The following is a 458796-nucleotide window of genomic DNA, read 5'->3' as shown; positions in this document are numbered from 1 at the left end:
TATCTGCCCGTGCCCAACCGCGAGGCCCGCGCGCTGCGGCACATGCTGAAAGGCTTCGGCATGATAACGGGCGAGGCAAACGGCACGCCGGTCTATGATCCGCTCCAGCTTTGTGCAGACCTTGAGGAGCGATTGCTGTGGCGTGGCAAGTGGCAGGAAGGCCTTGTTCCCCAGACCGCCCTGTCGAATGGCGACAAGGACCAGCAGGCGCGCTTCACCTCCGCGATGACTGGGTTTCGCGATGCCATCGGCGGCGATGGCAGGCCCGCGTTTGCATCGCCCATGGCGGTCTCGAGCACGGATGAGCGGTACCGCTCGCTCGACCAGCAAAGCTTCGCGCAGTGGCTCGACGCGCAGGGCTATACCTCTGCCCCGTTGCGCGCTCACTTGCGCTATTGCTGCAGGGATGATTACGGCTCGGAGCCCGAGCATGTTTCAGCCTGGGCGGGCATCCACTATTTCGCCGGGCGTCGCGGCTGGGCCGCCGGGAATGATGGTGATCGCGAACTGACCTGGCCCGAGGGCAATGGCCGGCTGGTCCGGGCGATGGCCGACCGGATTACCTCCAATTTGCGTACAGCGCGGTCGGTGGTCCGGGTCGAAGCAGCCGGATCAGCAGTGATGGCCCATGTCTTCGATCATCGTGCCAATGTGACCAACCTTGTTCGCGCTCGCGCCGCCATCCTCGCCATGCCCCACTTCGTTGCCCAAAGGGTAGCGCCGCAGCACGCTGCCATGGGCCGGTTCAGCTATGCACCGTGGGTCGTGGCGAATGTCACGGTCAGCCGCCCGCCGCGTGGCAAGGGCGCACCGCTGGCGTGGGACAATGTCTCGGCAGCGAGCGAAAGCCTCGGCTATGTTGTCGCCACGCACCAGACCTCCTCGGCGGACGGCGGTCCCACGGTTTTGACCTGGTATCTCCCGCTCAGCCGCGAAACGCCGCAGCAGGCGCGCAAGATCCTGATGACGCGCAGCTTGGCCGCCTGGCAGCGGATGGTGCAGGATGATCTGCTGGCGATGAACCCCGATCTTCTGGGCGCGATCGAGCGGATCGACGTATGGCGCTGGGGCCATGCCATGGTGCGGCCCGTGCCCGGCTTTCTCTCCGATCCTGCCAGGACCGCCGCCGCGCAAGGTTCGCCCCCGGTCTGGCTTGCCCACTCTGATCTCTCGGGCCTTTCGTTGTTCGAGGAAGCGCATTATCGCGGTGTGACTGCCGCCGAGAGCGCCTTGGCCCACCTCGCGCATCCGTTTGAAAGTCTTGCCTGATGGCCCATCTCCCGGGCACGAGTGTCCACCTCATCGCCGATCTGGATGAATGCCACAGGCTCGATGATGCCGCGCATGTCGAACAGGTGCTGCGCATGGCCGCGAGCGTGGCCAAGGCCCATGTCGTCGGGGTGCATCTGCATCATTTCGGTGAAGCGATGGGGTTGACAGCGGTCGCCATGCTGGCGGAATCGCACATATCGATCCACACTTGGCCGGAGATCGGTGTCGCGGCCGTCGATCTGTTTGTCTGTGGCGAAAACGCCGATGCGGCGGCTGGCTTGGCGGTGATCGCCTCCATGCTCGGCGGCAGGATCACGCGGCAGCATGCCTTGCAGCGTCTCGGGACTGACAAACCCTGCCGCTTGCCCTAAGGGCGCGGCATGGAATCGTCGGTCACCGTCGCAGCACTTTATCGGTTCACGCCAATCGCGGACCCTGCCGCCTTGCGCGATGCGCTTGAAGGCACCTGCAAGGCGCAAGGCATCAAGGGTACGCTGCTGGTCGCCCACGAAGGCATCAACGGCACGATCGCCGGTAGCGCCGATGGCATTGCGCACGTTGTTGATTTCATCCGCGCCCAGCCAGACTGCGCCGATACCGACGTCAAGTACTCCCATGCATCTGGGATGCCGTTCTATCGCATGAAAGTGCGCATCAAGCGCGAGATCGTGACGATGGGCGTCGAGGGCATCGATCCGCGCGCCAGCGTTGGCACCTATGTTTCGCCGCAGGACTGGAATGCGCTGATTGCCGACCCCGAAACGATCGTGATCGATACCCGCAACGATTACGAAGTGGCAGCCGGCACGTTCGAACGCGCCATCGATCCCCGGACTGCCACCTTCCGTGAATTTCCCGGCTGGTTCCGGCGAGAACGCGAGAAGCTTTTGGGAGAAGGCAAGACCCCCAAGGTCGCGATGTTCTGCACCGGCGGCATCCGTTGCGAAAAGTCCACCGCCTTTCTCAAGGCCGAAGGCATCGATCAGGTCTATCACCTCAAGGGCGGCATCCTGAAGTACCTCGAGGAAGTGCCCGAAGAGGAAAGCCTGTGGCGCGGCGAATGTTTCGTGTTCGATGAGCGCGTGACCGTGGGCCATGGCCTCGCGCTTGGCAGCCACGTGCTTTGCCGCGCCTGCCGCCGCCCCGTTGACGAGGAGGGCCGTGCCTCACCGCTCTACGAGGACGGCGTTTCCTGCGCGGGCTGCTACGATGAGCGCACCGAGGAACAGCGCGCTTCGGCCCGCGAGCGCGATCGTCAGGAGAAGCTCGCGCGGGCCCGCGGCACAAGCCACATCGGCGCTACACGGACCTGACGAACGCCACGATTTCGTCGGTCAGGCGGCGGTCCGCCGTTCCGATGTGCATGGCCATGGAATAGTGATTGTGGCCGGACAGGATCATTCCGTTCGGCATAACGCCATGCCGTTCGAGACGCTCTGCCATAAGGCCAAGAAATTCGGCCTGGAAGCGTGGAGGATCGTACTGCGCACAGCAAACGAACAAGGGAATGCCGGTCGAAGCCACGGCCTCGCGCGGCATTTTCGCGTCGTAGTCCTCGTTCGGACCATAATACGGCTCGTCCTTGGCATCGAGCAGGGTGTAACCATACAGGCCCGAGAGCAGCACCACTCCGGCAACCGGCAAGTCGGGCCGTAGTTTCAGCGCGGTGGCGATATGCACGGCACCCGCGGATGTGCCCACGACCACGATCCGCGCCGGGTCGCCGCCATGATCGCTCGCGTTGTTGCGAAGCCACTCGACCGCCGCCACTACGTCTTCGCCCCCTTGCGGCCAGCGCGCATCGGGCAGAAGCCGATAATTCATCGCCGCGCCAAGGAACCTAGTTTCGGCCATCGTCCGGGCCACGGCGGCGTTCTGCCACGAACCTGCATCGCCCTTGTCGCCAAGCCGGAACCCGCCCCCGTGGACGAACAGGACGACCGGAAGGTCGCGATCGGCGACCGTACGATAAAGATCGAGACGGTGCCGATCGTGTGGCCCGTAAGCACAATCGGCGGTCAGGACGGGCACGCGCGCGGCAAGCTCGCGCTGCTCGGCATCGAACAGCGCGCCGCAGGCTTCGAGCACTTGCGGGCCGAGCGCGCTGCCCATCGCGGCAATGGCATCGGAAGCCGACATCAAGCTTCGTCAATCACGGGGTTGGTGAGTTTGCCGACTTTGCCGATGGAGATTTCGGCGATGTCGCCTGCTTTCATGTAGAGGGGTGGGTTGCGTTTGTCGCCGACGCCGCCGGGGGTGCCTGAGGCGATGACGTCGCCGGGTTCGAGGGTGGTGAAGGTGGAGCAGTATGCGATCACGAAGGCGACGTCCCAGATCATGTCGGAGACGGGCTGGTCCTGGACGAGCTGGCCGTTGATGCGGGTCTGCACGCGCTGGTCGCCAAGATCGGGCAGTTCGTCGGGCGTGACGAGGGCCGGGCCGAAGGCGCCGGTGCCGGGGAAGTTCTTGCCCGGCGTGAACTGGATGTTGTGGCGCTGCCAGTCGCGCACCGAGCCATCGTTGAACACCGAGTACCCGGCGACATGTTCCAGCGCCTTTTCGCGCGGGATGCGGCGGCCGCCCTTGCCGATGACCACGGCAAGCTCGCCTTCATAGTCGAAGCGGGTGGATTCCGGCGGGCGCACCAGCGGTTCGCCATCGGCGATCAGGCTGTCGGCCCAGCGGGTGAAGATCGCCGGGAACTCCTTCTGGTCGCGCCCGGTCTCGGCGACGTGGGTGGCGTAGTTGAGCCCGACGCAAAGGATCTTGTTCGGATTGGGGATCAGCGGCAGCAGGCGCACGTCGGCGCGGGCATGGGTCGCGGTTGCGGCAAGCGCGGACAGATCACCGGCCACGGCGTCCTTGAGCCATGCGGCGGCGCCCTGTGGCCCGAGATCGTGCACGGTCTCGCCCTCGAGGCGGCCGAAGCTGGGGGTGCCGTCAGGACGGCGGAAGCTGATGTAACGGGCCATGGTCTTGTCTCCCCTGAGGACGCCTTGTGCCTGCACCGCCGATCCTGCCAGCGCAAGGGCGGCCGCGCCGCCGACAAATCCTCGTCTGTCGATGTTCAAGGTGCTGCGTTCAAAGTGGTTCAGGTTGCCAGTCGCGGCGGCAGCGGAAGCGTTCCTCGGCCACGCGCAAGCCGGCGAAGTCCTTGTCCGAGATGCCCCACTGGTCGATGCGGCTCTCGGGCCAGGTCCAGTCGTCCGGCTCGCCGGTGCGGTAGTCTGCCGGGACCTTTTCCACCGCGGTCGAATATTCGATCACCGGGCCGAACGGAGCGATGTAATAGGCATAGACATTGTCGCCCGGCCCGTGGCGGCCCGGGCCCCATGCGGGGGCAAAGCCGTTGTCGCGCATCCAGCCAATGCCGCGCATCACCGCATCGAGATCGTCCATCTCGAACGCCACGTGGTTGAGGCTGGCAAAGCCGGCGCGGGCAAAGGCGGTGGAGTGGTGGCTGTCGTTGCAGCGCACGAAGACCATGCCCTTTGTCCGGTCCGAGACGCGGAAGTCGAGCACGTCCTCCACCGCATGGCCCAGGAGTTCGGCATCGGCAGAGTTGAACACCACGTGCGTCAGCTTGACCGGCGAGACGCGCTTGCTGGCCTTGGAGAAGCCTTCGATGGGCGCGACCTCGCCCGATCCTGCCAGGAAGCGCAGGATCGTGCCTTCGGGCAGTTCGACGAGCAGGCCTGCACCTTCGCCGGGATCGGCCGAGGTGACCGGCCTTGCCGCCCAGCCCTTGTCGGTCACGCGGGCCTTGATCGCGGCGAGTTCGTCTTGCGAGCAGGTGAAGGTGGTCGAGCGCACGAACTCGGCATCCGATTGCTCGAACGCGACGAGGTAGGGCATCGTGCCGGTGCCGCGCAGGTAGTGCGTCTGCCCCCGAACTTCGGCGGGGTAGAGCCCCCAGACGTCGACCATCCACGCCGCGGCGGCCGCGGGATCGGGCAGGGCAATTTCGATGCTGCGCAACTTCACTTGGCGTTCTCCTGATCGCATCCGGCGGCCTTGAGGCCTGCCAGCGCGCAGTCCTCGTCACACTCGCCGGTATCGCCGCTGATGCCCACGGCACCGATGATCGCGCCGCCTGTGCGGATCAGCACGCCGCCGGGCGAGAAGGCGATGTTGCCGCCGACTGCCACGCTGACGCTCTGGAAGAAGGCGGGATTGCCCTTGGCGCGTTCAGCCAGGACACGGGTATCATCGCCCATGCCGAGCGCGCCCATCGCCTTGGCGCGGGCGATGTCATGGCGGAACAGGCTGGCCCCGTCCTCGCGCGCGAAGGCCACCGGATGGCCGCCGGCATCGAGCACGATCACCGCAAGCGGCCTGGCACTGCGCGAGCGCGCCTCTGCCAGTGCGGCGGTGACGATGGTCTGGGCTGCGTTGAGCGTCAGGCTCATGCCGCAATCTCCTGCTTCTGGCGCAGCATCGCATCGCGCAGGGCCAGCAGGTCTGCCGCAGCGCCGGTGCCGAACACATAATGGTCGGGGCGGACCAGCACGGCATCGACATTGCGGTCCACCAGCCAGTTCAGTACCGCGCCGTTGTCGGGCAGATCGCTGGCCACGACAGCGCCTTGCATGCCGCCGTCGCGCACGAACAGGCGCCAGCCCTGGCCGACGAGATCGTCGAGCTTGCGCCCGTCTGTGAGAATCGGCTGGATGAAGCGCTGGCCTGCGGCAGGCGTGCCCTGCGCCACGAAGCCGGTAGAAATCGTCGGAATCAGGTCTGCCGCGGTCTCGCCTGCCTTCTGCGCCGATTGCGCGCGGATGCTGGCATCGCGCTGCGCCGCCCGGGCCGGATCGAGTTCGCAGATATAGCGCCCTGCCGCCACTGCCGCGCCGATAACGCCGCGCACGTGCGGGTCGCGCTCGGGCTGGTAGGTCGTCAGGATGGCCTCGTCCGCGCCATCGTTGACGATCGCCGCCATCTTCCAGGCAAGGTTGGCCACATCGCGCAGGCCGTGGCACATGCCCTGTCCGAAGAACGGCGGGGTCTGGTGCGCGGCGTCTCCGGCCAGGAACACGCGGCCAACCTGCCACTGCTCGGCCACCAGCCCGTGGAAGCGATAGGTGGCGGCGCGCACGACCTTGTGCGGCACATCTTTCATCCAGGCGCCGACCAGGGCCGCGACATTCTCCTCGCGCATCATCTCGGCATCGTCTTCGTGCGGCAGGAGCATGAACTCCCAGCGGCGATGGTTGCGGCGGCCCGGGACCACCGTTGCCGGGCGATTGGGATCGCACATCATCACCGAGAGGCGCTGCAGGTCCGCGCCCTCGGGCACGCCGGTCAGGTCCGGGAAGGTCACCGGCCCTTCCACTTCGGCATCGACCACCAGCCACGGCTCCTCGAAGCCGAGATCGTCGAGCTTGACGCCCAGCGCCTTGCGCACCGGGCTGCGCGAGCCATCGGCAGCAATCGCCCAGCGCGCGGTCAGGCTGCGCTGCGCGCCATCCTGCGCGTAGGTCACCGTCACGCCGTCATCGCCTTGCGAGAGCGAGGTGAACTCGGCGCCCAGCAGCAGACCGATGCTGCCCCCGATGCAGCTGTTGTCGGCAAACGCCGCGCGCAAGTGCGCCTCGAACTCGGGCTGGTAGAAGAAGTAGTCGTTGGCCCACCCGAACGGGCGCGGCTTGCCGACCGTGCCCATGTAGCGGATCACGCCATGATCGGCGCCGACATGGAGGTGCCCGTCGGTCGCCACCATGTCCGGCTCGACCCGGTCGATCACGCCTGCACTCTGGAACAGGCGCATCATCTCGTGATCGAGATGGACCGCGCGCGGCAGCGGATAGTGCTCGGTCTCCTTCTCGAGCACGACCACCGACAGGCCCTGCCTGCCCAGCAGGTTGGCCGCCATCGCCCCCACCGGGCCGCAACCGATCACGGCAACGTCAAACATCGTCGACATCAGGCGGCAGCTCCCGTGGTGGCTGCCTGCGGCGCCTTGTAGAGCGTGCCGCCCTTCATGATCATGACGAGCTTGTCCTTGTCCTGCAGGATCGAGACGTCCTGCGTCGGATCGCCGTCGACCAGCAGCAGATCGGCCAGCCAGCCCTGCTTCACCCGGCCCACCTCGAGGTCCATCAGTTCGCCGCCCAGCGCGGTTGCTGCGTGCAGCGCCTCGGCCGGGGTGTAGCCGAAGTGATCGACGAAGATCTGCAGGTCGCGCGCATTGCGGCCATTGGGATTGAACGGAAAGCCATAGTCGCCACCGATCAGGATGCGCATGCCCCGGGCCTTCAAGGCGGGCACCAGCTTGGCTTCCAGCGCCATCCGCTCGGCCGCGCTTTTCTTCATGTGGCTCATGTCGATGTGCGGCGGCGGCGTGGCTTCCAGCGCGGCGATCGAAACGCCCGGCGATGGTGCGTAGAACGTCGTGTCCCTGGCCGCGATCATCGCGTCGGCTGCCGCCTCGTCGGCGTAAGAAGCGTGGTAGATGATTCGCGCCCCGGCCTTCAGCGCCAGCTCGATCGCCTTGGGATAATAGGCATGGGTGGCGATCCACAGGCCGGCCTCGCGCGCCGCTTCGCCTGCCGCTTCCATCTCTTCGTCGGTATAGAGCACGTCGCCGGCCGAACCGGGCTTCAGGGCATCCTCGCCCGAGACCACCAGCTTGAGCGAGCCGATGCCCTGCTCCTTGCAATAGGCCACGAACTTGCGGATCGCCTCGGCCCCGCGCCCGTTGAACACGTCACCGGTGTCGACGCCCTCGGCCCCTTCCGGGCTGCGCTCCAGCGTCGAAGGCACGAGCCGCGGCCCCGGCGTCTCGCCAGCATCGATTGCCCGCGCCAGCTCAACCTCGATGCCATCCCCCAGCGCGCCTGCCGAATAGGCGCTGGTAAAGCCATGGTCGAGCAGCACCCGCGCATTGCGCCACGCCGCCACCTTCAACTCGTCCTCGGGCAGGATGAACTGGTGATAGATCTTCTCCACCGAAGACCCCCACGTCAAATGCGCATGCGCCTCAACCAGCCCAGGCATCAACACACCGCCCGCGCCGTCGATCACGGTGGGGGCTTCGTCGAGAGGAATCTCCTCGCCTGCAGCCATTATGGCGGCGATCCTGCCATCGCGCACGAGCACCGACTTTGCGCCGTCAAGCAGCGCCTCGCCGTCAAAAACCCGGACGTTCCTGATCATCACGGCCATAGCACCCGCCATCCCATTTCTCCCGTTCACCGGGATGACCTAGCTCTCGCTATGGGGCCGGAAAAGTACTGATATGCAATATTTGGATAGTCAGAGCCTATGGAACGGGGCCGCCAAGGCCAATCACAACTCGAGCAGACTGTCATCCCGGACGAGGCTGACCAGACGGAGCCCATGACTTGCCGCCTGTTCGCAAGCCAGCGTGGACGCTGCCGAGATCGTCGCGAGCAATGGGACTCCCGCGATGATCGCCTTCTGCACCAGTTCGAAACTGCAGCGCGCGGTGAGCAGCACGAAATGGTCGGCCATTGCCAGGCCCTTGCGAGCCGCTGCGCCGATCAGCTTGTCGAAGGCATTATGCCGACCGACATCCTCGCGCACCAGGTGGATCGTGCCTTCTGCATCACACAGCGCTGCCGCATGTGCTGCGCCCGTTGCGCGGCCGAGCGCCTGATGGTCACGCATCCGGGCGGCTGCGCGGAAGATCGCATCTGCCCCAACCTCGGTCCGCGCCGCCACCGGCTGCAGCGGCCTCATGACCTGCTCGAGGCTCTCGATCCCGCAAAGCCCGCAGCTTCCCTCGGAAAGCCGCAACCGCGCGCGTTTGAGCAGCGGAGCCGCGCCTTCCGCGGCAAGCTGCACGCGCAGCATCCATCCGCCGGCATCAACGCGCGCAGCCTGAGCCGAAACGAACTCGCGCGGGGAAGCGATCAACTGTTCCGACAGGCAGAAACCGAGGGCGTAGTCTTCAAGATCGACCGGAGTTGCCATCATCACGGCATAGCCTACGCCGTTGATTTCCAATGCGACCGGCGCCTCTTCGATCAGCGCTCTGTCAAGCGTGCGTGAGCTCCGGCCATCTGCGAAGTCTTCCCGGAACGAGAAGATCCTTGTGCCGTCAACCGGCATCGGAGCCATGGACTTGCGGATCGGTGGCGCGGCTCTGCGGAGCGGGAACGCGCCCCTCTGCCAGCCGCGCCAGAGCCTCGGCCGCCACCGGATCGAGCCCGGCAGAGCCTTGGGCGATAAGCGTATCGATCATGCGCGGTGTCCAGAACGAAACGATATGGTCGGCCACTGCCGCCACGGGCTTGTCGTCATGCACCAGGTTGCGCGCGATCTGGTTGGCCATGTAGGCCAGCTTTTCTGCCGTATGCGCGGTCATTCGGCCGGCTCCATCGCGCTGTCCTGGCCCACGATCCGGCGGGAGCGCGAGGCTTGCGCCTCATAGTCTTCCTGCCAGTCGGTCGGGCCGTTGGAAGGCGTGATCTGCACAGCCGTCACCTTGTATTCCGGGCAGTTGGTCGCCCAGTCGGAGTAGTCGGTGGTGACCACGTTTGCTTGCGTCGCCGGGTGGTGGAACGTGGTGTAGACCACGCCCGGGGCCACGCGATCCGTCACTAGCGCGCGCAAGGTCGTCTCGCCAGACCGGCTTGCCAGCTTCACCCAGTCGCCAGACTTGAGGCCACGGTTGTCGGCGTCGGTCGGATGAATTTCGAGAACGTCTTCGGGATGCCAGACAGTGTTCGCCGTGCGCCGCGTCTGCGCGCCGACGTTGTACTGGCTGAGGATGCGCCCGGTCGTCAGCAGTAGCGGGAAGCGCGGGCCGGTGCGCTCGTCGGTCGGCACATAGTCCGTCACCACGAACTTGCCCTTGCCGCGGACGAAACCTTCGATGTGCATGATCGGCGAGCCATCGGGGGCCTTGTCATTGACCGGCCACTGCAGCGAACCTTCGGCATCGAGCCGCTTGTAGTTGACGCCGGTAAAGGTCGGCGTCAGCCGTGCGATCTCGTCCATGATCTCGGACGGGTGGGTGTAGTTCCAGTCAAGCCCGATGGCGCGGGCCAGTTCCTGCGTGACCTGCCAGTCTTCATATCCGTTGAGCGGCTCCATCACCTTGCGCACCGGCTGGATGCGGCGTTCGGCATTGGTGAAGGTGCCGTTCTTCTCAAGGAACGTCGATCCCGGCAGGAAAACGTGGGCGTAGTTCGCGGTTTCGTTGAGGAACAGGTCGTGGACGATCACGCATTCCATCGCGGCAAGGCCCGCCGCGACATGCTTGGTGTCGGGATCGGACTGCAGGATGTCCTCGCCCTGGATGTAGATCGCCTTGAACTGCCCGTCGGTTGCGGCGTCAAGCATGTTGGGGATGCGCAGGCCCGGTTCGGGATCGATCTTCACGCCCCATTCCGCCTCGAACAGGTCGCGCGTTGCCTTGTCCGAAACGTGGCGATAGCCGGACAGCTCGTGTGGGAAGGAGCCCATGTCGCAAGCGCCCTGCACGTTGTTCTGCCCGCGCAAGGGGTTCACGCCGACGCCGCGACGGCCGATGTTGCCGGTCGCCATGGCGAGGTTGGCAATGGCCATGACGGTGGAGGAGCCCTGGCTGTGTTCGGTCACGCCGAGGCCGTAGTAGATCGCGGCATTGGGCTTGTTTCTCTGGGCTGAAGCCCAACCGGGGCCGCCCGTGGCAAACAGCCGCGCCGCACCGCGGATGGCCTCGGCGTCCACGCCGATCACCGGAGAGAGAAACTCGGGACTGTTGCGCTCTGCCGAAACGAATTCTGCCCAGTGCTGGTATTCGTCCCAATCGCAACGCTCGCGGATGAACGCTTCGTTGGCGAGGCCTTCGGTGACGATCACATGCGCAATCGCCGTGAGGATCGCCACGTTGGTGCCGGGGCGCAGTGGCAGGTGGTAATCCGCCGCGATATGGGGGCTGCGCACCAGATCGGTGCGGCGCGGGTCGATCACGATCAGCTTGGCACCCTGACGCAAACGGCGCTTCATCCGGCTGGCGAAGACCGGGTGCCCGTCGGTCGGGTTCGCGCCGATCACGAGGATCACGTCGCTGTCCTCGACGCTGTCGAAGTCCTGCGTACCCGCCGAAGTGCCGAACGTGGTCTTGAGGCCATAGCCGGTGGGCGAATGGCAGACGCGCGCGCAGGTATCGACGTTGTTCGTGCCGAAGCCCGCCCGGATCAGCTTCTGGACGAGGAACGTCTCCTCGTTGGTGCAGCGGCTGGAAGTGATGCCACCCAGTGCGTTGCGGCCGTAAGTTTCACGGATGCGGTTGATCTGGCCCGCCGCATAGGTCAGCGCCTCTTCCCACGAAACCTCGCGCCAGGGCTGATCGATGGTCTCGCGGATCATCGGCGAGAGGATGCGCTCCTGGTGCTGGGCATAGCCCCAGGCGAAGCGGCCCTTGACGCAGGAGTGCCCGCGATTGGCCTTGCCGTCCTTCCAGGGCACCATGCGCACCAGCTGTTCGCCACGCATTTCGGCGCGGAAAGTGCAGCCAACGCCGCAATAGGCGCATGTCGTCACGACAGCGCGCTCGGGCTTGCCGATTTCCTTGACCGCCTTTTCCTGCAAGGTCGCGGTCGGGCAGGCCTGGACACAGGCGCCGCAGGAAACGCATTCGGATGACAGGAAGCTGTCCGAAGTCAGCCCCGCCGAAACCTTGCTGTCAAACCCGCGCCCGTCGATCGTCAGCGCCAGCGTTCCCTGCACTTCATCACAAGCACGCACGCAGCGCGAGCAGACGATGCACTTGCTGGGATCAAAATCGAAGTAGGGGTTCGAGATGTCCGGCATCGCGCCGAGATGGTTCTCGCCCTCATAGCCATAGCGCACATCGCGCAGGCCCACGGCGGCGGCCTGATCCTGCAGTTCGCAATCGTTGTTGGCGCTGCAGGTCAGGCAATCGAGCGGGTGATCGGAGATGTAAAGCTCCATCACCCCCTTGCGCAGCTTCTGCAGGCGCGGGGTCTGGGTGTGGACTTTCATGCCCTCGGCCACCGGGGTGGTGCAGCTTGCAGGCGTGCCGCGCATCCCGTCGATCTCGACAAGGCACAGGCGGCACGATCCGAACTGCTTGAGATTGTCGGTGGCGCAGAGCTTCGGGATGGAACCGCCGGTCAGAGCCGCAGCGCGCATTACAGTCGTGCCGGAGGGCACCGTTACTTCGCGTCCGTCAATGAAGCAGGTCACTTCCGTGTCGCTGCGGACTTCCGGCGTGCCAAAGTCGGCCTGGCGTTCATAACCCATGGGATTGCTCCTCGGCGGCCATCAGATCCGCCGGTGTATTGATATTAGCAGGATTTTCGGAAAGGCGCACCGCCCGCGCGCCGACCAGTTCGGCAAAGGCGCGCATCGAATGACGGGCATCGCTGGTCAGCAGCGCATCGAGCGTGGCCGAGGCGCTGGCAGGCCACAGCCCGATCACCGGCTGGCTTTCGCAATAGGCGGGGGCGGGGCGCAGTTGGTCGGCCAGATCGTCAGCCAAGCCGATGCTGTCGACCGAACAGGTCAGCACTTCGTTGTAACCTGCATCCCGCGCGTGATGGAGCGCAGCGGCAATTCCGCCCAATGGTCCCATGTCAGCGCGCGGCCAGTCTGGCAGCGTGGGCGCAGGCGCTTCCTCTCGCCCCACCACGACCACCGCATCGCATTGCGAAGCCAGCGCATCCACCGCCCGCGCTAGCAGCGTGCGCCCGCCCAGTTCGGCCAGCGCCTTGTCGCTGCCGAAGCGGGTGGAGCGGCCTCCGGCAAGGACGGCGCCCAAGATCACTCCGCTGCTTCCTTCGCTGGAACTGCGCCGAAATCCTCCGGGAAATTGCGCAGCGCCGACAGCACCGGATAAGGCGTGAAACCGCCCAGCGCGCAGAGCGAACCGAACTTCATCGTCTCGCACAGGTCTTCGAGCAGGACGATCTCGTCCGCCAGCGAACGTTCCACCTTGCGGGCGTTATGCATCTGCGGCAGCGCCTCCACCCTGTCCGGCGTGCGACCGGAGCGGGCGCGGATGCGGTCAATCAGTTCCACGCCGCGCGTGGAGCCGATGCGGCAGGGCGTGCATTTCCCGCACGATTCCGCGGCACAGAATTCCATGGCGAAGCGCGCCTGGCGGCTCATGTCAGCCGTATCATCGAACACGGTGATCCCGGCATGGCCGATCAGGCCATCGGCGCCGGCAAAGGCTTCGTAATCGAACGGCAGGTGGAAATCGGACGGCGCGTGATAGGCGCCCAGCGGCCCGCCCACCTGCACCGCGCGCACCGGACGGCCCGATGCCGTGCCACCGCCAATATCGTTGACCAGTTCGCCCAGAGTGATGCCGAAGCCCACTTCGAACAGCCCGCCATGCTTCACGTTGCCCGCGATCTGGATCGGCATCGTCCCCTTGGACCGGCCGAAGCCGACCGCCGCATAGGCCGCCGCGCCATTGGCCATGATCCACGGCACGGCGGCCAGCGTCAGCACGTTGTTGACCACCGTCGGCTTGCCGAACAGCCCTTCCAGTGCGGGCAGTGGCGGCTTGGCGCGAACTTCGCCGCGCTTGCCTTCAAGACTGTTGAGCAGCGAAGTTTCCTCGCCACAGACATAGGCACCTGCGCCGACGCGCACTTCCAGTTCGAACGGGGCGACAAGGTGGGCCGAGGCGCGCACTGCCGCCTGCATCTTGGCAATCGCGTGCGGATATTCGCTGCGAATGTAGACGTAACCCTTCTGCGCACCGACGGCATGGGCGGCAATCGCCATGCCCTCGACCAGCATGAACGGGTCGCCCTCCATCACCATGCGGTCGGCAAAGGTCGCGCTGTCGCCCTCGTCGGCGTTGCAGACGATGTATTTGCGGTCAGCGGAGGCCTTGGCGACAGTGGTCCACTTGATGCCGGCCGGAAAGCCTGCCCCGCCCCGTCCGCGCAGGCCGGATTCGGTCACTTCGGCAATGGTTGCCTCAGGGCCGATCTCGCGCGCCTTGGCAAGGCCCTGCCAGCCGCCATTGGCGGCATAGTCTTCGAGGCTGAGGGGCCGTGTCTTGCCAGCGCGCGCGAAGGTGAAGCGCTGCTGGCGGGCAATGAAGCGATGCGCTGCAATCGGGCCGATGGCCTTGGCCGAACTGCCTGCCAGCACGGCGGCAACGTCTTCAGGCTCCAGCGGGCCGAAGCCCTGACCATCAATCTCGGCCAGCGGTTCCAGCCAGTGCATGCCCCACGATGACACGCGCTCAACGGTGCAACCTGCCGCCACGAATGCCGCCACGACCTCGTCCGCGCCGCAAGCCAGCGCCAGTGCATCGTCGCTGATCCGCACCAGAGTCATGCGAGCGCCTCCACCAGCGCGCCAAGCTTGGCCGCATCGAGCCGCGCATGGACCTTGTCACCCACCATCGCATTGGGGCCGACCGAGCACAGGCCGAGGCAATAGACCGTTTCCACCTTCACCCGCCCGCTTTCTGCGAGACCAGCGGCGAGCGCATCGACGCCACGCGCCTGGCACGCCTCTGCCCGGCACAGCTTCAGCACAGGGCGCAGATCGGCTTCCGCATGGAAATCATGGTAGAAGCTGACAACCCCCTGCACTTCGGCGCGGCTGAGGTTCAGCGCCTGCGCAATCGCGCGGATCGCCTCTTCCGAAACGTGGCCGTATTCGGCCTGCACGTCATGCAGGATCGGAAGCAGCGGGCCTTCCCGGCCTGCGTGTGCGGCGATGATCTGGGGCAGTCGTTCCATGGCGCTCCGATCTTGTCCGAAACAGACCGGTGGTCAAATCGAAAAAGTCGAACCTTGATAGAGTTCGTCTATCAAACTCCGGCAAGGCTGCGCGCAACGGCCAGCGCCGTGCTGGCCATAGGGCTGAGCGGCACGCGATTGACCACGACCAGGCCGATGCGGCGTGGCATGTCGCCATCGTCCAGCACGGCGCAGCATGCCCACGGCAACCCTGCCAGAAGGCTGGCATAAGTATCGGGCACGATGGTGCAAAAGCCCCCGGAGCGGACGAGGTCAAACAGCGTGACATAGCTGTCCGCCACCGCCCGCGGCGTTATCGCCAGCCCGCGATCCAGCATGCGCGCGTCGAGTATGCGGCGGAACTGCATGCCTTGGTGAAGGAGGCACAGCGGTTGCACAGAAGCCTCTTCCCACTTGATTTCCGTCAGACCGCCGAGCGGGCCATCCGCGCGCGTCACGAACAGGTAACGCTCTGCGTGAAGCGGCACGGTCAGCACATTGGCCGGAGTTTCGTGATCGAGATAGGTCAGGCCCGCATCGCACTCGAAGGTGTTCAGCGCGCGCTCGATCTCGCGCGAGGTGGCAGAGCGTACGGACAGGCTCAGGCCCGGATGTCGCTGAAGCAGAGTGTCGCCGAACTGGCCGGCAAGCGGCAGCGCCGCAGGGATGGCTGCAAGGGCAAATTGCCCGGTAATCGATGCAGAACGCGCCGCCACCGAACTCGTCATCCCCGCCACCGCGCCGAGAATCTGTTCGGCCCAGGGCAGCATTGCCTCCCCCTGCGGCGTCAGCCCCACGAAGCGCCGGTCCCGCTCGACCAACCGATGGCCAACCTCGCGCTCCAGCGCGGATAGCCCGGCAGACAGCGTTGGCTGTGAAACGCCGCATTCCTGCGCGGCATTGGCAAAGTGCCGCAGCCGGGCGATGGTCACGAAATAGCGGAGCTGGCGCGGGTGCATGGCCTCATGCCTAGGTTGATAGGATGCACCTATCAAGCGAGATACTTCCCCAAATGGCAGGTCTCGCAAGGGAGCAGGCGGGCGCATAGGGCAGCTATGGACAGTGCCCAGCTTTCGGAACGGAGCCTGACGGTGTGGTACGATGGTGCCTGTCCGCTCTGCTCGCGCGAGATCGCGGCGATGAGGCGGTTGGATCGCAAGGGCGCCATCGCGTTTGTCGACATTGCCGATTCCGCTGCCGCCTGCCCGATCGACCGAGAGGCCGCGCTCGCGCGGTTCCATGTGCAGGAGGGCGGAGAAGTCCTTTCAGGCGCGGTGGCGTTTGCGGCAATGTGGCGTGCGATCCCGGCCTTGCGCTGGCTGGGCTTACTGGCCCGCTGGCGCCCCCTGGAAATCGTGCTGGAGCGTTGTTATCGCATGTTTCTTGTGATCCGTCCTGCACTGCAAAGGCTATTGAAATGAGCGGATCGCGTTATCGCAAGGTGCCCTCGGCGCGGCTTTCGCGGCTGGCAGCGTTCGGCCAGTTGGCCGGGGGCGTGGCCGGTGGGGTGCTGGCCGAAGGTGCGCGGCGGCTTGCCCGCGGCGAGGCGCCGAAGCTTTCGGACCTGCTGCTAACCCCCGGAAATGCCATGAGAGTTGCCGACCAGCTCTCTCGTCTGCGCGGCGCTGCGATGAAGCTGGGGCAGATGATCTCGCTCGATGCAGGTGACGTCCTTCCGCGCGAACTGACCGAAATTCTGTCCCGATTGCGGGATTCGGCGCATTTCATGCCGCCTGCCCAGCTGGAGCGTGTGCTGAGCGCCGAGTGGGGTGCAGGTTGGCGCGCGAAGTTTCGGCACTTCGGGGCGCAGCCGATTGCAGCTGCTTCGATCGGGCAGGTGCACAAGGCTGTCCTGCCCGATGGCCGGGTGCTGGCCATCAAGGTGCAATACCCTGGAATTGCTGCAAGTATTGACGCTGACGTGGACAATGTGGCCACGCTTTTGCGCGTCTCGGGGCTGCTACCGCAGGGCCTCGACATCAATCTCCAACTCTCCGAGGCAAAGCGGCAACTCCACGAGGAGTCGGACTATCTCCGCGAGGCAGAGATGATGCAGCGCTATGGCAAGATGCTTGCCGGCGAGGACGCATTTCTCGTCCCCCAGGCATACGCCCCCCTCTCGGGCCGCAACGTCCTGGCGATGGACTTCATCGAAGCGCGTCCGATCGAAAGCCTTCTCACCGCGCCTCTCGAAGTGCGCAACAAGGTGATGGGGGCGCTGCTCGGCCTGACCTTGCGCGAACTGTTTGCGTTCGGCTTCATGCAGACCGATCCGAACTTCGCCAACTTCCGCTGGCAGCCTGAGACCGGCAAGCTGGTGCTGCTTGACTTCGGTGCCGCGCGCGAGGTTCCGGTGGCCACGACCGAGGCCTACCGGCGGATGTTGATGGCGGGTCTGGCGGAGGACCGCGATGCCTTGCGGGCGGCCTTGACCGAGGTCGGTTTCGTTTCAGATCAGCAGCTTGCCCGCCACGGCGCAGCCTTTGACCGGATGCTCGACGTATTGATCGGCCATCTTGGAAAGCCCGGCCTGTTCGATTTCTCCGACCGCTCGTTTGTCGAGCGGGTGCGGGCCGAAGCCGAGAAGGTCGCCGCGGACCGCGCTTCGTGGCACGTTCCCCCGGTCGATACGCTGTTCGTGCAGCGCAAGGTCAGCGGTACAGCGCTGCTCGCCATCCGCATGAAGGCGCAGTTGCCGTTGCGCGAGATGGTGGCAGAGGCAATCGGCGGCGACTGTCCTCCACAGCAAACGCTTCGTCGCGCATTGGGTTAGCAACGGAACAGGCGAGCGGAAATTCCGTTTGCCTTTCATGCAGATAGATCTCCACCAGCGAAGCACCTCCCTCCCCGCTTCGGAGGCCCCCCGCTTCCAAAGCGACACGATCCAGCAGGCGCTGGCGCATTGGAACCGTGAGCGCCTGAGCCCCCAGTTTCCGTCCTCGGACTGGAACCAGCACTTCGAGCATGAAGCGCAGACGCGCTATCTCGAAACCTCGTTCCTCGAGGAATTGCGCGCCGAGGTGGTAGACCGCGCCCGCGAGGCGCCGACTGATGTTGATGGCTTCGTCGAATGGTTCGAAGGCCTTAAGCAGACCGGCCCCGGCCAGGGTGACCCGCTGTTTCCGTGGCTGGCCGACAGCGCCAACGAAGTGCAGCTGCGCTGGTTCTTCGAACAGGAAGCGGCAGGCGAAGCCGGGTTCGATGATCTTGTCGCCTATACGCAGGTCAAGCTCCCGGTCAGCGCGAAGCTCGAACTTGCCCGCAACTACTGGGACGAGATGGGCCGTGGCAACGTGCGCGGCATGCACGGACCGATGCTCAACGATCTGGCCGTGACCATGGGCGTGGAGCCGACCATCGAGAACACCGTGTGGGAAAGCCTTGCTCTCGCCAACGCTATGACGGGCATGGCTACCAATCGCGGGTTCGCGTGGCATTCGGTCGGCGCACTTGGGGTGATCGAACTGACTGCACCGGGCCGCTCGGCCATGGTGGCCAAGGGCCTGCGCCGCATCGGCCTGTCCGACCGTGAACGCCGCTACTTCGATCTTCATGCCGTGCTCGACGTGAAGCACAGCGAGGACTGGAACCGCGAGGCACTGCGGCCGCTGGTCGAGGGAGACCCGCGCCGCGCCACGGCGATGGCCGAAGGTGCGCTGATGCGCCTGATGTGCGGCAAGCGCTGTTTTGCACGTTACCGTGCGACACTCTGGGGATAATCGCACATCAGGATGTGATTCAGGTTGACCTGCGCCATCGCGATGTGACACACGCGACTCATGGCACAGGACATTGTGGCGCGTGCGCGCAAGCTCATCGAGGATCGGGTCATTTCGCGGGCGGCGCTCGCCCGCGCGGCCGGTCTGCACCCCAACACCTTGCGCGACGCTCTGTCGCCTGACTGGAATCCCACGGCAGATACGCTGACCAAGCTCGAACGGGCGATGGACGACAGTGACGATGAGGACTTCGCGCTGGCGACGGTCGAGGAAATCATTGCCGACGTCCGCAATGGCCGCATGGTCATCCTCGTCGATGACGAAGACCGCGAGAACGAAGGCGATCTGGTCATCCCGGCACAGATGGCAACCCCCGAATCCATCAACTTCATGGCCACCCACGGCCGCGGGTTGATCTGTCTGTGCCTCACGTCCGAACGCGCCGACAAGCTTGGCCTCGAGCTGATGAGCCGCAACAACGGCACGCGCCATGGCACGGCCTTCACCGTCTCGATCGAGGCGCGCGAGGGCGTCGACACCGGCATTTCCGCAGCGGACCGTGCCCGCACCGTTGCCGTGGCGGTCGATGCCACCAAGGGCCGTGACGATATCGTGACGCCGGGCCACGTCTTCCCGCTGATCGCCCGCGATGGCGGCGTCCTCGTCCGCGCCGGCCACACCGAAGCTGCGGTCGACCTGCCGCGCCTTGCCGGACTCAACCCCTCGGGCGTGATCTGCGAGATCATGAACGACGACGGCACGATGGCGCGCCTCAACGACCTCATCCCGTTCGCCCGCAAGCACGGCCTCAAGATCGGCACGATCCGCGACCTGATCGCCTACCGCCGCCGCCATGACCACTTGGTCGAGTGCCTCAACCAGGCACCGTTCCATACCGATTACGGCGGCGAATTCACGATCAAGACCTATCGCAACAAGGTCGACGGCTCGGTCCATCTCGTGCTGCAGAAGGGCCACATCCTGCCCGACACGCCGACGCTGGTGCGCATGCACTCGATCTCGGTCCTGTCCGACGTGCTCGGCCAACCGGGACCGCGCAAGCGCATCCTCCAGCGCGCCATGAGCGAGATTGGCGAGGCAGGCTCAGGCGTCATCGTGCTGCTGATGCCCACCGATCCGGAACAGCTGATCCGCGAGGTCGGCGGCACCGCCGGGCATGACATGGAGCTGCGCAGCTACGGCATCGGCGCGCAGATCCTTGCCGACCTCGGCATTCACGACATGATCCTGCTGACCAACTCGCACCACAACCTCGTCGCGCTCGAAGGCTATGGCCTGAACATCGTTGGCGAGCGGGCGATCCCGGCGAACTGAGGCTGCCCGAGTTGGCGATCAGGTCGTGGCGCTTGCCGCCATGACCTGACGGCCATCGGCAGCGAAGGCGGCAAGCTCCAGCGCGCGCTCTTCTCCGCGCATCACCAGATGCAGCGCCTCGCCGCAGATCGCCGGCGAAAGCCCGCGAAAAGCAAAGCTCTTCAGCGCATTGTCGCCCAGCTCTGCCTGCGCGAGATCGAGCAGGAGCGTGGCCGTCAGCGGGCCGTGAACGACCAGCCCGCGATAGCCCTCGCCTTCAGCGGCATATGGCAGGTCATAGTGGATGCGGTGGCTGTTGAAGGTCAGCGCCGAATAGCGGAACAGCAGCGGCTCGTCCGGGGTCAGCGTGCGGTGCGCGGTCCACGGCCCCGGATCGAAAGCGCCCTCCCCCAACGGCGGCGGCACCAGGGGCGATCCGGCGGCTGCGGCGGCGCGATAGACCACGCTCTGCACTTCGCGCACGGCCACTTCACCATCGCTCAGCGTGTCATGCGCAACCTCGACGAAGACCAGCGCGCCACTGGCGCCCTGCTTTTCCGTGATCGCCGCAACTGACGATCGCCGCTCAACCGCCGCGCCGAGCATGATCGGCACAACAAATTCCACCTTGCTTGCCGCCCACATCCGTCGCGGGAGCGGCACTGGCGGCATGAAGCTGTCCGGGCTGTCGTCACGCAGCGGGTGACCGTCGGCCCCCAGCGTCGACGTTGGCGCATCGGGCGCGCACAGGCACCAGTGGAAGCCTTGTGGCATGGTCCCGTCGGCGGGCGCAGCGCGATCGAACGTGGCCAGCCAGCGCGCGGCAAGTGCGGCGTCGGCGCGATCCGTGCGGCGCTCGGTCCGGCCGATCCAGTTCTGCCATTCACCCATCAGTTGCGCCCTTCCAGCAGCCCGCGCGCAATGACCTGCGCCTGGATTTCCGCCGCGCCTTCGAAGATGTTGAGAATGCGCGCATCGCACAGCACGCGGCTGATCTCGTACTCGAGCGCGTAGCCGTTGCCGCCATGGATCTGCAGCGAGGCATCGGCGTTCGACCATGCCGCGCGCGCTGCCAGCAGCTTGGCCATGCCGGCCTCGATATCGCAGCGCTTGCCCGAATCCTTGGCACGGGCGGCGGCGTAGGTCAGCTCGCGGGCCAGAACCATGTCGACCAGGCTCATCGCCAGCTTGTCGGCCACGCGCGGAAACTGGACGATGGCTTTGCCGAACTGCTTGCGGTTCAGCGCGTAATCCAGCCCCAGTTCCAGCGCGCGGCGGGCGACGCCGACGGCGCGCGCGGCGGTCTGGATGCGCGCGCCCTCGAACGTGCGCATCAATTGCTTGAAGCCCTGCCCCTCCTCGCCGCCGAGCAGAGCATCGCCGGGTGCGCGCAGGCCATCGAACTGCAGCGCATATTCGCGCATGCCGCGATAGCCGAGCACCTCGATCTCGCTGCCGCTCATGCCGGGTTCGGGGAAGGGTTCAGCCTGCGTCCCCCGACGCTTGGGCACCAGCAGCATCGACAGTCCGGCATAGCCCTTGGCATTAGGGAGCGTGCGGGCCAGCATGGTCATCAGGTCCGACCGGGCCGCGTGGGTGATCCACGTCTTCGCGCCATCGATTACCCAACCCTCGCCCTCACGCCGTGCGCGGGTCTGCAGCGAGCCGAGGTCTGAGCCGGTATCGGGTTCGGTGAACACCGCTGTCGGCAGGACCTCCCCGCTGGCGATGGCCGGAAGCCACTGCGTCTTCTGCGCCTGTGTCCCGCCCAGCACGATCAGCTCGCCCGCAATCTCGGACCGCGTTCCGAGCGATCCGGCACCGATCCAGCCGCGCGAAAGCTCTTCGGTAACCAGGCACATCACCAGCTTGCCGAGGCCGAGCCCGCCGAACTCTTCGGGGATGCAGACCCCGAACGTGCCGAGATCGGCCATTGCCCGCACCGTTTCGTCCGGGATCAGCGCATTGGCGAGGTGCCACTTGTGGGCGTGAGGCAGAATCTCGGCATCGGTGAACCGCCGGAACTGGTCGCGGATTGTATCGAGCTCCTGATCGCCAAGGCCTTCCGAAGGCCACTGCCCGGCAGCAAGAGCGCTCACCACTTGCGCGCGGACATCGGCGTGGTCAGTTTCGAGCAGGTCCGCGCAGTCCTGCGCCAGTCCGCGCGCCGCGGCGTTCAGCCCCAGATCTACCGGCCGCAGGATCTCGTTCTGGCCCATCGGTAACCCGCCGACGAGTTGGCCCAGCGTCTCGGCAAAGGCCAGCCGGGCTACTGTTTCATCGAGCGCGCCACCGGTGCATTCGGCCCAAGCCGCCACCGCCTCAAGCGCGGCAACGCTCGTCGCGATCCAGGCAAAGCCGTGCGCCGCACGCTGGTGCTCGTCGATCCGCGCATCTTCCAGCCGCCCGGCCAGCGCAGACTGCGCCGCTGCTTGATAGCGCCGCGCCGCACCCAATTCCTCCTCAAACATCCTGTTCTTTTTCCGGATTGTAGAATGTAAGCATTGCTATTATCGCCATGCCATGAAAGTCAACGTGGCCTTCTTGTCATCTGACGTCGGACGCCTGTTCCGCAAGCGCTTTGCCGCCAGTGCCCAGCACTTTGGCGTGACCGGGCCGCAGTGGCGCATGCTGGCTGCGATCCAGCGCGATCCCGGCACCAACCAGGGTGCGCTGGCCGGATGGCTCGAGGTTGAGCCGATCACCGCCGGGCGGATGATCGACCGGCTCGAGAAGCTGGGCCTCGTCGAACGGCGCGACGATCCGGCGGACCGGCGCTGCTGGTGCCTCTACCTCACCGCCAAGGGCGAAGAGCTGATCCGGTCGATGACACCGCTGGCGCAGCAAGCCATTGGCGAGGCGGTTTCCGGCCTGACCGACGACGAACATGCCCAGCTCCTCTCGCTGCTCGAACGCGTGCGCATGAACCTTTCCGATGATACCACACCTGAAGCGAACCTGATCCATGGCCGAGGCTGATCCTTTTCCCCCCCAGAATGCGCCCGCTGCCCAAGCCGCGAAGGAGCACGTTGGCGAGACGCGTTCCAGGCGTACCCGCACGATGCTGATGGTGCTCGGACCGGTTGTCATTGTTGTCGGGGCACTGTGGTACTGGTTCGGCAACCAGGGCACGGTCGAAACCGACAATGCCTATGTCAAGACCGACATCGTCGCTGTTGCGGGCGAAGTCAGCGGCCTGATCACCAAGGTCAACGTGCGCGAGAACCAGCACGTCAAGGCGGGCGACGTGTTGTTCACGATTGACCCCGCCACTTTCGACGCCACGATCCGCCAGGCCGATGCGCAGATCGCCACGGCGCAGGCCAGGGTCACTGCGCTGAACGCCGACGTTGCCGCCAAGGCCGCCGATCTTGCTGCCGCCAACGACGACCTTGCCCTCGCCCAGGCGAACTTCGCGCGCGAGAAGGCGCTGATGGACAAGGGGTTCAACACCCGCGCCCGCATGGATGCGGCGGAGCATGCCGTTGCCGTGGCGCGCGACCGCATCGTCTCGATCCGCGCCGAGGTGGCGCAGGCCCGCTCGGAACTGGCAACCGGCGCGCAAGTGCCCGGCGTCAATCCTGCCATCGCTGCGGCGCAGGCCAATCGCGCCAAGGCGACGCTCGACATGGAGCGCACCGTCGTGCGCGCGCCAGCCGATGGCGTGGTCACGCAGGTCACGCGGCTTCAGGTGGGGCAGATGGTGTTCCCCGGCGTGCCGATGGTCTCGATCGTGCGCGATGGCAGCGCCCGAGTCGATGCAAACTTCAAGGAAACCGATCTCAACCACATGCGGCCCGGCCAGCCCGCCGAGATCGAGATCGACGCCTATCCCGGCCTGAAGCTGAAGGGCCACGTCGAATCCATCGGCGCGGGCACGGGTTCGGAATTCTCCGTGCTTCCGGCGCAGAACGCCACCGGCAATTGGGTCAAGGTGATCCAGCGCGTGCCGGTGCGCATCGCCATCGACAGCAAGTCGGAGCGTCCGCTTATCGCCGGTCTAAGTTCCGACGTCACCGTCCATGTCGGCAAGTAGCGGGGAAACCCCACCGCTTGTCTCGCGCAACCGGCCGCTGATGCTGGTCGGCGCGATGGCGGCGATGGTGATGTACACGCTGGACACCACGATCGCCAACGTCGCACTGCCGCACATGACGGCATCGTTGAGCGCGACGCAGGACACGATCACCTGGGTGCTGACGAGCTATGTGCTTGCCTCGGCCGTGGCGCTGCCTCTGGCGGGCTGGCTGGTGGACAAGTTCGGCATCCGCAACATGATGCTCGCCTCGGTGCTGCTGTTCACAGTGGCATCGATGCTGTGCGGCGTTGCCCAGAACCTTGAACAGATGGTGCTGTTCCGCGTGTTGCAGGGACTTGGCGGGGCGTTCCTCTCGCCGCTGGCGCAGACAGTGACTCTCGATTCCAGCACGCCTGCAGAACGGCCCAAGATGATGGGGCTATATACCCAGGGCGTCATGCTCGGGCCGATCACCGGGCCGATCATCGGCGGCTTCCTTACCGACAATTACAACTGGCGCTGGGTGTTCTACGTCAACCTGCCGGTCGGCCTGATCTGTTTCCTGCTGCTGTGGCTCTACCTGCCCAAGACGCCGACCAGGCACCGGCGCGTGGACATTACCGGCTGGGTACTGGTCGCGCTGACGGTGTCGGCGATCCAGTTGATCCTCGACCGGGGCCTGACGCTCGACTGGTTCGCGTCGGCCGAGATCGTCGCTTACGCGGTGGTGGCGCTGGCCGGGGCGTGGCTGGCGATCTTCCACCTTTCCGGCACTGCACAACCGCTGTTTCCGGCGGCGCTGTTCCATGATCGCAATTTCACCGTAGGCCTTGCCTTCATGTTCCTGATCGGACTGGTGATGATGTCGGTCATGGCGCTGCTGCCGGGGCTGCTTCAGCAGATCTACGGCTACACACCGTTGCAATCGGGCATGTTGCTGGCCCCACGCGGCATCGGCATGCTGGCGTCGATCACTCTGTTCGGGCGGTTCATGACCAAGATCGACGCTCGCGCCCTACTCGCGCTCGGTCTGCTGCTGATGGGCGGCTCGATGTGGCTGATGACCGGCTGGTCGCTGGAGATGCCGCGCGGCCCGATCATCATGGCCGGGCTGCTGCAGGGGCTGGGCCTGTCGTTCACGTTCATGCCGATGAACCTCATCTCCTTTGCCACGCTGCCGCCGCATTTGCGCACCGATGCCTCGAGCCTGGGCAACCTGATGCGCAACCTCGGCTCCTCGATCGGCATTTCCGCCGCCTCGGTGGAACTGGCCCGCAACATCCAGATCAACCATGCCGAGCTTGGCGCGCATGTCACGCGCACGCTTGTGCCGTTCGATCTCGACCGGATCACTGCCTATGGCGGCACTGGTGAAACGATGCTCCGGGTGATGGATGGCATGGTCAACCAGCAAGCTGCGATGATCGCCTACATCAACGATTTCTATGCGATGGCGATGGCCTGCGTGGTGGCGATCCCCCTGCTGATGCTGGTGAAGCCGGCCAAGCCCACCCCGCTGCGCTGACTCTGTCAACGCTGGACAAAAAAAGGGGGCCGACTTGCGCCAGCCCCTTTTGAAGTTTGGGAGAGGATGCCTGAAAGGCCCGTCCTCTATCCATCCTGATAGCGTTATCGGCAAGTGAGAAGGGCGCGTTCGCAGTTGCGATTCATGCAACTGTGGCGCGCTTCGCCGCCAGAACCGTGTTGCTGAGCAGGCAGGCAATGGTCATTGGCCCCACCCCACCCGGCACGGGAGTGACCGCCTTGGCATGGTCTAGCTCATGCGTCGCGCAATCGCCGACGATCTTCGTGTTGCCATCATGGTCGACCACGCGGGTGATACCCACGTCAATCACCACGGCGCCCGGCTTCACCCAATAGCCCCGCACCAGATGCGGCGCACCGGCGGCGGCAACGATGATATCGGCCTTGCGCGCGACATCGGGCAGGTCCTTGGTTTCGATGTGGGTGACCGTCACGGTCGCCTCGCGTTCGAGCAGCAGCATCGACACCGGCTTGCCGACAATGTTCGACTTGCCGATCACCACCACGTTCAGGCCGCGATAGTCATCGATCACGCTGTCAAGCAGCAGCATGACGCCCAGCGGGGTGCACGGCACGAGGCCGCCGGTGCCGGTCGACAGGCGGCCGACGTTGACCGGGTGGAACCCGTCGACGTCCTTGCCCGGATCGATGCGATCAAGCACCAGCGAAGCATCGATGTGCCTGGGCAGCGGCAGCTGGACGAGGATACCGTGGACTTGCGGGTCGGCGTTGAGCTCGTCGATCAGGGCCAGAACCACGTCCTGCGCCGTTTCTGCGGGCAGGCGATGCTCTATCGAGCGGATACCGGCTTTGCGGCACTGCGCGATCTTGCGCCCGACATAGACCTCGCTCGCCGGATCATTGCCGACGAGGATTACGGCAAGGCCGGGCGCATCGCCACCTGCGGCAACGATGTCCGCCACGTCCGCGGCGGCGCGTGCCAGCACTTGCGCAGCCAGCGCCTTGCCATCGATAATCTGGGCCATCGCCTGTTCCTCAACCGCTAATATTGTATGTGTTGCATACAATATTAGCGGTGAGACGCTCTGAATGCAACCGCTTCGGGCACGACGTCGGCCAGCACATGAGCCAGTGCCCGTGCATTCAGATCGCGTGCCTTCTCCTCGGTCCCCGCCTCGCTGTAGCAGCGCAATTCCGGCGCATTGCCCGAGGGACGGAAGTGGATGATCGCACCATCGGCAAAACTCATGCGATAGCCATCGGTTGTGTCGATGCCGGTGGGGAAGCCGGCGATTTCGCCGAACAGGCGGGCGATGCGGGCAAGCTGCTCGTCCTCCTCGCCGTGGCTGAGAAACGCGATCAGGGCGGCGCTGTGATCCTGCGGAAAATCGGCAACGCGATCCGAGAAGGTGAAGCGCGGCGGCAGTTCGGCCACGACTTCGGCCAAGGGACGGGTCTTTGCGTTCAACACCACCGCGATGATCGGCAGCAGGGCATCGCGCGTCGGCAGTGGCGCAAGATCGTCCACCGCGCTGCCGAGCAGGAAGCCGCCATTGGCTTCATAACCGCAGACCCGTGCTGCAGGGTCTGCCTCAGCCGCGTCCATCATCGCCCGGATCACATAGGGCGACCCGATGCGGGTGCGCACGACCTTGGGCGCCGCGCCGCTCAATTCCAGCACGGTGTTGGAACTGACTGGGGTGACGACCACGTCCGCCGAGACGGCACGCGCGCACAGCAGGCCGACGATGTCGCCGCGCAGCCAGGTGCCATTCCCGTCAGCCACCAGCGGGCGATCGGAATCGCCATCGGTCGAGATGATCGCGTCCACCTGGTTCTCCGCCGCCCACATGGCGGCAAGCGCAATGTCCTCCTCGCGGATCGCTTCAGTGTCCACTGGCACGAAGACCGTCTCTCGCCCAAAAGGCACGGCTTTGGCTCCCAGCGCCTCGACTGCCCGGACAAGCACGTCGCGCCCGACCGCGGTGTGCTGATAGACGCCGACGGTCAGCCCTGACAGCGCATCCGGGCCGAAATGTCGGACGTAACGGGCGATGTATTCGTCCTCTACCGGGGTAACTTCGGGTAGGGCAGCGGGGCTTAACAGGCTGTCGTCATTACCGAAGCGGGCCGGGTCAATCGTCACGCGCTGCCCGACGATGCCCGCCTCGTCGCTCTTCAGCACTTCGCCATGGGGACGATAGAACTTGATGCCGTTGCGGTCTGCCGGGATGTGGCTGCCAGTCACCATGATCGAGGGGATGCCCAGACCCATCGCGTGGAAGGCAAGCGCGGGGGTGGGCGTGAGGCCGCAGAAAACCACTTCCCCGCCACAATCCTGCACGGCGGTGGCGCAGGCAGCGAGGATGCGTGGCGTGCTGGTTCTGAGGTCTCCGGCAAGGGCTACGCGATCCCCGCTCGAAAATTCTCCAATCTGGCGCAGGTACTGCAGAAAGGCGCTGGCATAGGCGTGACAGAGCTTGTCGGTCATGGCCGAAGCGAGACCGCGCACGCCGCTGGTGCCGAAGGGAACCCCGCTCGAGGCCATCAATTCCGACACGGAGACACCCGATTCAGAACCTATTGCGTTCATTTGCAAAGACTTTTCCTTCCGATCGCGAGCCTGCGCCGCCTGGCCGACCTTGCCCATACCGCACAGGCGAAAGCTGGCAAAGCACGTTAGCTCGTTTGGCTTGGAACCGGGGCAAGCGCGTTACGTTCCCCCGGGAAAAGCCGATCTGAGCATACTTTATCGTCCATCGTGCCAAGGGCACATCTTGCAGGACAGCAAAAAAAGTTCACACAACATTGGCACAAAGATACCGAACCATCCCCATTTGTGCTGCAACTGCGAAGAACGGATTCTCTACAAACGATGGCAGCCGCCCAAACCGACCCGTCCGCTCCTGCGGCGCACCACCCCGTACCCACGATCCGCGACTTCTTCCGCTGGTCGCGGCAGGTTCTCGGGCCGGATGCGTCGTTCGTGCGGCTCGCGCTGCTATTTGGCGTTGCGATTTCGCTACTGTCGCTGGCCACGCCGATCTCGGTGCAGTTGCTGATCAATTCGGTTGCCAATACGGCCCTGCCCGCGCCGCTGCTGACGCTGGCGGCGATCCTGTTCGTGCTACTGCTGATCTGGGGTGTGCTGAGCGCGTTTCGCGTGCATTTGCTGGCCCGGTTCGAGCGGCGATTCTTCGCCCGGCTCGTGGCGGAAATAACGCTGCGCGCCGTCCATGCGCAGAACCCGTTTTTCGTGGACGCCCGCCGCGGTGACCTGTTCAACCGCTTCTTCGACATGGGCATCGTCCAGAAGACGCTGACCAGCCTGCTTATCGGTGGCTTTACCATCGTTCTGCAAAGCTTTGTCGGGCTGGTGGTGACAAGTTTCTACCACCCGTTCTTCCTGGCCTTCAATCTGGTGCTGGTGCTGCTGGTGGTGATCATCTGGCGCATCTGGGCAAATGCCTCGATCGCCAGCGCAGTGGCCAAGAGCCACGCCAAGCATGCGACGGCGCACTGGCTCGGCACGGTTGGCGGATCGAACGGTGTCTACAAGTCCAGCCGCCACATGGCTTACGCCATCAACCGTTCCGAAGAGATGACTGCGGGCTATGTGGCGGCGCATCGCCACCACTTCCGCTATACCTTCGGCCAGACCCTGGCGCTGTTGCTGCTCTACGCCCTGGCCAGCGCCGGTCTGCTGGCAATGGGCGGCTGGCTGATCCTGCAGGGCGAGCTTTCCATCGGACAGCTGGTGGCTGCCGAGCTGATCCTGTCCGGCGTGTTCTATGGCGTGGCGCAACTCGGAACCTATCTTGAGGTGTTCTACGAATTGTCCGCCAGCCTCGAAGAGCTGCACCTGTTCTGGGAAGTGCCGCAGGAGGCCGCGCCCAAAGACAACGCCGCCTGCCCGCCCGATGGCGCGATCCGCCTGCGGCAGGTCCATCACGGAGATCACGTTCTCGATTTTTCGGTGCCGAGCGGCGCGCAAGTCGGCGTCCTCGCCGCGCCGGGGGTGGAGCGCACGCTCGCCACCTTGCTCAAGCGGCTGGAAGTGCCGCGTTCCGGCATCGTCGCGGTGGGCGGGGCGGACCTTGCCACGCTTGACATGTACCGCCTGCGCTCGGACGTGATCGTGCTCGATCGCCCGACCATCGTCGAAATGTCGGTACGCGAATATCTCAGCCTTGGTGATCCCTCCCGGCCCGAGGCGCAGATCGATGCGCTCGCGCTTGTCGGCCTGGATCGCCGCGTGGGCTCGCTGCCGGGTGGCCTTGATGCGCTGCTGTCAAGCTCTGGCTATCCGCTCACCGTGGGCGAGACCATGGCGCTGAAGCTTGCTGGCGCGCTGATCGCCCGCCCGCGCGTGCTGATGCTTTCACCGATCTACGACATGCTGCCGCCGGCAAGGCTCGAAGCCGTATTCGCGGCGCTGCGCCCGTATGGTACCACGATCCTGCAGTTCACCAACCGGCCCGAGGGACTGAAGCGCGACTCCTGGCTGTGGATCGGGCCGGACAGCCAGGCCGAGGGCCTTACCGTCGATGACGTGATGCATTTCGCCTATAACGGAAGGGAGGGCTGAAGCATGGCTGCTAAGGCCTCTCCCCGTTCGCACGATCTTACGGGATTCACCACGCTAGCCAGTCTGCGAGTGCCGCGCACCACGCGCACGCTGGGGCGGATGATTGCCATCAGCATACCGCTGCTGCTCGTCCTGCTCTTCGCGGTGAAATGGGTGCAGACCGCGCCCGGACGGGGCGATGTCATCGCGCTAAACCCCGAAGACCGCGTGCAGCAGGTCACCGCACTGGTCCCGGGCCGCGTGGAGCGCTGGTTCGTGGTCGATGGCCAGCAGGTCAGGAAGGGCGATCCGATCGCCCGGATCATCGACAATGACCCCGACCTGCTGATCCGCCTGGCGGCCGAGCGGGAACATGTGGTGGCACAGATCAGCGCGGCCGAGCAGGCTATGGCAACCGCGCGGCTGGACGTTAACCGTTCATCGCAGCTCTATGCCGAGGGGCTGGCGGCGCGGCGCGACTATGAAGCGACGCAAATCAAGGTGGCCGAACTCAACGCCAAGCTGGCCGAGGCCCGCGCAAAGCTCAGCAAGGTGGATATCGCGCTCAACCGGCAGTCGGCGCAGCTGGTGCGGGCACCGCGCGACGGCCGCGTGCTTTCGCTCAATACCGCAGCCGGGGCCACTCTGATCAGCGCCGGCGATCTCCTCGCCACGATCGCACCCGAGCGGCAGCAGCGCGTGGTCGAACTGCTCGTAGATGGACGCGATGCCGCGCTGGTCCGCAAGGGTCAGCCGGTGCGCCTGAACTTCGAAGGCTGGCCGGCCATCCAGTTCAGCGGCTGGCCCTCGGTTGCACAGGGCATGTTCGATGGCCGGGTGCTGACGATCGACCCTTCGGCCCAGCCCAGTGGCCTGTTCCGCGTGCTCGTGGAGCCAATGCCGGGCAAGCCTGCCTGGCCGAACGACAATTACGTCCGCCTCGGTTCCAAGGTGCGTGGCTGGATCCAGATGGAGACCGTGACGATCGCCTACGAGCTGTGGCGCCAGCTTAACGACTTCCCGCTGGAATTCCCGACGCCGGTGGACGCCGGTCCGCGCAAGGGCAATGGTCTCAAGGCCCTTTCCGACAAGGACGCGAAAAAGGCCAAGAGCGGGGCAAAAGCCGGGGAAGGCTACGGCGAGGAAGAGGAAGCGAAGTGATCGCGCGTCTCTTCGTGGCACTCCTCGCGCTGCTCGCCCTTGGGGGAGCGGCGCGGGCGGAGGAGCTGACGCTGCGTGAGGTGCTGCAGTCCTCTGCCACCCATGCGCCGCAGATCCTCGAGGCGATGGCGCGTCAACGGCAGGCCGATGCCCGCCTGCTCAGCGCCGAAGGCCAGTTCGACCTTGTCTTCAACGCCGAGGCCACTGCCCGTCCGCTGGGATATTACAACGGCTCCACCGCCGAGGTCTCCGCCTATCGGCCGCTCCAGAACAACGGCGGTCAGGTCTATGGAGGCTACCGCAAGTCGATTGGCGATTTCGCCTCGTACGAAGGCAAGTCGGTCACCAACGAATTCGGCGAGATCAAGGCCGGGATGTTGTTTTCGCTATTGCGCGACCGGGTGATCGACGAGCGGCGGGGACGGCGCGAACTGGCAGGCTTCGACATCGAACTGGCCGAGCTTGATCGGGATCTGGTGGCCATCGGGGTGCAGCGACGCGCGATCGAAGCCTACCAGCTGTGGGTCGCGGCGGGGCTGCGTGTGAAGATCTACCGCGAGATCTATGATCTGGCGAAGGAACGGCAGGATTCGATCGAGCGGCAGATCCAGCTGGGCGCGCGGCCTGCGATCCTGGGGACCGAGAACCAGCAGAACATCGTGCGCCGCCAAGCGCTGCTCGTGCGTGCTGAGCAGGACCTGCAACTGCAGGCCAATGCCCTGTCGCTGTTCCTGCGCGATGGCCTCGGGCAGCCGGTCGTCCCGTCGTCAGACCGATTGCCGCCGCGCCTTGTCGATGGCGTCATGCCGCGTCTGGTCGACCAGAGCACGGCGATTGCCGCCCGACCCGATCTTCAGGCTCTGCTGACCCGGATAGAACAGACCGGCATACGGGCACGACTGGCCGAAAACGAGCTGAAGCCCCGGCTGGACGTGCGCGTGGAAGCCTCGAAAGACATCGGTGACGGTTCGCCGATCCGCCGCCCGACAGAGGGCATTCTTGGCCTGCGCTTCTCGGTCCCGCTGGAACAGCGCGCGGCCAAGGGACGTATGGCCGAGGTTGCCGCCGAGCAGGATGCGCTGTCGCTGCGCCTGCGCCTGCTTGAGGACCAGATTGGCGTGGAGATCGCCAACTTGCGGACGCAGGTGACCGGTGCGGAGAAGCTTGCAGGCCTGGCCATCGCCGAGGCCGCGCTCGCCCGCAAGATGGCGGAAGCGGAACGCCGGCGCTTTTCGCTCGGTGCCAGCGACTTCCTCGTCGTCAACTTGCGCGAAGAAGCGCTGGCCGATGCCACGATCCGCGAAATCGACGCGAACTACCGCCATGCCGCTTCACAGGCCGAACTCGTCGCCGCCTTGGCCGACCGGGAGCAACTCGGCCTTTAGGCGGCGTGGACAAATTCCACGGCGCCACGGCCGGAGGCAAAAACCGCCAGTTCAAGGAGGCGAGGAAGCGCAATATCGGGAATATTGTGCGACGAGCCGACGCCGAAATGGCGGTTTTTGGTCCAGCCCCGCAGGGGTTGCCCTGTAAAAGGCCTTGGCGGCGTTGCTCGGCCTTGAAAGAGACCCACTCTTCCTGCGCCCTCGCGCCTCGCCAAGGCCTTTTACAGGGCAACCGTGGCGCTGTGGAATTTGTCCACGCCGCCTAAGGACAACTGCGGATGGCTTCCCTGCGAAGGTTTAAACCACACCGCGCCTAGTCCGGGGCTCCCCTTCCCCGGAGCCTTCGAATGTCCCTTGTTGCCGCTGGCCTTGCCGCCGTTCTTCCTGCCCCTGCGGCGGAACTGCCAGCACCGTCCGAACCGCAGGACGAAATCGTCGTCACGGCCCAGAAGCGATCGGAGAAGGCGAGCGATGTGCCGATCTCGCTTTCCGTGCTTGGAGGCGAGAACCTTGAAGCTGCGCGCCTGACTCAGGCTGACGATCTCGCCGCGCGCATACCAAATTTGCGCTTCAGCGCCACGGTCGGTGAGAATACCCCGATCTTCGCGCTGCGTGGCGTTTCGATGTCGGACTTCAGCCTGAACCAGGCTGGGCCTGTCGCCGGCTATTACGACGAGGTCTACAAGGGCAACTTCGCCTTCCTCGGCCTTGCACTCTACGATCTATCGCGCGTCGAGGTGCTGCGAGGCCCGCAAGGCACCCTCTATGGCAAGAACACCACCGGTGGCGCGATCAACTACGTTTCGGCACGTCCGGTGTTCGGCAGCGAAGGCTACCTCAAGCTGGGCGCGGGCAATTACAATCGCTTCGAAGCACAGGGCGCGCTGAACATGCCGCTCGGGCCCACTCTCGCCGCGCGCGTTGCCTTCACCGCCGCCCGTGCCGATGGCTGGTTCCGCAACCGTCTGCCCGGTCAGCCGGACCTGTCCTCGACGCGCGAATACGGCGTGCGCGGCACGCTGCTGTGGCAACCGTCCGACAGTGCCGAGCTGATCCTGCGGCTTTCGACCAGCCTGCAGCGCCCGCAGAACTACGGCAACTATTCCAAGCCGCGCCCCGATGGTGTCGGCAACGGCGCTTATGAAGCCTATGGCCAGGGCAGCAGCTACTTCCGCGATGGGCTGGGCATTCGCGAACTGGAAGCGAACTTCACCGCCCGCCGCCTTGCCCGCACCTGGTCTGCCGCGCTCACCGGCACATTCAAGCTGTCCGACACGCTGACGCTGATCTCTGTTACCGGCTGGGACAAGGGCAGCCTCTACGTGCCCGAGGACACCGACGGCAGCCCGCTTCAGGTGCTCGAAATCCCCTACACCGATCGCGGCACCCAGTTCGGCCAGGAACTGCGGCTGGCGTGGGAGGGCGATGGCCCGCTCAGCCTGATCGTGGGCGCGCACCATCATCGCGAAGACCTGTTCAATTCGACAGACCTCAACTTCTGGACCGATCTTGACGTCGACGGCAATGGCCGCGTCGATGTGGACGATTGCACCGCTAACACCAGCCTGTTCGCCTGCGTCATCTCCAACCGCTTCGATCAGGACAAGCGGAGTTGGGCGCTGTTCGGCGATGCGCGGCTGAAGCTGGGCGGCGGCACCACGCTGCGCGGGGGCTTGCGCTTCACCCACGACACGGGCCTGCAAGCCGGGCTGACGTCCGAAATCCGCGGCGTCGATGGCGTCCTCGTCGCCACGCCGATTGCCCCGCTTGACCGGCGCTTTTCCGGCAACAACCTTTCGGGCAAGCTCGCGCTCGATCACAAGCTCGATGATGGCATGCTGCTCTTCGCCAGCTACAGCCGCGGCTATCGCGCCAGCGGGTTCAACGCGCAGGCCTTTTTCGATCCGTCGGAGGCAGGCGTCGCCAAACCCGAAATTCTCGACGCTCTCGAAGCCGGGGCCAAGACGCGGCTCGGCGGCATGGCCTCGCTCTCGCTCACCGGGTTCTGGTACGATTACCGCAACCAGCAGTTCCTCTCGGTCAACCCGGCCGACGCCACGCAGACGCTGGTCAACCTCGACCGCTCGCGCATCTATGGCGCGGAGCTGGAAATCGACGCGCGGCCCCTGCCCACCCTCTCGCTCAACGCCGGGCTCGGCCTGCTCCATGCACGGGCGACGCGCGGCGTGATCAGCGGCCTCGACGTGCGCGGCCACCACCTGTCCAACGCCCCTGCCCTCACCGCCAACGCCGCGATCGACTGGACCGCATGGGAGGCCGGCAGCGCCCGCCTCACGCTGCGCGCCGATGCTTCTTACGTCTCTTCGCAATACTTCGAGATCGTCAACATCCCGCGACTGCGCCAGGGCGGCTACGCCCTGCTCGGCGCCGGGATCGATTACGTGCGCGGCGACTGGACGGTGTCACTCTGGGGCCGCAACCTCACCGACCAGACCTACTTCACCTCACGCATCGACCTTTCGGGATTCGGCTTCGACTACAACCACGTCGGCACCCCGAGGACTTGGGGCGCGAGCGTGAAGCGGGCGTTCTGATCGTGTTGGGGGACTAGCGCGGGGCCGACAGAAGAAGTGGCGGTGCGGCTACTGCCTAACCTTTGGCCGGCACCGGAAACGCCAGCGTGAACGTCGATCCCTTGCCCTCGGCCGACTTCACCGAAATTCGTCCGCCGTGGAGTTCCATGTAGAACCGCGCGGCGTGCAGGCCCACACCGCTGCCCTTGAAACGGCGGGCGTTGCTCGAGCGAAAGAAGCGGGTGAAGAGCTTTGACAGCTCGTCGGAGGGAATGCCGATCCCCTCATCGCTGACCGAAATCAGGACCTCACCGTTGCGGGCGAAGCAGCGCACCCGAACCGGCTGTTCTTCGGGCGAATACTTGATCGCGTTGCCGATCAGGTTGTCGAGCACGCGCAGTACCAGAACCTGGTCGAGCATCAGGTCGGGCACATCGTCAAGCTCGGCCACGAACGGGCGGTGCGGATGGACCGAGCGCTGGCCGAGCAGGGCGCGTTCCACCAAAGGCCTGACGTTCGCTCGCTCAGGCTGGAAATCGACGCGGCCTTCCTCGATCGAGGCCCAGCCGAGCGTGCGATCCACTGCCTCGGTCATGCGGCGCGCGGTATCACGGATCGTTTCCGCGCGTTCGGCAATTACGCTGCCGGGCTCCGCGAGACGGGCGATACGGCGCGCCGAACCGTCGATCACGCTGAGCGGCGTGCGGAAATCGTGGCTGGTGACCGAGAGGAACTGGCGCTGCGTCTCGGCAATCGCGCGTTCCCTTGCCAGCGCCTTGTGCAGGCGGCGCTCGGCGCGGTAGGCGCGGGTCACGTCGGCCTGACTGACCATCAGCGACAGGCGTCCGGTCACGGGATCGGTCAGGCGGCGCAGCGTTACCTCATGCATGCGGAAGGACGGGCCGGCCATGCGCAGGGTCGCTTCGGCACTGCCGCTTTCGAGCGCCCGCGCGCGCAGGGAAACCGCCTCGTCGGGATGGGCAAACAACGTGGCGAAATTGTCCAGCCCCGGCAGATTGGTGCCCTGCAGCCGGTTGATCAGCGCTTCAGCGGCCGGGTTGTGCATCAGCCACTGCCCGCCTTCGCCCAGCAGCGAGATCATCAGCGGCGATTGCCGCACCGCCTCGATCGCGCGGGTCTCGAACGAGCTGTCGGCTACCTGCATTGGTGTATCGGCGGCGTCGACCAGCAGCCCCAGGCGCCCGTCTTCGAGCGCCACGCCATGGAGGCGGCAGTCGCGCTGGAACGGCTGCCCTTGCGGATAGAAGGTCCACCGCTCGTTGCGCACCTCGCCTCTTGCCAGCGCAAGGCGCAGGTTCTCCAGCCGCTCCGCCGTTCCCAGCGCTGTAGGGTTCAGATCCCGGGCACGAAGCGCGTCGACAGATTCGGCCCGCCAGAAGCGCAAACCTGCGGGATTGGCCCAGGCCATGCGTGCCTTGTCGAAATCGTAAATCCACACTGCACGCTCGACCAGCGCGAGCAGGCACAAGGCCGGACCGTGGCCAGGCGGCAGGTCGGCTGCCTGGCGAGAGGATTGCTCGTCCGCCCTGTGTCTGTGCGCTCGCATATGGGATTCTGCTTAGAGCTGACAATCTAAATTTAGTATTTCCAAGGATATACGGCAGGTCAGCAAGGAACAACGGGTGTTCGCAGGACTCGCACGAAAAGGTGAAGGTAGGCAGACCACGCTGGCCCGCTGGCTTGGCGCGTCTTATCTGCGCACCGCTGTCATACCGCTGTGCCTGATCGAACTGGGCTTCCTGCTTAGCTACTGGGCGACCGGCAATTTCACTTACCAGCAGAACGTCGCCACGGTGACGGCGGTCTCGGAGAAGTACCTGACCGACATTGCTGCGCGTGAATCGGCAAACATCACCGCCACTCTCGGTGGTGTCGAAGGAATGACCCGCCTGCTGGGCGCGGAGGCTGGCGAAGCGCTGGCGACGCCCTACGATCCGCCATCATCTGAAAAGGCACGGTATCACATCGGCTCGGACGGCGTGTTCCACACTACACGAGGCAAGCCCGACGAAGTGGCCGCCTTCTACAGCGGCTTTCATCCGGTTGGGCCGCAAGAGATCGACAAGGTCTGGCGAACGGTCCGGCTTGATCACACGATGCGCCACATCAAGGCGGCATCGCCGCTGGTGAGGCAGGTCTATCTCAACACCTGGGACAGCTACAACCGCATCTACCCCTACTTCGATGTGCTGACCCAGTATGCGCCGAAGATGAACATCCCCACGTACAACTTCTATTACGAGGCGGATGCCCGGCATAACCCGCAGCGCAAGGTCGTATGGACCGATGCTTATGTCGATCCGGCCGGTTCAGGCTGGATGGTCTCGTCGATTGCGCCGGTATACAGCGAGAAGCGGCTGGAGGGCGTCGTGGGGATCGACATGACGCTCGATACGGTGGTCAGCCGCATCCTCTCGCTCAACCTGCCCTGGCAGGGCTACGCGATGCTGGTGGGGCGAGACGGAACCATCCTCGCCCTCCCCCCGGCTGGCGAAAAGGATCTTGGGCTGACCGAACTCAAGGACCACAAGTACGCCGATGCGATACGGTCCGATACGTTCAAGCCCGACCAGTTCAACATCACCCGCCGACCCGAGCTGAATGCACTTGCGCAGGCGGTCGGCAGTGGCTCCTCCAGGATAAGCCACGTCATGCTGGGCGGCCGCGACATGCTGGCCACGAATGCCAGGGTTGCTGGTCCAGGCTGGACGCTCGTGGTGCTGGCACCCGCTTCGCAGATTCTGGCTGACGCCAATTCGCTGCATGATCAACTGGTCACTGTCGGCGTGATCATGCTGCTGATCCTGCTCGCCTTCTACGTGGTGTTCTTCGCCTTCCTCGTCTGGCGCGCGCGGGCGATGAGCCGGCGCCTAGCCCGGCCCTTGCGCGAAGTGGAGCAACTCATGGACCGGATCGGTGCAGGCGAATACAACCAGACCGCGCCAAAGTTCGGCGTGAGCGAAGTCGACAACCTTTCAGGCCGTTTGGTGGAAATGGGCCAGAAGCTTGGCGAAGCGCATCATCGGATCGTGGCCCAGGAAGCCGAAGTGCGTCGTTCGTATGATACCGAACGCCGCATCACCACCGGCCAGCGCCGCTTCATTAACATCCTCAGCCACGAGTTCCGCACGCCGCTCACCGTGATCGATAGCAGCGGCCAGATCCTGAAACGGCGGGCGACACGCCTTACCGAGGATACCGTCGTCGAACGATCCGACATGATCCGCCGCGCTGTCTCCCGCATACGAGATGTGATGGAAAGTGCGCTGCAACTGGTGCGCATGGAGGAAGGGCAGACAACGTGCCGTCCCGCTGCGGTAGCGCTGGGCAGCATGCTGCGCGAAGCGGTTGCTTCGGCGGGCGGCGAACGCGACATCGAAATCCGGCTCGACGGCGAGGTCGAGCGTGCGCCTTTGTTCATCGACCGCCAGCTGATCCACTCGGCGCTGGTCGCCATCATCGAAAATGCCTGTCGCTTCTCGCCGGTTGAAAACAAGGTCTGGGTTGAGGCGCGAATTCATGAAGGTCGTTGCAGCATTTCTGTCCATGACGAAGGCCCCGGCATCCCTGCGGAAGAATTGCCGCTGGTGCGTGAACGCTTTTATCGTGGATCGAACAGTACGGCCGTCCCGGGCGCCGGGACCGGCCTCTATCTTGCCAACAGCCTGATCGACGCCAACGGCGGGCTGCTCGATATCCAGTCCGTGCCGGGTGAAGGCACGGTGGTTACCGCCAGTCTGCCGCTGGCCACGACCACGACCACCGAATTCTGGGAGGCAGCGTGATGAGCGCATTTTCACCCCGGGACTTCCGCGTCCTCTGTGTCGAGGACGAACCGGAAATCTTGCGCGACATCGCCGAGGAACTGGCCGAGCACGGTTTCCAGATCGACAAGGCCGAGAACGCCGAGGCCGCGCTTGCGCGGATGGACGAAACACTGCCCGACCTGGTGCTTTGCGACGTGCAGATGCCGGGAATGACGGGCATCGAGCTCCTTGAAACCCTGCGGGCGCGCCGCAATGCCCAGTCGCTGGTGCCGTTCGTGTTTCTCACCGCGTTCAACGATCGCACGACGATGATCTCGGGGCGGCGCGCGGGAGCGGATGACTACCTGGTCAAGCCGGTGGACTATGACCTGCTGATCGCCACGGTCGAAAGCCATCTGCAGAATGCCGCCCAGCGCCATGCCGCAGCCCGGGAAGAACCCGACACGAACGGACGGGCGATGTTCCTCGCGCGCCTTGTCCGCGCCAGACCGGGCGAAGCGGTGGCGGTGGTGAAGATCGACAGCCAGCCCGAATTGGCGAGCAGGTTCGAAGGACGCGGCGAAAGCCGGATCCAGACCCTGATCGACAGGATGGCAAGGCGGGCCGGTCTTGAAGTCCACAAATTGCACGGCCACGCGTGGGGCGTGATCGGTAGTAGCCTGGCCACCATCGAAAAGGCTCTGCAACCGCTGGTCGAACTCAAGGTTCGCGATAGCCAGTCCATGACCTGGGTGCGTGCACGTCTTTCCCTTTCGGCAGTGACGGCAGAGATCGGCAATGCAACGTCCGGGGAGCTTCTCCTGGAACGGCTGTTGGAAGCCGCCAGGCTTCTGCGGCGCGAGGGCGGTGGGAAGCTGCTGCAGCTCGAAGGCGCAGCCATGTCGGACATGCGGCTCGCCAGCTCGATCCGTGCCGAACTGATAACGGCGTTGCAACAGGGCCAGCTACACGTCTGCTATCAACCCAAGGTTTGCGCGGAAAGCGGCCGTCCGCTATCTGCCGAGGTGCTGGTCCGCTGGGAAAGCCCGCTGCTTGGACATCTCTCTCCGGCGACGTTCATACCCGTGGTCGAACGCGCCGGATTGCTCTCGCATCTGACCGACTGGGTCCTGCGCGAAGCAGCCGTTGCGCAACTTGCGCTTGTGAAGAAGAATCTTCCCTCGCGGCTGGCAGTCAACATCGGCGCATCCGAATTCACCCCTGATTTGCCCGCCAGGATCTCACGCATTTTTGCCGATTATGGTGCGAGCGAGCACCTGCTTGAGGTCGAAGTTACCGAAACTTCGGTCATCGCCGATACGCGACAGGCCGATTCCATCGTCAAGGCCCTGCACGCTCGCGGCATCGCCGTTGCTCTGGACGATTTCGGCACGGGCTATTCCTCGCTCGCCCACTTGCAGGCCTGTACCGTGGATACGATCAAGATCGATCGCAGCTTCGTGCAGCGCGTCGCCGAATCCGGTCCTGACCAGAAGATCGTGCTTGGCATTATCGGTCTGGCGAAGATGCTGGGCCTGGAAACGGTAGCCGAAGGTGTCGAGCTGGAGTCACAGCGGCGCTGGTTGACAGAGAACGACTGTAACACGTTGCAGGGTTTTGTAATCTCGAAGCCGCTCCGTTTCGACGAGTATTGTCGTCTGTTGCAGGCATGGCCATCGCGCTGATGCGATGGACGCTGGCTAAAGCCGGTTGATCGGGGAAACCAACGTCGCTCTCAAGCAATTCTCCTGCAAACGCCCGGCACTTTGCCGGCGCGACCTACGCGGAGAATTTCATGGCGGGCCACAGCGCACCAAATCTCGACGATGCGCACACCGAGCAACCGAGGCTCGATGGCAAGCGTGTGGTTGTTACAGGTGGCACAACAGGAATTGGCCGTGCGATCGCGATCCTGCTGGCTGGCGAGGGCGCTTCTGTCTTCGTCTGCGGGCGCGACGAGCAGCACCTTGCCGACGCGCTCAAGCGCATCAACGAGGTTGGTAAAGGTGATGGTGTTGCATTAGATCTCGCCCGTCCCGAGGGAATGCGCCGGTTCTGGAGCGCTGCTGACGCATCGTTGGGCGGTGCGATCGATGTTGCGATCATCAATGCTGCGGTGCCGGCCCAGACACCGATGGAGGTCAACGAAGAGGACCTGCGCTATCAACTGGAAACCGACCTGGTGGCCTATGTGATCGCATCACGCGAAGCGGCGCGACGGATGAGCAAGGGTGGCGATATCGTGTTGATCGGATCGATGTCGGCAGTGTCACGCGGCAAGGGAAGTTCGGTCTATGTCGCGGCAAAGTCTGGCGTTCAGGGGTTTGCCGCCGCTTTCCGGGAGGAAATGGCTCCCAAGGACATCAAGGTCGGTCTGATCGAGCCCGGGCTGACCGGCGCTGATTTCCAGTATCCCGAGTACTCCGATCAGGAGCAGCGTGATGCAATCAATGCTGAAAAGATGCTCCGGGCCGAAGACATTGCGGTCGCCACGCACTTCATGCTGACGCAGCCCCGCCGCGCAGCCGTTTCGCTGATCCAGGTGGAGCCGCGGTTGGAAAGCTGAAAAGGTTTTGCCACGGATGCTGCAGCGCATGGTTGCAGCATCTGCTTGTGACGTAATCATAACAGGCGAACGGGCGAGGCCAAATGACCCCGCCCGCCCGCTTGCCGACTTGCCCTCATGCCGGTCGGCGAAGGAACTTTCTGGTCAGAACTTCACGCCGGCGCGTACACCATAAGTGCGCGGATCGGCGAAAGTGACCGCACCGAACAGGCCGGTAGTAGCGCCAGTAACCACTAGGTTGTTCTCGAGGTTTTCAGCGAATGCAGCGAAGTAGAAGCGGTCTTGCGGCGCGTTGTATGTGACGGACACGTCAGTCTTCGTTGCCGCCGGCTGGTAGAAGTAAGCGAAGTTGGCGAGGTCGGTCACTTCATAGCGGCTGCGGGCCGCTGTCTGCGCGTCGAACACGATGCGCCCTTCGCCCACCGGCAGGACATAGTTCGCCCCGGCAACCCAGCTCCACTTCGGGCTGCGATTCAGCGCACGACCGGCGAAATTCACCGAGCGGCGTACATTCGGCGTGACCGAAGTATCGTTGTAAGCAGGAGCATATTCGTCATAGCGGGCATCGAGCCAGTTCAGTGCCAGCCTGACGGTAAAGCGATCCGAAGGCTGGATCTGGGCATCAAGCTCCACGCCATCAACCTTAGCCTTCGCAGCGTTGGTCGTAACCTGGCACGGCCCACCGCAGATGTCGGACAGCTGCGAAAGCTGCAGGCCTGCGTAGTCATAGTGGAAGATCGTGCCGTTGAGGCGGAATGCCGGGCTGAAGCGGAACTTGAAGCCTGCTTCATAGGCGGTCAACGTTTCCGGATCATAGTAGAGCGCATTCGCGGGCAACTGACAGTTCTGCGGATTGGGCTGCCCGGCGGGCGGAGTCTCGCAGCCATCGTTGAAGCCACCGGCCTTGTAACCCGTGGATACGGACGCGAAGATGAGGCCGAGGGACGTGTCGTAATCAACGCCAGCGCGCCAGGTCACGCGGCTGAACGTGCGCTTGGCATCGTTGTTCTGGTTGATCTGGCGGCGAATGAAGTTGCCGATACTGTAGGACGTGCCGATGCGGTCGTAGAAGTCGACGACAGTGTTGCCCACGCGCGACTTGAGATCGTGCGAATAGCGCACGCCGCCGGTGATCTTGAGGTCAGGAGCGATTTCATAGGTGGCTTGCCCGAAGACCGATTTGTTTTCGGCAATGGTCGGGTCCTGCGGGAAGCCGAAGCGCGTGTTGGGGCCGAGCAGGTTGTTCAGGAAGAAGGCGATGCCGGACTTTTCCTTGAAGTAATAGCCGCCGACCTGCGCCTGCAGCGGACCGTCGCCGCCATAGGCAAGGCGCACTTCCTGCGAGGTCTGCCAGTAGGAACCGGCAAAATCCGCCGAGAACGCGCCATTGGCCGCGTTGCTGAATTCGCGGCGTTCCGATTCACGGTAAGAACCGAGGTAGGTGAGTGTGATGTTGCCCATCGTGTAGTTGAGCTCGCCCATCACGCCTTTTTCCTCGTTGTCGCGGAAGGCCTGCTGGGCCTGCGTGCGGCTCAGCGTGCGGGCCACGTCGGGGTCAGCGCCAAGATAGGTTGGGGCGCTGAAATTCTGGCGACCGCCGCTGGTGATGTTGCTGTAGAACTGGGTGGTAGGCACGCCGTTGGTCGGGTTGCCCTTGACCTTGCTGTAATCGCCGACGAGCAGGAGGCTAAGGTCCGGCGTTGGCTTGAACAGGGCTGACAGGCGGACCGACTTGTTATCCTTGAACTTGTTGAGCGTTACGCCGTCGTTCGGCGCGCCATCGATGAGATAGCTGTCACGCTGGTCGATGTTTGCGGCCACGCGAAAGGCAATCGTTTCGCCAGCCGGTATATTGACCACGGCAGTGCCATTGAGGGCGTTGAAATTGCCGTACGAAACGTCGGCGCGTGCGCCAAATTCGAACTTGGGCTGGACCGTCAGAATGTTGACGACGCCAGCTGTCGAGTTGCGGCCATAGAGCGTGCCCTGCGGACCGCGGAGGACTTCGACGCGCTCGATGTCGAAGAACGAGACTTCCTGCGCCTGCGGACGCGCCAGATACACGCCGTTGACCATGAATGCCGCCGAGGGATCGCCCTTCTCGGTGCCGTCGGTGCTGGTCACGCCGCGAATGGTGATCTGCAGGCCGTTGCCGCGCACGATCGACAGGTTGGGCACGCTTTCTTCAAGCTGGGTCGGGTTGGTGATGCCTGAAGCGATGAGGTCGTCACCTCCAACAGCGGTCATTGCGATTGGGGTCTTTGACAGCAGCGACGACGTGCGGTTCGCAGTGACGACGATGTCACCGTCCGCAGGCGCTTCGCTCGCATCCTGAGCGTAAACGGACGTGGCCGCCAAAGACAGTGCCGATGCCAGGCACGCGAATTGCAGTTTTCTCATCGTAATCCTCCCTCTTGAAACCTGCACCCTTATGGACAGCGCTGTCAGCAGAGGGGGTGCCAGAGCCGACAGTTCGTCCGAGCGGCTTGGTTCCGGCATCCCTCTCCGCCGCTGCAATGTATGCGCGCGGTCGTTATGCCCTTTGCCTTGCATACTTGATCTGACAGCGCAAGCCAAAATTGTCGGCGTATCGACTGGCCTTTTTGAGGGGTGAGCGGTTAGCCTTGTGCGTCGCGCCCTGTGAACAGGCGAGCGTATCCTTCGAGCGCGTTCGAGGCATTGAACATATGCGCACGCATCAATTTCGAGGCTTCCTCACCATCTCCTCGCATTACGGCCTCGACCAGTTCGCCATGTTCGTGCCGGGACCGGGCGGGTCGCCCACCCTGGCGTAACTGAGCCCGACGAAAGGCCGCCATCCGCTCCCGAAGGAGTTTCGCCTGCTCCACGATGAAGGCGTTGTGCGTCCCCTCGTATATTGCATCGTGGAACCGCCAGTTTAGCCGATCGTACTCGTCCACGTCGCCATTCTCCACCAGAATGGCGGATTCTTCGTGGATTTTCCGCAGTGCACTCCGTTCAAGCGGGGTCATCCGCCATGCGGCAAGCCGCACGCACAGCGCTTCGATCTCGGCCGAAAGCTCGAACATCTCGAACACCCGCTCCGCCGTCATCGCGGCCACGACAGCGCCGCGCCGCGGCCGCATTTCGACCAGTCCCTCGGCGGCAAGTTGGCGCAGGGCCTCCCGGACCGGCGTGCGCGACGCGCCGAAGCGGTCTCCGAGCTGCTGCTCGTCAAGTTGCGTGCCGGGCGCCAGCATGCCGCTTGTGATCTCGTCCGCAAGTGCGAGGCGGATGCGTTCTGAACGGAGCATTCCGGAGGCGTGTTCGTTCTCGGAAATCATATTGATGCATGCCCGATAGTGTGATTATTGGCTTCTTGCATACACACACTCCGGAAACAACCAGTTCCCCGAGTTTTTCTCAAGGACATGTCAACTTGCCGCACGGTGCCCCGCACGACATCCTCAGCCTGTTTCTGGACCATTGCGAATCTCGACCGGACGCCCCCTTCCTGATTGGTCCGGATGGTGCCGAGTTAAGCTACCGCGGCGCCGCATTTCGCGCTGCGCAGATTGCCCACGCATTTCGCGCGCAGGGCGTGAAGCCGGGTGACCGGGTGGCGGTCCAGATCGAGAAATCGCAGATGGCGTTGCTCACCTGGCTGGCCGCGCTGCATGTGGGAGCAGTCTATCTGCCACTCAACACTGCGTATACGATCGGCGAACTGCGCTACTTCCTCGGGGACGCGCGTCCAGCGCTTGTTCTTTGCCGCACTGCAGACGAACCGGCCATGTCCGAACTATGCAGCGAACTGGGCGCGCCTGCGCTGCTGACGCTCGACGCCGAGGGCACCGGCGGAACGCTGGTCGAAGCGGCGGCGGGCGCACCTGTGGTTACCGCGCGTCACATTCCGCGAGCAGACGACCTCGCTGCAATCCTTTATACGTCCGGCACAACCGGGCGCAGCAAGGGGGCAATGCTGAGCCATGCCAACCTTGCTACCAACGCGCTGACTCTGCGCGATTCCTGGCGCTTTACCAGCGCTGACAGATTGCTTCATGCCCTGCCAATTTTCCATACGCACGGGCTGTTCGTGGCAACCAACGTCACCATCGCGGCGGGCTCGGCGATCATCTTCCTGCCGCGATTTGATGCCGATGAACTCGTCAGGCTGATGCCGAGGGCAAGCGTGCTTATGGGGGTGCCGACGTTCTTTTCGCGGTTGCTGGGCCATGCCGGTTTCACGCGCGAGCTTGCCAGCCATATGCGCCTGTTCATTTCGGGTTCTGCGCCTCTTTCCGCAGAGGTTCACAAGGACTTCGCTGCGCTTACCGGGCAAGCGATCCTGGAACGCTATGGCATGACCGAAACCAACATGAACACTTCCAACCCCTACGACGGCCAGCGCAAGCCGGGGAGCGTCGGGTACCCGTTGCCGGGCGTCAGCTTGCGCATCGCCCAGCCCGAAAGCGGAGGCGCATTGCCGCAGGGCGAAATTGGCGTAATCGAGGTCAAGGGTCCCAACGTCTTTCGCGGCTATTGGCAAATGCCGGAGAAGACGGCCGAGGAATTCCGTAACGATGGCTACTTCATCACCGGCGACCTCGGCTACATCGACTCGGAAGGCTATGTGCACATCGTGGGCCGCGCCAAGGATCTGATCATCGCGGGCGGCTTCAATATCTACCCGGCGGAAGTCGAAGCCGCTCTGGACGAGATCCCCGGGATTGCCGAAAGTGCGGTGATCGGCGTGCCCCATGCCGATATGGGCGAGGCCGTGGTCGCGGTGGTCAAGGCAACCGATCCAGCGCTCGATGCCGATGCGGTGATTGCTGCACTGGCCGATAGGCTGGCCCGCTTCAAGCAGCCACGCGCGGTCGTGTTTGTCGATGAACTGCCACGCAATACCATGGGCAAGGTGCAGAAGGCACTGCTAAGACAGGAACATGCCGCACTCTTCGCCAACTAGCGCGAGCGTGTGGGAGGGGAAGAGACGATGTTGATCCTGTCGATCGCGATTCTGGTCGCGATCTTTGTGGCGGCAGTGTGGTTGCCGGTGAACATGGGGCTGATCGGCTTTGCCGCTGCCTTGGCGCTGGGCGTGTTCGTTGCCGGACTTCCGGTGAAAGAGGTGCTGGCGGGCTTTCCGGCTGACCTGTTCCTGACCCTGCTCGGCATCACTTATCTGTTCGGAATCGCCAGCCGTAATGGCGCGATAGACTGGCTTGTGGCGCGCGCAGCCGGCCTGCTCGGCGGCCATACTGCGCTGTTGCCGCTGCTGGTGTTCCTCGTTGCCGGCGTGCTGACAGCGCTTGGCGCGGTCGGGCCGGCTGCGGTTGCCATTGTCGCTCCGATCGCCATGCGCTTTTCGCGCAGCCACGGCTTTTCACCGCTTATGATGGGCCTGCTCGTCGTCCATGGCGCTCAGGCAGGAAGCTTCTCGCCCATCTCGATCTATGGCGGCATCGCCGCAAAGGTGCTCACCGGCAGCGGGATCGAGCCTGACCCGCAGTATCTTTTCATCGCCAGCGCGGCCTTCAATGCCGCCATCGCCCTCATGGTCTGGCTGTTCTATGCCCGGCGCGAGGCGGTGGCAGGCACGAACCATGAGGGCGATGTCGATGTGCCAGCGCTTGATCGTGACGGGGCCTGGACGCTTGTCGGCCTACTGGCCCTCGCCATCGGCGCACTGCTGTTCAAGGTCGAGATCGGCTTCATGGCGCTCATGGTCATCCTCGCGCTCGCGATGGTTGCGCCGAGCACGCAGCAGGGCGCGCTCAAACAGGTTGACTGGTCCACTATCCTGCTGATTTCGGGAATTGTGATTTACGTGACCCTGCTTGACCGGCTCGGCACGCTCGATGCGATCAGCGTCATGATCGGACAGGTCGGATCAGCCAGCCTTGCTGTTCTCCTGCTGTGCTATCTTGCGGGCGTGGTCTCGGCCTTCGCGTCGTCGACAGCATTGCTGGGGGTCATCATCCCGCTCAGCCTGCCCATTCTGGCGGGCGGGCACATCGCCGTGATGCCCGTTGTTGCAGCTATCTGCATTGCCAACACTATCGTCGACACTTCGCCGTTTTCGACAAATGGCGCGCTGATCGTCGGGAACGCACCCGAAGAGGATCGCCCTGCAGTTCTGCGCAAGCTGTTGGTCTATGCAGCGATCGTCGTCGGCGTCGGACCACTATTGGCGTGGGCTGCCTTCGTCGGGCTGCCGGGGCTTTGAACACTCCGGACTCCTGTCTTACCGCGTTTTCCGAGCCACAAGATGATTCCATCCGGTTCGAAAACGCTCTAGCCAAACCGGAAACTGGTCACGGCAAGGCCACCGAAGAAGTCGTCCTGATGAAACTGGACGCTGCAAGAATCTACCTCGGCCGATCCGGCGATGACCATAAGCGGTAGCAGGTGCTCAGGCCGCGGATGAGCCTGCATGGCTGCAGGCGCATCCATCCACCGCTCCAGCGCTCTTGCTCCCTGATTGCCCTCGAAGCCCACAAGGCTTTCGCGCAACCAGCGATCGAAGGCATGTGACGCCGCTCTCCCCTGCGCTCCGAAAGCGCGCAGGTTGTGATATGACAGACCGGACCCCAGCACGAGCACCCCCTCTTCGCGCAGGGGGGCAAGGATGCGGCCCATCGCGATGTGTTCGGCAGCGTCAAAGCTGGTGAGGACCGAAAGCTGGACAATCGGAATGTCAGCCTCGGGCCGGATAGGCTGCATCATCGAAAAGGTGCCATGGTCAAAGCCCCGCTCGCCGTCCTCGCGACAGTCCATGCCGCCCGCCAGAAGCAGATCCTGCACCCGCGCCGCCAGTTCCGGGCTGCCCGGCGCGGCATAGCGGATGTGGTATGTGTGCTCTGGAAAGCCGTAGTAATCGTAGAGCATCGGCGGTACGGCGCTGGTCGAGACGTGCGGCACCGCCTCTTCCCAATGTGCCGAGACGACGAGAATTGCCTTGGGCATGGTGCCGAGCGAGGGAATAATGGCCTGAAGCGAAGCCTCAAGCTGATCATAGCCCCGGCGCATAGGGCCATCCATCCACGGCCAAGGTCCACCGCCGTGGTTGAGGAAGAAGGTCGGCAGACGTTCAGTCGTTTCGGTCAAGGCTCGTTCCCGGGGTGGTCTGGCCGTTCAGATGGGCCTTTCCGTAACGTCCGGCAAGACTGTCAAAGCTTTACAACGCGCATTCTGGGCACGACATTGTCGGCCGCGTTGAACCAGCGCCACAGGCCGGTGCCTGATCTGTGCCCAGCTAGATCGACCCAGTTGCCAAAGCCTGGATCGCGCTCGGCACAGACCACCAAGACGCTGCCGTCCGCCTCCAGCCTGGCCATCGAATTGTTGAGCCACACCTTCTGGTGCACGTGATCGAGCGATTCCATCCACCAGTTGTCGATCTGGACGTTCCACATCCGGCAATCGGGCACGGCAGTCTCGATCACCAGCGCCTCGCCCGGCTGCAGGTCGAAGTAGAAGTGGCCGTACCAGATATTGGGATCGCCGCCCGCCTTCCAGAAGATCTCCTGCGGCGCATCGTAGAACTGGTTGGGATGCGCCTTGAACCATTCCGACCAGTTGGCGAAGGTATTGGCCGTGCCCCGCGCCCATGCGGCAGAGGCCATGAGTTGCTGTTCGATCAATTCGGGCGTGAGCAGCGCGGGCGCTGTCGGACCATCACTGATCCGCTCCACCTTGATGTTGGCAGGGGTCTGCGTCTGCTTGTCGTCAAAGGTCTGGCGCACGATCAGCAAGGTGGTGTCGTCTGCCATCGGCAGCCAGTTGCCCGGCTGCGGATCGCGGCTGACCACGATCTCGAAGGTGCCGTCAGGCCCGAACTCCATCTGCGCGAATTCGATCTCGCCAGTCGAAGCCATCGTCCCGTCGATGGCATAGCGGTTGGCCTTGCTGCCGATCGAGAAGTAGGGGACCGTATTGCGCTTGCCGGTGATGCGATAGGTACGATCGCCCCGCACCACGCACTGCTGGTAGAGGTTGTCGGGGTTGTCGGCGCCGATCTTGATCTTGTCGTCGCACAACAGGAACAGGCGCGGAAAATCCGGGTCCGCGCTGTCGACCAGCATGTTGAGCGCGGTGCGCGCCAGACGGCTGAGATACCGCAGACCCTCGGCTTGATCGAGTGCGCTGGTCGGGCTCGACGGACGTGCCAGAACCTCCCCCGCCTCGGCCAGTTCGCTGCAGAACCTGCGCCAGACGTGGCTCAGATTGCTGGCTTCGGCGGAAAGGTCTGTCATGCTGTCATCCTGCCAGTTGTCCGCCGTCCACAGTGAAGAGCGATCCGGTGATCTTGCGCGCCTTGTCGCTGGCAAGGAACGCGAACATTTCCGCGATGTCTTCCGGCGCGCACGAGCCATCGAGCAACTTGGGCGCGTTGCGCATCATCAGCGCCCAGTCCACGCCTTCGGGCGGAGGCGTGTTCTCGGTCATTGGCGTGATCACGTGCCCGGGGCAGATCGCATTGATGCGCACACCCGCGGACGCGTATTCGATTGCGAGGCCCTTGGTGATCGCTGCCACCGCGTGCTTTGAGGCCGAATAGGCCGCATTGTAGGGCTGGCCCTGCAGCGCTGCGGTCGACGCGGTGTTTACGATGGTGCCCTTCGACTTGAGCAGATGCGGCATCGCCGCCTGGCAAATCACGAAAACGCTGGTGGCGTTGACGTGCATCAGCAGGTCGAAGTCCTCGGCAGCGAAGGTTTCGGAGCGCCCCCACTTCAGCAGTCCGGCGATGTTGCAGACGATGTCGAGCCCGTCGCGTGCGGCAGTGTCCACCAGCGCACGGCATGAGGCATAGTCTGTAGCGTCATAGGCTTGCACCACCGGCGCAGTGTGGCCTGCGGCGGCAATCATCCCTGCCGTTTCCTCAAGCCCGGCAATGTTGCGGTCACCGATGGTGAGCGATGCACCCTCGGCGGCGAAGCGGATGGCGGTGGCGCGACCTATGCCCGAGGCCGCACCTGTCACCAGCGTCTTTTTCCCGGCGAAGAGCATCAGAACTTCACTCCCAGCGTCAGGCCGTAAGTGCGCGGATCGGGGAAGTATCCGACCGTGAGGCCGCCGAAACCCGGGCCGAAGTCGATGAAGTTGGAGGGATCGCTTTCCTTGGTCAGGTTCTTGACCCAAAGCGCCAGTTCGGCCTTCGCCCCACCCAGCGGCACTTCCGAAACCGCGGCGCGCAGATTGACGATCGTGCGGCCCTTCGAGCGGGTGTTGTGGGCGTTCTGCGCCGAGGCATTCGGCGTCACCAGTGCATAGGGGAAGGTGTAATAGCTGGAGACGTAATTGATATCGCCATTGACGTTCAAACGGCCCCAGTCTCCCTGCGCCACGCGAAGATCGACGCCGGCGGCTGCCGTGGTCTTGGGTGTGTGCGGGAAGGCGCGGTTGTTGGCGACGTTGGTGTCAACGCCGTTCACGGCCTCGATGTAGCTCTTGTACTTGGGATCGAGGAAAGCGAGCGATCCATTGATCGTCAGCACGTCGACCGGGCGGATCACTGTTTCGATCTCGAGGCCACGGATGCGTGCGGCCGCCGCGTTCTTGACGACGGAAGCAGCCGCGCCATTTGCCGTGAACACCGAAAGCTGGATGTCCTTGTGCTCGTCCCAGAAGCCGGCGACGTTGAAGATCACCTTGCCGTCGGCCAGCTTGGTCTTGATGCCGACTTCGTAGCTGTCGACCGTTTCCGGGCGATAGGGATTGCACAGTTCGATCGCGCCGGTGGGGCAGGCTGCGGTCGGCGCGCGGAAATCGTTGGTCTCGCCGTTGAAGCCGCCTGACTTGAACCCTTGTGCGAAGCGAGCGTAAAGGTTGATGTTCTCGTTAGCCTGATAGGCCAGCGTGATTGCCGGATTGAACCTGTTGAAGGTGGCATCAGGGACGCCGCCATAGGGGATGTTTGCCACCACGGTCGGCGCGAAAATGTTGTTCGCTGCGTCGAAGTTCACCCGCAGGAAGCGGCGCACGTCCTTCTTCTCGTGCGTGTAGCGTCCACCCAGGGTCAGCTTGAGGGCATCAGTGATGTCGTAATCGACCTGCGCGAACACGGCGAACGCCTCGGTGTTCGATCCGTAGTCGGACTGGTAGGACGCGCCGCCGCCGAAGAAGCTTTGCGGCCCAAGCGTTTCGGCCTTTTCCTTGTAATAGAATACGCCCGCCACGTACTTGAACTTGTCACTCAGCGTCTGTCCGGACACCTGCAGTTCCTGGCTCCAGCTGTGGAAGCTGGTATCACGCTGGGTCAGCGCCACCGGCAGGGGCGAACCATCGAGGTCAAGCGAGTCTGCCCACTTGAGGTTGCGATAAGCGGTGATCGACTTGACCGTCGCTCCGCCGAGATCGAGCGCAAGGGTCAGCGCGTGACCATAAGTGCGCGAACGTTCGTATAGCGGATTGGCATCGAGCGACGCGGTCGATTGGCGGTCGGCCCGGTCATAGAGGTTCAGCGGGAAGAACGCGCCGCCGAAGGCATAGCCTGGTGAGTTGGGATCGAAGATGTCCTCGGGCCGGCCATTGCGGTTGACGCGGACAAGCTGCGCATAGTCCGGGCGCTGGTCGAACTTCGAATAGTCGAACATGTAGTCGGCGGTGAAGTTGCTGCCTTCAGGCTTGAAGCGCAGCTGGACCATGCCGCTCTTGCCGTCGAGATCGTTGGTGCGGCCCGTCCGTGCCGGGCCAGCGGCAACCGCCTGCGGATAAGGGTTGGGCGTCAGCCTGATGAAGCCGTCACGCTTCTGGATCTGGCCCGAAAGCTTGAGCGAGAACGGCCCCATTGCCGGAAGGTCGATGACGGCGCGGCCCTTCCAGTAGTCATAGTTTCCATAGGTCAGCTCGCCCTTGACCCCCAGTTCGCCGCTCGGCGCCTTGGGTACGAGATTGACGGCACCAGCCAGCGCGTTGCGGCCATAAAGCGTGCCCTGCGGACCGCGCAGGATTTCGACGCGCTCCAGGTCGGCAACGTCGAAGATCGAGCCTTGCGCCTTGGCGATGTAAACGCCGCCCAAGTAGAGGCCGACAGCGGGCTCCCAAGTCACGGCCGGGTTGATCGTCACCGACCCGCGGATGGCGATCTGCGAGATCGTCTTGTTCGAAGGCGCGCGTTCGAACTTCACGTTCGGGGCGATCGAGCCGAGGCTGTCGATCGAGGTGATGCCGCGCGTTTCTAGGAACTGGCTGCTGACGGCCGAGATGGCGATCGGCACGTTCTGGATGTTCTCGGCCCGCTTCTGCGCGGTAACGACGATCTCACCGATGCCGGCGTCATTCTGGGCGGCGGTGTCCTGCGCAGATTCTTGCGGCGTAGCCTGCGCAAATGCTGGCGCTGCAATAAAGGCAAGCGAGCTCAATGCCGTAGCGGCGAGCAGTTTCCTCACGATGTCCTCTCCCTCTCCAGGATACTTTCCGATGCGCATTCGCGCAATCAATTCGGACTTAAGCTACGCATATGTAGCGAGGATGGCAACTGGAAACTCATTATGATGGCATAATGCGTCGCATTGGATGGCGAGTGTTGCGCAAAGCGCGCATCTTTGCATTGCCGGCTTATCCCCGGTGAACGCGCGAGGACGCGCCGCGCCACGCAGCGGCAGTTCCGTCTTCATCGAGAAAGGCAGGCACGCCAGTGCCGCGTCAGCATGGCGCGGCACTCGCCTGGACTTGTGCGTTATTTCAATCCGTAGCGCGCGTAATCCTGCACCAGACCGGGCGTGACCTTGCGGAAGTAGGCAAGGTCGGCCTTCGCTTCGGGCTTGCCCATGGCATTGCCGATCCACGCCCTGAGATAGAGCGACGCCAGTTGCGACGGCGAGATCTTCAGAGCGGATTCGACGTCGGCCAGCGCGTTCTGCAGATTGCCTTGCGCCACCCAGGCCAGTGCCCGGCTGTCCAGCACGGCGGCAGCATTGGACGCGCGCTCTACCGCCTGATTGCACACCTCGATCGTGCGGTCGGCATCCACCCGGAAGCGCGCCCGATACCAGCACGCTGCATTGAGCAGCGACGTGTCTCCCGGCTTTTCCTCGATCAGCGCGTCGACCTCTTTCAGACCATCGGCACCCTTTCCTGCATAGGCAAGGATGTCTGCACGGGTCAGGACGACGCCGGTATGCTCGTCACCCATGTCGTCGTATTCGGTCAACAGGGCCAGGGCTTCGTCGGTCTTGCCTTCACGCCCAAGCGCCCCTGCCAGCGAGATGGCATTGGACACCGACGGCGCCAGCTTCAATGCCTCGCGGTGATCCGCGATCGCATCGGTCCAACGCCCCATCTGCCGGTTGGTGAAGGCCCGCCTGCCAAAGGTCCAGGCATCGGGCGCCATCGCAATGACCTTGTCCCAATCGGACAGCGCGCCCGCCAGATCATAAACCGATTCCCGCAGATCGGCGCGGCGCGCCAGGGGGTCGCTTTGTGCATCCCCGGTTTCCCGCGCCAGCGCCTTTTCATAGGCCGCCTCAATCGGCGCAATGCGCGCCTTGAGCGAAGGCTGCTGATAACGCCATGCGCGTGCTGCGGTGGTGGGGGCAACAAGGAAGGGGACCGTGTTGCGCAGGCGCAGTGCCTTTGCCTTCTCGACAGGGATTTCCGCCGCAGGCAGTTCACCACCAAGCGACGCGCGCTCTTCGCTGACGCTGAAGCGCTGGCCTTCGAGCGCGCCCTTGCGGGTAACGGTCGTGCCAGCGAATGTTGCCTCGTAGTCGGCTTTCCCGCCCAACTTGAAGCCCGGCTCGTCAGCCGGGAGCAGAACTTCCATTTCCTCGCGCACCCGTTCGGCGCGGCCAAGGTTCACCGGAATCGCTTTCCAGTTTGCCCGGCTGCGGTCGTAATCGAACGCGGCGCTGGCACTGCCCAGGCCACGCATATCCATGCGCTTGGTGCCGTCTCGGTCCTGAAACAGGGAAATGACCATGCCTTCGATCGTCACGGTCGCCGTTCCGGTTTCGCTGTCAAACGCGGTTGTTCCTCCAGTGATGATGCCGCCATCATCGGTCAGATCCTTGAAGATCGAATCCCCGATGGATTTGATCATCTGCTTTTTCTGTTCTTCGCTGGCCTGTCCGAATGCCGCACCAAGGTTGCTGCCCAGCATCCCCGCGAAAGTGGACGTCGCCGAGATGAGTGCCGGCATCTCGACCCCGGCGCGCTGATCGATCGTCAGCTTGACCGAAGCCATCGCAGCTTGGGGCACGCGCGGTTCCATCGCCATGAGCGGCGCGCCTTCCGCCCGGATCGGCAGCGCATGACGGAACGGCGGGACGTCGGCCAGCGTCTGCAGCCGCGTGCCGGTTGCCGTGCCGTCGAGCCAATAGGTCGTCCCGGCGATTTCGGCCCGCACGATGACATGATCGAATGCCGCCGGCATCGGCAGTGAATCCGGCACGGCATCGCCGGTCTGGCTGTTCACGGCGACGACCTCGGCCTTGATGCCCAAGGCTTCCAGCAAGGACAGCAGCAGCAGGGATTTGGCCTTGCAATCGCCGTAGCGAGAAGTCCAGGTCAGCGACGGGGCCTGCGGCACGTAGTTCCCGCCCGCCATGCCGTTCAGCAGGTAACTCACCTGATCCTGCACCAGCCGCGTGGCCAAGGCAGCGCGGGTCAGCGGGTCAGGGCTCTGCTTCTCGATCTTCGCCACTTCTGCTGCGAGCGGGCTTCCCGCAGCGATCGCGTCCTTCGTGGAATAGAGCGGTGCGAACACCCTCGAGACTTCTTCCCAGCTGCCGAACGTGGTGGCTTCCAGCGTGGGCGCCCGGGAAAAGCGCGATGGCGCGCCTTGCGGCATTTCCTCGCGCTTTGCCAAGGGCAGCGCCACGTTCACAGTGTGCCAGCCGTCCTTGATGCTCTCGGTTGGACTGCCCGCCGAAGGGCCTGCCTGCCATTTCACGGCAAGGCCTTCGGGCCAGGAGACGCTGGTGCGCGCAAAACCAGCCTCCAGGGGCAGGGTCAACAGTCCGCTGTCGATTTGCACTTTCCCCTGCAGCGCCTTGTCGCGCATGGTCTGGCTATAGGCAATGCGCAGCACGTCCCCGACCTGCAGGCCGGGAATGGCTAGGGTCGCGGTCAGCATGCCGTCGATCTGGCGCTGTTCCAGCCCGCGTTCGCGCCGCAACACCTGATAGCGCGCGCCGCCCTTGAGCACGTCAACCACCTTGCCCGCACGCAGGATCTCGACGCGGTGGACCGTCAGATCGCCCTTGTCAGGCATCCAAACGGCAGAACTCGTGCCGCTCTGCGTCAGCGATTCCGGGCTGCCCAGCTTGAAGGCCTGGTCGACATAGACCCGCAGCGTTTCGCCCTCGATCCGCTGTTGCACGTCCAGCAGAGCGATCGGGGTGCTTGCTGCGGTGTCAATCCTTGCCGAATCGCGCACGTCGGCCCATTTGGGAGCAGGGCCGTAGAGGACATTGTCTCCAGCAAGTGCCGGAGCAGTAGTGGCAAGAAGACCGACAACGAACAGCGCGAATCTATTGCGCACGCAAACCCCCTGAAATTGAGGGGATTACCTGCCTTCTATTTGTAACGCTGGCAATTGCCGTTCAAGCCGGCTGCACAGCCTTTATGCGCGATAGCACCATTTCGGCATGTTCCTTCCGGCAGATCAGCAGGTCGGGCATGTAGGTGTCGGCCTGGTTGTAAACCAGCGAACTACCGTCGATGCGGCTGCAATGCAGGCCGTGCGCCAGCGCCACTGCGACCGGCGCACAGCTATCCCATTCAAACTGACCGCCGGAGTGGAGGTAGATGTCGGCATCGCCCAAGATCACGGCCATCGCCTTGGCCCCGGCGCTGCCCATCGGCACAAGTTCGGCCCCGATCGCTTCGGCCACGGCCACTGCTTCATGCGCCGGGCGCGTGCGGCTGACGACCATGCGCAGACGCTCGGGCGCCGGGGGAATCCGGCGCGGTTGATCGGTGCGCAGCACAATGCCGGCGCCGGGCAGTGCCACCGCGCCAATCGTTGCCACACCGTCGATAGCCAGGCCGACATGGACCGCCCAGTCAGTTCGCGCCTCGCCATATTCGCGCGTGCCATCGACCGGGTCGACGATCCAAGTGCGCGAGAACTGCAGCCGGTCGAGATTGTCCTTTTCCTCTTCCGAAAGCAGGCCGTCTTCCGGCCGCTGTTCGCGCAAGGCGTGAACGAGGAACTGGTTGGCCGTGGCGTCACCCGCCTTGCCCAGCTGCTTGAGGCTCAGCATACCGCTTTCGCGCACCGTCAGCAGCAGCTTGCCCGCCACTTCAGCAAGATGGGCGGCAAGTTCCGCATCGGTCATCGCAGGCGCAGCGGTCACGGCATCGGTCATTCGGAGAGGCTCCCTCAGGCTCGGCTTGCAATTCAGACCATCGCCCGTAAACCAAAGCTCCCATATGGGAGGAAACGGTGGCCTTTACGCATACGGATCAGCAGGAGCTTTTCCTGCCGCTTGTCGAAGGTGTGCACCAGACGCCGCCGTGGGGTGCCTTCATGCGCAACCTCGTCGCGCGCACCTATGCCCGCCGCGCGTTTCTCATCATTACCCTGGCCAATGCCATGCCGTCGCAGGAACCCACTGTCATCCACGTTACTGCGCCGCGCGCCGTGCGCGAACCGCAACTCGACTTCCGCCGCATCAACGCATTAGGCCTGCACCCATATGGTCAACTGCGGCCAGGCCGCGTCTACGCCATCGACGAGATGTTGGATTTCGACAACCCCACGCGCCTTGCCCTGCAGCGCGGCGCGCTGGCGGAAATGGGCATCCGCTATGGCCGCTGGCTCCGCGTGAGCGCGGGCGGCGCGGCCGACGCCTGGCTGCTGCTGGTGCGCGAGCGTGAGGATTTCAGCTCTGCTGCCGTATCGACCCTTGCGGCGATCGGCCCACACCTTGCCGCCTCGCTGCGCACGCTTGCCGCGCTTGCCGAACAGCGCCTGCAGACCGCGATGGCACAAGCCGCCCTCGCCCGGCTTGGCGCGGGTCAGCTCGCTTTCGATGCCGGGGGGCGGGTCATGGCAACCGACCCGCAAGCGGAGCGGATGCTGACTTTCGCCCCTGCCCCGGATCCCCGCGGCGGACGCCGGCTGCAGCTTCTGCCCGCTGCTGCTGGCGCGCTTGAAAAGGCCTGCAGCGCAATCGCCGAAGGTAGCATCGAAGCGACCGCGGTCCTGCTTGATCCGGCGCGTGACCTGCACATGCTCCTGCGCAAATGCGACCTTGTCCTGCCCGAACCGCACGCCCGCCCCGCCGTGATCGGAACGCTGCGTCTGGCCGTGCGTGAAGACGAGCGCGCGGGGACCCGCATCCTGCGCGAATTGCACGGACTTTCGGATCGGGAGGCCGCGCTTGCCGAGAAGCTGAGCCGTGGCGAGACGATCATTGAAGCAGGGCGTGCCCTGCGTCTGACCGACGAGACCGCACGGAACTATTCCAAGCGCATCTATGCCAAGACGGGTACGCGCGGACAGGGTGACCTTGTTCGCGAGGTGCTCGGCGGCCTGACCCCCTTCGCCTGAAAGCGCCCGAACCAATGACGGAAGTTCCTGATCTATCCGCCCGCCTCACCGCTCTTGAAGATCGCGAAGCTGTGCGTGAGCTTATTGCGCGGTATGGGCCACTTGCAGATTGTGGCGATGCCCGTGCCCTTGCCGAATTGTGGACCGAGGACGGCGAATATGTCGTCACCGGTTTTGCCACGGCCAGAGGACACTCGGAGATCGCCGCACTGATCGATGGCCCGGTCCACCGTCAGCTCATGGCCGATGGCTGCGCGCACATCCTTGGCCCTGCTGTTGTCACGGTCGTAGGCGATGCCGCCACTGCGCGCTGTCATTCGTTGGTGCTGCGCCACGAAGCGGGCAGCTTTGTCGTCCACCGTGTTTCGGCCAACCGCTGGACTTTCCGGCGCACCCCACAAGGCTGGCGTGCGGTGCGCCGCGAAAACGCCCTGCTCGATGGCACGGAAGCAGCGCGCGTGCTCCTGCAGGGCGTGTAGGTTCACCCCCCGCGCGATACCGGAATCAACGCGCCGCTCAGGTTCCGCGCTTCGGGCGATGCAAGGAAGACGATCACCTTGGCGAGAGATGCAGGCTGCACCCACTGCGAGAAGTCGGCATCGGGCATGTCGGCCCGGTTGGCCGGCGTGTCGATGATGCTCGGCAGTACGGCATTGACCGTGCAGTCAGTGCCGGCGAGCTCAGCAGCAAGACTCTCGGTCAGCTTGTGGACGGCTTGCTTGGAGGCGGCATAAGCCCCCATCCCGCTGCCCGCCACCAGCGCGCTGCCCGCACCGATATTGACGATCGCCGCGCCCGGCGTCGCGGTAAGCGTCGGCAGCGCGGCCTTGGTCATGGTCACGCAGGTCGTCGCGTTCATTGCGAACATTTTCGCCCAGGTTTCCGGTCCGCCATCGGCGAGCGTCTGCCACACGAAACCGCCCGCCACATTGACCAGCACGTCAATGCCGCCCAAGGTCGCCTTGACCTGCTCTACCGCTGTCGCTGCAGCTGCGGCATCGGTCAGGTCCACCCCGCCGATGTCGAGCCCGCCGGGGTTTGCATCGGCCGCCGCAGTCGTGAAATCGATCCGCGCCACCTTGTCGCCATTATCGCGGAACGCCTGCGCCACCGCGCGCCCCAGCACGCCGAAACCCCCTGTAACGATTACCGAACGCATCGTGTCAAAAACTCCTTCAGGGCCGTTGCGAATGGCGTATGCCACCGTCGACCACTATCTCAGTCGCCGTAATGTAGCTTGCTTCATCAGACAGGAGGAAGCGGATCGTCATTGCGATTTCTTCCGGCTTGCCGAACCTGCCGAGGAATATGCGCGGTCCGTAAAGCTGCGCCATCCCATCCCTCATCTCGCCAAGGATCGGCGTGTCGATCATGCCGGGGCTGAGCGCGTTGATGCGGATGCCATCGTGCGCAAGCTCGTCCGCCATGGATCGCACCAGCGATATGACCGCACCCTTGGCCGCCGTGTAGATCGGGATCATCCCGTTGCCAAACCATGCGTTGATCGAGGATATCGCCACCACCGCACCACCCGGATGCTCCTTCAGGTCATCGCGGAAGGCCTGCACCAGTTCGATCACCGCGCGCACGTGGAGGGCCATTCCAGCGTCGAAGTTTTCGGGCGTGACTCCGCCGATCCCGGTTTGCAACGCCGTGCCTGCCCCGTGGACGATACCGCCAATGCTGCCAAGCGAAGCACGCGTCTCGGCTGCGGCAGGGGCAACCGCTTGCGGATTGCGCAAGTCCACCGCCTGCCCCACAGCCGAAACGCCATATCGCGCGGCGATGTCGGCCGCCGCAGCTTTTGCGCCATCGGCATTGATGTCCCATAGCGCCACCGGTCGTCCCACTTCGGCCAGCGCATGGGCCGCGGCCAGGCCGATGCCCGATGCCCCACCGGTAATCACCACGCCCGTCCCTGGTGCGCCCAGCCGCTCGTCACTCACGCTCATGCCGATTCCTTGCTCGATGGATTTGTAGCGAGACACACCGTGTCAAACCCCAAGACATGCGCCACGCGGCCAAGGCCGACCCAAGCCGCCACGCAATGCGCCAGATCGACGATCTCGCCATCGCTGAAGACCTCGTGCATCCCGGTCCAGAAATCCTCGTCAGCGGCCAGCCCTTGCGGATCCGTGCCGAAGCGTTCGGCAAAGGCCATGGCGAGCCGTTCCCGCACGGAAAACAGCCCGGATTCCCGCCAGTTCTCGACCGCCGCATAGAATGCCTCGTCAGGCGCCGGGCCATTTGCCGTTACCAGTCGCTCGGGTGTCTCGCCGCCCACCGAAAACGTGCGCTCGGCATCGCGGGCTGCGCGGAAGTCCTGGCAGATCATGCAGCCGTTGATCTGCGCCGTGCGCATTCGCGCCGCTTCGAATTCGCGCATCGAAAGGCGTGTCTCGCGATAGACCGCAGAGGAAAATCCGGCAGCCGCAGCCATGATTTCGCGCGCATGGGTTCGCGCAGCAAAGCCATAGGGATCGCCAGCCTCCTCAGTGGGCACTGAAATGCGCAACATCGGCAGACACTCCTCAGTTATCAGGAATTTCGGGCACGGCGGCCATCGGCGGCACGTTGTGCGACCAGCCCATGTCCTCGTGGCGTTCGGCAATTCGCCAGCCATCGGGCGTGCGGACAAGCCTGTCACGATACCACAAGCCGATGAAGAAGACCTGCTCCTCGCCAGCAGTGTTGCGATGAACCATCGGATTGAACAGGATTGTGCGCGCTCTGGCTTCGTCGCCGTCAAGGTCAAGCTTGGTCGTTGCCACCATGTGCTGGAACATCGGGAAACGCTCAAGCGCCACCGGCAACCACGCCTTGATCTGCGCAAGGGTCCCCGCGGCGCCCCCGGTTTCGGAATAGTCGATGCGCGCATCAGGCGTGAATACGCCGTCAAGCGCGTCCCAATCGCGTTCGTCGATCGCGAAGCAATAGCGCGCGAAGAGATCCTGGATTTCAAGCCTGTCCGAGATTTCCTGAAGCGACCTCATAGCGCTTTCCTCTCTGCCCCATGCCAGGCTGCGAATCATGCGCAACAGCCCTATTATTGATCTTTACCGTCACACTTATCGCAGAACTTGTCCAAATTTTTTACGCAAGTTGGCTTGAAGTCATGAGGATAGCGGTTGCCGCTGCTCTGGCTGGTGTGGCAAGAATCATCAGGATAGTCGCCTGCGACGAAACTGACACCCCGGAGCATACCCCCGCAGATCGCAGCCGTGCACCGGCAGCAGGTGAACGCCGCTAGTCCTTCAGGTGTAACGAGCCGCAATTTTATCAAGATCAAAAGCTGATATGCTTTTTGATTGACGATTTGCGTATCTGTTGCGATATCTTTTTACGAATGCATTGCCACGTCAAGCATTGCGTGAGTCGAAAGTCGTACCGGAGGAGAGGCCGCTCATGGCCAGCGCAGCTGCAATTTCGCTCGAAAGCTCGATCCCGTCGGGCGAAGAGCTCGTCGCCCGGGCAAGGGCCATGATCCCCGCCTTGCGCCAACGCGCGGCTGAATGCGTCGCCGGGCGCGACGTTCCGGCAAAATCCATTGCCGAATTCCACGAAGCCGGTTTCTTCCGCATCCTTCAGCCCAAGCGCTGGGGCGGCTACGAAATGCACCCCAACGTGTTCTACGACGTGCAGAGGGCGCTTGCCGAAGGCTGCATGTCCACCGGCTGGATGTACGGCGTGGTCGGCTGCCATCCTTACGAAATCGCGCTGTTCCACGAAGAGGCGCAGGCCGAAGTCTGGGGCGAGGATAGCTCGACGCTGGTCTCGTCGTCCTACCAGCCCGTCGGCAAGGTCACCCCGGTCGAGGGTGGCTATCGCCTGTCGGGCCGCTGGGGCTTCTCCACCGGATCGGTCCACTGCCAGTGGGTCGTACTGGGCGCGATGGTCCCGCCGCGCGAGGCAGGCGGCGCGCCGGACATGCGCGCATTCCTGCTGCCGCGTGCGGACTATACCATCGATACTGACACCTGGCATGTCTTCGGCCTCCAGGGCACCGGCAGCCATGACGTGATCGTCGACGACGTGTTCGTGCCCGAACACCGCACGCACCGCTCGATCGACGGCTTCCTCTGCGCCAATCCGGGGCAAGAGACCAACCCCGGCCCGCTCTACACCCTGCCCTGGGCGCAGGTGTTCATGCGCTCGGTCTCGACCGCGGCCTTCGGCGGCGCGCGCGCGGCAATCAACGCCGCTGTCGAGATCTCGCAGAGCCGCGTCTCGACCAATACCGGCAAGGCATCGAAGGACGATCCCTTCATGAACGCGGCCATCGCCCGCGCCCACGCCGAGGTCACCGAGATGGAGCAGACCCTGCGCCTCACCTTCGAGGACCTCATGGCCCATGCCGAGCGCGGCGAGTCCATCCCGATGGAGAAGCGCACGTTCTACGCCTACAATTCGGCGAGCGTAGTGCGGCGCATGGCAGATCTGGTCGATGACATGGTCAAGCTGCTCGGCGGCCGGGCGATCTACATGTCCAGCCCGATCCTGCAGCCATGGCTCGATCTCCACGCAGGCCGCGCCCACGTCGCCAACGATCCGGCCAACCGCACTGCCGATCTCGTCGGCGGCATGCTCGGCCGCGAACCTTCCTTCACCTTCCTTTGAGCGAGCGCGCCCATGGCTGATCTCAAGACCGCCAGCCACCGCGTTACCGGTGGCTACGATATCGTCATCGCCGAAGCGGGCGATCCTTCCGCGCCTGCGGTCGTCTTCCTGCACGGCAGCGGCCCCGGCGCATCGGGCGCATCCAACTTCCGCCAGAACATCGATGCCTTTGTCGATGCCGGCTATCGTGTGATCCTGCCCGACCTGATCGGCTACGGCGGCTCGTCGAAGCCGGAAGGACTCGACTACACGCTGCAGCTGTTCACCGACACGGTCCACGAGGCACTCGTCGCGCATGGCGTGACCAGCGCGAGCCTGGTTGGCAATTCGCTCGGTGGCGGCATTGCCCTGTTGATGACGCTCGACCACCCGGAGTTCACGAAGAACCTGGTGATGATGGCGCCGGGCTGCGTGGCAGAGCGCGAGGCCTACTTCGTCATGCCCGGCATCACCAAGATGGTCTCGAGCTTCGGCGGTCCCGACTTCGACCTGGCCGAACAGAAGCGCCTCGTCTCGAACCTCGTCCACCCTGATTTTGCGCCGAACATTCCCGACGCATTGGTGGAAGAGCGTTTCGCCGTCGCCCGCACCCAGCCCAAGGACGTGCTCGTGCGTATGCGCACGCCCGACCTTTCGCCACGCCTGCCCGAGATCACCCAGCCGGTCTTCGTGCTGTGGGGCCTAAACGACGAGTTCTGCCCGGAAGCGCACTCGCGCCTGTTCCTCGATCACTGCCCCGATGTCCGCGCGATCACCTTCGGGCGTACCGGCCATTGGGTGCAGGTCGAACGCGCCGCCGAATTCAACGCCTATGCCATCGAGTTCCTCAATGCCCGTCGATAAGATCCAGCACTATGGCGCAGCGCTTCACGACGCACTGCGCGCCCGCAAGACCATCGCCCCGCTCATCGAGCAGGACCCCTCGCTGACGATCGATGACGCCTATGCAATCAACCTCGATTTCCTGTCGCGCCGCGTCGCCGATGGCGAGAAGGTCGTCGGCAAGAAGATCGGCGTGACCAGCAAAGCCGTGCAGGACATGCTCGGCGTTCACCAGCCCGATTTCGGCTTCCTGACCGACTGGATGCATGTCGAAGGCGCTATCGACGTCGACGCCAAGGCGCTCATCGCGCCGCGCGCCGAGGCGGAGATCGCGTTCATCCTCAAGAGCAGCCTCAACGGCCCCGGCATCACCGCCGCCGACGTTCTCGCCGCGACCGAGAGCATCGCACCCTGCTTCGAGATCGTCGACAGCCGCATCGACGACTGGAAGATCAAGATCGTCGACACCGTCTCCGACAACGCCTCCTGCGGCGTCTACGTGATCGGCAAGGAACGTCTCGATCCCGCAGGGTTTGACCTGCCGAACCTCCACGTCGCCGTCACCAAGAACGGCGCGCCCCTGTCCGAAGGCTATGGCCATGCCGTGCAGGGCGATCCGGCGCAGGCGGTGGCCTGGCTCGCCAACACCCTCGGCGCCTATGGCGTGACGCTCGATGCGGGCGACGTGATCCTGTCAGGTTCGCTCGTCCCGCTCGCGCCCGCCGTGAAGGGCGACCGCTTCGAAATGACGCTCAGCAACGATGCAGGGCCGCTCGGCACCTGCGTCGCCAACTTCGTTTGAGGAACACTCCATGGCACGCGTGAAGGCCGCGATCATCGGCTCGGGCAATATCGGCACCGACCTGATGATGAAGATGATCAAGTACCCGCAGAACATGGAGCTGGCCATCGTCGTCGGCATCGACGAGAAGTCGGAGGGCCTCGCCATGGCACGCGAGCACGGGATTGCGACGACGCATGAAGGCCTCGAAGGCCTGCGCAAGCATCCGCTCTACAAGGACATCGGCATCGCCTTCGATGCGACCAGCGCCTACGCCCACAAGGTCCACGACGAGGCCCTGCGCGCCGACGGCATTCAGGTTGTCGACCTTACCCCCGCCGCAATCGGTCCGTTCACCGTGCCGCCGGTCAACATGGGCCAGCACCTCGATCAGCCCAACGTCAACATGGTGACCTGCGGCGGTCAGGCAACGATCCCGATGGTCGCCGCCGTTGCCCGCGTGTCTGAAAAGCTCCACTATGCCGAGATCGTCGCTTCGGTCTCCTCGCGCTCGGCCGGCCCCGGCACCCGCGCCAACATCGACGAGTTCACCCGCACCACCGCCCGCGCCATCGAGCAGGTCGGCGGCGCGACCAAGGGCAAGGCGATCATCATCCTCAACCCCGCCGAGCCGCCGATGATCATGCGCGATACCGTGTTCACCCTGTCCGAGGGCGGTGACGAGGACGCTATCCGCCGTTCGGTGGCAGACATGGTTGCCGAAGTGCAGAAGTACGTCCCCGGCTACCGCCTCAAGCAGGAAGTCCAGTTCGAGCGCTTCGGTGACAACAACAGGCTGAAGATCCCCGGCCAGGGCGATTTCACCGGCATCAAGTCGATGATCATGCTCGAAGTCGAAGGCGCGGGCGACTATCTGCCCAGCTATTCCGGCAACCTCGACATCATGACCGCCGCCGCCAAGGCCACCGGCGAACTGCTCGCCGCGCGCCGCATGGCCGCTGCTGCTGCCTGAAGGAGACCGGACGATGACTGCAACCTTCAACGTCGAACGCGGCGACAAGCTCTACATCCAGGACGTGACCCTGCGTGACGGCATGCACGCCGTGCGCCACATGTACGGCATCGACCACGTCCGCGCGATTGCCTCGGCCATCGAGAAGTCGGGCGTCGATGCCATCGAGGTCGCCCATGGTGACGGCCTTTCCGGCGCCAGCTTCAACTACGGCTTCGGCGCGCACACCGATTGGGAATGGCTGGAAGCCGTGGCCGACGTGCTCGACAAGTGCGTGCTGACCACGCTGATCCTGCCCGGCGTGGGCACCGTCGAGGAACTGCGCCGCGCCTATGACATCGGCGTCCGCTCGGTCCGCGTCGCCACGCACTGCACCGAGGCTGACGTATCGAAGCAGCACATCGGCATCGCCCGCGATCTTGGCATGGACGTCTCGGGCTTCCTGATGATGAGCCACATGATCGAGCCCGACGCCCTCGCCCAGCAGGCGCTCCTGATGGAAAGCTACGGCGCACAGTGCGTCTATGTGACGGACAGCGGCGGCGCGCTCGACATGGACGGCGTGCGCGCGCGCTTCGAGGCCTATGACCGCGTGCTGAAGCCCGAAACCGAGCGCGGCATGCACGCCCACCACAACCTCGGCCTCGGCGTCGCCAACTCGATCGTCGCCGCGCAGTGTGGCGCGGTGCGCATCGACGCTTCGCTCACCGGCATGGGCGCGGGCGCGGGCAATGCCCCGCTCGAAGTCTTCATCGCCGCGGCTGACCGCAAGGGCTGGAACCACGGCTGCGACGTGATGATGCTGATGGACGCCGCCGAAGATCTCGTGCGCCCGCTGCAGGACCGCCCGGTCCGCGTCGACCGCGAGACGTTGGCATTGGGCTATGCCGGGGTCTACTCCAGCTTCCTGCGCCATGCCGAGAAGGCCGCCGAGACCTACGGCCTCGATACCCGCGCGATCCTCGTCGAACTCGGCCGCCGCAAGATGGTCGGCGGGCAGGAAGACATGATCGTCGACGTCGCGCTGGACATGCTGAAAGCGCAAGCCTGACCTGAAAAACAAACGGCGAGAGGGCGATAAGGCCCTCGCCCAACCCCCGGGAGAAAATGCCATGATCCTCAAGGACAAGGTCGTCATCATCACCGGCGCCGGCCCCGGCATGGGCCAGGCCGCGTGCCGGGGTGCGGCAAAGGAAGGCGCCAAGGTCGTCGTCACCGCGCGCTCGAAGCAGGCGATCGAGGAAGTGGCGCACGAGATCGTGGCGGCGGGTGGCGAGGCCATCGCCGTCCCGCTCGACGTCACGCAGATGGATCAATGCCAGGCCGCCGCCAAGGCTGCGCTCGACCAGTGGGGCCGCATCGACGGTCTGGTCAACTCGGCCTACTATCATCCCGATTGGGGCCCGCTGATCGAACATGACATCGACCAGGTGCTGCAGGCCTTCAACGTTGGCGCGGCAGGCGCGCTGCGCATGGCCATGGCGGTGTTCCCGACGATGAAGGCGCAAGGCGCAGGCTCCATTGTCAACGTCTCCACGCTCTGCACCCGCAAGCCGATGCCCGGCGAAGGCGGCTATGGCATGGCCAAGGGCGCGCTCAATCACATGACCCGCCATCTCGCAGTCGAGTTCGGCGGCACCGGCGTGCGCGTCAACACTGCGCTGATGGGCTGGATGATGGGCGCACCGCTGGAAAGCTTCATCGAGGGTCTTGGCGAAGGCGCCGAAGCCTTCCGCACCCAGCGCGCGAGCGAGATCCCGGTCGGCCACATCCCGCCCGATGCCGATTGCGCCAAGGCGGTCTACTTCCTGCTCTCGGACTATGCTTCGGAAGTGACCGGCGCGATGCTCGACGTAAACGGCGGCGATTGGGTCGCGGCATAAGGAAGGGCACTGAGATGCTGCTCGACTGGATGAAGAGCCACCCCACCCTTGCCGACGATCCGGTCTCGGGCTTCGATCCCGATGCCGTGACCGTCAGCGAGACGGTAGAGATCGCCGCCCCGGCCCGCGTGGTCTGGGCCGTGCTGACCGACATGCCGCGTTACGCCGAATGGAACCCCTTCTGCGTGCGCGCGGTCTCCACGCTCGAGATGGGCGCAGCGGTCGACATGACGCTGATCAACTATGCGGTGCCCGGCACGCTCGTGCCCAACTGCGAATACATCTGCGCGCTGGAACCCGAGCGTCTGATCTCGTGGGAGATGGTCCACTCGGACTTCTGGCCCTACCCCGCCCGCCGCGATCAGGTGATCGAGCCGACCGGCGATGCTTCATGCCGTTACTTCTCGACCGACGCCTTCCTCGGCACCAACGGCATCCACGTCTTCCGCTTCGCCGGGCCATGGGTAAAGCGCGCGTTCGACGATAGCGCCCGCGCTCTCAAGGCCCGCGCCGAATTGCTCTACGCGCAAGAAAAGAAAGCCTGATCCCGCAATGCCTTACACGCTCCAGCAGCTCTCCGACATGGAAGAGATCAAGGTGCTCAAGCACCGCTACTTCCGCGCTATCGATACCGGAGATTTCGCCGCCCTGCCGGCGCTGTTCACGGCAGACGTGGCCTGCACCTACAACGGCGGCACCTACAAGGTCTCGCTCAAGGGGCGCGAGGCGATGGTCGAGTTCCTGTCCAACTCGTTCCATTCGGGCGCACTGGCCATGCACATCGGCTCGATGCCCGAAATCAGCGTGACCGGCGACAACAGCGCCACCGGCCTGTGGTACCTGCAGGACGTGTTCATCGATCTCGAGAAGGACGCCCACACCTTCGGCACGGCGATCTATACCGACGCCTATCGCCGCGAAGGCGGGGTGTGGAAGATTGAATCCACTTACTACGACCGCGTGATCGAAGTCTTGCGCAAGTTCAGCGAGATGAAAGGCAACCCCAGCGTCCAGCGCCTCGCCACCACCGGGCGCAAACCGCACGAGCGCACCGACATAAGCCACCTGATCCACTGGGACGAATAACCGGTTTGCGCAAAGAACCTGCCACCCTCCAGGAGACCATCGCCGAGCTTCAAGCCGATCGCGCGATCCGTGAAGGCCTCGCGCGCTTCGCTCGCGTGCTGGACACAAAGCAATGGCACGCCCTGGCAGAAGTTTTCGCCGCCGACCTCACCTTCGACTACGGCCTCGGCGAACACTCCGGGTTGGCGGCGCTTGAAGCCAACATGCGCCGCTTCCTCGATGTCTGCGGGCCAAGCCAGCACCTGATCGGCAGCATCACGGTCGACGTTGCGCCCGGCAGCTTGACCGCCACGAGCCGCGCCTATGTCCAGGCCCGCCACCAGCGCCCTGGTGACACGGGCGGTCCGGTGTTCGACACGAACGGCGAATACATCGACCGATGGACCTTCCGTCCCGAAGGTTGGCGGATCACCCGCCGCGATGCCCTGTGGCAGACCAACAGCGGAGACGCCGCAATCATCTGGAGTGGCGCCAACTGAGGCGACGCTTCAGTCGTCCCCGAAATCCGGCGCCCACGGCACGCCGTTGATATGGCCACCACCGTCGGCAAACAGGGTGTTGCCGGTCAGGTACCGCGCGTCCTCGCTGGCGAGGAATAGCGCGACGCCGCCGATGTCCGCCTCGGGATCGCCCATGCGGCCCATCGGGTTTGCGGCTGCAGTCGCCTTCGCCACGTCGGGTGCCATTTCCGCGAAACGACGATAGGCGGCCGAGACCGCTGCCGGGCAGATCACGTTGACGCAGATGCCATAGGGCGCCCATTCCCGCGCGGCTGTGCGTGAGTAGGCCCGCACCGCCTCCTTGGCGACGTTGTAGTCTGCGCTGCCCATGTGGGCGTTGACGCCGTTCAGCGAGGCCATGTTGATCACCCGGCCCCAGCCCCGCGCCTTCATGTGCGGCAGCGCCCGCTCCATCGCCCACTTCGTGGCGTAGAGGCACATCTTCAGCGCATCATCGAAGCGCTCGTCGGTCTTGCGCTCGATCCGCACCGGACCCTCGCCGCGATAGGCGTTGTTGACGAGGATATCGACGGCCCCGAACCGCTCGGCGCATAGGTCCACCGCCGCGAACACATCGTTGCGACAGGACACATCGCACTTGATGAACACCGCCTGCGCCCCGCCTGCGCAAAGCTGGTCTACCACCGCTGGCCCGCGCTCGGCGTCGTAGTCCGCCACGACGACGCCCGCCCCTTCCCTGGCGAAGCGGCGGGCAATTCCCTCACCGATGCCATCGGCACCGCCGGTGATGACGGCGGCGCGCCCAGAAAGTCTTCCCGTCACGCCGCCATCTCCTTCTCTCGTCAGTTGCCGAAGCTGTAGCGCAGGCGCAGGCCGAACATGCGCGGCTCGCCATAGATCACGCTCTGCGCGCCGATCGTCTGGAAGATGCCGGTGTTCGAGATGATGTAGTTCTTCTTGGTGATGTTGGTGGCGAACAGGCTCAGATCCACAGGCGCGCCCATCACGCCCTTCCAGTCGATCGTGGCGTTGAGCAGGCCATAGCTCGGCAGCAGCACGCCCGGTTCGTTGATCGTCCCATCCGGGAAGCGCTCGGTCGAAAACGGCGCGGTCGGCTGCTTGTCGGTCCAGTTGTAGCTGAGGAACAGGCTGAAATTGCCGACATCTTCCGAAACCGGCAGCGAGAAGCGGCCATAGACCGACAGGATGTTGGGCGAGAGGTACTGCAGTGGACGGCAGGTCATGTCCGCCCCGGCAAAGACCTTGGGCGAAGTGATCGACTGCGCGGTACAATCCCACACGCCCGAGCTCGAATCGAACTTGAAGGATTTGTACTTGGCGCTGAGGTGGCTGTAGTTGCCGCCCAGTTCGATGTTCTGCGTCGGCTGGATCATCGCCTCGACTTCGACGCCCTTGATCTCGGCCGAAGCGTTGTTCAGCGTGATCGCGCCATTGCCGCCGGTTGCGCGGTTGAAGTCCCCGGCCGCGCGCTGGATGTTCTTGTAGTCCAGCCAGAAGCCGTTGACGTTGAACCGCCCGCGCATGCCGCCAGCGTTGAAGTCGGTCTTGAAGCCCGCTTCGTAGTCGGTGACCGTCTCAGGCCCGAAGGTGCGGGTGTTCTCGAACACGGCATAGCTGTTGAAGCCACCGGCCTTGTAGCCGCGCGTGACCTTGCCATAGACCATGATGTTGTCGTTCGGGCGGTAGTCGAGCCCGATGGTCCAGTTGGGCGACGAGCTTTTCAGCTTTGCGCCGAACAGGCAGGTATTGAGCGGATCGGCGATGGGCTGCGTCGGGTTCGGATTCGACTTCCACGAGCAGGCCGTGACGAACTTCGCCCCGCCCGGCAGCGGCACGTAGCTGAACGATGTCGTGGAGCCCTCCACGGTGTCCCAGGTATAGCGATAGCCCGCCGTCAGCCGCAGGCGGTCAAGCGCGGGCGAGAATGCGCCGAAATCCAGCGAGCCTTGCGCATAGAGCGCCTTGGATTCGTTGGTCACGCGAATCTGGCTCTGGCCGATCGGGCAACCGGCTATCGTCTGCAAGCCGCAGACGTTGATCGAATAGGATTCCATCGTCCCGCGCGGGCTCTGCTTGTAGTAGAAGCCGCCCACGGTGTAGGTCAGCTTGTCGTTAAGGCCGGTGCCTTGCAGTTGCAGTTCCTCGGTCACCTGCTTGTACCAGTCGCGCGGCGCAGTGCGGCTTTCGACCGTGGTGCCGGTGTCATAGACTGGGGCGATGGTGCCGTCCTGATCGTTGGCGTAGTAGGACTTCAGCTCTGCATAGCTGAAGATGTTGCGCAGCTTCAGAGTGCCGGAAAGTTCGATGTCGGTGGTGTTGTTGATGCCCCACGATTCCAGCTTGGCAAAACTGTCGAGCCCGTGCGCCGTCTGGCGGATGCCGCGTGCATTCTGCTGGTTGAGCAGGTTGGTATAGAAGCTGCAATTGGCAGGGCCGGTGCCCGCACCGCAAAAATTGAACGTCGGCGCAATCGCGCCCAGCGGCAGGGACACGCCCGGAGCGACCGGGATGGGCCGCGTTGCCAGACCGACGAAGTAGTTGGTGTTGAAGTTCTTGGCGATCGAACCGGTGCCGTTGCTGTGCGACTTGCCGTAGTAGCCCAGCGTATAGTTGGTCACGCCCTCGACCGGCTCGATCCACAGCCCGACGCGGCCCATCCGCCAGTGCTGGTCGTCGCGATCCTTGTTCCAGTTCACGTCCCGCGTGAAACCGTCACGATCGCGTGATGCACCGACAAGGCGCAGGCGGACCTTGTCCGAGATCGGCAGGTTCAGCACGGCTTCGGTTTCGACCATGCTGTAGTTGCCGAAGCCTGCCTGGACATAGCCTTCCAGCTTGTCGGTCGGCTTGGCCGGGGTCAGCAGTATGGCGCCGCCGGTGGTATTGCGGCCGAACAGCGTGCCCTGTGCGCCGGCCAGCACCTGCACGTTCTGCAGATCGACGAAGCTGCCCGGCCCGCCCTGTCCGGAAAGCGTAATGGCAGATACCAGCGGCACTTCGTTCATGTAGACGACGACGGCAGGTGAACCCTGGAAAGACGCGCTCTGGCCACGGATCGATGGCGACATCACGTCACGCGAAGCCTGGCCGTTCGGCCCCACCACCAGCGAGGGGACCGAAGCCTGCAGGTCCTGCAGCTGTGTCAAGCCGCGTTCGCGGATGCTCTCGGCACTGATTGCGGTGATCGAGATCGGCACGTCTTGCGCGCGCTCTTCGCGGCGGTTAGCCGTAACGATGATTTCCATGTTGTTGGGAGCGACACCATCGGTAGCCTGCTCGTCTGCAGCATTATCTGCAGCATTCGCGATTTGCGGCAAGGCAGCGCAGCAAAGTGATGCACCCGCCAGCAGTGCGGTTGTGAAGCGACGACCTACATCGGAACGCATGCGGCTTTTTTCAGACATTGTCCTCTCCCTCCAAGACCAAACCTGCAAGGCGTCCGGCAGAACGCCACGCATAGCTGGAATGAGAGAAGTGCTGCACGCACCCCAAGTGCGCACGCCTGCCTCTTGCAAAGGCGGCTGCAGGCCCCTCATCCCAGATTCTCTTTTGTTTGCTGAAGAAGCGTATCAACTACGCAAAATAACTGCAAGAGCGTAAATCATACGAATGTTGCGTAGCATTGGCGGCAGATAATTGACCGCCGCTGCTCTGCGCGATAGGTATATGCCTTATCGATCGGTTTCACCTCATACGGTGCTCGCAAGAATCGATGTTCAATTGAAAACAAAGCCAAAAACAGCCAGATCCGCCTACCCTGTCGGCCAGTAGTACCCCGGAAATCGTGTTGACCGACCTGGATGCCATCAGTCCGTCCACACACACTTTAAACGATCGTCCCTGGCGTTCGCTCGCTCATATTGGAGAGATGCCCATGTCAACCGACAGCGTTTTCAGGCCTGTCGCCGCGCCGCGTGTCATCGAAAATGCCTATTCTCCAGACCAGCATGCGCGAATGCTGGAGATCGTGCGCAGCAATGGGCCGTGGTCATTGATTCTTGCGCAGCATTTCAAATCGCCCGAGGAAGTCGTCGCCACGACGTCTGGTGCGGTCCCGGAAGGTTTCAAGCCGACCTGGGACATGTTCCTGTCACCGGTGTTTCGCGGCTATTTCGGCACCGCAGCAACCGCATTTTATCCCGAGATCGAGGACTGCTTCTTCAACAGCCACTTCCTTGCCCTCGTGCGGGATTACTGGGGCGCGCGATACGCGACGCCGGAAAACATGCTGTTCAACATTCAGGGGCCATGCTCGGGCGGCGGCAACCCGCATGTCGATGCCACGCGCTTCCGCGGCGCGTCGATGCACAACACGCCGATCTGGCTGATGAACACCATGGTCAAGTCCAGCCTGTTCGAACGCTGGCGCGCCAAGAAGGCACAGGTCATCGCCTGGTACTACAGGGGCAGGACCGGTGGCGGTTTCACATTTTGGCCCGAAGGACCGCAGCAACCGCCGCAGCAGATCCATGCGCCGATGTGGGGCCGCGCCGTCGTGGTAGAAAATGAGAAGATGTATCACACTGCGCAGTCCAACGGTCCCGCCGCCCTGCGGCGTCCTGAAGGGCTCGCGATCAACTCCCTCATGTCGGCTGATCCCGAAGACCCCACCGGCTGGCAGATCACAACAGATGGCAAGGTGATACAGAAGGTTCCCGAGGACGAATTCCGCTTCCTCGTTCACTGGGGCGCCGACATCTACATGGACATGGCCGAAATGAAGCGCGCGCTCGACCATACCGACGACCTTAGCCACGAGATAATCTTCGACATCATCATCTCGGACCTGCGCAAGCGTGGCGAAGCGTTCCGGATGCCCACCGATCCGCTGACCGATCCCTCCTTCATCGGCCTGCTCACCCGGATCTATGATCCCGGCCAGCCGACGATCTTCCCGCCCGAGCCCGAGGAACACTTCGCCGCCTGATCGCTCCGCAACAGATAAGCATCGGACCAGAACCAATGCCAGACATGCCCTATCTCGCCCGCGGCATCATGCCGGTCGAAACGCCATCGAGCGTGCTCGTGTCGTCGTCTAAGTATCTCAACAACCCGCGCCTGCGCGATTGGCTGGCAATGATCCTGCTGCGCCGCAACGGGCCGGACCTGCCGCCCCCTGCCGAGATGTACGAGTTCCTGCCGATCCTCGAGGAACTGCGCGATCACGATGCCATAGAGGAGATGTTCACGGCGGAGCGGCAGATCAATCCCGAGCTCGATGCCTGGCTCTCCGAGGGTTTCTACTCGACATACGCGATTGAGGACTTCGCACAGTATGCACCAGGCTCGCTTGGCGGGATATTCTATCAGTGGATCACCGAAGGAAACTACGAGATCCAGATTACCCCGTGGCGCGAACCGAAAAGCCAGCTGGAGTTCTACAACCTCCGCTCCGGCCAGACGCACGATTTTGAACACATCCTGTGCGGCGGCGGGTTCAATTTCATGGGTGAGCTCGTCCCCTACTGGTACCGCCTGACCAACGTGTTCAAGCACATCCGCAATCCGGAGCTGGCGGCCGAGCTGAGCCTGATCCAGATTTTCGGATCGTTGCGCTACACCGTGCGGACGATGCTGCATTATCCGCAAGTATGGAACACCTGCACCGATGCGATCCAACGCGGCATGGTAGTCGGCAAGGCCAGCGACGCATTGTTCATGAAGAAGCTCGAGCCGTGCTTCCATCTGCCGCTGGCGGAGGCGCGCGAAGTCCTCGGCGTGCGCGGCGCGGTCGATGTCGATACCGACCTCGAAGGCGCTTTCTGGGCAGAACGCGTCCCAGCCTCGGCGCTGATGAAGCCCGACCTGCATTAGCCGGTCTACGGTTGGTTCTGCGCGATTGACTCACTGCACCGCCTAAGTAAGTGAGCAATCATGACGAAGACCCGAATTCCGGCCGTGCAGCGCCGAGGCCAGATCGTTGCTGCCGCGCGGCGGGTCTTCTCGCAGCATGGCTACGACGGGGCCAAGACGCTGCAGATCGCGCGCGAGGCCAAGGTCTCCGAAGCGCTGGTGTTCCGCCATTTCCCCAGCAAGCTCGCTCTCTACCGCGCGGTTCTGCGTCAGGTGTTCCTTGAGCAGGACGAGCGCTGGCGCGAACAGGGCGTGCATGGCGAAGGACCGATGGGACTTGCCGCCGCGATCCACACCTTCATCACGGCTTGCGCCACCGATGCGGAAGAGCCTGCGCGCGACGACACGCACCGCATGATGCTGGCCAGCCTTGCGGGAGATGGCTCCTACGCAAGCCTGATCTACCGTCGTTCGCAAAGGCGCAACGCCGCCACCATGGAAGCTGCCTATGCCTCTGCGCGGGCCGAGGGCGGCCTCGTTGGCGAAGCGCTCGACGTGCCAGCCTCAGCCATGTTCATCGAGCACGTCGGCACCATGCTGGCGGCGATAGGGGGCTTGCCCAAGGCTGCGCGACCATACGGCATCGAGGGTGAGGAGCTTGTCCGGCAGGCAACATGGTTCTGCCTGCGCGGGATCGGCATGCCCGATGCAGTGATCGAAAGCTATTTCGACAGCATCGCCTGATCGGAACTGCGGCATTCGAGGCAAGACTTTCGGCCGAAGCCTCAGGTCAGCACGGCGCCGCCGTTCACATGGATCACCTGCCCGTTGATCCACCGTCCGTCTTCGGACAGCAGCAGGGCGACCATCGCCGCAACGTCCTCCACCTGCCCTAGGCGCGTGCTGCGGGTTGCAGCGATGCAATGGTCGATCCAGTCCGGGGGAACGGCCCCGCCCGCAATCATCTCGGGCGTCATCACGAAGCCGGGAGCGACGCAGTTGGCGGTAAGCCCGTGCTTCCCCCACTTGCTCGCGACATGGCGCATCAGCGCATTTAGGCCGGCCTTCGACGCTGCATAGGAGGGGCGCTCCGGCTCCCCCGCCCCCGACGCATCCGAACTCGTATAGACAATGGCGCCCCGCCCGCTTTCCAGCAAATGCGGCAAGGCGGCGCGGGTGGCGAGCAGGTGCCCGCGCAGGTTCACCGCCATGGTCCGGTCGAACGTTTCCAGTTCAAGCGCCAGCGCATCCGAATCCGAAAAGATCGTCTTGAGGTCTGCAGCGTTGATGTGCGCTCCATCCAGTCGCCCGAGCCGGGCGATTGCTTCGGCAAAGCACGCCTGCACCGCAGCCTCGTCGGTTATGTCCACCTCGATGGCGTGGGCTTCGTGTCCGGCATCGACCATGCGGTCTGCCACGGCCTGCGCCGCTGCCAAGTTCAGGTCGGCCACGCAAACTCGCGCACCTTCGGCGCAGAGGCGTTGGACCGTGGCTGCGCCAATACCGGTACCGGCGCCAACAACGATAATCGCGCGATCCTGGATCCTGCCCTGCATTGCTCACCTTCCTTTTGGCTTTGCGTAGACATCTTGCTATGCAACAGCGCAAATAACAATGCGGCAGCAGAATAATCTCTGATTCCGCGCAGAAAGGGGACTATCTGTGACAGATGCTGTCGCGGCCGCACCGCACGACACCTCACCGCTCGATGCAAGATTGAAGAGCGTCCTGCGGATCATGCCCGCGCCCGTCGGCATCGTCACCAGCTTCGATCCGGACAGCGGTGAGCCGGTCGGCCTCGCCATGTCCGCGCTCATGCCCGTCTGTCTTGACCCGCCATCCATGGCCATCTGCGTCAACCGTTCCGGCAGCGCGCACGCGGCGATGATGCGTGCCGGCCGCTTCTGCATCAACCTGCTGCACAGCCGGCAGGATGGCCACATGGCGCCCTTTGCCGATCCCGCCGCCCGCGCGGCACGCTTTACGCAGGACGACTGGCGGCAACATGACCATGCCGTGCACGAAGGCGTGTGGTACATCGAAGGCGCCCCAGCTGCGATTTTCTGCACGATCCGCGAACATATCAGCTACGGCACGCATGATCTTCTGCTCGGCGAAGTCGACGATCTGATCACGACTGCGGGCGAAGAGATCGTCGGCTGGGCCAACGGTGCACTCTACCGCCCGGCCCCGCTGCGCTGAAGCCACCCATCACGCGGGCTGGATGTCGTCCGGCCCCCAGAATGCCCGCAGGCTTACGATCCTGCCTTCTTCGTCGAAACGGCAGGCGTCGGCCGAGCGGATGCGCAGACGCTGGCCGCCTGGCGGCGTGAACTCCACGTCGAAGATCAACAGCGCCTCGTTGGCGTGGGATCCGCGATGGGGTGCCACCGGCGTGATCCGCGTCTGGTAGGCAACGGTATCGGCGAACCACGCGGCGATCGCTGGCCCGCTGCGAGGCTCCGACCCGATCGGATCCTCGATCACCGCATCGGGCGCGAACAGCGCCCTCACCCCGGCCACATCGCCGGCATTGATCAGGTCGACGTAGGCCTGCAGTGCGGCCTTCATCCTCGCCTGTGCGGCATCCGCGCCCATCACGGGCCTACGGGCAGCGTCACTGGTGCAAAGGTCGAAAGCAGTCCTGCGTCAAGCACTTGCGCCTGCCCGGTGATGAAGCCCGAGGCCGGGCTGCACAACCACAGCGCCACTTCGGCAACATGCTGCGCGCGTCCCATGCCGCGCAAGGGCACGCGCGGAAGCTCTTGGCCACCGACGATCGCAACATCGGGCGCGCCGATCAGCGGCGTCTCGACACCGCCGGGACACAGCGCGTTGATCCGCGCGCCACGCGCCGCAAAGGCATCGATGCAGGACTTCACCAGCCCGACCACGCCATGCTTGGCAGCACTGTAGGCCGGGTTCGCAGGATGGCCGACGATGCCCGCTGCCGAAGCCGTAACCACCACCGCGCCGCCCTGTTCGATCACCGGTTGCACCGCCTTGATGCCGTTGAACGCGCCTTTTAGATTGACCGAGACGAGCTTGTCGAACAGCGCCTCGTCGACCGTGTCGAGGCCTTCGGCAGCACCGTAGAGTCCGGCGTTGAGGAAGGCGAAATCCAGCCGGCCGGCCTCGGCCAGGACCTGCGCCACCATCGCAACGTTGCTGGCATGGTCGGCCACGTCGACCTTTACCGCGCTTGCGCTTTCACCGATCTCAGCCACGACTGCCTGCGCCGCCGCAAGATTGAGATCCGCGCAGAATACTCGCGCGCCCTCCTGCGCAAAGCGGATTGCTGCGGCGCGGCCGATGCCCGATCCCGCTCCGGTGACAATTGCAACCTTGCCGACAAATCGCTGCATTGCTCTCTCCGTTATCTCTGCGCCTTGATCAGCGCAGTTCCGTCTTCATCACCTTTCCGGCAGCATTCCTCGGCAGGTCATCAACGATCACGAAACTGCGGGGCACCTTGTAGTTGGCCATTTCCTGCCGCGCCCAGGCGGCAATTTCCGCTTCCGAAGGTGCCTCGCATCCGGTCCGCGGCAGGATGAACGCTTTGCCCTGCTCGCCCATGCGCTCATCGGGCACTCCGATCACGGCGGCCTGCGCAATGGCGGGATGCTTGGCAAGTATGGCCTCGATCTCGGCGGGATAGACATTGAACCCGCCTGAAATGAACATGTCCTTCTTGCGGTCGGTAATCTTCAGGTAGCCGCGGTCATCGATCGTGCCGATATCGCCGGTATGAAGCCAGCCATCGCTGTCGATCGCGTCAGCCGTGGCTGCCGGATCGTCTAGATACCCGCGCATGACGCCATAGCCACGCACCCACAGCTCGCCCGCTTTCCCGGTGTCCACATCCTGCCCATCGTCACCAACGCACCGCACCTCAAGTCCGGGCAGCGGAACACCGCAGGTGTTGGAAACCGTCAGCGCATCGTCGCCCTGTCGCGTCATCGAAATGCAGCCGCACTCGGTCATGCCATAGCCGTTGACGATGTTGGACATGCCCAGTTCGCTGCGCATCCTCTCGACCAGTACCGGCGGTACGGGTGCAGCTCCGGTCACGGCGACCCGGAGTGACGAGAAATCGCGCGGCCGGTCGCCCGCCAGTTCCTGCAGCAGCGACTGGTAGATCGTTGGTGGACCCGGAATGAAGGTAATCCGGTTCTGCTCGATCTGGCGGACCATTTCAGCGACATCAAAAGTCGCCATCGGCACGATCGTTGCGCCTCGAACAAGGCAGGCCGACCAACCTGCCTTATAGCCGAACGTATGGAAAAACGGGTTTACGATCAGGTAGCGATCGCCGGGGCGGAGATCGACCCGTACCGCCCAGTCGCCAAAGATCTGTGTCGCCTGGCAGTGAGCGGTCAAGGCTCCTTTCGGCCTGCCAGTTGTGCCCGAGGTAAAGATAATGTCGCAGATGTCGTCCGGGGAAACCGCGGCGAATGCATCGTCAACCGCTGGATCATCCGCCCCCTTGCCACGCGCCATAAAGGCTTCGAAATCCCGGTCGATGTGAACCGTTTCGACCAGATCGGGCAGGTCCTCGCCTGCAATCAGTGCAGCATAGTCCTGACCCAGAAAACCGGCCGGGGCAAACAGCAGTTTCACCCGTGCGCGGCGAAGGATATCGGCGGCCTCCCCGCCCTTGAAGCGCGTGTTCATTGGCACGATTGTCGCGCCAACGGCCTGTGCGCCCAACGCCGCGAGAATCCATTCGCGCGTGTTCGGCGCCCAGATGCCCACACGGTCGCCATGGGCTATGCCACTCGCCAGCATGGCCGAGGCCGAACGGCGGGCATCGGCCCACAATTCGGCGAAGGTCCATTGCCGCGCGCCGACCATCAGCGCAGGCACATCAGGCCACTGCTCGGCTGCCGCCTTCGCTGCGCCGGGGATCGAGCCGGGCCAGTTGCCCATTGCCTCGGTCATGGGATTGGGCCTCTCAACCAGCTCAAGCCACTTCGAACAGGCCGGCAGCGCCCATGCCGCCCGCCACGCACATCGAGACGACGACGTACTTCACGCCGCGGCGCTTGCCCTCGATCAGAGCGTGGCCGACAAGGCGCGACCCGGTCATCCCGAAGGGGTGGCCGATAGCAATGCCGCCGCCGTTGACGTTGAGCTTGTCGGGATCGATCTCGAGCTTCTGCTGGCAATAGACGGCCTGCGACGCAAAGGCCTCGTTGATCTCGAACAGGCCGATGTCCTCGATCTTCAAGCCCGCCCGGTCGAGCAGCTTGGGGATTGCGAAGACCGGGCCGATACCCATTTCCTCGGCCCCGCAGCCCGCCACCTGAAAGCCGCGATAGATGCCCAGCACCGGGCGGCCTTCAGCCTTGGCGGTGTCGAGGTCCATCAGCACTTGAGCCGAAGCGCCATCGGAAAGCTGGCTGGCGTTGCCTGCGGTAATATGCTTGCCCTCGGCAATCACCTGACCGTTCTTGAACACCGGCTTGAGGCCCGCCAGCGCCTCATAGGTCGTGCCCGCGCGCACGCCTTCATCCTTGGCGAGGGTGACTTCTTCCTTGCCGGTCTCGTTGCCTTCCTTGTCGAAAAGCGCCTTGGTGACGGTGATCGGCACGATCTCGTCATCGAACTTGCCCGCTTCCTGCGCCGCCGAAGCGCGCTGCTGCGATAGTGCGGCAAATCGGTCCTGCTCCTCGCGCGTCACGCCATAACGCTCGGCCACGATCTCGGCGGTTTCGATCATCACCATGTAGGCGTGCGGATCCGCTGCCTTGATGAATTCCGAACGGTTGCGAAACTGCGGCGCATGCTTGTTGATGGTCAGCGAAATGCTTTCCATTCCGCCCGCCACGGCAACGTCGATCTCGTTGCACATGATCCCGCGCGCCGCGAGCGCGATGGCATTGAGGCCGGAAGAGCACTTGCGGTCGAGCGTGAAGCCCGCTGTCGTGTCGGGCAGGACCGATCCGTGGACGGTGAGCCGCCCGAGGTTGTAGCTCTGCGTGTTCCAGTGGTTACCAACGCCGAGGTAGACGTCGTCCACCCGCGCCGGATCGATCCCTGCGCGCGCGATGGCGGCGTTGACAACGTGGCTGGAGAGCACCGGAGCTTCGGTGTCGTTGAAGGCCCCGCGATAGGCCTTGCCCACGCCAGTACGGGCGGTCGAAACGATGGCGGCTTCACGCATGTCTATATCCTCTCAGCCGAAGCCGTGCATGTTGGAAGGCCCGAAATAGGCCCGCATCTCAACGACCTTGCCGTCGTCGTTGAACTTGAAGGTGTCGATCACCTCGACCCGTTGATCCTTGCCCTCCCAGTGGAGGTGGACCGTGAACGCGAACGCCGCATAAGGGCCGCACAGACGCACCGCGCCATCGAGCGCGAGCTTGGCACCGGTCTGCATCGAGGCGGCGTAGAATTCGAGAATCGCCGCCTGGCCTACCTTGGGTTCAGTCCCCACCGGGTCTTCGACCGTGGCGTCTTCCGCAAACAGCGCAGCAACCCGTTCGGGCGCACCGGCATCGAATGCGGCGACATACTCGTGGACGGCAGCTTCCATCACCTTGGGATCAGGCATCGCATTCACTCCGGAAAATAGCGGCTGATGGTATCGAGCACGCAGGCGGGCTTGTCCTGCCCCTCGATCTCGACGGTCACGCGCACGACCGACTGGATCGCGCCTTTCACTTCCTCGACCGAGACGATCTCACCCACACCGCGAATGCGGCTGCCGACCTTGACCGGCGAAAGGAAGCGCAGGCGGTCCGCGCCCACGTTCACCGCATGAGCAAAGCCGCGCACTTCGATCAGTTGGGGCAGGAAGTAGTTGACCAGGCTCATCGTCAGGTAACCGTGCGCGATGGTCCCGCCGAACGGACCGCCCTTCGCGCGCTCGACATCGACGTGGATCCACTGGTGATCGCCGGTCACATCGGCAAAGCCGTTGACCCGGACCTGATCGATCAGCAACCACTCGGTCGGCGGCAGCTGTGTGCCTTCCCTGCCCAGCAGATCAGCCGGCTTCTCGAATACCACCGCCACGGTCAGGCCCTCTGGCTTGAGACCGGGACGATCTCGCCGGTCATGTAGGAGGACAGGTCAGAGGCAAGGAACAGCATGACATTGGCCACTTCCCACACTTCGGCGGGGCGGCCGTAGGCCTCGGTCTTGACCAGTTCGGCAAGCCGCTCCTCGGTGGTCACCTTGGCGAGGAACGGGTGCATGGCAAGGCTCGGCGCGACGGCATTGATGCGCACGCCGTGGTCCGCCGCTTCCAGCGCGGAGCAGCGGGTGAAGGCCATGACGCCCGCCTTGGCCGCGGCATAATGCGCCTGGCCCTTTTGCGCGCGCCAGCCCAGCACCGAAGCGTTGTTGACCATCACGCCGGACTTGTTGGCATACATCGAAGGCAGAAACGCCCGCGTCATGCGAAACAGGCTTGTCAGCGTCACATCAAGCACGCGGCTCCACTGCTCGTCGGTCATGTCGACGACATCGACCTCTCCGCCAAGGCCGGCGTTGTTGATCAGCACGTCGACCTTGCCGAGCTTTTCCAGCGCCGCATCGCGCAAGTCCTGCACTTGCGCCTCGCTGGTCACGTCGCAGACCTGCGTGAACGGACGCTCGCAACCGACTTCAGCCGCGATGCGATCCGCTGCCTCGCCCAGACGCCTTTCGTGGAAGTCGCTGATCAGCAGACGCGCGCCCTCTTCAGCGGCGCGCTTGGCCACGGCAAAGCCGATTCCTGTGCCGGCGGCGGCGGTGACCACGACGGTCTTGCCCTTGAGCATGCCCAGCGGCGTGGGATAGGGAGGAACGGGAACGCTCATGCTTGGCCTCTCGGTTCGCGCGGGAGTCCCAGACCGCGCTCGGCGATCAAGTTGCGCTGGATCTGGTTGGTGCCGCCGTAGATCGTGTCGGAACGGCTGAAGAGAAACAGGTTGGGCAGGGTCGGCCAGGAGTAGTGGTCACCGGGCGCAACTTCCGCCGCTTGGCCCAGCACCTCCATGCCCAGCTCGCCAAGGTTGCGCCGCCAGGTTGCCCATTGGATCTTGTAGGTCAGCGCCGCGCCGTCGATGGCGGCAAGATCGGTGCCCGAAAGCATCCGCAGCGCACCATAGCGCATCAGGCGCAAGCCAGTTTCCGCCCGCGCGATCTTCTGGCGCAGTACCGGATCGGCAGCCTTGCCGTTGGCCTTGGCCGCATCGATCACCGCATCGAGTTCGTTGCGGAACTGCATTTGCTGGCCGAGCGTGGAAACCCCGCGCTCGAACGCCAGCAACGCCATCGCCACCTTCCAGCCCTCGCCTGCCGCGCCGAGCATGGCATCGGCGGCACAGCGCGCGTCGGTGAAGAAGGTCTCGTTGAACTCGGCCTCGCCATTGATCTGGCGGATCGGGCGAACCTCGATGCCGGGCTGGTCCATGTCCATCAGCAGGAACGACAGGCCCTTCGGCCCCGCTGAACCTTCCTCGCTGCGCGCGACGACGAAGATCATGTCCGAATAGTGGGCAAGGCTGGTCCAGACCTTCTGGCCATTGACCGCCCACTGCCCATCTTCCAGACGCGCCTTGGTCTTGACGTTGGCAAGGTCGGACCCGGCATTCGGCTCGGAATAGCCCTGGCACCAGATCTGCCGCCCCGCCGCGATTTCGGGCAGGTACCTCGCCTTCTGCTCCTCGGACCCGAAAGCGAGGATCGTCGGCCCGGCCAGTTCCACGCCGATGTGGTTGATCCGATTGGGGGCGCCAGCCCGCGCATACTCCTCGGCGAAGATCACCTGCTGGGCGATGGTCGCATCGCGCCCGCCCCACTCCCTGGGCCAGCCGATGCAGCTCCAGCCCGCCTCCCCCAGCCGCTGCTCCCACTCCTTGCGGCGCGGGATTGCGTCGCACAAGTTGGGAATGCCGCGAATGTCGGCGAATGCCCCGGTCATTTCCGCCTGCAGCCATTCCGCGCACTCGGCGCGGAAAGCTTCGTCAGACGGGGAAAAGCCGAGCTTCATGCAGCCGCACCCAGAACTGCCGAGGCAACCTGCTCACGGTGCCACTGCCCATCACCCAGCAGCGTCTGGATCGAGCGCGCGCGCTTGAAGAACAGGTGCGAGTCATGCTCCCACGTAAAGCCGATGCCACCGTGCAGCTGGATCATGTTGCCCGCGCACATGAAGTAGGTGTCGGCACAGAACGCCTTGGCCGAATGGAGCGCCACCTGCGCCTCGTCCGACCCCTCGTCCACCGCGCAGGCCGCCCAATAGACCGCCGACCGCGCCTGCTCGATTTCGATCATCATGTCGGCAAGGCGGTGCTTGTAGGCTTGGAACGAACCGATCTGCCGACCGAACTGCACGCGCTCCTTGGAATAGGCCACGGTCCGATCCAGCGTCGCCTGCGCTCCGCCCAGCGCCTCGGCGGCAAGGCAGATCCACCCGGCGGCAAGAGCGCCGGCAATCGCCGCGTCGCCATCGGCCAGCTGTTCGCCCTGCGCGCCATCGAGCGTCGCGGTGGCGAAGGGCCGGGTCTGGTCCATCGTCACGTGCGCCTCGACACTCACGCCCGCGCCCTTGAGGTCGACGATCCAAGCCTCACTGCCCGAATGGACCAGCAGGAGATCAGCCGAAGCGCCGTGCGGCAGGAACGGGAAAGTGCCGGAAATCCGGCCATCGGCAACGCTCAGCTTGGGTGCCCAAGCCGCCGTCGCGATCAGTTCGCCCGCAGCGAGCCGCGGCAGCCACTCCGCCTTCTGCGCCTCCGAACCACCACGCGCGATGGCCTGGCCAATCATCACATGCCCCAGCAGCGGCAGCGCCGCCACTTGCGCCCCTGCAGCTTCGGCGACCAGCGCCATTTCGACCATGCCGAGGCCTGCCCCGCCATGCTCTTCGGGCAGGCCGATCCCGGCAAGGCCGAGTGCATTCGCGAACGAGGACCACAGCTCGCGGTCGATCCCGTCAGCCGCCATGGCCTTGCGCGTACGCTCGCTCGTCGCGTTCTCGGCGAAGAAGCCGCGCACGGTCTCGGCGATCATCGCCTGTTCGTCGGTGAAGGCAAATTCCATCGTCTCTACTCCGTCTGGGCCTTCAGGCCGTGCCCCATACCTTGCGCGGCGGCAGGCGCGCTTCGATCAGCTTGTCGACCACTTCGCCCACCTGCGCAGGCTCCCAGCGCGCCTGTTGATCGACGAACGGCCCTTCGCGCCAACCGTCCTCCAGCATGATCTTGCCCCCTTCGAGTTCGAAGACACACCCGGTAACGTGGGCGCTGTGCGCGCTGCCGAGCCAAACGACGGTCGGCGCGACATTGGCCGGGTCCATCACGTCGAACCCTTCTTCCACCGCCTTCATCTTCTCGGCAAAGGCGCCTTCGGTCATGCGGGTACGGGCCGAAGGGGCCAGCGCATTGGCGGTGATGCCATAGCGGCCAAGCTCTGCCGCCTGGACCAGCGTCAGCGAGGCGATGCCGCCCTTGGCAGTCGAATAGGCCGCCTGTGCAATCGAGCCTTGCAGCCCCGCGCCGCTGGAAGTGTTGATGATGCGGGCGTCGGGATCGCGGCCGTCCTTCTGCTTGGCCCGCCAGTAGTTCACCGCATGGCGCGCAATGCAGAAATGGCCGCGCAAGTGGACATGCATCGTCGCGTCCCATTCCTCGACCGTGGCCGAGACGAACATGCGATCACGCACGATGCCGGCGTTGTTCACGACCACGTGCAGGTCGCCGAACGCCTCGATCGCGGCATCGACGATGCGCTTGGCCGCGTGCCAGTCGGTGATGTCCTCGTAGTTGGCGATGGCCTTGCCGCCCGCCGCCTTGATTTCTGCAACCACCGCGTCAGCCGCGCTGGTATCCCGGCCTTCACCGCCCAGCGAGGTGCCGATGTCGTTGACCACCACGTTGGCGCCTTCCGCGCCGAAGGCCAGCGCATAGGCGCGGCCGAGGCCACCGGCGGCTCCGGTGATGATGACAGTGCGATTTTCGCAGATGCCCACTTGTATCTCCTGTGAAGTTCTTCAGCCGACCGGCAGCAGCAGGTGCTGCGAAAGGTCGCCGATGTAATCGAGCATGGAATAGTCGCGCGTAGCGAAGCGCCAGATGCCTTCCACGCGCTCAAACGTGTCGTGATAGCGCCCCGACGCGATGGCCTGGAGCGGCAGCTCCGGCGTCTGCTGGAACACTGTGTAGACCGACCGGCAGCTAGCCCTTCCCACCGCCTCGTCGATCTCGACAATCGGGTTGGTGATGACGTGGCGCGTGCGCGGCGTGCCGCAGGGGTGGATGCGCACGAAGGCCTGCCATTGCTCAAGCATGGGCGCCGCGCCCTCGACCACCTTGCCACCGCCGAGGGTGACGCGCGCATGTTCGAACATCGCGGCGACCTCCTCCAGCTTCCCTGCATCCATCAGTTCCGCGTAGCGGTAGAGCAGGTTGGTGATGGCGGTTGCGGACCCCATGATGATCAGAGCCGCTCGATGATCGTGACGTTGGCCTGCCCGCCGCCTTCGCACATCGTCTGCAGGCCATAACGGCCGCCGGTGCGCTCCAGCGAATTGAGCAGCGTCGTCATCAGCTTGGCACCGGTCGATCCGATCGGATGGCCCAGCGCAATCGCGCCGCCCTGAACGTTCACCTTCTCATGCGGGATATCGAGTTCCTTCATCCACGCCATCGGCACGGAGGCGAAGGCCTCGTTGCATTCGAACAGGTCTATGTCGGAAAGCTTCATGCCGGATTTCTGCATGGCATAGCGCGTGGCATTGATCGGACCGGTCAGCATCCACACCGGATTGTCGGCGCGGACCGACATGTGGTGGATGCGCGCGCGCGGCTTGAGGTTGTGCTCCTTGAGTGCTCGCTCGCTCACGATCAGCAGCGCGGCTGCACAGTCGGAGTTCTGGCTTGCGTTGCCTGCGGTAATCCGCCCGCCCTCGCGCACGGGGTTGAGCGAGGCGAGGCCTTCGAGCGTCGTGTTCGGACGGATCGTCTCGTCGCGGTCCAGCCCTTCGAGCGGCACGATCTCGTTCCCGAACCAGCCCTGCTCGGTTGCGTGCTGGGCGCGGCGGTGGCTTTCATAGGCGAAAGCGTCCATTTCCTCGCGGGTGATGGCCCACTTCTCGGCAATCATCTCGGCCGAGCGGATCTGGTTCACTTCTTCGTCGCCATAGCGCGCGTCCCAACCCTTGGCGCCAAGGAAGGGGCTTTCGAAGCCATAGGCGGCGCCTGCGGTCATCGCCGCCATGATCGGAATGCGGTTCATCGCCTGGCTGCCACCAGCCACGACAATGTCCTGCGTCCCGCTCATCACGCCCTGCGCGGCAAAGTGTACCGCCTGCTGCGCGCTGCCGCATTGGCGGTCGATGGTCACGCCCGGCACGTCCTCGGCAAGGCCGGCCACGAGCCAGGCGGTGCGGCCGATGTCGCCCGCCTGCCCGCCGATGGTCTCGGTGCAGCCCCACACCACGTCCTCGACCAGCGCCGGGTCGAAATCGTGCCGCGCCATCAGTTCGCGGATGGGATGCGCGGCAAGGTCGGCCGGGTGGAGGTGGGCAAGACTGCCCTTCTTGCGCCCGACAGGCGCGCGCACGGCGTCGACGATATAGGCTTCAGGCATGTTCTGTCTCGCGGGCAAAGGTCTGGTCGGCGCCAAGCGGCTGGGTGAAGATGCGCGTGGCGATGCGGCTGCGGTGGAACGCGGGCGTGCCCCATGCCGCCTTCAGCGCCAGCGCACGCTTGAGGAACAGGTGGACGTCCACCTCCCACGAATAGCCCATCGCACCGTGCACCTGGATCGATGCCCGTGCGGCCTTTTCTGCCGCTTCCAGCGCCACCATCTTGGCCTCGGACACGCGCGCCCGCGAATGAACGTCGCCATGGCCGATCTCGGCGGCAGCGGCGAGCACCACGGGCCGGGCGAACTCGATCGCAGTCTGCGCGCTGGCAAGGTGATGTTTCACCGCCTGATAGGAACCGATCGGCTTGCCGAACTGCATGCGATCCTTGGCATAGGCAACGGCAAGATCGACAGCCCGCTGCGCCAGCCCCAACCCTTGCGCCGCCGCGAACAGCGATGCGCGGTCGAGCGCCAGCGTCCAGTCGGCAGGGCCGAGGTCTTCGGCCTTGCTTGCGTCCCACTCGATGCGGAACAGGCGGCGGAACGGGTCGATGGTTTCGGCAGGCGTCAGCGTCACCTGATCCGGAGTGACGAGATAAGCCCGCCCATCCTTTTCAATCAGGATAGCCGCCGCAACGTCGGCATTGGCGACGACTGGATTGATCGTTGGCGCCACCGCGACGATCGCCGCCGGATCGGCCAGCACCGGATGTTCGGGCGCAAGGCTTGCCAGCAGCGGCGCACCAACGCCAGCGCTTTCGGCAAGCGGCTCGGGCAGTGCGACATAGCCTGCCTCGATGGCAATCAGCGCGAGGTCCAGCTCGGTCAGCCCCATGCCGCCCGCCGCTTCGGGCAGGAGCAGCAGGGTAAAGCCGTTCTCGACAATCTGCGCCCAGCGCGCGACATCGAAGGCCACGCCCTGTTCCATCATCTTGTGCCAGTGGTCCGGCGTGCAGGTATCGCCCAGCAGCGTCCGCGCCGTGTCGGCAAACATCTGCTGTTCGTCGTTGAGGGTGAAGTCCATGTGCCCGTCCCTCCTCAGCGCGGCAGGCCGAGCATGCGCTCGGCGATGATGTTGCGCTGGATCTCGTTCGACCCGGCATAGATCGGCCCAGCCAGCGAGAAGATGTAATCGTCCAGCCACTCGTGCTCGCCGGTGGGCGGCAGCAGTTCCGCCTCGGCCCCGAGGATCGCCAGCGCAGTCTCGTGTAGGTGGATGTCCATCTCCGACCAGAAGATCTTGTTGGTCGAAGCCTCCGGCCCGATCTTCGCGCCCGCCATCAGCCGCGATGCGGTCTGGTAGATGTTGAGCGCATAGGCCTCGGCATTCATGTGCGCCCGCACCACATCCGCCTCGAGCGCGGGATCGCAACTCTCCTTGCGACTCTGCCACAGCGCAACAAGAGCCGCGGCGGCTTCCTGAAACCGCGCCGGGCTGCGCAGCATCAAGCCGCGCTCGAACCCGGCGGTCGCCATGCAGATGTGCCAGCCCTGCCCCTCGTCGCCCAGCCGGTTGAACGCAGGCACGCGCACGTTGTCGAGGAAGATCTCGGCAAAGCCGACATGCCCGTTGATCTTGCGGATCGGATTGCGGGTTACGCCTTCCTGATCGAGCCGGAAGAAGATCAGGCTCATGCCCTTGTGCCGTTCGCTGCCCGGCTCGCGGAAGAGGCCGAAGGCCCAGTCGGCAAACGCGGCGCGGCTTGACCAGATCTTGTGGCCGTTGAGCACGTATTCATCGTCCTCACGGACGGCTGTGGCGCGCACCCCGGCAAGGTCGGAGCCCGCCTGTGGTTCGGACCATGCCTGCGCCCAGATTTCCTCGCCGCTCGCCATCGGCGGCAGGAAGCGCTGCTTCTGCTCGTGCGTGCCGAATTCCATCAGCGTGGGCCCCAGCAGGAAGATGCCGTTCTGGTTGACGCGGCCCGGAGCCCCGGCGCGGTAATACTCTTCCTCGAAGATCAGCCACTGGATCAGGTCGAGCCCGCGCCCGCCGTATTCCCTGGGCCAGGTCACCATGCCCCAGTCGCCGCTCTTGAGCGTCGCTTCCCACTGGCGGTGGGCTTCGAAGCCCTCGCGCGTCGCGTCATAGTGCTCGAGCGGCGCCGTGGGCACGTGCGCTTCCAGCCACGCGCGGACTTCGGCGCGGAAAGCCTGCTGTTCGGGAGTATAGGTCAGGTCCATAGTCAGAACTTCGCCGCCTTGCCGGTTTCAACAAAGGCATCGCGCGCGCGCTGGCTGTCCTCGTGCATGTACATTTCCAGCGTGAACCCCTGCTCCCAGCGATACCCGCGATCGACGTCACGCGCCTCGAGGCCGTTCAGAGCCTCCTTGGCGATGACCAGCGCCTTGCGGCTCTTCGAAGCGATCACGCCGCAGAAGGCGTGCGCCTCGGCCACCAGATCGGCGCGCGGCACGACCTTCTCCACCGCGCCGAGGCGATAGGCTTCCTGCGCCGGGATGTTGCCACCGGTGAAGAACGCCGCGCGGACCTTGTGCAGCGGCAGCATGCGCGACATGTGGCTGGCCCCGCCCATCGCGCCGCGATCGACCTCCGGCAGCGAGAAGAAGGCATCGTCCGCCGCGATGATCACGTCGCTTGCCCCGCAGATGCCGATGCCACCGCCGATCACAAACTTGTGCGCCGCCACCACGACCGGAATCTCCGCTTCGTGGATTGCCTTGAACGTCAGGAAATTGCCGCGATTGAGCACGGTGATGCGTTCCGGGTGGGCCTGCATCTCCTTGATATCGACACCGCCGCAGAACCCGCGCGAGTCTTCCGCCGCGCGGATCAGCACGACATTGGCTTCGGGATCAGCCGCGGCCTTCTTGACGATGGCCGGAAGCGACATCCACGTCTCGCTGTCGAACGCGTTGACCGGCGGCACGTCGAACACGATCTCGGCGATGCGGTCCTTGACGGTAAGCGTGATCGGCATTGTTCTTCCCCTCAGGCCGCGCTGGCCGCAGCGGCGTTTGCACCGGGCACGCCAAGCGCAACCAGGCGCTGCTCGGCTTCGGCCATGATGCGTGTCACAAGTTCCTGGCAGGTTGGTATCTCGGATATGCGCCCACCGACGACGCCGGTCGCCATCACGCCGTTCTCGATGTCGCCATCGACCACGGCCTTCTGGATCAGCATCGGCATCGTCGCAGCCATCATCGCCTGTTTCAGTGGCACGTCGCCGTGACCGGTCATGCCCTTGGCGGCCTTGATGAAGTGCAGCCACGAAGCCCCGGTCTGGCGCTTCATCGCCGCACCCGCCTCGAACGCGCGCAACCACATGGCCAATGAGCCAGACTTCTCGATGCGGTCCATCAGCCGCGTGCGCACCATGCGCTGCGGAATGCCGTCGAGCTTGGTCGTCACGATGATCTGGTCGGTCCCGGCCTTGAGGTAGGCCGCCTTGGCGCTGTTGGGCACCGGGCTTTCCTGCGTCAGCAGGAAGCGCGTGCCCATCGCGATGCCCACCGCGCCATAGGCCAGCGCCGCCACCAGCCCGCGCCCATCGGCAAAGCCACCGCTGGCAATCACCGGCACCTTCACCGTATCGAGCACTTGCGGCAGCAGGATCGTCGTCGGCACCGAACCGGTGTGGCCACCGCCCTCGCCGCCCTGGACGCTGATCATGTCGACGCCCAGCTCTTCCATCTTCTTCGCATGCTTCACCGCGCCGACGGTCGGGATGCACAGGATGCCGGCGTCCTTGAAGCGCCCGATCATCCTGGCATTGGGCCCGCGCCCGAAGCTGACCGCGCGCACCTGCTCGGCATTGGCAAGGATCAGCTCGACGATCTGCTCCGCCCCCGGTTGGAACGAGTGAAAGTTCACCCCGAACGGCTTGTCAGTACCCTTGCGCACGGCAAGGATCTTCTCGCGGCATTCGTCGGGCGTCATCACCGCCGCGCCAAGGAAGCCGAAGGCCCCCGCATTGCAGCTGCCGATGACAAGGCTCGGCTCGGCCACCCAGCCCATCGCGGTCTGGATGATCGGAGCCGTGCAGCCAAGGCGCTCGGTCAGGACGGTGTGAAGCGCGCTTGCCATCAGCCTTCGCCCGCGTCCTTCTTATTCGCTGCGGCGGCAGACGTCCCGTTTACCCCGGCAATCGAATTGCCGGTGACGATATCGTTCTGCGCGTGGGCGAAGTGGTGCATGTGATAGACCGCGTCCATCGCCGCACGCTTGCCGCGCAGTTCCTCGACGTGGTTGACCGATTGCTTGGTCAGCCAGTTGCCAAGACGGCCCTGCTTGGCGAGCTTGTTCGCCCAGGCCGCTGTCGCCTCGCGCAGTTCGGCGCGGGGCACCACCTTGTTGACCATGCCGAAGCTGTAGGCGCGCGCCGCCGGCATGCGCTCGCCCAGCAATAGGAATTCCTTGGCCACGCGCGGCGGCAGTTCATAAGCATGAGCGAAGTATTCGACGCCGGGAATGCCCATCAGCGGATTGACCGGGTCCTGGAAGAACGCATCTTCCGAAGCGACGATGAGGTCGCACACCCAAGCCAGCATCAGCCCGCCCGCCACGCAGGCGCCCTGCACCATGGCGATGGTCGGCTTGGAGATGTCGCGCCAGCGGCGGCACATGCCCAGGTACTGCTCCTGCTCTCGGGTATAGAGCAGTTCGGCACCCGGCTTGTTGGTGTGCGGTGGGAACATCAGCCGCTTGTCGAACTCGTGGTGCAGGTCGCGCCCCGGCGTGCCGATGTCGTGGCCTGCCGAGAAGTGCTTGCCCTCGCCCGCCAGCACGATGGCGCGGACGTTGTCGTCCTGCACCGCGCGGTTGAAGGCATCGTCGAGCGCATAGGTCATCTGCCCGTTCTGGGCATTGTTGAACTGCGGCCGGTTCATCGTGATCCAGGCCACGCTATCGATCACTTCGTAACGGACGGGCTCTTCCGTCTCGTAGACGATGTCGACTTGCTTCGGCTCGACGAGGTCGGTCATGGTGTCATCTCCCTCAGGCAGCGGCGCGGACGGCGGGCGGGTTGTCCTTGATCACGCCGGCGCGGACATTGTGCGGATCGAGGCTGGCAATCACCGCCAGTTCCTCTGCCGTCGGCAGACGCGTCGTTTCCACGTTATCGGCCTGGCAAAGCTCGAAGCCGGTGGCCGCCTGCACTTCCTCGAACGTCACGCCCGGATGCAGCGAGATGACACGGATGGCATTTTCCGGCCCGCCGAAGTCCATCACGCACAGGTTGGTGACGATCCGGCGCAGGCTCACGCCCGAGAAGTTGCCGCCGCCCACGCGCTTGGCCGGATTGTATCCCACACCCGAGATCATATCGACCTGCGGAACGAACACACGCGGCCCATGCGCCGGGAAGAAGAACGAATTGGGGTGGTAGATCGTGTTGCCCGGAAAGCCGCGCACGCCCAGCATCTGGGTCTTGGGCTTGTCGTAGGTCCCGCCCATGTAGGACAGGTTGATCTGGCCGAAACGGTCAAGCTGCGTCGGCGTGACCATGGCATGACGCCGGCCCGACCACACCGCGCTGTCGAAGAAGCGCGAGAACGGCAGGTAGCCCGCCGGCTTGCGGTCGTCGTACTTGCGCGGGCCCAGCGGCACCGGCTGCTCGACCAGATAGGCCTCGCCGTCGGTCATCATCAGTTCGGGCGTGTGGGTCAGCTTGGCGAGGCCAGCCGCCACGCGCGGCACAGGGCCGACGCCGGTCGCCACGATTTCGCCATTGCCCCGGAACGCTTCCGAACAGGCGACGATGCACAGGTCTACAAGAGTGATGTCGCTCATCAGAAAATCGGCAGCGAGAGAGCCGCTACCGCCTCCTTTCCGCCAATGGATTCAAGATATTCGGCTTCCGAAGCGCCGACGAAGCGGCCTGCCACCGCCGACCAGTCGCCCGGATCGCGGGCGGCATCGGCGTAGGCTTTGAACGCCTTCATGTCCCAGCCATAGTGCGGGGGCATCGAGCTTGGATGCGCGCCGCAGGGCATTTCGACCACGCCCGACACGAAGCAGCGCTCGAACAGGTTGTCCTGCGCGCCTTCGGGGTAATGGTCCTCCATGCGGTCGACCAGTTCCTCGCAAGAGACGTAGGTCTTTGCCGCCGCCTTGGCGAACCACTCGTCGTAATAGACGTCGGCGCCGAACACCTGCACGTTGCCGCGCCAATCGCTACGGTTCACATGGATCAGCGCTGCATCAAGCTTGAGCGCGGGCATCGCGATCAGCGTCTCGCCATCATCATAGGGCGACTGCACGGTCTTGAGCCCGCCCAGTTCGGCCAGATCGGTGCCCAGGCCGACCCGCGTCGGCAGGAACGGCAGGCCGAATGCGGCGGCCTTGAGGCCCCACTGGAACATGCCTTCGTCCAGCTCCAGCACCTGCAGCGCGCCGCTCTCACGGGCTTTGCGGAACCACGGCTCCAGCGGGATCGCATCGAGGCTGACGAACGCGAAGACCAGCTTCCTGACTTTGCCCGCCGCGCAGAGCATGCCGACATCGGCGCCGCCATAGGCGACAACGGTGAGGTCCTTGAGGTCGGAGCGCATGATCTCGCGCACCAGCGCCATCGGCTTGCGCCGTGGGCCCCAGCCGCCGATGCCGATGGTCATGCCATCGGAAAGCTGCGCGACGATCTCCGCCGCGGTCATCCGTTTATCGAGGCTCACGCCTTTGCTCCCTGCTCTTCAAGCGCCTTCTGCCATGCCCAGACATGGCCCCATTCGCTGGGGATCAGGTGCGCGGTCGGTGTCCAGTTCGTGGGGTCAATCACCAGCGGATCGGCCCCGATCTCGATGTCGAAGCCCGATGGCGTCTGCATGTAGAAGCCAAAGGTCTGGTCGTTGACGTGGCGTCCGATCGAAGCGCTCTCGGGCACCTTGTTGAGGCGCATCCGGTCATGGCACTTGCCCACATCGCTCTGCGTCTTCATCTCCAGCATCAGGTGGATGCAGGCCGACGGCGGCACCGGCATTTCGGCAATGGCGACCGAGTGGTGGCGACCGTTGTCGGCATGCATGAAGGCAAAGCCCATACCCGGATCGTTGGGATCGTCGGAGAAGCGGAAGCGCGGGATGTCGGTGTCGCGGAAGCCGATGGCCTTGTAGAAGGCATGCGCCTCGTCGAAGTTGGGCGTGGCGAACACGGCATGGCCCATGCCCATGTCGCCCGTCACGAACCCGCTGACGCCTGCCGGAGACACGAATGCCACATCGTCGCGCGTGTCGCCGTGGAAGAATTCCAGACCATTGCCCGATGGATCGCTGGTGGCAAAGAACGCCGTCACGCCGCGCGCCTCGACCCCTGCCGCATCACCATCGACGATCTCGCGGCCCAGCCCGGCAATCGTCTCGCGCAGCGCGGCCAACTCCGCCGCATCGCCGACCTCGTAGGCTGCTGCAACAAGCCGGTCGCTCTCGCCACGTTCAACCCAGAAGCGGAACGGGCGGTCGTCGATCCGGTAGGCCGCCACGCCATCGCGCGGAGAATCCGCCCGCATCGTGCCGACCACCTGCGTCATGAAGTGGTCCCAGGCCTCCGCCCTGGCGGTTTCGATCCTGACATAGCCTAAAGCCTTTATGCCCATGGCCGTTTATCCTTTCACGAGGTCGAGGAAGTAGGGCCGCTCACCCCCGCCATCGACATTGATGCGTGCGCCGCTCACCCACGAGGCAAGGCTGGAGCTCAGCCACAGCACGGCACCGGCGATGTCTTTGCCGGTGCCCATGCGCTGCAGCGGCAGTGACTTGGCGACAGCGGCCTGCGCCGCCTCATCGCCATAGGTTTCCTCCGAAGTCTCGGTCTGCATAAGGCCGACGATGATCGCGTTCACGCGCACCCCGTCAGGGCCCCATTCCTGCGCAAGGCTCTGCGTCAGGCTCAGCAACCCGGCCTTGGCCGCGCCATAGGCCGCCGTCATGGGGGAGGGCCGTATGCCCGATACGCTGGCGATGTTGACGATGCTGCCAGCCCCGGCCTTCACCATGTGGGCATAGGCATATTGCGACATGTACATCGCCGAATGCAGGTTCAGCTTCACGATGGAGTCGAAGAAGCGCGGGCTCGCCGTGGCGGGGGCTTGCGGTGAACCACCGGCGTTATTGACGAGGATGTCCAGCCGCCCATGGCGTTCCACCACGCCATCGACCAGTGCCTGCGCCTGTTCGGGATCGCGGATGTCAGTCGCCCGGAACGTCAGGCCTTCGGGCAGATCGTCAGGCTCGGTTCGGCCGCACACTGTCACCGCAGCCCCGGCGCGCAGCAGGGCTTGCGCAATCTGCCGCCCCAGCCCGCGTGTGCCCCCGGTGACGATCGCCACCTGGCCGCCCAAGTCAATGTGATCAGTGCCCTGCACCGCGGCTGCTCTCCCATCCCATGCCGCAGGTGCCGAAAGTTGCACCGCAGCAGATTCGAAATCGCCAATATCCAAAGGCGATTGCCTTTTCAATTGACGATTTGCGTATCCAATGCAATCTTAAATTACGAATGCGGCCCAGATTGACGCGAATAACGTCAAGCGGGCGTTCAAATGACAGCCACAGGCAGCGGACACTCCAGATCCGCGCACGGGCATGGGAGCGGAAGGCCGGAATGACAGGATATTCGCAGTATCGACCTTTGCCGATTACGCAGGTCGAAAAGTGGGATTTCGAGACGGACGTCGCCGTGATCGGGTTCGGCGCAACCGGGGCTTGCGCCGCGATCGAGGCCCGCGTTGCGGGTGCAGAGGTCCTGCTGTTCGAACGCAGTTCCGGCAGCGGCGGTGCCTCGGCGCTCTCCGGTGGCGAGATCTACGTCGGCGGCGGTACCGATGCACAGAAGGCCGCAGGGTTCGACGATACGGTCGAAGACTTCACCGCCTACCTCAAGCTTGCCGGCGGCCCCTGCGTCGATGAGGCCAAGTGCGAGATCTATGGCCGCGAGGCGCTGGCCCATTACCAGTGGCTCAAGGATCAGGGCGTGCCCTACCGCGGCAACTACCTGCCCGGCAAGGTGATCGAACCGACCGACGATTCCACCCTGATCTGGTCGGGTAGCGAGGCCGCCGCGCCGTTCTACCGACACGCAAAGCCCGCCCCGCGCGGCCACGTGATCCAGCACATGGGCTGGGGCGGCGGTCGCCCGCTGGTCGACATCCTCGAGACACGCGCCCGCGACCTTGGCGCCGAGATCCACGTCGATGCCCGCGCCGTCGCGCTCATCGTCGACGACACCCGCGTGGCGGGCGCGGTCGTGCGCATCGACAACAAGGATCGCTTCGTCCGCGCCCACAAGGGCGTCGTCCTTGCCACCGGCGGCTTCGTCTTCAACGAGGCAATGCGCCGCAAATACTGCCCCGAGAGCTTCCGCGTGAACAGCCCGATCGGCGACAAGGACGATGGCATCGGCATCGAACTCGGCGTCTCGGTCGGGGGCGATGCGATTCACATGGATCAGTTCTTCACCACCTGCCCGTGGACGATCCCGGCCGAACAGGCCCACGGCGTCTTCGTCAACGTCGCCGGGCAGCGCTTCATCAATGAAGACTGCTACCACGGCCGCGTCAGCCGCTGCGCGGTCGACCAGCCGGGCGGCAAGGTCTACCTGCTGCTTGACTCTGCGCACTTCACCCAACCGCTCGACCTTGCCGGCATCACCATTGCCGGCACCGGCGAAACCTGGGAGGAAGTCGAAGCCGAACTCGAAATGCCCGCAGGCACGCTTTCGGCAACCATGCACTTCTACAACGAACATGCCCGGGCCGGGGCCGATCCCCTGTTCGACAAGCAGCCCCCGATCCTCAAAGCCCTCGACCAGTCGCCCTTCGTCGCGCTCGAATGCAATTTCCAGACGAGCTATTTCAGCTTCTTCACACTGGGCGGCCTCAAGACTTCGGCCGACGGCGAAGTGCTGGGCCGCTCCGGCACCCAGATTCCGGGCCTTTACGCGGCAGGCCGCTGCACTTCGGGCTTGCCGGCTTGGGGCCATGGCTATTCCTCAGGCCTAAGCCTTGCCGACTGCACGTTCTTCGGGCGTCAAGCCGGGCGCCGCGCCGTAAGAGGCTAGGTAGGCAAGCGCTTCGGGAAACTTCGCCCAAGCGCTTCCCTTCCGCGCAGATTGTTATAAGTCAGCACTTACATTTCCAAGGAAGCGTACAATGCTCAAAAAGGTCACCCTCAATAACACCGACCTCACCGTCAGCCGCCTGTGCTATGGCACGAACATGCTCGGGTGGATGCTCGACCAAGATAAATCGAATGCGATCCTCGATACCTTTGCAGGCCTTGGCGGCAACTTCATCGACACCGCCCGCTCGTATGGGGACTGGATGCCGGACGCGCCCATCGGCGCGAGCGAGCGTGCGGTCGGCGCATGGCTCAAGACACAGAAGCGCCAGGATTTCGTCATCGCCACGAAGGGCGGCTTCTTCGACATGCGCGTGGGCGACTACCGCAACCGCGTGACGCCGGAAGACATTGCGGCCGATCTGATGCAGAGCCTCGACCACCTCGGCGTCGACACGATCGACCTCTATTTCCTGCACATGGACAACCCGGAAAGCCCGGTCGAACCGATCATCGATGCGCTGATCGCCCATCGCGAGGCAGGCCGCATCCGCCACTTCGCCGCCTCCAACTGGGCCGCTGACCGCATCACCGCTGCCAACGCCTATGCCGCGTCCATCGGCAAGGAAGGTTTCGTTGCCTCGGAGACGTTCTGGGGCCTCGCCGTGCCCGATGCCGTCGCAGCCGCGCAGCAAGGCTACCAGCATTACTACGAAGGCGAGTACGAAGGCCTTCACGCCGCCGGGCTGCCCATCATTGCCTATGCCGCGCAATCGGGCGGGTACTTCACCAAGCTCGCTTCCGGCTCGGTCAGCGAGCAGCTCGCCGCGCGCTATGCCAACCCCGCAAACGAGCGCCGCCTCGCCGTAGTGCAGTCGCTCGCGGCCAGGCACGGCGTCTCGATCAACGAGATCGCGTTGTCCTACTTGCTGAGCCAGCCCAACCAGACGGTCGCCATCTTCGGCGGCTCGTCGCCCGAGCAGATTGCAGACAGCGCCAAGGCCGATGCCCTGACCCTGTCGGCAGAGGAGCTGACCGCTCTGCGCGAAGCCTGACTTACGCCATCGCCGCGCGCGCGCTGTCCACGGCGCGTCGCGCGCGCATTGCAGTAGTCTCGCTGCCAACGGCCTGATTGCGCGGGATCTCGACGCTCACCGGGCACTCTTCCGGCAGCGCCCGCAAAAACCCCGCCACGTCAAAGTCCCCTTCGCCGCAGAGCATGCGCTCCGACGAAGCCTCGAACTCGGCATCGTGGACCGCTGTTGCCGGACCATCCGCAACCTGCCCGTAAAGCACATATTCCCGCGGAGCATTCCGCAGTTCAGCAAGCGATCCACCTGACCGCATCAGATGCAGCAGGTCAGCATTGACGCCGACCCTGCCCGGCCTCCCGATCTGCGTGACCAGTTCCAGCGCCGCCGCCAGCGAGCCGACCTGGCTCGGTGGGTAGAACTCCACCGCGACGTTCAGACCGAAACTGCCAGCCAGATCGCAGAACTCTCCGAATTTTGCCAGGCGTCGCGCGGGCTCGCGGTCATATAGAAGGGCATTGATCAGCCCGGCCCCCAGTTCAGCCGCGCATTCCATCGCCGGGATGAAGCCGGCGATCTCAGTCCTGCCGGCCAGCGTGAACGGATAGGCCAGATCAAGCGCGACGCCGAGATCGTCCATCACTCCGCGTAGTTCTGCACGAGCGGCGCGATCGGCATAGAGGTCAAACTTGGGCATCAATGGCAAAACGTCCATCGGTTCCATGAACAGGCACATGCCATCGCAGCCCGCGGCGCGCGCAGCCTGCGCAAGTTGGACCGGCGTCGTATCGATGACCGTGATATGATCGAGCGCAAGATGCATCATGCCTAACGCTTATCTTTGATCGCACAAGCTTGCTACTACTCTGTCATGCGCAAACGTTATTCATCCACTCACGTGACGGGCATCATGCGGAGCCTTTCGTGTAAAACAATGCGCATTTCAGTGTTAGTGTATACTCACAACGGTTGCGGTCTGGCTGGACCCTTGATAGGATCTGCCCAAACACACTGCCTCGTCAGGCAAGACGGCGCAGCTTCGACGAGAGGATAGGCCGAAATGGCAACCACTGCACCCGAATCTGCCACAGCCGTTATCTCCGATGGTGCCCTGTCGATGGGCCACCTCGCCCTGCATTACGGCGCCCCGGAAGACGGCCCGCTCGCCGCGCGCCTGCTACAGATCGCAGGGCTGAAGGAAACGCAGGTTCTCCCGCTTCCCGGCGGCAACTTCTACCGCTTCGTCGTCTCGGGGAATCACTTCGCGCGCGGCGATGGCATCGTCTATCTTTCTTGTCTTCCTGAGCCCCAGCAGCAGCTGATCGCCGCCATCCACGCCGCCCTTCGCGTCGGCACCGATGACGAACACGATGCGGTAAAAGCTTACCGCGCGATGATGGCTCAGGATTTCGAGGCGAGCTTCCACTTCGGCTTTCTCGTGGAATCGCTTGAAGAACTGGAGAACATGGTTCTGACCCTGCAGGATCTGAACGCGAACGATCCTTCCTTCAGGGGCCGCCTGAACATCGGCATGAACCGCGCCCGCCGTGGCGACGATGCCGTCGACGCTCGTCTGGATGCGTCACCGGTCTTCGGCAAGGCCACGCGCTACGCCTATGGCGCAGCCGGGGTACAGGTCTTCGTCGAGACCGACCTGATGTGCGCAGGCCAGCTCGGCGAAAACATCTACCTCGAATTCGACTACGTTTTCCCCGACAAGCAGAGCCACATCCTGTCGGTGGTAGAACTCTGATCCTGCCAGCCGAGAGGTCAGGCGGCGGCAGGTTCCGCCGCCACCTCCCATTGCAGCCGCAGTGCGGTAAAGCCCATCACCGACCCGCCGAAGACAGAACCCGCAGGCTGTTCGTTCGCCAGCGAAAATTCCGGAATCCGCCGCAGCCACTGCTGCAGCGAAACCATCACCTCGCGCTTGGCCAGCACCGATCCGATGCAGCGGTGCGGCCCAACGCCGAACGTCAGGTGCACGTTCACTTCGCGGTCGAGGTCGATCACTTGCGGCGCCTTGAACACGCGCGGATCGCGGTTGGCCACTGTGTTGGGCAGGACCACGCGGTCATTGCGGCGAAACTGCAACCCACGATATTCGCAATCGTGCGTCACGCGGCGAAACAGGTTCGAAACCGCGTTGATCCGCATCAGCTCCTCGATTCCGCGCAGGAAACCATCGGGATCGTCCAGCCGGTCGCGGAAGTGTTTCTGCGCTGCCGGCGTCGTGGCCAGATAGCGCCAGATATAGGCCATGGTGTTGGTCACTGTATCCAGTCCGGCCACGAACAGAAGGAACCCGCAGTTGAGGATATCCTCCCAGCTGTGCTGCGCGCCGTTCTCGTCCCGCGCCATCACGATCTGCGTGGCGATGTCGTTGCCCGGATTTCGCTCCTTCTCGCGGAACAGTTGGTCAAGCACCGCATAGATCTCACCAATGTTCAGCGCCCGCGCGGCCGGATCGGTGCTGCGGAAGAACGTGTTGGCGAGTGCCAGAAATTCGTCCAGCCGTTCTTCGGGCAGACCAAACAGGTAGAGGAAAGTTCCGGTCGGATAACGCTCGGCAAAGTCCAAGATGAAGTCGCAAGCGCCCCGCTCGGCAAAGCCGTCGATCAGCACCGCTGCGCGCCGCTCCAGCTCGTCGATCATCCCCCGCACTGCCGTCGGCGTGAACATTGGGGCGAGCAGGCGGCGGAACACGTTGTGCGCCGGCGGATCGACACCCTGCGGCTGAACTACCGGGAACGGCTCGATCGGCGGAACCGGGGTCTGGTAGGTCGAAAAGATCGAGTGGTCGCGATAGGCCTCAACGATATCCTCGTAGCGCAGGAACACCCAATGCCCGCCGTTGTGCGGGGTGTAGAAAATCTCCGGAACGCCGCGCCGAACCAGATCGTGCCAGATTTCGGCAGGGTCGGAAACGCCCTCGGGAATGTGGAACATGTCGAAGTCGACCATGCGCGCTGCCGGCACGTGATCGGGCGGCGAGGGCTGGAACAGCAGGGTCATGCTGCACCTTCCGCAGCAGCGGACTTCGCAACACGCAGCGCGCCTTCGGGGCAATTGCGCACGGCAAGGCGCGCCTTGTCCTCCAACGCGGCAGGCACTGTCTCCACCAAGATTACCACCTTGCCCTCCACGGCATCGGTTGCGAAAACCTCGGGGCACAGATCCTCGCAGCGAGCGTGGCCCTGGCAGAGTGAATGGTTGGCTATGACTCGCATCGAGCGGTCTCCTCTCCCCTTCTGGCTAGACTGCAAGAGCACGCAAACCCAAGCCCTGCGAGCAAACCGAGGGCGACAGAACGCACCCTTCACGCCATCAACGTCATCATCCCAGACGGCCCATGTTGCCGCCATGCTGCATCAGCGGCACGATGCAACACGACAATTTCACTGGTGATCGTGAGAATATGGACAGGCTTGATTTCGACTTCGTGATCGTTGGTGGCGGCGTCGCGGGATGCATCCTTGCCAACCGTCTTTCCGCAGATCCACAGTGCCGTGTCGCCCTCATGGAAGCGGGGGGCAAGGACAGCAGTCCTCTGATTGCTGCGCCTGGAGGATTGCTTCCGATCATGATGTCAGGCGCCCACGCCTGGCGCTACATGTCGGCACCGCAAGCCCATCTCGATGGCCGCGTGCTCTACCTGCCGCGGGGCAAGGTGCTGGGCGGCGGCTCCTCCATCAACGGCATGGCTTACGATCGCGGCTTCCACTCGGACTATGATCGCTGGGCGCAGGCCGGCAATCGCGGCTGGTCATTTGCCGATGTGCTGCCCTATTTTCGCAAGCTTGAAAGCTTCGGCCCGGTGCAGGACGAATGGCACGGGATCGACGGCCCGATCCAGGTCACCCGCGCAAGGCAGGACCATCCTTTCGCCCAGGCGTTCCTCAAGGCGGGAGCGCAAGCCGGCTACCCGCTCACCAATGATCTCAACGGCGAAACACGTGACGGTTTCGGCGCGGTCGACCTCACCGTCGGCAAGGGCCGCCGCTCCAGCGCTTCAGCGGCCTACCTGCGGCCGGTGAGAAGGCGGTCAAACCTGACTGTCCTCACCAATGCCCAGACCCGTCGTGTGGTCTTCGACGGCACCCGGGCCACCGGCGTGGTATTCCGCCGCGACGGCAAAGACACGCTTGCCACCGCCACGCGCGAAGTCATCCTCTCGGCAGGCGCGATCAACACGCCGCAATTGCTGATGCTGTCCGGCATCGGCCCCGCCGCGCACCTTGCCGAACACGGCATCGCGCTGGTCCGCGATCTTCCCGGCGTCGGCCAGGGCCTGCAGGACCACCTCGCCGCGCATGTGAAATATCGCTCAACCAAACCGTGGTCGATGCTGCGCTTTCTCAACCCGTTGCGCGGCGCGCTGGCGATGGCGCAGTACCTCGCCTTGCGCACCGGCCCGCTGGCCGATCCCGGCATGTCGGTCGCCTGCATGGTCCGTTCCGATCCAGCGCTTGACGAGCCCGACATCAAGATGTTGCTCGTTTCCGCCCTGTTCGGCCAGAATGGGCGCAAGATGGTGCCGATGCACGGGTTCTACGCCCATATCAATGTGGCGCGCCCGAAATCGCGAGGGCGCGTCATGCTCGCCAGTGCCGATCCCGATGCCCCGCCGGTGATCGATCAGAACTATAACGCCACTGAGAACGACCGCCGCGTCATGCGCGAAGGCGTGCGCATCGCCCGCCGCGTGTTCGCCCAGAGCGCGTTCGACGAGATGCGGGGTGAGGAACTCGCCCCCGGCGCGCAAATCCAGTCAGACGAGGAAATCGACACCTATATTCGCGCCCATGCCGAGGCCGATTACCATTCGACCAGCACCGCGCGCATGGGCTCCGATCCGATGGCGGTCGTGGACGAAGCCTTGCGCGTCCACGGCATACAGTCGCTGCGCGTGGTCGATGCCTCGATCATGCCGCACCTGCCCGGCGGCAACACAGCAATTCCGGTGGCGATGATTGCCGAAAAAGCTGCCGACCTCATCCTTCAGAAGGTCTGATCCCATGAAAACCAGAGCAATGGTCTGCCACGCACCCGGCGCCCCGCTGGTCGAGGAACTGCTCGATCTCTCGCCGCCCGGCCCCGGCGACGTGCTGATCGAGATCAGGGCAAGCGGGCTGTGCCACACCGACCTCAGCCAGATCGAAGGCAAGGCCGCGCCCTACCCCTTCCCGGTCGTCGTCGGCCATGAAGGCGCAGGGATCGTCCGTGAAGTCGGCGCCGAGGTCACCTCGGTCAAGGTCGGCGACCATGTGATCCCGGTCGGCATCGGTGAATGCGGCACATGCGGCAACTGCAGGTCGGGCAAGACCAACCTGTGCGAAGCCTTCCTCGGCGACATCGCCCTCCAGCCCAGCCCATTCTCTCTCAACGGCAAGCCGGTCTCGGCCTACTCGGGCGTGGGCAGCCTCGCCCAGTTCATCGTCACGGCTGAGCGCAACGTTGCGGTAATCCGCCAGGATGTGCCCTTCCACCTCGCTTGCACGGCCGGATGCTGCGTAGCCACAGGGGTCGGCGCGGTGATCAACACCGCGCACGTCGAAAGCGGCGCGACCGTCGCCGTGTTCGGGCTCGGCGGCATCGGCCTTAACGTGGTGCAAGGCGCGCGTCTTGCCGGAGCCTCGCGTATCATCGGCGTCGATATCAACCTCTTGCGCCACGAACAGGGCCAGCGCTTCGGCCTCACCGACTTCATTGATGCGCGTGAGAGCGACCCTGTCGCCGCGATCCAGACGCTGACCGGAGGCGGTGTCGACTACGCCTTCGAATGCGCCGGCAACGTCAAGCTGATGGGTCAGGCGTTCGAATCCACTCGCATCGGCTGGGGCTGCACCGTCGTCCTCGGCGTGCCGCCGGATGGCCAGGCGATGGAATTGATCCCCTTCCAGCTGCAGCTCGGGCGGCGGGTGCAAGGGTCGTTCATGGGCAACCTCAAGGGGCGCAGCCAGCTGCCCGGACTGCTCGATCATTTTGCCGCCGGTCGCCTCAACCTGGCCGATCTCGTCACCCACCGCCTGCCGATGCGCGAGGTCAACGAGGGCTTTGATCTGATGCGGCGCGGGGAGTCGTTGCGAGCGGTGGTCGCATTCTGATTTGTGTTTGCATTATCAGGACCATGATGACAAAACATCAAGGATTGCGAAACGAATAGCGCCATCTATTACGCATGGCGCAAATTGGTTCCTGTGAGAGGTCAGATCGACATGGCAACTGCCGCCACCCGCTCCGCCCCGGTGTTCGACCGCGAAACCCTGCTTGCTGCCGCGCGCGAACGTACTGGACTGTCGGACTTCGGCGACACCTGGTTCTTCGAACCGATGGACCACTACATCGCCGCCGCCAATGCCGAGGGCAAGCTGACCGAGGCAGGGTTTGCCGGGCAGACCGAATCGATCCTCAAGGGCCTCGCCTGCCGGTTGCGGATGGTCGAGGACATCAAGCGCCACCCCGAAATCCTTGACGAGGAGGTCGAAGTCGCCGCGATCATCCTCGGCCTGCCGCGCACCGGCAGCACGATCTTCCACCGCCTGCTGGCCAGCGCGCCGGGCATGACCGCGATCCGCTGGTACGAGGCGCAGAACTACGCTCCGCTCCCCGGCGACGAACCCGGCAATCCCAAGGCTCGCCGCGCCTATGCCGAGGCGATGATCGAGGGCTGGCTCAGCCTCTCGCCCGAACTCGCCTCGATCCACCCGCTCGATCCCGATGCGCCGGACGAGGAGATCATCATCCTCGGCCAGCTGTTCATCACCACCATGGTCGAGGCGATGACCTTCATCCCTTCGTTCGCCAAGTGGCTCAACGGCTATGACCAGGCCAAGGGCTACGAGGATCTCAAGACGATCCTCAAGTACCTGCAGTGGCAGGACCCGACGCGACGCGGCAAGAAATGGATTCTGAAAAGCCCGCAGAACCTGCCCTATACCGAGGTGATCGCCAATGCCTTTCCCAAGGCGGTGCTGGTGATGACCCACCGCGATCCGCTGGAAGTCGTGCCCAGCTACGTCAGCATGGAGGCCGCGCTCTACAAGCTGAACTCGGTCCATTCCGACGAGGCGGTGGGCGCATTCTGGTTTCCCCGTCTTGCCGAATGGATGCACCGTTTCGAGGAGGCCCGCGCCCGCATTGGCGAGGACCGCTTCATCGACATTGACTACCGCGAGGTGGCCCGGGAGCCGCTCAAGCAGGCGCAGCGCGTCCTCGCCCACATCGGCGTGCCGCTCGACGACAAGATCGAGGCGGCGCTGACCGAGTTCATGGCCGGTAACAAGCGCGAACAGCGCCCGATGCACGATTACTCGCTCGAACGCTTCGGCCTGAACGAGGCCGACGTGCGCGAGGCCTTCGCATCGTACAGAGCGCGCTACATCAGCTGACGTGGTGTTCCCGAAATGTTTCCCCGGGGAAACATCCAACACGTGAAAGCCTTATCAGCATGACGGACGATACGCCGAAGGTCCTCGCGCAGGTTGAGACTCCGCTGGGCCGGGCGGAGATCGTGGAGTGGCGCTGGCCGGGCATGCTCGATTTCACACGGCGCGAAGAGGCGCTGATGGTCGAGATGTCGATCCCGCCGACTTCAGCCGACGCATCGGCGTGCCTGCCCGAACTGGACGACGAGCGCCACTGCTTCATGGGCACGCTATTCGTGCGCTGGCCCGGCGTGCTGGTCACCGGGCGGGCCGAGGCGGGGCTCATACGCGTGGTGCGCTGCGTGTTCACAGCGGAGGAAACTCAGCGTTTCAAATCACTTCGATCTGATCCAGACCTTGCCTTTCTGCAAGGCATGCTCGCCTTGTCGAGCGAGACCATGCGCAGCCTGTTCGGGCTGTTAAAGCGCGAACTCGAACAGACGGAACCCTCGCTGCGGGCGGTGTCGTCCCTCGTTGATCTGATCGCGATCGAAACCGAGCGCGTCATCCTGCGGGACAGCGCACCCTCGGTCTCGGGCCGCCTTGCTCCGTGGCAATTCCGCCGCATCCGCCAGCGTCTGTCTGCGCGGGGACCGGTGCCGTCTCTGGCAGAGCTTGCCAGGCTCTGCGGCATCAGCCCGCGCCATCTGCAGCGGCAGTTTCACGCCCTTACCGGACGGACCGTCGCGGACTATCTCGAGACTACTCGAATGGAACAGGCGAAGGATTTGCTTGGTGGTAGCGGCCAGCCGGTCAAGGCGGTGGCCGAGGCCTGTGGCTTTGCCCACCCCAACAGCTTCCGCCGGGCATTCCAGCGTTCCACCGGGATGACACCGCGGGCTTGGCGACAAGCTTCAGGCCAACGGCATACTTTTTCCTGAAATCAAGCCACCTGCATCACCTCGCCCTTGCCACGAAGCGTCACGTGCGAACCGTTGACCCGCGCTTGAAATTCGGCGGCCCGAGCACGTGGGTGGAAGAACTGACGGTACCAGATGCGGCCCTTGTGGAACGGGCCATCATCGGGGATCTGCAACACGCTGATCGCCGGTTCCTTGTGCTGCCATAGTTCGAAGTCCTGGGCGAAGGCGGCGAGCCCGGATTCGTGGTAGGCACGGGCGATGGCCGCTTCCTCGCAGGTTGGCTGGTGGTTGTCGGCGGTCTTGGCCATGACCGCGAACCACACACGCACCTCGCCATCCTTGACCGGCGTGTTGCAGATCATCATCAGCGAGGGGTGCTTGCCCTCCATCCGGCACAGCAGGATGCCGGGGCCGGTGTACCAGGTGTCCGTCTCGAGCAGCGCTTCGCTGTCGACCAGCGTGCGGTGGCCCGAACCGAAGCGTTGGCGCATGATCGGACCGTCATAGACATTCTCGAAATAGACCGTGCCGGTGCTGCCGTGGACCGGCGCGAAGTGCGCAATGTCTGACATGTTGTCTAGGATTTCCTGCGGGTGGATCGGCAGGGTGCCCAAGTGATCGGGTGTCCAGCGCACCCAGCCCTCGCCCGTGCGATCCCACTCTGACAGCGCAGGCAGATCGAAGTCCGGCGCGCCGCCTTCCATGTCGTGCCACATGAAGATGCAGCCGGCGCGCTCCTCCACGGTGTACGATTTGAGGCATGCGGACTTGGGGATGCCGTGCGTGGAATAGGGGATGTCGTCGCACTGCCCCTTGGAGTTGTAGCGCCAGCCGTGCGCCGGGCAGCGGATCGAATCGCCCTCCACCTGCATCCCGTCGCGCACGATGTACGACGTGGTGTTCTTCGCGATGTGCACCCGCATGTGCGGGCAGAAGGCGTCGAGCAGGATCGGCCGGCCGCTGCCTTTGCCGCGATAGAGCACCATTTCCTTGCCGAAGAAATGCACCGCTTGAGGGGTGGACGAAACGTCCGCTGCAACGGCGATCATGAACCAGCCGCGCGGAAAGGCATTTGGGCCAAGCCCGTAGTCTGCCGTGGTTGCCATGGGATCGGTCCTTCTCAGATGAAGCTGTCGGCGTTGGGCGCGCCAAGCAGGACGTTGCCGAAATTGCGGCCGACCTTGGCCGGGTTGTTGGCGACATGGGTGCGGCCGGCATGGATATCGCAGAAGATCCGGGCGATAGGTCTTCCGCGGAAGATCCCTTCCGCGCCCGAGGCATGGAAGATGCGGCTGATGAGGTCAGCGCAGCGGCCCGAGACCTGCGCCGACTGGTAACGGAAGGTCAGCCGCGTCTCGACTTCGGCTGCCTGCCCGGTGCGGGCGCAGGCGTTGAGGTGGTCGAAGTTGCGGTTCAGCGTCGCTTTCATCTCGTCGATTGCGGCGGCGGTCTCGGCGATCAGCTCCTGCGTTGCCGGGTCCTGTGCCGCGCTGGAAGCATCGTTGTGCGAAACGCGCTTGGCCCCTGCGTCGCGATAGATATCCAGCGCGCCCTGCAGCGCGCCGATCGAGGACGAGGAAACGGCGCGGACGAAGACCTGGCCGAATGGCAGCTTGAACAGCGGCGCATCGTTGACCTTGAGGCCGGGGCTGGTCACCGCGAAGCCGTCCTTGGAGCGGTGGACGCGGTAGGCAGGCACGTAGACGTCCTTCACCGTCACGTCATGGCTGCCAGTCGCGCCGAGGCCGATGGTGTCCCACACCGGCAGCACGGTGAAATCCTTGCGCGGGATCAGGAAGGTGACGAAATCGGGCTTGCCGGTTTCGGGATCGATCAGTTGGCCACCGAGGAACGCCCATTCGCAATGGTCCACGCCGCTGGAAAATCCCCAGTGCCCGGTGACGCGATAGCCACCTTCGACCGGCGTTGCCTTGCCTTTAGGCATGTAGGAGGAAGAGATCAGCTTGGTCGGGTCGGAACCCCAGACGTCCTCTTGCGCGCGGGCATCGAACAGGGCGAGTTGCCAGTTGTGCACCGCGACGACGCCGAGCACCCAGGCCGAGGACATGCAGCCTTCCGCCACTTTCATCTGCACCGCATAGAAGGTCTGAGGGTCCAGCTCGTAGCCGCCATAGCGGCGCGGCTGGAGGATCTTGAAGAAGCCGGCATCCTGAAAATCGCGAATCGTCTCGGTGGGCAGGCGGCAAAGGCGGTCAGCCTCTTCGGCGCGGGTGCGCAAGGCCGGGATCATCGCCTCGGCGCGGGCGACAAGCTCCGCTTCGGTCGGCATGGTCAACGCTGGTTGAGCAAGGATCATTGTCCGTCTCCTCGTTCTGTCTTTCAGGCCGCTGCTGCCAGCTGCGCCTGCTCGTCCGCCCCAAAGCCGACGCTGAAATCGTGGCCCCATAGGCTGACCTGGGTGAATTCGAACTCGCTGTGGGCTTCCCAATCAAGCTGCAGTCCGCCGAACCCGTATTCGAGCGCGAACCCTCCCGGAGTGGCCACGTAGAAGCTGGTCATGCAATCGTTGGTGTGCTTGCCGAGCGTGGCCATCAGGCGCGCGCCAGATTTCAGCATGCGGTCATGCGCGCGGCCTACTTCGTCGAGATCGGGAACTTCGACCATCATGTGCACGCAGCCCGCTGGTACTTCGCCTTCGAACAGGGCAAGGCTGTGGTGGCGGGGGTTGGCGCAGTGCATGAAGTCTATGCGCATGGCAGGCCCATCGGGGCCGAGCGGGCGGTGGACCATGAAGTCCGACACGCCGAAGCCGAGCACGTCGATCATGAAGTCGCGGGTTGCATCGATCTGGGGCGCAGGCAGCACTACGTGGCCGAAGCCGAGATCGCCGGTCACAAAGCCGCGCACCGCCTGCGGGGAAACGAAGCGGGAGAAATCGGAGATTGCCCCGCAGCAAATTTCATGGCGATTGCCTGCAGGATCGCGGAACCACGCCATCTCGGCGACGTGCCGCAGAGCGCGTTCTGCAGGCGTGGATGCGGTTATCGCGATGCCCTTGGCGGCGAGTTCCGTAAGCGCGGCATCGAACTGGCGGCGCGTGCGCAATTCCCAACCGCTGGCAAAGTAGCAGTCAGCCTGCCCTTTCTCGACAAAGATCCGCCCGGCACGTTCGTCCATGCGCAGAGCGAGGCCGCCGGGCAAATCATGCGCGGAAAAGCCAGCGAAGTCCTCGCCGAAACGCGACCACGCGGGCAAGCTTGTCGCTTTGACGACGCTGTAGGCGAGGCCCGCGATATCCATTTCCTGCTCTCCTCGTCCCGCTGCTGCTGACTGGTGCAGAGTGGCAGGAAGCGAGAGGACGGAAATTGATGATTATCAAAGATGCGTAATAGATATCGCATTTTGATACGCAGGAATGGCAATAAGCGGCTTTTTTTGGCGATATGGCAATGTTTATTGCCATTGGTAATGACGCATATGACTTGCAAGATACCCGATCGGTCGATACCCTTGCCTCAAAACATGGGAGACAAAGGATGATCACGCAGGCTGATCTGCTGATTCGTGGCGGGTTGATCGTCGATGGGTCAGGCAGCGAGACCTTCGTCGGCGACGTTGCCGTGCGCGGCGACGAGATCATCCACGTTGGTGGTGCGTTCTCCGGCAGCGCCAGGGAAACCATCGATGCCACCGGCTGCATCGTCACCCCCGGCTTTGTCGACATCCACACCCATTATGACGGACAGGCGATCTGGTCCGATACGCTGTCGCCCAGTTCAGCGCATGGCGTGACCACGGCGGTCCTGGGCAATTGCGGCGTCGGCTTTGCGCCGTGTCGCCAATCCGATCACGAAGCGCTGATCCGCCTGATGGAGGGCGTCGAGGACATTCCCGACGTGGTCATGGCCGAGGGCCTGCCGTGGGACTGGGAAACCTTCCCCGAATACCTCGACGCGCTTGCCCGCCGGCCGCGCGATATCGACGTGGCCTGCCTCCTGCCACACAGCCCCTTGCGCGTGTGGGTCATGGGCGAACGGGCCATCGCGCGCGAAGCTGCAACGGAAGATGACCTTGCCCGGATGCGCGCCATCGCACGCGAGGCGATGGACGCTGGGGCCATCGGCTTTGCCACGTCACGGCTCAATATCCACCGCACCAAGGCGGGCGACCTGATCCCGACCTTCGGCGCCGATACGCACGAACTCATCGCGATCACCGAGGCCCTGGCCGATGCCGGCACCGGCGTGTTCCAGGCCGTGCTCGATGCCCCGTTCGAAACGTGGGAGAGCGAAATGGGACGGCTCATTGCCGTCACCCGCGCCTCGGGCCGCCCGTCGACGTTCACGCTGGGCCTCGTCAACCACGGCCGCCCAAACTGGGAGGATGCCCTCCATCTGGTTGAACAGGCGCGCGCCGAAGGGCTCGAGATATGGCCACAGGTCCTGCCGCGTCCGATCGGCATGGTTTCGGGCTGGGCGCTGTCGACCCATCCGTTCTGCCTGTGCCCTTCGTACCAGCCGCTCGCCAACCTGCCGCTCGAACAGCAGCTGCCGCGCCTGCGCGATCCGGCATTCCGGGCGCAACTGATCGGCGAGATGCCGCAGGAGGGCCACCCGCTGGCCATGCTCACCCGCATCTGGGACTGGATGTTCCCGTTCGGTGATCCCCCGCAGTACGAACCATCGGTTAGCAACAGCATCGGCGCCCTGGCCCGCGCGCAGGGGCGCACGCCCGAGGAAGTTGCCTATGACGTGCTGATGGAGCGCGACGGCACCGGCATGATCCTCAATACGCTGGGCAACTTCCACGAAGGCAGGCTCGATGCCCTGCTCGGCCTGATGCGGCGCGAGGATACCGTGACCGGCCTTGGCGATGGCGGTGCGCACTATTCGGCGATCTGCGATGCCAGCTACCCGACCTTCATGCTGACCTGGTGGGTGCGCGATCGCGACGGCGAACGCATGAGCCTGGCCGAGGCAGTGAAGATGCTGTCGTCGCGCCCGGCTCGCGTCGTCGGCCTCGAAGACCGCGGCCTGCTGCGCATCGGCTACAAGGCCGATCTCAACGTGATCGACATCGACCGGCTGACGCTTCACGCACCGGTGGTGCGCCACGATCTGCCGGGCGGCGGGCGCAGGCTTGACCAGACGGCGAGCGGATACCGCGCCACCGTCGTCAGCGGACAAGTCATCCGTCGCGATGACCAGCCAACCGCACTGCGGCCGGGCCAGGTGGTCCGCGGCATGCAGAAGGCGCGTGTGGCCGAAATGCTCTGAGCGCGCTTGGCACGATGCCAGACCGGTGACGCAAGCCGGCAGGAGGGAGAGGAACGGCCAATGAACGCGCCAGCAGGATCACCCGAAACGATGCTTGCCGCCCGGGTCCACGGGCCGCGCGATGTGCGGCTCGACGAGATCACGGTTCCTGCCCCTGGGCCCGGCGAGGCACTGGTCAGGATCGGCGCCTGCGGCATCTGCGGCAGCGATCTTGGCTATATCGCGCAGGGCGGGCTGGGCGGGGTGGAGCCGCTGAAAGCACCGCTGCCGATCGGCCACGAATGCGCTGGCACGGTCCTGGCCGTGGGCGGCGGGGTACGCGGTGTTTCCCCGGGAATGCGCGTCGCGATCAATCCGGACCGCGCTTATATCGGCGGCGGCGGGCCCGACGGCGCGATGGCGCCGTTCATGCGCGTCCAAGGCGCGGAGATCGGCGAGACGCTGTTTGCGTTGCCTGACGGATTGTCGTTTGCCCACGCCTCGCTGGCCGAGCCGCTGTCGGTCGGCCTGCATGGCTTGCGCGTCACCAATGCCTGCGCGTCGGACAGGATCGCGATCCTTGGAGCCGGTCCCATCGGCTTGTGCACGCTGGTCATGGCGCAGCATCTGGGCGCGCGGGACATCGCCATTTTCGACCGCGTGCCCGAGCGGCTGGAGCGGGCTCGCGCCTTGGGCGCCGGGCTGGCCATCAACGTTGCCGAGAAAAGCCTGCCCGATGCGCTGGGGCGCTTCCATGGCGCAGGCGAACGCTTTGGCGCGCCGTTTGTCGGCACCGATGTCTTCGTCGATTGTGCAGGTTCGGCAGCAGCGCTGGCCGAGGTGGTTTCGGTCGCCAAGTACCGGGCACGGATCTGCGTGATCGCCCTGCACCACAAGCCGCTCGCGCTCGACCTGTGGCGCGTCATGGCCAACGAGCTTTCGCTGAGCGGCTCGATCGCCGATTCCCGCGCGGCCGAGTTCGGCGAGACGATTGCCATGCTGGCCGAAGGCGGACGCGATCTGTCTGCGCTGGTCAGCCACGCCTACGACTTTTCCCATTTTCAGGAGGCGCTGGAGATGGCCGCTGATCCGGCCCGCGCGGCCAAGGTCGTCCTCACTTTCGGCGAAGGACTGTGACCGTGGCCGCTCCCCTGATCCACATCGACGACATGGCCGATCCGGTGGTGACGCCCGAGCTTGCCGCGTGGCGCGCGGGCCCGCCCGACTTCCCCTGTCCGATGAGCGCCGATGAGGTGCTGGCCCGCGCCTGCGCCGCAACCGGGCTTGAGGATTTCGGCGAGGATACCGGCTTTCGCCAGCGGCTCGGGGTGATCCTCGATGCGCTTTATGCCGACGCCGGCCTTACCCGCGGCGGGCAGGTGTTCGTATTAGGCCAGGCCGTGCGGGCCATGGCCAACCGGCTGCGGATCGAGGATCTGGTCAAGCGTCATCCCGAGATCCTCGACATGCCGGTGGAGCGCCCGATCTTCATTGCCGGCCTGCCGCGTTCGGGCACAACGCATCTGGTCAATTGGCTGTCGCGCGATGACCGGCTCAATTCGTTGACGCTGTGGGAATCGGAGGAGCCGGTACCGGCCGCACCGCTTACCCCCGGCGAAGAAGACCCGCGCATTGCCCGCTCAACCGCGTATTGGGGGGCGTTCGGCGCGCTGGTGCCGCACATGGCCGCAATGCACGAGATGGCGCCGCACGACATCCACGAAGACAACGAACTGCTGTTCATGGACATGAACTGCTACAACTGGGAATTCTCCGCCCGCCTGCCCGACTGGACCGACCACTACCTCGCACACGACCGCACCGTGTCGTACGCCTACGAGAAGAAGGTGCTGCAGGTTCTCGCCTGGCAAAGGGGCGAACGCGGCAAGCGGCGCTGGCTCCTCAAATCGCCACAGCACATGGAAAACCTTGCCGCGATCAAGGCGGTGTTTCCCGATGCGACAATGGTGGTGACCCACCGTGACCCGGTTGATGTGCTGCGCTCGCTGACCACCATGCTCGGCTATTCGGACCGCACCCGCAGGAGCCGCATCGACCCGCCTACGCTGGCCGCACTCTGGGCCGGCCGGATCGAGAAGCTGCTGCGCGAGTGCGTGGCCCAGCGTGACGCCTTCGGTCCGGACCAGTCGCTAGACGTGCTGTTCCATGAATACATGGCCGATCAGGAAGGCACCGCCCGGCGCATCTACCGCCTCGCCGGGCTAGACCTCTCGCCCGAGACCGAGGCCCGGCTGCTGGGCTATCTCGCCGAGAACCCCCGCCATGCCCACGGTAAGGTCGTCTACGATCTGGAGGGGGTGTTCGCCATGGACACGGCTGCGCTGCGCGAGCGCTTTTCCTTTTACTATCAGCGCTTTGCAGTAAAGCAGGAGAACTGACATGGACCCCGCCGAAACCGCGCGACAGCGCCTGATCTCCGGCCGGGCCTGGGACGACTTCTGCGATACGCTCAAGGTCGCCGGTCGCCATATCGAAAGCTTCGCCAGCCCGCTATCCGATCTCGACCGCGCCGAATGGTACCGCTTCATGAGCCGGCTGGCGCGTTCCAGCATGGAGCGCCTGATCGAGAATGCCGAGCCGACCCGCCCCCGCCTGCGCGACATGGTGTGGCGGCAATCGATCAACGTGCAGACCGTCGATCAGGACCACCTGATGTGCCAGTTCGACGAAGCGCGCGACTACGTGATCACCGGCACGCGCGGAACGATCCCCTACTTCGTGATGGCGCTGTGCACCTGCCCCGCGCCGGATTTGCCGGGCGCGCAGGATTGGGCGGCGCAGGGCGTCGCCGGTCTCGAACGGTTCGATCCGTCCAACCTCAAGACCACCGGCTTCCTCCATTCGCGCCAGATCCGGTTCGAGGACGACGGCTCTTTCGAGGTCGTGCTTTCGCAGAACGATCCGGGGGAGGGTCGCAACTGGCTGCGTCTAGCGCCCGAAACCAACTGCATCCTGATCCGCCTCGTGTGGTCGGACCGCAGCAGCGAGCGCGCGCCGGTAATGACTATATCGCGCACCGACAATGCCCCGCCCGAGCCGGTCAACCCTGCGCTGATTGCCGACAATCTCGCGTGGACCGCGCAGGCGGTGCTTGGCTATGCCGAACTGGTGCGCAACTGGTGGGAGGGCACGCAGGGCAATTTCTCGGACAGGCTCAACCGCCTCGATTACAGCCGCGCGCAGTACCTCTCCAATGGCGGCGTGCCCGACAGACACGTGGCGTTCGGCGGGTGGGAGAAGGGGCTGGACGAGGCGCTCGTCCTCGAATTCACGCCGCCGCCGTGCGAGTACTGGAACTTCCAGCTGTGCAACGTGTGGCAAGAAAACCTCGACACCTTCGAGGACGGCAACGGCTGGATCAGCAACTATCGCCACAAGGCCGAACCCGATGGCCGCGTGCGCGTGGTGATCGCAGAACGTGACCTTGGCATCGGTGGCAACTGGATCGACAGCTATGGCCACGAACGCGGCATCTGGGGCCTGCGCTTCGTGCTGACCGAGGTGACCGCGCCGGTCGCGCTGTGGCGCCTGCCGCTGGCGGTGCTGGAGGCCAAGGGACTGGGCGCGCTCGATCCGCAGACCGCGATCGCCACCGGACAGTTCGTGGACTGATGGCGATGACGCGCGCGCTGACAACCGCAGACCTCGTGCTCTCCTCGCCACCGGTTTCGCGCTTTCCCTTGCTCGAACGGCTGGCCCCCTTTGCGGCGGCAGGATTTCACGGCATTTCGATCCAGCCGGGCGACGTCTGGGCGCTCGAAGCGCAAGGCATGAGCGCGGCTGAAATCGCTGGCCGGATTGCCGATGCAGGGCTGATCATCACCGAAATGGACTGCACGGCCTGCTGGATGGAGCACCAGACGCGGACCGAGCAGGTGGGGGGCCTGACCGTGTTCCTGCGCCAGCTGACGCCTGAGCCGATCATTGCCACGGCGGCGCGCGTGGGGGCGCAGTCGGTCTCGGCCATCGATCTGTCGGTCGAGCCCGCTTCGCTGGATGAGGCGGCCGAAGGTTTCGCCCGGTTATGCACGATGGCGGCAGACCACGGTCTGAAGGCGCAGATCGAGTTTCTCCCCGTCGGCGGCATCCGTTCGCTGGGCGAGGCCCTGCGCGTGGTCGAGGCGGCGGGCTGTGGCAACGGCGGAATCACGCTTGACGCGTGGCATTTCTTCCGCAGCGGATCGACGCTTGAGGAACTGGCCGAGGTTCCTGCCGAGCGCATCCACGCGGTGCAGTTGTGCGATGCCCCGGCACATGCTTCGGCCGACCTCTGGTCCGAACTGATGACCGCCCGCCTCCTGCCCGGCGAGGGCGAACTTGACGTGATTGGCCTTGTCCGCACGCTCGATGCCATCGGCTGCACCGCGCCAGCCGGAGTCGAAGTGTTCAACACTCGGCAGGACACGATGCCCTTGGCCGAGATCGCCCGCGATTGGGCGCGATCGACCCATTCCCTTCTGGCCACAGCGAGGACTGCAGCATGAGCGAGACACCCCTCGGCGCCGTGGTGGTCGGCACCGGCTTTGGCCTGTTCACCCATGTCCGCGCCCTGCGCGATGCTGGGTTCGAGGTGCGCGCCATCGTCGGCCGCGATCTGGAGAAGACCCGCACCCGCGCCGCGCCGCTTGGCATTCCGCTGGCTGCCAACGATTTGGCGCAAGTGCTCGCGGACAATCCGGCCATCCGCCTCGTCACCGTCGCTACGCCGCCGCATGCGCATTACGCTCCGGTCATGCAGGCCATCGCGGCAGGGCGTGCGGTGATGTGCGAGAAGCCCTTCGCCCGCGATCTGGCGCAGGCGCGCGAGATGCTGACAGCGGCAGAGGCGGCAGGCGTCGTCCACGCCCTCGGCGCGGAGTTCCGCTTCGATTCCGCGCAAGCGCTGCTGACCCGCGTGGTGCAATCGGGTGCCATCGGTGAGCCGCTGATGTTCCATCGTATCTACCAGCAGCCCGGTGGTGACCCTAACGAGCCGCTTGCCGACTGGTGGCTCGACGCGGGACAGGGCGGCGGCTTCCTTGGCGCGTTCGGCACGCACATGATCGATCAGGCGCGGGTCACCGTGGGCGAGATCGTGGCGGTGAGCACGGTGCTGCGCAAGCTTTCCCCCGGAAGGCCGACGCAGACTTCGGACGATTACTATACGCTGCAGTTCCGTACCGCTTCGGGTTGCATGGGGCTGCTTGAAGCGGCGCTGTGCTTTCCCGGGCCGTTCGTGATGTCTACGAAGGTTGCGGGCAGCAAGGGCGCGGCTTGGATCCAGTCAGGCGCGGCGTTCGGCGATCCCGAGCAGGTCTGGGTGCAGGACGCAGCAGGGGCGCGCATGATCGAGATGCCGCCGGAACTTGCCAACCCAGCGCCTGCGCCTTTCCCGATCAGCGACCTCGTCCAGACCGAGATGGACCGCTGGCACAGCCAGGGCTTCGACGTCGCGCCCTATGCGAAACTATTCGCACAGATCGGCGCGAAGATCGCCGGCGCCGAGCCGCCGTTGCCCGACCGGGCCGGCGATTTCTGCGATGCCGCGGCCAATCAGGCGATCCTCGATGCTGCGCGGCTATCTCACGCCGAACGGCGTTGGGTTGATGTGGAGGCGGTGTGATGATGGGGCCGAAGCACGATTTCTCCGGCGCGCATGTGCTGGTGACCGGCGGCACCAGCGGGATCGGCGCGGCCGCCGCTGCACTGTTCCGCGATGCCGGGGCGCAAGTGACGATCACCGGTACGCGCGGCAGCGCCAGCGAGTATGACGCGGACCTTTCCGGCTATCGCTATCTCTCGCTCGATATCGAGAACAAGGCGCAGATCGATGCCGTTGCAGCGGCCCTCCCCCGCCTCGACGTGCTGGTGAACAACGCCGGGATCGCCCTGCCCTCGCTCGGCCTTGATGAGTGGGAGCCCGACGTTTTCGACCGCGCGGTGGCGATGCTGCTCAACGGTGCGTTTCGCATGGCGCGGCGGACGGTGGACCTGCTGGCGCAAAGTGCGATCCCGGGCGGCGGATCGGTCATCGGCATTGCGTCGATGAGCAGCTTCTTCGGCATTCCGATCGTGCCGGGATACGGAGCTGCCAAGACCGGGCTAATCGGCCTGACCCGGACCATGGCCGCGCACTGGGGCCCGTGCGGCGTGCGCGCCAATGCGGTGGCGGCGGGGTTGACCCGTAGCGGCATGACGGCCGGCACTTTTGCGCAGGAAGCATGGACCGCGCCGACGCTCGCCCGCACCCCGCTTGGCCGGTTGGGCGCGCCGGACGACATTGCGCAGGCCATCGCCTTTCTTGCCAGTCCGGCTGCCAGCTGGATTACCGGACAGACGCTGGCGGTGGACGGTGGTTATACCGTTTCTGGCTGATCCGGCCGCTGTTGGCTGGTTCCCGAAAGGCTGCCCACGAAGCCGCGCAGCAGGCCCTTCTGGATCGCCATGGCGGGAGCGTCGGTGGCCTTCATGCCTGACAGGCTTTCGATCAGCGGTGATGCCCAGAAGAAGCCGAACAGCATGTTGAAGATCGCCACGATCTGCACCGCCAGACTGTCGTCCGATGACGGCAGGCCCGCCTTCTCGTTCATTCTCCGGCCATAGCTGACCATCCGCGCCAGCCAGTCCAGTCCGATGGTATCGGGTTCGCTGTCCGACGAGATTGCCGCGCGGATCAGCAGCCGGGCGATATTGGGATGTTGCGCCAGGAGGTCGGTCATGTGGTCTGTCAGGTCGGCGAAGTCGGCTTCGGGGCGCGCCAGCACTTCGTCCATCAGATCGGTCATCGGCTTGAGGGCGCGCTCGTAGACCTGGCGGTAGAGATCGTCCTTGCCGGCGAAGTGCTTGTAAAGGGCGGGCTGCTGGAGGCCGACCTTGGCGGCAATGTCGCGCAGTGAGGTGGCGCCATGGCCGTTCTGGGCGAACAGCTCTTCGGCCGCGTCAAGAATGCGGTTTGTGGTGCGCCGGCCCTTGGTCATCACGCCGCCTTCTACGCGCGCCTGCAGATCAGATGTTCCGTCCATCGCCTGTCCATAGCGAAGTTCGCGCGAAGTTGCTTGCCAAAAAAGTTATCACTTTATAACTTCCGGCGTGAAAGCCGTGAAGGCGCGAATCCCAGACAGGAGACAGCGATGCTCGATGAAGCCCGCAGGAAGTATCTTTCTGACATACTCAAGCCCGCCTCGCCCCCGCGCGAGATCAGCAACCCGTTCACGGAGGAGCAGAAGCGCCTGATGCTCGACGTTGTGCACGATGAGGGGCCGTGGAAGCTGATCATCGCACAACACTTTCCCACGGTGGAATCGCTGATCGCGACGTTTGCCGGCGGCTTTCCCGAAGGCTTCACTCCCACGCTCGACATGTTCCTGACGCCGACGTTCCGGGGCTATCTCGCGAACTATTCGACCCCGCTTTACCCCGAACTGCACGACGTGTTCTACAACGAGGCGTTCCTGAACCAGGCTAAGTCATACTGGGGAGCACAGTATGCCAAGCCGCAGATGATGCTGTTCAACGTCAACGGGCCTTGCGGCAACACCGACCCCGGCCACCTCGATTCCCCGAGCTTCCGTGGCGTGAGGCACGAAAATTCACCCACCTGGCTGTGTTCGATCATGGGCCGGTCGGGCCTGTTCCAGGACTACTTGATCAAGATGGCGCAGGTCATCACCTGGTTCAGCCACGATCCTTCCAGCGGCTTTACTTACTGGCCGAACGGCCCGCTGAACAAGCCGGCGCGCGTGCAATCGCCGATCTACAACCGCGCCGTCGTCGTGCAGAACGAGATGCTGGTGCATCGCGGCGAGGCGAACGGCCCGGTGGAGCGCCGTCGTCCTGAAAACCTCGGCTTCGACAGCGTGTTCACCGGCGACGCCGCCGACCGCGATGGCTGGCTGGTCAAGACCGGCGATCGGGTGATCGAACGCTATCACACCGATGACCTGCGCTTCCTCGTCCACTGGTCGGCCGAAGTGTTCAGCGATTATGCCGAGCTCAAGAAGAATATGGACGGCAGCGACAACCTGACCCACGAACAGGCAATCGACATGCTGATCAAGGACGTCCGTTCGCGCGGGATCGAGATCGAGACGCCGAGCGATCCGCTGAACGATCCGGTGTTCATCGCCACGCTGAATGCAGCCTACGACTACGGCGGTCCTGCGGAGTATCCCGCTGAAGCGCCGGTCGATGCACCTTATGGCATGGCCGCCTGAAGCTGCTCAGGAAAACACAGGAAAGGGCCGCGATCGGGGTGATCGCGGCCCTTCTTTCTATCCTGCGAATGTCAGCGAGAGGTTTACTTCAGCTTGGCAAGATCGGCATCGATCTGCGCGAGGCGCGCGTCGGTCACATCGTCGGGTGCATAGGTCTGGATGGCCTTCAGCGTCATCGAGCGGGCCATTTCGATCTGCTCGTTGCTGGTCATGCCGGGGATGTACTTGTCGATGATCGCCTTGGCGGCAGGGTCATCCAGCAAGGTGCCGATATCAGTTTCGGCGGTGGTGTACTTGGGTTTGGCCGCAGGAGCGGTGGCTTCCGGCTTGGTCGGTTCTGCAGCGATGGCCGAGGCGGGGAGTGCGGCAGCGGCCAACGCGACGATAAGGGCAGTGCGGATCATGGGCATCCTTTCAGATTACGACACTTGAATCGTTTGCCCGAGTATTAATGCACACATGTGTTCGAATATCAAGGCTTACCAGGCGCTGGTGCCCCACAGGATCAGATCGACGGCCCGTTGTGCAAAGCCTTGGAGGTCCTCGTCATTCTCATGCGCCGTGCCGCGCTGCATCTGCGCTCCGCTGATCGCGGCGACCAGCAATCGGGCGACTACATGGGCATCGCGCAAATTGCGTCGGTCCCGCGCGGCCGCTTCCTCGATATCCCGGGCGATCAGGCCGACGATGTAATCGTTTCCTCGGCGCTGCATGACTTCGGACAGCTCGGGAAAGCGTTCCTGCACCGACAACAGCAGACGCTGGAGGGCAAGAACATCCGGCCTGCCCAACCACGTGGCAATGATCGTGGCGTGGTGGCGCAGGCGCTGTTCGATATTGTCGGTAAGCGCCGCATCCTGCAGCGAGGCTTCGGCCGACCAGTCAGCAATCGACTGCTCGATCACCGCCTTGAACAGCGCCTCCTTCGAGGGGTAGCGGGCATAGAGCGTGCCTTTCGAGACCCGTGCGGTCTCGGCCACCTGCTTCATGCCGACAGCATCAAAGCCATCGGCAAGGAACATCGTGCGCGCGGTGTTGACAATGGAGCGGTCAATCGAGTTGGCCTGGTCCGCCGTCGGCCTGCCGCGCACCGGCTGGTGCGGCTGGGGCGCAGCCTTCCTGGCCGGGGAATTGCGAGTTTTCTTGGGGCTGGCGTCCATCGCGCTGCCTTGTTCCACAGGGGAAGAATGCGCGCAAGTCACCTCGCATAATCGAACCCATGTGATCTATTACTTGACTTGAAGGCTGGCTTGGTGAAGCTTGCCGGTCTGAAATCACGCAGCTGACCAAGCTGCGCCGGATCATCTGAGGGCCCTGGAATGAAGCCTGCCGCGCGCGTTATCTATTCTGCCGCGACGATCGCACTTGGTTGCGCCGAAGCCAGGGCCGAACCGGAGCGGGCACAGCGGGATGCTGCCGAGGTTCGCGCGGAACGGACCTTGGCGCAGATGACACAGGAGGAGAAGATCCAGCTCCTGCATGGCACGATGCCCCTGTTCATTCCCGCAGCCAAGCGCGCGCCCGGCATGCCGGTTGGTGCAGGCGTCATCGCCGGGATAGAGCGCCTTGGTATCCCGCCCCAGTATGCAACCGATGCCAGCCTCGGCGTTTCCAATATCATGGACATGCGCAAGGGCGACGTTGCCACTGCCCTGCCCTCGGGCCTGTCACTGGCGTCGAGCTGGAACCCGGCCTTGGTCCGGGAGGGCGGACGGATGATCGGTTCGGAAGCCGTTGCCAAAGGCTTCAACGTGATGCTGGCAGGCGGCGTCAACCTCGTGCGGGACCCGCGTGCCGGGCGCAATTTCGAGTACCTCGGCGAAGACCCGCTGCTCGGCGGGGTCCTCGTCGGCGCGCAGATCGCGGGTGTCCAGTCGAACGGCATCATCGCCACGATCAAGCACTTCGCGCTCAACGACCAGGAGATCGGCCGATCCTCGGCCTCGGTCGAGATGGATGAGGCGGCAATGCGCGAGAGCGACCTGCTGGCCTTCCAGATCGGCATCGAACGCGGCAATCCCGGCTCGGTCATGTGCTCGTACAACAAGGTGGGCGGGACATATGCCTGCGAGAACCGCTTCCTGCTGACCGATGTGCTGCGCCGTGACTGGGGGTTCAAGGGCTATGTCATGTCCGACTGGGGCGCGGTTCATTCTACCGAAGCCCTGCTGGCCGGGCTGGACCAGCAATCGGGCGAAATGCTTGATCGCAAGCGCTGGTTCTCGACCGAACTCAAGCCGAAGCTGGTCGATGGCAACATCCCGATGTCAGCGGTCGACACGGCAGCAAAGCGCATCCTCTGGGCGATCTATGCCAATGGCGTGGACAGGACCGAGATCACGCCCAAGACCATCGACTATTCCCGCAATGGCGAAGTGGCACTGCAGGCGGCGCGCGAGGGCACGGTGCTGCTGCGCAATGAAGGCGGTCTGCTGCCGCTGGCCGGTTCGGTGCGATCGATGGTGGTGATCGGCGGCAAGGCCGATCTTGGCGTCCTGTCCGGCGGCGGGTCTAGCCAGGTCGTGCCCGTGGGCGGCTTTCGCGCCGTGGAAAAGATCGAAAGCGGACCGGCCGCCACATTTGCCCGCCGCGCCTGGGGCGGAACGCCGCCGCTCGATGCGCTCCGCCGAACTTTCGGCAATGCACAGGTGACGTTCGTTGATGGCAATGATCCGACAGCAGCGGCAGCTGCGGCGAAGGCAGCAGACGTGGCCGTGGTCTTCGCCACGAAGTTCGCGACCGAGGCTGAGGATCAGCCCGACCTTTCGCTCGACGGGCAGCAGGATGCGCTGATCGCTGCGGTGGCCAGTGTCAATCCGCGCACGGTGGTGGTGCTGGAGACAGGCAATGCCGTGGCGATGCCATGGCTGGCCAAAGTGCCGGCAGTGCTCGCCGCGTGGTATCCCGGCCAGCGCGGCGGCGATGCGATTGCCGAGATCCTTTCCGGCAAGACCAACCCATCGGGCCGCCTGCCGGTGACCTTTCCGGCAAGCGTAGACCAGCTGCCCAATCCGGTTCTGCCCGGATCGAACCTGCCGCCGCCATCGAAGGACGACAAGGCCAGCTATGGCCTGCAGACCAACAGCCCGCCGTTCTCGATCACCTATCCCGAAGGTTCAGACGCCGGTTATCGCTGGTCCGACCGCAAGGGCGAGAAGCCGCTGTTCGCGTTCGGACATGGCCTGTCCTACACTACGTTCCGCTACTCGGCGCTGAAGGCCAAGGGCGGGCGCACCGTGAGCGCCAGCTTCACCGTGACCAACACGGGCACGCGCAAGGGGGCCGATGTGCCGCAGGTCTATGCGACGCTGCCCGGCAAGGCGCGGCGCCTGATCGGGTGGGACAAGCCGCTGCTCAAGCCGGGGGAAAGCCGGATCGTGACGATCGAGGCCGACCCGCGCCTGCTCGCCAGCTTCGATGCGGCCCGGCAGCGCTGGGTAGTGACGCCGGGCAAGGTGAGAATCGAGGTGGCACGCTCAGCCGGTGAGCCGGTGCTGACCGCCCAGGTTTCGCTGGCGGCGCAGACGATCAAGCCTTGATGGCAACAATAACGATTGCGGGAGAGAGTCGATGAAGGTCAGTCGGCGTGAAGCCATTGCAGTGGGCATCGTCGGCACAAGCGCGGCGGTGGTCCCGCTGCGCGCATTGGCCGCAGCGCAGAAAGACAGCGTCGAATCCTTGCGCGTGTGCGGTCTCGAAAACTCGCTGGCGTTGGGCGATGCAACGCCGCGCTTTTCGTGGAGGCTGGGCGATACGGAGCGTGCCGGACAGGTAGCCTGTCGCGTCAGCGTTGCCCGCAGTCCCGAAGACCTCGCCGCTGGCCGGGACCTGATCTGGGACAGCGGGCGCGTTGCAGGCACTTCGGCGGTCGACATGGCCTATGGCGGACCGGCCCTACCCTCGCGCAGCCGCGTGTGGTGGCAGGTCGAAAGCTGGACCAAGGGCAGCCGCACGCCGCTGCGCAGCAAGCCGGCGATGTGGGAAACCGGCCTTGCGCCGGCCGACTGGCAGGCCGAATGGATCGCCAGCGAAACGCTTGTCGCCAAGGCTGACCGCGAGGCCGGGCTGCACTGGATTTCGGGGCCGGACCGGCAGAACGTCGGCCAGACCCGTGCCTTCCGCTGGCCCTTTGACCATCCCGGCGGTGCAGCCGAGTTCTGCGGCACGCTGCACGAGCTGACCGGCGTGTGGATCAACGGCGAGCCCGCGCCGACCCCGCGCGATGGCCCGGCGCGCCATACCGAGATGGCCGTCTGGCCCATCATACTGAAGAAGGGCCACAACGTCATTGCCATCGAAGGGCGGCGCGTCGGCAGTTTCGGCCAGCCACCTTGCGTGGCTGCTGCGCTTTTGCGCCATGGCGATGGGCTGAAAGAGCGCATGACTTCGGCCAGCGTCGGTTGGAAAACCCTGGTGGCAGCGCCCGCCGGGTGGCAGCTGCCTGATTTTGACGACACCGCATGGCATTCCGCCGAGCGCGCCAAGGGGAGCCTGCCCATCGGAGAGCCGTGGCCGCTGACGCCAGCCAGCCGACTGCGTCGTGGTTTCAGCATAGACAAGCCGATCCAGGCCGCGCGGCTTCACGCCACGGCGCTGGGCATCTACCAACCGTGGATCAACGGCGCGCCGCTGGCCGACCGCAAGCTTGCGCCCGAGTTCACCGACCCTTCGAAGCGCGTGCTTTACCAGACCTACGACGTGACCGCCCTGCTCAAGCCCGGCGCCAACGTGCTGGGCATGGTCGTCGGCGATGGCTGGTACGGTTCGCGTTTCAGCACATCGGCGCGCTTTGCCTTCGGCCCTGCGCCGTGCCGCCTGCTGTGCCAGCTCGAGATCGAGCATGACGACGGTTCGCGTACAGTGATCGGCAGCGGCAAGGGCTGGGAGATTGCGGACTCCGCCCTGCTGGAGCATTCGCTCTACGATGGCGAGATCCATGATGCGCGGGCCGAACAGTCCGGCTGGGCAAGCGTTGGCGGCACGGCGGCGGGCTGGCGTCCGGCCAGCGTGATCGCCGCCCCGGCCATCCCGGTCGAACCGCAGCGCTGCCCGCCGATCCGCGTGCGACAGACCCTTCAGCCGAAGTCGGTGACGCGTCTGGGCGCCGGGCATTACGTGCTCGATTATGGCCAGAACTTTGCCGGCTTCCCCCGCCTCACCGTCACGGCACCCGCAGGCGCGCGGATCGAGATGCGCTTTGCCGAGATGCTCAAGGCCGATGGCACCGTCGATCAGGCCAACCTGCGCACCGCCAAGGCGCGGGACATCTACATCGCCGCCGGATGCGGGCGCGAGGTCTATGAGCCGCGCTTTACCTATCACGGCTATCGCTATGTCGAGATCACCGGCGTGCCGGACGATGCGGGCGCATGGAGCCTCGAAGGACTGGTGGCGCATCAGGATCTCGCCGAGACGGCGGAGCTGCGGGTCGGCAATCCGGTGATCGAGAAGTTCTGGCGCAATTCGGTATGGAGCCAGCGGGCGAACTTCTACGGGCTGCCCACCGATTGCCCGCAGCGCGACGAGCGGCTGGGCTGGATGGGCGATGCGGCGGTGTTCTGGCCTGCCGCGGCGTGGAACATGGACGTGACCGCCTTCACCGCCCGCGTGATGGAGGACGCCCGCGTATCGCAAAGCGCGAAGGGTGCCTTCCCCGATTGCATCCCGCCGTTCGTGCCGACGATGAAGCTGTCCTCGCCGGGCTGGGCCGATGCGGGCGTGATCCTGCCGCATACCTCATGGATGCAGAACGGCGATACCGGGGTGATCCGCGCCAACTGGCAGGCGATGGAAGCCTACATGGGGTGGATCGAGGCGGCCAATCCCGACCATGTCTGGCGCAAGCAGCGCGGCGCGGATTATGCCGACTGGCTTTCGGTGGATGCGCCGACCACCAATCCCGGCGCGGCGACAACGCCCAAGGACCTGCTTTCTACAGCCTATTGGGCGCAGGATGCCACGATGATGGCTGCGATGGCCTCGGCAATCGGCAACATTGAGGCTGCCGCCAGGTATCGCAGCCTGTTTGAGGCGATCCGCACCGCGTTCAACGCCGCCTTCATCGTTGATGGAAAGGTTGGCAACGGCAGCCAGACCGGCAACGTCGTGGCGATCCGCTTCGGCCTGCTCTCGCCCGAAACCATGCGCGCAGCAGGTGTGGCGTTGGCGGCAGACATCGCGCGGCGCGGCAATCACCTTTCCACCGGCTTCCTTGGCACGCCCCATATCCTCGATGCGCTGGTCATGTCCGGGCAGGAGGCCGCGGCGATCACCCTGCTCACCCAGCGCAGCTACCCGTCGTGGGGGTACATGGTCGAGAAGGGCGCGACGAGCATGTGGGAGCGCTGGAACAGCGACCAGGGCGATGTCGGCATGAACAGCCGCAACCACTATGCTTTCGGCGCCATCGGCGATTTCCTGTTCCGCCGCATCGCCGGGATCGCGCCTGCCACGCCGGGCTTCGGACGGGTACGCATTGCGCCGATCATGAGCGCCGTGCTGGGCAGCGGCGGTGCGACCTATCAGAGCGTGCGTGGCACGATCCGCACGGACTGGACGGCCAGGGACGGCGCATTCCGGCTCGACGTGGAACTGCCCGCCGGGGTGGAGGGCGAGGTCATCCTGCCGGGCGGACGCAAGGCGCGCGCAGTGGTAGGACCGAACCGCTACTCCGGCAAGCTCTGACCCCGATCAGGCAAACACGGTTTCGCGGATCCAGTCGACCGAGGGCTGGGTGGAAGCCAGCCTTGCTGTCCCCAGCTCCTGCGACCAGTAGCCTTCCGAGCCATCGGCCAGGCGCCATTGGTGGAGGCGGCGGGTCAGGAGTTGCAGGTCGTATTCCTCGCTGATGCCGATCGCGCCATGGACCGCATGAGCAGAGGCAGCAATGCGTGGGGCGGCAGCGGAGGTGGTGATCTTGGCCGTCGCGGCGGTGGCGAGGGACACTGCAATCCCCTGCGAGACGCCAAGCTGCGCGGCGATGCGGCAGGCGATCATGTCTTCGGCCATCAGCGCCAGCATCTGCTGCAACGACTGCTGGCGGCCGATCGGCTTGCCGAACTGCACGCGCTGCGACGCATAGGCAGTGGTCACATCGCACAGGCGCGCGGCGGCCCCCGCGATCAGCGCGGCGCGCAGGACGGCAGCGATGGCGCGCAGGCCGGAAGCGGGACGCGGCTGGCGGACGCCATCGGGCTTGCCGGAAATGCGCGCGGCCAGCGCGTTCGTCACGCCGGTCGGCTCGGGCGAGAGCTGCGCCATGTCGCACAGGACAAGCTCATCGCCGCAATCGACCAGCGCGGCTTGAGCGACAAGTCCGCAGGGAACGGGCTGCGCAAGAGAGGTGACCAGCACGATCGGCCCCTCGGGCGCGGTAACGCCTGCCAGCGCCAGAAGGGCGCGCGCCACCATCGTCTCGGCCACCGGCAGCGGCACGGCGCGAGCGCCCAGCGCTTCGATCAGCGGCTCGATGTCAGCGAGGCTCAGGCCTGCGCCGCCATCCTCCTCGGCCACGAGTGCATCGAGGAAGCCGGACTCGGCAATCTCGCTCCACAGCGCGTCGGGGGAACCGCCGTGCTCGATAGCGCGCACGGTCGCCGGGGTCGCGGCCGCATCGAGCATGCGGACGAAGGGTTCGAGCAGTTCGTTCATGTCCATGGTGTCCTCTCCCCTCACCGTAGGCCCATGCCGCGCGCGATGATTCCGCGCAGGATCTCGCGCGTGCCGCCGCGCAGGCTGAAGCTTGGCGCGATGTGCGTGACATAGAGCAGCGTGCGATACAGCTCCTCGCTCACCGCCTCGTCGGGATGCGCGGCAAGATCGTCGCCGATTACCACTGGGAGTTCCTGTTCGAAGCCGGTGCCCCGATCCTTGACGATGCTCGCCTCGACCACCGGGCTTTCCCCTGCCACCAGTCGCGCGGTGCAGGCGATAGACATGGCGCGCAGCGTGGCGAGTTCGGCGGTAAGACGGCCGACCAGCGCCGCGCAATCGCTGCGACCCACGGACTGCAGGTGCCGGATCCACGCATCGAGCAGCACGGCGCTGGAATAGATCCGCTCCGGCCCCGAGCGTTCGAACGCCAGTTCGGCGACGACCTGCTTCCAGCCCTCGCCCTCTGCGCCGACCAGCGCATCCTCACCCAGTTCCACGTTCTCGAAGAACACCTCGGCAAAGTGCGCATCACCCGTCAGGTCGACGATGGGCCGCACGGTCACGCCGGGTGCCTTGAGGTCGATGATCAGCTGCGACAGGCCTGCTTGCCGGTCAGCCGAGGTGCCGGAAGTGCGGATCAGCGCGATCATGTAGTCCGAATGCATAGCGTTGGTGGTCCAGATCTTCTGGCCATTGACCACCCAGCCCTTCTCGGTGCGATCCGCGCGGGTGCGCACGCTGGCAAGGTCCGATCCCGAACCCGGCTCGCTCATGCCGATGCAGAACAGTTGTTCGCCGCGGCAGATTGCCGGGATGTGCTTCTGGCGCTGCGCCTCGGTGCCGAAGTTCAGGAGCAGCGGCGCGCTCTGCCGGTCGGCGATCCAGTGCGCGGCCACCGGGGCACCTGCCGTCAGCAGTTCCTCCACCACCACGAAGCGGGCGAAGGGGCCCTTGCCGTGTCCGCCATATGCCTTGGGCAGCGTGAGGCCGAGGAAGCCTGCCTCCCCCAGCGCGCGGCTGAATTCGGCGCTGAAGCCCTGCCATGAGCGCGCGCGGCGATCGAGCGGGATTGTGGCGATGTGGCGCTCGATAAAGGCGCGGACGGCGGGGCGCAGCGCCTCGTCCTCGGGCGGAAGTTGGGCAAGCGTCAGTGTATCGAACACGAAAGGGCGGCTCCTGTCCCGGGCGGCGCGCTTCGTCGCCACGTCTCGGTGCCATGGATGCGCCCACACGCCTTCTGCTTCAAATATTTAATTTTCCGATTTTGATATTAATTACATATCAGTCCGGGCCAGTAGCGAGCGCCGCCTGGACGAAGTTATGCGCCAGCACCGATGCATCCTGCGCCCGCGCGATGCCCATGGCGATGGGCACCCGCTCGGCCAGAGTCACGATGCGCACACCGGCTCCGGCGAAGCGGGCGCTGCGGGCGGGCACCAGCGCGACCCCTAGCCCTGCTTCGACAAGGCTGAGAATCGTCTGCACCTGCACCGCTTCCTGCGCGACCCGGGGGGCAAACCCGGCGCGATGACAGGCGAGGCGGATCGTGGCGTGGAGCACGCTGACCGGGCTGTAGATGATGAACGCCCGGTCGGCGAGCGCGCCCAGGTCGAGCGTCTTGCGCCGCGCCAGCACGTCGCTGGCAGGCAGCACGGCCACGAGTTCGTCCTCCTCGATCACGTCGATGGCGACGGGTGCCGAATCCATCACCGGCAGGCGCACCAGCCCGATATCCAGCCTTCGCGCGGCAATCGCGCGCACGATCTCGACGCTGTTCAGCTCCTCCAGCGCCAGCTCGACCTCGGGATAGGCCTTGCGGAAGGGCGGGACGATGCGGGGCAGCAGATCACCGATGGCCGAGCCGATGAAGCCGACCGACAGTCGCCCGCGCAGACCCGCCGCGCCTTGCCGCACGGCCTCGCGCACTTTATCGGCCGCCGCCAGCGCCTCCCGCGCTGGAGCAATCGCGGCAAGGCCTGCGGTCGTCAGCCGCACGCCGCGGGGATCGCGCTCGAACAGGGTAACGCCCAACTCGTCCTCCAGCTTGCGAATGGCCACCGTCAGCGGTGGCTGCGAGATGTGCAGGCGCTCTGCCGCGCGATGGAAGTTCAGCGTCTCGGCAAGGGCGTTGAAATAGCGCAGCTGGCGGAGGTCCACGATACATACTCACTATCAGAGCCAGAAAATTCAATATTAGCCCGAAAGGGCATGGTGGCCTAGCTGTTTCGCGCAACACAGAACCGACGGAGAGCGCGCGATGTCCGAAACCCCCTTCCTGCTGATCGAGCGCGATGGCCCTGTCGTCATCGCCACGCTCAACCGCCCGGACACGCGCAACGCGATCTCCGAAACCGCGCACAGCGAGGAGATCGCGCAGTTCTGCGCCGACGTGACGCGCGATGCTTCGGTGCGCGCCGTCGTGCTGACCGGGGCGGGCAAGGCGTTCTGCGCGGGCGGCAACGTCAAGCACATGGCCGAGAAGACCGGCATGTTCGGCGGCTCGCCGTTCTCGATCCGCAACCAGTATCGCACCGGCATCCAGTTGATCCCGATGGCGCTCTACGATCTGGAAGTGCCGGTCGTCGCCGCCGTGAATGGTCCGGCCATCGGTGCGGGCCTTGACCTGGCCTGCATGACCGACATCCGCATCGCTTCGGACAAGGCGCTGTTCGCGGAAAGCTTCGTAAAACTCGGCATCGTGCCGGGCGATGGCGGGGCGTGGCTGCTGCCTCGCGTAATCGGCATGGCCCGCGCCAGCCTGATGACGCTGACGGGCGATACCATCGATGCCGCCAAGGCGCTTGAGTACGGCTTGGTGAGCGAAGTCGTCGGGCCTGAGCATGTCCTGCCGCGCGCTCTGGAAGTCGCCCATGCCATCGCCGCCAATCCCGGCCACGCCACGCGCATGGCAAAGCGGCTGCTGCGCGAGGGGCAGGACATGAAGCTGGCCCCGCTGCTCGAGCTCTCGGCCGCCTATCAGGCGCTGGCCCATCACACCCATGACCATCACGAGGCGGTCAGTGCCTTCCTCGAAAAGCGTACGCCGGAGTTGAAGGGCGAGTGAGCGAGCCTCAGGCTACCGGCCCGCTTGCCGGCATTACCGTCCTTGATCTTTCCCGCGTGCTGGCGGGTCCGTGGTGCTCCCAGGTCCTGGGCGATCTGGGCGCTGACGTGATCAAGGTGGAGCAACCGGGCCAGGGCGACGACACGCGCAAATGGGGCCCGCCGTTCCTTGACGATGGAAGCCGCGACGCCGCCTATTACCTCTGCGCCAACCGCAACAAGCGTTCGGTCGCGATCAATATTGCCGATCCCGCGGGCGCCGACCTGATCCGACAGTTCGCCGCACAGGCCGACGTAGTGATCGAGAACTTTCGCGTCGGCGGCCTTGCCAAGTACGGGCTCGATTATGACTCGCTGCGCGCGATCAAGCCGGACCTGATCTACCTTTCGATCACAGGCTTCGGCCAGACCGGCCCCTTGCGCAACAATGGCGGTTACGACTTCCTTGTGCAGGGGATGAGCGGATTGATGAGCGTGACCGGCCTTCCCGATGGCGAGCCGGGCGGCGGGCCGATGAAGGTCGGCATCCCGATCAGCGACCTCACCACCGGGCTCTATGCCACGATCTCGGTGCTGGCGGCGCTGAACCACCGCCATGCCACCGGCGAGGGGCAGCGCATCGACCTTGCCCTGCTCGATACCCAGGTGGCGTTGCTCGCCAATCAGGCATCGAATTGGATGAACGGCGGCATGGTGCCGCGCCGCATGGGTAACCAGCACCCGAATACCGTGCCCTATCAGGATTTTGCCTGTTCGGACGGAAGCGTGCTCGTCGCACTCGGCAATGATCGGCAGTTCCGCGCCTTCACCGCGCTGATCGGCCTGCCTGACCTCGCCGACGACGAGCGCTTCGCGATCAGCGCGGGCCGCAGCGTCAATCGCGAAGCCCTGCTGGCGCTGCTGCGCCCTGCCATTGCGCAATGGAAATCGGCCGATCTGATCGCGGCGATGGAAGCGGCCAAGCTGCCCGGTGGCAAGGTCAACGAGATCCCCGAAGTGCTCGATCACCCGCAGATCGCGGCGCGCGGCCTGGTGCACGAAATGGCGCGCTCTGACGGCACGCCGGTCAAGGTGCTGGGCTTCCCGGCACAGCTTTCCGCCACGCCCGCGACCTATCGCCACGCCCCGCCACGTTCGGGCGAGAATACCGCAAGCGTCCTGAGCGAACGGCTCGGACTGCAACCCGAAGACATCGACCGTCTGCTGGCAGCGGGCGTGATCGCGGAGACACTGTGATGAAGGGCGCGAACTACATCGACGGCCGCTGGGTCGACGGCGCAACGCCGTTCACGACGCAGAACCCGTCCGACCTCGACGAAACCGTGGGCACTTACACCAAGGTTGGCGAGGCGGAAGTGCGCGAGGCTATGGCGGCGGCGCGCCGGGCGCAGCCGGCATGGGCTGCGTTCAACATGCAGGCGCGCGTCGACATCCTCTACAGGATTGCCGAGCTGTTGAAGGCCCGAGCGCCCGAGATCGGCAAGCTGCTCAGTCGCGAAGAAGGCAAGACGCTCCCCGAGGGCATTGGCGAGGCCTTGCGCGCCGCACAATGCTTCCAGGCTGCAGCGGGCGACGTGATCCGCGCGCAGGGCGAATGGTACAATTCCATGCGCGACGGTTTCAACGTGCTGGTCACGCGCGAGCCGCTGGGCGTGATCGCTGCGATCACGCCGTGGAATTTCCCCATTGCCCTGCCTTCATGGAAAATCGCAGGCGCGCTCGCCTATGGCAATTCGGTAGTCCTTAAGCCCAGCAGCTTCGTGCCGGGATGCGCGGTGATGCTCGCGCAGATCATCGAGGAAGCGGGCGTTCCGGCGGGCGTGTTCAATCTGGTCATGGGCGACGGCCGCGCCACCGGCAACGTGATGATCGACGAGGCCGATGGCCTGACCTTCACCGGCGGCACCGCCACGGGCCGTGCCGTGCTGACCCGCGCGGCCGAGACGATGACCAAGTGCCAGTTGGAACTTGGCGGCAAGAACGCGCTGGTCGTGCTTGATGATGCCGACCTCGATCTGGCGGTGGAGATCGCCAGCAACGGCGCATGGATCCAGACCGGGCAGCGTTGCACCGGGACCGAGCGCCTGATCGTCACGCGCAGCATCCACGATGCCTTTGTCGAGCGCATGGCCAAGGTTGCGGGTAGCTATCGCGTAGGCCACGCGCTCGATCCCGAGACCCAGATCGGTCCGGTCGCCAACGTGCAGCAGTTCAACGAGAACCTGCAGTTCGTGGTCGATGCCCAAGGTGAAGGCGCGGAACTGGCAGCGGGTGGCGGGGCCGTGGAAGGACGCACGCGCGGCCTATTCATGGCGCCGACGCTGCTGACCGGCACCAAGGTGGAATGGCGCTGCAACCAGCATGAATCGTTCGGCCCTATTGCCTCGGTTATCAAGGTAGAGGACCTCGACGAGGCGATCCACGCTGCCAATGCCTGCGAATACAAGCTGTCGTCCGGCATCGCGACCAGCAGCCTGAAAAGCGCCGAGCGCTTCCGCAAGGCGTCGCAGGCCGGCATGGTCATGGTCAACGCGCCCACGGCGGGGCTTGAATACCACGTGCCGCTCGGCGGACGTTCACCCTCGGGCTACGGCGCGCGCGAGACTGGATCGACTGCCGCAGAATTCTTTGCCGAGAGTAAGACCAGCTACATCAATCACGGCGCGATCTGAACGCCGAGGGAGAGCATATCATGACGACTGTCGCCTATATCGGCCTTGGCGCGATGGGCTTGCCGTTGGCCAAGCATCTCGTGCGCAAGGGCTTTGACGTCACTGCCTATGACATCGACCCGGCTCGTGCCGGTGAGATCGTGGAACTGGGCGGGCGCAAGGCTACTTCAGTGGCCGAAGCCGCGCGCGATGTCGAGGTGGTGATCACCTGCCTGCCAGCAACGCCCCATGTCGAGGCCGTCGTGCTCGGCCCCGATGGCGCGCTGGCGCAGATGAAGCCGGGCACCTTGCTGCTCGACATGTCGACGATCGATGCCAACGGCACCGACCGCGTCGCCAAGGCTTGTGCCGAGAAGAGTGTGGCCTTCGTCGACAGCCCGATCGGCCGCCTCGTGCTACATGCCGAGCGCGGGGAATCGCTGTTCATGGTCGGCGCGAGCGACGAGGACTTCGCCCGGGTCGAGCCGCTGCTGAATGCCATGGGCAAGGACATCATGCGCTGCGGCGGCCAGGGCATGGGCAGCCGGATGAAGTTGGTGAACAACTTCCTGTTGCTGACCATTGCCGAAGTCAGCGCCGAGGCGGTCGCGCTCGGCACCCGCCTTGGCCTTGATATCGATACGATCCTGAAGGTTACCGGGAGCACGACGGCGCAGAACGGCCAGTTGCACACGCTGATGGTCAACAAGGTGCTTAAGGGCGATACCACGCCCGGCTTCACCATCGATCTCGCCTTCAAGGACATGACCCTGGCCATGACTGCTGCGGCGGAATACCGCATGGGCCTGCCGGTAGGCGCGGCAGCACATGCGGTCTATGGCGGGGCGCGTGCCGTGCCCGAATTTGCGCAGAAGGATTACTCGGCCCTGCTCGAATGGGCCTGCCGTAATGCTGCGGTAGAAACGCCGCGCACCGACTGATGGCTGATCATGGCAGGGGTGCAGGGCCAAGGTCCACCATGCCTAGCATCGACAGCGCAGCAACGATGACCGGGATCGTCAGCGCCGAAAGGCCGACGGTCCAGACGATGATCGCAGCGCCAATCCGGCGCGCCGCGCGGTCCTCGGCCACGATGAACACCGAGGATGCCGCAGATACGCCCGCCATGATCAGCGCCGTGGCAGTCCACATGCGGTCCATCGGCGGTAGGATGGCAAGAAGACAAAGCGCAACGAGTGGGCTAAGTACCAGCTTCCCGGCCACCCCGCGCCGCCTCAGTCGACCGCAATCTGGCGGGCAAGGTCTGGCATGATCGGTGGGATCTGTTCCTGCAAGAACTTCACGCGGCCGCCGATGATCTGCTCGCTCATTTCGGGCTGGCTGTGGACCCAGAACCTGTTCTCGGCCATCTGTTCGAGGAACAGGCGGCAACCCTCGTCAAGGTCCATGCCATAATCGCGCATCATCTCGAACATCGCGCGGCGGTGGGCGGCGGCATTGTCGGGCTCGCCGGCTCCGGCCTCGGCGTTGAAGATGTTGGTGCGCAACATGCCCGGCACGATCGCCGAGACATGGATTGGCAGGTTCTTCAGTTCCATCTCAAGATAAAGACATTCGCTGAATGCCTGCACTGCGTGCTTGGTAACGGTATATGCAGTTTGTCCCGGCATCTGGCCGAACGCGCCGACCGAGGAGAGGTTTCCGATCCAGGCTTCCTTGCCGCTGGCGATGATGCGCGGCACAAAGGCGCGCACGCCGTGGATCACGCCATGGACGTTGATGTTGAGCGTGGCTTCCCACCGCGCAGCCGGCACTTCCCAAGTATAGCCGACTGTTTCGATCCCGGCATTGTTGATCAGCAGGCGCACTTCGCCATGCCGATCAAACACGAGTTCGGCCAAGCGGTCGAGTTCTTCCGGGATCGAGACATCGACCTTCTCGGCCTCGGCCTTGCCTCCGGCGGCTTCAATCGCCGCAACGGTGTCTGCCGCTGCCGCCTCGTTGATGTCTGTCACCACCACGATCATGCCGAGCGCGCCTGCACGACGGGCAAGACCTGCGCCGATGCCCGAACCCGCTCCGGTTACGACGGCAACGCCACCTGCGAATACGTCCTTGTCGAGTGCCACCTGGTTTTGCTCCTGCTTCGCAATCAGTGGGCCAGCATCTGCACGTTTTCGCACAGCGCGCCTTCGGGATCGGTAGAGAAGACCACACGCACGCCGTGATCGGTTTCCTCGCGGATCGGGCCGATCAGCTTGCCGCCGTTGGCGGTGATCTTGGCAACCAGTGCGTCGAGGTCCTCTACGACGAAGCCGAGGATCACCTGCTGGTCACGCGGGGCATTGCGCCCGGTGAAGTTGAACATGACCAGCGAGCCCTTGGTCCAGTCGCCACCGGGGGCGAGGATCACTTCGCGGAAAGGTTCGCCATCGCTGCTGCCAGCCACACGCTGGACAATGCCGTAGCCGTAGACCGATGCGTAGTAGGCGGCCATCGCCTCTTCATCGCGGCAGATCAGCTTGGTGAAACCGGACAGCGCAGTCATCTTGTTGATCTCCCTTCCATCGTGCCGGAGTTATGCCCGGCGCTGAATGCTTGTCTTTGTCCACATTTCGCAAGGAAAGTGAATCAGCACTCACTATCATTGATTATCGTAGCGTCTTCGCGCATATGCTACGCAATGACAAGCCGAAAGGCGCTTGAGGAGAGATTGGCCGAGGCATGAAAGGCGTGGGCGATGCAGATCTTCGTCACGAGGTCCATCAGGGCCGCGTCGTGCGGTGCTTCGCTGAACGTCCGCGCAGCCTTGCTGGATGCCTTGCCGCAGCCGTGGCCTGCACGCCCGATGCCGAAGCCGTGGTCGACGGGCAGCGACGCCTGAGTTATGCTGGCCTGAATGAGGCGGTCCATACCCTTGCAGCAGCCCTCGCCTCACAAGGTCTAGCCCGCGGGGATCGCGTGGCGATCCTGCTCGCCAATCGGCTCGAATATCAGGTAATCGTCCTCGCTTGCGCCCTCGGTGGATGGATCGCAGTTCCTCTTAATATACGCCACACCCCCTCTGAAATTGCCCAAGCGCTCATTGCTTGCGGCGCTGCGGCGCTGTTTCACGAAGCTGACGCACTGCTGCCCGACCTCCCGGCCGCAGTGAAGCTCCGCTTTGCGGTGGCCGACGACGTCGCCCTTCCTTCTGCCCCGCCACGCGCATTCGCTCCCGTGGACGAGGACGATCCTGCCGTCATTCTCTTCACCTCCGGCACGACCGGCAGACCAAAAGGTGCGGTGTTGACGCACTGCAATCTCGTTCATTCGGTCCTGCACTACCGGCATCATTACTCTTTGCGCGAAGGTGAGCGTTGCTTGCTGGCCGTCCCGGCAAGCCACGTCACCGGCCTCGTCGCGCTGCTTGGTGTCAGCGTGGCTATGGCCGGTTGCCTGATCATCATGCGCGAATTCAAGGCCGCAAGGTTCCTTGAAGTCGCCGTGCGTGAAGGCATGACCTACACGCTGATCGTCCCGGCAATGATCGCGCTGCTGCTGATGGACCCGCACTTTGATGGTCGGGCCTTGCACAAGTGGCGGATTTGCGGGTTCGGCGGAGCGCCCATGCCCGTTTCTACGATTGCCCAGCTTAATGCCGCTTTGCCTGGCCTTGCCCTGCACAACACTTACGGAGCGACCGAGACAACCTCGCCCGCGGTGATCATGCCCGCGACCGAGGCCGCTGGGCGCTCGGATCAACTCGGCCGGCCCGTCGCCTGTTGCGACCTGTTGGTCATGGACGCGCAAGGCCACGAACTGCCGCCGGGCGAACAGGGCGAGATCTGGATGGCAGGCCCAATGGTCAGTCCAGGCTACTGGAATGATCCAGATGAAACCGCTGCCGAGTTCGTCCACGGCTTCTGGAAATCCGGAGATGTCGGCTCACGCGATGCGCAAGGCTACGTCGCGTTGCACGACCGGCTCAAGGACATGATCAATCGCGGCGGGTTCAAGGTCTGGTCGGTTGAGGTGGAGAACGCGCTCTGCTCTCATCCCGCCGTCATTGAGGCTGCCGTTGTTGGCAAGCCTTGCCCGGTACTGGGGGAACGTGTCGTCGGCTTTGTCAATCTGCGCCAGACGGTGACGGTGGACGAACTTCGCCAGCACCTCGCTCCACTGCTGTCTGACTACAAGGTGCCCGATGAACTCCACGTCGCAGCTGCACCTCTCCCACGCAACGCCAACGGCAAGCTGCTGAAGCGCGACCTACGCGAACGGCTCGCTGCTAGCTGATCGAACACACATAAAGGAACAAGCCGAATGCGTAGCTACAAGGTCGAAAACGGGGTCGTGGATCTGGGCCGGATCAAGCTCGACGTACCTGACACGATCAGCGAGGAGGCCAAGGCCTATCTGCGCTTCGATCCCAATCAGGAGATGCCCGAGGACGCGCCCCCGGTGCCGATGTGGCTGATGCGCGAACCGCTGGCGCCGATGTTCGAATGGCTGAACCAGCAGGCGCTTGAAGCCTATCCCTGCGCCATAGAAGAAACCGCGATCGACGGCGTGCGCTGCCACCGCATCACGCCCGAGGGCGGCGCGCGCCATGCGGACAAGCTGCTTATCAACCTGCACGGTGGTGGTTTCGTCATGGGTTCTGGCTCACTGGTGGAAGCCATTCCGATTGCCGCCGAAACCGGGTGCGAGGTAATCGCTGTCGATTACCGCCTTGCGCCCGAGCACCCCTTCCCTGCTGCCGTGGACGACATCGTCGCGGTCTATCGCGATGCGCTGAAGAGCCATGCAGCAAGGGACGTGGTCCTGTTCGGCACTTCTGCCGGTGGCTTCCTTACGGCCATGGCGATCATGCGCTTCAAGAAGGAGGGTTTGCCCCTTCCTGCCGCGTGCGGCGTGTTCACGGCGGGCGGAGATGTGACGCAGTTGGGCGATACCTTCAACTACCTGACGCTGTCCGGCTTCTACGGCCACCTCGGCGCCAAGCTCGACAATCCGCAGTGCGAACGCGGGGTATTCGTTGGAGATGCGGACCGCAACGATCCGTTGCTCGCCCCGATCAAGGGCGACCTGTCGGACTTTCCGCCGACGCTGCTTGTCACCGGCACGCGCGATGCGGTGCTGAGTTCTGCGGCGATGTTCCACCGCGCCCTTCGCAAGGCTGGACGCGATGCCGACCTTCACGTGTTCGAAGCTATGCCCCATGGCTTCTGGTTCAGCGTGGCCCTGCCGGAATCGCGCGAGGCGATCGACCTCATGGCCCGCTTCTTCGAACGCCACCTCGGAATCGGCGCAGCGTAATCGGCGCTGCGCCTGCGGGAACCGCGACTTACAGGAAGAAGTCGCGGTTCTCTGCGCCCATCAGCACGCTGGCATAGTTGCGCGCGAAGCCGACCGGGTTGTTGGCAACGTGCGCGCGCGACATGCGCACGTCGTGCCACAGGTCCTGAAAATCGCTGCCGAGATAGACGGAGCGGCCACCAGCGACATCCATCAGCAGGTCCATCGCCTCGATGCAGCGATCGGCCACGAGGCTGGCCTGATAGCGATAGCGGACGCGGTCCTCGATGCTCGGCTTCCAGCTGGCCTTTTCCATCGCCTCGAAGTTGCTGACCATGATCGCCAGGCATTCCTCGGCGAGGTTCGATGCGCGCGCGATCCGTTCCAAAACGTCCGGGTCCGCAGCCGACTTGGTCATGTCGGTGGAGTTGAGGCCGACGCGGTCCCTGAACAGCGCGATGGCGTGGCGCACCGCACCAATCGCGCTCGTATTGACCACGCGGATGAAGACCTGCGCCCACGGAAGGTCATAGACGCCGCTGCCTTGGTGGTGGACACCATGGAAGCCATCCATCTGCTTGTGGGTACGGCGCTCGGGCACGAACACCGGCGTGTCGATCACGATATCGTTCGATCCGGTGCCCTGAAGGCCCATGGTGTGCCAAGTGTCGTCGATGCGGTAATCGCCTGCAGGCACGAGGAATGTGCGATGGCCTTCCTCGGCCACCATCCCGCCCAGCAGTACCCAGTTGCAGTGGAGGCATCCGCTCGACCAGCCCCAGCGCCCGGAGAGAAGGAAGCCTCCCTCGATGCGCTCAACCTTCGCGCCCACGGGATTGTAGGAACTCGAAATCATCGCATCTGGGCCATCGGCAAAGACCTCGGCCTGCGTTTCGGCGTCCATCATCGCGATCTGATAGTTGTGAACCGCAACGATCCCCAGCGCCCAGGCCGTGCTCATGTCCCGCTCGGCAATGGCGATCTGGTCGAGGAAGAAGTCCTGCGGGGTTCCTGCAAGCCCGCCGTGGCTGACCGGAGTGAAGTGCCGGAAGAAGCCATCCGCGCGCAGCGCTTCCACCACCTTGTCCGAAATGCGCCGCGCCTTGCGCCCTTCTGCGGCATGAGCCGCAACAAGATCGAGCGTGCCTGCTGAGATCGACATTCAATGCCCCTTGAAATTCTTTGCTTCGCGCAACACCATGCGTAGCGCAAAGATTCTTATGATACGCATTTGACGGCTTGCAAAGAGTTTAGGCGAAACTTTGCCGCAAAATCACTGCTAAAACCGATCATTTGCCCCAAAGTGCATCGCGCAAGCATTGTACGCACCGACACGAAGCAGGGGCCACCTTGCGAGCGGCCCCTGCAAATTTCGCCAAGTAAGATAAGGAATTACCAGTTGAACTTCAGCGTAGCGCCGAATTCACGCGGATTGGTCATGTTGACCTGACGGTAGCCGGAATTGAACGTGCCGGCGATAAGTGAGTCGACTGTTCCGAGACCAAGGCCGCGCACGGTGATGCGACGTTGATCGAGCAAATTGCGGGCAAATACGTCGAGTTCCCACTTGCCATCGTTTGTGCGCACGCCGACGAACATGTTCAGTAGTTCTCGTGACTGGTACGTAAACTGGGCTCGCTCCGAGTCAAAGCCCGGCCGGTAAGTAAACAGCGCGCGCACGAACGGTGTGAAGCTGTCCATTGGCAGCCGCAATTCGGTGTTGGCAGTCAGGCTGAAGTCGGGAACCTCGGCAAGACGCCCCTTGGCGATGCAATAGCTGACATTGCCATTGCCCGTGACCTTGGGTGTGCCGTTTTGATTGGGCACCCCGGTCCCGGCAAAGTCGGTGCAAGGCACACGGGCGTTGTCGAAGCGCGCCTTGGTGTAGGCGGCCGAAACGCCAAGATCCCAATTGTCGGATACGCGGCCGTCGAACGAGGCCTCAACGCCCTTGATCGTGGCATCAGCGTTATAGTTGAAGTCGAAAAATCCGGTCTGCGGCTGGTTGGCAGGCGCGTTATAATAGATCCCGGAGAAGCGTGACAGGAAGTTGTCGATCTTCTGGTAGTAGCCCGAAATCGCATAGTTTACCCGGCGATCGAATATGGTGCCCTTGATGCCCGCTTCGAATGAATCGCTCTTTTCCGGGTTGGTGCGGATGAGGTCATTCGAGAGGCCATTCGGCAGAGCAACGCCCGTGCTGCCCGCCCGGAAAGAATGGCCGTAGGCAGCAAACACATTGAGGTCAGGCATGATCGCGTAGGAAATGTTTACGCCACCGGTGATCGGCTTGTTGGTGTTGCGCTGCAGGTTGACGGGGACAATCTCGCGCGGACCATCCTGAACGGCGCCAGTCAGGGTAAGCTGCGTCGTCTGTACGTTTTTGAGGATGGAGTAACGCACGCCGCCCTCAATCGAGAGCGGTCCTGAGCGATAGCGCAGGTTGGCATTGAAAGACCACGTCTGGCTGTACACAGGTACGTTTACGCGGGTTGCGATGCCAAGCGTGTTTGGCAGCGGGAACGGCGTAAAGCCTGGAACATTCGGCAGGCCGATCGCTGCGAATGGCAGGTTGACCAGCGCATTCGGGTTGACCGCATACCAGAACTGCGAAGCGTCCTGGTTTACGACAGTCGTCCCGGTCTGCTTGGTATAGAACGCGCCCAGACCCCAGCCCAGACCCTCGGTGTTGTTCGAGCTGAGGCGAAGTTCACCGGTCACCACCTTGTACGGCACATCAACGTTCGAATACTGGACAAAGCCCGGCAGGGCATTGGTGGCGTCCAGATCGCGCTCGGTCTTGATGTTGCTCGACTGGTAGGCCCCGACAAACGACGCAGTGGCCGCGCCGAGATCATATTCGAGGTTGAGGTTGACCAGATGCGACTTGTTGACGCTGCGGAAGCGGCCGTCCTGCACCGAGGCGTAGTCATCAGTAGTAAGCGCCGGCCCTGAACGGATTGCCGTGTCTGGAATGAATACGCCCGCGAGAGGGGCCGGAACGTCGCCAACTCCTGGAACCGGGATGTTGAAGTACTGGCTATATGGGGCGTTTCCGGAACCGATGACCTGCTGGAACTGACGGTTGTCGGCTTCGAGATACTGGTACGTCAGGTAGCCCGTAAAACTGTCGGTCGGCTTCCAGCCCAATGTGATTCGTCCGCTCTCGGTGCGGCTCTGTGAGCGCTCGCCAGTCTGAATGTTGGTCACGTTGTTTAGTCGATTGCCATCGACCAGTGCGGCGACTCGAATGGCAAACTTTTCCGAGAAGGGCAGCGACGCACCCATCTGCGCGTTATAGCCGTCGCGGGTGGTGCCGGTTAGCTCGGCGTAGCCTTCCGGCTTGGTGAAGTTCGGGCGGCGTGTGGCGATGGTAATTGCACCAGCCGGGGCAGAAAGACCACGCAGCAGGCCCTGTGGCCCGCGCAGTACTTCGATCTGCTTGATATCGTAGATCGCAGTGTAGACGGTCTGGGCGTCACTAGGAATTTCGTTGTAATAGACTTGGACGGCTGGCCCAGTCCCCTGATCGGGATCGAAAGTGATGCCCCGCAAAGTGGTGGTACTGTTGCGGCCTGTCGTATTGGTCAGTTCAAGGCCGGGGGCGAGTTGTGCCACATCCTTGACGTCGAAGATCTTGAACTTTTCGAGTTGCTCGCCTGTTGCGACGTTTACCGTCATAGCCACATCCTGCAGCTTCTGCGACTGGCGGGTGGCGGTAACGATGATCTCGTTGCTCAGGCCTTCCTCTGCCGCCTGCGGTGGGGCTTCTGCAGGTTCGGAGGCCATCGCGGCAGCCGGCACGGTCATCGCGGGCATGCTTGCTCCAAGCAGCAGCACGAACTTAAGGTTGTCAAACTTCATATTTCCTCCCCTCAACGGCCGAAGCAGCAAGTTCGACTCGCCACAGTTCGTGCCCGGTGTTGCGCCGATTGCTCGGCTTGATTTCGGCGCGGATCGCGTAAAGCGGCTTCGATGGAGGGAGCGCGCAAAGCGGGATTTTGCCGGCAATGGTGCCGTGCCCGCATCTGCAAACAGAACCGCTCTCCCTCGGTCGCCGCGATACGAACACGCCGAAGTTAGTTTTAACTAACAAGTTGACAGGGGTGCGTCAAATCAGATTCGCTCAAAAGCGATCTTATGCGGTACAAGTATCAATGAGGCTCCCGATTTGCGTAACGATGTGGCCTTTTCGCAACGCATACCTCATCCGCAGTCAGCGCTGATCTCGCTCTCTCAATGATGCCGCTTGACTGCCGGCGGTTATCAAGTAAGCGTTCACTCACATCAAGATCCGGAGAGTCACATGTCTGATGCGAATTCAGCCACGCCAGCTTCGTTGCCGATCAAAGATCATGTCGGCCTGCGGCTGGCACTGCGCGATGCCAATTTGCCCACGCTCCTTATGGTCTATGTGACGTTCACTCAGGACCGCGTTTATCTCGATCGCTTCGCGCCTTATCTGGCGGCAGCATACGCCGCCGATGCGCCGAGCAACGTGCCCGACACGATGGCACAGGACCTGCGCGACCGGCTGTTCGCGCTGCTAACGCATGAGCTGCCGCCGCTGGTTCGCCCTCTCGATCCGGAATTCCTACGCCATATGATGAGCGTCAGCGTTGGCGAAAACGTCGATCCGGGCCTGATCCCCGTGTTGTACGACCAGATGGGCTTCGAACCGCCTGTCCCACGCAAGTGTATTCCCGGTCGTCCCACGCCTCCGTCGGATTTCGACGTGATCGTGATTGGTGGCGGGATGAGCGGGATCGCAGCGGGCATCAAGCTTTCAGAAGCCAACTATTCTTACACGATTATCGAAAAGAACGCCGAACTGGGCGGAACCTGGTGGGAAAACCGCTACCCCGGCGTCGGTGTGGATACACCCAGCCATTTCTACAGCTATTCCTTTGAACTCAACCCCGAATGGAGCCACTACCACCCCAAAGGTCAGGAAATTCAGGATTATCTGGTTGGCGTGGCGGATCGCCATGGAGTGCGCAGCAACGTTCTGTTCGAAACACGCGTAACTGGCGCCATCTGGGACGATGTGAGCGCCAAGTGGATCGTCAAGCTGCGGCACAAGGACGGCACGACGAGCGAACGGGCCGCTAGCACCGTGCTCCTCGCCCATGGCGTGCTCAACCGTTGGTCCATGCCGAAGATTCCCGGCCTTGAATCATTCGCCGGTCCGAAAATGCACACTGCGGGATGGGACACATCGGTGGATCTGAAGGGCAAGCGCGTTGCCGTGATCGGTACCGGCGCCAGTGCGGCGCAGCTTGCGCCTGCCATTGCCGACGAAGTCTCTCATCTGACGATCTTCCAGCGCTCGAAGCACTGGGTGCTGAACAATCCAGACATCAATGTGAACGTCAACGACAATGTCCGCTTCGCTCTACGCGAGATTCCGCACTACAAGGAATGGTTCCGCTTCCGCGTCTATTGGTTTTCGGGCGACGGACTCTATGGCAATGTCAAGGTGGAGCCTGATTGGCCTAACCAGAACGTCTCGATTAGCGCGCAGAACGATGCGGTGCGAAACTACGCCTTGCAGTACATTCAAACCAAGCTGGCAAGCCGGCCCGATCTGATCGAGAAGATTGTCCCCGACTACCCTATATTCGGCAAGCGCATCGTGCTCGATGCCGACGGGGGATGGCTCGATACGCTGGTAAAGCCCAATGTCACGCTGGAGACGCGCGGGATCGATCACATCGAAAAGGATGCGGTTGTCCTCAAGAACGGTACCCGCGTCGAGGTTGACGTGCTTGCACTGGCCACCGGGTTCGAGATTGCCAAGGTCGCCGGCGATCTCGAAATCGTTGGCAAGGGCGGATGCCGCCTTCAGGAGGACTGGGGTGAGGACGACCCCTACAGTTATCTCGGCGTGATGGCGCCGGGCTATCCCAATTTCTTCTTCGTGCTAGGCCCCAACAGCGCGCCCAATCATGCTGCAGGCGTCAACATGGTGATCGAGGCGCAGATCAACTGGATGGTCGAAACGCTCGACATGATGGTCGCCGAAGAGGCTCGCAAGGTGGAGCCGACGATCAAAGCCTATGATGCCTGGAACGCGAAAGTTGCCGCACAGATGAGTCAGATGATCTGGGCCCACCCCAAGGCCAAGAGCTATTACCTCAACTCTGCGGGTCGCAACATCATCTCCTGCCCGTTCCGCCTCGCCGACTACTGGAAATGGACCCGTCATCCTGCGCGCGAAGACCTCACCCTGTCTTGATCCGCGCAAACCTTGGGCGCGGCGGCCAATGCGACCGCCGCGTCTCTTTCAATCCATGTCGGGCCAAACTTGGGCAAAGAAAGGATTTGCGGCCTTGTTCTCGTCGTAACTGGTTTGATGGACCATGCAGGTCGGGCACCAGTGCCCACCCTTGAGATAGAGGCGCGGCGTCATCGTGAAATCGTGGCCGAGCGCGCAACGGAACGCGGCCGGCTGATCCGGCTCGCAGGAATCCCCCTGGAACGAACCGCCACGGAATTGCGCAGCACTCTTGAGGTCTGTGGCCGTCCAGTCCCCTTCCGGCATGTCGGTGTTGTATCCATGATCGAGGAGCGAAACCTCTCGCGAAGGCTCGCGGAACTGGAAATCCGCCCAGTCGCGCGGCAGCTTCTCCCACGCCTCGCGCGATCCGAAGTAGGCTTCGATATGTTCGCGGTCGTCATTGGCGATCCAGTTGAGCGTGCCGCCCCGCCCTTTCGCCAATTTCTCCATCCGGCTGCGTCCCGCGCCCGGAAACCACCGCGCGATCAGGCGCACCGGCGCCGGCATGCTCGCCACCATGCCGCGCGCCCAATCCTCGAGCGTCTCCGAACGGAACGGCACCGCCTCCTCCAGCCTGTCGGAATCGGCATACCACTGGCCATGGAAGTTCCGCGTGGCGGACCAATGCGGGCGAAAGCTGGCGAAGGCATCCTTCTGCCCCAGCGCGCCTGCGGTAATGCGGGCGAACTCATGATTGGTGACGCGCAGCTTATCGCCGCCGCCGATGTTGTAGAACCGTTTCCAGAAGGTCTCGGGCACGGCATCCTCGCAGGCGTTCGCTGCCAGCCGCGCCGAATCCCCGACCGTGACCCATTCGAACACGCCGTTGAACGGATTGTGGAAGATGATCGGGTCGAAGATCTTCCAGATTCCCGGATGCGCGATCCCGGTCTGGCGCAGCGAAACCCAGCGCTTCAAGCCGCTCTGCGCGACGATGGCTTCGGCCTCGGTCTTGCTCACCGCATACTGGTCGAACCGGCTGATCTTGATCGGATCGCCGGTGCGGCCCCAGTGCACCGGCGCATTGCGGTGCCCGGTTTGCGCGACCGTTCCGATATAGACCAGCGCCGTTGTCTCAGCCTGTCCGGCCGCCTTGATTGCTTCAACGATGTTGCGCGCGCCGCCTACGTTCACCTGCATCGTCAGTTCGGGAAAGCGGTCGGCAAAGGGCGACACCATGCCGCCGATGTGTAGCACCTGATCCACACCCTCGATGCCTCGACGCATGTCCTGCGCGCTTGTCAGATCGCCGATTAGCCATTCGACGGCAGGGTGCTTGGCGAATCGTTTCACCACCGGGTGGCCCTGCTCCTCCGGCCGCACCAGAGCGCGGACCCTGAACCGGTCGGCCCTGGCCGCCAGTTCCGCCAGCGTCGCGCTGCCCATGTTGCCGGTCGCGCCGGTCAGGAAGATGGTTTTCTTGGTGCAAATCGCCACTTCACGCCGCTCCGGCCGCTATAATCGCTCCCTACTGTTCAATTATTTTCACGCTCCGGTCAACCACTGCCGCACAAACCATCTTCCCGATGTCCGGCGAACAATGTAAGTGCCCACTTATCACAACGGGAGACATTGCATGGCCGCGATTCTGGAAGAGCGAACCAATTTCACGACTCTGGCCAATGACCCCGAGCTTGCCCGCGCGCTTGATGAAGCCAATGTGCCGACGTTGCTCGCCGCCTATGTTCACCTTTCGCACGATGTGGACATGCTGGAGCGGTTCGCACCGCATATCCGTCCCGCGTTCTCCTATCCGCCAACCGAAATCCCTGACGACCTCGCCGACGCCCTGCGCCTCAAGCTGCGCCACCTGCTGACCACCGGCGAAGGCCTCGCCAGCAACGAGCCGTCAGATGAACTCGTGCAGCGCATCATGTCGGTCACCGTGGGCGAACCGGTCGACACCGAATTCGTCGAACTGGTGAACGACCAGTGTGGCTTCCGTCCATGGATCGACCGCAGCAAGCTGGCCGACCGCCCTGCCCCCAAGGCCGGGTTCAAGGTTCTGGTCATCGGCGCGGGCATGACCGGCATGGCCGCCGCCACCAAGCTGCGCGAGGCGGGCTACGACTTCGTCGTGATCGAGAAGAACCCCGAAGTCGGCGGCACCTGGTACGAAAACCGCTACCCCGGCGTCGGTGTGGATACGCCCAGCCACTTCTACAGCTTCAGCTGGGAAATCTGGCCCGATTGGCAGCACTATCACCCGCATGGCGCCGACATGCAGCGCTACATGACCGGCGTTGCCGACAAGTATGACCTGCGCCGAGACATCCGCTTCAACACCACGGTCGAGAAGCTGGTCTGGGCCGAGAAGTCCTGCACATGGACTGTCACTGTCCGCAACGCTGATGGCACCAGCGAAAACCTCGTTGTCAATGCCGTCATCAACGGCCATGGCCCGGTCAATCGCCTCAAGATGCCGGACATCGCCGGGTTGTCTGACTTCGCAGGACCAGTTGTCCACACCGCCGCCTATCCCGCTGACCTCGATCTCAAGGGCAAGCGCGTTGCCGTGATCGGCACCGGGGCCAGCTCGGCCCAGCTCTGTGGCGCCATCGCGCCGGAGGTTGCCGAACTCACCGTCTACCAGCGCACCAAGCACTGGGTGCTCTACAATCCGGAAATCGCCCACGAGGTGAGCGAGGGCATGAAGTGGGCCTTGGCAAACATCCCCACCTTCAAGGAATGGTTCCGCTTCCGCGTTTACTGGGCCGCGGCCGACGGCCTCTTCTCGAACGTGCTCAAGGACCCGGCGTGGGAGGGCAACATGCTCGCCGTTTCCGAAGGCAACGAGATGACGCGCCAGTACGCGCTCGGCTACATGCAGCAGCGCTTCGCCGACCGGCCTGACCTGATCGAGAAGCTGACGCCCGATTTCCCGATTTTCTCGAAGCGCATCATTCTTGACAATGGCTGGTTCGATGCGCTTGCCCGGCCCAACGTCCAACTCGAAACACAGGGTATCGCCCGCATCCTGCCGAACGGCATCGAAGCCAAGGACGGCTCTGTCTTCGAATGCGACGTGATCATCTGCGCTACCGGCTTCAACGTCGCGCAGATGGTCGGAAACCTGGTGATAAAGGGCGAAGGCGGGCGTGAACTGGGCGAAGAATGGGGTGCGGAAGATCCACGCAGCTACCTCGGTATGTGCGTGCCGGGCTACCCCAACTACTTCCACACCGTCGGCCCCAACAGCGCGCCCAACCACGCCGCTGGCCAGAACCTGATCTCCGAAGCGCAGGTCAACTGGATCATCGAGGCGCTGGACCGGATCAACGAAGCCGGCGCCCGCGCGTTCGAAGTGGAAAAGAACGCCTTCGATGCCTGGAACCGCAAGGTGGACGAGCGTATGCCCAAGATGATCTGGACCCACCCCCGCGCCAACTCGTACTACAACAACTCGAAAGGCCGCGTCTTCCTGTCGTGGCCGTGGCGTCTGGTGGACTTCTTCAACGCCACCCGCCGCCCGGAACCCGGCAGCTACCGCTTGATCCCGTAATCGCAAGATGCCGTTTCTGCGCAATGGCCTTGCGCGGAACCAGCGTTTCGCCCTAGTCGGAGGGCGTGACCAAACGCACCCGCCTCCCCGCGAAAGACCGCAAGGCGCTCATTCTCGCCAATGCCCGCGCCATCTTCGCGCAGAGTGGCTATGAAGCGGCGCGCACGCAGGAAATCGCCAAGCGGTCGGGCGTCTCCGAAGCGCTGATGTACCGGCACTTCCCCTCAAAGGAAGCGCTCTACCGTGCCGTCCTGCGCGAGGTGATCCGCGAACAGGACGCAAGCTACGAAACCCTGACACTGCAAGAGCTTAACGGACGCGCCATCGTCCGCAACCTCAAGGCCTATTTTACCATCGTGGTCGGATCGAGCGAGCCGAGTTTCAAGGAAGGCTTCCGCCTCCTTCTCGCCAGCCTCGTCGGCGATACGAACTTTGCGACGCTCGTCTACCGTCGCGCCCAGCGACTGATGAACCACCGCATCACCGCCGCGTTGCAGAACGCGCGCGACGCCGGAGAAGTCATCGGCCGGGAAATTTCGCCGGCCAACACTTCACTGTTCACCGAACACGTCGGCACGGTGCTCAACGTGCTGGCCACCAATGTCGAACGTTCGCCCTACCATGGCAACGAGGCAGAGCTGATCCGCGACGCCGTGTGGTTCTGCTGCCGCGGAGTCGGCTTCACCGACGAGGCGATCGAACGCCACTTGCGCGACTGAAGCGCATGCTATTGCGTCCGCCGCTGCTGCGGGCTACGAACTCGATTGACAGCGCTATCTAAATCAGGTCCAACAGGATCGAAAGCGCGGGGAGAGTGGTTTTGCGCAAGGTGCTGAAGGTGCTTGGCCTGTTGCTGCTGGCCGCCTCCGTGGTGTTTGCGGTCATCGCGTGGCGCAACTGGGACCTGATCCAGCGCGTGTTCCTGGGCGGTGTCAAAGTCTACGAGACAGTTCCGCCGCAGATCCCCGCCAATATCCCGCGTCCCGCCGTGCTGGTCTTTTCAAAGACCAACGCGTTCCGCCACGAAGAAGCGATCCCTGCTGCTGCCAAGATGTTCGATACGCTGGCCAGGCAAAACGGGTGGGGCCTCTATCAGACGGAGAACGGTGCGGCCTTCAGCCCTGAAATCCTGGCCCGCTTCGATGCCGTGGTGTTCTCCAACGTCACCGGAGACGTTTTCACACCCGAACAGCGCGCTGCGTTCAAGGCCTATCTCGAGAATGGCGGCGGCTATGTCGGCATCCACGGCGCGGGCGACAATTCGCACAAGGCGTGGGACTGGTACGTGACTTCAGTGATAGGCACGAATTTCATCGGCCACCCCATGGACCCGCAGTTCCAGAGCGCCGCGGTCAACATCGAAACCCATGCGCACCCGTCGACCGCGACACTGCCTGACAGGTTCGCTCATGTCGATGAATGGTATTCCTTCGACAAGTCGCCACGCGGCATTCCGGGGCTGACCGTTCTCGCCACGATCGACGAGAGCAGCTACAAGCCGGGGTCGTTCATGGGCACAGAGCTTGTCATGGGCAAGGACCATCCGGTGGCGTGGTGGCGATGCGTGGGCCAGGGGCGCGTGTTCTACGCCGCCGCCGGGCACACCGCCCAGACTTACAATGATCCCAAATACCGCCAGTTCCTCACTGGCGCGGTACAATGGGCGATGAAGCGCGCTGGCAATGGCTGTGGCGGCGATGCCGCCAACGCCACGGGGTCGGCGCAAGCAGCCGAGTGAAACAAAGCAACTTACGGAACGGGCGGGGAATACTTTGATGGCAACCACATCCCAGAACAGGAAATCGATCTTCTGGATCTGCGTCCTTGCACTGTTCTGTGCGGCACTGGCCAACGCCGTGCGCGCAGGCGCGGCCGGAGCAATGAAAGCCGCCCTGCTCGATCCGATCGATCCGCAGCATTCGGGCGAACTGATCGGCGTCGTGCTCGGCAACTCTTTCCTTGGCTTCGCCATCAGTCTGCTGGTCATCTCGCCACTTCTCGACCGGTTGGGCGCCAAGAAGGTGATCCTGTTCGCCTCGGCCTGCTTCATCCTCGGCCCGCTCCTTGTCCTGCTGGCTGGAAACGCTCCGCCCGCCTCGATCATGCTCGTGCTCAACCTCGCCATGGTGCTGTGGGGTTGCGGCTGGGGAGCGACCGAAGCTTCGATCAATCCCGTTGTCGCCTCGCTCTTTCCTGACCAGAAGACCGGCAAGCTCAACGAACTGCACGCCTGGTGGCCGGCAGGGCTGATCTTTGGCGGCCTGCTTTCGGTCCTGTTCTTCAAGTCGCTCGACCTGCCATGGCAGGCGCTGGTGGGGCTGTGCCTAGTGCCCGGAGTGGTCCTGGCCATCTGGGCGTCCCGCCATCAATTCCCGCAGACCGAAAGCGCGGTGGCAGGTGTCTCCTTCGGCGAGATGATGACCGAGCCGTTCAAGCGGCCGAGCTTCTGGGTCTTCTTCGCGATCATGTTCCTGACCGCGTCGAGCGAACTGGCACCGGGCGCCTGGGTCGATGTGACGCTGACCAACACCGTCGGCATGCCGGGCATCCTTGTGCTGGTCTATGTCTCTGCAATCATGTTCGTAATGCGCCATTTCGCCGGTGCGCTTGAACACCGCTTCTCCGACATGGGCCTGCTGCTGATGTGCACCGTGCCTGCGGCCTTGGGGCTCTACCTGCTGTCGGTGGCCAATTCGCCGGTCACTGCGGTATTGGCGGCAACGGTCTGGGCGTTCGGCGTATGCTTCATGTGGCCGACCATGCTGGCGGCAGTATCGCGGCGCTATCCGCGCTCTGGCCCATGGGGCATCGGCCTCGTCGGCTTTGCTGGTGCGCTGGCGATCTACTTCGTTCTGCCCGAACTCGGCGCGATCTACGACAGGGCCAAGCTCGCAAAGGCCGGCGGCGAAGAAGCCTTCGCTGCGCTTCAGCCCGGCAGCGATGCCCTGCAGCAGGTGCTTGCCTACGCGGCCGAGCAGAGCTTCCAGACCATTGCGGTCATTCCGGTGGTGCTGTTCTTCATCTTCCTTGCTGTGCGCCTGGTCGAGCGGAAAAGCGGAAAGGCCTGATCTATGAAAGTCGGCATCAACCTGATGCTGTGGACGGGGCATGTCACGCCAGCTGACGCGCCCCTGCTGCAGACACTGAAGGATACCGGCTTTGATGGGGTGGAAATCCCGCTGTTCGATGTCTCGAACAGCACGCATTACGCCGAACTAGGCCGCATCCTTGCCGACATCGGGCTGAAGCGCACCACCACGGCGATCATTCCGGATGAGGCGCACAACCCGCTTTCACCCGATCCCGCAGTGCGCGCCCGTGCGATCCAGCATCTTGAGCGTGTGATGGATTGCGCGGAAGCGCTGGCCGCGCAGGTTCTGGCCGGACCGTTGTTCCAGCCGCTCGGGCTGTTCAGCGGGGCCGGGCCGACCGAGGCCGAGCTTGAGCGTTGCGCCGAGGTGCACCGGGCAGTGGCCGAACGCGCCCGCGCGGCAAACCTGCCTTTGGCGCTGGAACCCCTCAACCGCTTCGAATGCTACCTGCTCAACACCTGCGAGCAGACCAGCGCCTATCTCGACCGCCTGGATGAACCGGGCTTCGGCATCCTTTACGATACGTTCCATGCCCATATCGAAGAGAAGGACCCGGTCGCGGCGCTGCGCACGGCACTGGCGCGTGGCCATGTCGCCCATGTCCACATCAGCGAGAACGATCGCGGCACGCCGGGGCACGGACATGCCAGGATTGCCGAGAGCATCGCCGTGCTCAAGCAGACGGGCTACGTTGGCTGGCTGACGATCGAGGCCTTCGGCAAGGGCTTGCCTGAACTCGCCGCCGCCACCCGCGTCTGGCGCGATTTCTTCAGCAGCCCCGAAGAGGTCTACACCGAAGGGCACCGCTATATCCGCGAATGCTGGGACCAGGCCTGATGTCCACACCTGTCATTTCCGACCGGCGCCAAGAAGCAAGCCAGAACACGGAGACTGCCGATGATTGACCTCCCCCAAACCGATCGCCGTGGCATGATGGCCGGCTTCGCTGCCCTGCTCGGCGTGGCGGCGCTTCCGGTCGAGGCACTTGCGGCACCTGCCGGCAAGACAGCGCCCTTCCTCCCTGCCCCTCGCTTTGCGCTGCTTTCCAGCGTGGCCGACACGATGCTGCCCGTAACCGACACCCCGGGCGCACTTGCGGCGCAGGTCCCTGCCCGGCTTGATGCGATGCTGAAGAACTGGGCCGCGCCTGCCACCCGCGCCGAGATCCTCGCAGCGCTCGACCGCATCGATTCCGCCGCCAAAGCAGCCAAGGGCCGCAGCTTCGCCGCGCTTTCGGCCAAGGAGCGCGAAGCCGTGCTGCGTGCCCACGATGCCGCTGCCCTCAAGCCGACAGCCCCGCTCGATGCCAACAAGGCGGCATTTCTCCAGACCGGTACCGTGCCAACCGACGCCGGATACAAGCGGCTCAAGGAACTGGTCATCGGCCTGTACTACTACAGCCCGACCGGCAGCGAGCACGAACTGGTCTACGACCACGTGCCCGGCCCCTACCAGGCATCGGTCAAGCTTACCCCGAAATCCCGGCCCTACCTCGGCCTTGGTCCGTTCTGAGCGGAGATTGATTCATGTTTGACGCCATCGTTATCGGCTCGGGTATCAGCGGGGGCATTTCCGCCAAGGAATTGACCGAACGCGGCCTGAAGGTCCTCGTGCTTGAGCGCGGCCGCAAGGTCGAGCACGTCACCGACTACAACGACACCCAGATGCCTTGGGAGCTGCCCAACAACAACGAAGTGCCCGAAGAAGAACTGGCACGCGACTATCCGGTGCAGAGCCAGTGCTATGCCATGAATGCCGCGACCAAGCAGTTCTGGGTCAAGGATAGCGATCATCCCTACACCACCCCGGAAGACCGCCCGTTCAGCTGGATTCGCGGCTATCACCTCGGCGGGCGCTCGATCATGTGGGGGCGGCAAGCCTATCGCCTTTCGCCGATGGACTTCGAGGCCAATGCCAAGGACGGTCACGGCGTAGACTGGCCGATCCGCTATGACGACCTTGCGCCGTGGTACAGCCATGTCGAAAAGTTCATCGGCGTGGCAGGATCGAAGGAAGGCCTGCCGCAACTGCCCGATGGTGAATTCCTGCCGCCATGGGAAATGAACGACGCCGAAAAGCTGTTCAAGGCATCGGTTGAGGCAAAGTTCTCGGGCCGCAAGGTGATCATCGGGCGCAATGCCAACCTCTCGGTCGCCCAGCCGCATCACGAGGAACTGGGCCGCACCAGCTGCCAGAACCGTTCGATCTGCGAACGCGGCTGCAGCTTCGGGGCGAACCACACCAGCCTGTCCTCATCCTTCCCCGCGGCTGAACGCACCGGCAACCTGACCATCGTCACCGATGCGATCGTGCACAGCCTGGTGCAGGACCCGGCCAGTGGCAAGATCACGGCCGTGCGGGTGATCGATGCCAAGACCATGGAAGGGCGGACCTACGAGGCCAAGCTGTTCTTCCTCAACGCATCGACCATTGGATCGGCGCAGATCCTGCTCAATTCGGCAAACGAGGCCAACCCGCGCGGGCTGTGCAACAAGTCCGATCAGGTCGGGCGCAACATCATGGACCACATGTATGCGCTGGCGACGGCCGGCCTGATGCCGCACTACCCGGCCGACAGCTACTATCATGGCCGCCGTCCCACCGGCATCTACATCCCGCGCTATCGCAACGTGACCGAGGAAGGCGAGGGCTTCGTGCGCGGCTACGGCTATCAGGGTGCAGTTACCCGGCAGGGCGGAAAGCCCGATGCTACCGTGGGAATCGGCCAGGACATCAAGGAGCGCAACCGCAAGTTCGGCCCGTGGATGGCGTTCATCTCGGGCTTTGGCGAGATGCTGCCCCATCCTGAGAACCGGATGACGCTGCACCAGTCGCGCAAGGACAAGTGGGGCATTCCGCTGCTCCACATCGACGTCCAGCTGCGCGAGAACGAGAAGAAGATGGCCAAGCAGATCCAGGCCGATGCGCGCACCATGATCGAGGCGGCAGGCGGCACGGTCGTCTACCAGCGCACCGAACCCGGTCCGCCGGGTCTGGGCATTCACGAGATGGGCAGCGCCCGCATGGGCCGCGATCCGTTGACTTCGGTGTTCAACGGCCTGAACCAGGCGCACGAGGCGCCGAACCTGTTCTGCACCGATGGCGCGGTGATGGCCTCGTCGGGCTGCCAGAACCCGTCGCTCACCTACATGGCGATGTCAGCCCGCGCCGCGCACAATGCGGTGCAGATGCTGAAGGAAGGCAAGATCTGATGTGGACGGGCTGCCTGCAAAGGCAGCCCGTCAGCCGCAAGGGCTGGTGCTACATTCCAGGTGAACCGGGGAAGCCCATGTAATAGCTGCCCACGGTCATCCCGCCGTCAACGACGATCTCGGCGCCATGGATATAAGACGCCTCGTCGCTGGCGAGGAAAGCGCTCGCCGATGCCACTTCTTCCGGCCCGCCGATGCGCTGCAGCGGCACGTTGGCATAGCCCTTGTCCACTTCCTCGCGCGCTGCGCCGGTATGATTGGACATCACCGTATCCACCCCGCCGGGGTGGACCGAATTCACCCGCACGCCCTTGTGGCCCAGCTCCATAGCCGCCACCTTGGTCAGGCCCCGGACGCCCCACTTGGACGAGGCATAGGCGACGAGGCTGTTCGCCCCCTTCATCCCGTCCACTGACGAGATATTGACGATCGAGCCGCGCCCGCGCGCGATCATGCCCGGCGCCACCGCCTTGATGCCCAGGAACTCGCCGACGAGGTTGACGCCCAGGACCTTCTCGTAATCAGCCTTGGAGGTCTCGAGCAGGCTCTTGAACATCAGGATGCCGGCATTGTTGACCAGCGCATCGACCGGCCCCAGCGTCGCTTCGACGTCGCTGACAACCGCGGCCCAATTGCCTTCGTCGGTCACGTCGAGATGGAAGAACCGCGCCGCATCGCCCAGCTCGGCGGCAAGCGCTTCGCCCGCCTCGTCCAGCACGTCGGCAATCGCCACTTTCGCGCCCTCGGCCACGAACAGCCGGCTCGTCGCCGCACCCATGCCCCGCGCACCCCCGGTGACGATCGCCACCTTGCCTGCCAGCTTTCCCATGATCTCTCCCTTGGCTCCTGCTTGGAAGCCCTGTGTTCTCAGGCCACCTTCTGCCCCGGCCGCTTGTCGAGCGTGACGTGCAGACCGTTGACGCGGCCCTGGATTTCCGGCGCCTTGTCCCGCGGGTTGTAGAACTGGCGGTACCACAGGCGAACCTTGGCGTAGGGGCCGTCCTTGGGGATCGCCAGCGGGTTGATGCAGGCGCGCTTGTTCGCCCAGATCTCAACGTCCTGCGCAAAGGCGAGGCGGCTGCCTTCCTGATAGGCCAGCGCCATCTCGCGGTCTTCCGCTGTCGTCTCGCGGCTGCCGTCGTGAACCTTGACCATCAGCGCATGCCACGAACGCGAAACGCCATCCTCGATCGGCGTATTGGCGATCATGATGAAGCTGTCGAACGTGCCGGCCATTTCCGACTGGAGGAAGCCCGGCCCTTCGTACCAGGTGTCCAGCACCAGCGCGTCCTCGGGGTTCGCCGTCAGCGTGCGGTGGCCGGCGCTGTAGTACTGGTGCAAGTGTGGGCCCATGAACTCGTTGGCGAAATACTGCCAGTCAGTCGCGCCGTGGATCGGCACGAAGTGGCCGAAGTCGGCCATGTTGTCGACGATCTCGATGCCGTGGCTGTTGAGGTCGCCCATGTAGTCGATCTTCCATTCGACCCAGCCCGGCTCGCCATAATGGCCACCGAAGTTGGCAAGTTCCACGTCAGGCTCCAGCCCTTCGGGATCGTGCCACATCCAGATGATCCCGGCGCGTTCGAGCACCGGATAAGTGCCCAGCTTCGCCGCCTTCGGGATGAAGTCCGAATAGGGAATGTGGTTGCACGCGCCATCGGTGCCGAAGCGCCAGCCGTGGAACGGGCAGCGGATCGACTCACCTTCAACATGCTCTCCATCGCGGACGATGTAGGACGTGCTGTTCTTCGCCAGATGCGCGCCCATGTGCGGGCAATAGGCATCGACCACGTAAGGCTTGCCGCTCTCGCCCCGGTAGATCACCAGATCCTTCCCGAAATAGCGGATCGGCGCGGGGGTGCGCGTGGCATCGGCGGCAGTTCCGATCATGAACCAGCCGCGCGGAAAATCGAATTCACCCAGGCCATACTCTTTCGAGGTTGCCATCTGCATCACTCCTTTTGATCACCGCGCCGTTCTGCCTTGTTCGGGACAGCGCTTTCGTGATCCTGAAAACCGAATCGCGAGCGATTTGCGGACCGATCGCGATCATCTCCCACGCCCTCAGCATGGCACGCCAAGGCGCATTGGGCAAGTCCAAGCGGACCGCACTTTGCGTTACACTATTAGCCACTCATTACGCAAACAAAGCCACATACTGCACTTACACTATAAGGTGCGTTCAGATTATGGTTTGCAGTTTGCATGAGGTCGTGGCAACAACCCGGTCTGCGAGAGGCCGCAAGACGCTTCGCGCCACTGGAGAGAAGCATGACCGATCTTGACCGCAAAGTCGTCCTGATAACCGGAGCCGGGCAGGGAATCGGACAGGGCGTGGCGCTGGCAATGGCAGGCGCCGGGGCCTCTGTCGTCGTTACCGGGCGCACGCTGGCCAAGGTCGAGGCAACGGCGAACATGGTCAAGGAACGCGGCGGCAAGGCGCTGGCCGTCGCCTGCGACGTGAAGTCCGCCGCCGATCTCGCCGCGACGGTGGAGCGCACCGTCGCCGCGTTCGGCGGGCTCGATATTCTCGTCAACAATGCCCAGGAAGTGCCGCTCGGCAAGCTCGAGGACGTGACGGACGAAGCCTTCCTTGCGGGATTCGAAAGCGGGCCGCTGGCCACGCACCGCCTGATGAAGCTCGCCCGCCCGCACCTCGCCGCGCGCGGCGGCGGCACCATCTTCAACTTCTGCTCTTCGGCCGGCATCCGCTGGGACATGACCGGCTATGGCTGCTACGCCGCAGTCAAGCAGGCGATCCGCAGTTTGACCCGCGCCGCGGCGGCCGAATGGGGCGGCGAAGGCATCCGCGTGCTGACCATCGCGCCGCACGCGGAATCGCCCGGCCTCAAGTGGTGGATCGAGAACAATCCCGAAGAAGCGCAGGCCTTTTTCCGCACGATCCCGCTGGGCCGCGTCGGCAGTCTTGAAGGCGATATCGGCCGCGCGCTGGTCGCGCTCGCGAGGCAGGACCTCGCCTACCTCACGGGGGCGACCATCCCGCTCGACGGCGGACAGGCCAACTTCGACTGAGGAGGCGCGCCATGGAAAAGGTCATCGCCGCCCTCTGGGCGCCGCCGCACCAGTCGCGCGAGGACTTCGGCGCCGCACTGCTCGGCACCCTGCCCCAGGCACTCGTCGCTGCGGGAGCGAGCCGGGTTCGGCTCAACCTGCGCGATGCCACGGTCGCACCGGGCGAAGCGCTGGTCCAGCAGTGGCAGGTGCCGCAGCAGGCCGCCGTCGTGCAGTTCTGGATGCCCTCGGCAAACGCCCGCTTACGGGGCGATGTCGATGCAGCGCTCGCCGCGCGTTCGGCATGGTTTGCAGCGTGGCTGGTCTGTGAATCCGAGATCATCCCGAACACCGCGCATCCGTGTTCTACAAATGTTTCCCCGGGGAAACGAAGCGAAGCGAAGTTCAGCGAAGCTAAACACGAAAGCACCCGGCGCACATGGGGCTGGAGCCAGGCCAGCTTCATCACGTTCCGCCCGGACATCACCCGCGAAGAGGCCGTCGCCCACTGGCATTCGCACCACACGCGAGTGGCGATCGACACGCAATCGAACTTCGAATACGTCCAGAACCTGATCGTCCGCCCCCTCACCGAAGGCGCACCGGCCTACAGCGCGTTCGTCGAGGAGTGCTTCCCGCTGGAAGCGCTCGAACAGCCGGAAGTGTTCTTCGATGCCGTGGGTAAACCGGCGAAGTTCAAGGCCAATCTCGACGCGATGATGGCCAGCTGCCACGCCTTCATCGACTTCACCCGCAACGATATCATCCCCACCAGCCAGTTCGATTTCGCGCACCTGGGCTGACTATCGCGCAAGAGGAATCCACCATGTCCGAACAACCGAAAGTTGCTCTCGTAACGGGCGCCAGCCGGGGTGCAGGCGCAGGCATCGCGCGCGGCTTTGGCGAGATGGGCTACACCGTCTACGTCACCGGGCGCACCGTCACGCCCGGCGATGCCAAGGGCTGGGACGGCACCGTGCTGCCGGGCACCGTCTCCGAAACCGCGCAGAAGATCACCGAGAACGGCGGCAAGGGTATCCCGGTCGTCTGTGACCACAGCGACGACGCCAGCGTTGCCCGCGTTTTCGAACAGATCATGGACGAGCAGGGCCGCCTCGATGTGCTGGTCAACAATGCTGCCTACATGCACCATCAGCTGATCGACAAGGCGCCGTTCTGGGAGAAGGAACTCGACGCCCAGAAGATCCTCGATGTCGGACTGCGCAGCGCCTACGTGGCCAGCTGGCACGCGGCGAAGATCATGGTCCCGCAGAAGTCCGGCCTGATCGCGATGACCTCGTCGTTCGGCGCGACCTGCTACATGCACGGCCCCGCCTATGGCGCGCAGAAGGCCGGGCTCGACAAGCTGGCGCATGACATGGAGCACGATTTCCGGGGCACCGGGGTGATCGCGGTCTCGCTCTGGCTCGGCCCGCAGTTGACCGAGCGCGCGCTGATCGCGGCCAAGACCAACCCGGAGCAGTACGAGGGCTTCCTGTCGATGGCCGAGAACCCTGAATTCTCCGCCCATGTCCTCGCCGCCATCGACAGCGCGCACAATCGCGACGAGCTTTCCGGCCAGACGCTGATCGTGGCCGAGATCGCGAAGGAACTGGGCGTGACCGACCGTGGCCACGACCGCCCTTCGCACCGCGCGATGCTCGGCAGCCCGCGCCCGAAGAATCCGGCGGCGGTTTATTGATCAAAGGCGGATGGGAGGTTCGTCCGATGATCCTGCAAAGATCATCGGACGATACGTTTCGATGCGCGGGACTTGCACCGCCCCCCGCGCACCATACCCTTCGCCCGTTGGAGCCGGAGCAACCGGCCGTGCGGGGAGATGATCGATGGCGAGTGCAGCACCGGGTGCAGACGGCCTTCCCTTGCTCGATGGCGGCGTGCCGCTGCTCGGGCATCTGGCGCAGTTCTTCCGTGATCCCGTTTCGGTCCTGAAACGCGGCTACCGTTCCAAGGGGCGGATGTTCGCGATGAACTTCATGGGCCAGCGCATGAACGTGATGCTGGGGCCGGAACACAACCGCTTCTTCTTCGAGGAGACCGACAAGCTGCTCTCGATCCGGGAGTCGATGCCGTTCTTCCTCAAGATGTTTTCGCCCGAATTCTACTCCTTCGCCGAGATGGACGAGTACCTGCGCCAGCGCGCCATCATCATGCCCCGGTTCAAGGCGGCGTCGATGAAACAGTACGTGCCGGTGATGGTCGAGGAATCGCTCAATCTGGTTGAGCAGCTGGGCAACGAAGGCGAATTCGACCTGATCCCGACGCTGGGGCCGGTGGTGATGGACATTGCCGCGCACAGCTTCATGGGGCGCGAGTTCCACGAGAAGCTGGGCCACGAATTCTTCGAGCTGTTCCGCGACTTTTCGGGCGGCATGGAGTTCGTCCTGCCGCTGTGGCTGCCGACGCCCAAGATGGTGAAAAGCCAGCGCGCCAAGAAGAAGCTGCACGCGATCCTGCAGTCGTGGATCGACAAGCGCCGTGCGAGCCCGCTCGATCCGCCCGACTTCTTCCAGACGATGATCGAGACGAAGTATCCCGATGGCCGCGCCGTGCCCGACGAGATCATTCGCCACCTGATCCTGCTGCTGGTCTGGGCGGGGCATGAAACCACCGCCGGGCAAGTCAGCTGGGCGCTGGCCGACCTGCTGCAGAACCCCGGCTATGCCAAGGTCCTGCGCGACGAGACGGCGGGGCTGCTGGGTGCCGGCAACGGCGGCAACCTCACTTGGGAACACGCCATCGCGATGGAGAAGATGGACCTCGCCCTGCGTGAGACCGAGCGGCTTCACCCGGTGGCCTACATGCTTTCGCGCAAGGCCAATGCCGATATCGAACGTGAGGGCTATCGCATCCGCAAGGGCGAGTTCGTGCTGCTTGCGCCGTCGGTCAGCCACCGGATGGAAGAGACGTTCCGCAATGCCAATGCCTATGATCCGGAGCGCTTCAACCCGCAAAACCCTGAAGCACAAATCGAGAGCAATTCGCTGATCGGCTTTGGCGGCGGGGTGCATCGCTGCGCGGGCGTGAACTTCGCGCGCATGGAAATGAAGGTGCTGGTGGCGATCCTGCTGCAGAACTTTGACATGGAGCTGATGGACGAGGTGAAGCCCATCGCCGGTGCCTCGACCTACTGGCCCGCCCAGCCCTGCCGCGTGCGGTACAAGCGGCGCCAGCTGGACGGCGCGGGCGCGAGTGCCGACGTGGCCGCGCTGGCGAAGGCGGCCGGTTGCCCGGCGCACGCTTGAGGTGATCTGAATGGCCAAGGTGACTTTCGTCCAGCCGGACGGCTCGGCGCGGACTTGCGTGAACTTCGAGGGCATGACCCTGATGCAGCTGGCGGTTGGCAACCTTGTCGACGGGATCGACGCGCTGTGCGGCGGCATGATGCAGTGCGCCACCTGCCACTGCTACATCGACCCCGACTGGCTTGACCGCACCGGCCCGGCCCGGCCGGAAGAGCGCGAGATGCTCGAGGCGATCGAGGGTGTCGAGATCCGCCCCAACAGCCGCCTGTCCTGCCAGGTCCAGCTTGGCGAGGAGCTTGACGGGCTGGTGGTGCACATTCCAGCAGAGCAACCGGGAATCTAGCAAAACCAAGACCCTCTTCCTACGCATCCGGTTGACACTTCAAGAAAGTGAAAACACTATGCGTAGCAATTGAAACGATAATCACCGAATCATTGGTGTGGAGAGGGAAGTGACCGTATGACTGCGGCAGACAATGCGTTGCTCGCTTCGCAGGCTCTGGATTTCACCGGAAAGACCGTGCTGGTCACCGGGGGCGGCGTGGGCATCGGGCGCGCCATTGCCGAAGCCTTTGCCGGAGCCGGCGCGCAAGTGGTGATCGCCGAGATCGACCCCGCCAATGCCGATGCCGCCGAGGCCGCCATGCCCTCTGCCCGCGTGATCCGCTGCGACGTGCGCCAGCGCGGGGTCGGCGCGATGCTGGCCGAGCGGATCGCTGCCGAAACCGGCAGGCTGGACGTGCTGGTCAACAATGTCGGTCACTTCGTCCACGCGCGGCCCTTTGCGATGCTGGAGGACGTGGAGGTCGAGGAGATCCTCGACGTCAACCTAGGCCAGTTGCTGCGCATGACCAAGGCCATGGTTCCCCTGCTGCGCAAGGGCGCGCCGGGGTCCTCGATCATCAACGTCACCTCGATCGAGGCGCATCGCGGCATCCCCTATTGCTCCGTCTATGCTGCCGCGAAGTGGGCGGTGACCGGCTTTAGCAAGAGCCTTGCGCTGGAATTTGGCCCCGAGGGCATCCGCGTCAACACCATCGCGCCCGAAACCACCGATACTCCGCAAGTGGCGCTCGACTACATGATCCCGCCCGAGAACCGCACGCACGAGGAGCGGTGGATTCCGCTGGGCCGCTTTGGCCAACCCAGCGACTGCGCGGGCGCGGCGCTCTACCTCGCCAGCCCGCTGGCGGCGTGGGTGACGGGCAGCACGATCAACATCGATGGCGGCGCGCTGGCGGCGGCAGGGTGGTATCGCACGCCGCATGGCGAATGGACCAACGTGCCGCTGATTTCCGGCAATGGCCTCGTGATTCCGGGCACCGTGGCATGAGCGACCTCGCCGCGCTTCGGCGCACCGCCGAACGCTATGCCGTGGGCGCAGATCGCCGCGACAAGGCGCTGTGGCGTGAGGTGCTTGCCGAGGATGTGGAGATTTCAGGTCCGGGCTTCAGCATCGCAGGGTTGGAGGCGAACCTTGGCTCGATCGACCACCTCGCCCACGCCTTCACCATGACGCGCCACGTGGTGCATGACATGGACGTGATCGTGGAGGGTGACAGCGCCCATGGCGAGACCCGCTCCACAGCCGAGCACCGCATTGCCGCGCCCGAGGGCGACAAGCTGCTGGTCTGGGCGATCCGCTACCAGGACCAGTGGAGGCGCGAGAACGACTACTGGAAGTTCACCCGCCGCACCCTGATCGTCGATTGGGAAGAGCTGCGGCCGATCAAGGGAATTGCGACATGAAGGTACTGGTCATCGGCGGCACGGGTGCGCTTGGCGGCCATGCCGCGCTGCATCTGGCGGCACAGGGGCATGACGTGACGATCACCGGGCGCTCTGCCGCGCCGACAGGCACGCCGCTCAGCAAACTCGGCTTCCTCAAGGGCGATTACGTGGCGGGCGATTTCACTGCTGACAAGCTCAAGGGCTTCGACAGGATGGTGTTCGCGGCGGGCAACGATCCGCGCCACGTGCCGCAGGGTGAAGACTTCGGCGCCTGGCTGAGACGCGCCAACCACGAAGCCCTGCCCGCCGTGTTCGCCGCCGCCCGTGAAGCCGGGGTCAAGCGCGCGGTGCAGCTCGGCAGCTTCTACCCGCAGGCCGCGCCGGAACTGATTGCGGGCAATGTCTATATCCAGTCGCGCCTTGCGGCATGCCAGCTTGCCCGCAACGAGGCGAGCCACGATTTCGACGTGGTCAGCGTCAACGCGCCGTTCATGGTCGGCGCGGTGCCGGGGCTGCCCAGCGCGATCTTCGAACCCTATGTCGCCTGGGCCAAGGGGCAGATCCCGATCCCGTTCTTCGCGCCGACGGGGGGCACCAACTTCATGTCGTTTCGTTCGTTGTCCGAAGCGATCGAAGGCGCGCTGCTGCGGGGCGAGCCGGGCAAGGCCTATCTCGTCGGCGATGAAAACCTGACCTTCCGCGAATACTTCCAGCTGTTCTTCGACGCTGTTGGCAGTGACGTAAAGCTGGAGGAGCGCGACGAGGAACTGCCGCTCCTGCCCGACATCGCCATCCCGCAGGGCCGCGGCAACACGATCAGTTATGAACCCGACGCTGGCGAAACCGCGCTGCTCGGCTATCGTCGCGGCGACGTGGCGGCGGCTGTTGCCGAAATCGCCGCCCAGTACGGCTAAGGGAGAGACAAAGGATGACGCTCAATCCGCAGGTCGAGGCGCTGCTCGGCTTCTTCGCGCAGATGCCGCCGATCGACTACGAGACGATCACGCCCGAGGCCCTGCGCGAGGCGAACCGGCCGATGCAGCTGGGCCCGCCACCCGCCGTTGCCGAGGTGCGCGACCTGACGCTGGACCTGCCCGGCCGCACCATCGCCGCGCGGCTCTACAAGCCCGAGGGCGCGGGCGAGAACGCCCCGCTGGTGCTGTTCTACCATGGCGGCGGCTGGGTGATCGGCTCGATCGAGACGCACGATGCCTCGGCGCGCGCCTTGGCCGTGGCGAGCGGCGCGGCGGTGCTGTCGGTCGACTACCGTCTCGCCCCGGAAACGCCCTTCCCCGGCCCGCTCGACGATTGCCACGACGCCCTGCTCTGGGCTGTGGACCATGCCGCAGACCTCGGCATCGACAAGGGCCGCCTCGCGGTGGCCGGTGACAGCGCGGGCGGCAACCTCGCCGCCGCCGTCGCTATACGCGCGCGCGATGCGGGCGGGCCAAAGCTGGCGCACCAGCTGCTGATCTACCCTGTCACCGACACCAACTTCGAGAACGGCTCCTACACCGAGAATGCCGAGGGATACTTCCTCACCACGCGCATGATGCAGTGGTTCTGGATGCACTACGTCGGCGATCACGGCGATCCCCACCCCGAGGCTGCAGTGCTGCGCCATGACAATCTCGCGGGGTTGCCGCCTGCCACGGTGCTGGTCGCGCAGTATGATCCCCTGCGCGATGAAGGGCTGGACTATGCCGAGGCGCTGAAGGAGGCAGGCGTTCCGGTCGAGACCGAACTCGCGCCTGGCATGATCCACGGCTTCTTCTCGATGTTCGAGGCTGTGCCCGATGCCATGCCCTATATCGAACGGGCCGGCGCACGGCTGAAGGCGGCCCTGGCCTAGACCCCGGGCGCGGACGCAAGGTCGTCGGCCCCGGCCTGCGCCGGGGCGACAATCCATTTCCCGGGGATCAACCGGCGAAGCGCGCCGATGCCTTGAGCACGGTGCGCTCCGAACGCTCCCACGCGGCGATGAAATCGGGCAGGGGCATCGGCTTGCCGAACAGGTAGCCCTGCAGCTTGTGGCATCCGGCCTGCCGCAGCAGCTGCGCCTGCTCCTCGGTTTCCACGCCTTCGGCGATCACCCGCATGTCCAGTCCGCAGGCGAGCATGATCGCCCCGGTCACAAGCATCGCGCCCTTGCTCCCCGGTGCGAGGCCCTCAAGCAGCGACTTGTCGATCTTGATGTGGCTGAAGCCATAGCTGCGCAGGTAGTGGATGCTGGTGAAGCCGGTGCCGAAATCGTCGAGCGCGATCGACATGCCGCGCTGCTTGAACGTCTCCACCGCGCGCACCACGCGTTCGGGGTTTGACAGCAAATAGCCTTCGGTAATCTCGAACTGCAGCCGCTCGGGGGGAAAGCGGGTCTGCTCCAGCACGTGGGCGACCTGCCGTTCGAAATGCGAATCCCGGAACTGCGCCGGGCTGACATTGACGCTGAGCCGCAAGTTCCCCAGCGGCCCGATGTCGCGGCAGGCGCGTTCCAGCACGAACATACCGAGCGGATGGATCTGGCCGGTGGCCTCGGCAATCTCGATGAAATCGTCGGGTGGCAGCGGGCCTTCGGGGCGTCGGGGCCAGCGCAGCAGCGCCTCGACCGCAACGATGCGCCCGGACACGGCATCGACCTCGGGCTGGTAATAGACCTCGAACTCATCGCGCGCGAGGCCGCGCCCGATCTGGGTTTCCACGGCCAGCCGGTGCTTGCGCCCTTCATCGAACGCGGCATCATAGATCGCGACCTGGTTCTTGCCCGCCGTCTTGGCGTGGTACATCGCGGTGTCGGCGCGGCGCAGCAGTTCGCGCGGCGTGCCAGCCACATCCGTATTGGCAGCTACGCCGATGCTGGCACCCACCTGCAGCACGTGGCGTTCCACCAGTACCGGTAGCGAGATTTCCTCAAGGATCGTTGCGGCCAGGCGTTCCGCCTCAGCCTGCGCCTTGGGCATTTCCAGCAGCACCGCGAACTCGTCGCCGCCAACACGGGCCAGGCGGGCATGAGCGGGGCAATGCTGGCCAAGGCGCAGGCAGATGCTGCGGATCAGGGCATCGCCGGCCTGGTGGCCATGCTCGTCGTTCACTTCCTTGAACCCATCGAGATCGATGAAGATCACCGCAAGGCTATCCGGCAGGGGATTGAGCCGCGCTTCCAGTCGATCAAGCCGCGTCAGAAGTTCGCGCCGGTTGGGCAGACCGCTGAGCGGATCGCTGAAGGCGATGCGCCGGTTTTCCTCGGAAAGCTTCTCGGTTTCGAGCTGGCGCGCACGCAGGATGCTTTGCGACCGGATAAGTTCGGAAAATGAGATGTTGTAGCTGTGCGTCACCACTATCATGCCGATGCACACCAGCGTCAGCACGATCGACTGGCCGAGCAGCTGGCCGCCGTCGATCCACGAAAAGTAGAACACGAACGACAGCGTGCTGACCAGCGCGACGCGCATTGCGGCGGCGCGCAAGGTCATCAGGCAGAACACGCAGCTGACCTCGGTCAGGCCGAGGAAGAAGGTCAGGTTGCTGCGCGCATAGGCATCGCCATCGGGATAGACCCAGATGCACCACGCCTCGAATGCCATGGTCATGATAATGGCCAGCCAGCAGGTGCGGCGCAGGCAGGCGGCGATATAGGCGTCGGAGTGCGAGCCGACAGAGCGCTGCTGCCACCACCAGATCCCGCGCCAGACGGCGACCGCACAGATGAACAGCGGGGTCAGGATGGTCTTGAAGGAATTGCCCGGATCAAAGAATGAAAACCCGATGGCAAGCGCGTTGCAGACCAGAATCGCATAGAGCAGCGGCATCTGGCTGGAGAACGAGCGGAACTGCGCCCGGGTCAGCTCCGGGTCGTCGGTTTCCAGCTTTAGGATGTTCGCAAAGGCCTGCATCCGGCGCGTTTTCCGCCCTAAGTCCTTGAATCTTGGTTAAGATGCGGATTTTAGGCAGAAAGCTTGAAGATGCGGGGTTAGCTGGGGCTGCGTAGGATTGCTTATCGGCGGAAATGGGGGAGGAGGCATTCGCGCCAGCGAATGACGGAGGGGCAAATTCGCAAAACCCCTCCACCACCAGCTTCGCTGGCGGTCCCCCTTGTATCTTGAAAATGGTGCATGATGCGATTGCGGGAGGCTCCGCTAGCGGAGCCTCCCGCCCGTTCGCGAGCCCGTGTCCCCCTTGGTCGTAGCAGCCCGCTGGGGAGCTTGGGCCCGGACGGATCTTCATCAACCCGAACGGTTGCACGGGGCGTTGACCCCGCACACGCAAGGATGGGAACGGAGATATGGCACAGCACGATCAATTTGTCGGTATCGATGTCAGCAAGGCGCGGCTTGATGTCTGTCTGTGGCCGCAGAATGAGGCCTGCGCTTTTGCCAACGACCGGGATGGCTTGCGAGCCTTGATCCGGTGGCTTCGCCGCGTCAGACCCCACGCAGTCGGCTTCGAGGCTTCGGGTGGTTATGAACGCGCTCTGCTGACGGCTCTATGCGAGGCAGACCTGCCCGCTCGACGCGTCAACCCGATGCGCGTGCGCCAGTTCGCCCGCGCTGCCGGGATTCTGGCCAAGAACGACAGGATCGATGCTGCAGCGATCGCGCATTTCTGCGCTGCGCTGCCCCAGCGCGAGGTGGTCCACGATCCTGCCCGCGCCATGCTCGGCGAACTCGTCACGGCACGCCGCCAGCTGTGCGAGGAGCGCACCCGCTGCGCCAACCAGGCCGAGCAGACTGCCAGCGCGCTGCTCAGGCGGATCGCTGCACAGCGGATCAAACGGCTGTCAGCCGAGATCGCGCTGGTTGAAGCAGAGATCGCACGCCTGATCGCGGATCACCCCGAACTTGCCGAGCGCAACGCAATCATGCGCTCGGTGCCAGGCGTCGGGCCGACAACCGCGGCAACGCTCCTCGCGTTCATGCCGGAACTCGGTGCAATGAGCGCCCGACAGGCCGCATCGCTCGTCGGCGTCGCGCCTTTCGATTGCGAAAGCGGGGCCTTCAGGGGCAAGCGACGCATCGCCGGAGGGCGCAAACCTCCCCGCGATGCACTCTATATGGCCGCCCTCGTCGCAAGTCGGCGCAACACCACAATGGCCGTCGCATACCACAATCTGAAAAACGCCGGAAAACCAGCAAAAGTCGCCCTCGTTGCGATCATGCGAAAACTCATCACAGCTCTCAACGCCATGATCCGAAACAAACAGAAATGGGCTGCCACATAGACGGTTGCTCCCCGTTTGCACCTGCGGTGAAAACGGGGAGGATCGGCTATGGAAGTCCACTGTTGCTGTAATTGTTGCCGAACGGCTGAAGGAACCGTAGCGTCTGCGACGATGCTTGGCCCCGACCGAGAAGCAAATTGATGCTCACCACCATTTTGAAAGCTGACGAGGCTGTAAGACAGATCGAGACTGCTATTCGAGGGAACCGCCGAGTAGTCGGCGTAGACGGATTCCGGGTCGTTCCCCAAGGCATCATCGCGGCGCTCGACCTGATCTTAGACGTATCGAGTGAGCCGATGGAGCCAGAGGAAGCTGCCATTAAGTCTATTCAGTTCATCTGCTTGAACGCAGCAGATGACGTTTTGTTCGAAGTGGTTATTGAGGATATGCCTGACGGCAAGTAACCACCCCTCCCTAACCATTCATCCCGTGGGCCGGGCCAGCAGGAACACGGCGTAGCCGCGGAACATCGGGTGCGTCTCCAGTCCCGGTGGGGCTTGCCACTCGCCGCCTTCGACCAGCGCCACCCGGAAGGGGATGGGGAAGCGGCCCAGCTTGGCGAAGTAGGCTTCGTAGCCGGGGATCGTCGCGCGGGCCTGATAGGTCTGGATCACCACTTCGTCGACAGTGCCGGCCAGTTGTGCGAGCGCCTGGAGGTCGCCATTGGCGCTCCAGTCCATCAGGCCGGTGATCGAGAGGCGCACGTCATCGGGCAGGCGGGCGCGCAGGTCCTTGAGGAACGCGGCGTAACCTGACAGGCCCTTGGTCGCGGCGTCGAAATCGACCTGCAGGCCCGCCACTTCGTTGCCCGCCGCGCGCCACTGCGCAAGATCGGCGAGGATTGCGGCGCGGGTCGCGTCGGTCCAGTCCAGCCGTTCGCTGCGCACCACCAGCCATAACGTCCTCCCGGGAAGGCGCGGCGTGCCCATGCGCAAGGCATGGAGGCGGGCCGGGCCATCGCGCCGCACTTCGCCATCGAGCAGGTAAACGGTGCGCGCCTTGACCTCAGGCGCAGGATGGACGCCGGGCCAGACGAACACCGCCTCTGCCCCCTCGGCCCGCACACGTGGCGCCTCGGCCTGCCGCTCGCAGGCGGTGAGCAGCAGCGAGGCCAGCAAAGTCAGCGCCCGCCGCTTCACCAGTAGAAGCGCAGCGCCTTGGCCCACGGGCTTTGCGGGTAGCGCTTCTTCAGCTCGTCGTACCAGCCCTTGCGCACCGCCAGCGGCACTTGTGCGGCTTCAAGTTCCGCCGTGGTCCGGGCAGGCCCCGCGCAGCCATTGTAGCCCGATGGCGCATAGCACCGCACCGCGCGGTAGAGCGCATAAGCGCGCAAGTCTGCCGCTGCCGCCTTGTCGGCGATGATCGCGGCGTAGATCGCATCGCGATAGCTCGCCTTGCCGGGGAACAGGTCTGGCGCATTCCCAAGAACATTCGCGCCATCGCCCGCCGTGTGCAGGGCAAAGCCATCAAAGCCGTTGAGCCGCCAGAAGTCACCGAGGCACAGGCGCGCGCGCTGGTCAGCCGGATTGCGGGCGAGTGTGGCAGCGGTCTGCGCGATGGCGGGACAGGCGAAGCCGTCCGACCATTGGCCCTTGGTGAACAGGCCCACCGGCACGCTCTGCTGGCTGGCAAAGCCCCACAACCCGCCATCGATGTTGGCATCGCCCGGAACCAGCGCCACGTCACGCGCGAAATCGCCGAACGCGCCGCGCGTCAGGTCCTTGTGGAGCAGCGAGAACCGCGCAACATCGCGCTCATGCCCGGATCGGGAGGCATCCCCCGCACTGGCGCGCAGGATCGCCGGACTGGCGATGGTCTGCAGCAGCACCTCGCGGATCGATTGTTCCTGCACCGGCGATCCGGGCGCGAAGACCTGATCGACCCGGCCATCCCTCTGCCAGCGCAGGGCAAGGCCAAGCTCGGCGAGCGGGCGCTGGTGGAAAGGGCTGGCCGCGCCGATCAGTTCGCGCCAGAACCCCGCCTCGTTGGGATCGCGCAAGGCAGAGAGCGCCTGCCCACGCACGATCTGGCGGCTGAAGGCCAGCGGCGTCATCCCCTTGGCCCGCGCCGCATCGGGCAGGATCGAGAGGATCCGCTTTACATTCTCGCCGGCGTAGGAAATCCGCGTTGCTTCCAGCAATCCGTAGACATCGGGGTAGGTCGCCAGCTGCGGCTTGTGCGCAGCAATCTCTGCGGCAGACAGCCCCACAGTTGGCCCATCGTAGACCGGGCGCATCTTCTTCAGGTCGGCCAGCGCCAGCAGCAGGGGCGCCTTGCCCTGCTTTGCCACGACCGCCGCCGCATCCTCGCGTTCAAGCAGCTTGCGGTCGATCTCCTCGACAAGATAGGCCGCCTCGACGCTGGAAGCCGGTGTTGCCTTGAGCAGCGCCTCATATGTGCCAACCAGCGTATCAGTATCGCCGCCCATCCACGCAACACGCCGCTTCAGGCCTTGCGCGGAGTCTGCATAGCGGCCCTTGGGATAAGCAGCCAGATAGGCATCGATCGCCTTGGCCGCAGAAGTCAGCGCCGCGCGGTCAACCTTCTCAGGCCCGGCAAAATCGCCCCATTCGTCCAGCGAAGTTGCTGCGGCCCGGCGCAGACCGATGCGGATCGGCATGTAGCGCGCCGTCTCGGCAATCCACGGATTGCCCGACTTCGCCAGCGCGGCAAAGCCCGCTTCCGCTGCCGCATAATCTGCCTTGTGGAAGGCATTGGCGGCTTTCAGATAGGCAAGGAACGCGCGACCCTGCTGGCTGGAAATGCCCGCGTCGTTCCATTCGCCGTCATGGCAGCCCGCCACTGCGCGCAGCGTGGTCAGCGTGGCGCGTTCCGCCGCGGGCACGCCTTTGTCTGCCGCCAGCGCGTCAAGGAAATCGGCGATGCCACCTTGGGCCTCGATGCACTTGCTCTCGTCGTATTCAGGCTCGGCCACCTCTGGCTCTGGCCACAGCGAAGCGCGCAAACCTTCCCATGACAGGAACACTTTGCCGAACTGCGGATCGTTCACGTCGACCTTGGCCTCCGCCGGCAGGGCCGCGCCCGGCTGAATGCTGTGCATCAGCATGACCATGTTGATGCGCGTATCGTTGCCGGGGCTGATCAGCGCGCGCCCGGCGCAGTCATACTCCAATGCGCCCAGTTGCCAGCCAGGATAGCACGACGAATCCGCGCAGGCCCACAGCGCCGTGCCAACGCCAAGGCTTCCCAGCGCCACGACGCCGGCGGTGGAAAGGACGGGATGCTTGGCAAACAGGCGCTTGATCATGCGCGGCAAGGTGGCCCAGCCGCCAACCGCTGCGCAATGGTCTTCATCACATTGTCACACGAACTCGGCCATTTTCGTCTCGGCCGGGGCCAGGGGCGGCCGCCCCCGGATCACGTCGGCGATCTTTTCGGCGATCATGATCGTCGGCGCATTGGTGTTGCCGCCGATCAGCGCGGGGATGACCGAGGCATCGACCACCCGCAGGCCGTCAAGGCCGATGACCTTGCAGTCCTTGTCGACCACGGCCATCGGGTCCTCGCGCGTGCCCATCTTCGCGGTGCCGACCGGGTGGTAGATCGTCTCGCCCTTGGCGCGGACCCAGGCGTCGATGTCCGCATCCGACTGCACATGCGCCCCCGGCCAGATCTCTTCGCCGCGATAGGGAGTTAGCGCCTGCTGCCCTGCCACGTCGCGGGCGATGCGGATGCCTTCGCGCACCACGCGGCGGTCTTCCTCGGCGGCAAGGAAGTTCGCCAGGATCGCAGGATCGGCGTAAGGATCGGCGCTGCTGAGCGAGACCTGCCCCCGGCTTTCCGGGCGCAACTGGCAGACGTGGATGGTAAAGCCATCGCGCTTGGCCTGGACCTTGGCATGTTCCTGCATGATCGCGATGACGAAGTGGATCTGCAGGTCGGGCCGGTCGAGATCGGGGCGCGACTTGAGGAAAGCGCCGGCCTCCAGCCCGTTCTGCCGCCCGGTGCCCTTGCCGCTCAGCAGATATTGCAGCCCGACCTTCAACTGCCGCAAGCCCTTGATCTCGTTGTAGAGCGAAATCGGCTGCGTGCAGGCCCAGTTGAGCGTGACGTCGAGGTGATCCTGCAGGTTCGCGCCCACGCCCTTGAGCGCGTAAACCGGCGCAACGCCCTTGGCCTTCAGCGCCTCGGGATCGCCGATGCCGGACAGCTGGAGAATCTGCGGGCTCTGGAACGCGCCAGCGCAGAGCAGCACTTCGCGCCCTGCCAGCACGCTTTGCACCGGTTTTCCCTGACCAAGCGAATATTCCACGCCTACGGCGCGCCCGTTCTCCACCACGATGCGGTGGACCCGCGCGCCGGTGACGACCGAAAGGTTGCTGCGCGTGCCCGCAATCGGTGCGAGGTAGCCGCGCGCCGCGCTCCAGCGCTGGCCGTCGTGGATGGTCAACTGGTAGCGGCCGAAGCCTTCCTGATCCGCCCCGTTGAAATCGGGCGTAACCTTGTGACCCGCCTGACGCCCGGCCTCGATGATCCCGCGATAGAGCGGATGGTCCGAATTCTCGCCCCAGCTGACCTTCAGCGGCCCGCCTGCACCGTGGAAGGCATCGGCCCCGTCGCAGTTATCCTCGGCCTTCCGGAAATAGGGTAGAACGTCGGCCCAGGACCAGCCCTCCAGCCCCATCTGCCGCCACTGGTCATAATCGCGGGCGTGGCCGCGGATATAGACCATGCCGTTGATGGCCGAGGAACCGCCGAGGCCCTTACCACGGGGATGCCACATGCGGCGGTTGTCCATGTGCGGCTCCGGCTCCGACCAGAAGCCCCAGTTGTGCTTGCTCTTCTGCTTGATCAGCGTGCCCACGCCGGCCGGCATCCGCACCAGCACCGACGTGTTCGCGCCGCCTGCCTCAAGCAGCAGCACCCGCACCTGCGGATCTTCGGAAAGGCGGGCGGCGAGCACCGAGCCCGCGCTGCCCGCGCCGATCACGATAAAGTCGAAAGCGCCTTCGGCCATCATCCACCTGTCCCGATTCCGCATTCATTGCGGTTACTGAGACCGGGGGTAATTAATCGTACGGTTAAACGCAAGTGATCAGAAAGCGGTAGCTCCCCCGTCGACCACCATCGCATGGCCGGTGACGAAGCTTGCCGCGGGAGAGCACAGCCACACCACCGCCTCGGCGATTTCGCTCGCTTGTCCCATGCGGCCCATGGGCGTCATCCCGTCGATCAGCGCCTTCATTTCCGGGTTCTGCACCAACGGCGCGGTCATCGGCGTTTCGATCACGCCGGGACAAACGGCGTTGACGCGAATGCCGGCCTTGGCCCAGCGCAGCGCGCCGTGGCGGGCAAGGCCGACCACGCCGTGCTTGGCGGCGGTGTAGGCTGGCTGTCCGCCATTGCCGACAAGGCCATTGATCGACGCGGTGTTGACGATCGCACCGCCGCCGCGCTCAAGCATCACCGCCGCTTCCTCGCGCATGCAGCGCATCACGCCGGAAAGGTTGATCGCGATATCGCGCTCCCAGATCGCGTCGTCGTACTGGTCGTCGGTAATGCGGTTGATCCCGGCATTGTTGAACGCGCAGTCCAGCCCGCCGAACTTTTCGACAGTGGCGGCGACCATCGCCTTGACCTCGTCGGCCTTGCTCACGTCGCAGCGCACGAACGCGGCCTTGCCGCCCATCGCCTCGATCAGGGCGACGGTTTCGGCGCACCCTGCCTCGTTCACGTCGCTGACCATGACGCTGGCGCCGGATCGCGCGAATGCCTCTGCCGCCGCGCGGCCAATGCCGCCGCCCGCGCCCGTGACGAGTGCTACCTTGCCTTCAAGGCCATAGTTGATTGCCATGTCTGGTTTTCCCTTTCGAAGGTTCAGGCTGCCGGCGGCTCGGCCAGCGCAATGACTGTGACGCTGCCGTCCTCGCCGATCTGCTCGGTCAGCATCGAGGTCACGCGGCTGACCGTCTCGACGATCCACCAGCGCCCGTCGCGCTTCTCGTAAACGTCATCGTATTCCACCGCGAGGCGGACGACCTGACGCGGCCCGGTCAGGATCGTGCGAAAGTTGAGCGACCACTGCCCAGTTGCCCGCGTGGCGCTTTCAAGGTCGATCTGCCAGTTGGTGGCGTGGTGGATGTCATAGACGCCCCCGTTGCAAGCCATCTGCTGATAGATGGCGACGAAGGCATCACGATCGTCAAACTCGGGGAAGTTCTCATAGGCGATGCGGATCTTGCCGGGCGCAAAGCAATCGCGCACGTCTTCAACCCGCTTGAGATCGCAGGCCCGCAGGTAGCGCGCCTTCAGCGCCCGGATCGCTTCCTTGTCCTCAAGCGCGCCCAGCCGGCGGGCAAGGTCTTCAAGGCTGGTCGTCATCGCAGCTCTCCCGGGCACAACTTGCATGATTCGCTTTTGAAAAAGCTATAGGGATACGCATTCCTTTGTGAAGATGCGTTTTAGCATGACAAACGCGTAACGACGGAAAAGCCCCGCCCCTGCCAATGCAGAAGCGGGGCCACCCGAAGACGGTTGCCGGATGATCGGCGCCCATCCTCCCCAAAGATCAGAACTTCACGCCAACGGTAACGCCATAGGTGCGCGGATCGGCGTAGTAGCCGCCGCCATAGCCGAGCTGGCCGAAGTCGATCGCGCGGACGAGGTTGTGCTCGTCGGTCAGGTTCTTGACCCAGAAGCGCACCGCCGCCTCGCTCCCGGCCAGCGGAATGCGATCGATCGCGACTTGTGCGTCGACGATGTTGCGGTTGTCGCCCTTGAGCACCTCGTTGTACGGCGAGGACAGCACGTTCGAGAAGCTGTACTTGCCATCTTCATAGGCGTAGCTGACGCGGCCGGTCAGGCGCATGCCGTTGTCCGAAAGCGGGAACTGCGCGTTCATTGCGACATTTGCGGTGAACGGCGAGGTGTAGCCCGGCGTGGCATACGCCGCGATGTTGACCAGCGGCTGACCTGCAGCGACCGGAAGCCCGGCGAGGAACTCCTTGTACTTGATGTCGACGTAACCGGCGTTCGCCTCGAAGGTGAAGTTATCGGTCAGCACCGCCGTCAATTCGGCCTCGACGCCGGTGTAAGTGACCTTGCCGGCGTTCGTTACCTTGGTGGCGAAAGTGCCCGGAGCAAGGTTGGTGATCGGCACGGCGATCGCCAGGTCCTTGTACTCGTTGTAGTATCCGGCGAGATTGAAGCGCACCTTGCGGTCGAACAGTTCCGACTTCAGGCCCACTTCGTAGGACGTCACGTTCTCCGGCTTGAACGAAGGCAGCACGCCGGCCACCGCCGGGTCCTGCGCGTTGAAGCCGCCCGAACGATAGCCGGTCGCCACGCGGGCATAGAGGTTGACCTGATCGGACAGGTCATAGCCGAGCATCAGGTTCCAGGTGAACTTGCTGTAGCTGGCGCGCCCCTGCTCGGGCGTGGCAAGCGGGGCGGTGCCGTTCTGGCGGCGCACCATCGACTTGGTATCCCACGTATAGCGACCGCCTGCCGTCAGGCGCAGGCCGCTGTCCTTGCCGCCGGGGTAGAAAGTCGCCTGCCCATAGACCGCAGTGCTCTCGGCCGTCGCGGTGTAATCGAGCACCGACAGCGTCTGCACCAGACGGTAGCGGGCCGGGTTGGCCGCGACAAACGAGGGGCCGAGCGGGCCGAAGTTGCCGAGGAAGATCGAATTGGTATCGAGCACGAAGCCGCTGTTCTGCGGGTTGTACTCCGAACCCTTTTCCCAGAAATAGAAGCCGCCGAGCACCCAGTCGAGGCTGTCGCTCTCGTTGCCGATTTCCACTTCCTGGCTGAACTGCTTGTGGCGGCGCTTGTTGTTGGTGTCGAACAGGTTCTGCTGCACGGTCGGCACCGGCGATGCCGCAATGAACGGACGGAAGTTTGCCGGGATCGACGGGATGAACTGGAGCAGACTTGCCGGCATGCCGTTGAACAGCGACGCCTGCGTGAAGCGCGGCGCGGTGAAGGCGCCTATACCGTCAAGGTCGGTGACGCTGTCGTTGTTCCAGAAGCGGTAGCCGGTGGTCGACTTCAGGTGGAATACGCCGAAGTCGTTCTGGACCTGCACGTTGTGGCCCCAGGCCTTGTCGGTCGAACGGCTGTTGATGTCGTTGCACACCGTACGGCGCCAGTCGCGCGTAGGCGTGGCGAGCGCGGCGCAGCGGGGATCGAGGAAATTGACCGTGTTGAGGAACGGCGCGACCGGGGCCTGCTGCGTCACCACAACCGGCACGCCGCCGACCACTTCGGGCGGGCGCACGGCTCCGCTGGCGGCTTTGGTCAGCTGGAAATTGATCGGCGAAGCATCGATCTTGCTCCAGTCGAAGATGTACTGGATTGACCCCGTGCCACCGATCTCGGCCTTGGCCGCGACGCGGAAGGAATCGCCCTTGCGTGCGCCGGGATCGCGCGCATCGTCGGGCTCGTTGAGGTTGTCGACTGTGCCGTTACGCTGGCGGTGGCTGTAGGTGAAGCTGGTCGAGATGCCGGCGATCTCGCCCGGATCGAGCGTGATCTTGCCGTTGAAGGCGTTGTAGTTGCCGTAACCGGCCTCGGCGTTCAGCTTGAAAGTCTTGGACGGCGCGCGCGAGATGAAGGCGATGCCGCCGCCCGTGGTGTTGCGGCCGAACAGTGTGCCCTGCGGCCCGCGCAGCACCTCGACGCGCGCAACGTCGATTACGTCAAGCGCGCTGCCGCCCGAGCGGGCGATGAACACGCCATCGACATAGAGGCCGTTTGCGGTGTCGAGGCCGAAGGTCTCGGTCGCGGGGGTGGGAATGCCACGGATGGAGATGACAGCGGCGTTGGCGTTGGTGGTGCCCTGAACGATGGTCACGTTGGGGGCGAGGCCCGAAAGGTCCTTGGCGTCGCGGATGCCCAGCTTCTCGACCTTGTCGGCGCTGATCGCGCTGATCGCCAGCGGCACGTCCTGCAGGTTCTGCTCGACCTTCTGCGCGGTGACTACGATCTGCTCGAGCTGGCCCTGCCCGTCGACTGCCTGATCGCCAGCGGTCTGCGCCTGTTCCTCGGCTGCGTAGGCAGCGGAACCCAGAGTCATCGTCGCGAGGCTGGCGCCGAGCATGAGACGCACAGACAGCCGCGCGCAAGTGGTGACCTTCATTCTTACTCCCCTCGAAACCGTTGTTGGCGCGGAAAATAGCTAATGCGTAGAATTTAGCAAGTCGGAATACGCAATCATGCCATATGGCTTAGAATTGCGCCACTTGTAAGAGATATGAGGCCGGTCATTCGCGCAAAAACGCAGTACGCCGATGCGCCACAAGGAAGCCTTGCCAGCGGCAGCCGCGAATCGAAAAACTGGTCTTATGCGGAGTTGAAAGCCGGAAATATCCCACGTTGCACGATTATATTTCCGGTGATATGCAGGTTTGCATAATTCTCGCGGCAATATGATCCGCAAATTGGCAATACGGGAGATTCTGGAATGAAGGGCCTCAAGGGCAAGGTCGGCATCGTTGCCGGCGGCGGGCGCGGCATTGGCGCGGCAACCGCACGGCGCCTCGCCGAGGAAGGCGCCCACGTCGTCGTCGGTGACCTCATGGGCGACTGGGCCCGAGAAGTGGCGGAAAGCATCCGTTCCACCGGCGGCACCGCCACCGGCATCGAGCTTGACGGCACGAAGGCGGATTCACAAGCCGCTATCGTCGCCTGCGCGGTCGAGACCTACGGTGGGCTCGACTTTTACCATTCCAACCTCGCCGGCGGCACCGGGGGCGACAACGACATCCTCGATTGCCCGGAGGAGGTGCTCGACCTCAGCTTCGCCATCAACACCAAGAGCCACTTCCTCGCCACGCAGGCCGCGCTTCCGAAGATGCTCGAACGCGGCGGCGGCGCAATGATCTACACCTCCTCGGGTGCGGCATCGGGCGGCGCTCCATGGCAGGTCGCCTATCCGATGACCAAGAACGCAATCCACGCGCTCGCCCGACACGTTGCCGCAAAGTTCGGCAAGAAGGGCGTGCGCGCCAACGTGATCTGCCCCGGCCTCGTCCTCACCGAAGCGGTCAAGCAGCACCTGACCGACGAGTATGTCGAGCGCGGCCTTGCCGCCGTGCCGCACGTCCGCCTCGGCCACCCCGAAGACATCGCCGCCGCCGTGACCTTCCTCGCCTCCGATGATGGCGCTTGGGTCAACGGTCAGGTCTGGCATGTCAACGGCGGCGCGCAGATGCGGGATTGAGCCGCATGGCCGCGACCATGCCGGCAGGCGCCGCCGCCACCCTGTCCACCAGCGGCAAGCCGCTGACCAACCGCTGGCTGGCGCTCACGCTGCTGGTCATGGTCGCGGTGCTCAACTATGCCGACCGCTTCCTGATCCCCGGCCTTGCCCAGCCGATCAAGGCGCACTTCGGCATAAGCGACACGGTGATGGGTGCGCTGATGGGCCCGGCCTTTGCGTTGCTCTACAGCGTCTTCACCCTGCCCATCGCCCGCGCCGCCGATCGCCGCTCGCGCGTGATGATCATTGCGCTCGGTTGCGGTTTCTGGAGCTTCTTCACCCTCTTGTCGGGCCTTGCCACCAGCGCCGAAATGCTGGCTCTGGCCCGCGTCGGCGTCGGCATCGGCGAGGCTGCCTACCAGGCCCCTGCCGCCGCCCTGATCGCGGCCTACTTTCCGGCCAACGAACGCGGGCGCGCCTTTGCCCTGCTCGGCACGGCAATCTATGTCGGCCAGATGGCCGGCCTTGCCGGTGGCCCAGCCATTGCCGCTGCCGCCACCTGGCAGACCGCTTTCCACGCCCTGGGCATCGTCGGCATCGTCATCGCCATCGCCACTTGGCTGCTGGTGCGCGAACCGGCGCGCGACCGCGTTGACGCCGCCACCCCCGCGCTCCCTCTCAAGGACACGATGCGCCTGCTGATCGGCACGCCGTCGATCATGCTGCTGGCCACGGTCATGGCGCTGGGTTCGCTTTCGGGCGTGACCTTCGGCATGTGGGGCCCCGCCCTGTTCGAGCGCGCCTATGGCCTGTCGACGCAAGCCGCCGGTGCCACGTTCGCGCTGTCGTTCGGGCTGCCCGGCCTTCTGGGCGTGCTCGGCTTCGGCTTCCTCTCGGACAAGCTCGGCAAGGGCGATGCCACCGTCCAGCTCCGCCTTACCGCGCTCGCGCTCGGTGGCGCAACGACGACCATCCTGCTTGTGACCTGGAGCGACAGCCTGACCATTGCCCGGTTGCTTGCGGTGCCCTCGGGCCTGCTTGGTGGCGGTTGGTCGGTCGGCGTGCTCGCTGGCCTGCAATACATCCTGCCCAACGCCCACCGCGCCACCGGCACCGCGCTGGTCCTGCTGATCTCGAGCATGTTCGCCAATGTCCTCGGCCCGGTCCTTGCCGGCCAACTGTCCGACTGGATCGCCGGAGCCGGACCGCACGGGTTGCGCATCGGCCTCTCGGTAGCCATCCCCACGGGCTACATCGGCGTCTGGGCCGCCCTGCGCGCCATGCGCTCGCTGGAGCGGGACAAGGCGGCGCTGGCGGGTTAGCGCCGCAGTGCAAGCAGGCGGCGCTGCAACAGGGTCGAGAAGTCGCGCCGCCCGTCTGCGACGATGGCAACCGTCACAATGTCACCCTCAAGGTGGTAAACCACGCGATAGGGGGCATGAACCACCTGTCGCCAGCGCTTGTCACCCAGATCGACCAACTCGGGCACTTGCGGCCCGCGCTCCGGATAGTCCGCCAGGCCGTCGACCGTCGCAAGAATCTCCGCGATCAACGCGCGTGCGCCGTCCCACCCTTCGGGCCCTCGCTCCGCCAGACGCTGCTCGAAAATCTGACTGAGATCGACCCGCGCCTGTTCGGTATAGCGGATCTTCACCTCAGGCATCAGTTGGCCGCTCACCTGTGATGAGGTCAAGCATCCCTTCGGCGGGATGGACGCGGCCCGCCTCCATGTCCTCCTTCGCCAGCGCCAGCAGCTTCAGCAGCGCCAGCGTCTCCTGCATCCGGTAGTAGCTTGCCGCATCCTGCAGCACGGCCTTGGCCTCGCCGTTCTGGGTTATCACCAGCGGCTCGGCACCCTCGTTCAGTTCGCGCAGCACCTCCGCGGCGTTGGCCTTCAGGTAGCTGATCGGCTTGATGCGGCTTTCCAGGCCCATGACTCGGCTCCATCCATATTCGGCCATCTCTATTCAGACCGAATGTAGTCCGAATATGGATGGCCAGCAAGCCGCTCTCAATATCCCATTAGGCTCAGCACTTCCTTGCGGCTGCGGTTGTCCTCGAGGAAGGTGCCCATCATCCGGCTCGTCACCATGCCCACGCCAGGAGTGCGCACGCCGCGGCCGGTCATGCAGCCGTGCTGCGCCTCGATCACCACCGCCACGCCGTGCGGACGCAGGTTGTCCCAGATGCACTGCGCCACTTGCGCGGTCAGCCGCTCCTGGATCTGCAGCCGCCGCGCATAGGCGTGAAGCACACGGGCGAGCTTCGATATGCCCACCACCTTGTCACGCGGCAGGTAGGCGATGGCTGCCTTGCCGATGATCGGGGCCATGTGGTGTTCGCAGTGGCTTTGGAAAGGAATGTCCTTCAGCAGCACGATGTCGTTGTAGCCACCCACTTCCTCGAACTGACGCGCAAGGTGCGCCGCCGGGTCCTCGGCATAGCCTTGGCAGTACTCCCGCCACGCCCTCGCCACGCGCTTTGGCGTATCGAGCAAGCCTTCGCGGGCGGGGTCATCCCCCGCCCAGCGGATCAGCGTGGCAATCGCCTGCTCTACCTCGGCAGGTACCTGCGGTTTCTTTCCCATCGCCTCAGACCGCGAACGCGAACTCTTCGGCCACCGGCTTGGCCATGGCATTGGCGAAGTCGTGGTAGCCCCACGGCCAGGTGGCGGGAATGCCGGTCTTGTCGAGATACCAGCTGGTGCAGCCCGATCCGAAGATCGTCTTCTTCGCCGCCGCGATGCGCCGCGCCTCATAGGCTTCGTATGCCGGGGTCAGCGGCTCCACCGTGCGCGCCTCGCCGCTGCGGACGGGCTCGAGCAGCTGTTCGATGTACTCCCACTGCCGCTCGGCAATGTCGATCAGCGGGAAGTTGCCGACCGGCGCCCCCGGACCGTTGAGCATGAAGAAATTCGGGAAATCGGGCATCGCGATCGCATAGTGCGCGGTCGGCCGCGTCGCCCAGAATTCGTCGAGCGAACGCCCCTCACGGCCTGTCACCACGGCCGGGCGAATGAAGCTGTCGGCGCGGAAGCCGGTCGCCAGCACCAGCACGTCAAGCTCATGCAGCGTACCGTCCTTCATCAGCACCCCTTCCGGTACGATCCGCTCGATCGCGCCCACTTCCACCGAAACGCCGGGGCGCTGCACGCACTCGTAGTATTCCCACGAGTAGATCAGGCGCTTGCACGCGGCGTGGTAATCGGGCCGCAGCTTCTCGCGCAAGATCGGGTCGCGCACGCTCTGCTCCAGGTTCTGGCGGCAGTATCCCTCGATCTCCTGCATCTGCGGGCTGGTGAAGTCGGTCACGCCCTCGGTAAAGCGATAGACCGCCTCCCAGTACTGCGGATCGTTGCGGATCGCCTCGATAAGCGAAGGATCGGCGGCAAAGGCGGCGCGCTGTTCGGCGGTGTATTCGAACTGCACCACCGGCATGATCCATTGCGGCGAGCGCTGGAAATGCACCAGCTTCGCGGCGCGGCTGCTCAGCGCGTTGACGATCTGGACCCCGGTCGACCCGCAACCGATCACGCCGACGCGCGCCCCGTCGAGCACGGCGCTGTCATCCCAGCGCGCGGAATGGAACGCCTTGCCGGCAAACGTCTCCAGCCCCGGCAGGTCGGGCATCTTCGGGTGATGCAGCACACCAGTGGCCACGATCACCACGTCCGCCTCGTAGGTCGAACCATCGACGATGCCGAGCGTCCACACTTTCGTTGCATCGTCGAAAGTGCACGACGTCACCTCGCTGTTGAACCGGATATGCGGCATCACGCCGAAGCGCTCGGCCACGCCCTTGAAGTAGGCGTGGATCTCGGGCCCGGTGGCGTAGTAGGCGCTCCAGTCCGGGTTCAGGGCAAAGCTGTAGCTGTACGCATGCGACGGGGTGTCGCAGGTCAGGCCCGGATAGCGGTTGTCGCGCCAGGTCCCGCCCAGTTCCGCGCCCTTCTCGAACACCGCGAAATCGGCATCGCCGCGCTGCAGCAGCTTGATCGCCGCCATCACGCCGGACATCCCGGCACCAATCACCGCATAGCGCAGCCGCGCCTTCCCACCCGTCTCGCTCATTCTCTTCCCATTCTCGTGAGTGCTTGTTTCGTGCCCGCCAGATCGCCCAGCCCTGCGCCGGCGTCATCACCCAAACGTATTATGCGTATCGAAAGCTACCATTGATTACGCATCCGTTCGCGCAAACAGCGAAAGCCGTGCATGGACCGGATCGTCCGCCCCGGCCCGCCCGGTGCCCACGCCGTCACTGCCGAAATCATCGCCCTGCGCGGCAGGCAGGTCCTCGGCATGGTCGAGGATGAACGAGCGCCGGGCAAACCGCCACACCCCGTCGCGCTGCTCGTAGTGATCGGCGTAGCGCCCCCAGGCTACGAACTGCCGCTCGCCATCCAGCGTCAGGTGCCACGCCCGCGCCGTGATTTCGCCTTGGGCGCGCGTGCCGTCCACCACGAACAGCGCCGAGAGCGCGGTGTGCATCGTCGCCCGCCAGTTCGCCATCATGCCCGGCAGCCACGCGATGTAGCCATCCACCGGCCCGCAGTAATAGGGCGTGTGATCGTCCACCGCGTCGTCATGGTAGAGGGTGCGCAGCAGATCCCAGTCGCGCCGGTCGATGCAGTGGCCATAGGCGGTGACGAGATGGCGCAGCGCCTCGCGCGTTGCCATCTCGTCCACGCCGATCGGACGCGGCGCCAGCGCCCGCGCGCCAGCCTCAGACACCGAAGCCGCCGCCGACCGAGATCGTCTGCCCGGTCACGTAGTTGCCCCGCGACGATGCGAAATAGACCGCGGCCTGTCCGATGTCCTGCGGCGTGCCCCAGCGCTTCAGCGGCAGCATCGCCTTTACCGCCGCTTCCCATTCCGGGGTAAAGGTGCCGGCCTCCTGCCCGATCTTGAACTGCCCGGCATCGATCACGCCAACCAGGATGGAGTTGGCGCGAATCTCGTGAAAGCCCTCCTCCTTGGCAATGCCCTTGATCAGCGCCTCGTTACAGGCCTTGGGCGCCACCGACAGGCCATCGAGCTTGGGCCACCAATCGTGCCCGGCCGAGCCGAGATGGACGAAGCTGCCCCCACCTCCTGCCCGCATGTGCGGCAGCGCGGCGTGGACGGCGTTGTTGAAACCGAACGCCTCGATCTCCATCGACGTGCGGAACATTTCCTCGGTCCAGTCGGCAATCGCCACCTGCGGCACCACCGGCCCTGCTCCCCACACCACCGTATGCACCCGGCCATGCTGCTCGACCGCGCCCGCCAGCGCCGCCTGCACCTGCCCACGATCGCGCACGTCGGCGCGGTGAATCGTGGCCTTGCGCCCCAGCGCAGCGATCTCGTCGGCCACCGCGCGGGCCACGTCCTCCTTCGAGCGATAGACCACCGCCACATCGCTGCCCTCGCGCGCGAATTCCAGCGCCACGCCGCGGCCGATGCCTCCGCTGCCGCCGAACACGATCGTCGCTCCGGCCGGAAAAATCTCGCCCATACTCTCTCCCGTTTTCGCTTCGCGCTTCACGCGCATTATTCCGTTACGCATTTTGTGCATGGTATCGCGACCGCGGTCAATCATGCGCATTACAAGCGCATTGCCGGCGACGCTTGCCCTCGCTGCGCGGTTTTTGTAAGTAACACTAACAATATCAGGCAGAGGAGCCGCACAGGTGCAAGACTTCAACGATCAGATCGCGTTCATCACCGGCGGCGCTTCGGGCGCAGGGCTGGGACAGGCGCAGGTCTTCGGCCGTACCGGCGCAAAGGTCGTGATCGCGGATATCCGGGCCGAGGCCATCGATCAGGCGCTCGCCGCATTGCGCGCAGAGGGCATCACCGCCCACGGCCTGGTGCTCGACATCATGGATCGCGCTGCCTACGCCCGTGCCGCTGACGAAGTCGAAGCCGTGTTCGGCGCCGCACCCACGCTGCTGTTCAACACCGCCGGGGTTAACAGCTTCGGCCCGGTCGAGAACACTTCTTACGACGATTTCGACTGGATCATCGGCGTCAATCTTGGGGGCGTAATCAACGGCATGGTCACGTTCGTGCCCCGCATGATCAAGAGCGGCAGGCCCGGCCACATCGTCACCACCTCGTCCTTGGGCGGTCTGATGGGCAGCGCTCTTGCCGCGCCATACTCAGCGGCCAAGGCTGCAGTGATCAACCTGATGGAAAGCTACCGTCAGGGCCTCGAAAAGCACGGCATCGGCGTATCGGTGCTGTGCCCGGCCAACATCAAGTCCAACATCGCCGAAGCCAGCCGCCTGCGCCCTGCCCAGTTCGGCCAAAGCGGCTACGTCGAGAACGAGGACTCGATCGCCTCGCTCCACTCGATCCACCAGCACGGCATGGACCCGGTCGAACTTGCCGAACACGTCAAGCGCGCGATCGAGGCCAACCAGCTCTACGTGATCCCCTACCCCGAAGCCAAGGACGGTCTGCGCGTCCACTTCGACCAGATCGTGGAATCCGTTCTCCCCCTCGAAGCCGACCCCGAAGGCGCCCGCCTGCGCACCGAAGCCCTGCAGAACTGGGCCGCCGACCGCGCCCGGGTGTTCATGGAAAGGCAGGAGTGACCGCGCAGCACGAACCTCGGGGCTCCGTTTCCTTGAAAGTAAGCGCGGGGCTGTTCGCGCTTTGAGGCATCAGTCCATCGGCTGCCAGTCGAACGTCAATTCGCCTTCCCGGTGGGCGAACCGATTCAAGTGATCGGCGACCACCTGCTGCATCCGCGAGAGATCGCCTTCCCCCGTAATCGTGCAGGTTACCTCGAGTGCCGCATCATCGGCTTTCAAGTCTACTGGCCCGAACGGCAGAGCCACGCGCCCCTGGGTAGGATCGAAAGAGACTTCGAACTTGTGGCCCCAATGCTTGCAGAGTTGCTGCAAGTAGCGGCTGGCGTTTGCGGTTGGGACGGTGGCGCGGCTGGAGGGCATGATTACTCGCTTTTCTAGACTGTCTTCAGTGCATCTAAGATATATCTTTATGGTGCAGTGTCAACCGCCGGTGTGAATTGATGCATGATCCGAGGTTGACGAGATCGCCAAGTCCGTGGCAAGCGCGCCTGCACCACCGGCCAATCAGGCCTGCTGGCCCGAGCGGGTATAGCTTAGTGGTAAAGCTCCAGCCTTCCAAGCTGGCTATGCGGGTTCGATTCCCGCTACCCGCTCCATTTTACATTGCACCCACATTCGCCGACGTCAGCGAAAATCCTGAACTACAGGAGGATGTTCGCGCCTGCTGGCCACTGGCGTTCGCGGCTATCCAGCCGCAGCGAGGCAAATTGAGGTTTCTGGGGCGTATGCTCCGTCAAGTCTATCCGGTTGAGGGCAAAGCCAAAGTCTGCGCTGCTGTCGAACGACTGCTGGATCCGGCAGAAACGCATCATCGCGTATCAGCAGCGGCCTTACGTCCAACGCTCGCAGATGGCATTCGACCGCCCATTCTGAATGGAGCGACAGGTCCCGCCGCTCCATTCACCCTTCAAACCGCCCTGACCCGCAGTTCGTCAAAGCTGTGTCGAACCAGCAAAGTCCCATTCCGCCAGACCGGGCGGAGCAGGTTGTCGGCGTCATCCACTTGCTCCATCCGCCGCGCCAGCATGCGGCCTGCTTCGAAAGTGACCGCCTGCCGTCCCGCCTTGCTGGCCTTGCCGGGGTCAGTGGCAGGGGCCTTGGCCACATCGTGCCACACGTCGGCGGCATCACGCATGGCGTTGGCCTTCATTGCAAAGCGCAAGGTGTTGCGGTTGACCTGCTGGAGCAGGCCACCACCCATGCCGAAGGCGATGTTGTCGATGGCGAAGCGTTCCTCGATCAGCCTTTCGATCAACTTGGCAATCGTGGCAGGCGTCATGCCATCGCCTTGGATCACGCGTACGTGGGGATCGAACACGCGGTAGCCCTTGGCGTTGACCGTGCCGCCGAAGGCCTCCCACAAGGTCTTGACCGCCCGCACCGGGGTTTCCACCGGATCGCCGCTGTCTGGCCGGACGACCAGCGTGCCCTTGCGCGCCAGCACCTTGTCGCGCAGGCTCCCGCCCCAGATTCCAGTCAGCGCCGCATCGAGGTCGTAGCTGTCCGAGACCACGGCGACGACCTTGCCTTCACCCTCGAAGGCGTCGAGCATGTTGGCATAGGCCGCTTCCTCGCGCTCGCGCCCCCAGCTGGTCATCGTGCTGTGCTCGGCCGCCGGGATCGAGAAGCCGGCCATGTCCGCGCCGTAGTAGCGACGGGCGGCGATCAGCCCTTCCATGGTGTCGGTGCCCATGAAATTGACGAGGTGGGCCATGCCGCCAAGGCCTGCACTCTCGCCGCTGCTGGTGCCGCGTGCGCCGAAGTCGTGCAGCTTGAACGGCAGCTGTCCTTCTAAATCTTCGCTGGTCTTCTCGAGCCCGGCACGGATGATCAGGCGGCACTGGCGGCTGAGCGTGGCGACTGTGGTCGGATACCAGATTGCGCGGAGCAGCGCGGTCTCGATGAAGGTTGCCAGCCACGGCAGGCGCGGGTCTGTCGTCTCGACCTGCACCAAGGGCACCCCGGTCGGCACGATCATGCCTTCAGGCAGAGCGCGGATCTCGATCGGCAGGTAGCCGCCATGCTCGTCGAGGATGATCTGCCAGCCCTTGCGATTGAAGGGCACGCCATGCGCGGTGCAGATCGCCTCGGCCTCGTCGATGTCAGCCTGGGTGATCGGACGCCCCAGATAGTCCATGAGATAGGGCTGCAGGCCCATGAACAGCACTTCGTCAGCAAAGTCGTTGGGCCGCGCCTCGATGTAGGCGCTGATCGCGCGGGTCTCGGGCGGGTACTGCAGGAAGTGGCTGTGCTTGTAGCTGTCGGTTGCCAGGATCAGGTTGGTCATGATGTGAACTCCTCACATTTTCGCCGGATGCAGGACTCCCCTGCGCGGCGCTTCAGTCTTCAAAGGTCGGCCATTTCCTCGATGATGGCCCAGTGGTCCTCGAACAGCATTTCCGGGGAAAGATCGCCAAAGCGGTACCACTGCGCATGGGCAGCATCGTCACCGCCCTTCACGCTGAACAGCTTGCGCCGTTCAGGCAGGCGGAACAGGAAAGCATGCGTGATGATACGCCCGCGGAGCGAGCGGTTCGGCGCATCGAACACTCGCGTGCGCGCGTCCTCAATGAAACTGGCGAGCATCGCCGGCGGGATCTGGCCCTTGCCGTCGCTTATCGCGGTCTCCTCGCGCAGCTCGCGGATCGCAGCGTCGCGGATGTGCTCGGCGGGATTGACGAACCCGCCCGGCAGCGCGAGCAGGCCCTTGCCCGGTGCGCGCCCCCGCTCGACCAGCAGGATATGGCCCGACTGGACGACGACCGCATCGGCGGTGACGAAGGGCCCCTTCCCCCACTGCGCAGGATAAGCCGCCAGAAACTCGGCTTCCTCAAGCAGCGCCTTGAACGTCTCTTCCAGCATGAACTCGCCCAGGAAATCTGCGACGCCTGCAGAGAGGATGCTGGCGGGCACTTCAGGGATGCGCTGGAAATAGCGCTGGCGCACATCGCTCGACGAGAAAGTGCCGTACTGGCTCTCCACCTGAAGGTTCTCCCACTCCGGGAACAGCTTGAGGTAGTAGGACGAGGCGTCCTTGCCATAACCCGCCAGAGCCACGCGGAAGTCGCTGAGCCCATGGTTCTGGAAGCCGTGGCCATTGCCATGCTCGAGCACCAGGGCGCGGACCTTGCGCTGCACTTGCGTGACCCAGGCCGTATCGGAATAGAGGTGATCGTCGATCGGCGCGATGATCAGGCGGCCTTGCGCTACCTCATGCCGGAAGGCGGAGCGCAACATTGCCTCACGTTCGGCGTAGGTAAAGGGATTGCGCGGATCTCGTGCGACATTGGCCGATCCCACCAGCACGATCAGCCGCTCGACCTGCTCAAGCGTGCGCGCGATGACGTGTTCGTGGCCGATGTGCAGTGGCTGGAAGCGTCCAATGAAGACGCCGAAATCAAACTTGCTCATATCCGAGGCTCCCCCAGATGATCATGGCGAGGCGGACTCCCCGACTCGCTGCAACCTTATGCGCACTGGACTTATATCCAGTCAAGATATAAGTTGGTTTCCATGAGCCATCCACCCTTTGCCGTCACTGTCGACCTCGTGCTGATGACCGTCGTCGACGCTGTTCTGTCGGTCCTGCTGCAGCGCCGGGGCGAAGAGCCGTACGTCGGCGCGCTTGCGCTGCCGGGCGGGTTCGTTGGCATCGAGGAGACGCTGGACGATGCCGCAAGGCGCGTGCTGGTGGGCAAGGCAGGCGTTGATGCGCAGGACAGCGCCTGGCTGGAGCAACTCTACACCTTCGGCGATCCGCAGCGCGACCCACGGATGCGCACAGTCAGCGTTGCCTACTTCGCTCTGTTACCACATGCGGTTCTGGAACGAGCCGTTACATCGAAAGCCGATCTCGCGCTACGCCCGGTCAAAGAACCTTGCGAGCCGCTCGCATTCGACCACGCCGCCATCATCGCCGCAGCGCACGAGCGGCTCCGCGGCAAACTCGACTACACGCCCATCGCCTTCGCGCTGCTGCCTGACCTCTTCACTCTGCGCGACCTCCAAGCCGTCCATGAGGCCATAATCGGCACCACCTTCAACAAGCCTGCCTTCCGCCGCCGCATGCTCGACACGGGATGGATCGAAGCGACTGGCGAACGTGAAACCGAGACGCCATTCCGCCCAGCAGAGTTGTATCGTCAGCGTTGATTGCGTTGCCCGGGTGTCATCGCCGACACAGCCTCCTGCACGCGATCCCATGCCGCTTCCGCAGGAGCTTTCTCGCCCAGCATGGCGAAAGTGCCATTCATCGCAAAGACGCAATGGCCGTGGACCGAGGCCAGCAGCGACCTGGTGAGCGCTTCGGCATCGCCCTTCCGCGACGGAGCCAGGGCAGCGTGCACCTCGGCTACCACGATGTCAAAAATGGCGCGCACTTCGTCCTGATAGCGTTCGGGCGGCGCTGCATCCTCAGGCAGGCGGAAGTCGTAGATGGCGGCCCAGGCGTGGCGGTGCGCGGTGGCGAACTCGAAATAGGCGGCGATGGCCGCTCGCAGCCTGTCCTGCTCCACTTTTTCAAGCCTTCGGACCAGATGATCGCGCCAAAGGGCAAGAGTGCGGCCGTTTATCGCCAGGATGAACGCATCATAGCTTCCGAACACGTTGTAGATCGTACCGATGGAGTATCCGATCCGCTTGGCAACTTCGCGCGCTGAAAAATGAGCGAAGCCAACCTCGTCCATGTGCCGATGGCCTGCTCCTACAGCAATTTCGCGCAATTCCTCGCGGCTGTGATCCGATCTGCGTCCCATGCCCTCGAAACTAGCCACGAAAATGAACACTGTCCAATAATTTAATTGAACACCGTATATTTTTACGATAGCACTGCGAATCAGATGGGGGGCAAAGGGAAAATGCGCCTCTTAACCTCGCCGGAACCCACGCTCCGGTATGGCAGCATCGAACACGCGAAAGGTGCCTATGTCGTCTCCCGATTTCAGCTTGCTGACGAAGCGCCGCTTCGGCCCAATCTTCACGGTCCAGTTCCTTGGCGCGTTCAACGACAATCTCCTGAAGTTCGCGATGCTGTTCCTGGCGAACTTCGGCATCTTCGCGACAGATCCTGCGAATGCAAAGTTGCTGGCAGCTGTGGCAACGGGCCTGTTCATCCTGCCCTATTTCCTGTTCTCGGCGCTTGCCGGGCAGCTCGCCGATGCAGTGGACAAGGCGCGGCTGATCCGCTGGATCAAGGGCGCCGAGGTCGCCATCATGGCCGCGGCGCTGGCCGGATTCTGGTTCCTGTCGATCCCGCTGCTGCTCACCAGCCTGTTCCTGATGGGCCTGCATTCCACCCTGTTCGGCCCGGTCAAGTATTCGATCCTGCCGCAGCACCTGCATGCGGGCGAAGTCATGGGTGGCACCGGGCTGATCGAGGGTGGCACCTTCCTCGCCATCCTCGGTGGGCAGTTGCTGGCAGGCGTAGTCCCGCCATGGGAAGCAGGCCTTGCCGCCTTCGGAATCGCAATCCTCGGTTTCGGTATGAGCCTCGCCGTGCCCGCCGCCCCGCCGAGCGGTTCACTTCACACGATTGATCGGAATCTGTGGCGCGGCACGAAAGCCATTCTGGCCACGGCGCGGGAAGGTCGCGGCGTCTGGCTTTCGATCCTTGGCATCTCTTGGTTCTTCGCTGCTGGTGCAGTTCTGGTCAGTGAATTCGCCCCTCTCGTCTCGGGCACGCTCGCCGCGCGGCAGGAAGTCGCCACGCTGTTCCTGGTGGTCTTTTCGATCGCGATCGCTGTCGGCTCGCTGATCGTCAACCGCTTGCTGAAGGGTGAGGTTTCGGCGCGCTGGGTGCCGCTTTCCGCCCTGATCCTCGCCTTTGGACTGATTGACCTATGGATCGCGACCAGCGGCTTTGAAGTCCGTACGGCAGGCGCCTCCACCGCGCAGTTCCTCGCCACCCCCGGCGCCTGGCACATCCTGATTGACCTTGCCGTGATCGCAGCTTCGGGCGGCATGTTCATCGTGCCGCTCTATGCAATCCTTCAGGTCGCCAGCCCGGAAGACAAACGCTCACAGATCATCGCCGCCAACAATGTCGTCAACGCCGGCCTCACCGTGTTGGCGGTGCTTGCGATAACGGGTCTGCTCGCCGCTGGCGTCGATGTCCCCGGCCTTATCGGTGCGCTGGGCTTTGCCACGCTGTTCGTCGCTCTGGCTTCGGTCTGGCTCCTGCCTGAAACGCTTTTCAAGGACGTGATCCGCCTGACCTTGCGCGTGCTCTATCGCGTTGAGGTTTCGGGCATGGAGCACATGCCGAAGCCGGGCGAGCGGGCCGTGGTCGTCGTCAACCACGTCAGTTTTCTTGACGGCGTGCTGCTCGGCGCATTCCTGCCTGGCAAACCGACGTTCGCGGTCAACACCCAGATCGCACGTTCGATCTGGATCAAGCCCTTCCTCAAGCTGTTCCGCGCCTTCCCGGTCGATCCCACCAACCCGATGGCTGCCAAGGCGATGGTCAAGGCGGTCAAGGAGGGGCGCACCCTCGTCATCTTCCCCGAAGGCCGCATCACCCGCACCGGTGCGCTGATGAAGGTATTCGACGGCCCCGGCATGGTAGCCGACAAGGCCGACGCCCCTATCATTCCAATGCGCCTCGATGGCCCGCAGTACACGCGCTTTTCCCGCATGCAGGGCAAGGTCCGCCTGCGCTGGTTTCCCAAGATCACGCTAACCGTCCTGCCCCCGCGCCGCTTTGCGATCGAAGGCGAAATGACCGCGCGCCAGCGCCGCGCCGTGGCCGGTCGTCGCCTCTATGACGAGATGAGCGCGATGATGTTCGCGACGTCCGACACCGACCGCACCCTGTTCTCCGCCCTGTGCGAGGCGCGGGCAATCCACGGCGGTAAGGCGCTGGTCGTGGAAGACGTGAAGCGCGAACCGCTGAGCTACGACAAGCTCTTTGCCGCCACCACCGTGCTGGGCAAGCGCCTCGCCCAAGGCACCGCACCGGGCGAGGCCGTCGGCCTGCTGATGCCCAACGTGAATGGCGTGGTCGCCGCCTTCTTCGCACTGCAAGCGATCGGCCGCGTTCCCGCCATGCTCAACTTCACCGTGGGCGTTGCCAACATGCGCTCGGCCTGCATGACCGCTGCGATCCGCACCGTGGTCACTGCCCGCGCCTTCGTGGATCAGGCAAAGCTCCACGATGTCATCGCCGCTCTGGAAGCTGACGGTCTGCGCATCATCTGGCTGGAAGACGTCGGCGCAACAATCGGCGCATTCGAAAAGCTGCGCGCGCTGCTGGGCGCGGGGCGCGCCGAAAAGCGCCACCTGAAGCATCGCATTGCCGCTGAAGCCCCTGCCGTGATCCTGTTCACCAGCGGCTCGGAAGGCGTGCCCAAGGGCGTCGTCCTGACCCACCGAAACCTGCTGTCGAACTGCGCCCAGCTCGCCGCGCGGATCGATTTCAACGCCAGCGACATCGTGCTCAATGCTCTGCCGGTGTTCCATTCCTTCGGCCTTACCGGCGGTACGTTGCTGCCTTTGCTCAGCGGTATCCGGGTGGTGCTCTACCCCAGCCCCCTGCATTACCGCATCGTCCCGGCGCTCGCCTATGACGCAAATGCCACGATCATGTTCGGCACCGACACCTTCCTGTCGGGCTATGCCCGCATGGCCCACGGTTACGACTTCTATTCGCTGCGCTACATTTTTGCCGGTGCGGAAAAAGTGCGGGACGAAACGCGCAAGACTTATGCCGAGAAGTTCGGCCTGCGCATTTTCGAAGGCTATGGGGCGACCGAGGCCGCGCCGGTCATCGCGGTCAACACGCCGATGCATTTCATGGCTGGCAGCGTCGGCCGCGCCTTGCCTGCGGTCGAAACGAGGCTCGAAGCGGTGCCCGGCATTGCCGAAGGCGGCCGCCTCTTCATTCGCGGGCCAAACGTCATGGCGGGGTATTACCTTGCCTCGGCTCCGGGCAAGCTTCAGCCGCCACTCGAAGGCTGGCATGATACCGGAGATATCGTCACCATCGATGAAGCCGGTTTCATCACGATCCGTGGCCGGGCAAAGCGCTTTGCCAAGATCGGCGGCGAGATGGTGTCGCTCCCGGCGGTCGAAGGCTACGCCGCAAAATGCTGGCCGGGCTTCGACCATGCCATCGTCACACGGCCGGATCCCAAGAAGGGCGAACAGCTTGTCCTCTTCACCACTGCGCCGGGAGCAGAGCACAAGGCCCTGCAGGAGTGGGGCCGTGCCAACGGCGTCACCGAACTGATGATTCCGCGCGATATTCGCGTGGTCGATGCGCTCCCCGTGCTCGGCACCGGAAAGCTCGATTACGTCACGATGGGGGAAATGGCGTTGCAGCCAGCTGCACCCAACAGCGAGCCTGATGCCGAACTCGAAGCAGCCGAACAGGCCTGACAAAGCCAAACTGAACGGTGTATAATTTTAATTAGACATCGTTCAGTTTTTGAAGCATGTTCCCGGCATAGGGGATGCATGACGATGATCAGCCGATTCGCCATAGCTGGATGGGGCAGCTACCGCCCGCGGGAGGTGGTTGCGTCGTTGGATCTCGATCTCCGGCATGGCCAACATCCGGGCTGGACGGAACGCGAATTCGGCATTGCCGCACGCCATGTCGCCGCGGCCGACGAAACGACCTCGATGATGGCCGCATCGGCCGCGCGCATGGCGCTTGATCGCGCTGGTTGGGATGGTCCGCCCGATGTGATCATCGGCGGATGCGGCGTGATGGAGCAGCCCATTCCGTCGACTTCGGCGATGGTGCAGGATCGGCTCGGCCTCGGCCGATCGGGCGTACCGTGCTTTGACGTGAACCAGACCTGCCTGTCTTTCGTGACCGCACTTGATGTTGCAGGGATGGGCATCGCCACCGGGCGCTGGCGCCGGGCGCTGGTCTTCGCCAGTGACATTGCATCTGCAGGGCTCGACCCCGCAGATGCCAAGACGCGTTCGATCTTCGGCGATGGCGCCGCAGCCCTGGCCATCGAGGCTTGTGACGAACCCGACCGCGGCATCTGCTCTGTTGCCAGCGTGACACAGGGCGCGCATCATCCCCTCGCGCAGTTGCGCGCCGGCGGCACCCGGCTGCGGGTGAGTGAGGGGTATGATGCGCTGACCGCCGGATCGCACTTCGAGATGGATGCTTTCGGCATTTTCAAGGCCGCAGCAAAGGCCCTGCCGGGGGTCATCAACCGCGCACTGGCTGACGCTGGTCTCGCCCAGGAAGACATTGCCTGCGTCGTCTGCCATCAGGCGAGCGCACCCGGGGTGGCCCATGTCAAACGCCTGTTTGCCCCGCGCTGCGACCGCGTGATCGATCTTTTCGCGACGACCGGCAATCAGATTGCTGCATCAATCCCGACCGTGCTGGCCCATGCGCTCGAGACTGGCGCGGCGCGGCAGAGTGACGCCGTGCTGCTGCTCGGCACCGCAGCCGGGATCAGCGCCACGGCCATGGTTCTCCGGCTTTGAGCAGGCGTCGCATCCTCGTCACCGGAGCAACTGGCGGACTCGGCCTCGCCATTGTGAGGGAAGCATTGGCGAGAGGTCACCAAATCATGGCGACGGGCCGATCGCATCAGGCGGGCGCCAGGCTTCGTGCGATGGGGGCTGAATTCGTCGCTATGGACCTCGTCACACAGCACGCTTGTCTTCCAGTGCTGATCGACGGTTGCGACAGCGTCATCCACGCTGCCGCCCTTTCAGCAAGTTGGGGCAACCGGCGGGACTTCGTCGCCGCCAACATCACCGCGACGCGCAGATTGCTCGAGGTCGCCGGCGCCGCGGGCGTGCAACGCTTTGTCTTCGTTTCCTCGCCCTCTATCTTCGCGGCATTTCGCAACCGCCTCTCCATCGGCGAGGCCAATGCACCCACGCACCCGCTCAATGCCTATGCCCTGACCAAGCTTGCGGCCGAACGTCTGGTCCTGGCCGCACGCGACGACGCGATAGCCTGCTGTGCCATCCGTCCGCGCGCCCTCGTCGGCGAAGGGGATCGGGTGGTTCTGCCACGCCTTGTCGAACTTGCGCAAAGGGCGCGCATGCCCCTGCCCGGTGGCGGCAGGGCGCTTGTTGAAATGACCGATCTCAGGGACGCGGCCTGGGCAATATGCGAGGCAGAACATCGCGCCTCGGCACTGCGTGGCCGGGCGATCAATATCTCGGGCGGCCAAGCCCTTTCCGTGCGCGACATAGCGATGGGACTTGCGACGAGCCTCGGCACGTCTCCGAAACTGGTCACGGTGCCGATCGGTCTTGCCCGGCTTATGGCGATTGCTCTGGAGGCCTTTGCCCGGCTTGCAGGCGCCACCAAGGAGCCTGTGCTGACCCGCTACACCCTGGCCACCCTAGGCTGGTCGCAGACATTCGATCAGGAACCTGCGCAGCGCCTGCTTGGCTACCGCCCCCGGCACAATGCCTTCGAAAGCCTGCTGGCGGAGGCGCGCAAGCTCGCTGTCAATCGAGGTGAGCCATGATCCGCGTCGGCTTCAGGTGGCTTGAGCGCGGATCGTGTCGCCACCCCGAGGGCATGACCATCGCCGGCGGCAGCCTCTGCGCTGTCGAATTTCCGGCAATGGTGGGCGTGATCGAGCATCCGGCGCTTGGGCTATTCCTGTTCGATACCGGTTATGACCCTGCCTTCATCGCAGCGACGCGGCCCTTCCCGGAGCGCTTCTACCGTTGGACAACGCCGGTTTCGATCGGCGAGGCTGAGCGTTGGCAGGTCTGGCTGCAGCACCACCGCATCGACGGGGCAGCGATTGCCGGGACCATTGTCTCGCATTTCCACGGCGATCATGTCGCGGGCTTGCACCATCTCGCGCACTTGCCGGTCTACTGCGCCCGGGCCGGCCTCGATGCCCTTCGCGGGAAAGGACGGATTGCGCGCGTCCGAAACGGCCTGTTGGCCGAGCTGGTGCCGGAAAATGTCGATGCAATGGCCCGCTACTTTGAAGATGCCCGTCCGGTTACCCTGCCAAGTGCCTTCGCACCCTTTGCGCAGGGGCACGACATTCTCGGCGATGGCAGCCTTCTGGCGGTTGAACTGCCCGGGCATTGCGCCGGACACTGGGGCTTGGCTTTCGAGACACGGCGGGGGCAGCCGGTATTGCTCGCTGCCGATGCGGTCTGGTCCGGACGGTCCATCGCAGAACGACGAGCGCCGCCGCGCCTGACCACCACACTGCTCGGCAATACGCGCCGCTATCGCGAAACGCTGGACCTGCTGTGCAGCGCGGCGCATCGCAATCCTGAACTGGCCATCCTGCCATCGCATTGCGCCAGCACCGCCCGCGCCTTTCGCGGTGATGATGATGATGCAGCTTGAACGCATTGCCGCCTCATGGCTGCGCACGCGCCGCGCGATGTCGCGTAACGCGCAAGACCTTGCAAAACACAGGCGGCGGCTGTGGGCGGACCTTCAGCCAGCACTGGCGAGAACTCCGGCGCTTGCGCCCTTCGCGGGTGCGCCGCTCGAAGCTTTTCCAGTAACGCCGGTACATTCAATGCGTCAGGATTACGGCGCGTGGAACAGCCTCTCGCTCAGCGACGAGGCCCTTCGCCGCCTGGCCGATGCTGCAGAAATGGAACCGCAAACCACAGGCCTCAGCGCAGGTTGGTCAACCGGCAGCAGCGGCGCCACGCGGGGACTGTTCGTGGCGACGGCTGCCGAACGTGCGGACTACATCGGCCAGAGTCTTGCGCGCCTCCTGCCGTTCTCCGCCCTGCTGCGCTCGCAGCGCCTCGCCCTGCACTTGCGGGCCAGCAATGCGCTGTACAGCGATGCGGCCCGCAGAAGACTGCGCTTCGCACACTTCCCGATAGAGCTTGCGGTCTGCGATAGCGCCAGGGCCCTGCAAGACTACGCCCCGACAATCCTGATCGCTCCGCCATCGCGGTTGATCGGGCTGGCCTGCCTAGGCGCCACACTTCCAACCTTGCGCCATCTGTTTTTCGGCAGCGAGCCGATGAGCAGTGGCGAGCGCGATCTGGTTACTGCGTTTTTCGGTATCAGGCCAAGGTCGATCTTGCAGGCGACAGAGGGCTTTCTGGGAGCCGAGTGTGCCGCAGGCCGTCTGCACCTTAACGATCACTCGCTTGAGATTGAAGCGGAACCCGTCGCGGGAACGCGCGGCTTCCGTCCGGTCGTCACCGATCTCAGGCGCCACAGCCAGCCCATCGTCCGTATCATTGGCGACGATTATGTCGAGTGGGGCGAGCAGAACTGCCCATGCGGATTTGCCGGGCGCGTGATCAGGCCGGTCGAGGGACGGGTTCAGGACATATGGCGCTTCGATGCCTACTGCATCACCCCGCCTCAGGTCATCGCCGCGGTCGAGAGCGTATTGACGCCGCAGCACCAGTGGCAGGCTTCGGCAGACCGACACGGGATATCCCTGGCAGTCGGATCGCTCTGTCCGTCAGACCGCGCTGCGCAGGCTGCCACCGGGCTTGAGCGCCTCGTCGGCCGGAAACCGGTAGTGCGCCACGACTTGCCCGACTGGCACGGACCAAAGCGCCGCAAGGTGGTGTGGCGCGATGGCTAGGGCAGTACTTATAACCGGGGCAAGGGCCGCCGCCGCACTGGATCTCGCCCGCGCGTTCGTGGCCGAAGGGTGGGACGTTCATCTGGCCGATTGCGTAACTTCGCGCATGGCCCGCTGGTCACGCCTGCCGGTGCTACACCATCGCTACCCTTCGCCCCGCTCCAGTGCAGCGGAATTTCGCGCAAGAATCGCTGAACTAGTCGAACGTCACAGCATCGCGCTCGTCGTGCCCACGTGCGAAGAGGTGTTTCACCTCGCCGCGCCGGCGATGCGCGATGCGCTTTCGGGCAGGCTCCTTGCCCCTGATCTGGTGACCTTACGCCAATTGCATGACAAGCTGGCCTTTGCCACCTCCTGCCGTGCCTGGGGCGTGGATGCACCCGAAAGCCACGCGATCGAAAGTGCCGAAGACTTGGCGCCATTCCTGCACAGCAGCCGTGACTGGGTTTTCAAACCGCGCTTTGGCCGCTTCGGCGACCGCACGATGGTGGGTCCGAGTGCGGCTAAACTTGCGTCATCTACGCAGATCGCTGCGGGCGGCTGGATGGCGCAGCGGCGCATCGCGGGCGAGGAAGCGTGCTTTCATGCTGTCGCGCATCATGGGGTGCTGACCGGCTTTGCCCCATACCGCTCGCGCTGGCGGCTAGGCGGTGGCGCATCCTATGCCTTCGAGCCGCTGGACAGCAGCCGTTCGGAACTTCTGCACGAAATCGCCGCTGCAATGGCCAGTAAAGCCCTGGTCCATGGGCAGTTCGCCTGCGACGTCATGTTCGACATCGCCGGAAAGCCGTGGCTGCTCGAATGCAATCCCCGAGCCACCAGCGGAATTCATCTCCTGATCGCGCAAGGCGCAGCTTTTGCCGCCATGACCGGTGAGCCGCAGCGCCACGCCATCGACAATGTTCGGCCAACTTTCCTCGGGCCGGCGATGTGGGTGCTGGGCCTGCCCCTGGCCATCAGGACGGGACGGTGGCGCGAATGGTGCGCCACGCTTGCAAAAGGTCGCGATGCCATCTCCCGCCCTGGAGATCGTGCTCCGGCCCTCGGGGCACTGGTCGACGCGGCAGCGTTTGCGTTCAAGGGTCTGGTCATGGGCATATCGACCAATGCCGCAACCACTTGCGATATCGAATGGAATGGGGAGGATCTGGCCTGATGGCCTTTCCCGACACAGTTACCGATGCCTGGCACATGGTTGCCCTTGCGAAAGATATTCGCGGCAGCGCCGTGCGCAAGGTCATGCTGTGCAACACGCCGATCGCGCTGTTTCGAAGCGCCTCGGGGATCGCCGCACTGATCGATCGGTGCCCGCACCGCAATTACCCGTTGTCCGAAGGACGGGTCGAGAACGGAACCCTGTCCTGTCCCTACCATGGTTGGCGGTTCGCAGCCGATGGCCGCTGTGTCGAAGTGCCGGGCTGTCCTTCTGCAGCATTGCCGCAAGCGAAACTGGACGCGCAGCCCTTGCGCGTGATCGAACGGGCTGGTGCCGTTTTCGTCAGCTTGAGCGACGCTGCGCCTGACGAACCAACTTTGCCGCCCGACTTCGACAACCCCGAACTCGATCACTTCTGGTGGCAGCAGGGCACATGGCAGGGCCGCGCCTTCGATGCCATCGAGAACGTCATGGATCCGTTCCACACCGGCCACCTGCATCACGGCTTCATCCGGCGTCGGGATCGCCGCCTTCCGGTGAGGCTCGTCGTCACCAGCCATGGTGACGGCATCGAAATGGCGATCGAACAGGACGCGCCAGACCTGGGCCTGATGTCCCGCTTTCTGGAACGCGACCGGCAGCGCAGCATCTCTCGCTATTATCCACCAACCATCGTGCAAGCGCGCTGGGAAGGACACGCTGGATTGACGCTGTGCGTGACGGCGATCTTCACGCCGGCAACCGATGGCAGCTTCACGCCTTTCGCGCGCTTTTCCACGCGGAGAGGCTTTGCTCCGGGCTGGCTGAAACAGGCTGCGATCCGACTGTTCCTTGCGCCCGTGGTCGCACAGGACCGCAAAGCGCTGGCACGTCAGCATGCGACCATGGCGCTGTTCGGCAATCCCCGCTTTGTCGAAGGGCCTGGCGATATTCTCGGCAACAGGTTGCAACGCCTGTGGTCAGGTCAGCACGTACCGCCCGGTGCGGACGAAGGTGTGACGGCAGAACTCTGAGTTCTAATGGGATTTCGACTGTGCCGCGATTGCGGAAATCACGGTCGGCGCGCGCCAGATATCCCATTTGGAGTGTTTCCCCGGGGAAACATTCCAACATGGCGTCTCCGGCCATCGCTGAACTGGCCCACAGCGGTTCAGAAGTAGACATAGGCGCTGAGCGGTCTCTCAAACCTTCCCTATGCGCCGCCCGATCCAAGCGCATCCGTCCATGCGGTGATGCCGTCCACGCGCAACGGCTCCATGTCTAGCGGCCGCATGACACTTAGCATGCCGTACCAGCCGCTGCCTGCCTCACCGGCATGGCCCTCACGGTCGCGTTCGGCGAGGATCTGAACTTCCACGTGATGCCGCTCGATAAGTTCGGCCAGTTGCGCGGCACCGGCAGGTGATAGCTTGACGGTCTCGGCGCTGTAGACGGTTTCAGGCTGCGAATAATCAAGTTCAAAGAACGTGCGCTTCATGTGAACCTCGAACAAGGCGCGCAAAGGTTGCTTGCGGAAGACCAGGGCGCGGTCGACAAGCGGGCGCACCCGTCCGCTGCGCAAGCGGTCGATCAGGGCAAGACGTTCAAGCCGGTCGAGAGCGGCATCCATCGCTGCAGCAGGGACATTGAAGTCCGCAGCCACTTCCTCTGCCGACACGCCGCCCAGCAAGGCCATGAACAGGAACGAGAGGAAGATGTTGGTCGACAGCGCCTTCTCCTGCGCCAGCGTCAGCTCGTGCGCGAGATCGCCGGGGCACTCCTCTGCCTCCCTTGCGAGGTCGCCCAGCACCAGCCCGCACAGCTGCGCCATGCGCTCCAGCCGGTCAATAGTGAGTCCCTTGCCCGCCAGCCAACGCTTCACGGTGGCCTCGCCGACACCCAGCTCCCGCGAAAGTCGTAAAACAGTCCATCCATCTTTGCGCAAATGACGGCGCAGCGCGGAAATCATCGCCAATGCGGTAGGCTCGTATCGCGTCATGATCCGAATTAGATAACAGGATGATCCGTTTGGCAAGAGCCCGTCTTCGCACATTCGCCCCCATGCATATGCTGCTCCCAACGAACAAGATTCTGCGGACGATGCTGCGCAACATGCAGCGATCCAACGGACCCAACGGGAGAATGAAATGACCGACATCCTCATCAAGAATGGTACCGTCGTGGACGGAACCGGCGCCCCGGCTTTCAAGGCGGATGTCCGCGTGAAGGACGGCGTGATTGCCGAGGTGGGCGAAGGCCTCGCCCCGGCTGGAGAGCGCGTGTTCGACGCCACCAACTGCCACGTTACCCCCGGCTTCATCGAGAGCCACACCCACTATGACGGCACGATGTGGTGGCAGCCCGATCTCGATCCGCTGCCGGGCTATGGCGCGACGACGATGATCCTGGGCAACTGTGGCTTTTCCGCCGCGCCGCTGCACAAGTACATGCCCGCCCAGCGCGAAATGATCGGCATCTTCTCGTTCTTCGAAGACATCCCCGAAGGCCCGTTCATGCAGAACCTGCCGTGGGACTGGAACAAGTGGAGCGAGTACCGCGCGTCGGTCGAACGCAACGTCAAATCGCCGCTCAATTACGCCGCTTATGTCGGCCACATCGCCATCCGTTTGGCGGCGATGGGCGTCGAGGCCTGGGAGCGCGAGGCAACCCCGGAAGAGATCGCCAAGATGGCCGAACTGCTCGACGATGCTCTGGCTGCAGGCGCGCTCGGCATGTCGGACAACATGCATGACCACGACGGCCAGAACCGCCCTGTCCCCACGCTGATGGCCAACGACGCCGAGTTCGAAGCCCTGTTCGACGTGATGGAGCGCTACCCCGGCTGCTGCTACCAGGTCATCGTCGACACCTTTATGCGCATGACCGGTCCGGCCAACCTCGAACGGCTCGCCAAGTTGCTCGGTGGTCGCAACATCAAGTGCCAGATCGCCGGGGCCATCCCCACGCTGGAATTCCAGAAGGGCATCCTGCCCGCGATGCAGGAGTCGGTGCGCAAGATGCGTGAAGCCGGGGTCGATGTGTGGCCGGGCTATGCCCACGTCTCGCCGACTTCGACGCTCAGCCTTGTAAAGTCGCTAATCTTCGCGCAGTCGAACGATTACGTCTGGCACGAAGTCGTGCTCGAGGACGACCACCACAAGAAGGCGCAGCTCCTTGCCGATCCGGCATGGCGCGCCCGTGCCCGTGAAAGCTGGGACACGCAGGCGTGGGATCACTCGCCGCTGAAGAACCCGCAGGAACTGTTCCTGCTTGACAGCGAGAACGGCACCGGTCCGCTCAACATCACGCTCAAGGAGTATGCCGACAGCCTCGGCCTCCACCGCTCCGATGCGATGGCTGACTGGATCCTCAAGAACGGCACCCGCTCCACCGTCCACATGGCCCCCTTCCCCAAGGACGAGGACCTGACACTGGAGCTGATGAACGACCCCAGGACCGTCGGCAACATCTCGGATGCAGGCGCACACCTGCAGATGCTGTGCGGAGGCGGCGAGAACGCGCTGCTGCTCACACAGTATGTCCGCGAGCAGAAGAAGCTGACGCTGGAGCAGGCCATCCACATCATGACCGGCAAGCTTGCAGGCCACTTCAACCTGCACGATCGCGGCGTGATCGCTGTCGGCAAGCGCGCTGACCTTGCCGTGTTCAACATGGACGAAATCCAGCGCCGCGAGATGATCAAGGCGCACGACGTGCCCGATGGCCGTGGCGGCACCACCTGGCGCTTCACCCGCGCTGCGATGCCGACCCGCCTCACCCTCGTGAACGGCGTTCCGACCTTCGAGAACGGCGCGTTCACCGGCGCGATGCCGGGCGAATTCCTCTCGCCCGCCAACGACGACGCCGCGCTGGCCGAGGCTGCGGAATGATACCCCTAGCGAGGGTTGATTCCCCAAGATGAACCCTCGCAACCGGGGGCGTCCACTCCCTCCCGGACGCCCCCTAACCTTTTGCAAATATCAGGAAAGGATGCCGACATGAGCGAAGCAAAGATCGGCGATGCCGACCGGGCCTACTTCAATGGCCGGATCCAGAAGATCGAGACGCAGAGCTCGGTCCTCGTCAGCTCTTCCAAGTACCTGAACCATTCGGGCCTGCGCGCGCTGATCGCGCAGGAGATGCTGCGGCGGAACGGGCCTGACCTGCCCAACACCGCCTACATCCCTGAAGTGGCGCAGATCCTCCACGATCTCGAGGACATGCCCCGGATCATCGAACTGTTCGAAATGGAGAAGGCACGCCTGCCGCTGTTCAAGCGCTGGCTCGACCGCAAGAGCCTGTCCAACTTTACTCTTGCCGAGACCAAGGACTGTGCCCCCGGAACGCTGGGCGCGGCGATCCATGATTTCATGGCGAATTCGGGCTACCAACTCGATCTGTTCTTCCAAGAAATTCAGGTGGTGAATGATTTCACCTACTACCTGCGCCAGACCGCGCTTTCGCACGATATCGAGCACATGATCACCGGCTTCGGCCCCAACCATGGCGGCGAGATCGCGCTGCTATCAGCCAACATGCACGCCAAATCGCTCTATTTCCATCCCGAGCTCAGCAACTTCTTCAGCCGCATCGCCTATTACCTCAAGGCCAAGACGACGATGAAGGACGCCCTGTTCTATCCCGAAGCGATGGTCGTGAATCTCGAAGCGGAGTTCATCGGCGCGCAGCAGGGGCGCAACTGGAAGTACCCGCTGATGCTGGTCGATTGGCGCGAATATGCCGACGTCCAGATCGAGGACATCCGGCGCGAACTGAACATCACGCCGGTTATCGACAGCCGCTGGGACGACACCAACCGTCTCTGCAACGAGGACGACCCCAACTACGGCGTGCCGATGATGGAAGCCGCCGAATGAGGACAGACGCCATCACCAAAGGACCACCGATCTGAAGGCTCAGGGGTGGCGAGCGCATTGCGCCTCGCCGCCCCTTGCGCATCGGCGCCACACGCCGGGCGAAATCAAAAGAATGACAACAACGGAGGGAGAGAAACGATGAATGCACGGCATATCCGCAGCAGGTACCTGCTCGGGTCGATCCTCGCGGCAGGCACACTGACGCTTGCCCCCATCGCCCAAGCCGCCGAAGGCGCAGCCGAAGAGCCACAGGCCTCAGGCGAATCCACCGGCCAATCCGCCTCGGTCCAGGAAATCATCGTCACCGCCCAGCGCCGCGAGGAAAGCCTGCAGAAGGTCCCCGTGGCGGTCACGGCAATCGGTACCGAACAGCTCGAAGCCCTGCGCGTGACCAGTGTGCGCAACCTCGCAGGCCTCGCGCCCAGCCTCCAGTTCAATGCGCAAGGGCAGCAGTCCAACCCCACGATCATCATTCGCGGCGTCGCCTCGGGCACCTCGTCCAACTCGGTGGACCCCAAGGTCGGCATGTATGTCGATGGCGTCTACATCGGTCGTGCGGTCGGCTCGCTGCTCGACTTTTCCGACATCCAGCGCGTCGAAGTGCTGCGCGGGCCGCAGGGCACACTATTCGGCCGCAATGCCACATCGGGCGCCATCAGCATCACGACCGCCGCACCCAAGGGGGAATGGGGCGTCCGCGCCACCGGTTCCTATGGCAATTACGATGCGTTCCGGGGCAAGATCTCTCTCGATCTGCCGCAGATCGGCCCGTTCTCGATCCGCCTGTCCTATCTGCATGACCAGATCGACGGCGACGTGACCAACACCATGGCGGGCAAGGGCCTCAACATCGCCCTGCGCGCACCCGAATTCGGCACGCAGCGCTTCGTGAGAAAGCTTGGGCACCGCAACGTCGATGGCGGACAGGTTGCCATCCGCGGCGAGTTCGGCGCGCTGACCGCCGACTACCGCTTCGATTATACCGACACCCGCGCCTCGGGCCGCGCGATGCAAAGCCTCGGCGTCATTCCCGATGCCTCGGGCCAGTTGCTCGGGCCGATCGTCGCGCTGCAGCCGTTCTTCGGGGGCACCACCAACGAAGGGCTGAACGGGCCGCTTTCCTCGGTCGCCGCTGCGACCAGCGAGGAGCACATCGTCACGCAGGGCCACAGTCTGACCCTGTCGCTTGAGGCCAGCGACAACTTCACCGTCAAGTCGATCAGCGCCTATCGCAAGTTCCGGCAGGACCCGGTGATCTTCGACCTTGGTTCGGCAGGTGGCATGCGCTTCACCTTCCAGCAACTGGGCGCGTTTCTCACGCCGGGACTTACCCCGCAGCAGATCCAGGCGATCCTGTTCAACCCGGCCAATGCGCCCGGCCCGAATGACTACTTCTTCCCGCTGCTTTCGGCCCGCGCCACCAATCAGGAGCAGTTCAGCCAGGAACTGCAGTTCCAGCTGTCGGGCGACAACTACCAGCTTACCGCCGGCCTGTTCTACTTCAACGAACGCTCGCCCGGTACCGAAGTGCTCGGCATCCTCTCGCCCACGCCTTCGGCGACGATCGTGCCAAGCCCGCTTGATGCCATCTTCGGCAGCGGGTTGACCCGCACGGTCGGCGTGAACGATTCCATGGCGGGCTATGCCCAGCTTACCTGGAAACTATCCGACCAGTTTGAGCTGACCGGCGGCTTGCGCGGCACGATCGACGACCGCGAGTTGCAGATCTCGGCCATTTCCGGGGCACAGGGTGGCTCGCTCGGCGTCGGCACCTACAAGCAGACCTACAAGAAGCTGACCTATACCGGCATCGCCACCTGGCGGCCCAACGAACAGACCATGATCTTCGCCAAGATCGCCACGGGGTATGTTTCGGGCGGCATTCTTTCGGGCATTCCCTATCGGCCCGAGAACATGACCAGCTATGAAGTTGGCGCCAAGACCCAGTTCCTCGACAACAAGGTCCGCCTCAACATCGCCGGATACTACAACAATTACAACGACCTGCAGACCCAGAACTTCATCAACGGGCGTCAGTTCTTCGACAACGCGGGCAAGGCCCAGATAAAGGGCTTCGAGGCCGAGCTCGATGTCGTGCCGGTAGCGGGGCTGACCCTATCGGGCAGCGTGTCCTACACCGATTTCGATTATGATACTTTCATCCTCAACGGACAGGATGTTGCCGCCTTCGCCCGGCCCACCTACTTCTCGAACTGGACCGGACGGGCAGCGGCAAGCTGGAACTCGGCGGACTTCACGGCCAATGGCGGGCACATAACTGCCCTGATCGAAGGCCGCTACCGCAGCACTTACTTCCTCACCTCCACGCCCTTGCGCAATCTTGCGGGGCAGGAAGTGCTGGAAGACAGAAACAAGCAGCCCGCGTTCTGGCTGGTGAACGGACGCCTCGGTGTGGCCGACGTGCCGCTGGGCGGGGCGCGCGTTTCGCTCTCGGTGTTCGGCGACAACATCTTCAACAAGCGCTTCATCAGCTTCGGCGCGCCGGTGCTGCTATTCACCGGCACATACGAGCGCGGCCGCACTTATGGCGTGGAGCTTGGCGTCAACTTCTGATCCGTGGACCTTTGATCAAAGTGCAACAGGGAGAGGGGCCGGGGCGAAAGCTCCGGCCCCTTGGTTGTTCCAAGCCGTCAGTTGTATTCCGGCCAGAGCAGCGATGCCTCGCGGCTATCGAGGTCTACTGCCCCTACGATGCCCAGCGCCTCGCGTGCCTCGGCGATCGGGAGGTGAAATACGTCCTCATACTTCGCCATCCAATAAGGTCCGGATTGCTCGCCCACATCCAGGCCGCAGCGCACGGCCTTGAGCGCGGTCGGGAATGCCGCCTGATAGTGCAGCCCGGTGCGCGAGACGAGCCTGAGCGCGCCGAGCAATTGGCCGGCGTTTATCAGGCCGACCAGTTCCGGATCAAGGAAGCGCGGAAGGTTGGATAGCCGGGCGAAATAAGGCACCAGCTCGCCGATGATGTCGAACCCGCCGCCGCAGACGATGTGTTCCAGATCATGCGTCTGCCCGCTGCGCAGCGAGAAGTATTCGAACTGGTTGCGGGGCACAAAGCGCGGCACGATGTCGATCTCGAAGCCGTTGTCGCGCAAGTAGCGGCCGAAGGTGTGGCCGAGTGAGCCCACCGGGTGCTCAAGCAGTTCATCGACGGTGAAGTTCGACGAGAAGCCTTCGGTAAACCATGCGTCCAGCTCGGGCCAGCGCTTGCGCTCCGCCGTGAACAGTTCCTCGATGCGCGGCACATCGAAAATGTCGGCAAGAATGCCGTAGAGCTTGTGTGCATCGAGCGTGGTGGGGGAATCCTTGCCGCTCTTGCGCAGGTACGCCGTTGCGAGCCAATCCCGCAGGCGCGGCTCGTTCAGGTAGGGCGAATTGCTGACCAGCATGGTGCTGTCGGTCGCCACCGGCTTCGCACCGCGCGCAAGGTAGGGCAGGTCATCAGCCATCGGTCTATCCTTTGTCGAGTAGCGAGCGCGGCAGCTGGACCGGCATCTCCAGCAGGTGCTGCGCCATGCTCTTTGCGGCCGCATCGAAGCGCGGCGAGAGGTTGATTCCTCCGCCCTGCGCATCGTGGGCCAGAAAGTTGATCCCATGGACGCCAGGCACCTCGAAAGCCTCCATCCGGGCATTGGCAGGATCGTCGAACAAGTGGCGATACCAGTTGGTCACTGAATCGACGGTCAGGCTCGCGCGGATCCACGGCAGGTATTCCGCACGCCGTGCGATCACGGCCACGTTGAACAGCCGCCCCTTGTCGCCACTGCGCGCCCAGGCCAGCCGGATCAGCGGAACTTCGACGAAGTCGCCCTCTGCCACAGGCACATGCCCCTCGATCTGCGGCAGCACCGCCGGATCGCCTGGCGCCACCGGATCGGCAAAGTCCAGCGCCGCGCCATCGAACGTCACCGCTTGCGTCACCCGCGCCCGGTCGATCAGGCCGAAAAACATGCCCGTCAGCGGAAAGGCCCTCGGCGCAGCGATGATCGGCGCGATGGACGTGCCCACGGCCATGTTCATGATCGCCGTGGTCTGCTCGCGCCCGAACAACATGCAAGCCGCCGGGTTGGCATGATCAACCACGATCTTGAGCAGGACCTCGCGCGGATCGAGAGCCTTGGCACGCGGCCCCCACGCGGTCTCGGTGCCGATCACCTCGACATGCGTCTGCCGCCACGGCCCCCAACCGCGCTCTTCCAGCATGGCCGAAACGCGTTCGAGCAAGGCTTCCGCCGTCCGCCGCGCCTTGGACACCGCATCGATCCCGCTGACCGGAATCAGCGCAACCGAGCGCCAGCCATCGTCGTAAGTCCCGCACAGCTTGAGCGTTGCAGGTGGAGAGTAGCCCTTTGCTCCGCGCACCAGAACCCGGTCCGGGCCGACCTGCTTCAGCGTGATCCCGGTGAAATCGCACACCACATCGGGCACAATGTAGGCGCGCGGATCGCCGACCTCGTAAAGCAGCTGCTCGGCAATCGTGCCGACCGAAACCAGACCGCCGGTGCCAGCGGGCTTGGTCATCACCACGCTGCCATCGGCATGGCATTCGCCCACCGGGAAACCGATGTTGGCCCAGCCTTCAACGTCCTGCCAGTCGGTAAACGTGCCGCCCGTCGCCTGCGCCCCGCATTCGAGCAAGTGCCCGGCCACGGTCCCCGCCGCCAGCAGGTCAAGATCGTCCGGCCCCCAGCCGAATTCGTGGATCAGCGGCCCGAGGATCAGCGCGGAATCGACCACGCGCCCGGTGATCACCACGTCCGCCCCGGCATCAAGCGCGCGGGCAATGCCGAACGCCCCGATATAGGCGTGCATGCCGATGTCGCCTTCGGGCAGGGCTGCGCCGCTGTACATGTCGCGCAAACCCTCGGCGCGCAGCTCAGGTACGAGATGCTCGACATCGTCGCCGGTCACGGTAGCAACCCGCAAGGTCAGCCCCAGCTCGCGCCCGCGCTGGCGGATCAACTCGGCCAGACCTTCCGGATTCATGCCCCCGGCATTGGCGGTGACGCGGATGCCCCGCGCCTTCAGTACCTCGAGGTAAGGCCCGATGTGGATGTCGACGAAGTCCGGCAGGAAGCCTGAGCGCGGATCGGCCTGCTTCATCCGCCGGAAGATGCCCATCGCCCCTTCGCCGAGGTAGTCAAAGGCGAGGTAGTTCAGCCCCTCGACCTTTAGCAGTCCCGGCACCGCGATCGCGCTGTCGTTCAGCGCCCCGCTTGCCCCGCCGATGCGGACAATCTTTCCCGAGTCAGTCATTGGCCCCGGTAAGGTCACGCGCGGCGACATAACCGAAGGTCATCGCCGGCCCGATGGTCACGCCCGCGCCCGGATAGCTTTCACCCATCGCCGAGGCGGCATTGTTGCCCACGGCATAGAGTCCGGCGATCGGCTGCCCGGCATCGTCGACCACTTGCGCCTTGGCATTGGTGCGCAGGCCGCCGTTTGTGCCAATATCCCCCGGATAGATCGGCATGGCGTAGAACGGCCCCTCGGTCAGCGGGCGCAGGCAGGGGTTGGGCTGGTGGCGATAGTCGCCATACATCTTGTCATAGGCCGCCTCGCCGCGATGGAATTCGGGGTCCTCGCCCTTGGCCGCGCCAGTGTTAAAGCGCGTTACCTGAAGCTCCAGAGCCGCGGGATCGATGCCCATGGCCTTGGCCAGTTCGCCGATGGTGCGCCCCTTCTTGAGGATCGACTTGACCGCGCCAGATTGCAGCCAGTCGGGCACCAGCGGCAGCAACGGGCCCATCGGGAACTGGTGGCGATACTTGTGGTCGAACACCATCCAGCTGGGGGAGGCGTCCCCGAACTCGCGCTGCCGCCGCGCCATCTGCTGCCCGACGATGTGGTACGACGCCGCCTCGTTCAGATAGCGCTGGCCCTTCTGGTTGACCATGATGCACCCCGGCAGCGCGCGCTCGATCGTGCACAGCCGCCCGCGATCCTCGCCCGGCACATGAAACACCGGCGCGGCCCAGGCCGAATGCATGTTCATCGTGCCCGCGCCCACGGCCTGCCCCGCACGGACCGCATCGCCGGTGTTGCTGGTCACCCCTCCCGAGGCCCAGGCCTTGCTGTAGAGCGGCGAGTTCGCATCGCGCATCTGCTGGTTCTTGTCGAACCCGCCCGCGGCCAGCACCACGCCCTTGCGCGCGCGGATGGCAAAGGGCTTGCCGTCCTTCTCCACCACGATGCCGACAACCTTGCCGTTCTCGGTGAGCAATTCGCGCATCGGCGTCTTCAGCCACACCGGCACGCCCGCTTCGTTGAGCGCGACGCGCAAGCCCCCGGTCAGCGCATTGCCCAGCGTCAGCCGCCGGTCCTTGCGCGAGGTGAAGCGCAGCGGCCAATCGAACCAGTACTTGGCCATGTTCTTCGCAAGGCCGGTGAGCCAGCCCGGCCCGCGATAGAGCAGCTGGTAGGTCTCGGCGAAAGTCCAGTTGAGGTAGCCGAACAGGCTCGCGGCCGGCGATGGCAGCCGCTGCGTCTTGAGGTCCTCACCCAGCAGCGTGCCGTCGAACATCTCGGGCAAGTGGGTGCGGTAGCCGGTCACCGATCCGCCGGGATTCTCGGCGTGATAATCGGGGTAGGGTTGCGAGGTGTAGGTGACGCCGGTGTTCGCAGTCACCCAGCGCAGCATCGGCGCGGCGTTCTCGACATAGGCGCGGATATTCTCGTCGGGCACGTTGTCGGCCGAAAGCGCGCGGACGTACTTGAACGCATCGTCGAGATTGTCATCGAAGCCCAAGGCCTTGGCCTGATCGCTGCCGGGAATCCAGATGCCGCCGCCCGAAGTCGCGCTGGTGCCGCCCCAGAGCTTGTCCTTCTCGACCACCAGCACTTCGGCGCGGTTCTTTGCCGCCACCAGCGCAGCCAGCATCCCGCCCGCGCCCGATCCGACGACGACCACGTCGACTTCGCTCTGCCAATCCATGCCCATCTCGATCCTGTCCCGGATTCCTTGGCGGAAGCCCTTGCTATCAGGCAACGCAGATGCCGCTAGGGCGCGTGCATTGTCAACACCATGCGTAACCTGTGGCGGAACTTTCTACGAATCCGCCAGATAATTCGCACCAAACAGGCATTACTCGGTGGCCCCCGTCATCGTGATTGCGCAACGCGCTTGTTTTTCACGTCTCGCACCTTGATTATCGTAGCCGTATGATCCATGGATTACGCAATAATCGACAATTTGGCCGCGTGATCGCTCGACGCGCTGATGCCAACGGACGAGGAAGTGCCACGTGTCATCCAACCTCTACCCCCACCTGCTTTCGCCCGGCCGCATTGGCACGATGGAGACGAAGAACCGCATTGCCGTCACCGCGATGGGCGTAAGCCTTTCGGAAGACGACGGCACTGTTGGCGAACAGCTGATCGCCTATCATGAGGAGCAGGCGCGCGGCGGGGCGGGCCTGATCATCTGCGGCGTGGCGGGGGTTGCCTGGCCGGTCGGCGCCGTGGCCATGCAGCAGACCGCTATTTCGGACGATCGCTTCATTCCCGGCCTCAAGGCGCTGACCGACCGGGTCCATGCCCAAGGCGCGAAGATCGCCACCCAGCTCCACCACGGCGGCTTCGTTGCCGGCTACAGCTTCAACCGCTGGGGCCACAAGTTGTGGGGCCCGGCCGTGCCGCCCGCGCCCAAGGGCAGCTTCATCGACTACTTCCTGATGGAGGAACTCCAAGCGCTGGCCGGTATGAAGATGCCCGAGCTCAAGGTGCTCGAACAGGCCGACATCGACCTTGCCGTGCAGCAATTTGCCCAAGGCGCGCGCCGCGCCAAGGAAGCCGGTTTTGACGGGGTCGAGATCCACGGCGGGCATGGCTACCTCCTGTCCTCGTTCACCTCGCCCTACACCAATACCCGTACCGACCAGTACGGCGGCAGCGTGGAGAACCGCCTGCGCCTCACGCTGGAGGTCATCGCCGCGATCCGTGCCGAAGTCGGCCGCGACTTTCCGCTATGGATCAAGCTCGATTCGCAGGAAGTGGGCAAGCCCGGCGGCATCACGCTGGAAATGGCCAAGGAAAATGCCCGGCTGGTCGAAGCCGCTGGCGTCGATGCCATCACCATTACCTCGTATCATGATACCTCGGTCGGCAAGCTGCATTCGCAGTCCAACATCCCGCATCTCGAAAACTGGAACCTTCCCGCCACGGCCGAAATCCGCAAGGCCGTGTCGATTCCGGTGATCGGCTCGGGTCGTATCGAGGTCGACAGTGCCGAAAACGCCATCGCCAAAGGCGAGACCGACTTCGTCGCCATGGGCCGCAAGCTGCTGGCCGACCCGCACCTGCCGCGCAAGCTGACCGCAGGCGAGACCGAAAAGGTGCGCCCTTGCGTCTATTGCTACACTTGCGTCTCGGCGATCTACATGGGCCAGCCCACGCGCTGCGCGGTCAATGCCAATCTTGCCCACGAGTTTGAAGGCGAAGCGCCTGCCGCCAGCGACAATGGCCGCCACGTCGCGGTTATCGGCGGCGGACCGGGCGGTATGGAATCGGCCCGCCGCCTTTCAGCACTGGGTCACAAGGTCACGCTGATCGAAAAGTCGGACCGCCTGGGCGGAACCTTGCGCTTTGCCAGCCTTGCCTATGAACCGAACGAGCGCCTGCTGGAATGGCTGCGCCGCGAAGTAAAGGAGGCCGGTATCGACGTCCGCCTGTCGACTGTCGCAACCCCCGAACTGCTGCGCGAGCTCGGCGTGCAGAGCGTGATCGTCGCCACCGGCGCGATACGCGACATGCCTTCGATCCCCGGCAACGATCAGGACCACGTCTACTCGGGCGACGACATGCGCCGCATGATGCTGGGTGAAAGCTCCGACGATCTGAAGCGCAAGACCGGCCTGTTCACGCGCCTTGCCACCAAGGTCGGCGCGGCCACCGGCGCGACTGCCAACCTCGCACTGGTGCGCAAGGCCACCCATGCCTGGATGCCGCTGGCCCATACCGTCACGATCATCGGCGGCGAACTGGTCGGCCTCGAACTCGCCGAATTCCTGAGCGAGCGCGGCCGCACCGTAAACGTGATCGAGGAAGCGCCGCGCATGGGCAAAGGCCTCACCCTAGTGCGCCGCATGCGCCTGATGGCCGAACTCGCCGAACACGGCGTCGGTCTTCACGCCGGTGCCACCGGAATCGAGATCGGCAAGGACAGCGTGACCTTCACTGACGCTGCAGGCCAGCCACAAACTGTTCCCGCCGGCAACGTTGTCGTCGCAAAGGGGGCGTATGGGGATCTGACACTGGCGGATGCGCTGCGCGCTGCCGGGTTCGAAGTCCATGCCATCGGCGATGCCACCGGCGTCGGCTACATCGAAGGCGCGATGCACGGCGCGCGCGCAGCGGTGCGCGCGATTTGCGAAGCGGCCTGATGGCACGTCCTCCCGCCCGCAGCGCGAGCAACCTTGCCGCCCGCGTGTTCAGCTTTGACGCGACAGATCAGGCGATCATCCGTGAGTTGCGCAGCAATGGCCGCGCCAACAACCAGCAGATCGCCGAGCGCCTGGGCCTTACCGCAACCACTGTTTCCACCCGCATCCGCCGGATGGAGGACGCCAACCAGTTGCGTGTCGTAGCCGTGTCGGACTTCTCGGCCCACGGCTTCAACGTCCTGCTGCGCATCTCGGTGGAGGTGGACGGCCGCCCCGCTTCCGAAGTCGCCGCCGAACTCGGTGCCCTGCCCGAAGTCTTCGCCGCGCACATGGTCACCGGCCGCTACGACATCGACATGCTCGTTGCCCTGCGTGATTTCGACAGCCTGTCCGATTTCCTGCTCGACAAGCTCTCCACCGTGCGCGGCATCCGCACGCTGACCCCGGCGATCGTGGTCGACATCATCAAGTACAAGTTTGACGAGGCCCCGATCGAGGGGCGCACAACAGGACGCGCCAGCGCATGACAGACGCTTCTCTCCTCGCCCGCATCGACCGGCTGGAATCGCTCGACGCGATCCGCCAGTTGCCCGCCAAGTATTCGCTCGCGTTGGACATGCGCGATGGCGATGCCTGGGTGAACCTCTTCCCCGAAGACGTTCGCGTCGGCGGCGGCAAATCCGGCCGCAAGGCCCTGCGCGACTGGTTCGATGAGACCCACTCGATGCAATTCGACGGCACCAGCCATCACATCGGCGGCCACATCATCGACTTCGACGATCCCGACCACGCGCAGGGCGTCGTCTATTCCAAGAACGAGCACGAGTGCGGACCGGAATGGGTCATCATGCAGATGATGTATTTCGACCAGTACGAACGCATCGATGGCCGCTGGTACTTCCGCCGCCGCCTGCCGCTCTATTGGTACGCTAGCGACCTGAACCAGCCACCCATCGGCGATCGCAAGATGCGCTGGCCGGGCGTACCGCCCTATCACGGCAGCTTCCACGACCTGTTCCCCAGCTGGAAGACCTACTGGGCGCGCAACGGCCAGCCGCACGATGGTCCGGTCGAACCCGCCGCCCCGCTCGAGAAGTTCATCGAGACGATGCGCCGCGGCGCGCCGTTGCCCAAGCCTCGCGTGCGGAGCTGAGCGGAATGACCGACGTATTCTCGCCAGTGCGCATCGGCGATCTGGAATTGCGCAACCGCGTGGTCATGGCGCCGATGACGCGAGACCGCGCCGGACCGCATGACGAGCCTACCGACCTCATGGTCGAATACTACCGCCAGCGCGCCTCTGCTGGCTTGATCGTGACGGAAGGCACCCAGCCTTCTCCGCATGGCAAGGGCTACTGGCGCACGCCGGGCATTCATTCGCCCGAGCAGGTCGCAGGCTGGCGCAAGGTGGCCGATGCGGTTCACTCAGAAGGCGGCTTGATCGTGATGCAGCTGATGCACGTTGGCCGCGCCGCCGTGCGCGCCAACAAGGACGCAGACGCCGAAACCGTCGCCCCCAGCGCAATCCCCTGCCCCGATCCGATCCCCGGCCCCGATGGCGTCCCCGTTGCCACCGAGATGCCCCGCGCCTTGGCAGCGCACGAAATTCCCGGTGTTATCGCTGAATACGTAGCCGCTGCCCGCAATGCCCGCGCCGCCGGTATCGACGCCGTCGAACTGCACTGCGCCTCGGGGTACCTGCCGATGCAGTTCCTCTCGTCAAATTCCAACCAGCGCAGCGACGCCTACGGAGGCAGCGCCGAGAACCGCGTCCGCTTCGTGGCGGAAACGCTGTCGGCACTCGCTGCCGCTATTGGCCCCGGTCGCGTCGGTTTCCGCATTTGCCCCGGCGTCACCTTCAACGGCATGGCCGATGCCGATCCCGGCGAGACTTACGCCACGCTCCTGAAAGCCGTGGACGCATTGGGGCTGGCGTACTGCCACCTCATCCACATCCCCAACGCCGGGTTCGACTCACTCGAACTCGTCCGCGCCAACTGGTCCGGCCCGGTGATCGAGAACTGCGGCCTGACGCTCGAAAAGGCCAACGCGGTGATCGGCGAAGGCAAGGCCGAGGCCGTCTCGTTCGGCTACGCCTGGATCGCCAACCCCGATCTGGTGGAGCGCTTCCGCACTGGCGCCCCGCTGGCCAAGGGTGACCGTGCCACTTTCTACACGGGCCACGGCGATGACGCCCGCGGCTATACCGACTACCCACGCGCGGACTGAGCGAGGACACCATGAACAGACTGGAAGGAAAGCGCGCGGTCGTTACCGGCGGAGCGCAAGGCATCGGCGCGGCTATTGCCCGCCGCCTGGCAGAAGAAGGCGCAACGGTCGCCGTGCTGGACCTTACGGCACAGAAGGCTGGCGAAGTGCTGCCTGCACCACATATCGGCGTGGCGTGCGACGTCTCCGACACTGCCTCGGTCGATGCTGCCTTCGCTCAGGTCGCCCAGGCGCTGGGCGGGATCGACATCCTCGTCAACAACGCTGGCATCGGCAGCGCACCGGGCGATGGCATGGCCGAATTCTATGCCGGGCAAGCCGCCCGCGCGGACGGCGATGACAGCGCCTTTGCCGACCAGACCATCCACTGCGCTGACGAAGGCTGGAGCCGCGTCCTCTCGGTCACGCTCGACGGCGTTTTCCGCTGCAGCCGTGCCGCAGTGCGCATCATGGTGTCGCAAGGCGCTGGCGGTTCGATTATCAACATCGGCTCCACCGCTGCGCTCGCCGGCAATGGCCCGGTGCCCTACGTCACCGCCAAAGCCGCCGTCCTTGGTATGACCCGCGCAATGGCTCGCGAACTCGCCCCGCGAGGCATCCGCGTGAACGCGGTCAACCCCGGCGCAACCGAGACCCCGATCTACGCGCCGCTGCCCGAAGAGGTGAAGGCCGCGGTGGCCGCGGACAGCGTGATGAAGCGCCTCGCGCGCCCGGAGGAAGTCGCCGGCGCCGTGGCCTATCTCGCCAGCGAGGATGCCAGCTTTGCCACCGGCAGCACGATCAATGTCAACGGTGGCGCATGGTTCAGCTGAGCGAGAACAGCCGCGTCATTGATCAATCGCGATTATATGGCGCAGATCTTTCGGCCCTATGCGCGGCGTTCTCGATAACAATGGCTGGCAGGATCAAGATACAGGCCATGACATTGATCACGACGGCTAGTTCAAACGCGATTAACAACCGCTTATCGGCGGCGGTATAGCCAGTCGACGCAACCACCTCGGCGCTTCGGGTCTTCCGCTTCAGGACCATCAGTCACCTTTAAGATTTGAGGCACCAAGGCGACATTTTACGCACGAAGCTATTGGTTTCCAACGAATATTCTAGCGAATAGGGATGCGTGGCCGATTGCGGAACCTCCTGTGCAAGGTCAAGGTATGCCAAAATACCGCAAAAGCTTGGTAGCGACAGTGCGCAATGCACATATTCGAATTTCATAGAAGTATTTTTTACGCATTAGATTGACACGAACACAGTGTCAGGTGCATTTGCGTTGAGATCATGGAATCGGGAGAAGCAAACCAATGGCTCATGACATGACCGGCAAGGTTGCCGTGGTCACCGGCGGAAGCGACGGCATAGGGCTTGCCACCGCAAAGCTTCTCGCGTTGCGCGGTGCGACCGTGGTGATCTGCGCACGCCGAGAGGACAAGCTTGAAGCGGCCCGTGCCGAGATCGCCGCAGTTGGCAAAGTCGAAGCTGTCAGGCTCGACGTTTCCGACGATGCCGCCTTCACGGCGCTGATCGAGGATGTGGCCGCGCGCCATGGCCGGCTCGACATGCTCGTCAACAACGCCATGTCGGTGCACTACGCCCCGATTTCAAAGTTGACGCTGGAACATTGGCGCAAGGACTTTGCAGTCAATGCCGATGCTGTGTTTGTCGGCACCAAGGCCGCGATGGCGGTCATGGCCAAGCAAGAGCTGGAAGGCCGCCAACGCGGATCCATCGTCAACATCGCATCCACCTGCGGGATCAAGGCGCTGGCCAACATGGCAAGCTATTCGGCCTCGAAGGCCGCGCTGGTCCACTTCACCGCCGCTGCTGCAATGGAAGGCGCCCCTCTCGGCATCCGCATCAACGCCATTGTGCCGGGACAGGTACAGACCGCCGCGACCCAGGACTACGAAAGCCGCGCTCCCGAATTTGCCGCCGCCACCACCCGCGCCATTCCGATGCAGCGCGGTGGCGAGCCAGATGAACTGGCCGAAGCGATCGTCTTCATGCTGTCGAGTGCAGCCAGCTATATCACCGGCACCGCGCTGCCCGTCGATGGTGGCAAGGCTGCCCAGCTGTACATGCCGGGCTGAGGGGCGCCCCATGAAGCTTGGATTTTCCGCCGCCGACGAAGAATTCCGCGCCGAATGTGCCGACTGGCTGCAGAGCCAGATGGCGGGCGAGTTCCGCGACATCAAAGGCATCACCCAGCTTACCGCCATGCCAGAACGGCGGCGCGAGTGGGAGCAGCAGCTGGGGGAACACCGCTGGGGCTGCATCGGTTGGCCGACGCAATGGGGCGGGCGCGATGCTTCGCTGGCGCAGCAGGTGATCTTTGCCGAGGAATATGCCCGTGCCGGCGTCCCCGGCCGTATCAATCACATCGGCGTTGAGCTTGCTGGCCCCACCATTCTCACCTTCGGAACAGACGAGCAGAAGCGCCGCTTCCTGCCGGACATCGCCGCTGGCAAGACGATCTTCTGCCAAGGCTTCTCCGAACCCAATGCCGGGTCGGACCTTGGCAGCGTGCGCACCAAGGGCAGACTGGAGGGCGGCGAGTGGATCGTTGACGGACAGAAGATCTGGACCAGCCTTGCCCATATCTCCGACTGGATCTTCGTCGTCACCCGCACGCAAGAAGGATCGCAGGGGCCAAAGGGCCTGACCTTCCTGATGATGCCGCTGGACCAGCCCGGCATCGAGGTTCGCCCGATCCGTCAGATCAACGGCGATGCCGAATTCAACGAGACTTTCTTCACCGAAGCGCGCTGCCCGGCCGACAGTCTGATCGGCGCACCCGGCGATGGTTGGAAGATCGCGATGGGCCTGCTGGCCTTCGAACGCGGCGTCTCCACGCTTGGGCAGCAGATGGGCTTCCGCAACGAACTGGACGAGATCATCGCGGAAGCCAAAGTCACGGGCAAGGACCGCGATCCCGTCATCCGACAGCGCATCGCGAGTGCCGAAATCGGCTTGCGCCTGATGCGCTACGGCGCGTTGCGAATGCTTTCGAACAGCGATCATTCCAGCATCGACGGCGCGGCGCTGACCTACAAGATTCAATGGGCCTCTTGGCGACGCCGCCTTGGTGAACTGGCGATGGACGTGCTGGGGCAGGCGGGCGAGGTTGCCGCAGACGACGCTTACGAATGGGACGTTCTGCCCAACCTGTTCCTGTTCAGCCGTGCCGACACGATCTATGGCGGCACCAACCAGATCCAGCGCAACCTGATCGCCGAGCGCGGGCTGGGCCTGCCACGGGAACCGCGCGGCTGATCGCTACGCCCCTCCCGCTCGCCCTTGCCCCGTTGCGTAGCGCACTCTAGGCTGCCTTACGCAAACCGGGGGAACACCTTGTCTGAAGAAAAGCCGACACGCCGCACCAAGGGTGCAACGCTCGATGAGATCGACCTGCGCATCATCGAAGTGCTGCAACGCGATGGCCGCGCGCAATCGACCGTGATCGGCGAGGAACTGGGCCTGACCGGCAATCTCGTCGCCAATCGCATCCGCGCGATGGATGCCGCCGGCCTGATGCGGGTCGTTGCCCTCGCTGATTTCCGCGTCCACGGTTATCGCCTGCTCGCCCGCATCCGCTTGCAGGTCAGCGGGCGGGCACCGCTCGATGTCGCGCAGGAACTGGCGCTGCGAGAACACGTCCTTTCCGTGCACATCACTTCGGGCCGCTATCCGGTGAGCTGCCTCTACGCTTTCCATGCCGCGCGCGAGATGATCGAGGCGGCACGCGATGTCTCCGCCGGCATCGCGGGCGTCGAGGATGTCGACGTCGAACTGCTCAACACCGTCTACCGCTACAACACAGCCGTAGGGCCGCTCGCGGCATGATCGACTCTTTCCCCCAGACCGACGATCTCGACCGCCAGATCGCCGAAGCTCTGGCCGAAGACGCGCGCCTTTCTTTCCGGAAGATCGCTGTGGACTTGGGGGTCACGGAAGGCACTGTGCGCGGCCGGGTCAAGCGGCTGCAGAGCGCAGGACTGCTCAAGCTCGTCCCCATCGTCGATATCGCGCGAGGGCTGGATGCTACCAATGCCGGGCAGCACATGATGTTCGTCACGGTCAAGTGCGCCAGCGGCAAGCTCGATGCCGTGCGCGAAGGCCTGCTCGCCCTGCCCCAGGTCCGCGCACTCTATGACGCCAACGCCGCGCTGCGCCTGATCGCCATCTGCGTCCTGCCCAGCCTCGATGATGCCGCCGCCGTCACCAATCAGGTTCTCGCCTTGGACGGCATCCGCGAGGCCGAAACCGAGCTTGTCCTGCAGACCGTGAAGTACAACGCCGCCATCGGCCCGATTGCAACGGTGGAAGATCTGCGCGGGGTGGATCGCGGAACAGCGCCGGGGTGACGGGGTGCGCGTGAAGGGATCACCTCGCTGCGGTCATCCCGGCGTAGGCCGGGATCCATTTGCTGTCGCCGGATATAAAGCGACGAGCTAGACCTTCGGCCGACGCGCGCCCCACGGTGCAGCCTTCTCAACTTGCCCGGCCAGCCTAAACAGGAGGCCCTCCTCGCCGTAGCGGCCGGTGACCATTATCCCGATGGGTAACCCGTCCTTGGACATGGCGAGGGGAAGCGACATCGAGGGCTGCCCGGTGCCGTTGTAGATGCCGGTGAACGCGGTGAAGGTGCCGACCTCGCGGCCCCAGTCCATCATCGAGCGCCCGGTATCGAGGCCGATGTGGCCCAGCGGCAGCGGCGGCGCGGAAAGGGTGGGTGAGAGGATCACGTCATAGCGTTCCATGAACTGCGCGATGGTGACGGCGGCAGCCTGGTAGGCGTTGTTGCCGCGCGCGAAGTCCATACCGGTGTAGCTCTTGCCCATGGCCACGAAACCAAGCGTGGTCCGCTCGAGCACGTCGGGGCCGAGTTCAATGCCCAGAGCCTTGGCGCGGTCGATGCAATCGGCGGCGACCGAGGAGGCCATCAGCGCGAAGCTGCTGGCGCCGATTGCGGCCATGTCGATCCTGGGCGCTGCTTCCTCGACGTGGTGGCCGAGACTTTCGAGCAGTTTCGCGGCGGCGCGGGTGGCTTCGAGAACCTCGGGATCGACCGGCGCGCCCGAATAGGGGCTGAGCATCAGCGCGACGCGCAGCTTGCTGGGATCGCGCCCGACTTCCTGCAGGAATGGCCGCTCCGGCGTCGGCGCGCTGTAGCGCGAACCCGCTTCCACTCCGTGCGTCGCATCAAGGATCGCGGCGGAATCGCGCACGGTGCGGCTGACCGCGTGGTGGACCGACATGCCGCCCCAGCCTTCGGTGCGGGCAGGGCCCATCGGCACGCGCCCGCGCGAGGGCTTGAGGCCGAACAGGCCGCAGGCAGAGGCGGGAATGCGGATCGAGCCGCCGCCGTCGGTGGCGTGAGCCGCAGGGATCACGCCTGCCGCAACCGCCGCCGCCGCGCCGCCGGACGAGCCGCCCGCGATGCGCTCCCGGTTCCACGGATTGCGCGTCGGGCCCATCAGCACGCTCTCGGTCGTGCCGGTGAGGCCGAATTCGGGGGTGGTGGTCTTGCCGAAGATGACGAACCCGGCGCGCTCGATGCGGCGTACCAGTTCCGAGGTCACGCTGGCGCGCTGGCCTTTGTAGAGGCGGCTGCCGTTTTCGGTGACTTCGCCGGCGATGTAGGTGTTGAGGTCTTTCAGCAGCCACGGCACGCCGCTGAACGGTCCTTGCGGCAGGCCCGTGGCGATGGCCTTGCGGGCGTAGTCATAGTGCTTCTGCGCCATGAAGTTGAAACGCGGGTTCAAGGCCTCGGCCCGGCCGATGGCTGCTTCGAGCAGTTCGGTGGCCGAGACCTTGCGCTTCCTGACCAGATCGGCAAGCCCGAGGCTGTCGTGGGTATCGAGTACGTCGCTCATCGCTTGTGCATGTCCCGGCAGGCTGGCGGTCGCAGCAAGCGCGATCCCGCCGGCAAGGGCTTCCCGTCTGGTGGCTTTCATCACTTCACGTAGTACCGCGAATAGTACTTGCGGAACTGCGCGATGGGGCCGTCGCCCTCGCAGATCAGGGCGTTGGGTTCGAACTTCTGGCGATCCCAGATGACCTTGTCCTGATCGAACTGCTTGCAGATGTCGCGGATGATCGCCTTGGCAACGCCGGCCCGCTCGCCCTCGGCCTGGGCCTTGGGCTGGGTGAAGCAGAAGCGGACGTGGACGTGATCGAGCTCGACCGGGGTGATGCAGGCGACGAGCAGGGTTTCGGAAATGCCGGTGAAGCGCGTCCAACTCTGGCCGGGGCCCATCGTGTCATAGCTGATCTGGCCGTCGACCTCGCCCCACGGCGTGCCCATCTTGGCCTTGACGTCAGCCCCGCGGCCCCATTCGCCCCAGCGCAGATCGCCCAAGGGCACGTTGGCGGTGCCGTGGATGTACTTGAAGTGGGCAACGTCGACGCCGTTCTCGGCCATGTTCTGGATCGAGCCGTAGACGTTCCATTCGTAGATGTCGTAATCGGTCCACTCAGGGTCCGTCGCCTCGGGCAGGTGGACGACGTCAAACAGCGGAGCTGCGTCCTCGGGGTGATACCACACCCAGATCCAGCGGTTCGCTTCGGTCACATGCCAGGTGCGAGTGCACTTGCGCTTGACCTGCGGCGGGATCGACTTCGAGTAGGGGATCTCCTTGACGATCCCTTCCTCGCCGTCATAGCGCCAGGCGTGGAACGGGCATTCGAGCAGGTTGCCGTGAACCTTGCCGCCGTGGCCCATGTGTGCGCCGAGGTGCTTGCAGTAGGCGTCGAGCACGCGGACCTTGCCGTCCTCGCCGCGCCACATCGCCAGATCCTGCGAGAAGTAGCGCAGCGGCTTGACCTCGCCCACGGCAAGGTTCGCCGAAAGGTCGATCGGATACCAGCCAAGCGGGAAGCCGATGTCGAGGTTGCGTTCCTGCACCGAGGCGCGGCCAGGGACCGGCGCGGTGCGCCAATCGGTCAGGTCCTGCCCTTTGAGCTTTTCGAGAATCTGCCAGACCGCGACGGGAGCGGTGCGGGCATCTGTTGCCACTTGATCCGCCATGGTTTCACTCCTGAATTGCCGGGGCGGGGGTTGTCTCCGCAAGTCCGGCGATCACTGGGGGGAGCAGACTTCCCGGCTCCCTGGGATTGGCTTAGAGTCCGAACACCTTCATCGCGTTCTCGCGCAGGAACTTCGGCCATACCTCGTCCTTAAAGGGGACGTTTTGCATGTCGGACATGATGCGGTCGAGGCTGAGGCCCATCGGGAAGTACCCGGCGTAGATCACCTTGTCGGAGCCGCGGGTGTTGGCGTAGTCGATGATTGCCTTGGGGTAATGCTTGGGCGCGAAGGCGCTGGTCGAATAGTAGAGGTTCGGCCACTTGAGCATCAGCTTCACTGCCAGTGCTTCCCACGGCTCGGCACCGTGGCGCATCACCACCTTGAGTTCGGGGAAGAACCAGCAGACCTCGTCGAGATGCTCGACCTTCTGCGTCTCCATCGGGATGCGTGGGCCGGGGATGCCGACGTTGAGCAGGATCGGCAGGCCGAGTTCCTCGCACGCGGAATAGATCGGCCACATGTACTTGTGGTTGATCGCCACCTGCGGGAGCGTGCCCGAGGGGAAGACCGAGACGGCGGAGAGGCCGACTTCGGCGTGGATGCGCTTGATCCGGCGGACTTCCTCGGTGCCGTTGTTGGGATTGACCGGCAGGTCGAAGAAGAAGCGATCAGGATAAAGCTCCTTGGCGCGGTACGAGGTCTCGTTCTCGTTCCAGCCGACGAGGGCCTTCTCGACGTTGTGCTTGTCCATCTGCGCGACGGTCCAGGCGAGGTAGTCGTCCTGCTTGCCCGACTGCGGGATGTCCTTGAACATGTACTGCGCGGGCATGGCGAACTGGCCCAGCGTCTGCTTGTCCTTGATCAGCGGACGGAACGGCGCGAACCATTCGGCGCGGTCCTCGGCATCGGGAATGCCGAGCATGCAGTCGATGATGCCGATGTTGTTTGGCATGGCCATGTCAATTTTCTCCGGAAAGGGCGGGCCACAACTTGCGCAGGGCGATCTTGTCGACCTTGCCCAGCGCGTTGCGCGGCAATGTGGTGGTGGTGACGGCGACACGGGTCGGCGCCTTGTAGCGGGCGAGGCGGGCGGCGACCCATTCGATCACGCCGGCCTCGTCGATGTCGGGAGCGATGACGACCGCGACGAGGCGCTCGCCAAGGCGTTCGTCGGGCAGGCCGAAGGCGGCGCATTCGGTGAGGCCGGGGATCGTGCCGAGCACGCGCTCAACCTCGGCGCAGTAGATGTTCTCGCCGCCCGAGATGACCATGTCCTTCTTGCGGTCGACGATGAAGACGTAGTCGTCGTCGTCGACGATCCCGACATCGCCGGTGCGCAGCCAGCCATCGGCGGTGAGAACGGCGGCGGTGTCCTCGGGGCGGTTCCAGTAGCCGGACATGACCTGCGCCCCGCGCACGACGATCTCGCCGGTCTCGCCGGGGGGAAGGATCTCGCCGTCAGGGCCTTCGATGCGCACGTCGACCATCGACAGGCGTCGTCCGGCGGCGGCGGGGCGAGCCATGAATTCGGGGCCGACCGCCTGCGCAATCGCGCCCGAACATTCGGTCATGCCATAGCCGGTGCCGATCTGCGCGTGCGGGCACAGCGCGTGGACTTCCTCGACAAGGTTGACCGGCAGGGCCTGTCCGCCGCAACCGATGTTGCGCAAGCTTGCGAGGCTGGTCCCCTCGATCCGGGCGCGGTGGAGGATGTCCCACAGCATGGTGGGCACCGCGCTGAACATGCTGATCTGCTCGGCGGCGATCAGACGGGCGGCTTCCTCGGCGTCCCAGCGGCGCATGATCACGACCTTGCCGCCGCCGAGGAACGGCGAGAGGAAGCCTGAGCCGAGGCCGGAGACGTGAAACAGCGGATAGACCAGCAGCGAGGCCTGCTGCGGCATCTGCGCGATCAGGGCTTCCGTCGTCGTGCCCATCTGCGCAGCCATGTTGCCGAGCACAACCATGCCCGACATCTGCGTGGTCATCAGCCCGGTGATGACGTTGCGATGCGACAGCACCGCGCCTTTCACCCGGCCGGTGGTGCCCGAGGTGAACAGGATGGCGCAAGGGTCGGTGGGCTTGGCCACGCCGGGATCGGGCATCGGTTCCGCGATGCGGCGGGCGAGTTCCTCGGCGTCGAAAGGCCTGGTCAGATCGAGCACGCGGCCCTTGAAGCCGGATTCGCGGATCGCAGCGGCGCGCTCGCTGTCGGCCAGCACGACGGCAGGATCGACGTCCTCGAGCATCGCCAGCAGTTCAGGCCCCGAGCCACGGCTGTTGACCAGCACCGCCACGCCGCCTGCCTTCATCACGGCAAGGAACGCCACCAGCCATTCCGCCCGGTTGCGCATGGCGATGGCGACGCGATCCCCGCGCGTAATGTGCAGGATCGGCACCAGCTCATCGCGCCAGGCGAAGACCTGATCGTAGGACATGCGGCGCTCGACACCGGCGCTGTCGAAATCGATGACGCAGGTGCGGTCCCCGTAGCGGCGGGCGGATTCGATCAGCAGGTTGAGATCGGGCGGCGCTGCGACGAACTGGCGCAGGCCGTCCCGCTCGCCGATCTCGAACGGGGAGCCGGGGCCGGTGACCCGCGCCAGCACGGCATCCGGAGAGACGACCTCCTGCGGGCGAGTGCTATCGCGCAACATGTCGGACATCGCTCTCCCAAACCTCGTATCGCCTTGTCTATCTCCTATGTATCGCGCATTTTGCGTATTTCAAGCATCTTTTAATTGCGCATATACCTTTCGGGCCAACCTATAACAGCCGTCCCGCGCAAACTGGCGGAATTGCGCGAGTCGCCTATCCGCCGATCGATGCCAGCAGCGCCACCAGTTGCGCCTGGCGGTGCACCCCCGTCTTGGCAAAGACCGAGCGCAGCTGCACTTTCGCGGTATTGTGCGCGATGCCCAGCCGCCGCGCCGCTTCGACCAGGCTCAGCCCCTCGCCCAGCACCGCCGCCAACCGCGCCTCGGCCATGGTCAGGCCCAGCAGGTCGCGCAGCGCCTGCGGATCACCGCTTTTCTCAGCCTCCGTCAGCCGATGGGGACGGGCAAGGAAAAGTGCCAGCGCCCCCGCCCCGCCGTGGATCGCGTTCAGTTCAACCGGCCGCGCCGTCACCACCAGATCGCCACGGCCCGGCCGCTCGATGCGAAAGCGGGTTAGCCCGCGCTCGCCGCCTTGCGCCAGCAGCGCGCCCACCAGCTTGTGCTGCGCCACATCGGCAAGGACCAGCTCCTCGCCCCTCCGGTGCAGGCCTTCGTCCTCGGCCAGCAGCGCCTCGGCCAGGGCATTGCTGCTGACGATGCGCCGGTTGCGATCCAGCACCAGCAGCGCAAGGCCCAGCCCTTGCGCGGTGGCATGGAACATGCCGTGCTCAGCCCCGGCAAACTGCAGCTTCTCGAACAGCGAGACCGCGATACGCAAGTGCTGCGCCAGCGCCTGCAGCCGCGCCCGCTCCTCCCGCGTGAAATCGGGCAGTGAATTGTGCCGGCTGACGCGGAAGCGCGCTTCATAGCGCCCTTCGTCGGGCCGTCCTCCCCTGCCCCCGGACGAATGGCTGCCGCCAAAGTGCAGATCGATCCCCAGCACCTGATCGAAGCCGCTGCTCGCCATGGCCTGGCGATAAGTGGCAAAGGCGCTGTCGGGCAGCTGCGCCATGAACTCGGCATAGGATGTCACCACCCCGTCGCTCAGGCCTTGGAACGGGTCTTCGGCAAACAGCGTCTCGGTATAGGCGGCATCGAATGCCGCATCCGATCCCGGCGTCAGGAACGTCGCAGGCTGGCGCTTGCCGGGCGCGGTGATGATCAGCGTGGCAAAGCTTGCCTCCATCCACCGCGCCAGCGCTTCCAGAAACCCGCGCCACGGCTCGGCCTCTCCCACCCCGGCATAGAGCCGGGCCAGAAGATCCGAAAACCCGTCATCGATCGCGCCACCCATGCGCGCAACATAGGCAGCGCGCGCGCGGACTGACAGGGCTTATTCCGCTGCTTCCAGCTCTCCCGTTTCTGCCGCTTCCCGTGCGCGGAAGTGCGGGATGACCTTTTCGCCGATGTTGCGGATCGTCTCCATGATCACGTCGTGCGGGATTCCGCCCATCTGGAAGATGAACAGGATCTCGTCGGCGCCTGCATCCTTCAGCCGCTGGACATAGCGGATGCAATCGTCCGGCGTGCCGTAGGCGTCCTGCGCCACAGTATAGTTCGAAAGGTGCTCGTCACCCACCGGGATCGCCTCTTCCGACAGGTAGGCGATGGTCGCCTGCTTGCCCTGCTCCAGCACCTTGGCATGATCCTCGGCGTCGAGGTCCTCGTCCACCGTCGGCTTGGCCCCGCCCTGATACCAGTAGGCGATGCTCTCGGCAAAGAAGCGCTGGCCGCGCAGGCCGATCTTGCGCGCCTTCTCGCGGTCATCCAGCACGGTCGCGGCGCAGAGCGCGGCAAGGTGCTCGGTCGGGCGGAAGCCGACCTGATCCTCGGCCTTGCGGGTGCGGAAGGCCTCGCGATAGATCGCGTTCTTCTTGGCAATCTCCTCCGGCCCCGAAAAGCCCAGCACCAGCGCGCCGATGCCCCGGCTGCCCGCCGCCACCAGCGTGTTCTCGCGCGTGCAGGCCATGTACATCGGCGGATGCGGATCCTGCCACGGCGAAGGATGGATCGGACGCTTGGGAATCTTGATGTAGGTGCCGTCGTGCTCAATCTCGTCCTGCACCATGATCTTGGGGATCAGGTACATCGATTCATCGATCATCGGCTGCAGCTCGTTGAGGTCATAGCCGAAGGTCCCCGCTTCCTGCTGCGTGCCGCCCTTGCCCACGCCGAAGTGCAGGCGTCCCTTCGAAAGGATATCCAGCGTCGCAATGCGCTCGGCCACCTTGACCGGGTGGTTCATTGCCGGCGGCAGGCAGACCACGCCATGGCCGATATGGATGCGGCTCGTCGCCCCGGCGATGAACGCCAGAACCGTCTCAGGCGCAGACATGTGCGCGTATTGCGTCAGCGCGGTATGTTCGACGCACCAGATGCAGTCAAAGCCCATCACTTCGGCATACTTGGCCTGCTCGACGATCTGGAGGAACACCGCGCGCTCGTTCTCGCGGCTGGCATCCACCATCTGCGCTTCATAGATGATCGAGAATTTCATGAGGCTCTCTCCGGGCACCGCCTTGTAATCAGGCGTTTTGACGTTCCGGAATCGAAGCTAACTCACCTGCCACCCGCGCGCATAACCCGATCGGGTTAGGCGTTACTGCGCCCCTTGCATATCTGCCGCAGACCAGCCTCCGCCCAGCGCCTGATAGAGGCTGACCCGCGCATTGAGCGCATCGGCCCGCGCCTGGATCAGCGCCAGTTCGGCGCTCAATAGCCCGCGCTGCGTGTCGAGCTGTTCGAGCAGCGGCGAATAGCCCTCGCGATAGCGGTTGCCCGCCAGCCGGTTGGCTTCGGCCAGGGCATCGCGCTGCGCGGTCTGGATCAGGACCTGCCTATCGAGCCCGTCGACCGAGGCCAGCGCATCGTTGACTTCGCGAAATCCCGTCAGCGCCGCCTTGCGATAGCCGAACGCTGCCGCATCGCGCTGTGCCCCGGCCACTTCCGCGCCGGCGCGCAGGCGCCCGCCCTCAAACAGCGGCGCCAGAATGCTCCCGCCGATAGACCACAGCCCCACCGGGTTGGCCAGTAGGTTCGAGAACGCCACCCCCGCCGATGCCGAGAGCCGCAGCGAGGGCAGGAACCGTTTGCGCGCCGCCGCCAAATTGCTGTCGGTCGCTGCCAGCTGATACTCCGCCTGCGCAATATCGGGCCGCCTGCGCAGCAGTTGCGAAGGCAGCGCCTCAGGCACCGGCGGTTTGGTGAGCGCTGCCAATCCCGCGGCCCGCTCGACCGGCCCCGGCACGCGGCCCGCAAGCACGCTCAGCGCATTTTCTGCCTTCGCCCGCGCCTGCTCCAGCGCGGGCACCAGCACCAGCGCCGCCTGATAGTCGACTTCGGCCTGCTGCAGCTCCAGCTTGGGCGAATAGCCCACGTCCACCCGCCGCTTGATCAGATCGCGCGAGCCCTTCCGCGTCTCCGCCGTCTGCCTCGCCAGCGCCAGCCGGTCATCGAGCGCGAGCAGCGTGACATAGGCATTGGCCGTGGCAGAGGCGACCGAGAGCCGCGCCGCATCCCGCGCCGCCTGGCTCGCCAGCCAGCCCGACCGCGCCGCGCTCACCTGATCGGAAAGCCGCCCGAACAGGTCCACTTCCCACGCCGCCTGCAATTGCGGCTGCGCGGCGCGTTGCACCACCGGTGTGCCGAACGGGCTGATCGTGCGCGAATCCGTCGCCCCCAGCGCCGCGTCCAGCGAAGGCAGCATTGCCGAGCGCGCCAGATCCTGCTGCGCCCGCGCCTCGCGCACGCGCGCGGCGGCAATCTGGATATCGGCATTGCGCGCCAGCGCCTCTTCCACCAGCGCCGCCAGCAGCGGATCGCCAAAGCTGCGCCACCAGTCTGCGCTGACAGGAACGCCAGGTCTGAGGTCCACCCGAAACGCCCCCGGCGCTTCCACCGGCGGCACTTGCGCGGTTTTCACCTGCGGCCCGGCACAGCCCGCCAGCAGCACCAGCCCGATCAGACCCAGCCGCCTCATTGACCAGTGTCCACGCGCGCTTCCACCGACATCCCCGGCCGCAGCCGCTTTGCCATCGCCTGCCCCGGATCGACCCTGATCCGCACCGCGATCCGCTGCGCCACCTTGACGAAGTTGCCGGTGGCATTGTCCGCCTTCAGCACCGCGAATTCGGACCCTGCCGCTGGCGCAATGTTCTCGACGTGGCCGGTCAGCTCCTCGCCCGCCAGCGCATCGACGGTAAAGCGTGCCGGTTGCCCCACCGCCATCCGCGCGGTCTGCGCTTCCTTGAAGTTGGCGATCACCCAGACCTCGTCAGGCACGAGGAACAGCAGCTGCGTCCCCGCGGTGACGAACGCACCCAGCCGCACGCCCACTTCGGAAAGCTGCCCGTCCTCGGGTGCACGGATCACAGTGTTTTCAAGGTCTACTTCGGCCGCATGCAACTGCGCCCGCGCCGCCTCGACCGATGCGGCCAGCCCGCCGCGCCCGACGATCACGCTCTTAACGTCCTGCTCGCCCACTCCGCGCGCGGCTTCTGCCTGCCGCACGCTCGCCTCAGCCGCCAGCAGCGCGGCGCGGGTCTGGTCACGCTCGCGTTCGGAGATCGAGCCATCGCCGACCAGTGCGGAGGCCCGCGCCATGTCCGCCCGCGCCTTGGCAAGGTTTGCCTGCGCGCTGGCAATCGCGGCATCCTGCCCACCCAGCGCCGCCTTGCGCGATCGCTCGCTCTGCTGCGAGTTGGCAAGCGCCGCCTCTTGCGCCGCAAGGTTGGCCTTGGCCTGTTCGACCTTGGCCTTGTACTGACGCTGGTCGATCACCGCGATCGCCTGCCCCTTCTTCACCCGCGCGAAGTCCTTGACGAGGACTTGCGTGACATAGCCGCTGACCTGCGGGCTGATCACCGTCGTCTTGCCCCGGACATAGGCGTTGTCGGTCGATTGCGAGAGGCCCGCGAACGGCGGCAGGTGCCAGGCATAGAGCACTGCGATCACTGCACCCAGCACCGCAAGCGCAATCAGCGCCAGCCGCCCCTTGTTCGGGCGCGGCGGCTTCCAGCCATCGGCCGGCGCGGCATTGGGCGCTGCGCCCGGTGTGGTGCCGGATGCAGGGGCGGCATCATCGCTCATTCGGGAGTCCTCTGGGGCGTGGTAGAAGGTTGCGCAGCCGCCGCAGCGGCCTGCATCTGGAGTTTCTGCAGCGTCACCAGCGGCGATTCCTCGCCCCGGCGCTGCATCCGCCAGCGTTCGAAATAGGACCATATCGCTGCCAGCACGGCTAGCACGCCAACGAGCAGGAACACGTCGTTGAACGCCAGGATATTGGCCTCGCGCGTGGCCTGCTGCGAAAGGATTCCGGCGCCTTGCGCATTGCGAAGCACCGGATCGCCCACCGTCCGGGCGATCAGTCGCCCACCGGCGGCAATGCGCGCGGCAACCTGCGGATCGGTCAGCACGATCTCCTGCACGATCGTTGCCGAGTGCATCTTCTCGCGCACTACCTGGAACGTGCCGAGCAGCGACGCGCCAAGCAGCCCGCCCAGCGACTGGCTCATCGTGAACAGCACGGTAAAGCTGACGAAATTGCGCGGGCCCGCCAGCAGCGTGCGGGCCAGGCCCAGGATCATCGCCTGCGCCAAGAACAGGATCGAGGCGAAGCCGATCAGCGCCTGGCTGAAATAGAAGTTCTCCGGCCGCGTCAGGTTGGTCGATCCCATGTCCATGAACGCCGCAATCGCGATCAGCACCAGCGACACCGAAATCGGCCTGGCCGGCTTTTCGGGATTGATCGTCAACAGCGCCGCCAGCAGTCCGGCCAGCGAAGCAGCAATGATCACCAGATTGAGGCCAACCATCTGCTCGTTGTTCATGCCCACCACGGTCAGCAGCCCGACCGAGCCAAAGGCCTGCTCCGACAGCAGGATGCGCACCGCAGCGGCAATGCCGATCAGCCGCACCATCTCGCGCGTGCCGAGCCAGCGCGTGTTGATCAGCGGGTTGCGGCGGAAATGCTCGATAACGAACGCGGTCGTCACCATTACCAGCCCGCCGATCAGCGCCCAGCCCATCCATGGTCGGCTCGTCCACCACTCGATGCGCCCTTGCGTCAGCACCGCGATCAGCAGCGACATGCCCGGCACCAGCAGGAGGATGCTCAAGCCGTCGCCCTTCTCGAAGGCCTTGGTCCGCTCGCTCGGCGGCAGCGGGAGGGCGAGGATCGCGGCAAGGCTCGCCAGCCCCAGCCCCAGCTCGAACCAGTAGAGCATGTGCCAGTCGCCCGAGATCAGCAGCGAGGGCGAGACCACCCGCGCCAGCGGGGTGGCAATCTGCGGCACGGAAATGCCGATCATCAGCCCCGCCAGCCGCTTGGCCGCGGGCATCGCCTGCATCAGGTAGAGGATCGTCAACGTCGAGAGCGCACTGCCAGCGAGGCCCCCCGCCGCGCGCACCGCGATGGCCGACCAGAAGCCGTGGACGAACAGGTGGAACACCGTCGCCACCACGTAGACGCCCAGCATCCAGCGAATGAACGGCTGCAACCCGAACTGCTGGCGGTATTTCACCAGCACCAGGTTGGCCATGGTATTGGTCATCAGGTAGGCCGCCGTCAGCCAGCTCGCCTCGTCCGGCCCAAGTCCCAGCGTGCCTTGCGCGAACGGCAAGTTCACCGCGATCAGCGCATTGCCAAGGCCGCCAGCCAGCCCGATCAGCACTCCGATCGCGCCATATGCGGCGCGCCGACGCGCGGGATGATCGGGATTGGCAGGAGAGCCCGGAAGCGTCGGCCTTTCATGCGGCTTGAATTCGTAGGCTGCAACTTCAGCCATCACGCTTCCCTGTGCCAGGATTGAAAAGCAGAATCACCCCGGGGGCGCGGCAAAACGGCCCATCGCAAGACGAAATGCGCCTGCGCCGAAAAACCCGAAACGGTCAGGAAAGTTCCATCGAAGCAGCAGAATACTGATCCGATTTATGATTTTCGTGCGATTTCAATTGGAAACAGGCGTGGCCTGGTAGAGGGTAGGGGACGTGATGGTGACCGCCCCTTGACCTGCTGACCTTGGCGGTAATGTGGATGCAGAAATTGCAATTGCGAAGCAGCCTTTCGCATTTGCGAAAGGGCAAGCGCTACCGCATATGGACAGTGCCTTTCAGGCATCCTCTCCCAAACTTTTCAAGGCTGGCCTTCGGGCCGGCCTTTCTTTTGTCCCGCGTCCTTGGCGAGACCGCGAAAGTGAGCCGCGGCAAGGAAGCCGATGAAGTAATTGCACCGATCAAGGCACCGGGCCGTGGATCGCATGCGGTTTCGAACGCTATCTCAACCAGTGCCGTGCCAATGCAACATGCAATTTTACGCCTGTTTCGAGGACGTTGTCGTTGAAATCATAGTGCGGATTATGAAGCGGAGCAGCGTGATCGTGAGTTGCCTGCCCAAGCCAGATATAGGCTCCGGGGCGCTGCTGCAGCATGAAGGAGAAGTCTTCCGAGGTGGGCGCGGGTTCCGGCGCAAGTTCCGCCGTTCCCACGGTCGCAGCCACTTCAAGCACGTCGGCAGCAGCCTCGGCATCGTTGATGGTGGCCGGATAGTAGCGGTCGTAATCGAGCGCGCATTCAACCTCGAACGACGTCGCAATGCCTTCAAGCATCCCCCGCATGCGCTCCTCTATGCGATCCTGCACCGCCGGGTCGAAGGTGCGGACCGTACCGCCCACCATGACTTCTGCCGGGATGACGTTGTGCGCATGTCCCCCGTGAATCTCCGTGATCGAGAGGACAGCAGACGCATAAGGCGGCACGGCGCGGCTGATGATGGTGTTGAGTTGCTGGACAAGGCTGGCTGCGGCAAGAATCGCGTCGGGGCTGTCCTGCGGAATGGCGGCGTGTCCGCCCTTGCCGGTCAACTTGATCCGAAACTTGTCCGCCGCGCCCATGATTGCGCCCGGCCGCGTGCTGATCGTCCCGGCAGGCAGGCCGGGCCAGTTATGCAAGGCATAGACCCGATCACAAGGGAACCGCTCGAACAGACCTTCCGCGATCATCACACGCGCTCCACCCAGCCCTTCCTCGGCAGGCTGGAAGATCAGATAGAGCGTTCCGGCAAAATCGGGATCGGCGGCCAGCACCCGGGCGGCACCCAGCAGCATGGCAACGTGACCATCATGGCCGCAACCGTGGAAGGATCCAGGCGTCTTGCTGGCCCATGGGAGATTGGTCATTTCCTGGATCGGTAGCGCATCCATGTCTGCCCGCAGGCCAAGGGTGCGCGGTCCTTCGCGCCGGCCTTTGAGGACCCCTACCAGACCGGTCGTGCCGATGCCTTCATGCACCTCAATTCCAAGGGAGCGCAATTCATCGGCGATGCGCTGGGCCGTGCGCCGCTCGCAGAACCCGAGTTCGGGATGGGCGTGGATGTCCCGCCGCAACGCGACGAGATCGGCGAGGAGATCCGCTTGCATGTGGGCCGGATCAGCCATGCGTCTGCCCAAACAGGTTCTGGATCGGAAGCCGATGCTTGATGAAAGGTGACTTGATCACGATGTAGCTGAAGTACTTCTCGATGCCATAATCGCTCTCGAGCATGCCTTCCATGATCGACTGATAGTGCGAAACGCCGCGCGCCACGAACTTTAGCAGATAGTCATAGCCACCTGAAACGAGGTGGCATTCGACGATCTCATCGAGCTTGGCAATCCGGCTTTCGAAGCGGCTGAAATCGCCCTGGCGATGTTCGCTGAGGGTGACTTCGGTAAAGACAGTCAGGTATTCGCCCAGCTTGCTGAAATTCACGTGCGCGCCGTAGCCGGTGATGTATCCGGCCTTTTCCAGGCGCTTGACCCGCGTCAGGCAGGGGCTGGGCGAAAGGCCTACCGCATCGGCCAGTTCCACGTTGGTGATCCGGCCCTCCTGCTGGAGCTTGGCAAGGATCTTGAGGTCTATCCTGTCGAGCTTGGGTCCGGGCAGCATGGTTTATCCCCCCTGTCAGGCGTCTTGCAGCGCAACGACCGCGCGGATGTCGGGCTGCTCGAGCAGTTGATCAAGCGACCGCTCAACCCGTTCGAAGATCATGTCCATTTCCTCGATGGTGCAGCATAGTGCCGGTGCGAAGCCTAGAACCGCGTTGGCGAAACACCGCACGATCACCCCATTGCCATAAGTCAGCTTCGACAGCCTTCCGCCAATGTCGAGCGATGGATCGAAAATGGCCTTCGTCGCCTTGTCCGGTGTCAGTTCGATCGCACCCAACATTCCGCGATAGCGAACGTCGCCGACCAGCCGATGCGACCTGATCCGTTCCATGTGTTCTGCAAAGCGCTGACCCGTTACGCGGCCATTTTGCAGCAGACCGCCTTCCCGGTACAAACGCAGGACCTCAAGCCCCACCGCCGCGGCGACGGGATGGCCAGAGTAAGTCTGGCCATGACCGATCGGCAGCGCGGCGGGCGCTGCGTCGGCAATGGTCTGATAGACATGATCGGCCATGAACATCGCGCCCATGGGCACGTATCCGGCTGTCAAACCCTTTGCCGTGGTCATGAAATCAGGAGAAACGCCCTCATCGAGGCAGGCGAACAGCGGTCCGGTGCGCCCGAAGCCCGTGATAACCTCGTCCACCAGCATCAGGATGCCGAGCCGGGTGCACGCCTCGCGCAGGGCCTTGAGCCAGCCTCGCGGCGGCACGATCACCCCGCCCGAACCCTGGATCGGTTCGCAGCAGAATGCCGCGACGTTATCTGCCCCGAGCTCTGCCACCTTTGCCTCAAGCGCGGCCACCGTGGAAGCGATCACGGCCGCATCATCGTCCCCCTCGGGATGGCGATATTGATATGGGGAGGCGATATGGTGCTGCCACGGGCGCGGCAGATCGAAATTGCGGTGGAAGTTCCCCAGCGCCGTAAGTCCCGCGCCGAGGCTGCTCGATCCGTGATACCCCCACTCCAGCGCGATGAAATGCTTCTTGTCGGGCTTCCCGGCGGCATTCCAGTAATGGACGATGTAACGGATTGCGCTGTCCACCGCGTCAGAACCGCCCTGCGTGAAGAACACGTGGTCAAGGCCATCGGGCGCGGCCGCGGTCAATTCTCCCGCCAGGCGGATCGCCGGCTCGCTGGCGAAATGGAAATAGCCCGTGGCATAAGGCAGCCGGCGCATCTGTTCCGCCGCAACTTCGACGATCGACTCCTGACCATAGCCGACATTGACGCACCACAGCCCGGCAAAGGCATCGAGCAACCGGTTGCCGTCCCTATCGGTCAACCACATGCCCTTGCCCGATTCCAGCACGATGGCGCCGTGCTGCTCGTGTCCTCTGAATGAGGTGACCGAATGGATCAGGTGATCGCGGTCGATATCGATGAGGGAACGGTTGGTTGGGTTTGTCATCGCGGTTCTTCCATTCCGTAGCATTGCCTGCAGGCTATGTCAGCGATCCGAGCGCGTATCGCCGAATGCGCCAGAAAATGATTGTCGGTGTCCTTTTGGCGTTGAGGCGCGCGGCATATTCTGCCGCGCGCCTCCTTTGCCTGATCCCGTCAGGCCCAGCATCACGCCAAGCTCAGAAGTACTTGAGCCAGGTTATGTCGCGACGGCGGCGCTTCAGCCGGGCGTACCATACGGTCGGCAGATAGAGCGGCACGATCATCGCCACGAACCACACCAGCACCCAGTTGTAGTTGTCGAACATGTAGGCCGTGCCGTTGTTCGGCCCCCAGATCGCCAGGGCGCTGTGATAGAGAATGCGCAGGACGGTCAGGTGCAGGAGGTAGAAGAACATCGGCGCGCCGCCGAAGATCGCCAGCTTCGCCACGAGGCCGGAGTCATTGATCTTCTCGAACAGCACGAGCAGCAGCGCCCCGCCTCCAAGAGTCGGCAGCAGGAACAGCAGCGAGGGCGGGTACTTCGTCATCGAAATGAAGCTGATGACCGTACGGACTGCATCCCCTTCGACCACGAACCACGGCTTGTCGCCGTAGACGTTGAGAAGGCGCAACAGAACGAACGCGGCAATCATGCCAAAGCCCAGCACCAGCAAGCGCTTCTGCCGAACTGCGGGCGCGACTTCACCGGTGAACCAGGGCCCGATGCCGAAGCCCAGAAGGATCACGCCGAGCCATGCCAATATCGGATAGGTCGTCTTTGCCACGAAGCCGAGCGGCAGGTCGAAGGCGTCACGCTGGTGCAGCAGCGCCCAGACGGGGAACAGTGCATCGTCCTTGGTCAGCACGATCGGATCGAGCAGATTGTGGAAGCAAACGATGGCCAGGCCCAGCGCGATGATCGCCGGCCGTGGCAGGCGCATGAACGCAGCCAGCGCGATCATGCATATGCCGATTGCCCAGATCACCTGCAGCCAGAAGGTTGGCTGCGGCACGATCCCCCAATAGAGCGGCGAGAGATAGACCAGCTCGATCACGATCAGCAGGAAGCCCCGCTTGAGCAAGTATTCCGTGGTTTCCTCAACCGTATGGTTTACGCTGAAAAGGTAGACGCCCAGCCCGGTTAGGGCGACGAAGATCGGCGCGCAGAAGCTTACCGCGAACCGGGCAAAGCCGATGGCAGGGATGATGGTCAGTGCGTTGATCGGGTCGGTCACCGGATAGTTGACGAACCAGGTCTCGCGCAGGTGGTCCAGCAACATCAGCACCATCACGAAGCCGCGCAGGGCATCGATGTTGGCTAGGCGGACGTGGGCCGTGGCCTTCGCCCCTCCCGCTGCGAGATTTATGCCTCCGGGAGGCAATGTCATACTGCTGGCCATGGTCCCTGCCCTCTTTCCCTTTCGAATATCGCGTCTTGCCCCTGGTTTCATCAACCCTGCGGCAGGAACAGATCCTTGTAGAAGCCGGTGGTCTTTACCGAGACCGTAACCGGCGTGTCACCCTTGTTGCGGAAGTACCAGCCGTGCGTGCCATCGAACGGCGCGGTGAAGCTGCCTTTGCCGCCGGTGAGGGCCTTTTCTTCCCAGTAGCTGGTGAATTCGCCCTCGGCAGCATCCACCTTCTCGCCATGCATATCCGCCTTCACCGGTCCGCCCTTGGACGACCATTCGAAGACATAGCTCTGCCCGGCGTTCATGTGCGCCTTCACCTCCTGTCCGCTGTGCGGCGCGAGCGTCAACGTCATCTCGTCGCTGCGCATGTCGCCTTCGCGGATGATTGCGGCCTTTGTCAGTGTCACCGGTCCGGCGACCGGATCTTCGGCCGGAGCCGCCGTATTCTGCTCGCTGCCTGCCGCCATGCCCACAATTCCCGTCAGACGGCCAGCGCCGGTCGGGTCGATGCCATATTCCGCCGGCATCACGAATAGCACCACAATGGCAGCTGCAGCCAGCAACGCCCCGCCGGTTGCCTTGGCAAGCGTCGATGGCGGAACCTGGATCGAATTCACCGGATTTGGGATTTCGCCCTGCATCACATCGCTCCCGTTGAGCCTTGCGTGAAAAAGCCAGTGAGCTGGAAGCCCACAAGCACGAAGCCCGCGCACATCAGCGCGGCATTGGCGGCAATGGCACTGCGGCGAAAGCTGCTGGTGGACCGCCACACGTTCATCGCGATGAGGATTGCTCCCAGTGCGGTGAACTGGCCCAGCTCAACGCCGATGTTGAAGCTGATCAGGTTCGGCACCAGCCCATCGGCAGAGAGGGTCAGGTCCTGCAGCTTGGTGGCGAGGCCGAAGCCGTGGAAAAACCCGAAGATCAGCACTGCCGCCTTGGGATTGGGCGCCCGCCCGAACAGTGTCCGGAACCCGTCGAGGTTGTCCAGCGCCTTGTAGACCACCGAAAGCCCGATGATCGCATCGACGATGTAGGGGTTGGCGCGGATGTCGAACATGACACCCAAAAGAAGCGTGGTGCTGTGGCCGATGGCAAACAGCGTCACATAAGTGCCCACGTCCTTCAGCCGGTAGAGGAAGAAGATAACGCCGACCAGGAACAGCAAGTGATCGTATCCCGTCACCATATGCTTGGCGCCGAGGTACATGTAGGGGCCGATGGCCATGCCCGATGCGCCTTCTATGAAGGCACGGTCGTCCTCGCCCACGCCATGGGCGTGCGCTGCCGACTTCAGCACGAAAATGATGAAGAGGGCAATGGCCCACCCGGCCCATCGCAGCAGTCCTTGCGGAAGCGAAAGGGCAGTGTGGCGGGCCATCAGTGCCTCACTTTACCGTGAAGGAAGCGAGGGTCTTGGCCCCGCTACCCTTGGCCGTCAGGGCGACTACCACCTTGGCGCCAGCCGGGATCTTGAGCCCCGGTGCCGACATGCGGTTGCCCGCCTGCGCCGCCAGTGGCGTTTCCGCCTTGGCCCCGGCAGCCGTGACAATCAGCTTGCCGGAAAAGCCCGAGGCAGCCAGCGGCTCATCCTCTTCGGTGATGTAGACATCAACGCCCTTGGGGGCGCGCACCAGTTCGACGACAGTCTCGCCGGTCATCGTCACCAATCCGCCGTGCAGCGGTTTCATCGAGCCGTGGGCGCCAGCAGGCACCGCGAAGGCGATCAGCGAAAGCCCTGCCAAGGCCGCAGTAACTGTCTTGATGTTCATTGCAAATCTCCCCGAAGCCATGGTTATTCCGGCAGGTGCGGCAGTACGAACGTCAGCGAGGAGCGATACTCCATCTGCCGGTACTTCGCCGGATTATCCGACGGGCCGACCAGAATGCCGACAATCACATTCAGCCCCTGATTGCGCACCGGCACCGTGACATAGCCCTGAGCGTCGGTCATGGATGGCTTTTGATCGGGGTCATTCACGTAATCGTGCATGATTGCCACGTTGGCAGCAGGCTTGCCCTCGAACATCGCGCGAAGCCGGATTGGCTGCCCCATCGCCTGGGGAATAGCATTGTCTGCCGGGATCAGTTGCAGCTTGTGTCCCGGGATCAGCGGGATGGGCTTTGCCGGCAACTGGTTGATGTGGACCGCATACTTGTAGTTATGCTCGCTCACCGTGGCGTCCCTGACCTCGTCGAGGCCCTTGTTGTGCCAGGTTCCGGCGGCGTCCTTCGACCAGATGCCATAGTCCATCACCGCAGCAACCACCGCCATCGGCTCATCACTGTCAACCACCGGAATTGCACCTGCAGCGCGCAGCGTCGCCGTCACCGGCAGGCCATCGGCATCGTAGCCGGTAACCGACGTGACGAGCGGCATGCGCTTCACCGCGTCAAGATCGTCCGAGCCTACGCCATAGACCATGGCAAGCTGCTTGGCACGCTGCGCAAACCAGATCGCATGGGCACTGGCCGTTGAAGAAGCCAGCGCCGCCCCGACCGTCGTCACGGCAATCACCGCTGAAATATATGGAGAAATCCTGCGCACCATGGGCCTCCGGACTGAATGGCCGGGCGTTTCCGGCATGACCAGCTTATGATTCGCTGTCGGCATTTTCCCCTGAAAGGTCATGTCTGCCGACATGATGGCCTGTGGTTCTGCGCGATTGCGGCAGAACTTATCGCCTGCCCCCCCCCCCAACCGCCGCGGCGCTATTGCAGCGCCTCGGCGATGGCCTTGCCGCATTCGGCAGTGCCGGCAGCACCCTTGAGATCGCGGGTGCGGGCCGTCGGCGTTGACAGCACTTGCTCCACCGCCCGCATTATGGCGGCTGCGGCATCCGCTTCGCCCAGATGCTCCAGCATCATTGCGGCTGACCAGATCTGGCCGACCGGATTGGCGATACCTTGTCCCGCAATGTCGGGCGCAGAGCCGTGAACAGGCTCGAACAGCGAAGGGTGCTTGCCCTCGGGATTGATATTGGCCGAAGGCGCAACCCCGATCGTGCCCGTGCAGGCCGGCCCAAGGTCAGAGAGGATGTCGCCAAACAGGTTTGAGCCCACCACTACGTCAAAGCGATCCGGATTGAGCACGAACTGCGCAGTCAGGATGTCGATGTGGTACTTGTCATGGGTAACGTCGGGGTATTCCGCTGCGACCGCCTCCACGCGCTGGTCCCAGTACGGCATAGTGATGGCAATGCCGTTGGACTTGGTCGCGCTGGTCAGGTGCTTGCGCTCACGCGTCTGCGCCAGATCGAAGGCATAGCGCAGCACGCGATCCACGCCGACGCGGGTCATCACCGTGTCCTGGATCACCAGCTCGCGCTCGGTGCCGGGGAACATGATCCCGCCCACGGAAGAATACTCGCCCTCGGTATTCTCACGGACCACCCAGAAGTCGATGTCACCGGGTTCCCGGCCTGCCAGCGGACAGGGTACGCCCGGCATCAAGCGCACCGGCCTGAGGTTGACATACTGGTCATACTCACGGCGGAACTGGATGATCGAACCCCACAACGAAATGTGATCGGGCACGGTATCGGGCCAGCCAACCGCACCGAAGAAGATCGCGTCGGGCCGGCCGATCTCTTCCTTCCAGTTGTCGGGCATCATCTTGCCGTGGCGGGCATAATAGTCGCACGAGGAAAACTCGTGCCACTTCTGCTCCAGCTCGAAGCCATAGAGCGACGCGGCCTTTTCCAGCACGCGCATGCCCTCGGGCATCACCTCGTTGCCGATGCCGTCACCGGGGATCACCGCTATCGCGTGCTTGCGCGTATTCGTCGTCATCGCCTTGCCCCCTGCTGCGTCAAATCTTCAGGCCACCGATGTGGAAGGCCTTTGTTTCCAGATATTCCTCGATGCCGAGCGTGCCGCCCTCACGGCCAAGGCCGGATTGCTTGACCCCGCCGAAGGGGGCCACATCCATGGCAATCGATCCGGTGTTGAGTGCGATCATGCCCGCCTCGAGCGCCTCCGCCACGCGGAACGCGCGGTCGAGGCCGGACGTGTAGAAATAGCTCGCCAAGCCATATTCGGTATCGTTGGCGAGCGCGATGGCCTCATCTTCGGTTTCAAAGCGGAACAGCGGCGCGACCGGACCGAAGGTTTCCTCCCTTGCAAGCCGCATCCCGGCATTCGCTTCGCCGATGATCACCGGGCGGGCAAAATTGCCGCCTTGGGCGCCCTTGCCGGAGAAGAGCACCTTTCCACCCTTGCCCAGCGCATCCTCTATGTGCGCGGAGACCTTTTCGGTCGCCGCGCGGTTGATCAGCGGACCTGTCGTCGTCGCGGCGTCCATGCCGTTACCCACATTAAGCGCCTCAACCGCCGCGCCCAAGCGTGCGGAAAACTCATCATAAATCGGCGCATGAACCAGGATACGGTTGGCGCAAACACAGGTCTGACCCGCGTTGCGGAACTTGCTGGCCATCGTCGCCTTGACCGCCAGATCGAGATCGGCATCGTCGAACACGATCAGCGGGGCATTCCCGCCCAGCTCAAGGCTGAGCCGCTTGATGGTGTCCGCGCTCTGCCGCATCAACAGCGATCCGATGCGTGTCGATCCCGTGAACGAAAGCTTGCGCACCACGGGGCTGGCCGTGATCGCCTCGCCGATGGCCTGCGGCATGCCGGTCAGGAGGTTGATCGTGCCCTTGGGGAAGCCAGCGCGCAGTGCCAGTTCGATCAGGGCCAGCGCGGTGAACGGCGTCATTTCCGATGGCTTGATCACCACCGGGCATCCTGCGGCCAACGCAGGGGCGCATTTGCGCGTGATCATCGCTGCGGGGAAATTCCACGGCGTGATCGCAGCGGAAACGCCCACTGGCTCGGTCAGCACGATGATCCGCCGATCCCGCTCGGGCGAAGCGATGTTGCGCCCGCCGACCCGGCGGCCTTCCTCGGCGAACCACTTGATGAACGTTGCAGCATAGCGAATTTCGCCCTGCGCTTCAGCCAAGGGCTTGCCCTGCTCGGCGGTCATGATCCGGGCAAGATCATCGAGATTTGCGAGGACCAACGCGTGCCACGCCTCGAGCAGCGCGGCGCGTTCTCCTGCCGTGCGCTTGCGCCAGTCGGCCCAGGATGCCTGCGCGGCCTCGATTGCGGCATTCGCTTCGGCTGTGCCACAGTCGGGCACGGTGCCGATCACTTCGCCCGTGGCAGGGTTGGTTACCTCAAGCGCGGGAAGTCCCGCAGAAATCCAGGCACCATCGACGAGAGCAGCCTGCCGCAGCAGGGTGGGGTCATTCAAGTTCAGCATGTTCAACCTAGCGCCTGTGCAGCAAGAGCAAAAATGGCAACGTCATCTACGGGTACCGGCGCTGGGCCCAGCGCCATACGCTTGACGTGCCCCACTTCGGGCAAGCCGACCTCCTCGAGCCAGAGCCCCAGACCGGCCGCCTCCGGCACGTCGATCCGACAGAAGCTGCCAGCCTGCATGCCCAGCCAGTGTGCAATCAAGGCCTTTGCCCCGGTTGCGTCGGGCGCGACCACCGGCCCGATCAGCCAACCGCGTCCGAACCGCCGGATTACGGCAAAACCGGTCTGCACGTGCTCTCGGCACAAGACCACCGCACTGCCATCGGCCAGCAGCGCATCGAGCACCGCCTTTCGGTCCATGCCCGTTGCCGATGAATAGAGCGCATCGAGTACGCCTGCATCGGCCGCGCCCATCGGTCGGACGCGCTCACCCGGGCGCAGTTCGACCAAGGGCTGGATCGGAGCGACACCTTGATGCTGGTGGACCTGCCCAAGTGGAGCGAACCCCAGCCTGGAATAAAGCGGCAGCCCTTCGTCGGTTGCGTTGAGGATCACCGTCACGTCTTCCAGCCGCTGCAGCATGGCTTCCGCCAACCGGCGGCCGAGCCCGCGTCCCTGCTGCGCCACGGCGACAATGACCACGCCCAGCATCGCGTAGGACTTTCCGAACCGCCAGGACATGATCGAACCGCAAGTCTTGCCGTCAACCTCAGCGACCAACCCACTGCCGATGGCCAGCAGTTTTTCCAGATCTTCCTCACGGTGTGGCCACTGCTGTTCGAAGCACAAGTCTGCCACCGCTGGAATATCGTCGGCTGTCATGTCCCGCAGAACAATCTGCGTCACGTCCTGAACTGTCATCCGATACTCCCGCGAAAGTCTCGATCTTGCGCCGCGAGCGTCGCCGATCCTGCCGCACTTCTAACTTCGAGGGTTCAAAAGAAGCTGCCGGTTTGTCCGGGTATTCGGAAGATTATTGCGAAAACCCGATATGCCGCCTCGCAACTAGAACTCGGAAACGTCGATCCGTGCGCCAGCGTCGAACCGCGACAGGCGGTAGGGACGGGGGTCAACGATCGGATCATGTCCGGATGCAATGTCGGCCACAAGATGGCCGGCGCCCGGGCCGATGCCGAAGCCATGCCCGCTGAAACCTGCGGCAAGGATGAAGCCCGGAATGCTCGGGATTTCACCGATCACCGGAACGCCATCGGGCGTGCTGTCGACAAAGCCGGCCCATTGCCCGACGATTGGAGCCCGCGCCACCTCGGGGATCAACTGAGAAACACGCTCGATAGTCAGGCGCATTGTCTTTGGATCCGGCTTCGGATCGAGGATGCGCCGCGCTTCCATCGGCGTAGGCCGGTCCAAAGCCCAGCGCGAAAGCGTCTCGTGGCCTGCCTGCAAGCCTTGCAGGCCGCCAGGCGAAACCTTCTTCCAGCGCTGCTTGAACATCGGCAGGAACTGCTTCTGGAACCGCATGAACTGCATCGTCGGGTCGACCTTGGCCCGCCCGCTATAAGCCAGGGCGTGGGCGCCATCCCCGCGCCGCGTGATCGACATCGAATTGCCATAGAACGCATCGGGCAAGGTCATGTGCCCCGTGCCGATGGCAAGGATCGATTGGCGGACTGTCGCCTGCGGGAAGCGTATGCCGAGTTGGTGCATGAACGAGGATGCCCAGGCACCACCGGCGTGGATGACCAGCTTGGTGGCAATTGTGCCGCGCTCCGTCACCACGCCGCTCACTGCTCCGCCGGTCGTCTCGATCCCGCGCGCAGCACAAGCCTGATGCACCGTGCCGCCAAGTGCCAAGATTGCCCGCGCCACAGCAGGCACAGCCAAACCCGGATCGGCAATCCCGTCCATCTGCGAATGCACACCGCCCTTCCAGACCTGCTTGGTAAAGCTGCCCTTCTCGGTCGCCTCCTGGCTGTTCAACATGCGCGTCTTCACGCCGATCGAGCGGGCATACTCACCCCACTTGGCCCAAGTCTCAATTTCAGCTTCGTCATTGCTGACGTAGAACAGGCCGCAGCGGCGAAAGCCTGTTTCCTCGCCACTCTCGATCCCGAACTGCTCCCACAGATCGAGCGCCTTGGTCGCCAGCGGCAGTTCGCGCTCGTCGCGGTTCTGTTGACGGCACCAGCCCCAGTTGCGGCTCGACTGCTCGCCACCGACAACGCCCTTTTCGATGAGCGCGACCTTCAGCCCGCGCTTGGCAAGAAAATAGGCTGTGAAGCTTCCGACAATGCCCGCGCCAATCACGACGACGTCGGCCTGGCCGGGCAGTTCCGGGGTGGATTCGATGAACCTCAAGGGCGCGGGCATGTCTTACTTCTCCGGTGAACTTGCGAAGTCATGCGAAACCGAGGACGGCCTTGACCTCGAGATATTCCTCGAAACCGAAAAGGCCGTACTCGCGACCGTTGCCGGACCGCTTGTAGCCGCCGAACGGGGCGTGACGGTCCCACGCCGGTGCGTTGATGTGAACCTGCCCGGTGCGGATGCGCAAAGCCACTCTGCGGGCTTGATCCAGGTCGGCACCGTGAACGTGGCCGCCGAGGCCGTAATCGGTGTCATTGGCAATCGCCACGGCCTCGTCGACGTCATCGTAGGGAATGATGACCAACACCGGCCCGAAGATTTCCTCCTGCGCTATGCGCATCGCGCTGGATACATCGGAGAAGATCGTCGGCTGCACGAACAGTCCGTGGTCAAGCCCATCGGGAGAGCCCGGACCTCCGCAGACCAGTCTGGCCCCTTCATCAATGCCCACCGCGATCATCGTCTGCACGCGCCGATGCTGCGCAGCATTGGCAATCGGCCCTAGCGTCGTGGCATCCTCTGTCGGGTCGCCGACAACGATGGTTTCCGAAGTCCGCCGCGCGATTGCCTCCACTTCTGCAAGAGCCGCACGCGGAACGATCATCCGTGTCGGCGCGCTGCACGATTGGCCGACATTGCGGAAAGCGGCCATAACGCCCAGCGGCACGACGCGCTCGAAATCGGCATCGGGCAGCAGCACGTTCGGAGACTTTCCGCCCAGCTCTTGCGTTACCCTCTTCACGGTCGGCGCTGCGCCCTGCGCCACCAATACGCCCGCACGGTTCGATCCCGTGATCGAGATCATGTCGATGTCAGGATGCGCAGCCATGCCCGCCCCCACTTCGCTGCCTGTGCCGTTCAGCATATTGAACACGCCCGCAGGCGCGCCTGCATCATGCACGATCTGCGCAAACATGATGGCGCTCAACGGCGAAAGCTCGCTGGGTTTGAGCACCACCGTGCATCCGGCCGCCAGCGCGGGGGCGACCTTTGCGGTAATCTGGTAAAGCGGCCAGTTCCAGGGCGTGATCAGCGCCGCCACGCCGATCGGCTCGCGCACGATCGCGGTCGTGCCGCGCATCGTCAGGAACTCGTAATCGCGCAGCACCTCGATTGCCGCCTGCACATGACCCATTGCGAACGGCACGTGCGATGCCCGGGCAAAGCTGATTGCAGTGCCCATTTCCATCACCAGCACTTGTGCCAGAGCTTCGGCCCGTTCGGCCATCAGCGCGTGGATGCGCTCCAGCAACGCCAGTCGGTCCTCCGCCGTGCTTTGCGAAAAGGCTGCAAAAGCCCCCCGCGCAGCCGCCACGGCCCGGTCGAGATCCGCCGCCGTGCCCGCTGCCACCTGCGCGATGCAAGTACCGTTGGCGGGGTTGATCACCGGCAGCAGTTTGCCACCGGGAAGATCGATCCATTCGCCGCCGATGTAGGCCTTGCCTGTCAACGGCAGCACCGCCTGCAGTGCCGCCTGCGCTGGATCGCTCATCCCACCATGTCCTTGTAACGGTAATAGGCGCCGACGAACGGCAGGAACCATGGCGTCCCGAAATAGCCCGGGATCGCCGGCCAGTCGAAGTCGCGCCAAGGGTTCGCCTCGGCCTTGCCATCCAGCACCTCGGCCATGATCTTGCCCATGTAGGTGGCCATGTGCGTGCCGTGGCCGCTGTAGCCCATCGAATAGAACACGCCCTCCCGCTCTCCGGCGCGGGGAAGGCGGTCGCTGGTCATGTCGACCATGCCGCCCCAGCAATAGTCGATCCGCGCACTCGCCAGTTCGGGGAAGAAGTTGATCATGGAGCGGCGCAGGATCGCTCCGCTCTTGGCGTCCGCCGCCGGATCGCTGCGGCTCGAAAAGCGTGCACGCCCGCCAAACAGGATGCGGTTGTCCGGAGTGGTACGAAAGTAGCTGACGAAGTTGCGCGTATCGACGGTGTTGCGCCGGCGCGGCGTCAGCCGATCGAGCAGGTCGACCGGCAATGGCTCGGTCGCGATCAGATAGGCCCCGACCGGCACAAGACGCCGGCGGAACCAGCTCAGCGGCCCGACGCGAGACGTACCCGTGGCCAGGAGCACCTGATTGGCAACCAGGCTGCCGTGCGGCGTCGTGAGCTCGTGGCGCGAGCCGGAAACGCGTCGCATCTTGATCAAGGGATTGTGCTCGAAGATCGTGCCCCCGCGCCGCGCCACCGCTTCGGCAAGGCCCTGCCCATAATCGCCCATGTGCATGTTGGCGCTTTTGCCGTAGAGCATCCCTCCGTAAAAGATGTCCGAGCCGATCTCCGAGGGAAGGTCTTCGGGCATCACCAGGCTTGTCTCGGGATCGACATTGCGCGCCAGCAGGTCCTGCGAGCGCTTGATCTTCTCGAAGTGCTCGGGCTTTGCCGCCAGCTTCAGCTTGCCGACGCGGCCGAAGTGGCACGCGATGCCCTCTTCGGCCACGATCTGCTCCACCAGGTCGACCCCGGCATCGAAGGCACGGTAAAGCATGTTCGCACGTTCGAGCCCGAACTTCTCGACCATGCCGCCATAGTCCTGGGCAAAGCCGTTGTTGCACATGCCGCCGTTGCGGCCGGAAGCCGCGCCGGCAACGCGGTCCGCTTCAAGGACGATGACTTTCGCACCCTTCTTCGCCAGCGCCAGCGCTGCGGAAAGTCCTGTGAAACCTGCGCCAATCACGGCAACATCGGCCGTGCCACTTGGGCCACTGGGCGAGCCCGAGGCAAAGGGGCTTGCGCTATCCAGCCAGTACGAAGCCATCTTCATATCGTTTCTCCGCCCTCGCGGGCACTGGAAAACAAGGCGCTGTCACCAACCCCGCATGCGCGGCCAGTTGCCGATGATGTCGCGGCCATTTCCGTCGACCACGCTGTAGCCTTCGTGTTGTGCGCAGGTGGCACAAGCGTGATTGGGCAACACTCGCACGCGCGAACCAATTGGCAGATCGGGCAATACGCCGCTGCTGCCCGGGCGTACCTTGATGATACCATGCTCCTGGCTGGCGTCCTCCACGATCACGTCGGCAAACGGATTGCCGTCGATGTCGCAGACGAGGCCATAGCCCTGGTCCACAGGATGGCGCTGCGTCCCGCGATCGCGCGAGAGCGCCATCCAGCCGCCATCGGTGAGGATCCAGCCCTTCTCCGGGCGATGGCCGATCACCGTCAGCAGCACCGATGCGGCAATGTCGTCGACTGCGCACACGCCGATCCCGTGCATGACCAGATCGAAGAAGCTGAACACGCCCGCACGCACTTCGGTGACGCCGGTCAGATCCTGCGCAAAATGCGCGGTCGGAGTCGAACCCACGCTGACCACAGACGCTGCGTGTCCAGCAGCGCGAAGTGCCTCTGCCGCCGCAACCGCAGCGGCGCGTTCGCCCTCCGCTGCTTCCGGCAGGCCTGCACCGCCCCGCGCATTGTAGGATTCCCCGGCATGCGTCAGAACGCCCGCAAGCTCCAGCCCGCCGTCTCGCAGGACATCTGCAATGGCAACAAGAGCCGGATCATCGGGCAGGACGCCGCCGCGATGGCCATCGCAATCGATCTCGATCAGCACGGCTGGCATGGAGCCGCCATCGGACGCCGCCTCGGCCAGAGCGTGAGCCTGCTCCAGCGTGTCGATCAGCACCGAAAGGCGCACGCCTCTCGCCACCAGCTTGCGCGCCCGCTCGATCCGATTGAAGCTCAGGCCCACCGCATAGGTGATGTCAGTGAAGCCACCGTCAGCGAAGTATTCGGCTTCTGCCAAAGTCGAAACCGTGATCGGGCCGGTTCCTTCAGGAAACAGCCTGCGCGCGACATCCACGGACTTGCTCGTCTTCACGTGCGGGCGGAATCCAGTACCCAACTTGGCCAGATGCGCGCGCAGCCGGGCAATGTTGCGATCCACCTTGCTCACGTCGAGGACAAGTGCCGGCGTGGCCACCGTGTCCAGCGAAGCCGGGGTTGCCGATACGGCATCGAGAACTGCAGTTTCCGTCATCATTATCCCGCCTGTAAGAATAGCATCAGCCCAGCGACTGGTTAGAAAGCGCCACCAGCATGGCGCCCGGCGCAGAAACCGGCGCTGCGCCAAGCGCCATGATCGGGGCCCGGTCAACCTGAGGCAGTCCGATTTCTTCCAGCCACGGCGCAAGGCCGCTCGTTTCCGTAACGTCGATCCGCACGAACACGCCTTCATAGGCCGATGCGAGCACTGCAACGATGGCCTTGGCATCCTGCGCGCTTGCCGCGACGACGGGCCCGATCACCACGCCGCGCCCCCAGCGCCTGACACAACCATAACCCGAGATGCCGCCATCTCGTTCAACCACCACCGCGTCAGCCACGCCAAGCAGCGCGTCGAGCAACACCCGCCGGTCCATGCCCGAAGCCGCGGCGTCAACCGCATCGATGGCAGACCGGTCACCCGGCGTTGCCGCCCGCACCGGCACCGAGGTGTCGATTGCCGGAACATGGTCCAGCACCGCCTGATGCTGGGTGATGAAGCCGCAACGCGCGAACCCCAGCTTGGTGTAGAGCGGCTCGCCGTCCTTGGTGGTGATAAGGGTCATCCGGCGGCCTGCGGCATCGGCCAGCAGTGCCGCCATCAGCTTACCGCCGATCCCCTGCCGTTGCGCATCGGGCGAGACGATGATCATGCCGATCGTGGCAAAATCCTCGCCATAGGGCCACCACAGCGCGGTCCCGAGCAGCTTGCCCTCCGCTTCCACGGCGAAGCCACGACCCAGTTCGAAAGCAAATTGCCAGTCTTCCAGGCGATATGGCCACTTTAACGCGAGCGACAGGCCTTGCGCCTGATCGAGGTGGTCCACCCGCATCGCGATCACGCCGTTGCTTTCGCTCCCGACCATGGCCCCCGACATTCCCAGAATACTCCTTCGCGCGACCTCAGGCAAAATCAGGCTACGGCGCCGTACCCAAGGTTAAAGCGGATTCGCGCTGGCAAAATGTTCCGAAAGCCGGAAATCTTCACGGCGGTCATGCGCAAGATACCATCAGGGGCGGAATATTATGCCGCCCCTGATGGACCGAGTTCAGCCGAGCGGGCGCTGCGTTGCGAAGACCTTCTTCACGTATTCCTCGCTCAGCCAGGCACAGCCATCGCCGCGCACGAACATGCACACGTCACCCTTGCGGAACGATACGCTGCCATTCCCATCCGTGAACGTAACCGCCCCTTCCATCAGCAGCATCAACTCGACCTGACGGTAGGGGATCTGCTTGCGATGATAGGGCGTGGAATCCCACGTTCCAGCGCAGAATTCGGCATTGGCAGAAACATAGTCGGAGAAACCCCGGCAGGTCGGAACTTCACCCAGCAGGTTTTCGTTCGCTGGCGGGCTTGAAGGATTGAGCGGCGCGCTCTTGTCGATCATCACCGGCGTGGTCCGGTTGCCTGCGCGATCCGTCGGCGCCGAATAGACTACTGCCAGCAGATCGTCCGATGCTTTCCAGCCAAAGCTGCAACCGAACGGCAGCGCGCAGCATTCGTCGGGGCCCAACGCCAATGTGGCATCCTCCGCCGCAATCTCCAGCCTGCCGGTCAGCACAAGCACGAACTCGTCAGTCGGAAGCGCAGTAACCTGCCCCTCCCCTCGCGGCGAAAAGGCAGAAACAACCGCCTTGTCGTCGGCAAAGGCTGGTGCGGCTCGGCCATCCAGCCAGTCTGCCGATGGTTTCGCTATGGGTGCATAGGCGCGAATGTCCACCACCGCGCCAACTGCGGTCTGCCCGGCTTCCAAGGTTGTCATGCGTTCTCTCTTTCCGATTCTGTAATCCGAAGGGACTTGGCAGCAATCAGGCTGCGGGCAATCGTCAGGTCCTGCAGGGCAATGCCCGAACTGTCGAACACCGTGATCTGGTCAGGCGACATACGTCCCTCGGCCCGGCCCAGCAGTACATCGCCCAGCGCCGTGATCCGGCCGCGATCGCCAGTAAAATGCTGCAGATCGCCCATCACCACGGCTTGCGCCGGATAATCGCAGAACAGCGCCGCGCGGTCGAACAACGCTGGCGGCAGTTCCTGCTTGCCCGCCGCGTCCGAACCCATGCTGGCAACATGCGTGCCGGGACGGACCCATTCGGCTGCGAACAGCGGCGCACGCGCTGGCGTTGCCGTCACGATGATGTCGGCCCGCTCGCACGCGTCCTTCGCCTCGGCCAATTCAGCGTTCAGCCCTTCGGCCTTCAGCGCCTCGACGAACTCCCGCCCCTTGGCCTCGTCCCGCGCCACGACCAGCACTTGGCAGATCGGCCGGATGCGCGAGATGGCAAGGCATTCGAATAACGCCTGGTTGCCTGCGCCGAATACCGTCAGCACTGAAGCGTCTGGCCGCGCCAGCACATCAGCGGCAACCGCATCGGCCGCAGCCGTGCGATAGGCGTTCACCTTGCCTGCCTCGATCACCCACTCGACCCGACCGACGCGCTGATCGAACAGCAGGATCACGGAGTTATGCCGGGGCAACCCGATCTCTGGATTGCCCGGCCAGAATGAGCCGACCTTCAGCCCGGCAAAGCTGCCGGTGGAAGCCGACTTTATCGAGAAGCGGTTGGTCGGCTCTGTGCCATGCGCCAGCACGGCAGGAAACAGCACCGCATCTTCGACTACGGCACAAAGCGCCTCGCGCGCGGCGGCAAACGCCATCTCATGCGTCACCAGTGCGGCGGACTCTTCTTCGGATATGAACTTCAAGGCAATTTCCAGTTTCATTGAATTTCGCAGCCCGCCAGCTCAGCCTCTGTCCGATGGCAAAGCAGCAGATTGCCAGCAGTCATGGACCGCAGCGCCGGCGGGCTCGTATCGCAGCGTCCCGCGATCGCCGCCGGGCAGCGCGGCAGAAAGCGGCACAGCCCGGCATCGTCCACCGGCAGGCCGACCTGCGACTTGCCCTTCTGCGCTACCCCGGAAAGCCAGTCCGTGCGCAATTCCGGCACAGAGGAGATCAGCAGGTCGGTATAGGGATGATAGGGCGGAGCGTCGTAAGTACGGCTCAGGCCTGCTTCCACGCGCGTGCCCTTGTAAAGCACGACGATCTCGTCACACAGTGCCTTCACCGTGGCGATATCGTGGCTGATGAACAGATAGGCCACGCCAAGATCTCGGCGCAATTCGGCCAGAAGTTCCAGGATTGCCTCGCGCACCACGGTATCAAGCGCCGAGGTCACCTCGTCGCACAGGATCACGTCAGGATTGGCGGCCAGTGCCCGGGCCAGGTTCACGCGCTGCTTCTGCCCACCCGAAAGCTCGTCGCAACGCCGGTCTGCAACGCCGACCGGCAGCTTGATCAGATCGAGCAGTTCGGCCACGCGTGCCTTGGCCGCAGGGCCGCTCATGCCATGGTAGAAGCGCAGCACCCGCCCCAGAATATCGCCCACGCTATGCGCCGGATTCAGTGCCACGTCGGCATTCTGGAACACGATCTGAATGCGACGCAGTTCCTCGCGACTGCGAGCGCTCAACGATGCGGCCAGCGGATGCCCGTCGAGCAGCGCCGTCCCGGCGGTCGGGGCGAGCAAGCCTGCCACAACGCGCGCCACAGTCGATTTGCCCGAGCCCGATTCCCCGATCACCCCCACAGCGCCACCACGCGGCACCGTCAGGCTGACATCGCTCAGCACCGGGTGAGCGGGATGTCCGTTCCTGTCAATCGGGCCATAACCTGCATGGATGCCCTCAATCGAAAGCAGCGGCGCGCCTTCTGCCGGAGTGGGCGCCGCCGCCTTCACGACCGGCTTGGCTGCGGCCAGCAGGGTGCGAGTATAATCGTCGGCGGGTGTCTCCAGCACCGCACGCACCGTGTTCTGCTCGCGCACCTTGCCGCGATTGAGCACGAGAACGCGGTCCGCCATCTGGGCAACGACCGCCAGATCGTGCGAAACGTAGACACCGGTCGCGCCCTGCTCTCGCACAACGTCGCGGAAAGCCTGCAGGACTTCCACCTGCGTTGTCACGTCCAGCGCCGTGGTCGGCTCGTCGAAGATGACCAGATCCGGCTTCGTGATCAGCGCCATCGCCGCCATCAGGCGCTGCAACTGCCCGCCGGAAAGCTCGTGGGGATAGCGGCTGCCGATGGTCTGCGGATTCGGCAGCGCCAGCGATCCGAACAGTTCGACCGCGTATTTGCGCGCATCGGCATCCGAAGCCGTGCCATGGATCAGCGCAGGCTCGATCACCTGCTCGATCACCCGGCGCGAAGGATTGAACGCCGAAGCCGCGCTCTGGGCGACATAGGTGATGCGGTGTCCGCGCTGCGCGGCCAGGCTATTGGCGGCGGCGCCATCCAGCGTCGCCGTGCCCACGGAAATGTCGCCCGAGATCTTCGCCCCGCCTCGGGCATAGCCCATCAGCGACAGTGCAATCGTCGTCTTGCCCGAACCGGATTCCCCGATCAGCGCCAGCACCTCGCCACGCCGGATGGCAAACGAGACGTCATCGACGATGCGCAAAGGTGAGCCGTCAGCCGCACGGACAGTCACGCACAGGCCGCGCACGTTCACATGGGGCTGCATCGTCATTCGGCCTTCCCCTGCGTGGCGGCATCGATCAGCAGGTTCACGCCAACGGTCAGGCTGGCAATCGCAACAGCCGGGGCGACGATTGCCAGCGCGCCTTCAGCAAGCCCGGAGGTATTCTCGCGCACCAGCGATCCCAGATCGGCATCGGGCGGCTGCAGCCCGAGGCCAAGGAAGCTGAGGCCAGACAGCAGCAGCACGATGAACACGAAGCGCAGGCCGATATCGGCAAACAGCGGCTTGATCATGTTGGGCAGCACTTCCACCAGCGCCAGGTGCAACCGCCCCTCGCCCCGAGCACGCGCCACCTCGACATAATCGAGCTTGGCCAGCCCTACCGCCAGCGAACGGGCGATGCGGAAATTGCCGGGCACGTACGTGATCGCGATGATCATCGTCAGCAGCACCAGCGACGATCCGAATGCCGCCACCAGCACCAGCGCAAAGATCTTGCTGGGGATCGAGATGAGCGTGTCCATCGATCGCGAGAGGAGTTCGTCAAGCCAGCGCGGCCCCACCGCCGCCGTCAACGCAAGGCCGGTGCCGATCCCGGCGGCAATCGCCACCGCTATCGCCGAAAGCCCCACCGTAAAGCGCGCCCCGGAAAGCAGGCGGCTCAGCACATCGCGCCCCAGAAAGTCACTTCCCAGCCAATAGGCACTGCTCGATCCGGCAAAGACTTCCTCGTTCACGAAGGAACCCGGCGGGTAGGGTGCGATCCATGGCCCGATTACCGCAACCACGATCCAGAAAAGTACGAGCGCAAGGCCGATCTTGCCCGAGAGCGGCAAGCGCATGGCGCGGCGGACGAGATTGGCCATGGTCATCCCTGTCGCAGGCGGGGGTTAGCAAGGATTGCAACTGTATCGGCGATGAGCACCAGCAGCAGGTAAGCCGCGCAGAAGATCATCGCACAGGCCTGCAACAGCGGCATGTCGCGCGAGGTGACCGCGTTCACCATCAGGCTGGCCAGCCCCGGATAGCTGAAGATCGTCTCCACGATGATCGCCCCGCCAAACAGGTACGAAAGGCTCAGCGCCATCGCGTTGGCAATCGGCCCGACCGCATTGGGCAGGACGTGGCGCACGATCAGGCGGCGCGGAGAAACACCCTTCAGGCGCGCCATCTCGACATAGGGCCGGTCGAGCTCGGCGATGATCGCGGCGCGGATCATCCGGCCCAGTTGCGCGATCACGCCCACGCCCAGCACCATCACCGGCATGGCGTAGGCGCGCAGGAACTCACCCAGCGTCGGGTCCTGCGGCACGATCGTGATGGAGGGCAACCACAGCAGCTTGACCGAGAACAGCAGCACGGCAATCGTCGCCACCAGGAATTCCGGCAGGGCCACCATCGCCAGCGTCATGATGTTGAGCGCCCGATCCGTGGACCGCCCCCGGTTGACGGCTGACACTATGCCAATCAGGAACGCGAACGGTACCGAAAACGCGGCCGTCAGGCCTGCCAGAGTCAGTGTATTTGGCAGCCGTTCCGAAATGATGTCGGCCACCGGCTTGTTGGCCACGATCGAATTGCCGGGATCACCCACGGCAATCGCCCGCAGCCATTCAAAATAGCGGACCACGGCTGGTCGATCGAGCCCCATCTCGTGCCGCAAGGCCGCGACTTGCTCCGGCGTTGCCCCTTGTCCCAGCACCTCCTGCGCGGCGTCGCCCGGCAACAACCCGCTGATAGTGAAGACCACCGCCGAGACCAGCAGCAGCGTCAGCAACGCCAGGCCGATACGCTTTGCCACAAGCCGCATCGGTCCGCGCCAGGGCGACATGGCAGGCGCACCACTCATGCTGCAAGCCACACGTTTTCGCCGAAAGTATAGCCCGCCAGGCCACCAAACGGGATCGGCTCCAACCCGCGAATGCGCCGGTCATAGCCATCGAGAAGGCTGATGAACACCGGAATGCCCAACCCTCCGCTGCGGTGGATCATCCACTGCATCTCACCATAGATCGCCTTGCGCAGGACCGGATCGCGCGATTGCCTCGCCTCGAGCAACAGCTTATCGAACTTCGCGTTTTTCCAGCCCGCCTCGTTCTCCGTCGCGCCCGACTTGAAGAACAGGCTGAACATCATGTCCGTCGTCGGACGCTGATTGATGTTCCCGAAGGTAAGCGGATGCTTCATCCAGTGGGTTGACCAGTATCCGTCGCTCGGTACGCGATTCACAGCCAGGTTCAGCCCGATCTGCGCGGCATGCTCCTGCAGGATGGAGCCCATGTCGACCGATTGCGTCGCCGCAGGCGAAACATAGACCGGCAGCCGCGTGCCCAGCAGGCCCGACCGCTTGAGCAGGAACTTCGCCTTGTGCGGATCGAACACGCGCTGCGGAATGTCGGCGTTGAAATAGGGATCGAGCGGCGAGATCGGTTGATCGTTGGCGATCGTCGCAAAGCCCCGGAACAGCGCGCGCTTGATCAGGTCGCGGTCCATCAGGTGCTTCATCGCCAGCACGAAATCGGGATGGCCGGTCACCGGATTGTCCTGCCGCATGACAAGGTCGGTATAGAGTCCGGACTTGGTTTCCATCACCAGATGCGATGACGATGCCCGCACCCGCTTCACCGAACCGGGACTGACGGCAAGGCACATCTGCACATCGCCCGAAAGGAGAGCGTTCACGCGCGAAAGCTCGTCGGGAATGGCAATCAGCTCGATCTGGTCGAGATAGGGCTGGCCCGGTTTCCAGTAATTCGGATTGCGCTGCACGATCGTGCGGATGCCCGGCGCAAAGGCCTTGAGCACGAACGGTCCCGTGCCATTGGCCTTGCTGAAATCGCGCCGCCCGTTCTCCACGATCACGAACTGCGGCTGCGCCAGAATAATGGGCAGATCGGGGTTCGGCCCGGTCAGCCGCAGCTCCACCTCGTGCGCATTCACGCGGCGAGCGCTGGCGAACTGCTCCGCCACCGCCTTCACCTTCGATCCCACCGCCGGATCGCGATGCCGCAGCAGGGAATGGACGACATCGCCGGCGTCGAGCGACTTGCCGTTGTGGAACTGCACGCCGCGACGCAGGCGGATCGTCCACACCACATTGTCGGTTGATTCGATGGATTCAGCGAGGCCAGGCTTTACCGCCAATCCGCGGTCGTACTGCATCAACCCGCTGTAAAGCAGGAACATGCGCATGTAGTCGCTGGAATTGCCCGCACGCGCCGGGTCGAGCGTATCCGAAGTCGATGCAACGATTCCGGCCACGCGGATGCGGCCGCCCCTGCGCGGTTTTCCGATCAGCCCTTCGGCAGGGGCAAGCACCGCCCCCGCCGCAAGACTTCCCAGCAAGAGGCGGCGCGAAAGCATCAGAGGCCGACGACTGCCGGCAGCGCGCCGATGTGCGGAATTTCCACATCGCGATAGTTGGCGTTCGAAGGTTCGTGTCCCCGACCGATGAACACGCGGCAGCCAAAGCCAAGGTCAGTTGCCGTGTTCTGGTCATAGCGGAAGCTTGACGAGACGTGCATGCCCACCTCCGGACCCATGCCCAGTTGATCGAACATGTATTCGAACGCCTGCATGCGCGGCTTGTACGCCTGCGCGCTCTCGGCGGTATAGACCTTGTAGAAGGTGGCGCCGAGCTTTTCGACGTTCGACATGATCTGGCTGTTCATCGCGTTGGACAGGATCACCAGCGGGATCTTGTCGCAGATCTTGGAAAGGCCGCCGGGCACGTCATCATGCGGCCCCCAGGTCGGCACTGCTTCGTAAACCGCAGTCGCCTCTGCCTCGCGATATTCCACGCCCCATTTCTTCGAACAGCGCTCGAGCGAATTGGCGATCACCTCGCGATAGGGCTTCCACGGACCCAACACCTCATCCAACCGGTAGGCCGCCCAGTCCTTGCAGAAGTCCGGCAGCGCCTCGGCGGCGATGCGGTCAGCATAGAATGCCGTTGCCATCTCCGTCATGCGGAAACGGGTCAGTGTGCCATAGCAATCGAAGCTGATGAACTTGGGCGTGAAAACAGCTGTGCTCATGATTGAACCTCGTTTCCGGTTTCCGGCCCGGGTGACTCTTGCATTCTCGTGGGCCTTGTGACCGGGAAAGATGACCACCGTTCCGGCAGAACTTGCACCCGTTAGTTCAAGCCGGGCAGGTTTCTCTGCACTGTTCTCATGGGATTCTGCGGCATGACATGCTGCCCCTCAATAGCCCCGTGTCCTGTCGACTTCGCCTACCAGCGGCGCGCCTGCCAGCAGCCGTTGCAGATTGTCGGCAAGCACTTCGCCCGCCGTCTCGTGTCGCGTCTCTGCTGCCACGTGCGGCGTCAGGAAAATGGCGGGATGCCGATAGAATGCGTGACCCTCGGGCAGCGGCTCGGGGCTGGTCACGTCAAGCATCGCCGCGCGCAATTGCCCTTGATCCAAGGCCTCGATCAAGTCGTCAGCCACAAGATGACCGCCCCGCCCGGCATTGATGACGGCACTACCCACCGGCATTTTCGCAAAGGTTTCACGGCACAGAATTCCGCGGGTCTCGTCCGTCAGTGGCAGCAGGCAAACCAGAATGTCCGCCTGCATCAGAAACGCGTCCAGCTGGTCCTTGCCTGCAAAGCACGCCACGCCCGCGATCTCGCGCGCTGTCCTGCTCCAGCCGGACAGCGGAAAGCCAAGCGGCCCCAGCACGTCAAGTGCCGCTCTCCCCAGCTCGCCCAGCCCCATCACCCCGATCCGGCTTTCCGACGCCAGACGCGTGTGCCGATAGGTCCAGCGCCCCGCCCGCTGTTCGGAAATGAAGAACGGCAGGTCACGATGCAGCGCCAGGCAGGCCATGGCGACATATTCGGCCATGCCGGTAATGATCCCCTGCTCGACCATGCGCACCACCCGCACCTGCGGCGGCAGGGCCCCGATCGGCAGCTGGTCGATCCCCGCACCGACGCTGAACAGGATTTCGAGGTTGGGAAACTGGGCGATGAATTCCGGCGGTACATTCCACGCAGCGATGTAGCGCACGGCTTCCGGATCAACCGCGTCATGGCCCCAATGAAGAAACGGCATTTGCGGAACCCGCGCCGCAACGATCTCGCGCCAGACGCGGCCGCGTTGTTCCAGACCGTGATAGAGCAGTGTCACTTGCGTAGTTTCCTTTGCCGCCACCACATCATGGGGCCGGTGATTGAAAGTGCGATGATTGCCAGTCCCTCCAGCAGCAGAACAAGCATCCCGGCAAGGCCCGCGATGTCGCCCGTGTGCAGCGGCAGGACCTTCATCCACAAGGCCGGGCTTTCCGCCGCCGGCACGATGCGCAGCAGCTTCGCGTCGGAAAGTCTGACCGATACCGCATGAACAGACAGCGACCCAGCTTCGGGCGCACGAAAGTTCACGTCGATCCGGTCAGCGGCCGGAAAGCGCACGTCGCGAATTGCCGCCGCAGGATAGGCCCTTGTTGCCGCTGCCATTGCTGCATCGAGTTGCAACGGGGTCTGCGCAAAGGCCGTGGTTGCTGTCGGTGCGGCAGGCGCCAGATCGAGAAGCGCGAGCAACACGCCGGTCACCGCGCTGAACAGCACCAGCAGCGATGCCAACACCCCGCCACTGCGATGCCACTGCCGCAGTTTCACCCGTGCCGGCATCTTCGGATTGATCGCAAGCGACTTCTTCCAGCGCCCTGCTGCGGGCCACCAGAATGCCAGCCCGGTTCCCGACAGCAGCGTCAGCACGACGCCGTTCAGCGCAACGACGGCGAGGCCCGCCGTGCCCCACATCAACCGATAGTGCCATTGCAGCGCAGCCTCGAGCGGAAAAGCCCAGACCCCACCTTCGCGAAGTATCACGCCTGAAGCTGGCTCGATTGCGGCATAGTGCGTGCCGCCGTCGGCAGAAGCCAATTGCGCCATTGCCGGCCCGCCTGGATAGGCAGGCAGGTATAGCCGGTTAAGTTTCAGACCAGCACGACTGGCCGCCGCTGCAAGCATCGGAACCCCCAGCACCGGTCCATCGGAGCCTTGCGGTTCGAGCACCTGGGCAAGCGGCCCACGCAGCAGCAGGATAGTGCCGGTCAGCGCCTGCAGGAACAGCAGCGGCGCGAACAGCAGGGCCAAACGGCGATGCCATGTCAGAAAGCCGCTGCGCGTCATGGAAGCTTTGCCGGAAAGTCAGGTTGCCGGAGCGGGGGCTCCGGCAACCAGTTCATCAGAACGTGAAGGTAGCGCGCACGTTGAACGCCCGCGGCGCACCCGGAGCGATCCAGAACCGCGAGTAGGACGCAGCGTAGTACTGCTTGTCGAACAGGTTGGTCACGTCGGCGTTGATCTTGATGTTGTCGGCCGGTGCATAGCTGGCCGTCAGGCGACCGAGCACATAACCCGGAAGCTCGAAAGCCGTTGCCGTTTCACCAAGCCGCTTGCCGACATAGTTGAGGCCAGCACCGAAGGTGAAACGCTGTCCACCGATCAGGAAGCCCTTGTTGACGAACACGTTGGCCGAATGCTTCGGCACGTTGATCAGGCGGTCGCCCGGACGGATCGTCAAGCCGAAGTCCTTGTCTGCCGAAGCCGTCGTCCAGAAGGCGTCGATATAGGCATAGGATGCGAGGATCGACAGATCGCCTGGCAGGTTGGCGGTGAAGTCGAACTCGAGGCCGCGCGACTTGGCTGCACCGCCCGCAATCGAGAACCCGGCATGATCAGGGTTGGGGTCTGCGGTCAGGACATTGTCCTTCTTCATCTCAAAAACCGCAACCGATGCAGTGATCGCATCACCCGGTGCCGCAAAGCGCATGCCCACTTCAAAGGACTTGCTCATTTCGGCGGGGAAGGGGTTGACGAAGAAGTCGGTGCCGCTGTTGGGGCGGAACCCTTCGCCGTAGCCACCATAAAGCGAAAGATCCTGCGTCACCTTGAAAAGCACGCCAGCGGTCGGGCTGAACTGCTTCACAGTGGCGCTGAACGGCCTGTTGTTGACGCGGTTGACGATGTCCTGCTGGAAGTGGTCGTAACGGCCACCGACACGAACCTTGAACGCGTCAGTGAGGTCAATCTGGTCCTGGAAGTAAATGCCGTAGGCCTTCTGCACTTCGTCGGTGTTGGTCGTGACAGCCGTTGGCGTCGGCAACTGGCCATAAACCGGATTGAACACGTTGATCACGTTGTTGGAAGCGGTGAACGGAGCGCCAGGGGTATAGCTCGGCGGGCGGAAGCGGGTCTGGAACAGATCGATGTGGAAACGATCCCAGTCAGCGCCGACCAGCACGTGGTGGGTAATCGAACCGGTGTAGACCTTGCCCGAGAGTTCGCCGCGGATCGAAGTGTTGGTGGTGTTGTAATCGCGCAGGATGCGCTGGCGAGTCAGGTTCGTGCCGTCGTTGTCAAACGCCTGCCGACCGAGCGCCAGTTCGGCCTGCGTGCCAAAGCCGTAGAAGCTGGTATCACGATAACCGAAGCCGGCGAGGAAGAACCAGTCCTTCGAAAGCTTCTGCTGCAGCTGAAGCTGGTGACCCAGCACCTTCACGTGGATCGCACCATCGCCGGGCTCGCCGAGGAAGCGCGAGTTCGGAATGATGCCGAGCGTGCCGTCCTGCTTGGCAAGGACGCCGCGATCGAACGGTACCTTGTTGTCGACGAATTCCATCTCGTAGCTGAGGCTGGTGTCGTTGGTCGGCTTGAACAGGATCGACGGCGAGGCGACGTACTTGGTCTGATGCACGGTATCGCGGAAGCTGTCGCCATCCTGCACTGCCCCGTTAAGGCGGACTGCGAGAGTGTCGGTCAGCGCAAGGTTGTAGTCACCCTCGACCCGATAGTTGTTCCAGCTGCCGCCCTGAATGGCGAATGAGCCGAAAGTGTCGTCGGTGCGGGCCTTCTTGGTGATGATGTTGACCGTACCGCCCGGCTCGCCGCGCCCGAAAACGGCGCCGTTCGGACCTTTGAGTATTTCGATCTTCTCGATGTTCGAGGCATCGCGCGGGCCGCCGTAACCACGGCCGCCGTTGAAGCCGTTGACGAGGAAGCCCGATGGAAAGTTTTCGTCACCGGCAAAGCCGCGAACCGCGAAGGCATCCCACAGGCCACCGAAGTTGTTCTGCTTGGCAATGCCACTAGTCAGTTCGAGCGCAGCTTCAAAGCGGGTGATGTTGAGATCCTGCAAGACCTTGGCATCCAGCACCTGCACGCTCTGCGGAATGGAGGCGAGCGGGACGTCGCCGCGGTACTGCTGCCGCTGGCCGACCACGACCATTTCATCGGCCGGGGCCGCTTCTTCCTCTGCGGAGGCTGCGCTTTGCGCCCAGGCAGTGATCGGCATCGCTCCCATGGCAACGCCGGCAATCAGCGCGCCTTTTACTGCGGACATTTTCTTCATCGCAACTTCACCCCTCGTCTGTGATGCGTGTCATCGACCCCGCCCCGACCATGTAACATTGTTACATCGCCTTCAAGCGAAACCGTCGGTTTGAACCGTCCTGCGTCTTTGTTCTTATCCGTCGAGCTTATGGGTCCGCAGACGAATCTTCCGTCGAAAGGGTGCACGGCGACGAACTTTTATTGTGAAAAAATGGTGACACCGGAGTCTTTGTGCCGTCTTGCACATTTCCGATGGCCTTGAGGCCCGCGCGGCGGGACTTTTATCCGCGCGGCGCATTCTCCGCTGCGACGGTGACCCCAATCAGCGATTTCTGCTGTGAGTCCTTTGCATTCCGCGCAATCCGTCCGCCTGCCGCGACTATAAGGTCTAGGTCGCATAGAGGAGGTGCCGTTGTGACCGGTGAATTGCCCAATCAGCCAGTCATTGCTATGGGCGGGGCCATGCGGGAACTGCTGATCCGATTTGCGATCGTCTTCTCGGTCCTTCTGGCCGGAATGCACTTCCCTGCCCATGCCGCGCAAAGCAGGATCGATGGTGACGTCGAAGCCTATACCTGCATCGACCATGGCGGGCCGGAGAATGCTGGCAAGCATTCCACCCAGCCCGACGATCAGTCAGGAGAGGCGGCCCACCATCATCACAGCCCGATGGCCATCGGGCTGGACGTCAAAGCTGGCGCAAGCGACCTTGCGCCGACGCCCTCATTGCACTTCCCTGCCAGGGCCACCGCGCTGACTTCGCGCAAGACAGTCCCTCCGCTCGAACCGCCGTTGACCTGATCGCTCGTGCAGGGCGGCTTGTTTGTGAGCCGCCAGGAACTTGCGTTCAGGAAAGGCATTGCAATGAATACCCGCAATCTGGTTGTGGGCGGCACCTTGGCCGTCCTCGCGGCTGCTGCAGGCGGTTACGCGCTTTTGGGCAAGGACACCGCACCGGCGCCTCAAGCCGAGCAGGCTTCCGAGTCCGCAACGCCGATGGAATTGACCGACGCCCAGTTCGCCCGGCTCGGCATCAAGACGGCAGCCGCGCGCCTCAGTGGCGAAGTGCCGCTGGGTGCGGTTCCTGGCGTCGTCACGCTTCCCCCCGAAAGCCGCGTGGCCGTGACCGCGGCCCTGCCCGGCGCGATCCGCCAGGTCTTCGTGATCGAGGGGCAGGAAGTGAGCCGCGGACAGCCGCTGGCAACCATGGTCAGCCGCGATGCGATGGAACTGGGCGGGTCGCGCAGCCGCGCTTCGTCGCGCATATCGCTGGCCAAGGCCAATCTCGCCCGCACCGAAGCCCTCTTCAAGGAAGGCGTGATTGCCGGCGCGCGCGTGCAGGAAGCGCGCGCTGAACTGGCGCAGGCGCAATCCGAAGCTGGTGAAGCGTCGCGTATCCTGGCAGCCTCGGGTGCCAGCGGCAGCGGCATTGTCACCCTGCGCGCACCAATCTCGGGCCGCGTTTCCAAGGTGGCGGTGCAGACCGGTGGGCCGGTCGATGGCATGACCGCGCCTTTCGTGATCGACGCGGCAAATGCCTACCAGCTCGATCTGCAATTGCCCGAAAGGCTTGCAGGAAATGTTCGCCCCGGCATGACAGTATCGCTGCCCGGAGCCGCCACGGGCCGCATTCTTTCGGTTGGCTCGAGCATCGATCCCGCAACGCGCAGCGTGGTTGCCAAGGCGAACATTGGCAGCGCGCAAGGCCTCATTGCCGGCAAGTCGGTCATGGTCACGATTGGCGCGGGCGGCAGCGGTGAAGTGGTGAGCGTTCCATCCACTGCCGTCACCCGCATCGCCGAAAAGGACGTCGTCTTCGTTCGCACCGGCAATCGCTTCCAGCAGCGCGAGGTTCGCCTCGGTGGCAGTGGCAATGGCGAAAGCGCAATCCTTTCTGGCCTGAAGCCCGGCGAAGTGGTGGCGACCAGCGCGATCCCCGAACTCAAGATGCTGCTGGGCGGCGGGGGTGAGTGATGCTGAGACGCCTTGTTGAATGGTCGCTGGGGGCGCGGCTTGCCGTGCTTGGCCTGGCGCTGGCGTTGGCGATTTTCGGAGGCTGGTCATTCCAGAACCTGCCGATCGACGCTTTCCCCGATATCTCGACCACGCAGGTCAAGATTATCATGAAGGCCCCCGGCATGACGCCGGAGGAAGTCGAAAGCCGCGTCATCACCCCGATCGAGATGGAGATGCTGGGCATCCCCGATCAGGAGATCCTGCGTTCGGCCGCCAAGTACGGCATCGCCGACATCACGATCGACTTTTCCGACAGCGCCGACATCTACTGGGCGCGCACCCAGGTCACCGAACGCCTCAACAACGTCATGGCCGACCTGCCCTCGTCAGTAGAAGGCGGCCTCGCGCCGATCTCCACTCCGCTGTCCGATGTCTACATGTTCACTATCGAAGGTCCGCAATCGCTGGCCGAAAAGCGCCGCGTGCTCGATTGGGTCATCCGCCCAGCCCTGCGCACGGTGCCGGGCGTGGCTGACGTGAACTCGCTCGGCGGCCATGCCGAGACGTTCGAGGTCCGGCCCGATCCCGGAGCCATGGCCGCAGCGGGCCTCACCTATCACGATCTCCAGACCGCAATCGAAAGCGGCAACCGCAATGATGGCGCCGGCAGGCTGGCCAATGGCGAAAGCACGCTGATCGTGCGCTCGGTAGGGGCCATCCAGACTGCCGATGACTTGCGCGCCATCGTCATCCGCAGCGCAGCCGGCGGCGTCCTGCGCCTTGGCGACGTGGCAGCAGTGACCACAGGCAGCCTGACCCGTTACGGGGCCGTGACCAAGAACGGCACCGGCGAAGCCGTGCAGGGCCTGGTCATCGCCCTGCGCGGCGCCGATGCCAGCAAGGTTGTCGAAAACGTCAAGACGCGCATGACGGAAATCGAGAGCGGCCTGCCGAAGGGCATGAAAATCGACGTGTTCTACGATCGCTCCGAATTGGTCGGCCATGCCGTTTCGACGGTGGAGAAGGCCCTGATCGAAGCCAGCGTGCTCGTCGTCATCCTGCTTTTCCTGTTTCTCGGCAACGTGCGTGCCTCGCTGATCGTGGCCGCGGCCCTGCCCATGGCGACGCTGATCACGTTTATCCTCATGCGCTGGCTGGGCATGTCGGCCAACCTCATGAGCCTTGGCGGCCTGGCCATTGCCATCGGCATGCTCGTCGATGGCGCGGTGGTCGTGGTCGAGAACGTGGTCGACCGCTTCGCTCATCCGCACCACGGCTCCACCGGGAAGCTTCATCAGGTGCTGGTGGCAACCAGCGAAGTGGCAACCCCGGTTGCCTCGGGCATGGCGATCATTGCGTTGGTTTTCCTGCCGCTGCTCACGCTGCAAGGATTGGAGGGGAAGCTGTTCGGCCCGGTGGCGATGACCATCGTGCTGGCACTGGCCGGCGCGCTGGTACTGTCGCTCACGCTGATTCCGGTCCTGGCCTACTTTGGCCTGAAACAGGAGGCAGGTCACGACGACCCGTGGCTGATGCGCCAGTTGAGTCCGCGGTATCATTCGGCCCTGCAATGGGCGTTCGACAACCGGACGCGAGTCTATGCCATGGCCGGTGGGTCGCTGCTCGCAGCAGCGGTTGCCTATGGCTTCACCGGCAAGACCTTCATGCCCACCATGGATGAAGGCGCCGTGCTGATGCAGCTCGAAAAGCAGCCGAGCATCGGGCTGGACCACACTATCGCCGGAGACCTCAAGGCACAGAAGCTGATCATGTCCAAGGTGCCGGAGGTGCAGGACATCATCGCCCGCGTCGGTGCCGACGAGCTTGGCCTCGACCCGATGTCGCTCAACGACACCGATACCTTCATGCGCCTCAAACCACGCGAGGAATGGCGCGAGCAGGACAAGGAGTGGCTGATCGAGCAGATCCGCCTCGCCATGGAAGAGATGCCCGGCATCGAGGCCTCTTTCACCCAGCCCATCGAAATGCGCGTATCTGAAATGCTCACCGGCGTGCGCGGCGATCTTGCGCTCAAGATCTTCGGGCCGGACCTTGCAACGCTCGGCCAGATTGCCGCCAAGGCACAGGACCGGCTGCGCAGGATCCAGGGCGTGACCGAGGTAAAGACCTTGGCGGACGACAAGGTCGATTACCTCCAGATCGATATTGACCGTCTGGCCGCGGGCCGTGCCGGAATGCCGGTTGCCGAACTGCAGGACGTGCTGCGCGCCCAGCTTGAAGGCACTGACGCCGGCGTGGTTGCCGAAAGCCATCGGCGCGTTCCGATCGTGATCAAGGGTGATCCCGCCAACGCGGCCAGCCTCGATGTCTTCGCCAACCAGCTGATCCGCAGTCCGGACGGCACGCTGCTGCGTGTAGGTGACGTGGCGCGGGTCCATCAGGTCGAAGGCCCGGTGAAGCTCGACCACGAGAACGGATCGCGCTTTGCGGTGGTGCAGGCTTTCGTTTCCGGACGCGACCTTGTCGGTTTCGTCGAAGAAGCCAAGGCCGACATCGCCGCCAACGTCCAGCTGCCGCCGGGCTATCGCCTGGAATGGGGCGGTCAGTTCGAGAACCAGCAGCGCGCCTCGGCCCGGCTCGGCGTGGTTCTGCCGATTGCCTTGCTGCTGATTTTCGGCGTGCTGTTCTGGACGCTGCGCTCGGTCAGGGCCTCGCTGCTGATCATCGCGATGATTCCCTTCGCAGTCGTCGGCGGGATCGTGACGCTGGCAGTGTCGGGCGAGTATCTTTCGGTTCCGGCCTCGGTCGGGTTCATCGCCCTGCTCGGCATCGCCGTGCTCAACGGCCTTGTCATGGTCACCTATTTCCGCCAGCTGCGCGAACAGGGCCTGACCCTGCAGCATGCCGTCCGACAGGGGGCCGAGCGTCGCCTGCGCCCGGTGCTGATGACCGCCGCGATAACTGCCTTCGGCCTCGTTCCGCTGCTGTTTGCCAGTGGTCCCGGCTCGGAGATCCAGCGACCGCTGGCCATCGTCGTGATCGGCGGGCTCGTCACCTCGACGCTGCTCACCCTGTTCCTCCTGCCGATGCTCTATGAGCGGTTCGGCGAAAATTCCGCCGAGCGCACCGCGCTTGATGGCGGAATGGAAGGCGCTTCAGCATGAAGTACAGTCTTGTTCCTGCATGGCCGCTGCTGATGGCGGCCCCGCTCCTTGCCCAGACCAGCGACCAGTCCCTCACCGGTCTTTCCGATACGGCTGTGGTGGAGGCGATAGAGTCCCATCCCCGCTCTCGCGCCGCCGATGCCAAGGTCGAGGCAGCGCGACAGGAGGCTAACGCGCTGCGTGCCACCCAGAATGAGTTCACGCTGTCAGGCGATGTCAGCCGGCGCACCATCGAGGATGAAGGGCGCTACGCAGAATACACCGTTTCGCTGGAGCGTCCGATCCGTCTTCCCGGCAAGTCTGCGCTGGATCGCAAGGCCGGCGTTCTGGGTGTCCGCGTCGCCGAATTGCGCGCCGAAGACGCCCGGCATCAACTGGCGCTGCAACTGAACGAGCTGTGGTGGGATTGGGTCGCTGCAGCGGCCGAGGCAACGACCCTCGCCCAGACGCAACAGACGCTGGAGCGCGCCTATCGGGCGGTGGACAGCCAGGTGCGCGTGCAGGATGCGGCGCAAGTGGATGCCGACCGTGCCATGGCCGAAGCGGCCATGAACCGCGCCGGATTGGACGCGGCGCTTTCCGGGGCAGGCATTGCGCGCGAAAGGCTGGCCGCCCAGTTCCCGCAACTGGCCTTGCCCGCGCAAGCCCCGCCCTTGACTCAACCCGGCCAGCCACCTGCAGAACTCGCCCGCCTGCGTGAGGCGGTCATGACCTGCAATCACGAACTCCCGGCGGCACTGGCCGAATCCGAGCGCCTCGCCGCCCTGGCCGAGCGCAGCAGTCGCAACCGCATCGCCGATCCGACAATCGGCGCGCAGTTCTTCAGCGAGCGCGGCGGACTGGAACGCGGCGCCGGGATCGTGTTCTCGATGCCGATCGGCGGTCGCTATCGCGCGGCGCTGTCCGATCAGGCCGCAGCCGAGGCGCAAGTCGCTGCTGCCGAAGCTGCCAGCGCTCGTTTCGACGTGATGGAGATGGCCACGACAGACTACTCGGCGGCGCTGGGGACAGTGCAGGCATGGAAGGCAACAGCGGCGGCTGCGGCCAGCAGCAGGCGCGCCGCCGATCGGCTCGAGGCCGGCAATCGCCTCGGTCACGTCGATCTCGCGGATCTGCTTCTTGCCGAACGTCAGGCAAAGGACGCGGCGCTCGCCGAAACCCGGGCTCGGGCCGCTGCGCTACGGGCCGAGACGAAATTGCGTATCGATGCCCATCAACTCTGGCTCGATTGCAGCCACGAACAAAACGGACTGCAATGATGCAGTAGCTTTCAGATTCCCGTTGCGCCGCCTCGGTTTGCATCAATCCGAAGGCGGGCAGCGGGCTGAGAGCCTACGGAAAAGTGCGTTAACCGAGCGCTTGACCAGCAATTTCAGGTTGACGGTCGTCGTGTTGCTGCGCAAACCGCGATGTCTGCCGTCACGGCACCATGGCACGGGGACCGATGAGCCAGATCTTCAGTTTCGACGCAACCGACCAGGCAATCATCCGCGAATTGCGGGGCAACGGGCGGGCCAACAACCAGCAAATTGCCGAAGTCCTCGGACTTACAGCGACGACGGTTTCAACCCGCATCCGCCGCATGGAAGATGCCAACCAGTTGCGCGTCGTCGCCGTGTCGGACTTCTCCGCCCACGGCTTCAACGTCCTGCTGCGCATCTCGGTGGAGGTTGACGGCCGCCCGGCTTCCGAAGTTGCGCAGGAGCTCGGCGCCCTGCCCGAAGTGGTCGCTGCGCACATGGTGACGGGTCGCTACGATATCGACATGCTTGTCGCCCTGCACGATTTCGATGATCTCTCGGAATTCTTGCTCGACAAGCTTTCAACCGTGCGCGGAATCCGCACGCTGACGCCACACATCGTGGTCGACATCATCAAGTACCAGTTCGACGTCGCGCCGATCGAGGGCCGCCCCGGTGACAGCCGCGGCAATGGAGGGAACGCCTGATGGCCGCGGTTCAGCTAGACGCACTTGATCGCCAGCTGGTCGACATGCTTGCGCTCGACGCACGCATTTCCAACCGCAAGATCGCGGCAGAGCTGGGCGTAACCGAAGGCACCGTGCGCGGGCGCATCAAGCGGTTGCAGCAGGATGGCCTGATCGCCTTTACCGCGATCACCGGGTTCGAGATGGGCAAGCTCGCCCGGCTCGCTTTCATCAACGTCCAGGCCGATGTAGACCGCGTCCGCGAAGTGGCGCAGATCATTGCCGAGGTACCCGGCGTCAATGCCGTGCTTATCACCATGGGCCAGTTCAACATTACGGCGATGAGCCTGATCGACGAGCTGGACGAACTGGTTGAACTGGCGTCCGACAAGATCCTGTCCATCGATGGCGTCCACCACGTCGAAACCTCGATCGCGGTCAAGACGGTCAAGTACAACGCCCGCATGGCCAAGATCACCAAGCCGGAAGTGGTCCCCGACGACGATTGAGATCCGCAGCACTCACGGTATTAAGAACCAATTTGGCGATTGTTTCCCCGGGGAAACACGCTGATGTGGTTCCTTGATGTAGGTGAGAAGCTGGTCGATCAGCCTTCCGTCATGGCTGCTCGCACCATCGCCCGCAGCATGTCCTTGCGCACCTTGCCGCTGGCCGTACGCGGGAAATCGCTGACGAATTCGAACCGTTCGGGGATCTTCTGCCGGGCAAGGCCCGATGCGGAAACGTGTGCCACCAGGTCCCCTCTCTCAGCCTCCCCTGCAAGGATGACATAGGCGCAAACGCCTTCGCCAAGGCGCTCGTGCGGCATGGCAACGATCGCCGCTTCCTTCACCGCAGGGTGCGTGTGCAGCACGTCCTCGATTTCCTTGGCCGAGATGTTCTCGCCACCGCGAATGATGAGGTCCTTCTTGCGACCCGTGATCGTGACTGCGCCAGAATCGTCCAGCACGCCAAGGTCGCCGGTGCGGAAGAAGCCGTCCGGCGTGATCGCCTCGGTGGTCTGCGCCGCGTCGGCGTATCCCATCATCATGCCGGGGCCGCGCGCCAGGATTTCGCCCTCCGTCCCCTTCGGTAATTCGCGATCCTCGTGGTCGACAATGCGGACCTCGTAGTCCACCACCTCGCCGTCCGTTGTCGCGGCAAGATGCTCATCCTGCGGCCAACCGAATGTCACCAGCGGCACTTCGGATGCACCGAACACGCGGAACGCCCGGCAGTTCTCGAAGGCCGCATTGGCCGCCGGGATAAGGTCTGCCGGCACAGCCGCGCCACCGCATGCGAAGAAGCGGAAGCTCGGCAAGCCCGTGCCCGCAGCCCGTGCGGCCGCCGCCAATTCCACCAGAAACGGCGTTGCCGCCACAGTGCCGACAAGATCATGCTGCTCGATTAGCGCCAGCGCCTCGGCAGCGTTCCAGGCCTCCATCAGGACGGAGCGAATGCCACAGATGAACGGCGCGTCGAGCCCGTTGGCATAACCTGACACATGCGTGACCGGCGAAGGCATGAGCGTCGCCTCACCTGCAGCCAAGCCCCAATGGCGGCCGCTCGTCGCCACGATATGCGCCAGCGTGCAGTGGCTATGCAGCACGCCCTTGGGCCTCCCGGTGGTCCCTGATGTATAGAGCACCATCTTCACGCCCAGCGGGTCGACTTCAGGGGCAGCGAACGGCACGCCGCGTCCGGCAGTTACCAAAGCCGCAAAATCGTCAGGCCCATCGCCTCGTACCGTGAAGACATGCGCAAGATCGGGTAGCGACTGCTGGCAGCGCCGCGCCATTGCCGCATAGTCCACCTTGCGCCACACATCCGGCACGAAGATGGCCTTGGCCCTGCAATCGCCTAGCATCATCGTCACTTCGGCATCGCGGTAAATCGGCACGATCGGATTGACGACAAAGCCCGAAAGCGCTGCGGCCAGATTGATTACGGCAGCTTCGCGCCAGTTGGGCACCTGGAATGCAATCACGTCTCCGCTGCGCAAGCCGCGACCGTGGAGCGAGGCCGAAAGTGCCTCGGCCTCGGCCAGCACCTGTGCGTACGTGTACTGCCCTTCCCCATCGATGAAGCACATGAAGTCCGGCGTTGCCGCGGCACGCTCACGCGCGAGGTCTGCCAGCGTCTTGCGCTGCCAGATGCCCGATGCGGCATAGGCCTGCTGGTGTGGGGCGGGAATCGGCAGCCAGTCCCAGGGTTTTGCAGTGTTCTCGTTCATGCCGTGCTTGTTCCAAGCGCCCGAGTGCTTCAGCAATTGGCGAAAAGGTGAGTAACCTAGCCCCTGTCACAGCTTTCGCACCGCACCCGCGCACGGCATGGTCGGCAGCAACACTGGCCACAAGGCCACGGAGAGGCAATACCCAGATGGACCGTATCGAACGCATCGGACAAGTCGCTGAAATCATGCGCGACTATGTCGAGAACAAGAAGACCTTTCTCACCGACACGACCAAGCGCGTGCCGGTGCGCAGCTATACCGATCCCGACCAGTGGAAGGCCGAGATGGAGCTGATCTTCAAGCGCGTTCCGCTGATGCTTGCCTTCACCGCCGAATTGCCCAATCCCGGCGATTACAAGGCGATGGACGCCGTCGGCATGCCGGTACTGATCAATCGCGACAAGACCGGCAAGGTCCGAGCTTTCCTCAATGTCTGCTCGCACCGCGGCGCGCCCGTTGCCAACGAGGGCCACGGCAATTGCCCGCGCTTTACCTGCAAGTACCACGGCTGGACTTTCGGCCAGGACGGCAAGCTGATCGGCATTTCCGAAGCAAGCAAGTTCGGCGAGGTCCACAAGTCCGAACTCGGCCTGCGTGAACTGCCAGCCCAGGAAAAGGCGGGCATGATTTTCGTGGTGCTCACGCCCAATGCCCCGATCGATGTCGATGCCTTCTACCGCGGTTTCCTCGAGGATTTTGAAGCGCTCGACTTCGGCAACTGGACCTACATGGGCAGCCGCGTGATCGAGGGTGCCAACTGGAAGATCGCCTATGACGGCTATCTCGAAGGCTATCACTTCGCCTCGCTCCACCCCGAGACGATCTTCCCGCGCACGCCGTCGAACTGCATGCACTATGAAGGCTTCGGCCCGCACCAGCGCATCGGCTTCCCCCACCACAAGATCGCCGAGGCGCTGAAGGACGTGCCCCGCGAGGAGTGGGGTACGCAGGAGAACAACGGCTTCGATTTCGTCCGCATCATGTTCCCCAACGTATCGGCCTTCATCGCGCCGGAAATCACGCAGGTCGCCCAGCTCTTCCCCGGGCCGACGCCGGGCGAGAACCGCACCGTTCTGAACTACCTGCGTCGCGAACCCATCCGTGACGAGGAGGACAGGGCGAACGTCGAAGCGGCGATGAACTTCTTCCGCGACGTGACCTATACCGAGGACTACCTGATCGGCCTCGAGATCCAGAAGGGCCTCGAAACCGGCGCGCACGACGAGCTGGTGTTCGGTCGCAACGAACGCGGCAACCAGTACTTCCACGAATGGCTGGACTGGTACCTGCAGGACGATCCGGACCTCCCCGAACCGCAGATGTGACCGGCGGTTGGCGATGAACCCGATCTCGCTTGCTTCGGGCGTCGTCCCGGAATTCGGACCGGTTGAAACCATCGAAGCCGCCCGCGCCGGCGGTTTCGACATGGTCGGCCTGTGGGTCGATCCGGCAGTTTGGACACCGGCACACACGCGCGACGCGCGGGCGGCGCTGGCCGCAACGGGCCTGCCGCTGCTCGATGTCGAAGTGATCTGGCTCAAGCCGGGCGTCGCGCTCGAGGACCACCGCAAGGTGATCGACGCCGGCGCAGAGCTTGGCGCGGCCAACGTCCTGTGCGTCTCATCCGATCCCGACCACGCCCGCACTGCATCCCAGCTGCACGATCTGTGCCGCCATGCCGAGGGCTCTGGCATGCGCGTTGCGCTGGAGTTCGGCATCTTTACCGAGGTCAAGGATCTGCAGGCCGCGCTCGGGATACTTGACCGGATCGACCACCCACTCAAGGCCCTGCTGATCGACCCGATCCACGTTGACCGCTCGGGCTCCTCTATTGCGGAAATCGCCAAGCTCGATCCCGCCCTGCTGCCCTACGCGCAGTTCTGCGATGCCCCCGCCGAGCGGCCCGATCCTGCTGACTTCAATGCCGTCATCCGCGATGCGATCGACCTGCGCGAACAGTGTGGTGAAGGCGCGCTGCCGCTGGCCGCGCTGTATCAGGCCCTGCCGCCGGGCATTCCGCTCGCCATCGAGCTGCGTTCCGAGACGCTGCGCGACGCATTCCCGCACCCGGCCCTGCGCGCCGCTGCCGTGGCCGGGGCCACCCGCCGCTGGTTGCAAGCCCACCCATGACAGTCACCGTCCTCACTCTGCTCAAGCGCCGTGACGGCATGAGCAAGGCGGATTTCATCGCCTATTACGAAAGCCGCCACCGGCTGATCGGTGAAAAGGTGCTGCAGGGCTGGGCGACGCGCTACCAGCGCAACCATCTTCACCCGCTCGACGGCACGGACGTGCTCCACGATTTCGACGTCGTGCTGGAGATCGACTTTCCCGACCAGCAGACCTGCGATGCCTGCTTTGCGGCGATGGCCGATCCGGAAACAATGGCCGAGATCGTGGCCGACGAGGAACGCCTGTTCGACCGTGCCCGCATGCGCACCTATCGAGTAGAGCGCCAATTTTCGCACCTCTGATCAGCGCAAGAGTGGAGCCTGTGAGGCCAGGTCATTGCGGATAGCGGTTGCCGCGACAGCCGCCTGCCCCATCGCGTGGCTGATCTGATCCAGCCCGCGCGTCACATCCCCTGCGGCATAGAGCCCCGCCACGCTGGTGCGTTGGTGCGCGTCGATCTCTATGCAGCCTTCGTCGGTTGCCTTGGCGCCAAGGTCGAGCGCCAGACCGGAACGGATCAGCGAACCGAGTGCGGGGTAGACGGTATCGAACGCAAGGTCTCCCGCTGGCGTCGGCACAAGAATTGTATCGCCGGCAATGCGCAGGGGCTCGCACGGCCCGTCCAGAAGCTTGACCCCGGTATTTTCCAGGCGCTCCCGCTGCCCATCCTCCATGCCATGCTTTCCGTCAGGCGCGATGAGCGTGACATCGGCTGAGAAGCCGCGCAGGAACAATGCTTCGTTATGGCCATGCTCCCCTGTACCCAGCACGCCGATGCGCTGGTCGCTGGCCTCGTAGCCGTCGCACACCGGGCAGTAGCGCAGCAGCCCGCGCTGCAACGCCATCTCGTGGACCTCGGGCGCCATTGGCGGACGGTTGTTCACCACGCCCGTTGCCAAGAGGATTGACCGGGACCGCCATCGACGGTCCCCGGCCCTGGCCAGGAAATCTTCGCCCTCCCGCGTTACCTGTTCGACGAGCGCCTCATCGACGGACACCCCGAACTCCGCCGCTTGCTGGCGCATCAGGGCAAGCAGCGCCGTGCCCGCGATGCCGCCGGGGTAGCCCGCGTGATTGTGCGTGCGAGGGATGAGTGCGGCGCGGCTGTGGCCGGCATCGACCAACGCCACGCGCAAGTGAAAGCGGGCGAGATAGATCGCGGCAGCAAGGCCCGCAGGCCCCGCGCCGACGATCAGGCAATCAAGATGTGGCGTGTCCATCCCCGCCCAAACCCGTCAGGGCCGGGCGGTTCCGGAAAAGCGTCAATCAGTCGGCAAAGACCGTGCGATAGGACCGGCGTGTAAACTTCCAGGTCCCATCGATCCGTTTCAGCTCGTCGTCATAGCGCCCGGTTGCATGGACCCGCTTGCCCGAAGCCGGGTCGTCGAAGATCTCGATGGTATAGGCCACGGCCCGTGCCGCATCGCCATCCACCTCGATCGAACCGGGCTGCATGAAATAGACCATCGGCTTCGTGCAGTTGTCGAGGCCGTAGTGCTTCATCGATTCCGTCCAGCCGGCAACTATTGCCGCCTTGCCGGAAAATCCGCCGAGATCAGGATACTCCGGCAGTTCCCAATAGGCATCCTCGGCCCAGATCGATCCCCACAGTTCAGCATTGAGCGTCATCACCCCGTGGGCATGGGTATCCATCAACTCGCGGATCGCCATGCGATCTTCGAGCGGTCCTGTAAAAGGCATCTGCCTGCTCCTTACCAGGGGTGGGTTTCGCCATTCCACTTGAGGAAATCCCCAGAACGCTCGAGCGTCCATTCGCGGGCGAGCTTGCGGATGCCCGCGGCGCTCTCGACCGGGGTGATGTCTGCGGCTTCGCCGCCCATGTCGGTCTGCACCCAGCCCGGATGGACGAGGCCGACGATCACGCCGCGATCCTTGAGATCGATGGCGACCGACCGCATCAGGCGGTTAAGCCCTGCCTTGGCCGCGACATAGGAATAGTAGCCGCCATAGGGCCAGGTGGAGGCGGCGAGCTGGCTCGAGAAGTTGATGACCTTCGAACCCGCGCCCAGACGGGGGAGAAAGGCCTGAAGCACGCGCAGCGGACCCTGGACCATGATGCGGAACACATCATCCCATTCTGCCCAGTCGGCGCTTTCCAGCTCAGCCGGAACCGGACCGCTCACGCCAGCGACATTGTAAAGTACGTCGACCGCCTCGCCTGCGGTTTCGGCGGCTCCTGCCTTGACCGAGGCGTCGTCTGCCACGTCGAGGCGGTGGATGGTCAGGCGGCCGTCGGCGGTTGCCGCCAGATCGGCCAGTTCCCGCGCTTTTTCAGGATTGCGGACAAGAGCGATCACCCGGTCCCCGGCGTCGACATGCTGGCGCACCAGTTCCAGCCCAATACCGCGACCTGCACCGGTTATTGCAACGGTCGTCATCCTAATTCTCCCACTACGGTCTTGTCTCAAAATGAATCCGGCACTTCTGCCGGGTTCGAATCAGGTCAGCGGATCATAGAGGCCGCGGATGCTGGCGATCGTCAGCTTCAACACCTTCTCGATCCGTTCAGGACCCATCACCGCGCGCTGCAGCAGCAGGCCGGAATGGACAGCAATCGCAAAGTCGCTGCCGAGCTTCATCGCTTCCCACTGATCCTTCCACTGCGGGAAAGACTCGATCATTTCAGCGATCCAGACTTCGTCATACCGCCGTGCCGCGGGCGCAAAGGCCGCATTGAGTTCGGCATCGGTGCGAGCGGCGACGGCCAGTTCGAGGTAGGCAGCGTATTCCCGGGTCTGCACACTGCGCCAGTGCGCTTCAGTAGCAAGGTCGATCAGCAGCGCATCGCGACTTTGCGCCATGGCGCCGATATAATCATCAAGAAACAGGCGCATGCGCTGATAGAAGACGTGTTCGACCACTGCCGCCACGAGGTCCATGCGCGTCGCGAAATGGTGGTGCATGGCCCCGCGCGATACTTGGGCGCGTTCTGCCACCTGAGCGGTGGTAAGTCCCTGATAGCCCCCCTCGACGAGGCAATCGACCGCCGCTTCGAGCATCTTCAGTCGCGTCTGCGCCGACTTGCGCTGTTGCCAGCGCACCGGCTCCTGCTCGCCCAGCGAGGTCGGCCGCATCGCGGCAAGCATGCGCTTCTGCATCGTGGAGCCAGCCATCGTCATTGTCCTGTCATGCCCGCGTTTGCTGCGCAAGACCGCCTGACAAAACGGCCAGTTTAATCAGGCATGCGGCACAGCGCATAAAACCGGCAGACGCGCCGGTTATATCGAATCGCGCTGTCACAAGCGGCGACACGGCCATGCCGGCGCCTTTGGGAGGGATCGAGATCATGAGAACAAGGAACGGGTCTTTCATCACGAGCAGCCTTGCGGCGCTCGCCATCGCCATGCTGCCCGCCGCCGTCCAGGCGCAGGACGCGCAAGCGCCTCAGGCGCAAGCCGATGAGGCCCCGGCAGGAGGCCTCGGCGAAATCGTCGTGACCGCGCAGAAGAAGGCCGAGAGCATCCAGTCGGTGCCGATCTCGATCGCCGCAGTCGGCAGTGAGACGCTCGCCGCCTACAACGTCACGACGCTGCAGGCGCTGCAGGGCTCGGTCCCGAACGTCCAGATCGACAACTTCGCCAATACCCCCAACAACGCGGTGTTCACCATCCGCGGCATCGGCGTGATCGAGCCCGATCCCTATGCCGGCAACACCGTGTCAATCGTGGTCGATGGCGTGCCGCAGTTCTTCTCGATGGGCGCGCTGCTCGATACTTATGACACAAACCGCGTCGAGATCCTGCGCGGGCCGCAGGGCACGCTGTTCGGCGCGAACACTACCGGCGGCGTCGTCAACGTGGTGACCAACCAGCCCACCGGCGAGTTTGGGGGCAATGTCCGCGGCACCTACGGCAACTGGAACCGCTTCGACATCAACGCGTCGGTCGAGGCGCCGCTGGCAAAGGATCTGGTCAGCATCAAGGTCGCCGGCATCCACACCCAGCGCGATGGCTGGACGACTAACGTGTGGAACGGCGAGGACATGGGTCGCAAGAACGTCGACGCCGTGCGCGGCCAGCTTTACATCACGCCCAGCCCGGACCTGCGCATCACCCTCCAGGGTGAATATGTGGAAGCGCGCAATGGTGCGCCCATCGTGGTCAACGGCGGCCTCCCCGGCGAGGCGAACTATGTGCCCGAAGGCACGTTCTGGAACGGTGCCAAGCTGCCGATGTATCGCAGCCCTTGCGCCGTGCCCAACCAGCCGTGCAAGGCGCCGGACAAGTACTTCTCTGGCAACAACGAAGTGCCCGACCAGTCGGACATGACGACGAAGTTCTTCATCGGCACGATCCAGTATGACAACACGCCGCTGGGCGACATCACCTCGATCACCGGCTACAAGCGCTTTACCCTGTTCGAATATACCGACCAGGACGGCACCGCGAAGACCAACAACGCCACACGCCGCCGCACCCGTGGCTGGCAGTTCAGCCAGGAGCTGCGCAGCGCATTCTCGGCCGGAGACAGCTTCAACGCGGTAGCCGGTCTGTTCTACCTAAAGACCGACTACAACCACTACCAGATGTACCATCTGGATTTCGCACTGCCGGGCCTGATCCAGTACAACGTGCAGGACCAGTCGACCGAGTCCTTCTCGGCGTTCCTCCAGACCTACACACAGCTTTCCGATGCGCTGAAGCTCTCGGCAGGCATCCGTTACACCCACGACAGCATCAACGCGCGCGCCACGCTCGATACCGGTCTTGGCAGTGCGGCGCTCACCTCGCCCAACTGGGACAAGTTCGACGTGACTTTCCCCGGCAGCTTGGACGTTGGCGGAAAGAAGAGCTGGAACAATGTCGGCTGGAAGATCGGTCTCGACTACGAAGTCGGCCAGAACCAGCTGATCTATGCCAGCTGGGCGCGCGGCTTCAAGTCGGGCGGCTATACCGGCCGCATCGGCGTGGCAGCTGACGGTGACACACCCTACAACCCGGAAAAGGTCGATACCTTCGAAGTAGGCTTGAAGGCAGACTTCCTCGACCGTCGCCTGCGCACCAACTTTGCCGCATTCTACACCAACTACCGCGACATGCAGGTTGCGCAGATCTATTTCGATCCGGCGACCAACGTGCAGGGCAATCGCATCCTCAATGCAGCCAAGTCGGAGATCAAGGGCTTCGAACTGGAAGTTCAGGCAATCCCGGTAGAGGGTTTGACCCTGCGCGGCTCGCTCGCCTATCTCGACACCAAGTACAAGAGCTTCCTGTACTTCGATCCGGTGGCGGCAAAGTTCATCGACCTCAAGGGCTATGCTCTGCAGAACGCGCCGCGGTGGGCCTCGACACTGGGAGCGAACTTCACCCACGAGTTTGCCGGTGGTTCAAGCATCATGGCCGATGTCAGCTGGATGTACACCGGGCAAAAGTTCTACACCGCCGTGGTCAATACCCCGCGCTCCTCAATCCAGCCGACCTACTACGTCGACGCACTGCTGACGTATTACGGACCGGACAAGCGTTATTCGATCGGCCTTTGGGGCAAGAACCTGTTCGACAAGCGCTACATCTCCACGGTTTACGACAGCCCCGGTTACATGGGCCTCGTCGGCTACGCCCCGCCCCGCCAGTTCGGCGTGACGGTCGGCTACAACTTCTGATTTCGACCTGACGGAATCCTCCCTGGCCCCGGTCGTTCCACACAAGCGACCGGGGCACTTTTTGTTTTCAGAACGAAGGACAGACAATGGCCACTGGCAAGATGGAAGGCCGCGTTGCAATCATCACAGGCGGCGCATCGGGGCTTGGTGCGGAGGACGCGCGCCTGCTCGCCCGTGAAGGCGCAAAGGTCGTCATCACCGACATGCAGGAGGATCTCGGCCGCAAGACCGCCGTCGAAATCCCGAACTGCGTGTTCATGCAGCAGGACGTGCGCGACGAAGCCCGCTGGCACGAGGTTATTGCTGAAACGCTGCGCCTCTTCGGTCGGCTCGATACGCTGGTCAACAATGCCGGGCTGGTCCGCTTTGGTACGGTCGAGGATCTCCCCTACGCCGATTTCCGTCTCCAGACAGAAGTCATGCTGGGCGGCACGTTCCTGGGATGCCAGGCCGCGATCCCGCACATGAGCAGGGACGGTGCCGGCTCGATCATCAACATGGCCTCGATCGGCGGCATCAAGGGTATCAGCGCCATCCCCGCCTATGCCGGAGCCAAGGCCGGGATCATCGGCATGACGCGCTCGATCGCAGTCCACTGCCGCGAGCAGGGCTATCGCATCCGCTGCAATTCAGTCGCGCCGGGCGGCATCGTCACGCCGATGACCGCACAGGCGCTGGCCGAACTTCCCGCCGACAACGCCGGGCTGGAGCAGGCAAACAACCACGGCATGGGCCAGCCGATCGATATCGCCAACATGGTGTTGTACCTCGCCTGCGACGATGGACGGCACATCACTGGTACAAACATCGTGATCGATAATGGCGAAACCATGGGCTGACCCCCATCAGGGGGCGAAACGACGGGCTGACCGAAGCAAACGGCGGGTGCAGGCAAGTTTCGGCCCCGCCGCCTCGGCCGGTAGGCAGGACCTTCCCAAGCTCCTTTGGTAGCGCTATCGTATGCACAGCCAGACGATAGAGTCCGGAGCAATCGGGAAAGGAAATGCGTGACAAGACCGAGCAAGATGACTCGAAGGCAGGGCCTTGGCGTGATCGCTGGCGGCGTTGCAATGCTCTCGCGCCCACTGAGCGGCATGGCCGCAACGCAGCCTTCGTCCTTGTCCGCGCTGGCTGCTGCGAAGGGGATGCGGTTCGGTTCGGCGGTAGCCGGTGGAGGTGGCGGATCGTGGAGAAATCCCGCGCTTGCCGATCTGCTCAGGCGGGAATGCGCGATTCTGGTCGCCGAGAATGAGATGAAGTGGCAGGCAATCAGGCCCTCGCCCACTTCATTCGACTTTGCGGCGTTTGACGCTATCGCCGCCTTCGCCGCGCAGAACCAGATGAAGCTGCGCGGCCACACGCTACTGTGGCATCGACCGAAGTGGATGCCGCGCTGGCTGGAAAGCCATGATTTCGGTCCGCGGTCCGCAACAAATGCTGCGGCGATGATGACCAATCACGTCGAAACGGTCTGTGCGCGCTTTCAAGGTCGCATCGTATCCTACGACGTGGTCAATGAAACCGTTCTCCCCGAGGATGGATCGTTGGCCGAAACGGCGCTGTCGAAGGCCATGGGTGGCACCGAGGCGCTGGTGGACCTTGCGTTCCACACGGCGCGCAAGGCTGCTCCGGGTGCCGAACTGGTCTACAACGATTACATGAGTTGGGAGCCGGGCAATGCGCTCCACCGCAAGGGCGTGCTGCGATTGCTCGAAGGCTTTCGCAAACGCGGCACGCCCGTCGATGCGCTGGGCGTGCAGTCGCATTTGATCGCACCCTTGCCCGATGCCGCCCATCGCCGGGAATGGCAGCGCTTTGTCGATGACGTGGTGGCGATGGACTACAAGCTCGTCATAACCGAGTTTGACGTGCGCGACCGGGACCTGCCGGTCGACATCCCCAGCCGGGACCGCACAGTGGCCGACACGACCAAGGCCTATTTCGAGATGATGCTCGATTACCCGCAGCTGAAGGACGTGCTGGCCTGGGGGCTGGTCGACGCCTATTCGTGGCTCCAGGGCTACGAGCCACGTGCGGACAAGGCCGAAGCGCGCGGGTGTCTTTACGATTCCGCGTTCAAGCCGAAGCCGGTGCATGCCGCATTGGCGCAGGCATTTGCCGAAGCCAGGCCGAGAACCTGAGTGCGCCGCTGGCGAGGGGGTTTGCCCCTCGCCGCATTGCTCCCGACATCGTCAATGGTTGTCGCGCGGCAGGCCCATCGTCTGGGCAATCCGCTGGTACTTCTCTGCGCCTTCGAGAATGGCGCCGTGGGAGAGCTGGCCGACGCGCTCACGCTGGATTTCCTGCCACGGCGTCTGCGAGGCCGGGTAGGCGTAACCACCCGCTGCTTCGAGCGCGGCACGACGAGATGACAGTTCCTCCTCGGGCACGAGCATGTTGGCAGTTCCCTTGCGCAGATCGATGCGCACGCGGTCACCGGTCTTGAGAATGGCAAGGCCACCCATTGCCGCCGCTTCCGGGCTGGCGTTGAGGATCGACGGGCTGCCGCTAGTGCCCGACTGGCGGCCGTCACCGATGCAGGGCAGCGCGGTCACGCCTTCGGTGATGAGGTAGGACGGCGCGCGCATGTTGACGACTTCCGCCGCGCCCGGATAGCCGATCGGCCCGGCGCCGCGCATGAACAGCAGCGTTTCAGGCGTAATGCCCGTTGCCGGATCGTCGATGCGGGCATGGTAGTCCTCGGGGCCATCGAATACCACCGCCGGGCCTTCAAACGCATCGGGATCGTCCGGGTTCGACAGATAGCGCGCCCGGAATTCGTCGCTGATCACGCTGGTCTTCATGATCGCCGAATCGAACAGGTTGCCCGACAGCACGAGGAAGCCTGCATCCTTGACCAGTGGCTGGCCGAAGGGGCGGATCACCTTCTCGTCCTCGATCACGGCATCACGGCAGTTCTCGCCCATGGTCTTGCCGTTCACCGTCATCGCGTTCTCGGCGATCAGGCCCTGCGCGATCAACTGACCCACCACTGCCGGAACACCGCCGGCGCGATAATAGTCCTCGCCCAGGTACTCGCCCGCCGGCTGCAGGTTCACCAGCAACGGCACCTTGTGACCAAGGCGCTGCCAATCCGTCAGCGGCAGATCGACGCCGATGTGACGAGCGATGGCTGCAAGGTGGATCGGCGCGTTGGTGGAGCCGCCGATCGCCGAATTGACGACGATGGCGTTGTGGAACGCGTCAAGCGTCATGATGTCGGAAGGCTTGAGGTCTTCGTGCACCATGTCGACGATGCGCTTGCCGGTGCGCCATGCGCACTCCTGCCGGTCACGATACGGGGCAGGAATGGCGGCCGATCCCGGAAGCATCATGCCCAGCGCCTCGGCAAGGCTGTTCATTGTGGTCGCCGTGCCCATGGTGTTGCAATAGCCGGTCGACGGCGCGGAACTGGCGACGAGCTTGATGAAGCCTTCCTCGTCCAGCTCGCCCTTGGCCATCAGCTCGCGGCCCTTCCACACGATCGTGCCCGAACCGGTGCGCTCACCCTTGAACCAACCGTTGAGCATTGGGCCGACAGACAGCGCGATTGCCGGAATGTTGACCGTGGCCGCCGCCATGAGCAGCGCCGGCGTGGTCTTGTCACAACCGGTGGTCAGCACCACGCCGTCGATCGGATAGCCGTACAGCGCCTCGACAAGGCCGATGTAGGCAAGGTTGCGGTCAAGCCCGGCCGTCGGGCGCTTGCCAGTCTCCTGGATGGGGTGCACCGGAATTTCCAACGCGATCCCGCCCGCCTCGCGAATGCCTTCGCGCACGCGCTCGGCCAGCACGATGTGGTGGCGGTTGCACGGCGAAAGATCGCTGCCGGTCTGCGCAATGCCGATGATCGGCTTGCCCGACCGCAGTTCCTCAAGGCTCAACCCGAAGTTGAGATAGCGCTCAAGGTAGAGCGAGGTCATGTCGATGTTGTCGGGATTGTCGAACCACGCGCGCGAGCGGAGTTTCGGGGCCTTGGGAGAGGAGTCGGTCATTGCGGCTTTCGGCTATTCGAGTGAAGTTCAGCGCGGGAAAATCAGCGGGTGCGGGGCGCGACGCTGACGCGGTAGATCATCTGGTGGCGATAGGGCCTGCCCGGTTCGACACGCGTGGAAGCGAACTTTGGCTGGTTCGGCGCATCGGGAAACTTCTGCGGCTCGAGCGCGATCCCGTCACCCATGCGATAGACGTGGCCACCTTTGCCCCGCACGGTCCCATCGAGGAAATTGCCGGTGTAGAACTGGACGCCAGGTTCGGTCGTCAGCACTTCGAGCACGCGGCCTGAAGCCGGGTCTTCCAGCCTTGCGGCAAGTTGCGGTGTTGCCGTCACGCCCTTGTCGAGCGCAAAGTTGTGGTCATAGCCGCGGCCGATGGCGATCTGTTCATCGCGACCATTGCGCAGGCCATTGGCGATGCGCTTGGGCCGACTGAAATCGAACACCGTGCCCGCCACCTTGCGCAGCTCACCCGTGGGGATCAGCGTGGCATCGACAGGGGTATAGGCCGACGCCGGGATCATCAGCCGGTTGCCCATCGCGCCCATCGGCGCACCTTCGCCAGCCATGTTGAACAATGCGTGGTTGGTCATGTTGACGATCGTCGGCTTGTCGGTCGCCGCTTCGAACGTGATGCCAAGGTTGCCGCGCTCGTCCAGCGTGTAGGTCACCCTGGTATCGAGCTTGCCCGGATAGCCTTCCTCGCCATCGGCGCTGACGTAGGACAGCACCACGCTAGCCACCGGGCCTGACTTGACCGAGACGACCTTCCAGTTACGCTTGTCGAAGCCCTTGACGCCGCCGTGCAGCGAATTGCCGAGGTTGTTCTGGGCAAGCTGATAGGCCTTGCCGTCGAGCGTGAAGCGGCCCTTGGCGATGCGGTTGGCATAGCGGCCAACGGTCACGCCGAAGAAGTTTGGCTTCGCCTCATAGGTCTGCACATCATCATAGCCAAGCAGGATGTCGGCGACCTTGCCATCGCGTGAAGGCGCCATCAGCGACTGCAGCGTGGCGCCGTAGGTCAGCACGCGGGCAGAAACGCCGTTGGCAGCCTTCAGCGTGATCGCAAATGCTTCGGTGCCGTCGGCGAGCTTTCCTGCGCTTTCCTGTTTCGCTTCTGCCGCGCTGACCGACTGGGCCGGCAGGGCAACCGGTACTGCCAGCGCCAGCATCAGCAGGGTGCCGTTGTTCGGCTTTCCCGCAATCCTCATCCTCAGGGTCCTTTCGGAAACATGCACTGCCTTGCGCCCATTGACGCGGTGTGCTCGCCGATATAGTCCGACAAATAGAAATTGCGCAAGACGGTAAGCGTACCGCATCGCGCAACGGACAAGAGAGAGGAAGCGCAAGTCCATGCCGCCAGTGCCTTCATCCCAGGCAAACTCCATGACAGAGGGCGATTCCGGCGTGCGTTACGGGCCGGCGCTGACCCTGCTGGCCAGCCTGTTCTTCATGTGGGGGTTCATCACGGTCATCAACAACACACTGCTGCCGCACCTGCGCAGTGTGTTCGACTTGAACTATACGCAGACAACATTGATCGAATCAGTGTGGTTCATCGCCTACTTCGTGGCCTCGATCCCGTCGGCCAAGCTGATCGAGAAGATCGGTTACCAGAAGTCGCTGGTGATCGGGCTGCTCGTCATGGCGGCGGGCGCGCTTGGCATGATGCTGGCGGCCTCCATTCCGTCCTACGGCGTGACGCTCGCCATGCTGTTCGTGATCGCGAGCGGGATCACCCTGCTGCAGGTGGCAGCCAACCCTTACGTCGCCGTCGTCGGCAAGCCGGAAACGGCGTCTTCGCGCCTAAACCTGGTGCAGGCGATGAACTCGGCGGGCACGATGCTCGCGCCGATGTTCGGCGCCTACCTTATCCTCGGTCGCTCCAAGGGCGGCACCGCCACCTCCGACGTCGTGCTGACCCAGGCCGAGCGCCTTGCCGATGCGCAATCGGTGATCCTGCCCTATGGCCTCGTCGCGGTTGTTCTCGTCGTTCTTGCCATTGTAATCGCCCGCTTTCCGCTGCCTGCGATGGGCAGCGCGACGCAGCGCCTCGCGCCTGAGGAGCGAGCCAAGCTTTCGCTGTGGAAGCACCGCAATCTCGTTTTCGGCATCCCGGCAATCTTTATCTACCTGATCGCCGAAATCGGCGTGGCGAACCTGTTCGTGAACTTCGTCAGCCAGCCAGATATCGCCAACCTGACGCATGAGAAGGCCGGCCAGTACCTCACTTTCCTGTGGGGCGGGATGATGGTCGGGCGCTTCCTCGGCTCGGCGATCATGCAGAAGGTCGACGCAGGGCTTGTGCTTGCCGCCTTCTCGATTGGTGCCTTCGTCGTCATGCTTGTCACCGTCTTCACCACCGGCCCTGCCGCGATGTGGGCTTTGATCCTTGTCGGCCTGTTCCACTCGATCATGTTCCCGACGATCTTCACGCTCGGCATCAAGGGCCTCGGCCCCCTGACCGAGGAAGGCTCGGGCCTGCTGATCATGGCCATCGCTGGTGGCGCGCTGGTCGTCGTGCAGGGCTGGCTCGCCGATGCCTACGGCCTGCAGACCTCGTTCCTGCTGACGGCAGCGTGCGAATTGTATGTCCTGTTCTATGCGCTGTGGGGTTCCAAAACCACCGCCGAGACAGCGTGACGCATAGCTATGAACGCTCTCTGGCCGGAACGGACGTGGTTGCGTTCCGGCCATTCTGATAATATGTCAGACTAAATCAGGAGATTTTTGATGACAGAATTCCGCTCCGTGGTCGCCGCCACGGGTGAGCCGATCGGCCCTGCCTTCGCCGTCCATGGCCCCGCCGAAGTCGACGCTGCCTGTGCCGCAGCCGCTGCTGCGTTCGACACCTACCGCGCCACCAGTCGCGAAGAGCGCGCCGCGTTCCTCGAAGCGATAGCATCGGAGATTCTCGCAATTGGCGACGATCTGATCGAAGCGGCCATGAGCGAATCCGGCCTCCCCCCTTCGCGCCTCGAAGGCGAACGCGGCCGCACGGTGGGCCAGTTGCGCCTTTTTGCCGACGTCGTCCGCAAGGGCGCGTGGCAGCAGTTGCGCATCGATCCGGCCATGCCCGATCGCCAGCCCCTGCCCCGGCCCGACATTCGCTTGCGCATGATCCCGGTCGGCCCTGTTGCTGTCTTCGGCGCATCGAACTTCCCGCTCGCTTTCTCTACCGCCGGAGGTGATACCGCCTCGGCGCTCGCCGCAGGCTGCCCGGTCGTGGTCAAGGGCCACCCTGCCCATCCGCGCACCGGCGAGCTGGTTGCCGCTGCCATCGCTCGCGCGGTTGCTGCCTGTGGCCTGCCAGCTGGTGTGTTCGGCCATCTCGTCGGCCCGTCGAACGAACTCGGCGCCGCGCTGGTGCAGGACCCGCGCATTGCCGCCGTCGGCTTCACTGGTTCGCGCGCTGGCGGCCTCGCGCTCGTCCACCTCGCCCAAGGCCGTGACGTGCCGATCCCGGTCTATGCCGAAATGTCGAGCGTCAATCCCGTCCTGCTCCTGCCCGAAGCCCTCAAGGCGCGCGGGTCGGCGCTAGGTACGGCATTCGTCGGTTCTCTGACCATGGGTGCGGGCCAGTTCTGCACCAATCCCGGGCTGGTCCTGGCGATTGAAGGCGAGGGCCTCGAAGCCTTCATCGCGGCCGCCACCGAAGCGGTCAGCGGCGCGACTGCACAGACCATGCTCACCGGCGGTATCTGCAAAGCCTATCGGTCCGGCGTTGCTGCGCTCGAAGCTGCGCCCGGCGTTGAAAAGCTGGCCGAGGGCGTTGCCGGCGATGCGATGCAGGGCCACGCCGCGCTGTTCCGCACCACCGCGCAGGCATTCCTTGCCGACAAGGCGCTCGGCCATGAAGTATTCGGCGCCTCGTCGGTGGTGGTGGTGTGCAAGGACGAGGCGGAACTCGCCACAGTCCTTGCAGGGCTTGAGGGCCAACTTACGGCCACCCTGCACATGGACGCCGCCGACGAAGCTCTCGCCGCGAGGTTGCTGCCCGTGCTCGAACTGAAGGCCGGGCGCATCCTTGCCAATGGCTGGCCGACCGGCGTCGAGGTATGTCATGCCATGGTCCATGGCGGCCCCTTCCCGGCAACGTCCGATCCGCGCACAACCTCGGTCGGCAGCCTTGCCATCGACCGGTTCCTGCGCCCGGTCAGCTACCAGAACCTGGTGGTCAGCTTGCTGCCGCCCGAACTGCGCGATGATGCGCGTGGAGATGGCGCCCCGCGCCTGATCGACGGCACGCTGACGCTCTGAGCGACTGACAGGAGACCACGCAATGTCACTTCGCCTCCTCCAGCACCGCGCCAGCGACGGCACGCGCAGCGTCATCCTTGCCGATGGCGACTTGGCGCACGTCCTTGCAGGTGTCGAGCGCACGACCGACCTCGCTCGCCGCGCGATCGCTGCGGGCACCACGCTTGCGCAGGAGGCGAAGGCCTGTCCGGCCGGCGCGCAAATGGATGTTGCAGAGGAATTCGCTGCCGGCAATTTTCTCGCCCCGATCGACCACGAGGACCCGGCCCATCTCGCGTTGACCGGCACCGGCCTTACGCACGTCGGCTCGGCCGAAGGGCGCGACAAGATGCATCGCGAGGCTGCAGCGGCTACACACCAGACCGATTCCATGCGCATGTTTCTCGAAGGTCTGGAAGGCGGCAAGCCAGGTGACGGCAGCGTCGGCCAGCAGCCCGAATGGTTCTACAAGGGTGATGGCAGCCAGCTCGTCGGCCCGGGCGAAGCGCTGGAAATGCCCAGCTTCGCGCAGGACGGTGGCGAGGAACCGGAGCTGGCCGGTGTCTACCTGATCGGCCCGGATGGCACGCCGTTCCGCATCGGGTTCGCCCTCGCCAACGAGTTCTCGGATCACGTGACCGAGCGCCACAACTATCTGTGGCTGGCGCATTCCAAGCTGCGGCGCGCCGCCCTTGGCCCAGAACTGCTGATCGGAGAGGCTCCTACCGACATTCGCGGCACCAGCCGCATCCTGCGTAATGGCGCGGTTCTGTGGGAAAAGCCGTTCCTTACCGGCGAGGACAACATGAGCCACAGCCTCGCCAACCTGGAACACCATCACTTCAAGTACGAGCTGTTCCGCCGCCCCGGCGATGTCCACGTGCACTTCTTCGGCACCGCCACGCTCTCCTTCAGCGACGCAGTGCGCACGCAAGTGGGCGATGTGTTCGAGATCGAGGCAGCGCCCTTCACGCTGCCGTGCCGCAATCCGCTGACGCAGGCGGCAGGCGATGCTTCCGCTCCGCTCAAGGTGCAGGTACTCTAACCGCATGGACCCGATCAGGATCGCCGTTGTCGGCATGGGCAAGATCGCCCGCGACCAGCACCTGCCCGCCATCGCCGGCAATGGCGCATTCGGGCTTGCCGCAACCGTCAGCCCGCACGACCGCGGGGTCGATGGCGTGCCCCATTTCGCCAGCCTGGACGAACTGTTGGCAAGCGGTCCTGCTGTCGACGCCGTCGCGCTGTGTACGCCCCCGCAGGTGCGCTACGATCTGGCCAGGACCGCTCTAGCTCGCGGCATCCACGTTTTTCTCGAAAAGCCGCCCGGTGCGACGCTGGCGGAAGTCGCCGCGCTGGAAGCGCAGGCAGACAAGGTCGGCGCCACGCTGTTCGCCGCCTGGCATTCGCGCTTTGCCGCCGGTGTCGCCCCCGCCCGGGCATGGCTCGCCGAACGGCGCATCGACAAGGTCGAGATCACGTGGCGCGAGGACGTTCGGGTGTGGCATCCGGGGCAAGCGTGGATCTGGGAGCCGGGTGGCCTCGGCGTCTTCGATCCCGGCATCAACGCCCTGTCGATCGCAACCCGTATCCTGCCCCGGCCGATTTTTCTGCAGTCCGGAAGGCTCGAAATCCCCGCCAACCGCGCAGCCCCCATCGCTGCCGACCTGAACTTCCGCGACAGCGCCGGCGCGCCCGTCCACATGGACCTCGATTGGCGGCAAACCGGTCCGCAAAGCTGGAACATTGTCGTGGAGACCGATGCCGGTATGCTCAAGCTATCGAGCGGCGGCGCCGTCCTGACGCTGCCTTCGGGCACCAGCCATGACGAGGACCACGAATATCCCGGCCTCTATGCCCGCTTCGCCACGCTGATCCGCACCGGCCGCAGCGATGTCGATGTGGGTCCGCTGCGCCTTGTTGCTGATGCCTTCCTGCGCGCGACGCGGGTCGGCGTCGAACCGTTCGGGGATTGATCGTGGCGGCCCGCGCACGGCGCGTGATCGGCGATTGGGGCAGCACCCGCCTGCGCCTGTTTCTCGTTGAAAATGGCGAGACCACGGCACGCCTCGACGGACCCGGTGTCACGCAGCTGGTCGAACCGGCAGAGCGAGTTCTGGCCCGGCTCCTGTCAGTGTGGCTGGCAACCGGTCCGATCGAAGCAATAACGCTTTGCGGCATGGTCGGATCTCCCGCAGGGCTTGCCGTGGCCCCTTATGCCCCATGCCCGGTGGATGCAGAGGGCTGGCACCATGCCCGCACCCGCCTGCGCGTGCTTGGCCACGATGTCGAGATCCTGCCGGGTCTTTCCTACCGGACCGCCGATGGCGTGCCCGAGGTGATGCGCGGCGAGGAGACGCAGGTCTTCGGCGCGATGGTGCTGAATCCGGCCCTGCGCGAAGGAGAGCGCCTTTTCGCCCTTCCCGGAACCCACGGCAAATGGGTCAGCACCTGCGACGGCGCGATCACCGGCTTCCGCACGGCTCCCACCGGCGAGGTCTTTGCCGCGATCACCGGCCACACCTCCCTGACTGGCCCGGCCACCCCCGGCGAGGGCAGCTTCGACGACGGTTTCGGGCGCGGGCTTGCCCGTTCGGCAGAGCCGTTGCCCGGGACCTTGTTCGAGGCCCGCGCGGCGCGCCTGCTCGATGGCCGCTCACGCGATTGGGCCAAGGGCTATCTCTCCGGCGTACTGATCGGCGCGGAAGTTGCGCAGTTCGACATTGGGGCACAGGACGTTACGTTGATCGGCGATCCCGCGCTTGCCGCGCTTTATGCGAGTGCGATTGCACACCACGGCGGGTCATCGCAACAGGTCGATGGGGAGAGTGCCGTCGTGGCCGGACTTTCCCACGCCATAACTCTTGCCGAAAGCCTGCGCCCATGACGGTCGATGAAGTCCTTGCCCAAGGCGCCCCGCCTATCGTTGCCATACTGCGCGGCATCCGCACGCAGGAAGCCATCAGCGTCGCCACCGCTCTGCTGGAGGCAGGCATCCGGTTGATCGAGGTACCGTTCAACTCGCCCGATCCATGCGGTTCGATCAGTGCCATGGTCGAGGCACTTGGTAGCCGTGCCGCTTTCGGCGGCGGCACGGTCACCAGCATCGCTCTTGCCGAGCAGCTTGCGGGTGCCGGCGGAACATTCTTGGTCTCACCCAACACCGATCCCGCGGTCATCGCCCGTTCGCGCGAACTCGGCATGGACGTCCTGCCCGGGTTCCTGACCCCCACCGAAGCCTTTGCCGCAATTGGTGCGGGCGCGCGGGACCTAAAGCTGTTTCCGGGATCGGTCCTTGGCAGCAGCTATATCAAGGCCATTCGCGAAGTCCTGCCGTCGGCTACCCGCGTTTGGGCCGTGGGCGGCGTCGGCCCGGCCAACGTGGCGGAATATCGCGCGGCGGGCGTGTTCGGCATCGGTGTCGGCGGGAGCCTTTATAAACCCGGTGATGATGCAACGACTGTAGGCGCCCGCGCAGAGGCGTTGGTTTCCGCCTGGAACGCTGCGAACTGACACGCACCTCCTGCGCTTGCCAAGTTTACTGACTTCGGGTAATTAGAATCCATATTTCAGATTGCCGTCTCGTTTAGGTAGCGCTATCATTGCCTGAGCAATCACGTGAAAGGCCGGACCACCGGTCTGCAAGGGGATGAAATGATGAAGGCGAAGATCACCACCGTCGCTCTATGCCTGACGAGCGCGTTCGCGCTGGCGGCCTGCTCGAACACGGCAACCGATGCAAAGCCTGCCAATGGCGGCGCAGACGCCAGCGCCTTCCGCGACCAGCCGCTGGTCAGCGAAATCTTCACCGCAGATCCGTCGGCCCACGTGTTCGACGGCAAGATCTATGTCTACCCCTCGCACGACATCGAAACGCCGACAGCTGACGATGACTTGGGCAACCAGTACGCGATGCGCGACTACCGCGTGCTGAGCATGGACAAGATTGGCGGCAAGGTGACCATTGGCCCCGTCGCGCTTGATGTGAAGGACGTGCCCTGGGCCTCGCAGCAGATGTGGGCACCCGATGCCGCCTACAAGGACGGCACCTACTACCTCTACTTCCCGGCGCGTGACAAATCGAAGGACAAGAACGGCCTCGGCGCCTTCCGCATCGGCGTCGCCACCTCGAAAAACCCGATGGGGCCATTCGTGGCCGAAAAGGAAGCGATCCCCGGCTCGTTCTCGATGGACCCTGCCGTGTTCACCGACGACGATGGCACGGCCTACATGTATTTCGGCGGCATCTGGGGCGGCCAGCTGCAACGCTGGGCCACGGGCAAGTACGATCCCAACGGCTCCGACACCGACCTCAAGCAGGACGACAAGCCCGCGCTGTCGGGCAAGGTCGTCAAGATGAATGCCGACATGAAGACCTTTGCCGAGACGCCGCGTGATGCGGTGATCCTGGGCGAGGATGGCAAGCCGGTGTTGGGCGGGGATCACGAACGCCGCTTCTTCGAAGCCTCATGGGTCTTCAAGAAGGACGGCAAGTATTACTACACCTACTCGACCGGCGACACGCACTTCCTGAACTATGCCATCGGCACCAGCCCCTACGGCCCGTTCAAGTATGCCGGCCACATTCTCAAGCCGGTGCAGGGCTGGACGACGCACCACTCGATCATCCAGCATGATGGCAAGTGGTGGCTGTTCTATGCCGACACGCAGCTTTCCAACAAGAACCACCTCCGCAACGTCAAGGTGACGGAGCTGACCTTCAACCCCGACGGCTCGATCCAGACGATCGACCCGATGAAAGCGAAGTAAACTGATGTTCCTCGGCATCGATGTCGGCACCAGTTGCGTAAAGGCGGTTGTCACTGCCGAAAGCGGCGAGGTCCTGGCGCAAAGCAGTTCCGATCTCACCGTATCCCGCCCTCATCCGCTGTGGTCCGAACAGGCCCCGGCGGATTGGGTGGAGGCTGCACACAAGGCGGTACTCGGCCTCGATGCCGGACTGCGCAAAGGTGTCCGCGGCATCGGCCTTGCTGGCCAGATGCACGGCGCCACCCTGCTGGGATCGGACGACAAGCCGCTGCGTCCGGCGATCCTGTGGAACGATGGCCGCAGCTTTGCCGAATGTGCCGAAATCGAAGCCGCAGAGCCCCGAGCGCGCGAGATTACCGGCAACATTGCCATGCCGGGGTTCACTGCGCCGAAGCTGGCGTGGGTTCGCCGTCACGAACCCGACGTCTTTGCTGCCACGCGCACCGTGCTCCTGCCCAAGGACTATGTCCGCCTCGCGCTTACCGGCGAAAAGGCGAGCGATATGTCCGACAGCGCCGGGACGCTGTGGCTCGATGTCGCCCGGCGGTCATGGTCGCCTGCGATGCTGGCGGCCACTGAGCTTGATGAAAGCCACATGCCACGCCTGCATGAAGGCCCGGATGTCACCGGCGTCCTACGTGAGGACGTCGCCAGGGCGTGGGGCATGGAGCGCGTGCCGGTGGTCGCTGGCGCTGGCGACAATGCCGCAGGCGCGCTCGGTGTTGGCGTACTGTCAGACGGGCAAGGCATGCTTTCGCTCGGCACATCGGGCGTGATCTTCGTGGCCAATGCTAAATTCCGGCCGAACCCGGCCGAGGCCGTCCACGCCTTCTGCCATGCCCTGCCGGGAGTGTGGCACCAGATGAGCGTGCACCTGTCCGCCGCTTCGTGCATCGACTGGGCAGCCAAGGCCTGCAACGTGCCGGGTCCGGCGGAATTCTTCGCCCTTGCCGAACAGGCCGGCGCGGCTTGCGGCCCCGAGCTGTTCCTGCCCTACCTTTCCGGTGAACGGACCCCGCACAACGATCCGCACATTCGCGCCGCATTCCTCGGCCTTGGTAACGAGAGCACCACCGGACGCATGGCCGCAGCAGTGCTGGAAGGCGTCGCATTCGCCCATGCCGACGGTATCGACGCCCTGCGCAACGCCGGAACGCAGATCGATGAGCTTTGCGTAATCGGCGGCGGCTCCCGCTCGGCGCACTGGGGGCGCATCCTCTCGAGCGTCCTCGGCGTCCGGCTCGTCTATCTCCACGGTGGCGAAGTCGGCCCCGCGCTGGGCGGTGCGCGCCTTGCGCAGATCGCTGTCACCGGCGCTTCTGCCGCTGAGGTTTGCACCCGCCCGCCAGTCCGCACCGTGATCGAACCCGATTCCGGCCTCACCGCATCATTAGCGCCCAAGCGCGCCCGTTTCCGCGCCGCATACGCCGCGCTCGCCCCGATCAAGGAGTAACTTCATATGTCCGCAGCCTATTTCGACGAATTCGCGACCGTCCGCTACGAAGGTCCGGAAAGCACCAGCGACCTTGCCTACCGCTTCTACGACAAGGATCGTGTGGTCTTCGGCAAGCGCATGGAAGACTACCTGCGCTTTGCCGTGTGCATGTGGCACACCTTCTGCTGGCCCGGCAGCGACGTGTTCGGCGCCGGCACCTTCGATCGCCCCTGGCTCAACGGCCCGCAGGACGAAAGCGCCGCCCGCGCCAAGCGTGAAGCCGCTCTCGCCTTTGTCGAGAAGCTCGACCTGCCGTTCTACTGCTTCCACGATGTCGACGTGATGGCGCCGGCCGAAAGCATCGGCGAATTCCGCGCCAGCTTCGCTCGCGCCGTCGATCACCTCGAAGAGCTGCAGGCCAAGCACGGCCGCAAGCTGCTGTGGGGGACGGCCAACCTGTTCGGCCACCCGCGCTACCTTGCCGGCGCCGCCACCAGCCCTCGCCCGGAAGTCTATGCGTGGGGTGCCAGCCAGGTGCGCGACGCTCTTGAAGCGACCCATCGCCTCGGCGGCTCGAACTATGTTTTGTGGGGCGGGCGTGAAGGTTACGACACGATCCTCAACACCGATCTCAAGACTGAGCAGGAAAACTTCGGTCGCTTCCTGAGCCTCGTGGTCGAACACAAGCACAAGATCGGCTTTGCGGGAACGATCCTGATCGAACCCAAGCCGCATGAGCCGACCAAGCACCAGTACGACTTCGACACTCAGACCGTGTACGGCTTCCTCAAGCGCTTCGGCCTCGAGAACGAAGTCAAGGTCAACATCGAGGCCAACCACGCCACGCTTTCGGGCCATACCTTCGAGCATGAGATCGCGATGGCCGGCGCGCTCGGCGTGTTCGGCTCTATCGATGCCAACCGCGGCGACCCGCAGAATGGCTGGGACACCGACCAGTTCCCCAACTCGGTCGAGGAACTGACCCTGGCCTGCATCGAAATCGAACGCGCTGGTGGTTTCACCGACGGCGGCTTCAACTTCGATGCCAAGGTCCGCCGCCAATCAGTTGATGCAGTTGATCTTTTCCATGGCCACATCGGCGGCGTGGACGTTATCGCAAAGGCCCTGCTCCGCGCCGAGGCAATCATTGCCGACGGTCGCATCGATGCCTTCCGCGCCGAACGCTATGCTGGCTGGAACGGCGAACTGGGCCAGACCATCCGCAAGTCGAGCCTGGCCGAAATCGCGGACCTCGCCGTGGCGCAGGATCTGAAGCCTGCTCCGGTTTCGGGCCGTCAGGAATGGCTGGAGAACATGCTCAATCGGTTCTGATCCAAATAGTCTGAGTAAGATAAAGGCCCGCGGCAGACAGAGTTGCCGCGGGCTTATTTTATAGTGCTATAATTGATAATTATCGTTGAAACCTCATCCTATTTAACTCATACAATTAGAAAGTTTGAGAGGATGACATGATTCGAACCTCCACTCTCCTTGCGGCGGCGAGCGTATTGCTTTGCGCGTCGGCCACTCCCGCAGTTTCACAGGCCACCCCTTCGCTCGCCCCATACTTTGCCCCAGCGACAACCGGCAGCACCTCGGTTGACGAGGATGGTTTCGTCCGCCGCTGGATGCTGCTTGAACCGATCGCAAAGCCCAATCGCACGAACCAGCTCTTTACCAGCGACTACGTGCGCAAGGCCTTCTCCGAAGACCGCCCTGCGGGCCTCGGCGGCAAATTGCCAAGCGATGGACAGACCGTGTCGCACAAGGGCTCATCCCTCACCTGGCACGCACTCGACGCCACGCAATGGGACGCCAAGCTGTTCTACTTCGCCGCTGCCTATGGAAAGCCGACTTACGGCGTGATCTTCTGGGCCACGACGGTGATCGAGGCGCCACGCGACATGCCCGACGCCCGCCTCGCCGTCGGCTCCAACTCCGCATCGATGTGGTGGTTGAACGGCAAGGAAGCCGCCGCCTTGTTCGGTGATCGTCGCATGGTCATGGACGATGTCGTCTCGCCCGCGCTCGGCCTGAAAAAGGGGCGGAACGTGTTGCAGGGCGCGGTGATCAACGGCCCGGGCTTGTCCGATTTCGCGGTCCGCTTTGTCGATGGCAAGGGCCAGCCGATCCGCGACCTCAAGATCACGCTGCGCTGAAGGAGGCCGCGATGAACACCAAACTCCTCGCCGCCACAGTCCTCGCCGGCATTGCAGCCCCGCTTCTCGCGCAGAGCAATCCCGTCGCGCAGATGGAGGGCGAACCCTGGATTCACGATCCGTCCACGATCGTGCAATCCGAGGGACGATTCTACACTTTCGGTACCGGCAAGGGCGGGCTCGTGTCCTCCGATGGCTGGACGTGGGCCAGCGGCCCAGTACGTCCCGGCGGAGGCGTCGCGCCCGATGTGATCAAACTCGGCGACCGCTACTACGTGGCCTGGGCCGTGGGCGGTGGCGGCATGAACGGCGGCCACAAGAGCGACGTGAAGATCATGTGGACGAAGTCGCTCGATCCTGCCTCCAAGGAGTTCGGGTTCCACGAGGTCGGCACGGTCGCATCCAGTGATGGCTTCGAAAACAACGATGCGATCGACCCGGCCTTCCTGCTCGCGGAGGGGCGCCTGTGGCTCAGCTATGGCACCTACTTCGGCGCGATCCGCATGGTCGAACTCGATCCCCGGACGGCTGAGCGCCTTCCCGGCAACCAGCCCGTCGATATCGCGATCGACATGGAGGCGACCGCGCTGCTCCATCGCGATGGCTGGTACTATCTGCTTGGCACCCATGGCACCTGCTGCGACGGGCCCAACTCGACCTACAACATCCGCGTCGGCCGGTCGCGGAACCCACTCGGCCCTTATGTCGACAACTTCGGCGTGCCCCTGCTGAAAGGCGGCGGCAAGCTGGTGTGGGGATCGAACGGTCGGGGCCGCGGCGCAGGCCATTTCGGTCTGGTCGATCTCGGCGATGGCGTGGAGAAATTCTCGTTCCACTACGAGGCCGACATGGACCGCTCGGCGCGTAGCGTCCTCGCAATCCTGCCGCTGACGTGGAAGAGCGGCTGGCCTGTCGGGCAAGAGAACCTGCGCCCCGGCACCTACGAGATCCAGTCCGAACGCGGTGGCGCGCTGCAACTGGCGGTGGACGAAGTGCGCTTGCCGTGGTCGTGGACCGGGTTCGGCCCGCCCAAGGAGCCGGTCAAGCCCGTGCCAGACCAGACGCTGGAGCAGAACCGCGCCGTCTGGCCACAGGGCAACATTCCAGTGGACATGGGTGCCTACCAGGTGCGGCCCAACCAGCACTGGACGATCGAGCCCGTTGCCGGGGCTGGCGGCTGGTTCGGCGCGCCATATGTCAAGATCGTCATCGCTGGCACAAACCGGGCGCTCGCCGCCACGCCCTCGGGCGATGTGGTTGCAGTCCCTCAATTCAGCGGGGCGGCCGAACAACTCTGGCGGATCGACATGCTGGCCGACGGAACCTACCGGATCATTCCCAAAAACACGCCCGATCCGATGAAGCCGCTCGCGCTCGCCGCCGTCGGTGCCAGCACGCCGCGGCTTGTCCGCTTCGATCCGGCATCCGAAGCGGGCAAGTGGACTTTCCGCCTCCCCTGAGCGCTAACCCGCGCTGGCGGCCAGCGCCTGTTCGAGATCGGCAACGATATCGCCCTCGTTCTCGATCCCGATCGACAGGCGCACCGTGCCGTCACGCACGCCGAAGCGGTCGCGCGCTTCAGCCGGAACGCCTGAATGGGTCGTCGTGGCAGGATGGCTGGCCAGCGATTCCGTGCCGCCAAGGCTCACCGCCAGCTTAAAGATCTGCAGCGCGTTGAGGAAGCGGAAAGCGGCCGGTTGCCCGCCCTTGATGTCGAACGAGAAGGTCGAACCGGCGCCGGTGCATTGGCAGGCAAACACCTCTCGTTCCCGCGAACCCGGGCTTGCCATGTGCGGATGTGCCACGCTCTCGACCGCAGGGTGATCGGCAAGGTAGCGCACGGCAGCAAGGGCATTGGCATTGGCCCGCTCCATCCTCAGGCCCAGCGTTTCTAGCGACCGGCCCAGCATCCAGCAGCTGTGCGCATCCAGTTGCGTGCCGATGGCGCTGCGCAGCAGGCGCACCTCGCGCATAAGGGTGGCCGAGCCAAGCGCCGCGCCGGCGACAAGGTCGGAATGCCCACCGACGTACTTGGTCAGCGAATAGAGCGATATGTCCGCCCCGTGCCGCAACGGATGCTGATAGACCGGGCCAAGAAGGGTATTGTCGCACATCAGCAACGGGCGCTGATCGCCCTGCTCTGCGCCTACCGCTTCGCAGACGCGGCGCATCATCTGGATGTCAACCAGCGCGTTGGTGGGATTGGCCGGGCTTTCGATCAGCACCAGCGCCACGCGCCCACGCGCCATCGCCCGGCGCGCCGCCTCCATCACCACGGCTTCGTCAAGTCCATCCGAAAAGCCTTCGGCGGCAATGCCGAGCCGTGCGAAGGTCTTGGCCAGGAGCGTTTCAGTGCCGCCGTAAAGTGGCTGTGAGTGAAGAATTACCTCGCCCGGCTTGACGAAGGCCAGCATGGCGGTGGTGATCGCCGCCATCCCTGAAGAAAACACCACGCCCGCCTCGGCACCTTCGTAAACCGCCAGCCGGTCTTCAACGATCTCGCTGTTGGGGTGATTGAAGCGCGAATAGACCAGCCCCCGCCCTTGCCCCGGCGGCGGCTCCTTGCGCCCGGCGACGTAGTCGAAGAAGTCGCGCCCTTCCTCAGCCGTCGGGAACACGAACGTCGATGTCAGGAATACCGGGGGCTTGACCGCGCCTTCCGACAGGAAGGGATCATAGCCGTAGTTCAGCATCAGCGTATCGGGATGCAGTTTGCGGGTCCCAATGGTCGTCTTGCTCTCGCGTGGTGCATTCATCTTCAAACCTCCCCTGGAGCGGCGCCTGCCAGACTTGCCTTGGATTACAACACGCGCACCCGCAGGAAGTTGCAAATGAAACTTCCACTTCAAGAACCGCGCAACTAGCTTACAAAAGTCTGTGTTCAGAAGTCGCAGACTTGCCACAACGGTTTCACGCCAGGTTGATGAGCATACCATCGAACCGCTGGACTTTGTCGAATTTCCGCCCAAATAGGAGTGCAGGGGCGAAAGGATCTTATGGTGTCGCGAAGCAAGGAACAGGGTGGGGACGCGATCGACAGGTCTGACAAATCGTTGCGGCTGCACGGCAGCATCGCGCGTGACCTTGGCATTGCGATCGTCACGGGAAAGTACCCGCCCGGTCACGTGTTGACGAGCGAAGTCGATTTCGCCGAACAGAACCATATCTCGCGCACTGCCTATCGCGAGGCGATCCGGATCCTCGCTGCCAAGGGCTTGGTCGAAAGTCGCCCCAAGGCGGGCACCAAGATAACCGATCCCTCGCGCTGGCACATCCTCGATCCCGACGTGCTCGCCTGGACGTTCGAGGGCGAACCCAGCCAGGCCGCGATTGACGATCTGTTTGAACTGCGCCTGATCATCGAACCGGCCGCTGCGGAAATCGCCGCTACCCGCCGCACCGGCGCGCAACTGGCGCAGATGGGCCACGCGCTCGAAGAAATGGCACGCCATACGCTCGCCTCGCCCTTGGGTCAGGCGGCTGACCAGTCGTTCCACACCACGCTGCTCAAGGCCACTGGCAACATGGCACTGATCTCGCTCGCCAGCACGATCTCGGCGGCGGTGCGCTGGACCACGATCTACAAGCAGCGCAAGCGCAAGCTGCCGCGCGATCCCCTGCCCGATCACCGCGTGCTGTTCGACGCCGTCGCCGATGGCAACGGCCCGGCCGCCCGCGCGGCGATGCAGAACCTGATCGAACTGGCACTGGCCGATATCGATCCGCCGGCGCGCAGCTGAAGCACGAGCTCCAGCTTTTCGCTGGACAGTCCGGCAATTAATCATACTTATCATCCGGCAACTTTAGCGTTGCCGGATTTGGCACTCATACGCCCATCCGCAATGGCCATTGGACTACGGGAAGCAGGATGCCAATCACGCGCAGGCAGGCGATCGCGGCAGGGGCTGCTGCTGCCGGACAAGGATTTGTCGGACTTTCTGTCAATGCCGCGCCACCTGCTCCCCGTCAGGATGTGCTGTGGTATCGCCAGCCCGCCTCGACCTGGACGGAAGCCCTACCGGTCGGCAATGGTCGGCTCGGTGCAATGGTCTTCGGCGGCATCGCGTCGGAACGGATACAACTGAACGAGGACACACTGTGGAGCGGCGGCCCTTATGAACCGCTGAACCCCAAGGCTGGTCCTCAGGCGGTCGAGGACATCCGCAAGCTGATCGCACAGCGCCGCTTTGCCGAAGCCGAAGCGCTTGCCAACGAATGCCTGATCGCGCGGCCCGCAGGCCAGATGTCGTATCAGACCTTCGGCGATCTGTTCATCGACATGGACGTTGCCGGCACGCCAAGGACCTATCTCCGTGAACTCGATCTCGACACAGCCATCGCCACAACCCGCTTTGCCACACCCGCCGGCAACATCATGCGCGAGGTTCTGGTCAGCCCCGTCGATCAGGTCATCGCCATCCGCCTTTCAGCGAGCAAAGGCGCCACGCTCAACTTCATCGTCCGCTTTGAAACTCCCCAAGATGCCACCGTCAGCGCTGTTGACAATGCGATCCACGCAAAGGGCCGCAACCGAGCTGATCAGGGCGTCCCGGCCGGCTCGAGCCTCGCCGCGCGGATCACCGCCAGCGCTCAAGGCGGAACTGTCCGTGCGGAAGGCGCCACGTTGGTCATCAGCCACGCCTCGCACGCAACAATCCTTGTCGCACTCGCCACCAGCCACTCCGGCGATCCTGCTGCCACTGTCGTCCGCCGGATCGCCGTTGCCAGCGGCCGGCCGTGGTCTGCATTGCGCAACGCGCACGTCGCCGAGCACCGCCGCCTCTATCGCCGCGCCGCACTCGACCTCGGCCCCGCCAGCACCCTGCCCACCGACGAGCGCATCAAGGCCAGTGTCACCACCGACGAACCGGCCTTGGCGGCGCTATATTTCGCCTACGCCCGCTACCTGCTGATCTGCTCCTCGCGCCCCGGCACGCAGCCTGCCAACCTGCAGGGCATCTGGAACGATAGCACCAAGCCGCCGTGGGGATCGAAGTACACGATCAACATCAACACTCAGATGAACTACTGGCTGGCCGATCCGGGCAATCTCGGCGAATGCACCGAACCGCTGCTGCGCATGGTCCTCGAGCTTGCCGTGAGCGGTGCAAAGACCGCCCGAGCGATCTACGGCGCCAGAGGCTGGGTCGCGCACCACAACACCGATCTGTGGCGCGCCTCCAGCCCGATTGATGGCGCCGCCTGGGGCATGTGGCCCTTGGGCGGCGCATGGTTGTGCAATGCATTGTGGGATCGCTGGGACCATGGCCGAGACCGGGCATGGCTTGCCGCGATCTACCCCCTCATGCGCGGCGCGGCAGAATTCTTTCTCGATACCCTGCAAACCTCGCCGCAGGGTCTGGTCACCTCGCCCTCGATTTCGCCCGAAAACCGCCACCCCCTTGGCGCTTCGGTCTGCGCCGGCCCGGCCATGGACCGCCAGATCCTGCGCGACTTGTTCGATCGCACTGCCGATGCCGCCGCCGTGCTCGGCAAGGATGCCGACTTCGCCGCACAGCTTCGCCAGATCCGCGCCGCGCTCGCGCCTGATCGCATCGGCAAGGCGGGGCAGTTGCAGGAATGGCTAGAAGACTGGGACGAAGGCGCGCCCGAACAGGACCACCGCCACGTCTCGCACCTCTACGCGCTTTACCCGGGACAGCAGATAGACCCTGACGAGACACCCGATCTCGCACGAGCCGCGCAAGTCTCGCTCAACCGTCGTGGCGACGAGTCTACCGGGTGGGCCACTGCCTGGCGGATCGCGCTCTGGGCGCGGCTGCGCGATGGCGAACGGGCGCACAAGATCCTGCGCAGCCTGCTCAGCCCGGCGCGCACTTATCCCAACATGTTCGATGCGCATCCGCCCTTCCAGATCGACGGCAACTTCGGGGGCAGCACGGCGATCGTGGAAATGCTGCTGCAGAGCCGGGGCAGTCTGCTCCACCTCCTGCCCGCGCTGCCCAGGGCCTGGCCGGACGGCAGCGCCCGCGGCCTCGTCGCGCGCGGCGGGATCGTGGTGGATCTTGCGTGGAGCAAGGGGAGCCTCGTGCATGCGCGACTGCAACCGATGGAAAGCGGGGTCATCGACGTGCGTCTTGGGGATGTCCGGCGCTCCGTGCGCCTGGTGGCTGGCCGGATCGTGACGCTCAAAGGCCCCGCATTGGCGCCAAGCTGAAACCTCTTGCCCTGCCGGGCGTTGCGCTGGCACTTGGATCTGTGCGGACTTGGCCGCAACACGGGGGAACAATGCTGGAGCGCAACAGGATCGAGAGGGGCGGCTTCGTCCTCTTTCTGGTGATTGTCACCGTGGGGCTGACGCTGGTCGTCTCGCACTTTCTCGGCGCGATGCTGTGGGCTGCGCTGGCCGCGATCATGTTCCATTCGCTGAACGAGCGCCTGCTCGAACGCTGGCCGGAAAAGCGCAGCCGCGCCGCCATGATGACTCTGCTGATCATCACGTTCGCGGTGATCATCCCGGCGATGCTGATCGGCACGATGGTGGTGGAACAGGCCTCGGGCGTGTTCGAACAGATGCGCGCCGGCCAGATCAACTTCGCCGCCTATTTCAAGCAGGTCCACGATGCGCTGCCGGTGCGCCTGCAGGCCCTGGTCGAAAATGCCGGTTTCGGCACGTTCGAGCTGGCCCAGAGCAAGATTTCCGAAGCACTTGGTAACAGCGCCAGCATGATCACGCAGCGCGCCTTGGCGATCGGAGCCGATGCTGCCTCGTTCCTGCTCGCATTTGCCGTGGGCCTTTACGTGACCTTCTTCCTGTTGCGCGATGGCTACCAGCTCGGGCCGCAGATTGTCCGCGCCATGCCCTTGGAGCCATCGGTTGCGGGGCGCCTTGTCGAGCGCTTCGTCGCGGTCGTCCGCGCCACAATCAAGGGTTCGGTGCTCGTCGCCCTCGCCCAAGGCGCGCTCGGTGCGATCACTTTCGCCATCGTCGGCCTGCCCGCCTCGCTGCTGTGGGGCGCGCTCATGGCCATTGCCGCGCTGTTGCCCGCCATCGGCCCGGCCATCGTCTGGGGTCCGGTCGCGATCTATCTCTTTGCCACGGGAGCGATCTGGCAGGGCGCGGTGGTGATTGCATCGGGCGTCGTGGTCATCGGCCTTGCCGACAACGTGCTGCGTCCGATGCTGGTCGGCCGCGATACCGGCATCCCCGATTGGCTGGTGCTGGTCACCACGCTGGGCGGGATCGAACTGCTCGGTCTGTCTGGCATTGTCGTCGGCCCGGTGGTTGGCGCGCTGTTCCTTACCGGCTGGCAGATTCTTACTGAACAGAGGTTGGCGCTTCACCCTGACGAGGGGCAAGGCGAAGCGCGCTGAGCCTCACTTCGGCAGGTCGACCACGCGGTCCACGCTGAAGGTGGTCTCGGTACCCGGCAGTCCGCTGTCGGGCTGCCCACCGCCAAGGTTCAAGCGATAGGTGCCCGCAAACACCTGCCGCACACCGTCCGGACGCACCGCTGAAAGATCGCGCGGTGAAAGTTCAAGCGTCACCGCCCTGCTCTCGCCCGGCTTCAACGACACGCGTTGCATCCCGCGCAGCGCCACGCGTGGAGCACCCGGCTGCTCGGGGAAGCGCAGATAGGCCTGCACCACTTCCTCTCCTTCGCGCGCGCCGGTGTTGGTCACCTGCGTCGTTACGCGAATGCCATTGGCCGTGATGCCACCGACCGGCTCGACCCTTGCCGGGCCGTAGCCGAATGTCGTGTAGCTCAGGCCATAGCCGAAGCCATAGACCGGCTTGCCGGTGAAGTAGCGATAGGTCCGCCCTTTCATCGAATAGTCGGTGAAGGCCGGCAGGTCCGCCGTGTCCTTGTAGAACGTCAGCGGCAAGCGGCCCGAGGGGTTGGTCTTGCCCGTCAGCACATTGGCCACGGCAAGCCCGCCAGCCTGCCCCGGATACCACGCCTCGACCAGCGCATCGGCATTGTCCTTCGCCCATGAAAGGTTGATCGGGCTGCCGTTCATCGTCACCACGACCAGCGGCTTGCCCAGCGTGCGCGCCCGGATCAGCAGTTCGCGCTGGTCCATCGGCAATTCGAGGCCGGTCTTGTCGCCACCATCGAAACCTTCGATCTTGAGCGGCATTTCTTCGCCCTCGAGGTCTGCCGTCAGGCCGACCACGGCCACCAGCACATCGGCTTCGGCCGCGCCGCGCGCCAGGTCGCCCCACGGATCGCGGCTGATGCGCTTCCAGAACAGACCCGGTCCCGCCGCGCCGCCGCCTTCGATGTCGAAGTGCAGCGGATAACGCTCGCCCTTCTTCAGTTCGACCTCGACGTACTTGGGCGGCTCGCCCCACAGCGAATAGTGGTCAGAGGTGATCACCGGCTTGCCACCGATCTCGATCGCGCCCTTAACCGCAGTCACGCCCATCTTGTAGAGCCCGCCTTCCGGCGCCACAAAGAAGCCGTCCCACACCACCTTGTGCGCCGGGCTAACCTCTTTTAGCTGCATCGCGCTGCTTTTCAGGTTCGTCTCGATCCGGGTGACGACGGGCCTTGCGCCAAAGGTGCGCTCTCCGCGTGGCTTTTCAGGATCCACCGCATTGTAATAGACCGCCTTCAGCCCCGGCTTGCCATCGGGCGTCAGGAAGTTGCCATCGGTCACCAGATCGCCATCGACGATCGAGGGCGAGAACGGCACGTAGTTCACTTGCGCCCCCGGCATCGCCCGGCGCAGGCCATCAACTACCGAGATCGGCGGCGCCGAGTTGGCCGAGGAATAGTTGCCGCGCAGCACGCGCGTGGCATCGCCCAGCGGCCCGATCACCGCCACCCGTGCACCGGCCTTTAGCGGCAGCACGCCGGTGTTCTTGAGCAGGACCAGGCTCTTCTCGGCAGATTTCAGCGAAAGGTCCCAGCCCACCTGCGTGCCCACCGCGCTGACTGGCGTGGCATTGGGCTTGCGCGCAGTCATGCCGCCCAGATCGCCGTTGCGATAGCGCGCCGAGAACAGCCGCACCAGCACGCGGTCAAGGTCGCCCTCGGTCAGGTAGCCAGCCTTCAAGGCAGCCTTGTAGCGGTCCGCCAGCCCCTTCGCCTCGCCGATCGTGCCGGTGTGGCATTCGTTGTCGACGCCCGCCAGCAGGCCCACCGCGACGCCCGAGGCGGCATCTGGCGCGTACTTGTGGCGGTCATAGATATCGACTACGGCATCGCAGTCGGAAACGACATAGCCCTTGAAGCCCCAGGCCCCGCGCAGCCGGTCCTTCAGCAGCAGGTCGCTGGCGCATGCCGGCTGACCATCGACGCGGTTGTAGGCGCACATGATCGACCCGGCCTTGCCCTCGACGATCGCCGCGCGGAACGCCGGAAGGTAGGTGTCTTCCAGGTCATGGCGCGAAACCATGATGTTATCGGTATGCCGCGTCGGTTCCGGCCCGGAATGCACGGCAAAGTGCTTCGGGCTGGCAATCACGTCGGGAAGCTCGGGGTTCGACCCCTGAATGCCCTTCACATAGGCGACGCCCAGTTGCGCCGTCAGGTACGGGTCCTCGCCATAGGTCTCTTGCCCGCGGCCCCAGCGCGGATCGCGGAAGATGTTGATGTTCGGCGCCCAGGTGTCGAGCCCGGTGCCGATCTTGCCGAGATGTCCGGTCTGCCGCGCCAAGGTGTGCAGGCCCTGCAGTTCGGTGCTGATCACCCGCGCCACGTCGTGGATCAATGGCGGATCGAACGTGGCGGCAAGGCCGATTGATTGCGGGAAGTTCGTTGTCGGCACTGCCCCGCCTGCACCGTGCAGGCTCTCGGTCCACCAGTTGTAGGCCGGCACGCCAAGGCGCGGGATAGCCGGCGCGACATTCAGCAATTGCTCCACCTTCTCGTCGGTGGTCATCTTCGCCACCAGCGCTGAAGCCAGCCGGTCCGCCTCGGCCCGCGGATCCACCTCCTGCGCGTTGGCGGTGGACATAGTTAGCGTTACCACGCTGACGGACCCAAGCAGCAGTCGCGCGATTCCGCGCGTTGGCAATGAACTGGCGATCACGATTTTCCTCTCAGGTATCCCATGCCGATGCGACCCGGCAGGGCTCGTTTGTGGATCAGACGGGCTGCAGTCCGTACTTGACGATGCGGTCGATCAGGTCGCGATGCTTGGGCAATCCGCTCAGCATCCGCGCGGTAATGTCGGCGTTTTCGGCCCTTGCCCGCCGCGCCTCGCGCACTTCCGGCTCCAACGTGCGCGCGGAAACCTCGGTGCGGAAACCCATGCCATAAAGCACGTACTGGTAGGATGCCGAGGGGAACACTTCGTCCACCCGGTCGAACTCCTCGTGCATGTACGGCCCCTGATACTGCCACAGCGCCATCAGCTCCTGCAGCCGTTCCGGGATCGAGGCCGGGTCCATGTTGTCGCGCCAGAAGGCCGTATCGCGCCGCTTGCTCAATACGTAGTGCAGCTTGAGGAAGTCGATAATGCGGCCCCAGCGGTACAGCGTCTTCTCGTTGTAGCGCCGCGCCACCACGTCCATCACTTCGCGAACCGGTGGCATCTGGTCGGCAATCATCTTGGCCGAAAGCTCGATCAGGACGATGGCCGAGGCTTCCAGCGGCTCAAGGAATCCCGCCGCCAGCCCGACGGCCACGCAGTTGTTCTTCCAGAAGATCTCGCGGTGGCCCGAGCGGATATCGATCTTGCGCACGGAAAGACCTTCCGCCGCAGGGCCGACATAGGCGCGCAGTTCCGCCTCGGCGTCCTGGCGAGAGATATGGCGGCTCGAATAGACATGGCCCACGCCCCGGCGCGTCGGCAACCCGATGTCCCAGATCCAGCCCGCCGATTGGGCAGTGGAAATGGTGTGCGTCGCCACCGGCGCTTGCGGGTCGGGATAGGGCACCTGCATGGCCAGCGCGGTATCGCAGAACAGCACGTCGTTGCAGTCCTTGAAGCCCACGCCCAGCGTCTGGCCGAGCAGCAGGCTGCGCATGCCGGTGCAGTCGATGAACAGATCACCACCGATCTCGCCCGCCTGCTCGGTCGCAATCGCGCGGATGTCGCCGCGCTCATCCTGCAACACCTGCCGCATGTCGGCCAGCACGTGGCGCACGCCCAGCTTCTCGGTGCAGTGCCGCTGCATGAACGGCGCGAATTTCCCGGCATCGAGATGATAGGCGTAATTCGCCTGCCCCTCGTACTCGGCATTGACCATCGACTTGGGCGCGAGGTTCTCGTCACACAGCCGCCCTTGCGGACAGACCGCGTCGCAGAAAGTCTCGCCGTTGTCGCCGTCCTCGTTCAGCGTGCCTGCCAGCCAGTGTGGCGCGAGGTTCAGCTGTCCGAAGCGCTGTGGCAGCACCAGCGGATGATAATAAGCGTCGTCGGCGGCGCCGGTGGTCCACTTCGCGAACAACGCGCCCTGCTTGAAGGCGGCATCGCATTCGCGGAAGAAATCGGTTTCGGAAATGCCCACGCTCTTCAGCGTGGAACGCAAGGTTGGCCAGGTCCCCTCGCCCACGCCGATGATCGGCACGTTGGGGCTTTCGACCAACGTGACGGAGAAGTCGTGTCCGATCCGGGCCTTATGCTTTGCGGCAATGATCGCGGCGGTCAGCCACCCGGCCGTTCCGCCACCGACAATCACGACATCGCGCACTGCACGAACCATCCGCGCCACTCTCCGCCCAGCATTGGCAGCAGTGCCGGGGCATCACACCCCGGCACCACCGGTTCACGTCTTATCAGTAGTTGAAACGGGCGCCGAAGACAAAGCGGCGGCCGTAGTTGAACGTGTCGAGCGACATGTTCGAGAAGCGACCATAGGTGCTGTAGTTCGAGTTGTTGAGGTTGGTGCCCTCGACAAAGACCGACAGTTGCTTGGTCACCTGGTAGCTGGCGCTGGCATCGATCTGGAACTGGCGATTCACGTTGACCGGTTCCGCACCGAACGTACCGCCCTGTCCCTGGCCAAGGCCAAGCAGGTACTTGTCACGCCAGTTGCCGGCAACGCGCACTTCCAGACCGTTCTTGTCATAAAACGCCACGAGGTTGGCCGAGTTGGCAAGGCCGGTGATGGCAAAGGCCGAACCCGAGATGTCCGCGGTGTTGAAAGTGCGGTTGGTGTTGACCAGTGTGGCGTTGGCGTTGAACCCGAAGCCGGTGTCACCAAACACCTGTTGCCAGGCGATTTCCACGCCGCGCACCACGCCGTCCGGACCATTGACCTTGGAGTTCACCTGGAACTGCGCCGGCTGGTTGGTGAACGGATCGATCACGCCGTTGATCGTCTGCGTGCTGACCCCGCCGACGATGAAGTTCGAGATGAACTTCATGAAGCCGTTGACCGCGAAGTACGAGTTGGAACCGTAGTACCACTCGACACCGAGATCGAGGTTGTCGGCAAGGTAGGGCTTGAGGCTGGCGTTGCCGCCCGATGCCGCAAGGCTGCCACGGCGCAACGTGCCGAGATTGATCGTCGGACGCAGATCGCCCAGTGCCGGGCGGGTCAACGTGCGCGATGCATCGAAGCGCAGGATCAGGTTGGGCTTCACCTCCAGCTTCACGTCAAGGCTCGGCAGCACGTAGTTATACGAGATGCTCCGCTCGATCAGCTGCTGCGGCGTGAAGGTATCGACCTGGATCAGCGTCGGGTCGGTCGGCACCGTGATCAGCTTCACCGGATTGCGGCCAAGCGCGCCCGAAGTCAGCTTGGTGTACTCATCGCGTACGCCAGCGCTCACCTTGAACGGCATGTCACCGATCTCGCTCTCGAAATTGATGCGCAGATAGGCCGCGAACGTCTGTTCCTTCACGTTCAGCACGCTGTCCGGGTTGAAGGCCGGCGCCGTGGTGCCCCGCCCGGTTGCTTCCAGCACCTTGTACACGGCCACCGGATCGTACTTGATAATCGCCGGAGCCAGGTTGCCCTGATAGCCGGGGATGAAGTTGTTGGTGCTGATGATGCCCTGATAGACGCTGTCCGGCAGCGGCGCGACGGCACCGGTGCGGCCCGAAGGCGCGCCGTAGCCACCGTAGCGGAAGAAGGTGCCGTTCACGAACGGGCTTTCGCCTTCCTGGTGGTACTTGTTCTCCTGGAAGCTGCCGCCGAAGTGAACCTTCAGGTTGTCGCCGTCCCACTTGCCGCCAATCTTGATCTGCTTGACCAGGTTGGTGAAGTAGTTGGGGAAGCCGGCGATCACGTGGCTGCCGATCAGCGACTTGTCGGTGAAGCGCGAAACGTCGCCGCCCGGACCCACATCGTGGATGCTCGGCAGGAAGTTGTTGCTCGGCCCGCCGATCTTCACGCCGGTGTTTGCGCCAAGGATTGTCGAGTAGCGGCTGCACGAAGTCGGCGCAGTCGTCGGACCGGCACCGGCAGGATAGGTGCAACCCGTCGACAGGAACGGCCCGTTCGGATCGGCATTGGTGCCACCGTAACCGATGTCCATAGCGTTCTGGTAGCCATTGCGGCCGGGGTTCAGGACCGAGCGCGACAGCGATGCGTCGAAGTCGAAGCTCAGCTCGTCCGTCGCATCCCACTTCAGGTTGCCACCGAACATGTAGGTCTGGTTGATCGTCCGCGCCAGGCTGGCGTTGAAGTCCATCGGCGTGCCGAACTGGTTGAAGTCAACCACGGTGCCATTGCTGTCCTGCTTGACGTTGCGCAGGTCGTCACCGTTGAACCATGCACCATAGCCATAGGTCGCGGTGTTCAGTGTCTGGCGGGTGAAGTTGCCGTCCAACGTCAGCAGCACGTCGTCCCCTGCCTGCCACTGATAGGCAAGACGGCCGTCGATGCGTTCATCCTTGGTGGTGATCTGGTTGGCGCCCACCTGCTGCGGGAACCAGCCGAGCACGTTCTTCTTGGCCGGCGTGAAGTCACTGGTCTGGCATGCAGCCTGGGCCTGGCACTGGTAGAAGTAGTTGCCGATCCAGCCCGGGATGAAGACCTGGTTGGCTTCGGTATCGACGCGGCGGTAGGCGGCATAGGCCAGGATACCCATGGTATCGTCGGCAAAGCGCGTGCTGGCCAGCGCCGCGCCCGAAGGCGTGACCTTGCCGCTGCGGTCCTGAACGGCACCGGAAGCCTTTACCGCAAACTTGCTGTCTGCGCTGTCGAATGGCTTGGGCAGGGCAACATTGATCGTCGCACCGATCGCGCTGGCGCCGAGTTCGACGTCTGGCGTCTTGTAGACCGAGATGTTCGAGACGAAGTCCGAACCGATCGTGGTAAAGTCCACTGCGCGGCTGCCCGAGGCGGTCGAAAGGCGACGGCCATCGAACTGCGTGTCGTTGAAGTCACCGCCGAAGCCGCGCACGGTCACGCCGTTGGCTTCACCGCGAGCGCCCGAACGCTGGATCGAGATGCCGGGCAGGCGCTGCAATGCGTCGGCCACGTTGGCATCGGGGAACTTGCCGATGTCTTCAGCCGAGATCGCATCGACCACGCCCGATGCGGTGCGCTTGATCTCCATGTTGCGCTGGAGCGAACCGCGGATGCCGGTGACGATGATCTCGGCATTGCTCGGCTCGTCGTTCATGACCGAGCTTTGCGCTTCCTGCGCCGCAGCCGGCATCGCCATAGCAAGCGCGATTGCCCCTGCCGCACTTCCAATAAGGAAGCGTGAATTGATGGACGTCCTCATACCCTCTCCACTGCTATTCTGACGGCCCCCCCGCCCGGGAAGGTGATCTGCATCCGGCTGCCCCACACGACAGGACCGGCAGCCATGACAAAGCACGCGCAATCGGAGAGGCGTCACGCAGACGAACCGCGGTTTCCCTTCAGCCTCTCAACCCTGCAGGCGCTCTGTCAGCGTCACCTTGCGAGACCGGTGTAACTGATCTAGGTAGCGCTATCAATAACAAATTGTCTGCGCAATGAAGGCTCGGTTGGATAGTGTTGCAAGAAGGCCGCGGATGGCGTTAGACCAAGCATGGTAGCGCACACATCGCATCTCGGCCAGATTGGCGATAAGCTACCTGAAAAGCTGGGAAAGACGGGAGAGGACGAATGGCAGAGCAACTCGAGATCTTGAACAGCGAGGTCCATCGCAACCTGGCCATGCATCCTGTTGCAGGCGCGCATCCGCACATGGTGCAGATCTCGCTGCCCGAGGTCGAGGCAGCCGCATCGTGCTGCCCGGTGCTGCTGGCCAAATCGCCTGAGACAGGGCGATTCGCCATCGTCGCCTTGTTCGGTTTTGCGCCCGATGAGGTCCTGGTCGAGGGCGCAGGCACTGGAAACGCAGCCTTTCTTCCGCTCGATCTGCAGCGGCAGGGGTTCTTTGCCTCTGATGACAACATTGCCGTCGACCTTGCGCATCCCCGCTTCGCACCCGGCGGCACGATCCCCCTGTTCGATGCCATGGGCGGCCCGACCGACGAAATGCGGCTCGTCCAGCGCGCCATCGGCACGCTGATGGGCAATGCAGCAAGGACGGAGAAATTCATTGCCGATATCGTTGAGGCGCGGCTGGTCGAGCCTGTCGACATTTCCCTGAAGTTCGACGATGGCCAGACCGTCGCCCTGAATGGCCTCTATACCGTCAGCGGCGACGCTCTTGCAGATCTCGATGATAATAGAATCATCAGACTATATCGGGACGGCTCGTTATCCGCCGCTCTGGCAATCCGCGCGTCCCTACGCCAGATCGGCCAACTCGCCCGCCGGCGGAACGAACGACTCGCCGCTCCGGCCAGCAGCTGGGCATGACGTGACTGTCCGGGCCCGGTCAGAACTGATCGAACTAGCGCCGGATGATGCCTCGCTGCTCAGCGCCGGGGCATTTCGCGAAGAAGTGATCGAGCTTGGCAGGCCCGCGGTCATCAGGGGGCTTGGCGCTGCCTTGCCCGCCACCCGCGCCGCCAGCACCGCGCCGAGCGCTGCGCTCGACTATCTGCTGGAATTTGCAAACGACCGAAAGCCACAGGTCTTCTGTGGCGACCCGGTGAACGCCGGCCATTACTTCTACACCGACGATCTTTCCGGCTTCAATTTCACGCGCAGCGAAATGGCGCTGGCCGACGCCTTCGCCCAGATGCTTGCCCACGCGGACAACCCCTCAGCGCCCACGACCTACATCGGTTCGCTGGTCGCGCCCGCCTATCTGCCGGGCTTTGCCGAGGCGAACCACATCGCGATCGTGCCCCGGTCGGTCGAGCCGCGCCTGTGGATCGGCAATCCGTCCACCGCTGCGGCACATTACGACGCTTATGAGAATCTCGCCTGCGTGATCGCCGGAGAACGCACCTTCACGCTCTACCCGCCCGATGCGATCGGTGATCTCTATGTCGGTCCGATCGACAATACCATGGCCGGCCAGCCCGCCAGCCTCGCCGCTCCGAATGGAGACACTGCGCGTTATCCGCGCTTTGCCGCAGCGCAGGCGCGAGCCATCACGGTCACCCTGAGCCCCGGCGATGCCCTGTTCCTGCCCAAGCTGTGGTGGCACCAGGTTGAAGCCAAGGCTCCCGTCAACATCATGCTCAACTATTGGTGGGATGCAACCGCCACCGGGCCCGACGCCCCCTCATTGGCGCTGCTCCATGCCATGATCGCCATTGCCGAGCGTCCCGAGGCCGAGCGCATGGCGTTCCGCGCGTTTTTTGACCATTATGTATTTCGCACCGAGGGCCATCCCCTTGCCCACGTGCCAGAGGACCGGCGCGGCGTGCTTGGCGACCTGCGCGCCGGTTACGGCCAGATCCGCGCCATGCTCGTCCGCGCCTTGCGCGGCCACTGACAACCAGAACCACATCCGGGAGATAGACTGATGCGCATCCTGCCTTTGCTGACCGCTTCCGCCCTTGCAATGGGAGCGCTACCTTGCGCCTCTGGCGCCTATGCGCAGGTCGAAACACCTGCTCCAACCGTCGTGCCCGGTGCCCCCAAGGCTACTGTCCAGAAAATCACGGTCCACGCCAAGGCCCTCGAAGGTTCGCTTGAGGGCGACAGCGCCGATCGCGACGTGTTTGTCGTCCTGCCGCCAAGCTACGCGAAGAATCCGAAAGGGCGTTACCCGGTCGTCTATGCGCTCCACGGCTACTCCATCGGCGCGGCACAGTGGATGGGCGAAATCCACGTGCCGCAGGTAATCGAGGGCGGCATGGCCCAAGGCGCGCGCGAGATGATCTTCGTCTTCCCCGACAGCAAGACGGTGCACAACGGCTCGATGTATTCCTCGTCCGCCACCACCGGCGATTTCGAGACCTTCATCGCCCGCGATCTCGTGAGCTATATCGATAGCCACTATCGCACCCTGCCCACGCGCGAAAGCCGCGGCCTCGTCGGCCATTCCATGGGCGGCTATGGCGCCACGCGCATCGGCATCAAGCATGCCGACGTGTTCGGCGCGCTCTACCTGATGAGCCCGTGCTGCCTCTCGGCGCGTGGCCTGTTCGGCGTCACGCCCGAGGCGATGAAGGCCTACGCCGCGATGAAAAGCCCGGCAGACTCGGCAAATCTGCAATGGGCGCAGCGCGGCACTCTGGCTGCCGCCGCCGCATGGTCTCCCAACCCGAAGAACCCGCCGCTCTATCTCGACCTGCCGCTCACCGCTGACGGCAAGACCCGCGACGATGTCATGGCGAAGTGGGCCGCCAACGCCCCGCTGTCGTTCGTTGACCAGTACATCCCCAACCTGCGCCGCTATGCCGCCATCGCCATGGACGTGGGCGACAAGGACGGTCTCAAGACCGACACCGAAACCCTGCACAAGGTGCTCGAGACCTACGGCATCGCCAACAGCTTCACCCTGTACGAAGGCGATCACACCAACCGCGTCGCCTTCCGCTTTCAGGAGCAGGTTGTACCCTTCTTCAGCCAGCACCTGTCGTTCGGAGCAGGCAAGTGATGCGCCTTGCCTCTGCCGCCCTGCTCGCCGCTACTGCGCTCGCTACCCCTGCCCATGCCGCCGACAAGCCGCTTGAAGCCAAGGGCGAATGGAGCGTCACCACGCGCGGATCAGCCCCCCTGCCGCCTATGGGCTGGAACAGCTGGAACGCCTTCGGCACCGATATCGACGAGGAGAAGGTCATCGCCTCGGCGCAGCTGATCGTCGACTCCGGCCTTGCCGCCAAGGGCTATCGCTACGTCAACATCGACGATGGCTGGTGGGCCAGGCGCCGGCAAGCTGATGGTCGCGTGCTGATCCGCACCGACAATTTCCCCTCGGCCCGCACCGCTGATGGCAACACCAGCTTCCGCCCCTTCACTGATCGCCTCCACGCCATGGGCCTGAAGGCGGGCATCTACAGCGAAATCGGGCGCAACAGCTGCGGCCAGATCTATGGCGATCCCACCGGCCCCGGCCAGCCCGCCGGCACCATGGCCGAACGCGAGATCGGCCTTTACGGCCACATCGACCAGGACATCGCGCTCTACTTCGGCGAATGGAACTTTGACTACATCAAGGTCGATGGCTGCGGCATTCGCGCACTCGCCGCTGATAGCCCGCAGGTCAAATCCGGCCGGTTGCGCGCGCTCGATCCGCTGATCGACTACGATACCATCCCCCGCACCAACATCCCTGCGGTGAAGGACCTGTTCGCGCAAGTCGGCCAGGCACTGTCGCGCAACAAGCCGGGCAACGACTTTGTCCTGTCGATCTGCCTGTGGGGCTCGGCCGACGTCCGCTCGTGGGCGCGCACCCTCGGCAACCTTTCGCGCACCAGCGAGGACATCTCCCCCAACTGGGAGCGGATGCTGCACAATCTCGATTCGGCATCGCGGCGGGAACTCTATGCCAAGCCCAACAGCTGGAACGATCCCGACATGCTGTTCATCGGCAGCGGCGAGTTCGATGATGCGCATCTGACCGAAGCCCGCTCGCACATGGCGCTCTGGGCCATGCTCAACGCCCCGCTGATCATCGGCTTCGATCTGCGCAAGGCCTCGCCCGCGATGATGGGCGTGCTCGGCAACGCGCAAGTTGTTGCGCTCAATCAGGATGCCGCCGCGCATCAGGCCGTTCTCGCCTACGATGGCGATTCGGTGCAGATCTTCGTCAAGACGCTGGCCGATGGCACCAAGGCGGTCGCCCTGTTCAACCGCACTGGCAGCCCGATCGACGTCAAGCTGATCGCGTCCCACCTCAAATACCGCGCCGATCAGCCGATCACCCTGAGCAACTTGTGGGACGGCGGCACAAAGTCCTTCACGGGCGAAATGCCGGTCCACCTCGACCGCCACCAGACCCTGCTGTTCAAGGCCACGGGCACGCGCGAGCGTGCACAGGGCCTATACCTGTCAGAACAGCCCAGCAACGTGAACCCGGCGGTGGACGGCGTTGTCTATCCCATGGCCGATCCAATGGTCTACCGCGGCCTCCTGCCGTGGCGCTCGACCAAGGCCGATGGCGAACACCCCGTCTACGGCGGCTGGGGCGGCGCCCGTGCTGACGCCACGCCCTTCGCCCAGACCCCGAAGATCGCGGGCAAGACCTATCACAACGCCATCGGCACCTTGGCCAATTCGCGCCTCGAAGTCCGCAACACAGGCTTTGCGACATTCACCACCCTCGCCGGCATCGACGATTCCACCGCCGATCCCACCGCCCGCGTCCGCTTCTCGGTCCACGCCGATGGCAAGCTGCTGAAGCAGACCGGATGGCTCAAACCCGGCGACGCCCCCGCCGCCATCGCCGTGCCGGTAAAGGGTGCGAAGATCGTCGAACTCGTCGCCGAAGGAAACCGCCCGGAGATGCAGAACGTAGCGGTCGATTGGGCTGACGCGGCGCTGGATCGGTAAGCCTACCGCCGCAGCACGCGCCAAGCCCTGATAGCGCCCAGCGTCACTATCGCCCAAAAGGCAAGATCGGCAACAAACGGACCGGGCCGGAAGTGATCCTCCGGCCCGATCTGGTGCGGCACCGAAGTCTCGCCACTGTCCGCCAGAAACGGCGCCGGCCATCCCGCCACCTCGCGCGGCAACCAGTTCTGCTGAAGCGGGCCTTCCAGCCCATACATCGCGCGCTCGTCGGACTCAGGGTGAATCAGCGCGCTTGTGCAGGTCAGGAGCATGGCGGCAGTGGCAACGAGGATCGGTCTCAGCATCTGAGCCAGAACGCGGCAGCATACGTAACGTGCCGCCAAACCTGTTCCATCTCCTCCGTCGCCCCGTGTTCAGCGCGGGGCGACGGTCAGGACGTCGGCATTGGAGCGCTATGGCAGAAGGGATCTTGCGAGCCGAAAGGAGGCTTTCGGCAAACAACGCGATTGCGGACGCTCGCACCCTTTCCCACACCCCCTCTGCCGTCACCCCGGGCTTGACCCGGGGTCCCGCTTTCTCTCCGCGCAAGCTATCCGATGATCACATCGTAGAGATCCTGCCAGTCAGGATTGCCGCGCTCGATCAGGTCGAACTTGAACGCTCTGCGCCAGCGTTTCACCCGCTTTTCGTGCGCTATGCAGTCTTCGATCCGGTCACCGCGTTCTGCCCAGACCAATCGCTTCAAACCATAGCGGGCACAGAAGTCCGAGCCCCGGTCCTCGCGATGCTGGTGGATGCGCGCCGCAAGGTGCGAGGTGACACCTAAGTACATCGCGCCTCGGTAGCGGTCGGCCATGATGAAGACCCAACCACCGAGCCTGACCCTGTCCGTGGCGTGAGGAGAAAGAAAGCGGGACCCCGGGTCAAGCCCGGGGTGACGGTATTGGTGCGGTTATGGACGCAACAGGAGCAATCCACCCTTTCCCGGCCATGAGCAGGAACCAACTGCGATCTTGAAACCTGCCGGGCAGCTTCGACGGATTTTTCGCCAGAAGCGGCATTTCCCAGAGCGACGCCATTGCAGACAAGATGAGCTAATTTGCGTAAACGCATAGCATGGACGCAGTTTTCGACATTCTTTGGTGGCTCTGGTGTCCCGTGGCGGCGTTATTGGTTCAGGCGGTCGCCATTCGTCTGTATCGTCCGAGAAACGCCGTTCAAGAAACAACAGTTGGATGCTTAGCCTGGCTCGGCAGCTTCGCCGGTGCGATGCTGTTTGTCTCTTGGTCAGGAATGCAGCTTTATGGGTTCCATTCAGACGATGCATGGAGCTGGGCTGGCTGGTTCGTGCTGTTCATCTCACCTTTTGGACTTCCACTGCTCTTCGGCGCACCAGTGGTGTTTATTCTGAAGACTCTCCTAGCTTGGTGGAAGGCAGTTACAATCGCTCGCCGCCGTTAGCGACCGCTCACCTCCCCATTCCAGTCATTCGGGCAATCAAGACTACACCCAAAAACCCGCCGTCACCCCGGGCTTGACGCGCAGTCCCGCCTCTCCTCCCACACCCCTGCCCAAAGCAAAAAACGGCCCGGAAAGCGCGTCGCCTTCCGGGCCGTTCAGGTATTGCAGCAGCCTCATGGAGGGAGGTGCGAGACCGCCGCAGGGCACCTCTTCAGATCACTTCGATACCTTCACCACCGTCACCGAGCGCGGCGGCAGGGTGATCGTCACACCACCACCCGCTGCCTTGCCGCTGATCGCCTTTGGCGCGACGACCGATGGCGCGGCGAAGGTGTTGACGCTGTCCACCTTGGGCGCGGTCAGCACCTCACCGCTGGCAGTGCGGAAGCCGGGGATCGTCACGCTGGTGCCCGCATCGGGATCGACATTGACGAGCGAGACCCACACCTGCCCGCTCTTGTCCTTGGCCGCCATCGCATCGACGCGCGGCAGCTTGCGGTCACCCACCGTCAGTTCGCCAGCGGCAAACTTCACCGGAGCGAACTGTGCATCCTGGAACGGAACGTACATCTTGAACACGTGATAGGTCGGCGTCAGCACCATCTTGCTGCCATCGGTCAGGATCATGGCCTGCAGCACGTTGACCATCTGTGCGATGTTGGCGATCTTCACCCGGTCCGCATGGCGCGCAAAGATGTTGAGGTTGAGCGCCGCCAGGATGCCATCCCGCAACGAGTTCTGTTGCTGCAGGAACCCCGGATTGCTGCCCGGCGTGGGCGAAAGCCACGCGCCCCATTCGTCCACCGCAATCAGCAGCTTCTTGTCGGGATCGTACTTGTCCATGATCGCGCTCTGCTTGGCGATCAGGCTGTCCATCTTCAGCGTTTCGCCGATGATGATCGCATATTCGTCATTGCCGAAGCCAGTGGCCGGCAGGTGCGGTGGCCAGCCCCCGGTGGTGTAGTTGTGCAGCGATACACCCTCGATATCCCAGGAATAGACGTGGTCCTTCCACGCCTTCATCACTTCCTCGGTGTAATCGAGCTTGTTGCCGTCCCAGCCCACGGCGATGCGCTTCATCTTGTCCTTTTCACGCTGCGCCGGATTGAAGTTGCGCGTGAAGTTGGCAAAGCGCTTCATTTCCTCGACGTAGTGCTCGGCCGACATCGCGCCGCCGCAGCCCCAGTTCTCGTTGCCGAGGCCGAGGATCGGCACCTTCCACGGCGCCGGATGGCCATTGGCGGCACGCTCCTTGGCCAGCGTGGTGTCCTTCTCGGCGGTCATGTACTCGATCCACGCCGAAGCTTCCGCCGCCGTGCCCGAACCGATGTTCACCGAGATATAGGCCTCGGAGCCGATCTGCTCGGCAAAATCCATGAACTCGTGCGTCCCGAATGCGTTGGACTCCGGCACGCCGCCCCAGTTGGTGTTGATCTGCACGCGGCGCTTGTCGGCAGGGCCGATACCGTCGCGCCAGTGGTATTCGTCGGCAAAGCAGCCACCCGGCCAGCGCACGTTGGGCACCTTCAGCGCCTTGAGCGCAGTGACGACGTCGCTGCGAATGCCGCGCACGTTGGGGATGGGCGAATCCTTGCCGACCCACACACCGCCGTAGATCCCGGTGCCAAGATGCTCGGCAAACTGCCCGAAGATGTGCTTGTCGATGACCGGCCCAGTCGTGGCGGTATCGACAGCAACTTCGACCGACGCGTCCTTCGCCAAGACGGGCGTACCCAGCCCGGCGGCAAACGTCGCCACCAGCAGCGCGTTACGGAATCTCTTGGCAACGGACGTCATCGACTTGGCTCTCCTCTTGCGCCGGGGGCCGTTCGCGCCCCCGGTCGTATGCTCTGGCGTCAGCGGATCAGTGCCCGCCCCAGCCTTCCATCTGCTCCAGTTCCTTGCCCTTGGTCTCGGGCAGGAAGGCCTTGACCAGCCACAGGCTCACCGCTGCACTCATGGTGTAGAGCAAGTAAGTCTCGGCAAGGCCGAGGCCGCTCGCCATGGCGGGGAAGCTCTGCACCACTGCATAGTTCGCACCCCACTGCGCCAGGCCGCACACCGCCAGAGCCGATCCGCGCAGCTGGTTGGGGAACATCTCGCCCAGCATGACCCACATCACCGGACCCCAGCTGACATTGAAGAAGATGACGTAGATGTTGGCCGCAATCACCGCGATCATGCCCAGCGACGGGTCCATCTGCAGGGCTCCTGCCGCATCGAGCGTCCCTTGCGAAAACGCCCAGCTCATCGCACCCAGCGAAAGCGTCATGCCCGCAGAACCGGCCAGCAGGAGCGGCTTGCGGCCCACCTTGTCGACCAGCGCCATCGTGATGAAGCACGCCGCGATCGAGACCACGCCCGAGATGATGTTGCGTTCGAGCGCCGCCTTTTCCGAAACGCCCGCCAGCTTCCACAGCGTCTCGCCGTAATAGAAGATCACGTTGATGCCGACGAACTGCTGGAACACGGCAATGATCAGGCCTGCCCACACGATCGGTCGCAGGATCGTGCCGGGTGCCAGCACGTCGGCAAGGCGCGGGCGGTGATCGTCGGCAAAGGACGCACGGATTTCCTCGACCTTGCGGTTCGCCTCGGTCTCGCCGAAAATGCGGGTAAGAACGCCGCGCGCATCAGCCTCGCGGCCGCTGCCGACCAGATAGCGCGGGCTTTCCGGAATGAACTGCAGCGCCACCAGAAACACCACCGCCGGCACGGCCTGCGCCAGGTACATCCAGCGCCACGCCGGAACGCCCGCCAGCTCTCCCAGCGAATCCCCGGCCTGCTGCGCCAGCACATAGTTGACGACGAATGCCGCGGTCAGCCCGGTAATGATCATCACCTGCTGCACGCTGGTCAGACGCCCGCGGATCGCCGCGGGGGCCACTTCGGAAATATAGGCCGGGGAAAGCACGCTCGCTGCGCCCACTGCCATGCCGCCCAGGAAGCGGAAGATCACGAAGAGGGCGTGGTTCGCGGTAATCCCTTGCACCAGCGCGCCGACCAGGAACAGGACTGCCGCCAGCACCATGATGCGCTTGCGGCCGAACCGATCGGCCATGCGCCCCGCAAGGAACGCCCCCGCCGCGCACCCCACCAGCAGCGAGCCGACCGTAAAGCCAAGGCCATTGTCATCGAGCGCGAAAGCCGCCTTGAGGCCGGCCTGCGTCCCGTTCACCGCGCCGCTGTCGTACCCGAACAGCAATCCGCCGATTGTCGCCACCGAGACGATGGCGCCGACAAGCGCCATGTTGACCCGGTCCTGCTGCACTGCAGCCATTTCCCTCTCCCAACTCGTTGAACAGGGCCGGACATTGCCATGCGCGCGGCATAGCGTCGACGGCCATGTTTACGTTCTCACCAGTTATCCCGGCCGATATGCTCCGGCCCCGCCGTCAGTTCTTGATAGCGCTACCTATCTACCGCAAGCGCCTGTCGGTGCAAGCACGAATTGCGTTTAAGTCTGTTTTATTCGAAATGCGCCTTGCCAAGTCTGTTCGCCACCGTCAGGACTTCGCCAACGGGAGCCTTTGGACCATGAACGATACCCGATCGCGCCGCAGTGCCGGCCGGCCAACCGTCAACGATGTCGCGCGCCTTGCACAATGCTCGCCGATGACAGTCAGTCGCGTGGTCAATGGCGGGGCCGGCGTACGCGAAGAGACAAAGGCGGCCGTCGAAGCGGCGATCAAGCAGCTGGGCTATGCCCCGAACCGTGCCGCACGCAGCCTTGCCGGCGCGTCGCAACTGCGCATTGCCCTGCTCTATGCCAACCCTTCGGCTTCCTATCTCAGCGAACTGCTGATAGGTTGCATGGATGCCGCGACCCGGCTCGATGCCCACCTCATGGTCGAACGGTGCGAGCCTGAGACCGACCAGTCGAAGATGATCGCGCGCCTTGTCGAAAGCGCTGTGGACGGTTTTCTGCTGCCGCCCCCGCTCTGTGATGATACCGCGCTGCTTGCCCGCCTGCGCCGCGCCGGGACGCATGCCGTCCTGATCGGGCCGGGTCAGGCAGAGGCGCACCATGGCGTCGTCATGATCGACGATTACCAGGCCGCCTATGACATGACGAAGCACATCCTCAGCCTCGGCCACAAGCGGATCGGCTTCATTATCGGCAATCCGCAGCAATCGGCCAGCGCCCTGCGCCTCGCCGGTTTCCGCGATGCCATGGCCGAAAGCGGTGCAACCGTAGACGCGGCGCTGATCCGCCAGGGCCAGTTCACTTATCGCTCCGGCCTCGATGCGGCGATGGAAATGCTGGCGCTGCCCGAACGTCCGACCGCGATCTTCGCCTCGAACGACGATATGGCCGCAGGCTGCGTCGCCGCTGCGCATCGCAACGATCTCGAAGTCCCGCACGATCTTACCGTATGCGGATTTGACGATACCGCATTTGCCTCGAACATCTGGCCGGAACTTACCACGATCCGCCAACCGATCCGGCAGATGGCAGCGACCGCGACCGATCTGCTCGCGCAGGAAATCCGCGCGGAGCGGGCATCGGAAAAGGCCAGGCCGCGCCTTGCCACGCTTGATTACGAACTGGTGCGCCGCGAATCCGACGCAGCCCCGCCACAAGGTTGATCAGTTTGCCACCACTGCCATTTCGAAGCCTGGTACGGCCTGCGAACGCCCGTCGAACAGGTTGACCACCGGACTATCGGCCCAGCCATAGCGGACTTTCGCCGCCGGCTTGCCATCGGTTGCCAGCACCACCGCATCGCCATCAACGCGGCCCGGTGCGAACCGGCAAGCGCCGGCGGCGTCGCACAGTTCGAAGCTGATCGCGGCGTCAGAACTCCAGGCGTGAAGCCCACCCTCGACGCCGCTGAACGTGACCCGCACCGCGTTGGCTTCCGCCTTTGCCGCAATTGGCATCGGCAGAGCCTTGCCTTGCGCGCCCATCGCAAGGCGCTGCGCAACCAGCAGCTTGTTTGACGGGTGAATGTCCGTCCGCTCGCCAAGATCGATGGCCGTCGCAAGGAACGCCTTCGGATCGTCGACAACGATCTGCCGCTGCACATCCCGCGTTTGCGCCCAGCCGCTTTCAACCGGCTTGTCCGACGCCGGACCATAATTCGCAAGCTGCACGATGCCGACCTTCAGCTCCTGGCCGAACCGCGCGCGCCATCCGGCAATCAGCGCCTTCATCCGGCGCGCATAGTCCGCCGTGTCGACGTCGCTCTCGCCCTGATACCAGGCCGCGCCATCCATCGCGAAGTGCCCGAGCGGGGCGATCATGCGATTGTGCATCAGCCCGATGCCGGCATTTGCATCCCACGGCGCGCGCGGCGGGTAGGTCCTGGTCGGCGCAATGGCATAGCGCCAACCCTCGCCCAGCGGCATCTTCTCGCCACTCGCCTGCGTCAGGAACAGCCGGTCCGCCGAACTGGCAAAGCCGCCGTTGCCATAAGTGTTGGTCACGGCGATCATGATCTCGTTCACGCCAGCCTTCAGGAACCTGGGCGGCACCGCATAGGCGCGCTCCTCGTCCCAGCCGAAGGTGTTGCCCACGGCTTGACCGTTGACGAAGGTCATGTCCATGTCATCGAGCACGCCCAGCGCCAGCGTGACGCCCGCCTTGGCCTGCGCTGCCGAAAGCGTCACCTGCCTCCGCATCCAGACGGTGCCGGTGGGCTTGGCCGCCAGAGGCGTCTTGTCCCAGCCCAGCCAGCCCTCGATCGCCGGAACAGACTGCCACGGCAGTTCATCGGGCTTGAGCCATGGCTTGGCGCCCGCGGTTTCACCCGCATACCACGCTGTCCAGCGCGGCGTGAATTGCGTTACCGCCGCCAGCCTGTCCTTCGCGAACAATGCCAGCAGCGCCATCTCCTGCGCCCCACCAATCTCGGCCCCGGCGGCCGGATCAAGCCATGGCGTCACCTTGGAACCGCCCCAGCTGGCGTGTACCGCACCAATCGGCACGCCACGCACCCGGCGCAATTCCCGCGCCATGAACCAGCACACTGCGGAAAAGCCGCCGCTCGTCTCCGGCCCGGAAACCGCCCAGCGCGTGTCCTTGCCGAATTCGCGCTCGGGCAGGTAGGACATCGCCTTCGGCACCTGCAGCAGCCGCAGTGCCGGATCGGCCGACATCGCCACTTCCATGCCACCGTTCAGCGCGCGCGAAAGCTGGAACTCCATGTTCGACTGGCCCGAACAGAGCCACACGTCACCTACCAGCAGGTCTGAAACGCTCACGGCCTCAGAACCTGAAGTTACTTTGAGGTCGGTCGCTTCGGCCGAAGCCTTGCGCGCCCGGAAGGTCAGCGCAAAGGCACCGTCCGCTCCAGCCTTCGCCTGTGCAGTCTCGTCCCCCAGCGTTCCTGCAACGACCGCCCCCGGCAGTGCCCGCCCTTCGACCACCACCGGCCGATCGCGCTGGATCACCGCGTGATCGCTCCACACTGCACCCAGTTCCAGCGCGGGTGCAGCCATCGCCGGCGCGGATACCCCTGCGCCCAGCAGGACAAACCATGCGCGCATTACGCCCTGAACTCCGCAAGCGGCGCCGCAAACCCCGGCACCGTCACGTCAAAGGCGAACAGGTCCCCCGCCATCGGCTGCGCTGCCAGCGCCTCGTCGTCCAGACCCTTGCGCGCGGTCGTCACGAACGCGGTCTTCAGGTCAGCCCCGCCGAACGCCAGCTTGGTCACATTGGCGACCGGCAGGTCGACCTTCTCGATCAGCTTGCCCTCGGGCGAATAGCGCGCCACGCCCCAGCCGTTCCACAGCCCGGTCCATACGCAGCCTTGCGCATCGCACACCGGCCCATCGGCATAGGCCTCGGGGAAATCGTCTGACACTTGCGCAAATACTTGCGCCGCACCTGCGCTGCCGTCCTCAGCCAGATCGGCGACGAAGATCGTCTTCGCCAGCGTATCGGTGAAATAGAGCTTCGTCCCATCGGGCGACACCGCGGGACCATTGGTGATGCACACCCCGTCCGGCCCCTGCGCCACCACATCGCGGACATGCGCGCGATAGAACCTTCCGCTCGGCGCGTCCTCGTCGTCGTCCATCGAACCGAACCAGACGCGGCCCTGCGCATCTACGCAGGCATCGTTGAGACGGTTGCTCGCCGGCTCCCCGGGAACGTCCGCCACGTGCACGCTCGTGCCCAGCGCCGGGTCGAAAAGGTGCAAGCCGTCCTTCATCCCCGCCAGCAGCTTGCCGCCGATGGCAGGCACCACCCAGCCGACCTGCTCATGCACGCCGAAGCTTTCGTGCCGCCCGGTGGCTGGTTCGAAGCTGTGGATGCGCTTGTTCTTGATGTCGACGAACCACAGGCACTCTCGCGCCGCGTCCCACACCGGCCCTTCGCCCAGCGTGCAGCCAAGCTCCAGAACCCGCCGCACAGCTGTCATCACCGCCATCCCCCGTCGACCCAGTATTCGTGCCCGGTGCAGAACCGCGCATCGTCCGAGGCAAGGAACAGGGCCATCGCCGCGATGTCAACCGGCTGGAGCCGGCCCTTGAGGCACTGCGCCGAGACGATTTCCGCCTCGCCTTCGGGCGTATACCAGCGCATCTGCCGCGCGGTCTGCACATTGCCCGGAATAATCGTGTTCACGCGGATGTTATAGGGCCCAAGCTCGCGCGCCAGGCTGCGGGTCAGGCCTTCGACGCCGGCCTTGGCAATCTGGTAGAGCGCCAGTTCATCCAGCCCGAGATGCCACGATATCGACCCCAGGTTGAGGATCACCCCCCCGCCATTGGCCTTCATGTCGGGCCACACCGCCTGCGAGGCAAAGAACTTGTGCTTGAGGTTCACCGCCATCCGCTCGTCCCAATAGGCCGGGGTGACATCGTCGAGCCCGTGGCGGTCGTCGCTGGCGGCGTTGTTAACCAGCACGTCGCACCCGCCCAGTTCGTCAACCAGAGCAGTCATCGCCGCGCTCAACCCTTCAACGTCGGACACGTCCTGCACCTTCAGCACCGGCACGTGGTGCGCCGAGCCCAGCCGCGTGACCAGTTCCCTTGCGGGATCGTCCTGAATGTCGATGAAGCCCACTTGCGCGCCCTGCAACGCAAATGCCTCGACGATCCCCTCGCCGATGCCGCTCGCGCCGCCAGTCACGATCACGCGTTTGTCGCGCAAGCTGGGGTATCGCGCCGCCATCAGCCGAGGCTCTGCCTGCTGGCCCGCAGCGTGATCGGCAAGAGTATGCGCGGCCATTCAGATCTTCTCCACCAGGCCGCGTGTGGCCAGATTGCGCATGAAGGCGCCAATGCCCAAGGTCCATTTGGGCGCATCGCGCGATGTCGTGACAGTGTTGCTCAACGCGCCGAGCCGATCGGAACGGATCGTCACCACGTCGCCCACCTTGTGGGTAAAGCCGCCGCCCGGCTCGTCACGGTCCTGCACCGGCGCAAACAGCGTGCCACAGAACAGCACGAAGCCATCGGGATAGCTGTGCTCGCTCATCGTCTGGCGCACCAGTTCCAGCGGATCGCGGCTGATCTCGGTCATGCGGTTGGTGCCTTCCATGCGGAAGTTGTCGGTGCCTTCGACCACCAGTTCCACTTCGGCAGCGCGCACGTCGTCGATGCCGAAACCCTCGTCGAACAGGCGGATGAACGGCCCGATTGCACAGGACGCAGTGTTGTCCTTGGCCTTCGACAGCAACAGTGCCGACCGGCCCTCGAAATCGCGCAGGTTCACGTCATTGCCAAGCGTGGCACCAACAACCTCGCCAGTGCCGTCGCAAACCAGCACCACTTCGGGCTCGGGATTGTTCCAGCTCGAATCCGACCGCACGCCGATCAGCGCACCGTGGCCCACGGTCGAAAGCACCGGCGATTTCGAGAACACCTCGGCATCCGGCCCGATCGCGACTTCGAGGTATTGCGACCACATGCCTTGCGCAATCAGAGCAGCCTTGAGCGCCATCGCCTCCTCGCTGCCGGGCACGACGGCGCGGATACCGGCACCCACCGTATCCTCCAGGCCTTTGCGGATATTCGCCGCCGCTGCGGCATCGCCCCGCGCGCGCTCCTCGATCACCCTTTCGATAGCGCTAACGGCAAAGGTCACACCACAGGCCTTCACACACTGCAAGTCTATCGGCGAAAGGAGGGACCAGCCCTCGGGCAAGCCATCCTCGATCGCGCCCAGATCGCTTCCCCCTGCGAAGGTGCGGCGCGCAATCGCGCCCGAAACGGAGCTCGCCACCGCAGTGATGTCGTTGATCCGGCCATTGCGCAAAACGATCACGTGCGGCCCGTCGACCGCTTCGGCCCGACCGATGAACACGCCCTCCGCGTAGTCGCGTGGCAGGCAAGCCGTGAGGCCCAAACCCATCAAAACATCCCCCGGCTTCCCTTTGCCTGATAGCGCTACCTTAGAAGCATGCCGTCGCAAGATCAAGAGTGCCGGGCGGGATTTTCGATTACGCAGATTCCACGGGGTTCGAGCGCGTGCGAACAATTGCAACAGTGACAACGTCATGATACCGCTACCACAAAATGGCCGGAAGGCCTTTGCAATGAGGATGCGGCAATGACACGCCTGCGCGCAACGATCGCTCTGGTCATGGCCGCCATGACTGGCCTTGCCACAAGCCCGGCCCGGGCCGACGATGGCTACAATCTCTGGCTCCGCCCGATCACCGGCACATCATCGGAAATGCGGCTCCCGACAGCAACGGTCGAGGCCCCTCGCCGCTCCCCCACCATTGACCGCGCCGCTGCCGAATTGCGCCGTAGCCTGCCCCGCCTGCCGGCCGCCGTGATGCCTGCTACCGTGATATTGGCCACCAGCAACGCGCCGCAACTCGCCGCGCTTGATCTCGATACGCGGGCGCTCGGCCATGAAGGCTATCTGATTCGCGAAGTCAGGATCGGCAAGCGTGCCGTCATCCTCGTTACCGGCAACAGCGATATCGCTGTGCTCTACGGCGCCTTTGCCCTGCTGCGCCATGTTCGTGCTGGCGGATCGACCGCTGCGATTAATCTCGCCTCCACCCCCGCCATTCCGCTGCGGCTGCTCAACCACTGGGACAACCTCGATGGCTCGGTCGAACGCGGCTATGCCGGGCAATCCTTGTGGGACTGGTGGACCCTACCTGACTTCAAGGACCCGCGCTATGACGATTACGCCCGCGCCAATGCCTCCATCGGCATCAACGGCACGGTGCTCAACAACGTCAATGCCAAGGCCGAGAGCCTCACCGCACCCTATCTGGCGAAGGCCGCCGCGCTGGCCGACGTGTTCCGCCCGTGGGGCATCCGGGTCTATCTGACAGCGCGCTTTACCGCCCCGATCGAACTCGGAGGCCTCAAGACCGCCGATCCGCGCGATCCAGCGGTGGCGGCGTGGTGGCAGGCCAAGGCCGACGAGATCTATCGCGAGATCCCGGATTTCGGTGGCTTTCTGGTCAAGGCCAACAGCGAAGGCCAGCCCGGCCCGCGCGACTATGGCGCCAGCCACGCCGATGGCGCCAACATGCTCGCCGCCGCGCTGCAGCGTCACGGCGGTACCGTACTCTGGCGCGCCTTCGTCTATGCCGACACTGACCCCACTGACCGCGCCAAGCAGGCTTACAGCGAATTCCGGCCGCTCGACGGCAAGTTCGCCCAAAACGTGATCGTGCAGGTCAAGAACGGCCCGATCGATTTCCAGCCACGCGAACCGGCCCACCCATTGTTCGGCGCAATGCCGCGCACGCAGCTTGGCGCCGAATTCCAGATCACCAAGGAATACTTGGGCTTTGCCACCCACCTCGCCTACCTCGGCCCCCTGTTCGAGGAAATGCTCGATACGCAGACCGGCCATGCACCGGATCAGACCGTGGCCACCACGCTCGCGGCGATTGCGGGCGTGGCCAACATCGGACGCGATCGCGATTGGTCGGGCAGTACCTTCAACCAGGCCAACTGGTATGCCTTCGGACGTCTCGCCTGGGACCCGCAACTGCCCTCACAGACAATCGCGCGCGAATGGTCGCGGCAGACTTTCGGCAATGATCCACAGGTCGACGAAACCGTCACCACGATGATGCTGCGCTCGCGCGAGGCGGTCGTCGATTACACCGGCCCGTTCGGTCTTGCCCACCTGTTCGGCACCGATCATCACTATGGCCCCGGCCCGTGGATTGCCGATCTCAAGCGGCCCGAATGGAACGCGGTCTACTATCACCGCGCCGATGCAGCTGGCATCGGTTTTGACCGCACGGCCTCCGGCAGCAACGCCATTGCACAATATGCCCCGGCCATCGCCGAGCGCCTCGCCCGGCCCGAAACCACGCCGCCGCAGTTGCTGCTATGGTTCCACCATCTGCCATGGACCTATCCGCTGCCGGGTGGAGAAACCCTGTGGCATGCCATGGTCCGCCGCTATGATCATGGCGTCGCCGAAGTCGATGCCATGCGCCGCCAATGGGCCACGCTGAAGCCGCACATCGATGCAGAGCGCTGGGCCAAGACCGATGCCTATCTCGGCATTCATGCCCGGGAGGCGCGCTGGTGGCGCGATGCCAGCCTGGCCTACTGGATGTCGATTCACCACTTGCCCCTGCCCGCCGGCTCGCCAGCGCCTGCGCATGACCTTGCGTGGTACAAGGAGCAACGCTTCCCATACGCCCCCGGAGCGCCGCACTAGGCGGCGTGGACAAATTCCACAGCGCCACGGCTGGAGGCAAAAACCGCCAGTTCAAGGAGGGGAGGAAGCGCAATATCGGGAATATTGTGCGACGAGCCGACGCCGAAATGGCGGTTTTTGGTCCAGCCCCGCAGGGGTTGCCCTGTAAAAGGCCTTGGCCGCGTTGCTCGGCCTTGAAAGAGGCCCACTCTTCCTGCGTCCTCGCGCCTCGCCAAGGCCTTTTACAGGGGAACCGTGGCGTTGTGGAATTTGTCCACGCCGCCTGGGCTCAATACACCTGCACCTATCCAAAACACCAAGCGCGCCAAGGTCTGTGGTCCCGCATGATCTGCGCAAAAGATCAGGAGAGGATCAGGTCATGCAGCGCCCTTCGCACGTCCCCGCAGATCGCGTCGTCGATATCGACATCTATCTGCCGCCCGGGCTCGAAGCCCAAGGCTTCCACCGGGCGTGGAGCAAACTTAGCGCCATCCATCCATCCGTCGTCTGGACGCCGCGCAACGAAGGGCACTGGATCGCGCTGGGCGGCGAAGCCCTGCAGGAGGTCCAGTCCGATCCGGAGCGCTTCTCCTCGCGCGTGATCGTCCTGCCCAAGTCGGTCGGCGAGATGCACGGCCTCATTCCCACCACGATCGATCCGCCCGAACATCGCCCCTATCGCCAGTTGCTCAACGCGCACCTCAATCCCGGCGCGATCCGCGGCCTGACCGAAAGCATCCGCCAGACCGCCGTCGGCCTGATCGACAGCTTCGCCCACAAGGGCCACTGCAACTTCACCACCGATTATGCCGAGCAGTTCCCGATCCGGGTGTTCATGACACTGGTCGGCATCGACGCCGCCGAAGCGCCGAAAATCCGCCACTGGGCCGAGAGCATGACCCGCCCCGGCATGGACATGACCTTCGATCAGGCCAAGGCCGTGTTCTTCGATTATGTCGGCCCGCTGGTCGATGCGCGCCGTGGCGGCAAGGGCGAGGACATGATCAGCGCAATGATCAACGCAGACCTCGGAGAAGGCCGCCGGCTGACGCGCGACGAGGCGCTGTCCATCGTCACCCAAGTTCTGATTGCCGGGCTCGATACCGTCGTCAACGTGCTCGGGTTCATCATGCGCGAACTGGCCGAAAACCCGGCCCTGCGCGCCGATCTCAGGCAGCGCGGCAGCGATATCGCGCCGGTCGTCCACGAACTCTTCCGCCGCTTCGGTCTCGTCTCGATCGCCCGCGAAGTGCGCCATGACATCCCCGATTTCCACGGCGTTCCCCTCAAGGCTGGCGACATGATCGCGATCCCGACGCAAGTCCACGGACTTGACCCGCGCGTGAACCCCGATCCTCTGGCCATCGACCCCGCCCGCAAACGCGCCCGCCACTCCACGTTTGGCTCCGGCCCGCACATGTGTCCGGGTCAGGAACTCGCCCGCAAGGAAGTGGCGATCACGCTGGAAGAGTGGCTGAAGCGCATCCCCGAATTCGCTCTTGGCCCGGACAGCGACCTCTCCCCCGTCCCCGGCATCGTCGGCGCCCTGCGCCGAGTCGATCTGGTCTGGACTCCCTGAACCGCAAGACCATCGAGCTTTGATCGTCATCCCGGGCCCCGACCCGGGGTCCCGCTTCACCTTCGTGCCCCCACCAAAACCTAGCGGAACCGCTAGGTTGAGCCGACTCGCGCCTCGGTTCATAAAACAGGCAAGCCTGCCGGTTTTAATCCGGGCGGCACCGGAGAGCCTGATGCTGGACGCCATCAACCCCCACGGCCTGCCCGAGCCGACCAGCGCGGAAGACCTCGCGACGATCCGTTGCCCGGATGGCCCGAGCATGCAGCAGATCGTGGCGAACGACGTCCTGCCGCCGCCCGCCGTGCTGACGATGGAAGAGCCAGCCTACCTCGGCAGCGCTCCAGTCAGCGTGAACCGCTATTTCGACCAGTCGATCTTCGAGGCCGAGATCGAGCACATCTGGAAGCGCACCTGGCAGTGGGTCTGCCGCGAGGATCACATTCCCGAGCCGGGCGACTACTACACCTATGAGGTCGCCCACCTCTCCTGGGTCATCGTGCGGCAAGACGACATGTCGGTCCGCGCCTTCGTCAATTCCTGCCTCCACCGCTCGACCAAGTTCAAGCGCGGCGAGGGCGTGGGTTCGGGCGACAACCTGCGCTGCCCCTACCACGGCTGGACCTGGAACAACGACGGCACGCTCGCCTCGGTCCCCTGCGCCTGGGACTTCAAGCACGTCGACCCGGCAAGGACCAACCTGCCCGAAGCCCGCGTCGGCCAGTGGGGCGGCTTCGTTTTCATCAATCCTTCGCAGGACGGCCCCAGCCTGGAGGAATTCCTCGCGCCCCTGCCCGACCACTTCAAGGACTGGGACATCGCCAACCGCTACGTCGCGGTGCATGTGGCGAAGGAATTGCCCTGCAACTGGAAGACCGCGCAGGAAGCTTTCCTCGAATCCTACCACGTGCTCGAAACCCACCCCCAGCTGCTCAAGGGCGTGGGCGATGCCAACGTGCAGTACGATTGCCATTCCGACCATGTGACGCGGTTCTATGCCGCCAGCGGCGTCAACTCACCCCACCTCGCCACCCCCCTCAGCGAGGAAGAGCTCCTCGCCACGATGATCCTTGGCGACAAGGATTCCCGTGGCGAGGGCCTTACCGTCGGCCCCGGCGAGACCGCCCGCACCGTCATGGCCCGCCATCTGCGCAAGGTCATGGGCGAGGCCTACAAGTGCGATCTGTCGAACGTCTCGGACAGCGAGATGATCGACACCATCGAATACCATGTCTTCCCGAACATGGTGCTGTTTCCCGGCCTGTCGCTGCCGATGGTCTATCGCTTCCGCCCGATCGGGCTCGATCCCAATCGCACCCTGTTCGAAATCCTGTTCCTGCGCCCCAATCCCGAAAACGGGCCGGCGCCCGAACCGGCCGAGCCCTTCCGCGTCGCCGAGGACCAGAGCTACGCCACTGCTCCCGGCTTCGATCCCGCAATGGGCCACGTCTACGATCAGGATACCGACAACCTTCGCGCCCAGCAGGCCGGCTTCCGCGCCAGCGCCACTGGCGTGCAGCAGCTCGGCAACTATCAGGAATCGCGCATCCGCCACTTCCAGATGGTCGTCGACAAGTACCTGGCAGGAGAAGCCTGATGGCCTTCGACATGGCGGCCGAAGTCCGCGATCTCTGCGCTCGCCGCGACATCCACGATGCGCTGTGCCGCTACATGCGCGGGCAGGACCGGCTCGACCCTGAACTCCACCGCAGCGCCTTCCACGATGACGCATGGGTCGATTGCGGCCTGATGCAGGGCAGCGCCGATGAGTTCGTCAGCTTTGCCCAAGGCTTCCTTGCCGATCTTGGCGGCAGCCAGCACATCATCGGCCAGGCCCAGATCGACGTGCGCGGGGATGAGGCCAGCGGCGAAGTCTACTTCTACGCCTGGCACCGCACCACCGAAGACGGCGAACCCAAGGACCTTGTCGTCGCCGGGCGCTATGTCGACGAGTATACCTGCAAGAATGGCGAGTGGCGTATCAGCCGCCGCCGGGAAATAGTGGACTGGGCGCGTACCGACCCGGCAGCCGACGGATTCCTTTCAGGCAATCCGCTGGTCCGGCCGGGACGACGCGGAACGGACTTCAGCCAGACCCGAGACTGGCCGGTCTGAGACAGTATCAGAGGACGCCGAAATGACCGCTCAGGACAAGATTTCCCGCTACTCCCCGGAGTTCGACGTAGCCGTTCGCGGCGACACGATCACCGCCGACCGCTACATCACGCGCGAGTGGATGGAGCTGGAGAACAAGCACCTCTGGCCCAAGGTCTGGCACCTTGGCGGCGTGCTGGCCGATCTTGAGGAAGAGGGCGATTTCATCCGCCACAACTTCGGCAAGGAATCGGTCGTCATGGTCCGCCAAGCCGACGGCTCGGTGAAGGCGTTTTACAACACCTGCCCCCACCGCGGTAACCGCCTCGTCCTCGGCGATGTCGGCTCGGCCCCGCGCCTGACCTGCGGCTATCACGGCTGGCAGTTCGATCCCGATGGCACGCTGGTCCACGTGCAGGACCCGGACGATTTCGCCGGCGGCAACCCCTGCGGCAAGGTCACGCTTTCCGAACTGCGCTGCGACACGTGGGGCCCGTTCGTGTTCTGGTGCATGGACGATGACGTCGCCCCCCTGCACGAATGGCTCTGGCCCTACACCGAGCGCCTTGCCGGCTACAAGCTCGACAACTGGGTGCGCGTGCTCAACGTTTCGGCGGACTGCGACTTCAACTGGAAGATCATCCGCGACAACTTCAACGAGAGCTACCACCTCCCGACGATTCACCCCGAACTCGCCACCTTCATCAACGATGGCCTGCCGACCACCGTTTTCGAGATGTACGAGAACGGCCACAACGCGATGTGGATGATCGGCCACCAGGCCACGAGCCGCAAGGATTACGTCAGCGGCGACGTGCCGCCGGGGCTCTACGAGGCCGCCGAGGCATGGGGCATCGATCCCAAGGAATACCGCGGCCGTACCGCCGACATCCGCGAGGCCGTGATCAAGGCCAAGCGCGAGCGCGGGGCGGATGCGGGCTACGACTACTCCTCGATGACCGACCAGCAGCTGGTGGACTATTTCCACTGCACGCTGTTCCCCAACCTGACGATCACCATGTCGCCCGAACAGTGCCAGATCCTGCGCACCGAACCGCACCCGACCGACCCCGAAAAGTGCGTGTTCCAGCACTGGTGCCTTTATCCGCCCAATGCGAAGATGGCCGAAGTCGTCACGCCCGTCGGTCCCGCACCGCTCAGGCACGATGCGATCCAGCGCCACTCGAAGTACGGCGACGGCGTTTCGCTCGGCTTCGTCGCGGACCAGGATCTGTCGATCGGAACGACGCAGCAGCAGGGCCTCAATTCGCGCGGCTTCAAGGGCTGCCTGCTGCCCGGCCAGGAAAAGCGCGTGCAGCGGTTCCATGAAAAGCTGAACGACATGGTGCTGGGGCATCCTACGGCAGCGCGGGAATAAGGGCAGCAAGCCCACCCCCAACCCCTCCCGCTTGCGGGAGGGGAGAAGAAAAAACTGACGCGACTTGCCCTCCCGCAAACGGGAGGGCCGCGAGACTTGCTGAACGCAGTGAAGCTGGTCGCAGCGGGGTGGGCACGTGCGCCCGCGTGACAGGAGAGGGACAAGCAATGACCAACACCACCATCACCCCCGGCCAGGTCGGCCCACACGTCATGCAGGCCGCCTTCATCGTCGAGGACGTCGAGGCCGCCGCCAGGGCGTGGATCGCCGCCACCGGCATCGGCCCGTTCTACATGGTCCCGCACATCGAGCTGGCCGAGGCGACATATCGTGGCGCACCATCGGACGGCATCGACTTCTCCGTCGCCCTCGCCCAATCCGGCGGCGTGCAGATCGAGCTGATCCAGCAGCACTGCGACCGCCCGAGCGCCTACCGCGATACCATCGCCAAGGGGCAGACCGGCTTCCACCACTTCTGCATCTACACCGCCGACTACGACGCCTGCCGCCAGCGCTACGTCGACCAGGGCTTCGCCGTGGCCATCGACGGCAAGTTCGGCGCGATGCGCTTCTGCTACGTCGACACTTCGCCTGCGCTCGGCTGCATGATCGAGATCGTCGAGGAGGACGAAAACCAGACCTCTGCCTTCACGAAAATCGCCGAGGGCGCAGCTGGCTGGGACGGCGTGACCGACCCGATCCGGCCCCTGTTCGATTGAATGTTCATGTAATGTTCTTTCGATGTTTCCCCGGGGAAACATTCCAACAAAATCCATAAGTCTCTGAGAGGAAATGATAATGCAGTGCCCTATCGAGGATCGCCTGGCAATTCAGGACCTGATGATCGCCTATGCCCACGCGGTGGATACGATCGGCAACATCGATGGAATCCTCGATGTCTTCACCGAGGATGCGGTGTTTGACCTTTCGGGCATTGGCCTCACTCCGCAGCTCGGCCACGATGGCATCCGCGCCTTCTTCACGAACGTCTTCGCCAACATGGCGCATCACGCCCACTACCTGACCAACTTCGCGGTCACTGCCTACGCAGGCGATACCGCCTCGATGCGCGCCTATGTTATCGGCATGGGACAGGGCAAGGACGGCAGCAGCGTCACCGTCAACGGCCGCTACTACTTCGACGTGCGCCGCACCGAGGCGGGCTGGAAGGCCACGCGCTACACCATGGATTTCCTGATGCCGCTGTCGGGCACGCTGGACAACGCGAAGTAAGTTTAAACCGCTGCCCACCCCCGACCCCTCCCGCCTGCGGGAGGGGGGAGTAAGTGCCCTTCCGCAGGCGGGAGGGCCGGGAGACTTGGGTCTGCGCAGCAGGCCCTAGTCGGACGGGGTGGGCAACGGCGCTACGCTAAAAAGAACAAGAGACGACATTGCCAACCCCCCATCCGGCGCTCGGGGAGAACGCCGGTTACAGGAGCGCTCCATCATGGCCACCTATATCCAGGTCCCCGAAGTCGATGCCCCCTACCCCACCCACGAAAGCGCGCAGTTCCCCGAACCACGTGGCGATGCGATCACCGGTGACCGTTACTGGTCGAAGGACTTCGCCGCGCTCGAATGGGAGCGCATGTGGAAGCGCGTGTGGCATGTCGGCGGTCGGGAGAGCCAGCTTGAAGAGGCAGGCGATTTCATCACCCACAACTTCATGCGCCAGTCGGTCATCATGGTGCGCCAGAAGGACGGCGGCATCCGCGCCTTCCACAACGTCTGCCGCCACCGCGGCAACCGCCTCGTCACCGTGGAAGAGGGCGGCGTCGGCGAACACTTCACCTGCCCCTACCACGGCTGGAAGTGGAACATCGACGGCGCGCTGGACTGGGTGCAGGACGAGGAGGATTTCCCGCAAGGTTCCCCTTGCGCCAAGCTGCGCATGAAGGAGGTCCCCTGCGAGACCTGGGGCGGCTTCATCTTCTACAGCTTCGATCCCAATGCCGTGCCGCTGATGGAATACCTCGATCCTATCCCGACGCTGCTCGGCAACCGCGACCTTGCCAGCTGGAAGCGCGTGGTGTGGCGCACGCTGCGGGTCAACACCAACTGGAAGTTCGCCTCCGACAACTTCAACGAGGCCTACCACATCCCGGCGGTGCACCCGCAGTTCGAAGGCATGATCGACGATCACTACTCGACCACCGTGTTCGAGATGTACCCGACCGGCCACAACCGCATGATCGAGAAGCTGCAGCCTTCGAGCCGTTATCAGGACGCGCAACAGATGAAGCCGCTGTGGGCGCAGGTCCTGAAGGAATGGGACCTCGATCCCGCCGCGTTCGAGGGCCGCGCGCAAGAGGGCCGCCTTGCGCTGCAGCAGGCGCGGCGCAAGCTCGGGCCGGCGCGGGGCTATACCCATTTCGAGAAGCTCGCCGATGACGAGCTGACCGACCAGTTCCACCACACCTGCTTCCCCAACCTGACGCTGACCGGCACGCCCGAAGGGCTCCACGTCTTCCGCACCGAACCCGACATGGAAGACCCCAACTGGTCGACCTTCGACTACTGGTATCTCGCCCCGGAAGTGGCAGGCGGCGCCGATGTGCCGACGCTTTACGGCAACCGCCCGTGGAAGGAAGCCGAACACCAGAGCGGCGATTTCTCCGCCTACAGCGCCGAAATCCCGCAGGGCGACTTCCTCATCCAGGATCTCGACGTGGCGGTGACCCAGCAGCAGGGCCTGCACTCGCTCGGCCACGACGATGCCTACCTGGCGAGGCAGGAAAACCGGGTGCGCCGGTTCCATGAGGTGATCAACGACTACATCGCCGGGCGGCGGTGAGAATGCCCCCCCAGCCCCTCCCGCTTGCGGGAGGGGCGACAAAGGTGACTTTTGCCCTCCCGCAGGCGGGAGGGCCGGGAGACTTTGGTCTGCGCAGCAGGCCCTAGTCGGACGGGGTGGGCATCCAGCGCTCGCTCCAATGGACTGAAGAGACGGGAGAAACGTGACATGACCCAGCCCACCAAGGGTATCGACCGCCGCCAGATGCTGGCAGGCGCAGGCCTGACCGCAGCGGTCGCCGCAACCGGCGGCATTGCCACGGCGGCACAGGCGGCAGACGCGCCCGTTGCGGGCTGGGACCATGAATGCGACGTCCTGTGCGTCGGCAGCGGCGCGGCGGCGGGCACGGCTGCCGTCACCGCGCTGGCGGCGGGCGCGAAGGTCATGATGGTCGAAAAGATGCCTATCCTTGGCGGCACCACCGCCAAGTCGGGTGGCGTGACGTGGATCTTCAACCACTTCATCTTCCGCGAACAGGGCATCGAGGACCCCAAGGCCGACGCGCTGCGCTACACCGTGCGCTACGGCTATCCGCGCCAATACAATCCCAGCAGCCCGACGCTGGGGCTTGATGAGAATCGCTATCGCGTGGTCGAGGCGTTCTACGATCATGGCTCGGCCGCAGTTGATCACCTGCGGGAACTGGGCGCGGTGCAGTTCAAGCAGTTCCGCTTGTTCCAGGTGGACAAGCCCGCCCCCGACTATGCCGACCACCTGCCCGAGAACAAGGTGCCGACCGGCCGCGCGCTGGAGCCGGCGGTGGGTTCCGGCTCGACCCAGGGCGGCGGCAGCCTCGCCTCGCAGATGCATGCCTGGCTCAAGGCCAAGGGCGTGCCGATCCTGACCCGCACCCGCGTCACCCGTGTGGTCAAGGACGCATCGGGCCGGGTCATTGGCGCGGAAGCCACGCAGGGCGACAAGATGATCCGCATCCGGGCAAACAAGGGCGTGGTCTTCGGCACCGGCGGTTACAGCCACAACGTGCAGCTGTGCGACGTGCACCAGCCCGCCGTCTACGGTTCATGCTCGCTGCCGGGATCGACCGGCGATTTCATCCCGATCGCGCAGGAAGCGGGCGCGATGATGGGCAACTTGGGGCTCGGCTGGCGCAGCCAGGTCGTGCTGGGCGAGGCGCTGAAGACGCGCGGCATCGGCCTTGGCGCCTTCGTACTGCCGGGGGATTCGATGATCCTCGTCAACAAGTACGGCAAGCGCGTGGTCAACGAGAAGCGCGACTACAACGACCGCACGCAGGCGCACTTCTGGTACGACCCGGCGCACGAGGAATATCCCAACCACCTGATGTTCATGCTGTTCGACCAGCGCAGCATCGATGCGTTCGGCGGCGCCTTCCCTTTCCCGGTCAACAAGGCCGAGCAGCCGCATCTGGTCGAAGGCCAGACCTGGGACGAGGTCTTTGCGGGTATCGACGCCCAGCTCAAAGGGTGGCAGGATCGCACCGGAGGCGTGCGTCTTGCGCCGGAATTTGCTGCAAATGCAAAGCAGTCGATCACGAACTTCAATGCTTATGCCAAGAAGGGCGTCGATCCCGAATTCGGGCGCGGCAAGTACCTCTATGACCGCGAATGGCACCTGCTGTTCTCGGCGCGGCGGCAAGGCACGACGCAACCTGAAAACCCGTTCCCAAACAACACGATGCATCCCTTTTCTGCGAAGGGACCTTATTATGCCATCGTGCTCGCACCCGGCACGCTGGACACGGCAGGCGGGCCGCAGATCAATGCCAACTCGCAGGTTCTGGCGGCGAACGGACAGCCGATCCCCGGCCTCTATGCTGCCGGCAACTGCATCGCCGCGCCGACCGGCCAGGCATATCTCGGCGCAGGCGGCACGATCGGGCCTGCGGTGACTTTCGGCTTCATCGCCGGTCGCCACGCGGTGAGCGCATGAAGCGGCTTGCCCTGGGCGCTGGCCTGCTCGCTCTCGCTATCTCGGCACGCGCTGAAGAACCTGCAGCAACTGTCTCGTATCAAACGGATATTGCTCCGATCCTCGAGCAAAACTGTGCGACGTGCCACCTGACCGGGGAAGAGGCGGGAGCCATGTCGCTGGTCGGCGATGCAGCGATCGGCTTTCTGGTCAACAAGCCTTCGGAAGGTGCGCCTACGATCATGCGGGTGGAACCGGGCGCGCCGGACAAGTCCTATCTGGTGATGAAGCTGGAAGGCACGCATATTGACCATGGCGGTTCAGGGGCTCGGATGCCGTTCGGCGGCTTCCCGCTCGACGACAGCGACATGGCAAAGATTCGCGCGTGGATCGCGCAGGGAGCAAGATCGTGAACGCAAACCTCGTATCGCTTGAAGGCAAGGTCGCCGTGGTTACCGGCGCGGGTGTGGGCATGGGCGCGGCAACCGCGCGCCTGCTGGCCGCGCGCGGCGCCAAGGTCATCGTATCGGACATCAACGCTGACACCGCCGCCGCCACTGTCGCGGCAATCCGCGCCGAGGGCGGCACGGCTCACGCCGTCCGCACGGACGTTGCCGACGAAGCGCAGGTCGAAGCGCTGATTGCCGAAACGGTGGCCACGTTCGGCAGGTTCGATTGCGCGGTGAACAACGCCGCGATCACGCCCGATGTCCTGCCGATCCATGAGGCTGACATGGCCGTGTTCGACAAGGTCCTCAATGTCGATCTGCGCTCGGTCATGTTGTGCATGAAATATGAGATCCGTCAGTTGCTTGCGCAGGGTTCCTCAGGATCGATCGTCAATATCGGTTCGGTCAGCTCGTTCCGTCCGCAGCCGAACAATGCCGCCTATGTCGCAGCCAAGCACGGCGTGATCGGCCTGACCAAGACCGGCAGCCTGGAGTATGCCGGCAAGGGCATCCGCGTGAACGCCGTCCTGCCGGGCGCGATCGACACGCCGATGCTGCGCGGTGCGCTGGAGACGACCGGCTTCACCGAAGAAGACTTCGCCCCGGCGCTCAGCCTGTTCGGGCGCTTCGGCAAGCCGGAGGAAGTGGCCGAGGCAAGTGCCTGGCTGTGCTCCGACGCGGCAAGCTATGTCACCGGGCACAGCCTTGCCGTGGAAGGCGGATACCTTACGCGCTAGAGTCCTGCCCTAGGCGCTTTCGCGGGCGACGAGGCGGAAGCCGACATCGACCCAGCGCTCGGCCGGAGGCTGGTTCGGGCGGTGCTTGCGGATGGCGGCGATGGCCTCGCGCGCGATCCGGGCGCCGTCCACCTCGACCGAGGTGATCGTGGGGCGCATCTCGCCGGCGATCGAACTGTTGCCGAAGCCGACCACGGCAATGTCTTCGGGCACGCGCAGCCCGGCGGCAAGCGCTTCGACGATCACCCCTTGCGCGAGATAGTCCGACCCGCAGACCACCACGTCGGGCATGTCTGGCAAGCGACGGATCTCGGCAAAGATGCGGCGCGCGTGTCCGAAGCTGGACGGCACCTGGACGGCAGATTCACTGGGCGGTTCGTGCCCGGTAGCCTGCCATTCCTCCACAAAACCGGCGCGCCGCATATTGGCGCGCGCGCCTTCGGCGGTGACGACGTGGGGGCGACGATAGCCGCGCGACATGAGGAAGCGCGCGATGTCACGCCCGGCGGCGTGGTGCGAGAAGCCAACCGCCATGCCGATCGGGTCCTCGGGCAAGTCCCAGACCTGGATGAACAGGGCCGGGCTGCGCCGCACCATGGCATCGACCTGGGGCGTGACCGGCCCGGTGAAGATGATCGCATCGACCCGGCGGCTGAGCGCCGCGCGGATCAGGTCCTCGGTCCGCTTCTCTGAAACGCCGGTCAGGCCCAGCATGACAGTGGTGCCAGCGGCCGACAGCTCCTCGACCATGGCCTGGATCGTATCGTTGAAGATGGACTCCGTCAGGTAGGGGATCAGCACGGCGACCATCTTCGATCGGCTGGATGCCAGGCCGCCTGCCAGCAGATTGGGGATGTAACCGGTTGCAGCGATCGCAGCGCTGATGCGCTCCGCCGTCCCCTTGGCCACGACCTCGGGATTGTTGACGAAGCGACTGACGGTGGCGGTCGACACCCCGGCCATCAGCGCCACATCATCAAGGGTCGGCGTCTTGTCGATCGGTCCACTCATCCCTTCGATGCTAGCGCTTTCCAGACCTATGATGCAATCGCCCTCTTCTGGCGCTCTCTTCTGGCGCCCTCTTTGGCCGGATCAGGCGAACTGCAGCGGCACCGAGAGCGCGCCAATCTCTGGCCAGCGGCTGACCGTGACCGGCCCGGAAAGCTCGAACTCGCTGGTTGCAGCCAGGACTTCCTCGAGCGCGACGCGCAGCTGCATGCGGCCGAGGTGAATGCCCGGGCAGTTGTGCGGGCCGCGCCCGAAGGCAAGGTGCTGCGCGATGTTGGGCCGATCCAGAATGAACTCGTCAGGGTTGGGGAACACGGCCTCATCCCGATTGGCCGAGGCATAGATCAGTGCGATCGCCTCGCCCGGTTCGATGGTGCGGCCGCCGAGGTCCACCGGGCAGACAGCGGTTCGTGCAAAGCCGCGATAGGGCGTGTAAAGGCGGAGAAACTCTTCGATGGCCGCAGGCACAAGCGCAGGGTCTGCGCGAAGCTGGTGCTGCAGCGCCTTGTCACGCGAGAGGTGGACGCAAATATTGCCGATCATGACCATCGGCGCGACCATGCCGACGACCAGCACCTGCCGCACCGTGCCGACGAGCAGGTCATCAGGCAGCGGCTGCCCCTCGTGCCGCGCCTCCAGCAAGGCGCTGGTAGGATCGAAGGCCGGGTCCTGCGGGTGTTCGTGGCGCAACGCGATCAGGGCACGTGCCATGTCGTAGAGGCGGAGCGAGGTCTCCTTCATGACCTCGGGCTTGTTGGAATGCACCGCAAGGATGAAGGCGCGGCCATTGTCGTGGAGCGTATCGAGCCAGTCCTCGGGAATGCGCATCCATTCGCCGAAGACGTGGACCGGAAGATGGCTGGACACCTCGACGCAGATGTCCCCTCCGCCCCGGGCCACCATCGGCGCCAGCAAGGCACGGGTCAGTTCGCGCGCACGCGGGGCAAAGGTCTCGGCCCGATCGAGCGAGAGCAGCGGATTGAGCGCCTTGCGATAAGGGGTATGTTCCGGCGGATCGAGATGCAACGGCGGCCGGCGACCGGTATAGGCGACCTTGGGAATGACGTTCTGGACCGAAGTGATGAACGTGGCCGAATCCGATGCCACGCGCTTTACGTCTTCATACCGCGTCACCGCCCAGAAGCTGCCGAGACCCTCGGTCCAGGCAACGGGGCACTGCTGGCGCAGGCGCGCATATTCGGCATGGGGGCTGTCAAAGTCTTCCGGAAGTTCCGGATCGAAGTCCTGCAGTCGATCGCTCATGATCGGTTGCATAAGCACGCATTACGGCGCATGCAAGCGCTATCATGGAGTTTTCGGGACGTATGAACCAAGAGGCGCATCGGCGGTGAAAAGGTGAAGGTGCAAAGAGGCTATCGCGCCACGATCATGATCTTGGCAGCCATCGCCGCAACAGGATCAGTGGCCATCCACATGCTGGTGCCCGCACTTCCGCTGATCGCGGCAGACCTGGCCATCGGCGAGGCCAAGGCGCAGCAGGTGGTGAGTGTCTATCTTGCAGGCCTTGGCTCCGGGCAATTGGTGGCAGGGCCACTCATTGACCGTGTGGGGCGCAGGCCGGTGATGATCGCGGGACTGGTGCTGTTCATGGCAGGCGCATTGGCGGGCGCGCTGGCGACATCGACCGGACTGCTGCTCGCGGCGCGGGCGGTTCAGGCGGTGGGCGGTGCCTGCGGCGTGGTGACGGCGCGGGTCATGGTGGGGGATCTGTTCGGCAAGGAGCGGGCCAAGGGCGCACAGGCCACACTGATGACCATCGTGCTGATTTCGCCCGCAATTGCGCCGGTTATCGGCGGGAGCGTGGCCGACCTCGCCGGATGGCGCGCGATCTTCGCGCTGCTCGCCCTGGCGGGAGCGGCAACGCTGCTGGCAGCATCGCTGCGGCTGCCCGAAACGGCAACTATAACAGCGTCGAACCAGCGCACCGGCCTGTTCGCATCCTACGCACGACTGGCGCGCAATCACCAATTTCTGCTGACGGCGGCAACGCTGGGCGCGGCCAGCAGCGGACTTTACATGTTCCTTGGCGCCGCCCCGTTCCTGTTGGTGCACCGCTTTGGGCTTTCGTCAGGCGAGGCGGGGCTGGCACTGTTGTGGGTGGCGGCGGCGAGCATCGCGGGCACGCGTCTAGTGGTTCCGATCGAACGGCATTTCAGCGCATTGATCGTCGGCACGGCAAGCTCTGCCCTGGGCGCGAGCACGGCACTGGTCTTGGCGCTCGGCGGGGTGGAAGGCGTGATGCCGCTGATTGCGCCGATCTTGTTACTGGGCCTTGGTGCTGGCCTTGCGGGTCCGGTGGCATTCAACGCCATCGGCTTTGCCGAGCCGGGCCTTGCCGCCACTGCCACGAGCCTTGCCGGGGCGCTGCAGATGTTGGCGAGCGGCTCGGCGATGAGCGTGCTGGGGCTGTTTGCGCCGATTGACCCGCTGCGCTTGGCCGTGGCGCTGGTGATCACGACATCGACGGCACTGTTCTGCGCACTGGCGCGTTCACGGCTGGCGTCGGCGAGTGGCTAGGCAGCGCTGATATCGGCCACGGCCGCGTCCAGCACGCGCGCCGCGTCGTCTCCGGCCAGAAACACTTGCAAGCCGCGCTGCCCGCCGTTGATGAAGATCGCGTCCCACAACAGCGCGGTCTCGTCGATCACGACGGGCACGCGCTTCATCTGGCCGAAGGGGCTGATCCCGCCGACCTTGTAGCCGGTGAGGCGTTCGGCATCGCCGGGGCGCATCATCGTGGCGGACTTTGCCCCCAATGCTGCCGCGACGCGCTTCATCGAGACTTCGCCATCGCTTGGCGCGATGGCGCAGGCAGGCTTGCCATCGATCAGTATCATCAGCGACTTGAACACCTGCGCCGGTTCCACGCCCAGCGCGGACGCGGCGGCCTGTCCGATGCTCTCGGCATCGGGATCATAATCATAGCTGCGCAGTTCGAACCGGATACCGGCCTGTTCGAGCGCTTTCGTTGCCCGGGTTGCCTGTGCCATAGCGGTCCTTTGGCAGGGCCGCTGATCAGAAGCCAGCCTGTTTGGAGTTTTGTGCATGAGTGTCGCGTTTCGCCGGGAAAGTGATGACGAACATCTCGAACCGGTGTTCGAACTGCCGATCCCGCCCGGGCCGAACCTCGTGACGGAACGCGGCCTCGCGCTGATCCGGGCGCAGGTAGAGGCTTGCGAGGACAAGGTGCAGGCTCTGGTGGCCGAGGGCGCGGACGAGGCAGCGCTCAAGAAGGCGCGGCGTGAACAGCGCTACTGGAGCACGCGCGCCGCGACTGCCGAACTGATGCCAGCACCCGATGGCGAGGCTGTGGCGTTCGGTTGCTCGGTCCAGTTTCGACTCAACGGCAAGGCGCGGTGGATCACCATTGTCGGCGATGACGAGGCTGATCCCGCAGCCGGGCTGATCGCATGGTCGGCGCCGCTCGCGCGATCACTGATGGAGGCCGAGGAAGGCGAACTGGTCGACTTCGGTGGCAAGGCCGAAGCGATCGAAGTGCTGGCGGTGCGACCGGCGCGTCTCGACGCACAGGGCGCTTACGCTGGCGGCTGAAACAGGGCGCCGACGTCAGCCACGGTATCAAGGCCGAGGATTGCATCGGCAAGGCGGCTGGCAGCCTCGGGCAGGACCGGAACTGCCGCCCGCCCGACGCAATCGACGAACTTGGCCCGCTGCGCCGCTGGGGAGAGTGGCCGCGCAGGGCAGCCCAGCGCATTCTCCAGCCATGCCTCAAAGGTATCGCCATTGGTCAGCGTGATCCTGATCGCACCGCCGACGCCGGGCTGCCATGTGGGCCGGAGGTCGACGTGGGCCGCTACGCGGGCGGCCATGGCCAGAACCTCGGGATCGGCAAGGCTGACGGCATCGAAATCGTCAAGCCGCACTGCCCCGCGGACCAGGGCCAGCGCGGTGGTGAACGGGATCGAGAACTTGGCGTCGATTGCGGTTGCGGGGGCTTGCTTGCGCGCCAGTGGATCGACCAGCATCGACTGGATGCCATCGACGCTGACTTCGACGCGGGCGATGTCAGACGGCGTGATGCCGTGGCGGGCGGAAAGGTCGAGCGCCATTTCGATGAATGCGTGCGTGCCACGGCAGCTGGGCCAAGGCTTGAAAGTCAGTTCACCGCCCCAGTAGTGTGTACCGAGGCGCTCGGTCAGATCAGATGGGTCGAACTGCCCGCCAGCGTAAAGGGCGAAGAAGGCGGACTTGCCCTCCAGCGGCTGTTCGAAACCGTCCACCCCTTCGCGCGCCAGCAGCGCTGCGGTCAGCGCGGCTTGGGCAGGAAAGGCTTCGCGCACCGCGCGCAAGGTGGTGCGGCGGCTGCGCTTGATCTCGCCCGGCATCGTCACCTGGCACAGGGTTAGCGACAACGCGTCCATGGTCTGCTGAGGGGACAGGCCGAGGAGTTTGGCCGCGCCTGCCACCGCGCCGAAGGCGGCAACGATCGGCGGGGGGTACCAACCGCCTTGCTCCATCGGCTGGCGCAGCGACAGCGCGATCCGGCAGGCAATATCGCCGCCCACCGCCAGCGCGGTGAGGAAGCGTCGACCATCGACCGGGCCTTGTGATTGGGCCAGCGCCAGCAGCACCGGAACCAGCGAGGCGTTGGGGTGGGCAGGCGCGCGGTCAAAGGCGTCCTCGTAGTCCACGGCATGGGCAAGCGCGCCGTTGGCGAGCGCGGCACCGAGCGGCTGGACAGCGTGGCGCGTGCCGATGATCGTGCACGGCCCTGCCCCGTTGGCGCGGGCCAGCGCGATGAATGGCGCGGCCTCGGGCGCAAGGCCGCTTGCCGCGTGGATCACGCCGATGGCATCCAAGGCGGCGCGGCGCGCACCGTCACGGGCACGGTCGGGCAGGCTTTCCCAGCGAGCCGTGGCGATGTGGCGGCAGAGCAGGTCGCTGAGTGTGTCAGTCATTGTTTCAGCCGGGCAGAGGGCCATGCCAGCAGGGCAGGGTCGTGGCGGCAGGTCCACGCGCCCTGCTCCAACCGGGCCGATGACGGGAAAGCGCAGATCGGGCGGGTAAAGCTGGATTCGCCGGCGATCTTGCGGGCCTCGATGCGCGCTGGCGCAACGCCTTGTTCGACCCAGCGGATCAGCGCCCAGAGCATGTCGTTTGCCGGGTCCTCGCTGACCGGCGCGTGGCCGGACGCGCCGAAGGTATCGACTCCTGGCCCGCCGCGACAGTGGTACATGCCGGGCACCATGAACAGCCGGACCGCCTCGCGCAGCTTCGTCAGACCGCCGTTGTCGCGGGCCAGCGCGCCGTAATACTCGAGCGTCGGCCCGGCGTTGGTCGATGGGTCCTGCCAGCCCTGATAGATGATCGCGCGGCGATTGGCGGCAAGGAACGGGGCGATGGCGGTGCTGTCTGCCCGAAGCTGCGGCATGACGCGATTGATCGTGGCAAGGTCGCCCGTGCGGCTGAAAGTCAGCGCGTCCCAGTCCGGATCATCGTGCGCGGCATCGGCCCACATCGCCCGCAGCAGCGGCGATGGCGGGCCGGGCCGGGTGCGGACAGCGGGGAACAGGCCGCGGTCCATCGCCCTGCCGCGTTCATCGCGCAGCGGGGCAATGACAGCATTGAGCATGGAGAGCTTGGGCGGTGTCAAGCAGCCTTCGCCCAGCCCCGGCTTGCATAGGAGTTTGGCAGTACGGAACCGGCACTGCAGCGGATTCGTGATGATGCCATCGACCTTGCCGTCCAGCGGATCGCAGGCGCGGGTGACGGAGCTTTCATAGAGCGACCAGTCGGCGTCGCTTAGCGCAGCCGCCGGCTTGCGCTGGGCTTCCAATGCGAACCACATCATCCGCACCGATTGCAGCGGCATGTTCGGCCCCGGCGCGCCGGCGATCACCCCGTCGTAATCGAGCGGGTGGACCTGCATTTCCTTGAGCGCCTGCCGACCACCGCCCGAGCACCCGGTGAAGTAGCTGCGTGCGACCGGCCTTGCATAGAACCGGGCAGCCAGCGACTTCGCGGCCTGTGTCGTCAGGTGGACCGCGCGATGTTCGTAATCGGTGCGGGCCTTGGGCAGGCGCATCCAGTGCGCGTCGGTTACCTTGTGGCCGCTGTCGGTAGTGACGGTGGCGAAACCCTGGGCCACGCGCAGGCTCATGTCGAGGTAATTGAACACCCCGGCGTCACCGCCAACGCCCGCGCCGAGCAACCGACCGTTCCATGCCATCGGCAGCCACAGTTCGAAGCCGATGGTGCCCTCGAGCCGGCCCTCGACCCGGCAGAACGGCACATCGACCGGAACGGACTTGTAGAAGGTGGTCCTGTCGTCGGGCCTGAAGGCAACACCTGCGGGGATCGCGTTGGCCTTTGCGACCACCACGTCCCCGCTGGCGCCCTCAAGCGCGCTGCAATCGCCAGGGCTGGCGCTGGCGACCGTGGCCGCCGCCAGAAGCGATAGCAGCGCCGCCATCAGAACTTCACGCCTGCCGTCATCGAGAACATGCGCGGTATGGGGTTGGCCGACTGCGGATCGTATCCGCGCGTGGTATCAACGAAGGGCGGATCCTCGTTGAGCAGGTTGCGCACATCAAAACCGATGCGCAGGCGCTCGTTCACTTCGACGTTCAGGCCCAGATCGAAAGTATCGTAATTGGAAACCTTCTGCACCGGCGTGACCGTGGTGTTGGTGTAGGACGCCAGATGGTTCCACGTCAGGCGGCCCGAGAAGATGCCCAGCTTCGCGCCGATATCCGCCTGCGAACGGAACTTCTGCGGGAAGTTGATCAGGCCGACGACGTTTGCAACCGCAGCGCCCGGCAGCGGCTGGAACAGGTACTTGGTATAGTACGTGCCGGAAACACCGGCATCGAACTTCACCGCACCCATTTCCCAGTTGGCATAGGCGGCAAAGTCGATCCCACGCACGCGCGAACGGCCAAGGTTCTGGCGGCGGCCATCGACGATGAACTGCACCGCATTGGCATTGATCGGCTGGTTGATCGGCAGGCCCGAAGCGATCAGCGCGTTCACTTCCGTCTGCGTCGGGTTCAGCTTCACGAACGAGGCGTAGAGCGGGTTGGTGAGGATACCCGGCGTGCCGCGCAGAGCCTGGATCTGGTCCTTGTAGTCGATGTCGAAGTACGTCAGCGACAGGCGCAGTGCGCTGATCGGGCGGAACTCTGCGCCGAATGACCATGTCGTTGCCGTTTCAGGCTTCAGCCCCGGATTGCCGCCAGCGATGCCGATGCCGGTGAGGTTGCCCGAGGCGCCCGGCAGCGTATCGTAGTAAAGGCCCGCCCCGCCCGCGATGGTCGACACTTCGGTGAAGGTCGGCGCGCGGAACGAAGTACCGTAGCTGCCACGCAGGGTCAGCGATTCCACCGGCTTCCACGTCAGGCCGATCTTGGGGTTGGTGGTGCTGCCGAAGTCGCTGTACTTCTCGTAACGTCCTGCGATCGACAGCGAGAGCTGTTCGATCCCCGGCATGGCATTGCCACCGCCGACGATCGGCACGAACAGTTCGCCAAACACCGCCTTGACATTGCGGGTGCCGGAATCGGCCACGCTGCGCGGGGTGGCGGCCTGCCCGGTCTTGAGATCGGTGTAGGTGTACTCCTCGCGGTATTCCCCACCCAACGCAACGCGCACTGCGCCGCCGGGAAGATCGAACAACGAGCCATCAAGCTGGACGTTGGCGACGTCGAGCTTCGTGCGGCCGGTGATGATGAACAGGTTGTCGCGGATCTTCGCCAGCGTCGCCGGATTGTTCGGCCCGCCGAACACATTGAGCGCCGTGGCAGGATTGGTATCGGCAAGCGCGGCGTTGAGCGCGGCAGTATTCACGCCCAGGCGGCGGTCGGCGACATCCTCGGATTCACCGTGGGCGTAATAGGCCGTCGCCTTGAAATCACCGACCAGCTTGGCTTCGATACCGCCGACCACGTTCCAGGATTCACCGTGGTAAGGGTTGAAGTCGGGCCCCAGCGTCGGGACCATCGACCACAGCACCGTCTGCTGCGTGGTGCCCGGCACGGGGGTGACGAAGAACGGGTTGGTGTTGCGCACGGTGGCGCTGATGTTGCTGATGCCGGCGATGGTGCCATTGCGATAGGAATAGAACCCATCGGCAAAGACGCGCACGCTTTCACCCACATCCTGCGAGAAGGCGGCGGTCACGTTGTAGCGCTTCTGCTCGGGGATAACAGTGTCGAGCGCGTTGTAGAAGCAGCGATTGGCGGTACCGGCAACGAGCGAGCCGACATTGGCCGCGGTTACCCCGCCCTGCGGAATGGCGTAAGTCCTGCCGCCAAGGCTGATCGTGCCCGGATCACAGTTCTGGACGCGAAGGTCGCGTCCGCCGCGATTGCGATTGTCATCCTGATAGAAATCGAGATCGGAGCCGCGCAGGTGGGTGTTGTGGGTGTATTCGGCGGCAATAATCGCCGAGCCGCCATCCCACTTCTTGCCGAAAATTCCGGCGAACTGCTTTTCGGTGTAGCCACCTTCGGCCATCCCGGCGCGAGCGCGCACTTCCACGCCATCGAAGTTCCGGCGCAGGATGAAGTTCACGACACCGGCAATCGCGTCAGAGCCATAGACGGCAGAGGCACCATCGGCGACGACTTCGACCCGTTCGAGCGCAATGGCAGGCAGGACCGAAGGATCGGTATACTGCCCTTGCGTGCCTTGCGGCGGGAAGCGGCGGCCATCGTAGAGCAGCAGCGTGGCGTTGGTGGAAATGCCGCGCAAGTTGATGCCGGCACCGCGCGTGGCGTTGGCAGCACCATTCTGGGCCGAGCCGCCGTTGCGGTTGGCGCCGAGCGAAACGACCTGCGGCACGCGGCGGAGCAAGTCATTGGTCGAGGTCACCGGCTCCTGCGCGATGTCATCCGCGCCGATGGCGATGACGTTCGAGCCGACCGGGGCGATGCCGCGAATGCGGCTGCCGGTGACGACGATCGACTGGTCATCGGGCGCGCCCGTCGCAGAATCCTGCGCTTCTTGCGCGTGGACTGTTGAAATGCAAGCGATTGCAGAGCTTGCTGCGAGCAGCACCTTGAAAGCGTTCCGGTTCCCCATCTTCAGTCTCCCATCTGTATCTTCACCGCCGGCGCAGTCCGCCGGGCAAATCATTGAAATCAGGCAGTTTCGCTTCGCGCCTGCCGACGCGCGGAAAGGCGCGGGGCGAGCGAGAGCAGGACAATGGCGCCGACCAGCACGCCAGCGCCGATCAGTTCGGCATCGCGCGGCATCTTCAGGCCCCAGAACCATGCGAGCAGGACCGAGCCGCCGATCCCGGCAACGAGGCTGGCAGCGCGCTCCAGCGGCACACAGTAGGCATTCTCGCGCGGGTCGAGCAGGATGATGATGGCCAGCACCGAAATGATGGTCAGCGTCGCGCCGATCCAGAACAGGTCGAGCAGCACCGGATCGCTCCACACGCCGATGAAGCCCCAGGCAAGCTCGCCCGATTGCCCACCGATGCCGCTTGCCGAGATGACACCGAGGATCACCACCGACATCGGCAGCGCGATCATCTTTTCCTCAACGAAATAGCGCCTTACCGAGGCTGGATCGCCGCTCTTGGAAATCTTGGTCATCACGAACAGGCGCAGGAAATAGCCCAGCGTGTAGAGCACCACGGTAAGGATCGCGATCGGCGGCAGCTTGAGGCCGCCCCGGTCGGACAAGGTGATGACCAGCGCGAACAGGACCATCGCCAGCGCTGTCCAGCTCCACCAGCGCACCCGGCGGCCGAACATCACGTCGACCAACGGCGCGATGATCAGGATGTCGCCGCGCATCACCAGCTGGATGAACGGGATGCTGACGTTGGGGATGGTGAAGCTGAGCGGCACGGTAAACAGCACCAGCGAGGTGCCGAGGCCGGACAGGAAGGTGTAGAACGTCGGGAACGGCAGGTGGATCGGGCCCAGCGCGATCTTGTTGGCATCGCGATGCCAGCCCGAGAGCCAGATGAAGCCCCAGGTCAGCACCATGTTGATGACTAGCGACGCAGGCAGGGTTTCGAGGCCGGTGAGTGGACGGCCAAGTCCGGCGTGCGGCTGCGAGGTGACCAGCTTGGTCACGATGACGTTGGGCAGGTACGCCAGCAGATAAAGCAGGACGTAGCCTTCGAGCGGAAAGGCAGAGGCGCGCGGCTTCATGCTGCCTGCTCCAGCACGACCATGCCTTCGGCCTGACGATAGCGGGCGTTGAGGCCTGCTTCTTCCGTAACGGCAGCGAGGTATTCGATCACGGCGGCATGGTCCTCGCTACCCGGTTCGGCCAGGCGCGGCACGGCATCGCGGCCAATGACAAGCGGCAGAAGGCCTGCGCGAAGCATCTTGCCGGTGGCAATCTCGAGCCGGGCAATCATCGACAGACGTGCGGCCTTGGGGAAATTGTAGAGGCTTTCGAAATCCGGCTCCCACTCTTCGGCAAGAACGCGGATCTCGTTGAAACTCTTGGAGTTGGCATGGGCCTCGTCCATCGCAAGGTCGGTGGCGAAGTTGCACAGTGAGTAGAAGACGGGCTTGCCGTCGATCAGCTCGCAGCCCTTGAGGATATGCGCATGGCCGCCGAAGATCGCATCGGCCCCGGCGGCAATCGCGGCGCGGGCGACATCGCGCTGGTAATCGGCAATGACCGCGCGGACGAAGTGGATGCCCCAGTGGTGCGAGACGAGAACCACGTCGGCCTCGGCCTTCGCGGCGCGGATGTCGGCCTCCATCGCGGCCAGATCTTCGCGGTGGGGATAGGTGTGGACCCGAGCGGGGGTGCCGGGCTGGTCGTGCTCGATCTGCTCGTAGACGGTGAAGGCGCGCATCGGGACGCAGCCGGGGCGGCGCTCGTCAGCCCAATAGGAATGGGGCAGGATGCTGGAATAGGCGAGGAAGGCGACGCGCGTGCCATCGCCCAGCGTGCGGATCACCGGGCGGCGGGCCTCGACGATGTTGGCCCCGGCCCCGACCACGCTGATGCCCGCGCTTTCAAGGTGCCCGCGCGTTTCGAAGAAGGCTTCCTGGCCCCAGTCCATCACGTGGTTTCCGGCCATCGAGATCACATCGAAACCGGCGCGGCCCAGCGCAGCAGCGCCTTCCGGGCGGGCGAGGACGGCATGGCGTGCCTGTGGCAGGCGGACACCCTTTTCGGCAAAGCTGGTTTCGAGCTGGCCGAACACGAGATCGGCGCTGCGCAGGATATCGGCCGTCCCGGCAAAGCAGGCGTCGTAATCATCGCGGTCCATCGCGAGATCGCCAGTGGCCAGTACGGTATGAATCACGCCTCTCCCTTCATTGTTATGCCACATTGCTTAAATGCGACGAACGATTTACGCAAGCGCTTGCATAGGACAATTTGTTGGACAAATGTCCGTCGCCTACGAAGGAGGATTGCTTGAAAAACCAGATCGCGGCCGCTCTTGCCCTGACCATGATCGCGGCCCCTCTCGCGGCGCAGGAGCAGCCCAGCGCCTACGACACGATGCCCATCGGGCCGGGCACGGGACCCTACCCCGCGATCATGACGCAAGACGCCACGTTGCCGGCGCACGTCATCTATCGCCCGGCAAAGCTTGATGACGCCAAGGCGCTCGGCGTTCTCGTCTGGGGCAATGGCGGGTGCAGTGCCGATGGCGCCAGCGCTCGGCAGCACCTGATCGAGGTTGCCAGCCACGGCTATGTCGTGATCGCACCCGGCGAGGTGATGAGCGGCCCGGGCGCGACGAAGAAGCGGGAACCGCGGGCGCCGGACAAGTCCGGCCAGTTGCCACCGGTCGCCACGACCAGCGCCGATGTGAAGGCCGGCCTCGACTGGGCGCTGGCCGAGAACGCCAAGGCCGGAAGCGCGCTTTACGGCAAGATCGATACACGGGCGCTGGCGGTGGCCGGGCATAGTTGCGGCGGGCTGCAGGCGCTCGAAGTCGCGCCCGACCCGCGCATCCGCGCCGTGCTGGTCCACAACAGCGGCGTATTTACCGACGGCACCAACCCGATCCGCGGCATCACCGTGGACAAGGCGATGCTCGACAAGCTGCACACGCCGGTGCTCTACGTCCTTGGCGGGCCCGACGACATCGCCTTTCCCAACGGCACCGACGATTTCAAGCGTATCTCCAAGGTGCCGGCCGCCCTGGTGCAATTGCCTGTCGGCCACGGCGGCACCTTCCGAACCGCAAACGGCGGCGCGGTGGCGGCGCTCTCGGTCGATTGGCTGGAATGGCAGTTGCGAGGCGACAAGTCGGCGGCGCGCAGTTTTACTGGCAGCAATTGCCGCCTGTGCGTGGTGCCCGGCTGGACGATCGAAAAGAAGGGGATCGACTGACACGGGCGCACATGGCCTAGCGGCAGCGCGGGCCGGAAGGCCCCTGCTGTCGCAGGCACGGACGCAGCATCGGCGGCGGGGTGTGATCGATGAACTGCGCCGGACGCTGAGGCCACTTGCCCGAAGCGAGGCGCTGTTCGAGATGCGCAATCGCCGCAAGGACCTGTTCGGCCGGCAAGCGGCAGTGACCGGCACTCTTGTGCCACAGCGGCTGCATCATTGCAGGCGGCGCAGCATCCGCATAAGCGCGCTGCAGCGAAGGTGAGGTCAGCCCGTCCCCCACGGCCTGCAGCGATACCAGCGGCACGCGCGGACGGGCAGTGGGCGTGTAGTTTTCCAGCATGTAGCGCACGGCGGAAGGCTTGGCAGTGATGCGCGGTGCCTTGGCCAGCATGGCAAGATCGCGCGTCAGGCTCAGCCCGGCCTTGCGGTACAGCGCCTCCACGAACGGCCTGCGCCCCGAACGGTCGAGCTGGCGCGCGTAGTCCACGCCGATGTTCCACGAGAACGCCCCGCCAGCACGGCGCTCCTGATCGTTGCGCGGCATCAAGGTGCCCATGACCAGCGTTGCGGCGATCTCGTCCACCTGTGCTTCAAGATCGTCGGCAGCGGGCTCGGGACGGTCTGGCCGGGTCCAGCCGGGAATGCCGCCGAGAACGCCTGCCAAGGCGATCCGCGCCCTGCCCGCGCGGGTCTGGCGCGCGGCATCGACTGCTGCCATCGCCTTGCGGCCATTGGCCATGTCGTCTGCCACGTTGACCAGCGAAAGGCCCGAGTTGGGCGCGATCAGGGTGGCAGTGGCAAAAGCGCCGTCGAGCCCCATGTTCATCATACCAACCGCGCCGCCGATCGAAGGACACATCGCCAGCGCGCCGTCGATCACCGGCCTGTCCTGCTCGGCCAGCGCGGTGGAAATGAGGCCGCCCATCGACGAACCCCAGGCCAGCACCCGCGCCGGGCGCCCTTCAAGCGCAACGAAGGCTTCGACCGTGGCACGCTGCGCCGGGACAGCCTGTTCGAGCGACCATCCGCCCGCGCCGTAGTCCGACGCCACGAGCGCGTAGCCCTTGGCGAGGAGCAGATCGCGATATTGTGCAGGTGCAGGTTCCGCAGGATCGATCCGCGGCGAATAGCCATGGCTCCACAGCAGCAGGCTGCCATTGAACTGCGCCGGGATGAGCGCCTTCCATTTCGCCCCGCTGGCGAGCGTACCTTCGATCACGCGCGGCGCGGGCGGTGCATCCTGCGCCACCAGCGGTGCGCCGAGCAAGGCAAGCGGGGCCAGCAGCAGGCGCGGCTTCACGCGACAGCTTCCTGCGCCAGCCAGGCGAGGATTTCCGCACGGTCTGCATCGAGCCGGGGTGGCGCGGCGAGCACGGGGCCGGCTTGCCCGGCCACCCGATAGCCGGGTCCCGGTATCTGCACGCTCTCCTGCGGCAGGCCGGGGATCTCGAGGTCAACCAGAGCGCCCTCGCCCGCCAGCGCGCCGGCCTCGTCCACGCGGCGGACCATGCCGCAGGGGATGCCCGCGTTGCTTAGCCGTTGCTCCCAGTCGGCGGCATCGCGCGTTGCGAAGACCGTTGAAAGCGCGGCGTGCATCGCATCAAAGTTTGCGCGGCGGGCATCGGGGGTGGCGAACATCTCGTCGGCCAGCCATTCTTCGTGCCCGAGTTCGCGGGCAAGTGCAGCGAACTGCGGCGGCTGGACTACGCCGAGCGAAATCTGCCGCCCATCGCGCGTGGTGAACAGCGACGCCGTGGGCAAACCGCTGTAGCCGGTGTTGCCCATGCGGCTCATCGGCTTGCCGGTGACGAGGAACGGGGTCAGCGCCGAGGTCATGAAGGCGAGGCTGGCATCGAACATCGACACATCGAGCTTGCTGCCGCCGCCGCCGCGCTCGCGCTGCATCAGCGCGCCGAGGATCGCCATCGCCGCCGTCTGGCCGGTCAGCGTATCGACGATGGGGAAGCCCACGCGCACGGGCGGGTCGCCCTCGTCACCGCTCAGCATCATCATGCCACTAGTGGCCTGCACGATGTTGTCGATGGCGGGCCAATCGCGGTGCGGGCCTTCCTGGCCATAGCCGGAAACCGAGCAGTAGATCAGGTCGGGACGCAGATCGCACGCCGCCTCGTAACCAAGGCCGAGCCGAGCCATCACACCGGGGCGGAAGTTTTCGAGCAGCACATCGGACCGCGCGATCACGCCCCTGGCGATAGCAAGATCAGCCTCGTCCTTCAGATCGAGCGCGATCGACTTCTTGCCGGCATTGGCAGCGATAAATGCGGGCGACATTCCGTCATAGCGCCGGTCCGCGCCATAGTTACGGAAGCCGTCGCCGCCCTTGGGCTCGATCTTGATGACCTCGGCCCCCATCATCCGCAGCAGGTGCGAAGCGTAAGGCCCAGCCATGACATGACTGAAGTCGGCAATCCGGATGCCGGAGAGCGGGCCGGTGGCAGAAGGCGAATTCATGGCTTCTCCGGAAATTGCTTGCGGACCACGGTCCATTGCTTGTCCTTGCACAGCCCGCAGTCGGGGCCGGTAAACATCGCAGCCGCCGTGGGCTTGCGCTTCAATTGCCAGTCGAGCCACGCCGCACCGATGCGGCCATAATCGCCACCGTTGGCAAGGCCGAAGGTGCCGCCGTGGCCAATGGGCGAATTGGCGAAGAACACCGGCACATGGGCTATGCGGGAAACATCGTCAGACCCGTTGGGGTAGGCAATGTCATCAGGCCCGCCAAGGATATAGGCGACGGGCGTGTGCAATCTGGCGAGGTCGTCCTTGGTAATTCCCACACCGCTCAGGCCCGACCCGGCGCGCACATAGACGCCGCTGTTGAAGGCGACGACCGCGCCAATGCGCGGATCGGCAGCGGCAGCGAGCGCCTGCAGGCCGCCGCAGGAATGGCCCATGACGGCAATGCGCGAAAGATCGGCATGGGTAGCAAGGTCACTGCCTTTCACCCAGTCGATTGCGCCGAGCAACTGGCTTACCTGCGTTTCGTCCGGCGTAGCGCGGGCCGGCGGAGCGCCGGTCGGGCGCGGGCCGTTGGCCGGAGGGAGCGCGTCAAGCACCGGCCGCTCCTCGCGCGGCGCGCCATTGGCGATGACAAGATAGCCGTGGCTGGCGATCTCGCGCAGGAAGTGGCTGGCCGAGAGGCCATTGTCGCGGCACCCGCCATTGCCCCATAGCACGAGCGGCAGTCGCTGCCTTGGCCATTTCGCGGGGCGGTAAATGGTATAACCTGGCGCGTCGGTGCGCCCTTGCGCGATGGCGGGCAGTCCGCCGGAGCCAGCGGGACTGCCGATCGTGCGGACGCTTTGCGCAACAGCCGCGATGGGGGATACGCTGAGCGCGAGGGCGAGCGTGAGCGATGTCAGCGTCTTCATGATCCACTCCCGCAGGAAATCCGGTCCCGACCCTTCACCGCTGCCCGGGCCGAACGGAATGCGGCCTCGCCATCGATGCCGTAGGCGGCGAGGCCGCGCGCGTTGGCTTCTGAATCGCGCAGGTAGATCGCATCGAAACGCTGCTGGTCTGCCGCGCTCGCAGGGTTGAAGGTGACCTTGGCAGCCACGGCTTCGGCCTTGCCCTTCTCTACCGCCGCGCGAACCTGGCGAGCCAGCGCCGCTTCCCACACGGCAATGCCTTCGGTCAGGATCTGGCGATCGGCCTCGGACAATGCGCTCCAGCGTTTCTCGCTCATCGCGCGGGCAGGATAGGCGCCACGGGGCACGGCGATCTGGTAGAAGTGCTTGGAGATTTCGGCGAAATGCAGCGACTTGAAGGTGTCTTCCGGCGCAATCACGCCGTCGATCACGCCCTTGGCCATGGCCGAGTAGACCTCGCCCATCGGCATGTTCACCGGGTCAGCGCCGAGCGAATCCAGCACGCTGAGGAGTTCTGTTGGCGCACGGATGCGCAGCCCCTTCACGTCGGCCAGACTGCGCACCTGCCGGTTTGCCGTGACAAGGCCGGGCAGCGTACCGCCCTGCACCGCGAGCACCTTGAGCCCTGCCAGTTCATGCCCGACCTGCGGATTGGCCTTGGCGATGCAGCCATAGAGCGCGACCTGCGATTCCACGCTGTCTGCGCCCTGATAGAAGCCCGACTGGATGCGGATCAGGTGCGTGCCGCCGCGCACGTAGATCGGCGTGATCAGGCCTATATCGGCTACGCCGTGGCGCAGCTCTTCCATCGACATGTCCGACGAAAGCAGCGCGCCCGACCACACCGGCTTGATCCGAATTCGCCCGTCTGAGCGCTTTTCGACAAAGGCCATCCATTCCCGATCGGCCTTGGAGAACGGGTGGTTGGGGCTGTAGGGCGAAGCATAGGTCAGTTCGGTCACACCCGGTTCGACCGGGCGCGCGCAGGCCGCCAGGAACAGGATCAGCAGGGCGACAAAAAGCCTCACGCCAGCCCTCGTTTCTGCAGGAACTCCGCCACCATGCCGACCATCCTGTCATGGTCCCAGTTGGCGGCATCGACCATGTCGGCGTCGATCATCAGCACCGGCACGCCCGCCTTTTCGAGCGCCTCTGCCGTGATCTTGGTACCCGATTGCGAGAGACGGTTTTCCGGCGGCAGCAGCACGACGCAGGCATCGATGCCGCAGCGCTCGGCCTCGCTGGTCATCCAGCCATTCATCCATGGCGGCAGGTGGAGCACCTCGTTCATCGAGCAGATGCGGCTGGCCAGCGCCTCCATCGGACGGCCTTGCACTTCGCGGATGTACTGCGGCCCGGCAAAGGGCATGTACATCGACCAGACGAACACCGCGCCCATGCGCTCTTCCAGCGCCTGGTAGAACCCGGGATCGTGCCACACGCCCGCCCCGATCCACATCAGGCGGATCTTCTCGTTGGCGGCGGTGCCCTCACCTGCGGCGATGCGCTCCATCACCTCGTCACGGAAGCGCCTGGCATGGCCTACTGCCCAGTCCGAGCCGCGATGCCACTGCGGGATCATCGTATTGGGCATCTGTTCGGCGATCGAGACCGGGCACGGCCGCGCCTTGCCGATGGCCTGCGCCGCTTCCCAGATGTAGCCTTCCTGCTCATTGATGCGCTCCATTAGGTAATGGAGCTTTGCCTCGTCGAACTTGCGCCCCGTGCGGTTCTCGAGCAGCGCGATCAGGTCGCGCATTTCCGACACGGCCAGCGCGATGCGATCGGCATCGTAGACCTGTTCCCACTGGTCCTTCGAGTGAGCGAACCAGCGCGGGTCCTTGTGTTCCCACGCCGGCGCTTCCATCGGGAAGAACTCGCTACCCAGCGCATCGGCCCACTGCCCGAACACGTGCTGGATGCAATCACAGGTCATCCGCGCAACGAGCACAGTGGGCTTGGGCAAGCCGCCCCACGGCGCGGTTCTGGGATCGTTGGCCAGCGTGCACGCAAGGCCAAGCGAGCAGTACTTGCAGCTGTTCTTGGGGTAACCGGCCTGCGCCATCACCTCGAAGTAATGGTTCGAAAGCTGCTTGGCCGAGATATAGGCCGACCACCACTGGTTGGTGATGATCGGTATGTCCATGACATGGAATATCTCGTGCGGCGTATCGGCCTGGACGATGGCGAAGGGCTCGCCATCGTCCACCACCCGGCGCCTGAGATCCGCGCCGAACTGCTTCTGGTACGCGCTCGCGGCAGCGGTGCAGGCAAGGTCCTTGCGGCTGCGCTGACCCGAGGGCCTGGTGGGGGTAGCGGCGCTCACTGGAAGACTCCTGCCTGTTCGAGTTCGGCGATCCGGGCCTCTGACAGGCCGCACAGATTGCGTGCGATTTCATGGACATGCTCGCCCATGCCGGGCGCGCGGAAGGGTTGGAACGGATCGCGCGAGAAGCGCAGCGGCGTGGCGATGTGGCCGAAGGGGCCGAGCAGCGGATGATCGAGCCTGACCAGCGCGCCGCGCCCGATGAGCTGGGCGTCGCGCTCGATCATGTCCTCGCAATCCTGCACCACGCCGCAGGCGATGCCCTGGGCCTGAAGCTCGGCCGCGATGGCGTGGTCCTCGCGCGATGCGGTCCAAACGGCGGGATCGGCGCCGGTGATCGCCAGCAGCCTGGCATGGTCAGCCTCGGTGGGGCAGGAGATCGCCACCCAGCGGTCCTCGCCGGCCGCCGGCAGCACGTCCTGCCAGAATACCCGCGCATCGGCATTGCCCATGCGCTGCGGCCGCTCGCCCCGCTTGGCCTGCTCAAGATAATCGCGCATCTGCTGGACGCAGATCTCGTACATCGAAGCATCGATATGGCAGCCGCGCCCGGTCTCGCGCCGATATTGCAGCGCGCCTGCCACCCCTGCCGCCATGACATAGGGCACGATCACATCGCCGAAGGGCACTGCGCCGGGGATCACCGGATCGCGATCCGGCCAGCCCGTCAGATAGGTGCGGCCCGAAAGCGCGCCGCCGGTGCCATCGACGCCCCATTCCTGCGCCATCGGTCCGGTCTGGCCGAATACGCTGCCCGAGACCATGACGATGCCGGGATTGCGCGCGGCAAGGCTGTCATAATCCAGCCCCAACTTGGCCATCGTTCCCGGCGAGAAATTCTCCACCACCACGTCGGCCCAATCGATCAGCGGATCGATCAGCTCGCGTGCCTCCGGCTTCTTCATGTTGAGCGAGACACTGCGCTTGGATGTATTGAGGTGTGCAAACCACGGCTTGTCGTCCCAGTTGCCGGGCTTCGAAGCTGAGACCTGAACATCCAGTCGCGCCAGATCGGGGCGCGTGCGCGTCTCGATCTTCACAATCTCGGCGCCGAGGTCGCCCAGCGTCTTGGTGGTGATCGACCCAACCAGCGCCCACGCAAAATCGAGCACCTTGACGCCCGAAAGCGGCCCGGGACGGGTGCCAGTATGGATGGCTGGCGCGGCGACCTGGCCCGTGCCCTCGCGCAATGCGGCGAAGCGTTCGGGCAGGCCATCTGCGGTATCGAAAAACCCGCGAGCTGCGAGGTGCGGGTCCGCCAGCACGTCGGCCGGTTCGTTGGCCACGCAGGCGTTGATACCGCGCCGCAAGCCCTCGGTCGCGATTTCGTGCTTGGTGCGCGAAAGGAAAAAGGCGGCGATTGCCGCTTCCCAGACGGCGCGCGTTTCCGCTGGCAGGGTGGATCGGTTGTACGAAAGCCAGTCGGTCCCGGCCAGCGGATTGGGCATGCCGTCCTCGTCGATCCAGTCGGACAGGGCCTGATTGGCAGGCTCACCCAAGCGGCCCGTCATCAGCGAATGGAAGCACCAGCCATCGGCAAGCCGCCAGATCGCGCGCACGGTGGCCTTGCCATAAGCCAGCGCGCCGCCGACGCGCACCAGCTTGCGCTGGTCGAACTGCCACACCAGCACGCCGTTGAAATTGCGGCTGAAGGCGACCTGCTGGATCGAAACGTCGACGTGCTGGCCCTTGCCGTGGCTTCCGCGTGCATAATGCGCCGCCAGCGCGCCCGATGCTGCAACCATGTCTGCATGGAAAGTGCAGGCATCACCCGCTTCCTTGACCGGGGGCAGGCCCGGTTCGCCCGTCACCCGCAAGGCCCCGCCCATTGCCGAGGCGACCAGTTCGCCGCCCTTCCAGGCCGAGCGCGGCCCACCAGAACCGAACGGCGTGACCGATACGTGGACGGCGCTTTCCGGAATGCTGACGCCTTCAAGCCCTTCCAGTCCAAGGTCGTCGATCACGAACGACGCGCCTTCGACCGGTCCGCCCAGTTCCGCGCCGAGCGATGCGAGGAAGCGTGCGAGCGCGCGATCCGCCATGCCGCCGAGCACGGCAACGCGATGTCCGGCGAGCGGCTTCATGCGGTCACTCCTGCAAGGAAGGCAGAGATTTCGGCATCGATCCCGTCATGGCAGCACCAGTCGCGCCGGGTGGCGACCATGACCGGGAGCCCATGTGCCTCGAGCGCAGCACGCATCGCCGGCAGGTGCCAGACGGTGGTGTCGTCCTCCTCGATCAGCCACAGGATCGCGGCCTTCGCCAACGATGCCGCAGCGGCTTCGGTCAGGGCTCCGGAGCGGTCAAAAAAGCCCCGTGTATCGAGACGACGGGCGTGGAGCTGGCGCGCGAGCGCGGCAAAAGGCTCGGCACCCTCGTCAACCATTGGGCCCAGATCGCCCCACTCCTCGGCAAGCGTGCGGCCGACGGCGGACCATCCGGATTGTTCGACCATACGGTGCATCCGCTCGTCGGGCAGAGGGCTTCCGGCGATCAGGCAGACTTTCGCTCCGGTGGCGCTCGCCACGGTGCCTGCCCGCTGCGCATTTCCTGCAGCGATGGCCGGGCCAAGCGCTGCCGCGCCCACGCCAAGGCGCTCCGCCAGCTTGCGCAGCGCCACCTCGTCACGGGCAATGCTGCTCGGCCTCGGGCTCTTGGCGATGTCGAGCACCAACGGTTCGGGGCCCCTGATCGCCCCTGCCCGGCGCAACTCGGACAGGTAGTAGTACAGGCGCTGCGCACTGTCGTCGGCGCGCGAGAACACCACCGCGTCGAGATGGTCGAGCGCGCCGTCGGCCCAGTCCTGCAGCACCGACCGGGTCCACGGCGCGAACTTGCTTTCCAGCCAGCGGTCCGCGGCGGGCATGGCGCGGTCGACATTCCAGGTCAGCGGCCCGGCATTGCGCCCGGTCGCCTCAAACAGGTCATGCGGCAAGTTTGGTCCGGCATAAGCAAACATCGTCAGTTTCCAAGCAATTCGGGCAGCCCCAGCGCCAGCGCGGGGAACAGGATCAGGATGAGCAGGTGCAAAAGGTCGCTCGCCAGGAACGGGAGCACACCCTTGAAGATGCGGTTGATGGAAACATCCTTGGCCACGCCCTGAATCACGAACAGGTTCATGCCCAAGGGCGGATGTACGAAGCCGATCTCCATCGCGCGGCACAGGAAGATGCCGAACCAGATGGCTGACATGCCCACGCCCTCCACCACCGGCAGCAGGATCGGCGTCGTCAGCAGCATCAGCGCGAGGCCATCGAGCACCGAGCCCAGCAGCAGCAGGATCACCGCGACAAGAATAAGCGTCGGCACCGTGCCCAATCCGAGCCCTGTCACCCATGCGCCGATGGCGTCGGTCAGGCCGGTGACCGAGACGAATACCGAGAAGACCAGCGCGCCGATGATGACCATGAGGATCAGCCCGCTGGTTCGCAGCGTTTCCTCGAATGCCTGCATCAGCATCGCGCCGTTCAGGCGCTTGCGCCAGGCGGCAATGGCCAGGGCACCTGCCGCGCCGATCGAGGCAGCCTCGGACGGGCTGAACCAGCCGAGCGCAATACCGCCGATGACCAGAGCGATCAGCAAGATCATGTCGGCGATCCTGCCGATGGCCTGCCACCGCTCTGCCCACGAGGCGCGCTCGCTGGCAGGAGCAATCTGCGGACGCAGGCGCACGGCGATCCAGATCACCGCGCAATAGAGCAGCGCCTGCGTCAGCCCTGGCACGATCGCGGCGGTGAACAGCTTGCCGATGGACTGTTCGGCAATGATCCCGAACACGATCAGCGCGCCCGAAGGCGGGATCATCTGCCCCAACGTGCCACCCGCTGCGACGGTACCGGTGGCCAGGGCATCGGAATAGCCGCGCTTGCGCATTTCCGGCAGGGCAACCAGGCCAATCGTCGCCGCCGTGGCGAGGCTCGACCCGTTGATCGCGCCAAAGCCGGCACATCCGCCGACCGAGGCATAGGCCAAGCCGCCGCGCCGGTGACCGACCATCTTGGCCGCAGCGTCGAACAGGTCACGGCTGGCGTTGGAGGAGAAGAACAGGTGCGCCATGAACATGAACAGCGGCAAGGTGCCGAGTTCATAGCGGGTCAGCGTATCGACCAGCACCACCCCGCCCTTGATCAGTGCAGGCTCGAGGCCAAGCACCAGGCACAGCCCGCCAAGGCCTACCAGCCCCAGCGCCACCCCGATGGGCAGGCCCGATAACAGCAGCGCAAACAGGAGCAGCACGCCGATCACGCCAGTGGCAGGAGTGGCAAACATCATTTGCGCCTCCGCAGGGCTTGGCCGAGCAGAACTGCAATCGTCGCAGCCAATGCAAGGTTTGCGAACAAGCGCATCCAGCGCCACGAAATGCCAAGCAGTTCGCTCTCTTCGTGCCCGCTCCACAGATCGGCCATGAGCCAGAGCGACCCGGCAAGGAGGCCAGCGAAGAATACTGCGCCGAGCAGCCCCGAAAGCCGCACCATCGCCGCCTTTCCGGCATCGCCCATGCGGTCGACGACCAGATGCACTTTGGCGTGCGCCTGCTCCGCGGTCGCCACGAGCAAGGCCAGCGATCCGGCAACGAGCACGAAGAGCTGGACCAGTTCGATCGAGCCCCGCAATGGCAAGCCCACGTGCCGCCCGATCACCGCGACGGTATCCGTCGCCGTCGCGCCGAGCAGCGCGATGCCGCCGATCAAGGTAATGCTTTTGCGCATCACGCTCATGCCGTCACCGTGCCGTCTGCGCCGATGGAGATCGGCGGCAGTCCGGCCTTTACGGTGATGGCTTCGATGTAGCGGGCGATCTCGGCCTTCCTCTCGCCTTCGGCCAGCAGCGGCCTTCCCGGCGCCAGCACGTCCACGGGGGTTATCCCGACTTCGATCCTGCCATCCTCATGCACCGTCAGCCGTCCCAGCATGGCGTTGACAGCCTCGGGATGGAACGGGGCCAGCGTATAGGCCGGGTCGGGTTCGAACCCGAACATGGCCTTGCGCCGCTGCGCCCATTCGCGCCGGGCGGGATGGTCCTGTGCCGGGCTGAGAGCGCTGGTGACGACGCAGCCGTTGCCGAGTCCATGGAATATGGGTTTGCCCTGATGAAACTCGATCCCCCGCACGATATGCGCGTGATGGCCGATGACGACATCGGCCCCGGCCTCGATGGCCGCGTGGCTGATGGCCCGCTCATAGGGCGCCAGTCGAGCAGGAGTGTGCACCACCCCCTTGTGCAGCGCGACCAGGACCATGTCCGCGCTATCGCGCACCGCCGCGATGTCCTCGCGGAGCACTTCGAGCGCCTGATCCGTCACGCGAACCAGATCGGCGGCAGGCGCAATCGGCGCACCATCGGCAGTTTCGATCCGCAGATAGGCGCACCCGGCATGCGCCTCGCCGGCCCAGCTCATTTCCGGCCCGACGCAATTGTAGCTGAGCAGGGCAATGCGCATGCCGCTACGCTCAATCATCGCCGGCTTGCGTGCCTCGGCCAGCGACAGCCCTGCGCCGGTTCCGACAAGCCCTGCTTCGGCCATGAGCGCCAGCGTATCGGCAATCCCCTCCGCGCCGCAGTCGGTGATGTGATTTCCGGCAAGGCTCAACATATCAAACCCCGCCGCAGCGATCGCGGCGACATTCTCGGGCGGCGCACCCGGCGCGGGGACATCGCCTTGCAGCTCCTGTCCCCGCGCGGTGTGCGGCACCTCGAGGTGGCCCACCGCAAGGTCGGCGTTTCTCAGTGCCGGGGCAATTCCCGCCAGCCAGTAGGGGGCATCGGGCTCGTCGAGCACGAGGTCCCCCGCCAGCACTATGGTAACCGCCTTCGGCACTTGCGACCCTTCAGTTCTCAGAACGACTTGCGCAGGCTTACCGCAAACAGCCGCCCGATGGGATCGCTGGCGGTGGCGTCATAGCCGCCGCTACCGTTGCCGCTTGGCGCAAGGTTCACGTAGGGCGGATCAGTGTCGAACACGTTGCGCACTTCGAGGCCGAGCGTCATGCCCTTCTCGAAGAACCCGCTCGCCTGCTGGTCGCCGATGCGGAACGTGAGGTTGAGGTCAACCGGGGTGTAGCTCTTCACGTTCTGGCCGCCTGCCGTCAGGTTGTTGAAGTAGCCGCCGACATGGATCGCCTGGACACGTGCGCTGAACGGCCCGTGATCCCAGGTGACGCTGCCGCGCGCCTTGAACTTCAGCGGGTTGAAGATGAAGTCCAACCGGTCGATCAGCGGCGCCTTCGGGGTCAGCGCCACGCGGTACTTGGTCAGGTACGTGCCCGAAGCGTTGAACGTCAGCGCATCCTCGCTGCCCAGCTCGGCACGCCAGGTTGCGGTGAAGTCGATGCCACGGGTGATCGAGACGCCAAGGTTCTGGCTGCGCCCGTCGACGAACAGGGTCACGTTGGCCGGGCTGCCACCGGGGAACGACCCGCCCGCCAGCGTCACGCCCTGCGCCAGCAGCTGCTGCACGCGCGTGGCGGCATCAGCGCCGCGCAGGATGATGCCCGTTCCTGCATACTGCGCCTCGGTGCCAAGGATGGCGAGGTTGGAGAGGTTCGCCAGCACTTGGTTCTTGTAGTTCACGTCCCAATAGGTGACCGAGAAGCGCAGGTTCCGGGTCGGTTCGAAATCCGCACCGACCGACCATGACGTCGCCGTCTCGGGCTTGAGATCAAGGTTCGGGCCCGACAGGGCATAACCCTGCAACGGCGCACCGCCCGCCGGGTTCTGGTAGGACTGGCCGAACAGGTTGTTGGAATTGCCGTAGATCTCGGGGATCGTCGGCGCGCGGAACGATGTGCCATAGCTGCCGCGCAGCTTGATCCCGTCCACCGGCACCCAGTTCACGCCGAACTTGGGATTGGTCGTGCTGCCGACGTCGCTATACTTGTCATGACGGACCGCGGCATTGATCTCAAGCCGCTGGAACCCGGGCATGGCGTTGTCGGGCCCGAACACCGGGATAAACAGTTCGCCGTAGAATGAATCGACCTTGCGTCCGAAGTTGCGGAATGTGATCGGGTTCGTCGGCGCACCGCGTGCAGAGCCGAGCGCGACCTTGAAGTCCTGCCGCTCGTACCCCGTCGCCAGCTTCACCTCGCCACCCGGCAGCGCGAACAGCCCGCCGTTGAGCCGCGCTTCGTAGGTGCGCAGTCGGCCATTGGTCGGCGCAAGGAAGATCTGGTTGGCGATGCCATCGAGCACGGCCTGGCTGGTGCGGCCGAGGCCATAGGGATCGAACGCCGTCGCCGGATTGCTGCTGGCGAGCGCAGCGTTGAGCGCGGCATTGTTCACGCCGAAGTAGGAGCCGGAGAAATCGTTGGTCTTGCCATAACCGAACAGCGCTTCGGCTTCCCAGCCGCCCGGCAGCTTCGCCTTCAGGCCCGGCGTGATCTGCCACGAGCGGGCATAGCCATAGGAATCGTTGGTCGGCAGGTCATTCCGGAAGTTGTAGTCCAGCGTGTAGCTCGAACCGGTGAAGCCGTCGGGCCGTACGAAGAAGGCGTTGGTCTGCGGCACCGTCAGGCGCGCGTTCGAATAGGCCGAGATGCGGTAGAACGAACGCTTGGAATAGAACCCGTCGTAGAACACGTCGAGCCAGTCGGTCAGCTCGTAGCGGCCCGTGCTGTTGACCGAGTCATACTTCTGGCGCGGGATGAGATCCTGATTGTCGAGTTCGTCGCACTTGTTCAGCGAACCCGCCGTCAGGCTTCCCGCGGTTGCTTGCGTCACGCCGCTGGTGGGAATCGCATAAGTCGTGCCGTTGGCGTTGATGTTGCCGGGGGCACAACGCACGATGCGATAGTCGCCCCCGCCGAAACGACGCTGGTCGCTGGTGAAGAAATCGCGGTCGTCGCCCGAAAGGTTGGAGCGTTCGACATGCTCGTAGGCGACCATAATCTGCCCGCGTTCGAACACTTTGCCCAGCGCCGCGCCAAGGGTGTATTCATGGAAATCGCCGCGGCTGGAAATGCCGGCGCGGGCAAACACTTCACCGCCATCGAGCGAGCGGCGGGGGATCAGGTTGACCACACCCGCAACCGCGTCCGAACCGTAGATCGCCGAAGCGCCATCGGCGACGACTTCCACCCGCTCGATGCCGAGCGACGGGATCACCGAAGGATCGATCGAGCGGCTGTTGTTGGTCACGCGGTGCCCGTCGACCAGCACCAGCGTGGCATAAGGTCCGATGCCGCGCAGGTTGACCGAGTTGCCATAAGTGATGTTGCCGCTGCCGCCCGATTGCCCGCGCGAGTTTTCCGAAACGCCGAGGTCGAAAACCTGCGGGATTTCCTTGATCATGCGGTCGACGGTGACCTGGCTCGAAGCCTCGATCTCCTTGCGGCCCAGCGTCGTGACGGTGGACCCGACCGGCGCCTCGCCGCGCACGCGGCTGCCCGTCACGATGATTTCGGCATTGCTCGCCGCTGCCGCTTCCGGCGTGTCCTGCGCCGCTTCCTGCGCGAATGCCGCACCGGAAATGGTGATAGCCAGTGCACAGCAGCCCAGCTTCAGCATGGCCCGCGAGGCCCCGATCCTCTTGCCCTTCATATTCCCCTACTCCTTCCCTGAGCCGTCGATGCGGCTTTGCATTTCAAACGAATTCAGTTGTTTACCGGCAGATCGAGCCGGGATGCATTGGCGCCGCCGCGATGCACGGTGATGACCGGCGAGGGCGTCACGCGAATGTCCTTGAGATTGCGCTGGCGCGGATCAGCCCCCGCCACCGTCAGCCGCAACCGCGCACCCGCCGGTACCACGCGCGACACCGGCGTCATGTCGATGTTCACGCGCACGACCTGCCCGGGCCGCACCGGCGCAACATCTGCCTTCATGCCCGAATGCCACGGCAGGCCCATCGTATCGTAGGGCGCCTTGCTTTCCTTGCGGTGCGAGAGGGCCAGCCTGCCAAAGGCCACCACCTCGGCCTTGCCACTGCTGTCGATCTGGTCGAGGTAGACGAACACGTTGGCGTCGGTCTTGTCGGTCGAAACCGACAGCCGCGCCACGGGAAAGCCCACCAGCTTCACAGGCGCGGTCAGCACAGGCGTAGTGTAGGACAGGCCATTGGCGTCCATCGGCTGCGCCCAGAACGCGAAGTATTCGGGGTCCGGCAGATCGTAGTTCACGGTGAACCGATCGGCGCCAGCCCCTGACGGCGCGCTTCCCAGCAGGCCATCGTTGACCGATCGCGCCGTGCCGCTCCTGCCACCGCCAAGATACCAGGAAACCGGCTGCGCGCCTTCGCCCGGCAGCAGGTTGGAGCGCACATAGCCGCCCTTCCCGTCCAGCCCTTCGAGCCAGTAGGTGGCGCGCGGCGCAGACTCCATGCCATTGGCCGCGCCCTTCAGGGCGTGGTCGAAATAGCGGGTGACCTCGCCGGTAAAGTCAAACCCCGGTGGCGGCACGCAATGGCTGCCCGGCCCGGCAAGGAACTTCGATCCCGGCAGGTTGGCGGCACTGAGCAAGGCCTGCGCGGTCGGTTCGTCCTGCCAGTTGCTCCAGAAATAGGTAGCAATGCCCGCCTTCCGGATGCGATCGAGGTAGTTGAAAGTGCCGACCTCGTTCCAGAACTGATTTCCGGTGAAGGCCGAAACGCTGTCGCGATAGGGCATGCCGTACCACAGCGGGGCCATCGGCGTGTTGGCGCCATGTTCGGCCACGGCCGCCTTCAGCATCGCGCCATCACGATCGGCGTCGACAGGGATGCTGGCGAGGTCGACCTCGGCGGGCTCGTCAGGCCGGGTGTTGAATTGCGCCGGAATGCCGCCGCGCCGCACGAAGGCATACTTGTCGAGATCGGAAGCGCCGACGAACACGGCCTTCAGCGATGGCGGCGTGGTCGTGGCGGTGTGGAACGTCGATCCGCCAAGGTAGGAACAACCGATCATCCCGACCTTGCCCGAAGAGAACGGCTGGCGCGCCAACCACTCGACCAGATCGTAACCGTCATAGGCCTCGGTGCGGTCCTGAAACCCCCGGCGATGCCCAAAGGACGCGCCCTTGCCGCGGATGTCCGCAGTGGCGACGACATAACCCGCGCGGATCAGCGAGCGCATGGCGAGGCGATCATCGAGCGCCAGTTCAACGACCTTGCCATCCTTGTCCTTGAACCTGGCACGATAGGGCGTGAACGAGAAGATCACCGGCAAGCGCGCGGCCACGGCAGTCTTGCCATCGGCTGGCCGGTAGATGTTCACCGCCAGCTTTGTGCCATCGCGCACCGGCACGTAGATCGATGAGCGCACGACATCGGGATAGCTTTCCGCGGCTGCAGCAACAGGCCCAGCAACGAACATGGCCACACTGGCGACCGCCACGGCGGCGGCTGTAAGATCGCGGAATCCCTTCACAATGCTCTCCCGAGCGGATTCATCCGCCGCTCTTGCGATGTTCTGATCACCTATCCCGCAAGCGCTTACAACCGAAAAATGGACAACGATATTGTTGACAATTTCGTTCATAACGGACGATACGGTCGATCATGTCACAAGATGCTGCCGTCGATCGCGCGCCTTCGGGCCAGGAAATCGCCGACTGGGTGCGCCAGCGTATCCGTACCGGGCGCTTCGTGCCGGGCCAGCGACTGGTCGAGGTCGACATCATCCGCCAGACTGGGGCGAGCCGGTCAAAGGTGCGCGAAGCGCTCAAGCGCCTCGAAGGCGAAGGTCTGGTCGAGATCGAGGAATTTCGCGGCGCCTCGGTGCGCAGTTCCACGCTTGATGAGGTCCGCCAGATCTATCGCGCCCGCATGGCGCTCGAAGGCATGGCGGCGCACGATTTCACCGTCAATGCCGATCCCGAAACGCTTGATCGGTTGAAGGCCCTGCAGGACCAGCTCGACGCCTGCGTGCGCGAACGCGCGCCGGACCGCTTTGGCAGGCTAAACAACGAATGGCACCGCCTGATCGTCGAAGGTTCTGGCAACAAGGTCATCGCCGACCATCTCCAGCGCCTCAACGTCCCGATCCATCGCCTCCTCTTCGAAAGCTTCTACGACGAGGAGCGGCTGAAAACCGCCAACGCTGATCATCAGGCCATGCTGGCGCTGATCCTCGCCGGCGACGCCGATGGCGCCGAACGCGCCATGCGCCAGCACATCGGCGACGGCTTCGAAACCCTCGCCCGCATCGAGGACGAATTCTACCGCTGAACCGGTCGGGTCACACCTTCAGTGTCCAGATGCCAGCCATCGGCCCGCCCTCACCGAACAGCGCGATCATTGGCGTGTCGGTTTTGGCGGCGCGGGAGAGCTTGTCGGCGAGGGGGTCGTCGACGGGGCCGTTGTGGCCTTGCAGGTGGTGGATCCAGGCGCTCAGGCCTTCGCGGATGGCGGGGCAGGTGCGGCCTTGTGCCTCATTGTGCGCGAGCGTTTCCAGCCAGCGCTGCGGGATCTTCTGCGAGCCGTCCATGGCGATCTGGATCAGGCGGTGGTTGAGGCTGGGGTTGGCGAAGCGGGCGATGAGCGCGTCGGCATAGGCGGCAAGATCCTGCCCTGGCGCGGTCGTGATCGTCGGCGCGGCTTCGTTGCGCATGAGTTGCTCGGCAAGGCTGCGCAAGGCAGGGTCGGCAATGGCTTCGTGGACATATTCATGGCCCGCGCGCAGCCCGCAATAGGCCAGCAGCGAGTGCGCACCGTTGAGCATGCGCAGCTTGGCCGTCTCGTAAGGGGCGACCTCGGTGACCAGCTGCGCGCCGACCGCTTCCCAGCGCGGGCGGGGTCCGGCAAAGCGGTCCTCGATCACCCACTGGCTGAACGGTTCGGTGACGACACAGGCTTCATCCTGGCAGGCTTCGTCTTCAAGACCGCCCAGCGCCGCTGCCACCGCCGCGCGGTCCTCGTCCGTCGTGGCGGGCACGATGCGGTCGATCATCGTGGCGGGACAGGTGCAGTGCTGCTCGAACCAGTCGACCAGATCGGGCTCGTGCCGGGCCAGGTACTGGCGCATCAGGCGCTCGAGGATCGCGCCGTTCTCGGCAAGGTTATCGCACGACAGCAGCGTCACGCCGGGCAGGCCCGCCTTGGCCCGCGCCAGCAGGCCTTGCGTGACGAAATAGTAGAAGCTCAGGCTGTGCGCGAGACCGAAATCGAGAGTTGCGTCGGCGCGGCGGCAATAGCCCTTCTCGGTCACCGTCAGGCTGACGATGCGGGTGGCAGGTGCAGCCACGGCAGCAATCACCGCATCGGGCTCCTCGCTCGCCACCAGCACGCCCCGCACCGATCCGACGATGCGCAGGGCCGCTCCATCGGCCGATTGCTCGGCCACGGTGTAGAGCCCGCCTTGCGGGTTCATCTGCCGCGCCACGCCGGGCGAGCGCAGCGAGACACCGGTGATCATCCAGTCACGGTCACCAGCATTCATCGCCGCATCGGTGTACCAGGCCTGATGCGCGCGGTGGAATGCACCGATGCCGAAGTGGACGATGCCAACCTCTTGGCTTTCGCGATCGTAGAGCGGGCGAGCAACCTCAGCGGGCAGGGCTGCCAGCGTGTCCGGGGACAGGTGCTTCACAGGTTATAGGCCTTCTTCGCCAGATTGTACGACAGGTCCTGCGCCAGTTCGGCCGCTTCCCAGTCCTCGATGCGGTGTTCGGCAACAAGCTGCGCCAGGAAGCCGCAATCGATGCGCCGGGCAACGTCGTGCCGCGCCGGGATCGACAGGAACGCGCGCGTATCGTCGTTGAAGCCGACAGTGTTGTAGAAGCCCGCCGTCTCGGTGGTCATCTGGCGGAAGCGCTTCATGCCTTCCGGGCTGTCGTGGAACCACCATGCCGGTCCAAGCTTGAGGCAGGGGTAGTGCCCGGCCAGCGGCGCCAGTTCGCGGGCATAGGCGCTCTCGTCCAGCGTGAACAGGATGATCGAGAGGTCTTGGCTGTTGCCGAAGCGGTCAAGCAGCGGTTTGAGCGCATGGACGAAGTCGGTCCGCGTCGGGATGTCGGCGCCCTTGTCGCGCCCGAAGCGTTCGAACAGCGCAGCGTTGTGGTTGCGGAACGATCCGGGGTGGATCTGCATGACGAGGCCATCGTCAAGGCTCATCGCCGCCATCTCGGTCAGCATCTGGGCGCGGAACAGTTCGGCATCGGCCGGGGTAGCTTTGCCGGCCACGACCTTGTCGAACAGCGCCGCTGCCTCGCTGGCAGACAGGTTGGCGGTTGCTGCCGTGGGATGGCCATGGTCGGTGCTTGTCGCGCCCATCGCAGCGAAGAAGGCGCGGCGCTGGCGGTGCGCGGCAAGGTAGCCGGTCCAGCTGCGGCAGTCCTCGCCGGTCAGCCCCGAGAACAGGTCGAGGTTCGCCGAAAAGCCCTCAAACTCGGGATCGATCACCGGGTCGGGGCGATAGGCGGTGATAACCCGGCCCTGCCACCCGCCCTCGCGCGCATTCTCGGCGCGGATCGCGGCGTGATGCTCCAGCGTGTCGAGCGGGCTCTCGGTCGTGGCGATCACCTCGATGTTGTAGCGATCGAACAGCGCGCGCGGGCGGAACGCATCGGAGCCGAGCTTTTCGGTGATCGTGTCGAAGTAGAGGTCGGCCGTCTCGGCGCAAAGCTGCACGTCCATGCCGAAGGCCTCGGCAAAGACCCAGTCGAGCCACATGCGCGAAGGCGTGCCGCGGAACAGCCAGTAGCTTTCGGCAAACAGCCGCCACGCCGCGCGCGGGTCCACGCCCTTGTTGCGCACGCCGAGGTCTTCGAGCGCGAGCCCTTGCGAATAGAGCATGCGGAAGACGTAGTGGTCCGGCACCAGCAGCAGGTCGGTAGCATTGCCGAACGTCGCGTTGCCGGCAAACCAGCGCGGATCGGTATGACCGTGCGGGCTGACGATCGGCAGACACGCCACGCTGGCGTACAACTCACGCGCAATCGCGCGCACCGAAGGATCGGCCGGCAGCAACCGGTCGGGATGAAGCTCAAGCGTGCGGGGCATTTCTACTCTCTCAAGGCATCCGTTGATGGCCTCCGCCCTCAGGCGGTGGCTTTGGCGTATCGTTCGCGTTTGGCTTGCGTGGCTCTGCGGGCTTCGGCGAGGAGGCGTTCCTCGGTGGCGAAAAGCAGCCCCTCGAGCACGGCGGAGAGGTGGGCGCGCATGGCGGCACGGGCGGCGTTGGGATCGCGCGCGCGCAGCGCATCGAGGATCGCTGTGTGCTCCTCTACCACAGGCTTGATATTGGCGTGGCGGGCCTTTTCATGCAGGAGCGCAGCCTCTGGCGAAGTCCCGCGCAGGTCCCACAGCTGCGCCACGGTGTTGTAGACCGCAACATTGCGGGTGGCGCGCGCGATGGCGAGATGGAACGCGCGGTCGGCGCTTTCCGAACCATCAGGATTCTGGTTCTCTTCGGCAATCTGCTGGACCAGATCCTCGATCTCGGCCAGATCCTCGTCAGTCATCTGCGTGGCCGCCAGCGCCGCTGCCTCGCCCTCGAACAGCAGGCGCGCTTCGGTCAGTTCGAACGCGGTCACGTTGAAGCCGGGACGGTCGTTCTCGCCCGGCAAGCGCTTGACGTAAGCACCCGAACCGATGCGCACTTCGACCAGCCCCTGCACTTCGAGCGCGATGATCGCCTCGCGCACGGTCGGGCGGCTCACTTCGTATCGCAGCGCCAGGTCACGCTCGGCCGGAAGGCGGCTGCCAACGGGGTAGCGCCCTGCCGCCAGCTCATCGAGCAGCGATCGAGCGAGATCCTGGTACAAACGGTCGTGGGACTTGCCAGTTGCCATATGAACTTTCTGGTAATACCAATTCAGGGAACTTGACAGACCGAAACTGGTCCGTCAATCGGTAATACCACAATCCGCCTGTCCTTAGCGAGTGCAACTCCCATGAAAATCACCGCCGCCCGCGTCATCGTCACCTGCCCGGGTCGCAACTTCGTGACGCTGAAGATCGAGACCGACCAGGGCGTCTACGGCATCGGCGATGGCACCTTGAACGGGCGCGAGCTTTCGGTCGTCGCCTATCTCGAGGAGCACGTCATTCCCTGCCTGATCGGCATGGACCCGCGCCGCATCGAGGACATCTGGCAATATCTCTATCGCGGGGCCTACTGGCGCCGGGGACCTGTCACCATGCGCGCGATTGCTGCGGTCGACATGGCGCTGTGGGACATCAAGGGCAAGATGGCCGGCATGCCGGTCTACCAGTTGCTCGGCGGGCGCAGCCGTGACGGAATCATGGTCTATGGCCATGCCAATGGCTCGGACATTGCCGAGACGGTCGAGGCTGTCGGCCACTACATCGACATGGGCTACAAGGCGATCCGCGCCCAGACCGGCGTGCCCGGCATCAAGGATGCCTATGGCGTGGGCCGCGGCAAGCTCTACTACGAACCGGCCGATGCCGCGCTGCCCTCGGTCACCGGCTGGGATACGCGCAAGGCGCTGAACTATGTGCCCAAGATGTTCGAGGAGCTGCGCAAGACCTACGGCTTCGATCATCACCTGCTGCATGACGGCCACCACCGCTATACCCCGCAGGAAGCGGCCAACCTTGGCAAGATGCTCGAACCTTACCAGCTGTTCTGGCTGGAAGACTGCACGCCTGCCGAAAACCAGGAGGCCTTCAAGCTGGTGCGCCAGCACACCGTCACCCCGCTGGCCGTGGGCGAGATCTTCAACACCATCTGGGATGCCAAGGATCTCATCCAGAACCAGCTGATCGACTATATCCGCGCCACTGTCGTCGGTGCCGGCGGCCTCACCCACCTGCGCCGCATTGCCGATCTGGCCAGCCTCTACCAGATCCGCACCGGCTGCCACGGCGCCACCGACCTCTCGCCCGTCACCATGGGCTGCGCGCTGCACTTCGATACCTGGGTCCCCAACTTCGGCATCCAGGAATACATGCGCCACACCCCTGAAACCGACGAAGTCTTCCCCCACGACTACCACTTCGACAAGGGCGAACTCTTCGTCGGCGACACCCCCGGACACGGCGTCGACATCGACGAGAAACTCGCCGCCAAATACCCCTACAAACCAGCCTACCTCCCCGTCGCACGGCTCGAGGATGGCACCATGTGGAACTGGTAGAACCAGCCGCGGGGAGAGGATTGCAAGGCATGAACTGGAAATCGGCGCGGCTGCGCATCCTGGTGCTGGTGATGGTCGGCACCATCCTCAACTATATCGCGCGCAATTCGCTGGGCGCGCTGGCGCCGCAGCTCAAGCTCGACCTGCAGATCACCACCGAGCAGTATTCCTACATCGTCGGCGCGTTCCAGCTGGCCTACACGGCGATGCAGCCGATCGGCGGCATGCTGATCGACCGGATCGGCCTGACAGCAGGCTTCGCCCTGTTCGCCGTCGCGTGGAGCGTGGCCAACATGGCACATGGCTTTGCGCGCGGGTGGTTGTCGCTCGCAGCGTTCCGGGGCCTGCTCGGCATGGCCGAGGCCGCCGTCATCCCCGCCGGCATGAAGACCATCGGCGAATGGTTTCCCGATCGCGAACGCTCGGTTGCCACGGGGTGGTTCAACGCCGGAACCGCTTTTGGCGCGGTGATCGCGCCGGTCATGGCAGCGCTGCTGGCCAAGCATTACGGCTGGCAGGCGGCCTTTGTCGTCACCGGGGGCATTGGCCTGATCTTCGCCGCCGCCTGGTATCGCTGGTATCGCTCGCCGCAAGACGCCACTTACGTCAGCGCCGAGGAACTTGCGGAAATTCAGGACGGACAGCGCCCCGTCCCCGTTTCGGCCACGACGATCCGCTCGATCATCGGCTCCTCGCGCTATTGGGCCATCGCCGTCCCCCGCTTCCTTGCCGAACCGGCTTGGCAGACCTTCAGCTTCTGGGTCCCGCTCTATTTCGCCAAGGAGCGCGGTTGGGACCTGACGCAGATCGCCATGTTCGCCTGGGTTCCATTCCTTGCGGCAGACGCAGGCGGCATTCTCGGCGGCTATCTCGCACCGTGGCTGCAGCGCTGGAAGGGCCTGACGCTCGAAGGATCGCGCATCGCGGGCATCTGGATCGGCGCCGTGTTGATGATTGCACCGGGCTGCGTCGGCCTCGTCGCCAGCCCCTATGCAGCCATCGGGCTGCTCGCCATTGGCGGCTTTGCCCATCAGGTGATCTCGGTGCTGATCAACACGCTGTCCGCCGACGTCTTCCCCAAATCCGATATCGCCAAGGCCAATGGATTGGTCGGCATGGCGGGCTGGACCGGCGGCTTGCTGTTCTCCCTCGCCATCGGCCAGTTTGCCGACACGATCGGCTTCGCGCCGCTGTTCGCCTGCCTTGGCCTGTTTGACCTGATCGGCGCGATCTGGCTCCTCGCCCTGCGCCGCCGCCTCACCTTCGCGAAAGCCTGAGCCCATGAACGACGTCTCCCCGCCGCGCCGCGCCCGGCTGTCCGCGCCGCCTCGCTTCACTGTGGCGCAAGTCGATGGACCGCGCGTAACCCTCGGCTCCGACACCGGCGCGGTTGCCCATGTCTTTGTGCTCGAAGACGACGTGATCCGGGTGCTGTTGCTTGCCAATGGCGAGGTCACTTCTCCGCCTTCTTGGACCATCGCGCCGGGAGCCGAAGACATCGCCGAGCCGGGCCGGGACCGCATGGACGCCAGCGGATTTTCCGCCCCGACTTTCACGCTTGAAAATTCGGTCGACGAGATCGTCATCGCCACCGCGCGGCTGAAGCTCACGATCAAGCCAGAGGGTCTGCTCTGCACCTGGCATCAGGCGACGGCGAATGGCTGGCAGCTGATTTCCGAGGACCGCCCGACCCAGCCCTACAACTTCGGCTGGTGGGACGAGGCGACCTATCACTACGTCAAGCGCCGCCCCGGTGAACGTTACTACGGCCTGGGCGAGCGCAGCGGCGACATGGATCGTGCCGGACGCCGCCTGCGGATGACCAATCTCGATTGCATGGGCTACGATGCGCAGAGCGACGACCCGCTCTACAAGTCCATCCCGTGGGTGCTGGTGGTCGACGGCGAAGGCGCGGCCCATGGCGTGTTCTACGATACGCAGGCCGATCCGGTGTTCGATTTCGGCCACGAACATTCGAACTACCACCCGCACTACCGCTACATGCGCGCGGAAAGCGGCGATCTTGATTACTACATGATTGCCGGACCGGATGCGGGCGCGGTGGCCAAACGGTTCACCTGGCTGACCGGCCGCCCCGCTTTCATGCCGCGCTGGTCAGTAGGCTATTCGGGCTCGACCATGCTCTATACCGATGCGCCCAACGCGCAGGAGCAGATGGGCGAGTTTCTGGCAGGCCTTGAAAAGCACGGCGTGCCATGCACCTCGTTCCACCTGTCATCGGGCTACACCTCGATCGGCGACAAGCGCTACGTCTTCAACTGGAACCACGACAAGTTTCCGGACATCGAAGGCTTCGTCAAAAGCTATGCCGATGCGGGCGTCGAGCTGGTTCCCAATATCAAGCCCGCGCTGCTGCTGTCGCACCCGCGCTATGCCGAACTGGCGGCGAAGGGCTGGTTCGTCAGCGACGAGAACGGACAGCCGGTGGAGTGCCTGTTCTGGGACGAACTCGGCAGCTACCTCGATTTCACCAACCCGGACGCCGCCGCGTGGTGGCGCGAGCAGGTGACTGCGCAGCTGCTTTCCTACGGCATGCGCGCCACGTGGAACGACAACAACGAGTACGAAATCTGGGACAAAAGCGCCCGCTTTGCCGGGTTCGGATCGCCGCGCCCTGCCGCTGCCGAACGCCCTGCACAAACGCTGCTGATGATGCGCGCCTCCCGCGCCGCGCAGATCGCCTATCGCCCTGAAGAGCGCCCCTATCTCGTCACCCGCAGCGGCATGGCCGGGATGCAGCGCTATGCGCAGACCTGGTCAGGCGACAACTTCACCGCGTGGAAGACCCTGCGCTACAACCAGAAGATGGGACTTGGCCTTGCCCTGTCCGGGGTTTCGAACACCGGGCACGACATCGGCGGCTTTGCCGGCCCCTCGCCCGAACCGGAACTGCTGCTGCGCTGGGTGCAGGCGGGAATCCTCATGCCGCGCTTCTCGATCCACAGCTGGAACAGCGATGGCACGGTAAACGAGCCGTGGATGTATCCCGAAACCACCCCGGCAATCGTCGGCATGATGAACCTGCGCCGCGCGCTGGTGCCGTTGCTGCACGATCTGCTGTGGCGCCATCACGCCCATTATGACGTGGTGACGCGGCCGCTCTGGCTCGACTTTCCGCAAGATCCGCAGGCCTGGATCGACGCCGATACCTACCTGCTCGGGCCGAACCTGCTGGTCGCCCCCGCGCTCGACAAGGGGGTGGATACGGTGCAGGCCTACCTCCCCGGCCCGGCCCGCTGGATCGACCTGCGCGACGACCGGCTTCTGGAGGGCGGCAAGGTTCACGATCTGCCCGCCCCTGCCGAGGGCCTGCCCCCCTTGCTGGCGCGCGAAGGTTCCGCGCACCTTGTCGACATAGCACCGGGCGGCTTTGCCCCGCCAGCGCCGCAGCCTGCCATGCTGCTCATGCCGGCACCGGGCGACAGCCTTCTGGAGTGGTCGGGCTATGACGAAGCGGGCGAGGCCTGGCCCGATCCCGCACAGCCGCCGATGTGGCAGGCGGTCATCCACACCTCAGCCAGCACCATCGACATTCAGGCCTCGTGGCGTGGCCCCGACGCGGCGCCATCTCCGGTCCTGTCCTTCGCCGTGCCAGAGCGCGAACAGCGCACCATTACCGTGAACGGCACCGCGCTGCCCGTGCGTTCAGCGCAGGTGCTGGGCCTCACGCGCAAGGTCGTCGACTGGCAGGTCTGACCCCGACAAAAAACCGGCCCGAATGCTGCGCGCACTCGGGCCGGAAAGTTGAACTGCCATTGGCAGTGGTGGATTCCTGAAGCTGGATTCAGCGGCTGGCGATACCGTTGGCCTTCAGCCAGAGCGCGTACTGATCGAACCAGGCATCGCTCGTCGTGCCGTTGGGCTGTGAGGCGAAGCCGTGGCCGCCCGCGCTGTAGAGGTGGAACTCCACCTTCGCGCCAGACTGGCGCCATGCGTGAAACAGGCCGAAATCCTGTTTGATGAAAAAGCGGTCGTCAGCGGCAATTGCCGCGAACAGCGGCGGGGCATTGGCGGGCACGTCGGACTTCTCGGTCGGCCCGTAGATCATGCCCACGAAGTCCGGACGCGCGTCTGCTGCATTGGCCTGCGTCGTGGCCAGCGTGGTCATGGCCCCTGCCGAAAAGCCGAGGATTCCCACCTTGGCGGGGTTCACGTGCCAGCGCGCCGCCTCCTTGCGCACCAAGCGGATCGCCGCCTGCGTGTCGGCCACGGCATAGTCACGATTGGTCAGGTCAACCGGCGCCCCCTTCTGGAACAGATTGCTGAGCGCTTCCCTGAAGCCGTCGATGCTGTCAGGCACCGGCTGCGTCCGGTACTTCACGATGAACACGCGCACGCCCAGCTTGTCGAGCCGGCGGGCAACGTCAAAGCCTTCGTTGTCCATGGCAAGGAACTGGAAGCCCCCACCCGGCACCAGCAGCACCGCCGGTGCATCGGCATCGGCAGGCAGGCTGCTTGGCCACACGATCAGCTGCGGCTTGCTGACGTTGTAGACCAGACGCTGGTCGGGCGTCTGCTGCGCCCATGCTTCTTGCGCCGGGTTGGCGCGCCGCAAGGTTACTGGCAGGTCCACGCTGGCCAGCGCCGGTGCTGTGGCGACGGGCAGTACGCCATTGACCCAGTCACCCGGCGCGGCAAGAGTTGGCGTTGCCGCAAGGCTCAATACGACAGCAAGAATGCGCTTCACTTCTTCGGCTCTCCGGCTTTGCGGGCAAAGTATTCCGCCAGCACACTGAACGCCTGCTTGCGCTCGCCGGTCTCGGAAATCAGGCCCTTGCGGTTGAAGCCCATCTGGAAATCCGGATTCTGCCGACGGGGCGAGCGGAAGTCCTTGAGGATCCAAGGCGAAATCCCGCGCAGGGTCGGCACGCGATCGGCCATTTCCAACGTCTTGCGATAGAACTCGGCCTGAAATTCCTCCGAGAACTTCTGCATGCCGTCCGGACTGTGGAAGCCGGCCTTGGCATCGGCACCGAATTCGGAAAAGATCAGCGGCTTGTCGGCTGGGAGGTTCCACACGCTCTTCGGCAGGTCAGCCAGCCGGTCAGTCGTGTACCAGCCATTGTAGGTGTTGATCGAGACGATATCGAGATCGTTCGCCAGAGGATCGGCCATCGTCATCGTCGGCACCGCCGCGCCCTTGTCCCGCTCGACCAGCAACGCCGCGCTGACCAGGCGGCTGGGATCGAGCCGCCGCACATCGCCAATCAAGGTGCGCAGGAAGGTGTTGCGCGCATCGCTGACCGGGGTTTCGTTGGCCACGCTCCAGATCACCACCGAGGCGCGATTGCGATCGCGCAGGATGTTCTCGGCCAGCATGTTGCGCGCCGTCGCCAGCGTAGCGGGGTTCGACCACGCCACCATCCAGTAGACCGGCACCTCGCTCCACACCAGCAGCCCCATCTCGTCGGCGGTACGAGTCATCACCTCGGAATGGGGATAGTGCGAAAGTCGCACGAAATTGCCGTGCAGGCCGTTCTTGATCTCGCCCAGCAAGGCCTTGGCATTCTCGGGCGTGATCACGCGCGCGGGGTTCGAACCGATCTCCTCCTCGTGCATCGAAATGCCGCGCAGGAATACGGGCTTGCCGTTGAGCAGGATGTCCGCGCCCTTGCGCTCGATCGTGCGGAAGCCGACGCGGTCACGCCAGGTATCCTCGCCCGCCGCCAGCGTCACGTCGTAAAGCTTGGGGTTCTCTGGCGACCACCGCATCAGCGCGCGCGGCGCAGTGGCCGTGGCCCGCCAGTTGCCCTGCCCATCCGTGCGCCCCTTCAGGTCGAAGGGCAGCCCGGCAACCTTCATTTGCACCGGCTGGTTCGCAGCCGCAGGCCCATCCAGGTGCGCATCAACCGCGATCTTGCCATCCGCCGTCAGACGCACCCAAGCGCTGTCGACATATGTATCGCTGGTGTGGACAAGCTTCACGTCGCGCGTGACGCCGCCATAGTTCTCCCAGTCGGTCACCGGGGGCGGAACCGTTGCAGCGGTCGCGGCAGAATCGACGCCAATGGTGATCTGATTGTCGCCATCGCGCAGCAGGCGGGTCACATCGAAGGCAAACGGCGTAAAGCCGCCTTCGTGCCGCCCCACCGGCTGGCCATTGACGAAAACTACGGTTGCGTAGTTCGATGCCCCGAAGCGCAGGAAGTAGCGCCCCTTGCGCCCAGCCGGGCTATCGAAATGGCGGCGATACCACACCAGCCCCTGATAGTGCCGCATCTCGGGCGAGGCAGCCAGCCACGACCCCGGCAGCTTGACCTTGCGGTCGTGGTCGAGATCGAACTCGAACAGCTCGCGATTGTCCTGGGCCAGAGTCTTGCGCACGTCGATGTCGAGCCAGCGCTGCTCGGTGCGATTGGGCGCTTCGCCGTGGAAACCTGCGATACCTGACCGATAGGGATCGATCGACCAGTTCCACTCGCCCGAAAGATCGATGCCATCGCGCATGTCGGCTGAAACGAGCAATGGTGCGGTGTCGACCGTGGCAAGCGGCAGAGTGGTGAACACGGAGTCGGCGGCGACGGCTTGTGTCGCAAACGTAAACATGCCCGCCAGAAGCGGGCCAAGAAATGCTCGATCAAACCGTGCCACTCGCATGCTCTCTCCTGCAACGATTGAAGGCGTGTGTTCACGGCCGGGCCTGCTCTTGCAGTGCGTCTCCGGCCTATCTGGTTAAAGAAAAATGGCCGGACGCTCATCGCGCCCGGCCAATACGTGATCAGAAGTTCAGGCTGGCCCGAACCCCGCCGTAGCGGCGGAAATCACGAGGGAGAATTGCTGCCGTGGCGATGTTGCTGCCGCCGCCCCAGACGCCGGAATTGTTGATCAGCGTCGGGTAGTACTGCACGTCGAACAGGTTGTTGACGAACGCCGCCACTTCCCACTTCCGGCTCTCGTCACGCGCGCCGACCGAAAGGTTCACGATCGTGAACTCCTTCTGGAAGGTCTGCGGATCGCGGGCCACGTAGAACACGCTGCCCGTGTACTGCACGTTCGCCTGGATCAACCCGCGGATGTTCTCGGTCAGCGAAGGCGTCACTTCGCCCGTCACGTTGAACTTCAGCCTCGGCGCCTGCACGGCGCGCTCGCCGGTCAGGTTCTGGAAGGCCGGAGTCTTCGTACGGTCGCAACCCTGCGCTGCCGACTGGTTCGGGAAGCACGGCGACGACGGGAAGCTGAGATACTTGGCGTCGAGAACCGCGATCGACGTGTTGAGGTTGAACAGGTCGCTCGGACGGAAGCCTGCATCGATTTCCACGCCCTTCGTGCCCAGCTTGCCGACGTTGGTCAGGCGGAAGTTGGTGGTCAGGTCGGGCAACACTTCCACAGCCTGCGCCTGCAGGTTCTTGTAGGTCGTGTCGAAGTAGGTGATGTTGAAGGTAACCTTGCGATCGAAGAGCTGGGTGCGCAGGCCAAATTCGATGTCGCGCGAAGTTTCAGGCTTGATCGGACCGGCGTTGGCACGGTTGGCGTTGAAGCCAGTGGTCAGGTCGTAGGTCTGCCCCTTGTAACCGGTCGAATAGGTCACGAAGGCGCTGATCGTCGGCGTGAACTCGTAGCGCAGGCTGGCGCGATACGTCGCAGCAGTATCCTGTGCATTGCCCGCAAACTGGGCGTTGCCGTTCTGGATATCCTTGAAGGTATAGCCGATGCGCTCGTTCTGGATGCGCGCGCCGCCGGTGAACGTTGCGTTCGGCATGAACTGCCAGTCAGCCTGCACGAACGCCGCGATCTGGCTGGACTTCGAAGTGGCAAACCAGTTTGCCAGCGAGAAGGCCGGGCCACGATAGAATGGGCGCTCGAAGTCGACATTGGCGTAGTAGGCGCCGAGCGTGTAACGGAACGGCTTGGAACCGTCCGAAAGCAGGCGAAGCTCCTGCGTGAACAGGTTCGAACGGAACGTGCCGGTCTGAATGTTGTTTTCCGACGCGAGGCTCGACGAGGTTTCATCCGAGTCAAAGTAGTCGTTCAGCTCGAAGCTGTCGTACGAGGTGATCGAAACCAGCGTGTGGTCGCCCAGCGTGAACTCGCCACGCAGGTTGCCCCCGCCACCTTCATAATCGGTGCGCGCGTTGTAGTTGTTGCTGACGTTGGTGTTTTCCGGCCCCGGCGTTACACCCGGCATCACGACGGTTGCCGCCTGGCCGGTGCCGCGGAAGCGCAGGCCCGGAGTCATGCGGATGTACGGACGGCCCACGGTGGTGTTGCCGGTCATGTAGTTGAGGGAAAGCGTCACGCTCGCATCGGCCGACGGCTCCCACCGCAGCTTGGTGCGGACGCTGCCGGATTCACGACCATTGACCTTCTTGCCGTTGAACAGGTTGCGCGTGTTGCCATCCCACTTGGAATAGGCACCGGACACCACGAAACCGAGCGTGTCGCTGATCGGACCCGAAACGCTGAAGTTGGCGCCATATTCGCTGTCGGTGGTGGCCGTGGCGTTGGCGCGGATCTTCAGTTCATCGGTGGGGTTGCGGGTGATCAGGTTGATAAGGCCAGCAGAAGCCGCCTTGCCGTAGAGCGTCGACTGCGGACCACGCAGCACTTCGATGCGCTCGATATCGGGCAGGTCGCTGAAGGCGCGCGCCTGGAACGCCAGCGGCACTTCGTCGACCAGCACGGCAACGCTCGGCTCCACGCCGATGCCGAAGGCGAAGGTGCCGACGCCGCGCAGCGAGACGTTGGCGTTGACGGGATGCTCGGCCGGACGAATGGTCAGCGAGGGCGAGATCTTGCCAAGGTCGCCGAAGTCGCGAACGCCAGCAGCAGCCAGCTGCGTCGGCCCGACGACGGATACGGCCAGCGGCACGTTCTGCACGTTTTCCGCACGCTTTTGCGCAGTGACGATGATTTCGCCGGTATCGGCAGGAGCCGCATCTTCAGCGGCCGTCTGCGCAGATGCCGATTGCGCCCCGAAGGCGATCGCCAACGCGATTGCACTGACACCAAGCGAATTACGGAAGCACTTCATGAAAACCCCTCCTCCTGCGCGGACTGTTATCCGCATAAGACAGGGTCTCTTACCAAATGGCCTAGCCAGATGCAAGACTGGTTTTACAGATATGATAGCACATTGGTAAGACGCCTCTCCAGAGTTACAAATCCGGAGCTTTTGTTGCTGGAATGCAAGCAACCGTTGGCGATTCTGGCTTCAAACTGGTTGCAATCTTTCCTATTGGTCTGACCAGAATCCTATCCACCTGGCGGTCATGCAAGTGTTGCACGCCGGATTGCAGCACGCCATTCGCTCGTCAGCCGGGCGCGTTGGTCGCGTGCCATCGTCGGCTCAAATCGCGTCAGGCCTTCAACAGCGGCTGATCCGTCAAGCGCGTGGGGCCAGCCACCGCAATGATGCCCCGCAAGCATGGCCGCACCCAGTGCCGTCGTCTCCAGGTTCGCCGGCCGCTCCACGGTGATGTCCAGCATGTCGGCCAAGAACTGGCAGAACCAGTCATTGGCCGCCATCCCGCCATCAACGCGAAGCGAGGAAAGCGCCCCCGCCCCTTCTTCGACCCCGTCATCCGCCATCGCGGCAACCAGATCTGCGGTCTGGTAGGCCACGGATTCCAGTGCCGCGCGAGCAATGTGCGCGGCGCTGGAATCGAACGTCAGCCCCGCCAGCATGCCGCGCGCCTCGGTGCACCAGTGCGGCGCGCCAAGACCGACAAAGGCCGGAACCATGTAGACCCCGCCATTGTCGGGCAGGCGCGCGGCCATCTCCTGCGTCTGCTTCGCCGCCACGATGATCCCCAGCCCGTCACGCAGCCACTTGATCGCAGCGCCTGCCACGAACAGCGAACCTTCGACCGCGTAGTGGGTCTTGCCATCGATGCGATAGGCAATCGTGCTGAGCAGGCGGCTGCGCGAACGCGCCACGGTGGTGCCGGTGTTGAGCAGCATGAAGCCGCCCGTGCCATAGGTGATCTTGGCCTGCCCCTGCGCAAGGCATGACTGCCCGACCAGCGCCGCCTGCTGATCGCCCGCCACGCCGCAAATGGGGATATTGCCGCCGAGCAGGGTGGTCGTGCCAAAGTCGTCCGCGCTGGCGCACACTTCCGGCAACAGCGCGGCAGGCACGCGGAACAGCCTGAGCAATTCCGGGCACCAGCGCTGCGAGACGATATCGAACAGCAAGGTGCGGCTGGCGTTGGTCACGTCGGTCTTGTGGCTACGCCCTTCCGTCAGTCGCCACAGCAGGAACGTGTCGATGGTCCCTGCCGCCAGTTCACCCCGCTCGGCCCGTTCCCGGGCGCCGGGGATGTTGTCGAGCAGCCACGCGATCTTGGTCGCCGAAAAGTAGGGGTCCAGCAGCAGACCGGTCTTCTCATGCACGAAAGGCTGATGCCCCTGCGCCTGAAGCCCGGCGCAGACGTCCGCCGTACGCCGATCCTGCCAGACGATGGCGTTATGGAGCGCTTCCCCCGTGGCGCGGTCCCACAGCACCACGGTCTCGCGCTGGTTGGTGATGCCGATGGCGGCGATACCCTCTGGCCCCACCCCAGCCTTGGCCAAGGCCTCGCGCGAGGTTTGCAGGGTATCGCGCCAGATTTCCTCCGGATCATGCTCCACCCAGCCATCGGCCGGATAGTGCTGCGCAAACTCGCGCTGGGCACTCGCCACCACCTGCCGCCCGCCATCGAAAATCAGCGCGCGCGTCGAGGTCGTGCCCTGGTCGATCGCCAGTACGAGGTCAGCCATTCCCGTCACTCCCAAAATCTTTTCAGGCAGAACTCTGTCAGCCGTTGGCCTTGAACCAGAACGCCAGCTTCTCCGCCATATCAGGGGCCGCCGTGAGACCCAGCTTGCTGCGCCGCCATAGCACGTCCTCGGCGCTGCGCGCCCATTCGTATGCCTGCAGATACCGCACTTCGGCCTCGGTCAGACCCCCGCCGAAATCGCTGCCGAGGTCCTGCCATCCTTGCGCTTCCCCAAGGATCATCGCGATCCGCGTGCCATAGGCATGGGCCATGCGCTCCATGGTCTGCGCCGGCACAAACGGCCAGCTCTCGCGCGCCAGCTTCAGGAATGCGGCAAAGCCGCCCGTCCCCAGATCGCCGCCGGGAAGCGGCACGGTATCGGTCCACGCCTTTCCCGATCCTGCCATCCACGGCCTGAGATCATCGAGCGCATGTTCGGCAAGGCGGCGATAGGTGGTCAGCTTGCCGCCGAACACGCTCAACACCTGCGGGCCCTCCGCACGTCCCAGCTTCAGCACGTAATCGCGCGTCACGGCCTTGGCGTCCTCCTGCCCGTCGTCGAACAGCGGGCGCACGCCCGAATAGGTCCACACCACATCGGCAGGCGCGATCTGCCGTTCGAAATACCGGTTCGCCGCCGCGCAGAGATAGGCGATCTCTTCCGCACTGATCTTCGGCCGCGCCCGCTCCTCCTCGCCCACGGCAACGTCGGTCGTGCCCACCAGCGTGAACTCGCCTTCGTAGGGAATCGTGAAGACGATCCGTCCGTCGTCCTGCTGCAGGATGAAGGCGTGATCGCCGGGATAGATCCGGGGCACGACGATATGGCTGCCCTTGACCAGCTTGATCGCGCCATCGCGCTGCGCCCCGGAAAGCGACCCCAGCATGCTCGCCACCCATGGCCCGGCGGCATTGACAATGGTGCGTGCCCGCACCGTGCAGGGCGCAGCGATGGCCGGCGCGGGAGCATCGGCGTTCGGCTCCAGCGTCACCGCCCATGCATCGCCCTGCTGCTCGGCCCCGGACACTGCCGTTCCGGTCAGAATCGTCGCGCCGCGCTGCGCCGCGTCGATCGCATTGAGCACCACAAGCCGGGCATCGTCGACCCAGGCATCGGAATAGACAAAGCCCTTGGACAGCCCCGGCTTCAGGCCTTGGCCCCAGCGCGGCTCGCGCAGGTTCACCCCGTGTGATTTGGGCAGGCTGTGCCGACCGGCGATATGATCGTAGAGAAACAGGCCGATCCGGATCATCCAGCCCGGACGCCCACCCTTGGGCTGTGGCAGCACGAAGCGCAGTGGCCAGCTGATCTGCGGCGCGATCCGGATCAACCGCTCGCGCTCCTGCAGCGATTCGCGCACAAGGCGGAACTCGTAGTATTCGAGATAGCGCAAGCCGCCGTGGATCAGCTTGGTACTGGCCGACGAGGTGTGCGATGCCAGATCGTCGCGCTCCACCAGCAGCACGCGCAGGCCGCGGCCCGTGGCATCGCGGGCAATGCCCACGCCGTTGATGCCGCCGCCGATGACCAGCAGATCAAAGATCTGGTTCGGGTCAAACGCGGGGTAAGACACTGTCATTCAAAGCCTCCGGACTGCCATCCCGCCGAAGCCCGCGTCAGGAAAGCAACGCTCCGGGCGCGGTAGAGCGTGCCAGTCATCGCAGGGGCCTTATTTTGGGAACTTTCTGGTAATACCAATTCAGGGAACTTGACAGACCGAAACTGGTCCGTCAATCGGTAATACCACAATCCGCCTGTCCTTAGCGAGTGCAACTCCCATGAAAATCACCGCCGCCCGCGTCATCGTCACCTGCCCGGGTCGCAACTTCGTGACGCTGAAGATCGAGACCGACCAGGGCGTCTACGGCATCGGCGATGGTACCTTGAACGGGCGCGAGCTTTCGGTCGTCGCCTATCTGGAAGAGCACGTCATTCCCTGCCTGATCGGCATGGACCCGCGCCGCATCGAGGACATCTGGCAATATCTCTATCGCGGGGCCTACTGGCGCCGGGGACCTGTCACCATGCGCGCGATCGCTGCGGTCGACATGGCGCTGTGGGACATCAAGGGCAAGATGGCCGGCATGCCGGTCTACCAGTTGCTCGGCGGGCGCAGCCGTGACGGAATCATGGTCTATGGCCATGCCAACGGGTCTGACATTGCCGAGACGGTCGAGGCTGTCGGCCACTACATCGACATGGGCTACAAGGCGATCCGCGCCCAGACCGGCGTGCCCGGCATCAAGGATGCCTATGGCGTGGGCCGCGGCAAGCTCTACTACGAACCGGCCGATGCCGCCCTGCCCTCGGTCACCGGCTGGGACACGCGCAAGGCGCTGAACTATGTGCCCAAGATGTTCGAGGAGCTGCGCAAGACCTACGGCTTCGATCATCACCTGCTCCACGATGGCCACCACCGCTACACCCCGCAGGAAGCGGCCAACCTCGGCAAGATGCTCGAACCCTACCAGCTGTTCTGGCTGGAAGACTGCACGCCGGCCGAGAACCAGGAAGCCTTCAAGCTGGTGCGCCAGCACACCGTCACCCCGCTGGCCGTGGGCGAGATCTTCAACACCATCTGGGATGCCAAGGATCTCATCCAGAACCAGCTGATCGACTACATCCGCGCGACCGTGGTCGGCGCCGGCGGCCTTACCCACCTGCGCCGCATTGCCGATCTTGCCAGCCTCTACCAGATCCGCACCGGCTGCCACGGCGCCACCGACCTCTCGCCCGTCACCATGGGCTGTGCGCTCCACTTCGATACCTGGGTCCCCAACTTCGGCATCCAGGAATACATGCGCCACACCCCTGAAACCGACGAAGTCTTCCCCCACGACTACCACTTCGACAAGGGCGAACTCTTCGTCGGCGACACCCCCGGACACGGCGTCGACATCGACGAGAAACTCGCCGCCAAATACCCCTACAAACCCGCCTACCTCCCCGTCGCACGGCTCGAGGATGGCACCATGTGGAACTGGTGAGACAACAACCAAAACTGGTGAGGATACGATGAAAAAGGCATTTCTTGCGGCGACCGCCCTGGTTGCCCTGACCGGCGCGACGCCTGCCCCTGCCCCCTCGCTCCAGCTCGCAAAGCTGGCAAAGGTCGGCACGACAAGCGATCGCTACCAGTCCTACAATATCGAGATGGTCGAGGTCACCGGCGGCCGCTTCTGGGCGCCCTATGGTGGCCCGGCGGACGAACGCTACCGCCAGCGCCCGCCAATCGACCTGACTGACCCCAAGCTGGTCGCGCTGGCCAAGGCGCTCGGCCCCAGCCTCGTGCGCGTGAGCGGCACCTGGGCCAACAACACCTACCTCGAAGCCGAAGGCGAACACCTCTCCGCCCCGCCCGCAGGCTTCGTGCAAGTGTTGACCCGCGACCAGTGGAAGAACGTGGTCGCCTTCTCCAAGGCCGTCGATGCGCCCATCGTCACCAGCTTCGCCGTCAGCAACGGCACGCGCGATGCCAATGGCGTGTGGACGCCCGCGCAGGCACAGCGCCTGGTTGATCTTACCCGCGAGTCCGGCGGCTCGCTCTACGCTGCCGAATTCTTCAACGAAGCCAACATGCCCAGCGCCGCGCCGCAGATGCCCAAGGGCTATACCGCCGCCAACTACGGCGCGGAATTCCGCCTCTTCCGTGATTGGGCGCGCAAGGCCGTGCCCGGCATGAAGATCCTCGGCGTCGGTGGCGTGGGCGAGGCGGGCCTGCTCAAGGACGTGCCCGTGCCTGCCGAAATGGGCGCGCATGTCAGCAGCGAAGACATGATGAAGGCCAACCCGAACAGCGTCGATGGCGTGTCATACCACTTCTACGGCAGCGTCTCGCAGCGCTGTGCAGGCCTCGGCATCGGCACTGCGCAAAAGCAGGACGCGCTCACCGCAAGCTGGCTCGACATGACCGTGCGGGACTACCGCTACTATGCCGCTCTGCGTGACAGGTTCGAACCCGGCAAGCCGATGTGGAACACCGAAACCGCGCAGGCCGCCTGCGGTGGCAGCCCTTGGGCCTCCACCTTCCTCGACACGTTCCGCTACCTCAACCAGAACGCCGCGCTGGCGCAGCAGGGATTGCAGGTGGTCATGCACAACACGCTCGCTGCCAGTGACTATGCCCTGATCGATCGCGATACCCTGACCCCGCGCCCCAACTACTGGGCCGCTGTGCTGTGGAAGCGCACGATGGGCAGCACGGTTCTTGCTTCCCCGGCATCACCCTCGCCCGCGCTGCGGCTCTATGCCCATTGCCTGCCCGGCAAGCCTGGCGGCGTCACCGTCATGGCGCTCAACACTGGCGAGGCCGCGCAAGGCCTCAACCTCGGCGGCAAGGGCATGGGCTGGACAATGACCGGCCAACCGGTGGACACCCGCAGCGTGCTCGTCAATGGCAAGGCCCCGGCCCTCTCGGCAGACCTCAAGCTGACTGGCCTCGATGGCGTCGCCGTCAGCGGCAAGGTCACGATCCCGGGCCAGTCCATCGCCTTCTACGCCCTGCCCGGCGCCGCCAACCCGGCCTGCCGCTGATGCGCGCGGTCCTTGTCGGCGAGGCGATGCTGGAGCTGTCGCAGGAAGGCAGCCTCTGGCGGTTCGCCTATGGCGGCGACACATTGAATACGGCCATCCACCTCGCCCGCAGCGGGGTGGAGACCGCCTATCTCACCGCGCTCGGCACCGATCCGTTCAGCGAGGACTTGCGCACGCGCTGGGCGGCCGAAGGCCTCGACACGTCGCTGGTGCTCGACAACCCCTCCCGCAACCCCGGCCTCTACGCAATCACCTGCGACGACATCGGCGAGCGCAGCTTCACCTACTGGCGCGGTGAAAGCGCCGCGCGCGCGCTGTTCGATTGCGCCGGGATCGAGGCCGCGCTGGCCCAAGCCGAGAGCGCAGATCTGCTCGCCTTCTCGCTGATCTCGCTGGCCATTCTGCCCGAAACGGCACGCGAGGCGCTGCTCGACCTCGCTCGCAAGGTCCGCGCCAATGGCGGACTTGTCGCCTTCGACGGCAACTACCGGCCGCGACTTTGGCCAGATCAGGCAACAGCCCGCGCCGCGCGCGATGCCGCCATCGCCGTTGCCAGCATCGGCCTGCCCACGCTCGAGGACGAAACCATGCTTTCCGGCGAGACCGAAGCAGAGGCCGTTGCCGCGCACTGGCAGGGCCTTGGCTGCAGTGAAACCATCGTCAAGCTCGGCCCCGAAGGCTGTCGCCTGCCAGACGGCGAGATCGTCCCCCCCGCCGAAGTCTTGCGCCCGGTGGACACCAGCGGCGCCGGCGACGCCTTCAACGCCGGTTACCTCAGCGCGCGCCTGCGCGGCGAAGCGTCAGCACAGGCCGCAATCGCGGGCCACGCTATGGCCGGCTGGACAATCATGCGCCGGGGCGCAATACCGCCGCGGGACTCCGAGGGAGGGTGAACACGCCCGCCCCAGGGTGACCCCGTCAGCTATCCGCCACTTTCTCTTAAAGCTGCCTGTCAGGATACGACGCCATTGCGGTCGTCGCTGATCGAGCTAAAATCTGCCTGTGAAAATTGGATTTCCCTCTCGCACTAAATGGTTTGTTCTCGCTGCTGCGGTGTTGTCTTTGCTAGTGGCTCTGACATGGCAGAATATCATGTTCGGTATAGCGTTCGCGGTTGCCGAAAAAAGGCCCACACTCCTTCGTGACGCAAGTTGGGACATGCCAGTTTCGGCTTTCAACCAAAGATTTAGCACAGGCACGCCTGAAACTGAGCTTTTGCAGTGGCTTGGTGACAACGAATTCAGAAACATTCGTAAAGGCAGAGCAAGCAGAACCATCGACGGCTTGCCATGCCAAGAGCAAGTCGAGGTTTCATGGACCGCTGTTGATGGGGTGATAAGCGAAAGCAGCGCCATTGTCTCGGAGGCGGGTTGTTTGTAATTCGATGGCAGCTAACCACCCCATCCCAGCCATTCACTGCCCTCCCGGCAATCCACAATAGCGGCCATCCCGTCAGTGCGGAAATCTCGCCAAGCCGCCTAGGATTTCGCCCTCAGCAGGCTCCACAGCACCACCGCCGCCAGCAGGTCCAGCCCCGCCAGCGCGACGAACAGCGGGTTGTAGCCGAACACGTCCGCGCTCTGCCCGATCAGCAGCGTGAACAGCATGCCACCGATCCACGCCGAGGTACCGGCCATGCCGCTTGCCGTGCCGACGGTCCGGCTGTCGAACACATCGGCGCACAGGGTAATCAGCGCGCCGTTGAGCAACTGGTGGGCAAAGCCGCCGATGCAGAACAGGGCAATCGCCATCTCGGGCGAGGCGGCAAGGCCGATGCAGGCAGGCCCGACCATGCACAGCGCGCCCATCGTCATCGTGATCTTGCGCGATGACAGCATCGAGGAACCGCGCTTCATCAGCCAAGGCGGCAGCAACCCTGCGGCCAGACTGCCGAAGTCTGCCGCCAGAAACGGCAACCACGCCCACAGCGCGATGGACTTGAGGTCCAGCTTCCACACCGCGACGAGATAGAGCGGGATGAAAAAGTTGAACGTCTGCCAGGCAGGTTCTGCGAGGAATCGCGGCACCGCAATCGCCCAGAACGAACGGCTGCGCAGCACTTGTCCCTTGGTCGCAGGCTTGGTCGCATCGGGCTGGTTCATCGCCGCGATCGCGTCACGCTCTGCCTGCGAAAGACGCGGGTGCTCGGCCGGATCGCGATAGCCGATCCACCACATCCCCGCCCAGACCAGGCTCAGCGCGCCTGTCACGATGAACGCCGCCTGCCAGTTCCACGCCAGGATGCAGAACGCCACCAGCGGCGGCGCGATCATGTTGCCAACGCTCGTGCCCATCTGGAACAGGCTGGTGGCAAGCGGCTTTTCCTTGGCCGGAAACCACTGCGCCACCGTCTTGGTGCCTGCCGGGATCGCCGCGGCCTCGCTTGCGCCAAGCAGAGAGCGGAAGAAGGCAAGGCTCATCCAACCCGTGGCAAAAGCGTGCGCCATGTTGCTCAGCGCCCAGCCGACGGCAAAGAGGAAGAACCCCAGCCGCGTGCCCAGCGCATCGAGCACCGCGCCCGCCACCGTCTGCATCACCGTGTAGCTCGCCTGAAAGGCCAGCACGACCCAGCTGTACTGCTCGGTCGTCATCGCGAACTCGGTCTTGAGCGTCGGCGCTGCCACCGATAGCGTCGAGCGCGCAAGGTAGTTCAATATCGTGCCGAGCGTGATCAGCGCGATGATCCACCAGCGCAGCGGAAGTTTCCTGAGCATCGTTCCCGTCCGTTGCCTGAAGGTCAGCGCAGCCGCTCGATCTCGATCATCGAGACCCGCGCATCGCTGGTGCCACTGACGAAATCGAGCGCCAGTTCGCCCTTGGCCTTTATCGTGAACACCTTGGCCTCGGCCACCGCCCCGCTCGCCGGAATGGCGGGCTGGAACTTGCGCAGAAGGGCCTTCTTTCCGCTCTTCACGTCGAAAGTCCCCGGCTTCTGCGCGGCATCCGTGGCGAACCACATGGTCACCTTGTAGCGCCCGTCAGCCACCGGCACGCGATAGGCAAAAGTGCCCGTGCGATAAGTCGCCAGCGCTCCGCGATCGCTCGTTCCGGCAATGGCCGCGGGCACCGCCGGCTTGCCAAAGTCGGCCGGCTTGTCGAGCGAGGCCGCCTGGCCGCCCTCGAACCAGTTGTCCGAACCCAGCACGCGGCCTTCGCTTTTCGCCGCCAGCAGCGCCCCTGCATCGATCACGAAGTGCCGCGCGGTCTCAGTCGAGAGCATCCAGCTTGCGCTGTCCTCCACCGTGCCGCCAGGATGCACGCCCCGCGCCACCAGCGCATTGCTGCCCTCGTCCAGGCGGACCCCGGTCCACACGCAGGCCTTCTGCGGGCAATCGCTCTTCACACCCAGCGAGCGGCCATTGAGCAGCAGCTCGGTGCTGGCGGTGTTGCTGTAGACCTTCACGTCCCCCACCGGATAGGCCCGGTTGGCATAGCGCTTGGACGTGATGTGAACCATCGGCTCAGGGTTCCAGTTCGCCTTGTAGAACCAGAAGGCGTCCTTGCGGGTCTTGTGGTCGTAGGCGATCAGGCCCTTGGTATTGATGTCCTGCGCATCGCCTTCGGTGCGTACCGTCGTGGCAAAGTCGAACGAATTCCACAGCCAGGTGGCATAGAGCCACGGCCGCGCGTCGAGCTGGGCCAGCGCGGTTTCGTGGATGTAGCTCTCGTATTCCTCAGGCTGCGCCGCACCGCGCGAATCCACAGGCCCGCCCAGTACGTTATCGGTATGCATGGTCAGCGCGCCACCTGCACCATACTCCGTCACCGCCAGCGGCTGCTGCGGCCGCTTTGCACGCAGGCCATCGAGATGCGGGCCGAGATCACCGGCCTTGCCGAAGTACCAGCCGAAATAGCGGTTGGCCCCACCAAGATCGGCGGCAACCGCCGTGGTGGGGATTTCCACGTCGTTGCCAAACGCCCGCGCCTCGCAGCAAGTGGCAAGCGCTGTCGGTCGCGACGGATCGAGCGACTTGGCGGTCTTCTGCAACTCGTTCAGCAGCGGCAGAGGATCAACCTCGCGCCCGTCAGCGCCGCCGAACATGAATGACGGGATCGAATTGCCGAAATCCACCTCGTTGGCGATGCTCCAGATCGCCGATGCGGCATGGTTCTGGTTCTGGCGCACCAGTTCGGTCAACTGCGCCTTGGCATTGGCGACCAGCGCCGGATCTGGCACCTTGCTGCCAGCCAGAGTCCACACTGAAACCAGCGGAATCTCGTCCCACACCACCATCCCGGCGCGGTCGGCCAGATCGTGCACGTCCTGTCCGTGCTGATAATGCGTCAGGCGGATCGTGTTCGCACCCATGTCGCGCAAGGTGGCGATGTCCTCCGCCACGTCCTCGCGGCTGATTGCCCAGCCCTTGCCGTCACGGTCCTGGTGATAGCCCACGCCGCGCAGGCGATAAGGCTGGCCGTTGAGCAGGAAGCCGCGGTCAGGATCGAACGCCATCGAGCGCAAGCCATAGGCCTGCCGCACTTCGTCAGAGACGGTCCCGTCCGCCTGCACCACCTGCGTGACCAGATCGTAAAGATAAGGATCGGCAGTGCCGTGCCACAGGTGCGGATTGGTCAGGGCAAGCCGCGCCGAAAACTCGCCGGTCTTGCCTGCTGCAACCATCGCCGGAACGACTGCAGAGGCCGCCTCACGCCCCTCGCGATCAACCAGGCTGACCTTCACGCTGGCCTTGGCAGACTTCGCGGCATCGTTGGTCACGCGGACCACCAGATCGACCTGCGCCTGATCCTTGTCAGCCCTTACCGTCGTCGCGCGCACGCCCGGCCCGCCTGCATCGGCGAGGTCGATATGCAACGGCGCAGTCGTCACCAGCCGCACCGGCCGGTACAGCCCGCCATGCACGAAGAAGTCGCCCGAAAGCGGCAGGACATCGGCGGTGGAGCCGCCAGCCTTGGGCTGCGCATTGTCCACGCGCACGACCAGCACGTTATCGCCATCAGCCTTCATCGCCGCCGTGGCATCGAACCTGAAGCGCGAGAATCCGCCCCGATGTTCGCCCAGATAGACACCGTTGAGCCAGACCTTGGCCACGCGGCTCGCCGCATCGAACTCCAGCCAATGCCGCTTGCCCTTGGCTCCGGCTGGCGTGGCGAAATGCAGGCGATACCAGCCGATGCCCAGCCGCTTGTCCACGTTCGCCGCGGTGTTGGTGCCGCCCCGATCATGCTTGTAATATCCAACCCGGTTCCAGCTGTGCGGCACCGAAACCTGCGCCCAGGTCGCATCGGCAAACTCCGGTGCAACAGCCCCTTGCGCATCCTCAGCCGTGAACCGCCAGCCGGCATCCAGCACCGTCACGTCGCGCGCTTCCTGCGCAAGGGCCGGCGCGGTTGCAGCCATGATCAGACACGCGACGGAGTCCCTGAGGCCTGCTTTGGCACGAACTGCCGGGAATTCTCGCATCGGTTCTCTCCGGGTATCTATTCTGGTTGGTCGAAACTATCGAGGGCTGGCGGCGTGGAACGCCTTGAAGAAGGCAAGCCTGTGCGGATCGGGCCAGTCCTGCTGCGCCGCCGTGTCGGCAAATTCTACCAGACGCGGCCGATCGGCAGCAAAGCGCGGCCAGGAAACGCCGCTTGTCTCGGGCTTGCCGGTGCGGGCAAATGCCAGGAGCGCCTGCATCATCGCGTGGCTCATCGCGCGATCCTGCGGGGTCCAGGCGCGCGTCGGGCGATAGCGGTCGAACGCATCGAGCGTGCCCAGCCAGAACGGCACCTCTGAGGTGTGATAGGCCCCCGCCGTTGCCGGATCGAGATCGGCAAACCGCACCCCCGCGACATAGTGATGTGGCCGTGAAAACTGGTAGGCATATGCGGGCGCCGTTCCATGCGCCGCCTGCAGGCTGGCCCATTCGAACATCCCCGACACCATCGTCTCGTCGCGATCGGCGATGCGTGCCTGCTCCTGCGCCTGACCGTCGCTGCTGGCGGGATAGAGCGCCAGGAAGCGATCGGCCTGCACGCCAAAGCGTTCGCGAGCCTTGGTCCTGTAGTCCTCCAGTGACGTCACCGGCCCCATCCCGCCCAGCGCCTCGTCACGGGTGAAGCCCAGAAGCAGCGGCACATCGCTCTGCCGCCGCGCGGCGAACAGCGCCGGTATGGCATCGGGCAGGACATGGCCGTCAATGGCCGGCCCCGTGCTCGGCCCGCCCGGCACGCGCGGCACGACCAGCCGGTCGGCCGGCATGGCCCGCAGCTCGGCAAGGTTGCTCGCCTTCCACGCCGCCATCAGCCTTGTCCCGGCGTCCTCGGCCTCTGACCGCGATGGCAGCTTGATCGGCCCTGCAATCATCGCCCCGCTCATGCCCACGGCCTTGTGGAACAGGCCCTTGGCAAGCGGGCTTACCTGCAAGGCCAGCACCGACATCGAACCGGCCGACTGCCCGGCAATGGTCACATTGTCAGGATCGCCACCGAAGCGCGCGATGTTGTCCCGGACCCAGCGCAGCGCGGCAATCTGATCCCGCAGCCCGTAGTTGCCTGAAGCGCCATCGCCGGATTCGGCGCGCAATTCGGGCGTTGCCAGAAAGCCCAGCGGCCCGACGCGATAGTTGAGGTTGACGAAGACCGCCCCCTCGCGCGCCATCGCTTCTCCGCCGTAGATGCCGACACTGCCCGAACCGACATAGAAGGCACCGCCGTGAATGTAGACGATCACCGGAGCCTTGCGCAAAGCAGGGCGCGTCCAGACGTTGAGATAGAGGCAGTCTTCCGAAATCGCTTCCGCGCCGGAATACTGGTTTGCCAGGCTGCTGCGCATCGGCTGCACACACAGCGGCGAAAAGCGGTCAGCGTTGCGCACGCCCTGCCACGCGTCGACGGGTTGCGGCGCCCGCCAGCGCAATTCTCGCACCGGAGGCTTGGCATAAGGAATGCCGAGATAGGCCTGAACGCCATCGCGCTGCGCAATGCCCCGCACCAGACCGGCCGCCGTCTTCACGGTCCTGGCGACGCCCGGGTAATCAGCGCTGCGAGCGAAAGACGGCGCAGCCGGCAATATCGCGGTAGAAGCCAGCGCAATGGCTGCCAGCCTCGTTGCGGTCGTCCTCAAGGCCACGCACCCTCCTTTTTCGCCCGACGATTGCCGGATGATGGGCCAGTTGCTTCCGATGATACCTGCAGCCAAGCGGTCTGCGCGGTTGCGGGATTGTCCTGATCGGCACCTGCGCTGGTAACCGCAATTTGGCCTGACCACAATTGGTTTTGCACGGATTCCAGTGTCAGGCAACCCTCCAAACCGCCTTTCTCACTAAAATTTTAAGCAAAAACAGAGTGTAACCTGCACCCTTCGCGGCGGTACCAGATGGCCGATATACATGCCCAAACCTTGGTCATACGCGAAATCTATCATTATTATCCAAAACTTTCATGGTTTTAGACCGGATAATTTGTGTGATGGATACTTGTGTGGTCGAACTATTTGTGAGATTGGCCAGTCCAACTCACGAGACGAAGGGAGGATCATATGTTCCGCAAAGCTTATCTTGGAGCCAGCATCTCGCTGCTCGCCATCACATCCGCAGCCCAAGCGCAGGAAGCCCCCGAAGGCGGTCTCGAAGAAATCGTCGTCACCGCGCAGAAGCGCGAGCAGAACCTGCAGCAGGTCCCTGTTTCGGTTACGGCGCTTTCGGCCGAAGCGATTGCCAACAAGGGCATCACCCAGTTCGAAAACCTTGCGCAGGTCGCACCTGGTCTTACCATTACCCAGGGCACGCAGCGCACCGGTAACAGCATCAACCTGCGCGGCATCGGCACCTCGGTGTTCAGCATCGGTGTTGAGCCCGCCGTCTCGGTCGTCGTCGATGACGTTCCGATCCTGAACCAGGGCCAGGCCTTCAGCACCCTGACCGACATCGAGCGCATCGAAGTGCTGCGCGGCCCCCAGGGCACGCTGTTCGGCAAGAATGCCTCGGCCGGTGTCGTCAACATCGTCACCCGCGCTCCGACCGAGACTTTCTCGGGACGCATCGCCGCATCGGCCACCACGGACGAGGAATACCGGGTCGAAGCCGGCATCTCCGGCCCGCTGGGTGAGAACGTCGGCTTCCGTATCAACGGCTTCTACAGCGACTTCCGCGGCTACGTGAAGAACCTCGCCACCGGCAACTATCTCGGTGCCGACGAAAGCTGGGGCATCCGCGGCAAGCTTGTTGCCGACCTGTCCGACAGCGTGAAGGTCACGATCTCGGCAGAGCATTCGGAGACCGACGGCAATTCGACGCCGCGCACCGTTCTCAGCTTCGCCCCCGGCGCGACAGTTTTCGGTGCATCGCTTGCCACCAACCTCGGCACGATCAAGGCTGGCCCTGGCAACTACCTGCTCAACCAGAACTACGACGGAATCGCCAAGGGCGAGTCGACCAATGTCAGCGGTCGCATCAGCATCGATCTCGGCAGCGTCGACCTGATCTCGATCACCAGCTACCAGAAGTGGGGCCTCGACACGCAGGACGATGTCGAGCAGTTGAACCTCCCTGTGTTCGGATCGGCAACCGGTCTCGTGCAGTCCAGCCCCTACGACACGAAGAACGTCACGCAGGAACTGCGCCTGGTTTCAACCGCGCCGGGTCCGTTCCAGTACATCCTCGGCGCCTTCTTCTCGAGCGGCGAAACCGATCGTTCGTTCGATCGCGGCCCGTCCGGCCCGCTTCTTTCCAAGTGGGTATCGAACGCCGGCACCAAGACTTACGCCGCCTTCGCCCAGGGTACCTACGATCTTGCCGCCACCACGCACCTCGATGCCGGCATCCGCTACAACCACGAGAAGATCGACGTCTCGTTCCAGCGTCTGAACGTGCCTGCCACGCAGCCGGCCAACAATGCCATCTGCCTTGCGGTCTGCACGGGCAACGCGAGCGACGATGCCGTGACCGGCAAGATCGCCCTGCGTCAGGATGTTGCCGAGCGCGTGATGGTCTACGCTTCGTTCGCCACCGGCTACAAGGGCCAGGGCTACGACGTCTCGTCCGGCTTCACGCCCGCGCGTGCTGCCAACCCGGTGAAGCCGGAAACCTCGCACACCTACGAAATCGGCTTCAAGAGCCGCTTCCTCGACAATCGCGTGCAGTTCAACCTCACCGGCTTCTGGACCGATTACAAGAACTTCCAGTCGCAGTCGGCGGTGGTTCAGCCTGACCAGTCGATCCAGTTCCAGCTCAACAACGTGGGCAAGCTGCGCACCCGCGGTATCGAACTGGAACTGCAGACCAAGCCGACGCGCGAACTGTCGTTCGATCTCGCCGGCACCTGGATGGACGCGATCATCACCGAGTATCCGCTGGCCAACTGCAACACCATCCAGACCACCGATCCGATCTGCTTCGACATCGATGGCAGCGGCAGCGGCACCGCGCGCGCGCAGAACCTTGCGGGCAAGCGCCTGCCGAACGCACCGAAGTTCATGTTCAACGCCTCGGCCATGTACGACATCTTCATGGACTCGATGCCGTTCGATGGCTTCGTCACGCTCGATTATCGTTACCAGAGCCGCGTCAACTTCGACCTGTTCCAGAACCCGCTGTACTTCCAGAAGGCCTATGGCGTGCTCAACGGCAGCATCGGCGTCCGCCAGCGCGACGATCAGTATCGCGTGACGCTGTTCGTCAACAACCTGTTCGACAAGCACTTCGCCTCCAACGTCGGCGGCCTCGTCGGTGGTCAGCCAACGTCGGTGAACCAGGTACTCTCGCGCAATTCGCGCCGTTACTTCGGCATCCGCGCCAACTACAACTTCTAAGCACCAAGAGCAGCGGCCAGGCTCACGCTGAGCCTGGCCGCCTTGCCTTTCACGTCCTGGGGCAGGACAGCGAAACGCCCCCGTCAGACCTGGCTGAAGCCACCGTCCATCACGAACTCGGCGCAAGTGACAAAGCTCGCCGCGTCCGAGCAGAGATAGACCACGCCGCCGCCCATTTCCTCTGGCCGGCCCATGCGGCCGATCGGGTGGTTGGCAACGATGCCCTGCATCGCCACCTCGCGCGAAGGCACCGCACCCAGCTCTACATAACGGTCCATGATCGAATTGAGCATGCCCGTATCGATCCCGCCCGGATGCACCGAATTGACGCGGATGTTGTAGCCGAGCGCTGCGAATTCCGCGCCAAGGCACTTGCTTAGCATCTTCACCGCCGCCTTGCTGGTGCAATAGGCCGCATTGAACGCCGCCCCGCGCAGGCCCCCGACGCTGGAGAAGTTGACCACCGAAGCCCCGCCGGAACGCGCCTTGCCGCCCTCTTTCAGCAGCGGCAGCAGGATCTGCGTGCCGATGATGATCGAATCCACGTTGATCGCGTTGACGCGGTGGAAATCGGCAAGCGGCGTTTCCTCGAACTTCGTCACGATCGAATAGCCGGCGTTGTTCACCAGCGCGTCGAGCCGCCCGTGCTTGTCCTGCACCAGCGCCGCCACGGCCTGCCAATCGGCCTCGCTCGTCACGTCATGCTTGAGATAGTGGTCCGCGCCTTCGATCTGCGCCTCGGCGGCCAGATCGGTGGCGATAACCGTAGCGTTCGCCGCCTTCAGCGCCTTGACCAGTTCCCGGCCAATCCCGCCCGCCGCGCCGGTTACGACGGCGACTACATTGTCCAGTCCGATCATTGTGCGGTCCATCCCCCGTCGATCACCAGCTCTGCGCCGGTCATGTAGCTTGAATCCTCGCTGGCGAGGAAGAACGCGGCGCTCGCCAGCTCGCTCGGCTGCGCCAGACGCCCGATCGGCGTCGCACCAACCACGCCCGCCACCAGGTCATCCGGCTTTTCGGCAAAGCCCTGATCGACCCAGCGCTGGAACCCAGCCTTGAGCAGCGGCGTCTCGACAAAGCCGGGGTGCAGCGAATTGGCGCGGATCGGCGTCTTCTTCTGGGCGAATTCGATGGCGATGCCCTTGGTGAACAGCCGCACCGCGCCCTTGCTGGCGTTGTAAGCCGAAACCTCGTTCATCCCCACCAGCCCCATGATCGAGCTGACGTTGATGATCGAGGAACCGCCGCGGAAGTCCTTGCCACTCTCCCCCATCAGCGGCACGAAATGCTTGGTGCCAAGGAACACGCCGTCAACGTTGATCGACATGATCCGCCGCCAACCTTCCATCGAGAGGCTCTCGACCGGCCCGGTCAGGTCGATCCCGGCATTGTTGACCAGCACATGGCACTTGCCGTGGCGCTCTTTCACCAGAGCGACGGCACGCTCCCAGTCCTCTTCCTTGGCCACGTTGGCGCTGATGTAGCTCGCGGCCTGGCCGAGACGGCCCATCACTTCGCGCGCGGTGTCGCTATCCTCGGCGTCGAGGTCCGAGAGCACCACCTCCGCGCCCTCGGCCAGGAAACGCTCGGCGCAGGCAAGGCCGATGCCGCGAAGGCCCCCTGATACGAAGGCGACGCGCCCCTTCAGGCGCTGTGCGGAAAGTTCCATGTTGCTCAAACCCCCATCATGCCGGCTGTCGTCGCGCCGTCGATCGCGTATTCCGCGCCGGAGATGAACCCGGCTTCGTCGCTCGAAAGGTAGGCGACCAGCCCCGCCACTTCATTGAGCTGGGCCATGCGCTTCATCGGCGCCATGCCCTCGTACATCGCGCGCGCGGCCGCAGGATCGGGCTGCGCGTTCATGATCTGCTGGATCAGCGGGGTTTCCACCACGCCCGGCAGGATCGCGTTGACGCGGATGGCATAGCCCTTCTGTCCGCAGTGCACCGCTGCCGACTTGGCCAGCGCGCAAACCGCCGCCTTGGTCACCGAATAGGTCACGTAATTGCCCAGGGGCCGCGTGGCGTTCATAGAGGAATTGATCACAATCGAGCCCTTCGGCCCATCGGGATTGCGCTTCATGCCCGCAATCGCGTTCTGCACGGTCAGCATCACGCCGGTCTGGTTGATGGCGACGACGTTGTTCCAGTCGTCGATCGAAACGTCCTCGATGCTGGCATCGCCGCGCTCGGTCCCGGCGTTGGCGAAGGCGATGTCGAGCCGGCCCTCGGCGGCGATGATCTCGTCAATCAGCGCGGGCCAGCTCGCCGCATCCTGCACGCGGTGCTTGCGGAACACGGCGCCGGTCTGGGCGCAGAGCGCCGCCGCCTCTTCCTCCTTCGATCCGGTGAACCAGACCTTGGCTCCCTCTTGCGCCAGGCGCGCCACCGTGGCCGCGCCGATGCCGGTGGTGCCGCCAGTGATCAGGGCGACTTTCCCTTCAAGCCTCTTGGACAATTGTTCTCTCCCGCAAGAATCTGCGTCAGTTTATAGCGTCAGTGGTTACGCGCAGGCGGCAGCCGTGCAACCTATGCTTTCAGCAAGGTGACGCGCGCGCGCAAGGGCGGCAAAACCGGCAGCATTGACCGGAATAAGGGCAAGGAACGAGAGAATGGCTGACAGCGATCCCAACATGGGTGGCGGCAAGGCACGATGCGAGGCGATCAGCTGGCAGGAACTGCTGGCACAGGATTCGCGCCCCGCTCCGGCGATGCTCACCGAAGAAAGCTACCAGTATCGCGGCTCGGAACCCTTGGCGGCAGAGCGCTACACCTCGGAAGACTTCGCCCGCCTCGAGCGCGAAAAGATGTGGCCCCACGTCTGGCAGTTCGCCGCGCGCGAGGAGGACATCCCCGAAGCCGGTGACTACACCGTGTTCGAGAACGCGGGCCGTTCATGGCTGATCTCCCGCCAGGAAGATGGCAGCGTCAAGGCGATGCACAACGTCTGCCTCCATCGCGGCCGCAAGCTGCGGACAGAGGACGGCACCGCCGACACCTTCACCTGCCCGTTCCACGGCTTTGCCTGGAACAAGGACGGCAGCTTCGCCGGCATGCCCTGTTCGTGGGACTTCAAGCACCTCTCGGCCGAAAAGATGCATCTGCCCGAGGCCGAAGTCGGTCGTTGGGGCGGCTACATCTTCCTGCGTGAGGAGCCGGGCGGCCCCACGCTCGAGGAATACCTCGCCCCGCTGCCGGAATTCTTCAAGCGCTGGCGGCATGAGGAATGCACCACGGTGATCTGGGTGGCCAAGGAAGTCCCCGCCAACTGGAAGGTCACTGCCGAAGCCTTCATGGAAGCCTGGCACACCGTCGTCACCCACCCGCAGTTGCTACCCTTCACCGGCGATGCCAACAGCGCCTACTGGACCTATGGCGACAACGTGAACGTCAACCACGTGCCGTTCGGCATCATGTCCCCGCACGTCGATCCCAACGGCAAGACGCAGCAGTGGATCGTCGACGAGTTCTGCAAGTACAATGGCCGCTCGGCTGACAACTACGACGCGTCTGGCGATCCTTTCGCCGTCAGCGTGCCCGAAGGCATGACCGCACGCGCCGCATTGGGCGCCGCCATGCGCGCAGGCTACACCGCGCAAACCGGCTACGATCACGATCACGCGACCGACGCCGAACTGCTCGACGGCCTGGTCTACAACGTCTTCCCCAACTTCGCGCCGTGGGGCGGCTTCATGCCGAACATCGTCTACCGCTGGCGCCCCGGAAAGACGCCCGACACCTGCCTGATGGAAGTGCGCATCCTCGCCCGCGTCAAGAAGGGCGATCCCATGCCGCACGGCGTGCCGATGAAGTTGCTCACCAACGAGCAGAAGTGGACCGATGCGCCCGAACTGGGCGTGCTGGGCCACGTCTTCGAACAGGACATGGACAACCTGCCCTATGTCCAGGACGGCCTCCACGCCTCCAAGACCGGCGAGGTCAACCTCGGCGACTATCAGGAAATCCGCATCCGCCAGTTCCACCAGACGCTCGACAAGTACCTGAACGCTTGAGCGGAAAAGGCACCCCCTCCTTGCTCCCCTCCCGCAGGCGGGAGGGGTTGGGGGTGGGCATCCCACGCCAGCGTTTGCAAAAGAACAAAACCGCCAAGGTCAAGCGGCTGCCAGTTCTAGAGGTGATACCAAGTGACTGAAAACACAACGGACGTTCACCCCCCGCGCATCGACTGCGTGTTCGTCTGCGGCGGCGTCTGGCATGACATGGACTTCGCCCGCCTCGAAATCCTCAAGCTGCTGGCCGAGGATCCGGCGATCCGCACCCGCGTGTTCGAGGACTACGAGAACATCGAGGCAATCCGCGCCGCCGACATCCTGATCACCTACACCTGCGACGTCACGCCCTCATTGAAGGCGCAGGAAGCCTTGCGCGATTGGCTGCACGCGGGCGGGCGCTGGTATGCGCTGCACGGCACCAACTCGGTCCTGCGCTTCCTCACCGATGGCCCCAACAAGGACCTGTGGGACGCGCCGCGCTGGGCGCCGCTGATGATGGACCTGCTCGGCAGCCAGTTCATCAGCCACCCCCCGATCGCGCCCTATACGGTGACGGTCGCCGATCCCGATCACCCGCTGGTGCAAGGGGTGGAGCCGTTCGAGACCACCGACGAACTCTATCACATGGAGTACCACGGGGCCCTGCACGTCCTGCTCGAAACCGATTGCACCGTGGAAGGCACCGGCTTTGTCGAGGCGGCAGATGCCATCGGCAAGCATGCCGTCATGTATCTGAAGGACCACGGCAAAGGCGGCGTGCTCTACAATACGCTCGGCCATTGCCGCGGGCACTATGATCTGCAACCGATGCTCGATTGGTGGCCCACGGTGGACCGCTGCGCCTGGGACCTGCCGGTGTTCTACGACCTGCTCCGCCGCGGCATCGGCTGGCTCAAGGACCGTCCGGCGAAAGCCTGAAATCCCGCATCGGTCCTAAGTCCAATTTTGGCGCGCAGGGGGTCGTGTCACACCTTCCGGGTAAACGAATCCGGGAGAGACAACATGACCACCCTCCGCCTTGCGCTGCTCACCGGCGCCCTGCTGACCGCCACCACCGCGCAGGCCGGCCCCGCCGCTCCGCCCTCAACCTGGGCACGCTGCGCCGTCTGCCACAGCAACACCAAGGGAGCGCCCGACAAGATCGGCCCCAACCTCTATGGCGTCTATGGCCACAAGATGGGCGTCAAGGGCACCTACAAGTTCTCGGATGCAGTCAAGAAGTCTGGCCTCAAGCTCGATGACGCCACGCTCGACAAGTGGCTGGAAAGCCCGGCAAAACTCGTCCCCGGCAACCGCATGAGCTTCCCCGGCATCAAGGACAAGGCCAAGCGCGCCGAACTGATCGCCTACCTCAAGACACTGAAGTAAGCGCCAAGATCCTCCCCATTTTCGCGAAGCGCAAATGGGGAGGTGGCAGCGCGCAGCGCTGACGGAGGGGCAAGAGTCCAACCCCTCCACCCCCAGCAGCGCTGGCGGTTATCCTCCCCGTTTGTCCGGCGGAAAACAGGGAAGATCAGCGTGTTGCAATGACCACAGGCCGGGCAGGCACCAGCGCCCGCCCCGCCTCGTGCCAGCCCTCGATACCTTCGGCAAACCAATAGACTTGCGGAAATCCGTCGCTGGCCAGGCGCCGGGCCGCATTCCAGCTCATCCAGCAATCGCTGCGGCAGAACACTACCACTGGCAACGTCGGGCGTCTGGTCCGGGCAACGTCCACCGCATTACGCAGGCCCTGCCACAGAACCGCGTCGGCATTCGCGCGCCCGGTTTCAGGGTGCCATGCTGCACCTGGAATCGTCTCATGCTGCGCAGCAAGCGTCCACTTCCCGGTCAGCGGATCACGCACGCCGCCTTCCGCCGGCAGCACATCGATGAACAGCGCATCGACCCCCGGTCTGAGGCGAAGCGCCGCTTCCAGCGTGATGGCAGCGGCCGGTGTCGGCAGGCGATCAACCGGAGCGCGATAGCGTGCCGTGCGATACCCCGCAGTGTCGAACAGTTGAGGGGGAGTTGCGGCAGAATCATGGGCCTGCGCCTTAGAGTTGCCGGGGAGTTGGAAAGCGGCGAAAACCGCCAGGCTAAGCGCCAGATGCCTTGATTTCACGGCCTTTTCCGCTCCCTACTCCTTATTCCAAGGTCCAATATGCTCGCTCGGCCAATGCGCGCATAGTGTGCTTTGGGAGAATGCGCATGAAGGCAAAGCTGACAATCGCCGCCCTCTTGATACCGGTCGCAGCACCGGCGCTGGCGGCGCCTGCAGATCCGCTGCAGTCGCCAATGTGGGAGCATCACGCCGCGCACCTGTTCGGCAAGGATGCCGTGGTGTTTGATGATCGCGTTGCCGTCCGCATTCCCGAAATTGCTGAAAACCAAAGGGTTTTTCCGGTCACTGTGGATGCCCGCGCCTTGCCCGACGTGCGCCGCATCGTGCTTTTTGCCGATCTCAACCCCATCCCCGTCGCCGTGGACTACACGCCCACCGGGGCCGAACCCTTCCTCGCCACGCGGATCAAGCTCGACCAGCGCACCCCGGTCCGCGCGGCGGTACAGACGCAGGACGGCACGTGGCACGTCGGCGGATCGTGGATCGACGCCGCAGGCGGCGGCTGCTCGGCCCCGCCGGTCAGCCGCGTGAAAGGGGACTGGGCGGACCATCTGGGCGAGGTTCGGGCGGGGCAATGGTCTGAAAAAGCAGGAGAAACACGCCTGCGCATGGCCTTCCGGCACCCGATGGACACCGGGCTGGTCGAGAACATTCCAGCCTACAACATCGAACGGCTGACCGTCCGCGATGCCAGCGGCAAGGCATTGGGCCAGATGCAGATTTTTGGCTCCGTGGCGGAAGACCCGGCCTTCACCCTGGTGGTCAAGGCAACCGGCACGATCAGCTTCGAAGCCCGCGACAGCGCCGGCCTGGAGTTTCCCGGCAAGGTGGGTGCGTGAGGCTGGACCGCAGGGCGTTGTTGCTGGCCGGACTGCTCACCCCCGCTGCCGCCTTTGCCGAGAAATTTGCAGGCAAATACAATCCCGTATCCGAGCAGATCGCGGACGGTCTGTGGATGGTGCGCGGCACTGACGAGGCCATCGCCTTTGCCAACGGCGGCGCGATTGCCAACAGTGCGATCATCGCGACAGACGCGGGCGCGGTGCTGTTCGACCCCGGCGTATCGCGCGAACACGGCCTTGCGCTGGGCGCGATGGCGCAGCGGCTGACCGGCAGGGCGGTGAGCCGCGTCTACATCAGCCACCTGCACCCCGACCATGCGATGGGCGCGGCGGCGTTCGATCCGGCCTTGGTCCACGCCCTGCCCGCCACGCGGGCTGAGCTGGAGCGTGATGGCGAGGGCTTTTCGGACGCGATGTACCGCCTGCTGGCCGACTGGATGAAGGGAACGGCGATCGTCCTGCCGCAAGGCGATGTCACTGAAGGACAAGCGCAATTTGGCGGGCGCAGCTTCCGTCTGCTGGCGCTGAAAGGCCATTCCGGCGGCGATCTGGCACTGCTGGACGAGGCGACCGGCACGCTGATCGCAGGCGACCTCGTGTTTCACGATCGCGCCGCATCGACGCCGCACGCCAGCCTGCCCGACTGGCGCGCCTCGCTCGACCGGCTCGCCGCGACGCCGCACAAGCTGCTGGTGCCGGGGCACGGGCCGATCGACCGCGATGGCGCCGCAATCGCGCAGACCCGCGATTGGCTCGACTGGATCGACGCGACGCTGCGCGATGCGGTGACCAGGGGCCTCGACATGAGCGAGGCTGGGGACATTCCGATTCCTCCCCGGTTTTCAACGCTCAAGGCCGCGCGCTATGAACTGCAGCGCAGCGTCTCGCACTTCTATCCCGGATTGGAAGCGGAACTGCTGCCGCGCTTGTGATCAGAACTCCGCCCTGAGCGATACCGTCAGCCGGCGCGGGGCGCCGGGGGCGTAGGCGCGGGGGTTTTCGGCACCGGGGGCTTCGGCAAGGTCTATCTCGTCAACTTCGCTGAAAGTGCCGAAGGTGGCGTAGCGCTTGTTCAACACGTTGCGCACTTGCGCGACAAGGCGAATGCCCGGCGCAAGGCTGACCGCGCCATCGAGATCGAACACCGCATAGGCGGGCGTGCGCGGATTGTCGTTGCCCTCGTCGCCGGCGAGATACTGGCCCGAGCGGGCGCGCATCGTGATACCGGCAGACCAGCTCCGCACCTCCCGCGCAAGGCGCAGGTTGAGGGCGTGGCGCGGCACGGCAGGCAGCTGGTCACCTCTCGCCACCATGATCGTGCCCTCGTCATCGGCCGCCGGGTTCGACGGGCTCGACATGGTGAAGGCATCGCGGAAGCGTGCATCGGTGAAGGCAAAGGCGGCGGACGCGTGCCAGCCATCGTGCCGCCATTCCGCCGAGGCTTCGATGCCCTGCCTGCGGGTATGGCCGAGATTGGCGAAATAGGCCCGCCCGCGCACGCTCGAGGCTATCATGCGGATATCGTTGCTGGTTTCGGAGCGCCACAGGTTGATGCGCCAGGCCAGCATCTTGCCGGTTGCGCTCAGGCCGCCATGCCAGTTGGTTGCCGTCACCTGCCTGAGCGGCGGATCGGCGATGAAGAAGTTCGCAAGGGTGCAAGGGGCATCCGGGTCGGCGCAGCTCAATTCCGCAGGGGTGGGATTGCGGCTGGTCAGCGAGAAGCCGGCGGTGGCATGAAGGCCGGTGCCAAGGGCATAGTCGAATTCGACCGAAGGATTGAAACGATCGAAGCTGTGACGACCGTTCAGCGCGGTGCCCAACTGGTCTTCCATCACCACGCGGTTGTGCGAATAGCGCGCCCCGGCCTCGACCGAGAGCGCCCTGGTCAACGGCATCTCCAAGTTGGCGAAGAGGGCGAAATCGTCGAGCTTGGAAACCAGCGACACCGGCTGGATCGCCCCTTCGGCCGAGATCAGCGGCAGGCCGAGATCCTCGACCGAGCGATCGTCTTCCAGCTCGCCAAGATCGGTCTGGGCGGCAAAGCGGGTGCGGGCATGCTCCCACGTGCCGCCGAGCGCAATGCGACGCGTGCCGAGGTCGGTTTCGACGGTGTCCTGCCATTGCAGCGTGGCACCATAGGCCTGCGTGCGCTCCTTGCCGCGATTGAACACGGCAGGATCGTCTCCTGCGGCGTCCGCGGCAACGGGACTGCCGCTGGAAAACAGCGGATCGCTGTAGCTGTCGTCCTCATCCTCGATGCAGAGCTGCGCCGGGTTGGCATCGCAAGGGCCGAAATCGGCAAGGTCGCCGTTGGCATTGCGACGATCAAGGTACTGCCAGTGGGCGCGCAGTTCGATGCGGGAGGTTTCGCCGATAGGCAGCCAGGGCGCTGCGACCATGCGGGCAAAGCGGGTGCGCGTGCTGTCGGGCCGGGTGAATACCGCATCGTACTTCGCATCGAGCAGTTCGACCGGCGAGACGCCGTTGCCGGTAAGATCGGTCGAACTACCCAGGGCGGAGAGTTCGATGCCCCAGCCCTCGCCCTGATGGATGCCCTTGGCAAAGCCGCGATAGAGCGTCGACGGGCTGGCCACGCGCCAGCCCTTGTCGTGCCGCGCTTCGAACGCGACGAGCAGGTTGCTTTGCGCGGTGCCGGTGCCATAGCTGACCGCGCCGCCAGCCATCCCTTCGCTGTCAACATCGCCCTGGCCGCGCAGGCCGGACAGGGTCACGCCGTCGCCGGTCTGGACGAGCACCGATCCCGCCAGCGCATTGCGGCCGAGCACCGGGTTGGCATCGTTGACCTGCGCGGCAACGAGCACCGTATCGGGCACGAGATCCAGCAGAACGACATCGCCGAACGGCTGGTTGAAGCGGACGCCATCGAGATAGACGGCGATGCCCTGCTCCATGCCCTGAAGCGCACCGGCGGAGAAGCCGCGCCAGTTCAGCGTTGCCTGCCACGGATTGCCAGCGGCCTCGCCCAGAGTCAGGCCGGGAATGGCGCGTTCTAGCGCGCGGCCGAGATCGGCGCGGCCCGAGGCGTCGATAGCCGCAAGGTCGAGCGCGCGGGCCTCGTCAAGGTCGATCATGCCGCCGGGGGCATTGACGACGATCTGCGGATCGTTCTGAGCAAGAGCGGGTGCGGAACCGGCAGCGAACAGCAGCGGGATCAGCTTGCGCATCATCAGATCTTCACCCTCACCCCTGCCCAGAGCGTGCGTGGATTGCCAAGGTCAATCGAGCCGCCCGAATTGCGGGTGACGATCTCGGTATCGAACAGGTTTTCCGCGCGCAGGACCAGGCTGATCCCCCGGGGCAGCGGCACTTGCGCGAACATGTCGAGTGTCGTCGCGGCCTTCAGGCTGTCGCTCTGGAGGTCGTCCTCGTACTGCTGGCCGACGTGGCGCAGGGTGGCCGCAACGTCCCAGCCTTCGGCAGGGCTAAGGCCGAGCGTGGCCGAGGCGGCGAGGCGCGGGGTCTGTGCCGGGCGCTTGCCGGTGAGGTTCGACAGCGGGCCGTTGCGCACTTCGGCGTCAGTCCACGCCAGCGAGCCATCGAAGCGGACGATGCCCAGTTCGGCGTGGGCGGAGGCTTCGATGCCGCGTGCGCGGATCTGGTCGACATTGCGGCGCTGGCGCAAGTTGGTGCCGATCGTGACGTTGGCAACGGCATCTTCGATGCGGTTGTCAAAGCCGGTGACAGAGAAACGCAGGCCATTTGCGGGGGTGAGGTCGATCCCCGCCTCAAAGCCCTTCTGCTTCTCGTTGCGCAAGGCCGCGTTGGCCTGTGTGGTGACCGGGAAGACGGTGAACGGGCGGTAGAGTTCGTTGAGCGTCGGCTGGCGCAGGCCGGTGTAGGCCGCCGCGCGCAACGCGATCATGCTGCTGGCGCGAAGCACGGCACCACCGCGCCAGGTGACCGTCCAGTCAGTCTGCGTGGCATAGTCGGTGCGGCTGGTAACGGTACCCGCGTTGTTGCGGACCTCGAAGTAGCCATCGGCAATCACGGTGCGATCGGCGCGCAGGCCTCCGGTGAGGACGAGTGCGCCCAGCGTCAGGTCGTTCTCGGCGTAGAAGCCGAGGTCGGTATTGACACCCCCTGCCCGGCGGCGCGCGATGATCGCGCCGGTGGCGGCGCTGATCGCGTTTTCCTTCATCGTGCCCGAGGCGCGGCGCCAGTCCACGCCAAGGCGCAGCACGTCGTTCCCGCCCATCGGCGGGCGCAGCTCGAACTTGCCGCCGAGCCCTTGGGCAGGCGTATCGTATTGATCGAGCGTGGGTTTGAAGCTGGTGGCGGAGACGACGATGTTGTCGAAATTGCGCACCTGGACATAGGCCAGGGCATCGAACTGCCAGTTGCCGCGGCCGACGAGGCGCAGGCTGGCGTCCTGTCCTTCGCTGGAGGTGGTGGCGCCCTTGAAGCGCAGCAGGCGGTCGTCGCGATAGACCAGCGCGCGGGCTTGCAGTTCGACCGTATCGGTCAGCGGGGCGACGGCACGGACTTGCGTTGACCAGGATTCATAGCGGGCGCGGACGGTGGCGGGGACGCGCTGCGCCTCAGGCGTGGTGAAGAAGCCCTTGCCGCGATCCCAACGGCCGGAGACGACAGCGAAGCCCGAGCCGAGGCGGGGGGCGACGCTGAGGGCTGCTTCGGTCTCGCCGCGCTGGCTGGCGAGGAGCTGGCCGTTGACGAGGCCGAGTTGATCGGGGCCTGCGCTTTCCAGCTCTATCGTGCCGGACAACGCGCCGGCGCCGAACGGGCCGGAGCCGCCACCACGCGTGACGCGGATCGCGCCGAGCGTGTCAGGCGCGAGCGCTGGCAGCGGGACATAGCCGAAGAACGGATCGGCCATCGGCACGCCATCGAGCAGGACCAGCGCGCGGCTGGTGGCGTTACCGCCCAGCGCGCGCAAGGTGACGCCCTGCGCCGAGGGGTTGGACGAGCGGCTGTCCGACCGGCGGAACTGCTGGAACCCTGCGACCGAGGTCAGCACATCCTCGATGCGGCCCGAGGCCGAAGTGGTGATGGCATCGCGGCCGATCTCGACGCTGGAATAGGCAGGCGTGCCGGGGGTCTTTTCGAGACCGGTGCCGGTGACGACGATCTGGCCGCCGGGGCCTTCATCGGCGAAAGCCGGAAGTGCGGTCGATGCGAGGGCGGCTGCGGCCACAAGGCTGCAGGCCTTGAGAAACTTGGTGTCGTCCATCTGCTGCGACTTTCCGGATGACGATGTGAAAAGAGGTATGTCGGCGGCGGTAAGAGAGGAGATTTTCGCCGCCGACAAGGGTGGACTTTCGTATCGGATGTTAAGTTTTTGAAACCCAGGTCAGAAGAACAGGATTCCGCCAACCGCCAGCGCGTCGCTCTCGGCCTTGTTCCCCGAGTGGGCGACCGCCTTCGAATGCACGTATTCGCCGATCAGCGTGACCCACGAGGTCAGGCCGTAGCGGACCTGACCGACGTAGCTGGAGTTCACGTCGAGCAGGTTGGGATTGGCGAGGCGATCGGTGTTGCTGGCGTAATCGAGGTGGCTCTCACCATAGCTGCCGCCGACCGAGACCTTGCCGAAGGTGGCCAGAGCCTGGGCGTAGAAGCCGCTGGAATCGCGCTTGGCGATGCCGGAGCCGGTCTGCGGGAGACCGGTGTCGAACAGGCCGAGCACGGTCGTGCCGAGGCCGCTGGCGGTGTAGTAGTAGCCGGTCGCCGTGACCGGGCCGACCGTCAGCTTGCCGCCGAAGTCCACGCCGCTGCCGGTATAGCTGCCGCCGCCGACGATATCGTGCTTCTGCGTGATGCCCGATACCCAAAGGCGCGCGGCGACGTCGCCGAACTTGCCGTCATACGTGACCTTGCCCTGGAAGCCGGGGGCCGAGTTGCTTTCGGCAGGGCCGGTGAGCGAGGACAGTGGCTGGAACACGCCGACCGACGCCTGCAGGCCCTTGAGGTTGGGCGTGGTGTAAGTGATCTGCGGCTGGAAATCGGTGTAGATGTAGCCCACGCCGATGCGGCCCAGCGTGGTGTTGCCGGGCGCGACGTTATTGCCGGGCGTGCCCGAGGACAGCAGGGTGATATCGTTGAGAATGCCCTCCGACCCGAACAGGCCGATATCGCGGCCGATCTTGAAGGTGCCGACATTGGGCTTGCCGAAGGTCATGTAGGTCTGGCGGAAGTCGATGCCGGCGGTGGCAAGGGCGGTCGGCTGGCCACCGTTGTTGGCGCCCAGAGCGCCCCAGGCGGTCGAGTTGATGCCCGGGTACATGCCGAAGGTGGCGCCGACATCCCAGCCCGACTGCTGGGTCGCGACCGAAACCTTGAGGAAGCCGGGGAGCAGGCCGTTGCGGATCGCGCTCGAATTGTTGGCGCCGACGCTGGCGATACCGCCGGTGACCGCGGTGCGGGCGGTTGGCGTGGCGGGATTGTCGTGGACGTAGAAGCCGTTGACCGAGCCCGAGAAGGTGATCGTGGCCGGGCCGACTTCGAGGCCGATGCCGGATGCGGCCATGCGGACCATGCGGCTGGAATCGACGGATTCGGTGGCGCGGGTCATGGTATCGCCAGCAGGGGCGGCGCCAGATGCAGCGGGGGCAGGCGAAGGCTTGTTCTCTTCGGCCAGCAGCTCGGCATATTCCTCGTCGGAGAGGATGCCCTTTTCGTGCAGGCGCTTGAGCAGTTCGGCCGTGCCGGCGTAGGCGGGCGTGGTCGCAATCGCCATCGTGGCGAGCGCAACCGAGGCGCAAAGCGCCTTCTTGATGTTCATGTCTGGTCCCCTCCGTGAAAGGTCGTGTCGATTATTCTGCGACTGAGCGGGGACAATGCTGCGCGGAAACAAACTGCGATATTGGACTTTGGGCGTTGGACTTTGGGATAATGACGAAGGGCAATCAGCGCCCCAGCGCGACGCCCCAAGGGCCGCCGCCCGCCGGAATCGTGGCGGTGACCTGCATCGCGGCGATATCGACGAAGGAGACCGTATCACTGGCGCCGTTGGCGACGATGGCGCGGGTACCGTCCGAGGTTATGGCGAGATGCCAGGGGCGATCTCCGACCTTGACGTAGCCGCGCACCTTGCGGGTGGGAACGTCGACCACGGCGATGCTGTCAGCCCGGCCGAGGGCGACGATCGCCGTCTTGCCATCGGGGGTGAAGCGGATGCCGCAGGGCATGACCTTGTAGGCCGGCACGCCGGGCGGCGCGAAGGTCATGGTCTGTTCGATGGCCTTGTTTGCGGTGTCAGCGATCTGGACGGTGCCGGCCATCTCGGCGGCGATCCACACCTTGGCGCCGCTGCCTTCGAATTCGATATGGCGCGGGCGGGCATTGGTTTCCATCTCCTCAACCACGCTGCGGGTGGCAAGATCGATCCAGGCGACGGTGTTGTCCTCCTCGCTGGTGACGAGCAGCCATTTGCCGTCGGGACTTTGTGCGACGCCTTCGGGCTCGTTGCCGGTGGCGACCTGCCAGGCCACCTTGCGCCCCGCAAGATCGATGGCGGTGACCGCACCGTTGTCCTCGTTGGCGGCGAACAGCAGGTCTCCGGCGTAGGCGGGGAAGAACTGTTCGGGGTCCGCGCCCGAAGGCAGCGCGGCAGTCAGCGCGCCGGTGGCGGGATCGCGCAGCTCGACCGCGTTGTCGGCACTGGCGGCGACGAGCAGGGCCTTGCCGTCGCGCGTCATGGCGATGCCACGCGGGCGATTGCCAACCGGCCATTCCGCCTCGACGGTGCCCTTCTCCACGTCGATCACCGTCACGGTCGAGGACCGCTCGTTGCTGACGTAGGCGCGGGTGGCGTGAGCCGCGGGCGCGAGGGTGGTGCCGAGCAGCAGCGCCGCAGCAATGGCTTTCAGTTTTCTCTCCATGCTGCGCACAATATCGCGCGTAAGGGCTCATCGCTATGACACCTTGGTCTTGTACCATGGTTCAATTTGCGCTGGGCCGTCAGCGCGATAAGCAAGGCACATCATCGGGGCGGACGATCATCCGGACCCGTGTCGCAGAGGATGACTGATGATCAAGATCTCCAAGGGCCGTGCCGCCCTGCTGGCGGCGGCTGCGCTCGCCACCGGCGCCATCGCATCGAGCCTTTCCGCGCATGGTAATGTCACGCCACAAGCGGTTGACACTTCGGCCCTGCCCGACCTCGTCGGCGGCAACGACGCCTGGGTGACGGTAAACCCCTACCGCGGCAACGAAAAGGCGTTGGAAATCGGCCAGTCCGCCTATGGCCAGAATTGCGCACGCTGCCACGGGCTCGACGCGATCTCGGGCGGGATTGCGCCTGACCTGCGCTACCTTGAAACCGGCGACAGCGGAGACGAATGGTTCGTGCAGCGCTTCCAGCACGGCTCTTCGCGCGATGGCAAGGTCTACATGCCGCCGTTCGGCGAAGTGCTGGGCCAGAAGGCCGGATGGGCGATCCGCACCTGGATCGAATCCAAGCATACCGAAGAGTGAGCCGGATGCGCGCCAGCAGGCGTTCGTTCCTGCAGGGGCTGGCGCTATCCGCGCTGGCCGCGTCCTCCAATGCCATTGCCGCACCGCTTGAGAAGGTCAAAGACCTGGGAGTCCTTCGGGTCGGACTCTATGCGGACAACCGGCCATGGTCGTGGAATCAGGACGGCAAGGTGGCGGGCATCGATGCGGATATCGCCCGCGCGCTGGCCGATGCGCTGGGCGTGCGGGCCGACTTGCAGCTGTTCCTGGCGGGCGAGGACATCTCGGACGACTTGCGCAACGTCGTCTGGCGCGGCGGGCTGCTTGGCTTCCAGCCCTGCGACGTGATGCTGCACGTGCCGTTCGAACGGCAGTTGATACAGCAGGAAGACAACGTCGTGTTCCTGGCGCCCTACTACCGCGAGACTTTTGGCGCGGCCTGTTCGCGCGATGGCGGCAACTGCGAGGCGGTCCCGGCGGCGTTCAGGGGCCACAAGATTACCGCCGAACTCGCATCGATCCCTGATTTCTACCTGCTCGGCCATGCGGGCGGCGTCCTTGCCAAGGACCTGATACACGTTCCCAACGGCTATGACGCGCCCGCCGCGCTGGTGGATGGCAGCGCCGACTTCACCGTGGCGACCACTGCGCAGATCGAGGCGGTCGTCGCCGACCACCCCGAGGCCGGGATCAAGGTGCGGAAAGGGCCGCTGCCGATGATGATGTCTCCGGGCTGGGACATCGGCATCGCGGTCAAGGAAAACTCGCGCAATTTGGGCTTCAGGCTTGAGGAAGTGCTGGAGCAGATGATTGGCGACGGGCGCATGGCCGCGCTGTTCCAGCGCCATGGCGTGACCTGGAAGCCTGCGCTTTCCGCCCAATCCTGAACCGACAGCTCGCACCCGCCATCCTTGATTGGCGGGCCAACGGGGGGACGGGAACACCGACTGCGACCGGTGTTCCCCGAACCGTTTTTGCTGCAGTCATGCTGCGCAGTATTAACAGCTTGGAATGCCCACCCCCGCCCCCTCCCGCCTGCGGGAGGGGAGTCAGAGAACTGCGCTTCTGCCACCTTCCTGCAAGCTGGAGGGGCTGGGGATGGGCACGGGCGTTCCGCTCTTATCCCAAGGTTCAATTGTGCGCACAAGCGCAACCGATAGGCTCACTGTGACGATCGGGGATCAGTGGCGAACCGGGGGGATTCCCGCATGACCGCACTCCATCGCAGAACAAGACCCCATAACAGGAGGGACAGGATGAAGCGGCGTTTTTCAATCGTGCTGGCAGGCCTTGCAGCCGCAACCAGCCTTACCGCAGCACCGGCACTTGCCGGCGGCCCCACCAGCGCGGACATCGTCAACGATGCAGCCACGCCCGGTGACGTGATCAGCTATGGCATGGGCCCGCAGCAGCAGCGGTTCAGCACGCTCGACAAGCTCAACACCAGCAACGTCAAGAACCTCGTGCCGGTGTTCGCAGCATCGCTTGGCGGTGAAAAGCAGCGCGGCCAGGAATCGCAGCCGCTGGTCTATGACGGCACGATCTATGTGACCGGCTCCTATTCGCGCCTGTTCGCCTTCGATGCGCGCACTGGCGAGAAGAAGTGGGAATACAACGCCCGCCTGCCCGAAGGCATCATGCCCTGCTGCGACGTGGTCAACCGCGGTGCTGCGATCCACGGCGACAAGGTGATTTTCGCCACGCTCGACGCGCACCTCATTGCGCTCGACCGCCACACCGGCAAGGTGATCTGGAACAAGAAGCTGGCCGACTACCAGGCAGGCTATTCGGCCACGGCCGCGCCGCTGATCGTCAAGGACATGGTCATCACCGGCAATTCGGGCGGCGAATTCGGCATCATCGGTGAAGTTTCGGCGCGCAACGTCGAGACCGGCGAGCTGATCTGGACGCGCCCGACCATCGAGGGCCACATGGGCACGCTGGCCGGCAAGCCCAGCACCATGACCGGCAAGCTCAACGCATCGTGGACCGGCGACCTGTGGAAGACCGGCGGCGGCGCGACCTGGCTGGGCGGGACCTATGACCCCGAAACCAACCTGCTGTTCTTCGGCACCGGCAACCCCGGCCCGTGGAACAGCAACCTGCGCCCGGGCGACAACCTCTACACCGCCTCGACGCTGGCGATCGATCCTGACACCGGCGAGATCAAGTGGCACTATCAGACCACGCCGCACGACGGCTGGGACTTCGATGGCGTGAACGAGTTCATTCCGTTCGACGCCACGGTGAAGGGCAAACCGATGAAGCTCGGCGCCAAGGCTGACCGCAACGGCTACTTCTATGTCCTCGACCGGACCAACGGCAAGCTGATCAGCGCCAACAAGTTCGTCATGCAGACGACCTGGGCCGATGGCATCAACCTGAAGACGGGCCGCCCGAACTTCATCCCGGCCAACCGTCCGGGTGCGCCGAACGGTGCGGAAAAGGGCACGACCGTGTTCGCCAGCCCTTCGTTCCTCGGCGGCAAGAACTGGATGCCGATGGCCTATTCCAAGGATACCGGCCTGTTCTACGTACCCTCGAACGACTGGGGCATGGACATCTGGAACGAACCCATCGCCTACAAGAAGGGCGCGGCCTATCTTGGCGCCGGCTTCACCATCAAGCCAATTGCCGAGGACCACATCGGCGCCCTGCGCGCGATGGACCCGGCCACCGGCAAGATCGTGTGGGAATACAAGAACAAGGCTCCGCTGTGGGGCGGCGTTCTGGCCACGCGCGGCAATCTGGTGTTCACCGGAACGCCCGAGGGCTACCTCAAGGCCTTCGACGCCAAGACCGGACAGGAACTGTGGAAGTTCCAGACTGGTTCGGGCGTGGTCGGATCACCGGTGACCTGGGAGCAGGACGGCGAACAGTACGTCGCCGTCATGTCCGGCTGGGGCGGCGCGGTGCCGCTGTGGGGCGGCGAGGTTGCCAAGACCTTCAAGGAAATCAGCCAGGGCGGTTCGCTCTGGGTGTTCAAGCTGCCGAAGTAATGTTTCCCCGGAGCGCCGGACCCTTTTTGTGGGTCTGGCGCTCCATCCCCTCCCCGGGTAGATGACTATGAGCAACACCGTCGCACTTACAGCAATCGCAGCCGATAGGGGGAGCGCTGCCATGGCAGAAAACGGATCGCCAGATCGCGTCTTGATCGTGGACGATCATTCGCTGGTGCGCGACGGGCTGCGCTCGATCTTCGACGATGCCTTTCCTGATTGCACGATCCTTGAGGCCGACAGCCTCGAAGCCGCGCTTAGCGCACTGGCGCAGGAGGGCGACGTCGACCTCGTCCTGCTCGACCTCAACATTCCCGACGTTTCGCACCTCTCCGGCCTCGAAGCCCTGCGCGATCGCTTCCCGGCGACGCCGGTGGTGATGGTCTCGGGCGTGACCGACCGCAAGGTGGTGCGCGATGCGTTGGCGGCGGGCGCGGCGGGTTTCGTACCCAAGAGCCTGAAGCGCGCGGCAATCCTCGACGCGCTGAACCAGGTGCTTTCGGGCGAAATCTACATGCCGGAACTGGAAGGCGATGATTCGGCCGCCGCCGAAGAGGACGCGATCCGCAGCCGGATCGACAGCCTGACCCCCCAGCAGCGCGTGGTGCTGGGGCACCTCGTCGCCGGGCGGCTGAACAAGCAGATCGCCTATGAACTCGACGTCTCGATGACGACGGTTAAGGCCCATGTTTCCGCGATCCTGCAGAAGATGAACGTGTTTTCGCGCACGCAGGCGGTGATCATGGCCGGCAAGGTGGGGTTCAAGGGGTAAACGGTCACGTTCAGGCAATTGCGCTCCGCACCCGGTCTGGCAGATTGGCGCGGGGGAGAATGCCATGCTGATCGAGACACCGCTGACGCTGCCGTGCGGCATCGTAATACCGAACCGCCTTGCCAAGGGTGCGATGACCGAGGGGCTGGCCGATCCATCGGGCAAGCCGACGCCTGAGCTTGACCGGCTCTACGGCGTCTGGGCCGATGGCGGCGCGGGGCTGCTGATTACCGGCAACGTGCAGATCGATGGCGACCATCTCGAGCGGCCCGGCAACGTCATCGTGGATCGCGCGCCCGATGCGGCGATGAAGGCGGTGCTGGCGCAGTGGGCCAAGGCGGGGACGCGCGCCGGCAACCAGTTGTGGATGCAGATCAGCCACGCCGGGCGGCAGACGCAGAGCGTGGTGAACCCGCATCCCAAGGCGCCATCGGCGGTCAAGCTCGGGCTTCCGGGCGGGCAGTTCGGCGAACCGGTGCCGCTTGAGGAAGCGGAGATCGTCGAGCTGATCGGCCGATTTGCCACTTGTGCGAAGGCCGCGCAGGTGGCGGGCTTTGGCGGAGTGCAGATCCACGCCGCGCATGGTTACCTCCTCTCGCAGTTCCTCAGCCCCCGCAGCAACCAGCGCACGGACCGGTGGGGTGGATCGCTGGAAAACCGGGCGCGCTTCCTGATGGAGACGGTGCGCGCGGTGCGTGACGCCGTGGGTGCGGGGTTCGGCATTTCGGTGAAGCTCAACTCGGCCGATTTCCAGCGCGGCGGCTTTGCCTTCGAGGACAGCCTGCAGGTGGCGCGCTGGCTGGAGGAGGCGGGCGTTGACCTGCTGGAGGTTTCCGGCGGATCGTATGAACAGCCGGCGATGATGGACATGGAGGGGCTCGATCCTTTCGAGCGGCCTGATGTTCCGGCTTCGACTGCGGCCCGCGAGGCCTATTTCGTCGATTTCGCCAAGGCAATGAAGGCGAGCCTGACGAGGATGCCGCTGATGGTGACGGGCGGTTTCCGCAGCCGCGCGGCGATGCAGCATGCGCTGGAGACGGGCGCAGCGGACCTGATCGGTATCGGGCGGCCGTTTTGTGGCGCGCCTGACGCCTGCCGCGACTTGCTTGCCGACCGCGCCGACCTGCCCCGCTTCGAGACGAGCCTGTGCCTGCTGCCCCCTGCCCTGCGCTGGCTGGAGAAGTTCGACGCGGTGCGCACCATCGCCGGCTTCGGCGTGCAGATGTGGTACTATGCCCAAATCGACGCGATCGGGCGGACGGGCAAGCCTGATCCGGGCAAATCGGTGTTCTCCTCGCTTTTGCAGGTGCAGAGCCAGGCGAAAGCGTGGATGAAGGCGCGGCGGGCGCGTTAGGGTCCAAACTCCTAAAGCACATCCCTTTGCCGGAGCAGGGCGCGCAGTTGGGCGGGCTTTACCGGCTTGTTGAGGATCGGGAGCGAGAGTGCGCCGAGGCGCGCCTTGGTTTCCTCGCTGCGGTCGGCCGTGATGACCATCGCGGGCAGGTCGTAGTCGGCGCGTGCGCGCAAGGCGGCGATCGCTGCCTCGCCGGTCAGGCCATCATCCAGCTGGTAGTCGACGATAGCCATGGCCGGTTTGCGCGCGAGGGCAGCGGCGACGCATGGCTCCGCAGGGTCGCGGGCAGTGACAACTTCGAGGCCCCAGTTTTCGAGCAGGGCTTCCATGCCGGAAAGGATGGCGGGGTCATTGTCGATCACAAGCACGAGCCCCCCGTTGCCGGTCGGCACCACCGGGGGCTGCTCGATCGGCTTGGGCGCAGCCACCGGCTCTACGCGGGGCAGCAGGATCGAGAAGGCCGAGCCGAGGCCGGGGACGGAATCGAGGCCGATCGGGTGATCGAGCATGGTCGAGACGCGGCGGACGATCGCAAGGCCAAGGCCCTTGCCGGGGATCTTCTGGGTCTTGCCGACGCGGCGGAACTCGCCGAAGATTTCCTCGCGATCTGACGCGGCGATGCCGGGGCCGGTATCGCGGACGGTGACGCGGACCATGCCCTGGATCTCGTCCACTTCGACGGCCACCCGGCCAGCCTCGGTGTAGCGGATCGCGTTCGACACGAAGTTCTGCAGCACGCGGCGGAGCAGGCGCGCATCGGAGCGCACCCAGGCATGGGTTTCGACCACGTCGAATTCGAGCTTTCCGGCAGCGGCGAGCGGCGCGAATTCGACGCGCAAGGCATTGAGGATTGCGCCGAGCGAGTGATCCCCCAATTCCGGCTGGATTGCCCCTGCATCGAGGCGCGAAATCTCGAAGAGGGCTTCGAGCAGGTCTTCGACCGAGTCCAAGGCCGTTGATGCCTGGCTGACCAGCGCGCGCGGGCGTTCGGGTAGCTTGAGGCCGTCCATTGCGGAGACGAACAGGCGCGCGGCGTTGAGCGGCTGGAGCAGATCGTGGCTGGCCGCGGCGAGGAAGCTGGTCTTGGAGCGGTTGGCGGTCTCGGCCTCGTTCTTGGCCTCGACCAGCTGGCGATTGACCTCGACCAGTTCGGCGGTGCGTTCCTGCACCCGGCGTTCCAGCAGTTCGGCGGTTTCTGTCAACGAGCGTTGCAGGCTGACGTGGTCGGTCACGTCGTCAAACGTGAAGACCATGCCGCCATTGCCCAAGGGGACTGAGCGGATCACGAAGTGCCGCCCGTCCATCAGGCATTCAGCGGACAGCTGCCGCGTATCGCCTTCTCGCCAGGCGAGGCTGTCGGCGCATTCGAGGCCAAGACGCCAGCTGCACCACTGGACCAGCTGGGCATGGCTTTCGACATGGCGCAGCAGGTCATTGCCGGAAAGGCCGAGCACGCGCACCAGCCCCTCGTTCCACGCCTGCATCCGGCGCTGTGCATCGAACAGGCAGACACCTTCGGACAGGGTGTCGAGCGTTGCCTGCAGTGCCAGGTTGCGCTCGGCGAGTTCAAGGGCGCGCTGGCGGGCGTCCTCGGCCTTGACCGAGGTGATGTCGGTGTAGATGCCGACGATGCCGCCATCGCTGGTGCGCAGTTCGTTGATCTGGATCCAGCGCCCGTCGCCCAGCGCCTGAACATGCGCCCCCTCGGCGCGGCGGTGCCAGTCGACCCGGTCGCTGAGCCAGCGGTCGGGACCGGTTGCCGCGCCAAGAGTGGAGCCGGTCAGCGCGACGCGGCTGGCCATCTCGGCAAACTCAGGGCTGTCTCCGGAAATCGGTTCGACGGCGGGAAAGATCTTGAGGAAGGCGCGGTTGCACAGGATCAGGCGGTCGTCGGCATCGAACAGGGCAAAGCCATCGCTGAGGGATTCGATCGCATCGCGCAGCAGGACGCGGGCGGCGGTGGCATCCTCGTTGGCTGCGGCGAGTTCGGCCATGGCGGCTTCGAGCGCGCTGGTGCGATCACGCACCACGGATTCAAGCGCAATGGCGGTTTCGAACATCGAGAACGCGCCGCCCTCCATATCGACCGAGCGTTCGACCCGGTCCATCAGCGCGGCATTGATCTTTTCGAGCTGGCGCACGCGGGCGCGCAGGGCAGTCACCTCGTCCTCGCCGTTGACCATGGCGGGGGCGAGAATGCCGGTGAGATTGGCGCCGCTCATCGGCCGACGGCGAGACCGGTGAAGGTCTGGTTCATGTGCGCGGCGCGGAACTGCTCGCCATAAGTGTTGAAGCCGAAGACGCGGTTGGCAACGTACATGCGCGAGACAACGCCGGCCTGCTGGCGATCTTCGGCATCGAGGCGATTGAGCACGCAATCGAAGCCGACGACGTGATCGATTTCGCCCACCTTGCGGCCGATCTCGTCGAACAGAGCGTTCATTTCGGCAATGCGATCAACCGGTTCGCCGATGGAAAGGACAACGCCCGTGTCGATGGCGCAATAGAACGTCAGCGAGCCATCGTCGTTGGCCGTCTGGATCGAACGGACGTGGAACTGGCCGCCGGTGCGCACGATCGGCGGATAGGCAGCAAAGAACTGGGCGTTGAGTTCGCAGGGCGGACTTCCGGCAAGGCGGCGGTATTCCTCGGCGGCGGGCGCAGCGTTGATTTCAGTGACGACGCGGGATTCGGCATCGGCCTCGGTGATGACCATCTTGGCCGGGCCGGGACGATAGAAGCTCTTGCAGAAGACGTGCAGCGGGCGGCGGCTGGTGAGCAGGACGATCACCGCCGCGTCCTTGTGGAACGCCCCTTCGTGGAAAATCGCGGTGTCGCGGAAAGAAAGGCCATCGCCGCTCGACCCGCCGATCAGCTGGATATCGCCCAGCGCATGCTGCGCGGTCATCGTCAGCAGTTCCTCGCGGTGGGACAGGCCATCGACAAAGAACAGCGCGACATGGTGCAGACCCTCGCCATGTTCGCGCCGCGAGTGAGCAACCAGCTGGCGGATCGAGGCTTGCGCGGCCTGCGGATCGAAATGGTCGAGATCGTCGAAGCGCAGGGAGGCCATCGAGAACGGGCCTTCGGGGAAGCCGATCAGCACGACCGAGTGCGTATCGTATCCCTGGTCATTCAATTCACCGGCACTGGTGCAGCCAAAAAGGCGCACATCGGGCAGGGCGTTGGCCAGTTCGGCTTGGAGGGCATCGCGGGGATAGGCGTTGGAGCAGAACAGCAACGCGCCAGCCAGCTTGCGGCCTTCGATGCACTCGGCCAGTTCGGCAACGGCGGCGCGGGGATCGGCGGCGCGGGAAGTGCACGCAATCATGCGCGCGCCATCCACGTCAGGGCCGACTGCTGTCGCCGTTTCCATCACCGCATCCTCCATGGCCTGACCTCTTGCGGGTTCTCCTGCCTGCCGCGCAGCTTAGGGCGAAGCGGTCGCTTCGCCAAGCGCCACGCTGTCACCGCGCAGCGGCTCGCCTGCGGCCTGGAGCGCGGCGCTCTCCTCATCGGTGAACACCCGGCTGCGCACGATGAAACGCACGCCTTCGGGCGCCTCGAGGCTCATCCCCGAGCCGCGCCCCGGAACGACGTCGATGGTGACTTGGGTGTGCCGCCAGTACTCGAACTGCGCCGCCCCGATCCACACCGGCGTGCCCTCGGCAACGTGGCCCAGCAGCACGTCCTGCCCACCGACCCGGAACTCGCCAGCCACGAAGCACATCGGTGCGGAGCCATCACAGCATCCGCCGGACTGGTGGAACATCAGCGGCCCGTGAATGGCCGTCAGCCGGGAAATCCACTCCCCGGCTTCAGGCGAATTGAGAACGCGGGGCGGCAGGCTGATCATCCGACTGCGGAGATCATGATGCTGGCACCGCCGGTTGCGAAGTTGGCGATATCGGCGCTGGCGGCCTGGGCCTGAGGCGAGGACATCCCCGCAGCCATGGCATCGGCATCGGCAAACCACAGCTGGGTCAGGCGGTAATAGGCGGGCGCACTGCCATCGGGACCGGGCAAGCCCTTGAGCAGGACAGCCTTTTCCAGCCCCGGGATCTGATCCGCGATCGGCATGTGGGTTTCGTGATAATAGGATTCGAACGCTTCCGGATCTGCAGGGGCGTTGTAGAATACGTTGACGACGACTTGAGCCATCGGTTCATCCTCTCTTGTTTATCGCTTCACCTTCGCGCTCTTGCGGCCGAAGTGCAAAGGGCAGATCACAAATGGTGACGGCGCGACGGGGACCTTCCTCCCCTGCCGCGCCGTCTCCCTCCAGCTGTCAGGCCAGAACCATTTGGGGTTTCATGTCAGCCTCAGAAGAAGCCGAGCTTCTTGGGGCTGTAGCTGACCAGCAGGTTCTTCGTCTGCTGGTAGTGATCGAGCATCATCTTGTGGGTCTCGCGCCCGATGCCCGACTGCTTGTAGCCGCCGAAGGCCGCGTGGGCAGGATAGGCGTGATAGCAGTTGGTCCACACGCGGCCGGCCTGGATACCGCGGCCGAAGCGGTAGGCGCGGGTTCCATCGCGGGTCCACACACCGGCGCCAAGGCCATAGAGCGTGTCATTGGCGATCTCGAGCGCTTCCTCGTCGGTCGAGAACTTGGTCACGGCGAGGACCGGGCCGAAGATCTCTTCCTGGAACACGCGCATCTTGTTGTGGCCTTCGAGCACGGTCGGCTGGACGTAGTAGCCGTTGGCCAGATCGCCCTCATGCATCGCGCGCTCGCCGCCGGTGAGGACCTTGGCGCCCTCGTCACGGCCGATCTGGATGTAGGAGAGGATCTTCTCCATCTGGTCGTTCGAGGCCTGCGCGCCGATCATGGTCGAGCCATCGAGCGGGCTGCCGAGCTTGATCGCCTCGACGCGGGCAATGGCCTTTTCGATGAAGCGGTCATAGATTGATTCATGCACCAGCGCGCGGCTCGGGCAGGTGCAGACCTCGCCCTGGTTGAGCGCAAACATGGTGAAGCCTTCCAGCGCCTTGTCGAGGAAATCGTCGTCGTGGTCCATCACGTCGGCAAAGAAGATGTTCGGGCTCTTGCCGCCCAGCTCCAGCGTGCAGGGGATGAGGTTCTCGGACGCATACTGCATGATCAGGCGGCCGGTGGTGGTCTCGCCCGTGAACGCGATCTTGGCGATGCGCTTGTTGGAGGCGAGTGGCTTGCCGGCTTCGATACCGAAGCCGTTGACGATGTTGAGCGTGCCGGCGGGCAGGATGTCGGCGATCAGTTCGGCGAGGACGAGGATCGACATCGGGGTCTGCTCGGCGGGCTTGAGCACCACGCAGTTGCCTGCGGCCAGCGCCGGTGCAAGCTTCCATGCCGCCATCAGGATCGGGAAGTTCCACGGGATGATCTGGCCGACAACGCCCAGCGGTTCGTGGAAGTGGTAGGCGACGGTGTCGTGGTCGATCTCGGCGATCGAGCCTTCCTGCGCCCGCACGCATGCGGCGAAATAGCGGAAGTGATCGATGGCGAGCGGAATGTCGGCGGCGGTCGTCTCGCGGATCGGCTTGCCGTTGTCGATGGTCTCGGCCATCGCCAGCAGATCGAGGTTGGCCTCCATCTTGTCGGCGACCTTGAGCAGGATGTTCGACCGTTCGGTGGTCGACATCCGCCCCCACGCATCCTTTGCGGCGTGGGCGGCGTCAAGCGCCAGCTCGATGTCCTCGGCCGTGCCGCGCGCCACCTGGCACACCACTTGGCCCGTCACCGGCGAGATATTGTCGAAGTACGCACCCTTGACCGGGGCAACCCATTTGCCGCCGATGAAGTTGTCGAACTTTTCGCGAATGAGCGAAACGCCAGTGAACTGGCTAAGGGCCTGCTGCAACATCCTCGGTCCTCCAGAAACTTGTTTTCGAGATCTGGCGGCAGTGTGCGCCCAAGCCGGGACGAGGCCAATTGTACCTTGGAAGGATGCTGCGCGGACCGCCCGCCCGAGCCAAAACCTGCACCAATGGACATCAGGAATTGCAACAGGCGGGCATTTGGTCGCGTGTTCACGGTCGAACGCTAACACGGTGCGCAACATGGCTCGCAATTCAGCGCCGACCGCAGCAACCCGGGCGCCGAAGGTAGAAGGGAGTGCCGCTGCATGCTGGACTGGTTCGAAACACAGGCGCCGATCCGCGAGAAAATGCGCGTGCTGACGCTGGCACTGGTCGGCGCTGCGGCTCTGAACCTGTTCGACATTCCGGTCCTGCTGCTGCATCCGGAGCACAGCCTTGCGCTCGTTTCAGTCGTCGCCGTCATCTCGCTGGTCCTTACCTTCACGATTCTGCGCCTTGCCTCCGAACGCATCTGCAGGCCCTATGTCGATACGGTGGTGCGCATGGAGGCACTGGCCGAAGGCGATACCGAAAGCCCGATCCGCTATACCCACCACGCGGATTGCGTTGGGCGCATGACCAAGGCGATGGACAAGTTCCGCGTCAGCATCCGGGCCTCTACCGATCTCGAGACGCAGCGCCGGATCATCGACCGCATGAACAGCTCGCTCGCGCGGTTGGCGGCCAATGACCTCACGGCAGAAGTCAACGAGGCGTTCCCCGGCGAGTACGAGGAAATGCGCCGCAACTTCAACGCTGGGCTGACCAGCATCTCGGCCGCGCTGGCCAACATTCGCGGCCTTGCCGGAACGGTCCTGACCGGATCGGAGGAGATCGACGCCGCTTCGGCCGATCTTGCCCGCCGCAACGAACGGCAGGCGGCCAACCTGCAGCGCGCGGCGACGGCGATGAACGAGGTGACCACTGCGCTTGGCCAGACCGCCGAACGCGCCGATACCGCCCACCGCTCCGTCGCCAGCGTTGCCGCGAAGGCCGCAGAAGGCCACGACGTTGCCGCATCGGCCATGGATTCGATGCACGAGATCGAGAAGTCGTCACAGGAAATCGGCCGGATTGTCGGCCTGATCGATGGCATCGCTTTTCAGACCAACCTGCTGGCGCTCAACGCTGGCGTGGAAGCGGCGCGCGCAGGGGAGGCAGGCAAGGGGTTTGCCGTTGTCGCCACCGAGGTACGCGCGCTTGCCCAGCGTTGCGCCGAAGCTGCGCGGGATATCAAGGGGCTGGTCGATAGCAGTACCAGCACGGTTGCCAGAGGCGTCACCACTGTCGAGCGGACGCGCTCGGTCCTGGGCGAATTGACCGGCCTGATCGAGGAGATCAGCAGCTTCATTACCGAGGTCGCCTCGCATACGGCAGAGCAGGTCCGCAACCTTGCCGGCGTGAACACCGACGTGGCCGAGATGGACCAGATGACGCAGCAGAATGCCGCGATGGTCGAGCAATCGGCAGCGGCGGCCCGCAGCCTGTCGGAACAGGCCAATGCCTTGTCCGCCGGAGTCGGCACGTTCCAGATCAAGGAAGGGATGGGCGTTCAGCCGATGATCCCGCGCCATGTTCCAGCGGCGCCGCCTGCTCCTGCGGCTCCGGCGGTGGTGAAGCCGGCCGTTCGCACGCAGACCAGCGGCACCCTTGCCCTTGCCGAAGACTGGTCGGAATTCTGAAGCAGGACGGCCCTGAACCGTTATCGGTTCGGGGCCGTCATCGCATCAGGCAGCGGCAAACCGGTCAAGCGCGGCAAGGCCATCGTCGGGCCAGCGCGACAAGGCGAGCAGGCGCTTGTGACCGTGGCCGATGAACAGTTCGTCTGTCACGCCCATGCCGCCGTGGAACTGCATCATCTCATGACCAAGTTCCACCGAAGCCGGCGCGACAAAGGCGCGCAGGCCATCGACGGCGGCGGCGAACCCGTTTGATCCCTGGCTGACAATCGCAAGATCGAGCAGTGCCCTGCCCTGCTCGATCGCAGCATATTGCGCAACCATGCGGTGCTGGATTGCCTGGAAGGAGCCCAGGGCCGTGCCGAACTGCTGGCGCGTGCGCAGGTAATCGAGCGTGGCATCGAACAGGCGCTGCATGATGCCCAGCGCTTCGGCAGAACGCGCCAGCGAAGCCAGCACCCCGACATCGGCGACATCGGCCAGCGAGCCGCCGAGCCGCGTGGCAGCAACGTCGGCCAGTCCAAGGCTCACCGCCAGCGAGCCATCGACCATGCGCCACGGCGTGATTGTCAGGCCAGGTGCATTGGCGGCAACAAGATAGAGGCCAACGCCCGCGTCATCGCCCGGTGCGCCGCTATCGCGTGCCGTCACGATATAGCCATCGACCCCGGCGCCTGCGGGCACGCAGGACTTGGCGCCCGACAGCGTGCCATTGGCGCCCACGCTGGTCTCAATAAAAGTGCGACCGCCGCGCGCGCCCTGTTCGGCATGGGCCAGCGCCAGGCGGCGGGTGCCCATGGCGAGGGGCTCCATCCAGTCGCCCGCGATTTCCGGGGGAGCGACGCATTCGAACAGCCGCGCTGCGACCATCACGTTCTCGATCAGGGGTTCGACGACCAGACCCTTGCCCAGCGCCTGGAACACCGTGGCAATCGCCGTGGCATCGAGCGCCAGCCCGCCGCTTTCGAAAGACAGCGGCGCCGCGACAAGGCCGAGTTCGGCAAGAAGGGACCACATCTGCGGCGAAAAGCCATTGGCCCCGCCGAGATAGACACGGCGGCGATCGAGGTCGTAGTTGTCATCAACGAAGCGCTCGGCCAGGGCCTTGAGCATTTCCTCGTCTTCATTCAGGTCGAAATTCACGTCCCTCTCCTCAAGGAGACGACCTGTAACAAGTTCGCACGGCTCGCCATGCTGCGCAAATGACTAGGCGTTTGGACCAAGACCGTCGTTGTTTCCAAAGCACTTGGCCGGTATGACCCATGTCCATAAGTACAGGAGAGGTCAGTGCAGCTTTCGGTGGAGTCGATCGACTCGGTCAGGATCAGCAATCCGCAGGACGTGCGCCGCGCGGCGGAGGCCCTGCACCAGATCGCCACGGCCGCCGGCATGCGCGCCGCGCCTGCGCAGGACATCGCCGACAAGCGCACGCCGGTCGATGCCGATGGCAACATCCTCGCCCGAGACGTGTTCGGCTGGAACGATGAGAAGGTGTGGTGGCGCAATTCGCGGATCGCGCTCGATTCGCCCCTGACGTCGGCCTGCCGGTTCGAAAGCGAGCCGTTCTGGGTGAACGCCAATGGCTTTCACACCCGCCAGCCCAATCATTACCTGACCGCGATCGACCTGACCAACTTCGAAGCCCGCGCGATGACCCGCGCTGCCATCGTCGTGCCGGTGCACCTGCCGTTCGGGCAGATCGGTGCAGTCAGCTTCAACCCGCTTGATCCGGCGCAGACCGAGCTGGACGACGTGTTTCTCGAGAACGGCGACGCCTTCGGCATCTATGCCCGCACTTTCATCGCCAGCTATGTCCACGCGATGGGATCGGCGCAGGCCCTGCCCTCGGGCTCGCGACTTTCAAAGCGTGAAGTGGAGTGCCTGCGCTGGGCAGCGATCGGCAAGACCGACCTTGAAATCAGCATGATCATGGGCCGCAGCCGCGCCACGGTGCGCTTCCACATCCATAACGCCTCGATGAAGCTGAACGCGGTGAACCGCAGCCAGACCGTGTTCAAGGCCGCGCAGCTGGGCTATATCTCGCTGGCGACCTGAGGCCGCGCTTACTCGTCCCAAGGCGGGATCTCGCCCGCGCCGACCTTGCTGGAAATGCCGAGCAGGAACCCGCCCAGCACCTCGGTGGCGTTGGGATAACGCTGCGCCATGCGTGAGGCGAGCTCTGCGGAGGTCTTTGCGGTTCTGGCTTCGGCGGCAAAGGCCGTGATGTAGGCGCGGGTCCAGGCGATGGACATGTTGTCGTCCGGCAGGCCCGGTTGGCGATGGCCCGCCACGATGCGCGCCGGGTTCATGGCCTCAAGCCGGTCGAGAGTCTTGAGCCATGCGTCGTATTGCGCGGGGCCATGTTCGCCGAGCCAGACATAAACGCCGTTGTAGAGGATGTCGCCCGCGATCAGGGTGCGTGTCTCGGCATCCCAGACGACGGTGGAATGCAGGTGATCGCCCTGCATCGGGCCGATGACCTGCAGCTTGTGGCCTTCGAGGTCGATGCTGTCTCCGCTCATCGCCTCGGGCTCGACCCCGCGGCGCGGCGCATTGGTGCGAAGCTGTGCGGCCCAGCGCTTGAACTTGATCGGGATCGAGCGGGCCATGTCCTTCGCCGCCACCGGATTGGCGAGGATCTTCGCGTCCGGGAAAGCGTCCTGCAGCACGTCCAGCCCGAAGAAGTGATCGGGGTGGTCGTGAGTGATGACGATGGCCTTCAGCGTCTTGCCGCTGTCGAGCACATCTGCTGCCACGCGCATGGCATCGGCCCGGGTGAAGGGCACGTCCACCAGGACCGCGTCCTTCTCGCCCGTGACAAGTGTGACGTTGGCCACGAGGCTGCCGGGGCTGGTGGTGATGACCTTGTAGTCGAGCGGCTTTGCGTGAGCGACACCGGTGGAAAGCGCCGACACTGCGAGCAGTGCGAGGATCTTGCGCATAGTTCGTCTCCCTTCAGTGGGCGGTCTGGCCGCCGTCGATTGTAAACGTGGCGCCGTTGATGAAGCTGGCCCCGTCCGAGCACAGGTGCAGGACGGTAGGGGCGATTTCCTCGGGGCGCGCGGCACGGCCCGAAATGTTCTGGGCGAAGAACATCTGGGTGAACTCGTTGCTGTCGGCCCAGTGCTGGGTCATCGGGGTGACGACGAAGCCCGGCGCGATGGCGTTCGCGCGGATGCCCATTTGCGCATATTCCACCGCTGCTGCCTTGGTGAGCCCCGAGACGGCATGCTTCATCGCGCAATAGGCGCTCATGTTCGGGTCTGCGATCAGTGCGCCGACACTGGCGGTGTTGACGATAGCGCCGCCGCCTACGCTGAGGAAATGGCGGATCTCGGCCTGCATGGCAAAGAACACGCCCTTGAAATCGACATCGATGGCGAGGTCGAGTTCGTCCTCGGTCACTTCATGGATCGGGCGCTGCGGGGGCAGGACACCGGCGTTGTTGAACGCTGCATCCATCCGCCCGAAGCGTTCGATGCACTGCGCGACCAGTGCATCGAGATCGGCGGCCTTGCGCACGTCGGTCTTGCGGAAGGCGGCACGGCCTCCCTCCGCAAGAATCATTGCCACGGTTTCATCGGCGCGGTCATCGATGTCGCCGATCATCACCGAAGCGCCCTCACGCGCGAATGCCAGCGCGGTAGCACGGCCAATGCCAGTGGCGGCGCCCGTCACGAGGACGGCCTTTCCTTCGAAGCGCATCATCTTAAATGATCCCTGATTTGCCCGGGGCAAGAATGCCGTTGGGGTCTAGCGCGTGCTTTATTTTCGCATTGAATTCGCGGTTTACCGCGCCGTATTGCTGCGCAACGAGGTCCATGGAATTGACCCCGGTGCGGTAGCTGGCCCAGCCCTGCGCCCCGAAACGGGTAACCAATTCGCGGTAACAGGCATCGGCCTTCTTCTCCTGCTCGGCATCTGACTTGTCGAACAGCAGCGCGATGATGTGGTGCAGGTCGCGCCAGCCGATGGCGTAGGCGGCGGTGTAGTCGAAGCCGTGCTTTTCAACGATTTCCTTGGCCAGGGCGGTCTGGCGCTCGGCCTCCACGCCGCGCGCTGCGGCGACCGGCGCGAACCAGGCAAGGCCTCCGCCAGCCCCGCGCCAGCGCAACAGGCCGATCTCGTCGAGGTTGAGCCCGCCTTCCATCAGTGTGGCGTGGTGATGGAACCACGGATTGTCGCCCATCTCGGCGGCTGTGAGCACTTCGCCGCCGCTGGCCGTCAGGCTCGCGCGGATAATTGGCTCTACGCCCGCCACGGTCTGTTCGGTGCCGTAGAGCGCGAAGTAGGTGTTCCACATGCCCAGGCCATTCGCCTTCGCGGCCTTCTTGAGCGAGGCTTCATCGAGCGCCGCCCCATCGGGCACGATCTCGTTGCGGCGCTTGAACATGGCGAGCTGATAGGACGCGCTCATCATCAGGTTGCAGTTGGCAACGAGGTTCGAGACGCGAAGCGGGCGCATCGCCTCGATGATGCGCGGCACGTCGGCCATTTCGGCGTGGCGCACCATGAACGGCTTGTAGACCGGGGGCTTGGGCATCAGCCACAGGCCCATCTTGGTGACGACGCCGAAGTTCGACTGGGTGAACAGCCCGTCGACGTACGGCCCGTAGCCCCACTTGAACGCCTGCCACGCGGTGCTGCCCTTGATCGAGCCCATGCCGGTGCGCATGACCTGCCCATCGGCCAGCACCACTTCCATGCCGCACTGGAACATGAAATGCTCGCCATAGGGCGTGTAGCCCACCCCGCGGTCCAGCGTATTGCCGACCGGCGAGGCAATCGGGCCGACCGTGGGCACGTCGATCCACAGCGGGATGTTGTTCTCTACCAGATAGTCCTTGAGCTGCTGGTAGGTGACGCCCGGCTCGAGCAGGCAGGTGCCGAGATCGGCATCGACTTCGAGGATGCGGTTCATCCGCTTGAGATCGAGCACGACCTGGCCCGGCGTGGCGGGCGCGGTCATGCCATAGCCCATGTTCTTGCCGGTCGAGACGGTCCACAGCGGCTGCTTGTAGGTATTGGCGATGCGGACGATTTCCTGCACCTGCTCGACCGTTTCGGGGCAGACGGCACCAACCGGGACATGGCGGTTCGCCGGGTCGGGCACGTAGACCTTGGTGTAGGGGGCGACGGAGTCCTCGTCACCGAACACCCATTCATTGCCGACGACGGCGCGGAAGGCCTTCATCGCGCCGGCGAAGTCCGCCTTGGTCATGTGCGGGGCAAGCGGGGCGGGGTTCTTCGCGCTGGCGCCGGTGCCAAGACCAAGGCTGGCCGCGCCGATGATCCCTGCGCCGAGAAGGCCGCGACGGTCCATGTTGATGTCGGTCATTGCCCGTGCTCCCCCTTGCGCGCTTCACTCTTCTCGATCCACGCTGCGAGGGCTTCGAGTTCTTCCGGCTTCACCTCGGTCGGGCGGAAGGCGGGCATGCCGTTCTGGCCGTGGCGGACGATGTACTTGACCGATTCCGCAGGCAGACCGCGCCCGAGGATGATCGGGCCGACGTTGCGGCCATGGCAGTAGCCGCAAGTCTTGGCATAGATGGTTTCAGGCGCGCGAATGCCCTGCACCTCGCCCAGCTTCTGCCCGGCGATGGCAGGCGCGGCGAGCGCAAGCAGCGTTGCCCCTGCGATGGCAAGGGCGGTGGTCTTTTCCGGCATATGTCCCCTCCGGTGCGGCGTGATCTCCGCTTCACCGAAGAGTTATCGTGGAGACGGCGCGCCTGCCATCGGCGGTCTTCTCGCGCGTTCCACCAAGCGAAACGCGCGTGCGAGAGATCAGCCGAGTGCTGCCAGAGCCAGAGTCAAGATGCCGAGGCCGCCCGCCATCCACATGCGCAGGCGCAGCCAGCCTTGCGGCAAGGAGACGTCGCCCGAAAGCTTGCGGTCAACCAGCGGGCTTGCCAGCAGCAACAGGCCCAGCGCGACCAGCGACGGCCCCGGCCAGTGCCAGCCTTCGCTCCACGGTAGCAGAGCGGCCCATGCTGCCAGGCTGGGCAGGACGGCGACGACGTAGAGCCCCGATTTGCGCACGCCGCCAAGCAGGCCGGCCATCCACCATAGCCCGCCAAGGAACGACAGGATAAGCGCGGCGTAAAAGCAGCCAGCCGCCTTGGCGGTCCACTGGTACGGGCCCTTGTCAACGACTGCCCATATGCACAGCGCCTGTGGCAGCCAGCCGGCAAGGCCCAGCACAGTGACGGCAGGAGGCAGGGTGGATCGGGACACGCGGGCAGACTCCTTCAGCATGCGCCTGCTCTGGCCCTGCGCCCAGCCTGTCGCAACACGGCCCTGTTGCCACGTCGAGCCTTGGTGCCAGCAGGTCTAGGCCGTGGGCATGGACAGGTTCCCCCTTACCCGCTCCGCCGCGCTCGAACGGCTCGAACGTTTCGTTCCCCGCGCCGGCAGCGCCTATGCCGCGCGGCGCAATCTGGTCGATGCCAGCGGCGATCACGCCAACGTGTCCCGGCTTTCAGCCGCGCTGCGTCGCCGCCTCATTGGCGAGGACGAAGTTGTGCGAAGCGTTCTGGCGCAGCATCGGCTGGAAAAGGCGGAGAAGTTCATAGCCGAGGTGTTCTGGCGGACCTACTGGAAGGGGTGGCTGGAACAGCGCCCGGGCGTGTGGAGCGCATACCTCGCCGATGTCGGCGCGTTCCATCCCGGCACGACGATTGCAGAGGCGATGGCAGGCCGCACCGGCATCGATGCTTTCGACCATTGGGCACGCGAGCTGGCCGCGACCGGCTACCTCCACAACTGGGCGCGGATGCAGGTTGCATCGATCTGGGTCTTCACGCTCGGCCTGCCCTGGCAACTGGGCGCGCAGTGGTTTTTCGAGAAGCTGGTCGATGCCGACCCGGCTTCAAACACGCTGAGCTGGCGCTGGGTGGCCGGGCTGCACACGCCGGGCAAGACCTATCTGGCCGATGCCGATCGGATCGCGGCGATGACCGGCGGCAGGTTCCGGCCCGATGGCCTGGCCCGAGTGGCGCGCACTCCCGAAGCGGCTTCACCCTTGCCGCGAACGCCGCTCCGCACGGCGGTTGCCCCTGACCCTGCCCTGCCCACGCTGGTCCTGTTGACACCTGAAGACTGCTCGCTGGAAACTGTCCTGCCAGATCTCGACGTGCGCGCCGTGGTTGTTGCCGACGACCTTGCAGCCAGCGAGTGGGACCGGACGGCACTCGACGACGCAGCCCTTCGTGCTGCCGCTCATTGGCAATGTCCTGTCGGGGTTGCAAATCCCGTGGCCTTCGCCGCGCTTCACGGCTGCACGCAGGTGGTTACCGGCTTTGCCCCGGTCGGTCCCGTAGCTGCCGCGCTTGACGCCCTGCAATCACGATTGGCCGCAAACGGCATGGTCCTTGCCGAACACCAGCGCACGTGGGACCGCCTGTGCTGGCCCCACTGCGGCAAAGGGTTCTTCAACCTCAAGAGCGAAATTCCACGCCTGCTTGAAGCGCTGGAGTTGGATCGGCCCACCCTGTCCATTTGCCCACCCTAGCGTTTTGCCCACCCTAGCGTTTTGCCCACCCTAGCGTTTTGCAGAGTCGGCAAAGTGGTTTGTGACGGGTCTAGTGCAGGAAACCGGAATCAGGCCTCCGGACTTGCATGGACGGGAGTGGAATGCACGTTATCGCCCCAGGGCTCATTACCGAGGACAATCCGCCGCACCTGATCGGCGGGCGCGAGCGTGAAACGGGGCGCGTCGTATTTCCCAGCCCTTCCGGCGAGCGGTACGAGCAGGTCGCCCTGTCGCGCACCGGTACGCTGTGGTCCTACACCATCCAGCGCTACCGCCCGAAATCGCCGCCTTACAAGGGCCCCGAGGCCTTCCGGCCCTGGGCTGTCGCCTATGTCGAACTGCCCGGCGAAGTGATCGTCGAATCGCGCCTGACCGATATCGCATTCGAGGACATCCGCATCGGCATGCCGCTGGAACTGACCATGATACCGCTCGATCCGGACGCGCCCGACTCCGTGATGATCCCTGCATTCCGGCCCTTGGGAGACGCAGCATGAGCGGGGATGTCTGCATCGTCGGCGTCGGCATCCACCCGTTCGGGCGCACCGATGGCCTTTCCGGCCTTGAGCAGGGCGTCTTCGCCGTGCGCGAGGCGCTGGCCGATGCCGGGATCGACTGGCCGCAGATTCAGTTCGCCTATGGCAGCTCGGACGCGGCGGGCAATCCCGATACCATGGTCGAGCGCCTGGGCCTGACCGGCGTGCAGTTCATCAACGTGCGCAATGGCTGTGCCGCTGGCGGCTCGGCGCTGTTCTCGGCGCAGATGGCGATCAAGTCGGGCGAGTTCGACATCGGCCTCGCCGTCGGTTTCGACAAGCATCCGCGCGGCGCGTTCAACGCCCTGCCTTCGGAATACAACCTGCCGGAATGGTACGGCGATGCCGGCTACATGATCACCACGCAATTCTTCGCGGCCAAGATCATGCGCTACATGCACGAGCACCGCATCAGCCAGACCAGCCTTGCGCGCGTGGCCAACAAGGCCTTCCGCAATGCTGTCCACGCTCCCCATGCCTGGCGGCGCGAGCCGGTGGACATGGAGACGATCCTCGAAGCGCCGCTCGTGTCCGATCCCTATACCAAGTACATGTTCTGCTCGCCCGCAGAAGGCGGCGTCGCGCTGATCCTCGCGAGCGAGAAGAAGGCGCGCGAGCTGGGCAAGCCGCTGGTACGCCTCAAGGCCGCGACGATGCGCACCCGCCCGCCCAAGAGCTTCGAGGTCTTCGCGCCTTCGATCGACATCGGCGGCGGCAAGGCCACGGCGACGCAGATCGCCAGCGCCGATGCCTTCCGCATGGCCGGGATCGGGCCGGAGGACATCGCCCTCGCCCAGTTGCAGGATACCGAATGCGGCGCCGAAATCATGCACATGGCCGAGAACGGCTTCTGCAAGGACGGCGAGCAGGAAGCGTGGCTGGCGCAAGGAAAAACCGAGATCGGCGGGAGCCTTCCGGTGAACACCGATGGCGGCTGCCTTGCCTGTGGCGAACCGATCGGTGCGTCCGGCCTGCGTCAGGTCTATGAAAACGTCGTCCAGTTGCGCGGTGACGGCGGCGGACGGCAGGTTCCCGGCAACCCCAAGACCGCATACAGTCATGTCTATGGCGCCCCCGGCGTCTCTGCCGTCACCATTCTCGAGCGTTGAACACAATGGACATCGATCTTTCCCCCGAAGAACTGGCCTTCCGTGACGAAGTGCGCGCCTTTCTGGCCGAGAGGCTGCCCGAAGAGGTGAAACATGGCGCGGCAATGTCGCCCACGGTCTTCGTGGAGCCCGACATCGGCCAGCGCTGGAACGCGGTGCTGAACGAGCAGGGCTGGCTCGCCTACCAGTGGCCTAAGGAAGTCGGCGGCACCGGTTGGACGCCGACGCAGCGCTATATCTTCGAGAAGGAATGCGCACTGGCGGGGGCGCCGAACCTCACCGTGCTGGGGCTCAAGCTTGTTGCCCCGGTGATCTACACTTTCGGCACGCCCGAACAGAAGGCCAAGTACCTGCCCAAGATCCTTTCGGGCGAGGACTACTGGTGCCAGGGCTTCTCCGAACCCGGCTCCGGCTCTGACCTTGCCAGCCTGCAGTGCCGCGCCACGCTTTCGGAAGATGGCACGCACTACAAGCTCAACGGCTCGAAGATCTGGACCACGCACGCGCACTGGGCAAACAGGATGTTCGCGCTGGTCCGCACCGATGCCAACGTGAAGAAGCAGGCGGGCATCTCGTTCCTGCTGGTTGACATGAACCAGCCCGGCGTCTCGGTGCGCCCACTGTTGACGCTGGCAGGGGACCACGAGGTCAACCAGGTGTTCCTCGAAGACGCCATCGTCCCGGTCGAAGACCGGGTGGGCGAGGAAGGCGATGGTTGGAAGCTCGCCAAGTTCCTGCTCGAGAACGAGCGCGGCGGTTCGTGCCATTCGCCAAAGCTGGAATACGACCTTGCCCAGATCGAACAGGCCGCGGCGGATGAGCCTGACGGTCGCGGCGGCAAGTTGGCTGACGATACCGACTGGAAGCGCCGCGTCGCGAAGGTGCGGCTGGGCATCCAGAGCCTCGAGATGATCGAGCTGAAGATCCTTTCGGAGATCGCCAAGGGCCGCCCGCCGGGGCCGCAGACCTCGCTGTGCAAGCTGCTGGCGTCCAACCTGCGGCAGGATGTCGATCTTCTGGCAGTGGATCTCTATGGCCCGGCCGGGCTCCAGCTCGATTTCGCGCGGCCGCTCTATGGCGACAATGCCCCGGCGCCCATTCACGCAGAGGGCGCGCAAGTCGCCTCGGCACGCTATCTCAACAGCCGTGCCTGGACCATTTTCGGCGGAACCAACGAAGTGCAGGCGGGCATCATCGCGCGCACTGTGCTCGGACTTTAAAGGAAGAAGAGGATGCAGCTGAGCCGTGAGGCGCTATTGCGCGCCTATCGCCAGATGAAGGTGATCCGCGAATTCGAGGAACGCCTCCACGTCGATATCCAGACCGGCGAGATCGCCGGCTTCACCCACCTCTACTGCGGGCAGGAAGCTGTTGCAGTGGGCGTGTGCGAGCATCTCGACAACGACGACAAGATCGTCTCCACCCATCGCGGCCACGGCCACTGCCTTGCCAAGGGCTGTGACGTGAACGGGATGATGAAGGAAATCTGGGGCAGCCGCGACGGCCTGTGCAAGGGCAAGGGCGGCTCGATGCACATTGCCGACGTCGACAAGGGCATGCTCGGCGCCAACGGCATCGTCGGCGCGGGCGCTCCGATCGCGGTGGGCGCAGGGATCGCCGCCAAGATCGACGGCAAGGGCAAGGTCGCCATCACTTTCTCGGGCGACGGCGCGTGCAACCAGGGCACCACCTTCGAAGCGATGAACATGGCCGTGGTGACCAAGGCCGCGACCATCTTCGTGTTCGAGAACAACCACTATTCCGAGCACACCGGCTACCAGTACGCAGTCGGCACCAGCGGCGACATCGCCAGCCGCGCCGAAGCCTTCGGCATGAAGGTGTGGCGCGGTGACGGGACCGATTTCTTCTCGGTCTACGAGACGATGCGCGAAGTGCTCGACTACGTGCGCGTTCCCGGCAATGGCCCGGCAGCAGTGGAGTTCGATACCGAGCGCTTCTTCGGCCACTTCGAGGGCGACCCGCAGCGCTATCGCGGGCCGGGCGAACTCGACCGCATCCGCGAGATGCGCGATTGCCTGAAGAACTTCCGCAAGTCGGTGACCGACGCAGGGCTTCTGGAGCACGCCGATCTCGACGCGCTTGACGCCGAAGTGCTCGAAGCGATCGAGGAGTCCGTCCGGCAGGCCAAGGCCGCCGATCGTCCCACCGCCGAAGACGTCCTGACCGACGTCTACATTTCGTACTGAGACGAGGGAGCGGACCAATGGCAAAAATGATGTACCGCGACGCCGTCGTCTCGACGATCGCAGAGGAAATGGAGCGCGACGAGAACGTCGTGTGCTTGGGCGAAGACATTGTCGGCGGCATGGGCACGCCGGGCGGCCCCGAAGCCATCGGCGGCATCTGGTCGACCTCGACTGGATTGTTCGGGAAGTTCGGCGCTGACCGCGTGATTGATACGCCGATTTCGGAAAGCGCGATCATGGGTGCGGCAGCCGGCCTTGCGCTTTCCGGCAAGCGCCCGATTGCCGAGCTGATGTTTGCCGACTTCATCGGCGTCTCGCTTGACCAGATCTGGAACCAGATCGCCAAGTTCCGCTACATGTTCGGCGGCAAGACCAAGTGCCCCGCAGTGATCCGCATGGCCTATGGCGCAGGCTACAACGCTGCTGCCCAGCACAGCCAGGCCGTCCACCAGATCCTCACCGGCATGCCCGGACTCAAGGTGGTGATGCCGACCACGCCTGCCGACGTAAAAGGCCTGTTGCGCACCGCAATCCGCGACGACGATCCGGTGATCTTCCTCGAGCACAAGGCGCTCTATGGCGTCTCGGGCGAAGTGCCTGACGATCCGGACTTCATGATCCCGTTCGGGCACGCCCGCCTTTCGCGCGCCGGGCAGGACGTGACCATCGTCTCGACCGGGCTTCTGCTCGGCTTCTGCGAGGCCGTGGCCGACAAGCTTGCAGCCGAAGGCATCGGCTGCGACGTGATCGATCTGCGCACCACCAGCCCGCTCGATGAAGAGACGATTCTCGACTCGGTCGAAGTGACCGGCCGCCTCGTCGTCGTCGATGAAGCGCCGCCGCGTTGCAGCCTTGGCGCCGATATCTGCGCCATGGTCGCCGAGAAGGCCTTTGCCAGCCTCAAGGCTCCGCCGCTGTCGGTCAACCCGCCGCACACCCCTATCCCGTTCGCGCGCGAGCTGGAATCTGCCTACCTCCCCTCGGTCGACAAGATCGAGGCGGCGGTGCGCAAGGTTCTGGGCTACCGTTAGAGGCTGGAGACGTGGGTATGATCCACCTTGATTTTCCAAGGAAGCCCGCTGGCAAGGCGCAGCGTGCAGCAGGGGCTGTCAGCCCCTGCAAGCGATGTAACGCTGTCCAGCGGGCTTCCTTGGCTAACCCCGAAGGGGCGGGCCGCTTGTGGCCCATCGCAGCGTCGCTCGTCGCGCACGATGTCCCACATCGCACTGCTCCTCACTTCTCGCGCTGGGCCAAAATCGGCTCCGTCAAGGTGGGTCATACCCACGTCTCCAGCCTCTAAGGAGCCGCGACATGGCCAATATCCGCCCGTTCTGCATGCCCAAATGGGGCATCGAGATGACCGAGGGCACGATCGCCGAATGGATGGTCAAGGAAGGCGAGGCCTTTTCCAAGGGCCAGGTCCTGTGCCTGATCGAAACCGCCAAGATCACCAATGAGGTCGAAGCCGAATACGACGCGGTGCTCAAGCGCCTGCTGACGCCTGCGAGCGAAGAAGCGCACCCGGTGGGCGCGCTGCTGGCGGTGTTCGCCGACGCCGACACCTCGGACGCCGAAATTGAAGAGTTCATCGCCGGGTTCAAGCCCGCCGAGACCTCTGTCGCGGCCAAGGGCGGTGGTTCTGCGCCAGCTCCGGCAACGGCAACCCCTGCCGCAGCGGCTCCGGCCCCGGCGCGTGAGCCAAAGAAGATCGTCACCAATCGCGCGATCAGCCCAGAGGCGCTGAAGCTGGCTGAGGCCGAAGGCGTCGACATCGAACCGATCGAGGGTTCGGGGCGCAACGGGCGCATCACCTATCAGGATGTGGTTCAGGCCCTGCGCCCGGAACGGGCCCTGTCCTTCAAGGGCAGCGCGCAACTGGTCGAGGACAGCCCCGAGGCTTTCGCCTCGCCGCTCGCCCGCCGCATCGCCGCGCAGCACGGGATCGCGCTTGCGGGGATCAAGGGCACCGGCGCGCGCGGCCGCATATCCAAGGCCGACGTGCTGGCGCTGGTCAAGCCGACCACGGCCGCGGCGCCAGCTTTCGGCGCGCCATTCGAACTGGTCGGCAATCAGCCGCAGGTCCAGCCGTTCGACAAGGTGCGCAAGGTCGTCGCCCGCCGCCTGACCGAAGCCAAGCAGACCATCCCGCACTTCTACCTGCGCGTCTCGGCCGCGGTCGATGAACTGATGGCGCTGCGCAAGACGGCCAACCTCGTGCTCGGCGCGAAAGCCTCGATAAACGACTACATCGTCAAGGCCGTGGCGCTGGCGCTGGTCAGGCATCCGGACGTCAACGTGCAGGTCCATGGCGATAGCGTCCATTCGTTCCCGCACGCCGACGTGGCCATCGCGGTGGCCAGCCCCAAGGGCCTCGTTACCCCGATCGTGCGGCAGGCAGACCGCATGCACATCGCACAGATCGCGGCAACCACCCGCGCCCTGATCGACAAGGCGCAGGCCGGCAAGCTCGGCTACGAGGACATGGACGGTGGCACCTTCTCCGTCTCCAACCTCGGCATGTTCGGGATCGAGCAGTTCGATGCGATCATCAATCCGCCGCAGGGCGCGATCCTTGCCGTCGGCGGCGCGAACCGCGTGGCGGTGGAGGCGGACAACGGCGACATCGTCTTCGAAACCCGCATCCAGCTGACCATGTCGGTCGACCACCGCGCGATTGACGGCGCGGCTGGCGCGCAGTTCCTGCAGACGCTGAAGGGCCTGCTCGAAGCACCGGAAGGGCTGTTCGCATGACCCGCAAGATCACCCAGTTGGGCCCGGTCGGCCAGCTCGCCTACCTGCCACAGGATTTCGATGCGGCGGTCAGGTACTGGACCGAGACGATGGGCGTCGGCCCGTTCTACCTGATGGAGAACGTCGCCCTCGGGGACTGCAAATACAAGGGCGTGCCCACCGGCGCCGTCTTCTCCATCGCCATCGCCTATTGGGGCGATGTGCAGATCGAGCTGATCCGTCCCGAGAACGGCGAACCGTCGATCTACACAGGCGAATATGCGGTGACCGACAGCCTCCACCACATCTGCATCTTCGTCGATTCCATCGAGGAGGCCCGCGCGGCCTGCGCCGAGGCGGGCGCAACGATACTGGTCGAGGGCAAGGTCGGCGCCGATGGCGAAGTGATCTACGTCGATCCCGGGAAAGGCCCCGGCCACGTGATCGAACTGCTCCAGAACATGACCGGCGCCGATGGCATCTTCCAGATGATCAAGGATGCCGGGAAGGACTGGGACGGCTCGGAACCGCTGCGCAAGCTGGGCTGACAAGCGCAAGCTTGGCAGACGTTGCTATAGTCTATAACAATGCCGCCGGAGAGTCCTGAAACCGGCGGTAAAACCATGCTCGAAGTTCTCAGCACCCGCACACTCGCTCCGGTCGAGAGGCTCGATTACTGGAACGATCTGATTTCCTCGACCTACACCGGCATGGTCGTCGATGCTCCGCGCGATCGCTTCGATGCGCGGCTGACGGTGTGGCAGATGGGGACGCTGCGCATGGTTCGGCCCTATTCACGCGCTGCGGTGATCTCGCGCCATGCTGAGCGTTCGACGCGTCCGACCGATCAATCACTGGTTGCTCACTTCCTCACTCGGGGCGACGTCAGGCTCGAGCAGCGTGGCCGGACCGTCGATCTGACGGAAGGCGACATGGTGCTGTGCGCGGCTGAGGAGTTCTATCGCTTCGACACCAGCACGACGCACGAGATGATGGTGGTGGAGTTCGATCGTGCCACGCTGGCCGAGCGCATGCCCAATATCGACGATTTCGTTGCGCGGCGCATTTCCGGCCAGTTGCCCTCTACCCGACTTGCTCATCGCTACATGTCTTCATTGTGGCAGGAAGCCCCCGAAGTTCTGCCCGATGCGCATTGGCAAATGCATGCCGGAATCGTCGGCGAAATGATCGCTTCGTGCATCGAAGGCAGCGGCAAAGTGATGGAGGCGCCAACCAATGGCCTGGTGACGCGTGCCGAAGCCATCATTCTGGAACGGATCGGCGATACTGAGTTCAACGCATCGGCTCTGGCAACCAGCCTCGGAGTTCCCTTGCGCACGCTGCAAGCCGCTGCGGCCAGTGCCGGAACCACGCCAAGCGCCCTGATCATGCGCCGCCGTCTGCTCCGCGCAGCAAAAAGGCTGGTGGGCGAGCCCGGTACGAGCGTCACCACAATTGCCATCGAGTGCGGCTTTGCCGATTCCGCCCACTTCGCCCGCCGGTTCCAGCAGCATTTCGGCACCACGCCCAGCCACTATCGCCGCATGAACTGATGGTCCTTGCGCTTCCGTACGGTTTTCTGCGCGCCCGGACAGGCAGTTTTGAACCGGACAGCTAGACCGATCCCATAAACATGGGAGGTTCCGCATGAAGGCTCGATTCACCTCGGCTAGCGTCGTTGCGCTTGCTGCATCCATTCTCGCTGTGCCAGCATTTGCGCAGGAAACTGCGCAGGCCAATGATGCCGGTGGCATCGAGGAGATCGTCGTCACCGCCCAGAAGCGGGTCGAGAACGTGCAGGACGTGCCGATTGCCATTTCGGCTTTCGGTGGCACCGCCCTGAAGGAGCGCGCCGTGGCCGATATCTCGGCGCTCAGCGGCATCGCGCCCAACGTCAACCTTGATGGCGGCACGCCGTTCTCGGGCTCGTCCGCAGTGCTTTCGGCGACGATCCGCGGCATCGGCTCGGACGATTTTGCGTTCAACATCGATCCGGGCGTCGGCATCTACCTCGACGGGGTGTTCCTGGCCCGTACGGTTGGCGCCAATCAGGACTTGCCGGATGTGGAGCGGATCGAGGTTCTGAAAGGCCCGCAAGGTACGTTGTTCGGCCGCAACACCATCGGCGGGGCGATCTCGATCGTCACGCACAATCCGGGCAGGGAGTTCCGCCTGACCGGTGACCTCACCACCGGCAGCTTCGACCTGCTGCGCGCCCGCGCCACCATCGACCTGCCGCTGACGGAGAGCCTTGCGGCTTCGCTTACCGGCGCGGTCACCAGCCGCAGCGGCTTCCAGAAGCGTATCCCGTACAACGGGAGCGCAGCGGACATGCGCGCGATTGCCAATTCCGATCCTTTCACCGCGTTCAACAACGCCGACTATTCAACCTCCAGCCGCCAGAGTGCGGACAACAACATGAGCCTGCGCGGCAAGCTGCGGTGGGACAATGGCGGTGCCTTCCGCGCAACGCTTTCGGGTGACTACACCAACCAGGATTCCTCTGGGCAGAACAACTCGCTGCTGGGCGTGTCCTTCCCGCCGGGACCGTTTGCGCCGACCAACCCCTTGCCCGGAACCGGCATCAACCCGATCAATCCGGCAGGCGGCTTCCTCTTCGCCGGGCTCTACAACTTCTGCATCGGTTCGACGCAGGCGGAAATCGCCGCACGCGGCGCCAGCGCGATTTGCGGAGCGCGAGGCACCAGCATCAACCCCGGTCGTCTCCTCGGTTCGCTGGCAGGGGTCAACACCGACGCCGACCCGACCAACAACCGCCTGCCGTGGGATGGGCGCTTCATCACCGGCGATCCTGACAAGACCTATGCCACCGGTCCCACGCTCAACAAGCTGCGCGCCTGGGGTTTTGCCGGCAATCTGGAGTATGACCTTGCCGACGGTCTGATGGTCCGTTCGATCACCAGCTATCGCAAGACCAACTGGAAGGCGGGATCTGACCTCGACGGTTCGCCGCTTTCGATGCTGGAGCTGACCTTCAGCCAGAACCAGCAGCAGTTCAGCCAGGAAGTGCAGTTGCTCGGGTCCAACCTGCTCGACGGCAAGCTGAACTTCGTGGCCGGCGCCTACTACTTCAAGGAAGACGGGGACTTGCACGATTACGTGACCTTCGACGAAGGTCTGCTGCAGGTAGACGGCCCGAACAGCTTCGACACCAAGAACTACGCTTTCTTCGGCCAGGTCGATTTCCGCGTGAACGACTGGATCGGCATTACGCTGGGCGGACGTTACACCAAGGAAACGAAGCTGTTCGAAGGCGGGCAGCAGGACCTGAACGGCGGCAACTACAAGTTCTTCGGCTGCGCGAATGCTGCGGGCACGATCTTCCCGTTCGGTGACTTCCCGCTGGCCCCGCCCCAGGCTGCAGGCGGCCCGCCTTGCTTTGCCGCCCTGTCGTTCCCTGATCCGACCAATCCGGTTCGGGTCTATGTGCCCGGCGTCAACCGCAAGACCTTTTCGAACTTCGCGCCCAAGATCGGCGTGCAACTGCACCCCAGCGACGACGTGATGGTCTATGGCAGCTATTCGGAAGGCTACAAGACCGGCGGCTGGACCACCCGCCTGACCAACCCGCAGGGCAACGTCGCGCCCGATTTCGACGAGGAACTTGCCGAGACCTACGAAGTGGGCGTGAAGTCCACCTGGCTCGACCGGCGCCTGCAGGTCAACGTCGCGGCCTTCACCACCAATTACAAGAACGTCCAGCTTAACCAGCAGGTCGGCACTTCGCCCACCATCGACAACGCCGGTACGGCGCGGATCAAGGGCGTTGAAATCGAAGCCATCGTCGCTCCGGTCAAGGGTCTGACGATCAACGCTTCGGTCGGCTATCTCGATGCCTATTTCACAGCGCTTTCGGCCAGCGTCCTGCGGCCTGACGTGGCAGGGCCGATCCCTGGCCTGCGCGAAGGGGCCGTGGTCGGCGGACAGCTGCCCAAGACCGCGAAGTGGTCGACCAACCTTGCGCCTCGCTACGAGCTTGGCCTTGGCAACGGCGGATCGCTGGTGTTTCTGGCGGACTGGACGCACAAGAGCGCGGTGTGGAATGATGTGGCGCGCTACCTGCCACTGCGCCGCCAATCGATCGACATCGTCAACGCCAGCCTCACCTATCGCGAACCGGGCGGCAAGTGGGACCTGACCGTGGGCGGCACGAACCTGACCGACGAGCGCTACCTCGTTTCGGCAGGCGCGAACGATGCAGCCGGGGTTTACTTCGGCAGCTATAACCGGCCCCGCGAATGGTACGCCCGCGTCGGCTTCAAGTTCTGATCGTCCGGAGCCCCGCCCAGATTGTTACTCGTGGGTGGGGCCCCGCCGCCATCGCTTCTGTCATTCACAGGAAATCTGCCATGACCACCGCCAAGGCCGCCGTCCTGCGCACAGCGGGCGCAGCACCACGGATCGAGACTGTCACAATCGACGCTCCGCGCGCGGACGAAGTGCTCGTCGAGATGCGCGGCGTCGGCATCTGTCACACGGACATGGTGATGCGCGACGGGCACTTGCCGGTGCCACTTCCCGTAGTGCTGGGTCACGAAGGTTCGGGCGTCGTCCGAGCGGTCGGCACCGAGGTGACCGATCTGGCAGTGGGCGATCACGTGGTGCTCAGCTTCATGTCGTGCAGCCATTGCCCAAGCTGCGATGAACAGGCACCTGCCTATTGCCACTCATGGGTACCGCTGAATTTCTTCGGCGCGCGCGCCGATGGCTCAACCGCACTGAGGGACACAGGCGGCGCTGCGGTGCACAGCCATGTCTTCGGCCAATCGTCGTTTGCAACCCACGCCGTGGTCAACCGGCGCAATGCTGTGAAGGTGGCGAAGAATTTGCCGATCGAACTGCTCGGCCCCCTGGGCTGCGGCATCCAGACCGGCGCGGGCGCGGTGCTCAACGCTTGCCGCGTGCGCGCCGGATCGAGCGTTGCGGTAATCGGAGTGGGCGCGGTGGGCCTGTCTGCCGTGATGGCGGCGCGCATCGCCGGCGCAGGAACGATTGCCGCGATAGACGTCAATCCGACGCGGCTAGACCTTGCCATCGACCTTGGCGCAACCCACGCCTTGCGCAGCAGGGAAGATTTTGTGGCACTGGCAACAGAAGCGGGCTGCCCGACGGGGTTCGACTATATCATCGATACGACCGGCATCGCATCGCTGGTCAATGCCGCGATCCTTGCCCTCGCACCGCGGGGCGAGATCGCGCTGGTCGGTGCCTATGCGCCCGGCACCGAGGTTCGCGCCGATACCACCCACGTCATGAGCGCGGGCCGCGTGATCCGCGGCGTTGTCGAAGGCAGCGCCGATCCGCAAAGCTTCATCCCAGAACTGATCGAACACTACCGCGCCGGCCGCTTCCCGTTCGACCGCCTTGTCGAATGGTTTGGCTTCGACGAAATATCCGAGGCGTTTGCGGCTGCAGAAACGGGACGCGTGGTAAAGCCGATCCTGCGGTTCTAGGTTGCGGCGCCATCCCGCGCGCCTGATAATCGGTGTTCACGGCAAGGACACCGCATGAAAACCACCGTCGAAATTCTGTCCGAAGACATTGTCGATCGACTTCCGCCGGACCGCCACGGCCCTTTCGTGGTCGGCATCTGCGGCGCGCAAGGTTCCGGCAAGACGTGGACCACCCGCCTGCTGGCCGAGCGCATGGAGCACCTCGGCCTGCGCACGGTGACACTGTCACTTGACGATCTTTACCTGACCAGGGCTGACCGGCAGCTCCTGGCCAGGAATATCCATCCGCTCTTTGCCGTGCGCGGTGTTCCGGGCACGCATGACATTGCCGCAGGCATCCGCATCCTCGATGCGCTGGGCGAGCCAGGATGCGTCGCCTTGCCAGCTTTTGACAAGGCGAAGGACGAACCGGTGGCTCAGTCGGACTGGCGAAGGATCGACACCCCCGTCGATATCGTCCTGTTCGAAGGCTGGTGCGTCGGCGCGCGGCCGCAGCATGCCAGTCTGCTCGCGGCGCCCGTCAACGCGCTGGAACGGGACGAAGACCCTGATGCGATCTGGCGAAATCACGTGTACGCCTGCCTGGCCGGGCAGTATCAGGCGTTCTTCGCGAAGTTCGACATGCTGGTGCTGCTGCAGGCCCCGGGCTTTGATGTCGTGGCCGAGTGGCGTCTGGAGCAGGAGGAAACCTTGCGCCGCGCACTGGCCAGCGAAGGCCGTGACGTGTCGGGCCTTATGGACCGGAAGGCGGTTGAACGTTTCGTGATGTTCTACGAACGGATCACGCGCCACATTCTCGAAGAAATGCCGGCGCGGGCCGATCTTGTCGTTGCCCTCGACGCGCAGCGACAGCCGATTTCTGTGAAGGTCAATCGCTGAAGACCGGGGAGGGTGCGCGTCTGCGGAGGGAGAACCGCGCGCGCACCCGTGGCCTCAGAACTCCGAGAGGAGTCTTCCGAGGCCTTCGATCCGGTCGGTGATGCCCAGGGTACGCAGGGCGTGCCAATAAGTCGCGGTGTTGATCGCGATCACCGGCTTGTCGAGCTTGAGTTCGTACTCCGCCGCGAGGCTGACCATCGAGAGGTTCGTGCCGACCTGCACGATTGCGTCGACGTCGCTACCGTTGAGATGGTCGATCACTTCGCGCAGACGCTGCGGCGTTACCTTGGCGATGTCGGTCCACCGCTTGCACTGCAGGGGCACGTCCCGCACCACCGAAAAGCCGGATTCCTCAAGGAAGCGGCGCACTTCAGCGTTCGCTACGGGGTAATAGGGCGAGACGAAGCTGACCGTCTTGACGTTACCATAGGCATGAAGCGCTGCGGCGATCGATTCCGAGCCGGTCGACGCGCCAACGCCTGCAAGTTCCTCGACCTCGGCCTTGAACTTCTTGCCGCCCTCGACCCCGCCGTAGAAAGTGATCGCCGACATGCCGAGCACGAGGTATTCCGGCCGCAGGGTCATCACGGAACGCACCGCGTCCATCGTGTTTTCGGCAATCGCGGTGGTGCCGGCGATGAAATCTTCGTTCGAGAGGGCGACCGGGTCTTCCACGAATATGCGGGAGAAGTGATTGGTCACGCCGGCGGGGCGCATGCGCTCCATGTCGGGCTGGACGGTGGTGTTGGTGGAAGGGGCAATCACGCCGAGACAGGCGCGGTAACCCTGGACGTCAACCATTGGATTTGTCTCCGGAAAAAGCCGCGCCGCAGTCCCACCACCGCGACGCCGCTTCGCATCATACGATCGCAGCCGCCTGGGCGAGGCTGTCGAACATGGCTTGCCGCATCAGGTAGTTGCGGCGGGTCTCGTCGTTGTTCTTGATTTCCAGCATCTTGGCCCGGCGCGCTTCATGCGCCCCGTCCTGTCCGCCCTTGATGAAGGCCATGTTTTCCTTGGTCTGCATCTGGGTGAAGCTGTGCGTCACCTCGCGGCGCTGGCGATCATAGAGTGCAAGGCTTGGCTCCATCGCAGCCTTGCCCTTCAGCACCGGCTCGAGCTTTTCGAACAGGTTGAAGGCATCGTGGACGCCCGAGTTCATGCCGAAGCCGCCCAGCGGATTGTTGAGGTGCGCGGCATCGCCGACGAGCATGACGCGACCTTCGCGGAACGACTTGGCCACGCGCTGGTGCACGCGATAGAGCGTGCGGTGCTCAGTCTTTACCGAAGCGCCATCGCCAACGAGGCGATCGAAAATGCCGTTCTTGATCTTGTCGGACCGCAACTCTTCATCGCTGAGCGAGCCATCGGTCGGCACCAGCACGCGCCACAGCGATGGCACGCGCAGCAGAACCAGCCATTCCTTGGGATCGGACACGTAATTCACGTAGGCCAGGTTCGGCAGGTGATCGGCCAGCTCAAGGTCGGTCGACAGGCACAGGAAGCGTTCCGGGTAAGTGAACCCGTCGAACTCGATGCCGAGCCACTTGCGCACGATCGAATTGGCGCCGTCAGCCCCGATCAGGAATTCGGCACGCAGGCGATTGATGCCATAGGGCGTTTCAGCCCACAGATCGACGCCGCTTTCATCCTGCTTGAAGGTCAGCAGGCGCGTGCTGAAATGCATCTTGGCGTTCGAGTATTTTTCCAGGCCGCCAGCCAGCGCGCGAGACAGATGATACTGTTCGCACTGGATGCGGAAAGGATAGCGGGTGACGTCGTCGATCTCGCTGAGATCGAAATCGATCACTTCGCCAGTGGTGCGATCACGCCAGTGATAGACCGGCGCCTTCAGGCCCTTTTCCAGCAACATCGGCGTGATGCCGATGGTATCGAGCATTTCGAGCGTCGGCGGGTGGAACGTGGACGCGCGCAGATCCTGCGCACAGTCCTCGCCCGATTCGAGCACGACCACATCAACCCCCGCCTGGGCCAGCAGCGTGGCCAGAACCGTCCCTACGGGACCAGCTCCGACAATCGCCACCTGGCACCGTTCAACCCCTGTCATATCCAGCGGACTCCAATCTAACTTCTGGTACGGGGTATGGACCGGGCCGCTGCGGGAGGTTGCGAAAGCCACCAAACTATCCGCCTTGCGGTGATAAAGCCGGGCAAGCGACGGAGATCGCGCGCAATCACGCAGAAATTCGGACAACTGCAGACACGGCCGCTGGCGCAGAAACGTCGGGATCAGGCCGCAGAATGGGGAATGGCCATGAAGACGACTCGTATCGCACGTGGAATTGCGCAAACTGGTCTCTTTGTTGCCATAATGGGCACAAATGCGGTGGCACAGCCCGACTGGTCCGACTCGCGCGCCGTCTTTGACGAGCGCCTTGCCATCTTCATCAAGGACCCGGGCAACTTTCCCTATGCCCCCATGGAACCTCTCGCCGGTACCAGCCGCTGGAAACCGTTGCCGATGGCAAGCGCGAAACAGAGCGGCATTGCGCCCGAGGCTCTCGAGAAGGCGCGCGCCTATGCGCAAGCGATGAACAGCAGCGCCTTCATCGTCTGGCGCGATGGCCGGATTGAAAACGAATGGTACGGCAAGGGGGTGGATGCCCGAACGCCTCTGGTCTCCAAGTCGCTGTCGAAGCCGCTGACCGCCATTGCAGTCGGCCGGGCGATGGCATTGGGCAAGATCCGCTCCCTCGACCAGTCCATTGCCGATTTCATCCCTTCGGCAAAAGGTACGCCGAAAGCGAAGATCACCATCCGCTACCTGCTCGACATGCGATCAGGCATGCTCGACCAAGGGTTCAGCCCCGACCCTGCGCATCCCTACAATTCTGCTCTGCTCGACACCGAATTCGGCCAGCGGATCATCGAGAGCTATCCGATGCCTTATGAGCCGGGCACGCGCTATTCCTATGCCAATGCGCCGAGCGACCTTGTCGGGATGGTCATCGAAGGCGCGACCGGGCAGCGCTATGGCGACTTTCTCAGCCGCGAAGTGCTTGCTCCGCTAGGCGCGCAAGGCGGCAGGATCTGGGTCGGGAAACCGGGCGGCCTTGCCCATTCCGGCTGCTGCACCTTTCTGCCGGCAGATACCTACCTGCGCATGGCCGTGCTTCTGCTGGATGATGGCAAGTGGCAAAACAAGCGTTTGCTACCAAAGGGTTATGTCGCCGAAATGCGCAAAGGCACGGCCCAGAATCCCAACTTCGGCCTCGGCATCTGGATCGGCGAACCCTATCGCCTGCGTCGCGGCTTCGGTGCTCCGGGCACGTTGGGGCCACAAGTTCTTCATTCCGAACCCTATCTCGATCCGGACCTGTACCTGTTCGATGGCAACTCCAACCAGATCGTGGCGATCAGCCCGAAGCATCGGCTGATCACCCTACGGGTCGGGCCGACGCCTCCTGCACCCAACAACGGCAGCGCGGAATGGGACAATGCGTTTCTGCCAAACACGCTGATCCGCGGGTTGACCCGGCGCTAGGCTGGTGGCGCGCTGGACTGGCGCACGACGATCTCGTGATCGAGGATGACGTCGCGCCCGTTGGCCGACGCAGGTGTGCCCGAGGCAATCTCCTGCACCAGCAGGCTCAGCGCCTCCTTGGCGAGGCGATGGACGGGCTGATGCACGGTGGTAAGCGGCGGCCACAGCATGACAGCTGCCGTGGTATCGTCAAAGCCGACGACGGTGAGTTCATCCGGCACGTGCAATTGGCGGCGGTGCGCGACAGAAACCACAGCGGCGGCCATCTCGTCGTTGCTTGCGAAGATCGCAGTGGGTGGGGTGTCGCTGCCGAGCAATTGTTCGCCGGCGACAAGGCCGGATTCGTAGCGGTAGTCGCCGGCAACCACCATCGTTTCCACGCCTTCGACCTCGCGCACGGCGTCGTGGAATCCGGCCATGCGCTCGGCGCTGGCTGACTGGTCAGGGTTGCCGAGGACGAAGCCGATGCGGCGATGGCCGAGGCCGATTAGCAAGCGGGTGATTTCACAGGCGGCCTTGCGGTCGTCAATGCGAACGCGGATCACGCCGGTCGTGCCATAGGCACCCACCGCGGCGATAGGCAGTCCTGCCTCACCAAGGATGCGCAGGACGCGGGGCGATTCGCCCAGCGGAGGGGTAACCAGCACACCAAGCACGCCAGACCGGACCAGTTCGCGCAGCGCTTCCTCGGATGGCGGTTGGCCGCCCTCGCCTTTGACGAGGATAAGCCGCGCCCCCCGCGCCGATGCCTCTTCATAAACCCCTGTGAGGAAATCGCTCATGAAAGTGGCACTGGGATTGGAATAGACTACGCCGATGCGCAGTTCTGTCGACCTGACGAGGCTGCGGGCGGCAACATTTGGAACATAGGCGAGTTCAGCGATCGCTCTCTCCACCGCCTCGCGCGTTTCGGCCTTTACCCTGCCCTGCCCGTTGATGACGCGCGACACGGTCATCGCCGAGACACCGGCGCGTGCGGCCACATCGATCACGGTGGCGCCGCGCTGCTGGCGTTCGCTATCGCCACTCTGGTCCCGGCCCCGCCCCCTGCCCTGCCTCATATTAAATCAGACATATCCTTGTTCGAACGTGGTTGTACGTTAACACAGGTTGGCGATAGCGGCACCTGGCAAATGCCTTGGTCAGGAAAAGTCGTTCCCGCGGTATCGCAGGAAGTGGAAGTCGGCATGGGCGCCGTCGCCCGACAAATCCTGCGCAGCAACGCCGACAAACGTTCCGGTGAAATTGGGCAGGCCTGGCAGCGATACTTCGTCCGACAGCACACTGGCATCGAGAACATGCGGCCACTCGGCCCACCCATCATCACCGCAACGCCAGCTGAAGCGAAGATCAGGCCCCGAAACCTCGACGCGCAGCTCGACCGGGCCATCGGGCAGCTCTTCGGCGACGACGTGCGCAGCCGTCTCTTCGTTCGGCACCGCGGAAAGCACCTGCAACTGGCGGCGCTCCCCTTCGACGGTAACATTGAGGTAGTGAAACTTGGTGCTGTTGTAATAGCAGACGAGCCCCGCGGACTGCTGGAAATCCTGTGGATCGAACTCGAGCAACGTGCTGGCTTCAAATGCGAAATGCTCCTGTCGGCGTGCGACGAGCGCCTGTTCGAAAAAGCTTCCGACCGTCTCGCGACCATAGAGCCGCAGCCAGCCCGGCCGCGCTGAAAGGCTGAACAGGCGCTCAGGCCGGGGGGAACGGAGCCACTGCAGAGGGAGCGGCAGATCACCTGCCTCAAATGAGCCATCCCAATCCGGATCGGCAATCTCCGGGGCTGCCTTCAGCGGCGGGAGCGGTGGCGAGGGGTCAGGCGCGCCGTCGCCCGCTGCGGTCCGCAGCCAGCCATCGTCACACCAGACCATCGGCTGAACCGCAGTCTCACGCCCGAGAACGCAGCGCTCCAGGCCCGGCAATGGTCGGCCGCAGAGATAGGCAATCCAGGTGCTGCCGTCGGGCAGATCGACAAGATCGCCATGGCCCGCGCGCGTCAGATTCCCCTCCCGGCGGCCGGCCGAAGTCAGCACGGCACCATCGGGATGGACTTCGTAAGGCCCGAAAAGATCGCGCGACCGTGCCATGACCACAGCATGGTCCCAACCCGTCCCACCCTCGGCCACGAGAATATGGTACCAGCCGTCGCGCTTGTAGATATGAGGAGCTTCGGTAAAGCCGCGCTCGGTCCCTCCAAAGACAACGCGGCGCTTGCCCACAAGACGCATCGTCTGGCGATCGAGCTCCTGCACCATGATGCCGCCGAACCGGCTGCGGCGAGGGCGATGATCCCACAGCAGGTTTACCAGCCACGTCCGTCCGTCGTCATCGTGAAACAACGAGGGATCGAACCCGCTGCTGTTGAGGTGAGCCGGATCGGACCACTCGCCATCGATCTCGGTCGCGGTGACAAGGTAGTTGTGAAAGTCTCGAAGCGACGCGCCCGTAGCGCCGTTGACGGTGGTCTGGCCATAGCGCTTCACATCGGTGAACATCAGCCAGAACCGGCCATGCGCGTAGGTGAGGTCAGGCGCCCATACGCCACAGGAATCGGGATCGCCCCGAATGTCGAGCTGGCTGGCGCGGCGCAACGGGCGGGCGGCAGTTCTCCAGTGGACGAGATCGCGGCTGTGGTGGATCTGCACCCCCGGAAACCATTCGAAGGTCGACGTCGCGATGTAGAAGTCGTCACCGACCCTGACGATGGACGGATCCGGGTTGAAGCCACGGAGAACGGGATTGGCGAAATGGGTCATGCGGGCTTTCGCACCAAGGTCCAGAGGAGGGCCGCGCCGATAAGGTCGAGCAAGCCCAGAACGATGAAGAAGGGTTCGTAGCCGACGCGGTCGACCAGCCCGCCAAGCAGGAGCGAGAAGATCAGGACGCCGAGATTGGCGGCAAGGCCGGCCAGGCTGGCGGCGGTGGCCACCTCATTACGGCGGAACAGGTCGGACGCCATGGTGATGATGGTGACCGACAGCGTCTGGTGGGCAAATCCGCCAAGGCAAAGCAGCGCGATGGCAACGTAGGGGCTGCTGACCATGCCGACGAAGGCCATGCCGGTCATCATCACTGCGCCCAAAGTGAACGCAAATCGCCGAGCATCGACAAGGTCGACGCCGCGCCGGTTGAGCGCTGACGCTACCGCTGGGCCGAACAGGCAGCCAAGATCGGCAGCGAGAAATGGCAGCCATGCAAAGATGGCGATCTGCGTCAGGTCGAAATGGTGAACCCGCGCGAGATAGAGCGGCATCCAGAACGACAGCATGCCCCAGACAGGATCGGCCAGCAGCCGCGGCAGGGCGATGCCCCACAGGTTGCGGCGGCGCAGGATCTCCGGGATCGAGGGGCGCTCCCCGGTGGCGGCGAGATGCGCTTCCTGCCCCTTGGCGATCAGTTCCCGCTCATCCGCGTCGATGCGACGGTGCCGGTCCGGGCTCTGATACCAGAACAGCCAGAGCATGACCCACAGCAGGCCAAGGCCGCCGGCCACAACGAAAGCCGCGCGCCAGGAGTACGCCAGTACGGCCCAGGCGACCAGCGGCGGGGCGAAGACGGCACCGAACGATGCACCGATGTTGTAGATGCCACCGGCCGTGCCCCGTTCACGCGCCGGGAACCAGGTGGCGACGAGCTTCTGCCCTGCCGGCTGCGCCGATCCTTCGGCAAGGCCAAGCAAACCGCGCAACGCCGCGAAGCTCAGCCAGCCGGAGGCGAAGACGTGGGCCATCGTGATGAGCGACCACGCCGCTGCGCAGATCGCGAAGCCGACGCGCAGGCCGACGCTGTCGAGGAAATATCCGGCCAGCGGCTGCAGCATGATGCCAAGCTGGAAGGCGCCGGTGATCCAGCCATATTGCTCGCTGGTTATGCCCTGCTCCTCCAGCACGACAGGCGCAGCGACGCCCAGGACCGAGCGCGCCAGATAGTTGAGAACCATCGCGCCAACGAAAAGCGCAATGATCGTCCACCGGATTCGGGTCATCCTCAAGCCTGGCAACCAAGTATCTCCCAAACCACGATTTTCTGCCCAGCGATGCCGATCGGGCACTAGCAGGCATCTCTGCCCCCTCGAACGCAATGCCAATTTGTCAGACTATTGACAAGAGTGGAATCGCGACCTAGAGGAAAATGCGTTAACGTTACCACTAATCGGGGAAAGTCGCTTAGTAAAGCCCCGGAATACCAAGGATCGGAGAGGAAACGCCAAGCCACCGACTCGCAGGGTTGAAGCTTTCAGAAACTCGGCGCGGCGTACGGCAGACACCGGCGAAAACCCTTCCCGATCGTACTTGTCAGTGAAAAACGCCGCGCGATGCGATGCGGCGCACACGAAATTCTATGTGGAGGAGTGGGATGTTGTTGAACTTGCCGAATTGTCGTCGCCTGCTGCTGCAAGGCGCATCGCTTGGGGTCGTGGCGATTGCCGCACTCACACCGATCGCTGCCAGCGCACAGGATGCGGCTACGCCCACTGTCGCCGCCCAGGATGCGGATCAGGATGACGACAGGCCGAGTGCGGCGGAAATCATCGTCACCGGGTCGCGCATCAATACCAGCGGTTTTACCGCTCCGACGCCGACTACGGTGATCGGCAGCGAACAGATCGCCGCGAACGCCCAGCCCAATGTCTTCACCACGATCTCCCAGCTGCCGTCGCTGCAGGGATCGAGCGGCACGCAGGTCAACACCTTCAGCACCTCGAGCGGCGCGCAGGGCCTGAGCTCCTTCTCGCTGCGCGGCGTCGGCACGATCCGCACGCTTACCCTGCTTGATGGCCAGCGCGTCGTCGGCGCCAACGTGACGGGCGTTCCCGACATCAGCCTGTTCCCGCAGCTCCTCACGCAGCGTGTCGACGTGGTGAATGGTGGTGCCTCGGCGTCTTATGGCTCCGACGCTGTTGGCGGCGTGGTCAACTTCATCACCGATACCCGCTTCAAGGGGATCAAGGGCAATATCCAGGGCGGCATCACCAACTACGGCGACGACGAGCAGGCCGTGGCGCAGCTTGCCTTCGGCACCGCCTTTGCGGACGATCGCTTGCGCGTGATCGGTAACGTCGAATATTCACACGAAGGTGGCGTCGGTGGTGGCGAGTGGGGCATCGGCCTTGCCAACGGGCGCGACTGGTTCAAGCAGACCACGCTGATCAACCGCGGCGTCCTCAACGATGGCTCCCCGCAATTCATCCTGCGCGACTTCGCCCAGTCCACCACTTTCACCAAGTACGGCCTGATCACGGCCGGGCCACTGCAGGGCATCGCCTTCGACGCCGCGGGCAATCCCTTCCAATTCCAGTACGGATCGAACGGCGTTCCGGCCAAGGATGCCGCCGGAAACATCAGCGGCTGTTTCCCCGGGTTCTGCCTCGGCGGCGACCTGACCGGCAATGTCGATGCCGGCCGCTCGCTCAAGTCGCGGATTGATCGCTACAATGGCTACGGCCGCGTCGGCTTCGAATTCACGCCCGGCAGTGAAGTCTACGCCACGTTCAACTATGGCCGGGTGAAGACGCAGAATCAGCCGGTCAATGGCCAGAACCGCCCGGGCCTGACGATCCAGTGCTCCAATCCGTTCCTGCCGGAAAGCATTGCCACGGCCTGCGCCAACGCCGGGATCACCAGCTTCCGCTTCGGCACCAGCAATGCCTCGCTTGGCAACACCCAGGTGCATACCGATCGCGAGCAAGTGCGCGCGGTGATCGGCGCCAAGGGCGCAGCCGAGATCGGCGGCACCGAGTGGACTTACGACACCTACTACGAACATGGCGTCAATCGCACCCGCATCGACGTCGACAACATCCTGCTGAGCAACCGCTTCAACAACGCCATCGACGCGGTGCTGGACAATGGCGTGATCGTGTGTCGCAGTGCTGTCGCGCGGGCCAACGGCTGCGTACCGCTGAACATTTTCGGCGACAAGGCTTCGGAAGCCGCCCGGAACTACATCATGCCCGAAGCCGGGCCCTACCAGCGCACGCGCCAGACACAGGACGTGGCCAGCATCAACTTCTCGGGCTCGCCGGTCGAACTCTGGGCCGGCCCGCTTTCGGTCGCCTTCGGTGGCGAATGGCGGCGCGAGCATTACCGCGTGACTGCCGACCCCTATGGCGCCGGTTTTGCCAATACGCCTGCCGGTGGTGACTACCCTGCTGATCCGCTGCTGATCCAGGGCGGCAACAACTGGTACGCCGGCAACTACAAGAACGGCAACGGCACCTATACCGTCAAGGAGGCCTACCTCGAAGTCGACGTGCCGATCCTCAATTCCGACAGCACCGGCAAGCTCAACATCAACGCCGCAGGCCGCGTTACAGATTACAGCACATCGGGCACGGTCTGGGCGTGGAAGCTTGGCGGCACCTGGGACCTGCCCGTGGATGGCCTGCGCGTTCGCGGCGTAATGTCGCGCGATGTGCGCGCGCCCAACCTGTCGGAACTGTTCGCAGCGCCCGTCACCACCACGCTGCCCAATTTCTTCGATCCCTTCACCAATTCGAACGTGCTGGCGATCCAGAACACCATCGGCAACACCGCGCTGACGCCGGAGTTTGCCCGCAACAATACTGCGGGCATCGCACTGGCCAATCCTTCATGGCTGCCGGGCCTCAACGTCTCGTTCGACTGGTATCAGATCAAGATCAAGGACGTGATCTCGAGCCTCGGCGCCAACGACATCGTCCAGCTCTGCTTCCAGAAGGTGCTGCTTTCCACCTGCAGCGCGTTCAACCTGAGCAACACCAACGGTCCGAACTTCATCAACGTGCAGGCGTTCAACCTCGCCTCGATCAACACCAGCGGGTTTGACATCGAAGCGTCGTACCGGTGGCAGCAGCCGCTTGGCCTGCCAGGCAGCTTCACCTTCCGCGGCCTTGCCACGCACGTGATCAAGTTCATCACCGACACCGGCCTTCCGGGCACGCTGCCGGTCGACACGGCAGGCAACAACAATGGCGCGACGCCGGACTGGAAGTTCCTGCTGATCCAGAGCTACGAGAACGACAAGTTCTCGCTTCTGGTGCAGGAGCGCTGGTTCAGCGATGGCGTGATCGGCAACCAGTACGTGGTCTGCTCGGCGGGCACCTGCCCGGCTTCCACCTCGCAGCGTCCGACGATCGACCAGAACTTCCTTCCGGGCGCATTCTACCTCGACATCGGTGGCAGCGTGAACATCACCAAGGAGATCGTCGCCTACGCCAAGGTCGACAACGTGTTCGACAATGCCCCGGCGAGGACCAACATCTTCTCCAACCCCGCGCTCTACGACGGGCTTGGCCGGATCTATCGCGCTGGCGTCCGCTTCCGCTTCTGATCCATCTTCCCTCGCGCGGCGGACCTACCCACCACACGCCGCCGCGCAGACCGGGCCATGCCGTTCCACACCCTCCCGGAACGACATGGCCCGGAACGACATGGCCCGGCCCCCTGTTTTGTCAGGCTTCGGGCAAGCGGTAGCGGCTGAAGATCAACAGGGCGATCGCCTGCAAGGTGGCCGGGATTGCACTGTAAAGCAGGATGATGCCGGTAAGCGCGCTTTCGCTCTGCGCGGTGGCGCCACCGGTAGACGAGACGAAACCGAACGCGCTCATCACGATCCCGGCGATGACCGGGCCAAGGGCAAACGCCAGCTTTTCCATGGCGGAGAACAGCCCGGCAAAGACGCCCTCGTTTGCCACCCCTTGCATGCGGCGCTGATAGTCGACCGTATCGGTCATCATCGACAGGGCAAGCAGGATGAACCCACCGTTGAACGCGCCAATGATCACCGCGCGCAGCAGGATCAGCAGATGCTGGGTGTTGACCGGCTGCCCGCCCGGTAGCGTGGCAACATCGACCCCGCCCTTGCCGACCCAAAGCCAGGTGATCGTCACCGCTGCCCAGATGGCCGCGGCAAGAACATACGCGCGCGGCTTGCCGATGCGCTTTGGCAACCACAGCCACAGCGGCTGCGAAGCAAGACTGGCGGCAGACATACACAGGATGAAGATCGGGATCAGCCAGATCGCCTGAACCACGTAGAGAAACACGAACCCGATGACGGTGTAGCTCGCCGCCTGCCCGGTGTTCGAAACGAAGGTCGTGGCAAGGAGTACGAGATAGGGTTTGTTGGCGGCAACAGTGCGCAACTGGTCAAGCAGTGATCCGGGCACGGCACCTGCATTGATCAGCGGCACCCGGCGCAAGCCGCTCGCCGTGGTGAGCATGGACACGAGGCACAGGCCCCCGAAGATCCAGCTCATCGCATGCCAACCGGCCGCGCCGCCGCCAAAATGCTCGATCACCGGCTGGGCAAGGCCCACGCCGACGAGCACGCCGATCGTTGCGAAGAACATGCGCAGCACCATGATGCGGTTGCGCTGGTGCGGATCGCTGGAAAGTTCGGCAGCGATGGCCAAGTACGGCACAGAGTAGACGCTGAACGCAGTCGAGGCGAGGAAGAACAGGGCGCAGATCGCTGCGGCGGCGATATACGGGCTTGGGTATTCAGTGAAGGCGAAGAGCGCGATGAAGCCCAGCGTCGTGCCGACCGCTCCGGCGATCAGAAAGGGCGTGCGGCCAATTGCCGTCTTCATCCGGTCCGACCAGGCCCCGACCAACGGATCGCAGACGATCAGCCAGAGCTTGGGCAGCAGCACCACAAGTCCCGCAAGCCACGCCGGCACGCCCAGCATGGTCGTCATGAACAGCGGCAGCAGCACCGCTGGCGTATCGCGGAACACCTGCGCGCCCAACTGGCCGACGCCATAGCGCAGGACGACGCCCGTCGGCACCTCGTCGGGCATGGTGGAATTTGCGGCGAGGCTGGCGTTCATGGCTGGGATCCGGGTGTTCTTGGGACAGGACGAAGCGTCAGACGCAGGCGCAGACCGTCTTCCATTCGAGATAGTTGTCCATCGCCTGCCGCCCGCTGTCACGGCCCCAGCCCGATTGCTTCACCCCGCCAATGGCAAGCGAGGCATCATACATGGCGTGGCAATTGATCCAGACCGTGCCGGCGCGGATGTCGGCAGACATGCGGTGCGCGGTAGAGAGGCTCTCGGTCCAGACGCTGGCAGCAAGGCCATAATCGCTGGC

General features: G+C 64.4%; 386 protein-coding genes and 1 tRNA gene (2 of these 387 only partly in view). 181 read left to right on the top strand and 206 right to left on the bottom strand.

Features of this window, described 5'->3' with window-relative positions; all coding sequences use genetic code 11:
* The 3 genes in view from ACZ1JY_RS18580 to trhO are tightly spaced (at most 9 nt apart) and all read left to right on the top strand, a layout consistent with a single transcriptional unit that may run on beyond the window.
* Positions 1-1269: the 3' portion of an FAD-dependent oxidoreductase gene (locus ACZ1JY_RS18580; protein WP_465131088.1), read on the top strand. 348 nt of this gene lie to the left of the window's left edge; only the last 1269 of its 1617 coding nucleotides appear in the window; the start codon falls outside the window, past its left edge; its stop codon occupies positions 1267-1269.
* Positions 1269-1643 carry an adenosylmethionine decarboxylase gene (gene speD, locus ACZ1JY_RS18575; protein WP_118075495.1) on the top strand — a complete coding sequence of 125 codons (375 nt, stop codon included), beginning with the start codon at positions 1269-1271 and terminating at the stop codon, positions 1641-1643. Before ACZ1JY_RS18580 ends, speD begins: the two co-directional genes overlap by 1 nt.
* 9 nt (positions 1644-1652) lie before the next feature.
* A complete protein-coding gene (gene trhO, locus ACZ1JY_RS18570) occupies positions 1653-2585 on the top strand; it encodes an oxygen-dependent tRNA uridine(34) hydroxylase TrhO (protein WP_118075493.1) in 933 nt (310 codons plus the stop codon).
* Here the strand turns inward: trhO and ACZ1JY_RS18565 are convergent.
* From ACZ1JY_RS18565 to ACZ1JY_RS18505, 13 genes are all read right to left on the bottom strand, one after another.
* Positions 2572-3411 (bottom strand): alpha/beta hydrolase, encoded by an 840-nt coding sequence (locus tag ACZ1JY_RS18565; RefSeq protein WP_465131087.1) that lies wholly within the window; start codon positions 3409-3411, stop codon positions 2572-2574. The genes trhO and ACZ1JY_RS18565 overlap by 14 nt on opposite strands.
* Positions 3411-4244: a fumarylacetoacetate hydrolase family protein gene (locus ACZ1JY_RS18560; RefSeq protein ID WP_465131568.1), complete on the bottom strand. Its 834-nt coding sequence runs from the start codon at positions 4242-4244 to the stop codon at positions 3411-3413. Before ACZ1JY_RS18560 ends, ACZ1JY_RS18565 begins: the two co-directional genes overlap by 1 nt.
* Before the next feature lie 109 nt (positions 4245-4353).
* Complete coding sequence (locus tag ACZ1JY_RS18555; protein WP_118075489.1) at positions 4354-5256, bottom strand: VOC family protein; 903 nt, start codon at positions 5254-5256, stop codon at positions 4354-4356.
* On the bottom strand, positions 5253-5681 hold the full coding sequence (locus ACZ1JY_RS18550; RefSeq protein ID WP_118075487.1) for a GlcG/HbpS family heme-binding protein: 429 nt from the start codon (positions 5679-5681) through the stop codon (positions 5253-5255). The genes ACZ1JY_RS18555 and ACZ1JY_RS18550 overlap by 4 nt, the downstream gene beginning before the upstream one ends.
* Complete coding sequence (locus ACZ1JY_RS18545) at positions 5678-7186, bottom strand: bifunctional 3-(3-hydroxy-phenyl)propionate/3-hydroxycinnamic acid hydroxylase (protein WP_465131567.1); 1509 nt, start codon at positions 7184-7186, stop codon at positions 5678-5680. Before ACZ1JY_RS18545 ends, ACZ1JY_RS18550 begins: the two co-directional genes overlap by 4 nt.
* 8 nt (positions 7187-7194) lie before the next feature.
* Positions 7195-8436, bottom strand: coding sequence for an amidohydrolase family protein (locus ACZ1JY_RS18540; RefSeq protein ID WP_465131566.1), 1242 nt, complete (start codon positions 8434-8436; stop codon positions 7195-7197).
* 123 nt (positions 8437-8559) lie between these two features.
* Positions 8560-9354: a formate dehydrogenase accessory sulfurtransferase FdhD gene (gene fdhD / locus ACZ1JY_RS18535; RefSeq protein ID WP_465131086.1), complete on the bottom strand. Its 795-nt coding sequence runs from the start codon at positions 9352-9354 to the stop codon at positions 8560-8562.
* Positions 9335-9601 carry a formate dehydrogenase subunit delta gene (locus ACZ1JY_RS18530; protein WP_465131085.1) on the bottom strand — a complete coding sequence of 89 codons (267 nt, stop codon included), beginning with the start codon at positions 9599-9601 and terminating at the stop codon, positions 9335-9337. The genes fdhD and ACZ1JY_RS18530 overlap by 20 nt, the downstream gene beginning before the upstream one ends.
* On the bottom strand, positions 9598-12489 hold the full coding sequence (gene fdhF / locus ACZ1JY_RS18525) for a formate dehydrogenase subunit alpha (RefSeq protein ID WP_465131084.1): 2892 nt from the start codon (positions 12487-12489) through the stop codon (positions 9598-9600). Before fdhF ends, ACZ1JY_RS18530 begins: the two co-directional genes overlap by 4 nt.
* Positions 12479-13012, bottom strand: a complete 534-nt coding sequence (mobA, locus tag ACZ1JY_RS18520) for a molybdenum cofactor guanylyltransferase (RefSeq protein WP_465131083.1) — start codon at positions 13010-13012, stop codon at positions 12479-12481. Before mobA ends, fdhF begins: the two co-directional genes overlap by 11 nt.
* Positions 13009-14547 (bottom strand): NADH-ubiquinone oxidoreductase-F iron-sulfur binding region domain-containing protein, encoded by a 1539-nt coding sequence (locus ACZ1JY_RS18515; protein ID WP_465131082.1) that lies wholly within the window; start codon positions 14545-14547, stop codon positions 13009-13011. Before ACZ1JY_RS18515 ends, mobA begins: the two co-directional genes overlap by 4 nt.
* Complete coding sequence (locus tag ACZ1JY_RS18510; RefSeq protein WP_465131081.1) at positions 14544-14957, bottom strand: NAD(P)H-dependent oxidoreductase subunit E; 414 nt, start codon at positions 14955-14957, stop codon at positions 14544-14546. The genes ACZ1JY_RS18515 and ACZ1JY_RS18510 overlap by 4 nt, the downstream gene beginning before the upstream one ends.
* A gap of 71 nt (positions 14958-15028) precedes the next feature.
* Entirely contained in the window at positions 15029-15916 is an 888-nt protein-coding gene (locus ACZ1JY_RS18505) for a LysR family transcriptional regulator (RefSeq protein ID WP_118075473.1), read from the bottom strand.
* Between the two features lie 96 nt (positions 15917-16012).
* On the opposite strand from ACZ1JY_RS18505, the gene ACZ1JY_RS18500 reads away from it, so the two are divergent.
* Genes ACZ1JY_RS18500 through ribB form a run of 4 tightly spaced genes read left to right on the top strand, consistent with a single transcriptional unit; the run spans position 16013 to position 20011 of the window.
* A complete protein-coding gene (locus ACZ1JY_RS18500) occupies positions 16013-16378 on the top strand; it encodes a thiol-disulfide oxidoreductase DCC family protein (RefSeq protein WP_465131080.1) in 366 nt (121 codons plus the stop codon).
* Complete coding sequence (locus ACZ1JY_RS18495; protein WP_465131079.1) at positions 16375-17730, top strand: ABC1 kinase family protein; 1356 nt, start codon at positions 16375-16377, stop codon at positions 17728-17730. Before ACZ1JY_RS18500 ends, ACZ1JY_RS18495 begins: the two co-directional genes overlap by 4 nt.
* A 37-nt stretch (positions 17731-17767) precedes the next feature.
* Complete coding sequence (locus ACZ1JY_RS18490) at positions 17768-18676, top strand: iron-containing redox enzyme family protein (RefSeq protein WP_465131078.1); 909 nt, start codon at positions 17768-17770, stop codon at positions 18674-18676.
* Positions 18677-18736: 60 nt separating this feature from the next.
* A complete protein-coding gene (gene ribB / locus ACZ1JY_RS18485; protein WP_465131077.1) occupies positions 18737-20011 on the top strand; it encodes a 3,4-dihydroxy-2-butanone-4-phosphate synthase in 1275 nt (424 codons plus the stop codon).
* Between the two features lie 18 nt (positions 20012-20029).
* Here the strand turns inward: ribB and ACZ1JY_RS18480 are convergent, their stop codons facing one another.
* Both ACZ1JY_RS18480 and ACZ1JY_RS18475 read right to left on the bottom strand, forming a co-directional pair.
* Positions 20030-20881, bottom strand: a complete 852-nt coding sequence (locus ACZ1JY_RS18480; RefSeq protein WP_465131076.1) for an HTD2 family dehydratase — start codon at positions 20879-20881, stop codon at positions 20030-20032.
* The gene (locus ACZ1JY_RS18475) at positions 20881-22461 is read right to left on the bottom strand and encodes an acyl-CoA dehydrogenase family protein (protein WP_465131075.1); all 1581 of its coding nucleotides are present in this window, start codon (positions 22459-22461) and stop codon (positions 20881-20883) included. Before ACZ1JY_RS18475 ends, ACZ1JY_RS18480 begins: the two co-directional genes overlap by 1 nt.
* Positions 22462-22513: 52 nt before the next feature.
* On the opposite strand from ACZ1JY_RS18475, the gene ACZ1JY_RS18470 reads away from it, so the two are divergent.
* Genes ACZ1JY_RS18470 through ACZ1JY_RS18460 form a run of 3 tightly spaced genes read left to right on the top strand, consistent with a single transcriptional unit; the run spans position 22514 to position 25533 of the window.
* On the top strand, positions 22514-22969 hold the full coding sequence (locus tag ACZ1JY_RS18470) for a MarR family winged helix-turn-helix transcriptional regulator (RefSeq protein WP_168904434.1): 456 nt from the start codon (positions 22514-22516) through the stop codon (positions 22967-22969).
* The gene (locus ACZ1JY_RS18465) at positions 22956-24026 is read left to right on the top strand and encodes an HlyD family secretion protein (RefSeq protein WP_168904433.1); all 1071 of its coding nucleotides are present in this window, start codon (positions 22956-22958) and stop codon (positions 24024-24026) included. The genes ACZ1JY_RS18470 and ACZ1JY_RS18465 overlap by 14 nt, the downstream gene beginning before the upstream one ends.
* Complete coding sequence (locus ACZ1JY_RS18460; protein ID WP_465131074.1) at positions 24013-25533, top strand: DHA2 family efflux MFS transporter permease subunit; 1521 nt, start codon at positions 24013-24015, stop codon at positions 25531-25533. Before ACZ1JY_RS18465 ends, ACZ1JY_RS18460 begins: the two co-directional genes overlap by 14 nt.
* 142 nt (positions 25534-25675) lie before the next feature.
* Here the strand turns inward: ACZ1JY_RS18460 and ACZ1JY_RS18455 are convergent, their stop codons facing one another.
* Both ACZ1JY_RS18455 and ACZ1JY_RS18450 read right to left on the bottom strand, forming a co-directional pair.
* The gene (locus ACZ1JY_RS18455) at positions 25676-26539 is read right to left on the bottom strand and encodes a bifunctional 5,10-methylenetetrahydrofolate dehydrogenase/5,10-methenyltetrahydrofolate cyclohydrolase (RefSeq protein WP_465131073.1); all 864 of its coding nucleotides are present in this window, start codon (positions 26537-26539) and stop codon (positions 25676-25678) included.
* A gap of 44 nt (positions 26540-26583) precedes the next feature.
* A complete protein-coding gene (locus ACZ1JY_RS18450) occupies positions 26584-28107 on the bottom strand; it encodes a phosphomannomutase (protein WP_465131072.1) in 1524 nt (507 codons plus the stop codon).
* Positions 28108-28389: 282 nt separating this feature from the next.
* Here ACZ1JY_RS18450 and ACZ1JY_RS18445 point away from each other — a divergent pair, with 282 nt between their 5' ends.
* The 4 genes from ACZ1JY_RS18445 (at position 28390) to ACZ1JY_RS18430 (ending at position 35182) form a co-directional block, all read left to right on the top strand.
* Entirely contained in the window at positions 28390-30102 is a 1713-nt protein-coding gene (locus ACZ1JY_RS18445) for an ABC transporter transmembrane domain-containing protein (protein WP_118075459.1), read from the top strand.
* Between the two features lie 3 nt (positions 30103-30105).
* Positions 30106-31242, top strand: coding sequence for an efflux RND transporter periplasmic adaptor subunit (locus ACZ1JY_RS18440; protein ID WP_465131071.1), 1137 nt, complete (start codon positions 30106-30108; stop codon positions 31240-31242).
* On the top strand, positions 31239-32627 hold the full coding sequence (locus ACZ1JY_RS18435) for a TolC family protein (protein ID WP_465131070.1): 1389 nt from the start codon (positions 31239-31241) through the stop codon (positions 32625-32627). The genes ACZ1JY_RS18440 and ACZ1JY_RS18435 overlap by 4 nt, the downstream gene beginning before the upstream one ends.
* A 347-nt stretch (positions 32628-32974) precedes the next feature.
* Positions 32975-35182, top strand: a complete 2208-nt coding sequence (locus ACZ1JY_RS18430) for a TonB-dependent receptor (protein ID WP_465131069.1) — start codon at positions 32975-32977, stop codon at positions 35180-35182.
* A 55-nt stretch (positions 35183-35237) separates the two neighbouring features.
* Here the strand turns inward: ACZ1JY_RS18430 and ACZ1JY_RS18425 are convergent, their stop codons facing one another.
* A complete protein-coding gene (locus tag ACZ1JY_RS18425) occupies positions 35238-36728 on the bottom strand; it encodes a sensor histidine kinase (protein ID WP_465131068.1) in 1491 nt (496 codons plus the stop codon).
* Between the two features lie 76 nt (positions 36729-36804).
* Here ACZ1JY_RS18425 and ACZ1JY_RS18420 point away from each other — a divergent pair, with 76 nt between their 5' ends.
* The 3 genes from ACZ1JY_RS18420 to ACZ1JY_RS18410 all read left to right on the top strand — a co-directional run bounded on the left by ACZ1JY_RS18420 (position 36805) and on the right by ACZ1JY_RS18410 (position 41494).
* The gene (locus tag ACZ1JY_RS18420; protein WP_465131067.1) at positions 36805-38967 is read left to right on the top strand and encodes a sensor histidine kinase; all 2163 of its coding nucleotides are present in this window, start codon (positions 36805-36807) and stop codon (positions 38965-38967) included.
* Positions 38967-40613 (top strand): EAL domain-containing protein, encoded by a 1647-nt coding sequence (locus tag ACZ1JY_RS18415; protein WP_465131066.1) that lies wholly within the window; start codon positions 38967-38969, stop codon positions 40611-40613. The genes ACZ1JY_RS18420 and ACZ1JY_RS18415 overlap by 1 nt, the downstream gene beginning before the upstream one ends.
* A gap of 110 nt (positions 40614-40723) precedes the next feature.
* Positions 40724-41494, top strand: coding sequence for an SDR family oxidoreductase (locus ACZ1JY_RS18410; protein ID WP_465131065.1), 771 nt, complete (start codon positions 40724-40726; stop codon positions 41492-41494).
* A 144-nt stretch (positions 41495-41638) separates the two neighbouring features.
* On the opposite strand, the gene ACZ1JY_RS18405 is transcribed toward ACZ1JY_RS18410, so the two are convergent.
* Both ACZ1JY_RS18405 and ACZ1JY_RS18400 read right to left on the bottom strand, forming a co-directional pair.
* Positions 41639-43894, bottom strand: coding sequence for a TonB-dependent receptor (locus tag ACZ1JY_RS18405; RefSeq protein ID WP_465131064.1), 2256 nt, complete (start codon positions 43892-43894; stop codon positions 41639-41641).
* Between the two features lie 218 nt (positions 43895-44112).
* On the bottom strand, positions 44113-44799 hold the full coding sequence (locus ACZ1JY_RS18400) for a GntR family transcriptional regulator (RefSeq protein WP_118075443.1): 687 nt from the start codon (positions 44797-44799) through the stop codon (positions 44113-44115).
* A gap of 95 nt (positions 44800-44894) precedes the next feature.
* Here ACZ1JY_RS18400 and ACZ1JY_RS18395 point away from each other — a divergent pair, with 95 nt between their 5' ends.
* Positions 44895-46427, top strand: coding sequence for a malonate--CoA ligase (locus ACZ1JY_RS18395; RefSeq protein WP_465131063.1), 1533 nt, complete (start codon positions 44895-44897; stop codon positions 46425-46427).
* Positions 46428-46454: 27 nt separating this feature from the next.
* Complete coding sequence (locus ACZ1JY_RS18390) at positions 46455-47687, top strand: SLC13 family permease (protein WP_465131062.1); 1233 nt, start codon at positions 46455-46457, stop codon at positions 47685-47687.
* Between the two features lie 68 nt (positions 47688-47755).
* Here ACZ1JY_RS18390 and ACZ1JY_RS18385 read toward each other — a convergent pair whose 3' ends face one another.
* The 6 genes from ACZ1JY_RS18385 to ACZ1JY_RS18360 form a co-directional block, all read right to left on the bottom strand.
* The gene (locus ACZ1JY_RS18385) at positions 47756-48568 is read right to left on the bottom strand and encodes a DODA-type extradiol aromatic ring-opening family dioxygenase (protein WP_465131061.1); all 813 of its coding nucleotides are present in this window, start codon (positions 48566-48568) and stop codon (positions 47756-47758) included.
* A gap of 62 nt (positions 48569-48630) precedes the next feature.
* The gene (locus tag ACZ1JY_RS18380; protein WP_465131060.1) at positions 48631-49716 is read right to left on the bottom strand and encodes a DUF1214 domain-containing protein; all 1086 of its coding nucleotides are present in this window, start codon (positions 49714-49716) and stop codon (positions 48631-48633) included.
* A gap of 4 nt (positions 49717-49720) precedes the next feature.
* Positions 49721-50473 carry an SDR family NAD(P)-dependent oxidoreductase gene (locus ACZ1JY_RS18375; protein WP_465131059.1) on the bottom strand — a complete coding sequence of 251 codons (753 nt, stop codon included), beginning with the start codon at positions 50471-50473 and terminating at the stop codon, positions 49721-49723.
* Positions 50473-52854 (bottom strand): TonB-dependent receptor domain-containing protein, encoded by a 2382-nt coding sequence (locus ACZ1JY_RS18370; protein ID WP_465131058.1) that lies wholly within the window; start codon positions 52852-52854, stop codon positions 50473-50475. The genes ACZ1JY_RS18375 and ACZ1JY_RS18370 overlap by 1 nt, the downstream gene beginning before the upstream one ends.
* A gap of 290 nt (positions 52855-53144) precedes the next feature.
* On the bottom strand, positions 53145-55949 hold the full coding sequence (locus ACZ1JY_RS18365) for a DUF3857 domain-containing protein (RefSeq protein WP_465131057.1): 2805 nt from the start codon (positions 55947-55949) through the stop codon (positions 53145-53147).
* A 61-nt stretch (positions 55950-56010) separates the two neighbouring features.
* Positions 56011-56748: a 3'(2'),5'-bisphosphate nucleotidase CysQ gene (locus ACZ1JY_RS18360; RefSeq protein ID WP_465131565.1), complete on the bottom strand. Its 738-nt coding sequence runs from the start codon at positions 56746-56748 to the stop codon at positions 56011-56013.
* A gap of 107 nt (positions 56749-56855) precedes the next feature.
* Here ACZ1JY_RS18360 and ACZ1JY_RS18355 point away from each other — a divergent pair, with 107 nt between their 5' ends.
* Together ACZ1JY_RS18355 and ACZ1JY_RS18350 are read left to right on the top strand one after the other, a co-directional pair.
* A complete protein-coding gene (locus ACZ1JY_RS18355; protein WP_465131056.1) occupies positions 56856-57965 on the top strand; it encodes a helix-turn-helix transcriptional regulator in 1110 nt (369 codons plus the stop codon).
* Positions 57966-57979: 14 nt separating this feature from the next.
* The gene (locus ACZ1JY_RS18350; protein ID WP_465131055.1) at positions 57980-58444 is read left to right on the top strand and encodes a nuclear transport factor 2 family protein; all 465 of its coding nucleotides are present in this window, start codon (positions 57980-57982) and stop codon (positions 58442-58444) included.
* Positions 58445-58446: 2 nt separating this feature from the next.
* Here the strand turns inward: ACZ1JY_RS18350 and ACZ1JY_RS18345 are convergent, their stop codons facing one another.
* From ACZ1JY_RS18345 to ACZ1JY_RS18330, 4 genes are read right to left on the bottom strand one after another with little or no spacing between them, the layout of a single operon-like run.
* Positions 58447-59124, bottom strand: coding sequence for an SDR family NAD(P)-dependent oxidoreductase (locus tag ACZ1JY_RS18345; protein ID WP_168904416.1), 678 nt, complete (start codon positions 59122-59124; stop codon positions 58447-58449).
* Between the two features lie 16 nt (positions 59125-59140).
* Positions 59141-59917, bottom strand: a complete 777-nt coding sequence (locus tag ACZ1JY_RS18340) for an SDR family NAD(P)-dependent oxidoreductase (protein WP_465131054.1) — start codon at positions 59915-59917, stop codon at positions 59141-59143.
* Positions 59914-60483: a carboxymuconolactone decarboxylase family protein gene (locus ACZ1JY_RS18335; RefSeq protein ID WP_465131053.1), complete on the bottom strand. Its 570-nt coding sequence runs from the start codon at positions 60481-60483 to the stop codon at positions 59914-59916. Before ACZ1JY_RS18335 ends, ACZ1JY_RS18340 begins: the two co-directional genes overlap by 4 nt.
* Positions 60484-60496: 13 nt before the next feature.
* On the bottom strand, positions 60497-60958 hold the full coding sequence (locus tag ACZ1JY_RS18330) for a nuclear transport factor 2 family protein (protein ID WP_465131052.1): 462 nt from the start codon (positions 60956-60958) through the stop codon (positions 60497-60499).
* 412 nt (positions 60959-61370) lie between these two features.
* Here ACZ1JY_RS18330 and ACZ1JY_RS18325 point away from each other — a divergent pair, with 412 nt between their 5' ends.
* The 9 genes from ACZ1JY_RS18325 to ACZ1JY_RS18285 all read left to right on the top strand — a co-directional run bounded on the left by ACZ1JY_RS18325 (position 61371) and on the right by ACZ1JY_RS18285 (position 68606).
* A complete protein-coding gene (locus tag ACZ1JY_RS18325; RefSeq protein ID WP_168904414.1) occupies positions 61371-62582 on the top strand; it encodes an acyl-CoA dehydrogenase family protein in 1212 nt (403 codons plus the stop codon).
* A gap of 12 nt (positions 62583-62594) precedes the next feature.
* On the top strand, positions 62595-63425 hold the full coding sequence (locus tag ACZ1JY_RS18320; RefSeq protein ID WP_465131051.1) for an alpha/beta fold hydrolase: 831 nt from the start codon (positions 62595-62597) through the stop codon (positions 63423-63425).
* Positions 63412-64206 (top strand): fumarylacetoacetate hydrolase family protein, encoded by a 795-nt coding sequence (locus ACZ1JY_RS18315; RefSeq protein WP_465131050.1) that lies wholly within the window; start codon positions 63412-63414, stop codon positions 64204-64206. The genes ACZ1JY_RS18320 and ACZ1JY_RS18315 overlap by 14 nt, the downstream gene beginning before the upstream one ends.
* A gap of 10 nt (positions 64207-64216) precedes the next feature.
* Positions 64217-65158, top strand: coding sequence for an acetaldehyde dehydrogenase (acetylating) (locus tag ACZ1JY_RS18310; RefSeq protein WP_168904412.1), 942 nt, complete (start codon positions 64217-64219; stop codon positions 65156-65158).
* 13 nt (positions 65159-65171) lie between these two features.
* Complete coding sequence (gene dmpG, locus ACZ1JY_RS18305) at positions 65172-66209, top strand: 4-hydroxy-2-oxovalerate aldolase (protein ID WP_465131049.1); 1038 nt, start codon at positions 65172-65174, stop codon at positions 66207-66209.
* Between the two features lie 61 nt (positions 66210-66270).
* Positions 66271-67041 carry an SDR family oxidoreductase gene (locus ACZ1JY_RS18300; RefSeq protein WP_465131048.1) on the top strand — a complete coding sequence of 257 codons (771 nt, stop codon included), beginning with the start codon at positions 66271-66273 and terminating at the stop codon, positions 67039-67041.
* A 14-nt stretch (positions 67042-67055) separates the two neighbouring features.
* A complete protein-coding gene (locus tag ACZ1JY_RS18295) occupies positions 67056-67586 on the top strand; it encodes an SRPBCC domain-containing protein (RefSeq protein ID WP_465131047.1) in 531 nt (176 codons plus the stop codon).
* 7 nt (positions 67587-67593) lie between these two features.
* The gene (locus tag ACZ1JY_RS18290) at positions 67594-68127 is read left to right on the top strand and encodes a nuclear transport factor 2 family protein (protein ID WP_465131046.1); all 534 of its coding nucleotides are present in this window, start codon (positions 67594-67596) and stop codon (positions 68125-68127) included.
* A 5-nt stretch (positions 68128-68132) separates the two neighbouring features.
* Positions 68133-68606 (top strand): nuclear transport factor 2 family protein, encoded by a 474-nt coding sequence (locus tag ACZ1JY_RS18285; RefSeq protein ID WP_465131045.1) that lies wholly within the window; start codon positions 68133-68135, stop codon positions 68604-68606.
* A gap of 9 nt (positions 68607-68615) precedes the next feature.
* Here the strand turns inward: ACZ1JY_RS18285 and ACZ1JY_RS18280 are convergent, their stop codons facing one another.
* Both ACZ1JY_RS18280 and ACZ1JY_RS18275 read right to left on the bottom strand, forming a co-directional pair.
* On the bottom strand, positions 68616-69410 hold the full coding sequence (locus ACZ1JY_RS18280; RefSeq protein WP_168904408.1) for an SDR family oxidoreductase: 795 nt from the start codon (positions 69408-69410) through the stop codon (positions 68616-68618).
* A gap of 20 nt (positions 69411-69430) precedes the next feature.
* Positions 69431-71995 (bottom strand): TonB-dependent receptor, encoded by a 2565-nt coding sequence (locus ACZ1JY_RS18275; RefSeq protein WP_465131044.1) that lies wholly within the window; start codon positions 71993-71995, stop codon positions 69431-69433.
* A 488-nt stretch (positions 71996-72483) separates the two neighbouring features.
* Between ACZ1JY_RS18275 and ACZ1JY_RS18270 the strand changes: the two genes are divergently transcribed.
* Genes ACZ1JY_RS18270 through ACZ1JY_RS18260 form a run of 3 tightly spaced genes read left to right on the top strand, consistent with a single transcriptional unit; the run spans position 72484 to position 75146 of the window.
* Positions 72484-73536: a hypothetical protein gene (locus ACZ1JY_RS18270; protein WP_465131043.1), complete on the top strand. Its 1053-nt coding sequence runs from the start codon at positions 72484-72486 to the stop codon at positions 73534-73536.
* Positions 73537-73571: 35 nt separating this feature from the next.
* The gene (locus ACZ1JY_RS18265; RefSeq protein ID WP_465131042.1) at positions 73572-74423 is read left to right on the top strand and encodes a hypothetical protein; all 852 of its coding nucleotides are present in this window, start codon (positions 73572-73574) and stop codon (positions 74421-74423) included.
* A gap of 60 nt (positions 74424-74483) precedes the next feature.
* Positions 74484-75146, top strand: a complete 663-nt coding sequence (locus tag ACZ1JY_RS18260) for a TetR/AcrR family transcriptional regulator (RefSeq protein ID WP_465131041.1) — start codon at positions 74484-74486, stop codon at positions 75144-75146.
* Positions 75147-75187: 41 nt separating this feature from the next.
* On the opposite strand, the gene ACZ1JY_RS18255 is transcribed toward ACZ1JY_RS18260, so the two are convergent.
* Entirely contained in the window at positions 75188-75958 is a 771-nt protein-coding gene (locus ACZ1JY_RS18255; protein ID WP_465131040.1) for an SDR family NAD(P)-dependent oxidoreductase, read from the bottom strand.
* Between the two features lie 106 nt (positions 75959-76064).
* Here ACZ1JY_RS18255 and ACZ1JY_RS18250 point away from each other — a divergent pair, with 106 nt between their 5' ends.
* The gene (locus tag ACZ1JY_RS18250) at positions 76065-76604 is read left to right on the top strand and encodes a flavin reductase family protein (protein WP_465131039.1); all 540 of its coding nucleotides are present in this window, start codon (positions 76065-76067) and stop codon (positions 76602-76604) included.
* 9 nt (positions 76605-76613) lie between these two features.
* Here ACZ1JY_RS18250 and ACZ1JY_RS18245 read toward each other — a convergent pair whose 3' ends face one another.
* Genes ACZ1JY_RS18245 through ACZ1JY_RS18145 form a run of 21 tightly spaced genes read right to left on the bottom strand, consistent with a single transcriptional unit; the run spans position 76614 to position 95305 of the window.
* Positions 76614-77000 (bottom strand): steroid Delta-isomerase, encoded by a 387-nt coding sequence (locus tag ACZ1JY_RS18245; RefSeq protein ID WP_465131038.1) that lies wholly within the window; start codon positions 76998-77000, stop codon positions 76614-76616.
* Positions 77000-77767, bottom strand: coding sequence for an SDR family NAD(P)-dependent oxidoreductase (locus ACZ1JY_RS18240; RefSeq protein WP_465131037.1), 768 nt, complete (start codon positions 77765-77767; stop codon positions 77000-77002). The genes ACZ1JY_RS18245 and ACZ1JY_RS18240 overlap by 1 nt, the downstream gene beginning before the upstream one ends.
* A 28-nt stretch (positions 77768-77795) precedes the next feature.
* Positions 77796-79343, bottom strand: a complete 1548-nt coding sequence (locus tag ACZ1JY_RS18235; RefSeq protein WP_465131036.1) for a FadD3 family acyl-CoA ligase — start codon at positions 79341-79343, stop codon at positions 77796-77798.
* Between the two features lie 22 nt (positions 79344-79365).
* On the bottom strand, positions 79366-80568 hold the full coding sequence (locus tag ACZ1JY_RS18230; RefSeq protein WP_465131035.1) for a thiolase family protein: 1203 nt from the start codon (positions 80566-80568) through the stop codon (positions 79366-79368).
* Between the two features lie 12 nt (positions 80569-80580).
* Positions 80581-80958: a steroid Delta-isomerase gene (locus ACZ1JY_RS18225; protein WP_465131034.1), complete on the bottom strand. Its 378-nt coding sequence runs from the start codon at positions 80956-80958 to the stop codon at positions 80581-80583.
* Positions 80959-80963: 5 nt separating this feature from the next.
* A complete protein-coding gene (locus tag ACZ1JY_RS18220; RefSeq protein WP_465131033.1) occupies positions 80964-81422 on the bottom strand; it encodes a MaoC family dehydratase in 459 nt (152 codons plus the stop codon).
* A 2-nt stretch (positions 81423-81424) separates the two neighbouring features.
* Positions 81425-82210: an SDR family oxidoreductase gene (locus ACZ1JY_RS18215; protein ID WP_168904398.1), complete on the bottom strand. Its 786-nt coding sequence runs from the start codon at positions 82208-82210 to the stop codon at positions 81425-81427.
* Positions 82207-83385: an acyl-CoA dehydrogenase family protein gene (locus ACZ1JY_RS18210; RefSeq protein ID WP_465131032.1), complete on the bottom strand. Its 1179-nt coding sequence runs from the start codon at positions 83383-83385 to the stop codon at positions 82207-82209. The genes ACZ1JY_RS18215 and ACZ1JY_RS18210 overlap by 4 nt, the downstream gene beginning before the upstream one ends.
* The gene (locus ACZ1JY_RS18205; RefSeq protein WP_465131031.1) at positions 83382-84437 is read right to left on the bottom strand and encodes an acyl-CoA dehydrogenase family protein; all 1056 of its coding nucleotides are present in this window, start codon (positions 84435-84437) and stop codon (positions 83382-83384) included. Before ACZ1JY_RS18205 ends, ACZ1JY_RS18210 begins: the two co-directional genes overlap by 4 nt.
* Positions 84438-84459: 22 nt before the next feature.
* Positions 84460-85365 (bottom strand): SDR family oxidoreductase, encoded by a 906-nt coding sequence (locus ACZ1JY_RS18200; protein ID WP_465131030.1) that lies wholly within the window; start codon positions 85363-85365, stop codon positions 84460-84462.
* 21 nt (positions 85366-85386) lie between these two features.
* A complete protein-coding gene (locus ACZ1JY_RS18195) occupies positions 85387-85827 on the bottom strand; it encodes a nuclear transport factor 2 family protein (RefSeq protein ID WP_465131029.1) in 441 nt (146 codons plus the stop codon).
* A 5-nt stretch (positions 85828-85832) separates the two neighbouring features.
* Complete coding sequence (locus tag ACZ1JY_RS18190) at positions 85833-86984, bottom strand: acetyl-CoA C-acetyltransferase (protein WP_465131028.1); 1152 nt, start codon at positions 86982-86984, stop codon at positions 85833-85835.
* A complete protein-coding gene (locus ACZ1JY_RS18185; protein ID WP_465131027.1) occupies positions 86977-88008 on the bottom strand; it encodes an acyl-CoA dehydrogenase family protein in 1032 nt (343 codons plus the stop codon). The genes ACZ1JY_RS18190 and ACZ1JY_RS18185 overlap by 8 nt, the downstream gene beginning before the upstream one ends.
* Before the next feature lie 14 nt (positions 88009-88022).
* Positions 88023-89168 carry an acyl-CoA dehydrogenase gene (locus tag ACZ1JY_RS18180; RefSeq protein ID WP_465131026.1) on the bottom strand — a complete coding sequence of 382 codons (1146 nt, stop codon included), beginning with the start codon at positions 89166-89168 and terminating at the stop codon, positions 88023-88025.
* Between the two features lie 2 nt (positions 89169-89170).
* Complete coding sequence (locus ACZ1JY_RS18175) at positions 89171-89926, bottom strand: enoyl-CoA hydratase family protein (RefSeq protein WP_465131025.1); 756 nt, start codon at positions 89924-89926, stop codon at positions 89171-89173.
* An 11-nt stretch (positions 89927-89937) separates the two neighbouring features.
* On the bottom strand, positions 89938-91032 hold the full coding sequence (locus ACZ1JY_RS18170) for an NAD(P)H-dependent flavin oxidoreductase (RefSeq protein ID WP_465131024.1): 1095 nt from the start codon (positions 91030-91032) through the stop codon (positions 89938-89940).
* Positions 91032-91931, bottom strand: coding sequence for an enoyl-CoA hydratase (locus ACZ1JY_RS18165; RefSeq protein WP_465131023.1), 900 nt, complete (start codon positions 91929-91931; stop codon positions 91032-91034). The genes ACZ1JY_RS18170 and ACZ1JY_RS18165 overlap by 1 nt, the downstream gene beginning before the upstream one ends.
* Positions 91932-91944: 13 nt before the next feature.
* Positions 91945-92739 carry a CoA-transferase subunit beta gene (locus tag ACZ1JY_RS18160; protein WP_465131022.1) on the bottom strand — a complete coding sequence of 265 codons (795 nt, stop codon included), beginning with the start codon at positions 92737-92739 and terminating at the stop codon, positions 91945-91947.
* Positions 92739-93602, bottom strand: a complete 864-nt coding sequence (locus ACZ1JY_RS18155; RefSeq protein ID WP_118075386.1) for a CoA transferase subunit A — start codon at positions 93600-93602, stop codon at positions 92739-92741. Before ACZ1JY_RS18155 ends, ACZ1JY_RS18160 begins: the two co-directional genes overlap by 1 nt.
* Positions 93603-93616: 14 nt before the next feature.
* The gene (locus tag ACZ1JY_RS18150; RefSeq protein WP_465131021.1) at positions 93617-94537 is read right to left on the bottom strand and encodes a VOC family protein; all 921 of its coding nucleotides are present in this window, start codon (positions 94535-94537) and stop codon (positions 93617-93619) included.
* A gap of 6 nt (positions 94538-94543) precedes the next feature.
* Positions 94544-95305 carry an SDR family oxidoreductase gene (locus ACZ1JY_RS18145; protein ID WP_465131020.1) on the bottom strand — a complete coding sequence of 254 codons (762 nt, stop codon included), beginning with the start codon at positions 95303-95305 and terminating at the stop codon, positions 94544-94546.
* Between the two features lie 236 nt (positions 95306-95541).
* Between ACZ1JY_RS18145 and ACZ1JY_RS18140 the strand changes: the two genes are divergently transcribed.
* Together ACZ1JY_RS18140 and ACZ1JY_RS18135 are read left to right on the top strand one after the other, a co-directional pair.
* Positions 95542-96996, top strand: a complete 1455-nt coding sequence (locus tag ACZ1JY_RS18140; protein ID WP_465131019.1) for an FAD-dependent oxidoreductase — start codon at positions 95542-95544, stop codon at positions 96994-96996.
* A 91-nt stretch (positions 96997-97087) separates the two neighbouring features.
* Positions 97088-98050 carry an aldo/keto reductase gene (locus ACZ1JY_RS18135; RefSeq protein WP_465131018.1) on the top strand — a complete coding sequence of 321 codons (963 nt, stop codon included), beginning with the start codon at positions 97088-97090 and terminating at the stop codon, positions 98048-98050.
* 1 nt (position 98051) lies between these two features.
* Here the strand turns inward: ACZ1JY_RS18135 and ACZ1JY_RS18130 are convergent, their stop codons facing one another.
* The gene (locus tag ACZ1JY_RS18130) at positions 98052-98852 is read right to left on the bottom strand and encodes a sugar phosphate isomerase/epimerase family protein (RefSeq protein ID WP_465131017.1); all 801 of its coding nucleotides are present in this window, start codon (positions 98850-98852) and stop codon (positions 98052-98054) included.
* Between the two features lie 234 nt (positions 98853-99086).
* On the opposite strand from ACZ1JY_RS18130, the gene ACZ1JY_RS18125 reads away from it, so the two are divergent.
* The gene (locus ACZ1JY_RS18125) at positions 99087-99779 is read left to right on the top strand and encodes a hypothetical protein (protein WP_465131016.1); all 693 of its coding nucleotides are present in this window, start codon (positions 99087-99089) and stop codon (positions 99777-99779) included.
* A gap of 17 nt (positions 99780-99796) precedes the next feature.
* Here the strand turns inward: ACZ1JY_RS18125 and ACZ1JY_RS18120 are convergent, their stop codons facing one another.
* Both ACZ1JY_RS18120 and ACZ1JY_RS18115 read right to left on the bottom strand, forming a co-directional pair.
* On the bottom strand, positions 99797-101041 hold the full coding sequence (locus ACZ1JY_RS18120) for a cytochrome P450 (RefSeq protein WP_465131015.1): 1245 nt from the start codon (positions 101039-101041) through the stop codon (positions 99797-99799).
* Positions 101038-101256, bottom strand: coding sequence for a ferredoxin (locus ACZ1JY_RS18115; RefSeq protein ID WP_118075380.1), 219 nt, complete (start codon positions 101254-101256; stop codon positions 101038-101040). Before ACZ1JY_RS18115 ends, ACZ1JY_RS18120 begins: the two co-directional genes overlap by 4 nt.
* A gap of 188 nt (positions 101257-101444) precedes the next feature.
* On the opposite strand from ACZ1JY_RS18115, the gene ACZ1JY_RS18110 reads away from it, so the two are divergent.
* The 4 genes from ACZ1JY_RS18110 to ACZ1JY_RS18095 all read left to right on the top strand — a co-directional run bounded on the left by ACZ1JY_RS18110 (position 101445) and on the right by ACZ1JY_RS18095 (position 106334).
* Positions 101445-103040, top strand: coding sequence for a GMC family oxidoreductase (locus ACZ1JY_RS18110; protein WP_465131564.1), 1596 nt, complete (start codon positions 101445-101447; stop codon positions 103038-103040).
* Between the two features lie 4 nt (positions 103041-103044).
* Positions 103045-104133 (top strand): alcohol dehydrogenase catalytic domain-containing protein, encoded by a 1089-nt coding sequence (locus ACZ1JY_RS18105; protein WP_465131014.1) that lies wholly within the window; start codon positions 103045-103047, stop codon positions 104131-104133.
* Between the two features lie 111 nt (positions 104134-104244).
* Entirely contained in the window at positions 104245-105417 is a 1173-nt protein-coding gene (locus tag ACZ1JY_RS18100) for a sulfotransferase family protein (protein ID WP_465131013.1), read from the top strand.
* Between the two features lie 59 nt (positions 105418-105476).
* Positions 105477-106334, top strand: coding sequence for a helix-turn-helix domain-containing protein (locus ACZ1JY_RS18095; protein ID WP_465131012.1), 858 nt, complete (start codon positions 105477-105479; stop codon positions 106332-106334).
* Positions 106335-106336: 2 nt separating this feature from the next.
* Here ACZ1JY_RS18095 and ACZ1JY_RS18090 read toward each other — a convergent pair whose 3' ends face one another.
* The 3 genes from ACZ1JY_RS18090 to ACZ1JY_RS18080 are packed head-to-tail and all read right to left on the bottom strand — an operon-like array spanning position 106337 to position 109577.
* Positions 106337-107422: a Rieske 2Fe-2S domain-containing protein gene (locus ACZ1JY_RS18090; protein ID WP_465131011.1), complete on the bottom strand. Its 1086-nt coding sequence runs from the start codon at positions 107420-107422 to the stop codon at positions 106337-106339.
* A gap of 14 nt (positions 107423-107436) precedes the next feature.
* Positions 107437-108633 (bottom strand): flavin-dependent monooxygenase, encoded by a 1197-nt coding sequence (locus ACZ1JY_RS18085; RefSeq protein WP_465131010.1) that lies wholly within the window; start codon positions 108631-108633, stop codon positions 107437-107439.
* Between the two features lie 23 nt (positions 108634-108656).
* Positions 108657-109577 carry a VOC family protein gene (locus tag ACZ1JY_RS18080; RefSeq protein WP_465131009.1) on the bottom strand — a complete coding sequence of 307 codons (921 nt, stop codon included), beginning with the start codon at positions 109575-109577 and terminating at the stop codon, positions 108657-108659.
* 236 nt (positions 109578-109813) lie between these two features.
* Between ACZ1JY_RS18080 and ACZ1JY_RS18075 the strand changes: the two genes are divergently transcribed.
* Genes ACZ1JY_RS18075 through ACZ1JY_RS18045 form a run of 7 tightly spaced genes read left to right on the top strand, consistent with a single transcriptional unit; the run spans position 109814 to position 117907 of the window.
* Positions 109814-111553: an N-acyl-D-amino-acid deacylase family protein gene (locus tag ACZ1JY_RS18075; RefSeq protein ID WP_465131008.1), complete on the top strand. Its 1740-nt coding sequence runs from the start codon at positions 109814-109816 to the stop codon at positions 111551-111553.
* Positions 111554-111613: 60 nt separating this feature from the next.
* Positions 111614-112669 (top strand): zinc-dependent alcohol dehydrogenase, encoded by a 1056-nt coding sequence (locus tag ACZ1JY_RS18070; protein ID WP_465131007.1) that lies wholly within the window; start codon positions 111614-111616, stop codon positions 112667-112669.
* A gap of 2 nt (positions 112670-112671) precedes the next feature.
* Positions 112672-113931: a sulfotransferase family protein gene (locus tag ACZ1JY_RS18065; RefSeq protein ID WP_465131006.1), complete on the top strand. Its 1260-nt coding sequence runs from the start codon at positions 112672-112674 to the stop codon at positions 113929-113931.
* Between the two features lies 1 nt (position 113932).
* Positions 113933-115165, top strand: a complete 1233-nt coding sequence (locus ACZ1JY_RS18060) for a DUF1214 domain-containing protein (protein WP_465131005.1) — start codon at positions 113933-113935, stop codon at positions 115163-115165.
* Positions 115165-116037 (top strand): sugar phosphate isomerase/epimerase family protein, encoded by an 873-nt coding sequence (locus ACZ1JY_RS18055; RefSeq protein WP_465131004.1) that lies wholly within the window; start codon positions 115165-115167, stop codon positions 116035-116037. Before ACZ1JY_RS18060 ends, ACZ1JY_RS18055 begins: the two co-directional genes overlap by 1 nt.
* Positions 116034-117155: a Gfo/Idh/MocA family protein gene (locus tag ACZ1JY_RS18050; protein WP_465131003.1), complete on the top strand. Its 1122-nt coding sequence runs from the start codon at positions 116034-116036 to the stop codon at positions 117153-117155. The genes ACZ1JY_RS18055 and ACZ1JY_RS18050 overlap by 4 nt, the downstream gene beginning before the upstream one ends.
* Positions 117155-117907 carry an SDR family NAD(P)-dependent oxidoreductase gene (locus ACZ1JY_RS18045; protein ID WP_465131002.1) on the top strand — a complete coding sequence of 251 codons (753 nt, stop codon included), beginning with the start codon at positions 117155-117157 and terminating at the stop codon, positions 117905-117907. The genes ACZ1JY_RS18050 and ACZ1JY_RS18045 overlap by 1 nt, the downstream gene beginning before the upstream one ends.
* On the opposite strand, the gene ACZ1JY_RS18040 is transcribed toward ACZ1JY_RS18045, so the two are convergent.
* Positions 117889-118554: a TetR/AcrR family transcriptional regulator gene (locus tag ACZ1JY_RS18040; RefSeq protein WP_465131001.1), complete on the bottom strand. Its 666-nt coding sequence runs from the start codon at positions 118552-118554 to the stop codon at positions 117889-117891. The two genes, ACZ1JY_RS18045 and ACZ1JY_RS18040, sit on opposite strands and share 19 nt — an antisense overlap.
* Positions 118555-118662: 108 nt before the next feature.
* Here ACZ1JY_RS18040 and ACZ1JY_RS18035 point away from each other — a divergent pair, with 108 nt between their 5' ends.
* Complete coding sequence (locus tag ACZ1JY_RS18035; RefSeq protein ID WP_465131000.1) at positions 118663-119745, top strand: hypothetical protein; 1083 nt, start codon at positions 118663-118665, stop codon at positions 119743-119745.
* 83 nt (positions 119746-119828) lie between these two features.
* Here the strand turns inward: ACZ1JY_RS18035 and ACZ1JY_RS18030 are convergent, their stop codons facing one another.
* Entirely contained in the window at positions 119829-120149 is a 321-nt protein-coding gene (locus tag ACZ1JY_RS18030; protein WP_465130999.1) for a hypothetical protein, read from the bottom strand.
* Positions 120150-120224: 75 nt separating this feature from the next.
* Positions 120225-120905: a TetR/AcrR family transcriptional regulator gene (locus tag ACZ1JY_RS18025; RefSeq protein ID WP_465130998.1), complete on the bottom strand. Its 681-nt coding sequence runs from the start codon at positions 120903-120905 to the stop codon at positions 120225-120227.
* Positions 120906-121064: 159 nt separating this feature from the next.
* Between ACZ1JY_RS18025 and ACZ1JY_RS18020 the strand changes: the two genes are divergently transcribed.
* Together ACZ1JY_RS18020 and ACZ1JY_RS18015 are read left to right on the top strand one after the other, a co-directional pair.
* A complete protein-coding gene (locus tag ACZ1JY_RS18020; protein WP_465130997.1) occupies positions 121065-123284 on the top strand; it encodes a glycoside hydrolase family 3 C-terminal domain-containing protein in 2220 nt (739 codons plus the stop codon).
* A gap of 31 nt (positions 123285-123315) precedes the next feature.
* Entirely contained in the window at positions 123316-126429 is a 3114-nt protein-coding gene (locus tag ACZ1JY_RS18015) for a family 78 glycoside hydrolase catalytic domain (protein ID WP_465130996.1), read from the top strand.
* A 6-nt stretch (positions 126430-126435) separates the two neighbouring features.
* Here ACZ1JY_RS18015 and ACZ1JY_RS18010 read toward each other — a convergent pair whose 3' ends face one another.
* The 3 genes from ACZ1JY_RS18010 to ACZ1JY_RS18000 form a co-directional block, all read right to left on the bottom strand.
* The gene (locus tag ACZ1JY_RS18010; protein WP_465130995.1) at positions 126436-127401 is read right to left on the bottom strand and encodes an acyl-CoA dehydrogenase family protein; all 966 of its coding nucleotides are present in this window, start codon (positions 127399-127401) and stop codon (positions 126436-126438) included.
* A gap of 14 nt (positions 127402-127415) precedes the next feature.
* Entirely contained in the window at positions 127416-128561 is a 1146-nt protein-coding gene (locus ACZ1JY_RS18005; protein WP_465130994.1) for an acyl-CoA dehydrogenase family protein, read from the bottom strand.
* Between the two features lie 118 nt (positions 128562-128679).
* Complete coding sequence (locus ACZ1JY_RS18000; protein ID WP_465130993.1) at positions 128680-129555, bottom strand: LysR substrate-binding domain-containing protein; 876 nt, start codon at positions 129553-129555, stop codon at positions 128680-128682.
* 100 nt (positions 129556-129655) lie between these two features.
* Here ACZ1JY_RS18000 and ACZ1JY_RS17995 point away from each other — a divergent pair, with 100 nt between their 5' ends.
* The 4 genes from ACZ1JY_RS17995 to ACZ1JY_RS17980 are packed head-to-tail and all read left to right on the top strand — an operon-like array spanning position 129656 to position 134053.
* Positions 129656-130462 carry a crotonase/enoyl-CoA hydratase family protein gene (locus ACZ1JY_RS17995; RefSeq protein WP_465130992.1) on the top strand — a complete coding sequence of 269 codons (807 nt, stop codon included), beginning with the start codon at positions 129656-129658 and terminating at the stop codon, positions 130460-130462.
* Positions 130459-131697 (top strand): CaiB/BaiF CoA transferase family protein, encoded by a 1239-nt coding sequence (locus ACZ1JY_RS17990; RefSeq protein ID WP_465130991.1) that lies wholly within the window; start codon positions 130459-130461, stop codon positions 131695-131697. Before ACZ1JY_RS17995 ends, ACZ1JY_RS17990 begins: the two co-directional genes overlap by 4 nt.
* Positions 131697-133133: an aldehyde dehydrogenase family protein gene (locus ACZ1JY_RS17985; protein ID WP_465130990.1), complete on the top strand. Its 1437-nt coding sequence runs from the start codon at positions 131697-131699 to the stop codon at positions 133131-133133. The genes ACZ1JY_RS17990 and ACZ1JY_RS17985 overlap by 1 nt, the downstream gene beginning before the upstream one ends.
* A 20-nt stretch (positions 133134-133153) precedes the next feature.
* Complete coding sequence (locus ACZ1JY_RS17980) at positions 133154-134053, top strand: NAD(P)-dependent oxidoreductase (protein WP_465130989.1); 900 nt, start codon at positions 133154-133156, stop codon at positions 134051-134053.
* 7 nt (positions 134054-134060) lie between these two features.
* On the opposite strand, the gene ACZ1JY_RS17975 is transcribed toward ACZ1JY_RS17980, so the two are convergent.
* From ACZ1JY_RS17975 to ACZ1JY_RS17965, 3 genes are all read right to left on the bottom strand, one after another.
* Positions 134061-134273 carry a hypothetical protein gene (locus ACZ1JY_RS17975; RefSeq protein WP_465130988.1) on the bottom strand — a complete coding sequence of 71 codons (213 nt, stop codon included), beginning with the start codon at positions 134271-134273 and terminating at the stop codon, positions 134061-134063.
* Positions 134274-134347: 74 nt separating this feature from the next.
* On the bottom strand, positions 134348-135202 hold the full coding sequence (locus ACZ1JY_RS17970) for an SDR family NAD(P)-dependent oxidoreductase (protein ID WP_346766723.1): 855 nt from the start codon (positions 135200-135202) through the stop codon (positions 134348-134350).
* A 23-nt stretch (positions 135203-135225) separates the two neighbouring features.
* Positions 135226-135621, bottom strand: a complete 396-nt coding sequence (locus tag ACZ1JY_RS17965; RefSeq protein WP_118075357.1) for a VOC family protein — start codon at positions 135619-135621, stop codon at positions 135226-135228.
* A gap of 176 nt (positions 135622-135797) precedes the next feature.
* Here ACZ1JY_RS17965 and ACZ1JY_RS17960 point away from each other — a divergent pair, with 176 nt between their 5' ends.
* Together ACZ1JY_RS17960 and ACZ1JY_RS17955 are read left to right on the top strand one after the other, a co-directional pair.
* Positions 135798-137351, top strand: coding sequence for a class I adenylate-forming enzyme family protein (locus ACZ1JY_RS17960; RefSeq protein ID WP_465130987.1), 1554 nt, complete (start codon positions 135798-135800; stop codon positions 137349-137351).
* A gap of 27 nt (positions 137352-137378) precedes the next feature.
* A complete protein-coding gene (locus ACZ1JY_RS17955) occupies positions 137379-138374 on the top strand; it encodes an alpha/beta hydrolase (protein ID WP_465130986.1) in 996 nt (331 codons plus the stop codon).
* Positions 138375-138402: 28 nt separating this feature from the next.
* On the opposite strand, the gene ACZ1JY_RS17950 is transcribed toward ACZ1JY_RS17955, so the two are convergent.
* Both ACZ1JY_RS17950 and ACZ1JY_RS17945 read right to left on the bottom strand, forming a co-directional pair.
* Positions 138403-139515: an acyl-CoA dehydrogenase family protein gene (locus ACZ1JY_RS17950; RefSeq protein ID WP_465130985.1), complete on the bottom strand. Its 1113-nt coding sequence runs from the start codon at positions 139513-139515 to the stop codon at positions 138403-138405.
* Positions 139516-139745: 230 nt separating this feature from the next.
* The gene (locus ACZ1JY_RS17945; RefSeq protein ID WP_465130984.1) at positions 139746-142217 is read right to left on the bottom strand and encodes a TonB-dependent receptor; all 2472 of its coding nucleotides are present in this window, start codon (positions 142215-142217) and stop codon (positions 139746-139748) included.
* A 442-nt stretch (positions 142218-142659) separates the two neighbouring features.
* Here ACZ1JY_RS17945 and ACZ1JY_RS17940 point away from each other — a divergent pair, with 442 nt between their 5' ends.
* Positions 142660-144591: a flavin-containing monooxygenase gene (locus ACZ1JY_RS17940; protein WP_465130983.1), complete on the top strand. Its 1932-nt coding sequence runs from the start codon at positions 142660-142662 to the stop codon at positions 144589-144591.
* A gap of 48 nt (positions 144592-144639) precedes the next feature.
* On the opposite strand, the gene ACZ1JY_RS17935 is transcribed toward ACZ1JY_RS17940, so the two are convergent.
* Positions 144640-146070: an NAD-dependent epimerase/dehydratase family protein gene (locus ACZ1JY_RS17935; protein ID WP_465130982.1), complete on the bottom strand. Its 1431-nt coding sequence runs from the start codon at positions 146068-146070 to the stop codon at positions 144640-144642.
* 139 nt (positions 146071-146209) lie between these two features.
* Here ACZ1JY_RS17935 and ACZ1JY_RS17930 point away from each other — a divergent pair, with 139 nt between their 5' ends.
* From ACZ1JY_RS17930 to ACZ1JY_RS17900, 7 genes are all read left to right on the top strand, one after another.
* Complete coding sequence (locus tag ACZ1JY_RS17930) at positions 146210-148135, top strand: flavin-containing monooxygenase (RefSeq protein WP_465130981.1); 1926 nt, start codon at positions 146210-146212, stop codon at positions 148133-148135.
* Between the two features lie 65 nt (positions 148136-148200).
* Positions 148201-148854 carry a TetR/AcrR family transcriptional regulator gene (locus ACZ1JY_RS17925; protein WP_118075351.1) on the top strand — a complete coding sequence of 218 codons (654 nt, stop codon included), beginning with the start codon at positions 148201-148203 and terminating at the stop codon, positions 148852-148854.
* Between the two features lie 110 nt (positions 148855-148964).
* On the top strand, positions 148965-149873 hold the full coding sequence (locus ACZ1JY_RS17920; RefSeq protein ID WP_465131563.1) for a ThuA domain-containing protein: 909 nt from the start codon (positions 148965-148967) through the stop codon (positions 149871-149873).
* Complete coding sequence (locus ACZ1JY_RS17915; protein WP_465130980.1) at positions 149818-151203, top strand: MFS transporter; 1386 nt, start codon at positions 149818-149820, stop codon at positions 151201-151203. The genes ACZ1JY_RS17920 and ACZ1JY_RS17915 overlap by 56 nt, the downstream gene beginning before the upstream one ends.
* Positions 151204-151206: 3 nt before the next feature.
* On the top strand, positions 151207-152064 hold the full coding sequence (locus ACZ1JY_RS17910; protein ID WP_465130979.1) for a sugar phosphate isomerase/epimerase family protein: 858 nt from the start codon (positions 151207-151209) through the stop codon (positions 152062-152064).
* 60 nt (positions 152065-152124) lie between these two features.
* A complete protein-coding gene (locus tag ACZ1JY_RS17905; RefSeq protein ID WP_465130978.1) occupies positions 152125-152739 on the top strand; it encodes a gluconate 2-dehydrogenase subunit 3 family protein in 615 nt (204 codons plus the stop codon).
* Positions 152740-152753: 14 nt separating this feature from the next.
* Positions 152754-154439: a GMC oxidoreductase gene (locus ACZ1JY_RS17900; protein ID WP_465130977.1), complete on the top strand. Its 1686-nt coding sequence runs from the start codon at positions 152754-152756 to the stop codon at positions 154437-154439.
* Between the two features lie 49 nt (positions 154440-154488).
* Here ACZ1JY_RS17900 and ACZ1JY_RS17895 read toward each other — a convergent pair whose 3' ends face one another.
* Both ACZ1JY_RS17895 and ACZ1JY_RS17890 read right to left on the bottom strand, forming a co-directional pair.
* The gene (locus ACZ1JY_RS17895) at positions 154489-155268 is read right to left on the bottom strand and encodes an SDR family NAD(P)-dependent oxidoreductase (protein WP_465130976.1); all 780 of its coding nucleotides are present in this window, start codon (positions 155266-155268) and stop codon (positions 154489-154491) included.
* Positions 155269-155306: 38 nt separating this feature from the next.
* Positions 155307-156386 (bottom strand): Rieske 2Fe-2S domain-containing protein, encoded by a 1080-nt coding sequence (locus tag ACZ1JY_RS17890; RefSeq protein WP_118075968.1) that lies wholly within the window; start codon positions 156384-156386, stop codon positions 155307-155309.
* 324 nt (positions 156387-156710) lie between these two features.
* On the opposite strand from ACZ1JY_RS17890, the gene ACZ1JY_RS17885 reads away from it, so the two are divergent.
* From ACZ1JY_RS17885 to estDL136, 9 genes are all read left to right on the top strand, one after another.
* On the top strand, positions 156711-157472 hold the full coding sequence (locus ACZ1JY_RS17885; protein WP_465130975.1) for an SDR family NAD(P)-dependent oxidoreductase: 762 nt from the start codon (positions 156711-156713) through the stop codon (positions 157470-157472).
* Positions 157473-157483: 11 nt separating this feature from the next.
* Entirely contained in the window at positions 157484-158254 is a 771-nt protein-coding gene (locus ACZ1JY_RS17880; RefSeq protein ID WP_465130974.1) for an EthD domain-containing protein, read from the top strand.
* 23 nt (positions 158255-158277) lie between these two features.
* Complete coding sequence (locus ACZ1JY_RS17875; RefSeq protein ID WP_465130973.1) at positions 158278-159153, top strand: SDR family NAD(P)-dependent oxidoreductase; 876 nt, start codon at positions 158278-158280, stop codon at positions 159151-159153.
* Between the two features lie 145 nt (positions 159154-159298).
* Entirely contained in the window at positions 159299-160717 is a 1419-nt protein-coding gene (locus ACZ1JY_RS17870; protein ID WP_118075342.1) for a cytochrome P450, read from the top strand.
* Between the two features lie 10 nt (positions 160718-160727).
* Positions 160728-161060 carry a 2Fe-2S iron-sulfur cluster-binding protein gene (locus tag ACZ1JY_RS17865; protein WP_465130972.1) on the top strand — a complete coding sequence of 111 codons (333 nt, stop codon included), beginning with the start codon at positions 160728-160730 and terminating at the stop codon, positions 161058-161060.
* A gap of 117 nt (positions 161061-161177) precedes the next feature.
* A complete protein-coding gene (locus ACZ1JY_RS17860) occupies positions 161178-162050 on the top strand; it encodes an SDR family NAD(P)-dependent oxidoreductase (RefSeq protein WP_465130971.1) in 873 nt (290 codons plus the stop codon).
* Positions 162047-162466, top strand: a complete 420-nt coding sequence (locus tag ACZ1JY_RS17855; RefSeq protein WP_465130970.1) for a nuclear transport factor 2 family protein — start codon at positions 162047-162049, stop codon at positions 162464-162466. The genes ACZ1JY_RS17860 and ACZ1JY_RS17855 overlap by 4 nt, the downstream gene beginning before the upstream one ends.
* Entirely contained in the window at positions 162463-163362 is a 900-nt protein-coding gene (locus ACZ1JY_RS17850; RefSeq protein WP_465130969.1) for an NAD-dependent epimerase/dehydratase family protein, read from the top strand. Before ACZ1JY_RS17855 ends, ACZ1JY_RS17850 begins: the two co-directional genes overlap by 4 nt.
* A gap of 14 nt (positions 163363-163376) precedes the next feature.
* Complete coding sequence (gene estDL136, locus ACZ1JY_RS17845) at positions 163377-164300, top strand: chloramphenicol hydrolase (protein WP_465130968.1); 924 nt, start codon at positions 163377-163379, stop codon at positions 164298-164300.
* A 67-nt stretch (positions 164301-164367) separates the two neighbouring features.
* Here estDL136 and ACZ1JY_RS17840 read toward each other — a convergent pair whose 3' ends face one another.
* Positions 164368-166338: a putative bifunctional diguanylate cyclase/phosphodiesterase gene (locus ACZ1JY_RS17840; protein ID WP_465130967.1), complete on the bottom strand. Its 1971-nt coding sequence runs from the start codon at positions 166336-166338 to the stop codon at positions 164368-164370.
* Positions 166339-166727: 389 nt separating this feature from the next.
* Between ACZ1JY_RS17840 and ACZ1JY_RS17835 the strand changes: the two genes are divergently transcribed.
* Together ACZ1JY_RS17835 and ACZ1JY_RS17830 are read left to right on the top strand one after the other, a co-directional pair.
* A complete protein-coding gene (locus ACZ1JY_RS17835; RefSeq protein WP_465129402.1) occupies positions 166728-167663 on the top strand; it encodes an IS110 family RNA-guided transposase in 936 nt (311 codons plus the stop codon).
* A 140-nt stretch (positions 167664-167803) separates the two neighbouring features.
* Positions 167804-168067 (top strand): hypothetical protein, encoded by a 264-nt coding sequence (locus tag ACZ1JY_RS17830; RefSeq protein WP_465130966.1) that lies wholly within the window; start codon positions 167804-167806, stop codon positions 168065-168067.
* A gap of 18 nt (positions 168068-168085) precedes the next feature.
* On the opposite strand, the gene ACZ1JY_RS17825 is transcribed toward ACZ1JY_RS17830, so the two are convergent.
* The 6 genes from ACZ1JY_RS17825 to ACZ1JY_RS17800 form a co-directional block, all read right to left on the bottom strand.
* A complete protein-coding gene (locus ACZ1JY_RS17825) occupies positions 168086-168802 on the bottom strand; it encodes a DUF3142 domain-containing protein (protein WP_465130965.1) in 717 nt (238 codons plus the stop codon).
* The gene (locus ACZ1JY_RS17820) at positions 168799-170931 is read right to left on the bottom strand and encodes a PA5441 family protein (protein ID WP_465130964.1); all 2133 of its coding nucleotides are present in this window, start codon (positions 170929-170931) and stop codon (positions 168799-168801) included. The genes ACZ1JY_RS17825 and ACZ1JY_RS17820 overlap by 4 nt, the downstream gene beginning before the upstream one ends.
* A 54-nt stretch (positions 170932-170985) precedes the next feature.
* Positions 170986-172641: a choline dehydrogenase gene (locus ACZ1JY_RS17815; protein WP_465130963.1), complete on the bottom strand. Its 1656-nt coding sequence runs from the start codon at positions 172639-172641 to the stop codon at positions 170986-170988.
* Between the two features lie 78 nt (positions 172642-172719).
* A complete protein-coding gene (locus ACZ1JY_RS17810; RefSeq protein WP_465130962.1) occupies positions 172720-173478 on the bottom strand; it encodes an SDR family NAD(P)-dependent oxidoreductase in 759 nt (252 codons plus the stop codon).
* Positions 173479-173501: 23 nt separating this feature from the next.
* Entirely contained in the window at positions 173502-174005 is a 504-nt protein-coding gene (locus tag ACZ1JY_RS17805) for a nuclear transport factor 2 family protein (protein WP_465130961.1), read from the bottom strand.
* Positions 174006-174192: 187 nt separating this feature from the next.
* Complete coding sequence (locus ACZ1JY_RS17800) at positions 174193-176763, bottom strand: TonB-dependent receptor (protein WP_465130960.1); 2571 nt, start codon at positions 176761-176763, stop codon at positions 174193-174195.
* Between the two features lie 324 nt (positions 176764-177087).
* Here ACZ1JY_RS17800 and ACZ1JY_RS17795 point away from each other — a divergent pair, with 324 nt between their 5' ends.
* Positions 177088-177846 carry an SDR family NAD(P)-dependent oxidoreductase gene (locus ACZ1JY_RS17795; RefSeq protein ID WP_465130959.1) on the top strand — a complete coding sequence of 253 codons (759 nt, stop codon included), beginning with the start codon at positions 177088-177090 and terminating at the stop codon, positions 177844-177846.
* Positions 177847-177851: 5 nt separating this feature from the next.
* Positions 177852-179147 (top strand): MFS transporter, encoded by a 1296-nt coding sequence (locus ACZ1JY_RS17790; RefSeq protein ID WP_465130958.1) that lies wholly within the window; start codon positions 177852-177854, stop codon positions 179145-179147.
* On the opposite strand, the gene ACZ1JY_RS17785 is transcribed toward ACZ1JY_RS17790, so the two are convergent.
* The 6 genes from ACZ1JY_RS17785 to ACZ1JY_RS17760 all read right to left on the bottom strand — a co-directional run bounded on the left by ACZ1JY_RS17785 (position 179144) and on the right by ACZ1JY_RS17760 (position 183318).
* Complete coding sequence (locus ACZ1JY_RS17785) at positions 179144-179488, bottom strand: type II toxin-antitoxin system RelE/ParE family toxin (protein ID WP_465130957.1); 345 nt, start codon at positions 179486-179488, stop codon at positions 179144-179146. The two genes, ACZ1JY_RS17790 and ACZ1JY_RS17785, sit on opposite strands and share 4 nt — an antisense overlap.
* The gene (locus tag ACZ1JY_RS17780; RefSeq protein ID WP_168904332.1) at positions 179481-179759 is read right to left on the bottom strand and encodes a type II toxin-antitoxin system Phd/YefM family antitoxin; all 279 of its coding nucleotides are present in this window, start codon (positions 179757-179759) and stop codon (positions 179481-179483) included. Before ACZ1JY_RS17780 ends, ACZ1JY_RS17785 begins: the two co-directional genes overlap by 8 nt.
* A 77-nt stretch (positions 179760-179836) precedes the next feature.
* Complete coding sequence (gene folE / locus ACZ1JY_RS17775; protein ID WP_118075329.1) at positions 179837-180412, bottom strand: GTP cyclohydrolase I FolE; 576 nt, start codon at positions 180410-180412, stop codon at positions 179837-179839.
* Between the two features lie 4 nt (positions 180413-180416).
* On the bottom strand, positions 180417-181895 hold the full coding sequence (locus ACZ1JY_RS17770; protein ID WP_465130956.1) for a flavin-containing monooxygenase: 1479 nt from the start codon (positions 181893-181895) through the stop codon (positions 180417-180419).
* Positions 181896-182000: 105 nt separating this feature from the next.
* Positions 182001-182555 (bottom strand): nuclear transport factor 2 family protein, encoded by a 555-nt coding sequence (locus ACZ1JY_RS17765; protein ID WP_465130955.1) that lies wholly within the window; start codon positions 182553-182555, stop codon positions 182001-182003.
* Entirely contained in the window at positions 182548-183318 is a 771-nt protein-coding gene (locus ACZ1JY_RS17760; RefSeq protein ID WP_465130954.1) for an SDR family NAD(P)-dependent oxidoreductase, read from the bottom strand. The genes ACZ1JY_RS17765 and ACZ1JY_RS17760 overlap by 8 nt, the downstream gene beginning before the upstream one ends.
* Before the next feature lie 175 nt (positions 183319-183493).
* Between ACZ1JY_RS17760 and ACZ1JY_RS17755 the strand changes: the two genes are divergently transcribed.
* Complete coding sequence (locus ACZ1JY_RS17755; RefSeq protein ID WP_465130953.1) at positions 183494-184402, top strand: SDR family NAD(P)-dependent oxidoreductase; 909 nt, start codon at positions 183494-183496, stop codon at positions 184400-184402.
* 69 nt (positions 184403-184471) lie between these two features.
* Here ACZ1JY_RS17755 and ACZ1JY_RS17750 read toward each other — a convergent pair whose 3' ends face one another.
* Entirely contained in the window at positions 184472-184762 is a 291-nt protein-coding gene (locus tag ACZ1JY_RS17750) for a DUF2218 domain-containing protein (RefSeq protein WP_168904328.1), read from the bottom strand.
* Between the two features lie 162 nt (positions 184763-184924).
* Here ACZ1JY_RS17750 and ACZ1JY_RS17745 point away from each other — a divergent pair.
* Positions 184925-184998: transfer RNA gene (locus ACZ1JY_RS17745), tRNA-Gly, on the top strand.
* Positions 184999-185309: 311 nt separating this feature from the next.
* On the opposite strand, the gene ACZ1JY_RS17740 is transcribed toward ACZ1JY_RS17745, so the two are convergent.
* Together ACZ1JY_RS17740 and ACZ1JY_RS17735 are read right to left on the bottom strand one after the other, a co-directional pair.
* A complete protein-coding gene (locus ACZ1JY_RS17740; protein WP_465130952.1) occupies positions 185310-186689 on the bottom strand; it encodes a nicotinate phosphoribosyltransferase in 1380 nt (459 codons plus the stop codon).
* Positions 186690-186748: 59 nt separating this feature from the next.
* On the bottom strand, positions 186749-187813 hold the full coding sequence (locus ACZ1JY_RS17735; RefSeq protein WP_465130951.1) for a bifunctional nicotinamide-nucleotide adenylyltransferase/Nudix hydroxylase: 1065 nt from the start codon (positions 187811-187813) through the stop codon (positions 186749-186751).
* A gap of 102 nt (positions 187814-187915) precedes the next feature.
* Here ACZ1JY_RS17735 and ACZ1JY_RS17730 point away from each other — a divergent pair, with 102 nt between their 5' ends.
* Positions 187916-188554 (top strand): NUDIX hydrolase, encoded by a 639-nt coding sequence (locus ACZ1JY_RS17730; protein WP_465130950.1) that lies wholly within the window; start codon positions 187916-187918, stop codon positions 188552-188554.
* Here the strand turns inward: ACZ1JY_RS17730 and ACZ1JY_RS17725 are convergent.
* Positions 188545-189156: a TetR/AcrR family transcriptional regulator gene (locus tag ACZ1JY_RS17725; protein ID WP_118075321.1), complete on the bottom strand. Its 612-nt coding sequence runs from the start codon at positions 189154-189156 to the stop codon at positions 188545-188547. The genes ACZ1JY_RS17730 and ACZ1JY_RS17725 overlap by 10 nt on opposite strands.
* A gap of 169 nt (positions 189157-189325) precedes the next feature.
* Between ACZ1JY_RS17725 and ACZ1JY_RS17720 the strand changes: the two genes are divergently transcribed.
* The 7 genes from ACZ1JY_RS17720 to ACZ1JY_RS17690 all read left to right on the top strand — a co-directional run bounded on the left by ACZ1JY_RS17720 (position 189326) and on the right by ACZ1JY_RS17690 (position 199095).
* Entirely contained in the window at positions 189326-192775 is a 3450-nt protein-coding gene (locus ACZ1JY_RS17720; protein WP_465131544.1) for an acyl-[ACP]--phospholipid O-acyltransferase, read from the top strand.
* A gap of 84 nt (positions 192776-192859) precedes the next feature.
* A complete protein-coding gene (locus ACZ1JY_RS17715) occupies positions 192860-193852 on the top strand; it encodes a 3-oxoacyl-[acyl-carrier-protein] synthase III C-terminal domain-containing protein (protein ID WP_465131543.1) in 993 nt (330 codons plus the stop codon).
* 53 nt (positions 193853-193905) lie between these two features.
* Positions 193906-194856 (top strand): NAD-dependent epimerase/dehydratase family protein, encoded by a 951-nt coding sequence (locus ACZ1JY_RS17710; RefSeq protein WP_465131562.1) that lies wholly within the window; start codon positions 193906-193908, stop codon positions 194854-194856.
* 53 nt (positions 194857-194909) lie between these two features.
* Positions 194910-195707 carry an MBL fold metallo-hydrolase gene (locus ACZ1JY_RS17705; protein ID WP_465131542.1) on the top strand — a complete coding sequence of 266 codons (798 nt, stop codon included), beginning with the start codon at positions 194910-194912 and terminating at the stop codon, positions 195705-195707.
* Positions 195691-196926 (top strand): hypothetical protein, encoded by a 1236-nt coding sequence (locus ACZ1JY_RS17700; RefSeq protein WP_465131541.1) that lies wholly within the window; start codon positions 195691-195693, stop codon positions 196924-196926. The genes ACZ1JY_RS17705 and ACZ1JY_RS17700 overlap by 17 nt, the downstream gene beginning before the upstream one ends.
* Positions 196919-198082: an ATP-grasp domain-containing protein gene (locus ACZ1JY_RS17695; RefSeq protein ID WP_465131540.1), complete on the top strand. Its 1164-nt coding sequence runs from the start codon at positions 196919-196921 to the stop codon at positions 198080-198082. The genes ACZ1JY_RS17700 and ACZ1JY_RS17695 overlap by 8 nt, the downstream gene beginning before the upstream one ends.
* Entirely contained in the window at positions 198082-199095 is a 1014-nt protein-coding gene (locus ACZ1JY_RS17690; protein ID WP_465131539.1) for a Rieske 2Fe-2S domain-containing protein, read from the top strand. Before ACZ1JY_RS17695 ends, ACZ1JY_RS17690 begins: the two co-directional genes overlap by 1 nt.
* 179 nt (positions 199096-199274) lie before the next feature.
* Here ACZ1JY_RS17690 and ACZ1JY_RS17685 read toward each other — a convergent pair whose 3' ends face one another.
* Complete coding sequence (locus ACZ1JY_RS17685; protein WP_465131538.1) at positions 199275-200060, bottom strand: helix-turn-helix domain-containing protein; 786 nt, start codon at positions 200058-200060, stop codon at positions 199275-199277.
* 148 nt (positions 200061-200208) lie between these two features.
* Between ACZ1JY_RS17685 and ACZ1JY_RS17680 the strand changes: the two genes are divergently transcribed.
* From ACZ1JY_RS17680 to ACZ1JY_RS17670, 3 genes are all read left to right on the top strand, one after another.
* Complete coding sequence (locus tag ACZ1JY_RS17680) at positions 200209-201951, top strand: D-aminoacylase (protein ID WP_118075315.1); 1743 nt, start codon at positions 200209-200211, stop codon at positions 201949-201951.
* A gap of 108 nt (positions 201952-202059) precedes the next feature.
* Positions 202060-202938 (top strand): Coq4 family protein, encoded by an 879-nt coding sequence (locus ACZ1JY_RS17675; RefSeq protein ID WP_118075314.1) that lies wholly within the window; start codon positions 202060-202062, stop codon positions 202936-202938.
* Positions 202939-203076: 138 nt separating this feature from the next.
* Positions 203077-205512, top strand: coding sequence for a TonB-dependent receptor (locus ACZ1JY_RS17670; protein WP_465131537.1), 2436 nt, complete (start codon positions 203077-203079; stop codon positions 205510-205512).
* 77 nt (positions 205513-205589) lie between these two features.
* Here ACZ1JY_RS17670 and ACZ1JY_RS17665 read toward each other — a convergent pair whose 3' ends face one another.
* The 3 genes from ACZ1JY_RS17665 to ACZ1JY_RS17655 are packed head-to-tail and all read right to left on the bottom strand — an operon-like array spanning position 205590 to position 209947.
* Positions 205590-206408, bottom strand: a complete 819-nt coding sequence (locus ACZ1JY_RS17665; RefSeq protein ID WP_465131536.1) for a Coq4 family protein — start codon at positions 206406-206408, stop codon at positions 205590-205592.
* Positions 206409-206412: 4 nt separating this feature from the next.
* Entirely contained in the window at positions 206413-208215 is a 1803-nt protein-coding gene (locus tag ACZ1JY_RS17660) for an acyclic terpene utilization AtuA family protein (RefSeq protein WP_465131535.1), read from the bottom strand.
* The gene (locus ACZ1JY_RS17655) at positions 208208-209947 is read right to left on the bottom strand and encodes an FAD-dependent oxidoreductase (RefSeq protein ID WP_465131534.1); all 1740 of its coding nucleotides are present in this window, start codon (positions 209945-209947) and stop codon (positions 208208-208210) included. The genes ACZ1JY_RS17660 and ACZ1JY_RS17655 overlap by 8 nt, the downstream gene beginning before the upstream one ends.
* A 256-nt stretch (positions 209948-210203) precedes the next feature.
* On the opposite strand from ACZ1JY_RS17655, the gene ACZ1JY_RS17650 reads away from it, so the two are divergent.
* From ACZ1JY_RS17650 to ACZ1JY_RS17610, 9 genes are all read left to right on the top strand, one after another.
* A complete protein-coding gene (locus tag ACZ1JY_RS17650; protein ID WP_465131533.1) occupies positions 210204-212339 on the top strand; it encodes an oxidoreductase in 2136 nt (711 codons plus the stop codon).
* Positions 212339-212866 (top strand): Lrp/AsnC family transcriptional regulator, encoded by a 528-nt coding sequence (locus ACZ1JY_RS17645; protein ID WP_465131532.1) that lies wholly within the window; start codon positions 212339-212341, stop codon positions 212864-212866. Before ACZ1JY_RS17650 ends, ACZ1JY_RS17645 begins: the two co-directional genes overlap by 1 nt.
* Positions 212863-213492, top strand: coding sequence for a nuclear transport factor 2 family protein (locus ACZ1JY_RS17640; protein WP_118075309.1), 630 nt, complete (start codon positions 212863-212865; stop codon positions 213490-213492). Before ACZ1JY_RS17645 ends, ACZ1JY_RS17640 begins: the two co-directional genes overlap by 4 nt.
* Before the next feature lie 5 nt (positions 213493-213497).
* Entirely contained in the window at positions 213498-214568 is a 1071-nt protein-coding gene (locus tag ACZ1JY_RS17635) for an alkene reductase (protein WP_465131531.1), read from the top strand.
* A gap of 11 nt (positions 214569-214579) precedes the next feature.
* Entirely contained in the window at positions 214580-215380 is an 801-nt protein-coding gene (locus tag ACZ1JY_RS17630) for an SDR family NAD(P)-dependent oxidoreductase (protein ID WP_465131530.1), read from the top strand.
* Between the two features lie 492 nt (positions 215381-215872).
* A complete protein-coding gene (locus ACZ1JY_RS17625) occupies positions 215873-216658 on the top strand; it encodes an SDR family NAD(P)-dependent oxidoreductase (RefSeq protein WP_118075305.1) in 786 nt (261 codons plus the stop codon).
* Between the two features lie 10 nt (positions 216659-216668).
* Positions 216669-217841: an acyl-CoA dehydrogenase family protein gene (locus ACZ1JY_RS17620; RefSeq protein WP_465131529.1), complete on the top strand. Its 1173-nt coding sequence runs from the start codon at positions 216669-216671 to the stop codon at positions 217839-217841.
* Positions 217842-217919: 78 nt separating this feature from the next.
* Positions 217920-218411: an Lrp/AsnC family transcriptional regulator gene (locus tag ACZ1JY_RS17615; RefSeq protein ID WP_118075303.1), complete on the top strand. Its 492-nt coding sequence runs from the start codon at positions 217920-217922 to the stop codon at positions 218409-218411.
* Positions 218408-218932 (top strand): Lrp/AsnC family transcriptional regulator, encoded by a 525-nt coding sequence (locus ACZ1JY_RS17610; protein WP_118075302.1) that lies wholly within the window; start codon positions 218408-218410, stop codon positions 218930-218932. The genes ACZ1JY_RS17615 and ACZ1JY_RS17610 overlap by 4 nt, the downstream gene beginning before the upstream one ends.
* An 87-nt stretch (positions 218933-219019) precedes the next feature.
* On the opposite strand, the gene ACZ1JY_RS17605 is transcribed toward ACZ1JY_RS17610, so the two are convergent.
* From ACZ1JY_RS17605 to ACZ1JY_RS17435, 35 genes are all read right to left on the bottom strand, one after another.
* On the bottom strand, positions 219020-220525 hold the full coding sequence (locus ACZ1JY_RS17605; protein ID WP_465131528.1) for an amidase: 1506 nt from the start codon (positions 220523-220525) through the stop codon (positions 219020-219022).
* Positions 220525-221598 carry a Rieske 2Fe-2S domain-containing protein gene (locus ACZ1JY_RS17600; RefSeq protein ID WP_465131527.1) on the bottom strand — a complete coding sequence of 358 codons (1074 nt, stop codon included), beginning with the start codon at positions 221596-221598 and terminating at the stop codon, positions 220525-220527. The genes ACZ1JY_RS17605 and ACZ1JY_RS17600 overlap by 1 nt, the downstream gene beginning before the upstream one ends.
* A gap of 91 nt (positions 221599-221689) precedes the next feature.
* Positions 221690-222556, bottom strand: coding sequence for an amidohydrolase family protein (locus ACZ1JY_RS17595; RefSeq protein WP_465131526.1), 867 nt, complete (start codon positions 222554-222556; stop codon positions 221690-221692).
* 1 nt (position 222557) lies between these two features.
* Entirely contained in the window at positions 222558-224264 is a 1707-nt protein-coding gene (locus tag ACZ1JY_RS17590; protein ID WP_465131525.1) for a class I adenylate-forming enzyme family protein, read from the bottom strand.
* Between the two features lie 145 nt (positions 224265-224409).
* Positions 224410-225549: a helix-turn-helix transcriptional regulator gene (locus tag ACZ1JY_RS17585; protein ID WP_465131524.1), complete on the bottom strand. Its 1140-nt coding sequence runs from the start codon at positions 225547-225549 to the stop codon at positions 224410-224412.
* Between the two features lie 39 nt (positions 225550-225588).
* Positions 225589-226752 (bottom strand): LLM class flavin-dependent oxidoreductase, encoded by a 1164-nt coding sequence (locus tag ACZ1JY_RS17580; protein WP_168904301.1) that lies wholly within the window; start codon positions 226750-226752, stop codon positions 225589-225591.
* Between the two features lie 102 nt (positions 226753-226854).
* Positions 226855-228234, bottom strand: coding sequence for an efflux transporter outer membrane subunit (locus tag ACZ1JY_RS17575; RefSeq protein ID WP_465131523.1), 1380 nt, complete (start codon positions 228232-228234; stop codon positions 226855-226857).
* Positions 228231-229343, bottom strand: a complete 1113-nt coding sequence (locus tag ACZ1JY_RS17570; protein WP_465131522.1) for an HlyD family secretion protein — start codon at positions 229341-229343, stop codon at positions 228231-228233. The genes ACZ1JY_RS17575 and ACZ1JY_RS17570 overlap by 4 nt, the downstream gene beginning before the upstream one ends.
* On the bottom strand, positions 229340-231040 hold the full coding sequence (locus tag ACZ1JY_RS17565; RefSeq protein ID WP_118075297.1) for an MFS transporter: 1701 nt from the start codon (positions 231038-231040) through the stop codon (positions 229340-229342). The genes ACZ1JY_RS17570 and ACZ1JY_RS17565 overlap by 4 nt, the downstream gene beginning before the upstream one ends.
* A gap of 486 nt (positions 231041-231526) precedes the next feature.
* Positions 231527-232687 carry a M20 aminoacylase family protein gene (locus ACZ1JY_RS17560; RefSeq protein WP_240344979.1) on the bottom strand — a complete coding sequence of 387 codons (1161 nt, stop codon included), beginning with the start codon at positions 232685-232687 and terminating at the stop codon, positions 231527-231529.
* Entirely contained in the window at positions 232680-233177 is a 498-nt protein-coding gene (locus tag ACZ1JY_RS17555) for an Lrp/AsnC family transcriptional regulator (protein WP_039335969.1), read from the bottom strand. The genes ACZ1JY_RS17560 and ACZ1JY_RS17555 overlap by 8 nt, the downstream gene beginning before the upstream one ends.
* 15 nt (positions 233178-233192) lie before the next feature.
* The gene (locus ACZ1JY_RS17550) at positions 233193-234593 is read right to left on the bottom strand and encodes an aminotransferase class III-fold pyridoxal phosphate-dependent enzyme (RefSeq protein ID WP_465131521.1); all 1401 of its coding nucleotides are present in this window, start codon (positions 234591-234593) and stop codon (positions 233193-233195) included.
* Between the two features lie 172 nt (positions 234594-234765).
* Entirely contained in the window at positions 234766-235968 is a 1203-nt protein-coding gene (locus tag ACZ1JY_RS17545; RefSeq protein ID WP_206065690.1) for an acetyltransferase domain-containing protein, read from the bottom strand.
* Between the two features lie 50 nt (positions 235969-236018).
* Complete coding sequence (locus ACZ1JY_RS17540) at positions 236019-236621, bottom strand: hypothetical protein (RefSeq protein WP_465131520.1); 603 nt, start codon at positions 236619-236621, stop codon at positions 236019-236021.
* Positions 236621-237361, bottom strand: coding sequence for a HupE/UreJ family protein (locus ACZ1JY_RS17535; protein ID WP_465131519.1), 741 nt, complete (start codon positions 237359-237361; stop codon positions 236621-236623). The genes ACZ1JY_RS17540 and ACZ1JY_RS17535 overlap by 1 nt, the downstream gene beginning before the upstream one ends.
* A 7-nt stretch (positions 237362-237368) precedes the next feature.
* Positions 237369-237752 (bottom strand): hypothetical protein, encoded by a 384-nt coding sequence (locus ACZ1JY_RS17530; protein WP_118075293.1) that lies wholly within the window; start codon positions 237750-237752, stop codon positions 237369-237371.
* 23 nt (positions 237753-237775) lie between these two features.
* Complete coding sequence (locus ACZ1JY_RS17525) at positions 237776-238531, bottom strand: DUF4198 domain-containing protein (protein ID WP_465131518.1); 756 nt, start codon at positions 238529-238531, stop codon at positions 237776-237778.
* A gap of 161 nt (positions 238532-238692) precedes the next feature.
* Positions 238693-239772 (bottom strand): tartrate dehydrogenase, encoded by a 1080-nt coding sequence (locus ACZ1JY_RS17520; protein ID WP_118075292.1) that lies wholly within the window; start codon positions 239770-239772, stop codon positions 238693-238695.
* A gap of 19 nt (positions 239773-239791) precedes the next feature.
* On the bottom strand, positions 239792-241246 hold the full coding sequence (locus ACZ1JY_RS17515; RefSeq protein WP_118075291.1) for an NAD-dependent succinate-semialdehyde dehydrogenase: 1455 nt from the start codon (positions 241244-241246) through the stop codon (positions 239792-239794).
* Positions 241247-241248: 2 nt separating this feature from the next.
* A complete protein-coding gene (locus ACZ1JY_RS17510) occupies positions 241249-242106 on the bottom strand; it encodes a GNAT family N-acetyltransferase (protein ID WP_465131517.1) in 858 nt (285 codons plus the stop codon).
* Between the two features lie 144 nt (positions 242107-242250).
* Positions 242251-243576, bottom strand: coding sequence for an NAD(P)/FAD-dependent oxidoreductase (locus tag ACZ1JY_RS17505; protein WP_465131516.1), 1326 nt, complete (start codon positions 243574-243576; stop codon positions 242251-242253).
* Between the two features lie 28 nt (positions 243577-243604).
* Positions 243605-245065, bottom strand: a complete 1461-nt coding sequence (locus tag ACZ1JY_RS17500; protein WP_465131515.1) for an aldehyde dehydrogenase family protein — start codon at positions 245063-245065, stop codon at positions 243605-243607.
* The gene (locus tag ACZ1JY_RS17495) at positions 245062-246342 is read right to left on the bottom strand and encodes an NAD(P)/FAD-dependent oxidoreductase (RefSeq protein ID WP_465131514.1); all 1281 of its coding nucleotides are present in this window, start codon (positions 246340-246342) and stop codon (positions 245062-245064) included. Before ACZ1JY_RS17495 ends, ACZ1JY_RS17500 begins: the two co-directional genes overlap by 4 nt.
* A 42-nt stretch (positions 246343-246384) precedes the next feature.
* The gene (locus tag ACZ1JY_RS17490; RefSeq protein WP_465131513.1) at positions 246385-247560 is read right to left on the bottom strand and encodes an alanine racemase; all 1176 of its coding nucleotides are present in this window, start codon (positions 247558-247560) and stop codon (positions 246385-246387) included.
* Positions 247561-247585: 25 nt separating this feature from the next.
* Positions 247586-248443, bottom strand: a complete 858-nt coding sequence (locus tag ACZ1JY_RS17485; protein WP_206065688.1) for a GNAT family N-acetyltransferase — start codon at positions 248441-248443, stop codon at positions 247586-247588.
* A 171-nt stretch (positions 248444-248614) separates the two neighbouring features.
* Positions 248615-249331 carry a cupin domain-containing protein gene (locus ACZ1JY_RS17480; protein ID WP_168904287.1) on the bottom strand — a complete coding sequence of 239 codons (717 nt, stop codon included), beginning with the start codon at positions 249329-249331 and terminating at the stop codon, positions 248615-248617.
* The gene (locus ACZ1JY_RS17475) at positions 249328-250275 is read right to left on the bottom strand and encodes an ornithine cyclodeaminase family protein (protein WP_118075285.1); all 948 of its coding nucleotides are present in this window, start codon (positions 250273-250275) and stop codon (positions 249328-249330) included. Before ACZ1JY_RS17475 ends, ACZ1JY_RS17480 begins: the two co-directional genes overlap by 4 nt.
* Positions 250276-250289: 14 nt before the next feature.
* Complete coding sequence (locus tag ACZ1JY_RS17470) at positions 250290-252098, bottom strand: ABC transporter ATP-binding protein (protein WP_465131512.1); 1809 nt, start codon at positions 252096-252098, stop codon at positions 250290-250292.
* Positions 252095-252916, bottom strand: a complete 822-nt coding sequence (locus ACZ1JY_RS17465; protein ID WP_118075283.1) for an ABC transporter permease — start codon at positions 252914-252916, stop codon at positions 252095-252097. The genes ACZ1JY_RS17470 and ACZ1JY_RS17465 overlap by 4 nt, the downstream gene beginning before the upstream one ends.
* A gap of 2 nt (positions 252917-252918) precedes the next feature.
* Positions 252919-253899, bottom strand: coding sequence for an ABC transporter permease (locus tag ACZ1JY_RS17460; protein ID WP_205525324.1), 981 nt, complete (start codon positions 253897-253899; stop codon positions 252919-252921).
* Positions 253896-255413 (bottom strand): ABC transporter substrate-binding protein, encoded by a 1518-nt coding sequence (locus ACZ1JY_RS17455; RefSeq protein ID WP_465131511.1) that lies wholly within the window; start codon positions 255411-255413, stop codon positions 253896-253898. Before ACZ1JY_RS17455 ends, ACZ1JY_RS17460 begins: the two co-directional genes overlap by 4 nt.
* Positions 255413-256087: a haloacid dehalogenase type II gene (locus tag ACZ1JY_RS17450; protein ID WP_168904283.1), complete on the bottom strand. Its 675-nt coding sequence runs from the start codon at positions 256085-256087 to the stop codon at positions 255413-255415. The genes ACZ1JY_RS17455 and ACZ1JY_RS17450 overlap by 1 nt, the downstream gene beginning before the upstream one ends.
* Positions 256088-256255: 168 nt before the next feature.
* Positions 256256-257185, bottom strand: coding sequence for a 2-hydroxyacid dehydrogenase (locus ACZ1JY_RS17445; RefSeq protein ID WP_465131510.1), 930 nt, complete (start codon positions 257183-257185; stop codon positions 256256-256258).
* Positions 257182-258189: a PepSY-associated TM helix domain-containing protein gene (locus ACZ1JY_RS17440; RefSeq protein WP_465131509.1), complete on the bottom strand. Its 1008-nt coding sequence runs from the start codon at positions 258187-258189 to the stop codon at positions 257182-257184. The genes ACZ1JY_RS17445 and ACZ1JY_RS17440 overlap by 4 nt, the downstream gene beginning before the upstream one ends.
* A 55-nt stretch (positions 258190-258244) precedes the next feature.
* Positions 258245-260401: a TonB-dependent siderophore receptor gene (locus ACZ1JY_RS17435; protein WP_465131508.1), complete on the bottom strand. Its 2157-nt coding sequence runs from the start codon at positions 260399-260401 to the stop codon at positions 258245-258247.
* Positions 260402-260853: 452 nt separating this feature from the next.
* Here ACZ1JY_RS17435 and ACZ1JY_RS17430 point away from each other — a divergent pair, with 452 nt between their 5' ends.
* The 6 genes from ACZ1JY_RS17430 to ACZ1JY_RS17405 all read left to right on the top strand — a co-directional run bounded on the left by ACZ1JY_RS17430 (position 260854) and on the right by ACZ1JY_RS17405 (position 267908).
* Positions 260854-261192, top strand: coding sequence for a hypothetical protein (locus tag ACZ1JY_RS17430; protein WP_465131507.1), 339 nt, complete (start codon positions 260854-260856; stop codon positions 261190-261192).
* A 63-nt stretch (positions 261193-261255) separates the two neighbouring features.
* Positions 261256-262365: an efflux RND transporter periplasmic adaptor subunit gene (locus ACZ1JY_RS17425; RefSeq protein WP_465131506.1), complete on the top strand. Its 1110-nt coding sequence runs from the start codon at positions 261256-261258 to the stop codon at positions 262363-262365.
* Positions 262365-265472 (top strand): efflux RND transporter permease subunit, encoded by a 3108-nt coding sequence (locus tag ACZ1JY_RS17420; protein WP_465131505.1) that lies wholly within the window; start codon positions 262365-262367, stop codon positions 265470-265472. The genes ACZ1JY_RS17425 and ACZ1JY_RS17420 overlap by 1 nt, the downstream gene beginning before the upstream one ends.
* Positions 265469-266731 (top strand): TolC family protein, encoded by a 1263-nt coding sequence (locus tag ACZ1JY_RS17415; RefSeq protein ID WP_465131504.1) that lies wholly within the window; start codon positions 265469-265471, stop codon positions 266729-266731. The genes ACZ1JY_RS17420 and ACZ1JY_RS17415 overlap by 4 nt, the downstream gene beginning before the upstream one ends.
* Before the next feature lie 170 nt (positions 266732-266901).
* Positions 266902-267420, top strand: coding sequence for an Lrp/AsnC family transcriptional regulator (locus tag ACZ1JY_RS17410; protein ID WP_240344976.1), 519 nt, complete (start codon positions 266902-266904; stop codon positions 267418-267420).
* Positions 267420-267908, top strand: a complete 489-nt coding sequence (locus ACZ1JY_RS17405; protein ID WP_039335926.1) for an Lrp/AsnC family transcriptional regulator — start codon at positions 267420-267422, stop codon at positions 267906-267908. The genes ACZ1JY_RS17410 and ACZ1JY_RS17405 overlap by 1 nt, the downstream gene beginning before the upstream one ends.
* Positions 267909-268006: 98 nt before the next feature.
* Here the strand turns inward: ACZ1JY_RS17405 and ACZ1JY_RS17400 are convergent, their stop codons facing one another.
* Positions 268007-269632: an AMP-binding protein gene (locus ACZ1JY_RS17400; RefSeq protein ID WP_465131503.1), complete on the bottom strand. Its 1626-nt coding sequence runs from the start codon at positions 269630-269632 to the stop codon at positions 268007-268009.
* 146 nt (positions 269633-269778) lie between these two features.
* Between ACZ1JY_RS17400 and ACZ1JY_RS17395 the strand changes: the two genes are divergently transcribed.
* The 3 genes from ACZ1JY_RS17395 to ACZ1JY_RS17385 are packed head-to-tail and all read left to right on the top strand — an operon-like array spanning position 269779 to position 272106.
* A complete protein-coding gene (locus ACZ1JY_RS17395; RefSeq protein WP_465131502.1) occupies positions 269779-270957 on the top strand; it encodes an aromatic ring-hydroxylating oxygenase subunit alpha in 1179 nt (392 codons plus the stop codon).
* A 13-nt stretch (positions 270958-270970) separates the two neighbouring features.
* Positions 270971-271762: a sugar phosphate isomerase/epimerase family protein gene (locus tag ACZ1JY_RS17390; protein WP_465131501.1), complete on the top strand. Its 792-nt coding sequence runs from the start codon at positions 270971-270973 to the stop codon at positions 271760-271762.
* A complete protein-coding gene (locus tag ACZ1JY_RS17385) occupies positions 271759-272106 on the top strand; it encodes an EthD domain-containing protein (protein WP_465131500.1) in 348 nt (115 codons plus the stop codon). Before ACZ1JY_RS17390 ends, ACZ1JY_RS17385 begins: the two co-directional genes overlap by 4 nt.
* Here the strand turns inward: ACZ1JY_RS17385 and ACZ1JY_RS17380 are convergent, their stop codons facing one another.
* The 4 genes from ACZ1JY_RS17380 to ACZ1JY_RS17365 are packed head-to-tail and all read right to left on the bottom strand — an operon-like array spanning position 272107 to position 274938.
* Positions 272107-273024 (bottom strand): NAD(P)/FAD-dependent oxidoreductase, encoded by a 918-nt coding sequence (locus ACZ1JY_RS17380; RefSeq protein ID WP_465131499.1) that lies wholly within the window; start codon positions 273022-273024, stop codon positions 272107-272109. It lies immediately after the preceding gene.
* 46 nt (positions 273025-273070) lie between these two features.
* The gene (locus ACZ1JY_RS17375) at positions 273071-273505 is read right to left on the bottom strand and encodes a nuclear transport factor 2 family protein (RefSeq protein ID WP_118075269.1); all 435 of its coding nucleotides are present in this window, start codon (positions 273503-273505) and stop codon (positions 273071-273073) included.
* Between the two features lie 11 nt (positions 273506-273516).
* The gene (locus ACZ1JY_RS17370; protein ID WP_465131498.1) at positions 273517-274203 is read right to left on the bottom strand and encodes an SDR family oxidoreductase; all 687 of its coding nucleotides are present in this window, start codon (positions 274201-274203) and stop codon (positions 273517-273519) included.
* Positions 274204-274263: 60 nt separating this feature from the next.
* Positions 274264-274938: a TetR/AcrR family transcriptional regulator gene (locus tag ACZ1JY_RS17365; RefSeq protein WP_465131497.1), complete on the bottom strand. Its 675-nt coding sequence runs from the start codon at positions 274936-274938 to the stop codon at positions 274264-274266.
* A gap of 173 nt (positions 274939-275111) precedes the next feature.
* Here ACZ1JY_RS17365 and ACZ1JY_RS17360 point away from each other — a divergent pair, with 173 nt between their 5' ends.
* From ACZ1JY_RS17360 to ACZ1JY_RS17350, 3 genes are all read left to right on the top strand, one after another.
* On the top strand, positions 275112-277427 hold the full coding sequence (locus tag ACZ1JY_RS17360; protein ID WP_465131496.1) for a TonB-dependent receptor: 2316 nt from the start codon (positions 275112-275114) through the stop codon (positions 277425-277427).
* 86 nt (positions 277428-277513) lie between these two features.
* The gene (locus tag ACZ1JY_RS17355) at positions 277514-278266 is read left to right on the top strand and encodes an SDR family oxidoreductase (protein ID WP_465131495.1); all 753 of its coding nucleotides are present in this window, start codon (positions 277514-277516) and stop codon (positions 278264-278266) included.
* Positions 278267-278452: 186 nt separating this feature from the next.
* Complete coding sequence (locus ACZ1JY_RS17350) at positions 278453-279568, top strand: endo-1,4-beta-xylanase (RefSeq protein ID WP_465131494.1); 1116 nt, start codon at positions 278453-278455, stop codon at positions 279566-279568.
* Positions 279569-279619: 51 nt separating this feature from the next.
* Here the strand turns inward: ACZ1JY_RS17350 and ACZ1JY_RS17345 are convergent, their stop codons facing one another.
* Both ACZ1JY_RS17345 and ACZ1JY_RS17340 read right to left on the bottom strand, forming a co-directional pair.
* Positions 279620-281422 (bottom strand): IlvD/Edd family dehydratase, encoded by a 1803-nt coding sequence (locus ACZ1JY_RS17345; protein ID WP_465131493.1) that lies wholly within the window; start codon positions 281420-281422, stop codon positions 279620-279622.
* A gap of 41 nt (positions 281423-281463) precedes the next feature.
* Complete coding sequence (locus tag ACZ1JY_RS17340; RefSeq protein WP_465131492.1) at positions 281464-282633, bottom strand: aldose epimerase family protein; 1170 nt, start codon at positions 282631-282633, stop codon at positions 281464-281466.
* A gap of 142 nt (positions 282634-282775) precedes the next feature.
* Between ACZ1JY_RS17340 and ACZ1JY_RS17335 the strand changes: the two genes are divergently transcribed.
* From ACZ1JY_RS17335 to ACZ1JY_RS17285, 11 genes are all read left to right on the top strand, one after another.
* Positions 282776-284065, top strand: coding sequence for a sugar MFS transporter (locus tag ACZ1JY_RS17335; RefSeq protein WP_465131491.1), 1290 nt, complete (start codon positions 282776-282778; stop codon positions 284063-284065).
* Positions 284066-284155: 90 nt separating this feature from the next.
* The gene (locus ACZ1JY_RS17330) at positions 284156-285682 is read left to right on the top strand and encodes an aldehyde dehydrogenase (NADP(+)) (protein WP_465131490.1); all 1527 of its coding nucleotides are present in this window, start codon (positions 284156-284158) and stop codon (positions 285680-285682) included.
* A gap of 22 nt (positions 285683-285704) precedes the next feature.
* Positions 285705-286706 carry an AraD1 family protein gene (gene araD1, locus ACZ1JY_RS17325; RefSeq protein WP_465131489.1) on the top strand — a complete coding sequence of 334 codons (1002 nt, stop codon included), beginning with the start codon at positions 285705-285707 and terminating at the stop codon, positions 286704-286706.
* 4 nt (positions 286707-286710) lie between these two features.
* Positions 286711-287637 (top strand): Gfo/Idh/MocA family protein, encoded by a 927-nt coding sequence (locus ACZ1JY_RS17320; protein ID WP_465131488.1) that lies wholly within the window; start codon positions 286711-286713, stop codon positions 287635-287637.
* Between the two features lie 2 nt (positions 287638-287639).
* The gene (locus tag ACZ1JY_RS17315; RefSeq protein WP_465131487.1) at positions 287640-288548 is read left to right on the top strand and encodes a 2-dehydro-3-deoxygalactonokinase; all 909 of its coding nucleotides are present in this window, start codon (positions 287640-287642) and stop codon (positions 288546-288548) included.
* Complete coding sequence (locus ACZ1JY_RS17310; protein WP_465131486.1) at positions 288545-289174, top strand: 2-dehydro-3-deoxy-6-phosphogalactonate aldolase; 630 nt, start codon at positions 288545-288547, stop codon at positions 289172-289174. Before ACZ1JY_RS17315 ends, ACZ1JY_RS17310 begins: the two co-directional genes overlap by 4 nt.
* Before the next feature lie 144 nt (positions 289175-289318).
* A complete protein-coding gene (locus tag ACZ1JY_RS17305) occupies positions 289319-290431 on the top strand; it encodes a glycoside hydrolase family 43 protein (protein ID WP_465131485.1) in 1113 nt (370 codons plus the stop codon).
* A gap of 4 nt (positions 290432-290435) precedes the next feature.
* Entirely contained in the window at positions 290436-291884 is a 1449-nt protein-coding gene (xylB, locus tag ACZ1JY_RS17300; RefSeq protein WP_465131484.1) for a xylulokinase, read from the top strand.
* Between the two features lie 6 nt (positions 291885-291890).
* Complete coding sequence (xylA, locus tag ACZ1JY_RS17295) at positions 291891-293198, top strand: xylose isomerase (protein ID WP_465131483.1); 1308 nt, start codon at positions 291891-291893, stop codon at positions 293196-293198.
* 137 nt (positions 293199-293335) lie between these two features.
* Positions 293336-294025 carry an acetylxylan esterase gene (locus tag ACZ1JY_RS17290; RefSeq protein WP_465131482.1) on the top strand — a complete coding sequence of 230 codons (690 nt, stop codon included), beginning with the start codon at positions 293336-293338 and terminating at the stop codon, positions 294023-294025.
* An 11-nt stretch (positions 294026-294036) separates the two neighbouring features.
* On the top strand, positions 294037-295485 hold the full coding sequence (locus ACZ1JY_RS17285) for a family 43 glycosylhydrolase (protein WP_465131481.1): 1449 nt from the start codon (positions 294037-294039) through the stop codon (positions 295483-295485).
* A 3-nt stretch (positions 295486-295488) separates the two neighbouring features.
* On the opposite strand, the gene ACZ1JY_RS17280 is transcribed toward ACZ1JY_RS17285, so the two are convergent.
* The gene (locus ACZ1JY_RS17280; RefSeq protein WP_465131480.1) at positions 295489-296781 is read right to left on the bottom strand and encodes a cystathionine gamma-synthase family protein; all 1293 of its coding nucleotides are present in this window, start codon (positions 296779-296781) and stop codon (positions 295489-295491) included.
* A 240-nt stretch (positions 296782-297021) separates the two neighbouring features.
* Between ACZ1JY_RS17280 and ACZ1JY_RS17275 the strand changes: the two genes are divergently transcribed.
* The 3 genes from ACZ1JY_RS17275 to ACZ1JY_RS17265 all read left to right on the top strand — a co-directional run bounded on the left by ACZ1JY_RS17275 (position 297022) and on the right by ACZ1JY_RS17265 (position 301360).
* A complete protein-coding gene (locus ACZ1JY_RS17275; protein ID WP_118075255.1) occupies positions 297022-297765 on the top strand; it encodes a FadR/GntR family transcriptional regulator in 744 nt (247 codons plus the stop codon).
* 128 nt (positions 297766-297893) lie between these two features.
* Positions 297894-300203, top strand: a complete 2310-nt coding sequence (locus ACZ1JY_RS17270) for a glycoside hydrolase family 95 protein (protein ID WP_465131479.1) — start codon at positions 297894-297896, stop codon at positions 300201-300203.
* A gap of 71 nt (positions 300204-300274) precedes the next feature.
* Positions 300275-301360 carry an AI-2E family transporter gene (locus ACZ1JY_RS17265; protein WP_465131478.1) on the top strand — a complete coding sequence of 362 codons (1086 nt, stop codon included), beginning with the start codon at positions 300275-300277 and terminating at the stop codon, positions 301358-301360.
* A 3-nt stretch (positions 301361-301363) separates the two neighbouring features.
* On the opposite strand, the gene ACZ1JY_RS17260 is transcribed toward ACZ1JY_RS17265, so the two are convergent.
* The 3 genes from ACZ1JY_RS17260 to ACZ1JY_RS17250 form a co-directional block, all read right to left on the bottom strand.
* The gene (locus ACZ1JY_RS17260; protein WP_465131477.1) at positions 301364-303952 is read right to left on the bottom strand and encodes a glycoside hydrolase family 3 C-terminal domain-containing protein; all 2589 of its coding nucleotides are present in this window, start codon (positions 303950-303952) and stop codon (positions 301364-301366) included.
* 130 nt (positions 303953-304082) lie between these two features.
* A complete protein-coding gene (locus ACZ1JY_RS17255; protein ID WP_465131476.1) occupies positions 304083-305645 on the bottom strand; it encodes a tryptophan halogenase family protein in 1563 nt (520 codons plus the stop codon).
* A gap of 73 nt (positions 305646-305718) precedes the next feature.
* The gene (locus ACZ1JY_RS17250) at positions 305719-308559 is read right to left on the bottom strand and encodes a TonB-dependent receptor (protein WP_465131475.1); all 2841 of its coding nucleotides are present in this window, start codon (positions 308557-308559) and stop codon (positions 305719-305721) included.
* A 431-nt stretch (positions 308560-308990) separates the two neighbouring features.
* Between ACZ1JY_RS17250 and ACZ1JY_RS17245 the strand changes: the two genes are divergently transcribed.
* The 4 genes from ACZ1JY_RS17245 to ACZ1JY_RS17230 are packed head-to-tail and all read left to right on the top strand — an operon-like array spanning position 308991 to position 313727.
* Positions 308991-309692, top strand: coding sequence for a SapC family protein (locus tag ACZ1JY_RS17245; protein WP_168904251.1), 702 nt, complete (start codon positions 308991-308993; stop codon positions 309690-309692).
* Position 309693: 1 nt separating this feature from the next.
* The gene (locus ACZ1JY_RS17240; protein ID WP_465131474.1) at positions 309694-310722 is read left to right on the top strand and encodes a cupin-like domain-containing protein; all 1029 of its coding nucleotides are present in this window, start codon (positions 309694-309696) and stop codon (positions 310720-310722) included.
* A gap of 30 nt (positions 310723-310752) precedes the next feature.
* Positions 310753-311832, top strand: a complete 1080-nt coding sequence (locus tag ACZ1JY_RS17235) for an alpha/beta hydrolase (RefSeq protein WP_465131473.1) — start codon at positions 310753-310755, stop codon at positions 311830-311832.
* Positions 311832-313727: an NPCBM/NEW2 domain-containing protein gene (locus ACZ1JY_RS17230; protein WP_465131561.1), complete on the top strand. Its 1896-nt coding sequence runs from the start codon at positions 311832-311834 to the stop codon at positions 313725-313727. The genes ACZ1JY_RS17235 and ACZ1JY_RS17230 overlap by 1 nt, the downstream gene beginning before the upstream one ends.
* 2 nt (positions 313728-313729) lie before the next feature.
* Here the strand turns inward: ACZ1JY_RS17230 and ACZ1JY_RS17225 are convergent, their stop codons facing one another.
* Positions 313730-314032, bottom strand: coding sequence for a hypothetical protein (locus tag ACZ1JY_RS17225; protein ID WP_465131472.1), 303 nt, complete (start codon positions 314030-314032; stop codon positions 313730-313732).
* Between the two features lie 245 nt (positions 314033-314277).
* A complete protein-coding gene (locus tag ACZ1JY_RS17220; RefSeq protein WP_465131471.1) occupies positions 314278-314544 on the bottom strand; it encodes a GIY-YIG nuclease family protein in 267 nt (88 codons plus the stop codon).
* A 260-nt stretch (positions 314545-314804) separates the two neighbouring features.
* On the opposite strand from ACZ1JY_RS17220, the gene ACZ1JY_RS17215 reads away from it, so the two are divergent.
* Positions 314805-315149 (top strand): hypothetical protein, encoded by a 345-nt coding sequence (locus tag ACZ1JY_RS17215; RefSeq protein ID WP_465131470.1) that lies wholly within the window; start codon positions 314805-314807, stop codon positions 315147-315149.
* A gap of 216 nt (positions 315150-315365) precedes the next feature.
* Here the strand turns inward: ACZ1JY_RS17215 and ACZ1JY_RS17210 are convergent, their stop codons facing one another.
* Both ACZ1JY_RS17210 and ACZ1JY_RS17205 read right to left on the bottom strand, forming a co-directional pair.
* Entirely contained in the window at positions 315366-316946 is a 1581-nt protein-coding gene (locus ACZ1JY_RS17210) for an alpha-N-arabinofuranosidase (protein ID WP_465131469.1), read from the bottom strand.
* Between the two features lie 67 nt (positions 316947-317013).
* Positions 317014-318429: a sugar porter family MFS transporter gene (locus ACZ1JY_RS17205; protein ID WP_118075246.1), complete on the bottom strand. Its 1416-nt coding sequence runs from the start codon at positions 318427-318429 to the stop codon at positions 317014-317016.
* Between the two features lie 257 nt (positions 318430-318686).
* On the opposite strand from ACZ1JY_RS17205, the gene ACZ1JY_RS17200 reads away from it, so the two are divergent.
* Positions 318687-319739 (top strand): LacI family DNA-binding transcriptional regulator, encoded by a 1053-nt coding sequence (locus tag ACZ1JY_RS17200; protein WP_465131468.1) that lies wholly within the window; start codon positions 318687-318689, stop codon positions 319737-319739.
* Here the strand turns inward: ACZ1JY_RS17200 and ACZ1JY_RS17195 are convergent, their stop codons facing one another.
* Genes ACZ1JY_RS17195 through ACZ1JY_RS17180 form a run of 4 tightly spaced genes read right to left on the bottom strand, consistent with a single transcriptional unit; the run spans position 319740 to position 324459 of the window.
* Positions 319740-321641 carry a sialate O-acetylesterase gene (locus tag ACZ1JY_RS17195; RefSeq protein ID WP_465131467.1) on the bottom strand — a complete coding sequence of 634 codons (1902 nt, stop codon included), beginning with the start codon at positions 321639-321641 and terminating at the stop codon, positions 319740-319742.
* A complete protein-coding gene (locus ACZ1JY_RS17190; RefSeq protein WP_465131466.1) occupies positions 321641-322522 on the bottom strand; it encodes an SMP-30/gluconolactonase/LRE family protein in 882 nt (293 codons plus the stop codon). The genes ACZ1JY_RS17195 and ACZ1JY_RS17190 overlap by 1 nt, the downstream gene beginning before the upstream one ends.
* Positions 322522-323280: an SDR family NAD(P)-dependent oxidoreductase gene (locus ACZ1JY_RS17185; protein ID WP_465131560.1), complete on the bottom strand. Its 759-nt coding sequence runs from the start codon at positions 323278-323280 to the stop codon at positions 322522-322524. The genes ACZ1JY_RS17190 and ACZ1JY_RS17185 overlap by 1 nt, the downstream gene beginning before the upstream one ends.
* Before the next feature lie 54 nt (positions 323281-323334).
* Positions 323335-324459: a fumarylacetoacetate hydrolase family protein gene (locus ACZ1JY_RS17180; RefSeq protein ID WP_465131465.1), complete on the bottom strand. Its 1125-nt coding sequence runs from the start codon at positions 324457-324459 to the stop codon at positions 323335-323337.
* A gap of 198 nt (positions 324460-324657) precedes the next feature.
* Between ACZ1JY_RS17180 and ACZ1JY_RS17175 the strand changes: the two genes are divergently transcribed.
* From ACZ1JY_RS17175 to ACZ1JY_RS17125, 11 genes are all read left to right on the top strand, one after another.
* The gene (locus ACZ1JY_RS17175) at positions 324658-326757 is read left to right on the top strand and encodes an alpha-glucuronidase family glycosyl hydrolase (protein WP_465131464.1); all 2100 of its coding nucleotides are present in this window, start codon (positions 324658-324660) and stop codon (positions 326755-326757) included.
* 358 nt (positions 326758-327115) lie between these two features.
* On the top strand, positions 327116-328315 hold the full coding sequence (locus tag ACZ1JY_RS17170) for a cytochrome P450 (protein ID WP_465131463.1): 1200 nt from the start codon (positions 327116-327118) through the stop codon (positions 328313-328315).
* Positions 328316-328487: 172 nt separating this feature from the next.
* The gene (locus ACZ1JY_RS17165) at positions 328488-329909 is read left to right on the top strand and encodes an aromatic ring-hydroxylating oxygenase subunit alpha (protein ID WP_465131462.1); all 1422 of its coding nucleotides are present in this window, start codon (positions 328488-328490) and stop codon (positions 329907-329909) included.
* Positions 329909-330427 carry a nuclear transport factor 2 family protein gene (locus ACZ1JY_RS17160; RefSeq protein WP_118075240.1) on the top strand — a complete coding sequence of 173 codons (519 nt, stop codon included), beginning with the start codon at positions 329909-329911 and terminating at the stop codon, positions 330425-330427. The genes ACZ1JY_RS17165 and ACZ1JY_RS17160 overlap by 1 nt, the downstream gene beginning before the upstream one ends.
* Positions 330428-330449: 22 nt before the next feature.
* A complete protein-coding gene (locus tag ACZ1JY_RS17155; RefSeq protein WP_465131461.1) occupies positions 330450-331784 on the top strand; it encodes an aromatic ring-hydroxylating oxygenase subunit alpha in 1335 nt (444 codons plus the stop codon).
* A gap of 167 nt (positions 331785-331951) precedes the next feature.
* Positions 331952-332503, top strand: a complete 552-nt coding sequence (locus ACZ1JY_RS17150) for a VOC family protein (RefSeq protein ID WP_168904238.1) — start codon at positions 331952-331954, stop codon at positions 332501-332503.
* A 79-nt stretch (positions 332504-332582) separates the two neighbouring features.
* Entirely contained in the window at positions 332583-333017 is a 435-nt protein-coding gene (locus ACZ1JY_RS17145) for a nuclear transport factor 2 family protein (RefSeq protein WP_118075926.1), read from the top strand.
* A 214-nt stretch (positions 333018-333231) separates the two neighbouring features.
* On the top strand, positions 333232-334578 hold the full coding sequence (locus ACZ1JY_RS17140; RefSeq protein WP_465131460.1) for an aromatic ring-hydroxylating oxygenase subunit alpha: 1347 nt from the start codon (positions 333232-333234) through the stop codon (positions 334576-334578).
* A gap of 168 nt (positions 334579-334746) precedes the next feature.
* Positions 334747-336489 (top strand): FAD-dependent oxidoreductase, encoded by a 1743-nt coding sequence (locus ACZ1JY_RS17135; RefSeq protein ID WP_118075236.1) that lies wholly within the window; start codon positions 334747-334749, stop codon positions 336487-336489.
* Positions 336486-336881: a c-type cytochrome gene (locus tag ACZ1JY_RS17130; protein WP_465131459.1), complete on the top strand. Its 396-nt coding sequence runs from the start codon at positions 336486-336488 to the stop codon at positions 336879-336881. Before ACZ1JY_RS17135 ends, ACZ1JY_RS17130 begins: the two co-directional genes overlap by 4 nt.
* Positions 336878-337654 carry an SDR family NAD(P)-dependent oxidoreductase gene (locus tag ACZ1JY_RS17125; RefSeq protein WP_465131458.1) on the top strand — a complete coding sequence of 259 codons (777 nt, stop codon included), beginning with the start codon at positions 336878-336880 and terminating at the stop codon, positions 337652-337654. Before ACZ1JY_RS17130 ends, ACZ1JY_RS17125 begins: the two co-directional genes overlap by 4 nt.
* 9 nt (positions 337655-337663) lie before the next feature.
* On the opposite strand, the gene ACZ1JY_RS17120 is transcribed toward ACZ1JY_RS17125, so the two are convergent.
* Both ACZ1JY_RS17120 and ACZ1JY_RS17115 read right to left on the bottom strand, forming a co-directional pair.
* Positions 337664-338665 (bottom strand): LacI family DNA-binding transcriptional regulator, encoded by a 1002-nt coding sequence (locus tag ACZ1JY_RS17120; RefSeq protein WP_465131457.1) that lies wholly within the window; start codon positions 338663-338665, stop codon positions 337664-337666.
* Between the two features lie 81 nt (positions 338666-338746).
* Positions 338747-339925: a cytochrome P450 gene (locus tag ACZ1JY_RS17115; RefSeq protein ID WP_465131456.1), complete on the bottom strand. Its 1179-nt coding sequence runs from the start codon at positions 339923-339925 to the stop codon at positions 338747-338749.
* 93 nt (positions 339926-340018) lie between these two features.
* Between ACZ1JY_RS17115 and ACZ1JY_RS17110 the strand changes: the two genes are divergently transcribed.
* Positions 340019-341200, top strand: a complete 1182-nt coding sequence (locus ACZ1JY_RS17110; RefSeq protein WP_465131455.1) for an MFS transporter — start codon at positions 340019-340021, stop codon at positions 341198-341200.
* Here ACZ1JY_RS17110 and ybaK read toward each other — a convergent pair.
* Positions 341197-341673, bottom strand: a complete 477-nt coding sequence (ybaK, locus tag ACZ1JY_RS17105; RefSeq protein ID WP_118075232.1) for a Cys-tRNA(Pro) deacylase — start codon at positions 341671-341673, stop codon at positions 341197-341199. The two genes, ACZ1JY_RS17110 and ybaK, sit on opposite strands and share 4 nt — an antisense overlap.
* Positions 341674-341728: 55 nt before the next feature.
* On the opposite strand from ybaK, the gene ACZ1JY_RS17100 reads away from it, so the two are divergent.
* Complete coding sequence (locus tag ACZ1JY_RS17100; protein WP_465131454.1) at positions 341729-342235, top strand: GreA/GreB family elongation factor; 507 nt, start codon at positions 341729-341731, stop codon at positions 342233-342235.
* On the opposite strand, the gene ACZ1JY_RS17095 is transcribed toward ACZ1JY_RS17100, so the two are convergent.
* From ACZ1JY_RS17095 to ACZ1JY_RS17075, 5 genes are read right to left on the bottom strand one after another with little or no spacing between them, the layout of a single operon-like run.
* Entirely contained in the window at positions 342220-343602 is a 1383-nt protein-coding gene (locus ACZ1JY_RS17095; RefSeq protein ID WP_465131453.1) for an MmgE/PrpD family protein, read from the bottom strand. The two genes, ACZ1JY_RS17100 and ACZ1JY_RS17095, sit on opposite strands and share 16 nt — an antisense overlap.
* A complete protein-coding gene (locus ACZ1JY_RS17090; RefSeq protein ID WP_465131452.1) occupies positions 343599-345116 on the bottom strand; it encodes a tannase/feruloyl esterase family alpha/beta hydrolase in 1518 nt (505 codons plus the stop codon). Before ACZ1JY_RS17090 ends, ACZ1JY_RS17095 begins: the two co-directional genes overlap by 4 nt.
* Positions 345116-347725 (bottom strand): TonB-dependent receptor, encoded by a 2610-nt coding sequence (locus tag ACZ1JY_RS17085; RefSeq protein ID WP_465131451.1) that lies wholly within the window; start codon positions 347723-347725, stop codon positions 345116-345118. The genes ACZ1JY_RS17090 and ACZ1JY_RS17085 overlap by 1 nt, the downstream gene beginning before the upstream one ends.
* Before the next feature lie 59 nt (positions 347726-347784).
* Positions 347785-348813 (bottom strand): hypothetical protein, encoded by a 1029-nt coding sequence (locus tag ACZ1JY_RS17080; RefSeq protein ID WP_465131450.1) that lies wholly within the window; start codon positions 348811-348813, stop codon positions 347785-347787.
* Positions 348810-349931, bottom strand: coding sequence for a CapA family protein (locus ACZ1JY_RS17075; protein ID WP_465131449.1), 1122 nt, complete (start codon positions 349929-349931; stop codon positions 348810-348812). Before ACZ1JY_RS17075 ends, ACZ1JY_RS17080 begins: the two co-directional genes overlap by 4 nt.
* A 113-nt stretch (positions 349932-350044) precedes the next feature.
* Here ACZ1JY_RS17075 and ACZ1JY_RS17070 point away from each other — a divergent pair, with 113 nt between their 5' ends.
* Positions 350045-350971 carry a poly(ethylene terephthalate) hydrolase family protein gene (locus tag ACZ1JY_RS17070; RefSeq protein ID WP_465131448.1) on the top strand — a complete coding sequence of 309 codons (927 nt, stop codon included), beginning with the start codon at positions 350045-350047 and terminating at the stop codon, positions 350969-350971.
* A gap of 16 nt (positions 350972-350987) precedes the next feature.
* Here ACZ1JY_RS17070 and ACZ1JY_RS17065 read toward each other — a convergent pair whose 3' ends face one another.
* From ACZ1JY_RS17065 to ACZ1JY_RS17010, 12 genes are read right to left on the bottom strand one after another with little or no spacing between them, the layout of a single operon-like run.
* Positions 350988-352274, bottom strand: a complete 1287-nt coding sequence (locus ACZ1JY_RS17065) for an alpha/beta hydrolase (protein ID WP_465131447.1) — start codon at positions 352272-352274, stop codon at positions 350988-350990.
* The gene (locus ACZ1JY_RS17060) at positions 352271-353446 is read right to left on the bottom strand and encodes a CaiB/BaiF CoA transferase family protein (RefSeq protein ID WP_465131446.1); all 1176 of its coding nucleotides are present in this window, start codon (positions 353444-353446) and stop codon (positions 352271-352273) included. The genes ACZ1JY_RS17065 and ACZ1JY_RS17060 overlap by 4 nt, the downstream gene beginning before the upstream one ends.
* Positions 353443-354366, bottom strand: coding sequence for an alpha/beta hydrolase (locus ACZ1JY_RS17055; RefSeq protein ID WP_465131445.1), 924 nt, complete (start codon positions 354364-354366; stop codon positions 353443-353445). The genes ACZ1JY_RS17060 and ACZ1JY_RS17055 overlap by 4 nt, the downstream gene beginning before the upstream one ends.
* Complete coding sequence (gene dctP, locus ACZ1JY_RS17050; protein WP_465131444.1) at positions 354363-355394, bottom strand: TRAP transporter substrate-binding protein DctP; 1032 nt, start codon at positions 355392-355394, stop codon at positions 354363-354365. The genes ACZ1JY_RS17055 and dctP overlap by 4 nt, the downstream gene beginning before the upstream one ends.
* Positions 355391-356692, bottom strand: a complete 1302-nt coding sequence (locus tag ACZ1JY_RS17045; protein ID WP_465131443.1) for a 2-hydroxyacyl-CoA dehydratase subunit D — start codon at positions 356690-356692, stop codon at positions 355391-355393. The genes dctP and ACZ1JY_RS17045 overlap by 4 nt, the downstream gene beginning before the upstream one ends.
* On the bottom strand, positions 356689-358776 hold the full coding sequence (locus tag ACZ1JY_RS17040) for a CaiB/BaiF CoA-transferase family protein (RefSeq protein WP_465131442.1): 2088 nt from the start codon (positions 358774-358776) through the stop codon (positions 356689-356691). The genes ACZ1JY_RS17045 and ACZ1JY_RS17040 overlap by 4 nt, the downstream gene beginning before the upstream one ends.
* Entirely contained in the window at positions 358773-359651 is an 879-nt protein-coding gene (locus tag ACZ1JY_RS17035; protein ID WP_465131441.1) for a hypothetical protein, read from the bottom strand. Before ACZ1JY_RS17035 ends, ACZ1JY_RS17040 begins: the two co-directional genes overlap by 4 nt.
* A gap of 2 nt (positions 359652-359653) precedes the next feature.
* Positions 359654-360964, bottom strand: a complete 1311-nt coding sequence (locus tag ACZ1JY_RS17030; RefSeq protein WP_465131440.1) for a TRAP transporter large permease — start codon at positions 360962-360964, stop codon at positions 359654-359656.
* Positions 360961-361410, bottom strand: coding sequence for a TRAP transporter small permease (locus ACZ1JY_RS17025; RefSeq protein ID WP_206065683.1), 450 nt, complete (start codon positions 361408-361410; stop codon positions 360961-360963). Before ACZ1JY_RS17025 ends, ACZ1JY_RS17030 begins: the two co-directional genes overlap by 4 nt.
* Complete coding sequence (locus ACZ1JY_RS17020) at positions 361407-362510, bottom strand: CapA family protein (protein WP_465131439.1); 1104 nt, start codon at positions 362508-362510, stop codon at positions 361407-361409. Before ACZ1JY_RS17020 ends, ACZ1JY_RS17025 begins: the two co-directional genes overlap by 4 nt.
* A gap of 17 nt (positions 362511-362527) precedes the next feature.
* Entirely contained in the window at positions 362528-365230 is a 2703-nt protein-coding gene (locus ACZ1JY_RS17015) for a TonB-dependent receptor domain-containing protein (RefSeq protein ID WP_465131438.1), read from the bottom strand.
* Between the two features lie 53 nt (positions 365231-365283).
* Positions 365284-367032 (bottom strand): CocE/NonD family hydrolase, encoded by a 1749-nt coding sequence (locus tag ACZ1JY_RS17010; RefSeq protein WP_465131437.1) that lies wholly within the window; start codon positions 367030-367032, stop codon positions 365284-365286.
* Between the two features lie 131 nt (positions 367033-367163).
* Between ACZ1JY_RS17010 and ACZ1JY_RS17005 the strand changes: the two genes are divergently transcribed.
* Complete coding sequence (locus ACZ1JY_RS17005; RefSeq protein WP_465131436.1) at positions 367164-367832, top strand: GntR family transcriptional regulator; 669 nt, start codon at positions 367164-367166, stop codon at positions 367830-367832.
* Between the two features lie 10 nt (positions 367833-367842).
* Here the strand turns inward: ACZ1JY_RS17005 and ACZ1JY_RS17000 are convergent, their stop codons facing one another.
* The 3 genes from ACZ1JY_RS17000 to ACZ1JY_RS16990 are packed head-to-tail and all read right to left on the bottom strand — an operon-like array spanning position 367843 to position 371395.
* Positions 367843-369192, bottom strand: a complete 1350-nt coding sequence (locus ACZ1JY_RS17000; protein ID WP_465131435.1) for a mannitol dehydrogenase family protein — start codon at positions 369190-369192, stop codon at positions 367843-367845.
* The gene (uxaC, locus tag ACZ1JY_RS16995; protein WP_465131434.1) at positions 369189-370604 is read right to left on the bottom strand and encodes a glucuronate isomerase; all 1416 of its coding nucleotides are present in this window, start codon (positions 370602-370604) and stop codon (positions 369189-369191) included. The genes ACZ1JY_RS17000 and uxaC overlap by 4 nt, the downstream gene beginning before the upstream one ends.
* A 38-nt stretch (positions 370605-370642) precedes the next feature.
* Positions 370643-371395 carry a FadR/GntR family transcriptional regulator gene (locus ACZ1JY_RS16990; protein WP_118075217.1) on the bottom strand — a complete coding sequence of 251 codons (753 nt, stop codon included), beginning with the start codon at positions 371393-371395 and terminating at the stop codon, positions 370643-370645.
* A 102-nt stretch (positions 371396-371497) separates the two neighbouring features.
* Between ACZ1JY_RS16990 and manD (ACZ1JY_RS16985) the strand changes: the two genes are divergently transcribed.
* Genes manD (ACZ1JY_RS16985) through ACZ1JY_RS16975 form a run of 3 tightly spaced genes read left to right on the top strand, consistent with a single transcriptional unit; the run spans position 371498 to position 376423 of the window.
* Entirely contained in the window at positions 371498-372706 is a 1209-nt protein-coding gene (gene manD / locus ACZ1JY_RS16985) for a D-mannonate dehydratase ManD (protein WP_118075211.1), read from the top strand.
* Positions 372707-372735: 29 nt separating this feature from the next.
* Entirely contained in the window at positions 372736-373983 is a 1248-nt protein-coding gene (locus ACZ1JY_RS16980; RefSeq protein ID WP_465131433.1) for an MFS transporter, read from the top strand.
* Between the two features lie 4 nt (positions 373984-373987).
* Complete coding sequence (locus tag ACZ1JY_RS16975) at positions 373988-376423, top strand: glycoside hydrolase family 31 protein (protein ID WP_465131432.1); 2436 nt, start codon at positions 373988-373990, stop codon at positions 376421-376423.
* An 88-nt stretch (positions 376424-376511) separates the two neighbouring features.
* Here the strand turns inward: ACZ1JY_RS16975 and ACZ1JY_RS16970 are convergent, their stop codons facing one another.
* The 5 genes from ACZ1JY_RS16970 to glpD all read right to left on the bottom strand — a co-directional run bounded on the left by ACZ1JY_RS16970 (position 376512) and on the right by glpD (position 385004).
* The gene (locus ACZ1JY_RS16970) at positions 376512-377414 is read right to left on the bottom strand and encodes an alpha/beta hydrolase (RefSeq protein WP_465131431.1); all 903 of its coding nucleotides are present in this window, start codon (positions 377412-377414) and stop codon (positions 376512-376514) included.
* Positions 377411-379273 (bottom strand): glycoside hydrolase family 2 protein, encoded by a 1863-nt coding sequence (locus tag ACZ1JY_RS16965; protein WP_465131430.1) that lies wholly within the window; start codon positions 379271-379273, stop codon positions 377411-377413. The genes ACZ1JY_RS16970 and ACZ1JY_RS16965 overlap by 4 nt, the downstream gene beginning before the upstream one ends.
* Positions 379274-379445: 172 nt before the next feature.
* Positions 379446-381698: a TonB-dependent receptor gene (locus ACZ1JY_RS16960; protein WP_465131429.1), complete on the bottom strand. Its 2253-nt coding sequence runs from the start codon at positions 381696-381698 to the stop codon at positions 379446-379448.
* 236 nt (positions 381699-381934) lie between these two features.
* The gene (glpK, locus tag ACZ1JY_RS16955; protein WP_465131428.1) at positions 381935-383425 is read right to left on the bottom strand and encodes a glycerol kinase GlpK; all 1491 of its coding nucleotides are present in this window, start codon (positions 383423-383425) and stop codon (positions 381935-381937) included.
* Positions 383426-383462: 37 nt separating this feature from the next.
* Positions 383463-385004 (bottom strand): glycerol-3-phosphate dehydrogenase, encoded by a 1542-nt coding sequence (glpD, locus tag ACZ1JY_RS16950; RefSeq protein WP_465131427.1) that lies wholly within the window; start codon positions 385002-385004, stop codon positions 383463-383465.
* A gap of 199 nt (positions 385005-385203) precedes the next feature.
* Here glpD and manD (ACZ1JY_RS16945) point away from each other — a divergent pair, with 199 nt between their 5' ends.
* The 4 genes from manD (ACZ1JY_RS16945) to ACZ1JY_RS16930 all read left to right on the top strand — a co-directional run bounded on the left by manD (ACZ1JY_RS16945) (position 385204) and on the right by ACZ1JY_RS16930 (position 389338).
* Positions 385204-386412, top strand: coding sequence for a D-mannonate dehydratase ManD (gene manD / locus ACZ1JY_RS16945; protein ID WP_118075211.1), 1209 nt, complete (start codon positions 385204-385206; stop codon positions 386410-386412).
* 28 nt (positions 386413-386440) lie between these two features.
* Positions 386441-387958 carry a hypothetical protein gene (locus ACZ1JY_RS16940; RefSeq protein WP_465131426.1) on the top strand — a complete coding sequence of 506 codons (1518 nt, stop codon included), beginning with the start codon at positions 386441-386443 and terminating at the stop codon, positions 387956-387958.
* Positions 387958-388851 (top strand): sugar kinase, encoded by an 894-nt coding sequence (locus ACZ1JY_RS16935; protein ID WP_465131425.1) that lies wholly within the window; start codon positions 387958-387960, stop codon positions 388849-388851. The genes ACZ1JY_RS16940 and ACZ1JY_RS16935 overlap by 1 nt, the downstream gene beginning before the upstream one ends.
* A 109-nt stretch (positions 388852-388960) precedes the next feature.
* Positions 388961-389338: a hypothetical protein gene (locus tag ACZ1JY_RS16930; RefSeq protein ID WP_465131424.1), complete on the top strand. Its 378-nt coding sequence runs from the start codon at positions 388961-388963 to the stop codon at positions 389336-389338.
* Positions 389339-389436: 98 nt separating this feature from the next.
* Here ACZ1JY_RS16930 and ACZ1JY_RS16925 read toward each other — a convergent pair whose 3' ends face one another.
* From ACZ1JY_RS16925 to ACZ1JY_RS16915, 3 genes are all read right to left on the bottom strand, one after another.
* Positions 389437-390672: an MFS transporter gene (locus ACZ1JY_RS16925; RefSeq protein ID WP_465131423.1), complete on the bottom strand. Its 1236-nt coding sequence runs from the start codon at positions 390670-390672 to the stop codon at positions 389437-389439.
* 23 nt (positions 390673-390695) lie between these two features.
* Complete coding sequence (locus ACZ1JY_RS16920) at positions 390696-393317, bottom strand: glycoside hydrolase family 2 TIM barrel-domain containing protein (protein WP_465131422.1); 2622 nt, start codon at positions 393315-393317, stop codon at positions 390696-390698.
* Positions 393318-393416: 99 nt separating this feature from the next.
* Entirely contained in the window at positions 393417-395033 is a 1617-nt protein-coding gene (locus ACZ1JY_RS16915; protein WP_465131421.1) for a carboxylesterase/lipase family protein, read from the bottom strand.
* A gap of 408 nt (positions 395034-395441) precedes the next feature.
* Between ACZ1JY_RS16915 and ACZ1JY_RS16910 the strand changes: the two genes are divergently transcribed.
* Positions 395442-397712, top strand: coding sequence for a TonB-dependent receptor (locus ACZ1JY_RS16910; RefSeq protein ID WP_465131420.1), 2271 nt, complete (start codon positions 395442-395444; stop codon positions 397710-397712).
* A gap of 83 nt (positions 397713-397795) precedes the next feature.
* Here the strand turns inward: ACZ1JY_RS16910 and ACZ1JY_RS16905 are convergent, their stop codons facing one another.
* Genes ACZ1JY_RS16905 through ACZ1JY_RS16895 form a run of 3 tightly spaced genes read right to left on the bottom strand, consistent with a single transcriptional unit; the run spans position 397796 to position 400172 of the window.
* A complete protein-coding gene (locus ACZ1JY_RS16905; RefSeq protein ID WP_465131419.1) occupies positions 397796-398572 on the bottom strand; it encodes an SDR family NAD(P)-dependent oxidoreductase in 777 nt (258 codons plus the stop codon).
* Positions 398569-399384, bottom strand: coding sequence for an SDR family NAD(P)-dependent oxidoreductase (locus ACZ1JY_RS16900; protein ID WP_465131418.1), 816 nt, complete (start codon positions 399382-399384; stop codon positions 398569-398571). Before ACZ1JY_RS16900 ends, ACZ1JY_RS16905 begins: the two co-directional genes overlap by 4 nt.
* Positions 399385-399389: 5 nt before the next feature.
* Complete coding sequence (locus tag ACZ1JY_RS16895) at positions 399390-400172, bottom strand: SDR family NAD(P)-dependent oxidoreductase (protein ID WP_118075204.1); 783 nt, start codon at positions 400170-400172, stop codon at positions 399390-399392.
* A 154-nt stretch (positions 400173-400326) separates the two neighbouring features.
* Here ACZ1JY_RS16895 and ACZ1JY_RS16890 point away from each other — a divergent pair, with 154 nt between their 5' ends.
* The 3 genes from ACZ1JY_RS16890 to ACZ1JY_RS16880 all read left to right on the top strand — a co-directional run bounded on the left by ACZ1JY_RS16890 (position 400327) and on the right by ACZ1JY_RS16880 (position 403095).
* Positions 400327-401727 carry an aromatic ring-hydroxylating oxygenase subunit alpha gene (locus ACZ1JY_RS16890; RefSeq protein WP_465131417.1) on the top strand — a complete coding sequence of 467 codons (1401 nt, stop codon included), beginning with the start codon at positions 400327-400329 and terminating at the stop codon, positions 401725-401727.
* A 132-nt stretch (positions 401728-401859) separates the two neighbouring features.
* Entirely contained in the window at positions 401860-402645 is a 786-nt protein-coding gene (locus ACZ1JY_RS16885) for a ThuA domain-containing protein (protein ID WP_465131416.1), read from the top strand.
* A gap of 84 nt (positions 402646-402729) precedes the next feature.
* Complete coding sequence (locus ACZ1JY_RS16880) at positions 402730-403095, top strand: c-type cytochrome (RefSeq protein WP_118075201.1); 366 nt, start codon at positions 402730-402732, stop codon at positions 403093-403095.
* A 145-nt stretch (positions 403096-403240) separates the two neighbouring features.
* Here ACZ1JY_RS16880 and ACZ1JY_RS16875 read toward each other — a convergent pair whose 3' ends face one another.
* Positions 403241-403831, bottom strand: a complete 591-nt coding sequence (locus tag ACZ1JY_RS16875) for a rhodanese-like domain-containing protein (protein ID WP_465131415.1) — start codon at positions 403829-403831, stop codon at positions 403241-403243.
* Between the two features lie 80 nt (positions 403832-403911).
* Here ACZ1JY_RS16875 and ACZ1JY_RS16870 point away from each other — a divergent pair, with 80 nt between their 5' ends.
* Both ACZ1JY_RS16870 and ACZ1JY_RS16865 read left to right on the top strand, forming a co-directional pair.
* The gene (locus ACZ1JY_RS16870) at positions 403912-404670 is read left to right on the top strand and encodes a quinoprotein dehydrogenase-associated SoxYZ-like carrier (RefSeq protein WP_465131414.1); all 759 of its coding nucleotides are present in this window, start codon (positions 403912-403914) and stop codon (positions 404668-404670) included.
* On the top strand, positions 404667-405605 hold the full coding sequence (locus tag ACZ1JY_RS16865) for a quinoprotein relay system zinc metallohydrolase 1 (RefSeq protein ID WP_465131413.1): 939 nt from the start codon (positions 404667-404669) through the stop codon (positions 405603-405605). The genes ACZ1JY_RS16870 and ACZ1JY_RS16865 overlap by 4 nt, the downstream gene beginning before the upstream one ends.
* Here the strand turns inward: ACZ1JY_RS16865 and ACZ1JY_RS16860 are convergent, their stop codons facing one another.
* The 4 genes from ACZ1JY_RS16860 to ACZ1JY_RS16845 form a co-directional block, all read right to left on the bottom strand.
* A complete protein-coding gene (locus ACZ1JY_RS16860; protein WP_465131412.1) occupies positions 405606-407861 on the bottom strand; it encodes a TonB-dependent receptor in 2256 nt (751 codons plus the stop codon).
* Entirely contained in the window at positions 407861-409882 is a 2022-nt protein-coding gene (locus ACZ1JY_RS16855; RefSeq protein WP_465131411.1) for a TonB-dependent receptor, read from the bottom strand. Before ACZ1JY_RS16855 ends, ACZ1JY_RS16860 begins: the two co-directional genes overlap by 1 nt.
* A gap of 120 nt (positions 409883-410002) precedes the next feature.
* Positions 410003-411433, bottom strand: a complete 1431-nt coding sequence (locus tag ACZ1JY_RS16850; RefSeq protein WP_465131410.1) for a porin family protein — start codon at positions 411431-411433, stop codon at positions 410003-410005.
* 124 nt (positions 411434-411557) lie between these two features.
* Complete coding sequence (locus ACZ1JY_RS16845) at positions 411558-412532, bottom strand: PQQ-dependent catabolism-associated beta-propeller protein (protein WP_465131409.1); 975 nt, start codon at positions 412530-412532, stop codon at positions 411558-411560.
* Between the two features lie 148 nt (positions 412533-412680).
* Here ACZ1JY_RS16845 and pedF point away from each other — a divergent pair, with 148 nt between their 5' ends.
* From pedF to ACZ1JY_RS16820, 5 genes are all read left to right on the top strand, one after another.
* On the top strand, positions 412681-413127 hold the full coding sequence (gene pedF / locus ACZ1JY_RS16840) for a cytochrome c-550 PedF (protein ID WP_118075196.1): 447 nt from the start codon (positions 412681-412683) through the stop codon (positions 413125-413127).
* A 5-nt stretch (positions 413128-413132) separates the two neighbouring features.
* Complete coding sequence (locus ACZ1JY_RS16835; RefSeq protein ID WP_465131408.1) at positions 413133-413993, top strand: substrate-binding periplasmic protein; 861 nt, start codon at positions 413133-413135, stop codon at positions 413991-413993.
* Positions 413994-414362: 369 nt separating this feature from the next.
* Positions 414363-416105 (top strand): methanol/ethanol family PQQ-dependent dehydrogenase, encoded by a 1743-nt coding sequence (locus tag ACZ1JY_RS16830; protein ID WP_168904914.1) that lies wholly within the window; start codon positions 414363-414365, stop codon positions 416103-416105.
* A gap of 121 nt (positions 416106-416226) precedes the next feature.
* Positions 416227-416877 carry a response regulator transcription factor gene (locus tag ACZ1JY_RS16825; RefSeq protein ID WP_168904913.1) on the top strand — a complete coding sequence of 217 codons (651 nt, stop codon included), beginning with the start codon at positions 416227-416229 and terminating at the stop codon, positions 416875-416877.
* 64 nt (positions 416878-416941) lie between these two features.
* The gene (locus tag ACZ1JY_RS16820) at positions 416942-418231 is read left to right on the top strand and encodes an NADH:flavin oxidoreductase/NADH oxidase family protein (protein WP_465131407.1); all 1290 of its coding nucleotides are present in this window, start codon (positions 416942-416944) and stop codon (positions 418229-418231) included.
* A gap of 11 nt (positions 418232-418242) precedes the next feature.
* On the opposite strand, the gene ACZ1JY_RS16815 is transcribed toward ACZ1JY_RS16820, so the two are convergent.
* From ACZ1JY_RS16815 to adh, 5 genes are all read right to left on the bottom strand, one after another.
* Entirely contained in the window at positions 418243-420453 is a 2211-nt protein-coding gene (locus tag ACZ1JY_RS16815) for a hybrid sensor histidine kinase/response regulator (protein ID WP_465131406.1), read from the bottom strand.
* Positions 420450-421607 carry an FIST N-terminal domain-containing protein gene (locus ACZ1JY_RS16810; RefSeq protein ID WP_465131405.1) on the bottom strand — a complete coding sequence of 386 codons (1158 nt, stop codon included), beginning with the start codon at positions 421605-421607 and terminating at the stop codon, positions 420450-420452. Before ACZ1JY_RS16810 ends, ACZ1JY_RS16815 begins: the two co-directional genes overlap by 4 nt.
* Positions 421608-421661: 54 nt before the next feature.
* Positions 421662-422087, bottom strand: coding sequence for a DUF779 domain-containing protein (locus ACZ1JY_RS16805; protein ID WP_465131404.1), 426 nt, complete (start codon positions 422085-422087; stop codon positions 421662-421664).
* Complete coding sequence (locus tag ACZ1JY_RS16800; RefSeq protein WP_118075191.1) at positions 422084-422392, bottom strand: EthD family reductase; 309 nt, start codon at positions 422390-422392, stop codon at positions 422084-422086. The genes ACZ1JY_RS16805 and ACZ1JY_RS16800 overlap by 4 nt, the downstream gene beginning before the upstream one ends.
* 161 nt (positions 422393-422553) lie before the next feature.
* A complete protein-coding gene (gene adh, locus ACZ1JY_RS16795; RefSeq protein WP_465131403.1) occupies positions 422554-424074 on the bottom strand; it encodes an aldehyde dehydrogenase in 1521 nt (506 codons plus the stop codon).
* Between the two features lie 261 nt (positions 424075-424335).
* On the opposite strand from adh, the gene ACZ1JY_RS16790 reads away from it, so the two are divergent.
* Positions 424336-425751, top strand: coding sequence for a methyl-accepting chemotaxis protein (locus ACZ1JY_RS16790; protein WP_465131402.1), 1416 nt, complete (start codon positions 424336-424338; stop codon positions 425749-425751).
* A gap of 45 nt (positions 425752-425796) precedes the next feature.
* Here the strand turns inward: ACZ1JY_RS16790 and ACZ1JY_RS16785 are convergent, their stop codons facing one another.
* A complete protein-coding gene (locus ACZ1JY_RS16785; RefSeq protein ID WP_465131401.1) occupies positions 425797-426891 on the bottom strand; it encodes an acyl-CoA dehydrogenase family protein in 1095 nt (364 codons plus the stop codon).
* Positions 426892-427035: 144 nt separating this feature from the next.
* Between ACZ1JY_RS16785 and ACZ1JY_RS16780 the strand changes: the two genes are divergently transcribed.
* Positions 427036-427803, top strand: coding sequence for a LuxR C-terminal-related transcriptional regulator (locus ACZ1JY_RS16780; RefSeq protein WP_168904906.1), 768 nt, complete (start codon positions 427036-427038; stop codon positions 427801-427803).
* Positions 427804-427811: 8 nt separating this feature from the next.
* Here the strand turns inward: ACZ1JY_RS16780 and ACZ1JY_RS16775 are convergent, their stop codons facing one another.
* From ACZ1JY_RS16775 to ACZ1JY_RS16755, 5 genes are all read right to left on the bottom strand, one after another.
* Positions 427812-428690 carry an MBL fold metallo-hydrolase gene (locus ACZ1JY_RS16775; protein ID WP_465131400.1) on the bottom strand — a complete coding sequence of 293 codons (879 nt, stop codon included), beginning with the start codon at positions 428688-428690 and terminating at the stop codon, positions 427812-427814.
* A 13-nt stretch (positions 428691-428703) separates the two neighbouring features.
* On the bottom strand, positions 428704-429456 hold the full coding sequence (locus ACZ1JY_RS16770) for an SDR family NAD(P)-dependent oxidoreductase (protein WP_465131399.1): 753 nt from the start codon (positions 429454-429456) through the stop codon (positions 428704-428706).
* 1 nt (position 429457) lies between these two features.
* Positions 429458-431086, bottom strand: coding sequence for an FAD-binding oxidoreductase (locus ACZ1JY_RS16765; protein ID WP_465131398.1), 1629 nt, complete (start codon positions 431084-431086; stop codon positions 429458-429460).
* Positions 431083-431415 (bottom strand): c-type cytochrome, encoded by a 333-nt coding sequence (locus tag ACZ1JY_RS16760; protein ID WP_465131397.1) that lies wholly within the window; start codon positions 431413-431415, stop codon positions 431083-431085. The genes ACZ1JY_RS16765 and ACZ1JY_RS16760 overlap by 4 nt, the downstream gene beginning before the upstream one ends.
* A gap of 117 nt (positions 431416-431532) precedes the next feature.
* Complete coding sequence (locus tag ACZ1JY_RS16755) at positions 431533-432003, bottom strand: DUF3429 domain-containing protein (RefSeq protein ID WP_118075182.1); 471 nt, start codon at positions 432001-432003, stop codon at positions 431533-431535.
* 88 nt (positions 432004-432091) lie between these two features.
* Here ACZ1JY_RS16755 and ACZ1JY_RS16750 point away from each other — a divergent pair, with 88 nt between their 5' ends.
* From ACZ1JY_RS16750 to ACZ1JY_RS16695, 12 genes are all read left to right on the top strand, one after another.
* Positions 432092-433258, top strand: a complete 1167-nt coding sequence (locus ACZ1JY_RS16750; protein WP_465131396.1) for an FAD-binding domain-containing protein — start codon at positions 432092-432094, stop codon at positions 433256-433258.
* 122 nt (positions 433259-433380) lie between these two features.
* Entirely contained in the window at positions 433381-433776 is a 396-nt protein-coding gene (locus ACZ1JY_RS16745; RefSeq protein WP_465131395.1) for a Zn-ribbon domain-containing OB-fold protein, read from the top strand.
* Positions 433773-434924 carry a thiolase family protein gene (locus ACZ1JY_RS16740; RefSeq protein WP_118075179.1) on the top strand — a complete coding sequence of 384 codons (1152 nt, stop codon included), beginning with the start codon at positions 433773-433775 and terminating at the stop codon, positions 434922-434924. The genes ACZ1JY_RS16745 and ACZ1JY_RS16740 overlap by 4 nt, the downstream gene beginning before the upstream one ends.
* Positions 434925-434929: 5 nt before the next feature.
* On the top strand, positions 434930-436144 hold the full coding sequence (locus tag ACZ1JY_RS16735; protein WP_118075178.1) for an acyl-CoA dehydrogenase family protein: 1215 nt from the start codon (positions 434930-434932) through the stop codon (positions 436142-436144).
* Between the two features lie 12 nt (positions 436145-436156).
* A complete protein-coding gene (locus tag ACZ1JY_RS16730; RefSeq protein ID WP_168904897.1) occupies positions 436157-437131 on the top strand; it encodes a thiamine pyrophosphate-dependent dehydrogenase E1 component subunit alpha in 975 nt (324 codons plus the stop codon).
* 17 nt (positions 437132-437148) lie between these two features.
* Positions 437149-438162, top strand: a complete 1014-nt coding sequence (locus ACZ1JY_RS16725) for an alpha-ketoacid dehydrogenase subunit beta (protein ID WP_465131394.1) — start codon at positions 437149-437151, stop codon at positions 438160-438162.
* Positions 438163-438442: 280 nt separating this feature from the next.
* Positions 438443-439882, top strand: coding sequence for a dihydrolipoamide acetyltransferase family protein (locus tag ACZ1JY_RS16720; RefSeq protein WP_465131393.1), 1440 nt, complete (start codon positions 438443-438445; stop codon positions 439880-439882).
* The gene (locus ACZ1JY_RS16715) at positions 439879-440409 is read left to right on the top strand and encodes a VOC family protein (protein WP_465131392.1); all 531 of its coding nucleotides are present in this window, start codon (positions 439879-439881) and stop codon (positions 440407-440409) included. The genes ACZ1JY_RS16720 and ACZ1JY_RS16715 overlap by 4 nt, the downstream gene beginning before the upstream one ends.
* Positions 440410-440484: 75 nt before the next feature.
* Positions 440485-441414: an AraC family transcriptional regulator gene (locus ACZ1JY_RS16710; protein WP_465131391.1), complete on the top strand. Its 930-nt coding sequence runs from the start codon at positions 440485-440487 to the stop codon at positions 441412-441414.
* 94 nt (positions 441415-441508) lie between these two features.
* Positions 441509-444151, top strand: a complete 2643-nt coding sequence (locus ACZ1JY_RS16705; protein WP_465131390.1) for a TonB-dependent receptor — start codon at positions 441509-441511, stop codon at positions 444149-444151.
* Between the two features lie 80 nt (positions 444152-444231).
* The gene (locus ACZ1JY_RS16700) at positions 444232-445335 is read left to right on the top strand and encodes an NAD(P)-dependent alcohol dehydrogenase (RefSeq protein WP_465131389.1); all 1104 of its coding nucleotides are present in this window, start codon (positions 444232-444234) and stop codon (positions 445333-445335) included.
* 54 nt (positions 445336-445389) lie between these two features.
* On the top strand, positions 445390-446214 hold the full coding sequence (locus ACZ1JY_RS16695) for a kinase (RefSeq protein ID WP_465131388.1): 825 nt from the start codon (positions 445390-445392) through the stop codon (positions 446212-446214).
* Positions 446215-446268: 54 nt separating this feature from the next.
* Here ACZ1JY_RS16695 and ACZ1JY_RS16690 read toward each other — a convergent pair whose 3' ends face one another.
* Both ACZ1JY_RS16690 and ACZ1JY_RS16685 read right to left on the bottom strand, forming a co-directional pair.
* Positions 446269-447015, bottom strand: a complete 747-nt coding sequence (locus tag ACZ1JY_RS16690) for a maleate cis-trans isomerase family protein (RefSeq protein ID WP_465131387.1) — start codon at positions 447013-447015, stop codon at positions 446269-446271.
* A gap of 58 nt (positions 447016-447073) precedes the next feature.
* Positions 447074-448282, bottom strand: coding sequence for an FAD-dependent oxidoreductase (locus ACZ1JY_RS16685; protein ID WP_168904889.1), 1209 nt, complete (start codon positions 448280-448282; stop codon positions 447074-447076).
* Between the two features lie 264 nt (positions 448283-448546).
* On the opposite strand from ACZ1JY_RS16685, the gene ACZ1JY_RS16680 reads away from it, so the two are divergent.
* Complete coding sequence (locus ACZ1JY_RS16680) at positions 448547-449719, top strand: serine hydrolase domain-containing protein (RefSeq protein WP_465131386.1); 1173 nt, start codon at positions 448547-448549, stop codon at positions 449717-449719.
* On the opposite strand, the gene ACZ1JY_RS16675 is transcribed toward ACZ1JY_RS16680, so the two are convergent.
* The 3 genes from ACZ1JY_RS16675 to ACZ1JY_RS16665 all read right to left on the bottom strand — a co-directional run bounded on the left by ACZ1JY_RS16675 (position 449716) and on the right by ACZ1JY_RS16665 (position 453707).
* On the bottom strand, positions 449716-450675 hold the full coding sequence (locus ACZ1JY_RS16675) for a LacI family DNA-binding transcriptional regulator (protein WP_465131559.1): 960 nt from the start codon (positions 450673-450675) through the stop codon (positions 449716-449718). The two genes, ACZ1JY_RS16680 and ACZ1JY_RS16675, sit on opposite strands and share 4 nt — an antisense overlap.
* Positions 450676-450861: 186 nt before the next feature.
* Positions 450862-452478: a glycoside hydrolase family 43 protein gene (locus ACZ1JY_RS16670; protein WP_465131385.1), complete on the bottom strand. Its 1617-nt coding sequence runs from the start codon at positions 452476-452478 to the stop codon at positions 450862-450864.
* Positions 452475-453707 (bottom strand): MFS transporter, encoded by a 1233-nt coding sequence (locus tag ACZ1JY_RS16665; protein ID WP_168904885.1) that lies wholly within the window; start codon positions 453705-453707, stop codon positions 452475-452477. The genes ACZ1JY_RS16670 and ACZ1JY_RS16665 overlap by 4 nt, the downstream gene beginning before the upstream one ends.
* Before the next feature lie 377 nt (positions 453708-454084).
* Between ACZ1JY_RS16665 and ACZ1JY_RS16660 the strand changes: the two genes are divergently transcribed.
* Positions 454085-457033, top strand: coding sequence for a TonB-dependent receptor plug domain-containing protein (locus ACZ1JY_RS16660; protein ID WP_465131384.1), 2949 nt, complete (start codon positions 454085-454087; stop codon positions 457031-457033).
* A 121-nt stretch (positions 457034-457154) separates the two neighbouring features.
* On the opposite strand, the gene ACZ1JY_RS16655 is transcribed toward ACZ1JY_RS16660, so the two are convergent.
* Together ACZ1JY_RS16655 and ACZ1JY_RS16650 are read right to left on the bottom strand one after the other, a co-directional pair.
* Complete coding sequence (locus ACZ1JY_RS16655; protein ID WP_465131383.1) at positions 457155-458534, bottom strand: MFS transporter; 1380 nt, start codon at positions 458532-458534, stop codon at positions 457155-457157.
* 37 nt (positions 458535-458571) lie between these two features.
* Positions 458572-458796, bottom strand: partial view of an aldehyde dehydrogenase family protein gene (locus tag ACZ1JY_RS16650; RefSeq protein ID WP_465131382.1) — the end only. The gene runs 1281 nt beyond the window's last position; the window shows 225 of its 1506 coding nt (coding positions 1282-1506); the start codon falls outside the window, past its right edge — the gene reads right to left on this strand; the stop codon is at positions 458572-458574.

This window comes from Novosphingobium sp. BL-A-41-Hi4B-X5A (assembly GCF_055521705.1).
Note: the sequence above shows the minus strand (reverse complement) of the source record. Positions and strands in the feature narration are given on the sequence as shown.

What these genes read in the sequence shown, in the direction of transcription:
- ACZ1JY_RS17140 (WP_465131460.1), top strand. Translation starts at nt 333,232, where the DNA reads ATGGCCACCTATATCCAGGTCCCCGAAGTCGATGCCCCCTACCCCACC.
- ACZ1JY_RS16900 (WP_465131418.1), bottom strand. Translation starts at nt 399,384, where the DNA reads ATGGAACTTTCCGCACAGCGCCTGAAGGGGCGCGTCGCCTTCGTATCA.
- ACZ1JY_RS17255 (WP_465131476.1), bottom strand. Translation starts at nt 305,645, where the DNA reads ATGGTTCGTGCAGTGCGCGATGTCGTGATTGTCGGTGGCGGAACGGCC.
- ACZ1JY_RS18245 (WP_465131038.1), bottom strand. Translation starts at nt 77,000, where the DNA reads ATGGGCGCGGATGCCGCACAGGCGAGGATGAAGGCCGCACTGCAGGCC.
- ACZ1JY_RS18270 (WP_465131043.1), top strand. Translation starts at nt 72,484, where the DNA reads ATGTCAACCGACAGCGTTTTCAGGCCTGTCGCCGCGCCGCGTGTCATC.
- ACZ1JY_RS17805 (WP_465130961.1), bottom strand. Translation starts at nt 174,005, where the DNA reads ATGACGACCAGCCTTGAAGACCTTGCCCGCCGGCTGGGCGCGCTTGAG.
- ACZ1JY_RS17345 (WP_465131493.1), bottom strand. Translation starts at nt 281,422, where the DNA reads ATGACCGACTCCTCTCCCAAGGCCCCGAAACTCCGCTCGCGCGCGTGG.
- ybaK (WP_118075232.1), bottom strand. Translation starts at nt 341,673, where the DNA reads ATGGCACAGGCAACCCGGGCAACGAAAGCGCTCGAACAGGCCGGTATC.
- ACZ1JY_RS18060 (WP_465131005.1), top strand. Translation starts at nt 113,933, where the DNA reads ATGGACCCCGCCGAAACCGCGCGACAGCGCCTGATCTCCGGCCGGGCC.
- ACZ1JY_RS17365 (WP_465131497.1), bottom strand. Translation starts at nt 274,938, where the DNA reads ATGGCTGGCTCCACGATGCAGAAGCGCATGCTTGCCGCGATGCGGCCG.
- ACZ1JY_RS17815 (WP_465130963.1), bottom strand. Translation starts at nt 172,641, where the DNA reads ATGGCCGAAGGCGCTTTCGACTTTATCGTGATCGGCGCGGGCAGCGCG.
- ACZ1JY_RS17080 (WP_465131450.1), bottom strand. Translation starts at nt 348,813, where the DNA reads ATGAAGCCGCGCGCCTCTGCCTTTCCGCTCGAAGGCTACGTCCTGCTT.
- ACZ1JY_RS17055 (WP_465131445.1), bottom strand. Translation starts at nt 354,366, where the DNA reads ATGAAGACGCTGACATCGCTCACGCTCGCCCTCGCGCTCAGCGTATCC.
- ACZ1JY_RS17585 (WP_465131524.1), bottom strand. Translation starts at nt 225,549, where the DNA reads ATGGGTGGCGCGATCGATGACGGGTTTTCGGATCTTCTGGCCCGGCTC.
- ACZ1JY_RS17040 (WP_465131442.1), bottom strand. Translation starts at nt 358,776, where the DNA reads ATGAAGCCGCTCGCCGGACATCGCGTTGCCGTGCTCGGCGGCATGGCG.
- ACZ1JY_RS17890 (WP_118075968.1), bottom strand. Translation starts at nt 156,386, where the DNA reads ATGGCAACCTCGAAAGAGTATGGCCTGGGTGAATTCGATTTTCCGCGC.
- ACZ1JY_RS17880 (WP_465130974.1), top strand. Translation starts at nt 157,484, where the DNA reads ATGGAAAAGGTCATCGCCGCCCTCTGGGCGCCGCCGCACCAGTCGCGC.
- ACZ1JY_RS18070 (WP_465131007.1), top strand. Translation starts at nt 111,614, where the DNA reads ATGAACGCGCCAGCAGGATCACCCGAAACGATGCTTGCCGCCCGGGTC.
- ACZ1JY_RS17195 (WP_465131467.1), bottom strand. Translation starts at nt 321,641, where the DNA reads ATGCGCGCATGGTTTGTCCTGCTGGGCGCAGGGGTATCCGCGCCGGCG.
- ACZ1JY_RS17985 (WP_465130990.1), top strand. Translation starts at nt 131,697, where the DNA reads ATGAAGGGCGCGAACTACATCGACGGCCGCTGGGTCGACGGCGCAACG.
- ACZ1JY_RS17250 (WP_465131475.1), bottom strand. Translation starts at nt 308,559, where the DNA reads ATGGCGATGCCGGCTGCGGCGCAGGAAGCGCAAAGCTCGGTCATGAAC.
- ACZ1JY_RS18185 (WP_465131027.1), bottom strand. Translation starts at nt 88,008, where the DNA reads ATGGACTTCACCCTCAACGACGAACAGCAGATGTTTGCCGACACGGCG.
- ACZ1JY_RS17450 (WP_168904283.1), bottom strand. Translation starts at nt 256,087, where the DNA reads ATGAGCACAGCTGTTTTCACGCCCAAGTTCATCAGCTTCGATTGCTAT.
- ACZ1JY_RS17630 (WP_465131530.1), top strand. Translation starts at nt 214,580, where the DNA reads ATGAACAGACTGGAAGGAAAGCGCGCGGTCGTTACCGGCGGAGCGCAA.
- ACZ1JY_RS18290 (WP_465131046.1), top strand. Translation starts at nt 67,594, where the DNA reads ATGCCTTACACGCTCCAGCAGCTCTCCGACATGGAAGAGATCAAGGTG.
- ACZ1JY_RS16670 (WP_465131385.1), bottom strand. Translation starts at nt 452,478, where the DNA reads ATGACCCATTTCGCCAATCCCGTTCTCCGTGGCTTCAACCCGGATCCG.
- ACZ1JY_RS18510 (WP_465131081.1), bottom strand. Translation starts at nt 14,957, where the DNA reads ATGGAACGACTGCCCCAGATCATCGCCGCACACGCAGGCCGGGAAGGC.
- ACZ1JY_RS17800 (WP_465130960.1), bottom strand. Translation starts at nt 176,763, where the DNA reads ATGAAGGTCACCACTTGCGCGCGGCTGTCTGTGCGTCTCATGCTCGGC.
- ACZ1JY_RS17130 (WP_465131459.1), top strand. Translation starts at nt 336,486, where the DNA reads ATGAAGCGGCTTGCCCTGGGCGCTGGCCTGCTCGCTCTCGCTATCTCG.
- ACZ1JY_RS18405 (WP_465131064.1), bottom strand. Translation starts at nt 43,894, where the DNA reads ATGAGAAAACTGCAATTCGCGTGCCTGGCATCGGCACTGTCTTTGGCG.
- ACZ1JY_RS17855 (WP_465130970.1), top strand. Translation starts at nt 162,047, where the DNA reads ATGAGCGACCTCGCCGCGCTTCGGCGCACCGCCGAACGCTATGCCGTG.
- ACZ1JY_RS18130 (WP_465131017.1), bottom strand. Translation starts at nt 98,852, where the DNA reads ATGATGCATCTTGCGCTCGATCATATCACGGTCATCGATACGACGCCG.
- ACZ1JY_RS16965 (WP_465131430.1), bottom strand. Translation starts at nt 379,273, where the DNA reads ATGTTTACGTTTGCGACACAAGCCGTCGCCGCCGACTCCGTGTTCACC.
- ACZ1JY_RS17440 (WP_465131509.1), bottom strand. Translation starts at nt 258,189, where the DNA reads ATGACGCGCAGCGGCTTTCTGACATGGCATCGCCGTTTGGCCCTGCTG.
- ACZ1JY_RS18430 (WP_465131069.1), top strand. Translation starts at nt 32,975, where the DNA reads ATGTCCCTTGTTGCCGCTGGCCTTGCCGCCGTTCTTCCTGCCCCTGCG.
- ACZ1JY_RS18550 (WP_118075487.1), bottom strand. Translation starts at nt 5,681, where the DNA reads ATGAGCCTGACGCTCAACGCAGCCCAGACCATCGTCACCGCCGCACTG.
- glpD (WP_465131427.1), bottom strand. Translation starts at nt 385,004, where the DNA reads ATGACAGTGTCTTACCCCGCGTTTGACCCGAACCAGATCTTTGATCTG.
- ACZ1JY_RS18225 (WP_465131034.1), bottom strand. Translation starts at nt 80,958, where the DNA reads ATGCCTGATCCCAAGGTGATGGAAGCTGCCGTCCACGAGTATGTCGCC.
- ACZ1JY_RS18325 (WP_168904414.1), top strand. Translation starts at nt 61,371, where the DNA reads ATGGCCAGCGCAGCTGCAATTTCGCTCGAAAGCTCGATCCCGTCGGGC.
- ACZ1JY_RS18295 (WP_465131047.1), top strand. Translation starts at nt 67,056, where the DNA reads ATGCTGCTCGACTGGATGAAGAGCCACCCCACCCTTGCCGACGATCCG.
- ACZ1JY_RS18335 (WP_465131053.1), bottom strand. Translation starts at nt 60,483, where the DNA reads ATGTTGCGCATTTCAGTGCCCACTGAGGAGGCTGGCGATCCCTATGGC.
- ACZ1JY_RS17225 (WP_465131472.1), bottom strand. Translation starts at nt 314,032, where the DNA reads ATGCTGAGACCGATCCTCGTTGCCACTGCCGCCATGCTCCTGACCTGC.
- adh (WP_465131403.1), bottom strand. Translation starts at nt 424,074, where the DNA reads ATGTTGCAGCAGGCCCTTAGCCAGTTCACTGGCGTTTCGCTCATTCGC.
- ACZ1JY_RS17025 (WP_206065683.1), bottom strand. Translation starts at nt 361,410, where the DNA reads ATGAGCGTGATGCGCAAAAGCATTACCTTGATCGGCGGCATCGCGCTG.
- ACZ1JY_RS17560 (WP_240344979.1), bottom strand. Translation starts at nt 232,687, where the DNA reads ATGGCTGATCCGGCCCACATGCAAGCGGATCTCCTCGCCGATCTCGTC.
- ACZ1JY_RS17200 (WP_465131468.1), top strand. Translation starts at nt 318,687, where the DNA reads ATGAACGATACCCGATCGCGCCGCAGTGCCGGCCGGCCAACCGTCAAC.
- ACZ1JY_RS17465 (WP_118075283.1), bottom strand. Translation starts at nt 252,916, where the DNA reads ATGGCCAATCTCGTCCGCCGCGCCATGCGCTTGCCGCTCTCGGGCAAG.
- ACZ1JY_RS17175 (WP_465131464.1), top strand. Translation starts at nt 324,658, where the DNA reads ATGACACGCCTGCGCGCAACGATCGCTCTGGTCATGGCCGCCATGACT.
- ACZ1JY_RS18135 (WP_465131018.1), top strand. Translation starts at nt 97,088, where the DNA reads ATGCTCAAAAAGGTCACCCTCAATAACACCGACCTCACCGTCAGCCGC.
- ACZ1JY_RS17570 (WP_465131522.1), bottom strand. Translation starts at nt 229,343, where the DNA reads ATGAGCGATGATGCCGCCCCTGCATCCGGCACCACACCGGGCGCAGCG.
- ACZ1JY_RS16815 (WP_465131406.1), bottom strand. Translation starts at nt 420,453, where the DNA reads ATGAGCGGCGCCAATCTCACCGGCATTCTCGCCCCCGCCATGGTCAAC.
- ACZ1JY_RS16735 (WP_118075178.1), top strand. Translation starts at nt 434,930, where the DNA reads ATGGACATCGATCTTTCCCCCGAAGAACTGGCCTTCCGTGACGAAGTG.
- ACZ1JY_RS17735 (WP_465130951.1), bottom strand. Translation starts at nt 187,813, where the DNA reads ATGAGCAAGTTTGATTTCGGCGTCTTCATTGGACGCTTCCAGCCACTG.
- ACZ1JY_RS17575 (WP_465131523.1), bottom strand. Translation starts at nt 228,234, where the DNA reads ATGAGGCGGCTGGGTCTGATCGGGCTGGTGCTGCTGGCGGGCTGTGCC.
- ACZ1JY_RS17320 (WP_465131488.1), top strand. Translation starts at nt 286,711, where the DNA reads ATGGACCCGATCAGGATCGCCGTTGTCGGCATGGGCAAGATCGCCCGC.
- ACZ1JY_RS17520 (WP_118075292.1), bottom strand. Translation starts at nt 239,772, where the DNA reads ATGACGACGAATACGCGCAAGCACGCGATAGCGGTGATCCCCGGTGAC.
- ACZ1JY_RS16920 (WP_465131422.1), bottom strand. Translation starts at nt 393,317, where the DNA reads ATGGCTGCAACCGCGCCGGCCCTTGCGCAGGAAGCGCGCGACGTGACG.
- ACZ1JY_RS17715 (WP_465131543.1), top strand. Translation starts at nt 192,860, where the DNA reads ATGATCAGCCGATTCGCCATAGCTGGATGGGGCAGCTACCGCCCGCGG.
- ACZ1JY_RS17515 (WP_118075291.1), bottom strand. Translation starts at nt 241,246, where the DNA reads ATGCTGAACTTGAATGACCCCACCCTGCTGCGGCAGGCTGCTCTCGTC.
- ACZ1JY_RS16820 (WP_465131407.1), top strand. Translation starts at nt 416,942, where the DNA reads ATGCTGATCGAGACACCGCTGACGCTGCCGTGCGGCATCGTAATACCG.
- ACZ1JY_RS17310 (WP_465131486.1), top strand. Translation starts at nt 288,545, where the DNA reads ATGACGGTCGATGAAGTCCTTGCCCAAGGCGCCCCGCCTATCGTTGCC.
- ACZ1JY_RS17750 (WP_168904328.1), bottom strand. Translation starts at nt 184,762, where the DNA reads ATGCCCTCCAGCCGCGCCACCGTCCCAACCGCAAACGCCAGCCGCTAC.
- ACZ1JY_RS17305 (WP_465131485.1), top strand. Translation starts at nt 289,319, where the DNA reads ATGAAGGCGAAGATCACCACCGTCGCTCTATGCCTGACGAGCGCGTTC.
- ACZ1JY_RS17580 (WP_168904301.1), bottom strand. Translation starts at nt 226,752, where the DNA reads ATGAAATTCTCGATCATCTATGAAGCGCAGATGGTGGATGCCAGCCGC.
- ACZ1JY_RS18140 (WP_465131019.1), top strand. Translation starts at nt 95,542, where the DNA reads ATGACAGGATATTCGCAGTATCGACCTTTGCCGATTACGCAGGTCGAA.
- ACZ1JY_RS17785 (WP_465130957.1), bottom strand. Translation starts at nt 179,488, where the DNA reads ATGCCTGAGGTGAAGATCCGCTATACCGAACAGGCGCGGGTCGATCTC.
- ACZ1JY_RS17395 (WP_465131502.1), top strand. Translation starts at nt 269,779, where the DNA reads ATGGACCGTATCGAACGCATCGGACAAGTCGCTGAAATCATGCGCGAC.
- ACZ1JY_RS17430 (WP_465131507.1), top strand. Translation starts at nt 260,854, where the DNA reads ATGCGGGAACTGCTGATCCGATTTGCGATCGTCTTCTCGGTCCTTCTG.
- ACZ1JY_RS18315 (WP_465131050.1), top strand. Translation starts at nt 63,412, where the DNA reads ATGCCCGTCGATAAGATCCAGCACTATGGCGCAGCGCTTCACGACGCA.
- ACZ1JY_RS16685 (WP_168904889.1), bottom strand. Translation starts at nt 448,282, where the DNA reads ATGACAGGGGTTGAACGGTGCCAGGTGGCGATTGTCGGAGCTGGTCCC.
- ACZ1JY_RS17680 (WP_118075315.1), top strand. Translation starts at nt 200,209, where the DNA reads ATGACCGACATCCTCATCAAGAATGGTACCGTCGTGGACGGAACCGGC.
- ACZ1JY_RS17135 (WP_118075236.1), top strand. Translation starts at nt 334,747, where the DNA reads ATGACCCAGCCCACCAAGGGTATCGACCGCCGCCAGATGCTGGCAGGC.
- ACZ1JY_RS18470 (WP_168904434.1), top strand. Translation starts at nt 22,514, where the DNA reads ATGAAAGTCAACGTGGCCTTCTTGTCATCTGACGTCGGACGCCTGTTC.
- fdhD (WP_465131086.1), bottom strand. Translation starts at nt 9,354, where the DNA reads ATGGCTCCGATGCCGGTTGACGGCACAAGGATCTTCTCGTTCCGGGAA.
- ACZ1JY_RS17540 (WP_465131520.1), bottom strand. Translation starts at nt 236,621, where the DNA reads ATGCAGGGCGAAATCCCAAATCCGGTGAATTCGATCCAGGTTCCGCCA.
- ACZ1JY_RS16690 (WP_465131387.1), bottom strand. Translation starts at nt 447,015, where the DNA reads ATGGTTGACGTCCAGGGTTACCGCGCCTGTCTCGGCGTGATTGCCCCT.
- ACZ1JY_RS16745 (WP_465131395.1), top strand. Translation starts at nt 433,381, where the DNA reads ATGCACGTTATCGCCCCAGGGCTCATTACCGAGGACAATCCGCCGCAC.
- ACZ1JY_RS18025 (WP_465130998.1), bottom strand. Translation starts at nt 120,905, where the DNA reads ATGGACGCCAGCCCCAAGAAAACTCGCAATTCCCCGGCCAGGAAGGCT.
- ACZ1JY_RS18565 (WP_465131087.1), bottom strand. Translation starts at nt 3,411, where the DNA reads ATGTCGGCTTCCGATGCCATTGCCGCGATGGGCAGCGCGCTCGGCCCG.
- ACZ1JY_RS18500 (WP_465131080.1), top strand. Translation starts at nt 16,013, where the DNA reads ATGGACAGTGCCCAGCTTTCGGAACGGAGCCTGACGGTGTGGTACGAT.
- ACZ1JY_RS17150 (WP_168904238.1), top strand. Translation starts at nt 331,952, where the DNA reads ATGACCAACACCACCATCACCCCCGGCCAGGTCGGCCCACACGTCATG.
- ACZ1JY_RS18390 (WP_465131062.1), top strand. Translation starts at nt 46,455, where the DNA reads ATGTTGATCCTGTCGATCGCGATTCTGGTCGCGATCTTTGTGGCGGCA.
- ACZ1JY_RS18190 (WP_465131028.1), bottom strand. Translation starts at nt 86,984, where the DNA reads ATGCCTGAAGCCTATATCGTCGACGCCGTGCGCGCGCCTGTCGGGCGC.
- ACZ1JY_RS18040 (WP_465131001.1), bottom strand. Translation starts at nt 118,554, where the DNA reads ATGGACGGAACATCTGATCTGCAGGCGCGCGTAGAAGGCGGCGTGATG.
- ACZ1JY_RS16810 (WP_465131405.1), bottom strand. Translation starts at nt 421,607, where the DNA reads ATGGAAACGGCGACAGCAGTCGGCCCTGACGTGGATGGCGCGCGCATG.
- ACZ1JY_RS17865 (WP_465130972.1), top strand. Translation starts at nt 160,728, where the DNA reads ATGGCCAAGGTGACTTTCGTCCAGCCGGACGGCTCGGCGCGGACTTGC.
- ACZ1JY_RS18215 (WP_168904398.1), bottom strand. Translation starts at nt 82,210, where the DNA reads ATGAGCGTTCCCGTTCCTCCCTATCCCACGCCGCTGGGCATGCTCAAG.
- ACZ1JY_RS18100 (WP_465131013.1), top strand. Translation starts at nt 104,245, where the DNA reads ATGGCAACTGCCGCCACCCGCTCCGCCCCGGTGTTCGACCGCGAAACC.
- ACZ1JY_RS17190 (WP_465131466.1), bottom strand. Translation starts at nt 322,522, where the DNA reads ATGACAGCTGTGCGGCGGGTTCTGGAGCTTGGCTGCACGCTGGGCGAA.
- ACZ1JY_RS17270 (WP_465131479.1), top strand. Translation starts at nt 297,894, where the DNA reads ATGCCAATCACGCGCAGGCAGGCGATCGCGGCAGGGGCTGCTGCTGCC.
- ACZ1JY_RS18495 (WP_465131079.1), top strand. Translation starts at nt 16,375, where the DNA reads ATGAGCGGATCGCGTTATCGCAAGGTGCCCTCGGCGCGGCTTTCGCGG.
- ACZ1JY_RS16975 (WP_465131432.1), top strand. Translation starts at nt 373,988, where the DNA reads ATGAACGACGTCTCCCCGCCGCGCCGCGCCCGGCTGTCCGCGCCGCCT.
- ACZ1JY_RS17330 (WP_465131490.1), top strand. Translation starts at nt 284,156, where the DNA reads ATGACAGAATTCCGCTCCGTGGTCGCCGCCACGGGTGAGCCGATCGGC.
- ACZ1JY_RS18175 (WP_465131025.1), bottom strand. Translation starts at nt 89,926, where the DNA reads ATGCCGATCACGCTTACCGTCAAGGACCGCATCGCCGAGATCGTGTTC.
- ACZ1JY_RS18235 (WP_465131036.1), bottom strand. Translation starts at nt 79,343, where the DNA reads ATGACCGAGGCAATGGGCAACTGGCCCGGCTCGATCCCCGGCGCAGCG.
- ACZ1JY_RS18530 (WP_465131085.1), bottom strand. Translation starts at nt 9,601, where the DNA reads ATGACCGCGCATACGGCAGAAAAGCTGGCCTACATGGCCAACCAGATC.
- ACZ1JY_RS17350 (WP_465131494.1), top strand. Translation starts at nt 278,453, where the DNA reads ATGACTCGAAGGCAGGGCCTTGGCGTGATCGCTGGCGGCGTTGCAATG.
- ACZ1JY_RS16860 (WP_465131412.1), bottom strand. Translation starts at nt 407,861, where the DNA reads ATGATGCGCAAGCTGATCCCGCTGCTGTTCGCTGCCGGTTCCGCACCC.
- ACZ1JY_RS16680 (WP_465131386.1), top strand. Translation starts at nt 448,547, where the DNA reads ATGGGCACAAATGCGGTGGCACAGCCCGACTGGTCCGACTCGCGCGCC.
- ACZ1JY_RS18415 (WP_465131066.1), top strand. Translation starts at nt 38,967, where the DNA reads ATGAGCGCATTTTCACCCCGGGACTTCCGCGTCCTCTGTGTCGAGGAC.
- ACZ1JY_RS17725 (WP_118075321.1), bottom strand. Translation starts at nt 189,156, where the DNA reads ATGGGACGCAGATCGGATCACAGCCGCGAGGAATTGCGCGAAATTGCT.
- ACZ1JY_RS17550 (WP_465131521.1), bottom strand. Translation starts at nt 234,593, where the DNA reads ATGACAAACCCAACCAACCGTTCCCTCATCGATATCGACCGCGATCAC.
- ACZ1JY_RS16705 (WP_465131390.1), top strand. Translation starts at nt 441,509, where the DNA reads ATGAAGGCTCGATTCACCTCGGCTAGCGTCGTTGCGCTTGCTGCATCC.
- ACZ1JY_RS17930 (WP_465130981.1), top strand. Translation starts at nt 146,210, where the DNA reads ATGGCCGCGATTCTGGAAGAGCGAACCAATTTCACGACTCTGGCCAAT.
- ACZ1JY_RS17385 (WP_465131500.1), top strand. Translation starts at nt 271,759, where the DNA reads ATGACAGTCACCGTCCTCACTCTGCTCAAGCGCCGTGACGGCATGAGC.
- dmpG (WP_465131049.1), top strand. Translation starts at nt 65,172, where the DNA reads ATGACTGCAACCTTCAACGTCGAACGCGGCGACAAGCTCTACATCCAG.
- ACZ1JY_RS17120 (WP_465131457.1), bottom strand. Translation starts at nt 338,665, where the DNA reads ATGAGTGGACCGATCGACAAGACGCCGACCCTTGATGATGTGGCGCTG.
- araD1 (WP_465131489.1), top strand. Translation starts at nt 285,705, where the DNA reads ATGTCACTTCGCCTCCTCCAGCACCGCGCCAGCGACGGCACGCGCAGC.
- ACZ1JY_RS18360 (WP_465131565.1), bottom strand. Translation starts at nt 56,748, where the DNA reads ATGACCGATGCGGAACTTGCCGCCCATCTTGCTGAAGTGGCGGGCAAG.
- ACZ1JY_RS17870 (WP_118075342.1), top strand. Translation starts at nt 159,299, where the DNA reads ATGGCGAGTGCAGCACCGGGTGCAGACGGCCTTCCCTTGCTCGATGGC.
- ACZ1JY_RS16755 (WP_118075182.1), bottom strand. Translation starts at nt 432,003, where the DNA reads ATGCTGAAGGAGTCTGCCCGCGTGTCCCGATCCACCCTGCCTCCTGCC.
- ACZ1JY_RS18125 (WP_465131016.1), top strand. Translation starts at nt 99,087, where the DNA reads ATGGCAACCACTGCACCCGAATCTGCCACAGCCGTTATCTCCGATGGT.
- ACZ1JY_RS18170 (WP_465131024.1), bottom strand. Translation starts at nt 91,032, where the DNA reads ATGGCAAGCGCGCTTCACACCGTCCTGACCGAGCGCCTTGGCTGCACG.
- ACZ1JY_RS17340 (WP_465131492.1), bottom strand. Translation starts at nt 282,633, where the DNA reads ATGAGGATTGCGGGAAAGCCGAACAACGGCACCCTGCTGATGCTGGCG.
- ACZ1JY_RS17115 (WP_465131456.1), bottom strand. Translation starts at nt 339,925, where the DNA reads ATGAGCGATCGACTGCAGGACTTCGATCCGGAACTTCCGGAAGACTTT.
- ACZ1JY_RS17165 (WP_465131462.1), top strand. Translation starts at nt 328,488, where the DNA reads ATGCTGGACGCCATCAACCCCCACGGCCTGCCCGAGCCGACCAGCGCG.
- ACZ1JY_RS17660 (WP_465131535.1), bottom strand. Translation starts at nt 208,215, where the DNA reads ATGACTGACTCGGGAAAGATTGTCCGCATCGGCGGGGCAAGCGGGGCG.
- ACZ1JY_RS17160 (WP_118075240.1), top strand. Translation starts at nt 329,909, where the DNA reads ATGGCCTTCGACATGGCGGCCGAAGTCCGCGATCTCTGCGCTCGCCGC.
- manD (WP_118075211.1), top strand. Translation starts at nt 371,498, where the DNA reads ATGAAAATCACCGCCGCCCGCGTCATCGTCACCTGCCCGGGTCGCAAC.
- ACZ1JY_RS16760 (WP_465131397.1), bottom strand. Translation starts at nt 431,415, where the DNA reads ATGCCGGAAAAGACCACCGCCCTTGCCATCGCAGGGGCAACGCTGCTT.
- ACZ1JY_RS17640 (WP_118075309.1), top strand. Translation starts at nt 212,863, where the DNA reads ATGACAGACGCTTCTCTCCTCGCCCGCATCGACCGGCTGGAATCGCTC.
- ACZ1JY_RS18255 (WP_465131040.1), bottom strand. Translation starts at nt 75,958, where the DNA reads ATGCAGGGCAGGATCCAGGATCGCGCGATTATCGTTGTTGGCGCCGGT.
- ACZ1JY_RS16715 (WP_465131392.1), top strand. Translation starts at nt 439,879, where the DNA reads ATGACCCGCAAGATCACCCAGTTGGGCCCGGTCGGCCAGCTCGCCTAC.
- ACZ1JY_RS16710 (WP_465131391.1), top strand. Translation starts at nt 440,485, where the DNA reads ATGCTCGAAGTTCTCAGCACCCGCACACTCGCTCCGGTCGAGAGGCTC.
- ACZ1JY_RS17235 (WP_465131473.1), top strand. Translation starts at nt 310,753, where the DNA reads ATGCGCATCCTGCCTTTGCTGACCGCTTCCGCCCTTGCAATGGGAGCG.
- ACZ1JY_RS18160 (WP_465131022.1), bottom strand. Translation starts at nt 92,739, where the DNA reads ATGAGCGACATCACTCTTGTAGACCTGTGCATCGTCGCCTGTTCGGAA.
- ACZ1JY_RS17835 (WP_465129402.1), top strand. Translation starts at nt 166,728, where the DNA reads ATGGCACAGCACGATCAATTTGTCGGTATCGATGTCAGCAAGGCGCGG.
- ACZ1JY_RS18400 (WP_118075443.1), bottom strand. Translation starts at nt 44,799, where the DNA reads ATGATTTCCGAGAACGAACACGCCTCCGGAATGCTCCGTTCAGAACGC.
- ACZ1JY_RS16775 (WP_465131400.1), bottom strand. Translation starts at nt 428,690, where the DNA reads ATGCGCAAGATCCTCGCACTGCTCGCAGTGTCGGCGCTTTCCACCGGT.
- estDL136 (WP_465130968.1), top strand. Translation starts at nt 163,377, where the DNA reads ATGACGCTCAATCCGCAGGTCGAGGCGCTGCTCGGCTTCTTCGCGCAG.
- ACZ1JY_RS17965 (WP_118075357.1), bottom strand. Translation starts at nt 135,621, where the DNA reads ATGACTGCGCTGTCCGGTTTCACCAAGCTGATCTGCCGCGATGAAGAG.
- ACZ1JY_RS17760 (WP_465130954.1), bottom strand. Translation starts at nt 183,318, where the DNA reads ATGGGCGAGATTTTTCCGGCCGGAGCGACGATCGTGTTCGGCGGCAGC.
- ACZ1JY_RS17910 (WP_465130979.1), top strand. Translation starts at nt 151,207, where the DNA reads ATGAAAGTCGGCATCAACCTGATGCTGTGGACGGGGCATGTCACGCCA.
- ACZ1JY_RS17145 (WP_118075926.1), top strand. Translation starts at nt 332,583, where the DNA reads ATGCAGTGCCCTATCGAGGATCGCCTGGCAATTCAGGACCTGATGATC.
- ACZ1JY_RS17355 (WP_465131495.1), top strand. Translation starts at nt 277,514, where the DNA reads ATGGCCACTGGCAAGATGGAAGGCCGCGTTGCAATCATCACAGGCGGC.
- ribB (WP_465131077.1), top strand. Translation starts at nt 18,737, where the DNA reads ATGGCACAGGACATTGTGGCGCGTGCGCGCAAGCTCATCGAGGATCGG.
- ACZ1JY_RS17290 (WP_465131482.1), top strand. Translation starts at nt 293,336, where the DNA reads ATGATTCGAACCTCCACTCTCCTTGCGGCGGCGAGCGTATTGCTTTGC.
- ACZ1JY_RS17945 (WP_465130984.1), bottom strand. Translation starts at nt 142,217, where the DNA reads ATGAAGTTTGACAACCTTAAGTTCGTGCTGCTGCTTGGAGCAAGCATG.
- ACZ1JY_RS17060 (WP_465131446.1), bottom strand. Translation starts at nt 353,446, where the DNA reads ATGAATTCGCCTTCTGCCACCGGCCCGCTCTCCGGCATCCGGATTGCC.
- ACZ1JY_RS17460 (WP_205525324.1), bottom strand. Translation starts at nt 253,899, where the DNA reads ATGAGTGGTGCGCCTGCCATGTCGCCCTGGCGCGGACCGATGCGGCTT.
- xylB (WP_465131484.1), top strand. Translation starts at nt 290,436, where the DNA reads ATGTTCCTCGGCATCGATGTCGGCACCAGTTGCGTAAAGGCGGTTGTC.
- ACZ1JY_RS17795 (WP_465130959.1), top strand. Translation starts at nt 177,088, where the DNA reads ATGAAGGGCCTCAAGGGCAAGGTCGGCATCGTTGCCGGCGGCGGGCGC.
- ACZ1JY_RS16730 (WP_168904897.1), top strand. Translation starts at nt 436,157, where the DNA reads ATGCAGCTGAGCCGTGAGGCGCTATTGCGCGCCTATCGCCAGATGAAG.
- speD (WP_118075495.1), top strand. Translation starts at nt 1,269, where the DNA reads ATGGCCCATCTCCCGGGCACGAGTGTCCACCTCATCGCCGATCTGGAT.
- ACZ1JY_RS16805 (WP_465131404.1), bottom strand. Translation starts at nt 422,087, where the DNA reads ATGATCAGCCTGCCGCCCCGCGTTCTCAATTCGCCTGAAGCCGGGGAG.
- ACZ1JY_RS18515 (WP_465131082.1), bottom strand. Translation starts at nt 14,547, where the DNA reads ATGACTCTGGTGCGGATCAGCGACGATGCACTGGCGCTGGCTTGCGGC.
- uxaC (WP_465131434.1), bottom strand. Translation starts at nt 370,604, where the DNA reads ATGCCCCGCACGCTTGAGCTTCATCCCGACCGGTTGCTGCCGGCCGAT.
- ACZ1JY_RS17405 (WP_039335926.1), top strand. Translation starts at nt 267,420, where the DNA reads ATGGCCGCGGTTCAGCTAGACGCACTTGATCGCCAGCTGGTCGACATG.
- ACZ1JY_RS17420 (WP_465131505.1), top strand. Translation starts at nt 262,365, where the DNA reads ATGCTGAGACGCCTTGTTGAATGGTCGCTGGGGGCGCGGCTTGCCGTG.
- ACZ1JY_RS17415 (WP_465131504.1), top strand. Translation starts at nt 265,469, where the DNA reads ATGAAGTACAGTCTTGTTCCTGCATGGCCGCTGCTGATGGCGGCCCCG.
- ACZ1JY_RS17285 (WP_465131481.1), top strand. Translation starts at nt 294,037, where the DNA reads ATGAACACCAAACTCCTCGCCGCCACAGTCCTCGCCGGCATTGCAGCC.
- ACZ1JY_RS17510 (WP_465131517.1), bottom strand. Translation starts at nt 242,106, where the DNA reads ATGACAGTTCAGGACGTGACGCAGATTGTTCTGCGGGACATGACAGCC.
- ACZ1JY_RS18180 (WP_465131026.1), bottom strand. Translation starts at nt 89,168, where the DNA reads ATGGACCTGACCTATACTCCCGAACAGCAGGCTTTCCGCGCCGAAGTC.
- ACZ1JY_RS17005 (WP_465131436.1), top strand. Translation starts at nt 367,164, where the DNA reads ATGTCACAAGATGCTGCCGTCGATCGCGCGCCTTCGGGCCAGGAAATC.
- ACZ1JY_RS17635 (WP_465131531.1), top strand. Translation starts at nt 213,498, where the DNA reads ATGACCGACGTATTCTCGCCAGTGCGCATCGGCGATCTGGAATTGCGC.
- ACZ1JY_RS17595 (WP_465131526.1), bottom strand. Translation starts at nt 222,556, where the DNA reads ATGGCCATGCCAAACAACATCGGCATCATCGACTGCATGCTCGGCATT.
- ACZ1JY_RS16790 (WP_465131402.1), top strand. Translation starts at nt 424,336, where the DNA reads ATGCTGGACTGGTTCGAAACACAGGCGCCGATCCGCGAGAAAATGCGC.
- ACZ1JY_RS17500 (WP_465131515.1), bottom strand. Translation starts at nt 245,065, where the DNA reads ATGAGCGATCCAGCGCAGGCGGCACTGCAGGCGGTGCTGCCGTTGACA.
- ACZ1JY_RS18475 (WP_465131075.1), bottom strand. Translation starts at nt 22,461, where the DNA reads ATGTTTGAGGAGGAATTGGGTGCGGCGCGGCGCTATCAAGCAGCGGCG.
- ACZ1JY_RS17455 (WP_465131511.1), bottom strand. Translation starts at nt 255,413, where the DNA reads ATGCTTTCGCGCCGCCTCTTGCTGGGAAGTCTTGCGGCGGGGGCGGTG.
- ACZ1JY_RS16910 (WP_465131420.1), top strand. Translation starts at nt 395,442, where the DNA reads ATGTTCCGCAAAGCTTATCTTGGAGCCAGCATCTCGCTGCTCGCCATC.
- ACZ1JY_RS17740 (WP_465130952.1), bottom strand. Translation starts at nt 186,689, where the DNA reads ATGACCAACCTGATCCTGGCAACCGACAGCTACAAGCACAGCCACTTC.
- ACZ1JY_RS18120 (WP_465131015.1), bottom strand. Translation starts at nt 101,041, where the DNA reads ATGACCCTGCTGTTCCAGCCCTCGCCGCCCGATCACGTGCCGGCAGCG.
- ACZ1JY_RS17665 (WP_465131536.1), bottom strand. Translation starts at nt 206,408, where the DNA reads ATGGCTGATGACCTGCCCTACCTTGCGCGCGGTGCGAAGCCGGTGGCG.
- ACZ1JY_RS18260 (WP_465131041.1), top strand. Translation starts at nt 74,484, where the DNA reads ATGACGAAGACCCGAATTCCGGCCGTGCAGCGCCGAGGCCAGATCGTT.
- ACZ1JY_RS18210 (WP_465131032.1), bottom strand. Translation starts at nt 83,385, where the DNA reads ATGAAGCTCGGCTTTTCCCCGTCTGACGAAGCTTTCCGCGCCGAGTGC.
- ACZ1JY_RS17470 (WP_465131512.1), bottom strand. Translation starts at nt 252,098, where the DNA reads ATGACGATGCAGCCCCATGTGAACGTGCGCGGCCTGTGCGTGACTGTC.
- ACZ1JY_RS17840 (WP_465130967.1), bottom strand. Translation starts at nt 166,338, where the DNA reads ATGCAGGCCTTTGCGAACATCCTAAAGCTGGAAACCGACGACCCGGAG.
- ACZ1JY_RS18330 (WP_465131052.1), bottom strand. Translation starts at nt 60,958, where the DNA reads ATGAGGTCGCTTCAGGAAATCTCGGACAGGCTTGAAATCCAGGATCTC.
- ACZ1JY_RS18440 (WP_465131071.1), top strand. Translation starts at nt 30,106, where the DNA reads ATGGCTGCTAAGGCCTCTCCCCGTTCGCACGATCTTACGGGATTCACC.
- ACZ1JY_RS17700 (WP_465131541.1), top strand. Translation starts at nt 195,691, where the DNA reads ATGATGATGCAGCTTGAACGCATTGCCGCCTCATGGCTGCGCACGCGC.
- ACZ1JY_RS17960 (WP_465130987.1), top strand. Translation starts at nt 135,798, where the DNA reads ATGAAAGGCGTGGGCGATGCAGATCTTCGTCACGAGGTCCATCAGGGC.
- ACZ1JY_RS17545 (WP_206065690.1), bottom strand. Translation starts at nt 235,968, where the DNA reads ATGGCCAGCAGTATGACATTGCCTCCCGGAGGCATAAATCTCGCAGCG.
- ACZ1JY_RS17770 (WP_465130956.1), bottom strand. Translation starts at nt 181,895, where the DNA reads ATGAGCGAGACGGGTGGGAAGGCGCGGCTGCGCTATGCGGTGATTGGT.
- ACZ1JY_RS16665 (WP_168904885.1), bottom strand. Translation starts at nt 453,707, where the DNA reads ATGACCCGAATCCGGTGGACGATCATTGCGCTTTTCGTTGGCGCGATG.
- ACZ1JY_RS18105 (WP_465131014.1), top strand. Translation starts at nt 103,045, where the DNA reads ATGAAAACCAGAGCAATGGTCTGCCACGCACCCGGCGCCCCGCTGGTC.
- ACZ1JY_RS18150 (WP_465131021.1), bottom strand. Translation starts at nt 94,537, where the DNA reads ATGGGCATAAAGGCTTTAGGCTATGTCAGGATCGAAACCGCCAGGGCG.
- ACZ1JY_RS17015 (WP_465131438.1), bottom strand. Translation starts at nt 365,230, where the DNA reads ATGAAGGGCAAGAGGATCGGGGCCTCGCGGGCCATGCTGAAGCTGGGC.
- ACZ1JY_RS16765 (WP_465131398.1), bottom strand. Translation starts at nt 431,086, where the DNA reads ATGACCGACATCAACATGGACCGTCGCGGCCTTCTCGGCGCAGGGATC.
- ACZ1JY_RS16750 (WP_465131396.1), top strand. Translation starts at nt 432,092, where the DNA reads ATGGACAGGTTCCCCCTTACCCGCTCCGCCGCGCTCGAACGGCTCGAA.
- ACZ1JY_RS17265 (WP_465131478.1), top strand. Translation starts at nt 300,275, where the DNA reads ATGCTGGAGCGCAACAGGATCGAGAGGGGCGGCTTCGTCCTCTTTCTG.
- ACZ1JY_RS16855 (WP_465131411.1), bottom strand. Translation starts at nt 409,882, where the DNA reads ATGGACGACACCAAGTTTCTCAAGGCCTGCAGCCTTGTGGCCGCAGCC.
- ACZ1JY_RS17390 (WP_465131501.1), top strand. Translation starts at nt 270,971, where the DNA reads ATGAACCCGATCTCGCTTGCTTCGGGCGTCGTCCCGGAATTCGGACCG.
- ACZ1JY_RS17600 (WP_465131527.1), bottom strand. Translation starts at nt 221,598, where the DNA reads ATGGCGGATCAAGTGGCAACAGATGCCCGCACCGCTCCCGTCGCGGTC.
- ACZ1JY_RS17850 (WP_465130969.1), top strand. Translation starts at nt 162,463, where the DNA reads ATGAAGGTACTGGTCATCGGCGGCACGGGTGCGCTTGGCGGCCATGCC.
- ACZ1JY_RS17095 (WP_465131453.1), bottom strand. Translation starts at nt 343,602, where the DNA reads ATGACTGACACACTCAGCGACCTGCTCTGCCGCCACATCGCCACGGCT.
- ACZ1JY_RS16770 (WP_465131399.1), bottom strand. Translation starts at nt 429,456, where the DNA reads ATGATGCGCTTCGAAGGAAAGGCCGTCCTCGTGACGGGCGCCGCCACT.
- ACZ1JY_RS16800 (WP_118075191.1), bottom strand. Translation starts at nt 422,392, where the DNA reads ATGGCTCAAGTCGTCGTCAACGTATTCTACAACGCCCCTGCAGATCCG.
- ACZ1JY_RS17535 (WP_465131519.1), bottom strand. Translation starts at nt 237,361, where the DNA reads ATGGCCCGCCACACTGCCCTTTCGCTTCCGCAAGGACTGCTGCGATGG.
- ACZ1JY_RS17975 (WP_465130988.1), bottom strand. Translation starts at nt 134,273, where the DNA reads ATGGACCGCATGTGGACTGCCACGGCGCTGATCATGGCGGGCGTATCT.
- ACZ1JY_RS17435 (WP_465131508.1), bottom strand. Translation starts at nt 260,401, where the DNA reads ATGTCCGCAGTAAAAGGCGCGCTGATTGCCGGCGTTGCCATGGGAGCG.
- ACZ1JY_RS17085 (WP_465131451.1), bottom strand. Translation starts at nt 347,725, where the DNA reads ATGGGGAACCGGAACGCTTTCAAGGTGCTGCTCGCAGCAAGCTCTGCA.
- ACZ1JY_RS16825 (WP_168904913.1), top strand. Translation starts at nt 416,227, where the DNA reads ATGGCAGAAAACGGATCGCCAGATCGCGTCTTGATCGTGGACGATCAT.
- glpK (WP_465131428.1), bottom strand. Translation starts at nt 383,425, where the DNA reads ATGGCTGACCTCGTACTGGCGATCGACCAGGGCACGACCTCGACGCGC.
- ACZ1JY_RS18115 (WP_118075380.1), bottom strand. Translation starts at nt 101,256, where the DNA reads ATGCGAGTCATAGCCAACCATTCACTCTGCCAGGGCCACGCTCGCTGC.
- ACZ1JY_RS18195 (WP_465131029.1), bottom strand. Translation starts at nt 85,827, where the DNA reads ATGGGGTCCGCAACCGCCATCACCAACCTGCTCTACCGCTACGCGGAA.
- ACZ1JY_RS18080 (WP_465131009.1), bottom strand. Translation starts at nt 109,577, where the DNA reads ATGGATATCGCGGGCCTCGCCTACAGCGTCGTCAAAGCGACAAGCTTG.
- ACZ1JY_RS17090 (WP_465131452.1), bottom strand. Translation starts at nt 345,116, where the DNA reads ATGGCGGCGCTGCTATCGCTTCTGGCGGCGGCCACGGTCGCCAGCGCC.
- ACZ1JY_RS18015 (WP_465130996.1), top strand. Translation starts at nt 123,316, where the DNA reads ATGAAGGTCAGTCGGCGTGAAGCCATTGCAGTGGGCATCGTCGGCACA.
- ACZ1JY_RS17530 (WP_118075293.1), bottom strand. Translation starts at nt 237,752, where the DNA reads ATGAACATCAAGACAGTTACTGCGGCCTTGGCAGGGCTTTCGCTGATC.
- ACZ1JY_RS18505 (WP_118075473.1), bottom strand. Translation starts at nt 15,916, where the DNA reads ATGCACCCGCGCCAGCTCCGCTATTTCGTGACCATCGCCCGGCTGCGG.
- ACZ1JY_RS17485 (WP_206065688.1), bottom strand. Translation starts at nt 248,443, where the DNA reads ATGTCGGGGGCCATGGTCGGGAGCGAAAGCAACGGCGTGATCGCGATG.
- ACZ1JY_RS16830 (WP_168904914.1), top strand. Translation starts at nt 414,363, where the DNA reads ATGAAGCGGCGTTTTTCAATCGTGCTGGCAGGCCTTGCAGCCGCAACC.
- ACZ1JY_RS17860 (WP_465130971.1), top strand. Translation starts at nt 161,178, where the DNA reads ATGACTGCGGCAGACAATGCGTTGCTCGCTTCGCAGGCTCTGGATTTC.
- ACZ1JY_RS17565 (WP_118075297.1), bottom strand. Translation starts at nt 231,040, where the DNA reads ATGGCTGAAGTTGCAGCCTACGAATTCAAGCCGCATGAAAGGCCGACG.
- ACZ1JY_RS17905 (WP_465130978.1), top strand. Translation starts at nt 152,125, where the DNA reads ATGATTGACCTCCCCCAAACCGATCGCCGTGGCATGATGGCCGGCTTC.
- ACZ1JY_RS17230 (WP_465131561.1), top strand. Translation starts at nt 311,832, where the DNA reads ATGCGCCTTGCCTCTGCCGCCCTGCTCGCCGCTACTGCGCTCGCTACC.
- ACZ1JY_RS17180 (WP_465131465.1), bottom strand. Translation starts at nt 324,459, where the DNA reads ATGGGTTTGGGCCTCACGGCTTGCCTGCCACGCGACTACGCGGAGGGC.
- ACZ1JY_RS18230 (WP_465131035.1), bottom strand. Translation starts at nt 80,568, where the DNA reads ATGCGTGAAGCCGCCATCGTTTCGACCGCCCGTACTGGCGTGGGCAAG.
- ACZ1JY_RS18350 (WP_465131055.1), top strand. Translation starts at nt 57,980, where the DNA reads ATGACGGAAGTTCCTGATCTATCCGCCCGCCTCACCGCTCTTGAAGAT.
- ACZ1JY_RS17730 (WP_465130950.1), top strand. Translation starts at nt 187,916, where the DNA reads ATGAGCCATCCACCCTTTGCCGTCACTGTCGACCTCGTGCTGATGACC.
- ACZ1JY_RS17375 (WP_118075269.1), bottom strand. Translation starts at nt 273,505, where the DNA reads ATGCCTTTTACAGGACCGCTCGAAGATCGCATGGCGATCCGCGAGTTG.
- ACZ1JY_RS18110 (WP_465131564.1), top strand. Translation starts at nt 101,445, where the DNA reads ATGGACAGGCTTGATTTCGACTTCGTGATCGTTGGTGGCGGCGTCGCG.
- ACZ1JY_RS17625 (WP_118075305.1), top strand. Translation starts at nt 215,873, where the DNA reads ATGGCTCATGACATGACCGGCAAGGTTGCCGTGGTCACCGGCGGAAGC.
- ACZ1JY_RS17820 (WP_465130964.1), bottom strand. Translation starts at nt 170,931, where the DNA reads ATGATCAAGCGCCTGTTTGCCAAGCATCCCGTCCTTTCCACCGCCGGC.
- ACZ1JY_RS17895 (WP_465130976.1), bottom strand. Translation starts at nt 155,268, where the DNA reads ATGGGAAAGCTGGCAGGCAAGGTGGCGATCGTCACCGGGGGTGCGCGG.
- ACZ1JY_RS18095 (WP_465131012.1), top strand. Translation starts at nt 105,477, where the DNA reads ATGACGGACGATACGCCGAAGGTCCTCGCGCAGGTTGAGACTCCGCTG.
- ACZ1JY_RS17260 (WP_465131477.1), bottom strand. Translation starts at nt 303,952, where the DNA reads ATGTCCACCGCCAACGCGCAGGAGGTGGATCCGCGGGCCGAGGCGGAC.
- ACZ1JY_RS17690 (WP_465131539.1), top strand. Translation starts at nt 198,082, where the DNA reads ATGGCCTTTCCCGACACAGTTACCGATGCCTGGCACATGGTTGCCCTT.
- ACZ1JY_RS18075 (WP_465131008.1), top strand. Translation starts at nt 109,814, where the DNA reads ATGATCACGCAGGCTGATCTGCTGATTCGTGGCGGGTTGATCGTCGAT.
- ACZ1JY_RS17885 (WP_465130975.1), top strand. Translation starts at nt 156,711, where the DNA reads ATGACCGATCTTGACCGCAAAGTCGTCCTGATAACCGGAGCCGGGCAG.
- ACZ1JY_RS16655 (WP_465131383.1), bottom strand. Translation starts at nt 458,534, where the DNA reads ATGAACGCCAGCCTCGCCGCAAATTCCACCATGCCCGACGAGGTGCCG.
- pedF (WP_118075196.1), top strand. Translation starts at nt 412,681, where the DNA reads ATGATCAAGATCTCCAAGGGCCGTGCCGCCCTGCTGGCGGCGGCTGCG.
- ACZ1JY_RS17480 (WP_168904287.1), bottom strand. Translation starts at nt 249,331, where the DNA reads ATGACAACCTTGGAAGCCGGGCAGACCGCAGTTGGCGCGGTGGTGGAC.
- ACZ1JY_RS17900 (WP_465130977.1), top strand. Translation starts at nt 152,754, where the DNA reads ATGTTTGACGCCATCGTTATCGGCTCGGGTATCAGCGGGGGCATTTCC.
- ACZ1JY_RS17400 (WP_465131503.1), bottom strand. Translation starts at nt 269,632, where the DNA reads ATGAACGAGAACACTGCAAAACCCTGGGACTGGCTGCCGATTCCCGCC.
- ACZ1JY_RS18010 (WP_465130995.1), bottom strand. Translation starts at nt 127,401, where the DNA reads ATGGACATGAACGAACTGCTCGAACCCTTCGTCCGCATGCTCGATGCG.
- ACZ1JY_RS18155 (WP_118075386.1), bottom strand. Translation starts at nt 93,602, where the DNA reads ATGACCGCGGCGGAGATCGTCGCGCAGCTTTCCGATGGCATGACCATC.
- ACZ1JY_RS16720 (WP_465131393.1), top strand. Translation starts at nt 438,443, where the DNA reads ATGGCCAATATCCGCCCGTTCTGCATGCCCAAATGGGGCATCGAGATG.
- ACZ1JY_RS17410 (WP_240344976.1), top strand. Translation starts at nt 266,902, where the DNA reads ATGGCACGGGGACCGATGAGCCAGATCTTCAGTTTCGACGCAACCGAC.
- ACZ1JY_RS18205 (WP_465131031.1), bottom strand. Translation starts at nt 84,437, where the DNA reads ATGGAATTTGCCTTCACCGACGAACAGGCGATGATCGCCGAGACCGTG.
- ACZ1JY_RS17205 (WP_118075246.1), bottom strand. Translation starts at nt 318,429, where the DNA reads ATGGCTGCAGTGCAGCAGGACCGGGTCAACATGGCGCTTGTCGGCGCC.
- ACZ1JY_RS18310 (WP_168904412.1), top strand. Translation starts at nt 64,217, where the DNA reads ATGGCACGCGTGAAGGCCGCGATCATCGGCTCGGGCAATATCGGCACC.
- ACZ1JY_RS18455 (WP_465131073.1), bottom strand. Translation starts at nt 26,539, where the DNA reads ATGGCCCAGATTATCGATGGCAAGGCGCTGGCTGCGCAAGTGCTGGCA.
- ACZ1JY_RS17705 (WP_465131542.1), top strand. Translation starts at nt 194,910, where the DNA reads ATGACCATCGCCGGCGGCAGCCTCTGCGCTGTCGAATTTCCGGCAATG.
- ACZ1JY_RS16990 (WP_118075217.1), bottom strand. Translation starts at nt 371,395, where the DNA reads ATGGCAACTGGCAAGTCCCACGACCGTTTGTACCAGGATCTCGCTCGA.
- ACZ1JY_RS16695 (WP_465131388.1), top strand. Translation starts at nt 445,390, where the DNA reads ATGAAAACCACCGTCGAAATTCTGTCCGAAGACATTGTCGATCGACTT.
- ACZ1JY_RS18445 (WP_118075459.1), top strand. Translation starts at nt 28,390, where the DNA reads ATGGCAGCCGCCCAAACCGACCCGTCCGCTCCTGCGGCGCACCACCCC.
- ACZ1JY_RS17620 (WP_465131529.1), top strand. Translation starts at nt 216,669, where the DNA reads ATGAAGCTTGGATTTTCCGCCGCCGACGAAGAATTCCGCGCCGAATGT.
- ACZ1JY_RS17590 (WP_465131525.1), bottom strand. Translation starts at nt 224,264, where the DNA reads ATGTCCGACATGTTGCGCGATAGCACTCGCCCGCAGGAGGTCGTCTCT.
- ACZ1JY_RS16845 (WP_465131409.1), bottom strand. Translation starts at nt 412,532, where the DNA reads ATGGAGAGAAAACTGAAAGCCATTGCTGCGGCGCTGCTGCTCGGCACC.
- ACZ1JY_RS18460 (WP_465131074.1), top strand. Translation starts at nt 24,013, where the DNA reads ATGTCGGCAAGTAGCGGGGAAACCCCACCGCTTGTCTCGCGCAACCGG.
- ACZ1JY_RS17950 (WP_465130985.1), bottom strand. Translation starts at nt 139,515, where the DNA reads ATGTCGATCTCAGCAGGCACGCTCGATCTTGTTGCGGCTCATGCCGCA.
- ACZ1JY_RS18340 (WP_465131054.1), bottom strand. Translation starts at nt 59,917, where the DNA reads ATGAGCGTGAGTGACGAGCGGCTGGGCGCACCAGGGACGGGCGTGGTG.
- ACZ1JY_RS17370 (WP_465131498.1), bottom strand. Translation starts at nt 274,203, where the DNA reads ATGACGACCGTTGCAATAACCGGTGCAGGTCGCGGTATTGGGCTGGAA.
- ACZ1JY_RS17675 (WP_118075314.1), top strand. Translation starts at nt 202,060, where the DNA reads ATGAGCGAAGCAAAGATCGGCGATGCCGACCGGGCCTACTTCAATGGC.
- ACZ1JY_RS17335 (WP_465131491.1), top strand. Translation starts at nt 282,776, where the DNA reads ATGCCGCCAGTGCCTTCATCCCAGGCAAACTCCATGACAGAGGGCGAT.
- ACZ1JY_RS18035 (WP_465131000.1), top strand. Translation starts at nt 118,663, where the DNA reads ATGCTCGATGAAGCCCGCAGGAAGTATCTTTCTGACATACTCAAGCCC.
- ACZ1JY_RS18020 (WP_465130997.1), top strand. Translation starts at nt 121,065, where the DNA reads ATGAAGCCTGCCGCGCGCGTTATCTATTCTGCCGCGACGATCGCACTT.
- ACZ1JY_RS17280 (WP_465131480.1), bottom strand. Translation starts at nt 296,781, where the DNA reads ATGAATGCACCACGCGAGAGCAAGACGACCATTGGGACCCGCAAACTG.
- ACZ1JY_RS17220 (WP_465131471.1), bottom strand. Translation starts at nt 314,544, where the DNA reads ATGGCCGACCGCTACCGAGGCGCGATGTACTTAGGTGTCACCTCGCAC.
- ACZ1JY_RS17170 (WP_465131463.1), top strand. Translation starts at nt 327,116, where the DNA reads ATGCAGCGCCCTTCGCACGTCCCCGCAGATCGCGTCGTCGATATCGAC.
- ACZ1JY_RS18085 (WP_465131010.1), bottom strand. Translation starts at nt 108,633, where the DNA reads ATGATCCTTGCTCAACCAGCGTTGACCATGCCGACCGAAGCGGAGCTT.
- ACZ1JY_RS17995 (WP_465130992.1), top strand. Translation starts at nt 129,656, where the DNA reads ATGTCCGAAACCCCCTTCCTGCTGATCGAGCGCGATGGCCCTGTCGTC.
- ACZ1JY_RS17915 (WP_465130980.1), top strand. Translation starts at nt 149,818, where the DNA reads ATGGCTGTGGCGGCGATGCCGCCAACGCCACGGGGTCGGCGCAAGCAG.
- ACZ1JY_RS18240 (WP_465131037.1), bottom strand. Translation starts at nt 77,767, where the DNA reads ATGCAGCGATTTGTCGGCAAGGTTGCAATTGTCACCGGAGCGGGATCG.
- ACZ1JY_RS18300 (WP_465131048.1), top strand. Translation starts at nt 66,271, where the DNA reads ATGATCCTCAAGGACAAGGTCGTCATCATCACCGGCGCCGGCCCCGGC.
- ACZ1JY_RS17505 (WP_465131516.1), bottom strand. Translation starts at nt 243,576, where the DNA reads ATGCCCGCGCCCTTGAGGTTCATCGAATCCACCCCGGAACTGCCCGGC.
- ACZ1JY_RS18265 (WP_465131042.1), top strand. Translation starts at nt 73,572, where the DNA reads ATGCCAGACATGCCCTATCTCGCCCGCGGCATCATGCCGGTCGAAACG.
- ACZ1JY_RS16890 (WP_465131417.1), top strand. Translation starts at nt 400,327, where the DNA reads ATGGCTGACAGCGATCCCAACATGGGTGGCGGCAAGGCACGATGCGAG.
- ACZ1JY_RS18560 (WP_465131568.1), bottom strand. Translation starts at nt 4,244, where the DNA reads ATGGCCCGTTACATCAGCTTCCGCCGTCCTGACGGCACCCCCAGCTTC.
- ACZ1JY_RS17940 (WP_465130983.1), top strand. Translation starts at nt 142,660, where the DNA reads ATGTCTGATGCGAATTCAGCCACGCCAGCTTCGTTGCCGATCAAAGAT.
- xylA (WP_465131483.1), top strand. Translation starts at nt 291,891, where the DNA reads ATGTCCGCAGCCTATTTCGACGAATTCGCGACCGTCCGCTACGAAGGT.
- ACZ1JY_RS16925 (WP_465131423.1), bottom strand. Translation starts at nt 390,672, where the DNA reads ATGCTCAGGAAACTTCCGCTGCGCTGGTGGATCATCGCGCTGATCACG.
- ACZ1JY_RS18345 (WP_168904416.1), bottom strand. Translation starts at nt 59,124, where the DNA reads ATGCGTTCGGTAATCGTTACAGGGGGTTTCGGCGTGCTGGGGCGCGCG.
- ACZ1JY_RS18410 (WP_465131065.1), top strand. Translation starts at nt 40,724, where the DNA reads ATGGCGGGCCACAGCGCACCAAATCTCGACGATGCGCACACCGAGCAA.
- ACZ1JY_RS17380 (WP_465131499.1), bottom strand. Translation starts at nt 273,024, where the DNA reads ATGGACACGCCACATCTTGATTGCCTGATCGTCGGCGCGGGGCCTGCG.
- ACZ1JY_RS16725 (WP_465131394.1), top strand. Translation starts at nt 437,149, where the DNA reads ATGGCAAAAATGATGTACCGCGACGCCGTCGTCTCGACGATCGCAGAG.
- ACZ1JY_RS18090 (WP_465131011.1), bottom strand. Translation starts at nt 107,422, where the DNA reads ATGGCAACCACGGCAGACTACGGGCTTGGCCCAAATGCCTTTCCGCGC.
- manD (WP_118075211.1), top strand. Translation starts at nt 385,204, where the DNA reads ATGAAAATCACCGCCGCCCGCGTCATCGTCACCTGCCCGGGTCGCAAC.
- ACZ1JY_RS17030 (WP_465131440.1), bottom strand. Translation starts at nt 360,964, where the DNA reads ATGATGTTTGCCACTCCTGCCACTGGCGTGATCGGCGTGCTGCTCCTG.
- ACZ1JY_RS17810 (WP_465130962.1), bottom strand. Translation starts at nt 173,478, where the DNA reads ATGGCAATCAACTATGGCCTTGAAGGCAAGGTAGCACTCGTCACGGGC.
- ACZ1JY_RS16960 (WP_465131429.1), bottom strand. Translation starts at nt 381,698, where the DNA reads ATGAAGTGCTTCCGTAATTCGCTTGGTGTCAGTGCAATCGCGTTGGCG.
- ACZ1JY_RS17830 (WP_465130966.1), top strand. Translation starts at nt 167,804, where the DNA reads ATGCTCACCACCATTTTGAAAGCTGACGAGGCTGTAAGACAGATCGAG.
- fdhF (WP_465131084.1), bottom strand. Translation starts at nt 12,489, where the DNA reads ATGGGTTATGAACGCCAGGCCGACTTTGGCACGCCGGAAGTCCGCAGC.
- ACZ1JY_RS17955 (WP_465130986.1), top strand. Translation starts at nt 137,379, where the DNA reads ATGCGTAGCTACAAGGTCGAAAACGGGGTCGTGGATCTGGGCCGGATC.
- ACZ1JY_RS17245 (WP_168904251.1), top strand. Translation starts at nt 308,991, where the DNA reads ATGGCAGAGCAACTCGAGATCTTGAACAGCGAGGTCCATCGCAACCTG.
- ACZ1JY_RS16905 (WP_465131419.1), bottom strand. Translation starts at nt 398,572, where the DNA reads ATGATCGGACTGGACAATGTAGTCGCCGTCGTAACCGGCGCGGCGGGC.
- ACZ1JY_RS18465 (WP_168904433.1), top strand. Translation starts at nt 22,956, where the DNA reads ATGGCCGAGGCTGATCCTTTTCCCCCCCAGAATGCGCCCGCTGCCCAA.
- ACZ1JY_RS17210 (WP_465131469.1), bottom strand. Translation starts at nt 316,946, where the DNA reads ATGACGTCCGTTGCCAAGAGATTCCGTAACGCGCTGCTGGTGGCGACG.
- ACZ1JY_RS18375 (WP_465131059.1), bottom strand. Translation starts at nt 50,473, where the DNA reads ATGCTCTTCGCCGGGAAAAAGACGCTGGTGACAGGTGCGGCCTCGGGC.
- ACZ1JY_RS18320 (WP_465131051.1), top strand. Translation starts at nt 62,595, where the DNA reads ATGGCTGATCTCAAGACCGCCAGCCACCGCGTTACCGGTGGCTACGAT.
- ACZ1JY_RS17875 (WP_465130973.1), top strand. Translation starts at nt 158,278, where the DNA reads ATGTCCGAACAACCGAAAGTTGCTCTCGTAACGGGCGCCAGCCGGGGT.
- ACZ1JY_RS17685 (WP_465131538.1), bottom strand. Translation starts at nt 200,060, where the DNA reads ATGACGCGATACGAGCCTACCGCATTGGCGATGATTTCCGCGCTGCGC.
- ACZ1JY_RS17425 (WP_465131506.1), top strand. Translation starts at nt 261,256, where the DNA reads ATGAATACCCGCAATCTGGTTGTGGGCGGCACCTTGGCCGTCCTCGCG.
- ACZ1JY_RS18045 (WP_465131002.1), top strand. Translation starts at nt 117,155, where the DNA reads ATGATGGGGCCGAAGCACGATTTCTCCGGCGCGCATGTGCTGGTGACC.
- ACZ1JY_RS18380 (WP_465131060.1), bottom strand. Translation starts at nt 49,716, where the DNA reads ATGACAGACCTTTCCGCCGAAGCCAGCAATCTGAGCCACGTCTGGCGC.
- ACZ1JY_RS17790 (WP_465130958.1), top strand. Translation starts at nt 177,852, where the DNA reads ATGGCCGCGACCATGCCGGCAGGCGCCGCCGCCACCCTGTCCACCAGC.
- ACZ1JY_RS17605 (WP_465131528.1), bottom strand. Translation starts at nt 220,525, where the DNA reads ATGAAAGCCACCAGACGGGAAGCCCTTGCCGGCGGGATCGCGCTTGCT.
- ACZ1JY_RS17360 (WP_465131496.1), top strand. Translation starts at nt 275,112, where the DNA reads ATGAGAACAAGGAACGGGTCTTTCATCACGAGCAGCCTTGCGGCGCTC.
- ACZ1JY_RS17980 (WP_465130989.1), top strand. Translation starts at nt 133,154, where the DNA reads ATGACGACTGTCGCCTATATCGGCCTTGGCGCGATGGGCTTGCCGTTG.
- ACZ1JY_RS17555 (WP_039335969.1), bottom strand. Translation starts at nt 233,177, where the DNA reads ATGCTGCCCGGACCCAAGCTCGACAGGATAGACCTCAAGATCCTTGCC.
- ACZ1JY_RS17670 (WP_465131537.1), top strand. Translation starts at nt 203,077, where the DNA reads ATGAATGCACGGCATATCCGCAGCAGGTACCTGCTCGGGTCGATCCTC.
- ACZ1JY_RS18030 (WP_465130999.1), bottom strand. Translation starts at nt 120,149, where the DNA reads ATGATCCGCACTGCCCTTATCGTCGCGTTGGCCGCTGCCGCACTCCCC.
- ACZ1JY_RS17275 (WP_118075255.1), top strand. Translation starts at nt 297,022, where the DNA reads ATGGTGTCGCGAAGCAAGGAACAGGGTGGGGACGCGATCGACAGGTCT.
- ACZ1JY_RS16870 (WP_465131414.1), top strand. Translation starts at nt 403,912, where the DNA reads ATGCGCATGAAGGCAAAGCTGACAATCGCCGCCCTCTTGATACCGGTC.
- ACZ1JY_RS17490 (WP_465131513.1), bottom strand. Translation starts at nt 247,560, where the DNA reads ATGACGGAAACTGCAGTTCTCGATGCCGTATCGGCAACCCCGGCTTCG.
- ACZ1JY_RS17525 (WP_465131518.1), bottom strand. Translation starts at nt 238,531, where the DNA reads ATGGTGCGCAGGATTTCTCCATATATTTCAGCGGTGATTGCCGTGACG.
- ACZ1JY_RS17035 (WP_465131441.1), bottom strand. Translation starts at nt 359,651, where the DNA reads ATGTTTGCTTATGCCGGACCAAACTTGCCGCATGACCTGTTTGAGGCG.
- ACZ1JY_RS16980 (WP_465131433.1), top strand. Translation starts at nt 372,736, where the DNA reads ATGAACTGGAAATCGGCGCGGCTGCGCATCCTGGTGCTGGTGATGGTC.
- ACZ1JY_RS18490 (WP_465131078.1), top strand. Translation starts at nt 17,768, where the DNA reads ATGCAGATAGATCTCCACCAGCGAAGCACCTCCCTCCCCGCTTCGGAG.
- ACZ1JY_RS16880 (WP_118075201.1), top strand. Translation starts at nt 402,730, where the DNA reads ATGACCACCCTCCGCCTTGCGCTGCTCACCGGCGCCCTGCTGACCGCC.
- ACZ1JY_RS16740 (WP_118075179.1), top strand. Translation starts at nt 433,773, where the DNA reads ATGAGCGGGGATGTCTGCATCGTCGGCGTCGGCATCCACCCGTTCGGG.
- ACZ1JY_RS17100 (WP_465131454.1), top strand. Translation starts at nt 341,729, where the DNA reads ATGAGTGTCGCGTTTCGCCGGGAAAGTGATGACGAACATCTCGAACCG.
- ACZ1JY_RS18165 (WP_465131023.1), bottom strand. Translation starts at nt 91,931, where the DNA reads ATGACCGACCTCGTCGAGCCGAAGCAAGTCGACATCGTCTACGAGACG.
- ACZ1JY_RS18540 (WP_465131566.1), bottom strand. Translation starts at nt 8,436, where the DNA reads ATGGCCGTGATGATCAGGAACGTCCGGGTTTTTGACGGCGAGGCGCTG.
- ACZ1JY_RS17155 (WP_465131461.1), top strand. Translation starts at nt 330,450, where the DNA reads ATGACCGCTCAGGACAAGATTTCCCGCTACTCCCCGGAGTTCGACGTA.
- ACZ1JY_RS17695 (WP_465131540.1), top strand. Translation starts at nt 196,919, where the DNA reads ATGGCTAGGGCAGTACTTATAACCGGGGCAAGGGCCGCCGCCGCACTG.
- ACZ1JY_RS16700 (WP_465131389.1), top strand. Translation starts at nt 444,232, where the DNA reads ATGACCACCGCCAAGGCCGCCGTCCTGCGCACAGCGGGCGCAGCACCA.
- ACZ1JY_RS16935 (WP_465131425.1), top strand. Translation starts at nt 387,958, where the DNA reads ATGCGCGCGGTCCTTGTCGGCGAGGCGATGCTGGAGCTGTCGCAGGAA.
- ACZ1JY_RS16940 (WP_465131426.1), top strand. Translation starts at nt 386,441, where the DNA reads ATGAAAAAGGCATTTCTTGCGGCGACCGCCCTGGTTGCCCTGACCGGC.
- ACZ1JY_RS18275 (WP_465131044.1), bottom strand. Translation starts at nt 71,995, where the DNA reads ATGCGTTCCGATGTAGGTCGTCGCTTCACAACCGCACTGCTGGCGGGT.
- ACZ1JY_RS16850 (WP_465131410.1), bottom strand. Translation starts at nt 411,433, where the DNA reads ATGAACATCAAGAAGGCGCTTTGCGCCTCGGTTGCGCTCGCCACGATG.
- ACZ1JY_RS17610 (WP_118075302.1), top strand. Translation starts at nt 218,408, where the DNA reads ATGATCGACTCTTTCCCCCAGACCGACGATCTCGACCGCCAGATCGCC.
- ACZ1JY_RS17215 (WP_465131470.1), top strand. Translation starts at nt 314,805, where the DNA reads ATGGACGCAGTTTTCGACATTCTTTGGTGGCTCTGGTGTCCCGTGGCG.
- ACZ1JY_RS18480 (WP_465131076.1), bottom strand. Translation starts at nt 20,881, where the DNA reads ATGGGTGAATGGCAGAACTGGATCGGCCGGACCGAGCGCCGCACGGAT.
- ACZ1JY_RS17720 (WP_465131544.1), top strand. Translation starts at nt 189,326, where the DNA reads ATGTCGTCTCCCGATTTCAGCTTGCTGACGAAGCGCCGCTTCGGCCCA.
- ACZ1JY_RS18055 (WP_465131004.1), top strand. Translation starts at nt 115,165, where the DNA reads ATGGCGATGACGCGCGCGCTGACAACCGCAGACCTCGTGCTCTCCTCG.
- folE (WP_118075329.1), bottom strand. Translation starts at nt 180,412, where the DNA reads ATGGGAAAGAAACCGCAGGTACCTGCCGAGGTAGAGCAGGCGATTGCC.
- ACZ1JY_RS18450 (WP_465131072.1), bottom strand. Translation starts at nt 28,107, where the DNA reads ATGAACGCAATAGGTTCTGAATCGGGTGTCTCCGTGTCGGAATTGATG.
- ACZ1JY_RS18425 (WP_465131068.1), bottom strand. Translation starts at nt 36,728, where the DNA reads ATGCGAGCGCACAGACACAGGGCGGACGAGCAATCCTCTCGCCAGGCA.
- ACZ1JY_RS16835 (WP_465131408.1), top strand. Translation starts at nt 413,133, where the DNA reads ATGCGCGCCAGCAGGCGTTCGTTCCTGCAGGGGCTGGCGCTATCCGCG.
- ACZ1JY_RS17780 (WP_168904332.1), bottom strand. Translation starts at nt 179,759, where the DNA reads ATGGGCCTGGAAAGCCGCATCAAGCCGATCAGCTACCTGAAGGCCAAC.
- ACZ1JY_RS16675 (WP_465131559.1), bottom strand. Translation starts at nt 450,675, where the DNA reads ATGACCGTGTCGCGCGTCATCAACGGGCAGGGCAGGGTAAAGGCCGAA.
- ACZ1JY_RS18545 (WP_465131567.1), bottom strand. Translation starts at nt 7,186, where the DNA reads ATGTTTGACGTTGCCGTGATCGGTTGCGGCCCGGTGGGGGCGATGGCG.
- ACZ1JY_RS17645 (WP_465131532.1), top strand. Translation starts at nt 212,339, where the DNA reads ATGGCACGTCCTCCCGCCCGCAGCGCGAGCAACCTTGCCGCCCGCGTG.
- trhO (WP_118075493.1), top strand. Translation starts at nt 1,653, where the DNA reads ATGGAATCGTCGGTCACCGTCGCAGCACTTTATCGGTTCACGCCAATC.
- ACZ1JY_RS17495 (WP_465131514.1), bottom strand. Translation starts at nt 246,342, where the DNA reads ATGAAGATGGCTTCGTACTGGCTGGATAGCGCAAGCCCCTTTGCCTCG.
- ACZ1JY_RS18050 (WP_465131003.1), top strand. Translation starts at nt 116,034, where the DNA reads ATGAGCGAGACACCCCTCGGCGCCGTGGTGGTCGGCACCGGCTTTGGC.